The organism is Rhodanobacter denitrificans, assembly GCF_000230695.2.
Classification (GTDB): domain Bacteria; phylum Pseudomonadota; class Gammaproteobacteria; order Xanthomonadales; family Rhodanobacteraceae; genus Rhodanobacter; species Rhodanobacter denitrificans.
Window position 1 is genome coordinate 1346538 of sequence record NC_020541.1, and the last position, 456147, is coordinate 1802684.

Consider the following 456147-nt stretch of genomic DNA (forward strand, 5'->3'; position numbering starts at 1 on the left):
GTGATCCTCAACCTGTGCATGATCGCCGGCGCGCTGTGGCTGTCGAAGCGGCTGCAGACGCCGATCATGGCGATGGGCTGGGCGATCCTGGCGGCCGGCATCCTGCAGTTGCTGTTCCAGTTGCCGGCGCTGCGACAACTCGACCTGCTGACCCTGCCGCGCTGGGGCTGGAGCCATCCCGAGGTGCGGAAAATCATGCGGCTGATGGTGCCGACCCTGTTCGGCTCGTCGGTGGCGCAGATCAACCTGCTGTTCGACACGGTGATCGCCTCGCTGCTGGTGGTCGGCTCGCAGAGCTGGCTGTCGCAGGCGGACCGCTTCCTGGAGCTGCCGCTGGGCGTGTTCGGCGTGGCGCTGGGCACGGTGATCCTGCCGTCGCTGTCGCGCCATCATGTCAGCACCGATACCGCGGGCTTCTCGCGCGCGCTGGACTGGGGCCTGCGCGTCACCCTGCTGATCGCGGTGCCGGCGATGTTCGCGCTGATGCTGCTGGCCGGGCCGCTAGTGGCCACGCTGTTCCAGCACGGCCACTGGAGCGCGCACGACACGCACATGGCGACCTTGTCGATCACCGCGCTGAGTTTCGGCCTGCCCGCGTTTGCGCTGGTCAAGGTGCTGCTGCCGGCGTTCTATGCGCGGCAGGACACGCGCACGCCGGTGCGCGCAGCGGTGGCCTCGTTGCTGGCGAACATGCTGTTGAACCTGGTGTTCCTGGCGCTGCTGTTCGAGCTGTGGGCACCGGTGGAACTGAAACGGCTGCCCTGGCTGGACGGCCTGGCCCGCTTGCCCGGCCTGCACATGGCGCTGGGCCTGGCCAGCGCAGTGGCGGCCTACGTGAACTTGGGGCTGCTGTGGCACTGGTTGAAGAGGGCCGGCGTGTACCAGCGCCAGCCGGGCTGGTCGCGGCACCTGCTGCGGCTGGCGGTGGCCTGCGCGGTGATGGTGGCGCTGTTGCTGCTGGGCCGCTGGCTGTGGCCGAACTGGACCCACGGCGTGCCGGTGCTGACCCGGTTGTGGCACCTGGCCGTGCTGGTGCTCGCCGGCGGAGCCGGCTATGTGGCCGTGCTGTTCGCCGGCGGCTTCAGCCTGCGCGACCTGCGGGCGGCGTGAACCCGCGTGCCCGACCGTTATACTCACGCGATGATGAGACTTTCCAGGGATGTCGCAGGCCCTTGCCTGGCGCCGCGCGGCAGCGTCATCGCGGTCGGCGCGTTCGACGGCCTGCACCGCGGCCACCAGGCCTTGCTGGCCCAGGTGCGCGAGCGCGCACAGGCGCTCGGCTGCAGCCCGGCGGTGGTGAGTTTCGAGCCGCTGCCGCGGGCGTTCTTCTCGCCCGAACCGGTGCCGCGGCTGTCCAGCGTGCGCGAGAAGCTGCGCGGCTTCGCCGCCGCCGGCATGGAGGAGACCCTGCTGCTGCGCTTCAACCGCGCGCTGACGGCGATGTTGGCCGAGGCATTCGTGCGGCGCGTGCTGGTCGAGCGGCTGGCTGCACGCGAGGTCTGGGTGGGCGGCGATTTTCGCTTCGGCCACGGGCGCGCCGGCGACGTGGCGCTGCTGGAGCGGATGGGTGCGCAGTTCGGCTTTCGCGCCTGCGCCATGCCGACGATCCAGCTCGACGGCACCCGCGTCTCGGCCAGCCGGGTACGCGCCTTGCTCGGCGCCGGCGAGTTCGCCGGCGCCGAGCCGTTGCTGGGCCGGCCGTTCGTGATCGACGGCAAGGTGGAGTACGGCAACCAGCTCGGCCGCACGCTCGGCTATCCCACCGCAAACATCCATCTGCAGCAGCGGGTCAGCCCGATCCAGGGCATCTTCGCGGTGCGCGTGGGGTTGGGCGAGGGCGAGTGCAGCTGGCCCGGCGTGGCCAGCCTCGGCGTGCGTCCCACCGTGAACGAGGTCAGCCAGCCGCTGCTGGAAGTGCACCTGTTCGACTTCGAGGGCGATCTGTACGGCCAGCGCATGGCGGTACAGTTCGTCGCCAAGTTGCGTGACGAGCAGAAGTTCGACGGATTGGAACCGCTCAAGGCGCAGATGGCGCTGGATGCGCGCCGGGCGCGCGAGCTGCTGGGCATGAACCCGCGGCTGGCCGAGGCGTGAGGACGCGGGCATTCCGGCACGGGTCGAAATCGACTAACTTTCCCTTCTTTGCCTGCCATCTGGCGGGCGGCAACACCTCAGTGACGGCATCCAGGCCATGACCCACGATTACAAGAACACGATCAACTTGCCGCAGACGGCGTTTCCCATGCGCGGCGATTTGCCGAAGCGCGAGCCGGGCTGGCTAGCGGAGTGGGCACGGGTCGATCGCTACGCGCAGATCCAGCAGAAGACCGCGCATCGCGACAGCGTGTTCGTGCTGCACGACGGCCCGCCGTACGCGAACGGCCCGATCCACATCGGCCACGCGGTCAACAAGATCCTCAAGGACATCGTGGTCAAGTCCAAGCTGCTGGCCGGCCAGCGCGCGCCGTACGTGCCGGGCTGGGACTGCCACGGCCTGCCGATCGAGATCGCGGTGGAGAAGAAATTCGGCAAGCCGGGCGACAAGCTCGACGCCGCCGCGTTCCGGCAGAAGTGCCGCGAGTACGCGACCGAGCAGGTCGATGCCCAGCGCGCCGATTTCAAGCGGCTCGGCGTGCTCGGCGACTGGGACCACCCGTATCGCTCGATGGATTTCCGCTTCGAGGCCGACATGCTGCGCGCGCTGGCGCGCATCGTCTCCAACGGCCACGTGGTGCGCGGCGCCAAGCCGGTGTACTGGTGCTTCGACTGCGCCTCGGCGCTGGCCGAAGCGGAGATCGAATACGGCGACAAGGTCTCGCCGGCGGTCGACGTGGCGTACGACGCGGTCGATCCGAACGCGCTGGTGGCGGCATTCGGCGTGGAGGCCGGCGACGCCATCGCCGCCATCCCGATCTGGACCACCACGCCGTGGACGCTGCCGGAAAGCCAGGCGGTATCGCTTGGTGCCGATCTGGAATACGCGCTGATCGAAGGTCCGTCGCGCGGCGGCCGGAGCGTGTTGTTGGTAGTCGCCAGCGCGCTGGTCGACAAGGCGGCGCAGCGTTACGGGCTGGAGCAGGCGGCCGTGCTGGGCCATGTCGAAGGCAAGGCGCTGGAAGGCTTGAAGCTGCGCCACCCGTTCTACCCGCGCGAGGTGCCGGTGATCCTCGGCGAGCACGTCAGCGCCGAGGACGGCACCGGCGCGGTGCACACCTCGCCCGACCACGGCGTCGAGGATTTCGTGGTGGCGCGCGAGTACGGCATCGGCCTGCTCAACTACATCGAGCCGCGCGGCACCTATCGCATCGACACGCCGGCCGCCGATCCGCTCGTGTTGGGCGGCATGCATATCTGGAAGGCGAACGACGCCATCGTCGACCTGCTGCGCCAGCGCGGCGTGCTGCTGGCGTTCGCGAAGATCGAGCACAGCTACCCGAACTGCTGGCGGCACAAGACGCCGGTGATCTACCGCACCACGCCGCAGTGGTTCATCTCGATGGAGCAGGCGCAGCTGCGCGAGACCGCGCTGACCTCGATCAAGAACGTGCGCTGGGTGCCGGGCTGGGGTGAGGAACGCATCGCCGGCATGGTCGCCGGGCGTCCGGACTGGTGCATCTCGCGCCAGCGCACCTGGGGCGTGCCGATCGCGCTGTTCGTGCACAAGGCCACGCAGGAGCCGCACCCGGATTCCGTCGCTCTGCTGGAGCAGGTTGCGCAGAAGGTGGAGCAGGGCGGCATCGACGCCTGGTTCACGCTGGATGCAGCCGAGCTGCTCGGCGCCGACGCGAACGACTACGAGAAAGTCACCGACGTGCTCGACGTCTGGTTCGATTCCGGCGTGACGCACTACGCGGTGATCGGCCAGCGCCCGGAACTGCAGCAGGGCACGGCGTCGCACTACAAGGTGATGTACCTGGAAGGCTCCGACCAGCATCGCGGCTGGTTCCAGTCCTCGCTGCTGACCTCGTCGGCGATCCACGGCCGCGCGCCCTACGACGAAGTGCTTACGCACGGTTTCGCGGTGGACGCGAACGGCCGCAAGATGTCCAAGTCGCTGGGCAACGTGGTGGCGCCGCAGAAGGTGATGGACACGCTGGGTGCCGACGTGCTGCGCCTGTGGGTGGCCTCGGCCGACTACCGCAACGAGATGACCGTCTCCGACGAGATCCTCAAGCGCGTCTCCGACACCTACCGGCGCATCCGCAATACCGCGAAGTTCCTGCTCGGCAACCTCGACGGCTTCGATCCGGCCAGGCACTTGTTGCCGGTGCAAGGCAGCGTGCTGCTCGACCAGTGGGCCGTGCAGCAGGCGTACGACGTGCAGCAGGCGGTCACCGCTGCGTACGAGCGCTACGACTATCCCGAAGTGGTGGCGCGCATCCAGAACTTCTGCACCAACGAGCTGGGCGCGCTGTACCTGGACATCACCAAGGACCGGCTCTACACCATGCCGACCGACAGCCGCGGCCGGCGCAGCGCGCAGAGCGCGATGTACCGCATCGTTGAGGCGCTGGTGCGCTGGTTGGCACCGATCCTCAGCTTCACCGCCGAGGAAATCTGGCAGGCGCTGCCGGGCGAGCGCGGCGACAGCGTGCTGTTCGAGACCTGGTACGACGGCCTCGCCGCCACCCAGAACTCGCCGGAGCAGCGCCGCTGGTGGGCCGACCTGCTGGCGATCCGCGACACCGCCTCGCGCGTGCTCGAGGGCATGCGCAAGGCCGAGCTGATCGGCGCCGCGCTGGAGGCGAAGCTGGCGATCCACGCCGACGAGGCCACGGTGGCGCGCTACGCCCCCGCGGCCAGTGAACTGCGGTTCTTCTTCATCACCTCCGAGGTGCGTCTCGATCTGGCCGGCGGCCAACCGGCCGACGCGGTGCTGACCGAGCTGGAGGGCGCCGACGCTTGGGTCTCGGCCACGGTCAGCGGCGCAGCCAAGTGCGTGCGCTGCTGGCATCGGCGCGACGACGTGGGCAGCCACGCCGGGCACCCCGAGCTGTGCGGGCGCTGCGTCGGCAATGTCGAGGGACCCGGCGAGGATCGCCGCTGGTTCTGACCTTGACGTAACTCCCTCCCCTGCAAAGCAGGGGAGGGCCGGGGAGGGGTAGGTTCTTGATCTGATCTCCCAAGGTCAAAAGCGAACCCCCTCCCAACCTCCCCCTGCGTTGCAGGGGGAGGAGCCGAAGATCGCCCCATCACCGAGTCCCCGCGCCCCATGACCCCGAAACCCAACGCACTCCCCTGGCTCTGGCTGTCCGCCGCCGTCATCGTGTTCGACCAGCTCAGCAAGTGGTGGGCGCTGCATGCCTTGCAGCCGGCGGGCATGCCGCATCCGGTGATCTCGGGTTTCCTGAACTGGACGCTGGCGTTCAATACCGGCGCCGCCTTCAGTTTCCTGGCCGATGGCGCCGGCTGGCAGCGCTGGTTCTTCGTGCTGCTGGCGCTGGTCATCGGCGCAGTGCTGGTGGCGTGGCTGGCGCGCACGCCGCGGCGCGACTGGCGCACCGCGCTGCCGCTGGCGCTGATCGTGGGCGGCGCGGTCGGCAACCTGATCGACCGCCTGCACGCGGCCCAGGTCACCGACTTCATCCACGTGTATTTCCGCCAGTGGAGCTACCCGGTGTTCAACCTCGCCGATTGCGGCATCACGGTGGGCGCGGTGATGCTGATTGCGTTCGGCCTGTTCGCCGGCAAGCCCGGGAACGGCGTGCGATAATCTTCATTCTTGACGTGGGATCCCGCTGGCGGGCGATGCTCCTGAATTGAAAAGCATCGCCCGCCAGCGGGATCCTGCGGGATTTCGTATCGAGGTCGTCTTGGACATCCTGCTTGCCAACCCCCGTGGCTTCTGCGCCGGCGTCGATCGCGCCATCGCCATCGTCGAGCGCGCGCTGGAATCCTACGGCGCGCCGATTTACGTGCGGCATGAGGTGGTGCACAACCGCTACGTGGTCGACAAGCTGCGCGCGGACGGTGCGGTGTTCGTCGAGGAGCTGCACGAGGTGCCCGACGGTGCCACCGTGATCTTCAGCGCCCATGGCGTGTCGCAGGCGGTACGCGAGGAAGCCGGGCAGCGGCACCTGAAAGTGTTCGACGCCACCTGTCCGCTGGTCACCAAGGTGCACATGGAAGTGGCGCGGTTGGGCCGCATCGGCCGCAGCGTGGTGCTGGTCGGCCACGCCGGGCATCCCGAGGTCGAGGGCACCATGGGCCAGTGGAATCCGGCCCATGCCGGCGAGATATGGCTGGTGGAGTCGGTGGAGGACGTCGCCGCGCTCGCGCCGAAATTTCCGCATGCGCTGTCCTACGTCACCCAGACCACGCTGTCGGTGGACGACACCAAGGCGATCATCGCAGCGCTGCGCGCGAAGTTCCCCGACATCGAGGGGCCGCGCAAGGACGACATCTGCTATGCCACGCAGAACCGCCAGGACGCCGTGCGCCGATTGGCCGGCGCGGTCGACCTGATGCTGGTGGTCGGCTCGGTCAACAGCTCCAATTCCAACCGCCTGCGCGAGCTGGCCGCGAAGCAGGGCGTGCGCGCGTTCCTGATCGATGGTGCCGAGCACATCCAGCGCGACTGGCTCGACGGCGTCAAGCGCATCGGCCTCACTGCCGGCGCCTCGGCGCCGGAAAAACTGGTGCGCGACGTGATCGCCCGGCTGCAGTCGTGGGGAGCCGGCGACGTGCGAGAGCTGGACGGCGAACCGGAAAACATCACCTTCGCCCTGCCGAAGGAACTGCGCGTGGTCGGCGGCAACGGCTCAGCCAGCTTCTGACTCCCCCGCGTCGAATCCGTAGGAGCGCACCCCGTGTGCGATGCCCTTCGTCACGTGAGGGGAAAGCCGTCGCGCACGAGGCGCGCTCCAGCCCGAAGCGCGATGCGCTGTCCTGCGCAGCAAAAAGCCCCGGAAAGCGTGGCTTTCCGGGGCTTTTTGCTGCTGCGTCAACTGGTGCCGGAGATAGGAATCGAACCTACGACCCCATCATTACGAATGACGTGCTCTACCAACTGAGCTACTCCGGCGGAGAACCGCGGATTCTACGGGCCGCACCGCAGCGGCGCAAGCGATGACGACGGCATTTGCAGCGCGGGGTGGCCGTGAGACGATGGGTCCGGCCTTGCGTCCGGCGGCTGGGGGATGGCCGCCGCACCAGGGTGATCAGACGGGTTCAGGTTTTCCGACGCGCGGCCGATAACGAGACGACGGCGTGGGCCGTGCGGACAGGGAAAGTCTGAATCGACTTTCTTGGGGGCGTGTTGTCCGGACTACTTCGTGGTTTGCCAGGTTTGCCGGGCTTGCTGATGTTGCTGCTGGCGGCGACGCCGTGCGCATTTGCGGCGCCGCCGCCGGCGCACGACGCGGCGGCGTTCGATCTGCTCGTCCGGCAGCTGGACAACGGCGATATCCCGCTGAACAGCCAGGCCGCGGCCAGGCAGGCCCTCGACCGCCTGGGCGCGCTGCTGCCGCCCGGCGATGCCTACCGGCAGCGTCGCTACGACTACCTGTACTGCTTCCTGGCGTTCGACAACGACGTCAAGGGCGGCTACGCCTATGCGGGCCGCGGCACCGAGCAGGCGCAGCAGGCGGGCGACCTGGAGGCGGAGTCCAACTTCCGGATTTGCCGCGGCCTCTACCAGAGCAAGCTCACCACGGAGCGCGACGCGCTGCCGGATTACGAAGCCGGCATCCGGCTCGCACGGCGCTTGGAAAACCCGCGCCTGATCGCCGACGCGCTGACCTGGCGCGGCAGCGCCCAGTCGCTGCTGGGCGAGCAGGCGAAGGCGCTGTTCGATTTCCTGGAGGCGCAGCGCCTCTACGAAACCGTGGGCAACACGACCGCGGCACAGTCCAATCTCATCAGCATCGCCACCATCTATCGGCGGCTGGGCGAGTACGACAAGGCCGGCGAGTACCTGCGGCAGTCGATGCAGTCTGCGCAGCGCAAGGGAGACAAGCAGGAGCAGATGGTGGTTGACATGCAGCTGGGGTTCCTGGCGACCGAGCGGGGCGACCCCGTGGGTGCCGTCGCCCCGCTGCAGCGAGCGTTGGCGCTGGCGCACGAAACCGGTTCGCGGCAAAGCGTGGGCTCTGCCCTGCTGGCGCTGGCGGAGAGCAGCAACGCCCGCGAGCGCTACGCCGAGGCCCTGCAGCAGGTCGAGGCCGCCGCGAAGGAATTCCAGGCCGTCGCGGACCAGTCCAACGTCGGCATGCTGGCGCTGCAGTCGGCCAAGGCGCACGCCGGCCTGGGCCAGCACGAGCTGGCCGCGCGCGAGTTCGACCTTGCCGAGGCGAGTGTCAGGAACAGCCGCAACATGCGCTACCTGGCCGAGCTGTATGACGCACGCTCCAGGAACCAGGAGGCGCTGGGCAAGCCGGCGGCCGCGCTGGCCGACCTCAGGCTGAAAATGGAGGCCGACGCCGCGCTGGCGCGCATGGCCAAGACCCAGCTGACCACCCTGATGAGTTACCAGTTCGATACCGAGCGGCGCGAGCTGGAAAACCGCAAGCTCGCCGCCGACAAGGCGCTCAAGGAGCAGCAACTGGCCACGCTGGAGCGCGTTCGCGGCTGGCAATGGCTGGCCATCCTGCTGGCCGGCCTGCTGCTGCTGCTGATGCTGTGGCTGGCGTGGCGGCAACTGCGCCAGAGCCGACGCCTGCATCGGCTGGCGCTCACCGATGCGCTCACCGGCATCTCCAATCGGCGGCATATCGAACACACGCTGCACGGGGCCGTCGAGCATGCCCGCCGCGGCCAGCGGGAACTGGCCGTGATCATGCTCGACATCGATCACTTCAAGCGCGTCAACGACAGCCATGGCCATCCGGCCGGCGACCAGGCGCTGGAGCAACTCGTGCACGCCTGCCTGGGTGCGCTGCGCCAGCACGACCGGCTCGGCCGGTTGGGCGGCGAGGAGTTCCTGGTGGTGCTGCCGGATACCGACCTGGAGGGCGGCCTGCAGGTGGCCGAGCGCCTGCGCGCTTGCGTGGCCGCCGCGCGACCGCTGGTCAATGGCGTCGAGCTGCAGCTCTCGATCAGTCTCGGCGTGGCGCAGCTGCGGCCTGCCGAGTCGGGTGCGGCCTCCCTGGTGCGCCGCGCCGACGCCGCGCTGTACCACGCCAAGGACAACGGCAGGAATCGGGTCGAAGCGGCGCCCTAGCGATCCGGACGTCGCCGTGCGCCGATCGCCGTCGCCGGCCTCGGCACGTGATCCCGATCACCTTTCCTCCGCCACCCGCCGCCGCTCATCGGCCAATTCCTACCGCCCGTCGGCTGGGAGCTGGCCGGGGCGGGGTGGATGGGTACAGTGAGTGCAGGGGCATCAGGGAGAATTCCATGCAAGTCATGTCGCGTCAGCGAGGCGTCTCGCTGATCCGGACGCGCAGGCCGGAACATGCCGGCGGCCGTCCATCGGGGTGCGGGTCGGCGCGGGCGCGCGAGTGCGGCTTCACCCTGGTCGAGCTGCTGATCACCATGGCCGTGGCGCTGGTGCTGATCATGATCGCGGTGCCGAGCTTCAAGAACATCACGCTTTCCAACAAGCTCGATACCGCCGCCAACGACATCGTCAACGCGATCCACGTGGCGCGGATGGAAGCGGTCAAGCGCAATGCGAACACCCAGCTGTGCAGCAACTCGGCCAGCGCCAACGGCGCCGGCACGCTGGGCGGCGCCTGCAGCACCCAGAGCGGGGCGGTCTATGCCATCGCCGGTGGCGGCGGGGCCAGCCAAGTGCTGGCCGGCACGGTCGGCATCAGCGGCGCCGTGCAGCTGAAGGGCGACGTGACGGCGATCCGCTTCGGCGGGCAGGGGCTGGGGCAGAAAGTCGGCACCCCGGGTTCCTACTCCGGCACGGTGGCCGACATCTGCACCAGCCAGAGCCAGATGAGCAAGGACAACCATCGCGTGATCACCATGACGACCGGTTCCATCCTCGTGACCACCACCAGCTCGGGAGCCTGCCCATGATCCGCCGCTCCGTTCCAGCCACGCCGCGCATCGCGGCACAGTCCGGCGTGGGCCTGATCGAGGTGCTTATCGCCGTGCTGGTGCTGTCCATTGCCTTCCTGGGTATCGCCGCGCTGCAGGCAGTGTCGCTTTCCACCAACAACAGCGCGATGGCGCGCAGCATGGCCACGGTCGCCAGCTACTCGATCCTCGATGCCATGCGTGCCGACATCGTCAATGCCAAGGCCGGCAAGTACAACGGCACGGTCGCGGCAGCCACGGCGGCTGTTCCTGCCAGCGGCTCCACGGTGGCTGTCCCGGCCAATCCCGCGGCTTGCCCGTCAGCAGGAACGGCTCTGGCGGCCTACCAGCTCAGTCGGTGGTGCGGTCAGCTCAGCACGAATCTGGGTGCGACGACCAACACCACGGGCACGATCAATTGCACGGGCGCTGGCGAATGCACCGTCACCATTGTCTTCGATGACAGTCGGGCGGGGGCGGGTGGCAGCAGCTCCCAGAAAGTCATCACCAAGGCCATGCTATGAGCAAGCGCTTCCTTATTCGTCGTGGTGCAGGTCGAGGTAAAGTCTGGTCGGCGCTGCCTTCGGCAGGCTTCACTCTGATCGAGCTGATGGTCGCCATGTTGCTGGGCCTGATCGTCATCGGCGGGGTGGTCAGCGTGTTCCTGGCCAACCAGCGCACCTACCGCACGAACCAGGCATTGGGCGACGTGCAGGACGGCTCGCGTCTCGCGTTCGAGTTGATGGCGCGTGACATTCGCGAAGCTGGCCTCACCGGATGCAACAACAACGGGCGCATGTCCAACGTGCTCAACAACAAGAGCACCGCGTGGTGGGCGGACTGGGGCAATGCCGTGCACGGCTACGGCGCCGGTACGGCCACGGCGGATCCGGCCCTGACCGTGGGCACCGCCGAGACCAACCAGGTCAGCGGCACCGACTCGCTGCAGTTGCTCGGTGCCGCCGACTCGGGGCTGAGCGTGGCGGCCACGCCCAGTTCCACGGCTGCCAACTTCAAGCTCAACGACACCACGTCGGACATAGTGAAGGGCGACGTGATCATCGTGTGCGACCCCGACCATGCGGCCATCGTCCAAGTCACGAACTACAACAGCAGCAATGTCACGCTGGATCACAACAACGGCAGCAACCCCCTTCCCGGGAATTGCTCCAAGGGGCTGGGCTTCCCCACCACCTGCACCGCCAACGGTAACGGCTACACGTTTGGACCCAACTCGCAGATCTTCAAGCTGGGCGCGGTGGACTGGTACATCGGCTACAACCCGCTGGGCGGCAAATCGCTGTATCGCGTGAACGTGGTCACCACGGCCGGCACGCCCACGCCGACGACGCAAGAGATGGTGCGCGACGTCACCGGCATGGCCATCAGCTATCACCAGGCAGGTATCGCCAGCTTCGTCGATGCCAAGACGGTGGCGGCCAACTGGGGCGCTGTCGACGCCGTGCAGGTCCAACTCACGGTGGAAAGTGTGGACAAACGTGCCGGCACCGACACCAAACCCATCACACGCCAATTCACGGCCACCACCACCGTGCGCAACCGGGTGCAATGACATGAGCCGCATCGTCCCGACTTCTTGCCCTTTCCATCCAACCTGCCGTCATCCGTCGCCGCGACGCGGAGAACAGCGCGGCGTGGCCTTGGTGGTGGCGCTGATCCTGCTGGTGGTGATCACCCTGGTGGGGCTGGCTGCGGTGCGCGGCACCATCATGCAGCAGAAGATGGCCGCGAACATGTACGACCGGCAGGTGGCGTTCCAGGGGGCTGAGGCAGCCATGCGCGCCGCGGCGGCCAGCATCCCCACCAGCCCGGGCGACGTGGCGCGCAACTGCCAGTCGGCCAGTGTGGTCTGCCTGGCCAACCCCTTCGATGATCCGTGGATTAAGGCCAATCCGGGCAGCATCAAGACCCTTTCGACCGCGCAATACACCGCGGGTTCGCTGGCCACCGGACAGCCGCAGTACGTGGTCGAGAACATGGGCAACTTCCAGGATCCCTCGGCCAGTACCGGCTTCAGCCAGAGCGCCAACTCGCACAACTACGGCGTCAACGGCGGCGCCATCACCAACATCTACTACCGCGTGACGGCCCGCAGCGGCGATCCTGCGCAGGTGGGCGAGCGTGCGGTTGTCGTGCTGCAGGCCATGATCAAGCAGGGTTGAGCGTCCAGTCCCGCGCGCCAGTTTTACCGTGCGAGCGAGTTTCCCATGCAGCGCCATCGCAAAGAGCGGAACCGATATGAACATTGCCACCCATGTGCACAACAAGACCGGTCGTTTCGCCGCCCGGTTGCTGGCCAGCGGTTTCTCCGTCTGGCTGATGGGCGTCGCCTTCTCGCCCACATTGGCGGCCACCACGCCGAACCCGGCGGTGGACCAGTCGCCGCTGATCATCCAGAAGCCGCTGCCGCCGAACATCGTGCTGATGCTGGATGACTCGGGGTCGATGGCCTGGGATGTCATGCCGGATTGGAATTATTTGAGCAGTACCAGCGCAGACGCGCTGGTCAGTTCCGACGTGAATGGGCTTTATTTCACCCCGACGGTCACCTATGTCCCTCCACTCAAGGCGGATGGCAGTTCATATCCAGATGCGGCCTTCGACAGTGCCTTGGTCAATGGTTTCAACTCCAGCAGCACGAAAGTGGATTTGAGTACCTACGATGGAAGCAGCGATGATAGCCGGAACGGGCAGATCCGCAGTGACATCGCATACTCGGTTGGTGCTGGCTCGGGTGGCTACGGCGCTTCGACATGCAGCAGTTACGACGGTACTTCTCAGCGTTATCCGGGATATTGCTATGCCAGTTATAATAACGGGTCAAGCGATTTTTCTTATAGCGGCAATTATTACTATTATCGCTGCAGCAGCCATCAGGATAGGTATAACGCTGATGGAAAGTGCTACCCACATTCGTTTTTCACGTACACAAAGCGTGATTCGAGCGGCAACTACACGCGTTATTACGTAGCCAAGACTGTGGGCGATTGCGCTGCGGCATCGCTGGCAGCCACAGTGTGTGATGAGAGTGCGGTCACCCGGCAAAATGTCGCCAACTGGTTTTCGTACTACCACACGCGCATCCTGATGGCCAAGAGCGGTGTGATGAATGCATTCTCATCGGTCGATGCCACCTACCGGATCGGCTTCGGCTCGATTGATGGCGGTGGTAGCGGAAACAGCAATTACGGGAATCTGCCCGCATCCCGCTACAGCTACACCGATGCGTACAACGGTGGCACCAACTACATCGCGAAAGTTACGCCATTCGGCAACGGGTCGACATCGGGCGACCAGAAGAATGCTCTGTGGAGCTGGATCGGTGCAGCCAAGGCCTCAGGTGGCACTCCGCTGCGTCAGGCACTGGACGCCGTCGGCAAGTACTACAAGACAGCCCAGCCCTGGCAGACATTGACGAGTGGCACGACCGAAGAACTTGCCTGTCGCCAGTCCTACACCATCCTGACCACGGATGGCTTCTGGAACGACGACCCGCCATCCAGCGTCGGTAATGTGGACAACACCAAGGCCGGCCCGGTTACGGGTCCCAACAACCAGCCTTTCACCTACAATCCGGCGTTGCCTTACTCGGACAACCAGAGTGACACGCTGGCCGATGTGGCCATGAAATACTGGGTCAGCGACTTGCGTCCCACTGCGGTCAACGAAGTGCCCACCAGCAAGGAAGACCCGGCGTTCTGGCAGCACATGGTCACGTTCACGTTGGGCCTGGGTTTCGATCCGGTTTACGCGAGCGGTGGGGCGACGATCCCGGTGGACCAGGTCTTTGCCTGGGCCAACGGCGACAGCAGCCAGGCGATCAGCGGGTTCAGTTGGCCGACGCCGTCGAAGGACAACATCACCAACATCGCCGACCTGGCCCACGCCGCGGTCAACGGCCACGGCGGCTTCGCCTCGGCAAAGACGCCGGGCGAGTTCAGTGATGCGCTGAAGAAGGCGCTGCAGCGTGCGTCGGATCGTGTGGGTACCGGCGCCAGCCTCGCGGCCAATTCCACCCAGCTGAAGACCGGCGCGTTCGCCTACCAGGCCAATTACTACACCGGCAACTGGAAGGGCGACCTCAAGGCCATCGCGGTGGACCCGAACAACGGCACGCTGGCCCTGACGCCGACCTGGACGGCGGCCAGCAAGTTGCCCGCCGCCAGCAACCGGAAGATCTACACCTACAACCCGAGCGTGGCTCCAGTGGCAGCCGTGGCGTTCACCGATCCGGCCACCCTGTCCAGCGCGGAGCAGACGGCACTTGGCGCCGACACGACCGCGCAGCAGAATATGATCAACTATCTGCGCGGCGATGCCTCGCTGGAAAAACCGAAGACCGGTGGCATCTACCGTACGCGTGAAACCGCGCTGGGCGACATCGTCAACTCGCAGCCGGTCTACGTGGGGCAGCCCGAGGCGAACCAGTTCGTCGGCCAAGCATTCACCGGCAGCGACAGCTTCGGGTCGTACGCCGCCACCACCCGCCAAGGGCTGATTTTCGTGGCGGCCAATGACGGCATGCTGCACGCGTTCTACACGGATGACATCGCCGCGACCACGACCGACGCCGCCATCGCCGCCGGTACCGAGGCCTATGCCTACCTGCCCGCCGCCGTCATCACCAGCGGCTTGTCCAGTCTGTCCAATCCCGACTACGGCTCGACGTCGGTACCGCATCAATTCTTCAACGACGGCGAGTTGACGGTGGCGGACGTGTATTTCGGCTCGGCCTGGCACACCGTGGCAGTGGGTACGACGGGTCGTGGCGCGGCCAAGGCGATCTATGCGCTGGACGTGACCGACCCGACCAACATCACGCTGCTGTGGGAGCGCTCCGCCGGCGATGGCAAGAGCGGTGCCGACTCCATCGGCCAGATGATCGGCAAGCCGGTGATCGCCCAGACCAACGTTGCGGCCAACGACACGACCGGCGACAACAACTGGTCGGTGCTGATCGGCAACGGCTACAACAGCAAGAACGGCACGGCGGCCCTGCTGCAGTTCGCCATCAAGGATGGCACCCTCAGCGTGCATGCCACCGATTCCGCCACCGCGAACGGCTTGGCCGCGCCGGCCGTGTGGATGGGCGATCTCTCCGTGGGCATCAGCACGGTGGCCTATGCCGGTGATGCGCAGGGGCGGGTGTGGTCGTTCGGCCTCAACACGGCCACGACCAGGGGGAATACGACCACCTACGCCGCCACGCCCACCAGTACCGGCAGCAAGCTTTACACTGCGATGGATGCAGCCACCGGCGGTACCGCGCAGCCGATCACCGGCGGCATGCTTGTCGGCAAGAACCCGCTCACCCAGGATTTGTGGGTGTTCTTCGGCACCGGCCAGTACCTGAGCTCGACCGATCTCACCAGTACGGCCACGCAGAGTTGGTACGGGTTGATCGTGAAGTCCGCCACCAGCGGGCTGGCCGTCGACGGCACCAAGAACCGCAGCAATCTCATGCAGCGTTCCATCATTGCGGAGACACCCGGGACGCCGGAGGTCCTGAACGCCGATGGCACGGTGAATACCGCGGCGATCGCGCCGGCGCGGGCGGTCACGGCGGCACCGAGCACGTCCGACATGGCCGGTAAGTCGGGCTGGTACATCGATCTGCTGTCGCCGACATCCAGCACTGATTCGACAACAGGCAATGTGACTTACACACCCAACCAGACTGCCCAGGGCGAACGAATCGTCACCCCGAACCAGTTTCAGGGCAATCAGCTGCTGGCCACGACACGGATTCCGCAGGCGACAGACCTGTGCAATCCATCCGGGCGCGGCTGGATCATGGCGGTGGATCCATTCACCGGCACCAATCCGAAATCGAGCTTCTTCGACCTCAATGGTGATGGTCTGATCAACCAGCCAGCCGACTACATCATGGTGAATGGTGTAGCGGTGGCGACCAGCGGCATGGGCTTCAATTCGCTGCCCAACAACCCGATCTTCATGGGCGGCAGCATGCTGGTGAGTTTCGACAACGGCAGCGCCACCAGCATCAAGACCTCCGGTACCTCCGGAACCCTGCAGCGTGTTTCCTGGCGCGAGCTGATCGCCCAGTAAAGGAATGAATGATGAAATCGCTCCCGTCAAATGAAGGCAGGCTGGTGTCCGTGGATGGGTGCCTGGTGCCGTCTGTCCGCAGTTCTCATGCAGTGCGCGAACATCGCCGCGACCAGCGCGCCGGCGGCTTCACCCTGATCGAGTTGATGATCGTGGTGGCGATCATCGCGATCCTGGCCGCGATCGCCTTGCCCGCGTACACCAGCTACATCACCAAGACCAAGCGCGTGGCCGCGGAAGGTTGCCTGTCGGAGCACGCCAACTACATGGAGCGCTACTACACCACCAACCTCAGCTACACGGGGGCGGCGTTGCCGGGACTGGACTGCGCCAGCCTCCAGCGCACCGGCGCCAACTACCAGTACGCGGTGGCGTCGGCATCGACGGCGGCGTACAGCGTCACGGCCACGCCGATCAACGCCCAGCTGACCCGCGACACCATGTGCGGCACGCTCTCGCTCAACCAGACGGGCACGCGCGGACCCAGCACGGCCGGCTGCTGGTAGGTCGTCACGTTTCGCCGATCCGGTGTCCTTGTTCTCGTAGGCAGGCGCCGGATAGGCAGGCGCCGGATCGGCGCGCTTTCCTTCACCGCGGCTGCAGCCGCTCGCGCAGGCCGCCTTGCCGCCGGATCGGCCGCGCCAGCCCGGCGCGCAGTGCGTCGTCGGTGCTCCAGATCTCGGCATGCTCCTTCGCGCGCGAGATGGCGGTGTAGACCAGTTCGCGGGTGAGGATGCGGTTGTCGGCGTCCGGCGGCAGCAGCACCGCCACCTCGCGGTACTCCGAACCCTGGCTGCGGTGGATGGTGATCGCCCAGGCGCTGTCGTGCGCGGGCAGCGCCCGCGGTGAGTAGCTGCGCAGGCCGGCGTTGCCGTCGCGGTCGCTGAGTTCGAACCACACGCGCAGTCCTTCCGCACCTTCCAGCGCGATGCCGACGTCGCCGTTGAACAGGCCGCGGGCGTAGTCGTTGCGGGTGACGATGACGGGGCGGCCGTGGTACCAGGCGCGGCTGGCGTCGATGCCGAAACGGACGGCGAGCCGGCGCAGCACCAGCTCGTTGATGCCCTGCGCGCCGAACGGACCGTCGCGCAGCGCGCACAGGATCTGCAGCTGGCGCAGCCGCTGCAAGGCTTCGGCGGCATCGATGGCCGGTGCCAGCAGCGACTGCAGCAGCCCGGCGTGGCGCTCGATCCAGCCGTCCACGCAGGCACGCATGGCGTGCACGGTGGGGCAGTGGCGCAGGTGCAGGTCGCCGTCGCGTCGCTGGTCCAGCAGTGCGTCCAGCCAGGCCGGGTCGGGCGCGTCGCGCAGCGCCTCGACGCCGCGCTGCAGGCCGCTGCCGGCGCGCCAGCTGTGGGTCAGCGCGAGTACCTGGCCGGCCAGCGGGGCGTCGCCGGCGGCGACATCGGGCGCCTGCTGCAGCAGCGGCGCGAGCAGGCCGGCCAGCGGCGGCGGCAGCCGCTGGCGCGGCGCGGCGGCGACGATGTCGGCCAGCACCGAACCGGCATCGACCGAGGCCAACTGGCCCGGATCGCCGAGCAGGATCAGTACCGCCGCGGGGCGCAGCGCCTGCAGCAGCTGGCGCATCATCGCCAGGTCCACCATCGACGCCTCGTCCACCACCACGATGTCCTCGGCCAGCGGGTTGTGCGGGCCGTGGCCGAAGCTGTCGTCCATCGGCCGGTAGCCGAGCAGGCGATGCAGCGTGCGCGCCTCGGCGTGCGGGATGTGCGGCACGAAGTCGTGAAAACCGCTGCCCGGCAGGCTGGCCTGCAGTTCGGCCTTGCCCTTGGCGACGGCCTGCGCCAGCCGCTGGGCGGCCTTGCCGGTGGGCGCGGCCAGCGCGATCGACGGCCACGCCGGCAACCCGCAGGCGTGCGCGTGGCGCAGCAGCATCAGCAGCATGCGCACCACGGTGGTGGTCTTGCCGGTGCCGGGGCCGCCGGTGAGCACGAAGAAACGCGCGCCGGGCACCGCGGCCACGGCGGCGCGCTGCCCGTCGGTGGCGCCGCGCGGCATGCCGGCGAACAGCGTCGCCAGGTCGTCGGCGAGGGTATCGGCTGGAATCGGCAGCGTGCGTTGCGCGCAGCGCCGCAGGATTGCCTCGGCGAGCTTCGCCTCGTGCTGCCAGTTGCGCCACAGGTAGAAGCGCCCCTGCGCATCGAGCACGAACGGGGTGAACGCGGTGCCGTCGCCGACCCAGTCGTGCCGGCGCAGCGCCTCCAGGGCATCGGTATCGAGGTCGGCGCCGGTGTCCGGGTCGGCCAGCGCGGCGCAGGAATGGCCGTGGCCTTCGGCGCGGCTGGCCGCACGCACGGCGGCGGCGAGCAAGGCGGAGCCGGTGCGCCCGAGTACCCATTGCGCCAGGCTCTGGTCGATCGCGCGCTCGTCGGCGGCGGCAGGCGGCAGCGGGCGGTTCATGCCGCGGCCTCCTGCGCGCCGGCGAAGGCATCGTCGAGCGCCTCGACCAGCGCCGCCGGCCAGCGCCGCCGCCATACGCCCAGCCCGGGCGCCAGCCCCAGCGCGCGCACGAACAGGTACCAGCTTTCGCCGAGCTGGCGTTCGGCCGTATAGCCGTCCATTCTCTGACGCAGGTAGCGGTGCAGCGCCACGGTGTAGAGCAGCGCCTGCAGCGGGTAGTGGTGCGCGGCCATGGCCGCATCGAGCGGCTCGCCCCGGTAGTCGCCCAGCCGCGCGCCGAGCCAGTTGGTCTTGTAGTCGAGCACGTGGAAGCGGCCGTCCCAGGCGAAGATCAGGTCGGCGAAGCCGGTCAGCATGCCGTTCAGCGTGGTGGCATCCAGGCTGGCCGGGATCGCGTCGGCGTGGCCGTGGGCCGCGCAGATCCGACGCAGTGTCGCCAGCGGCACCTGCCGCACCGGGAACTGGAACTCGAACTCGGCGATGCGCTGCTTCGGCGCCAGGTCGAGCAGGCGCAGGCCGCCGCCCAGGTCGGCCTGGCGCGCGCGGTCGATCATCCGGCCCACGCGTTCGAGCGCTTCCTCGTGCGCCAGATGCGGCGCGGCGACCGCCTGCGCGCCGAGCTGGCGGTGCAGCAGCTGGCGCTGGTCGGGCCACAGCGGGCCGGGCTGCGCCAGCTCGAACACCTGGTGCACGGCGTCGCCGAAGCGCGGGCCGCGCAACGGATGCAGCGCGAGCAGGCGGCCATCTTCGACCACCTCGTCCGCTTCGACCACCGGCTCTTCCGCGCCGGTTTCGTCGGCACTGCCGCTGTCGTCGATCAGCACGGCGGCGGCATGGCGGGTCAGCCCGCTGAAGCTGTGCAGCCACTGGAACGGCCGCAATGCCGGCAACGGCGCCTGGGCGGCGCGCGGCGCGGGGGCTTCGGCCGGCGGCCGGTAGCGGGTGAAGGTATCGGCGAACGGCGCGGCCAGGCGCATGCCGCCGAGTGCCGCGGCCATGGCGTCGAGCGAGGCTTCGCCCGCGGGCAGTGCCAGCTTCTGCCGGGCTTGCTCCAGCAGCAGGTCGATCGCGGCCCATTCCCAGGTCTGTGCATCGCCATCGGGCAGCGGGCCGCGGTCGACCCAGTACACGTGCACGGCGTGCACGGTGCGGGTCAGCGCCACGTAGAGCAGGCGCAGGCGCTCCTCCAGCTCCTCGCGGAAATGGCGCGCGCAGTGTTCGACGAAATGCGCTGAGCCCAGATCCACGCAGCGCTGGCCGGCATCGTCGTGGTAGCGCAGCAGCTTCGGCGCATAGCTGCCGCCCTGGCTGCGGATGCGCCACGCCAGCGGCAGGAACACGAGGGGAAACTCCAGCCCCTTGCTGGCGTGGATGGTCAGCAGCTGCACGCGGCGGGCGTCGCTCTCGATGCGCAGCTGGCGTTCGTCGGCCGCCTCGGCGTCGCCGTCGCCGCCTTCGCGGCGCATCTCCTGCAGCCAGGCGTACAGGCCGTCCAGTCCTTGCCGCGCGCCTTCTTCCGCGGCGAGCAGCTCGCCGAGGTGGCGCAGGTCGGTGAGCACGCGCTCGCCTTCCGGCAGCGCCAGCAAGGCGGTGGCGCGCGCGGCCAGCAGTTCACCGACCAGCGCCAGCACGCCGCGGCTGCGCACCAGCGCGCGCCACGCCTCGAAGCGTTCCAGCTCGCGCTCGAACGCGGCGGGCTGCGCCTGCCACGCGTGGAACTGCTCCAGCGTGGCGCCGAGCAGGGTGGTGGCCAGCGCGCCGCGCACGGCCTGGTCGTCGTCGGCGTGCAGCACGGCGTACAGGATCAGCTCCAGCTCTCGCGCGACTTCGCCGGCGAAGATGTTGCCGCGGCCGCTGCCCACGCAGGGCACCCCGCGCGCGACCAGCCGCTGGCGCAGCGCCACGACCTGGTTGTTGGTGGACAGCAGCACGGCGACGTCGCCGGGCGTCACCGGGCGGCCACCGATCGCCTGGCGCGGGTCGTTGAGCAGTTCCGCGATGCGGTTGGCGCAATCGTCCAGCGCCAGCGCCTCGAGGTCGCCGAGCGCGTCCAGCGGCTTGCCTTTCTTGTCGAGCGCGTCACCGTGGAACGGGTGGAACACCAGCGGCTGCGCCACCGGCTGGCCGTCGACGGTGTACGGCTGCCCGTCCGCCTTGCCGGCCGGCGCGACCGGCTGGTAGCGGATCGGCAGCTGGCCGAAGCCGCCTTCGGTGTGGCCGTACCAGGCGTTCAGCGCTTCCACCAGGGCGCGGCTGGAGCGATGGTTAGTGCCCAGCGAGAAGCGCTGGCCGGCCTGTGCGCCGGCGCGCAGGTAGGCGGCGATGTCGCCGCCGCGGAAACTGTAGATGGCCTGCTTGGGATCGCCGATCATCACCAGCGTGCCGCGCTCGCGGTAGATCCGCTCGAAGATCGCGAACTGGCGCTGGTCGGTGTCCTGGAACTCGTCGATCAGGGCGACCGGGAAGGCGTCGAACAGGCGGTCGGCCAGCACCGCGTCGGCTGCCTCGCCGCACAGTCGCTGGTACACCGCATCGATGAGCATGGAGAAGGTCAGCACGTGGCGCTGGCGCGCGCGGCGCGGCATTTCCTCGCGGCAGGCTTGCGCGGCGTCGGCGAGCACGGCGCCGCGGGTGAACACGTCGCGCAGGCCGAGCAGCGGGCGCAGTGCCTGCAGGGCCTTGATCAGGGGATGGGTGTTGAGTGGTTCGGTGCTTTCCGGTGCTTCCTGTTCGAGTACGGCATCCGGCTCGAAAGTCTTGTCGAGCCTGGCGGCCAGGGTTTCCTCATCGTTGCTTTGCAAGGCGTCGGCGATCTTGCCGAGCCGGTTCGAGAGAGCCGTCTTGCGTGGGGCGTAGAGCGATTTGTCGCCGGCGAGTCGCCGCAGTTCGGCGATGCTTGCATCGGTGCACAAGGCGTCGAGCTGCCGTTCGAGTTCGGCCAGGCCACCGGCCTCGATGCGCGCGTCGGCGCTGTTGGCCAGCCCGCCGAGGTCGCGCAGCAGGCCTTCCGGCCCGTCCTTCAGCAGCAGCTCGGCCTCGCGCGGGTCGACCGCGCCGGTGAGGTAGCGGCGGCGCCAGAAGTCTTCCACGCATTCGCGCATCAGCTGCTGCTCGTCGAACAGCTGGTCGTCGGCGAACGCGGCGCCGCTCTGCAGCGGGTAGTCGCGCTGGATGCGCTGGCACAGCGCGTGGATGGTCGACACCGGCGCGCGGTCGAGGTCGCTGCGGGCCAGCTGGATCCGGCGCAGCGCGAGGCGGACGCTGTCGGCGTCGGGGCACAGCGCGGCCAGCCAGCTTTCCAGCGGATCGACGCTGGCCGCGTCGCGCGCGGCGGCTTCGAGCAGACGCTCGGCCTCGACCAGGCGCCGGCGCAGGCGCTCGCGCAGTTCCTGCGCGGCGGCGTCGGTGAAGGTGGTCACCAGGATCTGCTCCACCCGCAGCCCGCGTTCGAGCAGCAGGCGCAGGTAGATCACGCCGATGTTCCAGGTCTTGCCGGTGCCGGCACTGGCCTCGATCAGCACGCGCCCGTGCAGCGGCATGGCGCGCCAGTCGAGCGGGGGCAGGGCGGCGGCGGTCATGGCTGGGTGTCCTGCGTGACTTTCATCAAGGTCGTGCGCTGCGGGTCGAGCACGCCGCAGACCAGCTCGGTGGCGGCGACGAAGGCGCGATGGGCCGGGCTCTCCACGTCGAACAGCTCCAGGCCGCGGCTGAGCAGGGCCGCGTAGCCGGGCGCGTAGTCGCGTTCGCCGGGGTTGAAGCCGTCGCCTTCCCACGCCGCGGCCGCCCTGGCCAGGCGGTTCTCTGGCTCGTTGCCGGCCCAGGCCTGCGCGGCGCGCGGGAAGAACAGCAGCGGCCGCTGTGCGGCGGCCCGATACGCCTCGACCAGGCGGCGCAGGCCGTGGCGCAGTTGCTCGCCCTCCTGCGCGCGGATGGTGTCGAGCATGCCCGCCGCCTGGGCCACCAGCACGCTGCTGCCGCCTTGCGTGCGCCGGACCTGCTCCAGCAGCGTGGCCTGCAGGGGCGCGCCGTCGCCGGCACGGGCCAGTTGCAGGCAGGCCCAGTCGAGGTAGAAGTCCAGCAGGTCCTTCAGGTTGGCGGCGCGCCCCGGGCGGGCGTCGAACCACAGCAGCATGCCGTCGGCGCCGCGGAATACGCGGTCGACCGTGCCGCTCAGGCGCAGGCCGTCGCCGAGGTCCAGCTCGATCGCCTGGGGCTGCGCCTGCGCGCCGGCGTCGGCGAACAGCGGCTGCGCCTGCGCCAGCAGGGGGCGCAGCGCGTCGCGCAGTTGCGTCCAGGTCCGCTCGCCGACCGCGCCGCCGGCCAGCATGCCGGAGCGGGCGAGCCATGCCGGCGGTTCGGCGGGCAGTTCGGCGCGGCCGGCGGCGAGCGCGTCGAACAGCAGGCGGTGGTCGACCCGCTCGATTTTTTCCAGCGGCGTCTCCAGCGGCTCGCGATCCGGCCAGCCGCGGTCGTCCAGCGCCTGCAGGCTGATGCCCTGGCCGCGCAGCAGGGCGTCCCGCGCGGGGTCGCGCCAGAAGCGCCTGAGCGTGCCGAGGGTGATCTCGCCGGCCCCGGTTTCCGGCGTGGTCGCCGGCGCGTCGAGGAAGGGCGGCGTGCCGGCGCTGATCGATGCGGCGGCGAGGAACGCCGGCTCGTACGAGAACAGCCGCGGATCGTGCCGGGGTTGGCCCTCGGCATCACGCTCGTAGTAGCGCGCGTCGAACGGCTGCAGCGGGTGGCGCACGCGCCACGGCCGCTCGGCTGTTTCGTCACCGGCGAGGCCGTGCTGTTCGTCGAGGAACTGCAGCAGCTCGGCCAGCGGTGCGGCGGGGTTGCGCGGCTTGCCGTCGCGCATGCCTTCGCCGACGTAGCTCACGTGCAGCGCGTCGCGCGCCGACATCAGCGCTTCCAGGAACAGGTAGCGATCCTCGCTGCGCGTGTCGCGGTCGCCGCGGCGCGGCTGGGCGAGGATCTGGTTGAGGCCGGCGTCGTGGCCGGGGCGCGGGAACTCGCCTTCGTTCATGCCGAGCAGGCAGACCACGCGGAACGGGATCGAGCGCTGCGGCACCAGCCCGCAGAAGGTCACCCCGCCGAGCAGGAAGGCCTGGCGTTCCGGCACCACCTCGAGCGCGCCGCGCAGCGCCTCGCGCACCACGCTCCACGGCAGCAGGGTGTCGATGCCGGCCTCGGCGGCCTGGCCGGCGAGGCCGGCGACGAGCCGGCGCAGGGCGTCGAGCGCGTTCTGTTCGGCGGCGTCGCGCGGGTCGGCGAGGAACAGCGCTTCGAGCCGCTCCAGCAGCCACGCGCTCCATGCGGCCAGCGGACGCGCGCCGGCGAAGGCGTGGCGCAGCTGGCGCAGTTCGCCGAGCAGGCGGTCGAGCTGGCCCAGCGCCTCCACCGCGTTGCCGGCGACGCCTTCCAGCGGCAGGATGCCATCGAGCAGGCCGTCGCCGCCGTCCTGGCCCGCGATCAGCCCGGCGTACATGCGGTCGAAGCCGAACTGCCACGAGTTCGCGTCGACTGCTGCTGCGCCGGCCTCGGCCTTCATCGCGGCATCCAGGCCCCAGGCCACGCGGGCGCGGCGCAGCCAGCGTTCCAGCGCGTCGCGCCCGCCGGCGTCGAGCGCGAAGCGCCGCGCCACCGCCGGCACGTCGAGGAAGTTCAGCACCTCGCTGACCGTGAAGCGGCTCTCGGCCAGGTCCAGCACCTGCGCGAACGCGCTCATCAGCGGGTGCGCATGCGCCAGCCCGACATCGGCCAGGTGCCAGGGCAGGTGCAGCGGGTCGTGCCGGTACTGCGCCGGCTCGCCGAACACCGCGGCGAGGTACGGCGCGTAGGCGCCGATGTCCGGCGCCATCACCACGATGTCGCGGTGCTGCAGGCTGGGGTCGTCGGCGAGGCAGCGCAGCAGGGCGTTCTTCAGCACTTCCAGTTCGCGCAGGCGGGTGTGGCAGACGTGCACGCGCAGGCTGGCGTCGTGGCGCAGCGCGGGCAGGATGTCCTCCAGCGCCGCCCCGTCCACCTGTTGCGCGCGGATCGGCGCGCCGACCAGCTCCGGCTGCAGGCAGCGGATGCTCGACTGCAGCCGGGCGAGCAGCGAGGTGGCGTCGTCGAGCGGTTCGGCCTCGTCGAGCGGGTCGCGCTCGTCGAGCGCATCGCACTCGTCCAGGGTGAGGCAGAAATCCTGCGCGATGCGACCGAGGGCGACCAGCAGCGGGTGGCCGACCTCGTAGTACAGCGCCTCCGGGTCGTCCGCGTGGGTGAGCAGGAAGCGTTGCCGGCGCAGGTAGACCCAGTGCTCGCGGCAGGGGTCGGGAAAATACAGGTGCACTGGCGCGTGCAGCGCGGTCGCCTGCAGTGCCGCCAGCACGTCCGGCGGCAGGTGGCTGACGCCGAACACGTGCAGCGGCGGCTCGCCGGCCAGCGCATTGCCGGTACGCAGGGCCTGCAGCAGGGCGGCACTGCGCTGCGCGCGGTGCGGCCGCGGGATGGCGGCGCGCAGCCGCTGCCACAGCGCGGCCTGCCAGTCGCCGGCGTGCCGTGCGGGGTGCTGTTCCCAGTCGAGGATCCAGTCCGGCCGGTAGATCAGGTACTGGGTGTACAGGCCGGCCAAGTGCTCGGCGAGCTGGAAGCTGCGCCGCGCCGCGTCGTCGCCGGACAGGTAGGCCGCCACTTCCGGCGCCTGCAGCGCGGGCAGCGCCATCAGCAGGCGCCAGCGCAGCAACTCGTGCCGGTAGGCGCCGCCGATCAGCGCCTCGTCGCCCAGCGCCCGGCGCGCCGCGCGCTCGAACCACTGCCACGGCAGGATCATCTCGAGGTTGGCGGCGATGCCATGGCCGCCATGCGGGCCACGGCGTTGCGCCAGGTGGCCGAGCAGCCAGCGCCGCAACCCCGGGTGCGCCACCACCACGGTCTGCGCGGCCAGCGGATTGGCCGGGCGCTGTGCTTCGAGCTGCAGCGCCAGCGCGTCGGCCAGCCGCTCGGTGCGGCTGCCGCGGTGGACGATCAGCCCGTCTGGGTTGTCCCTCATGCCTTCCTGCCCCGGTCGACGCAACCCGCACAGCATACCGAGCCATGGCGCATCGTTTGCGACCTGTCGATCCGCCGGCCTGCCGTTCGTCGTTCGCACAGAGCCGGAGTGGTCTGCCTGGCTCCCACCCGTTCGAAGGAGACACGACGATGCGCTGCATGGTGATAGTGAAGGCGAGCCCGGACTCGGAAGCCGGCGTGATGCCCAGCGAGCCACTGCTGACCGCGATGGGCCAATACAACGAGGAGCTGGTGAAGGCCGGCATCATGCTCGCGGGCGAGGGCCTGCAACCCAGTTCGAAGGGCGTGCGGGTGAAGTTCTCGGGCCGCGCGCGCACGGTGACCGACGGGCCGTTCGCGGAAACCAGGGAGCTGATTGCCGGCTTCTGGCTGTGGCAGGTGAAGTCGATGCAGGAGGCGATCGAATGGCTCAAGCGTGCGCCGTTCGACGACGATGCCGAGATCGAGATCCGCCAGGTTTTCGAGGCCGAGGATTTCGGCACCGAGCTCACCCCCGAACTGCGCGAACAGGAGGAACGGCTGCGCGCGCAGCTCGCCACGAAGACATGAGCCGGGTCCGGCGCGGACGCGCCGGGAGGCGCTGGTCGCGCGGCGGATGATGCCGGCCGGGAGGTGGGAAAGCAGGCGTGACTTCCGGCCTTGCGCGGGCATCGCGGGGATGCTGTGATCGGTCGCATGAGCGCGACCGACACCCATCGCACCATCGACGCCGTCTGGCGGATCGAATCGGCCCGGTTGATCGCCGGCCTCGCCCGCATGCTGCGCGACGTCGGCCTGGCCGAGGAGCTGGCGCAGGACGCGCTGGTGGTGGCGCTGGAGCAGTGGCCGCAGAGCGGCGTGCCGGACAACCCCGGCGCGTGGCTGATGACCACCGCGAAGCATCGCGCGATCGACCGGCTGCGCCGCAGCAAGCTGCTCGAACGCAAGCACGAACAACTGATGCACGAGCTGGAACACGAGCAGGAACATGCAAGAGCCGCCGACGAGGCGGCGCTGGACGATCCGTTCGGCGACGACCTGCTGCGGCTGATCTTCACCGCCTGCCACCCGCTGCTGTCGATGGAGGCGCGCGTGGCGCTGACCCTGCGCCTGCTCGGCGGCCTGACCACGGAGGAGATCGCGCGCGCCTTCCTGGTGCCCGAGCCGACCATCGCGCAGCGCATCGTGCGCGCCAAGCGCAGCCTGGCCAAGGCCGCGGTGGCCTACGAGGTGCCCCGCGGCGAGGAGATTGCCGCACGCCTTTCCTCGGTGCTCGGGGTGATCTACCTGATCTTCAACGAGGGCTATTCGGCCACCGCCGGCGACGACTGGATGCGCCCGGCCTTGTGCGAGGACGCCCTGCGCCTGGGCCGGGTACTGGCCGGCCTGATGCCGCGCGAACCCGAAGTGCATGGCCTGGTGGCGCTGATGGAGCTGCAGGCCTCGCGGTCGCGCGCGCGGGTGGATGCATGCGGCGAGCCGATCCTGCTGCTGGAGCAGGACCGGTCATTGTGGGACCGGCTGCTGATCCACCGCGGCCTGGCCGCGCTGGAGCGGGCCGGGAAGCTGGGCGGCGCGCTGGGGCCGTATGCGCTGCAGGCGGCGATCGCCGCCTGCCACGCGCGCGCCTTCACCGGCGAGGAGACCGATTGGCCTGGCATCGCGGCGCTGTATCGAACCCTAGCCCGGGTGATGCCCTCGCCTGTCGTGGAACTCAACCGCGCGGTGGCTGTGGGCATGGCCGGCGGCGCGGTGGCGGGTCTGGAACTGGTCGATGCGCTGGTCGACGAGCCGAGCCTCAAGCGATACCACCTGCTGCCCGCGGTGCGCGGCGACCTGCTGGTCCGGCTGGGGCGTGTCGACGAGGCGCGCCGGGAGTTCGAGCGGGCCGCCGCGCTGGCCATGAACCGGCGCGAGCGCGAGCTGATGCGCAAGCGCGCCCAGGCCTGCGGGGAGAGTACGTCGTCCGGGTGAACGAGGCTGCCCGTGCACGCCGACGCAACGCGTGATGGATTAATGCGTGCTCCCGTGATGAAGTATGACGACGGTCGATGTACCGTCGGTTCGTTCGAGGGGTATCCGCAGGCGGATGAACAGCCAGGAGCAGGCACGTGGCGAACTGCGCGAGCGCTTCTACCGGAGCGTGGCGGAGACCCTTGCGCTGCTGCATGCGCCGCCGGATCGCGACCGCCGCCGGACCATGGTCACGATCGCGGGCATCCTGGCCTCGACCATGGACCTTCCGCTGGTATGGGTCGGCCGGCGCGAACCGGGTCAGGACAGCGTTGAGGTAATGGCGGCGGCGGGAACCGCCGCGGAGTACGCGTCCGCGCTGCGCCTCAGCGCAGACGAATCCGCCCCTGGCGGGAGTGGGCCGGTGGGCATGGTGTTGCGCGAGGAGCAGGCACGGGTGACTCCGGTCGGTGCGCCGGAGTTCGCGCCATGGCGCGACGACGCGCGGCGGCACGGTTTCGGTTCCTGCATCGTGGCCGCGTCGAGGACACGCGACGATGGCCAGCTGGTGCTGACCGCCTACTCCCGCGACGACGGCCCCAGCCTGAGCGGAGAGTTGCTCGATTGGGCGCAGCGGCTGGCCGATGAGCTGAGCCGGTTCTGGGATCACCAACTGCTGCTGGAGCACAGCGTGCGGATGGGCCGCTATCGCGATGCGCAGCGCACGATCCAGCGCGCCTTGCTCGAACAGCCGGATCCGGAATCGGTCTATCGCACGCTGGCCCGGGCGCTGGTCGACATCGCCGGTGCCGCGGCGGTCGACGTGTTCGCCGCCGATGGTGCCGACCCGATGCTGCGCCGTATGGCCCTGGTCGGTCCGATCGCGGACATCGTGCGCGGCCTGCCGCTGCCGCCGCGACACGACGACGGCGCGGTCGTGCCGGCGCAGACGCAGGCCTTCATGCAGGGCGCGCCGGTCATTTGGCGCCATTCACCCGATGCACCGCAGGACGACACGGCGTTCCGCCGGGAACTGCTCGAACATGCCGGTGCGGTGGGCTGCTGGCCGCTGTTCGCATCCCCTGCCGGCGCGATCGGCGCGGCGCGGATGCCGACTGGCGTGTTCGCGGTGTTGACCGTCGAGTCGGACGCTTTCGACGACGAGATGTGCCGCCTGCTGGACGAGATCGCCGACGCGACCGGACTGGCGCTGCGGCAACACGCGCAGCGGCACGCCCTGCTGCAGGAGCAGGAGCGACAGACCTACCTGGCCCTGCACGACGACCTCACCGGCCTGCCGAACCGTCGTGCGCTGGATCGGCACCTGGAGAACGTGCTGGCCCGCGCCCGGCGGCGGGGTCGGCTGGTGGCCGTGGGTTTGCTCGACCTGGACGACCTGAAACCGATCAACGATCGCCACGGCCATGCCGTGGGCGATCGCCTGCTGGTCGAGATGGCAAGCCGCTTTCGCCAGATGCTTCGCGCCGGCGACTACGTGGCCCGGCTCGGTGGCGACGAGTTCGTACTGGTGTTCGAGGATCTCGAATCCGTGCAGGACATCGACGGGCTGCTGGAGCGTATTGGTGAAGTCCTGGGGTTCCCGGTGACGATCGACGGCACGGCCATGGCCGTGGGCGCCAGCCTGGGCATCGCTTTGTATTCCAGCGAAACCCGGACCACCGGCGAACAACTGCTGCGCCGCGCCGACCAGGCGATGTACCAGGTGAAATCGCGCAAGCGGCACCGCTCGCACTGGTGGTCGCTGGTGTCGCCCGATGGCGTGGTGGACCAGGCCGACGAGCTCGATGCTGCCGCCACGCCCTACGGTGAACATGCCGCCATGTTGCTGGACTCCTGCAGCAAGGCGTGGGAGCCGCGGTTGCCCGGCATCGTGGAAAGCTTCCATGCCGGGCTGCGTGCGCATGACGGCATCTCCAGGCTGCTGGACCTGCTTCCGGCCGAGGACCTGAAGACGTTCGAGGCGCATCAGCTGCAGCATCTGCTGGTCCTGCTGCGGGCGGATCTGGACATGGCCGGCCATCGCGCCCGGGCGACGCGGACCGGCCTGTTCCACGCCGCCTGCGGGCTCGAGGAAGTCTGGCTGCTGGAGGCGATCGAGCAGTTGCGCGACATCATGGCCACCGTGCTGGTCGGCGTCGGCCAGAACGAGCGCCGCGCGCTGGCGGTCCTGCTGCAGCGGCTGGGCATGGAGCGGCAGTGGCAGCTGGAAAGCATGCGCGAACTGCAGCGCCGCCGGGTGGCCCTGCTGGCCAGGGTCAATGCGCTGGCATGGTCGGCCGAGGGCTACCTGGAACTGATCCAGGGCGTGGCCGATATCCTGGTGTCGCACAAGGAAATCGTCGCCTGTTCGGCCGGGCGTCCGGACGCGTCGGGCCAGCTGACCTACGAGGCGGTGGCCGGTACGGCCTTTGCCGAGTACCTGCACGCGCTGGTCAGCGGCAAGGCGGCGCCGATCCGGGTCGACACCGACCAGCCGAGTGGGCTGGGCTCCAGCGGGCGCGCCTGGCGCACGGCGCGAATCCAGCGCTGCGCGCACTACGGCAGCGATCCGGCGATGGCGCCCTGGCGCGACATCGCGCTGAGCCTCGGGGTGGTTTCCAACGTGGCCATCCCGCTGTGCGCCTCGCCGTTGCAGCCGGCGGTGGTGCTGACCGTGTACAGCCCCTACGCCGGCGGCTTCCACAGCGAGGACCAGCGGGCCTTCCTCGAACAGATCAAGACCGTGCTGGACCTGGCCCTGGCGCGCCTGGCGCCACCGCGCCAGGGCACCGAACTGCTGCCGTTCTTCATGCGCGAGCGCTGGCGCGCGATGGTCGCCACCGACGCGCTGCAGATGCACTACCAGCCGCTGGTCAGGCTGGCCGACGGCCGCGTCGCCGAGATCGAGGCACTGGCGAGGTTGCGCGACGAGGACGGCGAACTGCTGGCGCCGGCCCGGTTCCTGCCCGCGCTGGGCGCGGACGACCTGCTCGTGCTGTTCCGCCAGGGGCTGGGCCAGGCCGCCGCCTGCCGCGGGTCGCTGTTGCGCGCGGGCTATGCGCTGGACATTTCGGTGAATGCGCCGGCAGCCGCGCTGGGAGATCCGCGCTATGCCGAGGTGGCAGCGGCCGTGATCGCCAGCAGCGGCTGCGCGGCGCAGGCGCTGCTGTTCGAGATCCTCGAATCGCCGATTGGCACCGAACATGCCGCCGTGCCGCAGGGCTCGGGCATGCAGTCGCTGAAGGCCCTGGGCGTGCGCCTGGTCGAAGACGACCTCGGCGCGGGCTACAGCTCGCTGATCCGCCTGCGCCAGTGGCCGTTCGACCGCATCAAGATCGACCAGGCCATCGTCGGCCAGGCGCGGCAGGATCCGCTGGGCACCTTGCGCTTCATCCGCCAGCTGATCCGGATCGGGCACGACCTTCGGCTCGAAGTGGTCGTAGAGGGGCTGGAGTCGCCCGAGCTGATCGAGGCGGCGACGATCCTCGGCGCGGATTTCGGCCAAGGCTACGCGCTGGCCCGACCGATGCCTGCCGACGCGTTGTCCGCCTGGCTGACGGATTACCGCTGGGAGCAGGCTTCCGCATGGCCGCAAACCGGGTTGGGCGCGCTCGCCGGCGAGCTGCGCTGGGAGGAGCAGTTCGTTGCCTTGCCACCCGAACCGGCATTCTGGGCCCGGCATGCGCAAATCAGCTGCGACCCGGGCGAATACCTGCACCGGCCGGAACTCGGCAGCGTGCTGGATGCCAGCCACCAGGCGATGCACAAGGCGGCCCTGGCCGGCCCGGCCGACCCTGGCTACCGGCGCGAGCGCGAAGCCTTCCTCGCGCTGCTGGTCGAACACGTGCTGGACAACTTTCGCTCCTGAGCCAGTGTGCGCACGGCCGAAACGGACAAGGTGGTGGGCGATGCAAGGATCGAACTTGCGACACCTACCGTGTGAAGTGCCCGTTGCTACACGCACGCTGCGCTGTTCATGGTGTCCGCACAACGAACAGGGCCAGCCGGCAAGGTGGCCTTGTTCGTCGGATTCGGTGGTGGGCGATGCAAGGATCGAACTTGCGACACCTGCCGTGTGAAGTGCCCGTTGCTACACGCACGCTGCGCTGTTCATGGTGGCAGGCACGTCCCCGGCGATGATCGAGAAGCACTACGGCCACCTGCTGCATGACCACGTTGCCAAGGCGATGGCTGGACTGGCGTTGTAACAAATTGTTACAGCACTAGATCAAGCTGCAACCAGTTCCACCTTGACGCGATAGCCCAGTGCGGCGCGGCTGGCGCTGTGAACCCATGTACGCCATTGACGCACATACGCCACTGACGTAGGATGCACCCCATGATCTTTGTTGAGACGCCAATCTTCACTGCCCAGATCAAGGATCTGCTGAGCGATGATGATTACGGGGCGTTCCAGCGCTATCTAGCCGAGAATCCGGAGGCTGGCGACGTCATCAAGGAAACCGGCGGACTACGCAAGATCCGCGTGGCGGCGAAGGGTCACGGCAAGAGCGGCGGCGCGCGAGTGATCTACTACTACTTCGTTTCTGCCTCGCGTATCGCCATGGTTTTCGCCTATCCGAAGAACGTACAAGAAAATCTGACGCCTGCGCAAAAAGCAGCACTAAAGAAAGTCATAGAGCAGTGGAGATAACCGTGGACGCCAATATGTTCGACAACCTGATGGAAAGCGTGACCCAGATGGACGAGATTGTCCGGGGTGAGCGCCAGCCGTCGCGCGAGGTCCATATCGACGCGCTGGCCGTCAAGGAGATCCGCCGCGCCACTGGACTGTCACAGGCCAAGTTCGCCGGCATCGTCGACGTGCAGGTCGGCACTCTTCGCAACTGGGAGCAGGGCAGGCGTGAACCCACTGGCCCAGCCAAGGCGCTACTGCGCGCGATCAGCAAGGACCCCAAGCACGTATTGGAGGCGTTGGCCGACTGAGCTTCAGCCACCCTCGACCATCAACCCCGCCTAGCGCGGGGTTTTTTGTGGGCGGTTAGTTCGCTACCGGCCTTGCCTTAATCAAGCGCTCAACATCTTCCTGCACCGACGCAGCAAGGGTGGTGAGAGTTTCCATCCGAATCTGGAACACCGAAATGCGTTCCCCGACGGACCGATATTCAGCCGATCCGGGATCAGCCCTTTGTAGCCGCGTTCGCTCTGCGTCTAGACGCGTGTGGATATCTTGAAGTGATCGCTGCAGGTTAGCGAGCTCCGCCATCCGCTGCCGCAGCATCTCGCTCTCGATGTCTGGTGGAAAGCTCGCCTCCAAGCGCTGAACGATTTCCGCGTTCATCGAGCGCCCCGATACTTTCGCAGCCTCATTGATGCGCTCGTGGAGGTCGGCGGTGCTATCGGTGGCGATGGCGATCTTCGGGGCGACCCGCGCCGAGCCGGTCATGGAGCTGGGGCTGATGATGCCGGGCAATGGTTATAGCCACTGATGAGGTGTACGTTATTGGCGGAGTGCGGATTGGCCGCGCCGCAATGGCGCATATCGGTCTAACGGGGGCGACATGAAACGACTTCTAATGGCAATGACGTTGCTGATTTCCACCGCAGCCATTGCTCAAGCGGTGCATCGAAATGCCACGCCGAAAGAATTGGCAGCCATCAAGGAAGGTATGGCAACGATGCTGAAGGACGCGGATTCTGCAAAATTTCGGAACGTCTTTGTCGACGATAAAACCGGGATGGCATGCGGCATGGTGAATGCTAAGAACGGCATGGGCGGATACACCGGATTCACTTACTTCATGGCTACGGTATGGCCGATGCCCAAAGGCAGCCCGCCGAACATCGGAGTACTCGGCATAGACGCAGATGACGAAACATCATGGCAGCAGCAGTGCGAAGAAAAAAGATTGACGGCCAGATGAGCATCACAAAACATGCATTCATCGCACTGATCGTGCTTGCTATCGCTTTGATGGTGTAGTTGGCATGATCGTCATGGACTGCGAATCACGCGAATCAGCGCTTGCATCCGTCTCCCAAATCTATGGCGTCTCCGGGATTGAGATTGACGGATTCCTGCAGGCCTTCGACCTTGAAGCCCATTATGAGAACTCCGACCCTAAGTACCCGGGTGATCAAGAGCTGCGCAGGATATTCGAGTGCTCGCTCGACTGCAGAGCTTCCCGACTTGATCGAGTGTTCTGGTTTCATCTAACACGAGTGCGCCCAGGCGCGGATTTCGCGGAGGGCATACAGCCGCTGTCCGTGTCGCTTGAGTGCGTTTGGCAAACCATATTGAATGTTTTTCGTGGCACGGAGCACGAGACGCGGCTGCTCAATATGCGCCGTAATGGCGTGCCAAATTTTCACTACGAGTTGAAGGCTGACGATGCGCTTCACGCTGGCCCCTACGCCATGATGGTTCGAGCAGTCGCCACTCGCTCGGAGGAGATCGGTAACCACAACTACCTATGGCTTCCAGAGATCATGGAAGACATCTGCAACGGCTATCTGGGGGCATATGGCACCGCCCTGCACACCGAGCTCAGTCAAGCACTCACGCCGACTATTGTGAAGTTCTGGAGCGCAAAGCGCTGCGGCATTGATTGCGTGGAAGCTGCGCTGTTCTATCTCCACCAAACCGCGCACGCCGAGCGCCTTTCGCTGGGCTCAAACACCTGCTTTGATGGCGAGAACCAAACGGTGCTGCCTGAGCAGGTTGTCAAGGTCGAGAGCCTCGCCGCATCTTGATGGTGGGGTGGTGGCGTTTCCCTTTGTGTTTCCGTACCAGCGTCCGTACAACGAAAAAGGCCACCCGCTAAGGTGGCCTAAGTCGTTGAATCTATTGGTGGGCGATGCAAGGATCGAACTTGCGACACCTGCCGTGTGAAGGCAGTGCTCTACCGCTGAGCTAATCGCCCGCCGAGAACGCGCAATTTTAGGGGGAGTCGCGGAACGGGTCAATGCCTTGCGTGGATCGAACGTGCCGGGACGGGGATGCGGGTTGCTAGACTTGCCTCCCTCTCAAGTCGAAAGCGCACCACCATGGAATTCATCAGCGTTCATCTGGCCAGCATTCTGCGTGCCCTGCAGCAGTTCGAGCTGACGCCGTGGAAGATGGTCGGGTTTACCGGAACCTTGCTGTTCACCAGCCGCTGGTTCGTGCAGCTCTACTACACGCGCAAGTACAAGCGGGTGGTGATGCCGCTGGCGTTCTGGTGGCTGTCGGTGTTCGGCAGTGCCCTGTTGCTGGCGTATTTCGTGGTCGGCAAGAACGACTCGGTGGGCATCATCTCCAACTTCTTCCCGGTGTTCGTCTCGGTTTACAATCTGGTGGTGCATTTGCGCCACCGCAAGAACAGCGTCACCGGCGACACCACCGCGTGATGGCATGGCGCCGATGCGGGCGCCGTGCGGTTAGTCCGGGTCGTAGTCGAGGTTGGCGGCCAGCCAGCGTTCGGCTTCGGCCTGGCTCCAGCCCTTGCGTTTGGCGTAGTCCTGCACCTGTTCCAGGCCGAGCCGGCCGACCACGAAATACTGGCTGCCCGGGTGCGAGAAGTACCAGCCGGACACCGCCGCCGCCGGGTACATCGAGAAGCCTTCGGTAAGTTCGATGCCGGCGTTGCGGGTGGCGTCCAGCAGCTTGAACAAGGTGGTTTTCTCGGTGTGGTCGGGGCAGGCGGGGTAGCCGGGGGCGGGGCGGATGCCCTGGTACTTTTCGGCGATCAGCGCCTCGTTGTCGAGGTTTTCGTCGGGCACGAAGCCCCAGAACTCCTTGCGCACGCGCTGGTGCATGCGCTCGGCGAAGGACTCGGCGAGACGGTCGGCCAGCGCCTTCAGGATGATCGCGGAGTAGTCGTCGTGCTCGGCGTGGAAGCGCTCGAGATGCGCCTCGATGCCCAGGCCCGCGGTGACCGCGAAGCCGCCGATCCAGTCGGGCCGGCCGAACGCCTTCGGTGCGATGAAATCGGCCAGGCACAGGTTGGGACGTTCCACCGGCTTGTCGGCCTGCTGGCGCAGGTGGTGCAGCCGGGCCAGTGGCTGGGCGCGGGTTTCGTCGGTATAGATCTCCACGTCGTCCATGAGGTTGGCGGCCGGCCAGAAACCGATCACCGCGCGGGCCGTGAGCCACTTCTCGTTGACGATCTTGTCCAGCATCGCCTGGGCGTCCGCGAACAGCTCGCTGGCCTGCGCGCCGACCACGGCGTCGCTGAGGATGGCGGGGTAGTGGCCGGCCAGTTCCCAGGCCTGGAAGAACGGCGTCCAGTCGATGCGCTGGCGCAGCTCGGCCAGCGGGTAGTCGTCGAACACGGTGAGGCCGGGCTGCGCCGGCTGCGGCGGGTCGTAGCTGGCCCAGTTGCAGGTGAAGCGGTTGCCGCGCGCGTGTTCCAGCGTCACCAGTTTCTTGCCGGGACCGCGGTGCTTGTGGCGCTCGCGCACCTCGGCGTATTCGCTGCGCACCTTGGCGAGGAAGCCGTCCACCAGCTCCTTGCTGACCAGCGACTGCACCACGCCGACTGCGCGCGAAGCGTCCTTCACCCACACGCAGGCGGTTTCGTAGTGCGGCTCGATCTTGATCGCGGTGTGCGCGCGCGAGGTGGTGGCGCCACCGATCAGCAGCGGGATGTTGAAGTTGCGCCGCTTCATTTCGCGGGCGACGTGGGCCATCTCTTCCAGCGAGGGGGTGATCAGGCCGGAGACGCCGATCATGTCGGCGTTTTCCTCGATCGCGGTGTCGAGGATCTTCTGCGCCGGTACCATCACGCCGAGGTCGATCACTTCAAAGTTGTTGCAGGCGAGCACCACGCCCACGATGTTCTTGCCGATGTCGTGCACGTCGCCCTTGACCGTGGCCATCACGATCTTGCCGTTGGAGCGGCTGGTGTCGCCGCTGTTCTTCTTCTCCTCTTCCATGAAGGGCAGCAGGTAGGCCACCGCCTTCTTCATCACGCGGGCGGATTTGACCACCTGCGGCAGGAACATCTTGCCGGCGCCGAACAGGTCGCCGACCACGTTCATGCCGTCCATCAGCGGGCCTTCGATCACGTCCAGCGTGCGCGTCACGCCCTGGCGCACTTCCTCGGTGTCCTCCACCACGAACTGGTCGATGCCGTGTACCAGCGCATGCTCCAGCCGCTTGCGCACCGGCAGTTCGCGCCAGGCCAGCGCGTTGCCGTTGTCCTGCTCGCGTGCGCCCTTCTTGTGTTTCTCGGCGATTTCCATCAGCCGCTCGGTGGCATCGGCACGGCGGTTCAGCACCACGTCTTCCACGCGCTCGCGCAGCTGGGGTTCCAGCTCGTCGTAGATCGCCAGCTGGCCGGCGTTGACGATGCCCATGTCCATGCCGGCCTGGATGGCGTGGTAGAGGAACACGCTGTGGATCGCTTCGCGCACGGTGTCGTTGCCGCGGAACGAGAACGAGACGTTGGAGACGCCGCCGGAGAGATGCGACAGCGGAAAGCGCTTCTTCAGCACCTTGCACGCCTCGATGAAGTTCACCGCGTTGTCGGCGTGCTCCTCGATGCCGGTGGCGATCGGGAAGATGTTGGAGTCGAAGATGATGTCTTCGGGCGGGAAACCCACTTCCTCGGTGAGCAGCTTGTACGAGCGCTCGCAGATTTCCAGGCGGCGTGCCACGGTGTCGGCCTGGCCGTTCTCGTCGAAGGCCATCACCACGGTGGCGGCGCCGTAGCGCAGGATTTTTCTTGCCTGTTCGAGGAACGGGCCTTCGCCTTCCTTCAGCGAGATCGAGTTGACCACGCCCTTGCCCTGCAGGCATTTGAGGCCGGCTTCGATCACGCTCCACTTGGAGGAGTCCACCATCACCGGGATCTTGGCGATGTCCGGCTCGGCGGCGATCAGGTTTAGGAACTTCACCATCGCCGCTTCGGCGTCGAGCAGGCCCTCGTCCATGTTCACGTCGAGGATCTGCGCGCCGCTTTCCACCTGCTGGCGGGCCACTTCCACCGCTTCGTCGTAGCGGTCTTCCTTGATGAGTTTCTTGAACTTCGCCGAGCCGGTGACGTTGGTGCGTTCGCCCACGTTGACGAACAGCAGGTCGGGCGTGATGACCAGCGGCTCCAGGCCGGACAGGCAGGTATGGCGTGTCATGGTCATGCGGCCTCCGCTTGGTCGGCCGAAGGCAGTGCACGCGGGGCGATGCCGCGCATCGCCTCGGCGATCGCCTTGATGTGCGCCGGCGTGGTGCCGCAGCAGCCGCCGACCAGGTTGAGCAGGCCGTCGCGGGCGAAGCCGGCGATCACGCCGGCCATGTGCTCGGGCGTTTCGTCGTATTCGCCGAACGCGTTCGGCAGGCCGGCGTTCGGGTGCGTGCTGACGCAGCTTTCGGCGAGGTTGGCCAGGGTCTGCACGTGCGGGCGCAGGTCCTCGGCGCCGAGCGCGCAGTTGAAGCCGACCGACAGCGGACGGGCGTGGCGTACCGAATAGTAGAACGCCTCGGCGGTCTGCCCGGACAGGGTGCGGCCGGAGCGGTCGGTGATGGTGCCGGAGATCATCACCGGCACCTGTGCGCCGCGCTGGTGGAACAGTTCGGAAAGCGCGAACAGCGCGGCCTTCGCGTTCAGCGTGTCGAAGATCGTCTCGACCATGATCACGTCGGCGCCACCGTCGATCAGGCCGCTGGCGGCTTCGGTGTAGTTCGCCGCCAGCTCTTCGAAGGTGACGTTGCGGAAGCCCGGGTCGTTGACGTCGGGCGACAGCGAGGCGGTGCGGCTGGTCGGGCCGAGCACGCCGATCACGAAGCGGGGCTGCTCCGGCGTCTTCGCCGTCATCGCGTCGCAGGCGGCGCGGGCCAGCTTCGCGCCTTCCAGATTCAACTCATGGGCCAGGTGCTGCAGCTTGTAGTCGGCCTGGCTGATCCGGGTGGAGTTGAAGGTATTGGTCTCGATCAGGTCGGCGCCGGCTTCGAGGTAGGCGTCGTGCACGCCGCGGATGATTTCCGGGCGAGTCAGGGTGAGCAGGTCGTTGTTGCCTTTCAGGTCGCAGGCACCGGCATGCTCGTGCGTGTGGCCGTCGTGGCCGTGCTCGAAGCGCTCGCCGCGGAAGCCGCTTTCGTCCAGCCCGTGCGCCTGCAGCATGGTGCCCATGCCGCCGTCGAGGATCAGGATGCGCTGGCGCAGCGCCTGCTCCAGCAGGGCGACGCGGTCGGGATGGAGCCAGGGCAGGGTACTCATCGAACTTCCTTTGATTGAACGGTGCAGCTGTGTTCAGGCGCTCTTGCGCGCCAGCAGGCTGATCACTTCGAAATGCGGCGCCTTGCGCTCGCGGCTGAGCCGGTTGCAGCTGAGTACGTCGAGGCCGGCGGCGCGGGCGTAGCCGTCGAGCCGCTCGCCGCTGAAACCGAGGTTGCGGTGGTCGAACGGCTCGACCGCGGCGCGGTGGTCGTGCTGGCCCAGGGTCACCGCGAGCAGACGGCCGCCGGGGCGCAGCAGGCGTGCAGCCTCGGCCACAGCCCTGGCCGGGTGCTCGGCGTAGGTCAGAGCGTGCAGCATCAGCACCAGGTCAAAACGCTGGTCGCCCAGCTCCAGCGCATGCATGTCGCCGCGGACCACGCGCACGTTGGCGAACGTCTTCAGCCGTTTCGCCGCGGCCGCGACGACGCGCTCGCTGGAATCCACGCAGACGATGGAGTGCGCGTGCGGCGCCAGCAGTTCGGCGGTGATGCCGTCGCCGGAGGCGATGTCGAGCACGTCGCCGGTCTCCAGCAGCTGCAGCAGCGAGCGGGCCAGTGTTTCCCAGGTGCGGCCGGGGGAGTAATGGCGTTCCATGTCGCCGGCCACGGTGTCGGCCCAGCCTTCCTCGCGGGCGCGGTTCGCCAGCACGCCGGGCAGGCGCGCCGAGTCCTCGCGCAGCAGCGCGTCGTCGATGCTGGTGCGCAGCGAGACCAGCAGGGCGTGCTGCGCCGCGTCGCCCTCGTTGTTGGCGCGGTAGTAGGCGGAAACGCCGGCGCGGCGGTCGCGCACCAGGCCGGCTTCCTTCAGCTTGGCCAGGTGGGTGGATACCCGCGGCTGTGCCAGGTGCAGCACCGCGGCCAGTTCGGCCACGGTGAGTTCCTCGTGTTCGAGCAGGGCCAGCAGGCGCACGCGGGTGGGGTCGGCCAGCAGGCGCAGCACGCTGGAAGCGGTGGCCAGATCCATCGGTTATCCCTGTATCGCGATACAAAGATGTACAGGCTAGGCCGGGCCTTGCCATGCGTCAAGCGCACATCGGCGAGCCGGCAGGCCATTTCCCGCTAAAATCGGCGGCTTGATTGCCTTCAGGAGCCGCCCGTGGATTTCCGTTTTACCGAAGACCAGTTGTCGATCCAGTCGATTGCCCGCGACTTTGCGCAAAAGCGCATCGTGCCGGTGGCCGCCGAGCTGGATGCGAAAGGCGAGTTCCCGCTGGAGAACATCCGCGAGATGGGCAAACTCGGCCTGATGGGCATCGAGGTACCGGAAGCCTACGGCGGCGCGGGCATGGACTCGATTGCCTACGTGCTGGCGATGATCGAGATTGCCGCCGCCGACGCGGCCACCGCGACCGTGATGAGCGTGAACAATTCGCTGTTCTGCAACGGCATCCTCAAGCACGGCAACGAAGAGCAGAAGCAGAAATACGTGCGCGCGATCGCCACCGGCGAGGCAATCGGCGCCTACGCACTGACCGAGCCGCAGTCCGGCTCCGACGCCTCGGCCATGCACACCCGCGCCACCAAGAATGCCAACGGCGACTGGGTGATCAACGGCAAGAAGAGCTGGATCACCTCCGGCCCGGTGGCGCGCTACATCGTGCTGTTCGCCATCTCCACGCCGGGCATCGGCGCCAAGGGCGTGTCGGCCTTCATCGTCGATACCCAGCTGCCGGGCTTCCACGCCGGCAAGACCGAGCCCAAGCTGGGCATCCGCGCCTCGGCCACCTGCGAGATCGAGTTCACCGACTACGTGCTGCCGAAGGAAAACCTGCTCGGCGACGAGGGCAAGGGCTTCTCGATCGCGATGGGCGTGCTCGACGCCGGCCGCATCGGCATCGCCTCGCAGGCGGTGGGCATCGCCCGCGCCGCGTACGAGGCGACCTTGCAGTGGTCGCGCGACCGCAAGGCCTTCGGCCAGCCGATCGGCACGTTCCAGATGACCCAGTCGAAGATCGCCGACATGAAGTGCAAGCTGGATGCCGCGACCTTGCTGACCCTGCGCGCGGCGTGGACCAAGGGCGAGACCGAGAAGCACGGCGGCCGCTTCGGCACCGAGGCGGCGGTGGCCAAGCTCACCGCGTCGGAAGCGGCGATGTGGATCAGCCACCAGGCGGTGCAGATCCACGGCGGCATGGGCTATTCGAAGGAGATGCCGCTGGAACGCTACTTCCGCGACGCCAAGATCACCGAGATCTACGAAGGCACCAGCGAGATCCAGCGCATGGTGATCGCGCGGGCGGAGACGGGGCTGCGCTGATTGCCGTCATGCAGGGTAGAAGCCCGCTGGCGGGCGAGGCTCTTTTCACGGGATTCGGGATTCGCGCAGATAAAAGCATCGCCCGCCAGCAGGCTCCGACGTAGGGCATTGGCGGTGGTGCGAGCATGAAAAAAGCCCGGCATGGCTGCCGGGCTTTTTCATGCTCGTGGCGGATCAGACGCCACGCTTTGGGTCGGAGTCGAACGTGTGCGGCCCGTGGATGCCCGGATGCTCGTGGCCGTCCAGCTTGTCGCCCAGCAGGCGCCGCACCACCACGTAGAACACCGGAATCAGCAGCACGCCGAGCAAGGTGGCGAACAGCATGCCGCCGATCACGCCGGTGCCGATCGCGTGGCGTGCATTGGCGCCGGCGCCCGAGGAGACGAACAGCGGGAACACGCCCAGGATGAACGCCAGCGAGGTCATCAGGATCGGGCGCAGGCGCAGGCGGGCCGCCTCGATCACGCCTTCGCGCAAGGTGCGGCCATGCGCCTGCTGTTCCACTGCGAACTCCACGATCAGGATCGCGTTCTTCGCCGCCAGGCCGATCACCGTGATCAGGCCGACCTTGAAGTAGATGTCGTTGGGCAGCCCGCGCAGCAGGGTGAACACCACCGCGCCGAGCAGGCCCAGCGGCAGCACCAGCAGCACCGACACCGGGATCGACCAGCTCTCGTACAGCGCCGCCAGCGCCAGGAACACGATCACGATCGACAGCACCATCAGCAGCGTGGCGGCGTTGCCGGAGAGGATTTCCTGGTAGGACTGGCCGGTCCAGTCGAAGCCGTAGCCCTTGGGCAGGTCGTTGCCGACGATCTTCTCCATCTCGGCCATCGCCTCGCCCGAGGCGTGCCCCGGCGCCGGCGAGCCGACGATCTCCACCGCCGCATAACCGTTGTAGCGGTTCAGCGAGGGCGAGCCCATCTGCCAGTTCGCGTGCACCACGTTGGACAACGGAATCATCGCCGGCGTGCCGGCGGCGGTGGTTTGCGTGCTGGGCGTGAAGAAGTGCTGCAGCGCGTCCGGGCTCATCCGGTAGGACGAGTCGGCTTGCATGATCACGCGCTTCACGCGGCCGCCGTAGGTGAAGTCGTTGACGTACACCGGCGCCAGCATCAGGCCGACCGCGTTGTAGATGTCGCCCACCGACAGCCCCATCGACTGCGCCTGCACGCGGTCCACGTCCAGTCGCAGCTGCGGTGCGTCCTCCAGCGCGTTGGGCCGCACGCCGGTCAGCAGCGGGTCTTGGCTGGCCTTGCCGAGCAGCGTGTTGCGCGCCTGGGTCAGCGCCTCGCGGCCGGCGCCGCTGCGGTCCTGCAGGTACATGTCGAAGCCGCCGAACTGGCCCAGGCCCTGCACCGTGGGGATGTTCACCACGAAGATGCGCGCGTCGTGGATCTGGAACAGCGACCGGTTGGCGCGCTGGATGAAGTCTGCCGCGGTGCCCTGGCGCTCGGACCAGTCCTTGAGCTTGATGAAGGCCATGCCCGCGTTCTCGCCGGCCCCGATGAAGCTGAAGCCGGTCACCTGCAGCACGGTATCGACCGCCGGATCCTTCTTGAGGATCGTCAGCATCTGGCCCATCACCTCTTCGGTGCGCTGCTTGGTGGAGCCGGGCGGCAGCTGGATGACCGACATCGCGTAGCCCTGGTCCTCCTCGGGCAGGAAGCTGCCGGGCAGGCGGGTGTACAGGAAGCCGCCCAGCACCGCGACCAGCACGAACACGAACATCCAGCGCGGCGCATGCCGCACCGCGTTGCCGACGTGGCCGGTATAGGTGTGCGTGGCCCACTCGAAGAACTGGTTGAACTTGCGGAAGACGATGTTCTTCTTCTTGTGGTGCTCCGGCTGCAGGAAGCTCGCGCACAGCGCCGGGGTGAAGGACAGCGCCAGGAAGGCCGAGAACGCCATCGACACGGCGATGGTCAGCGCGAACTGCTTGTAGATGATGCCCGAGGCGCCCGGCTGCAGCGCCGAAGGCACGAACACCGCCGTCAGCACCACCGTGATCGCCACCACCGCGCCGGTGATCTGGCCCATCGCCTTGCGCGTGGCTTCCTTCGGCGAGAGGTTCTCTTCGGTCATGATGCGTTCGACGTTCTCGATCACCACGATCGCGTCGTCCACCACGATGCCGATCGCCAGCACCATGCCGAACAGGGTCAGCTGGTTGATGGTGAAGCCGAGCACCAGCATGCCGAGGAAGGTGCCCAGCAGCGCCACCGGGATCACCAGCGTGGGGATGATGGTGGCGCGGAGGTTCTGCAGGAACAGCAGCATCACCAGGAACACCAGCACGATCGCCTCGACCAGCGTGTTCACCACCTCGTCGATGGAGATCTTCACGAAGGTGGTGCTGTCGTACGGGCTGAACCAGCTCACCCCCGGCGGAAAGCCGGGAGCCAGCTCGTCCATCTTGCCGCGCACCGCGGTGGCCACGTTCAGCGCGTTGGCGCCGGGCAGCAGCTGGATCGCGAAGGCGCCGATCGGCTTGCCGTCGACGGTGGTGTTGAAGCCGTAGTTGCCGGGGCCGAAGCTGATCCGGGCGACGTCGCCGAGCTTGACCGTGGTGCCGTCGGGGTTCGCGCGCAGGATGATGCCGGCGAACTGCTCCGGCGTGGTGAAGCGCCCTTCCGTCGACACCGTGGCGGTGAAGCCCTGGCCGGGCAGGGCCGGGTCGGCGCCGATCGAGCCGGCGGCGAACTGCACGTTCTGCGCGCGGATCGCGTTCAGCACCTGCGTCGCCGACAGGCCGTAGCCGTGCAGCTGGTCCGGGTTGAGCCAGATGCGCATGGCGTACTCGGAGCCGAACTGCTGGGTGCTGCCCACGCCCGGCACGCGCGCGATCTGGTCGAGCACCTGCGAGCCGACGATGTCGCCCAGGCGGTCGCGGTCGATGTTCGGGTTGTCGGACTTGAGCGCCACCACCATCAGGAAGCCGGCGTTGGCCTTGGCCACCACCACGCCCTGTTGGGTCACTTCGCTCGGCAGGCGCGGGGTGGCCAGCGCCACCTTGTTCTGCACCTGCACCTGGGCGATGTCCGGGTCGGTACCGCTTTCGAAGGTCAGCGTGATGCTGGCGCGGCCGCTGGCGCTGGAGGAGGAGCTGAAGTACAGCAGGTGGTCGATGCCGGTGAGCTGTTGCTCGATGACCTGGGTGACCGCCTTTTCGGTGGTCTCGGCGCTGGCGCCGGGGTAGGAGGCGCCCACCGTCACCGAGGGTGGCGCGATGTTCGGGTAGGACTCCACGCCCAGGTTGAGGATCGCCAGCACGCCGCCCAGCGAGATCAGGATAGCCACCACCCAGGCGAAGATCGGGCGGTCGATGAAGAAACTCGGCATGTTCGCTCTCCCTTACTTGCCGCGCGCCGGCGTGCCGGCGGCGGCAGGGCCGTGGTTGCCTTCGGCTTGCGGTTTCCACGGCGAGGCCTTGGCCGGCGCGCCTTCCTTCACGTTCTGCACGCCCGACACGACCACCTGGTCGCCCGCCGCGATGCCGTCGGTGACCACCCAGTCGCCGCCGCTGGCGGCGCCGAGGGTGACGTAGTGACGCGCGACCTTGCCGTCCTTGCCGACGGTGAACACGTAGGCGCCCACGGTGTCGCGCTGCACGGCCGCCTGCGGCAGCAGGAACACCTTGTGCTGCTGGCCGAGCTGCGCCTTCAGCGTCACGTACATGCCCGGCAGCAGGCTGTGCTTCGGGTTGGGGATCTGCGCGCGCAAGTTCACCGCGCCGGTGGCCGGATCGACCGTGGTGGAGGAGAAGTCGACCGTGCCGGTTTCGGCATAGCTGCTGCCGTCGGGCAGGGCGACCTGCACGCTGGCCTTGTTCGGTTCGGCCAGGGTGACGTTGCCGCTGGTCTGCGCACGGCGCATCTGCTCCATGTCGGCCACGCTCAGGGTGAAGTTCACGTAGAGCGGGTCGATCTGGTCGACCGTGGTGAGCAAGGTGGCCTCGCCGTTGCCGACCAGGGCGCCCTCGGTCACCTGCTGCTGGCCGGCGCGGCCGTCGATCGGCGCGGTCACGCTGGCGTAGCCCAGGCTGATGCGCGCGGCCTGCACGTTGGCGCGTGCCGCCTGCACCGCGGCGGCCGCGGTGCGCTCGGTGGCCAGCGCGTTGTCCAGGTCGGACTTCGAGATGTAGCCCTTCGGCGCCAGCTCGCGTGCGCGTTGCGCGTTGATCCTGGCGTTGGTGTCGGTGGCCTGCGCCTGCGCTTGCGAAGCCTCCGCTGCGCTCAGCGCCGCCTTCAGCGGGGCCGGGTCGATCTGGAACAGCAACTGCCCCCGCTTGACGTCGGTGCCTTCCGTATAGGCGCGCTTGAGCAGCACGCCGGCCACGCGGGCGCGCACGTCGGCGCTGCGGTAGGGCGAGAGGCGACCGACCAGATCCCGCGTCAGCGGCGAGTCCTGCGGCTGCACCTGGACCACGCCCACTTCCGGTGGCGGCATCTGCGGCGGCCCCTGCTCCTTGCCTTTGCCGCAGGCGGCCAGCACCAGCAGGCTCAGGCACAGCAAGGGTGTGCTCAGTGACGAGGACTTCATGGGAACTCCAGAACTTGTTCGAACGGGGATGGGGGTGACGCCGGAGTGCGTTGCGGGCTTGCCGTGGACGGGATACCGCATCGCGCTCCGCATGTCCTGTGTCATAGGTTGGTACGAGGGGGGCGATCGCGCCTGGAAACGGCGCCTGTTCCGCCAAGCGCCGTACCAGGCGGCCTGCGAAGCAGGCTATACCGGTCAGTTTACATTTTGTGGGCGCTGCGAATCCAGTCATTGACAGGGGCGTGGCGATCTGGACGCATGCCCGCGGATGCGTCGCAGAGGATCGCATGCCGCATCCGTCGCGCGAGCGTGCCGAGCGGCCGAGCTTTTTCCCGCCGCTCGCCGGGTGTCGACGCGCGATCCGCGGCATCGCGAAAATCGGTCGCGGGAAGGCACGAAACCATGCGCGTGTGCATGGTCGCGGCGGGCCGCGCGGCTGGATTCGCCCTGCCGTGCGGCGTATCCTTCCGAGGCTTTTTACCTGCCTCACCCATCATCGTCTCCACCAATCAGAAGATGCCATGAATGCGACCCCTGCAGCGAACGACCCTTCCCTTTCGTCAGTAGTACTCGCAGAGCTGAAAAAGGGCGGTTTTCCGCCCGCGCGCCTGAACGAGGCGCAGGTTTTCTGCGAGGCTTTCTTTGCACGCATCGGGGGCGGCGACGCGCATCTGCACACACCGGTGCAGTGGGCGGCGCTGGTCGGCAGCCTGCTGGAGTTCATGCAGCAGCGCCGCGGCGGCCATGCCAGCGTGCGCGTGCTCAACGCGGCTGACGGGCATGCCGGCCGCAGCCTGCTGCAGATCGTCACCGACGATATGCCGTACCTGGTCGACACGGTCAGCATGATCGTCTCGGCGAAGCTGCAGATCCATGCGGTGATCCATCCGGTGCTGAAGGTGGCGCGCGATGCTTCCGGCAAGCTGCTCGGCCTGGGCGGCGACGCCGGCAGCGCCGAATCGCTGATGCATTTCGAGATCGACCGGGTCGCCGATGCCGCCGAGCAGTCGCAGCTGGAAGCGCGGGTCGCGGCTGCGCTGGACGACGTGCGCGCCGCGGTGGGCGACTGGTCGGCGATGCGCGACAAGGCGCTGGCGGTCGCCAACGAACTGCCGCAGCGCAAGCTGCCGCTGGACGCGGCCTCGGTGCAGGAGGCCAGCGAGTTCATGCGCTGGATCGCGGCCGACAACTTCACCTTCCTCGGCTACCGCGAATACGAAGTCGCCGACGCCGACGGCGACCGCGTGCTGCGCGCGGTCGATGCGTCCGGCCTGGGCATCCTGCGCAAGAGCGATCGCTCGATGGCGCCGCGTTCGCTGCGCACGCTGGCCGCCAGCGAGCTGCCGCAATCGGGCGCCACCGACGCGATCATCCTGACCAAGACCAACGCGCGCTCGCACGTGCACCGCAGCGGCTACATGGATTACATCGGCGTGCTGCAGTTCGGCGCCGACGGCCGCGCGGTGGCCGAGCAGCGCTTCCTCGGCCTGTTCTCCTCCAACGCCTACATGGCCCGCCCGCAGGACGTGCCGCTGGTGCGGCACAAGGTGGAAACCGTGCTGGCGCGCTCGGGCCTCAAGCGCGATTCGTACTCCGGCAAGTCGCTGCGCCACATCCTGGAAACGCTGCCGCGCGAGGAGCTGTTCCAGAGCACCGAGGACGAGCTGTTCGCCACCGCGATGGGTATCCTCGAACTGCGCCAGCGCGCGCGCACGCGGCTGTTCATGCGCCGCGACCGCTACGGCCGCTTCTTCACCTGCATGGTGTTCGTGCCGCGCGACCGCTTCAACACCTCGGTGCGCGAGCGCATCGAATCGCTGCTGGGCGCGGCGCTGCATGCCGAGCAGCGCGATTCCTCGGTGCAGATGGGCGAGGCCGTGCTGGCGCGGCTGACCATCGTGCTGCGGCCGAAGATCGGCGACCAGCCGTCCTACGACCTGGCCGAGCTGGAGCAGGGCGTGGCCGGCATCGTGCGCAACTGGCACGACGAGGTGCGCGACGCGCTGGTGCGCCTGCGCGGCGAACATGAAGGCGTGGTGCTGGCCAACCGCTACGCGCGCGCACTGCCGGCCGGCTACGTCGAGGACGTCAGTCCGGCGGTGGCCGCCGAGGACGTGTACCAGCTCTCGCAACTGGCCGGCGACAACGCGTTGCGGATGTCGTTCTACCACCCGCCGAAGGCGCCCGAGACGCTGCGCTTCAAGGTCTACCGCTCCGGCGGCGACATCGCGTTGTCCGAAGTGCTGCCGCAGCTGGAGAACCTCGGCCTGCGCGTGCTCACCGAGCACGTCTACGACGTTTCCGGCGAGGCGCCGCTGTCGATCCAGGATTTCGAGGTGCAGCCGGTCGGCAAGCTCACCTTCGGCGTGGAGCAGGTCGGCGCGCTGTTCGAGGACGCGTTCGAGCAGATCTGGCGCGGCAACGCCGAGAACGACGGCTTCAACCGGCTGGTGCTCGGCGCCAAGCTGGGCTGGCGCCAGGTGGCGATGCTGCGCGGCTACTGCAAGTACTTGCTGCAGACCGGCGCCACCTTCTCGCAGTCGTACATGGAGGAAACCCTCAACCGCTATCCGGCGGTGGCCGGACTGCTGGTGGAGTTGTTCCTGGCCAAGTTCGATCCGCGCCGCGAAGCGCTTTCCGCCGACGAGCTGAAGGCTGCCGGCGCGACCCTGGTCGCCGAGATGCTGGCGCTGATCCCGGCCAACGTGCAGGCCACGCAGCCGGGCCTGATCGGCGAGCTGGGCGCGTCGTTGTCGAAGCCGCGCGACGCGCAGGTCCAGGCGGTGGAGAACGTGATCGGGATTCTGCTGGAGAACGTGGCCAGCCTCGACGAGGACCGCATCCTGCGCAGCTTCATGAAGCTGATCCGTGCCACCTTGCGCACCAGCTTCTTCCAGCAGTGGGACGGCGCCTACCGCGACTACATCAGCTACAAGCTCGACTCGCACCTGCTGCCCGACCTGCCCAAGCCGGTGCCGTACCGCGAGATCTGGGTGTGCGCGCCGCGCGTCGAGGGTATCCACCTGCGCTTCGGCGCGGTGGCGCGCGGCGGCCTGCGCTGGTCCGACCGGCGCGAGGATTTCCGCACCGAGGTGCTGGGCCTGGTCAAGGCGCAGATGGTGAAGAACACGGTGATCGTGCCGGTCGGTTCCAAGGGCGGCTTCTTCGTCAAGAAGTCCCCGCCCGCCAGCGACCGCGACGCGGTGCTGGCCGAGGGCATCGCCTGCTACCGCCTGTTCATCAACGGCCTGCTCGACATCACCGACAACCTGGTCGACGGCAAGGTGGTGAACCCGCACGACGTGGTGCGCCACGACGCGGACGACCCCTACCTGGTGGTGGCCGCGGACAAGGGCACCGCCAAGTTCTCCGACATCGCCAACGCGATCTCGATCGAGCACAACTATTGGCTCGGCGATGCGTTCGCCTCCGGCGGCTCGCACGGCTACGACCACAAGGGCATGGGCATCACCGCCAAGGGCGCATGGGAGTCGGTCAAGCGCCACTTCCGCGCGCTCGGCCGCGATTGCCAGAGCGAGGACTTCACCTGCGTCGGCATCGGCGACATGTCCGGCGACGTCTTCGGCAACGGCATGCTGCTGTCCGAACACACCCTGCTGCTGGCCGCGTTCGACCATCGCCACGTGTTCCTCGATCCGAACCCGGACGCGGCCCGTTCGTTCGTCGAGCGCAAGCGCATGTTCGACGTGCCGCGCTCGAGCTGGGACGACTACGACAAGTCGCTGATCTCCGCTGGCGGCGGCGTGTATCCGCGCAGCGCCAAGTCGATCCCGATCTCGCCGGAAGTGCGTGCAGTGCTGGGGCTCAAGCCCGACGTCGAGCATCTGGCGCCGAGCGACCTGCTCAGCGCGATCCTGAAGGCGCCGGTGGACCTGTTGTGGAACGGCGGCATCGGCACCTACATCAAGTCCTCCGGCGAAACGCATGCCGAGGTGAGCGACCGCGCCAACAACGCGCTGCGCATCAACGGCGCCGACGTGCGCGCGAAGATCATCGGCGAGGGCGGCAACCTGGGCATGACCCAGAAGGGCCGTATCGAGGCGGCGCAGAAGGGCGTGCTGCTGAACACCGACTTCATCGACAACTCCGCCGGCGTGGACACCTCCGACCACGAGGTGAACATCAAGATCCTGCTCAACGACGCCGTGCAGCGTGGCGAGCTGGGTTTCGATGCGCGCAACGCACAGCTCGCCGCGATGACCGACGAGGTGGGCCAGCTGGTGCTGTGGGACAACTACCGGCAGAACCAGGCGATCACCCTGATGGAGCACCAGTCGATCGGCCGCATCGGCTCGATGGCGCACTTCATCCGCACGCTGGAGGCCGAGGGCACGCTGGACCGCCAGGTCGAGAACCTGCCGTCGGAGGCCGAACTGACCGAGCGCAAGAGCCGCGGCCTGGGCCTGACCCGGCCGGAGCTGGCGGTGCTGCTGTCGTACGACAAGATCCGCCTGTTCCAGCAGCTGCTGGACTCGGACGTGCCGGAAGACCCGTACCTGTCGAAGGAACTGGTGCGCTACTTCCCGCTGCCGCTGCACGAGAAGTACGCCGCGCACATGCAGCGCCATCGGCTGAAGCGCGAGATCATCGCCACTGCGGTGACCAACTCGACGATCAACCGCATGGGCGCCACCTTCATGATGCGCATGCAGGAAGACACCGGGCAGGGCCCGGCGGCGATCGCCAAGGCGTATACCGCGGCGCGCGAGATCCTCGAGGCGCGCGAACTGTGGGCGCAGATCGAGGCGCTGGACGCCAAGGTCGCCGAGGACACCCAGATCGACGCGATCAAGCAGATCTGGTCGCTGCTGCGCCACATGACGCGGTGGCTGCTGAACCGTCCCGGCGGCTCGCTCGACATCGCCGCCAACGTCGAGCGCTACCAGGCCGGCGTGTCGACCCTGCGCAAGGCGCTGCCGGAGGTTCTGACGGCGACCGGCAAGGGTGATTTCTCCTCCAGCCAGGAGAAGTGGGAAGGCCTGGGCCTGCCGGCCGAGCTGGCGCTGCGGATGGCCCGCATGCCGGAGCTGCGCGCCGCGCTGGACATGGTCGAGGTGAGCCAGCTGAGCGGCCAGCCGATCGGGAAGGTGGCCGGCGTGTTCTACGAGCTGGGCGAGGCGCTGGACCTGGAGTGGCTGCGCGACCAGATCGAGGCGCTGCCGGTGGAAGGTCACTGGCACGCCCAGGCGCGCGGCTCGCTGCTGGACGAGCTCAACCACCAGCATCGGGCGTTGTCGCTGCAGGTGCTCAATCTCGGCGGCGGCAGCCAGCACGTCTCGCCGGTGCAGGCGTGGCTGCAGCGCGACGACGCCACGCTGCAGTACACCCGCGGCATGCTGGCCGAGATCCTCACCCAGAACGCGGACTACCCGATCGCCTCGGTCGCCGTCCGCCGCCTGGCGCAGCTGGCGCAGGTGCCGGTGGTCTGAGCCGGCCCGGGTTGAGCGAGTGACGAATGAAGGCGCAGGATCAGCCATGGTCTTGCGCCTTCATGCTGTGTAATCTCGGCTGACTTTCGCACCAGGTTTTTGCGCATGCGCCTAGCCTTCGTCGCCAGTGATACCAGCGTCGCCCAGCAGGCGTGGCGCAAGCTGGTGGAGCGCTACGGCACCGTGCCGCCGGAGCAGGCCGAGCTGATCGTGGCGCTGGGCGGCGACGGCTTCATGCTGCGCACCCTGCACGCGTACCACGCGCTGGAACTGCCGGTCTACGGCATGAAGCTGGGCCGGGTCGGTTTCCTGATGAACAAGCACCGGCTCGACAGCCTGCCGGAGCGGATCGCGCGCGCGCACGCGGCGTCGCTGTTCCCGCTGCAGATGGCGGTCACCGATGCGGCCGGCAACGAACACACCGCGCTGGCCTTCAACGAAGTCTCGCTGCTGCGCCAGAGCAACCAGGCCGCGCACCTGGAAGTGCAGCTCAACGATACGGTGAAGCTGGCGAGCCTGGTCTGCGACGGCATCATGGTCGCCACCCCGGCCGGTTCCACCGCCTACAACCTGTCCGCGCACGGGCCGATCCTGCCGCTGGATGCGAACGTGCTGGCGCTCACCCCGATCAGCCCGTTCCGCCCGCGCCGCTGGCGCGGCGCGATCCTGCCGCACCGCACCGAGGTGATCCTGCGCGTGCTCGATCCCGGCAAGCGCCCGGTCAGCGCCACCGCCGATTTCCACGAGGTGCGCGACGTGCGCACCGTGGCGATCCGTCAGTCCGGCGGGCAGGGTGTGCGGCTGCTGTTCGACCCCGAGCACAACCTGGAGCAGCGCATCCTGGACGAACAGTTCGCCGCGGAATGAGGAGTGAGTGGAGGAGCGAGCAGTGAGAGGGCCGACTCCGCTGTTGCTCGCTCCTCCCCACTCACTCCCCGCTCTTTGCGGTAGATTCGCGGCATGAGCCAGCCAACCGCCCACGATCCGACATCCACCACCGACAATCGCCTGGTGGTGGCGATTTCCTCGCGGGCGCTGTTCGACCTCGGCGACAGTCACGCGCTGTTCGAGCGCGAAGGCCTCGACGCCTACCGCGCGTTCCAGATCGACCACGAGAACGAGATCCTCAAGCCCGGCGTAGCGTTTCCGCTGGTGCAGAAACTGCTGGGGTTGAACAAGCTGGCCGGCGACGTGCCGCCGGTGGAGGTGATCCTGCTGTCGCGCAATTCCGGCGACACCGGGCTGCGCATCTTCAACGCGATCCAGCACTACGACCTGGAAATCAGCCGCGCCGCATTCACCAGCGGCGCACCCACCTCCGACTACATCGCGCCGTTCCGGGCCGACCTGTTCCTCTCCGCCAACGCCGAGGACGTCGGCCGCGCGCTGGCCGCCGGCGTGGCGGCGGCCACCATCCTGCCCAGCGTCGCGCCACCGCGCATGAGCGAGCAGTTGCGCATCGCCTTCGACGGCGACGCCGTGATCTTCGGCGACGAGGGCGAGCGCGTCTCGCGCGAGGAAGGCCTGGAGGCCTTCCACCGCAACGAGCGCGAGCACGCCGCCGAGCCGCTGTCGGTGGGGCCGTTCCGCGGCTTCCTCGCCGCGTTGCACCGCCTGCAGACCGCGTTCCCGGCCGAGGACTCGCCGATCCGCACCGCGCTGGTCACTGCCCGTTCCGCCCCCGCGCACAAGCGCGTGATCCTCACCCTGCGCAAGTGGGGCGTGCGCATCGACGAGGCGCTGTTCCTCGGCGGCCGCGACAAGGGCCCGTTCCTCGACGCGTTCGGCGCCGACATCTTCTTCGACGACTCGCCGGCCAACGTGGAGTCCGCGCGCAAGCACGTGGCGACCGGGCACGTGCCGCACGGCGTGAGCAACCGCTAGCGAAGGCCTGGGCAAGCCGCCATCCTGGCGAAAGTCGAGAGCCTGGGCCTCGGCAACTGTCTGAAGGCACGGGGTTCCGGCTTTCGCTGGAACGACGAGTCGACGCCTGGCCCATCCCAAGGCGTTGCACGGCCGGGAAATCAGAGCATGCGGATCCGCTGCCACCAGCGCGTTACCTGTTCCTCGCGCACGAAGGTGAACAAGCCGGCGCCGAGGATGATCGCGATGCCGATCGCCATCGGCCAGTCCAGCCGGTCGTGGAACAGCACGTAGCCGAGCAGCACCGCCCACAGCATCTGGCTGTACTGGGTCGGCGCGACGTGGTTGGCCGGCGCCTTCTGCGTGGCCAGCATCAGCAACACCGAGGCCAGCGCGGCGAGCAGGCCGTAGCCGAGCAGCAGCCCCCACTGGACGAGGTCCGGCCAGCGGAAATCGGCCAGCATCAGCAAGCCGGCCACCAGCAACGAGCCGATCATGCCGGCGCTGTACAGGGTGATGCGCTTCTCGTGCGGGCCGGACAGGCGCAGCGCGATCATCGAGACGGCGCCGGAAAGCCCGCACACGATCGCCGCCAGGTGGCCGATGCCGAGCGCGCGGAAGCCCGGTCGCAGCACCACCAGCACGCCGACGAAGCCGGCCACCACCGCCGACCAGCGGCGCCAGCCCACGGCTTCCTTCAGCACCAGCACCGACAGCACGGTGACGAAGATCGGCAGCAGGAAGATCAGCGCGAACGCCTCGGCCATCGGCAGTGCGGTGAACGCCACCACCGCCGCGATGCTGCCGACCGCGCTGGCGAGCGCGCGCACCAGCCACAGGCCCGGGCGTTGCGCGCGCAGCGCCTCGTGCCAGCGGTCATCGGCGCCCTTGATGAACGGCAACGCGGTCAGGCCCAGCGCGGCGCCGAAGAACACCGCCTCGTACGCCGGCAGCGAGCCGCGCAACGATTTCACGAACGCGTCGCTGAAGGCGTACGCGGCAAAGGCCATGAAGCCGAGCAAGACACCTTTGAACATGGGTTTCCGTGGGCGAGCGTGCAGTGGAGGGCGGGATCGGGCCAGGCGGGGCGGGCGTGCTCCATACGCATCCGTCGGGCGCGTCCGGCCTGTGCGGGCGCATGGGTCGCGCTACAATACCGGCTTTTACGCGCCCTCTCTGGAGCTTCCATGGCTGTCCGTCTGAATCCGCTCGATCTGTACGACGTCCGTTCGCTGCTCAGCGACGAGGAGCGCATGGTGCAGGACACCGTCGGCCGCTTCGTCGACGAACGCGTGCTGCCGATCATCGGCGACTGTTTCGACCAGGGCCGCTTCCCGAAGGAATTGATCCCGGAGATCGCCGGCCTCGGCCTGCTCGGCGCGACGATCCCGGAGAAGTACGGCTGCGCCGGCATGAACGGCGTGAGCTACGGCCTGATCTGCCAGGAGCTGGAGCGTGGCGACTCGGGCCTGCGCAGCTTCGCCTCGGTGCAGAGTTCGCTGGTGATGTACCCGATCTACGCCTACGGCAGCGAAGCGCAGAAGATGGAGTACCTGCCGAAGATGGCGGCGGGCGAGGTGATCGGCTGCTTCGGCCTGACCGAGCCGCACGGCGGCTCCGATCCGGCCAACATGAAGACCCACGCCAAGCAGGACGGCGGCGACTGGGTCATCAACGGCGCCAAGATGTGGATCACCAACGGCAACCTGGCGCATATCGCGATCGTCTGGGCGCAGACCGACGACGGCATCCAGGGCTTCGTGGTGCCGACCGACACGGCCGGCTTCAAGGCGCAGGAAATCCACAAGAAGATGAGCCTGCGCGCCTCGGTCACCAGCGCGCTGTTCTTCGACAACGTGCGCGTGCCGGACAGCGCGCGCCTGCCCAACGTGAAGGGCTTGAAGGGTCCGCTGGGCTGCCTGACCCAGGCGCGCTACGGCATCACCTGGGGTCCGATCGGCGCGGCGCAGGCCTGCCTGAAGGAAGTGCTCGACTACACCGCCGAGCGCTTGCTGTTCGGCAAGCCGCTCGCCTCCAACCAGGCGATCCAGCTGAAGCTGGCCGACATGGCCCGGCGCATCACCACCGCACAGTTGCTGTCGCTGCAGCTGGGGCGCCTGAAGGACGCCGGCAAGATGCAGCCGACCCAGGTCTCGCTGGCCAAGTGGAACAACTGCCGCATGGCGATCGACATCGCGCGCCAGTGCCGCGACATCCTCGGCGGCGCCGGCATCACCACCGAGCACTCGGCCATCCGCCATGCGCTGAACCTGGAATCGGTGATCACCTACGAGGGCACCGAGACCGTGCACGAGCTGGTGGTGGGCCGCGAGCTGACTGGCATCAACGCGTTCTGAAGCGGGGTCGCATGGACCTGGATTCGTTGCGCATCGAAACCGAGCGGCTGATCCTGCGCCCGCCGCGGATGCAGGATTTCGACGCCTACGCGGCGAACATGGCCGATGCCGAGGCTGCCCGCTTCATCGGCGGCCAGCAGGCGCGCGCCGCCGCGTGGCGCGGCTTCCTGTCGCTGGCCGGTGCGTGGATGATCCAGGGTTTTTCCATGTTCTCGGTGATCGAGAAGCGCAGCGGCCAATGGATCGGCCGGCTCGGCCCGTGGCATCCGGCCGACTGGCCCGGCACCGAAGTGGGCTGGGGCCTGGCGCGCAGCGCCTGGGGCAAGGGCTATGCACTGGAAGGCTGCGTCGCCGCGATCGACTGGACCTTCGACCAGCTGGGCTGGAGCGAGATGATCCATTCCATCCATCCCGACAACCGCGCCTCGCAGGCGCTGGCGCAGCGGCTGGGTTCGAGCTGCCGCGGCCCGGGCAAGCTGCCCGCGCCGTACGAGGATTCGCCCACCGAAATCTGGGTGCAGACGCGCGAGCAATGGCGCCGGCGCCGCGCATGAGCCACCTCTCGCCCGCGCTTTACGCCACCCTGGCCGAGATCGTGCCCGAGCTGCACGTGCATTGCGTCGATCCGTGGTGCCTGATCGGGAGCGCCGCGGCGCTGCTGCTCGGCGCGCAGACCGGCGCCGCGGATGTGGACGTGCTGACCTCGCGCGCCGACGCCGAGGCGTTGATGGCGCATTGGGCGTCGCGGCGCGAGCCCGCGTTCACGCCGCCGGAGGCCGACCGGTTCCGTTCGCACTTCGCCCGCTTCCACTTTCCCGGCGCGCCGGTCGAGGTGATGGGCGCGCTCGAGCTTCATGCCGACGATCGCTGGCGGCCGGTGCTGCCGGGGAAGCTCGTGCTGGCCGGCGTGAACGGCTTGGCCGTGCCGGTGCCGTCGGTCGAAGACCAGATCCGGCTTTGCGAAAGCTTCGGCCGTCCCAAGGACCTGCGGCGCGCCGCGCTGCTGAAACAGCTGGGAGGGGAAAGGCCATGATCACCATCTACGGCATGCGCGCTTCCGGCAACTGCTACAAGCTGCAACTGCTGCTGGACCAGTTGGGCCGCGACTACCGCTGGGTCGACGTGGACAGCGCCGGCGGCGAGACGCGCACGCCGGCCTACCTGGCGAAGAACCCGAACGGCAAGGTGCCACTGCTGGAACTGGAGGATGGGCGCCGGCTGGCCGAGTCCGACGCCATCCTGTGCTACCTCGCCGAAGGCACCGCCTATTGGCCGAATGGATCGGGGCCCGAGGATGCCTGGTTACGCGCGCAGACGCTGCAGTGGCTGTTCTTCGAGCAGTACAGCCATGAGCCGTGCATCGCGGTGGCGCGCTTCATCCGCGGCTGGCTGCCGCCCGACCACCCGCGCCAGGCCGAGCTGCCCGCGCTGCTGCACAAGGGCACGCAGGTGCTGGCGGTGATGGAACAGCACCTGGCCGGGCGCGACTGGTTCGTCGGCGAACGCTACGGCATCGCCGACATCGCGCTGTACGCGTACACCCATTGTGCCGGCGACGGCGGGTTCGAACTGTCCGCATTTCCGAACATTCGTGCGTGGCTCGGTCGCGTGCAGGCGCAGCCCGGCCACACCCCGATGCAACATCTACCGCTGTAGGAGCCCGCTTGCGGGCGATGCCCTTGAAGAGCATCGCCGCGCAAGCGGGCTTCTGCAGAACATTCCCCCACCTCACCGACGACACGCCATGCCCATTCCGTTCAACCTCAGCGCCCGCCACAAGGGCTTCAACCGCGCCGAAGTCGTCGACCAGAACTTCATCGAGTTCGTGCAGCTGTGGCAGGGCGAGGCGCGCGCCGCGCCGCACGACGGCGAGGCAGTGCTGCCGGGCAGCGCGCTGGACGCACGCGGCTTTCGCGAGCTGCTGGAATCCCAATTGATCTCGCGCCACCTCGACCTGATGGCGCGCGTGCTGCGCGTGCAGAACAAGGTGTTCTACACGATCGGTTCGTCCGGCCACGAAGGCAACGCGATGGTGGCGCGGCTGACCCGGCACACCGATCCGGCGTTCCTGCATTACCGCTCCGGCGGCTTCATGGCCGAGCGCTTCCGCAAGATCCCGGGCATGGACCCGGTGATGGATTCGGCGCTGTCCTTCGCCGCCAGCAAGGACGATCCGGCCTCCGGCGGCCGCCACAAGGTGTGGGGCAGCAAGCCGCTGTGGGTGCTGCCGCAGACCTCCACCATCGCCTCGCACCTGCCCAAGGCGCTCGGCACCGCGGTGGCGATCGAGCAGGCGCGCCGCATCGGCCACCAGCTGCCGATCCCCGACGACAGCATCGCGATCTGCTCGTTCGGCGACGCCTCCAGCAACCACGCCACCGCGCAGACCTCGTTCAACGCCGCGGCATGGACGGCGTACCAGAAGCTGCCGGCGCCGGTGCTGTTCGTGTGCGAGGACAACGGCATCGGTATCTCGGTGAAGACGCCGACCGGCTGGGTCGCGGCCAACTACCAGCATCGCGCCAACCTCGATTATTTCTTCGCCGACGGCCTCGACCTGGCCGAGGGCTATGCCCAGGTGCAGCGTGCGGTGGAGCATTGCCGCACGACCCGCCGGCCGACCTTCCTGCATCTCAAGACCACCCGCGTGATGGGCCACGCCGGCACCGACTTCGAGATCGAGTGGCGCAGCATCGAGGAGCTCTTTGCGGTCGAATGCTCCGACCCGCTGCTGCGTTCGGCCGACATCGCGCTGGCGTCCGGCCTGTATTCGAAGGATGCACTGCTGGATCTGTACGAAGCCACCCGCAAGCGCTGCTTCGCCGCTGCCGAGGATGCGGATTCGCGCCATCGACTGACCTCGCTGGAAGACGTGATGGCCCCGCTGGCGCCGTACACGCCGGCCGCGGTGAAAGCCGAGGCCACGCGCGCCGACTATGCGGAGAAGCGGCTGGCCGTGTTCGGCGGCGAGGCGAAGCTGCCGGAGAAGCTGCCGCCGCGGCACCTGGCGATCCAGATCGGCCAGGCGCTGCACGATCTCTTGGCGAAGTACCCGGAGGCGCTGCTGTTCGGCGAGGACGTGGCGCAGAAGGGCGGCGTGTACACCGTCACCAAGGGGCTGAACAAGACCTTCAAGGGCAGCCGCGTGTTCAACACGCTGCTCGATGAGACCATGATCCTGGGCCTGGCCCAGGGCTACGCCAACATGGGCATGCTGCCGATCCCGGAGATCCAGTACCTGGCGTACTTCCACAACGCCTGCGACCAGATCCGCGGCGAGGCGGCGTCGCTGCAGTTCTTCTCCAACGGCCAGTACCGCAACCCGATGGTGATGCGGGTGGCCTCGCTGGGCTACCAGAAGGGTTTCGGCGGCCACTTCCACAACGACAACTCGATCACCGCGCTGCGCGACATTCCCGGCCTGGTGGTGGGCTGCCCCAGCCGCGGCGACGACGCGGCATTGATGCTGCGCACGCTGATGGCGCTGGCGAAAGTGGACGGCCGCGTGTGCGCCTTCCTCGAGCCGATCGCGCTGTACATGACCAAGGACCTGTACGAAGCCGGCGACGGCCAGTGGCAGTTCGACTATCCGGCACCGGACCAGGCGATGACGCTGGGCGAGGGCCGCCTCTACCACGAGGCGGCGAACGACCTGGTGGTGTTCACCTTCGGCAACGGCGTGCCGATGGCGTTGCGTGCTGCGCGCACGATCGAAAAGGAACTGGGCTGGCAGGTGCGCGTGGTCGACCTGCGCTGGCTGGCGCCGCTCAACGACGCCTTCATCGCGGCACAGGCGAAGACGGCCAGGCGCATCATCGTGCTGGACGAGGGGCGCAAGAGCGCCGGCGTGGGCGAGGGCGTGATCACCGCGATCGTCGAGGGCGGCTGCGGCGCCACACCGATGAAGCGCGTGGTCGGCGCCGACACCTTCACCCCGCTGGCCGGTGCGGCGCTACTGGTGCTGCCGGGCGAGGCCGACGTGGTGGCGGCGGCACGCGGGCTGGCGGCAGGCTGATCGCGGCCGGCTTTCAGCGCTCGCGTTTCTCCACCACGTGCAGGTGGGGGCTGGTGCGGGGCGTCAGGCTGTCGGCGTGCAGGCAGACCCGGTTGCGGCCGCCGAGCTTGGCGTCATACATGGCCTGGTCGGCGCGATCGACCAGGGATTCCACGTCGTCGCCTTCCCGGCGTACGGCGATGCCGATGCTGACGCTGAGCAGCAACGAGTCCTCACTGACAGGTATCTCCAGCCGATGCACGCGCCGGCACAGGCGGGTTGCCACCTGCATGGCCTGCTGCGCCGGGATGCCGTCGAGCAGGGCGACGAACTCCTCGCCGCCGTAGCGCCCGAGCAGGTCGGTGGGGCGCAGCTCGGCGGCCAGTGCCTTGGCCACTGCGACCAGCGCACGGTCGCCGGCGTTGTGGCCGTGGCGATCGTTCAGCAGCTTGAAATGATCCAGGTCGAGGAACAGCAGCGCAATCGGCCGCGGCGGTCCGCCGGACAGCAGGGTGCTGGCGCGCTCGGTCCAGGCGCGGCGGTTGAGCACGTTGGTGAGCGCGTCGTGGTCGGCCAGCACCCGCACGATGTCGCGGTCGTGGCGCAGCCTGAGCGCACGGTCGGCCAGGCCGATCGACAGCACCACCGCCTCGAACGCGCCGCCGGCCAGGCTGGCGTCGTTGAGCCAGTCCAGTCGCGGCAGCGCGCCGCCGACCTGGGCGCTGGTCAGCGCGGTGAGCAGCAGCAGCGGCGTCCAGCCGGCCAGGAAGAACCACGCCTGGCGCGAACCGCGTGCCGCGGCGACGATGGCGGCCACCAGCAGCAGCACCGCACCGATCATCAGCAACGGGTTGAGCAGCAGTTGCGCCACGTCGACCAGCAGCGGGATCCGGCTGCTGCGCATCAGCACCAGCTGGATCATGCCGACGGCCAGCGCCGTGACCGGCACCCGCAGCAGCGGTGCGTAACGCTGCAGTTCGCAGAAGCGCATCATGAACAGCGAGGCGAACGCGACCGACAGCGCCACCGCGGCCGAACCGGCCAGCAAGGCCATGCCCGACAGCCACTGCCATTCCATCGGATGGAACACGAAGCCGGTCTGGATGCCCTGGATCAGCGCGTAGCAGAGCACGTAGCCGGCGTACCACGCATAGGTGACGTCACGCAGCATCAGCGCGAAGCTCAGCGCCATCAGCACCATCGTCAGCATCACCGCGAAGCAGGCGCTGGCCAGCACCAGCCAGCGCGCGTCGTTGCGCGCGTACTCGCCCGCGGTTTCCAGGTGGAAGCGGACCGGTGCGCTGAGCGTCTGCGATGGTTCGAACTTCAACAGGATCGGCGCCGACGCGGCCAGGCCGGCCGGCAGCTGCCAGGCCAGCCGGCCGTGGCCATGCAGCGATTCGCTGAAGTCGTCCAGCGCCAGCGTCTGTGGCTGGGCGCCGCCGAACACCGTGACCGTGCCCAGCGTGGCCGGGTAGATCGTCAGCACCCGCGCGCTGTCGTCCCAGGGCGGCTGCGCCGTGATCACCACCCAGTTGCCGGCATCGCCCTGCGGAAACCGTTGCAGCAGGGACGGGTCGAAACTTTTCAGCAGGCCGGCGTGGTACTCGCTCAGCACTGTCTGCGGGGTATCGCGGGGATACGCCTCGCGCCAGGCGCCGTTCAGCGGGGTGGCGGCCTGGGCCGTGCCCAGCCCGAACCAGCAGAGCAGGCCGAGCACGAGGCCGCACCACGACCGCCTGCGGCGGGCCGTTGTCGGCGTTGTGGCCAGCCTCTCCATGTCTTCCCCCCGCTGTGCGAGCGTCTTGCAGGACTGCCGGTGGATGATGCGTTTGCCGGCCGTCCCATGGCCTCCACGTCCCGGCATCAGGTGGGGGCGTTCCCCGCCATGCTGGCCCTTTCCGTGCCGGACGCGCGACGGCGCGAGCGACAACCGTTGAACGTGCATCATCCTTCGTTTTTGTATCAAGCACGGGCCGTGCCACGGCGCTGCGCCTGGCGAATCCCCCGGCCATGCCCCGGTGGCCGGTGCTCCGGGCGAGCGTGGCATGGCCGGCGGTAGCCGAGGTGGTTCAATCCGGACGCGGAGGGTCATCCGTGGCGGCATCGAGGCATTGTGCAAAGCGCGGGACTCGACGGCCAGTGACTATCGTCAGCCCCGGCGCCGGAAACCGCCGGCGCGGCGGTAGCTCGGACTCAGGCCGGCCGGCGCGCGCCCAGCGTCACCAGCAGTTCCTGCGCGCTGCGGATGCGCTCGCTGGCGCCGGGGAGCTCCAGGATCACCTTCAGCTTGTCCTGGCCGTCCAGCTTGTACACGCGCGGCTGGCGCTGGATCAGCTGAATGATGGTCATCGGGTTCACCTCGGGCTTCTCGCGGAACACGATGCGACCGCCGTTGGCGCCGAAGTCGAGCTTGCGGATGCCGAGCGGGGTCGCCATCAGTTTCAGGCTGGCCACGGCGAACAGCTGCCGGGTCGGCTCCGGCAGCAGGCCGAAGCGGTCGATCATCTCCACCTGCAGGTCGCGCAGCTCGTCCTCGCTGCGTGCGCTGGCGATGCGCTTGTACAAGGTGAGGCGGTGGTGCACGTCGGGCAGGTAGTCGTCGGGGATCAGCGCGGGCAGGTGCAGCTCGACCTCGGTTTCGTGCTCGGAGCTCAGGTCGAAGTCCGGCATCTTGCCCGACTTCAGCGCGCGCACCGCGCGGTCCAGCAATTCGGTGTACAGGCCGAAGCCGATCTCCTGGATCTGGCCGGATTGCTCGTCGCCGAGCAGCTCGCCGGCGCCGCGGATTTCCAGGTCGTGGGTGGCCAGGGTGAAACCGGCGCCGAGTTCTTCCAGCGAAGCCAGCGCCTCCAGCCGCTTCTGCGCATCGGCGGTGATCGAGCGGCGGTCGGGCACCACGAGATAGGCATACGCGCGGTGGTGCGAACGCCCGACGCGGCCGCGCAACTGATGCAGCTGGGCCAGGCCGAAGCGGTCGGCGCGGTCGATGATGATGGTGTTCGCGGTGGGGATGTCGATGCCGGTTTCGATGATGGTGGTGCACACCAGCACGTTGAAGCGCTGGCGGTGGAAATCCGCCATCACGCCTTCCAGTTCGCGCTCGGGCATCTGGCCGTGGGCGATGCGGATGCGCGCGTCGGGCACCAGTTCCTCCAGCTCGCGCACGGTGCGCTCGATGCTCTGCACCTCGTTGTGCAGGAAGTACACCTGGCCGCCGCGCGACAGCTCGCGCTGCAGCGCCTCGCGGATCGTCGCCGGGTCCCACGCCGAGATGAAGGTGCGCACGGCGGTGCGGTGCGCCGGCGGCGTGGCGATCAGCGACAGATCGCGCAGGCCGGCCATCGCCATGTTCAGCGTGCGCGGGATCGGCGTGGCGGTCATCGTCAGCAGGTCGACCTCGGCGCGCAGCTTCTTCAGCTGTTCCTTCTGGCGCACGCCGAAGCGCTGTTCCTCGTCGACGATGACCAGGCCGAGATTCTTGAACTTGACGTCCGGCTGCAGCAGCTTGTGCGTGCCCACGATCACGTCGATCTGGCCATCGGCCAGACGCTTCAGCGCCTCGTTCACTTCCTTGGCGGACTTGAAGCGCGACAGCACGTCCACCCGCACCGGCCAGTCGGCGAAGCGGTCGGCGAAATTGCGGTAGTGCTGCTGGGCGAGCAGGGTGGTCGGTACCAGCACGGCGACCTGCTTGCCGGCGGTGGCGGTGGCGAAGGCGGCGCGCAGCGCCACCTCGGTCTTGCCGAAGCCGACGTCGCCGCAGATCACCCGGTCCATCGCGCGCGGCGCGGCCAGGTCATCCAGCACCGCCTCGATGGCGCTTTCCTGGTCGGGAGTTTCCTCGAACGGAAAGCTGCTGCCGAACTCTTCCACCAGCTGGCGATCGATCGGCAGCGACTCGCCGCCGCGGGCCTGGCGCTGCGCGTAGATCGCCAGCAGCTCGGCGGCCACGTCGCGCACTTTCTCTGCCGCCTTCTTGCGTGCGCGTTCCCACGCATCGCCGCCCAGCGAATGCAGCGGCGCCAGCTCCGGCGCGGTGCCGGAATAGCGGCTGACCAGGCCGAGCTGCGCCACCGGCACGTACAGCTTGTCGCCCCTGGCGTACTCGATGGTGAGGAACTCGCCGTCCATGCCGCCCACGTCCATCGAGACCAGGCCCTGGTAGCGGCCCACGCCGTGATCGACGTGCACGATCGGCGCACCTGGAGTGAGCTCGGTGAGGTCGCGGATGATCGCTTCGGGATCGCGCGCAGTGCCGCGGCGGCGCTTGCGCTCGCGCTCGCTGCGCACCCGCTCGCCGTACAGCTCGCGCTCGGTAAGTACGGTGATCGCGGGTTTGGTCAGCGCGAAGCCCTGTTCCAGGCTCGCGATGGTGATGGCAAAACGTTGTGCATCTTCAGCAAGGAAGGACGTCCAGCCGTCCACGTTGTCCGGTTTCATCCCGGCGCCGGCCAGCGTCTCGACCAGCGCCTCGCGCCGCCCCGCCGAATCCGCGGCGATCAGTACCCGGCCCGGATAGCTGGCCAGGAAATGCCGCAGCGACGTGCCCGGCTCCTCGCCCTTGCGATTCAGCGGCAGCTCCGGCGCCGGCTGGGTGCCGGTGTCGACGGCGTGCTCGTGGCCGGGCTCGACCACCTCCACGCGCAGGCGCTTGTTGAGTCGCTCGCGCAACTGTTCCGGCGGCAGGTAGAGTTCGGCCGGCGGCAGTACCGGGCGTTCGATGTCGTGCGCGCGCTGGTCGTAGCGTTCGGCGGTCTGCGCCCAGAACTGGTCGGCCGCTTCGCCGGCGCCTTCGCCGAGCACGAACAGCGCATCGTCGGCGAGGTAGTCGAACAAGGTCGCGGTCTGCGCGAAAAACAGCGGCAGGTAATACTCGATGCCGCCGGGCGTGACGCCTTCCTTCATGTCCTGGTACAGCGGGCAGCGGCGCACGTCGATCGGGAAGCGCTCGCGCAGGTTGCCGCGGAACTCCTTCGCCGCTTCCTCGGTGAGCGGAAACTCGCGCGCGGGCAGCAGCTCGACCCGGTCCACCGGCTGCTGCGAACGCTGGGTTTCCGGATCGAAGCTGCGGATCGACTCCACCTCGTCGTCGAACAGCTCGATGCGGTACGGCTCGGCGGTGCCCATCGGGAAGATGTCGAGCAGCGCGCCGCGCACCGCGAAGTCGCCCGGCTCGGCCACCTGCGGCACATGGCGGTAGCCGGACGCTTCCAGCCGGCGTTGCTCGCCGGCGAGATCCAGCTTCTGGCCCTTCGCCAGCACCAGCCCGGAGCCGGTGATGTGCGAGTGCGGCGCGATCCGCTGCATCAGCGTGGCCACCGGCACCACCAGCACGCCGCGCTTCACGCCCGGCAGTCGATACAGCGTGGCGACGCGTTGCGAGACGATCTCCGGGTGCGGGCTGAACACGTCGTACGGCAGCGTTTCCCAGTCCGGGAAGTGCAGCACCGGCAGCCCACCGGCGAAAATCTTCAGTTCCGCTTCCAGCGCCTGCGCGCGCTGGGTGTCGCGCGCCACCACCACCAGCAGGCCGCCGTGCGCGCGCGCCGCCTCGGCCAGCAGCAGTGCCCGCGCGGAGCCGTGCGGCGGCGTCCAGTAGCGGCGCTGTTTCGGGCTGGTGGGCAGGGGCGGGTGCTTGATCGGGCTGGGCATAGCCGACAAGTGTAACGCGGCGGCCCGTGCAGGCCGGCTGCGTTTCTACAGCTTCAGCGTGATCTGTGCGGTGCCCGGCTCGTCCGGCAGCATCCGCTGGGCGAAGCCCAGCTCCTTGCACAGCTGCAGCATCGGCCGGTTCTCCAGCAGCACGTAACCCCACAGCTCGGCCAGGCCGCGGCGGCGGCAGTCTTCGACCAGGTGCCGCATCAGCAGGGCACCCAAGCCGCGGCGGCTCCAGTCGTGCTCCACCAGTACCGAGAACTCGGCGCTGTCGGTGGCCTCGTCCACGTAGATCCGGCCCACGCCGCGCATCTCGGCCGGTTTGATGGATTCGTCCATCAGCACGTAGGCGGTCTCGAGCTTGGAATCGATGCGGCACAGCCGCTGCGCCATCGGCGTCGGCAACTCGGACATCGCATGCAGGAAACGGCGGCGGATATCCTCCGGCGACAGTCGGGTGAAGCAGCGCTGCATTGCCGCCACGTCGCCCGGCTCGATCATGCGCAGCACCAGTTCGCGGCCGTCCTCGGTACGTACCTGTTCGCCGCGCGGCGCGGGCCGCACGCGCGGACGCGCGAAGCGCTCGCTGGCGCGTGGCGGCAGCGAGGCGTAGCGGGTGGGAGCGGCGAAGTCGATGGCGGGGATCATGGCAGGTCCGTACTTTTGCGTATTGTGTGCAATGCAACATGAATTTGCAATGACGGGGCTCGTGGCGAACCGCCGCGGATGCATGGCAACGGCGCCCACGCCGGCGGACCGATGTTGCAGCACGGGAGGTGGCCACGCGGGCAGACAGGCGCCGCCCCGCCCCGCACAATGCGGGCTGGATTTTCCCGGAGCACCGCATGACCCGCCAAGCGAAGCACGGTCTCAGCGCCGCCCAGCTGGATGCATTGTGCGGCCACTGGCCCGGCGTCAGCCGCGATACCAAGTGGGGCGTCGACAGGGTGTTCAGCGTGGGCAGCAAGATGTTCGCGGTGATGCCGTCGGACGGCAGCGAAGGCGGCCGGCTGTCATGCAAGGTGGCCGACCAGCGGTTCCTCGAACTCACCGACCAGCCCGGCATCATCCCCGCGCCGTACCTGGCGCGCGCGCACTGGATCTCGATCGTCGAGCCGCAGCGCTTCGCCACGGCGGAGCTGGAGGCATTCGTGCTCGATGCCTATACGCTGGTGCGCGCGAAGCTGACGAAAAAACTGCAGGCGGCACTGGGGCCGCTGCCGACCGTCAAGGCAAGGAAATGAAACAGCATCTCGGCGCCCTGGCGCTGCTGGTCGCCGATTACGACGAGGCGATCGCCTGGTACACCCGCGCGCTCGGCTTCGAACTGGTCGAGGACACCGACCTGGGCGGCGGCAAACGCTGGGTGCTGCTGGCGCCGCCCGGTTCCAGCGAAACGCGTTTGCTGCTGGCCAAGGCGAATAGCGACGAGCAGGCCTCGCGCATCGGCAACCAGACCGGCGGCCGCGTGTTCCTGCTGCTGCACACCGACGACTTCCAGCGTGACTGGCAGCGCATGCGCGCCCAAGGCGTGCATTTCCGCGAGGAGCCGCGGCACGAAGCCTACGGCACGGTGGCGGTGTTCGAGGACCTGTACGGCAACGGCTGGGATCTGCTGGAAGCGAAGCGCTGAGGCGTCACCAGATCAGGTCGTCCGGCACTTCGAACTGCCGGTAATACTCGTCGTCCGCGCCGCTGCTGCTGCCGGCTTCGGTGCGGCCGTGGTCGAGCACGATCATCGTCGCATCGCGTTCGCGGATCTTGTCGGCCGCCACGCGCGGCAACAGCTCGTAACCTTCGCCGTAGCGCACGATCACCAGCGTGCCGGCGGCCAGCTGCGCGCGCAGCGGTTCGTTCACCAGCACGTCCTTGATCCTGTCGCCGTCAGTGAAGCGATAGGCAATCTCGCCCTCGCGCTTCACCTTGTGCGCCTCGACGATCTGGCGAACCTGCGCCCGCGCCTCGTTCGCGCGCGCCTGCGCATTGCGTTCGGCAGCAATCGCGCGATCGCGCTCGGCCTTCTCCGCCTGCAGCCGCCGCGCTTCCAGTTCCTCGGCACTCGGCGCCACCGGTGCCTTGCCCTGGTGCTTCTTCGCCTGCTCGCGCACGACCTGCGCCGCCTTGGCCTTGTTGACGAGACCGGCTTTGAGGAGTTGTTCCTGGAGAGGGTTGCGCATGGGACTTGCCGGGAATGCCTTGCGGGGGAACGGGAGAAGTATGCCGCGGCGGCTCAGTCCGCGTTGTCCGGCTCGAAGAAGCTCCAGCGCACATCGCCAAACTCGGCCTTCATCGCCGCCTCGACGGTGTTGATCGCGTCGATCAGGCTGGCGGTGGGCTGCATGCGCGCCTTCACTGCGACCATCACGTCGGCACCCATCTGCAGCGTGATCAGGTTCAGCACTTCGGCGACTTCGGGGCGGGCCTTGAGGAACGCCAGCAGCTCGTCGCGGCGGCGCGGCTCCACGCCCTGGCCGATCAGCAAGGCCTTGACCTCGATCGCCACCAGCACCGCGACCACGATCAGCAGCGCGCCGATGGCGATGGTGCCGGCGGCGTCGAACATCAGGTTGCCGGTGAGCATGGTGGCGCCCACCGCGAGCGCGGCCAGGCACAGGCCGACGAGGGCGGCCAGGTCTTCGCCGAAGATCACCAGCAGTTCGCTGGAGCGGGTTTCGCGGAACCACGTCCACAGGTCCTGCGTGCCGCGGGCCTTGTTTACTTCCTGCAGGCAGCCGCGCATCGAGATGCCCTCCACCACGATGCCGAACATGAGCACGCCCAGCGCCAGCCACGGCCATTTCAGCGGCTCGGGATTGGTGAGCTTGTGCACGCCCTCGTAGATCGAGAACATGCCGCCCACGCTGAACAGCAGTATCGCCACCAGGAACGACCAGAAATACAGCGCGCGGCCCCAGCCCAGCGGAAACTCGTCCGACGGCGGCCGCTTCGCCTGGCGGATGCCGAGCAGCAGCAGGCCCTGGTTGCCGCAGTCGGCCAGCGAGTGCACCGCCTCGGCCATCATCGCGCCGGAGCCGGTCACGAAAGCGGCGACCAGCTTGGCCACGAAGATGGCGAAGTTGGCGCCAAGCGCGAGGAAGATGGCCTTGACCGGGTTGGCGGCGTGACCTGACATGTGCAGTTCCTTCGACGATGGCCGTGAAGTGTAAGCCACCCGATGCGATGAGGATTCGCCGTAGGAGCGCACCCTGTGTGCGATGCTCTTCGTCACGTGACGAAAGGCATCGCGCACAGGGTGCGCTCCTACGGGAGGCGAGGGCGTTCCGGGTTCGGGGGGAAGTCAGCGGATGCCGACGCCCAGGCCCACGCCGAAGTGCACGTTGTTGCGCCCCTTGTTCATTTCCTCGGCGGTCCAGACATGCGACTGCGCCACGCTGACCAGCGGGAACACGTAGTCGGCTTCGCCGACCTTGCCGGCACGGCTGCCGTTGAGCTTGCCGTTGACCGTCATCAGCGCGCCGGCGGGGTAGTCCAGCGGCTCCACGTAGCCGGGCATCACGGCGATGAAGCGGCCGTTGCCGCTGTCGTTCGCCTTCGGGCGTTGCGAGGCATCCAACGGGTAGGCCAGCAGTTCGATCTCGCTGTGGTCGGCGAATACCTTGACCTGCACGATACGCCCGCCCCAGATCACCTCGCTGCTGCTGAATTTCTCCGGCGATTGCGCGACCTGGAACGGTGCGGCGGTCACCGTGGCTGCGCCGGCCTTGTAGATCGGTGCGGGAGCGCAGGCCGCCAGCATCAGCACGGCGGCCGGTACGGCGAGGCGGATCAGCAGGGAGGCGGGGCGGCTGCGCATGGTCGTGCTCCTGGAGGAACGCTGGCGGGTGCGTCGAGCTTAGCGGCGACCCGGCGACCGCGGTAGTCGCGAGGCGGGCAGCGGGCTGGGCGTGTTCAGCTGGCTGCCGGCTTCGTCCAGCAGCCAGTCCAGCTTCCATTCGGCCGGGCGATCCTGCGAGAGCAGGCCGGCCAGCACGCGCAGCGGTTCGCGCAGGGTGTCGTCGAGGTTCCATGGTGCGTTGAGGATGACCATGCCCGAGCCGTTGAGGCGCAGCGGCGAATCGTCCGGATGCACCAGCAGCTCGGCGCGCAGGATGCGTTTCACCCCGCTGTGCTGCAGCTTGCGCAGGAACGGCTGCACCTGGCTGCGCAGCTTGATCGGGTACCACACCGCGTAGACGCCGGTGGGCCAGCGCAGCAGGGCCGACTTCAATGCCTGCTCGATCAGCTTGTACTCGGCCTCCTGCGCCTCGTACGGCGGGTCGATCAGCACCAGACCGCGCTTTTCCTTCGGCGGCAGCAGCGCCTTCAGCGCCTCGTAGCCGTCGCGCTGGTGCACGTGCACCTGTGGATTGCCGCGGAACAGCTCGTGCAATTTCGCCGCTTCCTCGACGTGCAGTTCGCACAGCTGGGCGCTGTCGCCGGGGCGCAACAGTCGGGCGACCTGCAGCGGCGAGCCGGGGTAGTGCTTCAGGCCCTGTTCGTTGCCCTCGCCGCCGAGGATGCCGTCGCGCCAGCGCCTGAGCAGCGGCGGCACCTTTTCGGCCGGGTGCAGGCGCGCGATGCCGTCCCTGTGCTCGCCGGTCTTCTTCGCCTCGAAGCCTTCCAGCGGGTAGCTGCCGCTGCCGGCGTGGGTGTCGATGTAGCAGAACGGCGTGGGCTTGGCCTGCAGCGCCTCGACCAGCGCGAGCAGCACGACGTGCTTGAGGACATCGGCGAAGTTGCCGGCGTGATAGGCGTGGCGATAATTCATGGCGGTCACGGCGGGCGGGGGAGCCCAGTATAGAGGCCGGCAGCGGGCTCCCCGTCGCAGCACGTAACCTTTCCTGCACATCGACCGGCGCAGGCTTTGCCTGTTGCAGTGTTGCAACCGGCCAGGCACGCCGCTTCGGCCGTCCATCTGCGCGGAGAATCATCATGACGTTCTCGCCGAAAATCATCGTTTCGACGGCCACCCTCGGCCTTTGCCTGGCGTTCGGCACAGCCAGTGCCCAGGACAGCGGAAGCATGGCGCCGGCGCCGGCGTCGAGCAGCATGGGCCAGATGGGAGGCATGCATCACAAGATGATGCGCCACAACAAGAACGGCAGCATGCACATGATGCCTGCCACGGTCAGCTCGGTCGACAGCAAGACCGGTATCGTCGAGGTGAGCTCGGCCGGCATGTCGCTGCGCGTGCACTTCCCGCCGGCGTCGGTGGCGAACCTGAAGGCCGGCGACAAGATCACCCTGCACATGGGCTATACCCAGTAGTTCGCCCGGTGGCGGACGAACCGCGGCGGGCCTCGGTCGTGTCGCGATGGAGCCGCGTCCAGGGTTGAGGCCCATCGGCACGCCCCCTATGCTGTGCCGATGAGCCGCTCGCCACGTCACGCCGCATGCTTGCCGTCCTTCCGGGCGATGGCCTGGCTGGCGTGGCTGATCCTCGCGCTGGCGCCGGTGCACGGCATGCCGCGCGGGGCGGTTGGTGGCGCGCTTCAAGCCGCGCCCGCGTCGACCGTCGCCCAGCTCGCCGGCCATGGCGACCGCGCCATGGCCGATCGGTCCGGTTGTTGCGGCGACCGGGGCCACGACGCGCATGGCTCGATGGGTTCGGCCTACTGTGCGGCGGCGTGCGGCAGCATCCTGCCGGCGTTCGCCTTGGCCGGGCTGGTGCCGGTGGCACCGGAACCCTGGCATGTTTCGACATCCTTCGCGTCGGCGCCCAGCGTCGTGCAGGCGCCGCCGCTGCGGCCGCCCGCCGGCTGATTCCGCGCACTGCGACCACGCCTTCACGCTCGCCCGACGGTGAACGTGAAGGCGGCCCGTGACCGGTGTCGACTGCCGATGCCTCCACCGAAGGATGCCCACGTGAATCCCTTTTCCCCACCGCCCGCGGCCGATCTGTCGCGGCGGCGCTTCGTGCAGGGCCTGGCCCTGGGCGGCGCGGCGGCCGGCCTCGGCCTGCTGCGCCCGCCCAATGCCTGGGCGCTGACCAGCCCCGGCCAGCCCAGCGTGCTCGGCGGCACCGAGTTCGCACTCGACATCGTCGAGGCCACGGTCAACTTCAACGGCGTGGCGCGGCCGGCGACCACCGTCAACGGCGGCGTGCCCGGTCCGCTGCTGCGCATGCGCGAGGGCACCACGGTGAACCTGCGCGTGAGCAACCGCTTGCGCGTGCCGACCTCGATCCACTGGCACGGCATCATCCTGCCGTTCCGGATGGATGGCGTGCCCGGCCTCAGTTTCGACGGCATCGCGCCGGGCGAAAGCTTTGTCTACCGTTTCCAGCTGCGCCAGAGCGGCACCTACTGGTACCACTCGCATTCGGGTTTCCAGGAGCAGAACGCGCTGTACGGCCCGCTGGTGATCGAGCCGGCCGGCCGCGAGCGCTACCCCGCGGACCGCGACTACGTGGTGATGCTCAACGACTGGACCGACGAGGATCCCGCGCGCATCTACGCCAGGCTGAAAAAGCAGAGCGACTACTACAACTTCGCCCAGCCGACCGTGCCGGATTTCTTCCGCGATGTGCGCGAAAAGGGGCTGCGCCAGACGCTGGCGATGCGCCGGATGTGGAACGCCATGCGCATGAACCCGACCGACCTGGGCGACGTCTCCGGCTACACCTACACCTACCTGATGAACGGCACGACGCCGGCCGGCAACTGGACCGGCATCTTCAGGCCCGGCGAGAAGATCCGGCTGCGCTTCATCAACGGTTCGTCGTCCAGCATCTTCGACGTGCGCATTCCCGGCCTGAAGATGACGGTGATCGCCGCCGACGGCCAGGACGTGCAGCCGGTGCCGGTCGACGAATTCCGCATCTCGGCAGCCGAAACCTACGACGTCATCGTCGAGCCGCAGGAGGAGCGCGCGTACACCTTGTTCGCGCAATCCATCGACCGCAGCGGCTACGCACGCGGCACCCTGGCGCCGCGTGCCGGCATGGAAGCCGAGGTGCCGGCGCTGGACCGGCGCCTGTGGCTGGGCATGCAGGACATGATGGGCGCGATGTCGCATGCGGACCACGGCGGCGGCCACGCCGCGATGCCCGGCATGGAGCATGGCGGCGTGGCGGGCATGGCGACCAGTCCCGCACCGGTGGTGCGTCATGCCCGCACCGAATACGGCCCCGGCGTGGACATGCGTGTCGACACGCCGCGCAGCAACCTCGATGACCCGGGCATCGGCCTGCGCGACAACGGCCGCCGCGCGCTGACCTACGCCGACCTGCACACCGTCGGCGGCCCGCTCGACGCGCGCGAACCCGGTCGCGAGATCGAGCTGCATCTGACCGGCAACATGGAGCGCTTCATGTGGTCGTTCGACGGCATCAAGTTCCCCGACGCCAAGCCCATCCATTTCAACACCGGCGAGCGCCTGCGCATCGTGCTGGTCAACGACACCATGATGAACCACCCGATCCACCTGCACGGCATGTGGAGCGAGCTGGAGAATCCGCACGGGCAGTTCCAGGTGCGCAAGCACACCATCAACGTGCAGCCGGCGCAGCGCATCACCTATGCGGTCACGGCCGATGCGCCGGGCCGCTGGGCCTACCACTGCCACCTGCTGTACCACATGGAGGCGGGCATGTTCCGCGAGGTGGTGGTGGCATGAAGACGCCTCGTCGCGACACCTCGATCGTTCCGCTCCGTTCGGCGCTGCTGGCCGCGCTGCTGCTGGCGTTGCCGCTGCCGGCAGCGGCGCAGAGCGCGCCGGCTTCGGCGGGCAGCACCGCACCGGTGGACATGGGCGCGATGCCAAGCATGGATCACGCCGGCATGCACGGCATGGCGATGCCGGCCAGCGCCGGCAGCAGTGCGCCACCGGCGGCGAAGACGCTGGTCAAGAAGGCGAGGAAGCCGCACGTCCCCGCCACGCCGGCTGCTGCGCCCGCCGGCGCGCACCCCATGCACGGCATGGACCATGGCGCGATGCCGCCGATGGACCACGGCTCGATGCAAGGGATGGACCATGGCGCGGCATACGACACGGGAGCGATGCCGGACAGGGCCATGGAGCCGATGCCGGGCGGCCGTGCGCCGGCGGACGCACGCAGCGGCGATTATTCCGACGGCATCGCCGCCAGTCCCGCGCACGCGCTGCACATGCACGGCAGCGCGCCGGCCGGCATGCTGCTGGTCGATCAGCTCGAAGCGTTTCACGGCCGCGACGGCAACGGCCAGTCGTGGGAAGGCGCAGGCTGGTACGGCAGCGACGCGGACAAGCTGTGGCTGCGCAGCGAGGGCGAGCGCACTGGCGGCAGGCTTGACGATGGCGAGGTCGAGGCGTTGTGGGACCACGCCGTCGCCGCGTTCTGGAGTACACAACTGGGTGTGCGCCACGACTTCGGCGCCGGCCCGCGGCGCAGCTGGGCCGCGTTCGGCGTGCAGGGCCTGGCGCCGTACTGGTTCGAAATCCAGGCCACCGCCTATGCCGGGCCTGCCGGCCGCAGCGCGGCGCGCCTGCGTGCCGACTACGAACTGCTGTTCACCCAGCGGCTGATCCTGCAGCCGGAGCTGGAGGTCAACCTGCACGGCAAGTCCGACCCGGCACGCGGCATCGGCAGCGGCATCTCGGACGCGAAGCTGGGCTTGCGCTTGCGCTACGAGATCCGGCGTGAATTCGCGCCATACATCGGCGTAGTCTGGACGCGCCGCTTCGGCGCCACGGCCGATTTCGCCCGTGCCGATCATCAAGCAGTTTTCGACCGCCAATGGGTCGCCGGCCTGCGCATCTGGTTCTGAGGAAAGCCCATGAAACGAGCCATCATCACCGTCATGATTCTCTGCGTCGTCGTCATCGCCGGCGTCGGTGCCTTCGTCGGGTCCGGCGTCTACAACATCGGTGCCGACGCCCACCACACGAAACCGGTCTACGCGCTGATGCAGGCGCTGCGCCAACGTTCGATCGCGCACCACGCGAAGGACATCGTCGTGCCCAAGCTTGACGACCCGCCGCTGATCCTCAAGGGCGCCGGCCAGTATGCGGCGATGTGCACCGGCTGCCACCTGGCACCAGGCATGGCCGAAAACGAAATGCGCCCCGGCCTGTACCCGAAGCCGCCCGAGCTGGCGAAATTCCGGCCCGACCCGCGCGCGGCGTTCTGGGTGATCAAGCACGGCATCAAGATGAGCGCGATGCCGGCGTGGGGCGCCAGTCACGACGACGCCACCATCTGGAGCATGGTGGCGTTCCTGCAGAAGCTGCCCGGCATGACACCCGCGCAGTACAGGGACATGGTGGCGAAGGCGCCGCCGGACGAGGACATGCACAGCCATGGCGACGCCGACGAGGACGCGCATGGCGGCGGCACCATGGCGGGCATGGACATGGGCGAGGATGGCGGCCACAGCCATGCGGCATCGGCGCAGGGCGACCACGGGCATGCGACGCCCGCCAGCTCCGCGGCGGCCGCGCCGTTGTCGCTTGCGGGAATGCAGCCCAAGGCAGCGCCGGCCGCCGAGGCCGCGGCGCAGGCCTTCCACGCGGCCCTGCAGCGCGGCGACCGTGCGGCGGTGCTCGCCCTGCTGGCGCCCGACGCCAGCATCAGCGAGGGCGGCCGCACGGAGTCCCGCGATGAATACGCGGGCGGCCATCTGGGCGAGGACATCGCCTTCCTGAAAACGGCGCGGATCACGCCGGTCTCGCTGGGCTCGATGCCGATGGGCGACACCGCGATGGTCGGCAGCGAAAGCGACCTGCAGGCCACGATCAAGGGCAAGCCGGCCATGCTGCGCAGCCGCGAGATGCTCAACCTCAGGAAGGATGGCGACAGCTGGAAGATCGTGTCCGTCCAGTGGGAAACCGCCCCCGTGCCAGCAGAATGACCAGGAGAATGACGATGAAGCGTTGGCTTTCCCGCGCGGGCATCAGCCTGCTGTTTGCGATGTTGTTCGCGCCGGTGGCGCTGGCGGCGAACGCGTTCGATGTCTACAGTGACCCGTCCTGCGGCTGCTGCGGCGCATGGGTCGAGTACATGCGCGCGCACGGCTACACCGTCAGCGTGCACCAGGATCAGCCGATGGCGGCGGTGAAAGCGCGCTTCGGCGTGCCAGCCCGTGCCATGTCCTGCCACACCGCGGTGATCGACGGCTACGTGGTCGAGGGGCACGTGCCGGTGGAGGACATCCGTCGCCTGCTGGCCGAACGGCCCGACGCGATCGGCCTGGCCGCGCCGGGCATGCCGATGGGTTCGCCGGGGATGGATACGGGTAGGTCCGAGCGCTACGAGGTGGTGCTGATCGGCCGCGACGGCTCGACCCGCGTTTATGCGACGCACGGCCCGGGTGCGTGAGTGCCGCCGGTTTGATCCGCATCAATGACGCCGCTGCCCCTGGCGCTACAGTGCCCGTGAGATGAAACGCGCCTTCCGCCTCCGCCCGGTCACCCGCCGCCACCTTGCGTGGCTGGTGGTGCTGCTGTTGTCGTGGCAGCAGGTGGCGGTGGCCGCGTATGTCTGCGTCAGCACGCCGGCGTCGGCTGGCCTGGCCGCGGTGGCCGTGGCGGTGCACTCGTCGTCGATGGCGGCGATGGGCGACGGTTGTGCGGAAATGCCGGCGGCGCCGGTCGACCCGCTGTGCCACCAGCACTGCCAGCCCGACCACGCCACCCAAGTCGACGCGCGCAGCGCTACGGTGCCGGTCAGCATGCTGGCCGCGTTGCCGCCGGAGTCGCCGTCGGTGGCCGCGGAGGCGTCACCGACGCAGCGGAGCCTGGCACGGCACGACCGCCTGCAGGCGCCGCCACCCGTCCCCCGATTGTTGTTCTGCTCGCTCCTGATTTGATCTGACCCGTCGCGGTATCCACCGACGGACGTCGTGCCCGCGTGGCGCGGCGCGCTTTGCAGATCGACGGAGTATTCACCCATGTTGTCCATGCGATTGACCCGGCGCCCGATGGTGGCGGGGTTGGCTTTGCTCCTGGGCGGGGCCATGGCCGTGGCGGCCTTTGCCGCCGAAGCACCGCTGACCCTGGAAGCGGCCGTGCAGGAAGGCCTGGCGCGCGCGCCGCAGCTGGAGGCGCGTGCCGCCGACGCTACCGCCGTCCGCGAGGAAGCGGCGCGGACTGGACAGTTGCCGGACCCCGTGCTCACGTTCGGCCTGGCCAATGTTCCCGTCACCGGTCCGGGCGCCTTCAGTCTACGTTCGGACGAGATGACGGAGCGCACGGTCGGCGTGATGCAGGCCATTCCGTCGCGCAGCGCACGGCGCGCGGAGCGTGCCTTGGCCAGCGCCCGGATCGGTGCGGCCCAGGCCGAAGGCGTGGTTGCCGCGCAGAGCGTGCGCGAGCGCATCGCCGACGCCTGGATCGAGCTGTGGGCCGTCGAGCGGCAGCGTACGCTGCTGGCCGAGTTGCACGACGAGGCCAGCCTGGCCGCGCGGCTCGCCCAGGCACGCCTGCATGGGGGCGAAGGCAGCGCGGTCGATGCGCTGGCGACGCGGGCCGAGCTCGCCACGCTGGACAATCGACTGGCCGCGGTCGACGCCGACCGGACGGCCGCACAGGCCGGCTTGCAGCGCTGGCTGGGGGTGTCGCCCGGCGCGCTCGCTGCGACGCAGGATTTCAGCCGCTTGCCGGTGCAGGCCGAGCGCCTGTTGACCGGCATCGACCAGCAGGCGCCGCTGCAGGCGTGGGCCGCGCGTGAGCAGCTGGCGCGGGCGACGCTCGACCGCGCGCGCGCCGCCAGGCATCCGGACTGGAGCGTGAGCGCCAGCTACGGCCGACGCGCGCCGGGCCTGTCGGACATGGTGATGCTGGAGGTGGGTGTCAGCCTGCCGCTGTTCACGCGCAACCGGCAGGACCGTGGCATCAGCGCCAGCCAGGCCCAGTGGGACGCCGTACAGGCCGATCACGAGGACGCGCGCCGCGCCCAGCGCGAGGCGGTGGCGCGGGCGCTGGCGGCGTGGCAGGGCTGGGAGCAGCAGATCGCACGCTATCGGCAGACGCTGCTGCCGCTGGCACGCGATCGCGCGCACATCGCGCTGGCCGGCTACCGCGGCGGCGGCCCGCTGCAGCCGTGGCTGGATGCCCGCCGCGCCGAGATCGAACTGCGCCTGAGCTATGCCGACGCGCTCGCTGCGCATGCGCGGCTGTGGGCTTCGCTTGCCTATCTGCTGCCCCCGGAGGTGACGCCATGAAGCGTCCGCTGATCGTTCTTGCCGCGGTTGCCGCAGCGGCGGCCCTGCTCGTGGCCGGCTACCTCGGCGGTCGTCGCCAGGCCGCGGTCGCGCCCTCGTCCACGCCTGCGTCGACGGCTGCAGCCGCCGACGCAGGCAAGGTGTTGTACTGGTACGACCCGATGCTGCCGGAACAGCATTTCGACAAGCCCGGCCTGTCGCCGATGGGCATGCAGATGGTGCCCCGCTACGCCGACGGCGGCGGCGCTGACGAGAGCGTCGTGCGGATCGACCCGGCCACCGTGCAGAACCTCGGCGTGCGTATCGTGCCGGTCGAGCGCCGTGTGCTGTCGACCACGCTGCACGTGCCCGGCACGGTGACGTGGAATCCGCGCGAGGCGATCACGGTCAGCGCCCGCGTCGATGCGGTGGTCAGCCAGCTGCACGTGCGCGCGCCGTACACCAGGGTGGCGGCGGGCGAGCCGCTGGCCGAGCTGCTGGCGCCGCAGTGGAGCAGCGCGCTGGCCGAGTACGACGCGCTGCAGGGCGCGCAGTCGGCCGACGCGAAGGCCTTGCGCCGCGCCGCGCGTGAGCGCCTGCAGGTGCTTGGCCTCACCGCCGCGGATATCCGCGCGGCACATGCTGCCGGCCCGATCACGCTGCACGCAGCGCAGGCCGGCACGGTCACTGCGCTGGAGGTGCGCGAAGGGCAGCGGGTCGGCGCCGGGCAGACACTGATGACCTTGAACGGCCTGGCCACGGTGTGGGTCGAGGCATCGCTGCCGCAGGCCATCGCCGGCACGGTGCGCGCAGGAACGCCGGTCACCGTCACGGTCGATGCGTTCCCCGGGCAGGTGTTTCGCGGCAGCGTGGAAACGTTGTTGCCGGAGGTCGACAGCGCCACCCGCACCCAGCGCGCACGCATCGTGCTGGCCAACCTGGACGGCCGGCTGAGTCCGGGTCTGTTCGCCACCGTGCAACTGCAGCCGGCCGAAGGCGGGGCGGTGCCGGTGGTGCCGAGCGACGCGCTGATCGCCACCGGCGCGCAGACGCGGGTGATCGTGGCGGAGGCGGGCGGTCGCTTCCGCCCGCTGGCCGTGCGCACCGGTCGTTCGGCCGACGGCTACACGGAAATCCTCGATGGGCTGCACGGCGGCGAGAAGGTCGTCGTCTCCGGCCAGTTCCTGATCGACTCGGAGGCGAGCCTGTCCGGTGCGCTGGAACGTCTCGGCGCGGAGCAGGTGGTACCCGCAGCGGCGGCCAGTGCCGCTCCTCCGGCGACATCGCATGACGCGCATGCGGGGCACGCCATGCCGAGCGGAGGCCAGCCATGATCGCCGCCCTGATCCGCACCGCCGTTGCCAATCGCGTGTTCGTGCTGCTGGCCGCGCTGGCGTTGGCCGCGGCCGGCGTGTTCTCGCTGCTGCGCACGCCGCTGGACGCCTTGCCGGACCTGTCCGACACCCAGGTGATCATCCGCACCGGCTGGGCCGGGCAATCGCCGCAGGTGGTCGAGGACCAGGTCACCTATCCGCTGGCCACCACCATGCTGTCGGTGCCCGGCGCGCGCACGGTGCGCGGCTATTCGTTCTTCGGCGACTCCTACGTCTACGTGCTGTTCGACGACAGCACCGATCTGTACTGGGCCCGCGCGCGCGTGCTGGAGTACCTGAGCCAGGTGCGCGACCGGCTGCCGGCCGGGGTCAACCCGTCGCTGGGTCCCGACGCCACCGGCCTGGGCTGGGTCTACGAGTACGCGCTGGTCGACCGCAGCGGCAAGCACGACCTCGGCGAACTGCGCGCGCTGCAGGACTGGTTTTTGCGCTACCAGCTGAAGACGGTGCCGGACGTGGCCGAAGTGGCCAGCCTGGGCGGCATGGAACGCGCCTGGCAGATCGTGCCGGACCCGCCGGCGCTGGCCGCGCGCGGCATCACCGTGGCGCAGCTGACGGACGCGGTGCGCGCGGCCAACGGCGCCGGCGGCGGCTCGGTGATCGAGCAGGGCGAGGCGGAGTTGATGGTGCGCAGTGAAGGCTATCTGCGCAGCCGCGAGGATTTCGAGCGCGTGCCGGTCGACACCAACGCGGCTGGCGTGCCGGTGCTGCTTGGCGAGGTCGCCACGGTGCGGCGCGGGCCGAGCTTCCGGCGCGGCATCGCCGAGCTGGATGGCCAGGGCGAAGTGGCCGGCGGCATCATCGTGCTGCGTTCGGGCAAGAACGCGAAGGCCGCGATCGAGGCGGTCAAGGCCAAGCTCGCCGAGCTCCAGCACAGCCTGCCGGCCGGCGTCGAGATCGTGCCGACCTACGACCGCGCGCAGCTGATCGATGCGGCAGTGAGCAACCTGTGGGGCAAGCTGCTGGAAGAATTCCTGGTGGTCGCGCTGGTCTGCGTGCTGTTCCTCGGCCACCTGCGCTCGGCGCTGGTCGCGGTGGTCAGCCTGCCGCTGGGCGTGCTCGTCGCGTTCATCGCGCTGCACCTGCAAGGCGTGACGGCGAACCTGATGTCGCTCGGCGGCATCGCCATCGCGATCGGCGCGATGGTCGATGCGGCGGTGGTGATGATCGAGAACGCGCACAAGCACCTGGAACACTGGCGCGATGCGCACGACGGCAAGGAGCCGCAAGGCACGGCACGCTGGTCGCTGGTCGCCGACGCGGCGGCCGAAGTGGGCCCGGCGTTGTTCGTCAGCCTGCTGATCATCGCGCTGTCCTTCATCCCGGTGTTCGCGCTGCAGGGGCAGGAGGGCAAGCTGTTCAAGCCGCTGGCGTTCACCAAGACCTACGCGATGGCGGCGGCGGCCGGGCTGGCGGTGACCCTGGTGCCGGTGCTGATGGGTTACCTGGTCCGCGGGCGCATCCGCCCGGAACACGCCAATCCGCTCAACCGCGGCCTGATCGCGCTGTACCGGCCGATCCTGGAAGCGGTGCTGCGCTCCCCGAAAACGACCCTGGCGCTGGCCGGGCTGTTGCTGCTCACCGCGCTACTGCCGCTCGGCCGGCTCGGCAGCGAATTCATGCCGGCGATGGACGAAGGCACGCTGCTGTACATGCCCACCGCGTTGCCGGGGCTGTCCTCGGGCAAGGCGGCGCAGCTGCTGCAGCTCACCGACCGCATGATCAAGAGCGTGCCCGAGGTCGACCACGTATTCGGCAAGGCCGGCCGTGCCGACACCGCCACCGATCCGGCGCCGATGGAGATGTTCGAGACCACCATCACCTTCAAACCAAAGAGCCAGTGGCGACTGGGCATGACGATGGACAGGATCAAGGCGGAGCTGGACCGGGCGGTGCGCGTGCCGGGCCTGACCAACCTGTTCGTGCCGCCGCTGCGCAACCGCATCGACATGCTGGCTACCGGCATCAAGAGCCCGATCGGCATCAAGGTGCTCGGCTCCGATCCATCGACATTGCAGGAGGTGGCCGATCGCATCGAGACAGTGGCTCGGCAGGTGCCTGGCGTCGGTTCGGCCATTGCCGAGCGGGCGGCCAGCGGTCGCTATGTCGACGTGCGCATCCGCCGGGTCGATGCCGCGCGCTATGGCCTGACCCAGCAGCAGCTGCAGCAGCTGATTGCCACCGTAGTCGGCGGCGAGCCGGTTGGCGAGGTCGTCGCCGGACGCGAGCGCTATCCGATCGTGCTGCGCTACCCGCGGGCCGAGCGCGATTCACTCGCAGCATTGAAGGCATTGCCGATCGTCGCGGCGAACGGCGTGCAGCTGACCCTGGGGCAGGTGGCCGAGATCGAGGTAGTCGCTGGGCCGCCGATGCTGAAAAGCGAGAACGGCCAACTGGCGACCTACGTCTACGTCGATACCGCCGGCCGCGACCTCGGCGCGGTGGTGGCGGATCTGCAACGTGTGGTGGCGCGCGAGGTGCGCCTGCCGCCGGGCATCACGCTGGCGTGGTCGGGCCAGTTCGAATACCTGGCGCAGGCGACGCAGCGGCTGACCCTGGTGGTGCCGGTGGTGCTGCTGATCGTGTTCGTGCTGATCTACGCCGTGTTCCGCCGGATCAGCGAGGCGACGCTGATCATGGCCAGCGTGCCGCTGGCGCTGGTCGGCGGGCTGTGGCTGGTCTGGCTGCTGGGGCATGCGGTGTCGGTGGCGACGATGATCGGCTTCATCGCGCTGGCCGGCGTCGCCGCCGAGTTCGGCGTGGTGATGATGCTGTACCTGCACCACGCGTGGGACCGCCAGCTGGCAGCCGATCCGCACTCGGGTGCGGCCGAGCTGGACGAGGCGATCCGCGAAGGCGCGGTGCAGCGCGTGCGGCCGAAGGCGATGACGGTGGCGGTGATCCTCGCCGGCCTGCTGCCGATCCTGCTCGGCCACGGTGCCGGCTCCGAAGTGATGCAGCGCATCGCCGCGCCGATGATCGGCGGCATGCTCACCGCGCCGTTGCTGTCCATGCTGGTCATCCCCGCCGCGTTCCGCCTGCTGGTGCTGCGCCGGCTGCGTCGGGCCGGTGATGACAGCGATCAAGCAGGTGCAAGCGGAGTAGGGTAAAGACCCATGACGAGCGAACCCATCCTGCGCAGCACGCTGACCTGTCCGCATTGCGGCCACCAAGCCACCGAAACCATGCCGACCGACGCCTGCCAGTTCTTCTACGACTGTCCCGGCTGCGGCGAACTGCTGCGGCCCAAGCCCGGCGACTGTTGCGTGTTCTGTTCCTGGGGCAGCGTGCCGTGCCCGCCGGTCCAGCAGCAGAAGTCCTGCTGCGGTTAGTGGTCGGGAGCCTGCCGCGACCCAGCTCGGCATCACGCGGTCGTCGCTGGCGCTGGGCTGGACCGGCGAGCCGGCCCTGTCCCATCTGATCGAACCGCTGCTGGCAGCCATTGCCGGCCACCCCATGCCGACAGTCCTCAGGCGCGCGGCTGCATGATGCGCAACGCCGTGTGTCCCTGCAGGTTCTTGAGCGGAAAGTAGGCTCGATGAGTGGCCGGGTCGACGGCGACCACATGCGCATCCGGTCCAAGCATGCCCTCGCCGAGCTTTGTCACAGCCGTTCTCGTCACGGAGAACAGCGAGACCACGCCCGATTCGCTGGCGACATACAGCCAGCCCTTGCCGGCATCGTAGGCAAGCACGTCCGGATCGTCGCCGATCTCGAAGGAGGCCGTGACGCGGCGGCTCGTCAGGTCCAGCACCAGCAGTTTGTGGTTGTCCTCGCAGGCGATGAATGCGAGCCGTTGCTGCGGCACGATCTGCAGGCCATGATTCCCTTTCGCACCCGGCAGGTCGATGCGGGCGACTACCTTGTCGGTTGCCGGGTCGATCTCGACCAGCTGTTGCCGCGTCTGCACGTTTGCGAAGATGTGTTTGGAGACGGGATCGTATTGGGTGTTGCCCACCTCGCCGCCGAGCGGAATCGTCGCGACGCGCTGGTTCGTGCGCACGTCGATCGCCGTATCGGTCGCACCGTGCTCGTCGGAGACATAGATCTTGTGAAGGTCCGGAACATAGGCCATGCCGTCCGGGTAGACACCGGCCGGTGCACGTGCCACGACCTTCAGACTGTCCTCGTCGATGGCGACGACTTCGTTGGTCCCGGTGGCTGAGGCGTAGACCCGCCCCAGTTCAGGGATCGCCAACACGCCGTGGACCTTGCTGAGGTCAGGGATTCGTGCCACTACCCGTTGCGTATGGGTGTTGAACACGATTACAGCGCTATCGCCCAGATGCGCAATAAACAGCAAGCGCCGGCCTGGATCGTAGCTCTCATAGTCCAGGCGTGTGGTTCCGCCGCCGAGGGGCACATCCGTCACCTTGGCGAGCGGCAAGTTACCGGGGCCGGCCGCACTGGCGCAGGCGGTGGCTGCACACAAGAGGGCCACCAACGATCCGAGATGGCGAAACACGCTCAATGCATTCATGGGTACTCCGTCCATATCGGCAAGATCAGGAACCCGGTGGCCAGCGATGCGCTTCACCCTGGCCGTGCTTGCACCAGGCATACAACGCGTCGTAGATCACCAGCCCATGTTGAAGCATGTCGTGGTCGTTCTCGAACACCCGCGATAACCCCAACGAGATGGCATACAGCCCGGCGGATTGCGGCGTCAGATCGGGGCGGGAGGTATCCGCGCCACGCACGATCGCGGCGAGTTGCGACAGGGCGGGATCGTCGAGGGCGTAGCACTTGAGGAACGCATCGAAACTGCAGAACTCCCCCTCGTGGGACAGCTCCGCGCCTGGAATGTCATACGGAACGGCACCCGTCGCCTCTGCGACAGCGAATACCTGAGCCGTCGGTACGTACAGAAACTCGGGCGTCGCATCGATGAACCGGGCGATCAACCAGGGACAGGCGATCCGGTCGATCTTGGGACGTTCTCGTGTCACCCATTGCATGGCCGCATCCTCCGTAGGACGGGGCGCCTGTTAGGTATGTAGATTCTTGTAGAGAGTATAACATTATTGTAGTGTAAGCTACATGGCTTATTCCACGACATGGCTGATGCTCATCAGCAGCTTGCCCGGGCAGACGCAGACAACCCGCATGCGGGTGTGGCGGGCACTGAAGGCGGCAGGCGCCGGCGCCATGCGCGATGGCGTATATGTTCTGCCGCAGGCCGACAACGCACGTGCCGTGTTCGATGAGCAGGCCGCCGAGGTCATCGCGGCCGACGGCACCGCGCAAGTCATCGCCTTCGATAGCCGGGACGAGGTGCAGCAGGGCGCGCTCATGGCGCTGTTCGATCGCAGCAATGAATACCGCGAGTTGTTCGGTCAGCTCGGTGCGCTGCAGGCCAGATTGGCGACTCTGGAAGAGGCTGAGGCGCGCCGAGAACTCGCCATGCTGCGTCGCGACGTCGCCGCTCTGGTCGAGATCGACTTCTTTCCTGGGCCGCCGCGCCGTCAGGTAGAAAGCACCTTGATTGACGCCGAAGCTGCCTTGAATGCGCGTTTCTCGCCGGATGAGCCCCATGCCTTGCACGGCAAGGTGCCGCGTTGCGATCCGGCGCAGTACCGCGGGCGCCTGTGGGCAACCCGCGAACATTTGTGGATCGACCGTGTTGCCTCCGCGTGGCTCATCCGGCGGTTCATCGACCGCAAGGCGAAGTTCGCATGGCTCAAGACCACCACGAGCTGCCCGAAGGACGCGCTTGGTTTTGACTTCGATGGCGCAACGTTCACGCACCTTGGTGCGCGTGTGACCTTCGAGGTGCTGCTGGCCAGCTTCGGCCTGGGCGATGACCGTGGTCTCGCCCGCCTTGGTGCGCTCGTGCATTACCTCGACGTCGGTGGCGTGCCGGTACCGGAGGCAGCGGGCTTCGCCGCGATCATGGCCGGTGCCCGCACCACCCAGCCCGACGATGATGCGCTCCTGAAAGCCATCGCACCGGTACTCGACAGCCTCTACGCCGCCTACGCCCAAGACTCCCACGTGAAGCCGAAGCGCGCGCGGAAATAGTCCATCCCCGCACTGGAGTGTCGTCATGAACGCTCGTTGCCTTCACATAGTCCGGCCACACGGCATGCGCCGCGTGGTCTCCTCACTTGGCATGGCATTGTTGATGGCCGTTACCGTGCAAGCGGCTGATGCCACCGATCTCGATGCAAAGCACATCGGTGCCATCAGCGGAACGAATGCGACCGCCACCCCGGAAGGTGTGGTGCGCATCGGCTGGAGCCGTTCGGACGTCAAGGTGACCGTCGATGGCGTCGTGTTGCCGCCCGCAGCGGGGCTGGGCTCCTGGGCCGCGTTCATGCCCATGCAGGAGGGCCACGCCATGGTGATGGGCGATACCGTGGTCTTCGAGGACGAAGTGGATGTAGCGATGGACGCGGCCTTTGCCCACGGCCTCACGATCACGGCCCTGCATAACCACTTCTTCTACGACACCCCCAAGGTCTACTTCATGCACATCGGCGGTGATGGCACACCGGATGCGCTGGCAGGTGGCGTCAAGGCGGTATGGGATGCGATTCGCGCGGTGCGTCGCACGCATGCGCAGCCGTCCAGCGGATTCGGTGGAGCAACCGTCATACCCGGTACATTGTCGGCGCCGACGCTGTCGCAGATCGTCGGGCATCCGGCGACCGACAGCGGCGGTGTTGCCAAGATCACCATCGGCCGTGATGGCCACATGCACGATGCGGCGATCGGTGCCTCGATGGGCCTGACCACCTGGATCGCGTTCAGCGGCAGCGACATGGCAGCGGCGGCCGACGGCGACGTGATCATGACGGCAGAAGAAGTCCAGCCGACGTTGAAAGCGCTGAGAGCAGCCGGCTTCCACGTCGTGGCCTTGCACAACCACATGATGGGCGAGATGCCGGGTTACTTCTTCACCCACTTCTGGGCCAAGGGGCCGGCAGAGAAGCTCGCCCATGGATTCCGCGCGGTGCTCGATGCGCAGTCCTCATCGGCTCGACCCCATACGCACTGAGCCTTCGCACTGCTACCCCCAACCCTACGAGCCAGGCATCTGCCATGACGGTCCTGCCGAACAACGCGATCACGGGAATGCCGGAAGCGGAGGATGCCGGATCCATGCACCGGGTGAGCCTCGCGCAGGCAACCCGGGTATGGGCGAAGATCGGCTGGCTGAGCTTCGGTGGGCCGGCCGGTCAGATCGCGGTGATGCACCGCGAACTGGTTGAACAACGACGCTGGATCAGCGAGCCGAGGTTCCTGCATGCCCTCAACTACTGCATGTTGCTGCCGGGCCCCGAGGCGGCCCAGCTGGCCATCTATATCGGCTGGCTATTGCATCGCACGGCTGGCGGCCTTGTCGCCGGCTGCCTGTTCGTGCTGCCCGGCGTACTGGTGCTGTCCGGCCTGAGCGTGCTGTATGCCTTCGTAGGTCAGGTGGCGATGGTGGTGGCTGTCTTCTTCGGGTTGAAGGCCGCGGTGTTGGCGGTAGTCGTTGAAGCGGTGCTCCGCATCGCGCGGCGTGCCTTGAAAGGCCACTTCTTCGTCGGCGTAGCCTTCGCGGCCTTCCTGGCCATTCACGTGCTCCGGCTGCCGTTCCCGTTGATCATCGCGGGGGCTGCCGTGCTGGGCATCGTGGCGCGACGGTGGCGCCCGCGATGGTTCCCGGTCGAAGCCACTGCCGCAGAACTGGCCGGTGACGGTTACCTGGTCGACCAGCTGATGCTGCGCGGCGAATTGGCCCACACCAAGCCATCACGAACACGAGCATTACGTGCTGTCGGGATCGGCCTGGCATTGTGGGCTGCGCCGGTGCTGGCAGTCGTGATCCTGTTTGGGCACACCAGCGTGCTCGCCCGCGAGGGCCTGCTCTTCAGCGAAACCGCCGTGGTGACTTTCGGCGGAGCCTACGCGGTGCTGGCCTACGTCGCCCAGCGTGTGGTGACCGACTACGGTTGGCTGTCGCCGGCGCAAATGCTCGACGGGCTGGCGCTGGCGGAAACCACGCCGGGGCCACTGATCATGGTGGTGCAATTCGTGGCCTTCATGGCGGCGTTCCAGCACCAGCCCGGCATGTCGCCCTGGCTTGCCGGCATGCTCGGCTCGCTACTGACCGTCTGGGTGATCTTCGTGCCGTGCTTTCTGTTTATCTTCCTCGGAGGCCCCTACATCGAGACGCTGCGCGGGAACCGGGTACTGAATTCCGCGCTGAGTGCCGTGACGGCCGCCGTGGTGGGCGTGGTGCTGAACCTGTCGGTGTGGTTTGCGGAGCACACCATCTTTGGCGTCGTGCGAACGTTGAATGCCGGGCCGGTGCACCTCGATTTACCTCAGTTGTCCACACTCAACCCTGCGGCCTTGGTGCTTGCCGCCGGAGCCATGGTCGCCATGCTTCGCTACCGCGCCGGCATGGCATGGACGCTCGGTGTTTGCGGCTGCCTTGGTGCGGCACTCCGATTGATTCAAGGTTGATGGGAGTATGCGAAGGCGGGCGCGCGATCCGTGCCTTCGCAGCATCCGTCGCAATTTGCCGTCAGCGCATGTCTCCCACGGTGCCGGCTGACGTCCGCCGGAACAGGGCGTAGAGAAATGGCTGGGTGGTGCCGAACGGTGTCGCGTGGAACTCCAGCGCGCTGTCGATCAGCGCGAAGCCGTCGCCGAGCGCGCGGGCAAGTCCCTCGGCGTCGTAGCGAACGGTATCCAGCCCGCTGCATCTCAGCGGCCCTTGCGGACCGAATGTGGCCAGTACCGCGTGGCCGCCCGGCTTCAAGGCGCGGGTCAGCTGCTGCACGTAGCGCGCGCGCTGTTCCGCCTGAGTCAGGAAGTGGAACACGGCGCGGTCGTGCCACAGGTCGTAGCGGGCTTCCTGCAGCGGTGCGTCGAGCAGGTCGGCGACAAGCCAGGTCACCGCGTCCGCCGACTTGCCCAGGCGTTCGCGGGCGACATTCAGGGCCTCGGCGGAAATGTCGAGCACGTTGAGGTCGCGGTAGCCGCGCGCAAGCAGGTCGTCGACCAGGGTCGATGCGCCGCCGCCCACGTCGAGCACGGCGGCGCCGCGGTCGGGCGCGGCGCGCTCGATCAGCGCCAGCGAGGTATCCAGATGCGGGCGGTACCAGCTGACCGCCTCCGGTGCCTTGGTCCGGTACACCGTTTCCCAGTGCTGTTGCTTGTCGGTCATGGGCTGCTCCTCGGGAATGCCGCTGACGATGGATCAGTCGACCATGCCGTGGCTTTCGGCGGTGCCGAGCAGTTCGGGCTGCGTGGTGGCGCGTGCCCGCCGGTTCAGCAGCGGGTGCATGAACACCGCGGCCAGGATCACCGCCACGCCGGCGTAGAACCAGCCGTCCAGTTCATGCTGCTCGCCCAGCAGCACGATCGCCAGCATGATCGCGTAGACCGGCTCCAGGTTGGTCACCATCTGCGTGCCGAACGCGCTCATGTGGCGCAGCGCCACCAGCGCCAGCGTGAACGGCAACAGGGTGCAGCCGAACGACAGCGCCAGCAGCAACAGCGCATCGTGCGTGTCCGGCAGCATGAAGGCGGGGCCGGCATGCGGAATGAATGGCGCGAGCAGGGTGAGGAAGACGGTGCCGGTGCCCAGCTCGATGAAGGTCACCGTGAGCGGGTCGCCGTGCTCGACCAGCCGCTTGTTGAGCGAGCCGAAGAACGCCACGAACAGCGCCGACAGCACGCCCACCGCGATCCCCGCGCGCATGTCGTGCGGCACGCCGCCCACCACCATCATCACGCCCGGCACCACCGCCGCGCCGATCAGCAGCTCGCGCGGGTCGAACCTGCGCTTGGCGATCCACGGTTCGATGAAAGCCAGGAACACCGGCCCCAGCGCGATGCAGGTGGCGCCGACCGAGGCGTTCGACAGCTTGATCGCCGCGTAGAAAGTCAGCCAGTGCAGCGACACCAGCACGCCGATGCCGGCATACGCCCAGATCAGCCGCGCCGGCATCGCGCGCAAGCCGCGCCAGACCCGCGGCATCAGCAGCAGCGCCGCCACCACCAGCAGCATGCGCCACCACACCAGCGGCAACGCGGGCAGCGTGATCAACTTGCCGAGGATCGCGGTGAAGCCCCACAGCAACACGCAGAAATGAATCTGCAGACGGGCCTGGTTGACGGGTTGCATGGGGGTCGCACGAGGAGGAGTGCCGTCATTCTAGCGCCGGTCATCGTTGGCGACGTGCCTGATGCTTACTTCTTCGCCGCCGGTTTGCTCGCCGGTATCACCTTGCCGGAGCTGCGCAACTGCTGCAGCACGGCACGACAGGTGTTGTCGCCGTCGTCGCCGTGGCTGGGTGCGACCAGGGCGAGCAGGGCGGCCGGCGCGGCGACCGTACCGAGAGCGACGGCGCCGGCGCCGCGCGCCAGCAGCGGGCCGGCGTGCACGCCGACGTCCGGGTTCTTCAGCGTGCCACGCACGTACAGCGGCGAGCGCAGCGAGAACACACGGAAGCCTTTGGTGTGCGGTTTCACGTCCAGGTCGAGTTTTTCGTTGGCGAAGTTCACCGTGCCGGTGACGTTGATCAGCGCATCGTCGGTGTCGAACACGAACAGGCGCATGTCGAACAGGCCGTTGCTGGCGGCCATGTCGGCGGCCGCGCAGTTGATCTGCACGGTCTTGTCACCGAACAGCTTGCCGATGACGATGTTGCCGACGTTGAGGCCGGCGGTTTCCAGCAGGGTCTTGCTGATCGCACCGTCGTTCATCAGCAGCTTCAGCTCGCCGTTCGCGCTGCCGAGCAGGGCGGCGATGGAATTGCCCTGCGCATCGAGCGCGGCGTCGCCGTTGATCTCGCCGAAGCTGGTGCGCATCGGTTCGAAGGTCGGGAACAGCTGCTTGAGCCTGAGATGGCGCGCATCGAGCTTGAGCAGGCCGCGCATCGGTGTGCGGCTGCCGTCGAGGGTGATGTTGCTGCGCACGGTGCCGCCGGCCAGCCCGAAGCTCAGCGGGTCCAGGTACAGGGCGCCGTTGTTCATGACCAGATGGGTGGCGAGCGAGTCGATCGGCAGCGCCGCGCCGCGCACGATGCGCGCGCCGCTGAAGCTCACATCCGCATCCATCGCCTGCCAGCGCTCGGTGCGGAACGGTTCGACCGGCAGCAGCTTGTCGGCTGGCTGCGGCGTGGCGTCGCCGCGCTGCATTTTTCCGGCGTTGGCATCGGCGCCGATCAGCGGTGCCAGGTCGGCGAATTGCAGCAGCTTCGAGTGTACGTCGCCGCTCAACTTGGGGTGCTTGCCGCCGGTGACGAAGACCAGGTTGCCGGCCAGGTCGCTGCCGCCGACGCGGCCGCGGAAGTCCTGGTAGCTGTAACGGCTGCCGCCGCGATGCAGTGCGGCCTTCAGATGGCCTTCGGTGGCGTAGGGTGGCGTGTCGGGCAGGGTGAGGCCGGTGAGCGGATACAGCTTGGCCATGCTGGAGCCGGAGAACCACAGGCGCACGTCCAGCGCGCCCAGGTGCAGCGGATCGGTCAGCGTGCCCACGAGGGCGATGCGGCTGTCGCCGATACGCAGGTCGGCCTGCAGCGGGAACGGCCTGGTCGTATCCTGCAGCGCCAGCACGGCGCCGGTGCGGCCCTTGCCGGTAAGCGGACTGCCCTGGTAGCTGCCTTCGGCGGTCCAGCTGAACTGGTAGGTCGTCGATGCCGTAACCTGGCCGACCCGTTCCGGCGTGGCGTTGCCGCCGGCCATGGCCTTCTTCGCCGCGGCACCGACCGTCTTGCCGGCCTGCTCGCGCGCATCGCTGGATTGCTGCGCCACGATCTGCTCATAGGGGATGGCTTCCTGCAGCGGCTCCACCACCAGCTTCAGCTTCACCCGGTTGGCGGCATCGTCGAGAGTGATCAGGCCCTGGTCGAAACCGATCGTGCCCAGCTGCAGCTTCCAGGCGGAGGGTGCGGTGTTTTCCGGCGGCGCGAAATCCCAGCTGGCGCGCCCCGACTTGTCGCGCTCCAGGTCGGCGGTGGGGCGCACCAGCTGCAACGTGGGCACGTCGATGCGGTGCGTCAGCAGCGCCGGCAGCGACAGCCGGAAGCGCAGCGCGTCGAGGTGGGCGAACTGCGGCCGCGCGGCCCAGCCCGGGTTGGCGATGCGGATGTCGCGCGCGGTGAACTCGGGCCGCGGCAGCAGCGAGGCGAACCAGCTGCCGTGGCGATCGCGCTGCCAGTCCACGGTGAGCTCGCCATCGATCGCGAACGGGCGCCCGATCGCCTGGCTGACCTTGTCGGCGATGAACGGCTTCATGCGGTTCCAGTCGAACGTGGCGACGGCGACCAGCAGCAGCGCAAGCAGCACCAGCAGCGTGCCCGCGATCGAGCTGAGTACTTTCCGGCGGCGTTGCATCCCTCACTCCCGCGGCGGTGGGCCCGCGCGTCGCCTGGACGCGTCGAAGCATCGCCGCCAGTGATAGCCGCAGCGATGCATAGGCAGTGTCGTGATGGTCGACGGCTTTCAGACCCCGTTCACGCGCACTGGCCGGGCAGTTCCCGCGGCGGCTCAGGCGGCGACCTGGCTCTCCGCCCGCCGGCTGATGCAGTACACCGCCGCCGGCGGCAGGTTGAGCAGCGCGCTGCCGACCCGGTGGGCCTGCAGTTCCAGTCGCGCGAGCAGGGCCGACGGCAGCGGGCAGCGCGGGCCGTAGGTGAACTGGTAGAACATGCCGCCGCTGCGCAGCTGGCGCTCGAACACGCCCTGCACGATCGCTGCGACCTGGGCCGGCGGCATCGACAGCAGCGGCAGGCCGCTGACCACGGCACAGGCGCGCTCGTCGCCGAACAGCGGTGCGGTATCGCCGAGCCGGGCCGCGTCCATGCGCAGGATGGTCGCCTGCGGATAGCGCCGGCTCAGTGCATCGGCGAAATGCGGGTCGGCCTCAATCAAGGCCAGCCGGTGCAGCGGCACGCCGCGCGCCAGCAGGGCACGGGTCAGCGCGCCGGTGCCGGGGCCCAGTTCGATCACCGGGCCGTCCAGCGCACCGACCCGGCTGGTCATCAGCCGCGCCAGCGCGGCGCCGGACGGCGTTACCGCGCCGATCCCGCGCGGGTCGCGCAGCCAGGCACGCAGGAAGGCCAGGGTATCGTTCAATGGCATGCAGTGGTTTCCGCGCTCGGCTGGAGATGCAAGGTAACCGACGCGGGTGAACAAAATGTTTGCGGCGACGCGGCGGCCTCAATGCGCCGGTTTCGCCTCGCGCACCGGCACGTCGATGCTGCACAGGTCGACCTTGCCGGCCGGCCGGGCATAGAACGCGTTGTGGCCGTTGCGTTTCGCCTCGACCAGTGCGGCAAAGCTGGCGCTGTCGGTGCGCAGCACCTCGATCGCCGGGCGATCCTTCGCCGGGAGGTCGGCGGCCAGGCGTACCGATTCGATGGTGATGCGTTGCGCCGGCTTCGCGTAGAAGCCCATCGGTTCCGGCCCGCGCGGCAGGCCGGACAAGAGCGGCATGCCTTCCAGCACCCGGCCGGCCACGGCGAGGTTGCGATCCAGCCGGCGCGGCGCCTGGCCGATCACCGCGTACAGCGAACTGCCGCTGCCGGTTTCCGGCGCCACGTCGCGCGCCACGCCGACCATGCCGTAGCAGTGCGCCAGCCACTGCTGCCCGGCGGCGGGGTCGCGCGCCACCGGGAAGCCCTCGCTGAAGCCGACCTCGGGCGCGTACACGTCGCCGTCCGGCAGCGGCGTCCACGCCAGCTTCGGGTCGATCGCACGGGTGAATTCCGGCAGCAGCGTCTTGCTGGCCTTGCCCAGCGAACGGAGCTTGCTCTTGTCGCCGTTGTCGTCGTCGTTCGGGTCGCCCCATTGGGTGACGAAATTGTCCTGCACGCGGATGATCGCCAGCCCGTCGAAATAATGCCCACGCACCAGGGTGCGGATGTTCGCCGCGTGCAGCGGGGTGAAGTCCGGCGCCAGCTCGATCACCACGCCTCCGGTCGGCAGTTGCATGATTATCAGGTTCTGCGGGTCCGGCGTGCGCCACTCGACTGGCGTCGACTTGGCCAGGATCTCTTTCGTGGTCGGCGTGGGCTTGGCCTGCCCATCGGCGAGGGCAGGCAGTGCCAGCAGGCTGCTGGTCAGCGCGAGTGCGGCGATGAGGTGGCGGCTAAGCATGGCATTCCCCTGGTCAACGAATGGACAAGGGCTGCAACTTAGCAGAGTGCGGCTGGGGCATGACGCCAAAGTGCATGCCGGCGCGAAGACCGAGGCCCGTGCGACGGGGAAATGCCCTGTGCCCACTTCGCCAGACCACGGACAGCAAAGCATTGTGTGTCGTGGCCGGATCAAATACTCGCCAACGCACAGCAAGTGCGGACCGTGGGGTGTTGGCGAGCGGTTTGGCGATCTGCGGCAACGCCGCAGATCGCATCGGGAACACCCGGTTACCTGGTGATGATCACGTGGTGCATCGGCGCCAGTTTTGCCAGCAGCTTGTTCTGCGCACGGAACGGGACCCCGTGCTTGTTCATCGCCGTCTGCAGGTCTTCTACCAGCGCGTTGAAATTCGTGCGGTTCACGCCCATGCCCTTGTGTACCGAGGCCATGTCGCGCCCGGTATAGGTGCATGGTCCGTCGAGGATCACGCAGAACTGGTCGACGAGCTCTTTCTTGATGTGCTCGCGGTCGGCGTTGGCGAAGAATGGTCGGGTGACCGGGTCGGCCATCAGGTTGTCCATGAAATCGTTCACCAGCGTGACGAGCCCGGGTTTGCCGCCGAACTCGTCGAAGACCGGTTTGAGCGCCGGGTCGCGTGGAGCCGAGGCGGCCTCCGTGGTGGACTGGTCCGACTTGGCGGGCGCATCCTGCGCGAGGGCGTGATGGCTGATCAGCAGGCCGGCGGTTAGCGCGGCGGCGGCAAGGGAATGCTTGAGCATGGGCTTGATCCTCGTATCGGATGATGGGGTCGTCAGAAGCCGACCTGCACGGACGCGTACAGGCCGCGCTGGTTGTCCTTGATCACGATGTTGCCGAGGTTGGCGTAGGCCAGCGTCAGCGAGACGTGCTTGGTCGGCGCCCACGCGACGAAGGCGTCGTACCAGTCGTTTTCCTTGGCGATGCCGAGGTTGTTCGGCTTCTGGCGGTATTCCGCGCCGATGGCCCAGTTGCGGCTGAGCAGGTAGGCGACCGAACCTTCGAATTCGGCCTGGTAGCTGTCGTGCTTGTCGCCTCCGAAGCCGAGGATGCCGATCTGGTTCGCCTTGGTGAAGCGCAGCGTGGCGTTCAGCAGCAGGCTCTGCGACAGGAACAGCTTGGTCGCGCTGACGTAGTAATCGGTGCCTTGCGAACGCTTGGCGCCGACGAACTTCACCACGGCGTCCTGGTTGTTCTTCTTGTACTGCATGCCGACGGACACCTGCGGCACCCAGCTGTCCTGGTCGAGCACGGCGTCGCCGAACAGCCGCACCTTTGCGCCGAGCACGTTCTGCCTGAAGGTGAAGCCGTTGCCAAGCCCCAGCAGGCCGCCCACCTTCTCGGTGTCGAAGCGTTGCTGCGCGAACGAAATTTCCACCCGGTCATACAGCCCGACCATCACGCCGGCGTCGTCGAGGTGGTAGTCCTGCGCGTTCACGCGGGTGTAGAACGCGTTGGCGCCGATCTGGTCATTGGTGCCGTAGCCGCCGATCAGCGCCCATGGCGTGAGGCCGCCGCCTGCGGCGCCGCCGATTTCCGAGACGCCGCCGGTGAGCAGCAGCTTGCCGCTGACACCGGCCGGCGTGCTCGAGCCGCCGTCGTCCGCGGCGGCCGTCAGCGAAACCAGTGCGCCGGCCAGCACGAGCCCACCGAGCGCGATTGCCCGGTTCATACGATGCTTGTACATGAATTTCTCCTCCCGTGTCGGCGCGACACTGCGCCGCACATGCAGGTACGGGGCATCGGGGCGGGCGGATGCAGCGCGACGATCATCAATGCATCAGGGCGATGTGCCAGGTGCCGTTGATGCCATCCCCGCGTTGGTCGCCAGGCTTCGCGTCACCCGCATAGCGGTACAGCGGATGGCCTTTGAACGCCCACTGCAGGCTGTGGTCGGGGCGTGCGGTCACGCTGAAGCCTTCGCTCGCCGTCACGTTGGCGTCGGCCGCATAGGGCGGCCACAGGCTGGCGCATGGACCGCTGCATTCGCTGCGCCCGCTGTCGCCGTCGGCATCGAAGACATACAGCGTCATGCCACGGGCGCCGACAAGCTGGTGCTGCGCATTGGCGGTCGGCGGCGGCTGGGCGGCCATTGCGAGCGCCATCATCATGGCGCCGACGACCAGCCAACCTGAGAGGAACAATGAACGTTTCATGGCGATACTCCGCGAGTGGATGGAAATGCCGGCTTCAGCGCAGATACGCAGCCCGTGTCTCCGCGGATGCGGCATCCGTGGCGTTTTTCATGGACTCGACCCGGCCGCTTGCCACTGTTGCGGCAGCTTGCGCAGCTTCGACACGTCGCAGTCGAGCGGCTCGACGCGCGCGACCATTGGGAAGGACGCCAAAGCTGGTGCGAGTCCGGGAAATCAGAGGGGCGTACGGAGTTCTGATGCGCGGGGTGTCGTGCCAAGTGGCCGGTTGGCCAAGGCATGACTTAAGGCCCATGCACTAGTGTCAAGTTCGTACTACAGTTCACTCAACGCCATGCGGCAGTACGGGTGAGCGACGTGGATGACAGCGCCAGCCAGTTGAAGAAGTTCCAGAAGGAGCTTTCCAGCGGCACCGTGTCGCTGGTGCTGCTGGCAGTGCTGGGGCAGTCGCGCCAGCCGATGTACGGCTACCAGATCGCCAAGCGGCTGGAAGAGGTGGGCGAAGGCGTGCTGGCCGGCAAGCAGAGCGCGCTGTATCCGGTGCTGCGCAACCTGGAGGCGGCCGGCCTGCTGGCCAGCGAGGTCGAGCCCTCCGTCAGCGGGCCGCCGCGCCGCTATTACCGCATCACCAAACCGGGGCGCGAGGTATTGCGCGAATGGGTCGCCGCGTGGAACGCCACCCGCGATTCCGTCGATAACGTCTTGCAAGGAGGGGTGTCATGAACGCGCCACGCACGATCGCCGAATACCTTGAACAACTGCGTGCCGCGCTGCGCGGCGCCGATCCGGCGCTGATCCAGGACGCGCTGTACGACGCCGAGGAACACCTGCGCGCCGAGCTGGCCGAGCAGCCCGGCCGCAGCGAAGCGGCGATGCTGGAACACGTCGTCGGCAGCTACGGCGCGCCGGACGAGGTGGCCGAGATCTACCGCGACCAGGAGATCAGGATCCAGCGCGCGCTGCGTCCGCCGCCGCCGCCGAAGCGGCGTTCGCTGGCCGGGCGCTTCTTCGGCGTGGCCGCCGATCCGCGCACCTACGGCGCGCTGTTCTACATGCTGCTGTCGCTGGCCACCGGCATCTTCTACTTCACCTGGGCGGTGACCGGCTTGTCGCTGTCGGTGGGCTTGTCGGTGCTGATCATCGGCCTGCCGTTCATCGTGCTGTTCTTCGGCAGCGTGCGCGTGCTGTCGCTGGTGGAGGGGCGCATCGTGGAGGCGATGCTTGGCATGCGCATGCCGCGCCGGCCGGTGTACCCGACCACCGGCATGACCCTGCTGCAGCGCATCGGCAGCATGTTCACCGACGTGCACACCTGGACCACGCTTTGCTACATGTGGCTGATGCTGCCGCTGGGCATCGTGTACTTCACGCTGGCCGTGACTTTGCTCAGCGTGTCGGTGGCCTTCATCGGCGCGCCGCTGGCGATGTTGTTCCGCGACGACAGCTGGGTGTCCTGGCCGCGCCAGGTCACCGTGGACTGGGGTTTCGGCGCACATGTGCCGGGCTGGGGCGATGCGATCGCGATGTGCGTGATCGGCATCGTGCTGCTGTTCGCCACCCTGCACCTGGCGCGCGGCCTCGGTCGGCTGCACGGGCATGTCGCCAAGCACATGCTGGTACCGCGCGCGGCGGATTGAGCGTCGCCCAGTTACCATGCGGGCTTTGCCGGACCGACCGCCGATGCCCAAGACCTACGACCGCGCCTATTTCGACAAGTGGTATCGCGACCCGCGGCACGCCGTCGCCTCGCCGGCGGAGCTGAAGCGCAAGGTGGCGATGGTGGTGGCGCAGGCGGAGTACTACCTCGGCCGGCCGATCCGCAACGTGCTCGACGTGGGTTGCGGCGAGGCGACCTGGCGCGCGCCGCTGCGTGCATTGCGCCCGGACATCGCGTATCGCGGGCTGGATGCCAGCGAATACGTGGTGGCACGTTACGGGCGTAGCCGCCACATCGGCCTGGCGCGCTTCGGCCAGCTGGAACAGCTGCGCTTCGACATCCGCTTCGACCTGATCGTGTGCACCGACGTACTGCATTACCTGAGGCCGGCCGAGATCCGCGCCGGGCTGCAGGGCATCGGCGAGATGCTGGAGGGCGTGGCGTTCCTGGAAGTGTTCACCAGCCGCGACGACGTGGCCGGTGACCACCACGGTTTCGTGGCGCGCGCGCCGGCCTGGTACCTGCGCGAGTTCGGCAAGGTGGGCTTGCTGCCGTGCGGCTCGCATTGTTATCTCGGGCCGCGGCTGGAGCGCCACGTCGCGGCGCTGGAACGGGCGCAACTGCCGGCCTGACGCCCGGATTGCGCTCCCGCCAGGGAATCCGGCCGCGGGGCGTTTTCGTCCGCTATTCCACCGTCTTGTGCTTGTAGCGGCACAGGTCGCGGATCGGGCAGTGCGGACAATCCGGCTTGCGCGCCTTGCACACGTAGCGGCCGTGCAGGATCAGCCAGTGATGGGCGTCGCGCTTGAACTCGGCCGGCACCACTTTTTCCAGCTTGTCCTCCACCGCGCGCACGTCCTTACCCGGCGCCAGGCCGGTGCGGTTGGCGACGCGGAAGATGTGCGTGTCCACCGCGATGGTCGGCTCGCCGAAGGCGGTGTTGAGCATCACGTTGGCGGTCTTGCGGCCCACGCCGGGCAGCGCCTCCAGCGCCTCGCGCGTGCGCGGCACTTCGCCGTGGTGCTGTTCGACGAGGAGGCGGCACAACGCGATCACGTTTTTCGCCTTGGCGTTGAACAGGCCGATCGTGTTGATGTATTTCTTCAGTCCTTCCTCGCCCAGTTCGAGGATCGCCTGCGGCGTGTTCGCCACCGGATAGAGTTTCTTGGTGGCCTTGTTGACGCCCACGTCGGTGGCCTGCGCCGACAGCACCACGGCCACCAGCAGCTCGAACGGCGTGGTGTAGGCGAGTTCGGTGGTGGGGTGCGGGTTCAGCTCGCGCAGGCGGGTGAACAGTTCGACCACGTCGGCGCGCTTCACGGATTCGGCTCCTGTCGTTTTGCCTTGGCGCGCGCCAGCGCGGCCAGCACCGGGTTGGCCGTGGCGAGAGTGTCCACCGCCGCCTTGCGCGCGGCCAGCTCGGCCTCGCGCTCGGCGGCTTCGCGCGCCAGCCGTGCCTCGCGGCGCCGGAAATGTTCGCGCGCCGCGTCGGCATGCGCCTGGTCAATTTGCGCGGGCGGCATCGGTTCCAGCACGATGCAGTCGACCGGGCAGGCCGGCACGCACAGTTCGCAGCCGGTGCAGTCGTCGGCGAGCACCGTGTGCATGAGTTTCGACGCGCCCACGATCGCGTCGACCGGGCAGGCCTGGATGCACTTGGTGCAGCCGATGCAGTCGGCCTCGACGATGCGCGCCAGCATGCGCGGTTTTTCCGTGCCGCATGCGGGGTCCAGCGGCAACACGGGGCGCTGCAGCAGCGCGGCGAGTTTCGCGATGCCGGCGTCGCCTCCGGGAGGGCAGCGGTTGATGTCCGCCTCGCCGCGCGCGATCGCTTCCGCATACGGCCGGCAGCCGTGGTAGCCGCATTGCTCGCACTGCGTCTGCGGCAGCACGGCGTCGATGCGGTCGGCGAGGGTCACGAGCTCAGTCATCGTGTGCAGGTGCTTCGGTTTTGGCCCCCAGCTTGCCCCATTCCGCATAGGTGTCCGGCGGAGTCGCTTTCCAGTGGTGACCGCACGACTTGCAGCGTTCTCTCCACTTGAGAGCGGGCCATATCGGCAAACCCAGGAAGCATCCGAAGAAAAAGGCCCAGCCGCGATAGTTGGGGTTCTCTTCGATATCGCTGCTGTGACAACGTGGGCATTGATCGTCGTCTTCGACGCGATAGTCGCCGCGCCTCCAGTGATCGAGCACGTCACTGGCCTGTTCGAGGCATGCATCGGGCACCATGACGACCGAGCCACCGAACGCGATGACCTGGTACCACTTGAGACGCGACAGACCGTTTTCAAACACGAAGGCGGTACAACCTTCCTCACGCAACAAACCGGCGACGATTTCTGCCTCGGTGTGGTCGAAGGATTGGTGGACGCATCGCATGTGCGATCTCTCAATCAGCGCACGGTGGCGCCTGGCTTGGCGCCCGGGTCGGCGTCGAGCAGGAACAGGTCGCTGCCGCCGTCGCCGGCCGAGAGGATCATGCCCTCGGACAGGCCGAAGCGCATCTTGCGCGGGGCCAGGTTGGCGATGAATACCACGTTGCGGCCCACCAGTTTCTCCGGCTCGGCGTAGGCGGCGCGGATGCCGGAGAAGATCTGCCGCGTGCCCAGCGCGCCGGCGTCCAGTTCGAAGCGCAGCAGCTTGTCGGAACCGTCCACGAACTCGCAGGCGGTGACCTTGCCGATGCGCAGGTCGAGCCGGGCGAAATCGTCGATGCCGATGGTGGCGGGCGTGGCCGGGGCCGGCTCGGCGATCGCGGCGGCGGGTTTGGCGCTGTCGTTCATGGCTTTCTTCTTTTTCGGGACGGCGGGGGCTTCGGTGGGGCCGCCGAGCGAATCCTTCGAGGCCTCGACCATGGCCTCGATGCGCTTGGGATCGATGCGGCCGAGCAACGGCTCGAAGGCTTGGATGGCGTGATTGCGCAGCGCGGCGCGGGCGTCGTCGAAGTCGGTGATCGGCGCGGCCAGGAACTGCTCGGCGGCAGCCACGGTGATCGGCAGGATCGGCTTGAGCATGCCGGCCAGCAGGCGGAACGCGGTCAGCGCAAACGAGCACACCTGGTGCAGCTCGTCGCGGCGGCTTTCGTCCTTGGCCATCGCCCACGGCGCCTTGGCGGCGATGTGGCCGTTGACCAGGTCGGCCATCAGCACGAAGCGGCGGGTAACCTCGGCGAAGTCGCCGCTGTCGTACAGCGCGGCGATGCCGTCGTAGTGTTCCAGCAGGGTGTTCCACAGCGCGGTTTCCTCCGCGCTGAACTGCGGCGCCAGGCGGCCGCCGAAATGCTTGTGCACGAAGCCGGCGGTGCGGCTGGCGATGTTCACCCACTTGCCGACCAGGTGCGAGTTGACGCGTTCCTCGAACGCCTTCAGGTCCAGATCCACATCGACCGGCGCGTCGCTGAGCATGCTGGCGAAGTAATAGCGCAGGAATCCCGGATGCAGGCCGGCGTCCAGGTAGGTGCGCGCCTGGATGAAGGTGCCGCGCGACTTGGACATCTTCGCGCCGTTCACCGTGAGATAGCCGTTGACGTGCAGCGCGGTCGGCGTGCGGAAGCCGGCGCCGTGCAGCATCGCCGGCCAGAACAGGCCGTGGAAGTTGATGATGTCCTTGCCGATGAAGTGATGCAGCTCGGCGCTGCTGTCGGCAGCGAGGAACTCGTCGAACTTCAGTCGCGTGCGGTCGCACAGTGCCTTGAAGCTGGCCAGGTAGCCGACCGGCGCGTCCAGCCACACGTAGAAGAACTTGCCCGGCGCGTCGGGGATCGGGAAGCCGAAGTAGGGTGCGTCGCGCGAGATGTCCCAGTCCTTCAGGCCGCCGTCCAGCCATTCGCGCAGCTTCGCCGCCACGCCGCTGTTCGCCACCGGCTTGCCGTGGGTGAATTTGCCGGCGAACCAGTCGCGCAACAGGCCCTCGAACTTGCCCAGTTCGAAGAAGTAGTGCTCCGAGTCGCGCAGCACCGGCGTGGCGCCGGACATCACCGAGGTCGGGTTGATCAGGTCGGTCGGCGCGTAGGTGGCGCCGCAGTGCTCGCAGTTGTCGCCGTACTGGTCCGGCGTGCCGCAGTTCGGGCAGGTGCCCTTGATGTAGCGGTCCGGCAGGAACATCTGCTTTTCCGGGTCGAACAACTGCTGGATCTCGCGCCTGGCGATGTAGCCGGCGTCGCGCAGGCGCGTGTAGATCAGCGTCGACAGCTCGCGGTTCTCTTCCGAATGGGTGGTGTGGTACTGGTCGAACGCCACGCCGAACGCGGCGAAATCCGCTTCGTGGCCCTCGCGGATGCCGGCGATGAACGCCTCCGGCGTCATGCCGGCCTTTTTCGCAGCCAGCATGATCGGCGTGCCGTGCGCGTCGTCGGCGCAGACGTAGGCCACCTTGTGGCCGCTCATCCGTTGTGCGCGCACCCAAATGTCGGCCTGGATGTAGCCCAGCAGATGGCCCATGTGCAGCGGGCCGTTGGCGTAGGGCAGGGCGTTGGTGACGAGCAGGCGGCGACTCATGGGGCGTATTCCGGTGATGACTGCGCATTATGCCATGGCCGCCCGGCCGCACCGGCCGTGGGCGGGGCTTCCGGCGCGATCCGGGCTTGTTTGGCGGTGCGCTGCGACGATCCGTTCGATTACGTGTTTATACGCATTTGTGTACATTTATGCGTGTTTGTGGAAGTGGAGTAAGCGTGCAGACAAGCAGCATTCCCCTGACGGCAGACGTGCGGAACGGGCTGGCATCGGCCATCCGCGCCACCCGCCTGGTCTTCCTGGTCTCCGGCATCGGCATGGCCGCGTGGGCGCCGATGGTGCCGTACGCGAAGGCGCGGCTCGGCCTCGACGAGGCCGGTCTCGGCATGCTGCTTCTGGCTTTCGGCGGCGGCTCGATGCTGTCGATGCCGCTGGTCGGCTGGCTCACCCATCGCTTCGGCAGTCGCCGAGTGATCGGCGTCGGCGGCTTGCTGCTATGCCTGGCGCTACCGCTGCTGGCGCTCGCGCCGGGCGTGGCCACGCTGGCGCTCGCCCTGTTGTATTTCGGCGCGGCGCTGGGTGCGGTGGACGTGGCGATGAACGCGCATGCGGTGGAGGTGGAGCGGCGCGATGGCCGTCCGCTGATGTCGGGCTTCCACGGGCTGTTCAGCATCGGCGGCTTGAGCGGAGCGGCGGGCATGAGCCTGCTGCTGGCGCTGGGCATGCCGTTGACCGCCGCCGCCGTGGCGATGGCCGCGCTGCTGGCGGTCGTGCTGGTGACGCAGTGGCCGCGCCTGATCGAGCACGTCGACGCTGCCGGTGAACGCGCGGCGTTCGGCATGCCGCGCGGCATCGTGCTGGCGCTGGGCTTGCTGTGTTTCATCAGTTTCCTGGCCGAGGGTTCGATGCTGGACTGGAGCGCGGTGTTCCTGCGCGACTTCCGCGGCTTCTCGGTGGCTTCCGCCGGCATCGGTTATGCCGCCTTTTCGGTGGCGATGGCCATCGGGCGGCTTGGCGGCGACCGGATCGTGGCGCGCTTCGGCCCGGTGCTGACCGTGCGCCTGGGTGCTTGCACCGCGGCGGCAGGCTTCCTGCTGGCGTCGATGCTGGCGTGGCCGCCGGCGGCGCCGATCGGCTTCGTGCTGGTCGGGCTGGGCGCGGCCAATATCGTGCCGGTGATGTTCGGCGCGGCCGGTCGGCTGCCGGGCACCTCGCCCGGCATCGCCATCGCCACGGTGACCGCGCTGGGTTACGCCGGCCTGCTCAGCGGCCCGGCGCTGATCGGTTTCCTGGCCCAGGCCAGCAGCCTGCCGGTGGCGCTGGCGGCGGTGGCCGGGTTGCTGTTGCTGACCGCCGCCTCGGCAAGGCTGGTGCGGTCGTGAGTGCGCCGCGCTTCGACACCGTGGTGTTCGACCTCGGCGGCGTGCTGCTGGACTGGAACCCGCGTCATCTGTATCGCCGGCTGTTCGACGACGAGGCGGCGATGGAGCGTTTTCTGGCCGAGGTCTGCACCGCGCACTGGAACGAGCGGCAGGATGCGGGGCGACCCTGGCGCGAGGCCATTGCCGGGCTCAGCGCGCAGCACCCGCAGCATGCCGGGCTGATCGCCGCCTACCGCGAACGCTGGGACGAGATGCTGCGCGGGCCGATCGAGGGCAGCGTGGCCATCCTCGACGAACTGCGCGCACGCGGCGTGCCGCTGTACGCGCTGACCAACTGGTCGCAGGAAACTTTTCCGCTGGCGCGGCAACGCTACGGATTCATGGCGGCCTTTCGCGGCATCATGGTGTCGGGCGAGGAGCGGCTGATCAAGCCCGATCCGGCGATCTTCCGCCTGTTGCTGTCGCGCCATGGCCTGGAGGCCGCGCGCACGGTGTACATCGACGACGCGCCGCGCAACGTCGAAGCCGCGGCACGGCTGGGCTTGCATGCGCTGCACTTCCGCGATCCTGCCACCCTGCGCGCCGAGCTGTGCCGTACAGGCCTGCTGGAGGCGGCGCATGGCTAAGCCGCCCCTGCCTGGCGAGCTGCTGCCGCAGGAGCGCCAGCACGAGATCCTGCAGCGCTTGCGCAGTCGCGGGCGGGTGGTGGCGGCGGAGCTGGCGGTAGAGTTCGCGGCGTCGGAGGATTCGATCCGCCGCGACCTGCGCGAACTGGCCGCGCAGGGATTGTGCCGACGCGTCTACGGCGGCGCGCTGCCGCTGTCGGCGGCGGTCGCGCCGCTGCAGCAGCGGCGCGGCGAGCAGGTCGGCCGCAAGCTGGCGCTGGCGCGCAAGGCGGCGAGCCTGGTGCGCGAAGGGCAGGTGCTGCTGGTCGACGCCGGCTCCACCAATGCCGCGATCGCCTCGGCGTTGCCCGAACGGATGGGGCTGACCGTGGTCACCAACGCGCCGGACATCGCGCTGGTGCTGATCGAGCGCGAAGGCTTCGAGATCCTGCTGCTGGGCGGCCGCATCGACCCGCACATCGGCGGTGCGGTGGGTGCGCAGACCCTCAAGGAACTGCAGCGCGTGCGCGCCGACCTGTGTTTCCCCGGCGCCTGCGCCATCGACGCGGGCACCGGCCTGTGGGGTTTCGACAGCGAGGAGTCGCTGCTGAAACGGGCGATGGTCGAGGCCAGCGGCGAGACCGTGGTGGTCGCCACCAGCGATAAGCTCGGTACCGTGGCGACGCACCAGGTGGCGGGTATCGGCGAAGTGCAGCATCTGGTGGTCGAGCACGATGCCGGTCGTGCGCTGCGTGCAACCTTCAGTACGCATGGTCTGGCTGTGCATCGGGCCGATCCGGCAGGATGAGTCCGGCGGCCTTGCCCGCGTCCAAAAAAAAGGTTCATCGCGCCTTACCGGGAAAGGCGGCCTTGATTTTGAGGAAGAAGTAAGCGGAGTCGCGGTAGCCATAGGCCATTCGCTTGATGACCTTGATGCGATTGTTCATGCCTTCCAAGACGCTGGTGTTGAGCCGGTAAAGGGCACTGGCGACGATGCCATCGATGTACGGCGCCAAGCGTTTGGCGAAGGCGACCAGGGGTGGCAGCTGGCTATCCAGGGCAAGGCGATACCACTCGTTCCAGCGGCGATGGGCCTCGTCTTCGTCCGGCGCATACCAAAGCTCCTTGAGCTGGGCCTTGAGCACGTAGACGGTGGTCAACGGCACGTTGGCGGCCAACAGATCATCGAGTTTGACGGCCTGCTCGTCGGTGAGGTTGCCGCGGTTGCGTAGCAACAGCCAGCGGCTGCGCTTGATGACACGACGGGCGGACGGATCGGCCTTGAGCGTGTTGGCCTGATCCACGCGCACACGGTCGATGACTTCGCGTCCGAATTTGGCGATGACGTGGAACAGGTCATAGACCACCCGTATGTTCGGGCAGTGGGCTTTGGCCTCCAGGTCCATGGCCGTGTTCATGTCCATTGCGACCGCCTCGATACGCGCGCAAACGTCCGGACCGAGCATCTCGAAGAACGGCTGCACATCGTTGCGTGAACGGCCTTCGCCCACCCACAGCACCTGCTGGGTATCGGCGCAGATGGCGACCGTGGCGTAGCGATGGCCCTTGAACAGCGCAAACTCGTCCATGATGAGTCGGCGCACCCGTGACAGATCCGGCGCCGTCACGTCGCGCGCCAAGCGGCGGGCATCGATGGTGCGGATGGTGTGCCAATGCAGCCCGGTAAGTTGGCTGATATGACGAATCGGCAGCAGACGCAGCAGGGCTTCGATATGGGCGATCAAACGCCCGGTCAGGCGGCTGCGCGAAGGCAGCCAGGGCACGTGCTCGGTATTCACGCCGCAGCTCAGGCACGCCACACGGCGTAGCGGCACCTCCAGCCACACCTGCCGATCAAACAGGTTGCGCTCCCGCACCCGACGGGTACTTCGGTCGTGGATCAGCCCGCAGGGCATCTGGCAACGACCACAGCGCGGGTCCACGTGAGGGTCCGCTTCCAGCCGAAGTAGCAGGTCGGTCTCCGACGAGGATTGAGTCTCGATCAAACGAAACCCTATCCAAAATTGGGCAGCGTCAATAGCATCATGCATGAAGGCGGCGGCGGTTGAGCCGCTGTGGGTGTGAGAGCTTTCAGCTTATCCGCCATCCGCCGCCTTCACCCAACCCTTCGTCTGTCAACACGATCTTTCCCGCTTACCCGCGAAGAACCAAAAAAAACCATGCGGTGCGCCGGCATGGGGTTTGGTGTGACGCGAGGAAAGCGCTTGAAGCGGTGTTATTCCTGCCGCTCCCATACTTGGCTGCGGCCGTCCAAGATCTCGTCGCTGGTGACGGTGAAATTCTATCAATTTTGACGCAACCACATCTGGGTCCGGCCATTTAGGGAGAAGCCCGTGTAACCGTGGACCATCAGTTTGGTGCCGTCTTCGATGGTCCATAGCTTCACTTTGTAGGCTTTGCCATTGTGTGGATCGATGATGCTGCCGCCGTCCCACAGATCATGATCTTGGCGAACTCCCCACATGATTGTCATGCCTTCGACTAGCTGATTCATGCGTGGACCACTGCATTTGCTGCAAATCGGATGCGGACCGTCGTCTGACTGCAGTACCTTCAGCATTTTTGCCTGCAGTTCTCCATTGTTCTCGATGATCTGCATGATCGACACAAGCTTGCCGGTTTCATCGTCGACGGACTTCCAGGTGCCAACGGGTGAGTTGCGGTCAGCTCTTGTGCCATCGGCGGTGGATGGGGTGTTCGAGTACATGGGCTTGATTGTGAAGCTAACTTGATCTCCTTCTTTCATTGTTCGGGTGGCGCTGGTAGGGGCGAGCCAGTATCGTTTGCCTGGTTGTAGAATAACTTCGAGTGTGACATCTCCGCGAATGCGTCCTGTCTGGTCCCAATAATTGATCATTAGGACGTGCTTCCCAGGTGACAGTTTCAATACATTTTCTGGCTCAGACTGGCCGAGCTTTAAGCCAGTAGAAACCGGTGCGCCATCTACAGAGTCAATGACTGTTGATGCCAAGTACTCAATAAACGACGCTTCATTATTAGAAAGGTTTGCTGCGGTTGGAGTGACTAATTGTTTTGAGCAACTGCAAAGTAGGCAAAGGGAGAATATCAGAATAGATGCCTTCATATTATTTCCTTCGGCGACGTGAACGGATAGCGCATCAATTTTCTACCTTCGAGCAGTGCCTGACGTGTCTGAGTGCTCGTATTTTCGAGCCATCAATCTTATCCCGAAGTGCAAGATGGGGAAAGGTTTTTGACTGCCGTCGCAATGTTTTGAGTTGTACACAAAAAACGCGCGCCGGAGCGCGCTTGGAGATTATCGAAGAGTGACAGTTAGGGTTGCCGTTCCCATATTTGAGTTCTGCCGACCCAGGAGAAGCCGATATAGCCACGCACATTGAGCTTCTGCCCATCGTCCATCATCGTGAGCTTCACCTTGTAGATCTTGCCGTCCTTCGGATCGAGGATCTTGCCGCCGCTCCACTCGTCGCCGTCCTGGCTGACGCCCCACATGAAGGTCATGCCCACGATCGGCTGGTTCTTGCGTTCACCCTCGCACTGGGTACACAGCGGGTGCTCGCCGTCGCGGGCCACGTCTTCCGGCGTGCGGTTCAGCAACTCGACGATCCTGGCTCGGTACTCGCCGTTGTGTTCGGTAATTTCGACGATAGACTTCGGCTGGTGAGTCTTGTCGTCGATGGTCTTCCAGGTGCCGACTGGCGTGTTGTTGGCGGCCAGCGCCGCGCCGGCGGCCAGCAGCAGGCCGAGGGCGAAGGTGAGACGAACTGCTTGCTTCATGGGTGCTCCTCCCGTACGAAAGCGTATGGCGCGAGGCTGGCGGGCTGGCGCGAAGCCGTCAAGCTGCATTGCGCCAAGTCCGGCGCTGACCTGGATCAGCGGGGCCGCGGCGGCGCGCTGGCATAATGGCGGTTCCCGCAAACGCCCCGATACCGAACCATGACCCAGGCCAACGAAGCCCTGGTCCGCCAGATCCTTGGCGGACTCATCGACACCCATACCGGCGCACCGCTGGCCGAGGCGCTGCGCGCCGTCGGCGTGGACGGCGCGCAGGTCTCGGTGGACCTGCAACTGGGCTATCCGGCCGCCGGCGCCATCGACAGCCTCGCGGCGCGCGTGCGCCAGGCGCTGGAAGCCGATCCGGCGATCGACTCGGCCACGGTTTCGATCACCAGCCGCATCCACGTGCACAAGGTGCAGGGCACGCTGGGGCCGTTGCCGAACGTGAAGAACATCATCGTGGTGGCGTCCGGCAAGGGCGGCGTGGGCAAGTCCACGGTGTCGGCGAACCTGGCGCTGGCGTTGCAGGCCGAAGGCGCGAAGGTCGGCGTGATGGACGCGGACATCTACGGTCCGAGCCAGCCGACCATGCTCGGCGTACACGGCAAGCCGGCCTCGCCGGACGGCAAGAGCATCATCCCGATGCAGGCCCACGGCATGCCGGTGATGTCGATCGGCTTCCTGGTGGAGGAAGACACGCCGATGATCTGGCGCGGCCCGATGGTCACCCAGGCGATGATGCAGCTGCTCACCGACACACGCTGGGAACAGCTCGACTACCTGATCGTGGATCTGCCGCCGGGCACCGGCGACATCCAGCTCACGCTGTCGCAGAAGGTGCCGGTGGCCGGCGCGGTGATCGTCACCACGCCGCAGGACATCGCCCTGCTGGACGCGCGCAAGGCGCTGAAGATGTTCGAGAAGGTCGAGGTGCCGGTGCTCGGCGTGGTGGAGAACATGGCCACCCACGTGTGCTCCCACTGCGGCCACGAGGAAAACATCTTCGGCGAAGGTGGCGGCGAGCGCATGGCGACGCAATACGGCGCGGCCTATCTCGGCTCGCTGCCGCTGGACATCCGCATCCGCGAGCAGGCCGACGGCGGCAACCCCACGGTGGCGGCGATCCCCGATTCCGAGCTCGCCATGCGTTACCGCGAGATCGCCCGCAACGTGGCCGGCCGGCTGTCACGGCAGCCGCGCAACAAGTCGCTGGGCCTGGGCAAGATCGTGGTGCAGGGCGTGCCGGCCGCATGACGGCGGCGGTGCAGCGCGTGCTGTGCCTGTGCGGCAGCCTGCGCCGGGTGTCGTCGAACCGGGCGGCGCTGGAGGCCGCGCGGCAACTGGTGCCGGCAACGCTGGAGCTGGTGCTGTACGACGGGCTCGGCCGCCTGCCGCTGTTCAATCCGGACGACGAAGCCGCTGCCGTGCCCGCGCCGGTGCGGTCGCTGCGCGAAGCGGTGGGTCGCGCCGATGCCTTGTTGATCGCCTGCCCCGAATACGCCCACGGCGTGCCCGGCGCGTTCAAGAACCTGCTGGACTGGCTGGTCGGCAGCCTGGAGTTTCCGGGCAAGCCGGTGCTGCTGCTGAACACGGCTGCGCGCGGTTCGTACCGTGCGCAGCAGGCGCTGGCGGAAATCCTGCGCACCATGTCCGCCCAGTTGCTGGCGGCGCAGCCCCTGCCAGTGGCGCTGCCGGGTGCCGGCTGCAGCGCGGCGCAGGTGCTGGCCAGCGCGGAATGCTGCGCGGCATTGCGCGCGGCGCTGGACATCCTGGCCGATATCCCGCGCCCACCGTAGGAGCCCGCTCGCGGGCGATGCTCTGCTTTTGCGAATCCCGAATCCAGGCTCCAAAAGCATCGCCCGCGAGCGGGCTCCTACGGTGGCGGATCTGGTCGGCTGGCGCGGTGGCGCCCCGACCATGTATTTTTGCCGCTTTGCGCCCGGTTCGTCCGGGTTGCCTGCTACCTCCGGAGATCGCGTGAGCATCAAATCCGACAAGTGGATCCGCCGCATGGCCGAGAGCCACGGCATGATCGAGCCGTTCGAGCCGGGCCAGGTCAAGCTGCGCGACGGCAACAAGCTGATCTCCTACGGCACCTCCAGCTACGGTTACGACGTGCGCTGCGCGCGCGAGTTCAAGATCTTCACCAATATCAACTCCACCATCGTGGATCCGAAGGCGTTCGATCCGTCGAGCTTCGTCGATGTCGAGGCGGACGTGTGCATCATCCCGCCGAACTCGTTCGCGCTGGCGCGCACGGTCGAGTACTTCCGCATACCGCGCAAGGTGCTCACCGTCTGCCTCGGCAAGAGCACCTACGCGCGCTGCGGCATCATCGTCAACGTGACGCCGCTGGAGCCGGAGTGGGAGGGCCACGTGACGCTGGAGTTCTCCAACACCACCCCGCTGCCCGCCAAGATCTACGCCAACGAAGGCGTGGCGCAGATGCTGTTCCTCGAATCCGACGAGGAATGCGAGACCAGCTACAAAGATCGCGGCGGCAAGTACCAGGGCCAGCAGGGCGTGACCTTGCCGCGCACCTGATCGCCTCCCTGAACGGGCGGCGTCCGGCGCTGCCCACGATCGCGGCCGGGCGCTACACTCCGCCGATGAACCGACACGTTTTCCAGGAGACACCGATGATCCGTTTTTCGCCCCTGCTTGCCCGTGCCGCCGCGGCCGCCATGCTGGGCAGCCTGCTGGTGCTGGCCGGCTGCCATCGCGGCAGCACCAAGGATGAGGTCAGTGCCGCCCAGGCCCAGGGCCAGTTCGACACCGTCATCAACGCCTACAAGGGCGGCCAATTCCTGCTGGATGGCGCGGTGCTGTCGGCGCTGGATGTCGGTAGCCATTTCGCCTACCTGAAAGAGCAGGGCAAGCTGCCGAAGACCGTGCTGCTGGAGCGCAGCGACGACTCGAAGGTGCGCAAGCAGCACCTCGAATACATGGCGCGCATGCAGCTCGATTACGGCTTCACCGTGTACTACGACGACGGCGGCACGCTGAAGAAGATCAACCCGGTGGATACCAAGGCACGCCGGCTGGAGGACTACCACGCGCCGGTGCAGATGAACGACGAGATGAAGGGCAAGTCCGCTGCCGGCAGCAGCTACGATCCCTCGCAGCAGCACTGATCTGCGACGGTTGTTCTTCGCAAGCCCGCGGCCAGCGCCGCGGGCTTTTCATTGGCCGTTTTCGCCACTCAAGCGGTCAGCGCGTGCCGCAGCGCCGCGATCAGCACAGCGGCGCCTTCGTCGTCGCGGGCCACGCGGACGCCATGCCCCCACACCGGCCCCGGCCAGGCCGGGTCGCCTTCGACCCGCGCGATCACGTGCACGTGCAACTGGCGCACGATGTTGCCGAGCGCGCCCAGGTTGAGCTTGTCGCAGGGCGTCACGGCGCGCAGCGCGGCGGCGGCGCGGTTCGCTTCCTGCCACAGCACGGCCTGTTCGTCGCCGTGCAGGTCGGTGATCTCGACCAGGCCGGCGCGGCGCGGCACCAGGATAAGCCACGGCCAGCGCGCGTCGTCCATCAGCAACAGCTCGCACAGCGGCAGCGAGGCGACCGCGCGGGTATCCGCCGCCAGCCGGGGATCGAGGGCGAAGCCGGCCCCGCTCATGCGCCGGCCAGGTGTTTTTCGAAGAACGCCAGCGTGCGCTCGAGCGCCAGTTTCGCGCTGGCCTCGTCGTAGGGCGCGCTGCCGTCGCGGTTGAAGGCGTGGTCGGCCGGGTAGGTGAAGACTTCCATCTGCGGCAGCGCCTCGCGGTGCCTGTCCACCATTTCCGGCGTGATGCTGCGGTCCTTCTCGCCGAAGTGGAACATCACCGGCGCCCGCGGCGTCTCGTGCAGGAACGGCAGGTTGCGCGCGCCGTAGTAGCTCACCGAGGGCAGGCCCAGGCGCAACGCGGCGAGCAGGGCCACGGTGCCGCCCCAGCAGTAGCCGACGGTGCCGATCTTGCCGGCCGAGGCGATCGACTCGGCGGCGCTGGCGACGTCTTCCAGCGCGCGCTCCAGACCCAGTTCGGCGATCAGCTGCTTGCCCTTGTTCGCGCCGACCTGGTCGTAGCCCAGTTCCACGCCGCTCTCCAGGTGGTCGAAGAATGCCGGCGCGATCGCGGTATAGCCGTGCGCGGCGAAGCCGTCGGCGACGCGGCGGATATGCGCAGTGACGCCGAAGATTTCCTGGATCACCACGATGCCGCCTTTCGGCTTGCCCTGCGGCTGGGCGAGGTAGCCGCCGATGCACTGGGTGCGGGTGGTGGGGATGTTGATGTGCTGGCCCATGGCTGGCTCCTTGGCGGCGATCGCGTGAAGTCTAGCCGCGCCGGTGGTCGCGCCGCACTGCCGTATAATTCCCGGTTACTCCGCATGTTCCCGGTGACGCCCCGCATGTCCCAGACCGCCCACAAGATCGGCTTCGTCAGCCTCGGCTGCCCCAAGGCGCTGGTCGATTCCGAGCGCATCCTCACCCAGCTCAAGGTCGAGGGCTACCAGATCGTGCCCAGCTACGGTGAGGCCGACGCGGTAGTGGTGAACACCTGCGGCTTCATCGACGCGGCGGTGCAGGAGTCGCTGGACTCGATCGGCACCGCGCTCAACGAGAACGGCAAGGTGATCGTCACCGGCTGCCTGGGCAAGCGCGAGGCGCTGATCCGCGAGGCGTACCCCGACGTGCTGTCGATCAGCGGTCCGCAGGATTACGCCAGCGTGATGAGCGCGGTGCACGAGGCGCTGCCGCCCACGCACGACAAGTTCCTCGACATCGTGCCGGACACCGGTGTGAAGCTGACGCCGAAGCACTACGCGTACCTCAAGATTTCCGAAGGCTGCAACCACCGCTGCAGCTTCTGCATCATCCCCTCGATGCGCGGCAACCTGGTCTCGCGTCCGGTCGACGAGGTGCTGATTGAGGCGGAGAAGCTGGTCAAGGGCGGCGTCAAGGAACTGCTGGTGATCTCGCAGGACACCAGCGCCTACGGCGTGGACCTCAAGTACGCCGAGCGAGATTGGCGCGGCAAGGCGTACCGCACGCGCATGACCGAGCTGTGCGAAGGCTTGTCGGAACTCGGCGCGTGGACGCGGCTGCACTACGTCTACCCGTACCCGCACGTGGACGAGCTGATGCCGCTGATGGCGGCGGGGAAAATCCTGCCCTACCTCGACATCCCGTTCCAGCACGCCAGCCCGCGCATCCTGAAATTGATGAAGCGCCCCGGCAACATCGACAAGACGCTGGAGCGCATCCACAACTGGCGCAAGCTGGTGCCCGAGCTCACCATCCGCAGCACTTTCATTGTCGGCTTCCCCGGCGAGACCGAGGCCGAGTTCGAGGAACTGCTGGACTTCCTGCGCGAGGCCGAACTGGACCGCGTGGGTGCGTTCGCCTACTCGCCGGTGGATGGCGCCAAGGCCAACGAGCTGCCCGGTGCCGTCTCCGAGGAGCTGAAGGAAGACCGTCTCGAACAGTTCATGGCGGTGCAGGCGGACATCTCCGCCGCCAAGCTGCAGCGCAAGGTCGGCCGCACGCTCAGGGTGCTGGTGGACGAGGCGAACGCCGACGGCGCGGTGGCCCGTTCGGCTGCCGATGCGCCCGAGATCGACGGCAGCGTGCTGATCGCCGACGGCCTGTCGCTCAAGCCGGGCCAGTTCGTCGACGTGGTGGTCGAGGCGGCCAGCGAACACGACCTGCATGCGCGCCTGGCGCATCCGCGGCTCACGGTGGTGTAGGCGTCCATGCGCTACGTCGCGCCGGCACGCGACGCGGTCGATCCGGCGGTGTTCGGGCGGCTGCCGCTGGCGGCGTGGCGCGAGCATGCCGGGCTGATCGAGGGCCGCGACTGGCCGGCGATCGACGCGCTCAACGCCTGCCGTCCGGCGGGCATGCCCGAGCGCTTCGTGGCGCAGACGCACGAACTGCTCGCCGACGGCCTGCACTACGAGCAGCGCGTCGCCGAGCGCGGCGCCATCGCCACCCGCGAGCGCAACTGGCACGACCTGTTCAACGCGCTGGTCTGGCTGCGCTGTCCCGCGATCAAGCGTGCGCTCAATGCGCGGCAGGTGGGCGAGATTGCCCGCATGGGGCCGAAGCAGCGCTCGCGCGCGCAGTACGCGCTGACCCACTTCGACGAGGCCGGCGTGGTCGTTGCCGTGCGCGACCCCGCACTGCTGGCGCTGTGGGATGCGCACGACTGGCACGGGCTGTTCTGGCGCCGGCGGCAGGCCTGGCTGGACGGCACGATCCGGCTGGAGCTGTTCGGTCATGCGCTGCTGGAGCTGGCCTTGAGTCCGGGGCGCCTGTTGGTGGGCAAGGCACTGGTGTTCCAGTCGGACAGCGATGCCGGCCTGCCTGCGCCGTGTGCCACGGCGATCGGTTCAGGGCGCCTGCTGCTCGACCCGCTGGAGCTGCGGCCGCTGCCGCTGTCGGGTATTCCGGGCTGGCATCCGGACAATGCCGACGAAGCCTTCCACCGCCATGCCGCCTGCTATCAGCCGCGGCGCGCCGGGCGCGCGTACCCGCCGGCATCGCCGATCCCCTGAGCAGACGGCCCGCACCTTGCTCCGACCGGCGATCACGTCTATATACGTGGCATCGGCGTGGGTGAAGGGGGACGGACGGTGAACATCGCAGGGCTTCGATCGCGCCAGGGGTACCGCCATCGCTGCCTGGCGACGATCGTCGCGGGCTTGTCGATCGCGTGGACGTGTGCCGGCAGCGCGGTGGCAGCGGAGCATGGCGCCGGCCAGCCGCCGTCGATCCGCTTCGGCATCCTGCCGATCGGCAGCGCCGCCGAATCGCTGGAACAGTGGCGACCGCTGCTGGACGACCTGCGCAAGCGGCTGCAACTTCCGGTGACCACCGTATCGGTGGGCAGCTACGCCGGCCTGTCCGATGCGATCGGCGCACAGCGGGTGGACATCGCCTTCCTCTCCGGCAAGCTGGCGGTCGAGGCGGTGACGCGCCAGCACATGCAGGTATTCGCCCAGTTCGTGCGCAGCGACGGCGCCAAGGGCAACGTCGCCACGCTGGTGGTGCGCGCCGACAGCCCGATCCGCAACCTCGACGAGCTGCTCTCCACGCCGGGCAGCGGCTGGCGCTACGCGCGCAGCGAACACCTGTCGGTGACCGGCTATGTCGCGCCGGAGGCCTACGTGTTCGCGCCGCGCGGCCTCAACTCGGACACCTTCTTCGGCAGCGTGCGGGTAGGCGATCACCAAAGCAACCTGCTCGCGGTGGTCAATCGCGAAGTGGACGTGGCCAGCAGCAACAATCCGGACATGGACCTGTTCCGGCGCAATTTCCCGGGCGAGGCAGGGCAGCTGCGGGTGATCTGGCACTCGCCGCTGATTCCTTCCGGGGTGCTGGTGGTCCGCGACGGCATACCCCGGTCGCTGCGGCAGAAATTGACCGCATTCCTGCTCGGTTACGGCAAGGCCGCTGGCGAAGCCGGCGTACGCGAGCGCGCGAACCTGGCCCGCATTCCCGACCTGGGCGGCTTCGCACCGGAGGACAACCGCGTGCTGGAGCCGTTCGTGGACATGCAGTACACGCTGCTGCGACAGCAGGCCGAGCACGGCCAGTGGGTCACCCCGCAGGCCCGACAGGCCCGTCTGGCGCAGATCGAGGCCGACCACCGCCGTGCCGTGCGGCAGCTGCAGCCGCGCTAGGTGCCGGTCGGCCCCGCCGGGGGCAAGGCCTATTCGTAATCCACCGCCAGCACGGCGAACCGGGCGACTCCGCCCGGCAGCTCGGCGCTGAATTCGTCGTCGACGCGCTTCTTCAATACTGCCCGCGCCAGCGGCGAGTCGACGCTGATCCAGCCGCGCCTGGCGTCGATCTCGTCCGGGCCGACGATGCGGTAGCGGTGGAGCTCGCCGGTGGCGACGTTTTCCAGTTCGATGCAGGCGCCGAAGAACACCGCCTGGCGATCGCCCGGTGCGCCTTCGGCCACCTTCAGCGCGGGGATGCGCTTGCTGAGGTAGCGCGCGCGGCGGTCGATCTCGCCGAGCTGCTTCTTGCGGTAGGTGTATTCGGCGTTTTCCGAACGGTCGCCCTCGGCGGCGGCCGCGGCGAGCGCCTTCACCACTTCCGGGCGCAGCACGTGCCACAGCTGGTCGAGCTCGGCCTTCAGCCGCTCGAAACCCGCGCGGGTGACGATCGCGGTGGAGCCGGGCGAGGGCGGGCGCCAGCGGCTCATGCCGGGCTGGCCAGCTGGCGCCGTTGCGCGTCGATCTCGCTGCACAACGGATGATCCGGCCAGGCGGCGGCGAGCCGTTCCAGCAGCGCCGCCGCCTCGGCGCGCTGGTCGGCGTGGGCGGCAAGCTGGCGTGCGGCCAGCAGGCCGTAGTGCGGGGCGTGCGGATCGCGCGGCCAGTGCGCGAGGTAGCCGCGGCACAGCTGGATGGCGAGCCGGTTCATGCCCAGCCGGGCGGCCAGTTCGGCCAGTTCGCCGCAGGTGCGCGGGTCGTCCGGCACGAACGCGGCGTCGATGCCGGTGCATTCCTGCAGCACGCCGAGTGCGCGGCGCGATTCCTTCTGGGCGATCAGCGCGGCGATCCAGATCTGCCCGTGCACCAGCAAGTCCTCGCGCAGGCCTTGCCGCCGCAGCAGCTCGCGGTAGAGCTGGTGTACCGACGCCAGCGCGGTGCGCTCCTGCAGGCGGGCGGCCAGTTGGCGCAGCGCCGCCAGCGGGTCGTCGGCGGCGAGCCGGCGCGCCTCGTCGAGCAGGCGGTCGTCGGCGTCCTGGTGGGAAGCGACGACGAGTTTCTCGGCCTCCGGCTCGAGGCCGAAACGCTCGTGGCGCTGGTGGATCATCGCCCCCATCAGGTGGAAGGCCAGCACGATCAGGTAGGTGTAGGCGAAGGCGAACAGCGGCAGCGCCAGCAGTCGCGGCAGCAGTGCGGTGGTGACCGAGGCCAGCACGATCAGCAGGCCGAGCAGCAGGTTGATCGCTACGGGAATCAGGTAGGCGATCCCGAAACCGCCGATGACACGGACCCAGTTCGCCGGGTTGATCGCCAGCGCCAGGTTGCCGTCGAACGCCAGCGACATGTCGATCGCCGGCAACACCAGGGCGGACAGGATCAATACCGGCCACAGCAGGCGCGGGAAGAACACGATGGCGACCACGCACAGCGCGACCACCAGCAAGTGGATCGCGGTGAGGCCCCAGCCGCTCGTACTGTTGCCGTCGAAGCCGACATCCGGCGGGTCGGCATAGCCGTTGGCGGTGTGCAGCAGGCAGTCGGCGGCGTAGCGCCAGGTGGCAGCCCAGACCAGCGCACCGGCCAGCGCGCCGGTCCAGGAAGGCAGCAGGCCGACGTAGTGGATCAGCGCCAGCACCACGCAGGTGGGCAGTGCGGCGCCGCGCAACGGGTAGCCGAAGCCGGCCGCGAGGCGCTCGCCGAACGGCGTATCGGCGGGAACCACTTCAACGCGCGGCATCGGCGGCGCCTCAGCGCTTGCCGCCGAAGATGCCGCCCAGCACGCCGCGCAGGATCTGCCGGCCGAGCTGGCTGCCCGCCGTGCGTACCATCTGCTTGCCCATCGTCTCGATCATGCCCTGGCGCCGCTTGGTGCCGAACAACGCGTCGTGTACGGCGCCGCCCCAACCTGCTTCCTCGGCCTTGCCCGGCGCGCCGGTCGCCGCGGCGTCGGCGCTCGCCTTGTCGTCGGCGCGTTTGGCCAGCATCTCGGCGGCCGACTCGCGGTTGAGCGGGTTGTCGTACTTGCCGCCCACCGGCGAGCGCTGGCGGATGGTGGCGCGCTCGGCCTCGCTGATCGCGCCGATGCGGCAGCATGGCGCCGTCACCAGCACCTGCTCCACCGGCGAGGGCACGCCGCCGTTGCCCAGGGTGGAGGCCAGCGCCTCGCCGACGGCAAGCCTGGTGATCGCCTCGCTGACGTCGAGCTTCGGGTTGGCGACGAAGGTCTCCGCCGCCGCCTTGACCGCCTTCTGGTCGCGCGGCGTGAACGCACGCAGCGCATGCTGGATGCGGTTGCCGAGCTGGCCCAGGATCACGCCGGGCACGTCGTCGGGGTTCTGCGAACAGAAGTACACGCCCACGCCCTTGGAGCGGATCAGCCGCACCACCTGTTCCACGCGCTGCAGCAGCGCCGGCGAGGCGTCGTCGAACAGCAGGTGTGCTTCGTCGAAGAAGAACACCATCTTCGGCTGGTCGAGGTCGCCCACTTCGGGCAACTGCTCGAACAGCTCGGACAAGAGCCACAGCAGGAAGGTGGAGTACAGCCGCGGCTTGAGGATCAGCTGGTCGGCGGCGAGCACGTTGATGATGCCGCGGCCGCTCATGTCCTGGCGCATCAGGTCGGCCAGCTCCAGCGCCGGCTCACCGAAGAACTGGTCGGCGCCGTCGCTCTCCAGCTTCAGCAGCGCGCGCTGGATCGCCGCGATGCTGGTGGTGCTGATCAGCCCGTACTTCGCCGAGAGCGTCTTGGCGTTGTCGGCGGCATAGGTGAGCAGGGCGCGCAGGTCGGCCAGGTCGAGCAGCAGCAGGCCCTGCTCGTCGGCGGCCTTGAACACCACCTCCAGCACGCCTTCCTGGGTGTCGTTCAGTTCCAGCACGCGGCCGAGCAGGGTCGGTCCCATCTCGCTGACGGTCGCGCGCACCGGGTGGCCGAGCTTGCCGTAGATGTCCCAGAACACCACTGGGTTCGCCTGCGCCTTCCAGTCGGCGAGCTTGAGCTTGTCCAGCCGCGCCTTGAGCTTGTCGCCCGGCTCGCCGGCAGCCATCGCCAGGCCCGCCAGGTCGCCCTTGGCGTCGGCCAGGAAGCACGGCACGCCCAGCCGCGAGAAACCTTCGGCCAGCACCATCAGCGAAACGGATTTGCCGGTGCCGGTGGCGCCGGCGATCATGCCGTGGCGGTTGCCGTAGTGCGGGTCGAGGCTGACGCTGGTGCTGTCGTTGCGGCCGATCAGGATCTCAGTCATGGCGTTCCATCCATTGCAGGTCAAGCGATTGTAACCAAGCCGGCGACGCTGTCGCGGCGCGTTGAGTCGAAGCCTTGCGCCCGCTATGGTGGGCGTTTTCCGCAGGTAGAAGTTCGTGATGCCGTCGTGTTCCGTTGTGCGTACCCTGCGTCTGGCTCCGCTGGCCGTCGCGATCAGTCTGCTGGCCGCCTGTGCCAGCACCGGCGGCGCCAGGCCGGCCACCCCGCTCGACACGCTGTACGGCGAACTCGACCAGGCCAGCAAGGGCTACGAGACCGCCCTGCAGCAATCGCGCGAAGGCGACCTGCAGGCCTCGCGGCTGAGCCTGACCCACTCGCTGGATCGCCTGAAGGAGGCGTCGGCACGTTGCGGCAATACTGCCGGCTGCGATCCGCAGCGGTTCTTCTCCGCGTTCGACCACCTGCTGCGCCTGAAGGACGGCGATTTCGGCAGCGGCCAGGATCTGGACAGCGACGTCGATCCAGCGCAGGCTGCGCTGGCCACCGGCAGCACCGGTGCCGCCAGCCTGCCGCAGGCGCAGCGCAGCGTGACCCTGCTGCACGGGCAGAAGCTGTCGCAGCTGATCGCGATGAACGGGCCGGTGAAGGCGGCGCTGGAGATGTGGCTGACCCAGTGGCGCCCGCAGTTGATGGATGCCTGGGTCAACTACCAGTACCTGCGTTACCAGATGTGGCCGCAGTACCAGAAGGCGGACCTGCCCGAGGCGCTGCTGTTCGGCATCATGGCCAAGGAATCCGGCGGCAAGGTGCACGCCGTGTCGCGCTCGGGCGCGTCGGGGCCGCTGCAGTTCATGTACGCCACCGGCATGCGCTTCGGCCTGGGCAGCGACAGCGGCTTCGACTTGCGCTTCGATCCGGCCGCCTCGGCGCGGGCGAACGCGGAGTACATCAACGAGCAGTTGCGCGTCTTCAACGACAACCTCGAACTCGCGCTCGGCGCCTACAACGGCGGCGAAGGGCGCATGCGCCGCACGGTCGGCGACGATACCGCGGTGAGCTTCTACGACCCGCGCATCTACGACCAGCTGTCGCAGGAAACCCGCGACTACGTGCCGGCGGTGCTCGCCGCGGCGTGGCTGTTCCAGCATCCGGACAGCTACAACCTGCGCTTCCCGAAGGTCGACGGTGCGCCCGGTACGGTCACCCTGCAGCGGCCGGCCTCGTTGTCGGAGCTGACTGTCTGCCTGGGCTCGGCCGGCGGAATGAGGGATGGCTGGTTCCGCACCCTGCGCAACCTCAACCCACGGCTGGACCCGCAGGTGACCCAGCCGGTCGGCACGCCGCTGCAGTTGCCGAAGCTGCTGGAGCGCGCCTACGCCACGCGCTGCGTCGATGGCCCATGGCCGATCCTCGCCGGCGACCTGCACCGCGCGGTGGTGCCGGTGGTGGCGGCCCCGGTGGCGCCGGTGCCGGTGCCGAGGGGCACCCGCCGCTACACCGTTCGCCGGGGCGACACGCTGATCAGCATCGTGCGCAAGCTGCATTGCTCCAGCGTGCAGGAAGTCGCCGAATCGAACGGGCTGAAGCATCACCGCATCAGCATCGGGCAGACCTTGAAGCTGCCGGTCTGCCGCTGATCCGCTGCCGCGCCGTACGCCTTCAGGCGACGGCGCTTTCCTGCACCCAGCTGTTGCCGTTGTGGTTGCCGGCGGTGCCGGCGCCGTGAACTTCCTTCAGTTCGCGCAGCAGTTGCATCAGCTGGCGGTGCTGCGGCTGCAGGCTGGCGTGCGGGGAGTTCTTGGTTTCGTGATAGGCCACGGCCAGCCACAGCGCGATGCCGCGCAGCGCCACTTCGGCGTTGTTCGAACACGCGCGCTCGTAACCCGCCTCGGTGCCCTGACCCCAGGGCAGGTAGCGCGCTTCCGGCGCGGTGCCGTATAGGTGGGGGAAGTCGCTGCGCGAGGCTTGCCCGATCTCGCGCAGGGTGAGCGTGCCCAGGCGCTCGCGGCTGCGCTTGGGCAGGGCGCGCACGCTGCGTTCGATGTCGCGGAACTGCCGGCCCAACCGGCGCGCGCGCATCATCACGAGGAACGGAGTGAGTATTTGCATGGGATCCCCTTCGGCGCTGGAGTTTCGCGGCGCGCAGTGCGGGCGGCGAAGCCAGGAGCGTAGCGAAGCGATCGCTGCAATAGCGCCTAGGACGTCACAAAATGACGCACGGCGTCAGTTTGGGGCGATGCTCAGCGGCGTTCCAGCCGTTGCCCCAGCCGTTGGCCCACCTGCACGGCCTGCTGCGGCTGCAGGGCGTCCAGCTCGGCCGCGCCCTCGGGCAGCAGCAGGATCACGGTGGAACCCATGTTGAAGCGCGCCATCTCGGCGAAGCGTTCCAGCGTGACGTGCTGGCCGGCGAACGACTTGCGCCGGATCGACGACGCGTACGGCGGGATCACCAGGCCGTCCCACACGGTGGCCACCGAGGAGACCAGGATCGCGCCCACCATCACCACCACGAACGGGCCGTGTCCGCCCTCGAAGTGGCAGACCAGCCGCTCGTTGCGGGCGAACAGCCGCGGGATCGCCGCGACCGCGAACGGCGCCACGCTGAAGATGCGCCCGGGCACGTGCACGGTTTCCTTCAGCGTGCCTTTCAGCGGCATGTGCACGCGGTGGTAGTCGCGCGGCGACAGGTAGACGGTGACGAAGCGGCCGTTGCGGTACGGCGCGGCGGCGGTCTCGTCGCCGCCGAGCAGTTCGGCGGCGGTGTATTCCTGCCCCTTCGCCTGGAAGATGCGCCCGTCGACGATCGTGCCGGCCTGGCTGATACGGCCGTCGGCCGGCGAGAGCAGGGCGGTCGGGTCGGCATCGGCCTGGCGTGCGCCGGGCTTGAGCTTGCGCGTGAAGAACGCATTGAAATGCTGGTAGGCCAGCGGGTCGGGCTGCGCCGCCTCGGCCATGTTCACGTCGTAGTTGCGCACGATGGTGGCGATCAGCCAGTTCTTCCACGGCGCGAAGGTCCAGCGCGTGGCCCAGTAGACCACTCGCGACAGCGCGCGGTGCGGCAGGATGTACTGCAGGAATACGTTGAAAGTCATCCGCCCAGTATACGGGGTGGACACCGCTGCAGGCCTTATAATGACCGGCCAATCCGCCGCACCCTGGATCGCAGTGACCGCCGAGCTCGCCACCATCATCGACTTCATCCGCTACGGTGCCAGCCGCTTTTCGGCCGCCGGGCTCACCTTCGGCCACAGCCACGACAACCCGATCGACGAGGCCACCCATCTGGTGCTGGCCAGCCTGCACCTGCCGCCGGACATTCCGCCGGCGTACGGCGCCGGCCGGCTCACCGCGGCCGAGCGCGCGAACGTGCTGGCGTTGATCGAGCGCCGCGTCAGCGAGCGCCTGCCGGTGGCCTACCTGGTCGGCGAAACCTGGTTCGCCGGGCTGAAGTTCAAGAGCGACCGCCGCGCGCTGGTGCCGCGTTCGCCGATCGCCGAGCTGATCGAGTCGGGCTTCGCGCCGTGGCTGGACGAGCGCCACATCGAGCGCGCGCTGGACCTGTGCACCGGCTCGGGCTGCATCGGCATCGCGATGGCCGAGTACAACCCCGAGTGGCTGGTCGACATCGTCGACATCAGCGACGAGGCGCTGTCGCTGGCGCGCGAAAACATCGCCTTCCAGCACGTCGAGGGCCGCGTCGAGGCGATCCGCTCCGACCTGTTCGCCGGCGTGGCCGGGCGCAAGTACGACCTGATCGTCTCCAACCCGCCGTACGTCACCGAGGACGAATACGCCGCGCTGCCCGGCGAGTACGCGCACGAACCGAAGCTGGGCCTGACCTCCGGCGTGGACGGCCTGGACCTGTGCCTGCGCATGCTGGACGAGGCGGCCGACCATCTCACCGACGACGGCCTGTTGATCGTCGAGGTGGGCGAGAGCGAGCACGCGCTGGCCGCGTTGCTGCCGGAAGTGCCGTTCGTGTGGATCGAGTTCAAGGTCGGCCCGATGGGCGTGTTCGCGCTGGAGCGGCGCGACCTGGTCGAGCACGCGGCGGCGATCCGCGCGGCGGCGGCCGCGCGTCGCCCGGGCTGAGCGATGGAGCTGGTCACGGCGCGATTGCGGATCGACGCGTTGCGTCCGGCCGATGCCGAGGCACTGTTCGCCTGTCGCGCCGATCCCGCGGTGGCCCGCTACCAGGGCTGGTGTCCGGCCGACGTCGCCGCCGCTCGCGGGTTCATCGTCACACAGCCGCTGCAGCCTGCACATGGCTGGTTCCAGCGCGCGATCCGCCTGCGTGAAAACGGCCGGCTGATCGGCGACCTCGGCCTGAACCTGCCCGAGGATGCCAGGGCATCGGTCGAGTTCGGCATCAGCATCGCGCCGGCCGGGCAGGGCCGCGGCTACGCCGGCGAGGCGGTGCGTGCGCTGTTCGAGCAGGCGTTCGGCGCGTGGGGCCGGCACCGCGTCCAGGCCTCGGCCGACCCGCGCAACCTGGCCTGCGTGGCGCTGCTGCGCGCGCTGGGCATGCGCCAGGAGGCCCATCACCGCGAGAGCCTGTGGTTGCGCGGCGAATGGGTCGACGACGTGGTGTTCGCCCTGTTGGCCCGCGAGTGGCTGGCGCCCCCACCGTAGGAGCCCGCTGGCGGGCGATGCTTTTGTTCTGAATCTCCACCAGGCATCAAGACAAGAGCATCGCCCGCCAGCGGGCTCCTACCGGAGGCCACTGCCGGTATGCTTCGATCTTTAGTCCCGGATGTCCCATGTCCAGCAATTCCTTCGGCAAACTGTTCACCGTCACCACCTTCGGCGAAAGCCATGGGCCGGCGATCGGCTGCGTGATCGACGGCTGCCCGCCGGGGCTGGCGATCAGTGCCGAGGAATTCCGCAGCGACCTCGATCGCCGCGCCACCGGCCGCAGCCGCTACACCTCGCAGCGGCACGAGGCGGACGAGGTGGAAATTCTTTCCGGCGTGTATGAAGGCAAGACCACCGGTACACCGATCGCGCTGCTGATCCGCAACACCGACCAGCGCAGCAAGGACTACGGCGACATCGCGTCGAGCTTCCGTCCCGGTCACGCCGACTACACCTACTGGCAGAAGTACGGCATTCGCGATCCGCGCGGCGGCGGGCGTTCCTCGGCGCGCGAGACCACCATGCGCGTGGCTGCGGCCGTGCTCGCCAAGAAGTGGCTGGCCGAGCACCACGGTGTGCGCGTGCGCGGCTACCTGGCGCAGATCGGCGAGGTCGTGCCGGATGCGTTCGACTGGGACGCGGTGGAGCAGAACCCGTTCTTCTGGCCCGATGCGGACCAGGTGCCGGCGCTGGAGACCTACATCAACGCGCTGCGCAAGTCCGGCGACTCGGTCGGTGCGCGCGTCGACGTGGTCGCCGACGGCGTGCCGCCGGGTTGGGGCGAACCGATCTACGGCAAGCTCGACGGCGACCTGGCCAGTGCGCTGATGTCGATCAACGCGGTCAAGGGCGTGGAGATCGGCGACGGCTTCGCTGCGGTCGCGCAGCGCGGCAGCGAGCATCGCGACGAGATGAACATGGACGGCTTTGCGTCCAATCACGCCGGCGGCATCCTCGGCGGCATCAGCAGCGGCCAGCCGGTGGTCGCCTCGATCGCGCTGAAGCCGACTTCCAGCATCCTGATCCCCGGCCGCAGCGTGAACCTGGCCGGGGAACCTGTGGAAGTGGTGACCAAGGGTCGTCACGATCCCTGCGTCGGCATCCGCGCCACCCCGATCGCCGAGGCGATGGTGGCGCTGGTGCTGATCGACCATGCGCTGCGCCACCGTGCCCAGTGCGGCGACGTGGGGGCGGTGGCGCCGCGCATTCCGTGATGAATCGACTATCGCAACCGGACCCGTGCCGATGACCGACAAGCCCCGCGTCTGGGTTTCGCGCTCCACCTTCCCGGGCATCGTCGCGCGGCTCGAACCGCACTTCGAGGTGACGGTCGAGCCGGAGGAACGCAAGTTCAGTCCCTCCGAGCTGGCGGCCGGGCTGGACGTGTTCGAAGGCGAGCCGGCGCTGCATCCGGGCCTGCTCGAACTGGACAACGTCGTGCTCAGCCCGCATATCGCCAGCGCCAGCACCGAAACGCGCCGTGCGATGACCGCCCTGGCCGTGGACAATGTGCTGGCGCTGTTCGGCCATGGTCCGCAGGCCGGGCGGCCACCCACGATCCTCAATCCCAACGTGCTGGCCTGACCGCCGGCACGGCTTTCCACCCTGAGCGAAGAACACCACCCATGAGTCAGAAGAGCAGTTACAAGGTCGCCATGGTCGGCGCCACCGGCGCGGTCGGCGAGACTGTGCTGGCGATCCTCGCCGAGCGCGAGTTCCCGGTCAGCGAGCTGGTGCCGCTGGCGAGCGAGCGTTCGGCCGGCGGCAAGGTCAAGTTCGGCGGCAAGGACGTCACCGTGCAACTGCTGGACACCTACGACTTCGCCGGCGTCGACATCGCGTTCTTCTCGGCCGGCGGTTCGGTCAGCCGCGAGCACGCGCCGCGCGCGGCGGCGGCCGGTGCGGTGGTGATCGACAACACCTCGGAGTTCCGCTACCAGGACGACATCCCGCTGGTGATCAGCGAAGTCAATCCGCACGCGATCGCGCAGTACACCACGCGCGGCATCATCGCGAACCCGAACTGTTCGACCATGCAGATGCTGGTGGCGCTGGCGCCGATCCACCGCGCGGTGCAGATCGAGCGGATCAACGTGGCCACCTACCAGTCGGTTTCCGGCGCTGGCCGCAGCGGGATGGAGGAACTGGGCCGGGAGACTGCGGCGCTGCTGAACTTCCAAAGCGTGGAGCCGGGCAAGAAATTCCCGGCCCAGATCGCGTTCAATGTGATCCCGCAGATCGACGATTTCCAGCCGAACGGCTACACCAAGGAGGAAATGAAGCTGGTGTGGGAGACCCGCAAGATCCTGGAGGACGAGTCGATCCAGGTGAACCCGACCGCAGTGCGCGTGCCGGTGTTCTATGGCCATTCCGAGGCAGTGCACATCGAGACCAGCGACAAGATCACCGCCGACGAGGCCCGCGAACTGCTGCGGCAGGCGCCGGGCGTGGTGCTGGTGGACGAGCGCAAGCCGGGCGGCTATCCGACCCCGGTGGGCGAGGCGGCCGGCACCGATGCGGTGTACGTCGGGCGCATCCGCGAGGACATCTCGCACGAGCGCGGGCTGGATCTGTGGATCGTCTCGGACAATATCCGCAAGGGCGCGGCGCTGAATGCGGTGCAGATCGCCGAATTGCTGATCGAGGATTATCTCTGACATGCGTTGGATGCCACTCATGGCGGCCGTGGGGTTTGTCACCGTGTCGGCGGCCTGGGCCGGCGACCGGGCGACATCGTTGCCGACCGCGCCCGCACCGGCAAAGTCGCTGTCGACGGTCCAGCGGCATCTGGCCGGCAGCCAGGCCGAGGTGAAACGGCTGAAGCAGGATCTGGACCGGCAGGAGTTGGACAGCCGGCGGGCCAGCGAACGGCTGAAGCAGCAGGACCAGGCCATCGCCGAGCTGCAGCGACGGCTGCACGAGTTGCAGGCCGGACCGGCCCCGGGCTCGCGTTGAAAAAGGCCGCTTCGGTGAGAACATGCCGCAGCAATGCATTGCAAGTATTCGCTGCAGCTATTGTTGATTGGCCTGCATGTAACTAAAGTGGCACCTCATTTGGGGCGGGCCGCCATGGCGGCAACGCCATGAACGAATTAGAGAGTCGCGCCAGGATCGTTCGGGGGAACATGCAATGAATCGTTCGTTGAAGTTGTCGATGCTGATCGTGCTGGCGCTGGGCAGCAGCCAGGCCATGGCGGTAGATCTCGGCCAGATCCAGGTCAAATCGGCACTGGGACAGCCGCTGCTGGCCGAGATCCCGCTGCATCCCGACAGCCCGGCGGAACTGCAGGGGCTCACCGTCCAGCTGGCGTCCAGCGAGGAATTCGCCCGCGCCGGCATCGCCGGCGGGCGTACCGCGATTCCCTTGCACTTCAGTGTGGCGAACGCCGGCGCCGGCCACCCGGTGATCCGCATCACCAGCAGTGCGCCGGTGGACGACCCCTTCCTCGACTTGCTGATCGAGGTAAACGGCAAGGCCGGCAAGAGCGTGCGCGAGTACGCCATCCTGCTCGATCCGCCGGGTGCGTCGGCGGCCGCGGCCGCACCAGCCGCGCCAGCCACTCCGGCGCCGAGCCAGCCGGCACCGCACATCCGGGCGCCGGTCACCGCGCCGGTGGCTGCCCAGCCCAAGCCGGCGGCACCCGCGCCGGCACCCGCACCGATCCAGAAACCGAAACCGGCGGCACCGGCGCTCAACAACGGCCAGTACGGCCCGGTCGAGCACGGCCAGACGCTGTCCAGCATCGCGCGCAGCGTGGCGCCGGCCGGCGTGGACGCGCAGCAGATGATGCTGGCCCTGCAACAGGCCAACCCCGATGCGTTCTACCGCAACAACATCAATGCGCTGAAGAGCGGTTCGGTGCTGCGCGTGCCGACCTCGGCCGAAGCGCAGGCCATGACGATCGCCGCTGCAGTCGCCGAGGTACGTCGGCAAAACAGCGACTGGCGTGCCGGCGTGCCGGGCAAGCCGACGGTGGTGGCCGATGCCGCCACCCGCGCCAGCAGCACCGCCACGCCCGCCCGCGCGCCGGATGCCGGCGACCGGCTGGCGCTGGTGCCGGCGAAGGAAGGCAGCAGCGCGGGAACCCGTGGCGGCGGCGCGGGCGACAAGTCCAGCACCGGCCTCCGCCAGGATCTCCTGCGCACCCAGGAAAGCCTGGCCAGCCTGCAGCAGCAGAGCGCCGACCTGAAAGGCCGCCTGAAGGATCTGGCGGATATCAACAGCAAGAACGAGCGCCTGCTGTCGCTTAAAGACAACGAGATCGCCGAGCTGCAGGCCAAGCTGGCCACCGCGCGCAAGGCTGCCGGCATGCCGCCGGCCGCGACGCCGGTGGCCGCCGCCAGCAGCGCGAAGACTACGCCCGTCGCGGCCGCCGCGCCCACGGAAAAACTGGAAACCGCCACAGCCATGGCCAGCACCGCCGCCGGCGTGAGCGCGGCGCCGGTGGCGGCCGGTTCGACCGCGGCAAGCACGCCGGTGGCTGCCTCCAGCCTGGCCGGCGCACCGGCCCACGGCGCGTCCGTGGTGACCACGCCGATCGCGACACCGGCGCCGGCCAAGCCGGTTGAGAAGCCGGCAGCGATGCATCCGGCCAGCGTGCCGGCGACGCTCGAGCAACCGTGGTACATGCAGACCTGGGCCTGGGCGGCCGCGGCCGGCGCCGTCGTGCTGCTGATCCTGCTGGCCATGCTGGGACGTCGGCGCAAGCCGGCAGCCGACGCGCCGAAGGCCGCGTCGTCGTTGGCCGATCGCTTCGGTTCGGCGCCTGCCGCCGGTCAGGACTTGCCGGGCGACGATGTCGACCAGGACGAGCTGCTCGACCAGTTGGCCGAACACCCCGACGACATCGGCCTGCACCTGGAACTGGTCACCCTGTATTACTCGCGCCGCGACGTCGAGCATTTCGAAGCGGCGGCCGAGGCGATGCACGCCCACATCACCGATCCGCAGCAGGACGAGTGGCAGGACGTGCTGCACATGGGCGAGGACCTGGTGCCGGGCCACCCGCTGTTCGACCATCACGCCGAATCGGCAGTGCCTGACGACGCCGAGGCGCGCGGCGGGTTCAACATCGACGACTATGCCGACAAGGCCGACGCGCCAACGGTGGTTTCCTCGATGCCGCCGCCGCTGCCGCCGGGCGCGTCCAAGCCCGTCAGCGAGTACAACTTCAATTTCGATCTGACCCGGGCTGTCGTCGAACCGCCGGCCCGCCCGGCGCCGGCCGCGGACGACGCCACCGTGGCCGCCCCGCTGGCGGCGAGCCGGCCGTCGGCGCCCGCCGAGCCCGTGTCGAGCTGGCACTTCGACGAAGAAGACAGCACGCCGCTCGCGGCCGATGGCGGCCACGACCTGGGCGAGTTCAACGATGACCCGGTGGACACCAAGCTCGACCTGGCCCGTGCCTACATCGACATGGGCGACGCCGAAGGCGCCCGCGCCATGCTCGGCGAGGTGGTCAAGGAAGGCAGCCAGATGCAGAAGGACACCGCCAAGCGCCTGCTCGACAGCCTGCACTGAGTCACGGCGCGCTTCCCGCGGGATAAATCGGGCCGGCCCTTGCCGGCCCGATGCCGTTGCGGCCTGCTAATCTTTCTGCTTTCCGCGGACCCCTGCACGACTCCATGCGCATTGCCCTGGGCATCGAATACGACGGCACCAATTTCAGCGGCTGGCAGCGCCTGAAGGCTGACGTCAGCGTGCAGGGCGTGCTGGAGGAAGCGCTGTCGAAGGTCGCCGATCATTCGGTCGAGGTCAGCTGCGCGGGACGCACCGATGCCGGTGTGCATGGGCGCTGCCAGGTCGTGCACTTCGACACCGAGGCGCGCCGCGACATGCGCGGCTGGGTGCTGGGCAGCTGTTCCAACCTGCCGGCCAGCGTGGCGGTGCTGTGGGCGCAGCCGGTGCCGGACAGTTTCCACGCGCGTTACGCGGCACGCAGCCGGCGTTATCGCTATCGCCTGCTGAACCGGCCGGTGCGCGCGGCGCTGGATGCGCGCTATGTCACCTGGGAGCGCCTGCCGCTGGATGCCGAGCGCATGCACGCCGCCGCCCAGGCCTTGCTCGGCGAGCACGACTTCAGCGCGTTCCGCGCCTTGTCCTGCCAAGCCGCGCACCCGCGCCGCAGCGTGCTCGCGGTGGGCGTGCGGCGCGAGGGTGAGCAGCTGTTCGTCGACATCGAGGCGAATGCATTCCTGCACCACATGGTGCGCAACATCGTCGGCTCGCTGCTGCCGATTGGCCGCGGCGAGCAACCGGTCGAATGGATGGCCGAACTGCTGGCTGGCTGCGACCGCCAGGTGGCCGGGCCGACCGCACCGTCTTCCGGGCTGACCTTCATCGGCCCGCGCTACGAGGCGCACTGGGGCCTGCCGCCGGACGTCTGCCTGCCGGGAGCCGGCCGGTGACCCGCATCAAGTGCTGCGGCATGACCCGGGTGGGCGACGCGCTGCTCGCCGCGCGGCTCGGTGCGGACGCGATCGGGCTGGTGTTCACCGCGCGCAGTCGGAGGCAGGTGACGCTGGCGCGGGCACGCGAGATCGTGGCGGCGCTGCCGCCGTTTGTGGCCAGCGTGGCCTTGTTCATGGACGACGAGCCCGGCCTGGTGCGGCAGGTGCTCGATGAAGTGCGACCCACGCTGCTGCAGTTCCACGGCAACGAGAGCGATGCCTGGTGCGCGCAATTTGGCCGTCCGTTCCTGAAGGCCATCGCAATGGGCGAGGGCGTGGCGGCGTTGCCGTGGCTGCGGGAGTACCCGCAGGCCGCAGGTGTGTTGCTGGACGGCCATGCGGCCGGCGAGGCCGGCGGCAGCGGCAGGACGTTCGACTGGTCGCTGCTGCCGCGCGATCCGGCGCAGCCGCTGGTCCTCGCCGGCGGCCTGCATGCCGGCAACGTGGGCGAGGCCGTGCGCACGGCGCGCCCATGGGCGGTGGACGTGGCCAGCGGGGTGGAGTCGGCACCGGGGATCAAGGACCCGGCCCGGCTGGCAGCCTTCATCCGCGCGGTGCGCGCGGCAGACGCGGCGTGAGCGGCGCGCCGGCCGCCATCGAGGAATGCCGCGATGGCGACGGTGCGCCCGCGCTTGCCGACCTGGTCGGCCATGCGCGCCCGCTGGTGATCCGCGGCCTGTGCCGCGACTGGCCGATGGTGGCCTGGGCGCGGCAGTCGGACGACGCATTCGCGCGGGAGCTGGCGCGGCGGGACAACGGCAGCGAGGTCGATGCGCTGCTGCTGCCTGCGGGCGAGGGCGGGGTGATCGGCTACAACGCGGCGTTCGACGGCTTCAACTACACGCATCACCGCGTCTCGATCGGCCAGGGCCTGCAACGGCTGGCGCAGTACAGCCGTCAGCCGGAGGCGCCGGGGCTGGCCATGCAGAGCGCGTTGATCGGCGCCTGCCTGCCGGGGTTGCTGGACGACCACGCGCTGCCGTTCCTTGATCCCAGCATCCAGCCGCGCATCTGGATCGGCAACCGGGTCACCACGCCGGCGCATTTCGACGAGTACCACAACGTCGCCTGCGTGGTGTGCGGCGTGCGGCGCTTCACCCTGTTCGCGCCGGAGCAGGCGCGCAACCTGTACGTGGGGCCGCTGGATTTCGCACCCACCGGCGCGGCGATTGGCATTGCCCGGCTCGACCGTCCCGACGACCCGCGCTATCCCGGCCTGAAGCTGGCGCTGGCTGCGGCGCAGGTGGCGGAGCTGCATCCCGGCGACGCGATCTACATTCCGCCGCTGTGGTGGCATCACGTGGAATCGCTGCAGCGGATCAACGCGCTGGTGAACTACTGGTGGAAGCCGGTGCTTGCCGATGGCCATGCGCCGGACACGGCGCTGGGCTGTCTGATGCACTGCATCCTCGCCTTCCGCTCGCTGCCGCCGGCGGAACGGGCGGCGTGGAGGGAGCTGCTGGGCTACTACGTGTTTGGCGACGAGGATCCCGCCGCACACTTGCCCGCCGACCGGCGCGGCATCCTCGGCCCGCTCACGCCCGGCCAACTGGCCGAGATCAGGGCCTCCATCCGCCGCTATCTGTGACCCCGTTCGGTCGGGCTTGCCGCTAAGATGGCTGCTTGCCGCAGTGCGGCATGCCCTTCCTGAGTGACGATATGAGCCAGATCGTGGACTACAACGCTTACCCCGACGCGCACGGCCGCTTCGGCAACTACGGCGGCAGCTACGTTGCCGAGACCCTGATGGCGCCGCTGGCCGAGCTGACCGAAGCCTACCTGCGCCTGCGCGAGGATCCGGCCTTCATCGCCGAGCTCGACCGCGACCTCAAGCACTACGTCGGCCGGCCCAGTCCGATCTACCACGCCGAGCGGCTGTCGCAGCACGTCGGCGGCGCGCGCATCCTGTTCAAGCGCGAGGACCTCAACCATACCGGCGCACACAAGATCAACAACACGGTCGGCCAGGCGCTGGTCGCGCGCAACATGGGCAAGACCCGCATCATCGCCGAGACCGGCGCCGGCCAGCACGGCGTGGCCAGCGCCACGGTGGCGGCGCGGCTGGGCCTGAAGTGCGTGGTCTACATGGGCGCGGTGGATATCGAGCGGCAGAAGATCAACGTCTATCGGATGAAGCTGCTCGGTGCCGAGGTGGTGCCGGTGACCTCCGGCTCGAAGACGCTGAAGGACGCGCTGAACGAGGCGATGCGCGATTGGGTCACCAACGTCGCCGACACCTTCTACATCATCGGCACTGTCGCCGGGCCTCATCCGTACCCGCTGATGGTGCGCGACTTCAACGCGATCGTCGGGCGCGAGGCGCGCGCGCAGATGCTCGAAGAGTACGGTCGCCTGCCCGACGTGCTGACCGCCTGCGTCGGCGGCGGCTCGAACGCGATCGGCCTGTTCCATGCCTTCCTCAACGACCCCGGCGTGCGCATCGTCGGCGCCGAGGCGGCGGGCGAGGGCATCGCCACCGGCCATCACGCCGCGTCGCTGGCGGCCGGCCGGCCCGGCGTGCTGCACGGCAACCGCACCTATGTGCTGTGCGACGACAACGGCCAGATCACCGAGACGCACTCGATCTCGGCCGGCCTGGACTATCCCGGCGTCGGCCCCGAGCACGCGTTCCTGAAGGATACCGGTCGCGCCGAGTACGTCGGCATCACCGACGACGAGGCGCTGGCCGCGTTCCACCTGCTGGCGCGCACCGAAGGCATCCTGGCCGCGCTGGAATCCAGCCACGCGGTGGCGCAGGCGGTCAAGCTGGCGCGCGAGTTGCCGAAGGACGGCATCGTGCTGTGCAACCTGTCCGGCCGCGGCGACAAAGACGTGCACACCATCGCGGCGCGCGAAGGAGTCGAGGTATGAGCCGCATCGACCGCCGCTTCGCCGCACTGAAAGCCGCCAACCGCACCGGCCTGATTCCGTTCGTCACCGCGGGCGATCCGTCGCCTGAGCACATGGTGGCGCTGATGCATGCGCTGGTCGACGCCGGCGCCGACCTGATCGAGCTGGGCGTGCCGTTCTCCGACCCGATGGCCGACGGCCCGGTGATCCAGCACGCCAGCGAGCGGGCGATCGCGAAAGGCGTGGGCCTGGCCGACGTGCTGGGCTGGGTCGCCGCATTCCGCCAGCACGATGCGGACACGCCGATCGTGTTGATGGGTTACCTCAATCCCATCGAGACGCACGGCTACGCGCGCTTCGCCGGAGAGGCCGTGCAGGCCGGCGTCGACGGTGTGCTGCTGGTCGATTGCCCGCTGGAGGAGTCCGCCGTGCTGCAGCCGCTGCGCGACGCCGGGCTGCAACGGATCCTGCTTGCCGCACCGACCACCGAACCCTCGCGTATGGCGCAGCTGTGCGGTTCGGCCGAGGGTTTCCTGTACTATGTCTCGTTCGCAGGCATCACCGGTGCGGCACACTTGAGCACCGGTGACATCGCCGCCCGCGTGGCCGATGTCCGTGCCCGGGCGAAGGCGCCGGTGGCGGTCGGTTTCGGCATCCGCGATGCGGCGAGCGCGAAGGCGATCGCCGGTTTTGCCGATGCGGTGGTGATCGGCAGCGCACTGGTGGATCGGCTGGCCGGGGCGACGGACGCCGGGGAAATCACCCGGCGCACGCAGGCGTTCCTGGCACCGATCCGCGCCGCGCTGGATGCCCGTTGAGGGCACGCACCGCCGGATGGTGGCGCACTCACGAATAGTCAGGGTGATGCAATGAATTGGCTGCAGAAAATCATGAACCCGCGCACCCGCCCGCACGCCACCAACGGCGGCAAGGGCTCGGTGCCCGAGGGCGTGTGGGAGAAGTGCGGCGGCTGCGGCACGGTGCTGTACAAGCCGGAGCTGGAGCGCAACCTGATGGTCTGCCCCAAGTGCGGCCATCACCATTACATCAGTGCGCGCGCGCGGCTCGATGCGCTGCTCGACGAAAGTTCGGCGCAGGAACTGTGGGCCGGCCTGGAGCCGACCGACCCGCTGAAGTTCCGCGACTCGAAGAAGTACCGCGACCGCATCGTCGCCACCCAGAAGAAGATCGGCGAGAAGGATGCGATGGTCGTGATGAGCGGCCGGCTCAAGGGCCGCCCGCTGGTGGCGGCGGCGTTCGAGTTCGCCTACATGGGCGGCTCGATGGGTTCGGTGGTCGGCGAGAAGTTCGCTCGCGCCGCCGAGCGCGCGCTGGCCGACCGCAGCGCGCTGGTGTGCTTCTCCGCCACCGGCGGCGCGCGCATGCAGGAGGCGCTGTTCTCGCTAATGCAGATGGCCAAGACCTCGGCCGCGCTGGCGCGCCTGCGCGACGCCGGCGTGCCGTACATCAGCGTGCTGACCAACCCGACCACCGGCGGCGTCTCCGCCAGCCTGGCGATGCTGGGCGACATCAACATCGGCGAGCCGAAGGCGCTGATCGGCTTCGCCGGCCCGCGCGTGATCGAGCAGACCGTGCGCGAAACCCTGCCGGAAGGCTTCCAGCGTTCGGAGTTCCTGCTGGACCACGGCGCGATCGACCTGATCGTCGACCGCCGCGAGATGCGCGACAAGCTGGCCGACCTGCTCGGCATCCTGATGAAGGCGCCGCGCGCGGCCTGAGCGGGTGCTCTGCCGGCGATGATGCGATGCCGCCTGCGGGCGGCATCGTCGTTAGCGCTGGCGGGTTTTCCACAGCGGCTGTGGAAGCGTTCGGGCAAAGCCTGTGGACAAGCCGCTTTCGCCGTCGATCCATCAAGCACTTGCTACGCGCTGGTCAGGAGTTGCGCATGACGGCGCCGCGTGCGGCACCGGTTTTCCACAGCGATTGTGGAGCGTGGGCGGCAAAGCCTGTGGACAAGTGTGCTATCTGCTTGAGCGCAAAGGCGGGGTCGACGGCGTGCGCAGGTTCTGCACAGTGCCGTACTCAGCCGAGCAACGATGCCAGCCACAGCGACGCGCTGCCGAGGCCACCGCCGATGACGATGGCGGCCAGCACGTCGCTGGGGTAGTGCAAGCCGAGGATCACCCGCGAGACGGCGACCAGTGCGGTGAAGCCCAGCAGCAGCGGTGCCAGCGGCGGATACCAGGCCAGCGCCACGGTGCTGAAACCCACCGCCTGCAAGGTATGCCCGGACGGAAAACTGAACTCGTCCAGCGGCGGCACGTGTGCGATCACGCCGGGGCAGGCGCGATACGGGCGCGGGCGGCGCGTCCAGCGCTTGAGCAGGCGATACAGCAGCAGCGCGGCGAGCCCGGTGGCTGCCATGTGCGCTGCTGCGGCGATGCCGCGCGGGCCGCCGAGCATGGCCAGCGCGGCCATCAGTGCGTACCAGAACACGCCGTCACCGAGCCGGCTGACCGCGCCGAAGAAGGCTCCCACCACGCGGCGGGCGCCCCAGTGGTTGGCGATCACGCAGACGCGGCGGTCCAGCGCGAAACGCGGTCCGGGCAGAAGCTCAGAGGCGGGCAGCGATGGAGGCGTGTTCATGCAGGTTCTCCTCGGCCATGTCGCGCAGCAGGGATTCGAAATCGCGGATCACCGCTTCCGGCGAGAGTCCCGCCACGCCGGCGTGCGCCGCGCGCCCCATGTGCCGGATCAGTGCAGGGTTGCTCGCCAGTCTCACCGAGGCATCGATGAAGGCCGCCTCGTCGCCCGAGGCGATGCGGCAGCCGTTGACGCCGTCGACGAGGTGCTCGCGCGCGGCACCCTCGGCATACGCCACCACCGGCAGGCCGGCGGCCAGGGCCTCGATGATCACGTTGCCGAAGGTCTCGCTGAGGCTGGGGAACGGGAACAGGTCCGCGCTGGCATAGTGCCGCGCCAGCGCTTCGCCGCCTTGCACGCCGGCGAAGATGAAGTCCGGATGGGCGGCCTGCAGTGCGCCGCGGGCCGGACCGTCGCCGACCCACACGTAGCGCGCCTGCGGCACCTGCCGCTGGATCGCGCGAAAAGCCCGCACCGCCAGCTCGAGATTCTTTTCCGGCGCGATGCGCCCGACGTACAGCACCACCGGCGTGGCGGCGTCCACGCCCCAGTCGGCGCGCAAAGCCATGTCGCGCCGGTTCGGGTGGAACAGCTGCGTATCCACGGCGCGGCGCAGCAAGCGTGCGTTGGTGATGCCCATGGCGTGCAATTCCTGTGCGAGCGCATCGGTCGGCACCAGCGTGGCGATGGCGCGCTGGTGGAAACGACGCAGGTAGCCGCGTACCAGCGGTGTGAGCAGGCCCACGCCGTAATGGCTGGCGTAGCTGTCGAAGCGGGTGTGGAAACCGCTGCTGAGCGGAATGCCCAACTGCCTGGCGGCACGCATGGCCGACCAGCCGAGCGGCCCTTCGGTGGCTACGTACACCGCATCGGGACGCTGCCGCGACCAGTGCCGGCGCAGGGTGTGGCCGGCGGGCAGACCGAAGCGCAGGCCGGGGTAACGCGGCAGCGCGCCGCCGCGCAATTCGAGCACGTCGATGCCGGCTTCGTCGCCGTGCGGCTGCGGCTGGCGCGGGCGGATCAGGTCGATGCTGTGGCCACGGGCGGCGAGCCCGGCGGCGAGACTGTGCACGGTCAGCGCGACGCCGTTGATTTCCGGTGGGTAGGTTTCGCTGACGATGCCGATGCGCATGACGATGTCCGTGCTGGCTGGACGCAGCTTCGCCGTTTCGCGTTGCGGCGGCGTGGCGGGCGCATGACGTGGCAGTGACGCATCGGTGCCTTGCGGGCGCCGCAGCGCTTACACTGGGGGGCATCCTTCACCGCTGGAGACCGACGATGAAACGCATCCTGCTCGCCCTGGCCCTGGCCGGACTGACCGGCGCCGCGCTGGCCGCCGATGCCCCCGCCGGCCTGCCGGTCACACCGGCTCCCGCCGGCGCCGAGGTCTACCTCATCTCGCCGAAGGACGGCGCCACCGTGGGCCAGGACGTCACCGTGCGCTTCGGCCTCAAGGGCATGGGCGTGGCGCCGGCCGGCGTGGCCAAGGAGCACACCGGCCACCATCACCTGCTGGTCGACGTGAAGGAGCTGCCCGCCGCCGGCCAGCCGATTCCGAAGGACGAGCAGCACATCCATTTCGGCGGCGGCCAGACCGAGACCACGTTGAAGCTGAAGCCCGGTACCCACACCCTGCAGCTGGAACTGGGCGACCAGAACCATGTGCCGTTCGAGCCGGCCGTGGTGTCGAGGAAGATCACCATCCACGTCAAGTGAGTTTCGGGCGGCGCCGGCTTGCTTCCCGCGCTCAGTGCCCGAAGTAGACCGCGATGCCTAGATTGGTCTGCCAGTCGGGCGCCGCACCGTCCAACCGATGGTCGAAGCCGGCGTCGAGCTGCACGCGTGGGGTGATCATCCATGCCAGTCCGGCACCGGCAACCGTGCCGCTGCCCTGATCCGGCGTGTGCAGCCGCGCGGCTTCGACATACAGCATCAGCGTGCTGCCCAGCGTGTAGTTGTCGCTGGCTGCCACGGTGGTGCTGTCAGCGCCGCCACTGCGCACATCCTGCAGATACAGACCCAGCGAGTTGCTCCCGCTTGCCTGCAGGTTGAACTGTGCGCCGAGCAGGTATTGGCGCCGGTCGCTGCGGAATGCCTTCGCGCCATCGGTGAATTCCACGCTGCCCAGCAGGCCCCAGCCGAAGGCCGGGTTCGAGGACGGCAGTGCCAGTTTCAGCCCGAGTGTCGTGTCGCCATGTCCATGACTGCGATCACCGCTGCCGGCACCGTCCTGCCGCAACGAGTTCCATGGCGAGCTGCCCAGTTGCAGTTCCAGCGGGCCGCCGATGCCGATGCGCAGCAGGCTGTCGGCGCTGTACTGCGAGATGGAGATGCCGTCTTGTCGATCACGGCTCCAGTCCGGCAATCCCTGTTCGATGGTGATGTCGCCCATGCCGAGCGCGACGGGCGTGAAGCCGTAGCCAGGGCGGTCGTAGCCCGGATTGCCGGCCATGGCGGACAGGGCGAGGCCCGACATGAGCGTGGCGAGTATGGTCGGGGCAATGCGCCGACGTCGCTGTGGGCTGCGGCAGCGGCGAGTATCCCGGTATCGGCTAAAATCCATCACTTCGCTCCGCATCCGTTGAGTTCCCATGACCGTCCGCACCCGCTTTGCCCCCAGCCCCACCGGTTTCCTGCACATCGGCGGGGCGCGCACCGCGCTGTATTGCTGGCTGGAGGCGCGTCGCCGCGGCGGCGAGTTCATCCTGCGCATCGAGGACACCGACCGCGAGCGTTCCACCGAGGAAGCCGTGCAGGCGATCCTCGACGCGATGCACTGGCTCCACCTCGACGCCGACGAGGGTCCGTTTTACCAGACCCAGCGGCTGGCGCGGTACAGGCAGGTCGCCGACGAACTGGTCGCCGCCGGCAAGGCCTACTACGCCTACGAGAGCAAGGAACAGATCGAGGCGATGCGCGAGGCGGCGATGAAGGTGGGCGAAAAACCGCGCTACAACGGCTACTACCGCGACCGCAACGAACCTTTCCGCGACGACCCGAATCGGGTGATCCGCTTCCGCAACCCCACCGAGGGCTCGGTGGTGTTCGAGGACAAGGTGAAGGGCCGCATCGAGATCGCCAACAGCGAGTTGGACGACCTGGTGATCTTCCGCTCCGACGGCTGGCCCACCTACAACTTCGCGGTGGTGGTCGACGATATCGACATGGGCATCACCGAGGTGATCCGCGGCGACGACCACGTCAACAACACGCCGCGCCAGATCAACATCTACCAGGCGCTGGGCGCCGCGGTGCCGGAGTTCGCGCACCTGCCGATGATCTTGGACAAGGAAGGCAAGAAGCTGTCCAAGCGCACCAACTCGGTCAGCGTGATGGAGTACCGCGCCGCGGGCTTCCTGCCGCACGCGATCCTGAACTACCTGGTGCGCCTCGGCTGGTCGCACGGCGACCAGGAGATATTCTCGCGCGGGGAAATGATCGCGCTGTTCGACATCGCCGACGTCAACAAGGCCGCTTCGCGCTTCGACACCGAGAAGCTGGCCTGGCTCAACCAGCACTACCTGAAAACCGACGAACCGCAGTCGCTGGCCGCCGAGTTCGCGTGGCACCTGCAGCGCGCCGGGATCGACGCGTCGCGCGGCCCGGCGCCGGTCGACGTGGTCGTGGCGCTACGCGACCGCGTGCACACGCTGAAGGAAATGGCCGAGCGCGCGAAGATCTGGTACGGCCCGATCGTCGAATGGGACGACAAGGCGGTCGCCAAGCACCTGAAGAACGACAGTGCGGTCGCCGTGCTGGAGGTGGCGAAGGCGCTGCTCGCCGAGGTCGAGTGGCAACCCGCTCCGATCCACCAGGTGATCGAACAGGTCGCCGCGCAGCTGGCACTCGGTATGGGCAAGGTCGCCCAGCCGCTGCGCGTGGCGATGACCGGCACCCAGGTCTCGCCCTCGATCGAGCACACTATCTACCTGGCCGGCCGCGACGAGGCGCTCACGCGCATCGACGCCGCGATCGCCATGGCGCGGGAATGAGCTTCCCGCCATGCCGATGACGCACTGACCCGGCATGGACGAGCTGCTGGCCAAGGCCACCCATGGTGTCGATCCCGACGCGCCGGGTGCGTTCTGGCAGGTCTTCTTCAACCTGTTGAACATGCTGCCGTGGGCAGCCATGTTCTGGTGGAGCCTGCTGTTCGTCGCGGTGGGCGCGCTGCTCGGCTGGTGGCGCGGCCGCCTGTTCGAAGGGATCGTGTGGGCATGGCTGCTGGGGCCGATCGGCTGGATCGTGCTGCTGCTGCGAACCCGCCGCAAACCGCCGCGTCGGCCGCCGCCGTTGCCGCGCTGAAGCCTTGCTGCCGCTGCGACGGGCGCAGTGTATGATCCAGCACGAGGTGAAACGCTTGAGCCACGACGCCGCCCGCAACCCGCATCCGAGCCACCCGCACCATCACGACGCGAAAGGTTTCGTGCGTGCCGTGGAACATGCCAGCGAGGAGCGCGGCTTGCGCCTGACTCCGCTGCGCAAGGAAGTGCTGGAGCTGATCGCGGCCGCGCACAAGCCGGTCAAGGCCTACGACCTGCTCGACCAGTTGCGCGAGAAGCACGGCAATGCGGCGCCGCCGACCGTCTATCGCGCACTCGACTTTCTGCTCGAGAACGGTTTTATCCACAAGCTGGAATCGATCAACGCGTTCGTTTCCTGCCACCACCCGGCCGAGGCGCACCAGGTGCCGTTCCTGATCTGCGATACCTGCTCCAATGCGCAGGAGGTCTGCGACGAGCGGGTTGCCGAGCTGATCGAGGCGCAGGCGAAGGCGTTCGGCTTCCGCCCGCAGGCGCAGACGCTGGAAGTCCATGGCACCTGCCGGCATTGCCGCAAGAGCTGACCCGCGTTGCCGGGTATGGCGTTCGGAAGTGTTATAATGTAACATCCAGCCCGACTGGATACTGAGCCGCCACGTCTGGCGGCGCCGGGCACGACGATGGATTCCGAGCAGGCGAACAAAACCCGCTGGTGGCACGCCGCCGATCGCGTCGGCGCGATGGCTTCCTTCCTGTGCGCGATCCATTGCGCGCTGCTGCCCTTCGTGCTCGCGCTGCTGCCGCTGGTAGGGCTGGAATTCCTGGCCGATCATCGCTTCGAGCGGGCTTTCGTGCTGGGTGCCTGCGTGCTGGCCTCGCTTGTACTGATTCGGGGGTATCGCCGGCACCAGCGCTCGCTGCCGTTGCGGCTGGCCGTGCCGGGTCTGGCCCTGCTGCTGCTCGGCGTCACTTATATCGACGGTCCTGCGCCGATTCTGCACAGCGTGCTGGTGACCTGCGGCGGTCTGCTGCTGGCCGGCGCGCATTTCGCCAACCTGCGGCTGGACAGCCGCAACCATGCCCTCCATGTGCACGGCCCGCAGTGCGCGCACTGAACGCAGTGATTGTGTAACGGCGCCAGCCGTTCCTAGCATGCACGCATGAATACCGCCCACGCCGATCGGCACGCGCACGCTCACGACGGTGACCACGGCTACGCGCACGACCCGACCGCCGCGTCCGGCAGCCGCGGTCGCAAGCTGCTGTTGGCGTTCGGCCTGACCGCCGCGATGATGGCGGTCGAGGTGGCCGGCGGCGCGTGGTCCGGTTCGCTGGCCTTGCTGGCCGATGCCGGACACATGGTGGTCGACGCGTTGGCCCTGCTGCTGGCGATCGTCGGTGCGCGGGTGGCCATCCGGCCGGCCGATGCGCGGCGCAGTTACGGCTATGGCCGGATGGAGGTGCTGGCGGGATTCGTCAATGCGCTGGGCCAGTTCGTGCTGGTCGGCTGGATCGTCTACGAGGCCGGCGTACGGCTGCTGCATCCCGGCGAGATCCTCTCGGGAATCATGCTGGTGGTGGCGATTGCGGGCCTGCTGGTGAATGCGCTGGTGCTGCGTACCCTGCACGGGCATGCGCATGACGACGTCAACCTGGCCGGCGCCAGCCTGCACGTGCTGGGCGACCTGCTCGGTTCGCTGGCGGCGGTGCTGGCGGCGCTGGCGATCCGCTGGTTCGGCTGGCTGTGGGCCGACCCGGTGCTGTCGCTGCTGATCTCATTGCTGATCCTGGGCAGCGCGTGGCGGCTGCTGCGGGTGTCGGCGCACATCCTGCTGGAGGGCGTGCCCGACGGCATGGACAGCGCGCTGGTGGAGGCGTCGCTGCGCACCGCCGATCCCGGTATCCGCGACATCCACCACCTGCACGTGTGGCAGCTGGCCTCGGGCTCGCGCATGGCCACCGTGCATGCCGAGTTGGCCGAGTGTGCCGATGGAGCGCAGGCTTTGCAGGCGATCAAGCGGATGCTGCTGGAGCGTTTCGGCATCCAGCACGTGACCGTGCAGATCGACCCCGGCAGTTGTCTGGACGCGAGCGAAGACTGCGCCGGACACGGTCATCGCTGACTATCCCGTGCGGCTCCGAACACTGCTATGATGGCAGGCCGTTCATCCAATAAATCAAGGAGTTCCCCATGGGCAAGGGCGATCGCAAGACTCGTCGCGGCAAGACCTATCGCGGCAGCTACGGCAATACCCGGGCGCACGGCGTGCTGCCGGCCGTGGTGGGCGCCAAGCCGACCGTGACCAAGCCGGCTGCCGCCAAGAAGGCCGCGCCGAAGAAGAAGTCGGCCTGAGCCGCTTCGCCACGCACAAAAAAACCCGCTGCGGCGGGTTTTTTTGTGCGTGGATCGCTGCGCCGCGGGCGGCTGCGGGTCAGAAGCGATACTGCACGCCCAGCGACCAGAGTCGCCGTGGCTCCAACTGCAGGCCATTGACGCGTTGCCACACCGGCAACTGGACGAACGCGAATGCATCCAGCCGCGGACTGAGCTTCACGCTGATGCCCGGGCTGAGATAGGCAAAGGTGGCGCCGCTGTTGGGGCGGTCGGATTGCTGGCCGTTTTCGCGCTGCTCGCCGTGGATGTTCAGCTGCAGCTGCGGCGTGATGCGTCCGGCGTCGAGATAGCGCACGCCGAAGTCGATGTTGAGCGAATTGCCGGGGCGGAAGCCGTCCCGCGCGTCCAGCGGAACCTGCGCCATGGCTTGGCCGAAGTAGGCCAGCGAGTCAGTGAGCAGGCCGAACTTGTAGACGCCGAACAACGCGTCGGTGGTGCCGGTGCCCAGTTGCAGGCCGCGGTCGAGCGGCTGGCCGGCCTGCGGCCCGGCTGCGAAGCGCTGGGTGAAGCGGCCGGTGGGCAGCTTCACGCCGAATTGCATGCCGAGGCCGGCGTCGTCGCTGAACCCCTGGTAGCGCACGAGCAGGCGCAGGTCGCCAATGCCGCGCGTGTCGGAGGTGGAAATGTCGGTGTCGCCGCCGGCAATGGTCTGGTGGTGACGGTCGGTATACGGCAACTGTGCCGAGATACCCCAGTAGCGCGAGAAGTTGTAGCTCGCGCCGAGCAGGGTGGTGCGGTTGATGGTCTTGCGTTGCACCTCTTCGTCAGCGGGGTACTGGAACGCACTGCGGCTGACGGTGTCGGTGCCGTGCATCAGTCGCGACTGGTCGAAATAATCCTCGCGTACGCTGAGGTGCAGGCCGCGGCTGGTGGCATAGTCCTGGCTTGACCAGTCCGAATTGAGCGAGCAGCCGCAGGTGGAGCAGGCACCGGCCAAGGCCGGGGCCAGCGTGCCTGCGAGCAGCACCGTGGCGGCGAGGCGCCGGTGACGTGTGCGCGGGTACGACGACCGGGAGCCGCCATGCGGCAGGTGCTGGTTCGGATGTTTCACGCATACTCCCGATGGGTTTGCTTCGACTTCACCATTGTCCCACCGCGATGACGCTGCCGGTTGCGGCGTGACGTCACAACCAGCCGATTCGCGGTCGGACGCGGGTTGGATGAGGCGTCGTGCGGACAGGTTCCCACGAGGCCGCACCGCGCAGGATGGCTCGCCCTCCAGCCGGCCTGGGCCGTCACATGCGGCGGTGGCGGCGTGCGTGCGGACCAACCTGAATGGTGGCCCGGCATGCACTGATCGCCCGGTTTGCCGCAGCGCCACATGCCATGTATGATGCGCACCATTGTGTTAATGCGTTAGTACATTATGAAGCGTCGATCACGCGATCCCGAAACCCCCGTCGAGTCGGCCGAGCAGAGCCTGTACGAGGCGCTGCTGTCGCTGAAGAACGTCGAGGAGATGGCGGCCTTTCTGGGCGACCTGTGCACCCCGGCGGAACTGGAGGTGCTGGTGGACCGCTGGCGGGTGGTGCCGTTCCTGCTCGATGGCGTGCCGTACCGCGAGATTCACGAGCGCACCGCGGTCAGCATTACCACGATCGGGCGGGTGGCGCGCTATCTCAACCAGGGCAACGGCGGCTACCTGGCGGCCGCCGCCCGCGCGGCGCGGCGGCAGGCACAGACCACGAGGAAGAAGGCATGAAGCCGCGCAACCGTTTGCGCATCGCGATGCAGAAATCCGGACGGCTCACCGAGCCGGCGCTGGATCTGCTGGCCCGCTGCGGGCTTACCTTCCGGCAGAGCCGCGACAAGCTGTTCTGCTTCGGCGAGGGCGAGCCGGTGGATCTGCTGCTGGTGCGCGACGACGACATCCCCGGCCTGATCGCGCAGGGCGTGTGCGACCTCGGCATCGTCGGGCGCAACGTGCTCAGCGAATTCCGGCTGACCGGCGGACGCGAGGCCGAGCCGCTGGCCGAGCTGCGCCCGCTCGGCTTCGGCCGTTGCCGGCTGTCGATCGCGGTGCCGCAGGAGCTGGATTACCGCGAGCCGCGGCAGTTGCACGGGCGGCGCATCGCCACCTCGTATCCCGGCCTGCTCGGCGAGTGGCTGCGCGCGCAGGGCGTCGACGCCGGCGTGGTGACCCTCGCCGGTTCGGTCGAGATCGCGCCGAAGCTGGGCACCGCCGATGCGATCTGCGACCTGGTGCAGAGCGGCGGCACGCTGGTGGCGAACCAGTTGCGCGAAGCCGACGTGCTGTTGCACAGCGAGGCGGTGCTGGCCGGCCCGCTGGCGCTGCCGGCGGACGAACGCGGCGACCTGCTGGAGCTGCTGCTGAAGCGGCTGGACGGGGTGATCCAGGTGCGCGAGTCGCGCCTGCTGCTGCTGCAGACCTCGCGCCACACGCTGGAGGCGGTGACCCGGCTGCTGCCGGGCGGTCCGCAGCCGACCCTGCTGCCGGTGGCCGGCCAGCCGGATCAATTGATGTTGCAGGCGCTGTGTGCCGGCGAGGTGAGCTGGCGGCAGCTGGAAGAGATCAAGAAGGCCGGGGCGCGCGAGATGTTCGTGCTGCCGGTGGAGAAGATGCTGGCATGAATCAGGTTGGCAAGAAGGGCAGGTTCGCATGAAACGTCTGGACTGGAACGGCCTGGATGAAGCGGCGCGCCGCGAGGCGCTGGCGCGCCCCGCGCAGTCGCGTGCCGATGAACTGCGCCGCGGCGTCGAGCGGATCGTCGCCGTCGTGCGCGAACGCGGCGACGCGGCGCTGCGCGAACTCAGCGCGAAGTACGACCACTGCGCGCTGGAGGCGATCGCGGTGGACGAGGCCGAATTCGCTGCGGCCGAGGCTTCCCTCGATCCGGCCCTGAAGGCGGCGATCCGCGAAGCGGCGGCGCGCATCGAGGCGTTCCATCGCGCGGCGGCGCTGCAGCCGGTGGCGGTGGATACCGCACCCGGCGTGCGGGTGGAACGCATGCTGCGGCCGATCGGCCGGGTCGGCCTGTACGTGCCTGCAGGCAGCGCGCCGTTGCCGTCCACCGCCCTGATGCTGGGCGTGCCGGCGCATATCGCCGGTTGCCGCGAGGTGGTGCTGTGTTCGCCGGCGCGCGCCGACGGCCGTTGCGACGAGGCGGTGCTGTATGCCGCACGCCTCACCGGCGTGCACCGGGTGTTCAAGCTGGGCGGCGCGCAGGCGATCGCGGCGATGGCCTACGGTACCGCCAGCGTGCCGAAGTGCGACAAGCTGTTCGGCCCCGGCAATGCCTGGGTGACCGAGGCGAAGCTGCAGGTGTCGTCCGATCCGGATGGCGCCGCGATCGACATGCCGGCCGGCCCGTCCGAAGTGCTGGTGATCGCCGATGCCGGGGCGAATCCGGTGTTCGTCGCCGCCGACCTGCTGTCGCAGGCTGAGCACGGACCGGATTCGCAGGTGATCCTGCTGAGCCCGTCCGCCGACCTGCTGGACCAGGCAGCCGCCGAAGTCGAACGCCAGTGCGCCGAATTGCCGCGTGGCGCGATCGCCGGCCGGGCGCTGGCGCAGAGCCGGCTGATCGCGGTCGACTCGCTGGCGCAGGCGGTCGAGGTGAGCAACCGCTACGCACCCGAACACCTGATCCTGCAGGTGGCCGCGCCGCGCGCGCTGCTCGACGGCGTCGAGAGTGCCGGCTCGGTTTTCCTCGGCCAGTGGGCGCCCGAATCGGTGGGCGACTACTGCAGCGGCAGCAACCACGTGCTGCCGACCTACGGTTACGCGCGTAGCTACAGCGGCGTGTCGGTGGCCAGCTACCAGAAGCAGATCAGCGTGCAGGAAGTCAGCGCGGACGGCCTGCGCCACATCGGCCCGTGCACCGCCACGCTGGCGGCGGCGGAGCAACTGGAAGCCCATCGCCGCGCGGTGACCCTGCGCCTGGAGGCGCTGGCATGAGCGTGCTCGATCTGGCGCGGCCGGAGATCCGCGCGATGCAGCCGTACTCCTCGGCGCGGATGGAGGCCAGCGGCGGCGAGGTCCTGCTCAACGCGAACGAATCGGCGTGGGCGCCGGTCGGCGACGACGGCCTCGGCTGCAACCGCTACCCCGAGCCGCAGCCGGCAGCACTGGTCGAGGCGCTGGCCACGCTCTACGGCGTGCGGCGCGAACAGTTGCTGGTCGGCCGCGGCAGCGACGAGGCGATCGACCTGCTGGTGCGCGCGTTCTGCCGCGCCGGCCGCGACGCGGTCCTGATCCAGCCGCCCACGTTCGGCATGTACGCGGTATGCGCGCGGGTGCAGGACGCGGGTATCGTCGAGGTGCCGCTGGCGGCGGATGCCACGCTGGACGTGGACGCGGTGCTGGCCGCGCTGACCCCGGCGGTGAAGCTGGTCTTCGTCTGCACGCCGAACAATCCCACCGGTCAGCCGGTGCCGCGCACCGAGCTCGAGCGGCTGGTGCAGGCGCTGGCCGGCCGTGCGCTGTTGGTGGTGGATGAGGCCTATGTGGAGTTCGCCGACGAAGGCAGCGTGGCCGACCTGATCGACCGCTACGACAACCTCGCCGTGCTGCGCACCCTGTCCAAGGCCTGGGCGCTGGCCGGCGTGCGCATCGGCAGCCTGCTGGCGAGCGCCGGCGTGATCGCCCTGCTGCGCCGGATCATGGCGCCGTACCCGCTGCCGCTGCCGAGCGTGGATGCGGCGCTGCTGGCGCTGTCCGGCTGGGGGCAGGCGAACGCGCGCGAACACCTCGCCGTGGTGCGTGCGGAGCGCACGCGCATGTGCGAGGCCTTGCGCTGGTTGCGCAACGTGCGTGAGGTGTTGCCGTCGCAGGCGAATTTCCTCGCCGTGCGCTTCGACGATGCCGCCGGCGCCTACCAGCGCCTGCTCGCCGCCGGCATCGTGGTGCGCGACGTGCGCCGCTACCTGAACCTCGGCGACGCGCTGCGCATCACCATCGGCACGCCCGCGGAGAACGAACGGGTGCTGGCCGTCCTGCAGGAAACCAGCCCGTGAGCCGTAAGATCCTCTTTGTCGATCGCGACGGCTGTCTAATCGAGGAGCCGGCCGACGAGCAGATCGACAGCTACGAGAAGCTGGCCCTGCTGCCCGGCGTGATCGCCGCGCTGCAACGCTTCGTCGCCGCCGGCTACGAGCTGGTGATGGTGAGCAACCAGGACGGCCTGGGCAGCGACAGTTTCCCGGAGCCGCATTTCAGCGGGCCGCACGAACTGCTGCTGCGCATCCTCGCCTCGCAGGGCATCGCCTTCCGCGAGGTGCTGATCGATCGCAGCCTCCCGCACGAGGGTCTGGACACGCGCAAGCCCGGCGTCGGCATGCTGCGCCACTACCTGGCCGACGACGGTTGGAGCCGCGCGGCGTCGGCGATGGTGGGCGACCGCGAGACCGACCTGCAGTTCGCCGCGAACATGGGCGTGCGCGGCCTCCGCGTCGGCCCGCAGGGCGTGGGTTGGGAGGAACTGGCGCACCAGTTGCTGGATGCGCCGCGCGTCGCCACGGTGGTGCGCAACACCCGGGAAACCCGCATCACGGTCAGCGTGGACCTGGACCAGGTGGCCGAACCGCAGGCGCATACCGGACTGGGCTTCTTCGACCACATGCTGGAGCAGATCGGCAAGCACGGCGGCTTCGCGCTGCAGCTCGACTGCGACGGCGACACCCACATCGATGAACACCACACCATCGAGGACTGCGCGCTGGCGCTGGGCCAGGCGTTGAAACAGGCGCTGGGCGACAAGCGCGGCATCGGCCGCTACGGCTTCACCCTGCCGATGGACGAGGCGCAGGCCAGCGCCGCGCTGGACCTGTCCGGCCGGCCGTACTTCGTGTTCGAGGGCAGCTTCCCGCGCGAGCGGGTGGGCGAGGTGCCGACCGAACTGGTGCCGCATTTCTTCCGCTCGCTGTGCGAGACGCTGGGCGCGAACCTGCACCTCGCCGTGCGCGGCGACAACGCGCACCACATGGTCGAGGCCTGCTTCAAGGTGGTGGCGCGCACGCTGCGCCAGGCGATCGCCCGCTCCGGCAGCGAACTGCCCAGTACCAAGGGAAGCTTGTAATGTGGCGATCAATGCACATCGGCGCAGGAGCGCACCCTGTGCGCGATAGCTCTTCGCCACGCGATGGAAAGCATCGCGCACAGAGTGCGCTCCTGCGTGCGAGGTACGTGTGATGGTGGTCCTTGTCGACGCCGGCGGCACCAATATCGGCTCGGTACGCTATGCGCTGCAGCGCCTCGGCGCGGATGCCGCGCTCACTGCGGACGCGGCGGCGATCCGCGCCGCCGACAAGGTGATCCTGCCCGGCGTGGGCGCCGCCGGCCCCGGCATGGCGCGGTTGCGCGAGCTGGGCCTGGTCGACGTGCTGCGTTCGCTGGAACAGCCCGTGCTCGGCGTGTGCCTGGGCATGCAATTGCTGTGCGCGCATTCGGAAGAGGGCGATACCGGGTGCCTGGGGCTGATTCCCGCACCGGTACGCCGCTTCGTCGAAACGCCGGGCCTGCGCGTGCCGCACATGGGCTGGAATGGCTTGTCGGTCCAGCGGGAACATCCGTTGCTGGCCGGCCTGGACGACGGCGAGCAGGCCTACTTCGTGCACAGCTATGCGGCGCCGGTCGGCGACTGGACCCTGGCCACGGCCGACTATGGCGGCGCGTTCTCGGCGGTGATCGCGCATGGCAACTTCCATGGCATGCAATTCCACCCCGAGCGCTCCGCCGCCGTCGGCGCGAGGCTGCTGAAGAACTTCCTCGAACTATGAACTTCGACGTGATTCCCGCGATCGACCTGCGTGGCGGCCAAGTGGTGCGCCTGAAGCAGGGCGACTACGCGCAGCAGACCACCTATGCCGCCGATCCGCGTGCGCTGGCGCGGCGCTATGCCGAGGCAGGTGCGCGCTGGCTGCACATGGTCGACCTGGATGGCGCGCGCTCGGGCAGCCTCGCCAATCTCGCCGTGATCCAGGCGATCACGGCCGATGGCATGCAGATCCAGGCCGGCGGCGGCGTACGCGGCGAAGACGACCTGCGCCGGCTGTTCGACGCCGGCGTGCAGCGCGTGGTGCTGGGCAGCGTGGCGATCCGCGATCCCGAACTCGTGGCCGGCTGGCTGGGCAGGTACGGCGCCGAACGGCTGACCCTCGCGCTCGATACGCGCCGCCTCGGTGGCCGCTGGAGCCTGCCCAGCGCCGGCTGGACCGAAATCGAGGCGCGCACGCTGGACGAATTGGCGCCGTGGTACGCCGCGCGCGGTGCGCGCCACCTGCTGTGCACCGACATCGACCGCGACGGCATGCTGGCCGGCTTCAACCTCGATCTCTATCGCCACCTCGTCGCCACGGTGCCGTCGCTGGCCGTGCAGGCTTCCGGCGGCGTGCGCTCGCTGGACGACATCCGCGCCGCGCGCGAAGCCGGCGCGTGGGGCGTGATCCTCGGCCGCGCGCTGCTGGAAGGGCGCTTCACCGTGGCGGAGGCGCTGGCCGCATGAATTTGATGACCAGCTTGCGTGCTTGCCTGCTTCCCCTGCGACCGAAGGAAGTCCCTTCGGGACGAGCAGGGGAGAGAGTGTGTCCGGGAGGTACCCCATGCTGAGCCGCCGCATCATTCCCTGCCTGGACGTGCGCGATGGCCAGGTGGTCAAGGGCGTGCGTTTTCGCGACCACGTGGTGATGGGCGAGATCGTGGAACTGGCCCTGCGCTACCGCGACGAGGGTGCCGACGAGCTGGTGTTCTACGACATCACCGCCAGCCCGGAAGGGCGCAGCGTGGACCGCGGCTGGGTCGAGCGGGTGGCGCGGGTGATCGACATCCCGTTCTGCGTCGCCGGCGGCATCCGCTCGGTGGACGAAGCGCGTGCCGTGCTGCATGCCGGTGCCGACAAGATCTCGGTGAACTCGCCGGCGCTGGAGCGTCCTGCGCTGATCGACGAGCTGGCCGCCGCGTTCGGCGTGCAGTGCGTGGTGGTCGGCATCGACTCGTTGCGCGACGCCGACGGTGAGTGGCGCGTGCGCCAGTACACCGGCGACCCCGCGAAGACCCAGGCGCTGCTACGCCGCACGCTGGACTGGATGGTCGAGGCGCAACGGCGTGGCGCCGGCGAGATCGTGCTGAACTGCATGGGCAGCGATGGCGTGCGCCGCGGCTACGACCTGGAGCAGCTCAAGGCGGCCCGCGCACTCTGCCGCGTGCCGCTGGTCGCCTCCGGCGGCGCCGGCGAACCGCGGCATTTTCGTGATGCCTTCGTCAAGGCCGACGTGGACGGCGCGCTGGCGGCCAGCGTGTTCCATTCCGGCGCGATCGCGATTCCCGAACTCAAGCGATATCTGCGCGAGTGCAATGTGACCGTGCGCCTGTGAGCATCAAGGAAGCCAGACCATGAGCAACCCCGATTCGGATTTCAGTCGTCTCGACTGGGCCAAGGGCGGCGGCCTGCTGCCGGCGATCGTGCAGCATTGGCTGAGCGGCGAGGTACTGATGCTCGGCTACATGAATGCCGAGGCGCTGGCGCAGACGCAGGCCAGCGGCAAAGTCACGTTCTACAGCCGCAGCAAGCAACGGCTGTGGACCAAGGGCGAAAGCTCCGGCCACGTGCTGGTGCTGAAATCCCTCCGCATCGACTGCGACGCCGATACCTTGCTGATCCAGGCCGAGCCGCACGGCCCGACCTGCCACCTCGGCACGTCGAGTTGTTTTGGTGAAACCGTGCGGCCACCGCTGGGTTTCCTCGCCGAGCTCGACGCACTGGTCGCGCAGCGCCATGCCGAGCGGCCGGCAGGAAGTTACACCACCAGGCTGTTCGAAGGCGGCATGCGCCGGATCGCGCAGAAAGTTGGCGAAGAAGGTGTCGAGACGGCGTTGGCCGCCGTAGTGCAGGACGATGCCGAACTGCTTGGCGAGGCGGCGGATCTGGTCTTCCATCTCACCGTAGCGCTGCGCGCGCGCGGGCTGTCACTGATCGATGTCGTGGCGTTGTTGGTCAAGCGGCACAATGTGGGCCGCAGGGATTGATCGGAACCTCGAGTGTTCACAACGAAGGGCTGGCCTCGGATGAACAACCTACTGAGCGATCACACCTAGCCTTCACTCCACCGCCGAACCACCTCGTCGCGGTAGCTGCGGCTCATGCGCAGTTCGTGGCCATTTCGCAACCGCAGTAACGCGTCACCATTTGGCAGCGGTTTCATCTCTTCGATGCGATCGATAGCCACGATCAAACGTCGATGGATGCGGATGAACCTGCTTGTATCCAGATCTTTCTCGAAGTCGGTCAAGGTTTGGCGGACGAGCTGCGTGTTGGGCCCGGAATGCAGAGCAAGGTAGTTTCCCTGCGTCTCCAGCCAGTCGATGCTGGCCTGCTCCAAGAAACGCAAGCGTCCCCTTGTCTTGATCGGAATGCGCTCGCCGCGCGTGGTCTCTGTGGCGACTGCATTTGTTGCGGTGGCAGCAGTCACGCCACCCTTGCGTCGAATAAACCGGACTAGATGGACGATGGTTGTGAATGCGCAGAGTGCGAATACGAGAAGCGTCCAGTTCGCAGCGAGTTGGCTGTTGACTTCGGCAAACGACGGAACGATTTGCTGTTCGAACCCCCATGCTGCGAGAAAACAACTGATGACGATCAGCAGGAAGGCCAGACACACATTGCAGATCAGGTGGATCAAGGCACGCTGCCAAAGACGGGTGCCCTCAGTAAGGGGAAGCCGGTTGGTGAGCCACGTGAGCAGTGGCGTTACCGTGGCCCCGAGGACTGCAGCACCTGTGATGCGGACAGTCTCGAGGCCGAGAGGCAGCGCATAACCCGCTTGTGACGCGCGCAACACGTTGCCGGGTTCGAGTACCAGCAGAAAAGCCAGCCAATATAGAAAGCCGCTGAAGAGCGGCGCCAGCCGGTGCCGCGGCGGGTCGAACAGGCGGCGAAATTCGAGCGCGAAGTGGTCGGTCATGACCGCGCCAGTTTGCAAGGGCCGCTACGGGTTGTCCACACAATGCACCTGTTCGTCCCATTTGTGACGAACCGGGCGGCTCGCGAGATGATTCGGGCTATCCGCCACCATCGGGCTCGTACAGACTTTGGCGCTCCGTCGCATGTGGGAGCAGGCCGTGCAGTGGTTGACGAATCCTCGATTGACAGATTCTTTGGAAGCGCCCGCCGGCGCTGATATCTGCCCGCGCGGCGGCCGGTGGAATCGCCACTTCCGGCATCGCACGTTGCTGTGCCTGGCTGCTCTTGCGGTTCTCGGGTTATCGGTGTCGGTTGCCACACCAGTCCGCATCGACAGTGGCCTGGTCGAGGGTATGCAGGTGAACGGTGTAACTGTGTTCAAGGGCATACCTTTCGCAGCGCCACCCATCGGGCCGTTGCGATGGCGTGCTCCTCAAGCGCCTGCGGCATGGACAGGCATCAGATCGGCCAACCAGTTCGCACCGATCTGCATGCAACACGGCTCCTATCCCGAAGACGCGCCACCGGAACCCATGAGCGAGGACTGTTTGTACCTCAATATCTGGGTACCGCCACATGTAACAGGCGATCCCCTGCCGGTCATGGTGTGGATATATGGCGGCGGTTTGATGAATGGTTCGGCGTCGACACCGCTGTACGCGGGCGACATGCTCGCGCGCAAGGGCGTCATCGTGGTCACCGCCAACTATCGGCTCGGCGTGCTGGGATTTCTGGCGCATCCCGGTCTGAGTCGCGAATCACCACAACGGGTGTCTGGAAACTATGGCCTGCTCGACCAACTCGCGGCATTGCGCTGGGTGCAGCGCAATATCGGCGCGTTCGGCGGCGATGCTGCACGTGTGACCGTGTTCGGACAGTCGTCGGGTTCGATTTCGATCAGCGCGTTGACGACCTCGCCGCTGGCCAAGGGCCTGTTTCAGCGCGCCATCGGCGAGAGCGGCGGGTTGTTCGAACCGATAGAGCTGGCTTCCGATTTCAAGTTGATCGATGCCGAACAGGCCGGTAGAGCGTTTCTTGCCCGGAGCGGTGCACGTACCTTGCAGGATCTGCGTGCGATGCGAGCGGAGGAGGTGATCAAGACTCGTTTCAATCCGCACCTTGTCATCGATGGCTACGCTTTGCCACAAGCCCCGTACGACGCTTACCGCGAAGGCCGACAGAACGATGTTGATCTCCTGGTAGGCTCAAACGCGCGCGAAGGCCAACTGTTTCTCGTCAACCGAACGATTACGGCCGCCAATCTTGACGAGGTACTCGATAGCGACTTCTCCCATCCGATTGTCTCGTTGATTGGCCCCGGGTCAATGGCCAACGACCAGCAAGCGCGCTCGGCCTTCGTGAAGTTTGAGGGCGAAATGCGGTTCGGTTGGGACATGTGGGCATGGGCGCGCCTGCAAGCCGATGCAGGAAAACGCCGTGTATTCCTCTACCGATTCACGAAGAGTTCGCCTTATGGTGTTGACGACAAATACTACGGTTGGGGTGCCAGCCATGGCATGGAGATGCCTTATGTATTTGACCATCTTGATCAGCAGAGATTGCCGTGGACGCCGGCGGATCGTCGGCTTGCGCTCGCTATGTCGACGTACTGGACCAATTTCGCGAAATCCGGCGATCCCAATGGGGCAGGGTTGCCGGTCTGGCCACCATTCACTACGCCGAATTCGCAAGCAATGCTGTTGGGCGAAGCGATCGCGTCAGGACCCATTCCAGATGTAACCGATCTACGACGTATAGATCGCCTATATGGGACAGCACGTTTCGTAGCGCATCACGCCTATTTACTCTTCGCAGTGACAGCATTGGGCGTGCTGGCTTTGATCGTGGGTATTGTCAGGTTTGTTCGCAAGCGATACCGACGGTTATCAAAAGAAGTAAGTACGTAAGCTATGCAGCCAGTGAACGTTGCCTTCTGTTGCAAGTGGCGTCGATGGCTACTCGCGTGTACGTGTCTCTGGTGGTTTAGATATTCTCGGGAGGGCTACTGCGCTACCGCCGTTGTGCTGGCTGGCGCCGGCGTTGCCGGCTTGAACGGCAGCGCCGGCCCGGGCGTGGTGCCCTTGCGCCACAACGCCAGTTGCCCGGCGATGCCGCTGCCGATGTCGATCTGCGGCTCGGAAGGAGTGAGCTTGTCCTGCTGTTCCCACCGGCGGATCTCGCCGCTGGCCCGCTTGAAGGCGTCCGCGAAATCGTCGGTGCGGTTCAGCGCATCGACCAGCCAGGCCTTGCCGAAGTAGGTGATGTCCGAGTCGCTGCCGCAGCCGAACGAGCTGCGGTCGGCGCGGGCGGCGGTGAGCACCAGGGTGCCGGGGCCGCTCAGCGGCGGGATGAAGCCGCCGGAGTAGCAGGCGTTGACCACGACCACCTTCCACTTGAACGGGTGCATCGCCAGGATGTCGGCCAGGTCGATGGCGCCGATCTGGTCCAGCGGCAGCGGGTCCATGTCGAGCAGCAGGTTGTGTTCCTCGTCGCCGTGGCTGGTGAGGTACAGCAGGAGGATGTCCTGGTCCGGCTGCATCGTCTTGCCCAGGCCCTCGAGCGCGGTTTCCAGGTTGCTCCAGCTGGCCAGCGGACGGGTGGCGAGCGTGGCCGGGTTGTTCTCCAGCACCAGGCTGTGGGCGCTGGCGCCGAAGCGCTGCGCGAACAGCTGCGCGGCGTACTCGGCCTCGTTGCGGAACACGTCCTCGGCACCGTCGCCGGCGAAGGCCACCAGGTAGAGGTTCGGCTTGCCGGGCACGCGCGGACCGAGCCCGGCCAGCGCCTCGCGCATCATCCGCGGCTGCGCGTACAGGACCTGCTCCGGGGTCGGCCCCTGCCCGGGCCAGTTGTCGGGCGCGATGTCGACGTCGGATCCCGCGAGCTCCTCCACGCTGGCGGATGTCACCGGCGCGAGGTGGCCGGCGGCTGCCGGTACCGACCGGTGGCCTGGCCACCAGAGGGCCAGCAGCACGCCGGCGGCGAATGCGAACAGGGTGGTCAGGGCGTGGCGCATGGGGAATACGCGTGCGGATTCACGGCGCGATCGCGTCGAAGTCGCGGTAGACGGTGTGGCGCGGCGAATCAGGCAGGGCCTGCGGCGCGCGCACCAGCCAGCCGGTGTGGAAGCCGGCCGCCTGCGCGGCGTCGAGTTCCTCCACGATGTCGGACAGGAACAGCAGGTGGCGGGGCTGTTCGCCGATCGCCTCGGCGATGCGCCGGTAGGAGGAGGACTCGCGTTTCGGGCCGGTTTCGGTGTCGAAGTAGCCGGCGAAAAGCGCGCCCAGGTCGCCCGCCTCGCTGTGGCGGAAGAACAGTTTCTGCGCCGGCACCGAGCCGGAAGAGTAGACGTACAGGCGCAGCCCGTCGGCGCGCCACTCGCGCAGCCGCGCGGCCACCTCCGGATAGACGTGCGCACGGTAGTCCCCGGCCTCGTAGCCGTCCTTCCAGATCATGCCCTGCAGCGCCTTCAGCGCGGTGGACTTGCGGTCCTGGTCGATCCACTTGAGCAGCAGCTCGATGATGTCCTGGCGGGTGGCCTCGACCAGCCCGGCCTCCCTGGCCGCCTCGTGCAGCCAGTGCTGCACCTCGGGCTTGTCGCCGTGGGTCTCGACGAAGGCCGGCAGCCGCTTGCGCGCGTACGGAAACAGCACCTCGCGCACGAAGTCGATCGAACTGGTGGTGCCCTCGATATCGGTGACGATGGCGCGGATTTCGATCATGGCCGTTCAGGATTCGGGTTTCGGGAAGAGCATCGCCCGCGAGCGGGCTCCTACACGGCAGGCGCCATGCGCGGGAAGCGCGAGGCGATGTCGTCGCCGGTGAAGTTGGCCACCCAGCCTTCCTTGTTGGTGAACAGGCGGATCGCCACGAAGTAGGGCGCCTCGCCCATGTCGAACCAGTGCCGGGTGCCGTCGGGCACGCCGATCAGGTCGCCCTGTTCGCACAGGATGTCGTAGACCTTGCTGCCGAGGTGCAGGGTGAACTGGCCGGAACCGGCGACGAAGAAGCGCACCTCGTCCTCGCTGTGTGTGTGCTCGCTGAGGAACTTCTGGCGCAGTGCGGCGCGGTCGGGATGGTCCGGGGCGAGGCTGATCACGTCCACCGCCTGGTAGCCTTCCTCGCCTATCAACCGGTCGATGTCGTCGCGATAGGCGGCGATCACCTCGTCCTGGCTGGCGCCCGGGACGATCGGCTGGCTCGCGGCCCATTGCTCGAAGCGGACACCGGCCCGGGCGAGCTCGGCGGCGATCGCCGCGTGCTCGTCGATCACCGTCAGCGGCGATTGCGGTCGGGTTTCGTCGAAGATGCGCAGGCGGCTCATGATGCCCTCAGTCTCTTCAGGTCAAGTTCGCAGCCGAGCAGGAACTCCAGCGCTTCCAGGTGGCGCCGGGTCTCGGCCATGTCGTGGCCCCAGGTGTAGATGCCGTGGCCGTCGATCAGGTAGGCAGCGAGCGGCTTGCCGGCGTCCAGCCAGGCGTCGATGCGCGCCACCAGCTCGGGCATGTGCTGGGTATTCGGGAACACCGGAATCTCCAACACGCTTTCGTGGCTGTGGTAGCCGGCGATCGCCTTCTGCAGTTCCCAACCCTGCAGGCGCATCACGCCGTCGGCGGCGAACAGGCGCGAGGCCACGCTCTGCACGCGCGAGTGGGTATGCAGCACCACGTTCACTTCCGGCCAGCGCCGGTAGATCTGGGTGTGCAAAGCCGTTTCGGCGCTGGGGCGGGCGTCGGTGCCCACCGGATGACCGTCCGGGTCGATCAGCATGATGTCGCCGCGGCCCAGTCGGCCCTTGTGCTTGCCCGAGACGGTGATCGCCGCGTGGCCAGCGTCGACCCGCATGGAGAAATTGCTGCTGGTGGCTGGCGTCCAGCCCAGCGCCGACAGCTCGCGTGCGGCGTCGACGATGGCGTCGGCGCAGCGTTCGAATACGCTGGCGGGGATCGCGGCTGGCAGGGTCTGGCTCATGCGGTTTGGACGTCCAAATGAGCGTGGACTATACCATGCGCTGCTGTGCGATCGGGCTGTAATGAGAGCCATTCTCGCAAGTCAGGAAGGATTGGGACGGTGCGCGTACCATCGGCGAGGATCCGGCGCAGGGTGTGCCGGACAGATTCCGACGGAGGCTTGCCCATGTCGAAAGAACAAGATATCGAATCACGTCGCCGGTTCCTCAAGGTGGCTGCCGGCACCACCGCCGCTGCCGTGGTCATCGGCAGCCTGCCGCGCTTTGCGCGGGCGGCGGATCTGCCGGCACTGAGCGAGTCGGATCCGACCGCGAAGGCGCTGGGCTACGTGGAGGATGCCACCAAGACCGCCAACGCGAAGCACAAGGCTGGCGACGACTGCACCAATTGCCAGTTCTACACTGGCGGCCCCACCGGTCGCGGCCCCTGCCAGTTGTTCCCGGGCAAGTCGGTGAACGCGAAGGGTTGGTGCGTTTCGCACACGCCGAAGAAAGCCTGATCGCATCCATCCAGAAGCTTGCATCGGAAGGCCGGCGATACGCCGGCCTTTTCGTTTCTGCGGCCGGGGAAGTGCCGTGCGGGCAAAAGTGCGGCCCGGACACACCAGGCTGAGGAGCTACTCACCTGACGCGCCGAGCCGCGATCCGGGGGCCCACTGCCAAGTGATCAACCCGCGGACTGAGGATGATACTCCCGAGTTCGCCGAATGGGCGATCGGCCCGGTGATTCTTGTTGGAAAATTCTCGTTAATCCATTGAAACAAAAGGGAATATTTAAGCTTCCCTGGAATTTTTCGAGAATCTGTTGCATATCGCCAGATCGTTGCCATTCGCGGCATTTCGGCGATTTTCACAGAAAATGCTGGTTTTCTGACGCTATTTGGCGAACTTACGCATCGGTCGAGGAGGCGTCCGCTACGGGGCTGCGCAGGTGGCTGTGCCGGTTGCCGTAGCTGAAATAGATCACCAGCCCGAGCAGGGTCCAGACGATCATCAGCGACCAGTTGTACCAGGCCATGGTGGACAGCAGGGCGAGGCAGCTGAGGATGCCGAGCGTGCAGATCACCGGCGCGAACGGCACCCGGAACGTGCGTGGCAGTTCCGGCCGGGTATGCCGCAGGATCCACACGCCGGCGCAAACCGCCATGAACGCGATCAGCGTGCCCATCGACACCAGGTCGCCCAGCACGTCCAGCGGAAAGATCGCGGCGAGCAGGGCGATGCCGGCGCCGGTGATCAGCGTGTTGAGGTGCGGCGTGCGGTAGCGCGGGTGGATGCGGGTGAACACCTTCGGCAGCATGCCGTCACGGCCCATGATCATGAAGATGCGCGGCTGCGCGATGATCATCACCAGCACCACCGATGACAGCCCCAGCAGCGCGCCGACCTCCACCAGCCAGCGCAGCCATTCCAGTTGCGGGTGCCCGTGCAGGGCGGTCACCACCGGCTCGTCGGTGCCGAGCAGGGTGTATGAAGTCAGTCCGGTCATCACCGCGGCCATCGCGATGTACAGCACGGTGCAGACCGCCAGCGAGGCGAGGATGCCGATCGGCAGGTCGCGCTGCGGGTTGCGCGACTCCTGCGCCGCGACCGAGGTTGCCTCGAAGCCGATGTAGGCGAAGAACACCATCGCCGCGCCGCGCAGCACGCCACCCCAGCCGTATTTGTAATGGCCCTGCGACTCCGGTACGAACGGGTGCCAGTTGGACGGGTCGACGTAGCGCCAGCCGACCACGATCACCAGGGTGATCAGGCCGACCTTGAGCGCCACCATCGCGGCATTCGCCAGGCTCGACTCGCGGATGCCCACGTAGCAGATCCAGGTGAGCAGCAGGATCAGCACCACCGCCGGCAGGTTGAACAGCGCGCCGGTGGCGACCAGCTGGTGGTCGGCGGTAAAGGCCAGCGGCGCATTGGTCAGTGCCGCGGGCAGGCTCAGGTCCATGTTGAAGGTGCTGCCGATATGCTGGAGCAGGCTGAGGAAATAGCCGGTCCAGCTCACCGCCACCGCGGAGGCCGACACGCCGTACTCCAGCACCAGGTTCCAGCCGATGAACCATGCCATCAGCTCGCCCAGCGTGGCGTAGGCGTACGAGTAGGCGCTGCCGGATACCGGGATCAGCGTGGCAAACTCGGCGTAGCACAGCGCGGTGAACGTGCTGCAGATCGCCGCCAGGATGAACGACAGGATCACCGCCGGACCGGCATGGTCGGCCGCGGCCTGTCCGGTGATCACGAAGATGCCGCCACCGATTACCGCACCGATGCCCAGCGCGGTCAGCCCCCAGGGGCCGAGCGTGCGGCGCAGGGTAGGCCCGTGCGTGTCGTCGGGCTCGTTGAAATCGGTCTTGCGGGCGAGCAGTTGCTTGAGCATGAGGCTTCCGGACGTGAGGCCGGCACGACGTGGGTCGTGCCGGCGGCATGGCGATCAGCGTGCGTGGGGCAGGATCAGTCCGCTTCGACGCCGCGAGCCAGGTTGCTGTTGCGGTAGCCGTACAGGAAGTACACCACCAGGCCGATCGCACCCCAGACGAAGAAGGTGATCTTGGCTTCCTTCGACAGGTTGAGGAACAGCAGCAGGCAGCCGAACACCGCCAGCGGGCAGATCAGCCACGGCAGCGGAGTGCGGAACGGGCGCGGGCGCTCGGGCTGGGTACGGCGCAGGATCAGCACGCCCAGCGCCACCATGATGAACGCGAACAGCGTGCCCGAATTGGTGATGTCGGCGAGGATGCCCACCGGGAACAGCGCACCGAACAGCGAGACGAAGCTGCCGGTGATCAGGGTGATGACGTGCGGCGTGTGGAAGCGCGGATGGATCTTGGCCAGCTTGCTGGGCAGCAGACCGTCGCGCGACATGGTGAAGAAGATGCGGGTCTGGCCGTAGGTCATGGTCAGGATCACCGACGGCAGCGCGATGCTGGCGGCGAAGGCGATGAAGGCGGCGATGTTGTTGTGGCCGAGCAGGCGTATCACGTGGGCCAGCGCCTCCTTGCTGCACACCAGTGCGTCCGAGCCCTGGCACGCTGCCGCGAAGGCTGGCGTGCCCGGCTCCAGCGCCACGCCATCCGGGCCCAGCATGGGCTGCGCGCCCACCGAACCCACCGCGGCGTAGCTCACCAGCAGGTAGTAGATGGTGCACACGCCCAGCGAGGCGATCAGCGCGATCGGGATGTTGCGGTTCGGGTTCTTGGTTTCCTCGGCCGCGGTGGAGATGGCGTCGAAGCCGATGTAGGCGAACACGATGGAGGCCGCCGCGCCCAGCACGCCGATGCCGCCCGTCGGGCTACCCCAGCCGTTGGGCACGAACGGCGTGAAGTTCGGATCCTTCACCGCCGGCAACGCGACGATGATGAAGGCGGTGAGAGCGATGATCTTGATCATCACCAGCACGGTGTTGACCTTGGCCGATTTCGAGGTGCCGATCACCAGCAGGAAGGTGACCGCCAGGCCGATCAGGCAGGCCAACAGGTTGAAGCTGCCGCCGTCCATCGGGCCTACCTGCAGGAAGTGCGGCAAGCCGAAGCCGGCGTGCGCAAGCAGGCCGTTGACGTAGCCGGCCCAGCCCACGCACACCGTGCTGGCGGCGATGGTGTACTCCAGCACCAGCGCCCAGCCCACCACCCAGGCGGTGGTCTCGCCGAGCACACCGTAGGTGTAGGTATAGGCCGAGCCGGCCACCGGCACCATCGAGGCGAGTTCGGCGTAGGCCAGCGCAGCGAACGCGCACACCACCGCGGCGATCACGAACGCGATCATCATGCCGGGGCCGGCCTTCTGGCCCGCCTCGGCGGTGAGCACGAAGATGCCGGTGCCGATGATCGCGCCGATGCCGAGCATGGTGAGCTGGAAGGCACCAAGTTGGCGGGTGAGGGCTTTCTTCTCCGCCGTGGCGATGATCTGGTCGATCGGTTTGATGCGCTTGAACAGCATGCAGTGGCTCCCCGGGGCAAAACAGCAGCGTCGCGCTCGAACGGAAACGCGACGAAGAGGGACGCGACGAGCCGACGGACGGCCAACCTTAGCGGAGCGGTGGAAGGGGTACAAGACGCGATGCAGCTAGAATGGCTGCTGTTTTCCCCGTCACCTGCCACAAGTCATGCCATCGCATTTTCCGCAGCTGGGCGCTGCACTGCACGACTATCGCGCACGCCATCCAGGGGACGGCGAGCTGGTTGCCGCCTTCAGCGCTTTCCTCGCGTCGCATGCTGCGGTGTTCGAGCGCGGCCATCTGCTGGGCCACTTCACCGGCTCGGCTTGGCTGGTCAGCGCGGATGGCGAACGCGTGCTGCTGATGCACCACCGCAAACTGGACCGCTGGCTGCAGCCGGGCGGCCACGCCGACGGCGACGTCGAGCTGGCGCGGGTCGCGTTGCGCGAGGCGCAGGAGGAAACCGGCGTGGCCGGCCTGCGTGTCGAAGGCGGCATCTTCGACCTCGACCGGCACCGCATCCCGGCACGAGGCGACGAACCGGAGCACTGGCATTACGACGTGCGCTACGTGCTGCGCGCTGGCGCGGACGAGTGCTTCACGATCAACCAGGAATCCCGCGCGCTGGCGTGGCGACCGGTTGTCGAGGTGGCGAAGGATGAAAGCCTGGACGTTTCACTGCGGCGCATGGCGCGCAAGTGGCTCACCCGTCACCCGTAGGAGGTTGCCCGCGGGCGCCTACGCGTACTTTGCGGGGGCGGGGTTGAGATGGCCGCAGGCAGCGCAGGTGCGCGCTTCGCGCGAACGGTAGTAGCGCTCGAATACCGGCGGGAAATCGTGCTCGATGCTGTCCAGCACGAAGTGTTCCTCGTACAGCTTGTGGTTGCAGCGCTCGCAGAACCACATCAGACCGTCCTTTTCGCCGGCGATGCGGCGGCGCTCGATCACCAGCCCGATGGAGCCGGCGGCGCGGTTGGGCGAATGCGGCACGCGCGGCGGCAGGTAGAAGATCTCGCCGGCGCGCAGCGGTATGTCGCGGGCCACGCCGTCGTCCTGCACTTTCAGGGTGATCTCGCCTTCGAGCTGGTAGAAGAACTCGGGGCCTTCGTCGTAGTGGTAGTCGGTGCGTGCGTTCGGGCCGCCGACGATCATGATGATGAAGTCGCCGTCGACGATGCACTTGTTGCCCACCGGTGGCTGCAGCAGGTGGCGATGCTCATCGATCCAGCGCTGCAGGTTGATGGGCGGAGTCAGGGCCATGGGTTTGTTCGCATGTGACATGTCCGCATCTTAGCGCCACCGCGCGGGTCAGACCTCCAGCGTGGCCAGATCGCCCTTTTCCTCCAGCCAGGACTTGCGGTCGCCGGCGCGTTTCTTCGCCAGCAGCAGGTCCATGATGCGCGCGGTGCCGTCGCCGTCGGCGACGGTGAGCTGCACCAGCCGGCGGGTGTCGGGATGGATGGTGGATTCGCGCAGCTGCGGCGGGTTCATCTCGCCCAGGCCCTTGAAGCGGGTGGTGCTGACCGCGCCCTTCATCTTCTCGCGCTCGATCCGCTGCAGCATCGCTTCCTTCTCGGCCTCGTCCAGGCAGTAGAACACCTGCTTGCCCACGTCGACGCGGAACAGCGGCGGCATCGCCACGAACACGTGGCCTTCGCTGACCAGCGTCGGGAAGTGCCTGAGGAACAGCGCGGACAGCAGGGTGGCGATGTGCAGGCCGTCGGAGTCGGCATCGGCCAGGATGATCACCTTGCCGTAGCGCAGGCCGGAGAGGTCGTCCTTGCCGGGGTCGCAGCCGATCGCCACGGCCAGGTTGTGCACTTCCTCCGAGGCCAGCACGGAGGTGGATTCGACCTCCCACGTGTTGAGGATCTTGCCCCGCAGCGGCAGGATCGCCTGGAACTCCTTGTCGCGCGCCTGCTTGGCGCTGCCGCCGGCGGAGTCGCCCTCGACCAGGAACAGCTCGGTGCGGGTGAGGTCGGTGGCGGTGCAGTCGGCCAGCTTGCCAGGCAGCTGCGGGCCCTGGGTGATCTTCTTGCGCACGATCTGCTTGGCCGCCTTCAGCCGCGCGCTGGCGCGCTCGATCGCCAGCTGCGCGATCCGCTCGCCCATCTCCACGTGCTGGTTCAGCCACAGGCTGAAGGCGTCGTGGATGACGTTCTCGACCATGCCGGCGGCGTGGCGCGAGGACAATCGCTCCTTGGTCTGGCCAGCGAACTGCGGATCCTGCAGCCGGGTCGACAGCACGAACGACAGCCGCTCCCACACGTCTTCCGGTGCCAGCTTGACGCCACGCGGCAGCAGGTTGCGGATGTCGCAGAACTCGCGGATCGCGGTGGTCAGGCCGGTGCGCAGGCCGTTGACGTGGGTGCCGCCCTGCGCAGTGGGGATCAGGTTGACGTAGCTTTCCTGCACCAGTTCGCCTTCCGGCAGCCAGGCCAGCGCCACCTCCATGCCCTCGATGTCGCGCGCCATCTGGTGTACGAACAGCTCGTTCGGCAGCGCTTCGATGCCGTCCAGTTCGCCGCGCAGGTAGTCGCGCAGGCCGTCCTCGTAATGCCACTCGACGACTTCGCCCGAGGCCACGTCGGTGAGCTTCACGTTGAGGCCGGCGCACAACACCGCCTTGGCGCGCAGCAGGTGCTTGAGCTTGCCCAGCGAGATCTTCGGCGAGTCGAAATACTTCGCCTCCGGCCAGAACCGGAGCGTGGTGCCGCTGCGCTTCTTCGGCACTGTACCGATCACTTCCAGCGGGCTGATCTTGTCGCCGTGGGCGAATACCATCCGGTATTCGGAGCCGTCGCGGCGGATCGTCACCTCGACCCGGTCGGACAGCGCGTTGACCACCGACACGCCGACGCCGTGCAAACCGCCGGAGAAGTTGTAGTTCTTGCCGCTGAACTTGCCGCCGGCATGCAGCCGGGTCATGATCAGCTCGACGCCCGACACGCCTTCCTCGGGATGGATGTCCACCGGCATGCCACGGCCGTCGTCGCTCACCTCCACCGAGCCGTCGTCGTGCAGCACCACCTCGATGGTATTCGCGTGGCCGGCCAGCGCCTCGTCCACCGAGTTGTCCACCACCTCCTGCACCAGATGGTTCGGGCGGGTGGTGTCGGTATACATGCCGGGGCGGCGCTTGACCGGATCCAGGCCGGAGAGGACTTCGATGTCGGCGGCGTTGTAGCGACTGCTCATGCGGGTGTTTCGACGGGAAAAGACGACAAAGCATGGGGTGGGCGGGCAGGCAGGGTCAAGCTGGCGGACGAATGCACCATGCCGCCGGTGTTTGCGGGCGAGAAACCGGATTCGATGTTTGAACCGACCTTGGACGATGCCAACGGCCGGCCCGAGTCGCGACGTGGCGCAATTTATTGCGGTCAGGCTGCCGGCTTGTCGCTGCGCGGAGCAGGGGATTAGAGTTGCACGCCAGTTCGCCGTGCCGCTTCGGGCATGGTGTGATCTGGTCATCAGATCGAATCAGGGGGACAGCATGAGTCGAGGAGGCAAGTTGACCGTTGCCATGGCAGTGGTGCTGGGGCTGGGTGGCTGTGCGCAGCAGGCGCAGGTGATACGGCCGAGTTCGGCGCAATTGCAGGCGCTGGAGCCGCTGCCGGTGGTTGACGTCATTGATCAGGACAGTTTGGCTGCGCAGGATACTTTTACGGCCGCCAACATCAACGTGGTGCCGGGGCCTGGCGTGCCGATCCTTGCAGCAGCAGCCGGTGGCGCACTCGGCATGGCGATCGTGAATGCCGCAGTCAAGGCGGAAGCAGAGCGTTTCGCCGAGGCGCACGTACAACCGTTGCGCGCGGCGCTGCAGGGGTTTGATGCGAGGTCGGTGCTGAGCGGCTCGTTGCAGCAGGCGTTGGCCCTGCAACCCGCGCATTTCGGCAACTACACGATGACGTCAACCAAACCGACCTCCGCGGCCCGTCGTTTGCTGGTGCAAACCGCGTATTCGATGACGCCGGATTTTTCAGCACTGCAAGTGATCGCGACTGTTTCGATTCAGGACGTCGGCGCGACCCCGGATAAACCAGTTTATCGGAACGTGCTGGTTTATCAGTCGGAGCGCCAGGTGGCGCCGCAGAAAACCGCGGAAGACAGCAAGCGTATGGTGGCGCAGGAGAACCAGCGTTATTCCGCATTGCACGTCGATGACGACATCGCGAAGGCAAACGCCGAGCCGAATCGGCGCGACTCGGAAGCGGCCCGCTTGCGCACGAAGATCAACCAAGAGCAGGTTGAGCATCGCCAGCGGTTGGCTCAGGCGGCCCTGCCAGGATGGGATGCGGATGCCCGCGCCCAGTATCTGGCAAATGCGTGGGCAGCCAACCAGGGCGACGCGCTGAAGACCGCGATGCGGGCCAGCGGTGCCGAGATTGCACATATGCTGCAGCTTGATCTGGCCGGCCAGGTCGCGACTGATCGGATCGAACAGCCGCGCAAGGTGTTCAGCAGTGACACGAGGGAGATCGACTATGTCAACGGTGGCCGCATGGTATCGATGGCGGCGGGCGACGGTGATGCCTCGCTGAGAAAACCTTCGCCGATGGTGAGGGTGCCGGTCAATGCCGCAGGTCGCCGTTGAACGATGCTGTAGGCTGCCTCTTCTTGCGGGAAGATCCTGGTCGCGGAGCTGGTTGAAGAAAGCCACATCGGTGATTTTTTCTTCGATCGCAAGCACGCTGCACGTCCGGACTCGCTCACGCGCGTCCGGCACCGGCCTGCCTGATCCGTGTCTGGCCTTTCAGGGGTGTTCTGGTCAAGTCTTTGCTCGTCATTCCCCTTGCAGGGCGCGGGTTTCGACGAGGCCGTGAAGTAGCTGGAGTCCAAGGATCCCCAGCCGGTGGCGCGAGACCGGCGTGCTCATGTTCGTGCCCGGCTATTACGACTGGGTGGTGGCCGCGATAGTCGCGGCCTCACCGGTACCCTTGCGCCTGCAACGAGAACAGATGTGCGTAATGCCCGTTCTCGGCCATCAGCTGTTCGTGGTTGCCGTGTTCCACGATGCGGCCGTCCTGGATCACGATGATCTGGTCGGCCATGCGCACGGTGGAGAAGCGGTGCGATATGAGGATGGCGATGCGATTGCCGGCCAGTTCGCGGAAATGCTCGAAGATGGTGGCCTCGGCTTGCGCATCCATCGCAGCGGTGGGTTCGTCCAGTACCAGGATGTCGGCGCGCGAGCGCATGAAGGCACGCGCCAGCGCGATCTTCTGCCACTGCCCACCGGACAGTTCGCGACCGTCGTTGAACCATTTGCCGAGCGGGGTCTGGAAGCCGGCCGGCAGGCCGTCGATGAAGTCGCTGGCCATGCCCTTGTCGCTGGCTTCGCGCCAGCGCGCTTCGTCCTCGAAATGGGTGACGTCGCCGGCGCCAACGTTCTCGCCCACGCGCATCTGGTAGCGTGCGAAGTCCTGGAAGATCACGCCAATGCGCTGCAGCAGCACGGCTTCGTCCCACTCGCGCAGATCGGTGCCGTCGAGCAGGATGCGGCCGCGGTCCGGCGTGTACAGCCGGGTCAGCAGCTTGATCAGGGTGGTCTTGCCCGAGCCGTTCTGGCCGACCAGGGCCAGCGATTCGCCGGGGCGGATGTGCAGGTTGATGTCCTGCAGCGCCGGTTCGCTCGCACCGGGATAGGTGAAGCTGACCTGTTCGAAACGGATGCCGTCGTCCGCTTTCGTGCCGCGTTGTGCAGTGCCGAGCGATGGCGGCACCGGCGTTTCCAGGTACTCGTACAGGGTCGACAGGTACAGGTTGTCCTCGTACATGCCGCCGATCGCCGACAGCATCGCCGAGACCGCCGCCTGGCCCTGGCGGAACAGCATCAGGTACATCGTCATCTGGCCCAGCGTGATGCGCGCGACCACGGTGCTGGCAGCGATCCACGCGTACGCGCCATACAGCGTGAGCGTGCCGAGCAGACCCAGCCCGAAGCCCCAGCTCTCGCGGCGCACGGTGAGGTCGCGGTCGTCGCGGTAGAGCTTGTCGAAGATGCCGCGGTAGCGGCCCAGCAGCAGCGGGCCGAGGCCGAACAGTTTCACTTCCTTGGCGTGGTCTTCGCGCGCCAGCACGGTTTCCAGGTACAGCTGCATGCGCGTTTCGGGCGAGCGCCAGCGGAACAGCCGGAACGCGTCGCCGGAGAACTTCGTCTCGGCAAAGAACGACGGCAGCCCGGCCAGCAGCAGCACGGCCACCGCCCACGGCGAGAACTGGAACAGCAGGCTGCCGTAGCTGAGCAGTGAGATCGCGTTCTGGGCCAGGCCGAACGTGCGGGTCACCAGCGACAGCGGCCGGCTCGACGCCTCGCGGCGGGCGCGGGTCAGCTTGTCGTAGAACTCCGAGTCCTCGAAGTGCGCCAGTTCCAGCGTAAGCGCCTTCTCCAGGATCATCACGTTGACGCGCTGGCCCAGTTGCGCGCGCAGCAGCGACTGGCACAGCGACAGCCCGCGCTGCGCGCCGGCCAGTGCCGCCACCAGCACGCCTTCCAGTGCCACCCATTCGAATACCGATCGTAGCGGTGCCGAGCCGCTGGCGGCCCATGCCTTGCTGGCGCTTACCACGGCATCGACGATGTGCGCGCCGACATACGCCACGCCGGCCGGCAGCAGGCCGGCGATCAGCGTCAGCAGGGCCAGCGCGACCGTCAGCGCGTGGCTGGTACTCCACACCAGCTCGATCGCGCGCCCGCTGTAGCGGAACACGCCCAGAAAACTGCGTGTGAGTTCGGTCGATTCGGCGGGTGGCGGAGAGGCGTGGGACGGCACGTGGAGAGATCGTCAGGCCAACGGCGCAGCATGCGCGGAAGTCCCGAGATGGGGGTCGCGCCGCTCCATGCAAGGCAGAACGCGCAGGAGCGCACCCTGTCCGCGGGGGACCTCCTCCGGTCGTGCGCGATGCTCTCCGTGACGTGACGAAAAGGCCTCGCGCGCAGGGCACGCTCCTACGGAGAGGCCTGGTAAAGCTCGGGGAACAGCTGTCTGAGATGCGCCACCTTCGGCGCGTCGTTGTAGACGATGTAGGGGTTGTACGGGTGCCGTTGGAAGTAGTGCTGGTGGTACGCCTCGGCCGGATAGAACGCCTGCAGCGGCACCAGCTGGGTCACGATTGGTGCGGGGAAGGCTTTCGCCGCGGTCAGCTGCGCGATATAGGCGCCGGCGATGCGTTGCTGTACGTCGTTGCCGTAGAAGATCACCGAGCGGTACTGGCTGCCGACGTCCGGGCCCTGCCGGTTCCGTTCGGTGGGGTCGAGCGCGACCGAGAAGAACACCTGCAGCAGCGTGCCGTAGCTGACCTCGGCTGGGTCGAAATGCACCTGCACCGATTCGGCGTGGCCGGTATCGCCCTCGCTGACCTCGTCGTAATGCGCCGTGTCGGCGTCGCCACCGGAGTAGCCGGCTACCACCCGGTGCACGCCCTTGACGTGCTCGAACACCGCCTCGACGCCCCAGAAGCAGCCGCCGGCCAGCACCGCGACCTGCTCACCGTGAACGGCGGTTTTCGGCGCGTCGACGGTCGGCGCCGGGAGCGTGCCGCTGGCGGCGGACACAGGTTGGCACGCGCTTGCGCCCAACATCAGCAGGGCGGCCAGCGATATCGCCTGGAGTGTGCTGCGACGGATCATGCGGCGCCTCGCCAGAAGGGCCGTCAGGTGGCCCGATACCTGTTCTTCGCCGGCCATATGCCATCGGTTACCTGTGCGGCGCCGGCCGGCCCGGTACCATCATTGTCTGTCGCCTTCGTGGAGTTGAGGGATGCAAGGTTCCATTGATCTGGATGCCTATTTGTGGCGTGTCGACTGGCACGGCCGCGTGGCCGCCGACCTGGCCAGCTTGCGCGGCTTGGCCGTGGCGCACGTGGCCACGATTCCGTTCGAGAACCTCACCCCGCTGCTTGGCCTGCCGGTCGAGCTGGAGACGCCGGCGCTGGAGCGCAAGCTGGTGCACGAGGGCCGCGGCGGCTACTGCTTCGAGCAGAACCTGTTGTTCGCCGCGGTGCTGCGCACGATCGGTTTCGAGGTGTCGGGGCTGATCGCGCGGGTGCTGTGGCAGCACCCGGAGGATGCGGTCACCGCGCAGACCCACATGTTGCTGCGCGTCGAGCTGGGTGGTGAAAGCTGGCTGGCAGACGTCGGTTTCGGCAACCAGGTGCTGACTGGCGCGCTGCGGCTGCAGGCCGACGTGGAACAGCCGACCGGGCACGAGCCGTTCCGGTTGGTCGAACGCGACGGCGGATGGCGCATGCAGTCATGCGTGCGCGGGCAGTGGTTCACGCTCTACCGCTTCGATCTGCGCCGTTGCGAGATGGTCGACTACGTGGTGGCCAACCACTACGTCTCCACGCATGCGGCCTCGCGCTTCCCGCACAACCTCATCGCAGCGCGCACCACCGCCGACCGGCGCCTGAGCCTGCTCAACCGCGAGTTCACCGTGCGTCGGCTGGGCCAGGAGCCCGAGCGGCACCGACTGGACGGCGTCGCCGAGATTCGCCACGTGCTGGAACACGAATTCCTGCTGCGCCTGCCCGCGCATGCCGACCTCGACCGGCGGCTGGACAGCCTGCCGGGCTAGGCCCTGGGGTCGGCCAGCACGTGGATTTCCACGTCGTCGAGGCCGACCACCTGGCCCGCGTGGATTTTGCAGGTCTTGCGCAGTTCCATGGCGCCGTCGACGCGCACTGCGCCACTGGCCACGATCGCCTTGCCGGCGCCGCCGCTGTCGCACAGGCCGACCAGCTTCAACAGCATGTTGAGCTCGACGTAGTCGCCTTCCAGTTCAAAGTCGATGGTTTGCATGGTTTTCCAGGGTGAGGGGAGCGGCCCGCTTTCAGGCGGGCGGAGGATGGTCGTCGAACGCGCTGTCGGGCAGCGCCAGGAACGCGAACCACGGCATGTCGTGATCGCTGCCGAAGGTGGCTGCATCATCGAGGATGCCGAGCAGGATGTCGTAATCGGCTGCGGCGGACTGGCGCAGTTCGTCAGTGTGCTCGAACAGCAGCACGTAGCCCCAGGCCGGCATCCAGCCGAGATCGCGCAGGCAGTCGGCGAGGGCGTCCCAGTTGTGGCCGAACGTGGCCGGCAGCTGCAGCGACACGGCGAGCCGGCGCAGCAGTTCGCCCTTGTCGCGGCAGCCGGCGAGGTCGGTGCGGCAGACGCACAGCTCGTCGCGGGCGGCGGCGCGCGCGAGCCGGTCGAGATCGTTGACGCTGACGAAGTACACCCCGCTCTGGGTGGGCTTGGTCAGGTCCAGCTCGAAACCGTGCGGACTCATCGGTCCACCTTGAAACGGCGGAAGCTGCGGTAGTGGTCGTCGGTGTAGTACCAGACCGACGGCGGCGTGCCGCCGGTGATGATGCGCCGCGCGCCGCGGTTGCGCGCGCCGGGCGTCTCCACCGTGTACTCATGGTAATAGCCGCGCGGCTGCTGCGGCAGCAGGCCCTCGTAGTTGCCGAACACGCCACCGTCCTGGCTGTGTTCGAACGGGCCGCCGCGGGCGATCCGATCCAGCGTGGCGTGCGCCTCCGCCGGCAGGAAGGCGGGTACGTCGGTGCCGGCGGGGCGCTCCGGCGCGCGGGGCGATGCGCTGCTGTCCGCGCTCGCCGCCGGGTTGGTGCTGGCCGGCGGCGTGCCGGCATGGCGATTCCACAGCGTCACCGCGAGGACGATGAATGCCAGCAGGATCAGTGGTTTGAGTTGGCGCATGCGGACGGGTTGGCGGTGGATGCGCGGCGAGCTTAGCAGGGCGGGGCGGCAGGCCAGGTGAGAGGCGCTGCCTGCGGGGTTCCGTGATCGCAGGAAATTACGCACACTTCGGCGGACCCGTGGATACGGCGCCGCGCGCCGCCCACCCGATCCTTTGGAGTATGGATGAGCACCACCCCCGACCACGCCGGCGGGCGCCTGCCGCGGCAGATTGCCTACATCATCGGCAACGAAGGCTGCGAGCGTTTCTCGTTCTACGGGATGCGCAACATCCTCACCCCGTTCCTGATCACCACCTTGCTGCTGTACCTGCCGGAGGGGCAGCGCACGCTGGCGGCGAAGGACGTGTTCCACACCTTCGTGATCGGCGTGTACTTCTTCCCGTTGCTGGGCGGCTGGCTGGCCGACCGCTACTTCGGCAAGTACAACACCGTGCTGTGGATGAGCCTGGTGTACTGCCTCGGCCACGCCTGCCTGGCGATCTTCGAGCACAACCGCCTCGGTTTCTTCGCCGGCCTCGGGCTGATCGCGCTGGGCGCGGGCGGCATCAAGCCGCTGGTGGCGTCGTTCATGGGCGACCAGTTCGACCAGTCGAACAAGCACCTGGCCAAGGTGGTGTTCGACGCGTTCTACTGGATCATCAACTTCGGCTCGTTCTTCGCTTCGCTGCTGATGCCGCTGTTCCTGCACCACTTCGGCGCGGCGGTGGCGTTCGGCATTCCCGGCGGCCTGATGTTCATCGCCACCGTGGTGTTCTGGCTGGGCCGCCGGCAGTACGTGATGCTGCCGCCGACACCGCCGGACCCCAACGCGTTCTCGCGGGTGCTGCGCACCGCGTTGCTGACCCATCGACCCGGCCAGGCGCGGCCCGGTTTGTGGATCGCCGCCGCCGGCGTGCTGGTGGCGCTGGCCGGCTTCAGCCTGATCGGCTCGCTCGGCTTCGTGATCGTCGCCTGCCTCGCGCTGGTGGCGCTGATCGGCGGCGTCGGCGGCGGTGCGTGGCTGCAGATGGAGCGTGCCCGCGGCCTGCATCCGGACGTGGCGGTGGACGGCGCGCGCAACGTGCTGCGCGTGCTGGTGATCTTCGCGCTGACCACGCCGTTCTTCTCGCTGTTCGACCAGAAGGCTTCGACCTGGGTGGTGCAGGGCCACGAGATGACCATGCCGTCGTGGTTCCATGCCGCGCAGATGCAGGCGCTGAACCCGATGCTGGTGATGCTGCTGATCCCGTTCAACAACCTGGTGCTGTATCCGCTGCTGCGCCGCCTCGGCTACGAGCCCACCGCGCTGCGCCGGATGACCGCCGGCATCGCGTTCAGCGGCGTGGCGTGGATCGTGGTGGGCGGGCTGCAGGTGGTGATCGACGGCGGCGATCCGCTGTCGATCGCGTGGCAGGTGCTGCCGTACGCGCTGCTGACCTTCGGCGAGGTACTGGTCTCGGCGACCGGGCTGGAGTTCGCCTACAGCCAGGCGCCGGCGTCGATGAAAGGCGTGGTGATGAGCTTCTGGAACCTCACCACGACCATCGGCAACCTGTGGGTGCTGCTGGCCAACGCGGCGGTGCGCAACGAAACCGTCACGGGTTCCATTGCCGGCACGGGGCTCAGCGTCACCGCGTTCCAGATGTTCTTCTTCGCCGCCTTCGCGCTGCTCGCCGCGCTGGCGTTCGGGTTGTATGCGCGGCGGTATCGCGAGGTGGACAACTACCGCTCCGCCTGATCAGGCCGGAGCGTCATGGCCGCTCCCGAGACCTACGTGATCCGGCGCAAGAACGGCAAGGTGATCCGCGAAGGCACCGACCTTCGATACAACACAATGCCGGTGCGCCGTCAGACTGCGCAAGGTCTATCTACATCCATCCGAAGTTTATGACCGCGCGACACGTAATCCGTCATGGGCACATACGTGAACATGACAAGCTGCTGCACAGCCGAAGCTGTGCGGCAGTCCACAGTTCGGGGCCCGGCAATGGCGGACACCTGATGAAAAGACAGATACCAAGGCTCCCTTGATACTGAATTCGGTGGTTGACTTCCTTTCAGCAAGAGTCGTAAATTCTTGCGAAGTGCCGCTTCGTGCAACGCGATGGCGACGTAGGGGAAGGGAGCAAGGGAATGAAAGCGTCCAAGTATGGCTCGTTGCTGTTGATTGGGTTTGCGCTGTGTCATTCGCCTCCATCGCTTGCCGTGCAGAATTTGGACGGAGTGAATGTCAACTCGCCGTCTTGTCGACCCGGCTTCATCAATCTCGTGGATGGATCCGGCGATCTAATCGGTTGTTTATCCGGCTTCGGCGACGGAGGTGGCTCAGTCCACGTCCCCGATATCTTCGATGGTGGTGGCGGCGGTATTTTGGTTCCCAATATCGGCCATGTTTCCTTGTCGGATCGGAATGCCAATGCGGGAACGAACACGGACTGTGACGATCCGGCCAAGCCGGTATCCGTGACGGGCAACCCGGTCGTCTTTTCCACGGGCAACAAGATTGAGCCGGAGGTCGATTTCGTCAGCGCTGGCGCGATGGCGCTCTCGCTGAAACGAACCTACAACTATTACTGGAACGGTATCGGGATTTTCGGTCGACGCTGGTTGAGCGACTACGACTACAAGCTGCTTTTCACCACGGACGATCCCACCTCGTCGTGCTATCCCCGTCCGGGCAATGGTCGATGTGACCCGCTCAACCAACCGATCTGGGCGCAACGCCCGGATGGGCGCAAGATCAAGTTCAACTACTCGGCCACGCCGACACCGGGCTGGTACGAGGACAAGACTTCTCCCATTGCGAAAATCATCCAGACTGGGTCGACCTATACGCTCTATGGCGAAAGTCGCACGGTCGAGGTCTACGACTACAACGGCTTCCCCTTGAATCTTAAGAGCGAGCAGGGGATCGGTTGGACGTTCACCTACGACGCTAACCATTACCTGGCCCGGGTCACGCATAGCTCCGGACGTCATGTGGATTTCGGCTGGAGCAATGGGCTGTTGGCCAATGTCACGGATCCTGCCGGCAACATCTATAGCTATACCTACGCGACTATTGCGGTCGGAAACGCACTGATGGCATCGCCGCAAACTGAAGTCTCGGCGTCGTCCACAAGGATTCAGCCTCTGCTGATCATGCCAACGCCGGATGACCCGCCACCCACACCATACAACCCTCCCGTACAGACGATGGTGGCGCTGCTAAAGAGCACGACGCAGCCAGGCTCGACCCCAACCACGCTTACCTATCACTACGAGGACAGCCGCTTCGCTACGGCGTTGACCGGCAAGACGATTAACGGCGTGCGCTACAGCTGGATCACGTACGACGCCAACGCGCGGGCTGTCGAGACCAAGCATGCGAATGGTACCGAGCGATACCAGTTTGTGTACACACTGGACGCTAATAACGCCATTGTCACTGCCACTGTCACGAACCCTTTGGGCAAACAAACTACGTACCAATTCGATGCCAAGGGCAATCAGATCTCTGTGGCCGGGTTGGGTTCGACTCATTGCGCAGCCGTTTACAAGGAAACCAGTTACGACGGTGCCGGTTATCCTGATGCTGTAAGTGACTTCAACGGCAACATCACCACCTTCAATTACGCTGCCACAGGTCAACTGCAGCAGAAAGTGACCGCCTTCGGCACGCCATTGGCGCAGACCACCAGTTACGTATGGGACACAGCGCATAACCGGGTCACCAAGGTGACCTTGGAAGGCGATCACGAGACCGCTTATGTGCACGGTTCAGACGGTCGCCTCGCCTCCGTTTCGGTCAAAAATCTTTCCACTAAGGTGGCCGCAAGCACAGGGCAGATTCGAACCACGACCTATACCTACACAACGTACTCCAATGGCCTGTTGGCCTCCCGGATTGTCGACGGCCCGCTGGCCGGACTGGGTGATGCCGTCACGACGACTTATTCGCAAACGGGCGATCTGTTGACGGTGAAGAACGGCTTGGGGCAAACGACCACTTATGGTGGCTACAACGGCCTCGGCTTGCCAGGATCGATCACCGGCCCGAACGGCGACAAGCACAGCTATGTCTACGATGCGCGCGGTCGCATTACGGACGACCAAACCTATCGCAACGGTGGTACGCAGCATACGTACTACGAGTATGACGGCTTCGGCCGATTGTCCCGTGTCACGCAACCGGACGGGCATACGCACTCCTATCAATACGACAGCGCCGGCCGCTTGGTGTCCGAATACGAGCCAGAAGCAGGTGGCACATTCGCGCAGACCATGTATACCTACAACGCCATGTCCTTGCCGACGTCGGTGAAGAAGCAACGCGTCTTTATTGAGCCTGCGCGAGGGACCGCGCCATGAGGAAGCTGGGAGCTTTCCGCCTGATTGGTGCAGTGGTTTGCCTGTTGGTATGTGCATTCGTTACACCACGGGCATTCGCGCGCCCCCTGTGCACCGTAACGATCGCGTCTCCCAGCGCCGGTCAGACATTGGTGCCCCCGGTAAACATCACCATTACGGGCACCATTGTCTGTGAACGGGTCGAGGGCGTGATGATTGATGACAACGGAGTGGGGCTCTTCAATATCGACGTGAGCCAGATGAGTGGGAGCCGCTTCTCTTACTCGTTTTCAACGGAGTGGACCGATGTTCCTGTTGGTGTCCATTACCTGAGCGCTTCATCCATGGGTGAGCCTGCTACCTCGGACACCATCACGGTTACGGTATTGCCGCCGGCGGCAGGCTCACTCTCAGCCTCGCCCAATCCTTGCAATATCCCTTCGGGAGGAAGTATCTGCACGGCTGCGATCTCGTGGTCTGCCAATCGCAGTGCGACTGGAATCTGGGTGACGGGGCTGGACAATAGCAACCCCCAGCAGTTTTCGGGCTCAGGCGGCGCCTTGACCGGCTCCCAGAGCGCTACCTGGATCACTAGCGGAGGGGCTCGCTTCCATCTGAGGGAGACGGCCACCAGCCCCGATCTGGCCACCATTGACGTGCGTGGCAACCTGCCGCCCAACATCAGTTGGTCATCCGTACCCGTCAATGGCAGCGTTTTTATTGCCCCTGCTTCCGTCTCGTTCGGCGTGTATGCAAACGACCCTGATGGCAGTGTGCAAAGGGTGGAGTTTTGGGTCGATGGCGGCAGACTCGCCACGATGACCACGGCACCCTATCAGGCGACTTGGAGCAATATTGCCGCTGGATCGCACACCATGCAGGCCGTTGCCTACGACAACCGCGGCAACTCGAGTTGGAGTTCCACGTCGACCATCACGGTAAAGAACTCGGCCGTCCTGGGCAATATCGATGGGATATCGAGCGATGGCACGATATCCGGATGGGCCTGTTCGTCGTACTGGGACCAGTCGATCAACGTCCATTTGTACCTTGGTGGTCAGGCTGGTAGCGGCACCATGATCGGCAGCTATCCGGCCAATCAGGTCAGCGAGCCAGCCGTCGCCAGCGCTTGCAGCGTCACCGGTGGCAGTTACCGCTTTCGCATTCCACTTGCTGATGCCCAACGCATCCAGTACGGCGGCGAAGCCATTTATATTCATGGAATTTCGCCAGTTGGTGGCAGCAATAACTTGTTGGGCGGCTCGGGCAATTTCACGGTCCCGCCGTTCATCCGCAATGCACAATATGTTGGTCAGACAGTAAGCACCACCATGTTCACTGGCCATACTCAATCGGTCAGTGTGCAGATGCGAAACAATGGTGATTACACTTGGTCAGCCGGTACCGATTTTAGGCTAGGTTCGCAAAACCCGGACAACAACTCGACCTGGGGCATAGCGAGGGCCACCCTGGCATCGGACGTAGCACCGGGCCAGACGGCAACGTTCAACTTCACCATTACGGCACCGTCAACTCCGGGTAGCTACAGTTTTCAGTGGAGGATGCTGCAGGAGAATGTGGCGTGGTTCGGTGACCTCACCCCGAACACAAGCATTACCGTCAGCACGCCGCCACCGGTTGTCTCCGTTAGCGCGAGCATCGACTACGACGAACTCGGTCGCGTGATCGCGCGTCGCGACAGCGCGGGCCGCATCAAGGTCAGCTACGAGTACGACGCCAACGGCAACGTGACCAAGGTCACCGATGCGCTGGGCAACGTCACGACCATGACGTATGACGCTTTGGATCGAGTAAGCAAGTCCACCGATGCCACCAACCATGCGACGTCATTCCAATACGATGTCGCCGGCCGACTGATCGAGGTCACCGACCCGCGTGGCAAAGCCACCGCCTATACCTACGATGGTTTCGGTCAGTTGTGGCAGCAGGTCAGCCCGGATACAGGTACCACGACTTTCGCCTACGATCCCTACGGCCTCCCCTTGAGCATGACGCGAGCCGATGGCGTGCTGACGACCTACGGCTATGACGCGCTCAACCGCCGCGTCAGCGTCAGTGCTGGTGGACTGACGCAGCAGGCGACCTACGACAGTTGCACCAACGGCCTCGGACGACTGTGCAGCACGAGTGATGCCACGGGCACCACCTCCTACAGCTATACGTCGGAGGGCCAGGTTGCGGGGCGCGGCTTCTCCATCTCGGGGACGACCTATGCCTTGGGTTATAGCTACGACAATGTTGGTCGGGTTGCCACCGTGGTGTATCCCGATGGCAACCGCGCCAACTACAGCTATGCCAACGGCCTAGTCTCAGGCGTCACCTTCACGATGGGCACGACCACAGCCAACGTCGCCACGGCGGTGGGCTACCATCCAGGCAGTCAAGCCATGGCCTCGTGGACGTCCAGCAACGGCCTGACCAATACACTGGGTTATGACGGTGACGGGCGCCTTACCGGTATCAGTGTGCCTGGCGTGCAAAGCCTGGTTTTCAGCTATGACGACGCGGATCGCATCAGCAGGATTACCAACGGGATCGACGGCACACTGACGCAAAGCTTCGGCTACGACGCGATGTCGCGGTTGAGTTCGGTAGCCTCGACGGCCAGCAACGAGAGTTACCAGTACGACGCCAGCGGCAACCGCATCGCACAGACCATCAATGGCGTCTCTTCCGTGGGTACGATCAGCGCTACCAGCAACCGTCTGAGCAGTTTCGGCGCCACCGCCTATGGCTATGACGCCAACGGCAATACGACGACGGTGGCGGGCGCACCGCAATATCACTACGACGTATTCAACCGGATGGACAGTGCGGCGGGGACGAACTACTACGTGAATCCCGAAGGACAGCGGTTACGCAAGTCGGGCAGTGCGGGCACCAGCTACTTCGCGCCGGATCATAGCAACGCGATGCTGTCCGAATACAGCGCAGGATGGATCGACTACATATGGCTTAACGGGCGGTTGATCGGGCGCGCGGCCGGCGGTCATCTCTATGCAATCCACAACGACCAGGTAGGACGCCCCGAGGTGGTGACGAATGCATCAAAGGCGGTCATATGGCGCGCGCAGAACTTTGCTTTCAATCAGAAGGTGGTGACTTCGGGCATTACGTTCAATCTAGGGTTCCCGGGCCAATATTATGATGCGGAAACGTCGGCCTGGAACAATGGTTATCGGGATTACAAGTCAGAGTTAGGGCGGTATTTGCAAAGTGACCCAATCGGACTGGGCGGTGGAGTTAATACGTATGCTTATGTAAGCAATAATCCACTGAGCAATGTCGATCCTTTAGGATTAATATGTATTAGCGACGGGGCCGCAAGCATAATCGGAGCTATTGCGGGAGGCGCGGTGACTGGAGCGCTTACCGGTGCTGCCAATGGGAGAGGCAATCCTTGGGCAATCCTTGGTGGCTTTGTATCAGGTGCCGTGATAGGCGGTGGTACACAAGCACTGTCAAATAGCTTGTCAAGTAACAATCCGGGTGCCGATTCGTCGGCAGCATCCGGTTTTTCAAATTTCGTAGGGTCACTAGTTCAAGACAAAGGCAATGCCGGTGTGGCAATTGCGAATGGAATGATTGCATATACAGGCGCGGCAGCGGGTTCGCGAGGAGGGATTGTGACGCAAATGGGTGGTCGACTAGTGACTTATGTTGGAGCGGCGACAGTGGCTAATCGAGGATTAGGTGCTGGTGCATTTGTTGCCGGCCCAATGTTCGGAATCGCCGGTGCATATACGGATATGGCAGCAGAAGCTGCTGCCAAGTCTTACAGTGATTGTGATTGTGGTAAATAACTAAATGAAGCCAGTCATTCAATTCCTATTGCGCCTTTTAAAGGCATTAATTGTCGGTCTAGGGGCAATATTGTTTCTTTCTGCTTGTTATTATGCGGTCAAGGGAGTACTTCCATTTGGCATCTTTTCTGATGTCATTCACATGATTGGTTTTGTATTGGCCATGGGTTATTACTTTGCACCTCCGAAGTGGAGGAAAAAGGACAAAAATGATGCAAGTCAAACGGATCGGGGGCGCTAAGGAATCTCTGATCTATTATTCGCCTCAAGCATTATCGCGACCGGCCCGCAAGAAGCGCATCCCGAATGAAGCGGCGGAAAGACCTCAGGATCATGTCTTGTTTTACGACGTGGCGGCAAGCTAGTTCACCGCCATGTCCCAATCGCTCAGAATCGAGTTTGCGGGTGCGTTGTCCCATGATGATGCGCGAGGATCCCGCACGGCGATCTTCCTGGAGGCTGCTGATCAGCTGGCGTGCTGTCGGGCTGGTGCACGTTGGCGGGTGATTCGGTTGGCATCTGTGCAACAGGGGCGCTATATGCGAGGTAGACAACTACCGCGACTGAGTTGTCGCGGGTGTAGGGCGGGCAGTGCCCGCCGGCTTTTCGACGGTAAGCGTCCGCCCACCTCATATTCCCCAAGTACTTCGTAGCCGCTGCACTACGCGCCTGTTCAACCAAGAACGTAGCGATGAGCATGAAGCGGAGTGGAGTGGGCGGCACAGGTCGACCGTGCGCATGGTGGCTGGTGAGTGCGCCGGTAGATTTTCGCTGTGGTGCGGATCGGCTGCTGGTGCACGTGCGCGAAGTGCTGGGGCGGGAACCGTTGGACGGTTCAGCGTATGTGTTCCGCAACCGCCGCGCCACACGCATCAAGGTGCTGATGGTGGACGCGCAGGGCGTGTGGCTCTCGGTGCGTCGACTGCATCAGGGGCGATTCGTCTGGCCGTCGGCGGGTGAGACGCTGTGGTCGCTCGGTCACGCGCAGTTCGCATGGTTGTGTGCGGGAGTGGACTGGCAGCGTTTGAGCGCGCCGATGCCGCTTGAAAAATGCGTGTAACCCGTTACGCTGCGCGACCATGGATCACGCAGCGATCAACGACATCACGGACGTCCAAACGCTGCGTGCGATGCTGGCCGATTGCGGTGCGGTGATTGCCGCCCACGAGCAAACCATCGCCCAGCGCGACCACACGATCGCGTTCAAAGATGCGAAGATCGGCAAGCTCACCCACGAGATCGCGCGCCTGCGCCGCGTGCAGTTCGCAGCCAAGTCCGAACGCATGGATCCGGCCCAGCGCGAGCTGTTTGACGAGGCGATGGCCGCGGATATCGCGGCGCTGGAGACGGAACTGGCCGCCTTGCGCGAGCCCGCCCAACCGGCGGCTCGCCCACCCCGCCAGCCGGTTCGCCGCACGCTGCCGCCGGAGCTGCCGCGTATCGAGACGATCCACGAACCGGCCTCCTGCGACTGCGCCACCTGCGGTGCCGCCTTGGTGAAGATCGGCGAACACGTCAGTGAAAAGCTGGACGTCGAGCCGATGACCTTCTTCGTGCGCCGCGACGTGCATCCGCAATACGCCTGCCGCACGTGCGAGACGATCGTCGCCGAGCCAGTCGCACCCAGCATCCTAGACCGCGGCCTCGCCGCCCCGGGCCTGCTGGCCCAGGTCGCGATCCAGAAATACACCGACCACCTGCCGCTGTACCGGCAGGAAGCGATCTTCGCGCGCGCCGGCATCATGCTATCGCGCACGACACTGGCCGAATGGATCGGCGCGGTCGGCGTGGCGCTGCAACCGCTGGTGGATGCGCTACGTGTCTAGTCCCGTCTGATTCTTTGGTCGTCTAACGAACAGATCGGGCCGCAGTTTACGCCACGAGTGCATCGCCTGTAGCGGCGTCTTGTGGCCGATGGCTCGCTGCGGAAGATGCTCGTTGTAGAGCTTCACGTAACGCTCGATCGTAGTTTGCAAATCCTCACGCGAGCGGAAGCGGGTGGTGGCCAGGATGTCGCTGACGCGGCCGTTGAAACGCTCGACCATGCCGTTGGTCTGCGGATGGCGTGGCTTGATCAAGCGATGCTCAATGCCCAGCAGCGCGCACTCGCGATCGAACGCGTGCTTGCCGGTCGGCTCTTTCGTCTTGCGGGTGAAGCGGTCGGTGAACTGGCTGCCGTTGTCGGTCAGCAGCTTCTCGATCCTCATCGGCGCGACGGCGTGCAAACGGCGCAGGAAGTCGCTGCTACTGGCCTCGCTCTGATCGGCGTAGATGCGCAGGTAGACCCAGCGCGTGGCGCGGTCGATGGCTACAAACAGATAGCGCCTGGCGGTTTCGTCAGCCATCTGAGGAAGGTACTTGATGTCGACGTGGATGAAGCCAGGCGCATAGTCCTTGAAGGTCTTGCGCACGACCGGCGCACCCTTGTCCTCGACCGGGCGCGTATTCAGCTCATGGCGGCGCAGGCAACGCGCCAACCCCGATCGCGAAGCCGCTGGGTTGAGGAACTCGCGCACCACCACCAGCAGGTCATCCAGCGGCAGCCATAGAGTTCGGCGAATCTCCATCGCCACCGCTTCCTGAGCGGCGCTCAGCGTGCAGTGCAGCGTGGCCGGGCGATGCGAACGGTCAGCGGTTGAATCCCGCTCGCGCCACTTGCGAACCGTGGGCGCGGTGACGCCGTAGCGACGGGCCAGTGCTTCATGGCTCAGGGCAGGATCTTCGGCCTGCAATTCCGCGCGAGTGCGCGGTGTCGTACGAGCCAGAGGGTGCAGGGTCAGCGGCATCTCAGGTTCCTAGGTGCTGATAGAGTTGGCTCATCGCAGCACGGGCCGCGCTCAAACGCCATACCCGATGCTCAAGACAATCACACGGCACCTGACAGCTACGCACCAAGCTGCTTGCCTCGCACGTCCTGCACGCCGACGAAACCCCGGTCGCCCAGCTCGATCCTGGTGCCGGCAAAACCAAACGCGCTTATTTGTTTGCGTATCGCAACACCAGCGAGCAGCCCATCGTCCTCTTCGACTACTGCCCCAGTCGCGCCGGCAAGCATGCCGCCGCGTTCCTCGGAAACTGGCGCGGCGCGCTGATGGTGGACGACTACGCCGGCTACAAGGCGCTGTTTACCTCCGGTATCACCGAACTGGCCTGCTGGGCGCATGCGCGACGCACCTTCGTCGACGCTCACAAGGCCAGCGGCAGCTCGATCGCCGAAGACGCCGTGCGGCGTATCGGCGAGCTCTACGCCATCGAAGCCAAACTGCGCGACCTCGACGACGAAGTGCGCACGCGCGAACGACGAAGACACCTCGCGCCCAAACTCGACGCACTCAAGCACTGGCTGGACGACCTTCAACCCAAGGCGCTGGGCAACAGCGGCCTAAGCCGGGCCGTTGATTACACGCTCCGACGCTGGAGCGCACTCGTGCGCGTCCTCGACGACGGCGCCTGGCCGATCGACAACAACCCCATCGAAAATGCCATCCGGCCGATCGCCATCGGTCGCAAGAACTGGCTGTTCGCCGGTTCCCAAAGCGCCGGCCAACGTGCCGCTGCCCTCATGAGCCTGCTCGCCACCGCCAAAGCCAACGGCCTCGAACCCCACGCCTGGCTCACCGACGTCCTCACCCGCCTGCCCACCACCAAAGACCGCGACATCACCACCCTGTTGCCGCTGGCATAGCCCGCGGCATCCTTCAAGGTGGGGTGGGTGGACGCTTACTTTCGACGCACCACCAGGAACGGCGGGCAGTGTCCGCCCTATGCGCCATCGACGCGCGACTGCAAGGTCATCGCCGCTGCCGGGTTGCGGTGCTTGGCGGCGCTGATGAAGAACACGAATACATCACGCGGCGGCGCCGGTGGTTGCGGCGCGGCGACGTGCGGCAGGTCGGCGATGTCGTTGCCCGCAGCCCAATTGCGCGCGTGGCCGGCCCAGCGATCCAGTTCGGCAGGTGCATAGCCGGCGGGATTGCCATCCTCGCTGCGCATCAGCCGCGCGTAGCTGAAGTCGCCGGTGAGATCGGCCAGCGAGGGATAATCGGGCGAGTCGGTGAACACGGTCGGCACGCGCTGCGTGCGCGCCAATTCCACGTAGTTTGCGTCGAGGAAGCTGGGGTGGCGTACCTCCAGCGCGTGGCGCAGCGGCTGGCCGTTCAATTCACGCGGCAGCGCGTCGAGAAAGGCGGCGAGGTCGTCGGCATCGAACGGCCGCGACGGCGGCAACTGCCACAGGATCGGTCCCAGCCGGTCGCCCATCTCGGCCAGGCCGCCATGCACGAAACCGTTGATGCCCTTGCCGGTATCGGCCAGCCGCTTGCCTTCGGTGATGTAACGCGGCGCCTTCAACGAGAAGATGAAGCCGGCCGGTGTGTCGGCCGCCCACTTCGCGTAGGTCGCCGGCTTCTGCGCGCCGTAGAACGTGCCGTTGATCTCGATCGTGCGCAGCTGGCGGCTGGCGTATTCCAGCTCGCGCCGCTGCACCAGCTTGGCCGGGTAGAAGTTGTCGCGCCACGGCGCGTAGTTCCAGCCGCCGATGCCGACGCGGATCTGCGGGCCGTCGGGACTGGCGGGGGCGAACAGGTCGTTCATGGCCGCACTCCCGGTGCCGGTCTGCCCAGATGTTCGGCAGCGCCGATGCACAGCACCAGCCACGCCGCGCCCGCGGCGTAGCCGGCCATCACGTCGCTGAAATAGTGCACCTGCAGCAGGATGCGGCTGATCCCGACCACGCTGACCAACAGCACCGCGGCGGCGATCGTCGCGCGGTGGAATCGCTGCGGCAGCAGGCGCAGCAGCACGTAGGCGAGCATGCCGTAGAACACGATGGAGCCGAAGGCATGGCCGCTGGGGAAACTCCAGCCGCGTTCGACGATGAAGCCGTGGTCGTGCAGCGGCCGCACCCGCTGGAACAGTGTCTTGAGGCCACCGTTGATCGGCAGGATGCCGAGCAGGGCCACCACCCAGATACCTGCCAGTCGCCAGTGCCGGCGCAGCAGCAGAAACAATGCCACCACGGCGGACGCGGGTGCCACCCACCACTGGTCGCCGAGATGGGTGACCACGGCGATGCCACGCAGCGCCGGCAGCGGCAGCTGCGCGTGCAGACTTTCGGCCAGGTCGGCGTCGAAGCGTGCCAGTTCGCCGGCCGGCTGCCCGGCGATCGCGGAGGCGATGGCGAGGAACAGCAGGGCCAGCGCCAGCAGCAGGATCAACCCGACCTGCCAGCGCAGCACGATCGGCGCATGGCCGCGGGCGAGGGCATGGCGCTGCCAGCGCGCGTTGTGCCGCCAGGCTAGGTCGCCGGTCAGCAGAGCCAGCAACAGCAGCAACGCCCACAGCCGCAGGGCATGAGCGGCGATCCATTCCACCATGGGGTCCATCGCGTTCCTCGGTTCGACGCGGCCGCGCTGCGCGGCACGCTGGCGCCATGATCGGCGTTGCCGCACGTTGCGTCGAGGGTGTGACTTCCAGCGCTGGCCTTGCATCCGGTTTGCCGCGATAGTTGCGAGACTGTCACCCGCAGAGCCTTCGATGTCCCAGCGACCCCTCTCCCTGCGCCTGGCGCTTTGCTGCGCGCTGCTCGTTTCCGCCACCGCTGCCATGGCGCAGGCTCCGGCCGCGAAGTCGCCGCCGCCGGTTTCGACCGGCGACATCGTGCGACCGATGCTGCCGGCGCAGTTGCAGGACTTCGCTGCCTACGTCGACAGTGCGCGCAAGACCTTCGACGTGCCGGGCATCGCCGTGGCAATCGTCAAGGACGGCCATGTGGTGATGGAGCAGGGCTTCGGTCTGCGCGAGATCGGCAAGCCCGAGTCGGTGGATGCGAACACGCTGTTCGCGATCGCCTCCAACACCAAGGCGTTCACCGCCGCCGCGCTGCAGCAGTTGGCCGGGCAGGGCAAATTGAAGATGGACGACCGCGTGATCGACCACCTGCCGTGGTTCCGCATGTCCGACCCGTACGTGACCCACGAGATGCGCATCCGCGACCTGCTGGCGCACCGCAGCGGCCTCAGCCTCGGCGCGGGCGACCTGCTGTACTGGCCGCCGACGTCGTACAGCACGAAGGAAGTGGTCGAGCGGCTGGCCCACGTGCCGATCAAGAACGGCTTCCGCAGCGGCTACGCCTACGACAACATCCTGTTCGCGGTGGCCACGCTGGTGATCGAGCAGGCTTCCGGCCAGAGCTACGCCGACTACGTGCGCGAGCATCTGTTCAAGCCGGTCGGCATGGACGAGTCGCTGGTCGACATGACCTATCTGAAACCGGGCATGGACGTGGCCACCGGCCACGCCAAGGCCGACTTCAAGGATCTCAAGCCGGTGCCGCCGATGGCCTGGCTCAACGACCCTGGCGCCGGCGGCATCTACTCCAGCGCGCACGACCTGGCGAAGTGGATGAACGTGCAGCTGGCGGGCGGCGTCTTGCCCGCGATGGGCAGCGACGGCAAGCCGGCGCGGCTGTTCTCCGAGGACAGCCAGCGCGAGATGTGGAGCGTGCTGACCCCGATCAAGATCGGCAAGCCGCCGGTTCCGGAACTGGCGCCGCTGGTACCGAACTTCTCCGGTTACGGCGAGAGCTGGTTCCTGTCCGACTACCTCGGCAGGAAGCTGGTCTGGCACACCGGCGGTTGGCCCGGCATGGTCTCGCGGGTGACCCTGGTGCCGGAGCTGAAGCTCGGCGTGGTGGTGCTGACCAATGCCGAGTCCGGCGCCGCGTTCAACGCGGTGACCTATCGCGTGCTCGACGCTTACCTGAACCCGGAGCACAAGACCGACTGGGTCGCCGCCTACGACAAGGCGGTGAAGCAATCCGAGGCCAAGGCCGACGACAGCTTCGCCAAGCACGAAGCCGCGCGCGACAAGCGCAGCAAGCCCTCGTTGCCGCTGGCGAAGTACGCCGGCAGCTACCGCGACCCGTGGTACGGCGACGTCATCGTCAGCCACGAGAATGGCAAGCTGCGCCTGCGCTTCAGCAAGACGAAGCAGCTGGTCGGCACGATGATGCCGTGGCAGCACGACACTTTCACCGTGCGCTGGGACGACCGCACGCTCAACGCCGACGCCTTCGTCACCTTCAGCCTGGACGTGGACGGCCATGTCAGCGAAGTGCGCATGCAGCCGATCTCGCCGCTGACCGACTTCAGCTTCGACTTCCAGGACCTGCGCATGGTGCCGGTCGCGGACAAGCCGGGTACCGACAAGCGTTGAACGGGTGCCGGGGTCGATCGCGACTTCGGCGCTTCCACTGCCGTGATACTGGGGAAGCGACATGCGTGACATGCGTCGTGCAGTAGCGATCGCGCTGGGCTGCGGCCTGTTCGCCGGCGTGGCGTTGGCGCGCACCGACGCGTCGGAGGCGCACAGCCCGTTCCGTGTCGAGCTGGGCAGTACGCTGACCCAGCCGGCGTCGGGCCGGCTGCTGCTGTTCGCCACCGATGCCAAGGCGGCCATCGCCGCGGCCAAGGATGGCAAGGTCGACGAGGTGGATGCCAATCCGTTCGGCGCCACCCAGGCCTCGGTGGCCGCGCGCGAGGTGAGCCGGCTGGTGCCGGGACAGGGCGTGGAGATCGACGCTGATGCGCTGGCGTACCCGGCCGGCTGGTCGCAGCTGCCACCTGGCGACTACTTCGTGCAGGCGGTGCTCGACGTCGATCACAGCTACAACTACAGCGGACGCGGCGCGGGCGACCTGGTCAGCTCGGTGGTGAAGCTGCATCTGCCGGCCGCGACGCCGCCGCGTTTGAGCCTGGACCGCGTGCTGAGCGCGCGCGAGCCGTGGGACTTGCCGGCGCGCTACCTCAGCGACACCACCCGCAAGCACCTCGACGCGGCGCGCCGCGCGGCGCAGCCGCTGGACTTCGTCAGCCCGGCGCTGAGCGCGTTCTGGGGACGGCCGATCCACATGCGTGGCTGGGTGCTGCTGCCGCCGGGCTACGACCCGCACGCGAAGCAGAGCTGGCCGGTGGTGTATGCCACCCACGGCTACGGCGGCAGCGCGGCGTCGCTCGCCGGCAACGCGGCGATGGTCTACGGCGCGATGGCCGAGCATCAGATGCCGCCGATGATCTGGGTGTTCCTGGATCAGTCCAGCCCCACCGGCACGCACGAATTCGCCGACTCGGTGAACAACGGCCCGTGGGGCTGGGCGCTGACCACCGAGCTGATCCCGCAGCTGGAGTCGCGCTATCGCATGGATGCGCGCCCGTCCGGCCGCTTCCTCACTGGCCATTCCTCCGGCGGCTGGGCCACACTGTGGCTGCAGACGCGTTACCCGAAGATTTTCGGCGGCACCTGGTCCACCTCGCCTGACCCCAGCGACTTCCACGATTTCACCGGCGTGGACCTGTATGCACCGCACGCGAACGTGTACCGCAAGCCGGACGGCACGCCGTACCCGCTGGTGCGCGACAAGGGCAAGGTGCTGGCCAGCTTCGAGGCGTTCGCGCAGCTCGAACGCGTGCTGGGCGAGTACGGCGGCCAGATGGCCTCGTTCGAGTGGGTGTTCTCGCCGCGCGGTGCGGACGGTCGGCCGCTGCCGATGTTCGATCGCGACACCGGCGCCGTCGATCCGGCCGTGGTCGCGTACTGGCGCGAGCACTACGACATCGCCCATCTCGTGCAGGCGAACTGGCCGCGGCTGAAAGGCGACCTGGACGGCAAGATCCACCTGGTCGTGGGCACCGCCGACACGTTCTATCTCGACGGCGCCGCGCACAAGTTCAAGGCCGTGCTGGATGGCCTGGGCGCGAAGTCGGACTTCCGCTTCCTGCCGGGCAAGACCCACTTCGACCTGTACGCGCAGGGCAAGGATCGTCAGGGGCTGCTCAAGCAGATGGCGTGGGAGATGTATGCGGTGGCGCGGCCGGATTCGAAGCTGAAGCGGCGGGCCGCGGCGGCACCGTAAGCGGCACCGGCGTCACTCGGGCTGCCACGGGTCGTAGCTGCCGAAGTACCACAGGTGGCCTTCCGGGTCGTGGCAGCTGTAGCCGGCGCCGCCGTAGTCCTTCTCGGCATAGTCGTCCACGATTACCGCGCCGGCGGCTTTCGCCTGCTGGTAGTGCGCCTTGCAGTCGGCCACGATCACGCAGGCGCATTGCGTCTCGCGCCCGCCGATCTCGTCGGGCTGGGCGATGTGCCGGCCGAATTCGTTGTCGCGCACTTCGCCGAGCATGACCATGCCGCCGCCGAAGGTGAGTTGGGCGTGTTCCACGCCGCCGTCCTCGTTCTCGTAGACGGCGTGCTTTTGGAAGCCGAAGGCCTTGCACAGCCACTCGATCGCGGCGTGCGCGTCGCGGTAGCGCAGGCAGGGAATGATGGTGCTGCCGTGGGACTGGGACATGCGAAGAACCTCGCTGGGTGATGTGCGCGGAGAATGGCGCCGGTGATGCCGCCGGTCTTGTAGATTTCCGCAACCGCTCAGGCGATCGGCAGGTGATTGAGGTAGGGTCCCCGCGCCGCCATGAACGCCCCTGGCGTGATGCCGGCGAAGCGGCGGAATTCATGGGTGAGGTGGGCCTGGTCGCAATAGCCGCAGTCCGCCGTGACGTGGCTCCAGTTCACGGCGGGCAGCGTCTGCGCCTGCACCACTACGGCGCGGAAACGCATCAGCCGCGCGTAATGCTTCAGCCCCATGCCCACTTGGCGGCGGAACAGCAGGCCGAGCCGACGTTCGGACAATCCGGTGTCGCGCGCCAGCAACGGGATCCGGGCTACCTGTGGCAGCCGGTCGAGCGTGGCCAGTACGTGTGCCACGGCGGATTCCGGTGCGGATCCGCGCAGGCATTGCAGCAGCCATCGCTCCAGCAGCTGCAGGCGCGTGCTGGCGTCGGCGGTTTCCAGCAGGCGCTGGCGCAGCCTCGTGGCGCTGCTGCCGAACAGGTCGGCCAGGTCGATGTCGTGGCCGGTCAGCGTACTGGCATCCTCGCCGGTCAGCGCGTGGGCGCCGCCGGGGCGGAACACCACCCCCATCACGCGGATCTGCTCGGCGGTGTCGATGATCTCGCTGTGCAGGCCGGGTCCGCCGAGCACGCTGCCGGACGAACGGGTGCAACGCCGCGCGTCGTCGTTGCTGTAGACCCGCGTCTCGTCCTCGTGCAGGTTGATGATCAGCTGCGCGCCGGGCTGCGGCAGCACGCGTTCATAGCGATGGGCGGCGGGCGGCATGTCCCAGTCCCAGATCGTCGCGACCAGGGTGTCGAGTGGCGGTGCGGGCAGGCGGTGCTGGAATCCCATCGGCATGCTCCGTGATCAGGCGCAAGTCTACGCGTTTCAGCCGGTGCACTCGTCCTCGTCGGGCAGCGGTGGCAGCGTGCGCACCAGCATGCTCTGCGGGCTGGTCATCGGCAGCCGTTCGCGGCGCAGGCGTTCGAGAATCTCGAACAGCAGCTCGCTCTTCACCCCGCCGACCTCGCGCGGGCCGCCGACGTAGGCGACGCAGTTGAACGTCATCACGCCGGCGTTGACGTTTTCCAGCTGCACGTAGGGCGCCGGCGCGGCCAGCGTGCCGTGGTGCGCACGCAGGATGCCCAGCACCAGCTCGCGCACCTTGCCGGCGTCGGTGTCCAGCGGCATCGGCAGCTTGATCTGCACGCGGCCCTGCGCGTTGGCCAGGGTCACGTTGCGCACGTTCTGGGTGATCAGCTGCGAGTTCGGCACGATCACGGTGGAGCGGTCCCACATCTGGATCTCGGTGGCGCGCACGTTGATGCGGCGGATGTCGCCCTCGACGTCGCTGGACAGGCTGACCCAGTCGCCCACCTTCACCGGCCGCTCGACCAGCAAAATCAGGCCGGAGATGAAGTTCTGCACGATCGCCTGCAGGCCGAAGCCGATGCCCACCGACAGCGCGCTGACGATCCAGGTGATGCTCTTCAGGTCCACCTGCAGCGCGGCCAGCGTCAGCACGAACACCAGCATGCCGCCGAGGTAGCCGAGCAGGGTGACGATGGAGTCCTGCATGCCCGGTTCCATCGTGGACTTCGGCAGCAGTTGCTCGCGCAGCCAGCGCTTGAGCGTGCGCAGCACGAACAGTCCTGCCACCAATACCAGCGCGGCGCTGAAGATGCTGCCGGGGTTGATCGCCAGATCGCCGAGCCGGAAGCTGCCGAGGGTCTGTTCGGCGCTGGTCAGCAGGTCCTTCGGACCGGCGCCGAACGGGGTCAGCACGGTCGCCAGCGCCAGTAGCACGAGCCCGACGCGACAGACGCCGGCGAGCAGGGTGGCGGTCTGTTCCAGCGTGTGCGGCGCCAGCTGGAAGGTGGCCTGCAGCCGCTGGCCGCTGCGCCCACGCGGCGACAGCAAGGTGTCGATCAGATCGGTGAGCAGATGGATCAGCAGGTACACCGTGGCCACGATCACGCCGACCCACAACATCTGCACGGCGACGAAGAACGCCAGCGCGATGAAGCCGGTGGCCACGCCCAGCCAGCTGACCGCCACGCCGAGCGTGGCGGCCGCGCTGAGCAGGCCGATCCATACCGGCCGGTGCTCCGGCTCGGCACCGCTGGCGGCCTGTTCCCGGCGGGCGCGGCGCAGACGCAGCAACGCCAGGCCGATCAGGCCGCTGATGACCAGCGCGAACAGGCCACGCGTGGCCACGGTGGCCGGCAGGCTGGTGCCGATCGCGCGGCTGGTGCGGTCGAGCAGGCCGAACAGCAGCGCCGCCGCGGCCAGCAGCCACGGGAACAGGTGCAGCCGTTGCGCCGCCAGGTCCGACAGCGCCGGCAGGCGCCACGATGGCCGCGGTACCGACAGCAGCGCCCGGCCCAGTCCGGTCACGTACGCGGCGAAGAACACCAGCCCGACCACGCTGGTGGCCAGCGCAGCGAGGTCGTCGTCGAGAATGTCGTTCCAGTTCAGCCCCAGGTAGGCCAGTTGCGCCGCCAGCCCGGTGGTGAGGACCGCGGCCAGCGCCACCGCGGCAGCCATCGCGCTGCGCCGCAGATGGCCGTCCGGCACGTGGCGCGTGGCCAACCCCAGCAGCAGCCGTTCCAGCACCCAGCGGCCGCCGCCCAGCAGCAGCGCGGCGGCGATCAGGCACCACGCCAGCGGCTGCCGGTTCGGCGGCTGCCATGCCTGCGCCATGGCGTCGGCGAAGCGCGCACCGAGCCGCTTGAGCCGCGCCACGTCGTCCGGAAACGCGCGCACCGGATCGGCCCAGAACGTGCGGCTGAACGGCGTGGCCGTGCGCGAGGCCAGCCGCGCCTGGAACTCGTCGTTGCGCAGGCCGGAAATCTGCGCGGCCAGTTGCGCCGCGTTCTGGCCGAGCAGCTGCGCCTGCTTGATCTGCGCGTCCAGATCGGCCTGCGCCTTGTCGAGCTTGCGCCGCTGCGCAGCGACTTCCGGCGCCTCCGGTGGCGTTCCCTTCGCCGGCGTGGGACCCAGCACGGCAAGCTGCGCCTGCAGGGCGGTCATCTGCGGTGCGAGGTCGGCGGCCAGCTGGCGCGCCTGGTCCTGCACGCCGAGCGCGGTGGTGCGCAGGTCGGCCAGCGGCGTATCGGGCTTCTTGTCCTTCAGCGCGGCCTTGACGGTGTCGAGTTGGCTGCCCAGCTGATCCAGCGTTTGTGCGGGTGTCGCCGCCGGCGCGGCGGTCGATGACGGGTCGCTGCTCTGGGCAAGCGACGCGGCGCTGCCGAACGTCAGCAACAGGAGCAGGAGGCAGCGGAGCAGAGTAGGCATCCGCCCATGATCGGAGCGCCGCCGCGGGCGGTCAATCGCGCCGGGCGGATGAGTGGCGATCTTCACGGCTGGCGTTCAGGCTCGACGGTCGTCACCCCATGCGATGCCGGCTTCACGCACAATGAAGCGCCCCGTCGTGCCGGAACACCCATGATCTTCCGCTGGTTCGAATCCCTCATCGACGCGTTCAAGGAACCGGTCGACGGCATGCCGCCGGCCTCAGTGTGGCGCTTCTACGCGTTCTACCTGCGCCAGGTGTGGCCGGTGTTCGCGGTGGCGATCGCGGTGGGCTTCGTGGTGGCGATCGTGGAAGTGTCGCTGTTCGGCTTCATCGGCCGCATCGTCGACATGGCCAAGGGCGCGCCGGCGGCAGGTTTCTTCCGGCAGCACGGCAACGAGCTGTTGTGGATGGGTTTCGTGGCGCTGATCGTGCGGCCGCTGGCGATCGGCGCGCACGACCTGCTGGTGAACCAGTCCATCGTGCCCAGCCTGACCAACCGCATCCGCTGGCAGAACCATCGCTACGTGATCCGCCAGAGCCTGGGCTTCTTCCAGAACGACTACGCCGGGCGCATCGCCAACCGCATCATGCAGACCGGCGGCGCGCTGCGCGAGTCGGCGGTGCAGATCGTCGACGCGATCTGGTACGTCACCATCTATACCGGCAGCGCGATCGTGCTGTTCGCGCAGGCCGACGTGTGGCTGGCCGTGCCGCTGTTTGCGTGGGTGTTCGCGTATGTCGGATTGCTGGCGTTCTTCATCCCGCGCATCAAGCAGCGCTCGTGGCTGGCCTCGGAGGCGCGCTCGAAGCTGATGGGACGCATCGTCGACGGCTACAGCAACGTGCTCACGCTGAAGCTGTTTGCGCACACCCGGCGCGAGGAGGCCTACGTGGCCGAGGCGATGGCCGAGCAGACCGACAAGCTGCGCCGGATGACCCGCGTCACCACCGCGCTGGACGCCAGCATCACCACGCTCAACGGCTTCCTGATCGTGGGCACCTCGGCGCTGGCGCTGTGGCTGTGGAGCGAGGGCCGGGTGACGGTGGGCGCCATCGCGCTGTCGACCGGGCTGGTGATCCGCATCAACAACATGTCCGGCTGGATCATGTGGGTGGTCAACGGCATCTTCGAAAACGTGGGCACCGTGCAGGACGGCATCACCACCATCGCGCAGCCGCGCGCGGTGCAGGACCGCGAGGGCGCGATGCCGCTGGAGGTCACCAACGGCGGCGTGCATTTCGAGCACATCCACTTCCACTACGGCAAGCAGGGCGGAGTGATCGCCGGGCTCGACCTCAGCGTGCGCGCGGGCGAGAAGATCGGCCTGGTCGGGCCGTCCGGCGCGGGCAAGTCGACCCTGGTCAACGTGCTGCTGCGGCTGTACGACCTGGAAGGCGGGCGCATCCTGATCGACGGCCAGGACATCGCGCAGGTGACCCAGGAAAGCCTGCGTTCGCAGATCGGCGTGGTGACCCAGGATACCTCGCTGTTGCACCGCTCGATCCGCGACAACATTCTCTACGGCCGCCCCGACGCCAGCGAGGCGCAGATCATGGATGCCGTGCGCAAGGCGCGCGCCGACGAGTTCATCCCGCAACTCGTCGATGGCGAAGGCCGCGTGGGCTACGACGCGCTGGTCGGCGAGCGCGGCGTGAAGCTCTCGGGTGGCCAGCGCCAGCGCATCGCGATCGCACGCGTGCTGCTGAAGGACGCGCCGATCCTGGTGCTGGACGAAGCCACCAGCGCGCTGGATTCCGAAGCCGAGGCGGCGATCCAGGAAAGTCTCGACCTGTTGATGCAGGGCAAGACGGTGATTGCGATCGCCCATCGCCTGTCCACCATCGCGCGGATGGACCGGCTGGTGGTGCTGGACAAGGGGCAGATCGTCGAGACCGGCACGCACGCCGAGCTGATCGCGCACGAAGGCCTCTACGCGCGGCTGTGGAAGCGGCAAACCGGCGGTTTCGTGGCGGCGGAGGACGCGTCGGTCCCATGACCTGGCTGACCCCGTATCCTTTGGCTGCCCAGGGAAGATCCGCGATGGTCAAGAACAACGCCACATTCCGATTCGAGGCGAAGCTGCTGCGTCCGGCGGAGCCCCGTGATGCGTCGTGGGCGTTCGTGGTGCTGCCCGCGGAAGTCAGCGCCAGGCTGCCGCGGCGGGGCCGAACGACGGTGGAGGGCACGCTCGATGGCCAGGCGTTCCGGGCCACGCTCGAGCCGGATGGCCGGCTGAGTCATTGGCTCAGGGTGGACAAGGCGCTGCGCGAAGCCGCGGGCGCCGCCGTCGGCGACACGGTCGCACTCGAACTGGCGCCGGTGGCCAGGGAACCGGAACCGGAGCTTCCGCCGGACTTGCGCCGGGCGCTGGACGGCGCACCTGAGGCCCGCGCAGCCTGGGAAAGCACCACGACCCTGGCGCGCGTGGACTGGATCCACTGGGTCACGTCCGCCAAACAATCGGCCACGCGCGCCAAGCGGGTCGCCGATGCCTGCGGCATGCTTGCTTCAGGCAAGCGCCGGGTCTGCTGTTTCGACCCGTCCGGCTACTACAGCAAGGCGTTCGGGGCGCCGGACGCGGCGGAGGAGCCGGAGGAGCCGTAGCAGATCCCAGTGGCCGGTCGGTGCCGTCGGACACGTCCGCCGCGGCTTCGGGCCGGCGGAGGACGCGCCGGTTTAGCCGGTGGCTGCGGCAGACGTGCGTCGCTGGCTCAGCACGCTCCGCTGCTGCAGCAGGCGGGTTTGCCCGCCGTCGCCGCACCTTCCAGCACGTTGGCCGCGACGGTCAGCGCCTTCGCCGCGGCGGCGCCTTTGCGCTCGCTGTAGCGGCTGACCAGGTAGTCGCTGCGCCCGCGCACCAGCAGGGTGAACTTGAACAGCTCCTCCATCACGTCCACCACGCGGTCGTAGAACGGGGAGGGTTTCATCCGGCCGTCGTCGTCGAACTCCTGCCAGGCCTTGGCCACCGAAGACTGGTTCGGGATGGTCAGCATGCGCATCCAGCGGCCCAGCACGCGCAAGGTGTTGACCACGTTGAACGACTGCGAGCCGCCGCAGACCTGCATCACCGCGAGCGTGCGTCCCTGCGTGGGGCGCACGCTGCCGTCTTCCAGCGGCAGCCAGTCGATCTGGTTCTTGAACACGCCGGTGATCGTGCCGTGCCGCTCGGGGCTCACCCACACCTGACCCTCGGACCACAGCGACAGCGCGCGCAGTTCCTGCACCTTGGGGTGGCTGGCCGGCACACTGTCCAGCAGCGGCAGTTCGTGCGGGTCGAACACCCGCGTCTCGGCGCCGAAGTGGCGCAGGATGCGCTCGGCTTCCAGCGCCAGCTTGCGGCTGAACGACTGGGGGCGCAGCGAGCCGTACAGGATCAGGATGCGCGGCGGGTGACCGGCGTCGGCCGGCAAGGCCAGCTTGGCCAGGCTGGGAGTGTCCAGCATATCGGCGGCTATATGAGGCAGGTCCTGGATCGGCACGGGCACGTTTCCTGTTGCTTTGATTTGACGATTCTATCATTATGGAAATATAGAAACCAATCCGGAACCGTCGCCATGCCCCCGTGTCGCGTCCTGTTCATCTGCACCGGCAACTCGGCACGCAGCATCCTGTCCGAGGCCACCCTCAACCACCTGGGCAAGGGGCGCTTCGAGGCGTTCAGCGCCGGCAGCCAGCCGACCGGGCGCGTCAACCCGTACGCGATCGAGGAGCTCAAGGCGCTGGGCATCGCCACCGAGGGACTCAGCAGCAAGTCGTGGGACCGCTTCACCGAAGCGGGCGCGCCGCCGCTGGATATCGTGATCACGGTTTGCGACAACGCCGCGAACGAGACCTGCCCGGTGCTGTTCGGCGACTTCGTGAAAAGTCATTGGGGCCTGCCCGATCCGGCCGCCGCCCACGGGGCGGGCGCCGCGATCGCGGCGTTCCGGCGCGCCCACACGCTGATCCTGTATCGAATCACGGCACTGCTGAAGCTGCCGGTGGAAACGATGGGGCGTGACGAGTTGAAGCAGGCGCTCGATCACATCGGCAGCATCACCGACGAAGAAGCGGACGCATGAACCAGACACCCGCAGAACTGACTGCTTGTCCGGCTCCCGCGGAGGGCGTCCGCATCGGCTTTTTCGAGCGCTGGCTCACCCTCTGGGTACTCTTGTGCATCGTCGCCGGCACGCTGCTGGGCCACCTGCTGCCCGGCAGCTTCGAGGCGCTGGGCGGCATGCAGGTGGCCCAGGTGAACCTGCCGGTCGCGGTGCTGATCTGGCTGATGATCATCCCGATGCTGCTTAAGATCGACTTCGGCGCGCTCGGCGGCGTGCGTCGCCAGTGGAAGGGCATCGGCGTCACGCTGTTCATCAACTGGGCGGTGAAGCCGTTCTCGATGGCGCTGCTGGGCTGGATCTTCATCCGCCACCTGTTCGCCGGCCAGCTGCCGGCCGCACAGCTCGATTCCTACATCGCCGGCCTGATCCTGCTGGCCGCCGCGCCGTGCACGGCGATGGTGTTCGTGTGGAGCAACCTGTGCCGCGGCGAGCCGGCGTTCACGCTGAGCCAGGTCGCCCTGAACGACGCCATCATGGTGGTGGCGTTCGCGCCGATCGTGGCGTTGCTGCTGGGCATCTCCTCGATCACGGTGCCGTGGAACACGCTGCTGCTGTCGGTGCTGCTGTACATCGTGGTGCCGGTGGCGCTCAGCATGCTGCTGCGGCGCCAGCTGCTGGCGCACGGCGGCGAGACGCGCTTGCAGAAACTGCTGCAGCGGCTGGGGCCGGTGTCGCTGGGCGCACTGCTGGCCACCCTGGTGCTGCTGTTCGGTTTCCAGGGCCGGCAGATCCTCGCGCAGCCGGCGATCATCGCGCTGCTGGCGGTGCCGATCCTGATCCAGGTGTATTTCAACGCCGGCCTGGCCTACTGGCTCAATCGCCGCTTCGGTGTGCCGCACTGCGTGGCCGGCCCGTCGGCGCTGATCGGCGCCAGCAACTTCTTCGAGCTGGCGGTGGCCACCGCGGTGGGCCTGTTCGGCGTGCATTCCGGCGCAGCGCTGGCGACCGTGGTGGGCGTACTGATCGAGGTGCCGGTGATGCTGTCGGTGGTGCGCATCGTCAACCGCAGCAAGCGCTGGTATGAAGCGGCCCGGGAGTAGCGCCATGCAGAACAGGCAAGCCATCACCATCCTCGCCGCGCTCGCCCAGGAGTCGCGGCTGGCGGTCTATCGGTTGCTGGTCGAACATGCGCCGGAAGGACTGGCGGCCAGCGCGATCGCGGAGAAGCTGGGCCTGCCCAACGCCACGCTGTCCTTCCACCTGAAGGAGCTGTCGCACGCGGGCCTGGTGAGCAGCCGGCAAAGCGGGCGCTTCATCTACTACGCGCCGGTGATCGAGGCGATGGACGCGTTGGTCGGCTACCTGACGGATCACTGCTGCAGCCAGTCCGCTGGCACGTGCGCAACCGCCGCGGCCAAGTGCGCACCGGACAAGCGGCCGGCCGCGGCGGCCAGGCGCCGTCCGACCTCGGCCTGAGCCGCCTGACATCCCTGCGATCAGTCCACCAGATCCTGGATCGCCAGCCCGTGCTCGCGGCAGTAGCGCTCGTATTCCGCCCGCTGAGTGCCGGCCGAGGCACGGCCGGTCACCACGCCGCCGGGGCCGAGGAACTCGACCGTGCCCATCACGATCGCCAGCGCCAGCATCGGCTCGTCGCCGACGACCTTCCACCAGTCGGTGTTGCCCGGCGGCTCGTAGACGTAGTCGCCCGGGCCGATCAGCTCGCCGGTGCACAGCTTGCGCGTGCCGCTGAGGTTGTACGCATGGATCTCGCCGGTGTGGCGATGCAGCGGCATCACCGTGCCCGGCTCCATGCGCAGCAGCTCGACGAAGCCGCGGTCGTCGGCGAAGAAGCGCAGCGGGCTGGACGACTTGCCGGGGGTGGAGGAGGGCACCCAGTGCCGCGCGGCAGCGGTGCTGAAGCGGGCGGGCAGGTAGTCGTGCAGGCGGGCGGAGGGCATGGTCATGGGCGCGGCTCAGGCGGCGATGGCGGCAAGGTAGAGGTCGAACGATGCGTCCACCGCGGCGCGGCCACCGCCGATGATGTTGCGGCCCCAGGTGAAGCCGTAGACGTCCTCGAACGCGTAGCCGGCCAGGCGCGCCTGCATGCGGCGCACGTCGGCCGGTGGCATCGGCGTGAAGTTGGGATAGCTGCGCATGAACGAGACGTGGCGGCGGTTGCTGACCACGTGCGGCGCGTCGCCGGAGAACAGCGCGCCGCCGGGTCGCGGGCCGTCCTTCCAGTGCAGCACCGTGCTGCCGGGGAAGTGGCCGCCGCTGCGGATCAGCGTCACCGCATCGGACAGCCGGTACGCATCGCCACGCCAGAACTGCACGTTCGGCGAGGGCCGGCGCACCCACTCGCGGTCTGCTTCGTGCAGCAGGATCGGCACGTTGCCGAACGCCTCGCTCCATTCCAGCATCGCGGCGTAGAAATGCGGATGCGAGATCGCGATCAGGTCCACGCCGCCGCGCGCCTGCAACGTGGCGACCGCCTCGTCGGTGACCAGGCTCAGCGATTCCCACAGGATGTTGCCCGCGTCGGTGGGCAGGTACAGCGCACGCTGGTTGATCGCGAAATCCGGCGCCAGGCCGATGCCGAGCACGCCGGCTTCGTCCTGCAGGCGCAGTGTGTGGGTGGCTTTCAGCGCTTCGTGGGTCGTCCAGCTCTGGCCATGGGCGCCGACGTACTGGCGCTCGTCCTCGCAGACGGCGCAATGCGTGGGGGAGTCTGCATACTGGGTGCCGCAGGTTTCGCAGATGGCTTTCGTCACGATCGATTCTCCATGGGCTGGACCTCACCGGTGGGGCGCCCCGAAGGGCGCGATGCTCTTCGTCACGTAACGGAAAGCATGGCGCGGAGGGGTGCTCCTACCGTGCTGACTCTAGAGGTAATCTGGATCCTTGGTTGAGCCATTCACGAGAGATTCGATGGAACCAGTTTTCCCGTTTCCCGTGCTGCTGCCGCGCGGCTCCGGCGGGCTCACGCACGCATTGCACCTGCAGTTGCGCGCGGCGATCCTGGACGGCCGCTTGCCGCCGCACGCCGCATTGCCGGCCACGCGGAAGGTGGCCGAGGCCCTGGGGGTGGCGCGCAATACGGTGGTCACTGTCTACGACCTGCTGGTCGCCGAGGGCTACCTGGTGGCGCGCAAGGGCTCCAGACCGCAGGTCGTCGAGTTCGCCCGGCGCCGGTCGAAGCCGGCGCGCGTGGGTACGGACGATTCGCGTTTTGCGCCCGCATGGCGGGCACCGTTCCTGCAGCCGTCGTCCGTGCGCGCCTTGCCCGAGCGCAATTTCCGTCTGGGCATTCCCGACCACCGCCATTTCCCCCATGACGTCTGGCGCCGGTTGACGGCGCAGACGCTGCGCAAGAGCGCGCGCGAACCGTTTGCGTATGCGCCATCGCAAGGCATCCCCGCCTTGCGCGAGGCGATTGCGCAGCACGTTGCGTTTGCCCGCGCGGTGGCCTGCAGCGCCGACGACGTGATCGTCACCTCCGGCGCGCAGCAGGCGTTCGACCTGATCGCCCGGCTGCTGGTCACGCCGGGGCAAACGAAGGTGGCGGTGGAGGAGCCGGGCTACCCGCCGCTGCGCGCCGCGTTTGCCGCCGCCGGCGCACGGTTGCTGCCGCTGCCGGTGGACGACGAAGGCCTGTGTGTCGAACGCCTGCCCGAGGACGTGCGCATCATCAGCGTCACGCCCTCGCACCAGTCGCCCACCGGCGCGGCGATGTCGCTGCGCCGGCGCGCCGCCTTGCTCGACTTCGCGCGCCGCCATCGCGCGGTGATCGTCGAGGACGACTACGACGGCGAGTTCCGCTTCGGCGGCCGTCCGCTCGACGCGCTGCAGACGCTGGATGGCGACGCGCTGGTGTTCTACGTCGGCACCTTCTCCAAGAGCATGTTCCCCTCGCTGCGCAAGGGCTTCGTGGTGGCGCCGGCGTGGGCGCACAGCGGGCTGGTCACGGTCAAGCACTGCGTCGACTCGCATTGCGACAGCCTCACCCAGTCCGCGCTTGCCGCCTTCATCCGCGACGGCCACCTCGCGCGGCACCTGCGCCACATGCGGCCGATCTACGCCGAACGCCGCGCGGCGCTGCTCGACGGGCTGCAGCGCGTGCTCGGCCGCTGGCTGCAACCGATTCCGTCCGAAGCGGGCCTGCACCTGGCCGCGCGATTCCGCGATCCCGCGCGGGCGGCCCGGCTCATGCCGACCATCCTGCGCCACGCCGCCGGCGCGGAATCCACCGCCGACTACGCGATGACGCGCGGGATCGAGCCGGCGGTGACGTTCGGTTATGGCGTGATCGATGCCGGCGATATCACGGCAGCACTGCAGAGTATTCGTCGTACCCTGGAAAGGGGCCGGGAACCGTAGGCATCGCTGACGGGTTCCGGCGGGAGCGCGTGCAGGCCATGGCGGCAAGGCAGCCCGCGGCAGCAACGCTTGACTCTGGACTTCGATCAAAGGTCTAGACTGTGCCGCATGAACACGCAAACTCCCTCCCTGACCATCGGTGCCGTCGCCAAGCGCGTCGGCGTGGCGATCGACACGATCCGTTATTACGAGCGCGAGGGCCTGCTGCCCGAGCCGCAGCGGCGGGCGTCCGGCTACCGCAGTTACGGCGACAGCACGGTGGCGCAGCTGCGCTTCATCCGCCGTGCGAAGGAGCTCGGCTTCACGCTGGAGGAGATCCGCGAGCTGCTGGCGCTGTCGGCCGATCGCCTGCGCGGGGTGAAGGCGGTGAAGAAGCGCGCCGAGCAGCGGCTGGCGGCGATCGAGCAGCGCATCGCGGAACTGCAGCGCGTGCGCGATGGCCTGGCGCAGCTGGTGGCCTCGTGTCCGGGGCATGGCAAGCCGGAGCATTGCCCGATCCTGCGCGCTTTGAGCGATGACGAGGTGAAGGCATGAGCGGGCAAGCTTCCTGCTGCGCGGGCGGCGACAAGCCGGCGGCCGGCGCGGCGATCGATCCGGTGTGCGGCATGACGGTGGACCCGGCGATGGCGAAGCACCTCAGCACGCTCGACGGGCAGACGTTCCATTTCTGCAGCGCGGGCTGCAAGGCGAAGTTCGATGCGTCGCCGGCGACTTACCGGGCTGCCGGGCAGAAGCCTGTGGGGAGCTGTTGCGGTGGCAAGGCGGCGGACGACCATGCGAACCACGAGCATGCCGATCACGATCACGCCGATCACGGGCACGTCGATCACGGGCATGCGCGCGTCGTGAAGGACCCGGTATGCGGCATGACGGTGGATCCGCAAACGGCGAAATACCACGCCGAGCATGACGGCCAGACGTACCATTTCTGTTCCGCGCGCTGTCGCGAGAAGTTCGTGGCCGATCCGTCGGCCTACCTCGGCGAACGCCAGCCCGCGCCGCCGGTGCCGGCCGGCACCATCTATACCTGCCCGATGCACCCCGAGATCCGGCAGGTCGGTCCCGGCCATTGCCCGATCTGCGGCATGGCGCTGGAACCGCTGATGCCGACGCTGGATGAAGACGACGGCGGCGAGCTGGCGTCGATGACGCGGCGCTTCTGGTGGCTGGTGGTGCTGACCGTGCCGACCCTGCTGGTGGCGATGGGACCGCACCTGTTCGGCTGGCACCTGCCCGCGCCGTGGGACGGCGTGGCGGCCTGGACCGAGGCGCTGCTGGCCAGCGTGGTGGTGTTGTGGGGCGGTGCGCCGTTCTTCGTGCGCGGCTGGCGCTCGCTGAAGCCCTGGCGTCCGAACATGTACACGCTGATCGCGCTGGGCACCGGCGTGGCATGGCTGTACAGCGCGGTGGCGTTCCTGCTGCCGGACATCTTCCCGGAGGGTTTCCGCGACGCCGGCGGGCGGGTTGCGGTGTACTTCGAATCGGCGGCGGTGATCGTCACCCTGGTCATGCTGGGCGATTTCCTGGAGTTGCGCGCGCGCCGGCGCACCGGCGCGGCGCTGAAGGCGCTGCTGGGGCTGGCGCCGAAGACCGCGCGGCGCATCGCTGCCGACGGCAGCGAGGCCGACGTGGCGCTGGACGCGGTGCATGCCGGCGACGTGCTGCGCGTGCGCCCCGGCGAGAAGGTGCCGGTCGACGGCGTGGTGATCGAGGGCGACAGCCACGTCGACGAGTCGATGCTCACCGGCGAGCCGATGCCGGTGGCCAAGGCGAAGGGCGATCCGCTGACCGGCGGCACCGTGAACCAGGACGGCGCGCTGACCATGCGCGCGCAGAAGGTCGGCGGCGAGACCATGCTGGCGCAGATCGTGGCACTGGTGGCAGCCGCCCAACGCAGTCGCGCGCCGCTGCAGCGCGTGGCCGACCAGGTGGCGGCGTGGTTCGTGCCTGCGGTGGTGGCGGTGGCCGTGCTGGCCTTCGCGGCGTGGGCGATCGTCGGCCCGGAGCCGCGGCTGGCGCACGCGCTGATCGCGGCGGTGTCGGTGCTGATCATCGCCTGTCCGTGCGCGCTGGGCCTGGCCACGCCGATCTCGATCATGGTCGCCAGCGGCCGCGGCGCGCAGCACGGCGTGCTGTTCAAGGACGCCGGCGCGATCGAGCGTCTGCGCGACATCGACACCCTGGTGGTGGACAAGACCGGCACGCTGACCGAAGGCAAGCCGGCGCTGACCGAGCTGGTGGTGCTGGGCGGCCAGCCGCGCGAACGCCTGCTGGCGCTGGCCGCCGCGCTGGAACGGCCGAGCGAGCATCCACTGGCGCGGGCGATCGTCGTGGCGGCGGACGCCGAAGGCGTGGCGACGCTGGCGGCGACGGATTTCCGCTCGCTGACCGGCCGCGGCGTCAGCGCGAAGGTGGACGGCAGCGCAGCGGCGCTGGGCAATGCGAAGCTGATGGCCGAGTCGCGCGTGGCGATCGGCGAGGAGGCCGGCGCTCGCGCCGAGCAACTGCGTGGGCAGGGTGCCACGGTGATGTTCCTGGCCGTCGACGGCGCGCTCGCCGCCTTGCTGGCGGTGGCCGACCGGATCAAGCCGGACACGCCGACGGCGATCGCGGCGCTGCACGCGGCCGGCCTGCGCATCGTGATGCTCACCGGCGACAACGCCACCACCGCGCAGACGGTGGCGGGCACGCTCGGCATCGACGAGGTGCACGCCGACGTCTCGCCGGCCGACAAGGCCGCCGTGGTGAGTCGGCTCAAGGCCGAAGGCCGCCGCGTGGCGATGGCCGGTGACGGCATCAACGACGCGCCCGCGCTGGCCGCTGCCGACATCGGCATCGCGATGGGCAGCGGCACCGACGTGGCGATGGAGAGCGCGCAGGTGACCCTGGTCAAGGGCGAGCTGGGCGCGATCGTGCGTGCGCGCACGCTGTCGCAGGGTACCGTGCGCAACATCCACCAGAACCTGTTCTTCGCCTTCGTCTACAACGCGGTCGGCGTACCGCTGGCCGCCGGCGTGCTGTACCCGTGGTTCGGCATCACGCTGTCGCCGATGATCGCCGCGCTGGCGATGAGCCTGAGCTCGGTGTCGGTGGTGAGCAACGCACTGCGCCTGCGCCGGCTGCGTCTGTGACGCCGTGCCCGCCATGGGCGGCGCAGGGGGCGTTCATTCGTTCGTTTGTTCGGGTGATGCTTTAAGCTTTGTGCTTCCCGTTTGTTCGAAGTCACTGCATGAGTCGCACTCTCGCCGAATGGCTGGCGTACCAGGAACGCGTCAACGTCCACAGCATCGAGCTGGGACTGGACCGGGTACGCGAGGTGTGGCGACGGATGGGCGCGCCGGCGCCGGCGAAACGGGTGATCACGGTCGGCGGCACCAACGGCAAGGGTTCCACCGTGGCCCTGCTGGAGGCGATGTTGCGCGCGGCCGACCTGCGCGTGGGCGCGTTTACCTCGCCGCACCTGCTGGAATACAACGAGCGCGTGCGCATCGACGGCGTCGACGCCGATGACGCCGCGCTGGTTGCCTCGTTCGAGCGGATCGAGGCGGTGCGCGGCAGCGTCCCGCTGACTTATTTCGAATTCGGCGCGCTGGCCGCGCTGGACCTGTTCGCCCGCGCCGGGGTCGACGTGGCGGTGCTGGAGGTGGGACTGGGCGGGCGGCTGGACGCGGTCAACATCGTCGATGCCGACGTGGCGGTGATCACCACGGTGGACCTGGACCATATGGAGTGGCTCGGTCCGGATCGCGACAGCATCGGCCGCGAGAAGGCCGGCATCGCGCGGGCCGGGCGGCCGGCGATCGTGGGCGAACTGGACCCGCCGGCTGGTCTGCTCGACGCGCTGGCCGAGCGCGGCGCGCGGGTCGAGCGGGCCGGCATCGACTTCAGCGTGGAGCGGCACCAGGACGGCTGGCGCTGGCTCCATCGCGACGGCAGCGCGATGGAGCTGCCCGATCCGGCGCTGGCGGCGCCGGTGCAGTACGCGAATGCGGCGGCGGCGATCGCCGCGTTGCACGTGCTCGGCCTGGGGGCGCTCACACCGAGCGCCTTTTTCGCGGCGGTCAGCGCCGGCCTGCACGAGGTACGGGTGCAGGCGCGATTGCAGTCGATCGGCGGTGAGCCGCCGCTGGTCGTGGACGTGGGCCACAACCCGCAGGCCGCCCGCGCGCTGGCCGAATGGCTGGACACGCAGCCGCCGGCGCGGGTGCACGCGGTGTACGGCGCGCTGGCGGACAAGGACGTAGCTGGAGTGATCGGCGCGCTCGGTACGCGCATCGGCCACTGGCATCTGGCCGGGCTGGACCAGGCCACTCCGCGCGGCATGCCGGTGGCGACGCTGGCCGCGATCCTGCAGCAGGTACTGCCGCAGGCGTCGTACGGCGTGCATGCCGACGTGCCCGCTGCGTTGGCGGCGGCGCGTGCGGCTGCGCAACCGGGCGAGCGCATCCTCGCGTTCGGCTCGTTTTTCGTGGCCAGCGCGGTGCTCGCTGAACGCCACGGTTGAGGCTGGCTCATGGCGTCCGGCGCGGGCAGGTATAATCGCGCCGTTGTGCACTGCGTTTGCCGCCCTGGAGCGAAAACTTGAAAACACGCCTGCTGGGAGCCGCCGTCCTGATTGCGCTGGCGGTCCTGTTCGTGCCGATGTTCTTTTCCAGCACCCCGCCGGCGCCGGGCGGCGACCAGGCGGTCAGCCTGGCGATCCCTCCGGCGCCCGACCGCGACCTGCAGACCCGCACCATGAGCCTGGCGCCGGATGCCCCGGCAGGCGCTTCGAGCGCCGCAGGCCAGTCGACGCCGTCGGCGACGCCGGCCTCGAGCGACCGGCTGGCCACGGTGAACATCGGCTCCAGTCGCCCGCGCGACATCGAGACCGATCCCGAAGCAGGCAAGCCGCCGCAACCGACCACGGTGACCACCGGTTCGGGTACCTCGCCGGGCCAGCCGGTGATTCCTCAGCAGGCCAACCCGCCGGCGGCCGGCGCGAACACTAGCACGGCGCCGGCGACGAAGCCGCACACGGTGGCGATCACGCCGCCGCCCAGGCCGGCGGCTCCGGCCGCGGCGCCGGTGGCTACTGCGCCTGTGCCCGCGCCGGCCGCGGGACGCGGCAACTACACGCTGAACCTCAGCGCCTACGCCAATGCCGCCGGCGCCGCCAACCTGGTGCGCCGCGTGCGGGCGCTGGGTTATCCGGTCGGCGGCCACGCCATCACCCAGGCCGGCCAGCCGCGCACCCTGGTCATCGCCGGGCCGTTCGAGACGCGCGCCGCGGCCGAGGCCGCGCGCTTGAAGATCACCCAGTCGATTCCCGGCGTGCCGGCCCGGCTCGAACAGGATGCCAGCCACGAAAGCGGCGCGGCGGCGACGTCGCCGCCGGCGGCCACGAGCACTGCCAGGGCCGGCGGCTGGGCCGTGCAACTGGCGGCGATGAGCGACCAGGCCGATGCGAATGCGCTGCGCGACAAGTTGCGTGCGAACGGCTTCGACGGCTTCGTCGATTCGGTGCAGTCCGGCGGCAGGCGTCTGTGGCGCGTGCGCGCCGGTCCGCAGACCCAGCGCGGCGACGCGCAGCGGGTGCACGACCAGATCAAGGCGAAGCTGGGCATCGACGGCAACGTCGTGCCGGTACCCTGAGCGCCGGTTCCGGCACGCGGACTGACGAGGCAAGCAGGTGAACTGGACCGACTACATCATCCTTGGCGTGCTGGCCCTGTCGGTCTTCGTCGGGCTGTGGCGCGGCCTGATCTCCGAAGTGCTGGCATTGGCGATCTGGGTCGCCGCGTTCTGGGTGGCGTGGCTGCTCGGCCCCGCCGCGGCCGCGCGGCTGGAGCACGTGATCGAGCTGCCGTCGGCGCGGATCATCGTGGCCTACGGGCTGTGCTTCGTCGCCGTGCTGATCCTCGGCGCGCTGCTGCGCTTCGTGATCGGCAAACTGGTCCAGAGCACCGGGTTGTCCGGCACCGACCGCCTGCTGGGCATGCTGTTCGGCTTCGTGCGCGGCGTGCTGCTGGTGACCGTGGCGGTGTTCCTGATCGGCTTCACCGCGTTCACGCGCGATCCATGGTGGCGGCAGTCGGTGCTGCTGCCGCGCTTCCAGCACGTGGCGGCCTGGCTGGGCCAGCAAGTGCCGCCGGGCGTGCGCGAATACCTCCATCCGCCGGCGACGCTCGGCCGTCTGTCCGGCTTGCCGGCGGCGTTGACGGCCCCCATCTCGGGTACGGCGCCCGCGCCGGCGGCGAGCGCGCGGCATCCGGCGACGACCGGCACGGCCGTGCCGCCGCGGACTTTCTGAATCATCCTCTGAAGCAGGCAACAAACCATGTGCGGAATCATCGGCATTGTCGGTACCACCGAAGTGGCATCGGCGCTCTATGACGGGCTGACGGTGCTGCAGCACCGCGGCCAGGATGCGGCCGGCATCGCCACGGTGGACGGTGCGCGGCTGCGCCTGCACAAGGGCAACGGGCTGGTGCGCGACGTGTTCGGGCAGAGCGCGATGAGCGGCTTGCGCGGGCGCATCGGCATCGGCCACTGCCGCTACCCCACCGCCGGTTCGGAAGGCTCGGCCGAGGCGCAGCCGTTCTACGTCAACTCGCCGTACGGCATCGCGTTCGCGCACAACGGCAACCTGGTCAACACCGATGCGCTGCGCCGCGAGATGTTCCAGGACGACCGCCGCCACATCAACACCGACTCGGATTCCGAAGTGCTGCTGAACGTGCTGGCGCACGAGCTGCAGATCCAGGACCGCATGGCGCTGACCCCGGACCACATCTTCAAGGCGGTGGCCGGCGTGCATGCACGTGCCCGCGGCGGTTACGCCTGCATCGCGCTGCTGCTGGGCTACGGCCTGATCGCGTTCCGCGACCCGAACGGCATCCGCCCGCTGGTGCTGGGCGAGCGGGTCAACGGCGAGGGCCGCGAGTACGCGGTGGCGTCCGAATCGGTGGCGCTGGACATCCTCGGCTTCAAGCGCATCCGCGACGTGGCGCCGGGCGAGGCGGTGATCATCACCGACGACGGCCAGTTGCATACCCGCCGCTGTGCCGAGGGCGCGCCGCACACGCCGTGCATCTTCGAGTACGTCTACCTGGCGCGGCCGGACTCGATGATCGAGGACGTCTCGGTGTACAAGGCGCGCCTGCGCATGGGCGAGAAGCTGGCCGCGAAGATCCTGCGCGAGCGGCCCGACCACGGCATCGACGCTGTGATCCCGATCCCCGACACCGCACGCACCGCCGCCAGCGCGCTGGCTGGCGCGCTCGGCGTGCCGTTCCGCGAGGGCTTCGTCAAGAACCGCTACATCGGCCGCACCTTCATCATGCCGGGGCAGGGCGAGCGGGTGAAATCGGTACGCCGCAAGCTCAACGCGATCGACCTGGAATTCCGCAAGAAGAACGTGCTGCTGGTGGACGACTCGATCGTGCGCGGCACCACCTCAAAGCAGATCATCCAGATGGCCCGCGACGCCGGCGCCAGGAACGTCTACTTCGCCTCCGCCGCGCCACCGGTGCGCTACCCGAACGTGTACGGCATCGACATGCCGTCGGCCTCGGAGCTGGTCGCCGCCGGGCACACCGAAAAGGAGATCGAGCGGACGATCGGCGCCGACTGGCTGATCTACCAGGATCTCAAGGACCTGATCTGGGCGGTGCAGGACGGCAACGAGGAACTGAAGCAGTTCGACACCTCGTGCTTCTCCGGCGAATACGTCACCGGCCTGGACCGGAGTTACCTGGAACAGATCGAGATGCTGCGCTCGGACGACGCCAAGGCCGCGCGGCGGGCCGGCTGAGCCCCGCATCGCACGCGCAGGAACGCACCTTGTCCGCAAGGGGCTTCCTTCGGTCGTGCGCGATAGCGGTTCGTCACGTGACGGAAAAGCATCGCTCACAAGGTGCGCTCCTGCAGGGTTCGTCGTGACCGATCTGCACACCGCCGCCAAAGCCTGCCTCGACGCCAGCGCGCCGGACGAGAAGCTCCGCCTGACGCACGCGACCTGGCAGGCCTTCGAGCGTGGCGAGTTGCGTGCGGACGCCGCCGCGCCGCCGCCGGTGCCGATCGGCCCGCCCGGTCGCCCGGCGAAGCCGCGGCTGGTCAGTGCGCGCCAGCTTCCGCAGCGCGGCCTGGGCAGCGCGGAAGGCCGCGCGGCGCTGGTGCACGCGGTGGCGCATATCGAGTTCAACGCGATCAACCTGGCGTGGGATGCGGTGTATCGGTTCCGCGGCATGCCGGCGGACTATTACCGCGACTGGGCCAGCTGCGCCCACGACGAGGCGCGTCATTTCGCCCTGCTGTCCGACCGGCTAGCCGAGCTGGGCCACGCCTACGGCGACTTCGACGCGCACGACGGCCTGTGGGAGATGGCCGCGAAGACGGCCGGCAGCGACACCGCGCGGATGGCGCTGGTGCCGCGCGTGCTGGAAGCGCGCGGGCTGGACGTCACCCCCGGCATGATCGAACGGCTGCGCGGACTCGGCGACGAGCGCACGGTGGCGATCCTGGAAGTGATCCTGCGCGAGGAAGTGGCCCATGTCGCCGCCGGTACCCGCTGGTACCGCCACTGCTGCGAGCGCGACGGCCTCGACCCGATCGAGACGTTCTTCACCCTGCTGCGCGACTGCATGGGCGTCGGCCTGCGCGGCCCGTTCAACCGCCCGGCGCGGCTGCAGGCCGGCTTCGTCGAGGCGGAACTCGACCGACTGGCCGCACTGGTCCCGCCAGCGGCCGCGCGTTGAGGCGAAGCGGTAACGGTTCGTCGTTGCCTACAGGCCCGAAGGGTAGGTGTCCGGTGGCTCGTGGCGGGTCCAGTGTTCGGTGATGTCGAGCGGCTCGACCGCGCTGGTCTCGTCGAGGTGGAACAGGGCGTCGAATTGCCGGCTCAGCGAGGCGCTGAAGTAATGGCTGGCCAGCTCCGTCTCGGGCCGGTACACCACGCCGATGGCCCGTTCGAGCAGCGGCGCGGTCAGCCCTTCGGCCAGCGTGCCGGACAGCGGCAGGAAGAAGCGGTCCAGGCCGCTGGTGTAGAGCAGGTGCTCGCAGCTGTCCTTGTGCGCGGGGCGCACCCAGCGCCTTTCGGCCGGCGCGTCCCAGTCGTGCGCGGCGGTGACGTGGCCGGTATAGGTGGTGAAACCGACCAGCAGGGCCTGCGCAGCGCCGGCCTGCTCGCGCAGCAGCTGACCGACGTTCCATTCGCCGCGCTCGCCCATCTGCGTGGCGCGGGCGTCGCCCAGATGCGAGTTGTGCGCCCACACCACGATGCGGCCCTGCCGCCCCTGTGCGCGCAGGTGCCGGCGCAGGGCGAACAGCGTGTCTACCATGTGCGCGTCGCGCAGGTTCCAGGTGTTGCTGCGGCCGCCGAACATGGCGCGGTAGTACTGCTCGGCATGCAGCACGACGTGCGCGTTGCGTTCGGCGAAGAACTGTTCGTCGCGCGCCGCCGGGCCGTCTTCGGCCAGGTAGGCCGGTGCCTTGCGCAGCAGTTCGACGAGCAGGGCCGCGGCGGCGTCGCGGCAGGGCGGGCGCAGGCCGGTGGCGGCCTCGAAGCCGTAGGTCTGCGGTTCGCGTACGTGGTCCAGCGCGACATAGAGCCGGCGCGCGAGCATGGCCTGGTCGGGGTCGACCGCTTCGAGGTAGTCGATCACCGCGTCGGCCGAGCGGTACAGGCTGTACAGGTCCAGGCCGTAGAAGCCGGCCCGCGCGGCGGCCGGAAGCCCGGCATTGCGGGCCCGCAGCCACTGGATGAATCCGCGTACCGCGTGGTTGCGCCACATCCAGGTCGGGAAGCGCCGGAAGTCGCCGAATGCCTCGTCGATCGAGGCGTCGCCGACGCCGCGGACGTGGCGATTGAGGCGGTACGCGTCGGGCCAGTCGGCTTCCACCGCCACCGCATCGAAACCCAGTTCCCCGATCAGCCGGCGGGTGATCTCCTCGCGCATCGCGTAGAACTCGTGCGTGCCGTGGCTGGCCTCGCCCAGCAGCACGAAGGGGCGTTCGCCCACCATGCGCAGCAGCGGGTCGTAGTCGCGATCGTCGCCGTCGAGCGGCACTGCCGCGTCGCGGATGGCGTCGAGCAGGGGAGGGTGGCGGACGATCACGGGCGCCTCCATACACGCGGTCGCCGCAGCGGCGATGGCGCCAGCTTGGCAGCGGAACCGGGTGCCATGTTGATGCAGGTCAACAAGTGCGGCGGCGGATGGCACACAGTACGCCACAGGCACGCTGGCTGCCGCCGGTGCCGTGCGGCGCCGCGCTGGAGTGCATCCCGATGGTCTCACTGCCGTTTCTCGATCGCGACGATGCCGGCCGGCAACTGGCCGACGCGCTGGCCCACTACCGGGGCACGCAGCCGGTGGTGCTGGCGATTCCGCGCGGCGCGGTGCCGATGGGGCGGGTCGTCGCCGACGCGCTGGGTGGCGAGCTGGACGTGGTGCTGGTGCGCAAGCTCGGCGCACCGGGCAACCCCGAGTTCGCCATCGGCGCGGTGGACGAACACGGCAGCGTGCTGCTCAATGAATACGCCGCCGAGGCGGGCGCCGACACCGCCTATACCCGGCGCGTCGCGCAGCGCGAGTTGGCGCTGATCCGCGAGCGTCGTGCGCGCTACCGCCCCGGCCGGCCTGCGACGGTTCTCGCCGGGCGGACGGTCATCGTGGTCGATGACGGCCTGGCGACCGGCGCCACGATGGTGGCGGCATTGCGGGCGGTTCGCGCGCAGGGGCCGGCGCGACTGGTCTGCGCGGTACCGGTGGCCGCGGCGGACAGCCTGGCGCGCGTGTCCGCCCTGGCCGACGAGGTCGTTTGCCTGGCGACGCCGCGCCCGTTCCATGCGGTCGGTTCGCACTATCTCGATTTCGACAGTGTCGCCGACGAAGAGGTGATCGCCCTGCTGACCGGCCCGGCCGCCAAGGGGGCACCGGCGTCGCTGCCGCCGGAAGGCCCGGTTCATATCCCCGCCGGGCAGGTGGTGCTCGAGGGCGACCTCGTCTCCCCGCCGTCGCCGCGCGGCCTGGTGCTGTTCGTGCATGGCAGCGGCAGCAGCCGGCACAGCACGCGCAACCGTTACGTCGCCTCCGTACTGAATCGACGCGGTTTCTCCACGCTGCTCTTCGACCTGCTGACGCCGCAGGAGGATCGCGACACGGCCGCGCGCTTCGACGTGCCGCGACTCGCCCGGCGACTGGACGCGGCCGTGCAATGGGTGCGGCAGCAGGTCGCCCTGCGCGATCTGCCGCGCGGCCTGTTCGGCGCGAGCACGGGCGCCGCTGCTGCGTTGATGGTGGCCGCGGCCCGGCCCGGCGAGATTGACGCGGTGGTATCGCGCGGCGGACGCCCGGATCTGGCCGACACGTCCAGTCTGTCGCGCGTGCAGGCGCCGACGCTGCTGATCGTGGGAGGCGCCGACCTGCAGGTGCTGGAGCTCAACCGGGCGGCCCAGGCGGCGATGCCGCAGGGCGCGAGCCTCACCGTGGTGCCGGGGGCCACCCATTTGTTCGAGGAACCCGGCGCGTTGGAACAGGTGGCGGCCATCGCTGCCGACTGGTTCGCGCGCTGGCTCTGACGCGCGTGCGGCAGGCCGCTCCGGAGCGGCGCTTGGAGGTCCTCCGTGGCCGCCGCCGACGTTCGCTTCCATCACGCACGACGCTGCAGGAGAACTGCCGTGTTCGCCATGGTACTGACCGCCATCGGCCAGCCGCTGAGCTTGCGGGAACTGCCCGACCCGCAGCCGGCGGCGGGGGAGGTCCGCTTGCGCGTCGAGGCCTGCGGGGTGTGTCGCACCGACCTTCACGTGGTCGACGGCGAATTGCCGCGGGTGACGCCGCCGGTCATCCCAGGGCACGAGATCGTCGGCCGCGTCGAGGCGCTGGGTGAGGGCGTGACGGCCCCGGCCGTCGGCGACCGGGTGGGTGTGCCGTGGCTGGGGCATGCTTGCGGCGTGTGCCGGTACTGCGTCATGGGCGCCGAGAACCTGTGCGATACGCCGCAGTTCACCGGCTACACGCGTCCGGGCGGATTCGCCAGCCACGTGGTCGCCGAGGCGGCCTACTGCATTCCCCTGGATCGCCACGGCGATCCGGTGGCGCTGGCGCCGTTGCTGTGCGCTGGCCTGATCGGCTGGCGCTGCCTGTCGAAGGCGGGCGCGGCCGATGCGCTGGGCCTGTACGGCTTCGGCGCGGCGGCGCACGTCATTGCCCAGGTCGCGCGCTGGCAGGGCCGCCGGGTGTTTGCGTTCACCCGGCCAGGCGATGCCGAAGGGCAGGCGTTTGCGCGCTCGCTGGGAGCGGCGTGGGCAGGCAGCTCCCTCGATCGGCCGCCGCAATGGCTGGATGCGGCGATCGTGTTCGCGCCGGACGGCGGCCTGATACCGCTGGCCCTGCAGGCGGTGCGCAAGGGCGGCCGCGTCGTGTGCGGCGGCATCCACATGTCGGAGATCCCGGCGTTTCCCTACCGGCTGCTGTGGGAGGAACGGCAGCTGCTGTCGGTGGCGAACCTGACCCGCGGGGACGCGAAGGACTTCTTCGCCGTGGTGCCGCAGGCGGGCGTGGCGACCACCACCGTCGCGTACCCGCTCGATCGGGCGAATGAGGCGCTGTCCGACCTGCGCCACGGCCGTATTCGCGGCGCTGCGGTGCTGACCTGCCAGCCCGGCTGACGCATGGCGCGGCCGCCGGGATTGGCACCCCAGGCGCCGATCCTTGCGCCGCTGCCGGCTCAGCTGATCCGCAGATGGTCCTCGACCATGCGCACGCCGGGCGTGGACCATGCGGCACGCTCGACCGCGCGGCGCTCCTCCCAGTTGTCGACGTCGCCCTCGATGCTCACCGTGCCGCCGTCGTCGACCACGACGCGGATCCGGGCCGCCTCGATTTCGGCCTGGCGCCGCAGCGCGTTGCGGATGCGTTCCTCGACGTCGGCAGGAATCGCCGCCGGCGTCAGCGCGATCGCGTTGGTCACCCCGAGCACGCCCGACAAGCGGCGAACGCTGGCTTCCGCTGCCTCGCGCTGGTAGTTCCAGCGCACCTCGCCGGTCAGCGTGACCCAGCCGTCCTGGACCTTCACATGCACCGCGTCATGCGGCGAGGGCGAGCTCCAGGCGAGGATGTTGAGCGCGCGCTGGGCAATCTCATCGTCGTTGGTCTTCTTGGCCGCGGCGAAGCGCACCTGGATTTCCTGCGCGATCGCCTTGACGCCCTTGACGCGCCATGCGGCACGTTCGGCGGCGACCTTCTGCGTGTAGCTCGGGACGTGTCCGGAGAGCGTGATCACGCCGTTCTCGCATGTCACGCCGATGTCCGCCGCATCGATGCTGGGCTCGAAGTCCAGCTCGTCGATCACGTCCTGCCGCAATTGTTTGTCGCTCATCGCACACCTCCGGGGAGGGAGCCAGGGGAGAGTGAATTACCGTCCCGTTCCACCGCAGCCGTATTGATCGACGTCAACGCACGTCGCGTTTGCCGGCATCCGCCGCCACGAAAAAGGCCACCCGGTGAAGGGTGGCCTTTTTCGTGATCTGGTCGGGGTGACAGGATTCGAACCTGCGACTTCTACGTCCCGAACGTAGCGCTCTACCAGGCTGAGCTACACCCCGTGGGAAGCCGCGTATCTTAATCGCCGATCGGGGGCTTGGCAACAGCTTCGATGCATCCGCTGGACGATCCGCTGGGGAAGGGCGGCGGCGTTCTGTTAATCTTGACGGCTGCCGTCGTGCGGCCTGTCACGCGACGGAACGTCTCCCATCGTCAGTAGAGGATTCCATGGCGCTTACCCCGGCCCGCACCATGCCCGGCGTGCTCGAGCTGCTGCCGCTCGACCAGATCGCGTTCCAGCGCATGCTCGACGTGATCCGCCGCAACTACGAGCGCTTCGGTTTCCTCCCGGTCGAGACGCCGGTGATCGAATACTCCGACGTGCTGCTGACCAAGAGCGGTGGCGAGACCGAGCGGCAGGTGTACTTCGTGCAGTCCACCGGCGCGCTGGGCAAGGCCGACGAGGGCACACCCGAACTGGCGCTGCGCTTCGACCTCACCGTGCCGCTGGCGCGCTACGTGGCCGAGCATGAGCGCGACCTCAGCTTCCCGTTCCGCCGCTACCAGATGCAGAAGGTGTACCGCGGCGAACGCGCGCAGCGCGGGCGCTTCCGCGAGTTCTACCAGTGCGACATCGACGTGATCGGCAAGGACACGCTGTCGGTGCGCTACGACGCCGAGATCCCGGCGGTGATCTACAGCGTGTTCCGCGAGCTGGCGATCGGGCCGTTCACCATCCAGCTCAACAACCGCAAGCTGATGCGCGGCTACTTCGAGAGCCTGGGCATCGTCGATGGCGAGCAGCAGATGCTGGTGCTGCGCGAGGTGGACAAGCTGGACAAGCGCGGCGCCGACTACGTGCGCGACACGCTGACCGGCGAAGCGTTCGGCCTGAGCGCCGAGGTGGCGGCGAAGATCCTCGCCTTCGTGCAGGTGCGTTCCACCACGCTGCAGGATGCGCTGGACAAGCTCGATGCGCTCGGCGCCGGCCCGGAAGCGATGGAGCAGGGGCGCAGCGAACTGAAGGAAGTGCTGGGCCTGATCCACGCGTTCGGCGTGCCACAGACGCACTACGCGCTGAACCTGTCAATCGCCCGCGGTCTCGACTACTACACCGGCACGGTCTACGAGACCACGCTGAACGACCACCCGCAGATCGGTTCGATCTGCTCCGGCGGGCGCTACGAGAACCTGGCCGGCCAGTACACCAAGTCGCACCTGCCCGGCGTCGGCATCTCGATCGGCCTGACCCGGTTGTACTGGCAGCTGCGCGACGCCGGCCTGATCGATACGGCGAAGAGCACCGTCGACGTGCTGGTGACCCAGATGGACGAGGCGCAGCTGCCGGCCTACCTGGCGCTGGCCGGCGAGTTGCGTGGTGCCGGCATCGCCACCGAGGTGGTGCTGGAAGGCGGCAAGCTGGGCAGGCAGTTCAAGTACGCCGACCGCGCCGGCATCCGCTTCGTGGCGGTGCTGGGCGAGGACGAACTGGCCCGCGGCGTGGTGACGGTGAAGGACCTGCGCCGCGAGGACCAGTTCGAGGTGGCGCGCGGCGAACTGGTCAAGACGCTGCGGGTGGAGCTGGAGCAGGCCGCGGCGATGGGCTGAGTGCCACCTTCCCGGTGATCCATGACAGACGACGCAATCCATCCATGAGGCAGCAGTGAGCACAACCGATACCATCGTCCTCGACGGCAACAGCCTCACCCGCGCCCAGCTGGTGGCGGTGGCGCGCCACGGCAACAAGGTTACGCTGGCCCCGGCCGGACTCGCGCGGGTGCAGCGCGCCGCCGATTTTCTCGCCGACAAGGTCAGCTGCGGCGAACCGACCTACGGCGTCACCACCGGCTTCGGCAGCAACGCCGACAAGCTGCTCGGCGCGCATCGCGTGCGCGACGAGTTGCCGGGCGGGAATCCGCACGCGCCCGAGGGCACGCTGCTGGAGGAGCTGCAGCACAACCTGATCATCACCCACGCCGTATGCGTGGGCAAACCGTTCGGCGAGGACGTGGTGCGGGCGATGCTGCTGATCCGCATCAACACGCTGATGCGCGGTCACTCCGGCATTCGCGTGAGCACGCTCGAAGCGCTCGCGGCGATGCTCAACGCCGGCGTGGTGCCGGTGGTGCCGGAGAAGGGCTCGGTCGGCGCCAGTGGCGACCTGGCACCGCTGTCGCACCTGGCGATCGTGCTGCTCGGCGGCGGCGAGGCGTTCTACCAGGGCGAGCGGATCAGCGGCGCCGAGGCGCTGAAGCGCGCCGGGCTCGCGCCGATCCGGCTGTCATTCAAGGAAGGCCTGGCGCTCAACAACGGCACCGCGCAGATGCTGGCGACCGCCGCGCTGGCGCTGGATGCGCTGGAGCATCTGCTGGATACCGCCGACCTCGCCGCGGCGATGACGCTGGATGCCTTCGCCGGTCGCAGCGGCGCCCTGCGCGCGGACGTCCACGCGCTGCGCCCGCACCCGGGCCAGGTGGAGACCGCGGCACACGTGCGCGAACTGCTGGGCGATTCCACCCTGCTCGACATCCCCTACCACCTGGTGCCACGCTTCAAGCCGTGGAGCGCCGAGGCGTGGAGCGAGCCGGACGACCAGGCGCTCAGCTTCGACATCGGCTGGGACTGGGTGCCGGCCAACCAGCGCCACGGCCGCGAGGCGTTCTACCGCCGCTTCCTGCCGTTCAAGGGCGGCAAGAAACACCAGCCGCAGGATGCCTACAGCCTGCGCTGCATGCCGCAGGTGCACGGCGCGGTGCGCGATGCGTGGGCGCAGGCGTGCCGGGTGATCGACATCGAGCTGAACGCGGTCACCGACAACCCGCTGATCTTCCCGGACAACGACGATGCGCCGTTCATCGAGGAGCAGGTGATCTCGGCCGGCCACTTCCACGGCATGCCGCTGGCGTTGGCGATGAGCTACGTGAAGGCGGCGATCCCGGTGCTCGCCTCGATCTCCGAGCGGCGCCTCAACAAGCTGGTCGACCCGGCCACCAACGACGGCCTGCCGGCCTTCCTCACCGGCAACGAGGACGGCACCGACTCCGGCTTCATGATCGTGCAGTACACCGCCGCGGCGCTGGTCAACGACCTCGCCACGCGCGCGCATCCGGCCAGCGTGTACTCCGTGCCGACCAGCGCGAACGCCGAGGATCACGTCTCGATGGGCGCGAACGAGGCGCGCCACGTGCTGGAGATGATGGAGGATCTCGCTCACGTGCTGGCGCTGGAGCTGTACACCGCCGCGCAGGCGCTGGACTACCGCCAGGAAATGCTGAACGCGGCGCGCCGGCTGGCCAGCCGTGGCGGCTGGCCGGCGCTGGCGGCGAAGATCGCCAACGCGCCACGCGAGGACCAGCCGCACTACGCCCAGTTCGTCGCCGAAGTGCAGCAGCTCGCCGCGGCGCTGGCCCATGCCGGCGATTTCCATGCCGGCGCCGCCGTGCGTACCGCCCACGCGACCCTGCGCCAGCACATCGGCTTCATGCATCGCGACCGCGCGATGGACGGCGACGTGCGCACGGTCTGCGCGCTGGTGCAGCAGGGCGCACTTCGCCCGGCGGCGTGACTCATCCTTTTTTGACGGAAGCCAAGACCATGAGCCTGATCCAGACCCCGGTGTCCTACGGCGAGCTGATCGACAAGATCACCATCCTGGAAATCAAGTCGCGGCGGATCGCCGACGCGGCCAAGCTGGCCAACGTGCGCAACGAGCTGGACCTGCTCAACGCGACCTGGGCCCATGACGCGGCCTCGCGCACCGACATTTCCGGCGAGCGCGCGCATTTGCTGGCGGTCAACGAGCTGCTGTGGGACATCGAGGACCGCATCCGCCTGAAGGAGAAGGCGCAGGCGTTCGATGCCGAGTTCATCGAGCTGGCGCGTTCGGTGTATTTTCGCAACGACGAGCGCGCCGCGTTCAAGCGCGAGATCAATCTCAAGCTCGGTTCGCAGCTGGTCGAGGAAAAGTCGTACCAGGATTACCGCGCGGTGTAATGAGGTGCGCGTAGGGGCCCACTGGTGGGCTCCTACAACAGGTGCATGGCCTGCGCCGCGGCCTCGTAGCGTTCGATCACCTCGTCCACGCCGATCAGATCCATCACGCCGGGCTTCTCGATCTTCGTGCCCCAGGGAATCTCGCTGGCCGGCCTGCCCAGGTACTTGCGCGCCGCTTCGTCGTACTTGTCCACGCACCAGCGGCGGTCGGAGTAGGGGCCGGAACGGTGCGGGTTGCTGGCCGCGTGCAGGCCGAGCACGCGGGTGCCCACGGCGTTGGCCATGTGCATCGGGCCGGAGTCGGGGGTCAGTAGCAGTTGGGCGCGGCCGAGCAGGGCCAGCAGTTTCTTCAGCGTGTCCTTGCCGGTGAGGTCGAGCGGCGGCGACTTGCATGTCGCCAGCACGGCGTCGGCCGCCGCGCGCTCGAAGGCGGAGGGGCCGCCGACCAGCGCCACGCGCCAGCCGCGGGAAGCGGCGTGGTCGATCACCGCGGCGTAACGCTCCGGCCGCCAGTTGCGCAGCGCATGGCTGGAGGTGGGACTGACCAGCAGGGTCGGCGCCTCGCCGGGCAGCTGTTCGGCGGCCCAGGCGTGCGCCTCGTCGGGAACCGGGATGTCCCAGCGTACCTGGGTCTGCTGCAGTCCCAGCGGTTCGCAGAAGCTGCCGATCGCGTCGAGCACATGTTCGCCGGTTCGCGCCGGGATGCGCTCGTTGACCACCAGGCCGTGCAGGTCCTTCGCACGGGCGCGATCGTAGCCGATGCGCCGCTCGGCCTTGATGCCCAGGCTGAGCAGGTTCGAGCGCATGGCGACCTGCATCTGCAGCAGCGCGTCGAAACGCCGGCCGCGCAGCGCCGCATGCACCGCGCGCATGCCGGCCCAACCGGCGGCCTTGTCGAAGGTGACGAACTCCACGCCGGGCAGGTCGCCGACCAGCTTGCGTTCCAGCTTGCCGACGATCCAGGTCAGCGTGGTTTGCGGCCACGACTGCTGCAGGGTGCGCACCAGCGGCACCACGTGGGTGACGTCGCCGATGGCGGAGGTGCGCAACAGGCAGATCGAGGAAGGGCTGGTCATGAGGCTGGGTTAGAATCCGGGACAGTCACCGGGCATGATGATGCAGGAACGAACCCACACCGATGCCGAAGGCGCGATTCTGTTCGACGCCGAGGTATCGCCACAAGTCGGGCACGACTGGTTCGCGCCGGACTACTGGCGCCAGCGCGGTGCGCTGCGCACGCAGGCCGGTGGCCGCGGCGGCGTGGCGATCGTTGCCGCACCGGTGGGTGAATGCGTGCTGCGGCATTATCGTCGCGGAGGCCGGGTCGCCGCGCTGATGGGCGACCGGTATTTTTGGACCGGCGCCGACCGCACGCGTCCGTTCGTGGAGTTCCGTGTACTTGCCGAGATCGCCCGGCTGGAATTGCCCGGCCCGCCGGTAGTGGCCGCGCGGTACCGCCGGCATGGCCTGTTCTATAGCGCCGACCTGATCACCCGCCGCATCGCCGGCGCGCAGACCCTGGCCGAATGCCTCGCCGCCGGTCGGCTGGATGGCGAGCTGGCGGAGGAGGTCGGTGCGCTGGTGGCGCGTTTCCATCGCGCCGGCGTCTGGCATGCCGACCTGAACGCGCACAATGTGCTGGTGGCGCCCAGCGCGCTGTACCTGATCGACTTCGACCGCGGACGCATGCGCATCCCGGCCGCGGGCTGGCAGCGGGCGAACCTGCGACGCCTGCGCCGGTCGCTGCTCAAGCTGGGCGCGGCTGCCGACGGCGAAACGGCATTCGAGAAGAACATCTGGCAACCGCTGCTGTACCGCTACGAGCGTACGCTGACTCCATGAACTGGCATCTGCATTTTCTCGGCGTGGGCGCCGCGCACGCGGTGGCACTGGGCTCGTCGGCGGTGGTGCTGGAACGTGCCGGTGTGCCGATGCTGCTGGTCGACTGCGGCCCCGACACGCTCGACCGCTACATGGCGGCGTACGACGCGTTGCCGCCGGCGGTGTTCATCACGCATACCCACATGGACCACGTGGCCGGACTGGAGCAGCTGTTCATCCGCCTGTGGTTCGACCCGCACCTGCGCGGCACCACCCGGGTGTTTGCCCACGCCGCGCTGGTGCCGTGGCTGCAGGCCCGCGTGGCCGACTACCCCGGTGCGCTGGCCGAGGGCGGTGCCAACTTCTGGGAGGCGTTCCGGCTGGTGCCGTGCACCCGCGGTTTCTGGCTGGATGGCCTGTGGTTCGACGTGTTCGCCACCCGCCACCACGTACCGGGCACCTCGTACGGCCTGGCGCTGGACGGCAGCTTCATCTTCACCGGCGACACCCGGCCGATTCCCGAGATGCTGGCCAGCCGTGCCGGCGGCGACGAGATCATCGCCCACGACTGTGGCCTGGTCGGCAATCCGTCGCACACCGGCATCGACGACGTCGAACGCGAATATCCCGAAGCGTTGCGCGCCCGGCTGCTGCTGTACCACTACGGCAGCGAGGCCGACGGCACCGCGCTGGCCTCGCTCGGCTATCGCATTGCCAGCCCCGGCGAACGCATTGCCCTGTCCGCCCCGATGGAACCCAGGGGCGACGCTGGCTGAATCGGCGCGGGCTTGCTTGCCTGTATGGCCCTGCTGCCGGTATTCTTGCGGACTCTTTGCAGGACTGGATTGCCGCAAGGAGGGTCAAGTCCGCGGAGAGGTGTCCGAGTGGTTGAAGGAGCACGCCTGGAAAGTGTGTATACGGCTTAACCCCGTATCGCGGGTTCGAATCCCGCCCTCTCCGCCAGTTTCGAGTGAGTCACGACTGCCGTCGTGCACGTCCATGGTGGCCCCGTCGGTCCCCCCGCGACGATAGTTCGCAAACTCCGCCAGGTCCGGAAGGAAGCAACGGTAGCGAATGATTCGGGTGCCGGGGTGTGGCTGGCGGGGCCGCCGCCATTTCGGAGCGTGCTTTACTGACTTGCCTGCCGCGACTTGGCACAATCGACCTTCGCCCCAAGGTAGTCAGTCATGTCCTATCAGGTACTCGCCCGCAAGTGGCGCCCGCGCAAGTTCGCCGAACTGGTCGGGCAGGAACACGTGGTGCGCGCGCTGACCAATGCGCTGGACACCGGGCGCATGCACCACGCCTACCTGTTCACCGGCACCCGCGGCGTCGGCAAGACCACCATCGCGCGCATCTTTGCCAAATCGCTGAACTGCGAGCGCGGCCAGTCGGCCGATCCCTGCGGCGAGTGCTCGGTGTGCACGGCGGTGGACGAGGGGCGTTTCGTCGACCTGCTGGAGATCGACGCGGCCAGCAACACCGGCGTGGACGACGTGCGCGAGGTGATCGAGAACGCGCAGTACGCGCCGTCGCGCGGCCGCTTCAAGGTGTACCTGGTCGACGAGGTGCACATGCTGTCGAAGAACGCGTTCAACGCGCTCTTGAAGACGCTGGAGGAGCCGCCGCCGCACGTGAAGTTCCTGCTCGCCACCACCGACCCGCAGAAGTTGCCGGTGACGGTGCTGTCGCGCTGTCTGAAGTTCAACCTGAAGCGGCTGCTGCCGGAACAGATTTCCGGCCAGATGCGGCACATCCTCGCTGCGGAAAACATCGCCTACGAAGACAGTGCGATCGGCGAGCTGGCCCGCGCCGCGGACGGTTCGCTGCGCGACGGCCTGTCGCTGCTGGACCAGGCGATTGCCTACGGCGGCGGCGCGCTGCATGCCGATGACGTGCGCAACATGCTGGGCAGCGTGGCGCGCGGTCAGGTGCTCGGCGTGCTCGACGCGCTGGCTGCCGGCGACGGTGAGCGGCTGCTGGTCGAATGCACGCAGATCGCCTCGTACTCGCCCGACTTCGGCGGCGTGCTGGACGACATCGCCAGCGTGCTGCACCGGCTGCAGCTGATCCAGCTGATTCCCGGCTACCGGCCGGACGAGGACGGTGCCGACGACGATGCACTGACCGCGCTGGCCGGGCGGATCACGCCGGAAGACGTGCAGCTGTACTACCAGATCGCCACCGCGGGTCGCCGCGATCTGGCGCTGGCGCCGGATGCGCGCACCGGTTTCGAGATGGCGCTGTTGCGCATGCTGGCGTTCCGTCCTGGCGACGGTGTGCCGGCCGTGCATGCCGAACGGCCCGCCACGGTTGGCCCGGCAGCGGCGGCACGTCCCGCGCCGGCGGCACCGATGCGACCCGCCGCGACGCTGGAACCGCGGCATGATGCTTCACCGCCGCGAACGACACCCGCACCCACCGCGGCGCCGGTCGCCGCCGCCGCCCCGGTGGCCCGCGACGCCGACGGATTACCGGACTGGGAGGCCCTGATCGAGCGCGCCGGCCTGCGCGGGCCGTTCGGCCTGCTGGCGCAGAACGCGGTATTGCGCGAGCGCGACGGGCAGACCCTGGTGCTGGCGCTGCAGCCGGCGCACATGAGCCTGGCGGTGGAGCCGATGGTGAGCCAGATGGAGGAGCGCATCGGCCACGCGCTGGGCGAGCGCATCCGCCTGCGTTTCGTCAACAGCAGCCAGACTGCCGCCGCGCAGACCCCGGCGGCGCGTGCCGCACAGGCGCGCGATGCGGCGCAGGCCGCGGCCGAGCAGGCGATCGAGGGCGATCCGCTGGTGCAGTCGCTGAAGCGCGAGTTCGGCGCGCGTGTGGTGCCGCAGTCCATCAAACCTTTTGACAGCGAATCGGGAGCCGTGTGATGAGAGGACAGATCGGCCAGCTGATGCAGCAGGCCCAGCGCATGCAGGAAGACATGAAGCGCGCGCAAGAGGAAATCGCGAAACTCGAAGTCACCGGCAGCGCCGGCGGTGGCCTGGTCAGCGTGGTGATGACCGGTGCGCACGAGGTGCGTCGCGTGCAGATCGACCGGCAGACGTTTGCCGACGATCCCGAGATGGCCGAGGACCTGGTTGCCGCCGCGATCAACGACGCGGTGAACAAGGTGGCCGAAGTCAGCAAGAACAGGCTTGGCGGCGTCACCGCCGGGATGAACCTGCCGGCCGGCTTCAAGCTGCCGTTCTGATGAATTCGAGTTCGTTGTAGGAGCACGCTCGCGGGCGATGCTTCCGCTTTGGAGCTCCAGAGAAGGAGCATCGCCCGCGAGCGGGCTCCTACGACAAATTGAGACAAGCATGAGCGGTTCCCCCCTCCTCGCTGATTTGATCGAAGCCCTGCGCTGCCTGCCCGGCGTGGGCGGCAAGAGTGCGCAGCGGATGGCCTTCCATCTGCTGGAGCGCGAACGCGAGCGCGGGCTGAAGCTGGCGGCGGTGATGGAGCAGGCAATGCGGCGCATCGGCCATTGCGAGCGCTGCCGCAACTTCAGCGAGGAGCCGCTGTGCGCGCTGTGCGCAAGTTCCAGCCGCGAGCGCCAGGTGCTGTGCGTGGTGGAGTCGCCTACCGACCTGGCGGCGATCGAGCAGGCCACCGGCTACCGCGGCCAGTACTTCGTGCTGATGGGCCGGCTGTCGCCGCTGGACGGGCTGGGCCCGGAAGAACTGGGACTGGCGCAACTGACCCAGCGCCTGGGCGAGGGCGAGATCGAGGAGCTGATCATCGCCACCAACCCGACCGTGGAAGGCGAGGCCACCGCGCACTACCTGGCCCAGCTGGCCCGTGCCGGCGGCGTGCGGCCGACCCGGCTGGCGCATGGCGTGCCGCTGGGCGGCGAACTGGAATACGTCGACCGCAGCACGCTGGCGCATGCATTCGGCGGCCGGCAACTGCTCGATTGATTACCGCAAGGGAACCCTCATGACCGACACGATTTTCAGCAAGATCGTCCGCCGCGAGATTCCGGCCGACATCGTCTACGAAGACGACGAGGTGCTGGCGTTCCGCGACCTGAATCCGCAGGCGCCGGTGCACCTGCTGTTCATCCCGAAGCGGCCGTTGGCCACGCTCGACGACGCGGCGGCGGGCGATGCCGAACTGCTCGGCAAGTTGCTGCTGGCCGCGGCGGCGTACGCGAAGCGGGAAGGTTTCGCCGGGCAGGGCTATCGCACGGTGATCAATTGCAACGAGGACGGCGGGCAGACCGTGTACCACCTGCACGTCCACCTGCTGGCCGGACGCCGCATGCACTGGCCGCCGGGCTGAGCGCGCAGCCGCCGCATCCCGCATACGAAAACGCCGGCTCGAAGCCGGCGTTTTCGTGTGAACTTACTTCTTCGGCGGAGGCGGCGGAGGCGGCCGCACCACGATCACGCGGGGCGGATAGTAACCGTAGGGATAACCACCCCAGTACGGGCCGAAGCCCGGACCCCAGAACGGGTCATAGAAGCCCGGCGGGTAATTGACGATGACTGGACGTTTCGGCCACAGGTAGACCACGTCAGCCTCGACGCGCGGGTAGGCGTAGTCGAACTCACCCACCTTCTGCGACACCGTGCCATGCAGCGTGCCGGTGACGGTCAGCTCGCGGCCGCGCACGAACACTTCCGGGTCGTAGAAGCCGTCGCGGCAGGCGACGAAGCGGCCCTGGTTCTCACCGCTGTTGCCGGTTTTCGGGCGTGCCTGGCTGTCCAGCGGGCGCGACAGCAGGTAGAAGCAGGTCTGCTGCGGGCCCGGTTCGGTCTTGATGATCTCGCCGCCCCAGCGCACCCGGGTGCCACCCGCGCCGCCTTGCTGGGCGCTGGTGGTGGAAACGTCGGTATAGGTGCCTTCCAGCGGTTTCGGAATCGTCGCACACCCAGCCAGCAGGGCGAGTGCGGCAGCGAGGGTCAATGGGCGATGCAGGGACATGATGATCTCTCCATACGGGGGTGACGGCCTGCGCCGTCGTGTCGGCTCTTATTTGACCACGTTGACGATACGGAAATCCCGCACCGCGCGCTGGAACGCGCGCAATGGTTCAGTCGGCGGTTCGTCATGGGCATAACGCAGTTCCAGGTAACTCCTCATCAGGCTTGCCAGTTCGTCGCGTTGACCCGGCAGCGCACGGCCGGCGCGGCTCAGGTAATGCTGCGGACCTTCGGCTGGGCGGCGCGCCATGCCCTTGTGTGCCAGCTTCCGCTCCAGCTCGCGCAGCGCGCCGCGCAACGGGTCGCGCGGCTGCCGCCGCAACAATGCCCACGCCAGCCCGATCGCGATGAACAGCACGCTGCTGATCGCCAGCAGCACGCCGAGCGTCGCCGTGTCGGCATCGCGGATGCCGAACGGCGTCAGCAGGCCGCGCTGGCGCAGCGCATCGAAGCCGATAACGCCCTGGTCCCACCAGCGGTTGACGATGTCCCAGCGATTGCGCAGGCCCTGCAGCCAGTCGTTGCGGTACCAGGACAACTGGTCGCCGGCGGCTGCGGCCGCGCCCAACGAAACGCGCTCCGGGCGCACCGCGCCGGTGGGGTCGACGCGCACCCAGCCGCGTCCGGCCAGCCACACCTCGCTCCACGCATGTGCGTCGGAATAGCGCACCAGCAGGTAGTCGCCGAGCTTGTTCCAGTAGCCGCCCTGGTAGCCGGTGACCACCCGCGCTGGGATGCCGGCGGCGCGCATCAGCACGGTGAACGCCGACGAGTAGTGCTCGCAGAAACCCTCGTGGGTGTCGAACAGGAAGTCGTCCACCGAGTCGCGCCCCAGCGGCGCCGGCGCCAGCGTGTAGCGGAAGCCGCCGTCGTGGAACAGATCCAGCGCGGCCTGCACGATCGCGGCGTCGTCGCTGCCGTAGCGCTGCCGCCATTGCGCGGCCAGTGCGTGCGTGCGCGGGTTGAAATCCGCCGGCAGGTGCAGGCCGAGCCGGCGCGAGCGCTCGTCCAGATCGGGTTGCAGCCGGTAGCGCACTGCCGAGCGCGCGGCGTAGTCGAGCGGGTCGTTGACCGGCTTGTCGGCCATCACCTCGTGGTCGGCTTGCAGGGTGGCCTGCGCCGGCGCCTGCAGCGGCACGTCCAGCATCGGCAGCACGCGGCGCCGGGTCGGCTGCAGGTTGATCCGGTAGCGGATCGAGGCGGCCGCCTCCAGCGGCGCCGGTGGCTGCGGCGGGGCGTAGCGTGGGTCGAGCCGGCGCCAGCTGCGGCCGTCGAAATTCCACATCACGTAGGCGCGGAAATAACGCTGGTCCGGCGCCGGCGGCGCGCCGTCGAAACTGACCCGCATCGCCGGATGGTCGTCGGTGAGCAGGTCGGTGAAATTGCCCGGCGTCATGCTGTCGCCGAGGCCGGTGCGCGCCTGGTCCTGCGCGGGGGCGCCCCACAGCGGCGAGCTCAGCCGCGGCACCAGCAGGAAGGCCAGCAGGGCCAGCGGCAGCGCCGCGGTGGTCAGCGCCAGCGCCGGCAGCAAGGCCCGCGGCAGGCCGGGCGTCGGCAGCTGCCCGGGTTCCAGCGCGCGCAAAGTGGCCAGCGCCGGCAGCAGGCCCAGCGCGACCACCACGGTGGCAACCAGCCCCTGGTCGAACAGCAGCGCGGTCATCAGCGCGAAGCAGGCGAAGCTGATGCCCACGCGTACGTCGCGCGCGGCCTCGGTTTCCAGCAGCTTCAGGACCAGCAGGCCGACCGCCAGCGCCGCCCCGGGTTCGCGGCCGAAGATGTTGCCGTACTGCACGATCACCGCCAGCGTCAGCAGGACCAGCAGCGGCAGCTTGAGCCAGCGCGGCACCCGGCCGACCCGTTGCCGCCGCTGCCACCAGCGCCAGCCAAGGATTAGCGCCAGTGCGATGCCGAGCCACCACGGCAGGTGCGGCGAGTGCAGGCCCAGCACCAGCGCCATGGTCAGGCTGAGCAGGTCGAACGCGCGGGTGTCGATTGGCCGCTCGCTCGGCGGCCGGGGTGGGCGCGGCGTCATGGCAGCTGCGCCAGCGCGTTCATGCAGCGCGCGTAGTGCAGCGGCCCGCTGCCGCCGGGAATCTCGTGGCCGGGCAGCCACAGGCTGTAGTGGCGGCGCTGGGCCTGGGCCTCGTTGAGCCAGCGCGCCAACCGGGCGATGCGCGCCTCGTGGTCCAGTCCGCCCAGCTGGCGCCAGTCGAGTTGCCATTGTGGATGGCTTTGCGGTTGTTCGAAGTCCTTCACCAGCAGGTTCTCGTGGCGGGCACTGGCCTTCCAGGCGATGTGCCGCTGCGGGTCGCCGGCGCGGTAGTCGCGTAGTGCAGCCAGTTCGTCACCGCGGTGCAGGCGCAGGTGGCGGGCGTCGTCGGCGCGGGCCTGCGGCGGCGGCCCGGCGGCTTCCCCGCGCGGCCACACCAGCACGGGCTGCTCGGGGTGCAGCCAGCTCCATGCGCGGAACAGGCCCAGTGGCCAGGTGCTCCACACCCGCAGGCGCGGCAGCGGCTGCCAGCCGCGCCGTTCAGTGGGCAAGGCCAGCTTCACCAGGGTGCTGGCGTGGCCATCGAGCGCGAACGCCACGGTGCTGTCGCCGAGATCGACGCGGATCGCGTTGCGCGGACGCCGGGAGTCGAACGTAAAGGTGAGTTCGAGCGGCTGGCCGGCGACCGCATGGCCGGCGCGGATGTGGCCCAGGCGCAAACCGTCGAGGCTGCGGAACGCCACCAGCATGCTGGCCGCGCTGGCCGCGCCGAGCAGGCAGGTGAGCAGCAGACCGGCGTTGTTCGCGTAGTTCAGCGCGCCGACCAGCATCACCAGCAGCAGCATGGAGAAGCCGAGGCCGAAGCCGGTCGGCACGATGTAGATGCGCCGCCGGTGCAGTTCGATCGGCAGGCTTTCCGGGCGACGGTAGCGGGTGAGTGCGGGCAGCCGGTGCTCGGCCCATCGTTGCAGGCGCTGCAGCAGGTCGCGCATCAATCCACCGCCACCTCGGCCAGCAGCTGCCGCGCCAGCGTGTCGCCGTTGGCGCCGCGCGTCGGCAGCAGGCGATGCGCGGCCAGCGGCACGAACAGCGCCTGGATGTCTTCCGGCAGCACGTGGCCGCGGCCGCTGAGCAGCGCCCACGCGCGCGCCGCGGCGAGCAGGGCCAGGCCGGCGCGCGGCGACAGGCCCACGCGGATGTCGGCATGGCGCCGGCTGGCGGCGAGCAGCGCCTGCAGGTAGTCGAGCAGGGCGGTGCTGGCGGTGATCGCCTGCGCCTGCCGGTGCAGCGCCAGCAACGCCGCGCCGTCGAGTTGCGGCATCAACTGGGCCAGCAGGTCACGGCGGTCGCTGCCGGTGAGCAGGGCGCGCTCGGCGGTGGCATCCGGGTAGTCCAGCGACAGCCGCAGCATGAAGCGGTCGAGCTGCGAGTCGGGCAGCGGGAAGGTGCCGTTGAGATCCAGCGGATTCTGCGTGGCCACCACGAAGAACGGCTGCGCCAGCGCATGCGTCTGGCCGTCCACGGTGACCTGGCCTTCGGCCATTGCTTCCAGCAGCGCGCTCTGCGTCTTCGGGCTGGCGCGGTTGATCTCGTCGGCCAGCAGCAGGCCGGTGAAGATCGGGCCGGGGTGGAAGCGGAACTGGCCGGTCTCGCGCTCGTACACGCTGACCCCGATGATGTCCGAGGGCAGCAGGTCGCTGGTGAACTGCACGCGCTGGAACTCCAGCGCGAAGGTGGCCGCCAGCGCGTGCGCCAGGGTGGTCTTGCCCACGCCGGGCACGTCTTCCAGCAGCAGGTGGCCGCCGGCGATCAGGCAGGTGAAGGCGAGCTTCACCTGGCGCGGCTTGCCCAGCAGCACGCGGTTGACTTGGGCCATCGCCGCGTCCAGTCGCTGTTGCAGGGATTCGTCGTGGGGCTGGGTCAATGCGGACATGAAGCTCCGTTCCTTGCGAAGGCGGGGGGCTGGAGGCAGTGTAGCGGCCGCTTCAGGGCAACTCGACGCCCGCCGCGCGCAGCAGTTGCGCCAGCGCGATCAGCGGCAGGCCGATCAGCGCGCTGGGGTCGCGGTTGTCGATCGCCTTGAACAGGCTGATGCCGAGGCCCTCGCACTTGAAGCTCCCGGCGCAGTCCAGCGGCTGTTCGCGTTCGACGTAGCGGGCGATCGCCGCCGCGTCCAGTTCGCGGAAGTGCACGCGGGTGTGGTCGACATGGGTGTGCCGGCGGCCGTCGCGGGTATCGAGCAGGCACAGTGCGGTATGGAAATGTACCTCGCGGCCGGAGCTGGCGGCGAGCTGGGTGCGGGCGCGTTCGGCGCTGCCGGGCTTGTCGAGGACCACGCCGTCGAGCGCGGCGACCTGGTCGGAGCCGATCACCAGCGCGTCCGGGTAGTCCCGCGCGACCGCCGCGGCTTTGGCGATCGCCAGGCGCAGGGCGCGAGCCGCGGGAGGCTCGTCCGGCAGCGGGGTCTCGTCGGTGCCGGGTGCGGCCTGTTCGAAATCCGGGAGCAGCCGGCGCAGCAGTTCAGCGCGGTAGTGCGAGGTCGACCCCAGCACGATGCGGGGCGTGGAGCGGGGCGCGATCATGTGTCCGATTCGCGCCGGAGGTGTTCGCGCATCGCGCTGTCGAGGTCGGTCTGGGCCTGGTCGAGGGCCTTCAGCAGCGGCTGCAGGCGGTCGCGGGTGCTGCGCATCGAGGCGGCGGCCTCGTCCAGCTCATGCTGGCTGGCGCGCGGGGAGCGGTCGCGAATCCACAGGCGCTGCTGCAGCAGCGCGCGCAGGCCGGCGTCGATCGCATGCTGCGCATCCTGTTCGCTGGCGGCCGGCAGATCGGGGTTGAGCGACATCACCGCATGAGCCTGCCGCAGGCCGCTGCGGCAGGTCTTCAGGTCGGTTTCCAGCCGGTCGGCGAGGTCGAGCAGGGTCTTGAGGCTGCTGCCGCGCCGTGTCTGGCGCCGACGCAGTAGCAGCGCCGCGGCCACCAAGGCAATCAGCAGCGCCAGCAATACGGCGGCACCGAGCGTCAGATAGGAGTTCAAGGGCGAGGGCTCGGGCGAGGGGATGTTCAGTCTGCCCCATCGGGGCCGGATCAGGCAAAATCAGCGGCGGAGGGAATGGGATGAGGCCGTGTCGGTTGACTTCGCGCCGCTTCGAACCTAACATTTCGCGATTATGTCCGTGACACTGCCAGAGTCCGTGGACGCTTGGCGCATGGTCTCGGCGCGGCGTTCGTTCGAAGGAACGCTACCCATCGCGACCCTGTCCCGCCTGGGCGGGGTGTTGGCGGGCACCGATGGACTGCTGCAGTACGAGCTGGATTTCGGTCGTGACGAGTTGGGCATCAGCTACGTCGACGTTCGCGTGCGGGCATCGCTGGCGCTGGTCTGCCAACGCACGCTGGAGCCGTTCATGCTGCCGGTTGCGGTGGATACGCGGCTCGGCCTGATCCGCCAGGAACGCGACGAGGCTGGCTTGCCGCCGGATTGCGAGCCGCTGCTGGTGGCCGAGGATGGCCGGCTGAATCCGGCGGATGTGATAGAAGACGAATTGCTGCTGGCACTGCCGCTGGTCCCGCTCAACCCGGACGGCAGCCTGCCCGACGACGTGACAGGCCACGAGCCGGATCCTGCCGGCGAGGGGCGTGCCGAAAGTCCGTTCGCGGTGTTGCGCGAACTGAAGAAGTAACCGTCGGCCCGGATCATTCGACCCGGGCACGACGCAACAGATCAACCTGGTTTCAATCATCGAGTTTCAGTTGGAGAACTACCATGGCAGTTGCCAAGAGCCGCCGTACCCCGTCCACCCGCGGCATGCGTCGTGCGCACGACGCGCTGCAGACCGTGCAGCTGTCCACCGATCCGACCAGCGGCGAGGTGCATCAGCGTCACCACGTCACCAAGGACGGCTACTACCGCGGCAAGAAGGTGATCGAGACCAAGGGCGCGGTGTCGGTCGAGGATTGATCGGTTTTCCGGACCCCGCGGGGTTCCCGGATTCCGGTCAGGCGAGACGGCGCGGCAACGCGCCGTTTTGCGTTGATGGATACCTCCGTATGTCGCATCGGGCGGTTGCGTTGGCGCTGCCCAAGGCGTTCAATCCTGCGTTTACGTTGATGGACAGCTGAATGGCCCAGATCTATTCCCGCATCATCGCCACCGGCAGTGCACTGCCGGAGCGCGTGGTAACCAACGCCGATCTGGAAAAGATCGTCGACACCAGTGACGAATGGATCCGCACCCGCACCGGCATCCGCCAGCGGCACATCGCGGCCGAGGGCGAGACCACCGGCGACCTGGCTTTTCGTGCCGCGCAGCAGGCGCTGGAGACGGCCGGCGTCAAGGCGTCCGAACTCGACCTGATCGTGCTCGGCACGACCACGCCGGACATCATCTTCCCGTCCACCGCCTGCCTGGTGCAGCATCGCCTCGGTGCGAACGGCTGCGCCGCGTTCGACGTCAACGCGGCCTGCTCGGGCTTCGTCTACGCGCTCGGCGTGGCCGACAAGTTCATCAAGAGCGGACAGTCGAAGAAGGCGCTGGTGATCGGCGCCGAGACGCTGACCCGGATGGTCGACTGGAACGAGCGCGAGACCTGCGTGCTGTTCGGCGATGGCGCCGGCGCGGTGGTGCTGGAAGCCTCCAGCGAACCGGGCATCTACGCCACCTGCCTGCATGCCGACGGCGGCTACAAGGAACTGCTGTACAACCCGGTCGGCGTGTCGGCCGGCTTCAAGGACGAGCCGGGCCACGGCGTGCGCATCCGCATGGCCGGCCGCGAGGTGTTCAAGGTTGCGGTGAAGACGCTCGACTCGCTGGTCGGCGAGACCCTGCAGGCCGCCGGCATGGACGAGTCGCAGGTGGACTGGCTGATTCCGCATCAGGCCAACCTGCGCATCATCGAGGCGACTGCAAAGCGGCTGAACATGTCGATGGAGCGCGTCATCGTGACGGTCGACAAGCACGCCAACACCTCGTCTGGCTCGGTGCCACTGGCGCTGGACTATGCGGTGCGCTCGGGCAAGGCGCAGCGTGGCCAGAACCTGCTGCTGGAGGCGTTCGGCGGCGGCTTCACCTGGGCCTCGGCGCTGCTGCGCTACTGAGCCACCGCCGTTTCGAGTCGTCCTCCACGATGCCGCCCGCCCGGGCGGCATCGTGTTTTGCATCGCGAAAAACATTGAATACAGCTGCGTATGGGCGGCAATGCTGGCACCATGGCGGTTTTCGTCGACGGGGTCCGCCCATCTCATGAGTTCCGTTTCCGCTTCGCTCGCTTTCGTTTTCCCCGGCCAGGGTTCGCAGTCGGTCGGCATGCTGGCCGAGCTGGACGCGGCGCATGCCGAGGTGCGGGCCACCTTCGAGGAAGCCTCGCAGGGCGCCGGCATCGATCTGTGGAAGCTGAGCGCGCACGGCCCGGAAGATCAGCTCAACCGCACCGAGCACACCCAGCCGGCGCTGCTGGCCGCCAGTGTGGCGGTATGGCGCGTGTGGCAGAAGCTGGGCGGCGCGCAGCCGGCGCAGTTGTCCGGCCACAGCCTGGGCGAGTACAGCGCGCTGGTCTGCGCCGGCGCGTTGTCGCTGCACGACGCGGCAGCGCTGGTGGCCGAGCGTGGTCGGCTGATGCAGGCCGCGGTGCCGGCCGGCACGGGCGCGATGGCGGCAATCCTGGGCGGCGACGACGCGCAGATCGCGCAGGTGTGCGAAGACGCGGCGCAGGGCCAGGTGGTGGCGCCGGCCAACTTCAATTCGCCGGGTCAACTGGTGATCGCCGGCAACGCCGAGGCAGTCGACCGCGCGCTGGCCCGGCTGGCCGAACTGGGCGTGAAGAAGGCGATCAGGCTGGCCGTGTCGGTGCCCTCGCACTGCATGCTGATGCGCGGAGCCGCCGACCGGCTGGGCGAGCGGATGGCCGCGATCGACTGGCAGTTGCCGTCGATCCCGGTGATCCAGAACGCCGAGGCTAAAAGTTACGCCACGCTGGACGGGATCCGCGGCGCGCTGCAGCGCCAGCTGTATCTGCCGGTGCGCTGGACCGAATGTGTGCAGGCGCTGGCCGTCGGCGGCGCCGCACGCATCGCCGAGTGCGGCCCGGGCAAGGTGCTTGCCGGCCTGATCAAGCGCATCGACAAGAGCATCGAGGCGCGCGCGATCGGCGCTCCGGCCGAACTCGACGCCGCCCGCGCCGAATGGGCGTGAGCCCCGATTTTCCGATTCCCGAAGGAACGCTTCCCATGAGCAAACCACTGCAAGGCGAAATCGCGCTGGTCACCGGCGCCAGCCGCGGCATCGGCGCGGCGATCGCGGACGAACTGGCGGCGCTGGGTGCCACCGTGATCGGCACCGCCACCAGCGAAGGTGGCGCCGCCGCGATCGGCGTGCGGCTGGCCGCGCACGGCGGCCACGGCCGCGTGCTGAACGTCACCGACGGCGCCGCGGTCGAGGGGCTGATCGACGGTATCGCGAAGGAATTTGGCGCGGTCTCGATCCTGGTCAACAACGCCGGCATCACCCGCGACCAGTTGCTGCTGCGGATGAAGGACGAGGACTGGCAGACGATCATCGACACCAACCTCACCTCGGTCTACCGCACTTCCAAGGCGGTGCTGCGCGGCATGATGAAGGCGCGCAAGGGCCGCATCATCTCGATCGCCTCGGTGATCGGACTCACCGGCAACCCGGGCCAGTCCAACTACGCCGCGGCGAAGGCCGGCATCATCGCGTTCTCCAAGTCACTGGCGCGCGAGATCGGCAGCCGCGGGATCACCGTCAACGTGGTGGCGCCCGGCTTCATCGACACCGACATGACCCGCGCGCTGCCGGAGGAGTCGAAGCAGGCGCTGCTCGGCCAGATCGCGCTGGGCCGGCTCGGCGAGGCGGTGGACATCGCCAAGGCGGTGGGTTTCCTGGCCTCGCCGGCGGCCGCCTACATCACCGGGGAAACCCTGCACGTCAATGGCGGCATGTACATGCCGTAGCAACGGGAGACGCGGTTGTCGCCAGCGGCTTCGTTTTAGGCGACAATCGCGTTTTCGCGCCGGTCACGGGAGGCTCGCCTCCTCGTCACCGGCCAATCGTGGCGGCCACGCGGTTTAGCCACTACAATGCGCCGGCCTTTCGCGGGCCTCGCGCCGGCACAGACAATCAATTACTCCCTTGAGAGGTATGGGCAACATGAGCACCATCGAAGAGCGCGTCAAGAAAATCGTCGTCGAGCAGCTCGGCGTGAAGGAAGATGAAGTCACGGCGAACGCTTCGTTCGTGGACGATCTGGGCGCAGATTCGCTGGACACGGTGGAGCTGGTGATGGCGCTCGAGGAAGAATTCGAGACCGAGATTCCCGACGAGGACGCCGAAAAGATCACCACCGTGCAGCAGGCCGTCGATTACATCAAGGCCCACTCCAAGGATTGATCGCCACGGAATTGATCGCCGCCGATCGGCCGGCCTGCCTCGCGCAGGTCGATCTGCCTTCGCGGCGGCACCGAACGCTGCGCCATCTTGGCGCAGTTTTCGTTTCTGCAATTTGCAACGTCCGACCCCGTATGGTGAGCGGGATGCCCGCCAGGCACGACCGGACGACGTCTCCGCGATCCGCGCGGGACGGCTGCCGGCAGCGGCAGATCCACGCAATCACGTAAGGAACATCAGCATGAGCAAGCGACGTGTGGTAGTGACCGGCATGGGCATCATCTCGCCGGTCGGCAACGACATCGCCAGCGCCTGGGATCGTGTGCTCAAGGGCGCCAGCGGCATCGGCCCGGTCACCCACTTCGACACCTCCGCCTATTCCACGCGCATCGCCGGCCAGGTCAGCGGCTTCGATCCGGCCGAGTGGATGCCGCTCAAGGACGTCAAGAAGATGGACCCGTTCATCCACTACGGCGTGGCGGCGGGTACCCAGGCCCTGCGTGATTCCGGGCTGGAAGTGACCGAGGCGAACGCGCCGCGCATCGGCGTGGCGGTCGGCGCCGGCATCGGCGGCCTGTACACGATCGAAGCCACCACGCTGGAGCTGGCGGCGAAGGGTCCGCGCCGGGTCTCGCCGTTCTACGTGCCCAGCTCGATCATCAACATGGTCTCGGGCCAGCTCTCCATCATGTTCGGCCTGAAAGGCCCGAACATCGCCTGCGTCACCGCCTGCACCACCGGCGCGCACAACATCGGCCTGGCCGCGCGGATGATCCAGTACGGCGATGCCGACGCGATGATCGCCGGCGGCGCCGAGTTCGCCACCACCGGCACCGCGATGGCCGGCTTCTGCTCGGCCAAGGCGATGTCCACCCGCAACGACGAGCCGACCCGGGCCAGCCGCCCGTGGGACAAGGACCGCGACGGCTTCGTGCTGTCCGACGGCGCCGGCGTGCTGATGCTGGAGGAGTACGAGCACGCCAAGGCCCGCGGCGCGCGCATCTACGCCGAGCTGGTCGGCTTCGGCATGAGTGGCGACGCGTTCCACATGACCGCGCCGAGCGAGGGCGGCGAAGGCGCAGCACGCTGCATCCAGACCGCGTTGAACGATGCCGGCCTCAATCCGGCCGACGTGCAGTACGTCAATGCGCACGGCACCTCCACGCCACTGGGCGACCTGGGCGAGGTGATGGCGGCGAAGAAGGTGTTCGGCGACCACGCGTACAAGCTGGCGATGAGCTCGACCAAGTCCACCACTGGCCACCTGCTCGGTGCGGCCGGCGGCGTCGAGGCGATCTTCAGCATCCTGGCGCTGCGCGACCAGGTGCTGCCGCCGACGATCAACCTGGACGAGCCCGGCGAAGGCTGCGACCTCGACTTCGTGCCGAACACCGCGCGCGAGGCAAAGGTCGAGGTGGCGATCTCCAACTCGTTCGGTTTCGGCGGCACCAACGGTACGCTGGCGTTCCGTCGCGTCTGACCGATCGATCGGGCGTGACCTGCCATCGCCGTATCCTGGACGGCCGGCGCGACCTGCTCGCGCCGGCCGCTGCATGTCCCGGGCGCTATCCCTGTCTGCTGGAAAGCGTGGTGCATGGCACCGCGCAGTCGCGCCACGACATCCTGTTCGCGTTCCCGCGCGAGCGAATGAGCCTGCATGCCGACGGCGGCCTGCGCGATGATGCAGGTGTGGTGCGCGAAGGGCGCTTCCTCGATGCGCTGGACGCTGCCTGGCAGGCCGAGCGATTGCCGCCGGAAAGCGACGGGTTGCCGTTCCACGGCGGCTGGGTGCTGTTGCTGGCCTACGAACTGGCCGGCGAGATCGAGCCGACACTGAAACTGCGACCGCCGTCGACGCTGCCGCTGGCACTGGCGGTGCGCTGTCCGGCCGCGGTGATCGTCGATCATGTGCGCAATTGCACGATCCTGGTCGCGGAGGCCGGCTGCGAACATCTGCTCGATGCGCTGGAAGCCGATCTCGCGGCCGTACCGTCGATGCCGCCGCTGCCGGCATTGCGCGACTGGGACGAAGACGCGCCGCAGCAGTTCCTCGACGGCGTGGTGCGCATCCACGAACACCTGCATGCCGGCGACATCTTCCAGGTGAACCTGTCACGTGCCTGGCGCGCGCATTTTGCACAGCCGCCCGTGCCGGCCTCGCTGTACGCGGTGCTGCGCCGGGCCAACCCGGCGCCGTTCGCCGGCCTGCTGCAACAGCCGGGTTGGGCGGTGGCGAGTTCCTCGCCGGAGCGGCTGGTCGAGGTGCGCGGTGGCGTGGCGCAGACCCGGCCGATCGCCGGCACGCGTCCCCGGTTGCCCGGCGACGACGACGCGGCGCGCATCCGCGAGCTGAGCGCGCATCCCAAGGAACGCGCCGAGCACGTGATGCTGATCGATCTGGAGCGCAACGACCTCGGCCGCGTCTGCGTACCAGGCACGGTCGAGGTCGACGAGCTGATGGCGGTGGAGAGTTACGCCCACGTTCACCACATCGTCTCCAATGTACGCGGGCGCCTGCGCGCCGGGGTGACGCCGGGTGAGGTGATCGCCGCCACGTTTCCCGGCGGCACCATCACCGGCTGTCCGAAGGTGCGCTGCATGGAAATCATTGCCGCGCTGGAAGACGCGCCGCGTGGCGCTTACACCGGCGCGCTGGGTTATCTCGACCGCAACGGTGAGCTCGACTTGAACATCCTGATCCGCACCCTGACCCTGGCCGGCGATGAAGTGAGCCTGCGCGCCGGTGCCGGCATCGTGGCCGATTCGGTCGCCGCCAGCGAACTGGACGAGACCCGCGCCAAGGCGCGCGGACTGCTGCGTGCGCTGGGAGTGCCGGACTCATGACGGCGCGCATGCGGGTCAACGGCGTGGCGACGGCACAGGTATCGGCGCTGGATCGCGGCCTGGCCTATGGCGACGGCCTGTTCGAGAGCATCCGTTTCGTCGGTGCGATCGCGCCACTGTGGCCGCGGCACATGCAGCGGCTGGCCGAAGGCTGCGCGCGCCTGCGCATCCCGGCGCCCAATCCGGCGCAGCTGTGGCGCGAGGCGCTGGAAGTCAGTCGCGACATGCCGGCCGCGGTGCTGCGCATCACCGTCACCCGCGGCCCGGGCGAACGCGGCTACGCCCTGCCAGCCGCGCCGCAACCGACCCGGGTGGTGGCCGCGTTCGCGCCGCCGCCGGTCGCCGCCGGAATCTACGCGCAAGGCGTGCGCCTGCGCGTGTGCGACCTCCGCCTGGCAGAGCAGCCGCTGCTGGCCGGCCTCAAGCACCTCAACCGGCTGGAGCAGGTGCTCGCGCGCGCCGAATGGAACGATCCGGCGATCGCCGATGGTGTGCTGCTCGATAGCCACGGGCGGGTGATTTCGGCGACCATGGCCAATCTGTTCGCGCTGGTCGACGGCCAATGGCTGACCCCGGCGCTGGACCGTTGCGGCGTGGCCGGGGTGGCGCGCGCCGAGGTGCTGGCAGCCTGTCCGCAGGTGCGGGTCGGCGAGCTGGCGCTGGATACGTTGCTGGGTGCCGGCGAGGTGTTCCTGAGTTCGAGCGTGCGCGGCATTGTGCCGGTGCGTTCGCTGGATGGCCGCAGCTATGCGCCGGGGACGACGACCCGCCGCTTGCAGCAGCATTGGCGTGACCTGGGGTTTTCGATGGAGCAGGGCGGATGAGCGACCAACCGGTGCGCAGGCGCGCATGGCCACGGCGACTGTTGCTGATCATGCTGCTGGCGGTGGCCGGCGTGCTGGTCTACGGCTGGAACGACTACGCCCGCTTCGGCAGCGCGCCGCTAAACGTGGCGGCGCAGGGCGACAGCATCGACGTCGGCCGCGGCAGCAGCTTCAAGGCCATCGTCGTCGAATTGCGCCAGCGCGGATTCAGCACCGCCAACCCGTGGTACTGGCGCCTGCTGGCCGAGCAGATGCACGTGGCCGGCAAGCTGCATGCCGGCGAATACGCGCTGGAACCCGGCATCACCCCACGCCAGCTGCTGGCGAACATGGCCGCCGGCCGGGTGTTGCAGCGCAATTTCACCATCGTCGACGGCTGGACCTTCGCCGAACTGCGCCAGGCGCTGGCCAGGGCCGAGAAGTTGAACCACGACAGCGCCGCGCTGGACGATGCCGCGATCATGCGGAAGATCGGTGCCGGCGGCGAAGCGCCGGAAGGCCGTTTCCTGCCCGAGACCTACGCCTACGTGAAGGGCGACGGCGACCTGGACATCCTCAGGCGCGCGCATGCCGCAATGGCGAAGACGCTCGATGAACTGTGGGCGGGACGCGCGCAGGGCTTGCCGCTGGCCTCGCCGTACGAGGCGCTGATCCTGGCTTCGATCGTGGAGAAGGAAACCGGCCGACCGAACGAGCGCGCACAGATCGCCGGCGTGTTCGTGCGGCGCCTGCAGAACCACATGCTGCTGCAGACCGACCCCAGCGTGATCTACGGCATGGGCGCGAGCTACGCCGGCAACATCCGCAAGAGCGATCTCACCGCGGACACGCCGTACAACACCTATACCCGCGCCGGCCTGCCACCGACGCCGATCGCGTTGCCGGGCAGGCCGGCGCTGGCGGCCGCCTTGCACCCGGCCGCCGGCGATGCGCTGTACTTCGTGGCGCGTGGCGACGGCGGCCACGTGTTCGCCCGCACGCTGGAGGAACACAATCGCAACGTCGACTGCTACCAGCGGAAGCGTTGCCGATGACGGCCCCGCGCGGGAAATTCATCAGCCTCGAAGGCGGCGAGGGCGCCGGCAAGAGCACCTTGCTGGCCGGCCTGCGCGAGCACATCGAACGGCACGGCATCGCGCTGGTGCAGACGCGCGAGCCCGGCGGCACCGCCGTGGGCGAAGCGGTGCGCGCGATCGTGCTCGATCCGGCCCTGCATGGACTGGCTGCCGAGACCGAATTGCTGCTGATGTTCGCCTCGCGCGCCCAGCTGGTGCGCGAAGTGATCGAGCCGGCCTTGAGCACGGGCCAGTGGGTGCTGTGCGATCGTTTTGCCGACGCCAGCTATGCCTACCAGGGCGGCGGCCGCGGCCAGCCGGCGCCGCGCATCGCGGAGCTGGAGCGCTGGGCCTGTGACGGCGTGAAGCCCGACCTGACCTTGCTGCTCGATCTGCCGGTGGCGACCGGCCGTGCGCGCGCCGCCGGCCGCGGCGACGCAGACCGCATCGAGGTCGAGGCCGATGCATTTTTCGAACGGGTGCGCGCGAGTTATCGCGAGCGCGCCGCGGCCGAGCCGCAGCGTTTCCGGGTGATCGACGCCAGCCAGTCGCCTGCTGCCGTCCTGCGCGCCGCGACGCAGGCGCTGGCGGCACTGCTTGGAGAAGCGCAGGCATGAACGGATTGCCCTGGCATGCCGAACACTGGACGCGGCTGCAGGCGCGCCGCCAGCGCGATGCGCTGCCGCACGCCTTGCTGCTGTGCGGTGCCGCCGGCCTGGGCAAGCGCGCGTTCGCGCAGCGCTTCGTGCAGGGACTGCTGTGCACCGAACCGGTGGATGGCGACGCCTGCGGGCATTGCCGCAGTTGCCTGCTGCTGGCCGCCGGCTCGCACCCGGACGTCGTGACGCTCGGCTTCGGGCTGCGCAAGGACGGCGTGCAGCGCAGCGAGATCGTGGTCGACCAGATCCGCGAGCTGTCGGCGCGGCTGGCCATGGCCAGCCAGTTCGGCGGCTGGCAGGTGGCGCTCATCGACCCCGCCGACGCGATGAATCCCGCCGCCGCCAATGCGCTGCTGAAGACACTGGAGGAGCCGGCCGCGCAGACCATGCTGATCCTGCTGGCCGATGCGCCGTGGCGTCTGCCGCAGACCATTCGCAGCCGCTGCCAGCGGATCGAGTTCCAGCTGCCCGCCACCGCCGATGCGCTGGCCTGGCTGCAGGCCGAAGGCGTGCGCGATGCGGCGGGCGCACTCGCCGCGGCTGGCGGCAATCCCGGCCTGGCCAAGGCCTGGGCCGGGGAAGGCGCGCTGGAGCGGCGGCAGGAAGTTCGCCGGGATCTGGCCGCGCTGGCCGCCGGCCGCGGCCAGCCGACCGAAGTGGTCAGGCGCTGGCTGGACAGCGAACCGGCACAGCGACTGTGGTTTGCCGCCCAGGCCGCTGCCGACGAGATCAAGGCGCGCTCGGCGCAAGGCGCGGGGCCGCTGGCCAGCGCGATGGACGTCGAGGCGCTCGGTCACTGGTACGACGCGGCCAATCGCACCCGCGAGGGTCTGCGCGGCCCGTTGCGCGCCGACCTGCTGCTGCTGGAACTGCTGGCGCAGTGGCGGTGAGCAGAACCGGCGCCTGCGCACCGTCGGCTGCGGCGAACGGATTGCCGGCATTTTCCGCGCAGACCCGCTTGCTGGTGGTGGCGCCGCATCCGGATGACGAGACCATCGCGACCGGGCTGCTGATCCAGCAGGTGCGGGCGGCCGGCGGCGCGGTGCGGATCCTGTTGCTGACCGAAGGCGACAACAACCCGTGGCCGCAGCGCTGGCTGGAACGGCGTGTGCGTATCGACCGCGCCGACCGGCTGCGCTGGGGGCACCGTCGCCACGCGGAGATGCTGCAGGCGCTGGCGTGCCTGGGCATGCCGGCGTCGGCGTTGCAGTCGCTGGGCTGGCCGGATCTCGGCCTCACCGACCAACTGCTGCAGTCGTGCGGCGCCTCGGTATCGGCGCTGGTGGCGGCGATCGGCCAGTTCGGCCCCAGCCTGGTGGTGGCACCGGCGCTGGCCGACCGCCACCCCGATCACGCCGCGGCGCATGTGCTGACACGGCTGGCGCTGGCGGAACAGGCCGATCCGCCGCCATTGTTGAATTATCTGGTGCATGGTCGCGGCGGCGACGGCAAGGTTGTCGAGATCCACGGCACGGCGCAGCAGTCGGCGGGCAAGCGCGCGGCGCTGGCCGCACATCGCAGCCAGATGGCGCTGAGCGGCAGGCGCCTGCTGCGCCTGGCCGCCCGCCCCGAGTGCCATGCCGGGTTGCCGACGCTGCTGCCCGCGTTGCCTTGGCAACCACCCCGCTGGCTGCGGCCGTGGCTGCGGCTCAGCGTGGTTGGTGCGGCCGGCGCGCGCAGCTGGCGCTGGCGTGATGCCCCGTTGCGGTGCGACCGCAGCGGCAGCTTCCGCCTGGCGGTGCCGGCGGGGATCGGCACGGGGCCGTGTTTCGTGCGCCTGGCGCTGACCGTGCGGTCGCCCTGGATTTTCGACCACTGGGGCTGGTGCGAACTGTCCGGCTGTGCCGATCCGGCTCTTGCGCAGGCGGTTTGACCGGGCTAGTTTCGCGCCGGGGGGACTGGGTGCGGCACGGGCCGTCGCCGTGTTTCGTTCGGCAATCGCCCGAGCGCATCCACACTGATCGACGACTCGTCCGAATCAAGGCAGCAGCGGCTGAATCCGCCTATCTGGCTGGCCACGGGAATGCATACACCGGATCAGAACGCGATGCAGATCGACGCCGTCGCGATGGCCACGCCCAGCGAGAGCTTCTACGCCGCGCTGTCCGAGATCGGCCAGTTGCTGATGCGCTCGCTGGAGCCGCCGATGCTGTACGAGGCGGTGATCGAGGTACTCGAACGGCGAATCGGTGCGCGGCTGGTGATGGTCGGCGAACTGCAGGGCGGCCAGTGGCGACGCATCGCGCCGGCGCGGACGGCGCCGGGCGTGGCCGACGTCTACCCCGAGCGCCTGCCGTTCGCGCTGGCACGGCCGGCGTTCTGGCGGGGCGAGCCGCAGCTGGAGTCGGACGTCCGCCAGCTCGAGGGCCTGGAGGCGCTGCGTCCGGCCTATGTGCGCCATGGTGTACGCGCCGTGGCGGCCGTACCGGTGCTGAAATTCGGCGAGGTCTGCGCGGCGCTGGTGATAAGAGCCGGGGACGCCGATTTTTTCTCGGCGCCGATGATCGAGCTGCTGCGGCAGGCAGCGGCGAGCATCGGGCTGGGGCTGGAGGCCTGCGAGCAGCGCGCGCGGTTGCTGCAGTCGGTGCGGGACGAGGCGCGCCAGCGCCGCGTGCTGCGGCTGTTCAGCGAGATGGTCAAGCTGGTTACGCACAGCGCGGACGAGCCGTCGCTGCTGGCGGGTGCCTGCCGTGTGGCGCGAGGCATCGGCGGCTACCGTACGGCCTGGATCGGCCTGTGCGAGGAGGGCGATCCGGCGGCCTTGCGCGTACGGGCACAGGAAGGCCTGGCAGATGATGTGACGGGTGCCCGTTTCGTCCCGGCCGAGCATGCGCACGCCGGCGATGCCGTGGCGCGTGCGCTGTCCACCGGCGAGGCGCAGGTCGGCCACGCGGCGGGAGCGGACCGGCCGGAGTGGGCGCCCGGGGAGGGACCCTCCGGCATGCGCACGCTGCTGGCGTTGCCGCTGCGGACGGGCGGAGCGGTGGTGGGCTGCTTCGTCATCGGCGCGGACGAGGTCGATGCCTTCGGCGCGATCGAGATCCGGGTCTTTGCGGAGATGGCGGTCGAGCTGGGGCTGGGCATCCAGATGCAGAACGCCCAGGCGGCCCGGCTGGCGGCAGAGCGGGATCTGCGCTTCGGCCTGCAGTACTTCCGCACCATCCTGTCCCGACAGCACGCCGGCATCGTGGTGATGTCCGAAGGCCGTCGGGTGAGCTTTGCCAACGAGGCGTTCTGCACGCTGTTCGGTCTGGCCGAGACGCCGGCGGAACTGGAAGGCCTGCCGGCGGAAGCGTTCTACGAGCGCCTGCGGCAGGCCTGCGCCGACCCCGAGCGCGAGTGGCGCCGGATCCAGGAGATCCTGGCCCGGGACGAGCCGGTCGAGGGCGACGAGGTGGTGATGAAGGACGGACGCACCTTCCTGCGCGATTTCACCCCGATCCGAATCGATGGTGTGCTGCAGGGGCGGCTGTGGCACCAGCGCGACGTCACCGGGCAGAAGATGCACGAGGCGCGGGTCGAGCGGCTGGCCTTCTACGACGTGGTCACCGGCCTGCCGAACCGGCGGCTGCTGTTCGATCTGCTGGAGCAGGCGCGCGCGCGGGCCACGGAGCAGGGCGCGCTGCTGGCGGTCGGCGTGCTCGATCTGGACCGCTTCAAGAGCGTCAACGACACGATCGGCCACGGCGGCGGCGACTGCGTGCTGGCGGAAGCCTCGGCGCGGATTCTGGGCATGCTGCGCGAGGCCGACGTGCTGGCCCGTTTCGGCGGCGACGAATTCGCGCTGGTGATCGCCGGCCTGGACAGCCGCGAACAGCTCGACGTGATCAGTCGCTGCATCCTGCAGGCGCTGCGGGCGCCGTTCAACCTGATGGGCGAGCAACTGTACCTGTCCGCCAGCGTGGGCTGGACGCTGTTCCCGCTGGACGCGTCGGATGCGGAGGGCCTGGTGCGGCACGCGGACCTGGCGATGTACGCGGCGAAGGAAGAGGGCAAGGACCGCGGTTCGCTCTACGAGCCAGCGATGGAGCTGGAGCAACTGCGACTGCAGGCGATGCGCGAGCGGATCGCCCAGGCCTTGCAGCGGTCGCACCTGCAACTGCTGTTTCAGCCGATCGTGTACATCGACGGTTTGCCGGGGTTGCACGGCGTGGCCGGGATGGAGGCGCTGCTGCGCCTGGGTGACACCGACGAACTGATCGAACCGGCAAAGTTCATGCATGTGCTGGACGATCCGCAGCTGGCCCGGCCGATCGGCCGCTACGTGCTGGACGAGGCGCTGCGCTGCTGCCAGTCGTGGATGCGTGCGGGCATCTCGATCCCGGTCTCGATCAACATCAGCACTCGCCACCTGCTGCACCCGGCGTTCTTCATCGACATCGACGCGGTGCTGGAGAATTACCCGGGCGTGATGGACGTCGGTTTCGGCATCGAGGTGACCGAAACCGGCCCGTCGATGGATCATGCGCGCGCCAAGGTCGTCATCGAGGAGTGCCGCCGGCGCGGCATCCGTGTCGGCCTGGACGATTTCGGCACCGGCAGCGCCTCGCTGAGCCACATCCAGAAGCTCGACATCGAGCACATCAAGCTCGACCAGAGTTTCGTGCGCGACATCCTCGACGACGAGCGCAACATGGCGATCGCGGCCGGGGTGATCACCACCGCGCGCATGCTGGCCAAGACGGTGATCGCCGAGGGCGTCGAGACGGCGGAGCAGGGCGACCTGCTGGCTTCGCTGGGCTGCCATCAGTTGCAGGGTTTCTCGATCTCCCGGCCGATGCCGGCCGAGGCGGTGCCGGCGTGGGTCGCCGGCTGGGTGCCGCCGGCATCGTGGGGCAGCCTGGTCAGCGAGCGCCAGTCGCTGCTGGCCAGTCAGACGGACGGGGCCTGAACGTGTTGCGCGTCATGGCTGCAGCAGGGCGGATGCCGCAGCAGTGGTGCGGGCGGATCACAACATCTAAGATCCGGCTCATCGATCGGGCGATCTGCACGTCCGGCAGGAGCCAAGCATGAAACCCATGACGGCCCGGCAGGGCATCATCTCGCTGAAAATCAAGGATGCGGCCTCGCTGTACAACGCCTACATGCCGTTCCTCAAGCATGGCGGGCTGTTTGCGGCGACGTCGCAGTCCTATGCGCTGGGCGACGAGGTCGTGCTGTTGGTGACGCTGGCCGAGGAGACCGAGCGCCTGTCGGTGGTCGGCAAGGTGGTCTGGATCAGTCCGCTTGGGGCACAGGGCAACCGCACCGCCGGCATCGGCATCCATTTCAACGAGTCGGGCGATGCCGAGGCGGCCCGCAGCCGGATCGAGAACATCCTCGCCGGTACGCTCAACTCCGAGCGCCCCACCCACACCATGTGATGCGGTGTCACGCAGGCATCACCCGATCGCGGCGTTAATTCGCACCCGAGCGGTGGTCAAGGCTTGTTGTGCTCCTGCGCACTGATACAATGGCGAGATTCGCGAATTCACCTCGCGAAACGTCGGACGCGCGCGGCTACCTGGCCTGCGGGCGGGGTTTGCAGCCCATGGCCATGCCGGCCTGCCGAATCGAAATCGCCGGACCGCGGGTTGCCCATCCCGATTCCCACGGTCACTGATGCGCCATTGGCGCGGAGGTAGGTTGCATCATGCTTGCCGAATACTGGCCCGTCCTGTTGTTCATCGGCGTCGCTGCCGGGCTTGGCCTGGTGCTGCTGGCCATCGGCCTGCTGGCCGGTCCGCGCCGCCCCGAGGCCGAGAAGCTCTCGCCCTACGAGTGCGGCTTCGAGGCGTTCGAGGACGCCCGCATGCGCTTCGACGTGCGTTATTACCTGCTCGCCATCCTGTTCATCATCTTCGATCTGGAAATCGCCTTCCTGTTTCCGTGGGCCGTGGTGTTCCAGCAGATCGGCATGGTTGCGCTGATCGAGATGGCGCTGTTCCTGCTGCTGCTGGTCGTCGGTTTCGCCTACGTGTGGAAGAAGGGAGCACTCGAATGGGAGTGATGGATTCCGTCAGCCGGGTGATGCACAACCCGGAACCGCTGAACCTGGTCGACGACATCCTGCGGCCAGCCGGCGACAACCCGGTCGTGCAACGCGGTTTCGCCACCACCAGCATCGACGCGCTGATGAACTGGGCACGCACCGGCTCGATGTGGCCGATGACCTTCGGCCTGGCCTGCTGCGCGGTGGAGATGATGCACGCCGGCATGTCGCGGCTGGACCTGGACCGCTACGGCGTGATCTTCCGACCCAGCCCGCGCCAGTCCGACGTGATGATCGTGGCCGGTACCCTGGTCAACAAGATGGCCCCGGCGCTGCGCAAGGTCTACGACCAGATGCCCGAGCCGAAATGGGTGATCTCGATGGGCAGCTGCGCCAACGGCGGCGGCTACTACCACTATTCCTACTCGGTGGTGCGCGGCTGCGACCGCATTGTGCCGGTGGACATCTACGTGCCGGGCTGCCCGCCCACGGCCGAAGCGCTGATCCACGGCATCCTGCAGTTGCAGAAGAAGATTCGCCGCACCAGCACCATCGCGCGCTCTTAATGGCACGTTTCTGAAGGCGCAGTCCATGACCGACACTCCAAAGACCTCGCTGGCCGGGCAGCTCGCCGCGCGATTCGGCGACACGCTGGCCATCAGCACCGTGCGCAACGAGACCATCGCCGAACTGGCTGCCGCCGACCTGCTCGCCGTGGCCGCCGCGCTGCGCGACGAGCCGGCGTTCCGCTTCAGCGAACTGATCGACCTGTGCGGCATCGACTATCTCGGCTACGGCCAGGTGGAGTGGGATACCGAGACCGTCACTGGCACCGGTTTCTCGCGCGGCGTGGAAGGCCAGGCACAGGGGCGCTTCGACTGGGCCGGGCGCCCGCGCGGCGAGAGCCCGCCGCGCCGCTTCGCGGCGGTGATCCAGCTGCTGTCGATCGAGCACAACCGCCGCCTGCGCCTGCGCGTGTTCTGCGCGGACGACAGCCTGCCGCTGGTGCCGTCGCTGACCGCGGTGTGGCCGGGCGTGAACTGGTTCGAGCGCGAGGCGTTCGACCTGTACGGCATCATCTTCGACGGGCACCCCGATCTGCGCCGCATCCTCACCGACTACGGCTTCGTCGGCCACCCGTTCCGCAAGGACTTCCCGCTGATCGGCAACGTCGAGGTGCGCTACGACCCCGAGCAGAAGCGGGTGATCTACGAGCCGGTGTCGATCGAGCCGCGCGTGCTGGTGCCGCGCACCATCCGCGACGACGCCGACCTGATGCAGGCCAAGGCCGAAGCCGCCGACCACTGGCGGGAGAACTAGCATGTCTCGACTGACGAATTTACAGCGAGCCTCGCGGCGGCTTTGCGTGCCATGCGTCGTTGCTCGTCGGCGCCATAGTGACCACTATGGCTTCTCCTCGCGCCTAGCTTGGCGCGCAAATCCACTCGCGATTTCTCGCTGAAATCCGTCAGGCGAGACATGACCATGCAAGAAATCCGCAACTACACGATGAACTTCGGCCCGCAGCATCCGGCTGCGCACGGCGTGCTGCGCCTGATCATGGAGATGGACGGCGAGACCATCGTGCGCGCCGATCCGCACGTGGGCCTGCTCCATCGCGGCACCGAGAAGCTGGCCGAGTCCAAGCCGTTCAACCAGTCGATCGGCTACATGGACCGGCTCGACTACGTGTCGATGATGTGCAACGAGCACGCCTACGTGCGCGCGATCGAGACCCTGCTGGGGGTCGAGGCGCCGGAGCGGGCGCAGTACATCCGCACCATGTTCGACGAGATCACCCGCATCCTGAACCACTTGATGTGGATCGGCTCGAACGCGCTCGACCTGGGCGCGATGGCAGTGATCCTGTACGCGTTCCGCGAGCGCGAGGAACTGATGGACGTCTACGAGGCGGTGTCGGGCGCGCGCATGCACGCCACGTACTACCGTCCGGGCGGCGTCTACCGCGACCTGCCGGACCAGATGTCGAAGTACCGCGAGTCGCCGTGGCACAAGGGCAGCGACCTGAAGCGCATCAACAGTTGGCGCGAAGGCTCGATGCTCGATTTCCTCGACGCCTTCACCGCCGATTTCCCGTCGAAGGTGGATGAGTACGAGGAGCTGCTCACCACCAACCGCATCTGGAAGCAGCGCACCGTCGGCATCGGCGTGGTCAGCCCGGAGCTGGCCCAGCAGTGGGGCATGACCGGCGCGATGCTGCGCGGCTCGGGCGTCGAGTGGGACCTGCGCAAGAAGCAGCCGTACGCGAAGTACGCCGAGATGGATTTCGACATCCCGGTCGGCGTCAACGGCGACTGCTACGACCGCTACCTGGTGCGCGTGGAAGAGATGCGCCAGTCCAACCGCATCATCCGGCAGTGCGTGGAGTGGCTGCGCGCCAACCCCGGCCCGGTGATGGTGAAGAACTTCAAGGTGGCGCCGCCGTCGCGGGTCGAGATGAAGCAGGACATGGAAGCGCTCATCCACCACTTCAAGCTGTTCACCGAAGGCTATTGCGTGCCGGCTGGCGAAACCTACTGCGCGGTCGAGGCGCCCAAGGGCGAGTTCGGCTGCTACCTGGTTTCCGACGGCGCCAACAAGCCGTTCCGCGTGCACCTGCGCGCCCCGGGCTTCGCCCATCTGTCATCCATGGATACCATCGTGCGCGGCCACATGCTCGCCGACGTGGTGGCCATGATCGGTACCTACGACCTCGTGTTCGGCGAAGTGGACCGCTGAGCCGGCACGACGGAGAAACGCATGAAAGCCACCGGACATTACGAGCAGGTCAGGAACGTCGATCCTCTCGTCGTACTTACCGAGCACACCCGCCAGCACATCGACCACTGGGTGGCCAAGTTTCCGCCCGACCGCAAGCGTTCGGCGCTGATCCAGGCGCTGTTCGGTGCACAGGAGCAGAACAAGGGCTTCCTCACCGACGAGCTGATCGCCGCGGTCGCGAAGTACCTCGAGCTGCCGGCGATCTGGGCCTACGAGGTGGCCAGCTTCTACTCGATGCTGGAAACCAAGCCGGTCGCCCGCAACAACGTGGCGATCTGCACCAACATCTCCTGCTGGCTCAACGGCGCCGATGGCCTGGTACAGCACTGCGAGAAGAAGCTGGGCATCAAGCTGGGCGAGAGCACGCCGGACGGCCGCGTCTACCTGAAGAAGGAAGAAGAGTGCATCGCGGCCTGCGTCTACGCGCCGGCGATGACGGTGAATGGCCATTATCACGAACATCTGACCATCGAGAAGCTCGACGAGATCCTCGATGGCCTGAGCCTGGATGGCCCGGACCACGCCCATAATGCCGAGGGGAAGCACTGATGGCCGTCGGACCAGCGCCCCAGGAACACCAGGTCGTCTACACCACGCTGCACTTCGATACGCCGTGGTCGATGGAGAGCTACGAAAAGGTCGATGGTTACCAGGCGTGGAGGAAGATCCTCGCCGAGAAGCCCGACCCGGCCTCGCTGATCGACGAGATCAAGAAGAGCAGCCTGCGCGGCCGCGGTGGCGCGGGCTTCCCGACCGGCCTGAAGTGGTCCTTCATGCCCAAGGGCGACATGCAGAAGTACATCCTGTGCAACTCGGACGAATCCGAGCCGGGCACCGCCAAGGATCGCGACATCCTGCGCTACAACCCGCACGCGGTGGTCGAGGGCCTGGCCATCGCCTGCTATTGCACCGGCTCCACCGTGGCCTACAACTACCTGCGCGGCGAGTTCCACCACGAGCCGTTCGAGCACTTCGAGGCGGCGCTGAAGGAGGCCTACGCGGCCGGCCTGCTCGGCAAGAACATCGGCGGCAGCGGCATCGATGTGGACATCCATGCGGCGCTCGGCGCCGGCGCCTACATCTGCGGCGAGGAAACCGCGCTGATGGAATCGCTGGAAGGCAAGAAGGGCTGGCCGCGCTTCAAGCCGCCGTTCCCGGCCAACTACGGCCTGTACGGCAAGCCCACCACGATCAACAACACCGAGACCTACGCCTCGGTGCCGGCGATCCTGCGCAACGGCGCCGACTGGTTCCTCAACCTGGGCAAGCCGAACAACGGCGGCCCGAAGATCTTCTCGGTGTCCGGCCACGTCAACCGCCCCGGCAATTACGAGATCCGCCTGGGCACGCCGTTCGCTGAACTGCTGGAGATGGCCGGCGGCGTGCGCAACGGGCACAGGATCAAGGCGGTGATCCCCGGCGGCTCCTCCATGCCGGTGCTGCCGGGCGAGGTGATGATGGGCCTCACCATGGATTACGACGCGATCCAGAAGGCCGGCTCGGGTCTGGGCTCGGGCGCGGTGATCGTGATGGACGAGACCACCTGCATGGTGCGCGCCTGCGAGCGCATCAGCCAGTTCTACCACATGGAATCCTGCGGCCAGTGCACGCCGTGCCGCGAGGGCACCGGCTGGATGCACCGCGTGCTCACCCGCATCGTCGCCGGCAAGGGCGTGCCCGACGACCTGCATCGCCTGAAGGCGGTCGCCGGCCAGATCGAGGGCCATACCATCTGCGCGTTCGGCGAGGCGGCGTCGTGGCCGGTGCAGGGGTTCCTGCGTCACTACTGGAACGAATTCGAATACTACGTCGAGCATGGCCACTCCATGGTCGACGACAAGCTTGGAGCCGCCGCATGAGCGCGCAGCCGACCCAGACCGCGCCGAACCTGGTCAACATCGAGGTCGACGGCAAGCCGATCCAGGTGCCCAAGGGCTCGATGATCATCGAGGCCACCGACAAGGCCGGCATCCCGATCCCGCGTTTCTGCTACCACCGCAAGCTGCCGATCGCGGCGAGCTGCCGGCAGTGCCTGGTCGAGGTGGAGATGGGCGGGCGCCCGATGCCCAAGCCGCAGCCGGCCTGCGCCACGCCGGTGGCCGAAGGCATGAAGGTGCTCACCCGTTCGGACAAGGCGCTGCACGCGCAGCGCAACGTGATGGAGTTCCTGCTCATCAACCACCCGATGGACTGCCCGGTCTGCGACCAGGGCGGCGAGTGCGAGCTGCAGGACATGGCGCTGGGCTACGGCCGCAGCGTGTCGCGCTTCACCGAGCGCAAGCGCACCATCGCCGACGAGGACATCGGCCCGCTGGTGGCCACCGAGATGACGCGCTGCATCCACTGCACGCGCTGCGTGCGCTTCATCAGCGAGATCGCCGGCACCTACGAATTCGGCAGCATGGATCGCGGCGACCGCCACGTGATCGGCACGTACATCGGCAAGAACGTCGAGAGCGAGCTGTCCGGCAACATCATCGATGTCTGCCCGGTGGGGGCGCTCACCAACAAGCCGTTCCAGTTCAAGGCGCGCGCGTGGGAGCTGATCGCCAAGCCGTCGATCGCCTGGCACGACGCCCTGGGCTCGAACCTGTGGTTGCACACCCGCCGCGGCGAAGTGTTGCGCACGGTGCCGCGCGACAACGAGGCGGTCAACGAGTGCTGGCTGTCCGACCGCGACCGCTACAGCCACCAGGGCATGTACGCCGCCGACCGCATCGGCGCGCCGGAAGTGAAGCGCAACGGCCAGTGGCAGGCAACCAGCTGGGAAGATGCCCTGGAATGCGCCGGCGCGGCCCTGAAGAAGGCGCCCGGCAGCGAACTGGGCATCCTGCTGCATCCGGCCACCTCGAACGAAGAGGGCGACCTGCTGATGCGAATGGCCCGCGGCCTGGGCAGCGCGCACGTCGACCACCGCCTGCGCCAGCTCGATTTCGCCGACAACGCCGTGGCGCAGCCGTTCGCGCTGCCGGTGGCGGAGGTCGAACAGGTCCGGGCCGCCTTGCTGGTCGGCTGCGACTTGCGCTACGAGATGCCGCTGCTGAATCACCGCCTGCACCAGGCGGCCAAGAAGGGCGCGAAGATCTACGCGGTCAACCCGGCGCATTTCGATTTCAACTACGCACTGGCCGGTGAGGCCGTCGTGGCGCCGCAGGCGCTGGTCAACGCATTGCTGGCGCTGGCCAAGGCTGCCGTGGCTGCCGGCGCAAATGCGCCGGCAGCACTGGCCGATGCCATCAGTGCCGCGCGGAGCGACGAAGGCAATGACGCTGCGATCGCCGCGCTGAAGCAGGCGGTGTCGGCGCAGGGCAGGGCCGTGGTGATCCTCGGCGAGGCCGCGGCGACCCATCCGCAGGCGTCCTGGCTGCGTGCAATCGCCCGGTTCATCGCCGACGCCACCGGTGCCGGCTACGACGAATTGCCGGTCGGCGCGAATGCCGTCGGTCTGGCGCGGCTCGGCGTGGTACCGGGCAACGGCGGGCTGGATGCGCAGGCGATGCTGGCGCAGCCGCGCAAGAGCTACCTGCTGTACGGCGTCGAGCCGCCGCACGATTTCGCCGACGGCAACGCCGCGCTGAAGGCGCTGCATGGCGCGGACCAGGTGGTGGCATTCAGCGCCTACGCCAGCGCCGCGTTGCGCGAGGTGGCCGACGTGATCCTGCCGATCGCGCTGCTGCCGGAGATTGACGCGACCCTGGTCAACGTCGACGGACTGGCCCAGGGTGTGGCCGCCGGGGCGAAGGCACCGGGCCAGGCGCGGCCGGGTTGGAAGGTATTGCGCGCGCTGGGTGGCGCCCTGCAACTGGCCGGTTTCGAGTTCGACGACCTCGCCGGCCTGCGCGACGGCATCGCCGACCGTGCCGCGGCGCCGCGCAGCGGCCTGGCCGCACGTGCTTCCGCCGGCGGCATCACCCGTCTGGCCACCTGGCCGATCTACCGTAGCGATGCGGTGCTGCGCCGGGCCACGGCGCTGAACGCACATCCGCTCAACCGTGCCCCGGCGGTACGCCTGAACGGGGATGAGGCGCGGCGGCTGGGTCTCGACTCCGATGGCCCGGTACGCGTAGCGGATGTGCAGTTGCCGCTGGTGATCGATGCGGCGGTGCCCGACGGCACGGCATGGATCGAGGCTGCGCAGGATCTCACCGCCACGCTGCCGCCGTACGGCGCGTCCATCACCCTGAGCAAGGCTTAAAGCAGATGCTTGATCAACTCATCCATCAGCTCGTCGTGCCGATCCTGTACATCCTGGCGATCGTGCTGCCACTGGTGCTGGCGGTGGCGATGTTCGTGTACTGGGAGCGCAAGGTTCTCGGCTGGATGCACGTGCGCATGGGGCCGAACAAGATCGGCCCGTTCGGCCTGCTGCAGGCCTTCGCCGACGTGGTCAAACTGCTGATCAAGGAAGTGATCCTGCCGACCAAGGCGAATCGCTTCCTGTACTACACCGCGCCGATGATCGCGCTGATCCCCGCGCTGGCGGTGTGGGCGGTGGTGCCGTTCAGCAGCACGATGGTGCTGTCCAACGCCAACGCCGGCGTGCTGTACCTGCTGGCGATGACCTCGATGGGCGTGTACGGCATCATCATCGCCGGCTGGGCATCCAACTCGCGCTATGCGCTGCTCGGTGCGATGCGTTCGGCGGCGCAGGTGATCTCCTACGAGCTGGCGATGGGCCTGTGTCTGGTCTGCGTGCTGGTGCTGGCCGGTTCGCTGAACCTCAGCGCGATCGTCAATGCGCAGGCCGGCAGCAAGGGCGTCCTCGACTGGTTCTGGCTGCCGCTGCTGCCGGTGTTCGTGGTGTATTTCATCTCCGGCGTGGCCGAGACCAACCGCGCGCCGTTCGACGTGGCCGAAGGCGAATCGGAAATCGTCGCCGGCTTCCACGTGGAATATTCCGGCTCGGCCTTCGCGCTGTTCTTCCTGGCCGAATACGCCAACATGATCCTGCTCAGCTTCTTGGCCGCGGTGCTGTTCATGGGCGGCTGGCTGTCGCCGTTCCCGGCCTCGTGGGGCTTCCTCGGGCAGGGCGGTTTCCCCTGGCTGCTGCTCAAGGCGTTCCTGCTCTCGTTCATGTTCCTGTGGTTCCGCGCCACCTTCCCGCGCTACCGCTATGACCAGATCATGCGGCTGGGCTGGAAGGTGTTCATCCCCATCGCCATCGCATGGGTTTTCGTGGCTGGCTGCCTGAAATACTGGGGTCTGGTCAGCATCGGCACGGGGGCATAAGCCATGAATCGCGTTACCGGTTATTTCAAGAGTCTGCTGCTGGTCGAGCTGTTCCAGGGCATGGGCGTGACCCTGCGCTACCTGTTCAAGCCGAAGTACACGATGCGCTACCCGATGGAGCACATCCCCAAGTCGAACCGCTTCCGCGGCCTGCACGCGCTGCGCCGCTATGCGAACGGCGAGGAGCGCTGCATCGCCTGCAAGCTGTGCGAGGCGGTGTGTCCGGCATTGGCGATCACGATCGACTCGGCGCCGCGCGAGAGCGACGGCCAGCGCCGCACCACCCGTTACGAGATCGACCTGTTCAAGTGCATCTTCTGCGGTTTCTGCGAGGAGAGCTGCCCGGTCGATTCGATCGTCGAGACGTCGATCCACGAATATCACTTCGAGAATCGCGGCGAGAACGTGGTGGACAAGCAGAAGCTGCTCGCCATCGGTGATCGCTTCGAACAGCAGATCGCCGCCGACCGCGCGCAAGACGCGGCGTACCGCTGAGGCCAACGATGAATCCCCAACTGCTCCAACTCGTCTGTTTCTATGCCTTCGGCTTCGTCACCGTCGCCGCCGCGCTGTCGGTGATCACGCTGAAGAACTCCGTGCATGCGGTGCTGGCGCTGGTGCTCACCTTCTTCAGCGCCGCCTGCCTGTGGCTGCTGCTCGAAGCCGAGTTCCTCGCGCTGGCATTGGTGGTGGTCTACGTCGGCGCGGTGATGGTGCTGTTCCTGTTCGTGGTGATGATGCTCGACATCGACCAGGAAAAAATGCGCGAGGGCTTCGTGAAGTTCCTGCCGGTCGGCCTGATCGTGGCCGCCGTGATGCTGCTGGAGATGCTCGGCCTGATCGGCGTGCGTGCGATGCAGACGCACGTGATGGGTGCCGATCCCGCCATCGCCGCGGGCATGTCCAACACCGCGTGGCTGGGCCATGCGCTGTATACGACGTACCTGCTGCCGTTCGAGATCGCCGCGCTGATCCTTACCGTGGGCATCGTGGCGGCGGTCGCGCTGACCCTGCGCGAGCGCCGCGCCGCGCGCTACGAATCGGCCAGCCAGCAGGTCAAGGTCAACCCGCGCGACCGCGTGCGCATCGTGAAGATGGCTGCGGTCCGTCCCGGTGAACCGGCCGCACCACAGGAGCCGCAGCCATGATTTCGCTCGCGCACTACATCGTGCTCGGCGCGGTGCTGTTCTGCATCGCCGTCGCCGGCCTGTTCATCAATCGCAAGAACGTGATCGTGCTGCTGATGTCGATCGAGCTGATGCTGCTCGCCGTGAACATGAACTTCGTGGCGTTCTCGCGCTTCCTCGGCGACGTCTCCGGGCAGGTGTTCGTGTTCTTCATCCTCACCGTGGCCGCGGCGGAAGCCGCCATCGGCCTGGCGATCCTGGTGCTGCTGTTCCGTACGCGCAGCACCATCAACATCGCCGACATCGACAGCATGAAGGGCTGATCACATGGGTCTCTCCACCTCCATCCTGCTGACGATCGCACTGGCGCCGCTGGTCGGCTGCGTGCTGGCCGGCTTCCTGGGCAGGTTCCTCGGCCGCGCCGGTTCGCACAGCGTCACCATCCTCGGTGTGGCCGTATCGTGCGTGCTGTCGTTCTACGTGCTGTACCAGCTCACCATGGGCGGTGCGGCCGAATACAACCAGAACATCTACACCTGGTTCCAAATCGGCCCGTTCAACGCCAGCGTCGGCTTCATGGTCGACCGGCTGACCGCGCTGATGCTGGTGGTGGTGAGCTTCGTGTCGCTGCTGGTGCACGTCTACACCATCGGCTACATGGCCGACGACGACGGCTACACGCGCTTCTTCAGCTACATCTCGCTATTCACCTTCTCGATGTTCATGCTGGTCATGAGCAACAACTTCATGCAGCTGTTCTTCGGCTGGGAAGCGGTGGGCCTGGTGTCGTACCTGCTGATCGGCTTCTGGTACAAGCGGCCGACCGCGATCTTCGCCAACCTGAAGGCGTTCCTGGTCAACCGCGTGGGCGACTTCGGCTTCCTGCTCGGCATCGCGGCGGTGCTGTATTTCGTCGGCACGCTGGACTACGCCACGGCGTTCGCCGCGGCCCCCGGCCTGGTCGGCAAGACCCTGCAGATCACCGCGAACACGCAGTGGGACGCGGCCACGGTGATCTGCATCTGCCTGTTCGTCGGCGCGATGGGCAAGTCGGCGCAGGTGCCGCTGCACGTGTGGCTGCCCGACTCGATGGAGGGCCCGACCCCGATCTCCGCGCTGATCCATGCGGCGACCATGGTCACCGCCGGCATCTTCATGGTGGCGCGCATGTCGCCGCTGTTCGAGATGTCGTCCACGGCGCTGAGCTTCGTGCTGGTGATCGGCGCCACTACCGCGCTGTTCACCGGCTTGATTGGCATAGTCCAAAATGACATCAAGCGGGTGATCGCCTACTCCACGCTGTCGCAGCTGGGCTACATGACGGTGGCGCTGGGCGTGTCGATGTATTCGGGCGCGGTGTTCCACCTGATGACCCACGCGTTCTTCAAGGCGCTGCTGTTCCTCGGCGCCGGCTCGGTGATCATCGCGATGCACCACGAGCAGGACATGCGTTACATGGGCGGCCTGCGCAAGTACATGCCGATCACCTGGATCACCATGTGGATCGGCTCGCTGGCGCTGGTGGCGGTGCCGTTCACCTCCGGCTTCTACTCGAAGGACGCGATCATCGAGGCGGTTGGCCTGTCGCACCGCTGGGGCGCGCACTATGCCTACTTCTGCGTGATGGCCGGTGTGCTGGTGACAGGGCTGTACACGTTCCGCCAGATGTACCTCACGTTCCACGGCAAGGAGCGTTTCACCGTGGTCGAGCCGCATGGCCACGGCCATCACGACGGCCATGACGACCATGGCCATCACGAGCCAGGTGTGCTGGTGCATGCGCCGAAGGAATCGCCGTGGGTGGTGACGCTCCCGCTGGTGCTGCTGGCGATTCCGTCGCTGCTGGTCGGCTTCTTCACGGTCGGGCCGACGCTGTTCGGCCGCTGGTTCGGTGGCGCGATCCATGTGGAAGAGGCCAATGACGTGCTGGCCGAACTCGGTCACGAGTTCCACGGTGCGGCGGTGATGGCGCTGCACGGGTTCACCCAGTTGCCGTTCCTGCTGGTGCTCGTCGCGTTCGCGACCACCACCTACATCTACCTGTTCAACCCGGCGCTGGCCGGCCGGATCAAGTCCGCGCTGAAGCCGCTGTGGACGGTGCTCGATCGCAAGTACTGGGTCGACGACGTGTACTTCGCGCTGTTCGCCCGTGGCGGCGTGCTGCTGGGCCGCGGCTTCTGGAAGGCCAGTGAGACGGCGGTGATCGATGGCGCAATGGTCAACGGCTCGGTGAATCTGGTGCATCGCGTCGCCGCCACGATGCGCCGCCTGCAGTCGGGCTACCTCTACCACTACGCCTTCGCGATGATCCTCGGCCTGATCCTGCTGCTTGGCGGGTACTGGCTCATCGGTTCCGGGCCGGTCGGGCCATAAGGGAAACAGATCCATGTTCAATCATTTGCTCAGCCTGCTGATCTGGCTCCCCGTTGCTGGGGCCATCCCGGTGCTGCTTGCCGGCTCGGCCCGCCCCAGCCTGGCGCGCTGGCTGTCGCTGCTGGTGGCAGTGCTGACCTTCGTGGTCAGCCTGTTCCTGCTGGTGCAGTACAACCCCACCGGCGCCGCGATGCAGCTGGTCGAAAGCCACCTGTGGATCGCCTCGTGGGGTGTCCATTACGGCCTGGCGGTGGACGGCATTTCGGTGGCGCTGATCGTGATGACCACCTTCGTCGGCATCCTGGTGGTCGCCGGTGCGTGGGAAGTCATCCAGGACAAGCCGCACCAGTACATGGCCGCGATGCTGATCCTCGAAGGCCTGCTGATCGGCGTGTTCTGCGCCACCGATGCGCTGTTGTTCTACGCGCTGTTCGAGGCGATCCTGATCCCGATGTTCATCCTGATCGGCATCTGGGGTGGTCCGCGCCGCGTCTATGCGACGCTGAAGTTCTTCATCTACACGTTCTTCGGCTCGGTCTTCATGCTGATCGCGCTGCTGTACCTGTACCAGAAGGCGCACACGTTCGACCTGGCCACGCTGGCCGCGCTGCCACTGACGTTCAAGGAGCAGGCCTGGATCTTCTTCGCGTTCCTGATCGCGTTCGCGATCAAGGTGCCGATGGTGCCGGTGCACACCTGGTTGCCGGATGCCCACGTCGAGGCGCCGACCGGCGGTTCGGTGGTGCTGGCGGCGGTGATGCTGAAGGTCGGCACCTACGGCATGCTGCGCTTCATCCTGCCGATCGTGCCGGACGCGGGCGCGCATTTCGCCTGGCTGGTCATCGTGCTGAGTCTGGTTGCGATCGTCTACATCGGCTACGTCGCACTGGTGCAGGAGGACATGAAGAAACTGGTGGCGTACTCGTCGGTGGCCCACATGGGCTTCGTCACACTCGGCATCTTCATCGCCTTCATGCTGGTGCGCGAGCAGGGCCATACCGACATGGCGCTGCTCGGCATGCAGGGCGCGATGGTGCAGATGATTTCGCACGGCTTCGTCTCCGGCGCGATGTTCACCTGCATCGGCGTGATGTATGACCGCACGCATACGCGCCTGATCAAGGACTACGGCGGCGTGATCAACGTGATGCCATGGTTCGGCTTCTTCTACGTGCTGTTCGCGATGGCCAACTGCGGCCTGCCGGGCACCAGCGGTTTCGTGGGCGAGTTCATGGTGATCCTGTCCAGCTTCAGCGCCAGCCCGTGGATCGCGCTGTTCGCCGCGTTCACCCTGATCATCGGCGCCGGCTACACGCTGTGGCTGGTCAAGCGCGTGCTGTGGGGCGAGATCGGCAACCAGCACGTGGCCGAGATGAAGGAAATCAACGCACGCGAGACGTTCGTGCTGGGCGCCTTTGCCGCCGCCGTGCTGGCGCTGGGTATCTGGCCGCAGCCTCTGGTCCACCTGATGGACGGCTCGGTGGCGCAGCTGGTGCAGCAGCTTGCCATTCACAAGATCTGATCGGGACCCAACATGCCGACTTTCAATGACATCCTGATCCTGCTGCCGGAGTTCTACCTGGTGGCAGCGGCGTGCCTGTTGCTGTTGCTGGACGCCTTCATGAAGCCCGCGCAGCGCCCGCTGCTGCACTGGATCTCGATCGCCGTGCTGCTGGTGGCGATCTACCTGGTGGTCGCCGGCCAGCCGCCGCAAACGGTGACCGCGTTCGGCGGCATGTTCGTGCGCGACGACGTGGCCGAGATCCTCAAGGTGTTCGCGCTGGGTACCACCGCGATGGTGTTCGTCTACGCGCGCCCGTACCTGATCGACCGCAAGCTGCTTGGCGGCGAGTTCTATACGCTGATGATCTTCGCGGTGATCGGCATCATGCTGCTGGTTTCGGCCGGCAACCTGGTGACCGTGTACCTGGGGCTGGAGCTGTTGTCGCTGTCGTCGTACGCGCTGGTCGCGCTGAACCGCGATGCGAAACTGCCGCCGGAGGCGGCGATCAAGTACTTCGTGCTGGGTGCGCTGGCCTCGGGCATGCTGCTGTACGGCATGTCGATGGTCTACGGTGCTTCCGGCATGGGCGGCACGCCGACCCTGGACCTGGCGCAACTGCACGGCGTGATGAGCTACACCACGGCGCCGACCTTGCTGTTGTTCGGCCTGATCTTCATGATCGTCGGCATCGGTTTCAAGCTGGGCGCCGCACCGTTCCACATGTGGATTCCCGACGTCTACCAGGGAGCGCCCACCCCGGTCACCACCTTCATCGCCTCCGGTTCCAAACTGGCCGCGTTCGGCATGGCCTATCGCCTGCTCGATGCCGGCATGGGCGACCTGTCGCAGCACTGGCAACTGATGCTGGCGGTGCTGGCGGTCGCTTCGCTGGCGATCGGCAACCTGGTCGCGATCGTGCAGACCAACCTCAAGCGCATGCTGGCGTATTCGACCATCTCGCACATGGGCTACCTGCTGCTTGGCCTTTCCGCCGCCGGTCCGGAAGGCTATGCCGCGGCGATGTTCTACGCGATCTGCTACGCGCTGATGGGCGTGGCGGCGTTTGGCGTGATGCTGGCGATGACCCGTGCGGGTTTCGAGTGCGAGGAGATCGCCGACCTGAAGGGGCTGAACCAGAAATCGCCGTGGATGGCATTCCTGATGCTGCTGGCGATGTTCTCGCTGGCCGGCGTGCCGCCGCTGTTCGGCTTCTGGGCCAAGGTGCTGGTGCTGGAGGCGGCGATCCACGCGAACATGCTGTGGCTGGCCATCGTCGGTGTCGTGTTCGCCATCATCGGCCTGTACTACTACCTGTACGTGGTCAAGGTGATGTACTTCGACAAGCCGGAGGAGGGCGGTGCGCTGCAGGCACAGCCGGACCGGCCGTTGCGCGTGGTGCTGTCGCTGAACGCGCTGTCGCTGCTGGTGCTGGGCCTGTACTGGGGCCCGCTGCTGGGTTGGTGCCGGCGCGCGTTCGGGTTGTGAATTCCGGCCCGGCACCGAAAGCAGCGGATTCGAGGCTTGCAAGAAACCGGCCACCCCGGTAAACTCTTCGGACTCTGATGCGGGGTGGAGCAGTCTGGCAGCTCGTCGGGCTCATAACCCGAAGGTCGCAGGTTCGAATCCTGCCCCCGCTACCAGATCTTTCTTGGTGCAAGAAAGCCTCCTCGTGAGGCTTTTTTGTTGGGCGCAAGGATGCGTCGTGCCGGGTCGCCGCTGGCGGTCACGTGCACCGGAAAGAGCTGCTTGAGGAGGAGGAACATCGGCGAGATAGGGAAATGGGCCGTTGGAGCCCATTTTTTGTTTCTGCTGTTCTGGAAGAGTGATCCGGGAAGGCTACCCATGGATACGCAGGCACTGGCACAACGTTTCAGCGAGGTACTGGTCGATCTGGGCCTGGAATGCCTCGGCGTGGAGTTCACCCCGTCGCACGGGCAGAGTACCCTGCGCGTCTACCTGGATTTGCTGGACAGGGAAACGGGCGACGGCGAACGCCGTGAGGTCGGCATCGAGGATTGCGAGACCGCGAGCCGCGAATTGTCCGCCCTGCTGGACGTGGAGGATCCGATTCCCGGCCACTACGTGCTGGAAGTTTCCTCGCCGGGCCTGGATCGGCCGCTGTTCAACGCCGCACAGTTTGCGCGGGCGGGCGGGCAGGAAGTGAAGGTGCTGCTGAAGGCGCCGCTGGAAGGCCGTCGTCGCCTGCGCGGCAAGCTGGTTTCGGCCGAAGGCGGGCGCGTCGTGCTGGAAGCCGAAGGCAAGACGTTCGAATTCGAGCACGCGCTGGTGGAAAGCGCGCGTGTGGTACCGGACTGGGTGGCGCTCGGTTACGCGCCGCAACCCAAGCGCGGCGGCAAGGCGCCCGGCAAGAAGTGATCAGTGCGGCCATCCACGGCCGCGTTCCAAATTTTGCGTTTCGGGACGAACGCAACAATTCAAACATCGGCATCCGGACGGGGTGCCTACGGAGTTGCAGCAATGAGCAAAGAACTTTTGCTGGTCGTCGACGCGGTCGCCAATGAAAAGGGCGTGCCGCTGGAAGTGATTTTCGAGGCGATGGAGGCCGCGCTGGCCTCGGCCGCGAAGAAGCGCTATCCGGACGAGGAGCCGGACATCCGTGTGTCGATCGACCACAACACCGGCGAATACGAGACGTTCCGTCGCTGGGAAGTCATCGCCGACGACGGCGAGATGGAATCGCCGTCGTATCAGCTGCGCCTGATGGACGCGCTGGACGAGCGCGCCGACGCCAAGGTGGGCGAGTACATCGAGCATCAGATCGAGAACGCCGAATTCGGCCGCATCGCCGCGCAGGCCGCGAAGCAGGTGATCGTGCAGCGCGTGCGCGAAGCCGAGCGCCAGCAGGTGGTCGACGCCTTCGCCGATCGCGTGGGTGAACTGGTCACCGGTATCGTCAAGCGCGTCGAGCGCGGCAACATCTACCTCGACCTGGGCAGCAACGCCGAGGCGTTCATCCCGCGCGACAAGACCATTCCGCGCGAATCGGCCCGCGTCGGCGACCGCGTGCGCGGCTACCTGTACGAAGTGCGCTCCGAGGCCCGCGGCCCGCAGCTGTTCGTGTCGCGCGCGGCGCCGGAATTCATGATCGAGCTGTTCAAGCTGGAAGTGCCGGAGGTCGGCCAGGGCCTGGTCGAGATCAAGGGCTGCGCGCGCGATCCGGGCGATCGCGCCAAGATCGCCGTGCTGGCCCACGACAGCCGCACCGATCCGATCGGTGCCTGCATCGGCATGCGCGGTTCGCGCGTGCAGGCGGTCTCCAACGACCTCAACGGCGAGCGCGTCGACATCATCCTGTGGCACGAGAACCAGGCGCAGTACGTCATCAACGCGATGGCGCCGGCCGAAGTGCAGTCCATCATCATGGACGAGGAAAAGCACTCGATGGACATCGCGGTGGCCGAGGACAAGCTGTCCCAGGCGATCGGCCGGGGCGGCCAGAACGTGCGTCTCGCCAGCAAGCTGACCGGCTGGCAGCTCAACGTGATGACCCAGGACCAGGTCACCGCCAAGAGCGAGTCCGAGCAGGAGGCTGCGCGCCAGCTGTTCATGGACAAGCTCGAAGTGGACCAGGAGATCGCCGTGATCCTCGTGCAGGAGGGCTTCTCCAGCATCGAGGAAATCGCCTATGTGCCCAGCGCCGAGTTGCTCGCGGTGGAGGGCTTCGATGAGGACATCGTCGAGGAACTGCGCGCCCGCGCCCGCGACGCGCTGCTGACCGAGGCACTGGCGGTGGAGGAGGGCGTCGACGAACATCAGCCTTCCGAAGAGCTGCTGGCGCTGGAGGGCATGGACGAGGAGACCGCCTTTGCACTGGCCGCGCGTGCGGTGACCACGGTCGACGACCTGGCCGACCTGGCGGTGGACGACCTGATCGACATCGAAGGCATGGACGAAGAGCGTGCCGCGGCACTGATCATGGCTGCACGTGCGCCGATGATCGCGCGACTGGAGAAGGGTGGCTAACCGCGGGCGGCGGCAACCCCGGAGGGGTTGCCGGGAAAGGCTTCCTCCGAAGCCTTTCACCACGGATGGAGGTGGCGGCGCAGATGATGCCGCACAGACGATAGGCGCGGGAACGGCGGAGCAAAGAACACGATGTCGGACGTCACGATCAAACAACTCGCCCAGGTGCTGGGTATGCCGGTCGACAAGCTGCTGACCCAGCTTGGCGAGGCAGGCATGAAATTCTCCGACCAGGAGCAGGTCATCAGCAGCACCGAGAAGGTGAAGCTGCTCGGCTTCCTGCGCCGCACGCATGGCAAGAGCGAAGCCGCCGCCGAGGTCGACGACAGCGCACCACGCCAGATCACCCTGAAGCGCCGCACGGTCGGCGAGCTGAAGGTGGCTGCGCCGGGCGGCCGCGGTGCCACGGGTGCAGCCAAGACGGTCAATGTCGAGGTGCGCGCCAAACGCACCTACGTCAAGCGCAGCGTGATCGCCGAGGAAGCCAGCGCCGAGCCCGAGCGCGAGGATGCCGTGCGCAAGCTGCAGGAATCGCAGCAGCAGCGCGAGCAGGAAGAGCGCGAGCGGACCGAGGCCGAGCAGCGCCGCCAGGCGGAGGCGCAGCACGCCCTGGACGAACAGCGCCGGAGAGCCGAGAAAGAGCAGCACGAGGTGGAGCCGGCCGGCCCAGTCGAGCCGGCCGTGGTCGAGCACGTCGAGGCGACGCCGGAGCCGGCGGCCGAGGCGGCGCCCGTGGCCGCCGGCGATGACGCGGCGGCAGCCGTCCAGCGCATCGACCAGCGCGACCTGGGCATGATCCTGCCGCGCATCCATGAGCCGCGCAAACGCGAAAAGCCGGTCAAGCCGGCCGCGGCTCCCGCTGCACCGGTCGCCCCCGCGGCGCGTGCCGTGGTGGCCGGTGGTGCCGTTGCTTCGACCGCTGCCGGCGATGCCGGTCGCGGCAAGCCCAAGCATCCGCGCGAGCGCAATGACAGCGTCGGCAGCAAGGAAGACCGCGACGCCGGCAAGCGCTTTGCCGGCGGGCAGATGCATTTGAGCGAGGCCGACCGGGCCCGCCGCTCTTCCAGCAGCAAGCGCGGCAAGCCGGGCCGCAGCGGCGGCCGCGAGCCGTTGCGCGGGGGCGGCGCTGGGCCGACCGGCCCTCACGGCTTCTCGCGGCCCACCGCGCCGGTGGTGCGTGAAGTGGTGGTGGGCGATACCAACGTCGTCGCCGAGCTGGCGCAGAAGATGGCGGTCAAGGGCTCCGAGGTGGTCAAGGCGCTGTTCAAGATGGGCGTGATGGCGACCATCAATCAGACCGTCGACCACGACACCGCGGTGCTGGTGGTCGAGGAGCTCGGCCACACGCCGGTGGCGGACAACCAGAACAACGCCGAGGAGACGCTGGCGGCGCATACCCAGACCATCGAGCTGGAGGGCGAGAAGGTCTCGCGGCCGCCGGTGGTGACGATCATGGGTCACGTCGATCACGGCAAGACCTCGCTGCTCGACTACATCCGCCGCACCAAGGTCGCGTCGGGCGAGGCCGGCGGGATCACCCAGCACATCGGTGCGTACCATGTGCAGACGTCGAAGGGCGTGATCACGTTCCTGGACACGCCGGGCCATGCCGCGTTCACCTCGATGCGTGCCCGTGGCGCGCAATCGACCGACATCGTGATCCTGGTGGTGGCCGCCGACGACGGCGTCAAGCCGCAGACGATCGAAGCGGTCAAGCACGCGCGCGCCGCCAAGGTGCCGTTGATCGTGGCCGTCAACAAGATGGACAAGGACGGCGCGAACCCCGACAACGTCAAGCAGGGCCTTGTGGCACAGGAAGTGGTGCCGGAAGACTGGGGCGGCGACGTGCAGTTCGTGCCGGTGTCGGCCAAGACCGGCATGGGCGTCGAGGACCTGCTCGACGCGATCTCGGTGCAGGCCGAAGTGATGGAATTGAAGGCCGTCGTCGATGGCCGCGCCTCCGGCGTGGTGATCGAATCCAGCCTGGACCGCGGCCGCGGTCCGGTGGCCACCGTGCTGGTGCAGCAGGGCACGCTGCGCAAGGGCGATTTCGTGGTCTGCGGCGTCGAATACGGCCGCATGCGCGCGCTGATCGACGAGACCGGCAAGCAGGTTGCCGAAGCCGGCCCGTCGATCCCGGTGCAGGTGCTGGGCCTGTCCGGAGTGCCGGAAACCGGCGACGATTTCGTTGCCGTCGAGGACGAGCGCCTGGCTCGCGAGGTCGCCGAGGAGCGCCAGCTGAAGCGGCGTGAGACGCGGATGGTCAGCAAGAGCAACCGGCTCGAGGACATCATCGCCAAAATGGGCCAGGGCGAGGAGCAGCAGACGCTCAACATCCTGGTCAAGGGCGACGTGCAGGGCTCGGTCGAGGCCTTGCGTGAATCGCTGACCCAGATCGGCAACGATCGCGTACGGGTCAACGTGGTGGCTTCCGGCGTCGGCGGCATCACCGAGTCCGATGCCACCTTGGCCGCCGCCTCGAAGGCGTTGGTGATCGGCTTCAACGTGCGTGCCGACGCCTCGGCGCGCAAGGTGATCGAGACCAACGGTCTGGATGTGCGTTATTTCTCGATCATCTACGACGTGATCGACCAGGTGACCCAGGCGGCCACCGGCCTGCTCGGCATGGAAGTGCGCGAGGACATCATCGGCACCGCCGAGGTTCGCGACGTGTTCCGCAGCTCGAAATTCGGTGCCGTGGCCGGTTGCATGGTCACCGAGGGTGTGGTCAAGCGCAGCAAGCCGATCCGCGTGCTGCGCGACCACGTGGTGATCTTCGAGGGCGAGCTGGAATCGCTGCGCCGCTTCAAGGACCTCGTCGACGAAGTGCGCAACGGCATGGAGTGCGGCATCGCCGTGAAGCAGTACAACGACGTCAAGCCGGGCGACCAGATCGAGTGCTTCGAACGCACCGAAGTGGCGCGCACGCTTTGACCTTGAGCCCCTCTCCTGTCGGGAGAGGGGCGGGGTGGGGTTCACGGTTTGCGCAGCCTTCCCGATGCAGAGTTCACTCAGGGTCGGGAACCCTCATCCGCCCCTTCGGGGCACCTTCTCCCGAGGGGAGAAGGAAGATTGTCCTTCGGAGTTTTTCATGCCCTCCCGTGATTTCAAACGTACCGACCGCATTGGTGCCGAACTGCGCCGTGAGCTCGGCTTGCTGGTGCACGCGGCCGTACGCGATCACGGCTTGCCGTCGACCAGCGTGTGCGACGTGGAAATCACCCGTGACCTGGATTGGGCCACGGTATGGGTGACCACGATGCTGCCCGAACAGGGGTTGCCCGCGGTGAAGGCGCTCAACGAGCTGAGCCACGAGATCCGGCATGCGCTGGCACACAGCGGCATGCGCATGCGCCGGGTGCCCGAGCTGAAGTTCAAGTACGACGATTCGGTCGACAAGGGCGAGCGCATCGAATCGCTGCTGCGCCAGCAGGCGCGCGACCTGGCGCCGCCGGGCGGCGACAAGCACGATTGAACCGGTCAGTACGGGGTCCCGCCGAGCCGATGAGCCGCCCGCCGCGCATCCAGTTCCGCGACCTGCACGGCATCGTGCTGCTCGATAAGCCCCGGGGCCTGAGCTCCAACCAGGCGCTGCAAGCCGTGCGGCGGCTGCTGCGCGCGTCCAAGGGCGGCCATACCGGCGCGCTCGATCCGCTGGCCACCGGCCTGCTGCCGCTGTGCTTCGGCGAGGCGACCAAGCTGGCCGGCAGCCTGCTGGGGGCGCGCAAGGCCTATCTGGCCGAGTGCCGGCTCGGCGTCACCACGGAGACAGCCGACAGCGAGGGCGAGGTCGTTCGGCAACGCCCGGTGCCGCAGCTCGGTGCTGCCGCGATCGAGGCGGCGCTGGTCAAGCTGCGCGGGCGTATCCTGCAGGTGCCGCCGATGTACTCCGCGTTGAAGCAGGGCGGCGAGCGGTTGTATGCGAAGGCGCGCCGTGGCGAAACCGTGGAGGTGCCGCCGCGCGAGGTGGAGGTATACCGGCTGGAGCTGCTGGCGCGCGACGGCGACACGCTGCAGTTGCTGGTGGAGTGCGGCTCGGGTACCTACGTCCGCTCGCTGGCGGTGGATCTGGGCGAGGACCTGGGTTGCGGCGCCCATCTGACCGCGCTGCGCCGGATCTGGGTAGAGCCGTTCCGCGAGCCGCAAATGGTGACCCTGGCACAACTGGAGCAGGCGGCGGAACAGGGCGACGAGGCCTTGCTGGCCTGGTTGCTGCCGGTTTCCGCCGGCTTGTCCGATCTGCCGGTATTGCGGCTCGATGAGACGCAGAGCATGGCCATCTCGCGCGGCCAGCAGATCGCGCTGCCGGGCCTGCCGGAAGTCGGGCGCTGCGTGGCGTATGCCAGCGATGGCGCACTGCTGGCGCTGCTGGAAGCCGATGCCGGAGGACGTGCGCGCATCGTGCGCGGCTTCAACCTGCCGCCAGACTGACCGATTTGCTTCGATGAGCCGCCGCGCTCTTGTTGAAACACCGCTCCCATCAGTAGAATAGGCAAGTTATTTCAACGCTTTCACTCAACTAGGCGAAGCTTGCGCTTGCGTCATTGCGATGATGCAAGCGCAAGCTTCGCATCGCCTTTCAAGGAAACGTATACCTCATGTCTCTTACCGTAGAACAAACCGGCAAGATCATCGCTGATTTCGGCCGCGTGCCGAACGACACCGGCTCGACCGAAGTCCAGGTGGCCCTGCTGTCCGCCCGCATCGACCACCTCACCGGCCACTTCAAGGAACACAAGCAGGATCACCATTCCCGTCGTGGCCTGCTGAAACTGGTCAACCAGCGCAAGCGCCTGCTCAGCTATCTGAAGGACCGCGATCTTGCGCGCTATCAGACCCTGATCGAACGCCTCGGCCTGCGTCGGTAATTCGTGCGGGAGTAGTTTGTGCGTTCGTCCGTGAACGCTGAGATCAAGAAGCGGCCATCCTTGGCCGCACTCTCAAATAAAACTCAGGAATTCCAACGTGGCAAAAGTAACCAAGTCATTCCAGTACGGTAATCACGAAGTCACACTGGAGACGGGCGAAATTGCCCGCCAGGCGTCCGGTGCGGTGATGGTCAGCATGGGAGGCACGGTGGTGCTGGTCACCGCCGTGGCCGCCGCCAAGCAGAAGGAAGGCCAGGACTTCTTCCCGCTCACCGTCGACTACGTGGAGAAGTTCTATTCCGCCGGCCGCATTCCGGGCGGCTTCTTCAAGCGCGAGGGCCGTCCGACCGAGAAGGAGACGCTCACCTCGCGCCTGATCGATCGTCCGGTGCGTCCGCTGTTCCCGGAAGATTTCAAGAACGAAGTGCAGGTCATCGCACAGGTCGTCTCGCTCAACCCCGAGGTCGACGGCGACATCCCGGCGCTGCTCGGTGCTTCCGCCGCGCTGAGCCTGGCCGGCATCCCGTTCAAGGGCCCGATCGGCGCCGCCCGCGTCGGTTACGCCGATGGCAAGTACCTGCTGAACCCGTCGGCCACCGAACTGAAGACCTCCCAGTTGGACCTGGTCGTCGCCGGTACCGCCGGCGCCGTGCTGATGGTGGAATCCGAAGCGCAGCTGCTGTCCGAGGACGTGATGCTCGGCGCGGTGATGTTCGGCCATCAGCAGATGCAGACCGCGATCCGCGCGATCGCCGAGCTGGCCACCGAGGCCGGCAAGCCGTCGTGGGACTGGCAGGCACCGGCCCGCAACGAATCGCTGGTTGCCGCCGTCAAGGGCGCTGTCGGCGATCAGCTGGCCGCCGCGTTCCAGGTGCGCGACAAGCTGGAGCGTCGCGACGCGATCTCCGCGATCAAGGCCGATGTGCTGGCCGGGCTCAAGGCGCAGGCCGAAGAGAACGGCTGGTCCGCCGCCGCGATGGCCAAGGAATTCGAGGAACTCGAATACCACACCCTGCGCGACAGCGTGCTGAAGACCAAGGTACGCATCGACGGCCGCCAGCTGGACGACGTGCGCGCGATCACCGCCCGCGTCGGTGTGCTGCCGCGCACGCATGGCTCGGCGCTGTTCACCCGCGGCGAGACGCAGGCGCTGGTCGTGGTCACGCTGGGTACCACGCGCGACGCGCAGATCATCGACGCGCCCGGTGGCGAGTCGAAGGATCCGTTCCTGTTCCATTACAACTTTCCGCCGTTCTCGGTGGGCGAGGCCGGCCGCTTCGGTGCGCCGAAGCGTCGCGAGATCGGCCACGGCCGCCTCGCCAAGCGCGGCGTGCAGGCGGTGAAGCCGAGCATCGAGGCGTTCCCGTACGTGCTGCGCGTGGTCTCGGAAATCACCGAGTCCAACGGCTCTTCGTCGATGGCCTCGGTGTGCGGCTCCTCGCTGGCAATGATGGATGCCGGCGTGCCACTGAAGGCGCCGGTGGCCGGCATCGCGATGGGCCTGGTCAAGGAAGGCGGCGACTTCGTCGTGCTTTCGGACATCCTGGGCGACGAGGATCACCTCGGCGACATGGACTTCAAGGTGGCCGGCAGCGCCGAGGGCATTTCCGCGTTGCAGATGGACATCAAGATCGACGGCATCACCGAGGAGATCATGAAGGTGGCGCTGGCCCAGGCCAAGCGTGGTCGCCTGCATATCCTCGGCGAGATGAACAAGGCGATCAGCACCGCCCGCGCGGAAATGAGCGAGTACGCCCCGCGCCTGATCACCATCAAGATCCACCCGGACAAGATCCGCGAAGTGATCGGCAAGGGCGGCGCCACCATCCGCTCGATCACCGAGGAGACCGGCACCACCATCGACATCAGCGACGACGGCACCATCATCATCGGTTCGGTCAATCGCGACGCGGGTGAAACCGCCAGGAAGCGCATCGAGCAGATCGTCTCCGACGTCGAACCGGGCCGCATCTACGAAGGCAAGGTGGCCAAGCTGATGGACTTCGGCGCCTTCGTCACGATCATGCCGGGCAAGGATGGCCTGGTGCACGTGTCGCAGATCTCCGACGAGCGTGTCGAGAAGGTATCCGACAAGCTGAAGGAAGGCGACATCGTCAAGGTCAAGGTGCTCGAAGTGGACAAGCAGGGCCGCATCCGCCTGTCGATGAAGGCGGTGACCGAGGAAGAGCGCGCCGGCGTCTGAATTGTCCCGGACAAGGCGGTTCCGCAAGGCCCGGCCGATGCCGGGCCTTGTACGTTTCGGCGTCGGTGATTTTGTGCAACACGCTTTTGCTAGGATGGATGGATCTTGCAGGAGAATGCACCGATGGTCGACCCGGCAAACGATTTCATCAGGGATTACCAGGCGCTGGCACAGCAGTCGTGGGATGCCTGGGCGCGCCAGTTCCAGCAGCAGCCCGCCGCCAATCCGTTTGCGCCACCGCCGGCGCCGGTCGCCGGCAACGACATGGTGGAACGCACGCTGGCTGGCCTGAAGGGCTACTTCGACTGGATGCAGGCGGCCGCTGCCGGCAGCGCGGCTCCGTCGCCCGGCAGCGACTGGCGCCAGCAACTGCAGCAGATGTTCGGCGGCGCCCAGCAGCCGTTTGCGCAGGCGTTCGGCGGCATCGACAGCGCCGGTACGGAAGGCTTCATGCGGCAATGGCAGTCCTGGCTGCAGGCAGCCCGCCCCGCCGGTTTCGGCGACCTGCCGGGCATGCGAGGGCCGACACCGGCGTTCGGCCTGAATCGCGAGCAGCAGATGCAGCAGCAGGCGCTGGCCACGGCCTTGCTGGAGTCGATGCGGGCATCCGTCCGCTACCAGGAACTGATCCAGCGCGCCAACACGCAAGGCATGCAGCGCCTGCAGGACAAGCTGGCCGAACCGGGCCGCCAGATCGACTCGCTGAAGGGGCTGTACGACTTGTGGGTGGATGCCTCGGAAGAGGCCTATGCCGAGATCGCGTTGTCCGACGAGTTCCGCGAGGTCTACGGCGAGATGGTCAACACGCAGATGCGCGTGCGCCAGTTGCAACAGCAGCAGACTGAACAGCTGTGCCAGCAACTCGGCGTGCCGACGCGCAGCGAGGTGTCCAGCCTCGGCGAGCGGCTGCAGGCCTTGCGCCGTGAGTTCCGCGCCAGTCGTGCCGGTGCGTCCGTCGACCGTGACGACGAGATCGTGGCGCTGCGCCGGGAACTGGCGGCGCTGAAACGCCAGCTGGCCGGCGGCCAGGCCGCAGCGCCGGCGACGAGCAAGGCTGCGCCCTCGAAGGCCGCGGCGGCGGCAAGGAAGACGTCGGCAAAAGCGGTCCGCAAACCTGCCGCCGCAGCCGTTCCCAGCCCGCGCAAGCGCAAGTAAAGGAGGCTCGTCATGCAGACGCCGATGCGCATCGACCCGGTCACAGTACTGGCCGACATCGCCACGTTCCAGCGCAAGCTCGCCGCCGGCATGGCGAACCTGCGCAACATGCACGAGCCCGAGTACGCCAACACTCCGCGCGAGCTGGTCTACAGCGAGGACAAGCTGAAGGTGTGGCACTTCACCGGCCTCGGCAAGGCGACGGCGAAGACCCCGTTGCTGATCGTCTACGCGCTGGTCAACACGGTGTGGATGACCGACCTGCAGGCCGACCGCTCGATGGTGCGCAACCTGCTGGAGCAGGGTGAGGACGTCTACCTGATCGACTGGGGCTATCCCGACGGCGCGGACCGCTGGCTGACCTTGGACGACTACATCAACGGCTATCTCGACCGCTGCGTCGATGCGGTGCGCACGCGTCACGGCCTGGAGGCGATCAACCTGCTGGGCATCTGCCAGGGCGGTGCGTTCTCGCTGTGCTACACCGCGCTGCACCCGGACAAGGTGAAGAACCTGATCACCATGGTCACCCCGGTGGATTTCCACACGCCGGACAACATGCTGTCGCACTGGAGCCGCCGCATGGACGTGGACCTGTTCGTCGACACCATGGGCAACATCCCTGCCGGGCTGATGAACTATGTCTATCTGACCCTGAAGCCGCTGCGGCTGAACCAGCAGAAGTACATCGGCATGGTCGACATCCTCGACAATCCGGTCGAGCTGGAGAACTTCCTGCGCATGGAGCGCTGGATCTTCGACTCGCCCGACCAGGCTGGCGAAGCGTTCCGCCAGTTCATCAAGGATTTCTACCAGGGCAACAAGCTGGTCAAGGGCACGCTCCAGATCGGCGGCCGGACGGTGGACTTGGGGCTGATCACCCAGCCGGTGCTGAACATCTTCGCCGAGCAGGACCACCTGGTGCCGCCGGATGCCTCACGCGCACTGGGCAAGCACGTCGGCACCGCCGACTACACCCAGCTCGCGTTCAAGGGCGGCCACATCGGCATCTACGTGTCCAGCCGCGCGCAGCGCGAAGTGCCGCCGGCGATCCACCAGTGGCTGCGCCAGCGCGACTGAATCGCCCTCGTCCGTCGTGCGCAAGGCGTGCACGACAGGCGATAATGGCCGCATGATCATCGCTGCCGAAACCCACGACTCCATCCGCGCCGTGCAGTGGCAGGGCGACCACCTGCGCCTGCTCGACCAGCGCCTGCTGCCCGGTGAGGAACGCTGGATCGACTGCCGCGACGCCGCACAGGTCACCCAGGCCATTCGCGACCTGGCCGTGCGCGGCGCACCGGCGATCGGCATTGCCGCGGCGTGGGGCGTGGCGATGGCGGCGCAGCAAGGCGCACCGCTGGAGCCGGTGCTGGCCATGCTGCGCGCCGCGCGTCCCACCGCGGTGAACCTGATGTGGGCGCTGGACCGGATGAAGAAACGCATCGCGGCCGGTGCCGATGCCGGCGCACTGCTGCGCGAGGCGCAGGCGATCCAGAATGAAGACCTTGCCGCGAACCGCCGGATGGGCGAACTGGGAGCCGCGCTGATCTCGACCGGTTCGGGCGTGCTGACCCATTGCAATACTGGCTCGCTGGCCACGGCCGGCTACGGCACTGCACTTGGCGTGATTCGCGCCGGCGTGGCGGCGGGGCGAATCGCGCGCGTCTACGCCGGCGAAACCCGGCCGTGGCAACAGGGCGCCCGACTGACCATGTGGGAACTGGTGCGCGACGGCATCCCGGCACAGCTGATCGCCGATTCCGCCGCCGCGCATCTGATGAAGTCCGGTGCGGTGCAATGGGTGATCGTCGGCGCTGACCGGATCGCCGCGAACGGCGATACCGCGAACAAGATCGGCACCTACCAGCTGGCAATCGCGGCGAAGTACCACGGCGTGAAGTTCATGGTGGTGGCGCCGTCTTCCACCGTCGACATGGCCACCGGCAGCGGTGAGGAAATCGAGATCGAACTGCGCGACCCGGCCGAACTGCTCAGCACCGGCGGCCGCCGCACCGTGGTCGAAGGAGCGCAGGCGTGGAACCCGGTGTTCGACGTGGCGCCGGCGGAACTGATCGACGCCATTGTCACCGAGCGCGGCGTGATCGAGCGGCCGAACAGTATCGCCATGCAGGCCATGTTCGGCTGCTGAGCCTGCCGGACTGGATGTTTTTTAGCGGCTGGGGGCGCGTCGCCGGCAAGCGTGGCGGAAGCGTGGCTGCTCAATTTGTCGACAGTCTGCGCGGATGGTCGCGGGAGTGTGAAGGCGTCGATATAAATATCTGATTCTAAAGGATTAAATCCTGTCTTTTTGATGTCGCCCATGCTATACTTTCAAGGTTGATTTCGGGTCGCATGGCGCATGCGCTTGAGGCGCGGTGCCAGCACCCTTTTTTCGTTATCAGGGAAGCCGATTGATGGCAGAGCTCGCCAAAGAAGTGATTCGCGTCAACATCGAAGACGAGATGCGCCAGAGCTACCTCGATTACGCCATGAGCGTGATCGTGGGCCGCGCACTCCCGGATGTGCGTGACGGCCTGAAACCCGTGCATCGCCGCGTACTGTTCGCGATGAACGAACTCGGCAACGTATGGAACAAGCCGTACAAGAAGTCGGCCCGCGTGGTCGGTGACGTCATCGGTAAGTACCATCCGCATGGCGACCAGTCGGTATACGATGCGATCGTGCGCATGGCGCAGCCGTTCTCGCTGCGCTACCTGCTGGTCGACGGCCAGGGCAACTTCGGTTCGGTCGACGGCGACAGCGCCGCGGCGATGCGCTACACCGAAGTGCGCATGTCGCGGCTCACCCACGAGCTGCTGGCCGACATCGACAAGGAAACCGTCGACTTCGGCCCGAACTACGACGAAAGCGAGCACGAACCGCTGGTGCTTCCCACGCGCGTGCCGAACCTGCTGGTGAACGGTTCGGCCGGCATCGCGGTCGGCATGGCCACCAACATCCCGCCGCACAACCTCAACGAGGTGATCGCGGCGACGATCGCGTTGATCGACGAGCCCACGCTCTCGATCGACGAGTTGATGCACTACATCCCGGGCCCGGACTTCCCGACCCACGGCATCATCAACGGTTCTTCCGGCATCATCGAGGCGTACCGCACCGGTCGCGGCCGCATCCTGGTGCGCGCGAAGGCCGAGATCGAGACCGAGTCGAATGGCCGCGAGACGATCATCGTCCACGAGCTGCCGTACCAGGTGAACAAGGCGCGGCTGATCGAGAAAATCGCCGAGCTGGTCAAGGAGAAGAAGCTCGAAGGCATCAGCGAACTGCGCGACGAGTCCGACAAGGACGGCATGCGCGTCGTCATCGAGATCCGCAAGGACGCGATGGGCGACGTGGTGCTGAACAACCTGTTCCAGCAGACCCAGCTGCAGGTAACGTTCGGCATCAACATGGTGGCCCTGCTGGACGGCCAGCCGAAGCTGCTCAACCTCAAGGACATCCTCGAGGCGTTCATCCGCCATCGGCGCGAGGTGGTCACCCGCCGCACCATCTTCGAACTGCGCAAGGCGCGAGCCCGTGCGCACATCCTGGAAGGCCTCACCGTCGCGCTGGCGAACATCGACGAGATGATCGAGTTGATCAAGACCTCGTCGTCGCCGGCGGAGGCACGTGAGCGCATGGTGGCGCGGCGCTGGGAAGCGGGCCTGGTGCGGGCCCTGCTGTCCGCCACCGGCGCCGACGCATCGCGCCCGGAAGACATGGATCCGCGCGACGGGTTGAAAGACGACGGCTATCAGCTGTCCGAGGCGCAGGCGCTGGAAATCCTGGCGATGCGGCTGCACCGCCTCACCGGGCTGGAACAGGAAAAGCTCTCCGACGAGTACCGGCAGATCCTGGAGACCATCCGCGGCCTGATCGAGATCCTGGAGAACCCGAACCGCCTGCTCGAAGTGATCCGCGAGGAACTGGAGGCGGTCAAGGCGGAGTTCGGCGATGCGCGGCGCACCGAGATCCAGCATTCGCAGGAAGACCTCAACGTCCTCGACCTGATTGCGCCGGAGGACATGGTGGTCACGCTGTCGCACACCGGCTACGTCAAGCGCCAGCCGGCCAGCACGTATCGCGCCCAGAGGCGCGGCGGCAAGGGTCGCTCGGCCTCGGCGCTGAAGGACGAGGACGTGGTCGAGCAGCTGTGGGTGGTCAACACGCACGACACGCTGCTCACCTTCACCAGCACCGGCCGCGTCTACTGGCTCAAGGTCTACCAGATCCCGGAGGCAGGCCCGGGCGCGCGCGGCAAGCCGATCATCAACCTGCTGCCGCTGGGCGAGGGCGAAAAGGTGCAGGCAGTGCTGCCGGTGCGCGAATATAGCGACGACCGTTACGTGTTCTTCGCTACCCGTCACGGCACGGTCAAGAAGACGCCGCTGACCGAGTTCGCCTATCAGCTGCAGAAGGGCAAGCAGGCGATCAAGCTCGACGAGGGAGACGCGCTGGTCAACGTGGAGCTCACCGACGGCAACAGCGACATCCTGCTGTTCGCCTCCAACGGCAAGGTCAACCGCTTCGACGAGAACACCGTGCGCTCGATGGGGCGCACGGCCACCGGCGTGCGCGGCATGAAGCTGGTTGGCGGCGCCGAGGTGGTGTCGCTGATCGTCGCGGCGGAAGGCGACATCCTCACGGCTACTGCACGCGGTTACGGCAAGCGTACCGAGCTGGCCGAGTTCGCCAAGAAGGGGCGTGGCACCCAGGGCGTGATCGGCATCCAGTGCTCCGAGCGCAACGGCGCGCTGGTTGCCGCGGTGCAGGTCACCGAGGCGCACGAGCTGATGCTGATCTCCAACCAGGGCACCCTGGTGCGTACCCGCGTGGCGGAGGTCTCGCAGCTCGGCCGCAATACCCAGGGCGTCACCCTGATCCGGCTGCCTGCGGACGAAACGCTGGTCAGCGTGATGCGGCTGGATGCGGAAGAGGACAACGGCGAGGATGCCGAGGTCGTCGAGCCTTCGGTCGCCAACGAGTGAATCCAAGCCACGCCTGAAACGAGAAAAACCCCGGCACGCCGGGGTTTTTCTCTGGGCGGAGGGTGTCGCGTGGCCCATTCCATTCCGGCCGACGATCGTCAAGTCCGGCCATGCGGTTTCGTCAGAAAGAACAACTGCTCGACCGGGGTGTCCAGCGCACGTGCCAGTTTGAGTGCGAGCAAGGTCGATGGAACCATCCGCTCCATTTCGATTGCATTGATCGATTTGCGCGTGGTTCCGATCAGGTCGGCCAATGCGTTCTGGGTCAAGTCTTTTTCCGCGCGCAGGATTTTCAGACGGTTCGCCAGTCGCTCTTCATGCATGGATCAACCCCGGTCGAGCAGCAGGAAAACCGCGAGGAAGGCGGTCGCCGCAAGCGCAATGACCAGTGCCGCCACCAGCTGACCGGGCACGCTGATGGTCACCAGTACGCTCAGCAAGCAGAACGACGCCAGCGCTCCCAGTACGGTGAAAAACGCCCACTTGCAGGCGTGGGTGATCGCCGACTGCCGCAATTCATCACGCATGACAGCGTCGCGTCTTTCCCGGATGGCGTTTTTCATGCCGCACGTCCGTTGCTGGCCCAGCCAGATGATGGCGAATACGATGGCGATGGCCAGTGCCTGAAGTAGCGCGCGCCTGGTATCGCTGCCAAGCACGAGCGTCGAGGCCAGAACGAGGAAGACGATCAGGGCGAGCCACACTCCGCGGCGCTCGTTCCTTACCAGCTTGTCTGTCTGATTATCCGTGTGCTGCATGTCGCTTCTCCCGGCGGTTTTCGAGTCATCGTGCTCGGGGTGAACATATAACCTATCAGTTCCATAAAGCAACCTATAGGTTACATTCATTTAAGCGACTTTATCCCGGCGCTGCTCGTCTGTGCACCAGGGGGCATCGGCAAAGTCACCGGCGGATCGCCGCCAGCATCGCCTCGGCCGTGGAGGCGCGCAGCTCGCCGGGCGCCTCCACCTGCAGCAGGCGCACCACGCCGTCTTCCGCGTACAGTGCAAAACGCCGCGCGCGCAGGCCCATGCCGAAGGCGGTGCCGTCCAGTTCCAGCCCCAGCGCGCGGGTGAAGCTGGCGTTGCCGTCGGCCAGCATCAGCAGGCCCGGGGGAACTTGCTGGGCGAGAGCCCATGCTTGCATCACATAGGCATCGTTGACCGCCAGGCACATCACCTTCACCCCGGCTTCGTGGAAGTCGGCGTAGCGTTCGACGTAGCCGGGAAGGTGCCGGTTGGAGCAGGTCGGCGTGAAGGCACCGGGGACGGCGAACAGCACCACGCGGCTTCCGGCAAACAATTCGCCGGTGCGGCAGGGGTGGATATTTTCGCCGACCGTCGACAGCTCGACATCTGGCAGCGGCTGACCGATCTGGATGGTCATGGGGGGCTTCCTTCGTTGGCGATTCCGCCATGCTAGCGCCGCGGGATGAAGCTTGTCGCCTTGAATCGAGGGCCATGCAAACCCATTTCCCGGGCAGGCGGCAGTGAGCCGCAATTTCCCACCGACGAGGAGATACGAGCATGAATCTGAGTCGCAACTTTCCGTGGAACCCGGCAAGCATGGCCAACGTCGGCGACATCCGCGAGGCGTTCGATCGCCTGCTGGGCAACCCGGCCGAGACGGACCAGTCCAACGTGGTGACCAGCCAGTGGGCGCCGCGCGTGGACATCAAGGAAGAGGACAAGCGCTTCGTGATCTATGCGGATGTTCCGGGCGTGGAGCCCGGCAGGATCGAGGTGAGCATGGAGAAGGGCATCCTCACCATCAAGGGCGAGCGCACCGTGGAGAACACTGAGCAGAACGGCAAGTTCACTCGCCTGGAGCGCTCGCACGGACTGTTCCATCGCCGCTTCGCGCTGCCCGACAGTGCCGATGCGGACGGCGTCACCGCCCATGGCAAGGATGGCGTGCTGGAGATCGTCATCCCGAAGAAGGCCGAGACCACGCCGCGCCGCATCACCATCAATACCGGCAGCTGAGGCATTTCCGCGAGTGTTGCGCAGGCGACCCGCCGCGGACGATGATCCGCGACGGGTCGTCGCGTGTGCAGGAAATCGAATCGGCGGGAGTGGTGCGTGGAATTCAAAGATTATTACGAGATCCTGGGCGTGAAGCCCGACGCCAGCGAGGCCGAGATCAAGGCCGCGTATCGCAAGCTGGCGCGCAAATATCACCCGGACAAGAACAAGGAAGCCGGCGCCGAGGAAAAATTCAAGGCAGTCAACGAGGCCAACGAAGTACTCAAGGATGCCGAGAAACGGCGCTCCTACGACCAGCTGCGGGCCGGCGGCTATCGGCAGGGCGAGCAGTTCCGCCCGCCCCCGGGTTGGCAGGGTCAGCAGGGTTTCGGCGGCGACGACGGCGACTTCAGCGATTTCTTCGAGAGCCTGTTCGGCCGCGGGGCGGCCCAGGGGCATCGGGGGCCGCCGCGGGCGCGTCGCGGCCGCGACGTGCAGGCCTCGGTGCAGATCGACCTGCAAACCGCGTTCGACGGCGGCCGCACGCGGCTGTCGATGCATGACTCCGCCAGCGGCGAGCGCGTGCTGGAAGTGAAGATTCCGGCCGGCATCCAGCCGGGCCAGGTGATCCGCCTGTCCGGCCAGGGCCAGGCCGGCATGGCCGGCGGGCCGAGCGGCGACCTGCTGCTGGAAGTAGGCATCCGCGACGATGCGCGTTTCCGTCTGGAGGGCCGCAACGTGGTGCACGTGCTGCCGATCACGCCGTGGGAAGCGGCGCTGGGCGCCACCGTGCCGGTGCCGACGCTGGCCGGGGCGGTCGACCTGCGCATTCCGGCCGGCTCGCAGTCGGGACGCAAGCTGCGCCTGAAGGGGCGCGGGATGCCTGGCGCGAATCCGGGCGACCAGCTGGTGGAGCTGTCGATTCGTGCGCCGACGGCGGAGAACGACCAGCAGCGGACGGCTTACGAGGCGTTGCACGAGGCGTTCAAGCACTTCGATCCGCGCCGCTGAGCCGTGCGGACGGCGCAAACGAAAACGGCGCCTGCAGGCGCCGTTTTTCGTGAACCCGATTCGGTGCGGATCAGCCCGGCAGGAACTCCTGCAGCGCCTTGAGCAGCTCCTCTTCCTTGATCGGCTTGGTCACGTAGGCCTTGGCACCCTGGCGCATGCCCCAGACCTTGTCGGTTTCCTGGTCCTTGGTGGTGACCAGGATGATCGGGATGTGCGCGGTATCGGCGTTCTTGCTGATCGTGCGGGTTGCCTGGAAACCGTTGAGGTTCGGCATGACCACGTCCATCAGGATCAGATCGGGCTTTTCCGCCTTGGCCACTTCCACGCCCGCGGCGCCGTCCTCGGCCGAAAGGGTCTCGTGCCCGAGTTTCTCGACGATCCGCTTGATACCCAGCAATTGCGACGGGGAGTCGTCGACGATCAGGATGCGTGCCATAAGGTGATAGTCCCTGCGAGTTTCGTTGATTCTAAGCCGTGGTGATGCTACTTCCAAGCATGGCTTCGTCAAAGCGTGCCTTCGATACGCACCAGGGTGCGCCCGAACGAGTCGCCGGCGAGCATGCGCGCAAACACTCCGGGCAGTTCGTCGAGGCCCGCTTCGCGCGTGACGATGCGTTCCAACTGCCGCGGCTTCCAGTCGCCAGCAAGTAGCTGCCAGACCCTGTCGCGCAGCTCGCGGGCGGTGCCGGCCGAAGCGATGCCGAGCAGGCTCACGCCACGGATGATGAACGGCATCACCGTGCTGTCGAATGCGATGCCGCCGGCGTTGCCGCAGATCGCCACGTTGCCGTACGGCGCGATGAGCGGCAGCAGGCCGCCGAGCATGCCGCCGCCGACGTTGTCCAGCGCGCCGCCGAAGCGGGCAGAGTCCATCGGCTTGCCGCTGAAGGCGAGCTGGTGGCGGTCGATGCAGTCCGTGGCGCCGAGGCTGCGCAGGAAGTCGAAGTGGTCCGCCTTGCCGCTGATCGCATGCACTTCGTAACCGGCGCGACTGAAGATGTCGATCGCCAGTTGACCGACGCCGCCGCTGGCGCCGGTTACCGCGATCGGGCCGAGCGCCGGCGTTTGCCGGTTGTCCTGCATGCGCAGCAGAGCCAGTGCGGCGGTGAAGCCGGCGGTGCCGAGGATCATGCTCTCGCGCAGGCTCAGGCCCGGCGGCAGCGGAATCGTCCAGCGCGCGTCGAGGCGCGCGTATTCGCCGTAGCCGCCGTCGCGTGTCTCGGACAGGCCGCTGCCGGTGCACAGCACCGCGTCGCCTTCCCTGAAGGTGGGGTCGGTCGAGGCGACCACGTGACCGGCCACGTCGATGCCGCCGTTGAGCGGATAGGTGCGCAGGATCCGGCCCTTGCCGGTGCCGGCCAGCGCGTCCTTGTAGTTCACCGAGGAATAGGCAACCTTGACCAGCACTTCGCCGGGCAACAGCGCGGCGGCGTCCATGGTTTCGACGCCGGCGCGGTAACCGGCGTCGTCGTGGTGGATGCGAAATGCGCGAAAGCTGGTCATCTTGATGTCCCTCGCCAGCCGCTCAGGCGCTGACGCTGCTGGTGTCGATCCACTTGGGAATGTAGCTGCCTTGATAGCTCTGCATCCAGTCGAACAGCACGGAGGCGTCGTCGCCAAACCAGATGCTGTCGCGCTGTTCGGGGCGCACGAAGTGTTCGTCGACCATGTGTTCCATCATCGTGCGCAGGTCACGGTAGTAGCCGCGCACGTCGAGAAAGGCGCAGGGGTAGCGGTGCAGGCCAAGCTGGGCCCAGGTCAGCATCTCGAACATCTCGTCCATCGTGCCGAAGCCGCCGGGCAGGGCGACGAAGGCGTCGGACAGCTCGTACATGCGCGTCTTGCGCTGGTGCATGGTCTCCACGACCACCAGCTCGCTCAGGCCCGGGTGCGCCACCTCCAGCTCCACCAGCTGGCGCGGAATCACCCCGATCACCTTGCCACCGCCGGCGAGTACCGCGTCGGCCACCACGCCCATCAGGCCGACCTTGCCGCCGCCGTAGACCAGCGCGATGCCGCGTCGGGCCATTTCCGCACCGAACGCGCGCGCCTGTGCGGCATACTCGGGATGCCGGCCGCTGCTGGAGCCGCAGTAGACGCAGATGGCGGTGGGTTGGGGCATGCGGGCACCGAAAGTCTCGGGACGTCATCCCAGCGAAAGCTGGGACCCAGTGTCTTATGCGGCGACGGCAAAGGCACTGGATTCCGGCTTTCGCCGGAATGACGACGGGAAAAGCAAACGGCCCGCCAGTGTTGCCATGAGCGGGCCGCGTGGATCCCGGATCGGCGCACATTCTTGTGCTGTCCGGGATGAGCGCATCCTGCGCTCAATTGCCCTTGTGGATGGCGCGCTTGTCGACCGACAACGCGGCCTCGTGCACGGCCTCGGACAGGGTCGGGTGGGCGTGGACGATGCGCGCCAGGTCCTCGGAGGAGCCCTTGAACTCCATCGCCACCACGCACTCGGCGATCAGCTCGGAGACGCCCGGGCCGACCATGTGCACGCCGAGAATGCGGTCGGTGTCGGCGTGCGCGAGCATCTTCACCTGGCCCACGGCCTCGTTCATCGCCACGGCGCGGCCGATGGCGGCGAACGGGAAGGTGCCGACCTTGTACGGGATGCCGGCGTCCTTCAGTTCCTTTTCGGTCTTGCCGGCCCAGGCGATTTCCGGCTCGGTGTAGATCACCCACGGGATCGTGTCGAAGTTGACGTGGCCGGCCTTGCCGGCGATCCACTCGGCTACGGCGATACCTTCCTCGGAGCCCTTGTGCGCCAGCATCGGGCCGCGCACGGCGTCACCGATCGCCCACACGCCATCGACACCGGTGTGGTTGTGTTCGTCGACCACGATGCGGCCGCGCTCGTCCAGCTTCACGCCGGTGTCCTCTGCCAGCAGGCCGGCGGTGTAGGCGCGGCGGCCCACGGCCACCAGCAGCTTGTCGACCACCAGCTGCTGCTCGCCATCCTTGTCGGTGTAGGTGAGGTGCACGCCATCCTTTTTTGCCTCGGCCTTGTTGAGCTTGGCGTTGAGCTTGATCGACAGGCCCTGCTTGGCGAATTCCTTGGCGGCGACCTTGGCGATGTCGGCGTCGGCGGCGGCGAGAAACTCCGGCAGCGCCTCGATGATGGTGACCTCGGCGCCCATGCGGCGCCACACGCTGCCGAGCTCCAGGCCGATCACGCCGGCGCCGATCACGCCCAGGCGCTTCGGCACCTCGGCGAAGTCCAGCGCACCGGCGTTGTCGACGATCGCCTTGCCGTCGAACTTGGCAAACGGCAGCTCGATCGGCACCGAGCCGGAGGCGAGGATCACGTTGGTGGCGCTGAGGGTCTGCCTGGAACCGTCGGTCGCGGTGATCTCCACGCTGTTACCCTTCAGCAGCTTGCCCTTGCCGTGGAACGCGGCGACCTTGTTGGCCTTGAACAGCTGGCCGATGCCGCCGGTGAACTGCTTGACGATCTTGTCCTTGCGGCCGATGAAGGTGGCCATGTCGACCTTGGCGCCTTCCACGCTGATGCCGTGCACCGGCAGGTTGTGCGCGATGTTCCAGTACTGGCGCGAGGAATCCAGCAGCGCCTTGGACGGGATGCAGCCCACGTTGAGGCAGGTGCCGCCCAACGCCTGCTTGCCGTCCTTGCCACTGAAGTCGTCCACGCAGGCAGCCTTCAGGCCCAGCTGCGCGGCGCGGATCGCGGCCACATAGCCGGCCGGACCGGCACCGATGACGATGACGTCGAATTTGTCGCTCATGGTTTTGGTGTCCTTGAAAGCGGGAACAGGGAACGGGGAACGGGGAACAGAGAAGGCTTTTGCCATTCCCCGTTCCCTGTTCCCCGTTCCCGCGTCATTAGAGACCCAGCAACATCCGCTGCGGATTTTCGAGCTGGTTCTTGATGTCGACCAGGAACAGCACCGCGTCCTTGCCGTCGATGATGCGGTGGTCGTAGCTGAGCGCGATGTACATCATCGGCGCGGCGACGATCTGGCCGTTCTCGACGATCGGGCGTTCCTTGATCGTGTGCATGCCGAGGATCGCGCTCTGCGGCGGGTTGACGATCGGCGTGGACAGCAGCGAGCCGAAGGTGCCGCCGTTGGTGATGGTGAAGGTACCGCCCTGCAGGTCGTCCAGCGACAGCTTGTTCGCGCGCGCCTTGACGGCGTAGTCGGCGATGCCTTTCTCGACGTCGGCGAAGCTCATGTCCTGCACGTCGCGCAGCACCGGCGTGACCAGACCCTTGTCGGTCGACACCGCGATCGAGATGTCCTGGTAGCCGTGGTAGATCACGTCGTTGCCGTCGACCGACGCATTGACGAACGGGTAGCGCTTCAGCGCCTCGGCGGCGGCCTTGACGAAGAAGCTCATGAAACCGAGCTTGATGCCGTGCTCCTTCTGGAACGCCTCGCCCAGCGTCTTGCGCATCTTCGACACTTCGCCCAGGTTCACCTCGTTGAACGAGGTGAGCATGGCGATCGAGTTCTTCGACTGCATCAGGCGCTCGGCGATGCGCGCGCGCATGCGGGTCATCGGCACGCGCTCTTCCGGACGCGCGCCCGGGGTCGGCTTCGCGGCCGGCGCGGCGGCAGGAGCCGCGGCGGGGCGGGCGCCGGCGTTGACCACGTCTTCCTTGATGATGCGGCCGTCGCGGCCGGTGCCGGCGATGGCGGAGGTGTCGACCTTGTTCTCGGTGGCGACACGCTGCGCAGCCGGCGAAAGCGCGGCGGCGGCGGTTTTCGGCGCGGCGGGGGCGGGAGCCGGGGCGGCGGCTGCCGGCGCCGGTGCCGGCGCGGCGGCCACGGCGCCTTCCTCGATGATCGCGATGATCTGCTCGCTGTTCACCGTGTCGCCGACCTGGTGGCGGATTTCCTTCAGCACGCCGTCGACCGGCGAGGGTACTTCCAGCACCACCTTGTCGGTTTCGAGGTCGACCAGGTTCTCGTCGCGCTTCACCGCGTCGCCGGCCTGCTTGTGCCAACTGGCGATAGTGGCGTCGGAGACGGACTCGGGCAGGACGGGGACTTTGAGTTCGATGGACATGGGAATCCTTGAGTTGGTGCGCTCATCCATGATCGCGGAGATCAAGAAGCGGCCATCCTGGCCGCATTGTTCAGGGAAGCTGCTTTATTCCGCGGCGTGGTCGGTGCCCACCGGGGCGGCCAGCGCCTGTTCGACGAGCGCGGTCTGTTCCGCGACGTGGGTGTTGTGGTGGCCGGCGGCCGGCGCCGGCGAGCGCGCACGCCCCGCGTAGGAGAGGCTGTGCCTGGCTCCGATGCAGGCTTGCAGGTGGTGGCGGATCTGGAACCAGGCGCCCTGGTTCATCGGCTCCTCCTGGCACCAGATCACTTCCTTGGCGGAAGGATACTTGTCCAGTTCGGCCGTCACTTCCCCGCGCGGGAACGGATACAGCTGCTCGACGCGCACGATCGCCACGTCGGCCAGCCCGCGCTTGTCGGCTTCCTCCAGCAGGTCGTAGTAGACCTTGCCGGAACACAGCACCACGCGCTTGACCTTCTTCGCGGCCAGCGCGCGGTGCTCGCCGATCACCAGCTGGAAGCTGCCGTTGGCCAGCTCGTCCAGCGTGGACACCGCCAGCTTGTGGCGCAGCAGCGACTTCGGCGTCATCACGATCAGCGGCTTGCGCGCGGCGCGCAGCATCTGCCGGCGGATCATGTGGAAATCCTGCGCCGGCGTGGTCGGCACGCAGACCTGCATGTTGTCCATCGCGCACAGCTGCAGGAAGCGCTCCAGGCGCGCGGAGGAGTGCTCCGGGCCCTGGCCTTCGTAGCCGTGCGGCAGCAGCAGTACCAGGCCGCACAGGCGGTTCCACTTCGCCTCGCCGGAGCTGATGAACTGGTCGATCACCACCTGCGCGCCGTTGGCGAAGTCGCCGAACTGCGCTTCCCAGATGTTGAGCGTGTCGGGGTCGGTGGTGGAGTGGCCGTACTCGAACGCCATCACCGCCTCTTCGCTGAGCAGCGAGTCGATCACCTCGACGTCGGCGCCCGCGCGCACGGTGGCCAGCGGCATGTAGGTATGGCCGTCCTTCTGGTCGTGCAGCACGGCGTGGCGGTGGAAGAACGTGCCGCGGCCGGAATCCTGGCCGACCAGGCGCATGTCGTGGCCGGCCTCGACCAGGGTGGCGTAGGCCAGGTTCTCGGCGAAGCCCCAGTCGGCCGGCAGTTCGCCCGCGGCCATCTTGCGACGGTCGTCGTAGATCTTCGCCACGCGGGCCTGCAGGGTGAGGCCTGCGGGCACGGCGAGGATCTTGCCGGCCAGCTCCAGCAGCTTCGGCTTCGGCACCGTGGTGTCGGTCGGCGTGGACAGCTTGCCGCCGAGGAAGCGGGCCCAGTCGACGTGGCCGTCGCGCACCGGCGCCGGGTCCAGCTCGGTCATCGGCGCGCCGGCTTCCAGCCGCTCGCGGTAGGCGTTGAGCTGCTTGGTCGCCTCGCCCTCGGCCAGCACGCCTTCCTTCACCAGCTGCTGCTGGTACAGGTCGCGCGCGGTCGGGCGCTTCTTGATGATCTGGTACATCACCGGCTGCGTGGCGGCCGGTTCGTCGGCCTCGTTGTGGCCGTGGCGGCGGTAGCAGACCAGGTCGATCACCACGTCCTTGCGGAACTGCTTGCGGAACTCGTAGGCCAGCCGGGTCACCAGGATCACCGCTTCCGGGTCGTCGCCGTTCACGTGCAGCACCGGCGCGTTGACCATCTTGGCCAGGTCGGTGCAGTACATGGTGGAGCGCGCGTCCTGCGGGTTGGAGGTGGTGAAGCCGACCTGGTTGTTGATCACGACGTGCAGGCTGCCACCGATCCTGAAGCCGCGCGCCTGCGACATGTTGAACAGTTCCATGTTCACGCCCTGGCCGGCCAGCGCGGCGTCGCCGTGGATCAGCACGGCCATCGACTGCGTGTGCGCGGTGTCGCGGCGGCGGGTCTGGCGCGCGTGCACCGAGCCGGTCACCACCGGATTGACGATCTCCAGGTGCGAGGGGTTGAACGCCAGCGCCACGTGCACGCCGCCCCTGGGCGTCTTGACGTCGGCGGAGAAGCCCATGTGGTACTTCACGTCGCCGGAGTGGGCTGGATCGTCGGGGTGGTCGAAGCGGCCCTCGAACTCGTCGAACAGGGTCTTCGGCGGCTTGCCCAGGATGTTGACCAGCACGTTGAGGCGGCCGCGGTGGGCCATGCCGATCACCAGCTCCTTGATGCCGTTGTCGCCGGCGGCGCGCACCACGTCGTCGAGCATCGGGATCAGGCTGTCGCCGCCTTCCAGCGAGAAGCGCTTCTGGCCGACGTACTTGGTGTGGAGATAACGCTCCAGGCCCTCGGCGGCGGTGAGGCCGTCCAGCACGCGCTGCTTGCCGGGCTTGTCCAGATCACTGCGGCCGGCGGCCTGTTCGAGCCGGCTGTAGATCCAGTTGCGCTGCTCGTGGTTGCTGATGTGCATGAACTCGGCGCCGATGGTGCTGGCGTAGGTCTTCTGCAGGTGGCTCAGCAGCTCGCGCAGTTTCAGGCGCTGGCCGCCGCCGGCGTAGTTGCCGGTGTCGAATTCGGTGTCGAGGTCGGCATCGGAGAGGCCGTGGAAGGCGAGGCCGAGATCCGGCGCCGGCATCTTCTCGGTCAGGCCGAGCGGGTCGAGCTCGGCGGCGAGGTGGCCGCGCGAACGGTAGGCGGTGAGCAGGCGCAGCACACCGGCCTGCTTGCGCGCGTGCTCATCGCTGACCGGCGCGGCGGCGGCGCCGTTGTGGCGCTGCTTCTGCGCCGCCTCGATGCGCGCGATCGCCGCGGCGTGGGAGACGTCACCCGATTCGCGACCCTTGAAGGAGGCAAAGTAGTTGGCCCATTCGGCCGGCACCGACGAGGCGTCGGCCAGCCAGGCGTCGTAAAGCGATTCAACGTAATCGGCGTTGCCGCCAGCGAGTTGGGAGGATTCGAAGAACTCGCGGATCAGGTTTGTAGTCACGTCACCACCGGCAGGGAAGGGATGCTTGCGGCCATCCGCGTGACCTTTGAGGTCGCGGCTTCCGTCCGGTTTTCAAGCCCGGCGGGCCGCTCGTACGGATGACTGGGGAGAATCCCGACGATTATAGCCTTTGGCTGCTGCGACGCGGCAACCCGCAGGCCGCCCGGAATGGCCGTTTGACCGGCCTGTCCGACGATGGTCTAACACGCCTTTCGCCGCAGGCGGCGCTTCCACGCGATTTGCCGTGATCGCACGGCAGCGCCGCCGGAGGGAACGCCGGGCCAGCCGCCGTTCAGCCGGTGCCGGTCAGGGCATCCCTAAAGTCCCAGCGCCTGCAACTCGCTGGCTGGTTCGGCGCGCTCCCACACCGCGTCGAAGTGCTGCTGCAGCGGTGCCAGGCCGGCGCGGTCGCGGCGCGCGGCACGGCCCTGCGCGCGGTCGGCCTCGGGCAGGAACAGGTAGCCGCCGGCATCGTTGAGCAGGTAGGCCGAGATGTAGGCACGGTCCGCTTCTTCCACCGGCGTGCGGATCTGGATCGCACTGCTCAGGCGCTGGGCCAGTGCCACCAGCCGGTGGTCATTGCGCAGGGCGGCGGCCGGGTCGTGCAGCAGGATGCGGATCTGCGCGCCGCGGCCGGAGATCGCGATGCGGCGCAGCTCGGCCAGCTCCTCCGCGCTGGCGTAGCTGTCGTGGCCCAGCAGCGGCAGGTAGAGGCACAACTGGTGGCGTGCATCGGCCAGCAGCTGCCGGCGCGCGTCGGCCGTCTCGCCGCGCGTGCCGGCGGGCAGCGTGCCGAGGTCGCGCGGCGGCTCGGCGTCTGTGGCCGCTGCGGACAGGTCCAGGCGCATCGCCCGGTGCGCCAGGCCGGCGTCCTCGAACTCCTCGCCCTGCGCGACGAAACCCTCGCGTTCGTAGAAGCCGATCGCGCTGACCTGGGCGTCCAGCGCCACGTCCGGCCAGCCCTGCGTGCGGGCGCGGGCGACCAGTTCGCGCAGCAGCGCCACGCCGACGCCGCGACCGCGCCATTCCTGCAGCACGGCCATGCGGCCGATCTTGCGTGCCGGCGTGAGCCGGCCGCAGCCGATCGGCCGGCCCGCGTCGTCGCGCGCCAGCACGTGCCAGCAATCCGTGTCCAGTCCGTCGCGTTCGCGCTGCTCGGGCACGCCCTGTTCCAGGATGAACACCTCCTCGCGCAGGTCGAGCAGGGCGGTGCGCTGGTCCTCGCGTAACCAGTCGGCAATCTCGAGGTGGAAATCCTGCAGCTTCATCGGCGGCGGCGCGGCTTGTGCGGCTGCAGGTGGCCGTCGTTGACCAGCGCCAGCAGCAGCGCGCGTTCGGTGGCATCGAGCTTGCGCGCGACCTCGAGCGTGCGCTGTTCGCACAGCTGTTGCGCCAGCGCCGGCGTGGCCGGGTACGGCTGGCCGCTGGCGTACAGCGTGCAGCCGGCCTTGCCGCGGCTCCACGCCAGCCGCGACCACGGGTGGCGCAGCAGCTGCGCGCCGGCATCGAGCCGTTTCGTCAGCGCGGCCTCGGTCAGCGGCCTGGCCGGCGGCGCCGGTACCTGCGCGCTGCGGTAGCGGGTGACGAAACGGCCGAACCAGTGGCGCAGCAGGTCCTCGCGCAACGCGGCGGCAAACGGCAGCGCGTCCTTCAGCCGCTCGATCGCGGCACGGTCGATTTCGCCGGCGGCGGTGGCCGGCCTGAGGTCCGGATCGGCGTAGCGCAATTCCTCCGGCAGGCGCTCGGCGATGTAGTCGGCCAGGTCGCCGGTCAGCTCGGCCTGGGAGGGCGCGCGCATGCCCACCGAGAACGTCATGCAGGGGCCGCCGAAGGCGACGCCGTCGTGCGGCACGCCCGGCGGCAGGTACAGCATGTCGCCCGGCTCCAGCAGCCATTCGTGGGTCGGCTCGAAATGCACCAGCTGCTTAAGCTCCACGTCGGGACGGAACGCCTTCGGTGCCAGCGGGTCGTCGCTGATCGCCCAGTGGCGCTGGCCCAGGCCCTGGATCAGGAACACGTCGTACTGGTCGACGTGCGCGCCGACGCCGCCGCCGGGCTCGGCGTAGGAGACCATCACGTCGTCCACCCGCCAGCTCGGCAGGAAGCGGAAGTGTTCCAGCAGTTGCGCCACCTCGGCGTCCCACTTGTCGACGTCCTGCACCAGCAAAGTCCAGTCGGCGTCGGGGGTGTTGGCGAAGTCGGCCTCGTCGAGCGGACTCGACTTGACCTGCCAGCGGTCGCGCTTCGCGTCGTGCACGATCAGCCGCGCCAGCGCGCCCGGCTCGCAGGCCAGGCCGGCCAGGTCGTCCGGCTGCAATGGCGGCTGGAAACCGGGGAAGGCGTGGCGGATCAGCAGCGGGCGCTTCTGCCAGTAGTCGCGCAGGAAGCGGGCGGGCGGCATGCCCAATGGCTGTCTGGCGGAGCCGCGGACTTCGATCGGAAAGGGGGCAGGCTGGGTCATGCGCGCATTGTAGCGGCGCCCCGTGCAGCGGATGTCAGTAGAACGCCTTCACCACGTTGCTGAGCCCCAGTCCCAGCACCGCCGTGGCAGCCAGCAGCGTCGCGGCTCGCGCCGGCATGTAGCGGGCGAGCAGCGCGCCCAGCGGCGCGGCGGCGACGCCGCCCACGATCAGGCCGAGCACGGCGGTGCCGTGGGTGGCGCCGACATGCAGCAGGAAGCTGACGCTGGCGGCGGCGCTGACCGCGCACTTGGCCAGGTGCACCGTGCCGATCACCGTGCGCGGCGTGGCGCCGCGGGCGACCAGGGCGGTCACGGTCAGCGCGCTCCAGCCGCCGCCGGCCACGGTATCGGCGAAACCGGCGACCAGTCCCAGTGGACGGGTGGCGCGCGGCACCACGTCGTCGTGGCCGCGGTCGGCCCGGGTCGCCCGGCGCAGCAGGAACACGCCCATGGCCAGCATGTAGACGGTGAGCGCCAGTCGCATCCCGTCTGCCGGGACGTGGCTGACGACATAGGCGCCGATCACCGCGCCGATCGCGCCGGGAACGGCGAGCGTCCAGAACAGCTGCCGCCGCACGTTGCCGGCTGCCAGGTGGCTGAGGCCGGAAGCGCCGCAGGTGAAGGTCTCCGCGTAATGCACGCTGGCGCTGGCCACGGCCGGCGGCAGGCCCAGGCCCAGCAGCATCGCCGCGGAGACCACGCCGTAGGCCATGCCCAGCGCGCCATCGACCAGCTGGGCGAAGGCGCCCACGGCGGCGAAGCTGAGGAATTCGGCAAGTGGCGGCATGGACGGGAGGCAGTATGCGACGCGGAAGTGTAGCAAGTATCGAAAACGGCTCCGCCGTGCGGAAGTGAGGCCTCGGCATAAGCACATGCCGACACGTCCTTTGCCATGGCCTGCGCCAGAACATACGTTGGACGTCCAGAAGTATGGACGTCCAGACGGAGAAGCCGTGAACCAGGCCGCCTTGTCGAACCTTGCCGCAGCCATGCCCGCTGCGGAGCAGCTGGCCCAGCTGGTCCGCGGACTGGAAGGGCTGAGTGCGGCGCAGCTGTACTGGGTTGCCGCGTGGAGCGCGGCGCAGGCCGAACAGGTGCAGCGCGTCGGCACGGCGGCGGCCGCGCCGACGGGGCAGCCGGCCGCGCGGTTGACGGTCGTCTACGGCAGCCAGACCGGCAACGCGAAGCGCATCGCCGAGCAGGTCGCCGGCCGTGCCGAAGCGGCCGGCCTGCCGGTGCGGTTGCTGCGTGCCGATGCCTATCCGCCGCGCGAGCTGACGCAGGAACGCCACCTGCTGCTGGTGATCAGTACCCAGGGCGACGGCGAACCGCCGGACGATGCGCGCGGCCTGTTCGAGTTCATCGGCGGCAAGCACGCGCCGAAGCTGCCGGCGCTGCAGTTCGCCGTGCTGGGGCTGGGCGATTCGAGCTACCCGCAGTTCTGCACGATCGGGCGCCGGCTCGACGCGCGCCTGGCCGAGCTGGGTGCCACCCGCTTCAGCGCCTTCGGCGAGGCGGACGTGGAGATCGAGGCGGTCGCCGCGCCGTGGACGGAGCGGGTGCTGGATCGGGCCGGCGAATTGCTGAAGCAGGTCGGCCCGCCGCCGCGGGTGACCCCGCTGCACGCCGTGCCAAGCCGCCATGCGTACTCCCGCGAGCAGCCGTTCGCCGCCAGCGTGCTGGCCAACCAGCGCATCGTGGCGCGCGACAGCGCGCGCGACGTGCGCCATGTCGAGTTGTCGCTGGAAGGCTCCGGCCTGCATTACCAGCCCGGCGATGCGCTGGGCGTATGGCCGCGCAATCCGCCGGCGCTGGTCGGGCAGTGGCTGGAGGTTTTGCAGCTGGACGGCGCGCAGGAGGTCGCCCACCAGGGTCGCACGCTGCCGCTGCGGCAATGGCTGGATCGCGAGCGCGAGATCACCCGGCTGCATCGTGGCTTCATCGCCGCGCTGGCGGCCGCCGGCGGCCACGATGCATTGGTCCGGCTGCTGCAGCCGGAACAGTCGACGCAGCTCGCCGCCGTGCTGGCCGACGACCAGCCGATCGACCTGTTGCGTCGCTACCCGGCGACGTGGCAGCCCGCGGCCTTGCTGGCTGCGCTGCGGCCGCTGGTCCCGCGGCTGTATTCGATTGCCTCCAGCCCGAAGGCGGTAGGCGAGGAAGTGCATCTGACCGTGGCCGTGGTCGACTACGAGGCACACGGCAGTACGCACTGGGGTGCGGCGTCGGCCTTGCTGGCCGCGACCGCCGAGGACGGCAGGTTGCCGGTCTTCATCGAGCCGAACGAACGCTTCCGCCTGCCCGCCGACGACTCGCGCGACATCATCATGATCGGTCCGGGCACCGGCGTGGCGCCGTTCCGCGCATTCGTGCAGGAACGGCGCGAGAGCGGTGCCACGGGCCGCAACTGGCTGTTCTTCGGCAACCGCCACTTCGCCAGCGATTTTCTCTACCAGGTGGAGTGGCAGCAGGCATTGCAGGACGGCTCGCTGCACCGGCTCGACCTGGCGTTCTCGCGGGACACCGAACAAAAAACCTATATCCAGCAGCGCCTGCGCGAGCAGGGCGCCGAGCTGCATGCGTGGCTGGAAGGCGGCGCGCACATCTATGTCTGCGGCGACTCGAAACACATGGCGCGCGATGTCCACGCCGCCCTGATCGACGTGGTCGCGGTCCACGGCGGCCACTCCCCCGAGGCGGCGCAAGCCTGGCTCGGCGAACTCCTGCAACAGGGCCGCTACGCCCGCGACGTGTACTGAGATTTATTTCTGCGTTCATCCGTGAACGCGAGAGTCAAGAAGCGGCCATCCATGGCCGCACTCTTAAGAAAAGCACCCCATGACCTCCCATCTCGAACACATCAAGGCGGCCAGCCGCCATCTGCGCGGCACCATCGCCGAGGGCCTGGCCGACCCGATCACCGGTGCGATCGGCGAGGACGACACCAAGCTGCTGAAGTTCCACGGCAGCTACCAGCAGGACGACCGCGACCTGCGCGAGGAGCGCCGCCGGCAGAAGCTGGAGCCGGCGTACTCGTTCATGCTGCGCGCGCGCCTGCCCGGCGGCGTGGTGACGCCGGCGCAGTGGCTGGTGTTCGACCGCATCGCCCGCGAGCATGCCAGCGGCACGCTGCGCATCACCACGCGGCAGACCTTCCAGTGGCACGGCATCATCAAGCGCCGGCTGAAGCCGACCATCGCGGCGATCCACCAGGCGCTGGCTACCACCATCGCCGCCTGCGGCGACGTGGTGCGCAACGTGGTCAGCACGGCGAATCCGGTGGAATCGGCCGCGCACGCCGAGGCGTATGCCTGGGCGACGCGGCTCTCCGCCGAGCTGGCGCCGAAGACGCACGCCTATCACGAGATCTGGCTGGACGGCGAGCAGCTGCATGGCGACGCTCGTCCCGTGGAAGAGCATGAACCGCTGTACGGCGCCACCTACCTGCCGCGCAAGTTCAAGATCGGCCTGGCGATCCCGCCGCTCAACGACATCGACGTGTTCGCCCAGGACCTGGGCCTGATCGCGATCGCCGAGCAGGGCGTGCTGCGCGGCTTCAACATCGCCGTCGGCGGCGGCATGGGCGCGACCCATGGCGACGCCACCACCTATCCGCGGCTGGCCAGCGTGATCGGCTTCGTCACGCCCGAGCAATTGTTCGGCGTGGCCGAGGCGGCGATCGGCGTGCAGCGCGACTGGGGCGGCCGTGACGAACGCAAGCACGCGCGGCTGAAGTACACGCTCGACCGGCACGGCGTGGACGCGTTCAAGGCCGAACTGGAATCGCGCCTGGGGTACGCGCTTGCCGCGCCGCGCGCGTACCGCTTCGCGCACAACGGCGACCGCTACGGCTGGGTCGAAGGCGGCGACGGCCGCTGGCATCTCACCCTGCACATCGAATCCGGCCGGCTCGCCGACACCGGCGAACGACGCTGGCTCACCGGCCTGCGCGAACTGGCGAAGGCGCATGCCGGCGACTTCCGCCTGACCTGCAACCAGAACGTGATCGTGGCCAACGTCGCGGCGGGCGAGCGCGAGCGCATCGACGCGATCGTGCGCGAGCACGGCCTGGACGGCTACCGCCGGCAGAGCGCGATCCGCCGCCACGCGATCGCCTGCGTGGCACTGCCTACCTGCGGCCTGGCGATGGCCGAGAGCGAACGCTACCTGCCGGCGCTGCTGCCGAAACTGGAAGCGCGGCTGGACCATCACGGCCTCGCCGACGCGCCGATCCTGCTGCGCCTGTCCGGCTGCCCGAACGGCTGCTCGCGGCCCTACCTCGGCGAGATCGCCCTGGTCGGGCGCGGGCCGGGGCGCTACGACCTGCGCCTGGGCGCCGACTTCAGCGGCCAGCGGCTGAACCAGGTCTACCGCGAGAACGTGGACGAGGCGGCGATCCTCGCCGCACTCGATCCGCTGTTCGCGCGCTATGCCGCCGAGCGCGAGGACGGCGAGGGCTTCGGCGATTTCCTGCTGCGCGCCGGCGTCCTCGCGCCGCTGCCGTCGCGGCGCATTCCGGCGGAGCTGGTCGCGTGAGCGCGGCGCTGCTCGAGCAGGCGCCGCACGAGCCGCGGGCGCTGGCCGAATTGAACGCCGTGCTGTCCCGCCTCGATGCCGAACGCCGGGTGGCATGGGCGCTGGAAAACGTCGCCGGCGAGCACGTGCTGTCGTCCAGCTTCGGCGCGCAGTCGGCGGTCTCGCTGCACCTGGTGACGCGGCAGCGGCCGCAGCTGCCGGTGGTGCTGATCGACACCGGCTACCTGTTTCCCGAGACGTATCGCTTCGTCGACGAGTTGACCGGGCGGCTCGGGCTGAACCTCAAGGTATACAGCTCGCCGCTCAGCCCTGCCTGGATGGAGGCGCGCCATGGGCGGCTGTGGGAGCAGGGCGTGGCCGGGCTCGACCGCTACAACCGGCTGCGCAAGGTCGAGCCGATGCAGCGCGCGCTGGCCGACCTGCACGCGGTCGGTTGGTTCGCCGGCCTGCGCCGCGGGCAGTCGAGGAGCCGGGCGGCGATCGAGTTCGCCGGGATCCGCAACGGCCGCTGGAAATTCCACCCGCTGGCCGACTGGAGCGACCGCGACATCGGTCAGTACCTCGCGCGCCACGGCCTGCCCTACCACCCGCTGTGGCAGCAGGGCTACGTCTCGATCGGCGACAGCCACACCAGCCGTCGCTGGGAGCCGGGCATGGACGTCGAGGACACCCGTTTCTTCGGGCTCAAGCGCGAATGCGGACTGCACAGCCTCGCGTAGGCTCGCCGCCCCGATCCCGCTGGCATCCCATCCGGCGCGGCGGGATGCCGATCAGGCTTCAGGCCGCATCGGGCAGCGCCGCGGGCGACCGCTCGCGCCAGTGCGGCACCGCCGACCACTCGGCCGGCACGGTGTCGGCGGCGAGCGCGCGCACCACGTCGCGGCGGTCCAGGTGCGGCGCGAACTGCGTGATGAACTCCAGCACGTATTCGCGCAGCACGCTCTCGCGGCGCAGCACGATCCAGGTCGTGCACTGGGGGAACAGATGGTCGGCCGGCAGCGCGCGCAGGTCGGTGTCGCCGTCCTGCATCGCCATCTCGGCCAGCACGCCGATGCCCAGCCCGGTGCGCACGTAGGTCTTGATCAGGTCGGCGTCGCCGGCGGTCATCGCGATCTGCGGGCGCAGGCCGCGCGCTTCGAACGCGCGGCGCAGCGAGGAGTCGGCCTTCAGCGAGGAGTCGTAGCTGACCAGCGGCAGCGTGGCCAGTTCGTCCAGCGAGGGCTGCCGTCCGCTGGTGGCCAGCGGGTGCTCCCGCGGCGCCACGATCACCCGCTGCCAGCGGTAGGCCGGCAGCGCGAAACCGATCGGCGGCGGGGCGCCGGCGGTGCTGATCACCGCCAGGTCGACGCGACCGGCTTCCAGCTGGGCCAGCACTTCGCCGTCGCGGCCCGGCTGCAGGTGCACGCTGACCTGCGGGTAGCGCTGGTTCAGCGCGCCGATCGCGGCAGGCAGGGCGAAGCGGGCCTGGGTGTGGGTGGTGGCGATGCGCAGCTCGCCGTGCGCCTCGTTGCGCAGGTTGGCGGCGATCGCGCGAATGTTGGCCGCCTCGGCGAGGATGGCGCGGGCGCGTTCCAGCACGTGCCGGCCGGCCTGGCTCACCGCGTCCAGGCTCTTGCCCTTGCGCACGAACAGCTGGAAGCCCAGCTCGTCCTCAAGCTGCTTGAGCTGCTTGCTGAGGCCGGGCTGGGTGGCGTGGACGCGCTCGGCGGCCAGCGTGATGTTGAGGCCGGAGTCGGCGATGGCGACGAGGTAGCGCAACTGGGTCAGCGTCATGGCGATGGGCTCGTGGACGGTCGGGATCGTTGGGTCGAGGCACGAACGGGGCACGAGTACATCGGGCGGCGCGAACCGGCATCGTGTGCGGCACATGGGTGCTGGCGGATTCGTGGCGGTCGGCGTCGATGATCATGTACGGACGTCTATATGTCTATTTGATAAAATGGTCAAGCGTGGCGTTGCGCGAGGCGTTACATGACGGGAAGGCATATGCGCGGCCGCACAAGTCATTTGCCGCGCCGGCGAATGCTGCGTAGCGTGCCGGCGACTCCCTTGCCTGCGATGCGATCCCGCCCGAATGAAGCTGTATCCCCTGTTCGCCGACCTGTCCCGCCGCGCCGTGCTGGTGGTGGGCGGCGGCGCGGTGGCCGAGCGCAAGGTGGCCGCGCTGCTCGGTGCGCAGGCGCAGGTCACGGTGAACGCGCCCGTGCTCACCCCGCAGTTGCAGCGCTGGGCGGCGGCGGGGCGCATCGCCCACCGCGGGGATGCGTTCCAGGAAGCCTGGCTGGAGCGGGTCTGGCTGGTGGTGGCGGCGACGTCCGACGCCGAGCTGAATCGGCTGATCGCCACCCTGGCCGGGCTGCGGCGGATCTTCGTCAACGTGGTGGACGACGCGGTGCTGTCGAGTTTCCACGTGCCGGCGCTGGTCGACCGCGCGCCGCTGACCATCGCCATTTCCAGCGGCGGCGCGGCGCCGATGCTCTCGCGGCTGCTGCGCGAGCGACTGGAGACGCTGCTCGACCCTTCGCTGGGCGCGCTGGGCTTGCTGGCGGCGCGGTTGCGTCGGCGCATCCGCCTGCGCCACCCGGAGCCGGCGACGCGGCGACGTTTCTACGAAAACCTGTTCGCTGGGCCGGTGGCGGACCTGTTGCGGCATGGGCGGCCGGAGGACGCGCGGCAGGCGGCGGAGCAGGCGCTGGCCGCGACACCCGCGGCCCCGGCCGGCTCGGTGCTGCTGGTCGGCGCCGGCCCCGGCGATCCGGGCCTGCTGACCCTGCGCGCGCTGCGTGCGCTGAACGAGGCCGATGTGATCATGCACGACCATCTGGTCAGCGCCGAGGTGCTGGCGCTGGCCCGGCGCGACGCCGAGCGGATCGAGGTGGGCAAGCGGGCCGGCCACCACCACACCACCCAGGACGGCATCCATGCGCTGCTGCTTGAGCACGCGCGGGCAGGGCGGCGGGTGGTGCGGCTGAAGGGCGGCGACCCGTTCGTGTTCGGCCGCGGCGGCGAGGAGCTGGAGTTCCTGCGCGCCCACGGCATTCCCTATGAAGTGGTGCCCGGCATCACCGCGGCCGTCGCCTGTGCGGCGCACGCCGGCGTGCCGCTGACCCATCGCGACCACGCGCAGTCGGTGCGTTTCGTCACCGCGCACTGCCAGTCCTCGCGCGACAGCCTGGACTGGGCTGCGCTGGCGCAGGAGCGGCAGACCCTGGCCGTGTACATGGGCGTGGCCGAGCTGACCACGCTGCAGGCGCGCCTGCTCAAGCATGGCCGCGCGCCATCGACGCCGTTCGCGCTGGTCGAGAACGGCTCGCTGCCGCAGCAGCGGGTGGTCACCGGCAGCTTGGCCGACCTGGTCGAGCGCGCGGCGTTCCACGCGGTGCGTTCGCCGGCGTTGCTGATCCTGGGCGAAGTGGCGTCGCTGGCCACCTCGCTGGCCTGGTTCGGGGCGCCGCCGCTGGGCGCGGCGGTACACGCCATCCGTCCCGCGCGGGCGGCCACCACCGACGCGCTGGCAGCGGTCCATCGCGCCTGACGAAAATCTTCACCTGGGCGGGCGCATGATCGCGCGACGCTTTTTTTCTCCAGACGGCCGGAGCACTTCCATGATCCACGACAGCATTCTCGACACCATCGGCAACACGCCCATCGTCAAGCTTCACCGCCTTGCCCCCAAGCACGTCGAGTTGTACGTGAAAGTGGAGGCGTTCAACCCCGCCGGTTCGGTGAAGGATCGGCTCGCGCTGGCGATCATCCTCGACGCCGAACAGCGCGGCGTTCTGAAACCCGGCCAGACCGTGATCGAGGCCACCTCGGGCAACACCGGCGTGGCGCTGGCGGCGATCTGCGCGGCGCGCGGCTACCCGTTCGTGGCGGTGATGTCGGATACCTTCTCGCTCGAGCGGCGCAAGCTGATCCGCGCCTACGGCGGCAAGGTGGTGCTCACGCCCGGCGCCGCGCGCGGCACCGGCATGGTGAAGGTGGCGGAAGAGCTGGCGCGCAAGCACGGCTGGTTCCTCGCCAGCCAGTTCGAAAACCCGGCCAACCCGGCCTACCACCGGCAGACCACCGCGCCGGAGATCCTGCGCGACTTCGCCGGCCGTCGGCTGGACTACTTCGTCAGCGGCTGGGGCACCGGCGGCACGCTCACCGGCGTGGGCGAAGTGCTCAAGGTGGCGCGCCCGGAAGTGCAGATCGTCGCCACCGAGCCGACCGGCGCGGCGCTGCTGTCCGGCAAGGAGTGGCAGCCGCACAAGATCCAGGGCTGGACGCCGGATTTCGTGCCGGCCGTGCTGAACCCCAAGGTGGTCGACCGCATCGTGCCGGTCGACGACGTGCTGGCCCGCGACACCGCGCGCGCGCTGGCCCAGCAGGAAGGCATCTTCGCCGGCATCTCCTCCGGCGCCACCTTGGCTGCCGCGTTAGGCGTGGCCAAGACCGCGCCCGAAGGCTCGGTGCTGCTGGCGATGCTGCCCGACACCGGCGAACGCTACCTGTCGACCTTCCTGTTCGAGGGGGTCAACGAGGGGTCGGACGAAGTCTGAGCGCGGTCACGCGCTGGGCGCCCGAGCTTGCCGGCGGCCGCCCGGAACCGTTCCGCGTGCGGCGGTGGGCGCGCGTTTCGACGCCCCCGCTTCCCATTCCGCGATCAGCTTCTGGCCCACGCTGGCCAGCGCCCGGATCGCCGGCAGCAGCTCGCGGCCGAGCGGCGTGAGCGCGTACTCGGCCGACGGCGGCGAGGTGTCGAGCACGCGCCGCGTCACCAGACCGCGCGATTCCAGCTCGCGCAGCCGCGCGCTCAGCACGCGCGCGGAGATGCGCGGAATGTCGTGACGCAGTTCGCCGAAACGGCGCGGCTCGGCGCTCAGGTACCACACCACGTTCGGCGCCCACGCGCCGCGCAGCAGCGCCAGGCTCTCGGTGAGCGGGCAGGCCGGCGGTGCGGCGACCTTGCTCTTGCGTACGGGCAGGCCCATCGGAATTCCATCGGAGAGTGCGGTAACCGGAGGGATACTACATTTTTCCGCTAACTGATGGTTAGGTGGTATCCATGAGTAACCATGATGGCTAGCATGCCGTCATCCTTGCGGCGCGCGCAGGCAGACGCCTCGCGCGATCGCAGCGATGGTTCTTCCCCACGCCCCCAACACGGAGAAAACGCATGAAGCTTTATTACTCGCCGGGCGCCTGCTCGCTGTCGCCGCACATCGTGGCGCTGGAAGCCGGCATCGCGCTGCCGCTGGAGAAGGTCGACGGCAAGGCCAAGCGTACCGAGGGCGGCGCGGATTTCTGGCAGGTCAACCCGAAGGGCTACGTGCCGGCACTGGCGCTGGACAACGGCGAACTGCTGACCGAAGGCCCGGCGATCGTGCAGTACCTGGCCGACCTCAAGCCCGAGAGCGGCCTGGCGCCCGCCAACGGCACGCTGGCGCGCTACCGCCTGCAGGAGATGCTGGGCTACATCAACTCGGAGATCCACAAGAGCTACAGCCCGCTGTTCAAGCCCGACACGCCCGAAGCCACCCGCGCCGAGCGCAAGGAGTACCTGACGAAGCGTTACCAGTTCATCGAGGGTGCGCTGGCGAAGCAGCCGTTCCTGCTGGGCGACAAGTTCACCGCGGCCGACGCCTACCTGTTCACCGTGACCAATTGGGCCAGGCACGTCGACCTGGACCTGTCCGGCTTCCCGGCGTTGCTGGCGTTCCAGAAGCGCGTGGCCGCGCGCCCCGCGGTGCAGGCGGCGTTGGAGGCCGAGGGCCTGGTGAAGAAGGCTCTCGCCTGATCTGCATCGGGCCGCGCGTGGAGGCGCGCGGCCCGATGGTTTTGCCCGTCATTCCGGCTTCCGCCGGAGTGACGGCGTAGCAGCGATCGCGGCTCAGATGCCTCGCGCCAGTCCTTCGGCCAAGCCGATGTAGCCGCCCGGCGTCAGCTCCAGCAACCGCTGCTTCGCTTCCGCCGGCAGATCGAGGCCACCGATGAACTCGCGCATCGAATCCTTCGTGATGCCATGGCCGCGAGTCAGCGCCTTGAGCTGCTCGTATGGCTCGGGCAGGCCATAGCGGCGCATCACGGTCTGCACGGCTTCGGCTAGTACTTCCCAGCTGGCGTCGAGGTCGGCAGCGATGCGTTCGGCGTTGACGTTGAGTTTACCCAGGCCTTTCTTCAGCGATTCCAGTGCGACCAGGCCGTGGCCGAAGGCGGTGCCCAGCGCGCGCAGCACGGTGGAGTCGGTGAGGTCGCGCTGCCAGCGGCTGATCGGCAGCTTCTCGGCGAAGTGGCCGAGCAACGCGTTGGCGAGACCGAAGTTGCCCTCGGCGTTCTCGAAGTCGATCGGATTGACCTTGTGCGGCATGGTGGACGAGCCTACTTCGCCGGCCTTCAGCGTCTGCTTGAAGTAGCCCAGCGAGATATAGCCCCAGATGTCGCGGGCCAGGTCGATCAGGATGATGTTGGCGCGGCGCACCGCGTCGCAGTATTCGGCCACGTTGTCGTGCGGCTCGATCTGGGTGGTGTAGGCATTGAAATCGAGGCCGAGGCTTGCCACGAAGCGCTGCGAGAACGCGCGCCAGTCCACTTCCGGGTAGGTGATGGCGTGGGCGTTGTAGTTGCCCACCGCACCATTGATCTTGCCGGAAACTTCGACCGCCACCAGCTGCTTGCGCTGACGCTCCAGCCGCGCCACCACGTTGGCGATTTCCTTGCCCAGCGTGCTGGGCGAGGCGGTCTGGCCGTGCGTGCGCGAGAGCAGCGGCAGCGCGGCGTTCGCGTGCGCCATCTCGCGCAGCTTGGCGATCACCGCATCCAGCTGCGGCAGCAGCACCTGGCTGCGCGCATCGCGCAGCATCAGCGCGTAGGAGAGGTTGTTGATGTCCTCGCTGGTGCAGGCGAAGTGCACGAATTCCTTCGCCTGCGCCAGGCCGGCATCGGCGCCGATCTTCTCCTTGATGAAGTACTCCACCGCCTTGACGTCGTGGTTGGTGGTGGCCTCGATCGCCTTGATCCGTTCACCGTCGGCCTCGCTGAAGTTTTCCGCGATGGCTTGCAGGGTGGCGACCTGGGCGGCCTCGAACGGCGGCAGCTCGGCGATCTTCGGCTCGGTCGCCAGCGCCAGCAGCCAGGCGATTTCGACCTGCACGCGGCGATGCATCAAACCGAACTCGCTGAAGATCGGACGCAGCGCTTCGACCTTGCTGGCGTAGCGGCCGTCCAGCGGCGACAGGGCGGTCAGGGCGTGGTTGGACATCGGAGCGTTCCGGCAAGGGGAAACGGCCATTTTACATTGACAGCGGCGCAATGACTGACGGCCTATAGTTGGCCGGTTTTCCATCTCCACGAAGGACAGGACCATGAGCGGCTTCCGCATCGAACACGACAGCATGGGCGAATTGAAAGTCCCCGCCGACGCGCTGTACGGCGCGCAAACCCAGCGCGCGATCGACAACTTCCCGATCTCCGGCCTGTGCCTGCCGCGCCCGTTCATCCGCGCGCTGGGGCTGATCAAGGCCGCCGCCGCCGAGGTCAACCTGGCGATGGGGCATCTCAAGAAGAACCAGGCCGCGGCGATCCGCAAGGCGGCGTTGGCGGTGGCGGATGGCCAGCATGACGCGCAGTTCCCGATCGACATCTTCCAGACCGGCTCGGGCACCAGCACCAACATGAACGCGAACGAGGTGATTGCGCACCTGGCGGTGGCGGCCGGTGCGAAGGTGCACCCGAACGACCATGTCAACTACGGGCAGAGCTCGAACGACGTGATCCCCACCGCGATCCACGTCAGCGCCACGCTGACCGCCAGCGAGCAGTTGCTGCCGGCGTTGAAGCACCTGAAGAAGGCCATCGACAAGCGTGCGCGCGAACTGAGGAACACGCCGAAAACCGGCCGCACCCATCTGATGGACGCGATGCCGATCACCTTCGGCCAGGAGCTGTCCGGCTGGGCGGCGCAGGTCGCCTCCGCCATCGAGCGCATCGAGGACGCGCTGAAGCGCATGCGCCGGCTTCCGCAGGGCGGCACCGCGGTGGGCACCGGCATCAACGCCGATCCGAAGTTCGGCCCGGCGATGGCCGCCCAGCTGAAGAAGCTGACCGGGGTGAAGTTCGAGTCGGCGCAAAACTACTTCGAGGGCATGGCCGCGCAGGATGCGGCGGTGGAACTCTCTGGTGCGCTGAAGACGCTGGCGGTGGCGTTGATGAAGATCGCCAACGACCTGCGCTGGATGAACTCCGGCCCGCTGGCCGGCCTGGGCGAGATCGAACTGCCGGCGCTGCAGCCGGGCTCGTCGATCATGCCGGGCAAGGTCAACCCGGTGATCCCCGAAGCCACCGCGATGGTCGCCGCGCAGGTGATCGGCAACGACGCCGCCATCACCATCGCCGGCCAGTCCGGCAACTTCCAGCTCAATGTGATGCTGCCGCTGATCGCGCACAACCTGCTGCAGTCGATCGAGATCCTGGCCAAGGTCAGCGTGCTGCTGGCGGACAAATCCATCGCCGGCTTCAAGGTCAACAAGGCGCGGGTAAACCAGGCGCTGGCGATGAACCCGATCCTGGTCACCGCATTGAACCCGGTGATCGGCTACGAGAAGGGCGCGGCCACCGCCAAGCTGGCGTACAAGCAGCACCGGCCGATCATGGAGGTGGCGCTGGAGACCACCGGCTTGTCGAAGGCGGAACTGCAGAAGCTGCTCGACCCGCTGGCGCTGACCCGCGGCGGCATCCACGGCGAGTGATCGGATCCGCGCGCCCCATGCATGGGGCGCGCGGACGGGGTCAGGGATGCGGGTGAGCCATCGCGGCCAGGCCGCCGGCCGCCAAGGCCAGCTGCAATGTTTCGTGACCGCGGCGCACGGTCAGCCGGCTGGCTTCCCGTCGATGGGCGCTGGGGTGGTCGCGCAGCTCGGCCACGCGCGTCACGGGCTGCTCGTCCACGGCGGTGATCAGGTCGCCTCGCCGCAGTCCGGCGTGCCTGGCCGGCGTGATGCGGATGACCCGGATGCCCGTGCCGTCGAGCGAGGCCAGCTTGAGTTCGCGGCCGCCGGCGTCATGCCAGCTCAGGTTGTCGCGCGTGCCATGCATCTGTACATGCCAACCGGCCTGTGCCGGCAGGACGAAGAACGATGCCGTGGCGAGGGTGCCCAGCAGGATCAGGTGTCGCATGCGGTGGTCTCCCTTTGGCGGGGGTGAGGGTGCCCGCCGCGGTGTCGTGGACACCACGTGAGACGCGGGCGAGGGGAATGCGAGTGGAAGTTGCGGCTTAGTCCGAGAACACGGCAAAGCCTTTCTTGCCGTCCTTGTCCTTCATGTCCTTGCCGCAGTCGTCGACGTCCTTCTGCGTCATCGTGGCGTAGGGCCTGAACGCAGGCATGGCGGCGGCCAGCTTTTGCTGCGAGGCAAGCACGCCGGGCAGACGCTTGCACAGTTGCAGGGCGGCCGCCTGGATCTGGTCGGTCTGCGGCTTGAGGCTGGCTTCGATCTCCTGGTCGCTCTTGCCGGTGAACGCGCCCCAGAGCGCCTGCTTCGCCGCGCTGACGCCGATGTCCGCGCCCTGCGCGCCGATGTCCATGCCGGCTTCGGCGATGCCGATGATCTGCTGGCGATAATCCACCAGCATGGGGTGCTGTTCCGGCGTGGCCGGTACCGGCTTGCCGGCGATCACCAGTTCGCCCTGCGGAGTGATCACCGCCTTGGGGAGAGTGCCGTCGTGCGGGTGCGGACCGTCGCCGATGTGGATATTGCCCAGGCTGATGTCCTTGCTGACCAGCTCCTTCTTGGCCTGCTCGATGCCCTTGCGGACCTCGGCGGCGATCACCGAGGAGGAGGTCTGTTCGTGGACGTCCTTAGCCGCCTGGGCCATGTCGCTGGCGACGCCCGATGGGTTGGTGTCCTGCCCGGACCGGCTGCAGGCAGCCAGCGGCAGCAGCGCGGATGCAAGGATGCCGATGGCGATCATGTTGGCTTTCATCGTTTTCTCTCCGTGCGATTCGTTCGAGTGTCAGCTGTCGTCGCGCCAGCGGCGGAACCAGATGGCGCCGGCCAGCATGGCGATGGCCGCAGCGGCGCCGATCCAGAGACTGGTGGAGCCCAGTGCCGCATAGGAGTGGACGACGCCCAGGCTGGACAGCAGTTCGGCCGGGTTGTTGCCGCCGATGCGCGGGACCTGGCTGAACCAGCCGCCGGGGAACACGCTGAACAGGATGCGGCCCACCACGTTGCGCCAGTACCAGCTGTCCTGCAGGTCGATGGTGCCGAGCAGGTTGAACCAGCCGATCACCACGCCTGCGGCCACCGGCAGCACCACCGCCCACAGGAACGGTTTGCTGCGGGCCCAGGCCGAGCACAGCATCAGCCAGCCGACCGACGGCAGCGCCCACAGCAGGTACAGCGGGATCGAGCCGATCAGGTTGGCGATCACCTGCAGCGGGTGCGACAGGGTCAGCAGGTGCCATACGCCGACGCCGTGGAAGGACAGCGCCAGGGCAAACATCAGCAGCATCGCGATGCCGGTCAGGGTGCCGACGACCACGACGATCAGCGGGGCGACGACCGTCGCGGCGACCACCTTGGACAGCACGGTGGCGGTGTCGGAGATCGGCAGCGATTTCCAGAACAGCAGGCTGCGGTCGCGACGGTCGTCGTAGAGCGTGCCGAGGCAGTAGAAGAACACCACGAAGCCCATCACCATGCCGATGATCAGGGTCGGCGAGTACATCGCCATGTCCAGCCCGGCGCCCACGGCGTCCATGGACTGCTTGTCCAGGGCGCGGGACAGCAGCCGCATGTTGTTCTCGCCGCCGCCGAAGGCCACGTTGAAGCCGTGGCGCGATCCCATCACCTCGCCGGCGAGGATGCCCATCAGGTTCAGCAGCAGGAACACGCCGCCGGTGATGACCGGCGTCCAGAAGAAGCCGCCCCGGTGTTCCCACAATTCGCGCTTGATCAGCCAGTAGAAGGTTTTCATGCGTAGGTTCCTTTCATGGTGGCGACGAACAGGTCGCTGACCGACGGCCGGCGGGTTTCACCCAGTTGCTCCAGCGTCGCGCGGTCCGCGCCGTCGAACAGGAAAATGCTCTTGCCGAACACCTGCCGCTCGTCCAGCGGCTTCAGTGCGCGCGCGGCGGCGGCCTTGTCGGCGCCCACCATCACCTCGATGAAGCGCTCGCCGACTGCGTCCATGTCGGCGTCCAGCACGATCCTGCCGTCGCGGATGAACATCAGGTCGGTGAGGATGTGCTCGACTTCCTCCACCTGATGGGTGGTGACGATGATCGTCTTGTTCTCGTCGAAGTAGTCTTCCAGCAGGTGCTGGTAGAACTGCTTGCGGTAGAGGATGTCCAGGCCCAGGGTGGGCTCGTCCAGGATCAGCAGCTTGGCGTCGATCGCCATCACCAGCGCCAAATGCAGCTGCACGATCATGCCCTTGGACATCTGCCGCACGCGCTGCTCGGGCTGCAGCTTGGTGCGGGCCAGAAACGCCTCGCACTTGGCGCGGTCGAAGCGCGGGTGCACGTTGGCGACGAAATCCACCGCCTGGCGCACCTTGATCCAGCGCGGCAGCACGGCCACGTCGGCGATGAAGCAGACTTCGCCCATCAACTTGTCGCGCTGCTTGCGCGGGTCGAAGCCGAGCACGTTCAAACTGCCGCTGAAATCGGTGAGGCCCAGGATCGCCTTCAGCGCGGTGGTCTTGCCGGCGCCGTTGGGGCCGATCAGGCCGACGATGCGGCCGGGCTCGATCCGGAAACTGACGTTGTCCAGCGCCAGCGCCGACTTGTACCGCTTGCTCAGGCCACTGGCCGTGATCACCGCGCTCATGATTTCTGCTCCTTGTCGGTGGCTGCTTCGCGCAACAGCGTCTTGAGGTCCAGCCCGAGCCGCTGCAGCCGTGCGAACAGCGCCGGCCACTCCTCGCGCAGGAAGCGCTCGCGTTCCGATTTCAGCAGCGCCTCGCGTGCGCCCTCGATGACGAACATGCCCAGACCCCTCCGTTTTTCCACCAGTTGCTCGTCGACCAGTTCCTGGTATGCCTTCGACACGGTCAGCGGATTGATTTGGTAGTCCGCAGCCACCTGGCGTACCGACGGCAGCGGGTCGCCCTCGTTCAAGGCGCCGTCCAGGATCATCGCCACCACGCGCTGCTGCAGCTGGCGATAGATCGGGACGCTGTCGTTCCAGGTAATGGTCATGTTTATTCCTTGCTGATGCGGCCGAACTTGTTGCCAAACGAATAGTAGGGCATGGCCAATTGCGACCCGAGCAGGCTGAGCTGCTCCGTATTGCCGCCGGCGTTCGCGGCGACCATCGACGGCACCGTGGCGATGCCGGCGCTGCCGACGTTGGCCAGCAACGCGGCGCTGCGCATCTCGGCGGCACTGGGGCTGACCTGGATCGGTGCCAGGTCGGTGACGCTGCTGGCTTCGGTGCGGCTGGCGTGGGTCGGCTGGCTGGCGACGTTGTAGTTGACGGCACTCAGGCTGGCAGCGGTGAGCAGGACGGCAGCGACACTGGCGATCAGATTCTGCGCTTTCATGACAGGCCTCCTTAGTGATCTCGTTGAGTGGTGTTGTAGTGAACTATAACACTATGTTTCGATCCGTCAATAGGCGCGTGGCGATTTCGCAACATGACTGATGGCCTAGGCGCCGAAACCGCGCCGCGGCGCGGTTCGACAGCCGACCCGGTGATCCGCCGCATGGGCGCACGTGGCCGCGGCAGCATCGTCAACGTGATCGGGCAGGGCGGGCGGCAGGCCAACCCGCAGCACATCGCCGGCGGTTCGGCCAACGCCGCGCTGATGCTGGCTACGGTGGGCTATGCGAATGCCTACGCAGGCAAGGGCGTGCGGGTCAACGCGATCAACCCCGGCATCACCCGCACCGGCCGCGTGGAGGAGGGGCTGGACGCCGAAGTGCGCGCCACCGACCTGTCGCGCGAGGAACTGCTGGCGCGGCAGCTGGCCGGGATCCCGCTGGGGCGTCTGGCCGAGCCGGCGGAAATCGCCGACGTGGCGTTGTTCCTGGCCTCGGCGCGCGCCAGCTACGTCACCGGCGCGATCGTCCCGATGGACGGAGGCCGGACTTCGACGATCTGAGTCGCGCCGCAAGGAAAAAGGCCGGCGTGGGCGCCGGCCTTTTTCGTCCCGCGTCCTGCTGCATCAATCCTTGGCGGCGTAGACCTGCCTGCCGCCGACCCAGGTCTGCAGCACCTTGGTGTTCCAGATCCTGCTGGCGGGGTCCCGGAAGATGTCGTGGTCGATCAGGATGAAGTCGGCCCACTTGCCCGGCTCCAGCGTGCCCAGCGTGTGTTCCGCATGCTCGGCGTAGGCTGCGTCGAGAGTGAACGCGCGCAGCGCCTGCACCAGCGTCATGTCCTGCTGCGGGTACCAGCCGCCGGGCGGCTGGCCGTCGTGGTCCTCGCGGGTCACCGCCGAATACAGGCCGTAGAACGGGTTGGGCGATTCCACCGGGAAGTCCGAGCCGCCGGCGATCACCGTGCCCTGCTTGAGGAAGCGCTGCCATGCGTAGGCGCCGGCGATCCGCTGGTGGCCGATGCGGTCCTCGGCCATGTTCATGTCGGAGGTGGCGTGGGTCGGCTGCATCGAGGCGATCAGCTTGAGCGGCACGAAACGGGGAATGTCCTGCAGCGACAGGATCTGCGCGTGCTCGACCCGGTTGCGCAGCGCGATCGCCGCCGGATGGGTCTTGTAGGCGGTGGCGAAGCTGTCCAGCACCTCGCGGTTGGCGCCGTCGCCGATGGCGTGGATGGCCACCTGGTAACCCTTGGCGAAGGCCTTGTCGATCTTCGCGGTCATCGCCGCGGGCGGCATGAACAGCAGGCCGCGGTTGTGCGGGTCGTCGCTGTAGGGCTTGAGCATCGCCGCGCCGCGGCTGCCCAGCGCGCCATCGGCAAACAGCTTCACCGCGCGCACGGTGAGGAAGTCGCCGCCGTAGCCGATCAGCGGGCCGTCCTGGCTGATGGTGTCGAACGCCGCGCCGGTGTTGCGGATCATCGCGTAGATGCGCGCGGTGAGCTTGTGCGCGTCGGCGTAGTCGCGGTAGAGCCGGTAGGTGTCCAGGTCGATGCCGGCGTCGCCGACGCCGGTGAGGCCCACGCTGGCCATCTCGGCCAGCGCGGCGTCGAGTGCGGCGGCCCGTTCCTGCGCGGTGGGCGCCGGTACTTTGTCGTTGACCAGGTCGGTGGCGCCGTCGACGAACACGCCGGCCGGGCCGCCGCTGGCGTCGCGTTCGATGCGCCCGCCGGACGGGTCCTTGGTGGCCGCGTCAACGCCGGCCAGCTTGATGGCGGCGGAGTTGGCCCAGGCGGCGTGGCCGTCGACGCGGCTCAGCCACACCGGGCGGTCGGACACCACGGCGTCCAGTTCCTTCGCGGTGGGGAAGCGGCCGAGCTTCCAGATTTCCTGGTTCCAGCCGCCGCCGAGTATCCACTTCGCGTCGGGATGCGCCGCGGCGTAGGCCTTCACCTTGGCCAGCGCTTCCTGCAGCGATTGCGTGCCGGTGAGGTCGACGCTGTTGCGCGCGTAGCCGAGGTCCAGCACATGGCCGTGGGCATCGATCAGGCCGGGCAGCAGGGTGCGGCCGTGGCCATCGATCACCCTGGCGTCGCCGACGCGGCCGGCCAGTTCGGCATGGCTGCCGGTGGCGACCACCTTGCCCTGCTCGACCCGCAATGCCTGGAAGTGCTGCAGCTTGCCATGGCTGTCCAGCGTGTAGCCGTTGACGTTGTCGACCAGCAGGTCGGTGGCCTGTGCGGCCGGCGCCAGCGCCAGCAGGGCGAGCATGAGCAGGCATGGCGAGCGTTTCATGCGCGGAATCCAGTGGAGGGGGAGCCCGCAGTGTGTCGGCACCGGCGCGGCTTTTCCACCCCGCGGTCGCTGACGCCCCCAACCACAAACGCCCGCTCCGCGCGGGAGAAGACGTTTGTTAGGGTTACCGCCGGGGTATCAGGCCGCTTTGGCGACCAGCGTCTCGATCATGCCGTGCGCCGATTTCAGCGCCGCGGCCTTCTGTTCGTCGCCGATCGCCATGCCTTCGGCGCGCACGAACTCGACGTCGTCGATGCCGATGAAGGCGAAGGCGGCACGCAGGTAGGGTTCCTGGAAGTCCATGGCGGCCGCCGCCGAATCCTTGCTGTAGATGCCGCCGCGGCTGGAGGCGACGATCACCCGCTTGCCGCCGGCCAGGCCCTCGGGGCCGTTCGCGGTGTAGCGGAAGGTCTTGCCGGCGACCAGGATACGGTCGAGCCAGGCCTTGAGCGAACTGGAGATGGCGAAGTTGTACATGGGCGCGCCGATCACCACCACGTCGGCGGCGAGGAATTCCTCCAGCAACTGGTTGCCGAGTACGGCGGCGGGATCGCTGGCGTCGGCCACCGGGGTCCAGTGCGGCAGCGGTTGTGCGGCCAGGTCGTGGTAATGGAGGTTGGCGTCGGGCGTGCTGCGCTTCAGCTCGGCTACGATGTCGGCGGTCAGCTGGCGCGACACGGAGTAGCCGCCCAGCGCGCTGGAGTCGATATGCAAGAGTTTCATGGAAAGCTTCCTGGTCAGGCCATGCGACTGGCGATGCAACCAAGATATATTCGGAACAATATCGCGATAAGATGGCAGTTGTCGAACTTATCGTTCTTGAATGGAAACGATCATGGCGGCATTGAGCGGTGCGCTGCAGGACCTCAACGACCTGTATTTCTTTGCCGCGGTGGTCGAGCACGGCGGCTTTTCCGCGGCTGGCCGCGCACTGGGCGTGCCCAAGTCGCGCCTGAGCAAACGCGTGGCCCAGCTGGAGGAACGCCTCGGCGTGCGCCTGCTGCAGCGGACCACGCGGCGCTTCGTGGTGACCGAAGTCGGCGAGCGCTTCTACGCGCACTGCCGCGCGGTGCTGGAGGAAGCGCAGGCGGCGCAGGATGCGGTGGACGAATTGCGTGCCGAGCCGCGCGGCGTGGTGCGCCTGAGCTGCCCCGTCTCGCTGGCGCAGACCGTGCTGGCGCACGTGCTGCCGGATTTCCTTGCGCAATACCCGAAGATGCAGGTGCGCCTGCTGTCCGGCAACCGCCGGGTCGACGTGATCGGCGAGGGTTACGACCTGGCGATCCGCGTGCGCACCAAGCTGGATACCGACGCCAACCTGGTGATCCGCACGTTCGGCCTGTCGCGCACCACGCTGGTGGCCAGCCCGGCGCTGCTGAAGGCGCAGGGGCGCCCGGGCCAGCCGGGCGACCTGGCGCGGCTGCCGGCGTTGTCGATGAGCGAGCACGAGGGCGCCCAGCTGTGGGAACTGATTGGCGCGAACGGCGAGCAGACCAGCGTGGAAGTGCAGGCGCGGCTGATCACCGGCGACTTCGCGGTGCTGCTGGAGGCGGCCCGCCGCGGCATGGGCGTGGCGCTGCTGCCGGAGTTCGTCTGCGCGCCGGCGATCGCCGCCGGCGAGCTCGAAGTGGTGCTGCCGGAGTGGAGCGTGCCCGAGGGCACCATGCATTTCGTCTATCCCAGCCGGCGCGGCATGCTGCCGGGCGTGCGCGCGCTGGTCGACTTCCTGGCCGAGCGGCTGCCGGCGACGACCTTGCTGAAGCATGAGCAGTGCAAGCAGCGCCCGCCGGACGAACTTCCGTCGACGTGATGCACACGGTGGCCCCGATGCAGTACGCTGCCGGGTTTACGGACATTTATACGGCCAAACGATGATCGCTACCAAGCTCCCGAAAGTCGGCACCACCATCTTCAGCGTGATGAGCCAGCTCGCGCTGGAGCACAAGGCGGTCAACCTGGGCCAGGGTTTCCCCGACTTCGAGCCGCCGCAAGGGCTGCGCGATGCGCTCGGCCGCGCCATGAACGAGGGCCGCAACCAGTACGCGCCGATGCACGGCATCGCGGCCCTGCGCGAGCAGATCGTGCTGAAGACCGAAAAGCTTTACGGCCGCAGGCTCAACGTCGATACCGACATCACGCTCACCTCCGGCGCCACCGAGGCGATCTTCGCGGCAATCGCCGCGACGGTACGCGCGGGCGAGGAGGTGATCGTGTTCGACCCGGCCTACGACTGCTACGAGCCGGCGATCGAGCTGCAGGGCGCGCGCGCGGTGCACATCCCGCTGACCGTGCCGGCGTTCGCGATCGACTGGCAGCGCGTGCGCGACGCGGTGACGTCGAAGACCCGCATGATCATGATCAACAGCCCGCACAATCCGTCCGGTGCGGTGCTGTCCGCCGCCGACCTGGACGAGCTGGCGGCGATCGTGCGCGAGACGGAGATCGTGGTGCTGTCCGACGAGGTGTATGAGCACATTGTCTATGACGGTGCTCACGAAAGCGTATTGCGTCATCCGGAACTGGCCGGGCGCAGCATCGTGGTCTCCTCGTTCGGCAAGACCTACCACTGCACCGGCTGGAAGGTCGGCTACGCGGTGGCGCCGGCCGCGCTGAGCGCGGAGTTCCGCAAGGTGCATCAGTACCTCACGTTCTGCACCTTCCACCCGGCGCAGGCGGCGTTCGCCGAATTCATGGCCAGCGATCCGCAGCATTACCTGGAGCTGCCGGCGTTCTACCAGGCCAAGCGCGACCGCTTCCGCGCACTGCTGGCACCGTCGCGGTTCAAGCTGCTCGACGTGCCGGGCGGTTACTTCCAGCTGGTCGATTATTCGGCGATCCGCGACGAGGACGATCTCGCCTTCAGCCGCTGGCTGGTCGAGCACGGCGGCGTGGCGGCGATCCCGCTGACGCCGTTCTACGAGCGCGCGCCGGGTACGCGACTGCTGCGGCTGTGCTTCGCCAAGAGCGACGCCACCATGGAGGCGGCCGCCGAGCGGCTGTGCCGGCTATGAGCAGCGACAGGGTGAGCCTTGAACCGCTGCGCGTAGCGCTGGTACAGGGCGCTACCCGCTGGCACGACGCGCCGGCCAATCGCGACTACTACGGCACGCTGGTGCGCCAGGCGAAAGGCAGCGACCTGATCGTGCTGCCGGAGACCTTCCTGTCCGGCTTCAGCAACGACACCCATGCCAGCGCCGACAGCATGGACGGCGAGGGCGTGGCGTGGCTGCGTGCGCTGGCGGTCGAGGTGGGCGCGGTGCTCTGCGGCAGCCTGGCGATCCGCGAGGACGGCGTCGTCTACAACCGCCTGCTGTGGGTGCGGCCGGATGGCAGTTTTGAGCAGTACGACAAGCGCCACCTGTTCCGCATGGCCGGCGAACATACCCGCTACGGCGGCGGCAGCCAGCGCCTGGTGGTGGAGCTGAAGGGCTGGCGCATCCTGCCGCAGGTCTGCTACGACCTGCGCTTCCCGGTGTGGCTGCGCAATCGCCGGCTGGCCTCCGCTGGCGGCGGCATGGACTACGACCTGGCCGTGTTCGTGGCGAACTGGCCGGCGCCGCGCCGGCAGCCGTGGCGCACCTTGCTGCGCGCACGGGCGATCGAGAACCTCAGCTATGTGGTCGGGGTGAACCGGGTCGGCGTGGACGGCAACGAGATTCCGTATGCCGGCGACAGCGCGGTGCTCGATCCGGTCGGCGAGCCGCTGGTGGAACTGGGCGCGCAGGAACAGCTGGCGATGGTGACGCTGGATCCGGCACCGCTGCTGGCGCACCGCGAACGCTTCCCGGCGTGGATGGACGCCGACGCGTTCACGCTCGATCCGGGCTGAACTCCCCGTCCATCCGCAGGAGCCCGCCGGCGGGCGATGCTGTTCAGATCAGAGCGAAAGCATCGCCCGCGAGCGGGCTGCTGCGAGTGCCGGATCGATGCGGTTCATTCGACAAAAAGCCGCCTTGGGGGCGGCTTCTTGTCGAGCAATGGGCGATCAACTCAGAGTATCGCCAGCACCGCTTCCGGTGGGCGGCCGATGACGGCCTTGCCGTTGGCGACCACGATCGGGCGTTCGATCAGCTTCGGGTGCGCCACCATCGCGGCGATCAGTGCACCCTCGTCGAGGGCGGGATCGTCCAGCCCCAGCGAGCGGTACTCCTCCTCGCCGGTGCGCAGCAGTTCGCGCGCGGTCATGCCCAGTTGCCGCAGCAACACGGCCAGTTCGGCGGCGCTCGGCGGCGTGTCGAGGTAGTTGATCACCTCGACCTTGCCGCCGTGCTGTTCCAGCAGCGCGAGCGTGGCGCGCGACTTGGAGCAGCGGTTGTTGTGATAGATGCGCAGCATTGATCAGCCGCCTCAGCGATTGCCCGAACGGTTGCCGCCGCGACCCGGTGGCCGACCGCCGCCCGGACCGCCGTGCCGGGAACCGCCTTGCGGGCGATTGCCGCCATGACCTTGCGGACGATTGCCGCCCTGGCCTTGTGGGCGTGCCGGGTTGCCATGCGCGCGGTTGCCCTGGCCCTGGCCTTGCGGACGTGGACCACGATTGCCCGGTGCACGGTTGCCGCCGAGGCCGGGGCCGGGGCCACGCGATTCGCCGCCGAAGCCGCCGTAGGGGCTGCCCGCAGCGCGACCTTCGTTGCCGCCGCTGTGCGCGCCGAACGGCTTGCCGCCGGCTGCGCGGCGGTTGCCGGCCGCACCACCGGCGTTGCCGCGCGGCGCGCCAGGGCGACCGCTGCCATCGCGGCTCTCGCCGGCGAACCAGGTGCGCACCGACGGCAGCTCCTGGCCCGGCGCCACCCGCTTGCTCTTGCCGCCGCGTTTGCCGCCCGGCGCACCGCGTTCGGGGCGGGCCAGGTTGCCGTTGACTTCCTTGCCGTCGCGACGCGGCGGTTTGCGGCCGCGCACCGGCTCTTCGCGGATGCGGTCATACGCGCGCAGCTCGCGCGCCTCATCCTGGCCGCCCGTCCAGGCGGTGCCGGCGCCGCTCGCGGGGCGATACTCGGTGACGTTGCGGTTGGCGCGGCGCTGATGCAGCACCGGGCTCAGGGTCAGTACCGGCTGCGGCATGTCCACGCCGGTGGTCTGGCGCAACTGCTTGACGGCTTCGGCATCGAGCGCCTCGCATTCGCCGCGGCGCAGGTTGCGCGGCAGCTCGATCGCGCCGTAGCGGATGCGCTTGAGCCGGCTGACCAGGAAACCCTGCGAGTCCCACAGTCGGCGCACCTCGCGGTTGCGGCCTTCGCGGATCACCACGCGGAACCAGCTGTGGCTGCCGCCGCGACTGATCACGGCGATCTCGTCGAAGCGGGCGGGACCGTCCTCCAGTTCCACGCCAGCCTTGAGTTTCTCGATGACTTCGTCCGGCACCTCGCCGTGCACACGGCACAGGTATTCGCGTTCGAGTCCGCTCCTGGGGTGCATCAGCGCATTGGCCAGGGCGCCGTCGGTAGTCAGCAGCAGCAGGCCGGTGGTGTTGATGTCGAGTCGGCCCACGGCGACCCAGCGCGCGCCCTTCAGGCGCGGCAGCTGTTCGAACACGGTGGGGCGGCCGTCCGGGTCGTCACGGGTGGTCAGCACGCCTTCGGGCTTGTGGTAGATCAGCACCTCGGTGTCGTCGCGGCTGTCGGTGGCTACGACGAACTGCTTGCCGTCCATGATCACGCGGTCGCCGGCCTTCACGCTCATGCCGATTTCGGCGGGGGCGCCATTCAGTTCGACTTCGCCGGACTGGATGCGCTGCTCGAGCATGCGGCGCGAGCCGAGGCCAGCGTTGGCCAGCACCTTGTGCAGGCGTTCTTCCAGGGCGGGGGCGTCGCTGTCGGCGCGCGGTTCGCGCTTCAGGGACAAAACGGATTTTTGCGGCGCATTCATGCGCGGTACTCCTCGGGGTCTTGCTCGGCGGCGTCGGGTTCGACGTCCGCGGCGGGGTTCGCTGCCTCGTCGGCAGTGGTTGTCAGGGTTTCGGCGGGTGGGCTCGGGTCGGAGCCGGCATCGCCGGATTCGGAGGCGGCCGGCGCTTCGGCGGCGGTCGCGGTGTGGTAGTCGTCGGCTGCCGCATCGACGGCATCGTGCTCGTGCAGGAGTTCCTCGTCCGGGTCGATCGGCAGGTCGCGCACGACGCGGGCGGGCAGGGGCTCGGGCTCGAAGCGCAGTTGCGGGTCTTCCAGGTCGCGGATTTCCGACAGCGGCGGCAACTGGTCCAGCGATTTCAGGTTGAAGTAGTCGAGGAAGGCGCGGGTGGTGCCGAACAGCGCCGGCTTGCCGGGCACGTCGCGGTAGCCGACCACGCGGATCCACTCGCGCTCCTCCATCGTCTTGATGATGTTGGAGGACACCACCACGCCGCGGATCTGCTCGATCTCGGGGCGGGTGATCGGCTGGCGGTAGGCGATCAGCGCCAGCGTTTCCAGCAGTGCGCGCGAATAGCGGCTGGGCCGCTCGGTCCACATCCGCGAGATCCACGGATGCACCTCCTGGCGCACCTGGTAGCGGAAGCCGGAGGCCACTTCCTTCAGCTCGATGCCGCGGCCGGCGCAGTCTTCGGCCAGTGCCTCGAGTGCCTTGGCGACCTGTTCGCGGCCGACCTCGTCGGCCTCGTTGAACAGCTCGCCCAGCTGCTGCACGGTCATCGGCTGGGTGGAGGCCAGCAGGGCGGCCTCGACGATGGGTTTGAGTTGCTCGATCTGCATGACCTTGGGTTCGGATGCCGGTTGGATCGGTACCGCTCAGTGGATGTCGTTCATTCGCCGGACGATTCGATCAGCGCCGATTCGCCCGCCTGTGTGTCGTCCGCCGGTGCGTCGGCGGGTTCTTCGGCGTGGCTCACCTTCGCCTTCACGTATATCGGCGCCAGTGGTTCTTCCTGGACGATCTCGACCAGCATTTCCTTGGCCAGCTCCAGCATCGCCAGGAACGTCACCACGATGCCGAGCCGTCCCTCGCTGACGTCGAACAGGCTCTCGAAGCGGTGGAAGCTGCTGTCGTCGAGCCGGCTCAGCAATTCGCCCATGCGCTGGCGCACGCTGAGCGTCTCGCGCCTGATCGCGTGATGCCCGAACAGTTCGGCCCGGTGCATCACGTCCTTCAGGGCCAGCAGCAGCTCGGTCAGCTCCAGCGGCGGCGGCAACCTGATCACGTTGCGTTCGCCCACGTCGGCGTGCACCACCGTGGTGTCGCGCTCCAGCCGGGGCATCGCCTCGATGTCCTCGGCCGCGCGCTTGAAGCGTTCGTACTCCTGCAAGCGCCGTACCAGTTCGGCACGGGGATCCTCTTCCAGGCCTTCCTCGGCCGGCGGCCGCGGCAGCAGCAGCCGCGACTTGATCTCGGCCAGGATCGCGGCCATCAGCAGGTATTCGGCGGCCAGTTCCAGCCGCATCACGTCCCGCATCAGCTCGATGTAGGTCATGTACTGCCGGGTGATCTCGGCGACCGGGATGTCCAGGATGTCGAGGTTCTGCCGGCGGATCAGGTACAGCAGCAGGTCCAGCGGTCCCTCGAACGCCTCCAGGATGACCTCGAGCGCGTCCGGCGGGATGTACAGGTCTTGCGGCATCTGCAGCAAGGGCTGGCCATGCACGATGGCCAGCGGCATTTCCTGTTGTTGAGGTACCGGCGCAAACGCGTCCTGCGGTGCGGTGACCGGGCTCTGTGGCTCGACGGGCTCAGTGCTCATCAATGCATGTCATGGGGCCGTCTTCAGCGGCTGCAGTGCGTTCAACATGATCGGATTCATCCCCATGCCCCCGCGGCATCGGATGTCCGTGTTCGGAACACGCGGTGAAGCGGCATTCCGGGGTAATGCGTCCTTCACACTTGTTCGGTCGAGGCGCGGCGGACGCCTTCGTCACGACGGGCATGACGAAGCCACTCGATGGTGGTTCGGTCAGGCGGGTCGTCAGTGAACGTCGCACGTCGACTGCGGGTTGTCAGCCACGACAGGGACGCCAAGCCAGGGAAGGCGGGAAACGACGCCACCGGCTGTTCACTGGTCGGTTCGAGAGCAATCGCACGGATGCCAAGGGAGCCGGAAGTACTCGGCAAACATTTCCATGGAGCCATGCGTGGGGCAAGAGTAGCGGTTGACTGGCGCCAAGTCCAGCACGTGCCGGCCGATGCAGTTGCCCGGCATGCGCCGGCCGCGGACATGGGCCGGTTTTGCAGCGGTGCTCCCGGCAGGCACAATAGACGGATGGCATCGTACGAAACCGGCGTGTCGGAGAGCGTGGCTGGGGCGGCATGTGACCTAATGCGTCGAATTGGGTCAGGCTCCGCGTCAGCGCGACATTCGGCGATGCCTGGCGGGCCGCGCCTGCGCCATGATGGCGCGGCGACGACACGACGGGGTTGGGCAGTGTGGATCGTGGCAGGGCCATGCGGGATGCGGCCGGTGCCGGATCGGCGTCCGACGGAACGTTGACCTGGCGTGGCATGGTGATTGCTTGGACAACGACTGAGCAACCCGGCCAGGCAAGGCGCAGCGCCCCGCCGGCGAAGGGTGCGACAGAAAGGTTTCAGGGCGATGTCGGACGCAGCCCCCTCGATGGGTGCAAGTACAAACAGGCGGTGGAACTGATGGCGATCGATAAGAACGGACAGGATGGCGGCGGACCGGAGCAGTTGCGTCCGGCGCGCATGCAGATCGAGACGACGGTGCTGATGAGCAGCAACGGCGAGTCGCGTCCGACCGAGCTGGTCGATATCTCGGCCACCGGCGCGCTGCTGCGCCGCCCGCTGGGCTGGTCGGGCCATGTGGGGCAGAACTGGGTGCTCGACATGATCTTCGGCAACAACCTGCACATCCACCTCGAGGCGGTGGTGGCGCGTATCTCCGATCACCATATCGGTTTTTCGTACAGCCGCATTCCCGAGGACAAGCAGGTGCCGCTGTGGAACCTGCTGGGTGGTTACGCCGACATCCTGGAGTACTGGAAGGACGGCTGAGCCGGCGCGACCGCTGCACGAAAAACGCCCGCACGTGCGGGCGTTCTCGTTTGCCCAGGCCTGAAAAACTCAGGCCTGGGCTTTTTTCTCGTCGCGCAGCTCGCGGCGCAGGATCTTGCCCACGTTGCTCTTCGGCAGGCTGTCGCGGAACTCGATCAGCTTGGGCCGTTTGTAGCCGGTGAGGTTCTCGCGGCAGAACTGCTTGAGGGCTTCTTCGGTGAGGTTCGGGTCCTTGCGCACCACGAACAGCTTCACCACTTCGCCGGAATGCTCGTCCGGCACGCCGACCGCGGCCACCTCGAGCACACCGGGGTGCGCCATCACGGCGTCCTCGACCTCGTTCGGATACACGTTGAAGCCGGACACCAGGATCATGTCCTTCTTGCGGTCGACGATGTAGAAGTATCCGTTCACATCCATCTTCGCGATGTCGCCGGTGTGCAGCCAGCCATCGGCGCCGAGCACCTTGGCGGTCTCGTCCGGGCGGTTCCAGTAGCCCTTCATCACCTGCGGTCCGTGCACCATCAGTTCGCCGACCTCGCCGACCGGCAGCGGCTTGCCGTCCTCCGACCAGATCGCCACATTGGTGGACGGTACCGGCAGGCCGATCGAGCCGTTGTATTCCTTGAGGTCCAGCGGATTGATGCAGACCGCGGGCGAGGTTTCGGTCAGGCCGTAGGCCTCGGCCAGGGTGCAGCCGGTGACCTTCTTCCAGCGTTCGGCCACGGCGCGCTGCACCGCCATGCCGCCGCCCAGGGTGAGGTGCAGCTTCGAGAAATCCAGTTCGGAAAAACCGGGCGTGTTGAGCAGGCCGTTGAACAGCGTGTTGACGCCGGTCAGCGCGGTGAAGCCGGACTTGCGCAGTTCCTTGACGAAGCCGGGCATGTCGCGCGGGTTGGTGATCAGCCAGTTGAGCCCGCCCAGGCGCATGAAGACCAGGCCGTTCGCGGTCAGCGAGAAGATGTGATACAGCGGCAGCGCGGTGATGATCACTTCCTCGCCGGGCGTGACCAGCTCGGTGCCGATCCAGGCGGCAGCCTGCAGCATGTTCGCCACCATGTTGCCGTGGGTCAGCATGGCGCCCTTGGCCACGCCGGTGGTGCCGCCGGTGTATTGCAGGAAGGCGATGTCGTCGTGGCCCAGCGTCACCGGTTGCAGCGGATGCGCCGCGCCGCGCGCGAGCGCGTCGCGGAAGCGCACGGCCTGCGGCAGATCGAACGCGGGCACCATCTTCTTCACGTGCTTCAGCACGAAGTTGATCAGCGCGCCCTTGGGGAAGCCGAGCAGGTCGCCGATGCCGGTGGTGATGACGTGCTGCACGTGGGTTTCGGCCACGACGTGCTGCAAGGTGGCGGCGAAGTTGTCCAGTACCACGATCGCTCTGGCACCCGAATCTTCCAGCTGGTGCTTCAGTTCGCGCGCGGTGTACATCGGGTTGGTGTTGACCACAACCAGGCCGGCGCGCAGCGCGCCGAACAGGGCGATCGGATACTGCAGCACGTTCGGCATCATGAGCGCGATGCGATCGCCCTTGCCGAGCTTGAGCACGCCAGTGAGGTAACCGGCGAACTGGCGGCTCATCTCGTCGATCTGGCCGTAGCTGAGCTGGCGGCCGAAGCTGGCGAACGCCGGGCGGTCGCGGAAGCGGGTGAACGCTTCTTCCAGCACCGCCGGTACCGAAGCATATTGACTGACGTCGATCTGTTCCGGCACGCCGGCTGGATAGTTCTCCAGCCACGGACGTTCGTTGCTCATGCTTTGGGTTCCCTGTTTTGTCGATGGCGATGGGACGGATGATGGAATCGGATGGGTATTGGCACCATCATGGATCCTGCGCCGGTTGATTGGAGCATACGCCCGCGTACAGCGGCAAGCCGCACCGCAACGAGTTGCGTCGATGATGACACCGGGGAAAACCGTCTTTTTGCCGATTGTTCTCGCATGCCTCGTGCTGGGGTTGCCGGCGTGCCGGCGCACGCCGGACGAAGCGCAGGTGCGTGCGGCGATCGCGTCGGCAGCACAGGCGGCCGAAGCGGGTTCGGCCGGCGACGTCGGTGCCCGCTTGAGCGAGGACTTCGACGGCAATGCGGGGCAACTGGATCGGCGCGGACTGACCGGTATGATCAGGCTGCTGGCGCTGCGCGGCGAGCACGTCGGCGTGAGCATGGGACCGGTATCGATCGAACCCCGTGGCGAGCGGATGGTGGCGACCTTCACGGTCACGCTGACCAGCGGCGGTCGCCTGTTGCCCGATCAATTGGGCCTGTACCAGGTCGAATCGGCGTGGCGCAAGGAAGATGGCGAATGGCGCTGCTATATGGCCAGCTGGAAGCATTCGCTGTAACGGTCCATCGGAGCACTCATGGAAAACCGCCCCGGAGTCCGGGGCGGTTTTCGTTGCAGGAGTCAGGCCGAAATTCAGGCGGCCTTCTTGCCGGCCAGCTGACGCAGCACGTACTGCAGGATGCCGCCGTGACGGAAGAATTCGCGCTCCTTCGGGGTCAGCAGCATCACGTTCACGCTGAACTGCTTCCTGCTGCCGTCGGCTGCCGTGGCGGTGACGGTGGCGTTCCTCGAGTTGCCGTTGTCGAGGCCGGTGAGGTCGAACGTCTCGTTGCCGGTCAGGCCCAGCGATTTTGCATTCTCGCCATCCTTGAACGTGCACGGCAGCACGCCCATGCCGACCAGGTTGGAGCGGTGGATGCGCTCGAAGCTCTCGGCGATCACCGCCTTGATGCCCAGCAGCAGGGTGCCCTTGGCGGCCCAGTCACGCGAGGAGCCGGTGCCGTATTCCTTGCCGGCGATGACCACCAGTGGGGTCTTTTCTTCCTTGTACTTCATCGCCGCGTCGTAGATCGACATCTGCTCGCCGCTGGGGATGTGGCGGGTGAAGCCGCCTTCCACGCCATCCAGCAGCTGGTTCTTGATGCGGATGTTGGCGAACGTACCGCGCACCATCACGTCGTCGTTGCCGCGGCGCGAGCCGTAGGAATTGAAGTCGATCGGCTGCACGCCGCGCGAGATCAGGAAGCGCCCGGCCGGGGAATCCTTCTTGATCGCGCCGGCCGGCGAGATGTGGTCGGTGGTGATCGAGTCGCCGAACAGGCCCAGGCAGCGCGCAGCGTGGATGTCCTCGACCGGGGTCAGCGCCATGGTCATGCCGTCGAAGTAGGGCGGGTTCTTGATGTAGGTGGAATCCCTGTCCCACGCGTACAAATCGCCATCGGGTGAGGCGATGGAGCTCCAGCGCTCATCGCCCTTGAACACGTCGGCATAGTTCTTCTTGAACATGTCCGAGGTCACGGCACCCGCCATCAGGTCGCTGATTTCCTTGTTGGAGGGCCAGACGTCTTTCAGATAGACGTTCTTGCCATCCGTGCCCTGTCCGAGCGGCTCGGTGGTCAGGTCGACGTCCAGCGAACCGGCCAGGGCGTAGGCCACCACCAGCGGTGGCGAGGCCAGGTAGTTCATCTTCACTTCGGCGTGGACGCGGCCTTCGAAGTTGCGGTTGCCTGACAGCACGGCGCCCACGGTGAGGTCGCCGTCGCTGATCGCCTTGCTGACTTCTTCCGGCAGCGGGCCGGAGTTGCCGATGCAGGTGGTGCAGCCGTAGCCGACCAGGTAGAAGCCGAGCTTGTCCAGTTCGGTGAGCAGCCCGGTCTTTTCCAGGTAGTCGGTGACCACCTTGGAGCCCGGTGCCAGCGAGGTTTTCACCCACGGCTTGGTCTTCAGGCCCTTGGCGGCGGCTTTCTTGGCCAGCAGGCCGGCAGCCAGCATCACCGCCGGGTTGGAGGTATTGGTGCACGAGGTGATCGCGGCAATGACCACGGCACCATCGTCGACGTGGAACTCCTGGCCGTTGCGCACCACGCGCTGGCGATGCGTCCGCGCGCTTGCGTCATGCCCCACGGCGGTGGCGCCGCCTTCGTTGGCGAAGCGCGCCTCGGCACCGTTGCGGCGGACGATGGTGGCGCCGAGGTTGTCGTTGAAGTTCTGCTTGACGTTGGTCAGCAGTACGTGATCCTGCGGGCGCTTGGGGCCGGCCATCGAGGGCTTGACGCTGGCCAGGTCCAGTTCGAGCGTGACACTGAACTCGGCCGGCGCGCTGTTTTCGTCGTGCCACAAACCTTGCACCTTGGCATAGGCCTCGACCAGCGCTACCTGCTCCTCGCTGCGACCGGACAGCCGCAAGTACTTCAGCGACTCGACATCAATCGGGCAGATCGCGCAGGTGGCGCCGTATTCCGGTGCCATGTTGCCAAGGGTGGCGCGATCGGCCAGCGCCAGGTGCTTGAGGCCCGGGCCGAAGAACTCGACGAACTTGCCGACCACACCCTGCCTGCGCAGCAGTTCCGTCACGGTCAACACCAGGTCGGTGGCGGTGGCGCCTTCGGGCAACTGGCCGAGCAGCTTCAGGCCGACCACTTGCGGAATCAGCATCGAGGAAGGCTGGCCCAGCATCGCCGCCTCCGCCTCGATGCCACCCACGCCCCAGCCGAGCACGCCCAGGCCGTTGACCATGGTGGTGTGCGAGTCGGTGCCGAACAGCGTATCGGGGTACGCCCACAGCTGGCCCTCGATCTCGGTGCCCATCACCACGCGGGCCAGGTACTCCAGGTTGACCTGGTGCACGATGCCGGTGCGCGGTGGCACCACCTTGAAATCAGTCAGCGCTTTCTGGCCCCAGCGCAGGAAGCTGTAGCGAGCCTGGTTGCGCTTGAATTCCATCTCGACGTTACGCTCGAGTGCGTCTTCGCTGCCGAACACGTCCACCTGCACCGAATGGTCGATGACCAGTTCCGCGGGTGACAACGGGTTGATCAGGGTGGGGTCGCCGCCGAGCATCTTCATGGCATCGCGCATCGCGGCCAGGTCGACTACACACGGTACACCGGTGAAATCCTGCAGCAGTACGCGCGCCGGCATGAAGGCGATTTCGGTATCCGGCTCCTTTTTCGAATCCCATGTGGCAACGGCTTCGATTTCCTTCGCCGTCACATCGACGCCGTCTTCGTGGCGCAGCAGGTTTTCCAGCAGGATCTTCATCGAGTACGGCAGTCGCTTCAGGTCGAAGCGCTGGCCCAGCTTGGTCAGGCTGGCGAAGGCGTACTTCTTGCCGTTGACCTCGAGGGTGTCGCGTACGGAAAAGGTGTCTTTCATGGGAGGTGCTCCTGGCTGGATCCTGCGGCTGGGATGACTCGACGACGGTGCCTGGGGGGCGTGGGGTTCGCCATCCCAGCAAAAGCATAATTATCGCGCAAACTCCATGCGGCCGCGAACCGGCACGCCACCGTGAAGGCGGCGTGCATGGCTGGCGGGCGTCTGATGGGTGGTGCTGGCGGGTACACTGCGCCCACCTTCACGGCGACTTCGCCGCACAGAGTGGATCCGATGACCAGTCCATGCAAACGCCTTTGATGACATGCAGCATTCGATGATTTCGACGGGCCTGGCCGCCGTTTCGCTGCGCGACCTCGCGCTGGTGCAGGCGGTACATCGCCACGGCAGTTTCAACAGCGCGGCGCGGGCCATGCACATCAGCCCGTCCGGGCTGTCGCACCAGGTGCAGAAGGTGGAGCAGGCGCTGGGTGCGCCGCTGTTCGAGCGCGGTGGCCGCAGGATCGTGCCGACCGCTGGCGGCCAGCGGCTGCTGCTGCAGATCGACGCGGTGCTGGCCGCTGCCGAGCACCTGCAGCAGGTCGCCCGTGCCGGTGAGGTCGCGTTCGGCGGCGAGTTGCGCCTCGGCGTGCCCGCTTCGCTGGGGCCGTACCTGCTGCCGCACCTGATCGCGCCGTTTTCGCAGCATTTTCCGGGCGCCTGGCTGGGCATTTCCGAGGGCAAGCCGCGCGGGCTGTTGCGCCGCCTGCACGAAGGCGAACTCGATGCAGTGCTGGCGCCGCCGGCCGCGGCGACCAGCGGGATCGCCGCGCGCCCGTTGTTCTTCGAGCCCTGGGAGCTGATGCTGCGCGCCGACCATCCGCTGGCCGGCCGGGACAGCATCGCGCTGGGTCAGCTCGATCCGGCCGAGGCCACGCTGATGGCCGAAAGCCATGCCGACGGCCTTGCGGGCGACGGCAGCGAACACGGCCATGTGCAGGACGTCAGCCTGGAAAGCCTGGCCGCCCTGGTCAGCCTGCGCGGCGGCTACGCGCTGGTGCCGGCGCTGGCGCACGAGCGGCTGGCCTCGATGCCGAACGTCGCGCTGGCAAAACTCAAGGGGCAGGCGAGCGGCCGCGAGATCGCGTTGTACTGGCGCGACGCTTCGCCCTGGCGCGACGACCTGCAGGCCTTCGCCGAATTGCTGCGCAGGCTGGCGCGGCAGCGGCAGGGGTTGCGCGTGGCGAGCGCGAAGGCGAGGGTTGCGCCGGCCTGACCGCAGAAGGCCGCCTTGCGGCGGCCTTCTTGCGCTCCATCACGGGAGGAGCCGCTCAGCCGCGCGAGGCGCGCTTGCGGTCGTTCTCGGTGAGGTGCTTCTTGCGCAGGCGGATTTCCTTCGGAGTGACCTCGACCAGCTCGTCGTCGTCGATGAAGTCCAGCGCCTGTTCCAGCGTGAACTTGATCGCCGGGGTCAGCTGGATCGCATCGTCCTTGCCCGAGGCGCGCATGTTGGTCAGCGGCTTGGGCTTGATCACGTTGACGGTGAGGTCGTTGTCCTTGGCGTGGATGCCGACCAGCTGGCCTTCATACACGTTGTCGCCCTCGGCGGCGAACAGCTTGCCGCGATCCTGCAGCGGCCCCAGCGAATACGCGGGGGTGGTGCCGCCGGCGTTGGCGATCATCACGCCATTGAGGCGCTTGGCGATCTGGCCTTCTTCCTTCGGACCGTAGTGGTCGAACACGTGGAACAGCAGGCCCGAGCCCTGGGTGAGGGTCTTGAACTGGTTCTGGAAGCCGATCAGGCCGCGCGCCGGGATCATGTACTCCAGGCGGACGCGGCCCTTGCCGTCGGGCTCCATGTTCTTGAGCTGGCCCTTGCGCATGCCCAGGCGCTCCATCACCGGACCCTGGTGGGTCTCCTCGACGTCGACCACCAACTGCTCGATCGGCTCCATCTTCTGGCCGTCGATTTCCTTGATGATCACTTCCGGGCGCGATACGGCGAGCTCGTAGCCCTCGCGACGCATGTTCTCGATCAGCACCGACAGGTGCAGCTCGCCACGGCCGGAGACCAGGAACTTGTCGGCGTCCGAACCCTGCTCGACCTTCAGCGCCACGTTGTGCACCTGCTCGCGCTCCAGGCGATCCTTCAGCTGGCGGCTGGTGAGGAATTTGCCGCCGGAAAGATCCTTGTTGCCGGCGAACGGCGAATTGTTCACCTGAAAGGTCATGCTGATCGTCGGCTCGTCGACGGTCAGCGCAGGCAGCGCCTCGGGCGTGTCCAGCGCGCAGATCGTGTCGGAGATGGTCAGGTCGGCGATACCCGAGATGGCGACGATGTCGCCGGCCTCGGCGGTTTCCTGCTCGATGCGCTCCAAGCCCATGAAGCCCAGCACCTGCAGCACCTTGCCCTGGCGCTTCTTGCCGTGGCGGTCGATCACCGCCACCGGCATGTTCTTCTTCAGCGTGCCACGCTGGATGCGGCCGATGCCGATCACGCCCACGAAGTTGTTGTAGTCCAGCTGGCTGATGCGCATCTGGAACGGGCCGTCCGGGTCCACGTCAGGCTTGCTGACGTGCCGCATGATCGCCTCGTACAGCGGGGTCATGTCGCCTTCGCGCACACTGTCGTCGAGGCTGGCGTAACCGTTCAGCGCCGAGGCATAGACGATCGGGAAGTCCATCTGTTCCGGCGTGGCGCCCAGGCGGTCGAACAGGTCCCATACCTGCTCCACGACCCATTCGGGCCGTGCGCCCGGGCGGTCGACCTTGTTGATCACCACGATCGGCTTGAAGCCCATCGCGAACGCCTTCTGCGTCACGAAACGGGTCTGCGGCATCGGGCCGTCCATCGCGTCGACCAGGATCAGCACCGAGTCGACCATCGACAGCACGCGCTCCACCTCGCCGCCGAAGTCGGCGTGTCCCGGGGTGTCGACGATGTTGATGCGGTTGCCCTGCCAGGTGATGGCGGTGTTCTTGGCCAGGATGGTGATGCCGCGTTCCTTTTCCTGGTCGTTCGAGTCCATCACGCGCTCGGCCAGCACGGTGCGCTCGCTGAGCGTACCGGACTGCTTGAGCAGGCAATCGACGAGGGTGGTCTTGCCGTGGTCGACGTGGGCGACGATGGCGATGTTGCGCAGTTTTTCGATGGACATGGGATCGACTCGGGCGGCTCGATGGCCGTCACGCAGGTTTTGAAGGGCGAATTGACCGATTATACGGACTTGTGTGACAACTTGCCCGTCATTTCTTCGATCCGTTCATCCAGCCTGTCGCCCGCGATCCGTGGGCGCCGTCGGTGCGCCTATACCACGCCGAGGAAATGGTACGCCGCGATCACCACCAGCACCGCCAGGGTCTTGACCACGGTGATGGCGAAGATGTCCTTGTAGGACTGCCGGTGGGTCAGCCCGGTCACCGCCAGCAGGGTGATCACCGCGCCGTTGTGCGGCAGCGTGTCCATGCCGCCGGAGGCCATCGCGGCCACCCGGTGCAGCACTTCCATCGGGATGCCGGCGGCGTGCGCATTGGCGATGAAGGTCTCCGCCATCGCGCCCAGCGCGATGCTCATGCCGCCGGAGGCCGAGCCGGTGATGCCGGCCAACGCGGTGACGGTGACCGCCTCGTTGACCAGCGGGTTCGGGATCGTGTGCAGCGCGTCGGCCACCAACTTGAAGCCGGGTAGGGCGGCGATCACCGCGCCGAAGCCGTATTCGGAGGCCGTGTTCATCGAGGCCAGCAGCGCGCCGCCGACCGCGGCCTGGCTGCCCGCCGCGAGGTGCGCGGTCACCGCGCGCCAGGCGAACGCCAGCACGCACAGGATGCCGACCAGCAGCGCACCCTCGACCGCCCAGATCGCAGCGACCTTGGACACCTCCTGCACCACCGGCTTCGCGCTGCCGACCACGCTGGGCAGGAACGATTGCGTTTCGCCGTAGAGGCGCGGGATCAGCCCGGTGAACAGCTTGTTGCACACGCCCACCAGCACCAGCGGCAGCAGCGCGACCAGCGGGTGCGCCAGCCGGCCGCCCTCGAACGGGGCCGGCTCGTTGACCAGGTTGTCGCCGTAGCCTTCGCCGGCCGCGGCGGCCCGGCGCCGGCGCCAGTCCAGGTAGCTCAGGCCCGCGGCCAGGATGAACGCCGCGCCGATCGTGCCCAGCCACGGCGCCGCCCAGGTGTCGGTGCCGAAGAACGAGGTGGGGATGATGTTCTGGATCTGCGGCGTGCCCGGCAGCGAATCCATGGTGAAGGTGAACGCGCCCAGCGCGATGGTGCCGGGGATCAGCCGCTTGGGGATGTCGGACTGGCGAAAGAGCTCGGCGGCGAACGGGTATACCGCGAACACCACCACGAACAGCGACACGCCGCCGTAGGTCAGCAGCGCACACACCAGCACGATCGACAAAATCGCCCGGCTGCGCCCGACCAGGCCGATGGTGGCCGCCACGAGCGATTTGGAAAAACCCGACAGTTCGATCAGCTTGCCGAACACCGCGCCCAGCATGAACACCGGGAAGTACAGCTTGAGGAAGCCGACCATCCTGTCCATGAACAGGCCGGTGAACATCGGCGCCACCAGCGCCGGGTCGGTCAGCAGCACCGCGCCCAGCGCGGCGATCGGCGCGAACAGGATGACGCTGTAGCCGCGATAGGCCGCGAACATCAGGAAGCACAGCGCAGCCAGCACGATCAGAAACGCCATCCGTGAATCCCCCAAGTGAGCCGGGTCCGCGAGCGTGGTCGGGACATGGGGCCGAGTATCCGCAACGTCGGGTACCGCCGGCACTGTACGAAGGTACAAGTGCCGGCTCCCTCGATGGCTATCTAAGCTCGCCCCGTAGCATCCATTGCAGATGGCCGCGTCCACTGCCGGTCACACCACGGGAAAGGGGAAGGGGAAACCATGAAGCGCACGTATCTGAGTCTGGCGATCGGCCTGGCCACCGGACTGCTGTCCGCGGCACCGTTGTATGCGCAGCAGGCCGCCGACACCGGCGGCAAGGCGGTGAAGACCACCAGCGTCAAGCAGCTCGACCAGATCACGGTCACCGCGCGCAAGCGCGAGGAAACCCTGCAGGACGTGCCGATCGCGGTCAGTGCCTTCACCGCGCAGGCGCTGGAAACGCAGAACGTGCAGAACCTGGCCGACCTGCAGGGCAAGGTGCCCTCGCTGCAGATCTATGCCGCCCGCGGTTCCAACACCACGCTCACCGCCTACATCCGCGGCGTCGGCCAGGCCGACCCGACCTGGGGCTTCGACCCGGGCGTGGGCATCTATCTGGACGACGTCTACCTGGCGCGTCCGCAGGGCGCGGTGCTGGACGTGTTCGACGTCAGCCGCATCGAGGTGCTGCGCGGCCCGCAGGGCACGCTGTACGGCAAGAACACCATCGGCGGTGCGATCAAGTACGTCTCCAACCCGCTGCCGGTGAAGACCGAAGGCTCGGTGGAAGCCACCGTGGGCACCCACGGCGAGAAGGACGTCAAGGCCAGTTTCGGCGGCGCCAGCGCGGACCAGGTGTGGCGTGGACGCATCGCCTACGCCAGCGGGCACAACGACGGTTTCGGCGAGGACATCCTCACCGGCAGCCGCAACGGCAACAAGAACACCAATGCCGCGCGCGCCACGATCGGCTTCTTCCCGTCCAGCCAGTTCAACATGCAGCTGTCGGTCGACGGCGTGCGCGACAACTCCAATCCGCGCGGCGCCAAGATGCTCACGGTGAACAAGCTCGACCCGGCCTACCCGCTGCTGTCGAGCGATTTCGACACCCGCAGCGGCTTCGCCCAGCTCAACCACACCAAGCTCTACGGCAGCGCGCTGACGATGAACTGGATCGCCAGCCCGAACTGGTCGCTGAAATCCGTGACTGCCGTGCGCGGCTCCTCGACCGATACCAACATCGATTTCGACACGTTGCCGGAGAAAATCGCCGACGTGAACGCGGTCTACAAGGATCATCAGTTCAGCCAGGAATTCCAGGCCAACTACGATGCCGGCGGCAGCCTGCACGGCGTGTTCGGCGCGTACTACTTCGACGGCCGCGCCGACGGCGAGATCCACAACATCTTCCTCGGCTCGCCGCCGTACTCCACGTTGCACCTGTCGCAGTACGGCAGCACCGGCGGGCGCATGGGCACCAAGAGCTATGCGGGCTACGGCGATTTCACCTGGGACATCAATCCGAGCTGGAGCCTGGACGTGGGCCTGCGCTACACCCACGAGACCAAGACCGCGCTGATCCAGAACTTCGGCTTCTCGGACGCCACGTTCACCACGCGCACCAGCACCCTGGCCGACTTCAGCGGCTCGCACGCGACCAGCAACGTCTCGCCGAAGGTCTCGCTGGACTGGAGCGCGAACGACCAGGTGAAGCTCTACGCCAGCTACTCGGAGGGCTTCCACTCCGGCGGCTACAACATCCGCGCGAACTGCGTGGCGGTGCCCAGTTCGTGCCGCCCGATCGATGACGAAAAGGTGCAGTCGTTCGAGCTGGGCAGCAAGATGACCTTCCTCGACGGCGCGCTGATGATGAACACGGCGCTGTTCCACAACCTCTACACCAACATCCAGCTGTCGGTATTCAGCTCCTACACGCTGCCCAACGGCAGCCAGGGTTTCTTCGGCGACTTCACCAACGCCGGCAAGGGCCACATCGACGGCCTGGAGGAGGAGTTTGCCTGGAAGCCGGCCGAGAACTGGACCCTGCGCGGCAACGTCGCCTACCTGCACACCAAGTACACCGAGTACATGACCCGCGGCGTCAACGTCGCCGACCAGCAGAAGTTCACCAACGCGCCGAAGTGGTCCGGCGGCCTGTCGCTGGAGAACACCACGCCGCTGGCCGGCGGCGGCAGCGTCAGCGCGCGGGTGAACTACACCTACCAGTCCATGGTGTATCCGGAAACCACGCTGTCGCCGCTGATCGCCCAGCCCGCGTACGGCCTGTGGAACGCCGGCGTGATCTGGCAGATCAACCAGCCCTGGTCGCTCAGCCTGCAGGGCAGCAACCTGGCCAACAAGTCCTACCGCACCACCGGCTACAACGTCGGCGCGCTGGGCATCTACACCGGCTTCTACGGTGCCCCGCGGATGGTCACGCTGACCGCGAAGTACCGGTTCTGACGCAGTCGTTTCTCCCCATCCCCGCGCGAGCGCCAGCCGGCTCCCGCGGGGCGTTTTTTTCCACTGCCGGCACGAGCCGTGGCGGATGACATCGCGGTTCCGGCCGCGTCCGTGCGGCTCCATGAGCCCGCTGGACACCTGCCGGTCCGCCAACGGAGAAAAAGCATGCGCAAGACTTTCGGCCTGTTGGCCCTGCTGCTGGTTGCGCCGCTGGCCCGCGCGGGCGACGCGTTGCCGCTGCCCGCCTTGAAGATCGACGCTTCGCGCACCGCCGTGGTCGGCCTTTCCTCCGGTGCGTACATGGCCGCACAGGTGCAGCTGGTGTACCCGGAGCTGTTCCCCAACGCGGCCATCGTGGCCGGCGGTCCGTTCGGCTGCGCCGGCGGCAAGCTGGACGCGGCACTGGGCAGTTGCATGAAGGGGGTGCCTGCGCCGGATGTCGGCGCGCTGGTGGCCAGTGCCGGCAGGCGCTCCGCCAGCGGCGAGATCGGCGCGCTGAAGAACCTGGCGCACGCCCGCGTCTACCTGCTGCACGGCAAGGACGACGCGCTGGTGGCGCCGGCGGTAGCCGAGGCGGGCGCGCAGTTCTACCGGCAGCTGCGCGACGGCATGCCGGGATTGAAGGGCATGCAGGTGCACGACGACGACCAGCGCGCCTTCGCTCACAACCTGCCGGTGGCTGGCAGCGGCGACGACTGCGACAAGTCGGTCGCGCCGTATCTCGGCCATTGCGGCTTCGACGCGGCCGGTGAAATCTTCGCCCAGATGTTCGGCAAGCCGGCGCATGCGGCGACCACGGCACAGGGCGAGCTGCGTACGTTCGACCAGGATGCGCTGCGCCCCGACGGCGCCGATGCCTTCCTGGCCGTCACCGGCTACGTCTACCTGCCGCTGGATTGCCTGGCCGGCAAGCCGTGCGGCGTGATGGTCGCGTTCCACGGCTGCAGGCAGAACGCCGACGCGGTGGGCAAGGCCTTCGTCGAGGATGCCGGCTTCAACCGCTGGGCCGACGTCTACGACGTAGCGGTGCTATATCCTCAGACCCGCGCAAGTCTCGCGCCCTTGAATCCGCAAGCATGCTGGGACTGGTGGGGATATTCCGGAGCCGACTACGACAGCCGCCACGGCGTGCAGTTGCGCTGGGTGGTGAACGCGGTGCGCGCGCTGGGGTTGCCGGCGGGGCATTGATGGCCTCGTGCGATCACCCCGTCGCTTGCACCACTGTAGGAGCGTACCTTGTGCGCGATGCTGTTGCTTCGTGCAGAGTCAGGAGCTTCAAAGCGAAGAGCTTTCGTCTGCCTGCGGCAGCCGAGTTACTTTCTCTTTGCGTGGCCAAAGAGAAAGTAACCAAAGAGAAAGGCCACCCCGCTTACGCGCCTTGCGGGCATCCTGCCCGCAAGGTCCGCGGCCGGGTTACGGGGTTTGTCGACAGCACATCCTGTGCTGACGCCAAACTGGCCGGCATCCCTGCCGACCACCCTGCGGGCTTTCCTTCACCCGTCCGCCGCTACAGAGGGGCCCCGGGTAGAGCAGCGGGCCATCCTGGCCCGCACTTTTCAGAAGAGCCAGGTCAACAGCAACAGCAGAGCAGCGGGCTGCTTCGGCTCTGGCTTTTCAGCTTTTCACCGGGTGCGGGCCAGGATGGCCCGCCGCTCTACCCGGGGCCCCTGTGCGGCGGTGAGACGGGGACGACAGGCCGCGCAGCGGGAGTCGACAGGGAGGTCGACTCCTTTTCGCACAGGCAGGATGCCCGTTCGAAAAGCCCGGCCCCGGCTCACGGACTTGCCGGGCAGGAGCCCGGCAAGCGCCAAGCGGGGTGCCCCTCTCTTTGGTTACTTTCTCTCGGGCAAGCGAGAGAAAGTGATTCGGCCTCCGAAGGAGGGCGAAAGCTCTTCGCTCGAAAGAATCAGGTCAGAGCGTCGCGACTGAAGTCGCCCTCACCGACGCTGGCACCATGCTGAGCACCACCCTCATCGCCATCGCCGCGCTGTGCTGGCTGGGCCTGCTGTTCGGCGTGGCCCTGCTCGGCGAGCGCCGGCCGCGCATCTTCGAGAAGCGCTGGGCGATCGTGTACGCGCTGTCGCTGGCGATCCATTGCACCTCGTGGACGTTCTACGGCACCGTAACCCAGGCCAGCCGTTCGGGCTGGTGGCTGCCGCCGACCTTCGTCGGGGCGATCCTGATGTACCTGTTCGCGCTGGGCTTCCTGCGCCGCATGGTGCGACTGGTGCGCGAATACAACGCCGGCTCGCTGGCCGACCTGATCGCGGTGCGGCTGGGGCGGCATTCCGGGCTGGCGGCGCTGGTTACCGCGGTGGTGGTGATCGGCATCGTGCCGTACATCGCGCTGCAGCTGAAGGCGGTGGCGATGAGCTACGGCATCCTCAGCCAGGGCCAGCTGGCCGAATCCAGTCCGTGGCAGGACAGTGCGCTGTACGTGGCGCTGTTGATGGCGCTGTTCGCGATGCTGTTCGGCACCCGCCGCGCCTCGACCATGGCGCACAACCGCGGGCTGGTGCTGGCGATGGCGTTCGAGTCGCTGTTCAAGCTGGGCGCGATGCTGGCGCTGGGCTCGCTGCTGTTCGCCGCGGTGCCGTCGGGACTGCCGGCGAGCGTGCCGCCGCCGCCGGACAGCGGCGGCTTCCCCGCGCTGATCCTGCTCGGCGCGCTGGCGATGTTCACCATGCCGCACCAGTTCTACGCCGGCATCGTCGAATGCCGCGAGGACGGCCAGCTGCGCACCGCGCGCTGGCTGTTCCCGCTGTACCTGCTGCTGATCTCGCTGCCGATCCTGCCGTTGGCGCGGCTGGGCGATGCGTGGCTGGGCGCCAGCGGAGTGTCCTCGGACATGTACGTGCTGGCGCTGCCGCTGGCACGCGGCGAGCATGGCCTGGCGCTGGTCGCCTTCCTCGGCGGCCTGAGCGCGGCCACCAGCATGGTGGTGATCGCCACGCTCACGCTGAGCCTGATGGTGGTCAACCATTTCATCGCGCCGCTGCGGGTGCGCGCCGGCTGGGGTCGCGACGAGCATGGCGACCTGCGCGGCGAGCTGTTGAACTACCGGCGCGTGGCGATCCTGGTGCTGATCCTGCTGGCGTGGGCGTACAGCCGCCTGCTGGCGCGCAACGAGGCGCTGGCCGACATCGGCGCGATCTCCTTCTCCGCACTGGCCGGACTCACTCCGGCGATGCTGGTGGCGATGTACCGCCCGCAGCTCGGGCCGCGCGCGGTGATGGCGGGGCTGGCCGCCGGCACGCTGGCCTGGGTCTACGCGGCGCTGCCGACCCTGTTGCCCGGCGCACCGGCATGGCTGCACGACGGCCCGCTCGGCCTGCATTGGCTGGCGCCGGACGGCCTGCTCGGGCTGGGCAACTGGAACCGGCTGGGCCGCGCGGTGGCGGCGAGTCTGCTGGTCAACATCGTGGTGATGCTGGCAGTGGCCGGCTCGCGCTTCGGCCGCGTGGCGCGCGCGGTCAGCGTGGGCGACGTGGGCCTGGTCGAATTGCGTGCGCTGGCGATGCGTTTCCTGCCGCCCGAGCGGGTCGAGCACCTGTTCGCCAGCGCGCCGGCGGTGGGGCCCGCCGGCAGCGTGCGGGCCGCCCAGGTCGAGCACGAACTGGCCGCGGTGATCGGTGCCGCCTCCGCGCGCCTGCTGCTGGAAGTGGTGCACCGGCAGGGCCGCGACGATCTGGACACGGTGGTCGCCATCGTCGGCGAGGCGGCGCAGGACCTGCGCTTCAACCAGCGCGTGCTGGAGGCGGCGCTGGAGAACATGAGCCAGGGCATCTGCGTGGTCGACGCCGAGCTGCATCTGGTGGCGTGGAACACGCCGTACGCGCGGCTGTTCGACTATCCGCCGGAGCTGCTGCAGGTGGGCCGTCCGGTGGCCGAGCTGACCCGCCACAACATCGCTGCCGGCATGCTCGGTCCGGGCGAGGTGGAGGTGCGCGTGCAGCGCCGGCTGGCGCACATGCGCGAAGGTACCCGGCACCTGTCCGAGCGGCGCTTCCCCGACGGCACCATCGTCGAGATCCGCGGCAACCCGATGCCCGGCGGCGGCTTCGTGGCCACCTTCACCGACGTCACCGCGTTCCGCCAGGCCGAGGCGGCGCTGAAGCGTGTCAACGAGACGCTGGAACTTCGCGTGGAAGAACGCACCCGCGAACTCGCTGCGGCCTCGGCCGAAGCGCAGGCCGCGAACGAGGCGAAGAGCCGCTTCCTCGCCGCGGTCACCCACGACCTCATGCAACCGCTGCATGCCGCGCAGCTGTTCGCCCATGCACTGACCGAGCGCGGCGGCGATGCGGCCACCGCGCAGCACCTCAACGGCGCGCTGGCCGCCACCGAGGGCCTCCTCACCGGGCTGCTCGACGTGGCCCGGCTTGAAGGCGGCCGCCTGCATCCGCAGCCGCGCGCGTTCGCGCTGGCCGAGGTGCTCGACCCGCTGGCCGCCGAGTTCCGTGCGATCGCGCTGGATCGGGGCGTGCGGCTGGACGTGGTTGGTACGCGCGGCTGGGTGCGTTCCGATCCGCAGCTGCTGCGCCGGGTGCTGCAGAACTTCCTCTCCAACGCCTTGCGTTACGCCGAGCATGGCCGCGTGCTGCTCGGCGTGCGCGGGCGTGGCGATCATTTGCGCGTGGAAGTGTGGGACAGCGGTCCCGGCATCGCGGTGGAGGAGCAGCAGCTGATCTTCCAGGAATTCCGCCGCGGCAGCGCTGCCGGCGGGCAGGGGCTCGGGCTGGGCCTGTCGATCGCGCAACGCATGGCCGACCTGCTCGGCCATCCGCTGGGGCTGCAGTCGTGGCCCGGCCGCGGCAGCGTGTTTTACCTCGACGTGCCGTCGGCACGCGCGGCCATTCGACTGCCGCCGCTCGTCGACACGCCGCACTCGCTGCCGGCCGGCCGTGCGCTGGTGCTGGACAACGAGCCAGCCGCGCTTGCCGCGCTCGGCAGCCTGCTGGCCAGTTGGGGCTGGCACGTGCACGCGGCGCGAAATTCCGCCCAGGCGCTGGCGGCGCCGTGGCGACCGGACCTGCACATCCTCGACTTCCATCTCGACGGCGGGCAGACCGGACTGGAGGTATGGCAGCAGCTGAACCGTCGGCACGCCGGCGTGCCGACCGTGATGCTGACCGCGGACCGCGATGGCGAACTGCGCCAGCGCCTGCTGGAAGCGGGCATCGGCGTGCTGTACAAGCCGCTGAAACCGCTGGCGCTGCGGCAGGTGCTGCAGCGGGTGGCGGCCAGCGTGGCGAACGCGTAGCGTGTTGGTGAAGGACGGGGTCCGCAGTCGATTGAGGCGTCTACAGCGCCCGGCCCGGCTCGCCCAGCTCCAGCGACTTCAGCAGCATCCCCGCCTGCGTGCGGTTCCGCACCCGCAGCTTCTCGAAGATCGCGGTGACGTGCGCCTTCACGGTGCGCTCCTGGATGCCCAGTCGGTCGGCGATCTGCTTGTTGAGCAGGCCCTCGGCGAGCAGGGCGAGCACGCGGGACTGCTGCTCGGTGAGGCGGGCGAGGCGGCCGGCGAGGTCGGCGTCGGCCGGATCGGCGGGCAGGGCGGCGACGGCCTCGGCCAGAGCGGGCGGCAGCCAGCGGCCGCAGTCGAGCACGCTGCAGATCGCCGCGCCGATCTCGGCGGGGCTGGCGCTCTTGGGGATGAAGCCGGCGGCGCCGTGGTCGAGCACGCGGCGCACGATGCGCGGGTCGTCGTGGGCGGAGACCACCAGCACCGCCACGCCGGGATGCTGGCCGCGCAGCGTGGCCAGCCCGGACAGGCCGCGGCTGCCCGGCATGTGCAGGTCGAGCAGGACCAGGTCGGTGTCCGGCTCGGCGGCCAGCGCGGCGAGTACCGCGGGCAGGTCGGCCGCTTCGCGCACGCTGCAGTTGCCGAGGTTCTCGCTCGCCGCCAGACGCAGCGCGGCGCGGAACAGCGGGTGGTCGTCGGCAATCAGCAGATTCGTCATGCAGTTGAAGTTAGCCGGCGGTGCGCGCCGCGTCGAGTTCGCCGCACGGACTTTCGTACGATGGCAGCCGCCGCCGCGCTTGCTATGGTGGCTGCATGAAGACATCCACCCGCCATTCGCCGCTGCTGTTCTTGTTCGCGCTGGCATCCGTCATGCTGTCGGCTTGTGCCAGCCACGGGACGAGGAAGGTATCCACCATGCATGAAGTTGATTACGGCCAGGTGCGGGTGACCGAGCACCGTAGCCACGACGACCTGTTGAGCGCCGGCCTGGGCCTGGCCGGGCTGGCCGGGCCGCTGTCACCATTCGCCAACCCGCTGGATCCCGCCGCGGAAGAGCTGCGCCGACGCGCGATCCAGACCAGCTGGAAGGGCATCGCCGACCTCGGCCCGCTGGGCGGCTACGGCAGCGTGTACGGCGGCGTGCCGGACGTGCCGGGGCGCGAATACCAGGCGTTCGCGCGCATCCCCGGCGCGCGCTCGCCGCATCGCGTGCTGCTGCAGTTGCCGGACGGCTTCGACCGGCACAAGCGTTGCCTGGTGGTGACCGCCTCGTCCGGTTCGCGCGGCATCTACGGCGCGATCGCGCTGGCCGGCGCCTGGGGCCTGCCGCATGGCTGCGCGGTGGCCTATACCGACAAGGGCACCGGCGCGGGCTACTTCGATTATGCCGACGACAGCGGCGTGGCGCTGGACGGCCGCCGCGCCAAACGCGGCGAGGCGGAGCTGGAATTCCAGCCGCCGCCGGCGTCGCCTGCTGCAGGCATTGCGATCAAGCATGCGCATTCGGGCGACAACCCGGAGGGCGACTGGGGCCGCCACGTGATCCAGGCGGCGCAGTTCGCCCTGGCCATGCTCGATCGCGCGTTCCCTGCCGAGGCGCCGTTCACCCCGCAGAACACGAAGATCATCGCCGTCGGCATCTCCAACGGCGGCGGCGCCGTGCTGCAGGCGGCGGGGCTGGACCAGGAACATTTTTTCGCCGGCGTGGTGGCGCTGGAACCAAACGTGCACGTGCAGGACCGCGGCCGCGCGCTGTACGACTACGCCACCGAGGCGGCGATCTGGCTGCCGTGCGCGCTGAGCGCGGAGGATTTCGCGGCGGTGCCGCTGGCGCGCGGGCCGCGCGGCGTGCCGTTGCCGGCCTGGCCGATCCGCTGCGCCAGCCTGCGCGCACAGGGCAAGCTCGGTGGCAACACCGTTATGGCGCAGGCGGAGCAGGCGCGGCAGTACCTGCGCGCGCGCGGCTGGACCGACGAGGCGATGCAGACGGCGGCCAGCACCACTGCCTTCGACCTGTGGCGGGTGATCGCGGCGGGTTATGCCTCGGCCTACCTGCGTCGCGGCGCCAGCGACATGCCGTGCGGCTTTCACTACGCGGCGCTCGGTGTGGGCGGGTTGCCGGGCATCGCCGATCCCGTCACGCGAGCGACCTGGTGGGCGGATGGTTCGGGCATTCCGCCGGGCAACGGCATCGGCCTGTTCGGCGGCATGAACGTCTCGACCGACCCCACCCTGATCGGCAGCGAATGCCTGCGCGCGCTGTGGACCGGCGACGACCACCAAGCGCAGATGCTGCATGCCTCGGTCGCGGCCACCGCGGCGCGGCTGCCGCGCAAGGATCTGCCGCTGTGGGTGCTGCACGGCGCCGGCGACGGCCTGCTGCCCACTGCGTTCAGCTCCGAGCCCTATGTGGCATGGCTGCGCGACGAAGGGCGCCGGCCGATCTACTGGAAGGTGCCGCACGCGCAGCACTTCGACGCCTTCCTCGTGCTGCCCGGTTTCGGCGAGCACTACGTGCCGCTGCTGCCGTATGGCTACACCGCGCTGGATCGGCTGTGGGCGTACCTGTATGAAGGCGCGACGTGGCCGCTCGACGCGCCGGTACCGGTCGCACGGCCGCGTGGGCCCGGCCTGCTGGAGCGCGCCGCGCTGGGTCTGTAGATATTGCTGGGTTATCCTTGACCGTCCGCGTGCTGGCGCTCCGGCGCGCAGCCGCCTTCAAACCCAAGGACTCGCGATGACCATCAATGTCACCTTCACCACCAACCGCGGCCCGATCCATCTGCGCCTGCACGAAGACAAGGCGCCGGTTACCGTCGCCAGCTTCGTCAATCTGGCCCGCCGCGGCTATTACGACGGCCTGTCGTTCCACCGCGTGATCGCCGATTTCATGATCCAGGGCGGTTGCCCCGAGGGCAGCGGTCGCGGCGGCCCGGGCTACAAGTTCGAGGACGAGTTCAATCCGTCGCTGCGCCACGACAAGCCGGGCGTGCTGTCGATGGCGAATGCCGGCCCGCGCACCAACGGCAGCCAGTTCTTCATCACCCACGGTCCGACGCCGTGGCTGGACGGCAAGCACAGCGTGTTCGGCGAGGTGGTCGACGCGGCCGACATGGACGTGGTCAACACGATCCGGCAGGGCGACACGATCGAGAAGGTCAGCGTGGACGGCGACGTCGACGCGCTGCTGGCGGCGCAGGCCGACCGCGTGGCGGAATGGAACGCGGTGCTCGACCGGCGCGGTTGAGCCGGGAACCCCCGGATCACAGGAAACCGCCGGCCGCCCGCCGGTGGTTTTTTTGTGGCCGTTCCCGGCGGGTCTTCACGTGGCGTTGTCATGGCGGATTTCCGGGCCGCTTATGATCGGCGGGCTGCGCATCCGATCCATCACCATCCAGGGAGAACGACGATGTCATTCCTCAATGATTTGCTCGGTGGCCAGGGACAACAGGGAGGGCAGGCCGGCGCCGGTTCACTGATTGCCGTCGCGGGGCAATTGATCGAGAAGGCAGGCGGCGTGCAGGGCCTGGTCGGCATGCTGCAGCAGCACGGGCTGGGCAGTGCGGTGCAGTCGTGGGTCGGCACCGGCGCGAACCAGCCGGTGTCGGGCGAGCAGCTGGGCCAAGCGCTGCAAAACGGCGGCCTGGGGTCGCTGGTACAAGAGGCCGCGGGCAAGCTGGGTGTGGATCCGAATGTCTTGCTGGGCGGGTTGTCGCAAGTGTTGCCGCATGCGGTCGACCACCTGACGCCGGACGGCAAGGTGCCGGCGCAGGGACAGGGCGGCGGCTTCGACCTGGGCATGCTCGAAGGGCTGGCCGGCAAGCTGCTCGGCTGAAAAATGCCCCGGTGGAGCCGGAATCCACCGGGGCAGCGCTCAGGCCGACTTTCGCTTGACCAGGTGATACAACAGCAGCAGCACGATGGCGCCGACCACCGAGGCGATGAAGCCGGCGGACTGCCCTGCCTGGTACCAGCCGAACACGTTCTGGCCGACCCAGGTCGCCAGCAGCGAACCGGCGATGCCGATGATGGCGGTGATGATGAAGCCGCCCGGGTCCTTGCCCGGCGTCAGCAGCTTGGCCACCAGGCCGACGACCAGTCCAATCACGAATACCCAAAGCCAGTGCATGCGGATCTCCTTTGCGATGAGGTCACGGTGCCCTTGGGACGGGCGCGCCCATCATGCCGTGGCCGTGTCGTCCTGGTGTGTACGGGCGGCGGCCAGCGCCGGGTTCGGGCGGCGTGATAAAATGCGCGCCTTTGTTTCCTCCCTGCGTGAGAAACCCATGCCCCAGCTCGCCCAGCGTGTCGGCCGCGCCAAACCCAGCGCGATCATGGTGATCGCCGAGAAGGCGAAGCAGCTCAAGGCTGCCGGCCGCGACATCATCAGCTTCTCCATCGGCGTGCCGAACTTCCTGCCCGGCGAGCACGTCTACGCCGCCGCGCGCGAGTCGCTCTCGCGCGATTCCGGCCAGTACGGCAGCAACCGCGGCGCCGAGGCGTTGCTGGACGCGTTCCTCAGGCACATCGAGGCGCTCGGCTTCAGCGGCTACACGCGGATGAACCTGTCTATCGGCATCGGCGCCAAGCAGGTGCTGTACAACCTGGCCGAGGCGCTGCTGGACGAGGGCGACGAGATCTGCTTCGCCGCGCCGTACTGGACCACCTACCGCGACATCGCCGACATCGTGGGCGCGAAGGTCCACGTGATGCACTGCGGGTCGGAGCAGAACTACAAGCTCACCCCGGCCCAGCTCGACGCCGCGCTGGCGCGCAAGCCGAAGGTGTTCCTGTTCAACAACCCGTCCAACCCGACCGGCATGGTCTACACCGCCGCGGAAATCGCCGCGCTGGCCGACGTGCTGGCGAAGCACCCGGATACCTGGGTGATCACCGACGACATCTACAACGCGATGGTGTTCGATGGGCTGGGCTACCACAACTTCGTGCACGCGCAGCCGGCGTTGCGCGAGCGGGTGATCTTCGTCGACTCGGTCTCCAAGACCTACGGCATGCCGGGCTGGCGCGTGGGCCTGCTGGCCGGGCCGGAGTCGGTGGCCAAGGCGGTCACCACGCTCAACTCCAACCACATCACCAGCCTGCCGGAAGTGATTACCGCGGCGGCGGTGGCGGCGCTTTCCGGCCCGCAGGACATTCCGCGGGCGAAATGCGCCGAGTTCGCCGACCGGCGCGATACCGTGTTCGCCGCACTCAGCGCCATCCCCGGCGTGGTCTGCCCGCGGCCGCAGGGTGCGTTCTACGCGTTTCCCGACATTTCCTCGGCGTTCGGCAAGAGCCATGGCGGCACCAGGATCACCAACGACGTGGAGTTCTGCGCCGCGCTGCTGGAAGCGAAGGGTGTCGCCTGCGTGCCCGGCTCCGCCTTCGGCGAGCCGCGCGCGATGCGCATTTCCTACACCTGCCCGGCGGCGCAGTTGCAGCCGGGCCTGCAACGCATCCAGCAGTTCTTTGCCGAGTTGACTTGAAAACCACCGGATCGGAAGCCGGGGCGGGAAACCGCCATCACGTGGCTCTTCCGATTCCCTCTTCCCGATTCCCCCTTCCCGGAGATTACAGATGAAAGCCCCCGTTCGAGTTGCCGTCACCGGTGCCGCTGGCCAGATCGGCTACGCCTTGCTGTTCCGCATCGCCGCCGGCGACATGCTCGGCCCCGACCAGCCGGTGATCCTGCACCTGCTGGAAATCACCCCGGCGCTGCCGTCGCTGCAGGGCGTGGTGATGGAGCTGAACGACTGCGCGTTCCCGACCCTGGCCGGCGTGGTCGCCACCGACGACGCCAATGTCGCGTTCAAGGACGTCGACTACGCACTGCTGGTCGGCGCCCGTCCGCGCGGCCCCGGCATGGAGCGCAAGGACCTGCTGGAGGCGAACGGCGCGATCTTCGGCCCGCAGGGCAAGGCGCTGAACGCGCACGCCAAGCGCGGCGTGCGGGTGCTGGTGGTGGGCAACCCGGCCAACACCAACGCTCTGATCGCCCAGCAGAACGCACCCGACCTGGATCCGAAGTGCTTCACCGCGATGGTCCGCCTCGACCACAACCGCGCCAAGAGCCAGCTCGCCGAGAAGACCGGCAAGCACAACACCGACGTGAAGAAGATGACGATCTGGGGCAACCACAGCTCCACCCAATACCCGGACCTGCACCACGCCTCCGTCGACGGCAAGAGCGCGCTGTCGCTGGTCGACCAGGCCTGGTACGAGAGTGATTTCATCCCCACCGTGCAGCAGCGCGGCGCGGCGATCATCAAGGCGCGCGGCGCTTCCTCCGCCGCCTCGGCCGCTTCGGCCGCGATCGACCACATGCGCACCTGGGCACTGGGCACGGCAGAGGGCGACTGGGTCTCGATGGGCATCCCGTCGGACGGTTCCTACGGCATCGCCCCGGGCGTGATCTACGGCTACCCGGTGACCGTGAAGAACGGCCAGTACGCCATCGTGCAGGGCCTGGAGATCAACGCGTTCTCGCGCGCCCGCATGGACGCCACCGACAAGGAACTGCGCGAGGAGCGCGCCGGCGTGGAGCACCTGTTCGCGAAGAAGTAAGCGCGCAAGTTCATTGCCGACGAAGGAGGGCGGCCATGGGCCGCCCTCCTTGTTTCTGCCTGGGGTCCTCGGTGACTACGACCATCGTCGCGATGATGCCGTCGCTGGGCTGGTCTAGGCTTGCGGCAACCAAGACCTGGAGTCCGCCCATACGCTACGAGGATTTCTACCGGCAGTCGATCGACGAGCCGGAGCAGTTCTGGGCCGAGCAGGCGCGGCTGATCCACTGGCATGTGCCGCCGCGGCAGATCCTTGACCAGTCGAACCCGCCGTTCCGGCGCTGGTTCGTCGGCGGCACCACCAACCTCTGCTACAACGCGATCGACCGGCACCTGGCCGAGCGGCCGGAACAGCTGGCGCTGGTGGCGATTTCCAGCGAAACCGGGATCACCCGCGAGTTCACCTACCGCCAGCTGCATCGCGAGGTGAACACGTTTGCCGCGGTGCTGCAATCGCTGGGCGTGGGCAAGGGCGACCGCGTGGTGATCTACCTGCCGAACATCGCCGAGGCGGTGTTCGCGATGCTGGCCTGCGCGCGCATCGGCGCGATCCACTCGGTGGTGTTCGGCGGTTTCGCCGCGCACAACCTGGCGCTGCGCATCGACGATGCGCAGCCGAAGCTGCTGGTCTGCGCCGACGCCGGCATGCGCGCGGACAAGGTGATTCCGTACAAGCCGCTGGTCGACGCGGCGCTTGACGAGGCCTCGGCACCGCCGCCGCATGTGCTGATCGTCGATCGCAAGCTGGACCCGCAGATGACCCGGGTGGCCGGGCGCGACCTCGACTACGCCGAGCTGCGCGCGCAGCACGAGGATGCCGAGGTGCCGGTGGTGTGGCTGGAATCGAACGAGCCGAGCTACCTGCTGTACACCTCCGGCACCACCGGCAAGCCGAAGGGCGTGCAGCGCGACGTGGGTGGGTACGCGGTGGCGATGGCACTGTCGATCCGCACCGTGTTCGACATCGCGCCGGGACAGGTGATGTTCGCCACCTCGGACGTGGGCTGGGCGGTGGGGCATTCCTACAACGTCTACGGTCCGCTGATCGGCGGCGCCACCTCGCTGCTGTACGAGGGCCTGCCCACGCGACCGGATGCAGGCATCTGGTGGCAGCTGTGCGAGCGCTACAACGTGCGCACCATGTTCTCCTCGCCCACCGCGATCCGCGTGCTGAAGAAGCAGGACGAGAGCTGGCTGAAGAAGTACGACCTGTCGAAGCTGAAGTGGCTGTTCCTCGCCGGCGAACCGCTGGACGAGCCGACCGCGCAGTGGATCACCACCGCGCTCGGCGTGCCGGTGATCGACAACTACTGGCAGACCGAAACCGGCTGGCCGGCGATCACCTTGATGCCGGGGCTGGAGCTGAAGACGGTGAAGTTCGGCTCGCCCGGCCTGCCGGCGCCGGGCTACCGGATGAAGGTGATCGACGAGAATACCGGCAAGGAAGTGCCGGCCGGCAGCAAGGGTGTGCTGGTGTTCCAGCTGCCGCTGCCGCCCGGTTGCCTGACCACCGTGTGGCGCGACGACGCCCGCTACGTGCACAGCTACTTCAGCCACTTCCGCGAGCTGTTGTACAGCTCGCTGGACTGGGCCGTTCGCGACGAGGACGGCTACACCTTCGTGCTCGGCCGCACCGACGACGTGATCAACGTGGCCGGGCACCGCCTGGGCACGCGCGAGATCGAGGAGTCGGTGGCCAGCCACCCGGCAGTGGCCGAGGCGGCGGTGATCGGCGTGAAGGACGAGCTGAAGGGGCAGGTGCCGATCGTGTTCGCCACGCTCAAGCAGGACGCCGGCGACGGTGCCCATGCGGTGGCGCAGGCGATGCAGCAGCGCGTGGTCGACCAGCTCGGCGGCGTGGCGAAACCGTCACGCGTCTACGTGGTGAACGCGCTGCCGAAGACCCGTTCCGGCAAGCTGTTGCGCCGCTCGCTGCAGGCACTGGCGGAGCAGCGCGACCCGGGTGATTTGTCCACGCTGGACGATCCGGGTGCGCTCGACGATATCCGTCGTGCGCTGGAGCGTGGCCCCGATCAGGGCTGATGGCTTCGTGCACGAGCGTACCCCGTGCGCGATGCTTTTCGTCACGTGACAAAGGGCGATCGCGCACGGGGTGTGCTCCTGCGGATATTGCCTGATCAGGCGGCGACCGCTTCCTTCCTGTTTTCCGTGGTGGCCAGCGGGCTGCGGATCAGGTGGTCGAACGCACTCAGCGCAGCGGTGGAACCGGCACCCATCGCGATCACGATCTGCTTGTACGGCACCGTGGTGGCGTCGCCGGCGGCGAACACGCCGGGCAGCGAGGTCTGGCCGCGCGCGTCGATCACGATCTCGCCGCGCGGGCTGAGTTCCAGCGTGCCTTTCAGCCACTCGGTGTTCGGCAGCAGGCCGATCTGCACGAAGATGCCTTCCAGCGCGAGGCTGTGCATCACGCCGTCGGTGCGGTCCTTGTAGACCAGGCCGGTGACCTTCTGCCCGTCGCCCAGCACTTCGGTGCTCTGCGCACTGACGATCACGTCGACGTTGGGCAGGCTGCGCAGCTTGCGCTGCAGCACCTCGTCCGCACGCAGCTTGCCGTCGAACTCGAGCAGGGTGACGTGGGCCACGATGCCGGCCAGGTCGATCGCCGCCTCCACGCCGGAGTTGCCGCCGCCGATCACCGCCACGCGCTTGCCCTTGAACAGCGGGCCGTCGCAGTGCGGGCAGTAGGCCACGCCCTTGTTGAGGTATTCCTCTTCGCCGGGTACGTCCATCTGCCGCCAGCGCGCGCCGGTGGAGAGGATCACCGTCTTCGACTTCAGCGCGGCGCCGTTGGCCAGTTGCACCTCGATCAGGCCGCCGGGTTCGCCCGGGGGCACCAGCTTCTCGGCGCGCTGCAGGTTCATGATGTCCACGTCGTAGTTCTTGACGTGCTGCTCCAGCGCTGTGCCCAGCTTCGGGCCTTCGGTGTAGTCGACCGAGACGAAGTTCTCGATCGCCATGGTGTCCAGCACCTGGCCACCGAAGCGCTCGGCCGCCACGCCGGTGCGGATGCCCTTGCGTGCGGCGTAGATCGCCGCCGCGGCGCCGGCCGGGCCGCCGCCGACGACGAGCACGTCGAACGCGTCCTTGGCCGCGATCTTCCCGGCCTCGCGGGCACTGGCGCCGGTGTCGAGTTTCGCCACGATCTGTTCCAGGCTCATGCGGCCCTGGCCGAACACCTCGCCGTTGAGATAAACGGTTGGCACCGACATGATCTGGCGCGCTTCGACCTCGTCCTGGTACAGCGCGCCGTCGATGGCGACGTGCCGGATCTTTGGATTCAGCACGCTCATCAGGTTCAGCGCCTGCACCACGTCCGGGCAGTTCTGGCAGGACAGCGAGAAATAGGTCTCGAAGCGGAATACGCCATCAGGGGCCGGGCCGTCGAGATTCTTCACCTGCTCGATCACGTCGGCCGCGACCTTGGACGGATGGCCGCCGACCTGCAGCAGGGCCAGCACGAGCGAGGTGAATTCGTGGCCCAGCGGAATGCCGGCGAAGCGCACGCCGATGTCGGTGCCGACGCGGTTGATCGCGAACGAGGGCTTGCGCTGGTCGTCGTCGCGGCGGACCAGGCTGATCCGGTCGGACAGCGCGGCGATTCCCTCGAGCAATTCGTTCAGTTCGGCGGACTTGGCGCTGTCGTCCAGGGACGCAACGATCTCGATCGGCTGCGTGACCTTTTCCAGATAGGCCTTCAACTGGGTCTTGAGGTTGGCATCCAACATGGCGGGCTCCGTGGGTTTCTTCGGGGTGTGCGTGGCGAGCACCCGGGCGGACCCGGGCGTCGCTTCATGCTTGTGTTCCGGTAGTGCGGGCCCGGAAGAACTCCGGGCCCGCGGCGCATGGCGCGGTGATGCTTAGATCTTGCCGACCAGGTCCAGCGACGGCGCCAGGGTCTTCTCGCCTTCCTTCCACTTGGCCGGGCACACTTCGCCCGGGTGGCTGGCGACGTACTGCGCGGCCTTGACCTTGCGCAGCAGTTCCTTGGCGTCGCGGCCGATGCCGCCGGCGGTGATCTCGACGATCTGGATCTTGCCCGACGGGTCGATCACGAAAGTGCCGCGATCGGCCAGGCCGGCTTCCTCGATCATCACTTCGAAGTTGCGACTGATCGTGCCGGTGGGGTCGCCGACCATGGTGTACTGGATCTTCTTCACCGCGTCGGAGGTGTCGTGCCAGGCCTTGTGCGCGAAGTGGGTGTCGGTGGACACCGAGTAGATCTCCACGCCCAACTGCTGGAACTCGGCGTAGTTGTCGGCCAGGTCTTCCAGTTCGGTCGGGCAGACGAAGGTGAAGTCGGCCGGGTAGAAGAACACGACCGACCACTTGCCCTTCAGGTTGGCGTCGGTGACTTCAATGAACTGGCCGGCCTTGAGGGCCTGGGCCTTGAACGGTTTCACTTCGGTGTTGATCAGGGACATCGTTGCTTGCTTCCCGTGGTGGTTGGAGGATGGAGGAATGCTACGGCCTGCGATTTCATAAATCTAATTGATTGTCGACATGGTTGCGATTGGCCGTAGCTATCGTTCGGCCATCCATGATGGTGAGGCCGGGCGGGGCAGCTTCAAGGCCCCGCCGCCCGGCCGCGCCACGTGCGAGGAGTTACGGCGCGGCCGCGAGCCGCTCGCGCAGTTGGTGGTCGACCACCGTGGCGGTGACGATGTCGCTGCCCACGTTCACCGTGGTGCGCATCATGTCGAGGATGCGATCGACGCCGATGATGATGCCGATGCCCTCCGGCGGAATGCCGAACGTGGCCAGCAGGCCGGCGATCATCGGCAGCGAACCGCCCGGGATGCCGGCCACGGCCACCGCGCTGAGCACCGACAGCAGCATCAGGATGGCCTGGTGGCTCAGGGTGAGTTCCACGCCGAACGCCTGGGCCACGAACAGCACCACGCAGCCCTCGAACAACGCGGTGCCGCTCATGTTCATGGTGGCGCCCAGTGGCAGCACGAAGCCGGCCGTGCTAGGCGCCAGCTTCAGCTCGTCGTGCGCCACCGCCAGCGAGGCGGGCAGGCAGGCGTTGCTGGAGCTGGTCGAGAACGCGGTGATCAGCAGCGGCCGGATCTGCCGGAAATACTCCGGTGGCGAGCGCCCGGCCAGGAAGCGCAGCCACAGCGACATGGTGCCGAACAGGTGCAGCGCCAGCGCCACGGCGCAACCGACCACGAACACCGAAAGCGCCAGCAGCACGTCCACGCCAACCTTGACGATCACGCTGTAGATCATCGCCGGCACCGCGTACGGCGCCAGTTCCAGCGCGAAGCCGACGATCTTCGTCATCAGGTCGGTGATGGTATCCAGCGCGACCTGCACGCGCTTGCGCTCCTTCTCGCGCAACTGGGTGGCGGCCGCGCCGACCAAGATCGCGAACACGATCAGCGGCAGCACGTCGCCCAGCGCGTCGCGGCTGGGGCCGGCCACCGCGCCGAGCAGGTTGCGCGGCATGAACATCTCCACCAGCGTGCCGAAACTCATGCCGGGCTGGGCCGCCTTCCTGTCGATCGACTGCTGCGCGCTGCCGCCATATTCCTGCATCAGCTGGATGCGCGCCTGCTCGTCCAGGTGGTGGCCCGGCTGCACCGTGTTCATCATCGCCAAGCCGATCGCCACGGCGATGCCCATATTGAGGAAGAACAGCAGGAAGGTCCGGCCAGCCAGCGGGCCGAGCCGGTCCAGCCGGCCGAGCTGGGCCACGCCGGAGGCCAGCGAGGTGAACACCAGCGGGATCACCACGAAGAACAGCATGCGCAGGAAGATCTGCCCGAACGGGTCGAACACCGCGCCGGACACCTTCTGCATCAGTGCCAGCGTGGGCGGGTGCAGTTGGCCGATGCCCAGCGTGACCACGGCGGCCAGCACGCCGATCACCAGGCCCCAAAGGATGCGTTTTGCGAGAGGAGTCGATGTGCTCATCCGGCTGAATGTACGGGGTGGCGGCGGATTCGTCACGCAGGAACTTGCGTCGCGGCATGGGCTCAGCCGGACCGGTGCCGTGGCGGCTCGTCGCGCATGGCGGAAGGTCCAATCCCGGCCACGGACTGGCATGGGCTAAAATGACCGCTTTGATGGAGGCCACATGACACAGCCAGCATCTCCCGGCGCACGTTTTCGCGCCGCCGTCGCCGCCGAACAGCCCCTGCAGGTGATGGGCGCGATCACCGCCTACGCCGGCCTGATGGCCAAGCGGGTCGGCTACAAGGCGTTGTACCTGTCCGGCGGCGGCGTGGCCGCCAATTCGCTGGGCATGCCCGACCTGGGCATCAGCACGATGGAAGACGTGCTCACCGACGCGCGGCGCATCGTCGATGCCACGCAGCTGCCGCTGCTGGTCGACATCGACACCGGCTGGGGCGGCGCCTTCAACATCGCGCGCGCGATCCGTTCCTTCATCAACGTCGGCGTGGCCGCGGTGCACATCGAGGACCAGGTCGGCCAGAAGCGTTGCGGCCATCGTCCGGGCAAGGAAGTGGTGCCGAAGGAGGAGATGGTCGATCGCGTGAAGGCGGCGGTGGATGCGCGCACCGAGCCGGGCTTCGTGATCATGGCGCGCACCGACGCGGCGGCAAAGGAGGGCATCGACGCGGCGATCGAGCGCGCGGTGGCCTACGTCGAGGCCGGCGCCGACATGATCTTCCCCGAGGCGATGAGGACGCTGGACGACTACCGCAAGTTCAAGGCCGCGGTGAAGGTGCCGATCCTGGCCAACCTCACCGAGTTCGGCTCCACTCCGTTCTTCACCACCGACGAATTGCGCGAAGCCGGCGTGGACATCGCGCTGTACTGCTGCGGCGCCTACCGCGCGATGAACAAGGCCGCGCTGAACTTCTACGAGACCGTGCGCCGCGAAGGCACCCAGAAGAACATCATCGACACCCTGCAGACGCGCGAGCAGCTGTACGACTTCCTCGGCTACCACGCCTACGAGGACAAGCTCGACTCGCTGTTCTCGCAGAAGGGCTGAATGTCGTCACGGTAGGAGCCCGCTTGCGGGCGATGCTCTGCCTTGGGGGTGCATCAAAGCAAGAGCATCGCCCGCAAGCGGGCTCCTACCGAAATCGAAAGAACAAACCTGCACCCTGGAGATTTCCGATGAGCGAACAAGTCCTGCCCAAGGCCAAGAAATCCGTCGCCCTGTCCGGCGTGGCCGCGGGTAACACCGCGCTGTGTACGGTCGGCCGCAGCGGCAACGACCTGCATTACCGCGGCTACGACATCCACGACCTCGCGGCCAGGGGCTGCTTCGAGGAAGTGGCCTACCTGCTGGTGCACGGCGTGCTGCCGAACTGGACCGAGCTGCAGAACTACAAGGCCAAGTTGAAGCGCCTGCGCGGCCTGCCGGCGCCGGTGAAGGCCGCGATGGAGCTGCTGCCGGCCGCCACCCACCCGATGGACGTGTTGCGCACCGGCTGCTCGGTGCTCGGCACCGTGCTGCCGGAGAAGGACGACCACAACGTCACCGGCGCACGCGACATCGCCGATCGCCTGATGGCCAGCTTCGGCTCGATGCTGCTGTACTGGTACCACTTCAGCCACAACGGCAAGCGCATCGAGACCGAGACCGACGACGACTCGATCGCGGCGCACTTCCTGCACCTGCTGCATGGGCGCAAGCCGAGCGACCTGCACGCGCAGTCACTGGACAAGTCGCTGGTGCTGTACGCCGAGCACGAGTTCAACGCCTCGACCTTCGCCGCCCGCGTCATTGCCGGCACCGGTTCGGACATCTACTCGGCGATCACCGGCGCGATCGGCGCGCTGCGCGGGCCGAAGCACGGCGGCGCGAACGAGGTGGCGATGGAGATCATCGCGCGCTACCGCAACGCGAACGACGCCGAAGCCGACATCCGCGCCCGTGTCGAGAAGAAGGAAATCATCATCGGCTTCGGCCACCCGGTATACACCGTGTCCGACCCGCGCAACGAGATCATCAAGGAAGTCTCGCGCAAGCTGTGCACCGACGGCGGCAACCCGACCCTGTTCGACGTCTCCGAGCGGATCGAGAAGGTGATGGGCGAGCTCAAGAAGATGTTCCCGAACCTCGACTGGTTCTCGGCCAGCGCGTACCACATGATGGGCGTGCCCACCGCGATGTTCACGCCGCTGTTCGTGATCGCGCGCACCTCCGGCTGGAGCGCGCACGTGATCGAACAGCGCCAGGACGGCAAGATCATCCGCCCCAGCGCGAACTACACCGGCCCGGAAGACCAGGCCTACGTGCCGATCGACAAGCGCTGAGCAGGGACTTTCCTGATACGCGAACGGGAGCCGCAAGGCTCCCTTTCCGTATCGGGGACGAAAAAATTCTTGAACCGAAACTGACTCGGCGCATGGCCACTTTCGGCCACGCGGAGCGCAGGGTTCTCGTGCCGTATCACTCCGGTTACAGGGTGTAAGCATCGTGTTGCCGGGTCGTCCGATGTCGCCGGGCGAAGCCGCCGCGCGGTTGGCGGGCATGGCGACAGGGAACCATGTTGCAGCGGTGAGTCAGCTCCCGGGTTCATGAGAATGAACCGGACTATCGTCCGTTGGTCGACTTGTCGCCCAGTGGGCTGATTTTTCTACGGTTCGCGCCGACGCAGACGGGGCTTTCCGAGTGGCCCGGGATTTGCGTCGAGGTGTTTGCTGCAAAGCAGGCAAGAAACAGGGGGCTGCCGCTGCAGTTGCCGACCGGCTCTGGCTTCTACGCGCTGCAGCCGGGAGTGACCTGGCTGTTCCCGTCCGACCCGGTGGTGTTCTTCGGCAACCTCAGTTACCTGCACGACTTCCCGCGCCACCATGTCAGCCGCACCGTGCTGCTCGGCGGCAAGGAGCCGCTGGGCACGGTGCAGGTGGGCGATATTGTCGATGTCAGCGTCGGCATGGGGCTGGCCCTGAACGACAAGGCGTCGATCAGCATCGGCTACGACCAGAGCTTCCTCGGCATCACCAAACAGAACGGCAAGACCGTGCCCGGTTCGGCCAGGAGCGTGCTGGGCACCTTGCTGATCGGTGGCTCCTATCGCTTCAGCGACAGGCGCAGCATGAACTTCACGCTCGGTGTCGGCGTGACCCGCGATACGCCCGACGCCACCGTGACGGTCAGGGTGCCGATGATGTATTGAGATCGGCTGCGTGATGTCCGTCGGGCGCGGCCCGGTGTCGAGGCATCCGGCGCGCCTCAGCCGGCGGACAGCTTCAGCAGGCGTCGGCGGCGGCGTTGCACCAGCCAGCCGCCGCCGCAGATGCCGATCACCGCCAGCGCGTCCAGCGCGTACTTCGCCCAGGCGTGCGCATCGAACCAGCCGCTGAGCAGATGGTCGTGGGCGATCATGCGCCCGGCCGTGATCGCGATCGCCGCGGCGCCGATGTACATGATGATGGGGAAGCGGTCGATCAGCTTCAGGATCAGGGTCGAGCCCCAGACCACCAGCGGCACGCTGATCAGCAAGCCGAGGATGACCAGCAGCAGGTGCCCCTTCGAGGCGCCGGCGATCGCCAGCACATTGTCCAGGCCCATCAGCGCGTCGGCGGCGATGATCGTGCGCAACGCACTCCAGAACGTGTTGCCGGCCTTGATGTCCGGGCCGTGCTCGTCGCCGTGGTTCAGCAGCTTCCAGGCGATCGGCAGCAGCAGCACGCCGCCGGCCAGCATCAGTCCCGGCAGCTTCAGCAGGTAGACCACCACGGCGGTCAGCGCGAAACGGACTGCGACGGCACCGAACGTGCCCCAGAACACTGCCTTCTTCTGCAGTTCCCGGGGCAGGCGACTGGCGGCCATGGCGATGACGATGGCGTTGTCGCCGGCCAGCACGAGGTCGAGCAGGACGATGGCCAGCAGGCCGGAGAAGAAGTCGGGAGCAGTGAAGTTCATGGATGTTTCCGTGCGCGTCGGACGATGCAGTGGCCACGGGCGCGCGCGGCCCGTGGCCACCGCAAAAGTCTCGTTCGCAGGACAACTGCCGGGTGACCGGAGCGATGCTTCGCTCGTGTTGACGATCACTGCACCGCGGCGGACAAGCCTGCCGCGGGAACTACTCCCTTTTGGGCGAGCGGGAATTGTCGGGGCGCGGCATGGTCGCGGTCAAGCGACGCACGGGAGATCCTCGCTCCCGTAGTCGGCTAAAATGGCAGTTTTCCCGCCGCGAGATTTCATCATGAGTGCGCACGACATCCGTTCCGCCGTCCGTCCCGATCCCGACCAGCCGCTGGTCGACATCGCCGATTACGTGGTCAACTACCAGATCGACTCCAAGGAGGCCTACGACACCGCGCGCTACATGCTGCTGGACTCGCTGGGCACCGCGATGCTGGCGATGAAGTTTCCCGAATGCGTGAAGCACCTCGGCCCGCTGGTGCCGGGCGCCACGCTGCCGGGCGGTGCACGCGTGCCGGGCACCAGCCACGAGCTGGATCCGGTGCAGGCCGCGTTCGCGATCGGCACGCAGATCCGCTGGCTCGATTTCAACGACACCTGGCTGGCGGCCGAGTGGGGCCATCCGTCTGACAACCTCGGCAGCATCCTGGCGGTGGGCGACTACCTCAGCCGCAAGGCGGAGCGCGAAGGCAGCCGGCCGCTGACCGTACGCGACGTACTGGGTTACGCCATCAAGGCGCACGAGATCCAGGGCTGCTACGCGCTGCTGAACAGCTTCAACCGGGTCGGCCAGGACCACGTGATCCTGGTGCGGCTGGCCTCCACTGCGGTGGCCACCGCCATGCTCGGCGGCGACAAGGAGCAGATCACCACCGCGGTGTCGCACAGCTGGATCGACAACGGTGCGTTGCGCACCTATCGCCATGCACCGAACACCGGCCCGCGCAAGAGCTGGGCCGCCGGCGACGCCTGCCGCCGCGCGGTGACCCATGCGATCAACGCGGTATATCGCGGCGTGGTCGGCTATCCGTCGGCGCTGTCGGCGAAGACCTGGGGCTTCTACGACGTGGCGTTCAAGGGCAAGCCGTTCGAATTCGAGCGCCCGTTCGGCAGCTACGTGATGGAGAACGTGCTGTTCAAGATCAGCTACCCGGCCGAATTCCACGCGCAGACTGCGGTGGAATGCGCGATGAAGCTGCACGACGAAGTCGCCGGCCGACTCGACCAGGTCGCGAAGATCGTCATCGAGACGCAGGAAGCCGGTTGCCGGATCATCGACAAGACCGGACCGCTGGCGAACTACGCCGACCGCGACCACTGCATCCAGTACATGGTGGCGGTGCCGCTGATCTTCGGTCGGCTGGTGGCCAGCGACTACAACGACGAGGTAGCTGCCGATCCCCGCATCGACGCACTGCGCGACCGGATGACGGTGGTCGAGAACCCGCAGTTCACGCGCGACTACTTCGATCCCGCCAGGCGCTATATCGGCAATTCGGTGCAGGTGTTCTTCAAGGATGGCAGCAGCACGGAAAAGGTCTCGATCGATTATCCGATCGGCCATCGCACGCGCCGCGCCGAGGGCATTCCGGTATTGCTGCGCAAGTTCGAGGCGGCCATGCGTGGCCATTTGCCGGCGCATCAGGTCCAGGCAATCATGGCGGCCGCGGAGAATCCGGCACGACTGGATGCAATGCCGCTGCATCATTTCCTGGGACTCTTCACATTGTAAAGACGACGTGAGTGGAAGATTAAGGCGGGGACGGAGTCGATTTGGAGGCTGTGTCCCTGCCACCCGTCTGCCATTCCGGCGATGTACGAACGCGACGACTGCATACACCCGGCCGGCACGGGTTTTTCCGAAGGATTCGGGCGTGCGCAAGCCAATGAGCTTTCCTGAACGGAGCTTCACCGGCAAAGGGTTCATTAGCGGTTGAAGCATTTCCTGCTTAACGATTTTGCTACAATCCCCGCCGCTTGCCGCATAAACGCCAAGCAGGGGCTATCGAAAGCTCTGAGTGACGTAGTTCAGTTCTGACGCGCGACTTCCGGTTAGGGTTGAACGGACGCGAAACCTAATAAATGAGGAGACACCTGATGAAACGTAAGGGCTTGTATTTTCTGATTGCGCTGGCCCTGGGCGGCGTAGGTGCCGTTCATGCGCAGGACACGGCTGCTCCCGCCGCTACCGAATCGGCTACCTCGTCCTCCTATGACGGGCGCTGGTATATCGCACCGACCGTGGGCGGTTATTACAACGATACCGACCGCAATACCAATAGCCGCCAGTTCTATTATGGCTTGGGCGTGGGTCGGTTCATTTCGCCGAATGCGTCGATTGATCTTTTCGCGGACCGCACCAAGCGCGATCGCGATTCCCAGGTCGGCGGCGGCAATTGGTCCAATAATGCCGTTGGCGCCGCCGTGCGTTTCTATGCGGGCGACTGGAACGCCTGGCGTCCGTACCTGCTGGCCGGCGTGATGGGCAGCAACCATCATTCGCGCGGTGACAGCGGCTGGTCCCCGGCGGCCGAACTGGGCGGCGGTGTGTCCAAGACGATCACCGACAGCTCCGACGTGCGCATCGAAGCCGGCTACCGCTACGACTGGGACAACAAGACCCAGCCGGCGCAGGACGGCTATGGCGACTGGTTCCTCGGCTTCAGCATCGTGTCGCGCTTCGGCGCTCCGGCTGCCGCCGCCCCGGCTCCGGTTGCGGCAACCCCGCCGCCGGCCGACTGCTCCACGAAGGACAGCGACGGCGACGGCGTCAATGATTGCGAAGACAAGTGCCCGGGCACGGCTGCCGGCACGATCGTCGGTCCGGATGGCTGCCCGCAGAAGGTCGTGATCGACCTGCGTGGCGTGAACTTCAAGTACGACCGCCCGAAGAAGGGCGAGACCGACATCTCGAAGTCGCTGGCCGAGCCGAGCGCCGATTCGATCGCCGTGCTGAACCAGGCCATCGACACCCTGCAGCGCTACCCGCAGGTGAAGGTGACGGTTGCCGGCTACACCGACTCGAAGGGCACCGACGAGTACAACCAGGCCCTGTCCGAGCGTCGCGCCTCGATCGTCTACAACTACCTGACCAGCCACGGCATCGCTGCCAGCCGTCTGGAAGGCCCGATCGGCCATGGCGAGAGCAACCCGATCGGTGACAACGCCACCGATGCCGGTCGTGCGCAGAATCGTCGCACGGAGCTGCAGGTTCAGCAGTAATCGGATCGCGGCAACACGCAATGAAAAAACCCGGCTTCGGCCTAATGCCAGTCAGTTAAGGTATTGACGAAGCCGGAACGACCCAAGAGGCTCATGGTTTTCCATGAGCCTCTTGCTTTGATCTCAGCCCTGCAAGCCAACTTTGATGCGGTAGGCGATCTGTCTCCCGCCGCGTTTGATCGTTTCAGCCAGCTCATTCCGGCCGCCTGGATCGAGCAAGCATTGCAAGCGACTGGCACGACGTCACTGCGCCGTCGACGTCTGCCGGCCGAGCGATTGATCTGGCTGGTCATCGGCTTAGCGCTGTTTCGCAACGAACCGATCTGGCACATCGTGCGTCAGTTGGGGCTGGCGTTGGGTACCGAGGCACAGGTCGTGCCTGTGCCGAGCGCTACGGTTCAAGGGCGCCAGCGACTGGGTGAAGCGCCGTTGGCCCATCTGTTCGATCAGCTCAGCCGCGCGTGGTGCACCGCACCGCTTCCGACGGCCGGGCTCTTCCACGGGCTTCGCCTGTTGGCGGTCGATGGCGTGGTGTGGTCGACGCCTGATACCGCCGAGCATCGTGATGTCTTCGGCGCAGGACGATCGCAGCACGGTGAAGGGAGTTGGCCGCAGGTGCGTGCGGTGTGCCTGATGGATGTTCATACGCACCTGATCCGGGCCGCCGCCTTCGGTGCCTATACGACCGGCGAGCTCAGCTACGCCCACGATCTGGTAACCGCGGCGCCCGATGACTCACTGACGATCTTCGACCGCGCCTACTATTCGGCGGCTTTCCTGCTGGCGTGGCAGCATGCGGGAGAGCAGCGGCACTGGCTGATGCGAGCCAAGTCCTCGTTGCGTTATGAGGTGATCCGTCCGCTCGGTGAAGGCGATGCGTGGGTGCGCCTGCCGGTCTCGCCGCAAGCCCGTCGCCAGCATCCGCAGCTGCCAACCTTCTGGGAGGCGCGTCTGATCCTCTGTCCTTCCGGTCGGCGCTACCTGACCTCGCTGGCCGATGCCGTTCGATATCCCGCCGATCAGGTGGCAGTGTGCTATCGCGAACGCTGGGAGATCGAACTGGGTTTTCGGGACATCAAGCAAGCCATGCAAGCCAACGACACCGTCTTGCGCAGCAAGCGACCGGAGCTGGTGCGGCAGGAAATCTGGGGGCTGCTGATCGCCTACAACCTGCTGCGCTGGGAAATGCACCAAACCGCTGGTGAGCTGGGCGTGCCACCGACCCGGCTCAGCTTCCAGGGGTTCACGCGCGCCATCGTGGCCGAGTTGCGATACGCCCCGCTGGAAACACCCGGCGCCTTTCCCAAACGACTCGCCCGCCTCCGACAGCAAGCCCACATCTATCTGTTGCCCGCACGACGACAACGATCTTGCCCCCGTGAAGTCAAACGCCGACCCCACAAATACCCCACGAAAAATGCCAGTCTGTCTTAACTGACTGGCATTAGGCTTCGGCCGGATTTTTTTTACTCGTCAGCCATCGATGCATGGTGCGCATCCTTGTCGTGCCGTGGTCGTGACCGATACGCTAGCGCGATGCCCCGTCCGCCTCCTTCTCGCGCTGTGCCTTCTGCTGCGTCCGCGCAGCCACCACGGCATGGGTTGGCCCGCGTGTTGTCCAAGCTGGGTGCCTGCTCGCGCAGCCAGGCCGAACAGTGGATCCGTGCCGGTCGCGTCAGCGTGGACGGGCGGGTGGTGCGCGATCCGTACCAGCCGACCTTGATCGATCGGCAGCAGGTTGCCGTCGATGGCCAGCCGGTGAAGTCGGCCGAATACGTCTATGTCGCCTTCAACAAGCCGCGCGGACTCGTGGTCAGTGCGGCCGACGAGCATGGCCGCGCCACCGTGTACACCGCGCTGGCGGCCGCCGGCCTGCCGTGGCTGGGGCCGGTGGGGCGGTTGGACAAGGCCAGCGAAGGCCTGCTGCTGCTGAGCAATGACACCACTTGGGCGGCCGGCATCACCGATCCGGCCACGCACCTGGACAAGACCTACCACGTGCAGGTGGCCGGCCAGCCGGATGCCGCGGTGCTGGCGGCGATGCTGACGGGTATCCACGAGGGTGGCGACCTGCTGAAGGCGCGCCGGGTCACGTTGCTGCGCGCGGGCGAGAAGAATGCCTGGCTGGAGGTGGTACTCGACGAAGGTCGCAACCGGCATATCCGCCGGTTGCTGGCGGCGCTGGGCTTCGATGTGCTGCGGCTGATCCGGGTGGCGATCGGGCCGCTGGTCCTGGGCGAACTGGTGAAGGGCCAGTGGCGCCGGCTGGGTGCCGACGAAGTGGGCGCACTCGACGCCCGCAAAGGCCGAGTGCCGTCCCTGTAGCGCAGGCATCGCCCGTCGCTCTTGCTGTCAAAAGCCGGCGGGCCGTGCCGTTGCGAAATGATGCAATCGTCAGTCGCCGATCACGCCCAGCTTCCGGGCCACCGTGGTGAAGGCGGCGATCGCGCGGTCGAGATGCTCGCGGGTATGCGCCGCGCTCATCTGCGTGCGGATGCGCGCCTGACCCTGCGGCACCACCGGGTAGAAGAAGCCGGTGACGTAGATGCCTTCCTCCAGCAGTGCAGTGGCCATCGCCTGCGCCTTCGGCGCGTCGTAGATCATCACCGGCACGATCGGATGCACGCCCGGCTTGATGTCGAATCCGGCGGCAGTCATCCGTTCGCGGAAGTAGCGCGTGTTTTCCTTGAGCTTCTCGCGCAGCTCGCCGGCGCTGGAAAGCATGTCGAACACCTTGATCGCGGCAGCCACCACGTGCGGCGGCAGCGAGTTGGAGAACAGGTAGGGGCGCGAGCGCTGGCGCAGCAGCTCGATCACTTCCTTGCGGCCGGTGGTGAAGCCGCCCAGCGCCCCGCCGAGCGCCTTGCCCAGCGTGCCGGTGAAGATGTCGATCTTGTCCATCACGCCGTTGACCTCGGCCGAGCCGCGGCCGCTGTCGCCGAGGAAGCCGGTGCAGTGGCATTCGTCGATGTGCACCATGGCGTCGTATTTCGCCGCCAGCGCGGTGATCTGGTCGAGCTTGGCGATGAAGCCGTCCATCGAGAACGCGCCGTCGGTCGAGATCAGCTTGGTGCGCGCGCCGGCCGCGTCGGCCGCCTGCAGCTGCTGCTCCAGGTCGGCCATGTCGCTGTTGGCGTAGCGGTAGCGTTTGGCCTTGCACAGACGGATGCCGTCGATGATCGAGGCATGATTCAACGCGTCGGAGATCACCGCGTCCTGCTCGCCCAGCAGCGGCTCGAACAGGCCGCCGTTGGCGTCGAAGCAGGCGGCGTAGAGGATGGTGTCCTCGGTACCGAAGAACGCGGCGATCTTCGCTTCCAGCTGCTTGTGCAGGTCCTGCGTGCCGCAGATGAAGCGCACGCTGGCCATGCCGAAACCGTGGCTGTCCAGCGCATCCTTGGCGGCCTGGATTACCGCAGGATGGTCGGCCAGGCCGAGGTAGTTGTTGGCGCAGAAGTTCAACACCTTGCGGCCGCCTTCCAGCTCGATCTCGGCGGATTGCGGCGAGACGATGATGCGCTCGGCCTTGAACAGGCCCTGGTCGCGGATGGCGTCGAGTTCGCTGGCGTAGCGCGCCTTGGCTGAGTAGCTCATGGGGGATTCCGGCCGGTGGGCAAAGCGCTATTTTGACCGTTTGGCGCCGTGCTGGGAAGGAAGCCACGGCGCCGGCGCCTGCGCGCGCTACTGCTTCAGGCTGAAATCCACGCGCGTGGTCTTGCCCTTGTCGTCGATGCCCTGGGCGTCGAGCTTCGGTTCCTGCAGCGACACGCGCGTGTCGTCCAGCTTGCCCGCCAACCAGGCCTGCACCGCGGCGGCGCGGCGCTCGGCCAGCGTGCGCATGGCCTTGGCATCCACCGGCACGTTGGTTTCCATCAGGCTGCGCATCTCGTCCGGTTCGAGCGACTTCTTCAGGCCGAGGAAGTTGCGCGGCTTGTCCTGGATGTCGTCGTGGCGATAGGCGCGCCGGAGGTACTTCTCGTATTCGTCCGGGGTGACGTTGACCGCGGCCAGCACCGCATCCGAGGTGTCGGCGTTCTTGCCCGCGGTGTCCAGCGCCTTCTCGCGGCGCACCAGGTTGTCCACTGTGACCTTGCGCAGGCCGTCCTGATCCTTGCCCGGGTCGACCCGGCCGATGATGCCGAGCTTCAGCGAGGGCTTTTGCTGCAGCAGCGCCACGACCTTGCCCAGGCGCTCCTGCGCCTTCGCGTCGAGCACGGCCGAGCCCGGCGCGAACTCGACGTAGCCGAGGTCTTCATGGCTGCCGCCGAAGGCGCCGGCCAGCAGGCGGAACGGCGCGGTGGCGGCCTTGGCGATCAGGTTGCCGATGGCGCGCCAGATCAGCCCGCCCAGGCTGAACTGCGGATCGTCCAACGAGCCGGACACCGGCAGGTTCACGTCGATGTTGCCCTGGGTGTCCTTGAGCAGCGCCACCGCCAGCTTCACCGGCAGGTGCTTGATGCCCGGGCTCTCGTTGCGCGCACCGAAGGTGAGCTGGGTGATGAAGATGTGGTTGTCCGCATCGAGCTTGCGCTGATCCAGCACGTAGTGGACGTCCATGTTGAGCTTGCCGGCGGTGATCGGGTAGCCGGTGTACTTGGTGGAGTAGGCGGCAAGGTGGGTGAGCTCCACCTCGTTGGCCTTGCCCTTGATGTCCAGGAACGCCACCGGCTGCAGCGGGTTGATGCTGCCGTCGATGTCCACCGGCGAGTCATCGTCCAGCGCCGCCTGCACCGACAGCTCGGCCGGCGGATCGCCCGGGGTGGTGCCGAACGCGTCGATCCGGCCGGTGAGCTTGGTGAGGTTGGCGGAGTAGTTGGGCTTGATGAAGTTGTCGGTGTAGTTGAGCTGGCCGTTGACCAGGGTGATGCCGCCGATATGGATGTCGGCCGGGGACGCCGCCGGTGCCGCGGCTGCCGTGAGCGACGTACCGGTGGCCGCCGCCGGTGCGGGCGTCGCGGGCTTCGGCGGTGGCGCGGTCGGCGTGGCGGCGGCGCGGGTCACCGACACCGGCGCGGCCTCGGGCGAGGCGACCACGTCGGACAGGTTCAGCTTGCCGTCCGCGTTGATGATCATGCGCGCGTAGAACGAGGTGAGCGTCAGCGTGCCGACGTGCACGCGCGGCGCGCCATGGCCGATCTCGGCGTCGAGGCTGGAGGCGCTGAGCGTGCGCCAGCGCAGGAAGTCGTCGCCGCTGAGCTTGTCCTGCACGCGCACGCGTTCCAGCGCGGCGTTGCCGCGGTAGCGCAGCGTCGGCGTGTCGCCACGGCCGTCGTAGTGCAGCTTGCCGTTGCTGGTGAGCCTGGCGTCGGCCACGCTGACATTCAGCGGCACGCTGATGTACGGCTCGAAGCGGGCGATGTCCAGCCGCCGGGTGTCCAGCTGCAGGTCGGCGCCCAATGGCGAGGGGCGCAGCGTGCCGGCGGCGGCGAACGTGCCGCGGTCGATGGCGCCTTCCAGCTTGAACGGGCGGGCCTCGCCCAGCTTGTCGCCGAGATTGTCGATGCCGCCCTTGAGCGATTTCAGCTGCACGGCGACGGGTTTGGCGCCGGCGGCTAGGTCAGTGAAGTCGAGCGCAGCATCGTCCAGGCCGAGGTGGGCGATGTTCCAGTGCCAGGGCGGTCCGGGATCCGCTGCGGCCTTGCGCTGGTTGCCCGGTGCCGCCAGCAGTTCCAGCAGGCTGATCGCGCCGTTGCGCTGGCGCCGTACCTTCAGGTCGAGCTTGCTGGCGGTGACCGTGCCCAGCTGCGCCTGGCGGTCGGCCAGGTCGACCAGGCGGATCTCCGCCTGCAGCTGGTGCCAGGCCAGCGGGACGCCGTACTCCTTCGAGGCTGCCTCGAGCACGAAGTTGCTCACCGTGGTGCGCGCATCGGTCAGCTGCACGTTGACGGCCTTGCCCCAGTCGAGCCGCAGCTGGCCATCGGCGTCGAGCTTGCCCTGGGTCACTCGTGCGGCCATCGGCGCCGCCGCCGCCTGCAGCGGGGCCACGTCCACTTGGCTGAGGGCGAGATGGGCCGCCAGCCGGCCGGCGGCCAGATCCAGTGTGCCCTTGGCCGACAGCACGCCGCCGCCGAGCCGGGCAGCCAGGTCGATCCGGCCGACCGGTGCCGGTTGCAGGCTCAGGCCCTGCAGGCTGCCGTGCAGATTGTCGATGGCCAGTTCGTGCTGCGTGGCGTCGGTGTAGCGGATGGCGCTGTTCGTCAGCGCCAGCGAGGCGATGCGCAGGTCGGTCGGCGTCGCCTTGGCGGCGGAGGCGGCCGGTGCCGGGCCGACGGCGAGGCTGTCGAAGTTGCTGTGGCCGCCGGCGCCCCGGGTGTAGTGCAGCCGGGCCTGGTCCAGCCGCAGCGCGCCCAGCCGGTAGCGTGAGAGCAGCGGTTGCACGTCGGCCAGCTCGGCACTGCCATTGCCGAGTTCGAAAATCGGATCGCCGTGGTTGCTGGCCAGTGCGAAGTCATCCAGCTGCAGATGGCCGGTCAGCTGCAATTGCGGCGTGGGTTGGGTCTGCACGAAGTGCAGGTCCAGCTTGCCGCCGAGCCGCCCCTTGCTGATGGCCAGCGGCAGCGGTGCAGGGGCGTAGGCCAGGTAGCGCGGCAGGTCCAGCTGCTCGAACTGGAAATGCACGACCGCTTCGCGGGTATCGGCGAACGGCCTGGTCTGGCCGTCGATGTGCAGCGGGCTGCCGTCCACCTTCATGGCCAGCAGCGGCTGCACGAACACGTCGGTGTCGCTGGGCAGGTTGGCGATGAAGGGGATGCCCAGTTCCAGTTGCTCGACGTGGTGGCTGGCCTTGCCCAACTGGTCGTCGAACCGGAGGTCGCCCGCGTGCACGGCGATGTTGGACAGCGAGAAGCGCGCCGGCGGCGCCTCCGGGTCCGCGGGTTTCGAGGCGTAGCGTTCCAGCAGATCGGTGAAGTTGAAGCGCCCGTCCGCCGTGCGCACGATACGGATCTGCGGGTGCTGCAGGCGCAGTTCGTCCAGCACCGGCGCCCGGCGCAGCAGCGAGGTCCACGAGGCGTTGATCACCGCCTGGTCGACGTCTATGAACGGCGAGCGGCCGTCGCGGTCGGCGATGTGCAGGCGGTCCAACTGCAGGCGCAGGGTGTAGGGGTTGAAGTGCACCCCGCCCAGCGTCACCGGCCGTGACAGGGCCGCGCTGGCGCGCTTCTCGATCTGGGCGCGGATGATCGGCGGGGCGGCGAAGAAGCCGAGCAACCCGAACACCACCAGCACGATGGCGGCGATCAGCGCGGCCTTGCGTGCATGCTGCGAGCGGTACAACTGCCGGGCCTTGTCGCTGGCCGCCGCCAGGCGGGCACCTGCCATGGAGCGAAGGGCGTTCATGCGGACTTTCCGGTGGCGTCATGGACCGGCGGCACCCGCCGGGCACTTCCTGCAGCCGGCAGCGACCGGCCGCAGGAAGTTTACGCAGATGCCGTGAAACTGGCGACGGCAGGCGGCTGCAATCGTCCGCGCTCGTTCAGCTCCAGGAGCAGACCACCTTGCCGCACTTGCCCGCGTCCATCAGGTCGAAGCCCTTCTGGAAGTCGTCGATGTGGATCTGGTGGGTGAGCACTTTTTGCAGCGGGAAGCCGGTGAGCACCATCTGGGTCATCTTGTACCAGGTCTCGTACATCTTGCGGCCGTAGATGCCCTGCAAAGTGAGGCCCTTGAAGATCACCTTGTCCCAGTCGATGCCGGCGCCCTTGGGCTGGATGCCGAGCAGGGCGATCTTGCCGCCGTGGTACATGCAGTCGAGCATGTCGTTGAACGCGCGCGGGTTGCCGCTCATTTCCAGGCCCACGTCGAAGCCTTCCATGTGCAGGTCCTTCATCACGTCCTTGAGTGACTGGTTGGCCACGTTGACCACGCGGGTGGCGCCCATGTCGGCGGCCAGCTTCAGGCGGTAGTCGTTGACGTCGGTGACCACCACGTTGCGCGCACCCACGTGCTTGGCGATGCCGGCGGCGATGATGCCGATCGGGCCGGCGCCGGTGATCAGCACGTCCTCGCCGATCAGGTCGAACTCCAGCGCGCAGTGCGCGGCATTGCCGTAGGGGTCGAAGAACGCGGCCAGCTCGGAAGGGATCTGGTCCGGGATCGGCCACAGATTGGAGGCGGGCATGGTCATGTACTCGGCGAACGCGCCGTTGCGGTTCACGCCGATGCCGACCGTGTTCGGGCACAGGTGCTGGCGGCCCGCCCGGCAGTTGCGGCAGTGGCCGCAGACGATGTGGCCCTCGGCGGAGACGCGGTCGCCGACCTTGTAGCCGGTGACGCCCGGGCCGACCTCCACGATGCGGCCGACGAACTCGTGGCCGATGGTCAGGCCCGGCTTGATCGTGCGCTGGCTCCACTCGTCCCACTTGTAGATGTGCAGGTCGGTACCGCAGATCGCGGTCTTCTCGATCTTGATCAGCACCTCGTTCGGGCCGACCTCGGGCAGCGGCACTTCTTCCATCCAGATGCCCTGCTCGGGCTTGCGCTTGACCAGGGCTTTCATCGTCTGCGGCATGGGGAATCCATCGGTGGGCCCGCGATGCGGGCGGGGAAACAGCAATTATAGAGCGCGGCCGTGGGCGACCGCTGCCGGACCGGGATCTTGCCGGCGGCACTTGGGCAAACTATGGTCGCAAGTTTATGCGATGGCGCCGAGGGTCGGTTCGATGCGATGGAAAAGGATGCTGTGGTCCACTGCGGTGGCGATGTCGTTCAGTCCGCTGGCACAGGCCGACGAGGGCATGTGGATGCCGTCGCAGCTGCCGTCGATCGGCCGGCCATTGAAAGCCGCCGGCTATCGAGGTGACCCTTCCGCGCTGGCCGACCTGACCCGGCCACCGCTCAGCGCGGTGGTCAAGGTCGGTGGCGCCACCGGCGCCTTCGTCAGCGAGCAGGGCCTGGTGCTGACCAACCACCACGTGGCGTTCGGGGTGATCCAGTACAACAGCAACGCGCAGCGCAACCTGATCGAGCAGGGCTACGTGGCGACCGACCGCAGCGAGGAGCTGCCGGCCAATCCCGACTTCCGCCTGCGCGTCACGGTCGGCTTCGAGCAGGTCACCGACCGGGTGCTGACCGATGCCCGCGGCAAGACCGGCCGCGCCTACTACGACGCGGTGGACGCGGCGGGCAAGGCGCTGGTCGCCGCCTGCGAGCGCGAGGACGGTATGCGCTGCAGCGTCGCCACCCTGTTCTACGGCCGCGACTTCTACCTGGTGAAGCAGCTGGAGCTGCGCGACGTGCGGCTGGTCTACGCGCCGCCGCGCGCGATCGGCAACTACGGCGACGAGGTGGACAACTTCATGTGGCCACGCCACAGCGGCGACTTCACCGTGCTGCGCGCCTACGTCGGCCCCGACGGCAAGCCGGCGGATTACTCGAAGGACAATCGGCCGTACACGCCGCCCGAGCATCTCAAGATCGCCCGCGAAGGCGTCAACGAGGGCGACTTCGTGATGCTGGCCGGTTATCCCGGCATCACCTACCGCCATCGCAGCGCCGCCGAGTTCGCCGACCAGGTGCAGTGGCGCCTGCCCGCATCGGTGGCGGCGATGAAGCAGTTGCAGGAGGTGATCGAGGACGCCGGCGAGAAGGATGCGCAGGCAAAAATCCGCTACGCCTCGCAGCTGCAGTCGCTGAAGAACAACATCAAGCGCTTCAGCGGCGAGCTGGAAGGCCTCAAGCGCAGCGACGCGGTGGCGGTGCGACAGCAAGACGAGGCGGCGATGCTGGCCTGGCTGGACAAGCAGGGCACGGCGAAGGCACTGCGCCCGCAGATCGACGCGGCGATGGCGGCGATCGCCGCGGGCAACGCCAGCCGCGAGCGCGATCTGTTGCTCGGCCTGCTCCAGTCGCAGACCCAGCTGCTGCGCTCGGCGCTGCGCCTGCAACGGCTGGCGCATGAGCGCGGCAAGCCCGACGCCGAACGCGAGAACGGCTACCAGCAGCGCGACGAGGAGCTGATCGCCAGCGGCCTGCGCCAGGTGCAGCGCCGCTACGATCCGGCGGTCGAGAAGCGCCTGCTGACGGCGCTGCTGACCCGCTATCAGCAACTGCCCGCCGCGCAGCACGTGGCGGAATTCGATGCCGCGTTCGGCCGCACCCCGACCGAGCTGGCGACCACGCTGGATCGGGTCTACGCCGCCACGGCACTGGGCGACGAAGCGCAGCGCCTGCGCTGGATGGACGCCGACGCCGCGGCGCTGGCCACGGCCGACGACAGCCTGCTGCAACTGGCGGCGAAACTGCAGCCCGCGCTGCTGCGCATCGACGACGAACGCAAGGCGCGCGAAGGCGACTTGCTGCGGCTGCGCCCGGCCTACATGCAGGCGCTGATCGCCTATCGCGAGCAGCAGGGCCGCGCGGTGTATCCGGATGCGAACGCCACCCTGCGCGTGAGTTACGGCAAGGTCACGGCGCTGAAGGCGCGCGACGCGGTGGGCTACGCGCCGCTGACCAGTACCGCCGGCATCGTCGAGAAGAACACCGGCGTGGCGCCGTTCGATGCACCGAAGCCGCTGCTGGACGCGATCGCCAGGGGTGACTATGCCGGCTATCTGGACCCGAAGTCCGGCAGCATGCCGGTGAACTTCCTCAGCAACCTCGACACCACCGGCGGCAACTCCGGCTCGCCGGTGCTGAACGCGAAGGGCGAGCTGGTCGGCCTCAACTTCGACAGCAACTGGGAAGCGGTCAGCGCCAGCTGGATGTTCGACCCGCGCTACAAGCGCGCGATCCACGTCGACCTGCGCTACATGCGCTGGCTGATGGACAAGGTCTATCCGGCGCCATGGCTGCTGCAGGAGCTGGGCGTACCGGCGCGCTGAACGTCGCAGCATGACTTGCGGCATATGCCGCGGGTGTCCGGCTCGGGCATAAGACGCAAGTTATTGCGTCACCTTTGCCGGCTTTCCGGGGCCGGCTTTCACCAGGAGATTCCCGTGCGTCGTCTATTGCTCGCTGCCGCCGTATCCGTCGGCCTCATCTCGTCCGCCCATGCCGTCGAAGGCATGTGGCAGCCTGCCCAGCTGCCGGGCATCGCCGCCACGCTGCAGCAGCACGGCCTGAAGCTGGACCCAAAGACACTGACCGACCTCACCGCCTACCCGATGGGCGCGATCGTGAGCCTGGGCGGCTGCACCGCCTCGTTCGTCTCGCCCGAAGGCCTGGTGGTGAGCAACCACCACTGCGTCTACGGCGCGCTGCAGCTGAACTCCACGCCGGAAAACAACCTGATCGAGCAGGGCTTCCTGGCGAAGACCAAGGCCGACGAACTCTCCGCGGGCCCGTCCGCGCGCATCTTCGTCACCGAGGAAATCCGCGACGTTACCGCGGCGATCACCGTCAAGCTCAATGACGGCATGAGCGGCGCCGAGCGCTACAAGACGATCGAGCAGGCGATCAAGCAGCAGGTGAAGGCTTGCGAGAGCGACGGCTACCGCTGCGACGTCTACACCTTCCATGGCGGCTACAGCTACCAGCTGATCAGGCAGCTGGAAATCAAGGACGTGCGCCTGGTCTACGCGCCGCCGGAATCCATCGGCAAGTTCGGCGGCGACGTCGACAACTGGATGTGGCCGCGCCACACCGGCGACTTTGGCTACCTGCGCGCCTACGTCTCGAAGGACGGCAAGTCCGCCGCCTTCTCGAAGGACAACGTGCCGTACCGGCCCAAGCACGTGCTGAAGGTGAATCCGCACGGCGTGGAAGCGGGCGACTACGTGATGGTGGTCGGCTACCCGGGCCGTACCAACCGCTACCGCCTCGCCGACGAGGTGCAGAGTTCGATCGACTGGGTCTACCCGACCCAGATCAAGGTGTACGAGGACACGCTGAACATCATCAACACCGCCGGCAAGGCCGACCCCAAGGTGGCGGTGAAGTACGCCAGCATGGTCGCCGGCCTCAACAACTACCTGAAGAATTTCGGCGGCCAGCTCGAAGGCCTGCGTCGCGCCGACGCGGTCACGGTGAAGCGCGCACAGGAAGCGCAGCTGGAGGCCTGGCTGAAGCAGCAGGGCGGCGCCGGGAACACCGCACTGGCGGCCGACATCGGCAAGCTGCGCCAGCAGATCGCCGCCGACCGGGCCAATCGCGAGCGCGACCTGGCCATCGGCCTGGTCAGTCGCGCCCAGCTGTTCAGCACCGCGGTGCGCCTGACCCACCTGGCGAAGGAGCGGCCCAAGGCCGATCTCGAGCGCGACGCCGGCTACCAGCAGCGCGATTGGGTGCGCATCGAGGGCGGCCTGAAACAGATGGACCGCCGTTACGACCCGGGCGTCGACCAGCAGTTCATGGTCTACGGCCTCACGCGCTACGTGGCGTTGCCGCAGGCGCAGCGACTGCCTGCGCTGGACGCCTGGCTTGGTGATGTGAAGACCGCGGCTGCGATCAAGGCAAAGGTCGCCGCACTGTATGCCGGCAGCAAGCTCGGCAACGCCGACGAGCGCATGAAGTGGTTCGGTGCCGACAGCAAGGCGATCGACGCCAGCAACGACAGCATGCTCACGCTCGCCCGCGCGGTGCAGCCTCAGCTGAAGAAGCTGGAAGATGAATCCGATGCCCGCGCCGGCGAGATGAGCAAGCTGCGTCCGCGCTATATGCAGGCGATGATCGCGTGGAAGGACTCGCAGAAGCTGCCGGTCTATCCGGATGCGAACAGCTCGCTGCGCGTCACCTTCGGCAACGTGCAGGGCGTGGCGCCGCGCGACGGCGTCAGCTACGCGCCGTTCACCACCGCGCAGGGCATCGTCGAGAAGGACACCGGCGTGGAACCGTTCAACTCGCCCAAGGCGGAGCTGGCCGCGATCAGGGCGAAGGCGTTCGACAGCTATGCCTCGCCGAAGCTGGGCACGCTGCCGGTCAACTTCCTGGCCGACCTGGACATCACCGGCGGCAACTCCGGCTCGCCAGCGATGGACGCGAACGGCCAGCTGGTCGGCCTGGCGTTCGACGGCAACTGGGAATCGGTCAGCGGCGACTGGCTGTTCAACCCGCAGCTCAACCGCTCGATCCAGGTCGACGTGCGCTACATGCTGTGGGTCATGCACCACCTCGACCACGCCGACAACCTGCTCAAGGAAATGGGCGTGCCGGCGAAGTAAGCCGCGCGTTCGCGCCAGCACCGGGGCCCGCGTCGACGACGCGGGCCTCTTGCGTTGCGGCAACCCTTAAACTGTCGCGATGCCGCTCGATAGCCGCCCCCTCGCCATCTTCCTGATGGGTCCCACCGCCTCCGGCAAGACCGCGCTGGCATGCGGGCTGAGCGAGCGGTTTCCGCTGGATCTGGTCAGCGTCGATTCGGCGCTGGTCTACCGCGGCATGGACATCGGCACGGCGAAACCTGACCCGGCGACGCTGGCGCGCCATCCGCATGCGCTGGTCGACATCCGCGATCCCGGCCAGCCGTATTCGGCGGCGGATTTCTGCGCCGACGCATTGCCGGTGATGCAGCGGGTCAGCGCGCAGGGCAGGGTGCCGCTGCTGGTCGGCGGCACCGGGCTGTACTTCCGCGCGTTGCAGCAGGGGCTGTCCGATTTGCCGGAGGCCGACCCGGCGACCCGCGCGCGACTCGCCGCCGAAGCGCGGCAACTCGGCTGGCCGGCCATGCATGCGCGGCTGGCGAGCCTCGATCCGGCCGCCGCCGGCCGGATCGGCTGCAACGACGTGCAGCGCCTGCAGCGCGCACTGGAAGTGATCGAACTGAGCGGCCGGCCGCTTTCCGAATTGCAGCGCGGCGGGACGACGGCGCGCTTTCCGTGGCGCGTGCTCAAGCTGGCGCTGCTGCCGACCGACCGGCGCGTGCTGCATGAGCGCATCGCCCGGCGTTTCGACGCGATGCTGGCGGAGGGCTTCCTGGACGAGGTGCGCGCGCTGCGGGCGCGCGGCGACCTGCACGCCGACCTGCCGGCGATCCGCGCGGTCGGCTACCGGCAGGCGTGGGAACACCTGGACGGCCTGACCGATCCGGCCGAATTCCGCGAGCGCGCCATCTACGCCACCCGCCAGCTGGCCAAGCGGCAGATCACCTGGCTGCGCAGCGACTACGGCGCCCGCCTGTTCGACCCGGACCAGCCCGGCCTGGCCACCCGCGCCGCGGCGGCCGTACGGCTGTTTCTGGACGGGCCGGGCGGTCCGGCGTCGCCAGCGTGACCCAGTGCACTTGCGCCGCGCAAAAATCTTCTTTCATCAAGTATTTGAAAGCAGCTAACATCCCGGTCATGTTGGACCGGGGCGCCACCGGCGTTTTTTCTCCGGTCTGTCCGTGGCAAGGGGAGAACAAGAAATGTCCAAGGGGCAGTCGTTGCAGGATCCGTTTCTGAATGCGTTGCGGCGCGAACGCGTGCCGGTAGCCATCTATCTGGTCAACGGCATCAAGCTGCAGGGGACGGTCGAGTCGTTCGACCAGTTTGTGGTGTTGCTGCGCAACCAGGTAAGCCAGATGGTGTACAAGCACGCCATCTCCACCGTGGTACCCAGCCGCAACGTACGTATCGGCAATGGCCACGAAGGCCATGAGGGCCATGAGCATCCGTCCGACACGTCGGTCGCTTCCGCCGACGCGGACGCTTGATAGAAGGGCAGCCCGCCCGCATGAAGTGGGTCTGCTCCTGAAGGATCACACCCACTAGTGTTCGATAGACAAAAGAAAGGCGATCGCGCCGTCCTGGTCCTGCCGCATTCCCGCGGCGAAGGCGATGCCGCGCGTCGTGCCGAGGAATTCGCCGAGCTGGTGAAGTCCGCCGGGGCCGAGGTGCTGGGCGTGATCAGCGCCCGCGTCGAGGATCCCAACCCGCGCTACTACATCGGCACCGGCAAGGCGGACGAGGTGGCCGAGGCGGCGCGTGCGCTGGAGGCCGACCTGGTGCTGGTCGATCACGTGCTGACCCCGGTGCAGGAACGCAACCTCGAAAAGCACCTGGGCATCCGCGTGGTCGACCGCGCCGGCCTGATCCTCGACATCTTCGCCCAGCGCGCCCGTTCGCACGAAGGCAAGCTGGAAGTGGAGCTGGCCCAGTTGAAGCACCTGGCCACCCGGCTGGTGCGCGGCTGGACCCATCTGGATACCCAGCGCGGCGGTGCCATCGGCAACCGCGGTCCCGGCGAAACCCAGCTGGAAACCGACCGTCGCCTGCTCGGCGAGCGGGTCAAGATGCTCACCAGGCGGCTGGAAAAGGTGCAGACCCAGCGTGGCCAGCAACGCCGTGCGCGGCTGCGCAACACGGTGCCGCGCGTAGCCCTGGTCGGCTACACCAACGCCGGCAAGTCGACCCTGTTCAATGCGCTGACCACCGGCGACGTCTACGCTGCCAACCTGCTGTTCGCCACGCTGGATCCCACCGTGCGCAAGCTGGAGGGCCTCAGCTGCGGCCCGGCCGTGCTGGCCGATACCGTCGGCTTCATCCGCGAGCTGCCGCATGACCTGGTCGCCGCGTTCCGCGCCACCCTGGCCGAGGCGCGCGACGCCGACCTCTTGCTGCACGTCAGCGACGCCGCCGACGAGGAACGCGATCGCCTGCATCACGTCGTCGACAAGGTGCTGGAGGAAATCGACGCCGGCGACGTGCCGCAGCTGCAGGTGATGAACAAGATCGACCTGGCCGGCGCCGAGCCGCGGATCGAACGCGACGGCACCGGCAAACCGGTGCGGGTCTGGCTGTCCGCTGCCACCGGAGCCGGGCTGGATCTGCTGCGCCAGGCGCTGGGCGAACTGCTTGGCGGCGAGCGGGTGCAGTCGGCGCTGCAGTTGCCGCTGTCGGCCGGGCGCCTGCACGCGCGGCTCAAGGCCGCCGGCGCGATCAGCGGCGAGACGGTGGACGAACACGGCTGGCAGCTGCACATCGACGCACCGCGCAGCGTGATCGCCCCGCTCAGCGGCGGCGACCCCACCGAGACCCGGTTGCTGCGCCAGTTGCTGGCCGTGGCGGAATGACGCCAGCGCACTGCGCGCGGCGCCTGCCGCGCTCTGCTAGAATCCCCGCTGTTTGCGCGGCCCCGAAAGACGGCCGGCGCGGCATTCCGACAGCCTTGGCTGAATCTCGTGTACAACCCGGTGCAAGGCGTGTTCCGGCCGTGGTTGCCGGCCTCCCGACGGCCCCTAGGAGACTGACTCGTGGCATGGAATGAACCCGGCAACAACGGGCAACGTGATCCGTGGAACAGGAATCGCCCGGGCGGCAAGTTGCCGCTGGACGATCTGCTCAACAACGCCAGGAAGCGCCTGGGCAAGTTGGGACAGGGTCCCGGCAGCCTGCTCACCGGCGTGCTGGTGCTGCTCATCGTCGGCCTGCTGTTCAGCAGCTACACCATCATCGGCGCGCGCCAGGCCGGCGTGGTGCTGCGCTTCGGCGAGTACTCGCGCACCCTGCCGCCGGGCTTCCATCTGAAGCTGCCGCAGCCGATCGAGTCGGTCACCAAGGTCGAGGCCACGCGGATCCGCTCGGTCACCGACAAGGTGGCGATGCTGACCAAGGACGAGAACATCATCACGATCGACTTCACCGTGCAGTACCAGGTGGACGATTCGCGCAAGTACCTGTTCTCGCTGAACGACCCGGACGGCACCATCGGCGCCGCCGCCGAGGCCGCGGTGCGCTCGGTGATCGGCAGCAGCGACATGGACCAGATCCTGTCCGCCGCCGGTGCCAGCCTGGTCGCCCAGGCACAGGAGACCCTGCAGAAGACCCTGGACACCTACGACTCCGGCCTGCGCGTCACCGAGGTCAGCTTCCAGAACGTGGCACCGCCGAACGAGGTGAAGGACGCGTTCGACGACGTCAACAACGCCCGCGAGGACAAGCAGAGCATCGAGAACGCCGCCCTGGCCTACGCCAGCAAGGTGGTGCCGGTGGCGCGCGGCGATGCCGCGCGCATCGCCGCCGAGGCGGCCGGCTACAAGGCCGAGCGCGTGGCCCGGGCCACCGGTGACGCCGCCCGTTTCGACTTGCTGCTGAAGCAGTACAAGGCGGCGCCGGAAGTGACCCGCAAGCGGCTGTGGCTGGAAACGATGGAACAGGTGATGGCGAAGAACCCCAAGGTGATCGACGGCTCCAACGGCCGCAACATCATCAACCTGCCGACGCCGCAGGGTTCGCCGGCCGCGGCGCAGCCCGACGCGGGCACGACCGGTGCGGTGGTGTCGCCGCCGACCGGCAGCGCGGCCGGCAAGGGGGCGCAGCCATGATGAAGATCGGTTCCGCCATCGTTGCCTTGCTGGTCGTCCTGCTCGGCCTCAACAGCATGTTCGTGGTCAGCGAAGGGCACAGCGCGCTGCTGTTGCAGTTCGGCCGCATCGTGCGCACCGACTACCAGCCGGGCCTGCACTTCAAGCTGCCGGTGATCCAGCAGGTGATGCACTTCGACAAGCGCATCCTGTCGCTGGACGCGCCGCCGGAGCGCTACTTCACCTCCGAGAAGAAGAGCGTCAACGTCGACTTCTACGTGAAGTGGCGCGTCGCCGACAACGCCGCGTACTACCGCGCCACCGGCGGCGACCAGCTGCAGGCGGCGCAGCGGCTGACCCCGATCGTGAAGGACGCGCTGCGCTTCGAGTTCAACGCGCGGACCTTGCCCGACCTGATCTCCGGCGGGCGCAAGGACATCACCGAACGGGTGCGTGCGCAGACCGACGCCTCGGCGCGCAAGAACCTCGGCATCGCCGTGGTCGACGTGCGCATCAAGCGCATCGACCTGCCGAACGAGGTCAGCGAGTCGGTATACAAGCGCATGCGCGCCGAGCGCCTGCAGCTGGCCAACGAACTGCGCTTCACCGGCCAGGAAGCGGCCGAGAAGATCCAGGCCGACGCCGATCGCCAGGGCCAGGTGCTGCGCGCCGACGCCCAGCGCGACGCGGCCAAGGTGAAGGGCGAAGGCGACGCGGAAGCGGCTGCCATCTACGCGCAGGCGTACAACCAGGATCCGGAATTCTTCACGTTCTACCGCAGCCTGGCCGCGTACCGTACCTCGTTCGAGGATGGCAAGGGCGTGCTGATCATGAAGCCCGACGACGAGTTCCTGCGCTACTTCGAACAGCCCGCGCAGAAACGCTGAGTCGACCCCGATGCACCAGCTGGCTGCCGCGTTGTGCCTGATGCTGGTGATCGAGGGCCTGCTGCTGTTCGCGGCGCCGCAAGGCTGGCAGGCGATAGTGCGCGAGGCGCTGAAACTGCCGCCGCGCACCTTGCGGCTGTTCGGCGCCGGTGCGATGGTGACCGGCCTGGTGCTGTTGCAAATTTTTCATTGATACGCGTGGTCCCGCCCGACGGGACGCCACCAACCTGAGCGAGAACATCTCGGAGTAATGCAGCATGGGCAAGTCAGTAGTCATTCTGGGTGCGCAGTGGGGCGACGAGGGCAAGGGCAAGATCGTCGACCTGCTGACCGAGCGGGTCAGCGCGGTGGCGCGCTTCCAGGGCGGCCACAACGCCGGCCACACGCTGGTGATCAAGGGCAAGAAGACCGTGCTGCACCTGATTCCCTCGGGTATCCTGCGCGAAGACGCGCTGTGCCTGATCGGCAATGGCGTGGTGCTGTCGCCGGCCGCGCTGATGACCGAGATCGCCGAGCTCGAAGCGAACGGCGTCGAGGTGCGTTCGCGCGTCAAGATCAGCCCGGCCACGCCGCTGATCATGCCGTATCACATCGCGGTGGATAAGGCGCGCGAGATCGCCGCCGGCGGCAAGGCCATCGGCACCACCGGCCGCGGCATCGGCCCGGCCTACGAGGACAAGGTCGCCCGCCGCAGCGTGCGCGTGGCCGACCTGATGTACCCGCATGAGCTGCCGGCGCTGCTGAAGACCGCCGTCGAGTACCACAACTTCATTCTCACCCAGTGGCTGAAGGCCGAGCCGGTCGACTACGACGCCGTGCTGAAGGACGCGCTGGCCTGGGGCGAGTACATCCGCCCGCTGGTCGACGACGTCGCCACCATCCTGCACGACGTGCGCAAGGACGGCGGCAACATCCTGTACGAAGGCGCGCAGGGTGCGCTGCTCGACATCGACCACGGCACCTATCCGTACGTCACCTCGTCCAACACCACCATCGGCGGCGCGCTCGCCGGTACCGGCGTCGGCGTGGGCGACATCGACTACGTGCTGGGCATCTGCAAGGCCTACGCCACCCGCGTCGGCAGCGGCCCGTTCCCGACCGAGCTCAACGACGACATGGGCGAGCTGCTGCGCAAGAAGGGCAACGAATTCGGCGCCAGCACCGGCCGCCCGCGCCGCTGCGGCTGGATCGACCTGGTCGCGCTGAAGCGCGCTACCCAGATCAACGGCATCAACGGCCTGGCCATCACCAAGCTCGACGTGCTCGATGGCCTGGACACGGTCAAGGTCTGCATCGCCTACGAATACCGCGGCAAGCGCCGCGAACTGGCCCCGCTCGATGCGGATGGCTGGGACGAGTGCAAGCCGGTCTACCTGGAATTCCCCGGCTGGCAGGAATCCACCGCCGGCATCCGCGACTGGAACCAGCTGCCGCCCGCCGCCCGTGCCTACCTGCGTGCGGTCGAGGAACTCTCCGGCTGTCGCCTGGCCCTGGTCGCCACCGGTGCCGACCGCGACGACACCATCGTGCTGGACGACCCGTTCGCGTAAACGTTGCCGCATCCTCGTCTCGTGAAACAGGCCCCGCATGTCGGGGCCTGTTTCGTTTGGTTGGGTGTTGGGGTTCGCTGGCGCTCACCCCAACCTACGGATTTACGGCACTCGCGTAGGTTGGGGTGAGCGCCAGCGAACCCCAACATCACCCGCCACGCTCGCCATCAATCCCAACACGATCCGGATCACATCCCCAATCCGCCGTGACTGTTCCCTCACGGATATATCGGTGGATGGACGAATACGGCCAATCCCTCGCCTTGGCGACGTGACCGTGCTTCACCGGGTTGATGTGCACATAATCGACATGCCGTGCAAGGTCACTCTCATTGCGGATCTGGTGCTCCCAGAAGCGGCGTTGCCAGATGCCGCGTTCACCCTTGCGCAGCCGGGAGCCACGAATGGTTTCGCCATGTTCAATCGTGCGGGAAAAACCGGCCTTGATCAGTAGCCAGCGGGTAGAAAAGTCGGCGTCGCCCGGCGGCAATGTCCATACGGCATGCATGTGCTCGGGCAAGACCACCCACGCGACGATCTCGAACGGATGCCGCTGCTTTACCGTTAGTACTGCTTGACGAAGCGTGTCGATACGCTCGATCAGCAGGCGGCTGGAGCGGTCGGCCAGATTGACGGTAAAGAAATAGGTTCCGCCAGTGGCGCGGGCTCTTCGATAACGCATCGGGTCGTCCTTGGCGATGTGGGCGTTGGGGTTCGCTGGCGCTCACCCCAACCTACGCGGGTGGTTCCGCCTTCTATCTCGTGGGTTCCGCACGCTCGCCCACCGGCAGGTTGAGCGTTTCCTTGACCTCTTCCATCACGATGTAGCTTTTCGAGTCGCGCACGTTCGGCAGGGTCAGCAAGGTGTTGCCGAGCAGCTTGCGGTACGAGGCCATGCCCGAGATGCGCGCCTTGATCAGGTAATCGAACGCGCCGGAGACGAGGTGGCACTCCAGCACGTTGGGCAGGCGCAGCGCGGCGTTGCGGAATTCCTCGAAGATGTTGCCCGACTTGTAGGCCAGGCTGATCTCCACGAATACCAGCAGGCCGGCGCCGACCAGGTGCGGGTCGAGCCGCGCGTGATAGCCAGTGATCACGCCGTCGCGTTCCAGCCGGCGCACGCGCTCGGTGCACGGCGTGGTGGACAGGCCGACGCGCTCGCCCAGTTCGGTGAACGAGATCCGCCCCTCGTCCTGCAGCACGCGGAGGATCTTCCGGTCGATTTTGTCGAATTCCCGCCGCTTCACCGCCATGGGTTCACCAATGATTGCCAATCTGGCAGTGATTTTACCCATCAACATCGCAAAAGACAGAAAATAAGATTGGCCGATCGTTCCTATACTCGTCGGGATCATTCCTGCGGCTTGCCGCAGGCCAACCGGCGGAAGGGGGAGCGCGATGCGGGTACTGATTCTGGGCAGCGGCGTGATCGGCACGTGCAGTGCGTGGTACCTGGCGCGCGCCGGTTTCGAGGTGACCGTGGTCGATCGCGAAAGCGCGCCGGCCCGCGAGACCAGCTTCGCCAATGCCGGCCAGATCTCGCCCGGTTACGCCTCGCCGTGGGCCGCCCCGGGCGTGCCGCTGAAGGCCTTGAAGTGGCTGTTCATGCGCCACGCACCACTGGCGATCCGCCCCGGCCTCGACCCGCAGCAATACCTGTGGCTGCTGCAGATGCTGCGCAACTGCACCGCCAGCCGCTACGCGATCAACAAGGCGCGCATGGTGCGCCTGTCCGAGTACAGCCGCGACTGCATGGACGAATTGCGCGCCGAAACCGGGCTGGATTACGAAGGCCGCCAGCTCGGCACGGTGCAGTTGTTCCGCACCCAGGCGCAGTTGGACGACGCGGCCAAGGACATCGCCGTGCTCAAGCAGTACGGCGTGCCGTACGAATTGCTCGACCGTGCCGGCATCGTGCGGGTGGAGCCGGCGCTGGCCGGGGTGGTCGACCAGCTCAGCGGCGCGCTGCGCCTGCCGAACGACCAGACCGGCGACTGCGAGCTGTTCACCCGCCGGCTCGCCGCGCGGGCACAGGAGGCCGGCGTCGAGTTCCGCTTCGGCGCCACCGTGGAAAAACTCGAACACGACGGCAGCCGCCTCACCGGCGTGCGCATCGACGGCAAGCTCGAACGCGCCGACCGCTACGTGCTGGCGCTGGGCAGCTACACGCCGCAACTGCTGGCGCCGCTGGGCATCCACCTGCCGGTGTACCCGCTGAAGGGCTACTCGCTGACCCTGCCGATCACCGATCCGGCGATGGCGCCCACCTCGACCATCCTCGACGAAACCTACAAGGTGGCGGTGACCCGCTTCGACCAGCGCATCCGCGTCGGCGGCATGGCCGAGGTCTCCGGCTTCGACCTGTCGCTGTCGCCGCGCCGCCGCGCCACCCTGGAAAAAGTGGTCGGCGACCTGTACCCGCACGGCGGCGACCTGAGCCAGTCCACGTTCTGGACCGGCCTGCGCCCGGCCACTCCGGACGGCACGCCGGTGGTCGGCGCCACCCGGCTGGACAACCTCTACCTCAACACCGGCCATGGCACCCTGGGCTGGACCATGGCCTGCGGTTCCGGTCGCTACCTGGCCGACCTGATCGCGGGGCGCAAGCCGCAGATCAGCCGCGAAGGCCTGGACATCTCGCGCTACAGTACGCGCCCGACCGCGGGAGTCCCTGCCTGATGCGCCCGGCACGTGCCCTGATCGACCTGGCCGCCCTGCGCCACAACTACCGCTTTGCGCGCGAGCTGGGCGGACGCAAGGCGCTGGCCGTGGTCAAGGCCGACGCCTACGGTCACGGTGCCGTGCGCTGCGCGCAGGCACTGGAAGGCGAAGCCGACGGTTTCGGGGTGGCCTGCATCGAGGAGGCACTGGAACTGCGCGAGGCCGGCATTCGCGCCCCGATCCTGCTGCTGGAAGGTTTCTTCGAAGCCGACGAACTGGCGCTGATCGACGCCCACGACCTGTGGTGCGTGGTGCAGGCCGAATGGCAGATCGACGCGATCGAACGCGCACGCCCAAGCAAACCATTCACGCTCTGGCTGAAGCTCGATTCGGGCATGCACCGGCTCGGCCTCGCCGCGGCGGACTACCGCGCCAGCCTGCAACGCCTGCAGGCCATGCCGCAGGTGCGCGAGGTAGTGGCGATGACCCACTTCGCCCGCGCCGACGAGCTGGACTGCGAGCGCACCGATGAGCAACGCGCGCTGTTCCACCAGGTGTGCGACGAGCTGCGCCTGGCCACCAGCCTCGGCAATTCCCCCGCGCTGCTCGGCTGGCCCAGCGCACAGGGCGAATGGGCGCGGCCGGGCCTGATGCTGTACGGCGCCACGCCGTTCGCCGCCCCGCATCCGGTCGCCGACCGCCTGCAACCGGTGATGACGGTGACCTCGAAGGTGATCGGCGTGCGCGAGCTGGCGGCCGGCGAACCGATCGGCTACGGCGCGCGCTTCGTCACACGGCGCCCCAGCCGCATCGGCGTCGTCGCGATGGGCTACGCCGACGGCTACCCGCAGTTCGCCCCCAACGGCACCCCGGTCAGCATCGACGGCCGGCCCGGCGAGCTGGTCGGCCGCGTGTCGATGGACATGCTCACCGTCGACCTCACCGACCACCCCGCCGCCGGCCTCGGCAGCCGCGTCGAGCTGTGGGGCGGGCAGGTGCCGGTCGGCGAACTGGCTGCGCACAGCGAAGGCAGCGCCTACCAGCTGCTGTGCGGCCTGAAGCGCGTGCCGCGCAGCTACGTCGGCGAGTGAATGCTTCCCGCTGCCTGCAGGAGGGCAGCAGGTAAGGTTCCTGACCTTCGGCACGTCCAGCCCCGATCTCGCCCCCTGCGACCCACCGCGGCCACCATCGCGCGATGGAACCAATCAGGGGGAACGCCATGACCGCACTCACCGACCGCTTCACTCGCGCCGTCGACTACGCCCGCATCGCCCACGTCGCGCAATGCCGCAAGGGTTCGAACATCCCGTACCTCTACCACCTGCTCGGCGTGGCCAGCCTGGTGATCGAGTTCGGCGGCAACGAAGACCAGGTCATCGCCGGCCTGCTGCACGACACCCTGGAAGACTGCGGCGTCGCGCACGAAGCGGCGATCCGAGCGCAGTTCGGCGACGCCGTCGCCATCATCGTCAAGGACTGCACCGACGGCACCGCCGAAGGCAAGGCCAGCCACACCGACGCCGAGGCCAAACGCCGCGACTGGATCGAACGCAAGCTCGCCTACCTCGCGCATCTGAAAGAAGCCCCCGACGCGACCTTGCTGGTCAGCGCCTGCGACAAGCTGCACAACACCCGCGCCATCGTGCAGGACCTCGAAGACCCCGAAGTCGGCACCCGCGTGTTCGAGCGCTTCACCGGCGGCCGCGCCGGCACGCTGGGCTATTATCATGCGCTGGCGGAAATCTTCTCGTCGCGTGGCGTGTCGGTCGCCAAGTTGCTCGATGCGACGGTGGAGTGGATGCACGAACTCGCAGGGGCAGAGATTCGTAGAGTGCTCACTGCAGGTATATGACGTCATTTAGGGAAAGCGATGGCAAAGTCCCCGCATTGCGGGGCTTTTTTTCAGACAAGCCTCGCGATGCAGAGCTTGTTGGTTACTATCGACGTGTTAGGCAGGTAACGAATCACCCAGATTGAGGGTGTAAGGCAAATGACGGGGGGCGTATGGCGAAAGTATGGATGGTTCGCGGTGAAGGCGGTCGCTTGTATGAGGACTTCCGTGAGCGTGGTGTAGCCGCTATCGGGTGGAACCAGCTGGCTGCAAGAGCAAGGCCAGGCATGACCCGCAAAGAACTTACGGGCCTCTATCTTCTGGATGAGCCACAAGCGAAGCCAGGCACTGCAATTTCTGGGGCCTCCCAAGTTTGGCGTTTCATCAACGAGATAGCCGTGGGCGACTATGTGTTGACCTATTCGCCATCAAATCGCACTTATCTACTCGGCAAGGTGACTGGCCCCGCACAGCATCGCGCTGATTGGGCGGTCGATAGCATGGCGCTGGTGCGTCCTGTCCAATGGCAACCTGGCGAGATCGATCGTGACAACTTGAGTGTTCCGGCAAAGAACAGTCTGGGTTCGACGCTCACAGTTTTTCTCATTCCTGACATGGTAGCGACGGAGCTGGTTGCGGCGGCGGCTGGCAAGCCCGTAAAGAATGTTCCCGAAGAAGACGCTGCAGCAGAAGACGTGGTTGATCCCTTTGCCGATATCGAGACGGCAGCGGTGGAGCGAATCAAGGATCTGGTCAGTGCACTGGACCCACGAGAGATGGAGCAACTTGTCGCAGGCATCCTGCGCGCCATGGGCTACAAGACTCAGGTGTCACCTGTAGGTGCCGATCGTGGCAAGGACATCATCGCGTCGCCCGATGGCTTCGGTTTCCAGGATCCGCGCATTGTCGTCGAGGTCAAACATCGCAGCGGCCAGATGGGCAGCCAGGCGATTCGCAGCTTTCTTGGCGGACGGCACAAGGACGATCGTGGCCTTTACGTAAGCACGGGTGGATTTAGCAAGGATGCGCTCTACGAGGCCGATCGGGCAGCGGTGCCGCTTACGCTGTGGACTCTGGACAATTTGATCCGAGCACTGATCGAGCATTACGACAAAACGGATGCCGAAACAAAGCGGCTCGTTCCTTTGAAGCGGATGTATTGGCCCGCCTGATCTTGCTTAAACATGACTCGTCGCATCCGGTGGCGACGAGCGAACGATTTGCGTCAATTGCCGTGGAGTTACGGTATTAGATTGGTATGACTTGGGGAATGGTTTGAACACGCAACTGCACGAAACACTGAAAGGCAACATCTGGGAAATCGCCAATCGTCTGCGCGGGCCGTATCGCCCCCCTCAATACCGGCTGGTGATGCTGCCGCTGGTGGTGTTGCGCCGGCTCGATTGCGTGCTGGCGCCGACCAAGGACAAGGTGCTCAAGGAGTACGCGAAGCTGCAAGCCAAGGAGGTGCCGGAAGAGGCCATGGTGCGCCTGCTCTCGCGTGCTGCTGATCCCGCACGCAAACAGCCGCTGTACAACATCAGTCCATTTACCTTCGACAAGCTGATCGCCGATTCGGAGAACATCGCGCCCAATCTGGTCGCGTACATCAATGGCTTCTCCGTCACCGCGCGTCGGATCTTCGAGAAATTTGGCTTTGCCGAACAGATCGAGAAGCTCGACGCCAGCAACCGTCTGTTCACCCTCATCAAGGCGATGGCGGCGGTGGATCTGCACCCGGATCGCATCGATAACCTGCAGATGGGCTATCTCTTCGAACATCTGATCATGCGCTTCAACGAGCAGGCCAACGAAGAGGCCGGCGACCACTTCACACCGCGCGAGGTGATCCGGCTGATGGCCAGCTTGGTCTACACGGGCGAGGCCGATGTGTACAAGCCGGGCATCTACCGCAGCATCTACGACCCGGCCTGCGGTACTGGCGGCATGTTGTCGGAGTCGGAGAAGTTCATCCTCGGCCAAAACAAGGCCGCCCATCTGGCCCTGTTCGGGCAGGACTACAACGCCGAGTCCTGGGCCATCTGTTGCTCGGACATGCTGATCAAGGACGAGGACATCGGCAACATCGTGCTGGGCGACACGTTGGGTGACGGCAAGACCCACGACGGCTTCGAGGGCAAGCAGTTTCACTACCTGCTGGCAAACCCGCCGTTCGGCGTCGAGTGGAAAGACCAGAAAACCGCAGTCGAGAACGAAGCGAAGACGCTGGGCTTCAACGGCCGCTTCGGTGCCGGTACGCCAGCCATCAACGACGGCTCACTGCTGTTCCTGCAGCACATGATCGCCAAAATGCACGCGTCGCCCGATCAGGGCGGCGAAGGCTCCAAGATCGCCATCGTGTTCAACGGCTCACCGCTGTTTTCGGGGGACGCCGGTTCCGGCCCGTCCAACATCCGCCGCTGGATTATCGAAAACGACTGGCTGGATGCCATCGTCGCCTTGCCCGACCAGTTGTTCTATAACACCGGCATCTACACCTACATCTGGCTCGTCACCAATCGCAAGTCCGACGAGCGCCGCGGCAAGGTGCAGCTGATCGACGGCACGCGCTTTTTCCAGCGCATGAAGAAAAGTCTCAATAACAAGCGCAACGAGATCAGCGACGAGCAGATCGCACAGTTGACGCGCCTGTATGGCCACTACGCCGATGGCGAAACCGCTGAGGTCCTGATCGACGGCCAATCGGAGACGCGCGTGGTCTCGCGCATCTTTGACAATCGCGAGTTCGGCTTTCTGAAGGTCACGGTAGAGCGCCCACTACGGATGAACTTCGAAGCCACGCCCGAGCGCATTGCGCGACTGGATGAGCAATCGGCTTTTGCAGGCCTGGCCGTCTCCAAGAAGCGCAAGGACAAGGCGGAGATGGCCGAAGAGGTGGCTGAAGGCGAACGCTTGCAGGAGGCGATCCGTCGGCTGCTCACTGGCTTGTCTTGCAAGCCGCGCTACATGGATCGCGTCGCCTTCGAAGCGGATCTCAGCAAGGCTGCGAAGAAAGCGGGTATCAAACTCACCAATGCGCTAAAGAATGCGATCTACAACGCACTCGGCGAGCGTGACCCGAAGGCGGAAGTTTGCTGTGACGTGAAAGGCCAACCCGAGCCGGACTCCGAGCTGCGTGACACCGAAAACATTCCCCTGCCGGAGCGCTTCGACATACCAGCGGATTTCACGATGAAGCAGGGCATGGCCTTGCCGATGGATTTCGGCCCAGACAAACCCAACGGCGCACTCAACAAGGCGATGCAACCGGCGATCGAGGCCTATATGGCCGCCGAAGTGCTGCCGCATGTGTCTGATGCCTGGGTGGACGACAGCAAGACCAAGATCGGTTACGAGATTCCGATCAATCGGCATTTCTATGTCTATAAGCCGCCGCGTGCCCTCGAGCATATTGAGAAGGACATTGCCGCGCTTGAGGATCACATTGCGGAGCTCCTCAAGGGGTTGGTCGGATGATTTTCTCGGCGGAGCAGCAAGATGAGCGCTTGAAGTGGAGCTTCGACAGTACCAAAAACGGCGCATGGGGTGAGGAGCCCGACGGTGACCATGATGTCGTTTGTCTGCGCGCCGCTGATTTTGATGGCGTTTCCGGTCGGCTAAACGATGGTACGCGAACCATAAGGGCAGTTGATCCCACGACGTTCGCTAAGGTGAGTCTTCACCCAGGTGACCTGATCATTGAAAAGTCGGGCGGTGGCGAGAAGCAACTGGTCGGACGCGCTGTCCTTTTCAATGGGGTTGAGCCAAGCGTGTGCTCCAACTTTCTAGCGCGTGCACGGCCCAGCGCAAAAGCGGACTCCGCCTATCTCAACTATCTCTTGCTCGCAATCTACAACGCGCGCGGAACTTGGCCTCATATCAAGCAAAGCACCGGCATCCAGAATCTGGATATGGCGAGCTACTTGAATACACGGGTCAGCATTCCGCCACTCAAAACACAATGCCGCGTCGCTGAGTTTCTGGACGGCAAAACAGCGCAGATCGATGCGCTGATCGAGAAAAAGCGCGGGTTGCTTGACCGACTGGCGGAAAAACGCCAAGCACTCATCACCCATGCTGTCACCAAGGGCCTCGACCCCAACACCCCGATGAAAGACAGCCGCATCGACTGGCTGGGCGAAGTACCCGCTCACTGGACCATATGCGCGACAGGATATCGTTACGAGGTACAGCTGGGGCGCATGTTGAATGCAGATCGCGCTGAAGGCGAATGGCCACTTCCCTATCTCCGCGTTTACGATGTTCAATGGGGGAGCATCAATACCAACGACCTTCCCACAATGGATTTTCCTCCCGAAGCACAGGCCAGATATCGGCTTCAGTCGGGTGACCTGATGGTGAATGAGGGTGGCAGTTACGTGGGTCGCTCTGCGATTTGGCGTGGCGAATTGGAGGAGTGCTATTACCAAAAGGCGCTTCATCGGCTCCGACCATTTAAGCGAGACACCGATACGGCAGAATTTTTTTACTACGTCATGGAAATGGCGACGCGAAACAATGTGTTCATTGCTGGAGGTAATCAAACAACTATTGATCACCTAACGGCAGAGAAGTTACGTAGCTACCGGTTTGCTTTTCCACCGCCGCATGAGCAAATTGAGATATCGGACTTTCTTGGTCATCGGCTCGGAAGATTGGAGAAGGCTGCGGATTCGGTTAGGAGCTCCATTGGTCAACTTGCCGAATACCGCGCCGCACTGATCACCAGTGCCGTCACCGGAAGCATGGTGGGGCTGCAATGACCTTGCCAGCTTCAACATACTTCGAGCACCTCAAGGCTTATGTCAACGATGACTATGTCGTTGACGATGGTACTGGCGGGAAGGTCACTCTTGTGGAGACTTATTTTCGCGCCGAAGATGTAAAACCAAGGAAACGAGCGATTGAACTCAAGCTTCCCGGTCTTGGATTGGCATTCAAGCTTGATCACGACGACTTTGAAGATTCAAAGAAGAATTCAAAGCCCCCGCTCTTTCACTTTCTTGACGACACGGGGAAGGCTTGGTCCAAACGCTGTGACTTCGTAGTTTTTTGGGTAGACCGAAAGACGTTTCACGCCGACTGCATCGAGTTCAAATCGAAGAGCTTGGCCAAAGACAAGATCGTTCCGCAGCTGAAGGCAGGTGAATGCTGGTGTCGTAGTCTCAAACACACGATCGAACACTACACGGGCGATAAGCGACGAATCGTGGTGCGCAAATTTGTGTTTGCAGATAACGAGGCCCCCGAGGCTTATCTAGCGGCAGACCGTCAGCTTAGAGCTGATCCATCGATCCGCTACTACCACTTCGATGAAGTCCACGGGCAGTCACTCGCCGACCTCGTCAATCCCTCGATATTGGAGATTTGAGGATGCCAGCTCACACGGAAACCGCATTCGAGGCTGCGATCGAACTGGGCTTGCTTGCCAGCGGAGGCTATGGGAAGCGCAACCCCACCGACTACGACGAAGCGCTAGCGCTGTTCCCTGACGACGTGATCGGCTTTATCCAAGACAGTCAGGCCAAACGCTGGTCGCAACTGGAAGCGCTACTGGCGAACAAGACGCGCGCCACCGTGCTGGATTGTCTGGCCAAAGAGCTGGTGTCGAAAGGCACGCTGCAAGTGCTGCGGCACGGCTTCAAGTGCTATGGCAAGTCGCTACGACTGGCCTACTTCCGTCCCAACTCGGCGATGAATCCGGACAGCGCGGCGCTGTACGCGATGAACCGATTGACCATCACGCGCCAGGTGGCATTTACCTCTGCCCTCAAGCGCCCGGATGGCGCGCATCGGCGTTGCATTCTGGATGTGACGCTGGCGGTGAATGGATTGCCGGTGGTCACCGCCGAGCTGAAGAACCCCCTCACCGGCCAGCGTGCCGCCGATGCCGTCACCCAGTACCAGCGCGACCGCGACGAGCGCGATCTGATCTTTGCGTTCAAGCAACGCGCTCTGGTGCATTTTGCGGTGGATCCGGACGAGGCGTGGATGACCACGCGACTGAAAGGCCGCGAGACGGTTTTTCTGCCGTTCAACCGCGGCTTTGCGCATGGCGCCGGCAACCCGCCGGTGGCACACGATTGGAAGACGCACTACCTGTGGGACGAGGTGCTCAAGGCCGACAGCCTGCTCGACATCCTGCAGCGCTTCATGCACCTGGAAGTGGTGGAGCGCAAAGTGAAGACCGACAAGGGCGCGCGCACCATCCGCCGGGAAACGATGATTTTTCCGCGCTACCACCAGCTCGACGCGGTGCGGCGGCTGGTGGGCCATGCACGCCAGCATGGCTCGGGCCACAACTATCTGGTGCAGCACTCGGCTGGCTCGGGGAAGTCCAACTCCATTGCCTGGCTGGCGCATCGGCTGGCCAGTCTGCATGACGCGAACGATGAGAAGGTGTTTCATTCGGTGGTGGTGATCACCGACCGGCGCATGCTGGATGCGCAATTGCAAGCCACCATCTACCAGTTTGAGCACAAGACTGGCGTGGTCGAGAAGATCGACGAAAACACCCAGCAACTGGTGCGGGCGCTGTCGCAAGGTACGCCGATTGTCATTACGACCATTCAGAAGTTCCCTTTCATCACGCAAGCGCTGTCCACGCTGGAGAAGAAAGGTGATGGCGTGGCGATCGACACCGTCGGCAGGCGCTTTGCCGTGATCGTGGACGAGGCGCACTCCTCGCAGAGCGGCGATACCGCCTCGGTCTTGCGCGGCCTGTTGAACAAGGACGGCATCGAAGCTGCGATTGCAGCACAGCTTTCCGATGAGGAAGACGACGACCTGTCCGAAGAAGCCAAGAAGACGCTGCTGCGCGAGACGATGCGGCGTGGACGTCAGCCGAATCTCAGCTTTTTCGCATTCACAGCCACACCGAAATTCAAGACATTGGCCTTGTTCGACGAGCTGGGACCGAGCGGCGCGGCACCCTTTCATGAGTACTCGATGCGCCAGGCGATCGAGGAAAGCTTCATCATGGACGTGCTGGACAACTACACCACCTACAAGCGCTTCTATGGCTTGATCAAACAAGTGGAGGGCGACCCGGAGGTGCCGCGCCGCAAGGCAGCCAAGGCGCTGGCGCAATACATGGAGTTACACGCGGTCAACATCGACCAAGTGGTGTCGGTAATCGTCGAGCACTTCCGCCTGCATGTGATGCAGGAGATTGGTGGACGCGCCAAGGCGATGGTGGTGACCGGCTCGCGGCTGGCGGCGGTGAAGTACAAGCTCGCGTTCGACAAATACATCCGCGACCACGGCTACGACGGCATCCGCTCGCTGGTGGCGTTCTCCGGCACCGTGGAGGACCCCGAAGACCCTGGTTCCTCCTACACCGAAGTGGCCATGAACGACGGGTTGTCTGAAAGTGAGCTACCCGAAACCTTCGAGGGCGACGATTACCGCGTGCTACTGGTTGCCGAAAAATATCAGACCGGCTTCGACCAACCCCTGTTGCAGACCATGTACGTGGTGAAGCGCTTGGCCGGCGTACAGGCGGTGCAGACCCTGTCGCGCCTGAATCGAAGGGCGACGGGCAAAGCGCGCACCTTTGTGCTTGATTTCGTCAACGAAGAAGACGACATCCACAAGGCGTTCAAGCCCTATTACGAAAGCACACCCGTCGGCGAAAACGCCGATCCCCAGCGCCTCAACGAACTGCAGTACGAGTTGTTGAAATGGGCGATCTTTGCGCCCAGCGACATCACTTCATTTGCGGCGGTTTGGTATAAGGGCAAGCGCGAGCAATCGGCCAATGATCACCGCGAGATGAACGCAGTGCTTGATGCGGTGGTGCAACGCTTCGGAGAGCGCGACGAGGAGGATCAGGAGGCATTCCGCGGGCAATTGACGGCGTTCCGCAACTTGTATGCCTTCCTCTCGCAGATCATTCCCTACCAGGACAGCGAGCTGGAGAAGTTCTACACGTTTGTACGGAACCTGATCAGCAAGTTGCCACCGCCGGGCGGCGGACGAGCGTATGCGCTGGATGACGAAGTGGCACTGCGCTACTACCGGCTGCAGCAGCTGACCGACGGCTCGATCGACCTGCATGAAGGCGAGGCTTATCCGCTCAAGGGCCCGACCGACCTTGGTACCGGTGCCGTCAAGGACGAGGAAGTGCCGCTCTCGACACTGGTGGAGAAGCTTAACGAACGCTTCGGCACCGACTTCACTCGCGCCGATCAGCTGTTCTTTGATCAGATCCGCGTCTCGGCCGAGGACAACGAAAAAATTGTCGAGGCGGCCAAGGCCAATAACCTGACCAACTTCGCCGCGTTTCTGGAGAAGGCATTGGACGAGTTGTTCATTGATCGCATGGAAGGCAATGAGGACATTTTCTCTCGTGTCATGACCGACAAGGCGTTTCGCAATGCAGCGCAGGAACACTTGGCAAGAGAGATATTTGAGCGCGTACGCAAAGGCGACGAACGCAATAGCGAAAGTTGAACCATGGCGCTGCGGTGCTTGGAAAGCCGTGTTTGGCACCCCCGAGTCTCAGTCCCCGTCCAAAAAGAGCCAATCGCCACTCTTTTAGTGCTGCGCGTGGGACTAAAAGACCCACGCTTGGCACTCGAGAGAGCCGCGCTTGGCTCTTTTTCATCGGAACGCGGCTCTTTTTCACTGGCGTTTGGGACTCAACAGCCCCGCGCGTGGCTCTCTGCCATCGGCGCCTGGGTCTTTTCCGGTGGAGCGTGGGTCCTTTTGATCGGCGCTTGGCTCTTTTTGGATGGAACGACCCTCTCCAGCGTCCCGATCAGGGACGGTCGCGTTGACCGCCAGCATTCACGCTCCCGCAAGCGCGGTCCCCGCCTACGCCGCAGCGCCTTTTCGACCTACACGCGAGGCGTGGGCGAGGGATGGCGCGCACGTTACGCTGCGCCGCCGGCCAAGCGGGCCGGCTTTGCTGACATCACATCTAAGGAGTGGACATGAGCCAGAACCTGGTCGATATCGACCTCAACACCGACGTGCTTGCTGCCATCGACAACGCCCTCACGGCGCTGGAAACGGGCTTGGCCTCGCTGATCGCGCTGACGCCGGACCAGCGGCACGAGCTGACCAAGATGGGCGATAAGTCCGAGGCGTTTTGCCGGCAGGCCGGCCACGTGTTCGGCGACAACCCGGGCCTGCTGCCGGGGAATTTCGACCTGGCCGGTTACCAGCGCGACCTGGCCACGCTGGATGCCTTGCGCCCACGTCTGGTACGCATGGGCAAGCTTCACCAGCGCGGCGTCGACACCGAAATGGCGATCGGCAGCGACCTGATGACCAACGCGCTGGAGGGCTATGCGGTGTTCAAGGTCGCCGGCAGGGGGCAGGGGCTGGACGATGCGCGCAAGGCACTGTCCGCCCATTTTGCGCGTGGGTCGCGCACGCCCACGCAGCCGACCGGCCCTGCGCCGAGCGGGCCGCCGACAGCGTGAGCTTGGATTCTCTCGTAAGACCAAGGAGACCCCGCACCATGCGGGGTCTCTTTTTTTTGCCACGAAGGAGCCCCCGCAAGCGGGGGCTCCTGGTTTTCACGGTGCTGCTGGCTTAGTGCTGCTGCGCATTCGCGCTGGCGCCGGCATCACCGTCGGCCTGCGTCGAGGCGGAGATGCCATCGCGGGCCGAACCGTGGGCACTGGCCCGGCCACCGGCCCGGCCGCTGGCGTTGGTCGAGCCACGGGTGCCGGAGGTCGAGCCGGCGTTGGCGTTCGTGTTGCCGTTGGCTGCACCGGAGCCCGACACGTCGATCGTCTTGTCACCGGCGCCGCGCACGGCGTTGGACGTCGGCGATAGCAGGCGCGGTTGCGGGGTCGCTGCGTTACCCGACGGCTGGCGTGTGGCGTTCGCGCCGGCCGAGCTTGCCTGCGACGCGCTGCCGGCCGCGTCGGTACCGAGCGAGCCAGCGGTATGCCCCGACTGGGTGCCGGTGGCGGCGGCTTGGCGGGCGGTGCTCAGGCCGGCGTTGGCCGAACCTTCGGCCGCACCCTCGGCGCTCGCGGATGCGTTGCCGGCCGTGTTCTGTACACGGCCCAGCGCGCCCCGGGTGCCGCGTTTGGCCGTCGAGACGGCCGAACGCGTCCGGCCGGCGGCCTGGCCTGCGGCACCGGTCGCGGCGTCGCGCATGTCCGAAGCGTCGACGGCGCCGGTCGCGGACGAGCCCAGCTCGCCGGCGCCACCCAGCGCAGCCTGGTTGCCGGCGGTGCCGGCGTTGGCGCCGGCCGCACCGGTGAGGCCGGCGGCGGCGTCGGCGGCCGCCGGGCCGTTCACCTGGCGGGCGGTCTGGCCGGCGGTGTTCGTCGCCGCAGCGGCGGTCGCCGCGGCGCGCTGGCGCAGGCGCTCGGCGCGCCGTTCGGCAGCGCGCGTGTTGATGTCGGGGCCATGGAGGCCGCCCATGCCGCTCGCGGAGCCGTCGATGCGGCCGCCCACCTGGCCCATCGTGGAGTTGATCGGGCCGCTCAGGCCGCCGGCGATGCCGCCGCCGAGCGAGCCGCCGCCCAGCACCTGGGCATGCGCCGGGACCATCGCGGCCAAGGCAAGCGCGCCGGCGAACAGGGCGGTGTTGAGGGTTTTGTGGTTGAGGGTCGTGTTGCGCATGGTGGGACCTCCTGCCTGCGGCCGATCCGCGGCTTCCGGGGTCCTGTACGCCGGTGCCAGGACGATCCTTCCATCGCGGCGGGTTGCGGTCGGGTTTTGTTCAGGTTCAGGGCGACAACAGGCCGTAGCCGTAGCGCGGGTCGTGGCCCGGGGCGCCGAGGGGGCGGGCCTCGCCGATCAGTTGCTGCTGCACCTGCGCCGCGGCGCCCGCGTGGGGAGCGTCCAGCAGCTGGGCGGCTTTTCGCGCCACGATCGGCGCCGCGAACGAGGTGCCGCGCAGCGCGTCGCGGCCGCTGCCGAACACGCCGGACGCGCAGAAATCCACCTGGTCGCCGCTGCCGGATTCGGGCAGCGCGCGGTCGTGCGCGTCGACACCGCCGACGCCGATCACGCCGGGGTAGGACGCGGGAAACAGCGGTGGTGCCGCGGGACCGTCGTTGCCGACCGCACTGACCAGCACGTGGCCGCGCGCGATCATCGCCTGCACCGCGCGCGCGAGCACCGGGTTGTCGGGGCCGACCAGGCTGATGTTGATCACCGCCACGTGCTCGCGCGCCATCCATGCCAGCGCGTCGACGAGGTTCGATGTGGCGCCGCCGACCGCGTCGCCGCACCACAGGTCGGCGGCGTACAGCGTGTCCGGGTCGCCGGCGACGAGGCGGGCGGCGACCGCGGTGCCGTGTCGCGATACGGTGGCCGTCTGGCAGCCATGCGGTTCGATGCGTGCGTGTGCCAGCGCGGGATCGCGCGGGTCGACGCCGCCATCGACCAGGCCCACGCGTCGCGCCGGTGCGCTGGACGACGGGGGCGCCGAGCTGGTCGCGTTGGCCACGTCGGCATGGCCCGCGGGCAGGTAGAGGTGCTGGTAGGTGAAGGTCGCGTCCGGCGCGGCCCGCTGCAAGGCGCGCATGGCTCTGGCCGTACTGCGGTTGCGGGTGTCGTGCAGCACCACGAAGTCCAGCCCCAGCGTCGCGTCCGCCGGCGTCTCGCGATCCACCACGAAACCGCTCGCCTGCACAGCGTCGCGTTGCGCGGTCGACAGGCCAGTGGCGAGAAATTCGCCGCGCAGGATCGGTGCGCCGTGGGGATCGACGTCGACGCGCCGCGGCTCGCTGCGTCGCAGCGCGTCGATCTGCAGTTTTCGCGTGAGGGCCAGCGGCCCGCGCAACAGATCGTCCACGCTGCGCAGGGGCGAGGCGGGAACCATGCCGGGCAGGCCCACGTCAGGGACCTGTACGTTCGGCAGACCCTGCACCGGACCGAGCACCTGTGCCCGTGCCGGCGTCGCGCTCACCATGGCAAGCGCGATGGCCAGCAACGGAACGAGCGTGGCGAATGGACGGCGCAAGGGCATGGCCAACGGCCTCGGGAGCAACGGGGGCGGATGCTAGCATGGGCCTGCTTTACGCCCTCGAACTGCGCCGATGCGCGCGAGGGAAGGAATCCTCCCCTCCGGACGTAATGGAAGGTGATGCGTGAATGCGAGCGACGCCGTGCGCGAAGGACTGATCCCGCTGTTGCCGCGCCTGCGCCGCCTGGCGCGGGCGCTGGCAGGGCAGGTCGCCGACGCCGATGACCTGGTGCAGATCGTGCTGGAACGTGCACTGGCCCGTGCCGCGCAGTGGCGGCCGGATGCCGCGCTGGACAAGTGGGTATTCGCGATCGCGCGCAACGCCTGGCGCGACGAGTTGCGCGCACGCGGCAGGACGCAGCATCTGTTCGCGCCCGAGGAGGCCGGCGAGATGGCCGCCGACCGCGCCAGCGCACAGCCCGCGCAGCAGCTGGAACTGGCGATGGCGCTGGCGGCGTTGCCGCCGGACCATCGCGAAGTGGTGGCCCTGGTGCTGGTCGAGGGCATGTCCTACGGCGAGGCCGCCGAGCTGCTGGAGGTGCCGGTGGGCACCGTCACCAGCCGCCTGGCCCGCGCCCGCGCCACCTTGCAAGCCCATCTTGGGAAAGACGCATGAACCCGATCGACGACGACACCTTGCAGGCTTACGTGGACGGCGAACTCGACGCGGCCGGCGTCGCGCGCATCGACGCCGCGCTGGCGCGGGACGACGTGCTGGCCCGCCGCGTCAGGCAGATGCAGGCGCTGAATGCGCAGCTGCATGCCGCGTTCGACCCGGTGCTGGACGAACCGGTGCCCGCGCGCCTGTCCGCCCGGCTGCAGCCGCAGGCCACGCCGACGGCACCGCTCACGCTGCTGGCGGGCGGCCGTGGCGCGGATGCCACCCGCCGCCGTGCGCCTCGCCGCTGGTTGATGCCGGGTGCCGCGCTGGCGGCGTCGATCACCCTGCTTGCCGTCGGCCTGTGGTGGTGGCACGCCGGCAATGAACTGGTACGCATGCGGAACGGCGAGCCCTATGCTGCCGGCGTCCTCGGCCAGGCGCTCGACCAGGCGCTGGCGAGCGAGCCGGATGCGCATGCCCCGGTCGCGATCGGCCTGAGTTTCCGCGCTGCCGACGGACAGGTCTGCCGCACCTTCACCGTCCGCACGCCGCCGGCGCGCGCCGGCTTGGCCTGTCGCGCGACGGCAGGCTGGGTGCTGCCCGTGCTGGGTCCGTCGGTTCCGGCCGAAGGCGGCGAGTTGCGCCAGGCGGCGAGCAGCCTGCCGCCCGCGGTGCAGGCCGCGGTCGATGCCCGCTTGCGCGGCAATGTCTTCGACGCGCAGCAGGAGCGCGCCGCACGCGCGGCAGGCTGGCGCTGAAGGCGCGGGGCATCGCGGCGCATCTGCGCTGCCGTGGCGGCGACGCGTCGCGGCTCAACGCCCTCTGACGGAATCGGCCTCGCGCATGCAGCGGCCGAACGCGACGTTGCGAAGGCCGATGCCGGTGCTGTCCAGCGCATACGCGGGGGAAACGGCGGCACGGACCCTGCAGCTGCGCTCGGCATGCAGGTGCTGCGCGTCGCGGTCGATGGGTTGCGAGGCGCAGGCGGCAAGGCACAGGCCGGCCAGGCCGGCGATCGTCAGCTTCAGCATGATGGGTTTTTCGAGGTGGTCGGTTTGGGGTCGCGCAGCTCGTGCATGACGAGCCGCACGCGGGCTTACATGTTGCGGAACAGCGCCATGAAGGGCTGGCTCACGGTGAGGGTTTCGGGGCGTTGTCTGAGACGCACGGTGCCCTTGCCGCTGTCGTCGCGGACGATGGAGGCAATCGCTTTCAGGTTGACTATGGTGGAGCGGTGGATCTGCTTGAACACGGCCGGGTCGAGCTGCTCCAGCAGTTCGCGGATCGGCTTGCGCAGCAATGCTTCGCCGTCGGCGGTCATCGCCACGGTGTACTTGTGGTCGGCGCGGAAGTAGGCGACGTCGTCCACCATGATGAGCCGCGTCTCGCGGCCGGTGCCTGCGGTGATCCAGGTGAGCGGCGGCGCGGCACCGGTCTGCGCGCCGCCTTGCGCCAGCTCGCGCAGCAGCAGGGCGAGGTCGCCGCGCGCGGTCTGGCCGGCGCTGGCGCGGCGCTTCAGCCGTTCGACGGTGGCGGCCAGGCGCTCGACGACGATGGGCTTGAGCAGGTAGTCGATCGCGCCGCGCTCGAAGGCGTCGATGGCGTACTGATCGTAGGCGGTGGTGAATACCACCTGCGTGGCGGGGCTGGCTTCGGCCGCCGCCGCGGCCACTTCCAGGCCGCTCAGACCGGGCATGCGGATATCGAGGAAGGCCACGTCCGGTTGCTGCGCGGCGATCGCGTCGAGCGCGTCGGCGCCGTTCTCGCAGTCGGCGACCACGTCCAGTTCCGGCCACACCTCGCTGAGCAGGCGGCGCAGTGCATCGCGCAGCAGCGGCTCGTCCTCGGCGATCACAGCCCGGCTCATGGGCGCGGCTCCGCGGCGATCAGTGCCATCTGTTGCGCTGGCACGGTGAGCGTGGCGGCCACACCTTCCGGCACGTTGGCGACCACGGCCAGCGAGGCGCGCGGGCCGTACACGAGCTGCAGGCGTTCGCGCACGTTCTTCAGACCGATGCCGGTGCCACCGCCGGCCGCGCCGAAGCCCTGGCCGTCGTCGGCCACCGTGACCGCCACGCTGTCGCCGTCGCGGCGGGCGAGGATCCACACCGTGCCGCCGCCGGGCTTGGGTTCCAGTCCGTGCTTGATCGCGTTCTCCACCAGGGTCTGCAGCATCATCGGCGGTAGCGTGACGGCACGCAGCGCGTCGGGCACTTCGATCCTCAGCTCCAGTCGCGCGCCCATGCGGATCTTCAGGATTTCGAGGTAGGCGCGGGCGCGCTCCAGCTCTTCGCCGAGCGTGGACAGCGTTTCCTCCGCACTGGGCAGCGAGTGGCGCAGGTACTGGATGAGGTGACCGAGCATGCGGTCGGCCTGCGCCGGCTCGCTGCGCGTGAGGTACTGCGCGCTGGCCAGCGTGTTGTAGAGGAAGTGCGGCTCCACCTGCGCGTGCAGCAGGTTGAGCCTGGCCTGCGCCAGTTCCTTGTCGGTGGCGGCCTGGGTGGCGGCCTGCTGTTCGCGGCGGCGACGTTCGGCCACGCGGCGGGCGAGGGCGCGGGAGATCGCCTCGGCGTTGACCAGGTTGGTGCCGTCGTCCACACGGAACCAGTCGGTCCACGCGCCGCTTTCCGGTTCGCATACCAGGGTGACGCTGCCGGTGCCGTCGCTGGGCGTTACCGTGGCGAAGATCTGGTTGCGCCGGCTGCCCAGCCAGCTGAACGGGTTGAGCCAGCCGAGCACGGCGCGGCCGTAGGGACTGGGACGGCGCACCTTGGCGCGCACCTGCAGGCTGTCGCGGGCGCTCTCGATTTCCTCGGTGTGGGGCAGTTCGCGGATCGCCGCGTCCAGCATGTCGAACGCCTCGCCGGCCTCGAACGGCAGCTCGATCTGGCGGCGCTGGCGGTTGCCCAGCGTGTCCAGGTTCACCTGCCCGGCGATCAGGCGCACGCGCCGCAGGTGGGAGAACGCACCGGTGACCACCAGTGCCAGCACCACGGCGACGATGATTTCCGGCAGCGGTTGCATGCTGCGGAACGGGCCGCTGTTGGCCATCAAGGTGAAAACGAAGGTCAGCGCCAGCAGCCAGGCGACGACCAGGCGCGCCACGAAGAAGAAGCCCTTGATCACGTCGATGTCCCCAATGGTGGAGCGTTGGGAAGCGAGCATAGCCGCCAATCCTGCGCCTTTTGCGGGCCGTGCGACCAAGGCGGAAGCGAAAGGCATGGAACGGCGGAAACGCCGCATGAAGCGCAGGCAGCGCGTCGGTTCGACATGACCTGCGGCCATGCCGGTCATGTCACTGGCGATGCCTGCGGGCGGCGCCGCATGGACGCCGCGCGCCGCCGTGTCTCATGTCGCCGGTTCGTGCCGGGCGCCGCGCTGGCCGCGGTGGCCGTGCGGTGGTGGCGGCGCGGTGGTGACATGGTGCGCATGCAGGGCGGCCAGCCGTCGCGCGTCGTTCCCGCCGTCGTGGCGGACAACGGGTCACGAGCGGGACGTTGACCCGTACTTCGCAGCCGCGCCGCTACCGTCGGGACGAACGGCCGGGTACGTCGGGTTGCGCCCGGCGCTGGCCGGCGTCGCCGAAAACCATCGAATGGCCGCCCCGTCTCGCCAGGAGGAACCATCCATGTCCGATGAAAATGCCAAGAAGCCGGCCGACCACGTCGTCGACACGGTGGCGCAGCTCAAGGAGATGCGACATTACTCGAAGAACAACGTGGAAGCGTTGACCGCGGCGTGGCTGCTGTTCGACGGCGAATTGTCCAGGCTCGGGCAGGCGGACAAGCTCGCCGACCTGATGGACCGCCAGGGGCAGTTGCACGAGGCGCTGGAAAAGACGATTGCCGATCTGGAGGAAGTGCTGGCGAAGATGCAGCCCGAGCCGGAAGAGTAGGTCGCCGCACGGTATCCGGTGGCGACGCACGCGCCGCCCGTCTGACGCGCCGATGGCCTGATATATATTTGGCGCGGGCCAGGCATTGCGCAGGCCGCAAGTTTACGGGGCGGCGAGATGGTGGCTATCGAAAACAGGCTGGAGTCCGACAGCGCCGTCTACAAGACGCTGCTGGAATCGACCCGGGCGATCCCGTGGAAGATCGACTGGGACAGCAAGCAGTTCGCCTACATCGGGCCGCAGATCGAGGCGCTGCTGGGCTGGGCGCCGTCGAGCTGGGAGAGCGTGGGCGACTGGGCCAGCCGCATGCATCCGGAGGACCGCGACTGGGTGGTGGACTTCTGCGTGGCGCAGTCGCAGGCGGGGGTGGACCACGAGGCCGACTACCGCGCACTGACCCGCGACGGCCACTACGTGTGGATCCGCGACGTGGTGCACGTGGTGCGCCGGCCCGACGGCACGGTCGATTCGCTGATCGGCTTCATGTTCGACATCAGCGAGCGCAAGCGCACCGAGCAGCAGCTGGTCAGCCTGCAGAAGGAGATGGAGGAGCTTTCCTTCCGCGACGGCCTGACCGGTGTGGCCAACCGGCGGCGTTTCGACGCCGTCATCGAGCTCGAGTGGAGCAACGCGCGGCGCAACCGGCAGCCGCTGTCGCTGCTGATGATCGACATCGACTATTTCAAGCAGTACAACGACCGCTACGGCCACCTGGAGGGCGACGCCTGCCTGAAGCACGTGGCGCGGGTGCTGGGGTCGGCGGCCACGCGCGCGCGCGACCTGCCGGCCCGCTTCGGCGGCGAGGAGTTCGTGCTGGTGCTGCCGGAAACCGACCAGGCCGCCGCGCGCAAGCTGGCCGAGCGCTGCCGCGAGCTGATCCTGGCCGAGCAGATCCCGCACGAGTGGTCCCCGATCGGCCCCATACTGACGATCAGCGTCGGCGTGGGCAGCGCGATCCCGGGCCACGACGACGAGTTGCGGGCATTCATCGACATGGTGGACAAGCGGCTGTACCAGGCCAAGCAGCAGGGCCGCAACCGCATCGTGGCAGGATAACCCCGGGCGTTCCGACATCTCGCGAAGGCGTGCCCATGGAGATCGACATGCGCAGGATCATCTTTTTCGCGGCGCTCGCCGTTTCGGTGCTGCCGGTTTTTGCAGCGGCCCAGTCCTACGCCGGTGCCAAGGCGTTGGCCGATCGTGACGAGGCATCCGTGTCGAAGGCCCAGTCGGGTGTGCTTCTCGCATCGCAGGGGGCGGCCATCGACCGGATCGTCCCGCTGTGTGAACGGGCCATGGGGCCGGCGGGCATGCCCCCGTTCGTGGTCGTGGTGGAGTTGGACGCGGCCGGCAAGATCGTCGCGACATGGCGCGAGGGCAACTCTGATTTCGCCGTCTGTTTCGAAAAGCAGCTGGGCACGCTCTCGCTGTTCGTCCCGCCGCGGGCGCCGTTCTACACCTCGTTCGAGATGAGCATGTCGGCGGGCGACTGACGCCTGCGCGCCGCGGAAAACGAAAAGGCCCCGCAGGCGGGGCCTTTTCGTGCCGCGCCGAAGCGCGGATTGGCTATGCCTCGGCTTCTTCCTTGTACGCATCCACCGGGATGCACGCGCACTGGATGTGCTTGTCGCCGTAGACGTTGTCGACGCGGGCCACCGGCGGCCAGTACTTCTGCAGCTTCAGGCTGGCCAGCGGGAAGGCGGCCAGTTCGCGCGGGTAGGCGTGGGTCCACTCGCTGGCGCTGACCATGGTGGCGGTATGCGGGGCGTTCTTCAGTGGGTTGTCCTCGCGGTCCAGCTTGCCTTCCTCGATCGCACGGATCTCGTCGTGGATCTGGATCATCGCGTCGATGAAGCGGTCCAGCTCGACTTGCGACTCGCTTTCGGTCGGTTCCACCATCAAGGTGCCGGACACCGGGAAGCTCAGCGTGGGTGCGTGGAAGCCGAAGTCGATCAGCCGTTTGGCTACGTCCTCGGCGCCGATGCCGGTGGCGTCCTTGAGCGGGCGCAGGTCGAGGATGCACTCGTGCGCCACCAGCCCGTTGCGGCCGGTGTACAGCGTGGGGTAGTGCGCCGCCAGCCGCTTGGCGATGTAGTTGGCGTTGAGCAAGGCGACCTGGGTGGCCTTGCGCAGGCCCTGCTGGCCCATCATGGCGATGTACATCCAGCTGATCGGCAGGATGCTGGCGCTGCCGAACGTGGCGGCGCTGACCATGCCTGCGGCGCGGCCCTCGCCGAGCTTCTTCGGCAGGAACGGGGTAAGGTGCGACTTCACCGCGCACGGGCCGACACCGGGGCCGCCGCCGCCGTGCGGGATGCAGAAGGTCTTGTGCAAGTTGAGGTGCGACACGTCCGAGCCCCACTTGCCGGGCTTGGCCACGCCGACCAGCGCGTTCATGTTGGCGCCGTCGGTGTACACCTGACCGCCGTGCGCGTGCACGATCTCGCAGATCGCCACGATGTCTTCCTCGAACACGCCATGCGTGGACGGGTAGGTGATCATCAGCGCGGCGAGGCGGTCGGAATGCTTCTCCGCGGCGCGGCGGATGTCCTCTACGTCGACGTTGCCGTTGGCGTCGCACTTGGTCACCACCACGCTCATGCCGCACAGGTGGGCGGAGGCCGGGTTGGTGCCGTGGGCGGATTCGGGGATCAGGCAGATGTCGCGGTGCGCGTCGCCGCGCGAGCGGTGATACGCGCGGATCGCCAGCAGGCCGGCGTACTCGCCCTGCGCGCCGGAGTTCGGCTGCAGGCTCACCGCGTCGTAGCCGGTACATTCGACCAGCATCGCTTCCAGGCCGTCGATCAGTTCCTTGTAGCCCTGCGCCTGCGTGGCCGGCGCCAGCGGATGGATGTCGGCGAATTCCGGCCAGGTGATCGGGATCATCTCGGCGGTGGCATTGAGCTTCATGGTGCAGCTGCCCAGCGGGATCATCGTGCGATCCATCGCCAGGTCCTTGTCGGCCAGCGCGCGCATGTAACGCAGCAGTTCGTGCTCGCTGTGGTGCGTGTTGAACACCGGGTGGGTGAGGAAGGCGCTCTTGCGCAGCAGCGTGCGTGGCAGCGCGTCGTGGACTTCGGCATCGAGCGCGTCGATGTCGAGCTCGGCACCGAACAAGCCCGCCAGTGCGACGACGTCGGCGCGGGTGGTGGTCTCGTCCAGGCTGATGCCGAGGCTGTCGGCGCCCAGTTCGCGCAGGTTGATGCCGGCCGCGTGGGCCTTGGCATGGACCGTGGCGGCATCGATACCGGTGACGTGCAGCGTGTCGAAGAAATCGCCGCCCACCTTCACGCCGGCCCGACGCAGCGCGACGGTCAGGATCGCGGCCAGGCGATGCGTGCGGCGGGCGATGCGGGTGAGCCCGCTGGGGCCGTGGTAGACCGCGTACATGCTCGCCATCACCGCCAGCAGCACCTGCGCGGTGCAGATGTTGGAGGTGGCCTTCTCGCGGCGGATGTGCTGCTCGCGCGTCTGCAGGGTGAGGCGGTAGGCAGCCTTGCCTTCGGTGTCGATCGACACGCCGATCAGGCGCCCCGGCATCGAGCGCTTGTACGCGTCGCGGCAGGCCATGAAGGCGGCGTGCGGGCCGCCGAAGCCGAACGGCACGCCGAAGCGCTGCGAGTTGCCGACCACGATGTCCGCGCCCCATTCGCCGGGGGCGGCGATCAGGGTCAGCGCGAGCAGATCGGTGGCCACCGCGACCAGGCCGCCGCGTGCGTGCACGGCATCGGCGATCGCCTGGTAATCGTTGATGCTGCCGAAGGTGTTCGGGTACTGCAGCAGCACGCCGAACGCCTCGGTGCCGGCCGCATCGCTGTCCGCGCCGACCACCAGTTCGATGCCCAGCGGCTCGGCGCGCGTGCGCACCACTTCCAGCGTCTGCGGGTGCACGCCGCTGGACACGAAGAACACGTTCGACTTCGACTTGCACGAGCGCTTGGCCAGGGTCATCGCCTCGGCCGCGGCGGTGGCTTCGTCCAGCAGCGAGGCGTTGGCGATCTCCATCCCGGTGAGGTCGGCGCACATGGTCTGGAAGTTGATCAGCGCCTCCATGCGGCCCTGCGAGATCTCCGCCTGGTACGGCGTGTAGGCGGTGTACCAGGCCGGGTTTTCCAGGATGTTGCGCAGGATGACGTTCGGCGTGTGGGTGCCGTAGTAGCCCTGGCCGATGAAGCTGCGGAACACTTTGTTCTTGTCCGCAATCGCGCGGATTTTTGCCAGCGCGTCCTCTTCGGTGATCGCCTCCGGCAACGCCAGCGGGGCGGCGGACTTGATCGTGCCGGGGACGATCGCGTCGGTCATCGACTCCAGCGAATCGTGGCCGATCACGCGCAGCATCTGCGCGATCTCGGCGTCGTCCGGACCGATGTGGCGCTCGATGAACGCGCCGTGGTGTTCGAGGTCGCGCAGGGAAGGAGTGGGGTTGTGGCTCATGACTGGGCATCCGAAGACAACGTGCCGTGCCGCACGTGGGGCGCCCCTCTGTCCTTTTGCCTGAGAGTTTGGAAGCGCGATGGCTGCGCTTCGTGCCCCTTCGGCGCCGGATTCAACCGGTCTCTCCAGAGTGTTCGCACATGATGGTATGGGAGCCTGAGCGATTACGGGCGTTGCGTCTTCGGCAGCGGCACGTGCCCGGTCAAGGGCCGCCCGCTTCTCCCACCATGCGTTTACCGCGGTGATTATACAGGGCGGGCGGCGCGTGTTGCGGCTCGTCGGGGTGTGGTTCAGAAACCTCCCGCGTTATGCTCGGACACCCCATTCCCCGGCCCGCCGGAGCTCCCATGATCCGTATCGGCGACATCGACCACGTGGTGCTGCGTGCCATCGACGTCGCAGCCATGCAACGCTTCTACTGCGATGTGCTCGGCTGTCATGAAGAACGCCGGCAGGACGAGATCGGCCTGGTGCAGCTGCGTGCCGGTACCTCGCTGATCGACCTGGTGGCCATCGACGGCAAGCTCGGCCGCCACGGCGGCGCCGCGCCGAGCAGGGAAGGCCACAACATGGATCACCTGTGCCTGCGCGTGGAGGACTACGACGAGGCAGCGATTCTGGCGCACCTGAAGGCACATGGCGTGCGCATCGGCGAGCTGGGCTCGCGCTACGGCGCGAAAGGCGAGGGCCCGTCGATCTACCTGTACGACCCGCAGGGCAACATGGTTGAGTTGAAGGGGCCGGCAGCGTCGGCTGCGCAGTGACGCCGGGCGCCTGATTCCCGCCACCTCCCGCCTCAGCCATCGGCCCAGACCGCACTAATGATCTGCCAGCGTCCATCGATCTTCAGCAAATTGATGAAATCGACGTAGCGCGCCTCGCCCAGCGTGGCATCAAGTTTCGCCATCGCCGCGGTGCCAGCCTGGTCCACCGACACGATGCGCCAGTTCGGCCCCCTGGGGTGGGTTGGGCGTCGTGCCTCGTAGCGGCCAATGGCTTCGGCGATGGAGTCGGCGCTCATCTGCCCGTCGACCAGGGTGTAATAGACCGCACGCGGATGATGGGTGATGGTCAACAGTCCGCCGTCGCTGTCGACGCTAGCGTCGATCTTGCGTTGCAGTACGGTGCGGATCTCGGCGAGGTCGTCCGCTGAAATGGCCGGCGGATGGTCGCCCTTCATGGCGATCGAAAAAGTCTTGTTGACGACGCGCCAACGACCTTCCGCGTGCAAGAGCAGCAGGTAGTCGGTGAAGACACGGTCGGGGAGGTCGCTGCGCAGCTTGACCATGGCCACATCGTGATCCACCTGCAGGTCTTCGATGGCGCTCGAGAAGGCGTGCTGCGCTCCCTGCTGCTCGATGGCGTGGCGCCATTCCGGCTGGGTCAGTGATTGCAGCCGTCCGTTGGCGTCCACCCAGAACAGGTTCGCCGAGCCGTGGAAGACCTGCTTCAGCGATTCCGGCCGGGCGCTTTCCAGCGCCTGCACATACGTGGTGGCCATCGCCCGGATATGGGAGTGGTCGGCGGCCGTGGCATTGAGGGGCTGGATCAAGGTCATAGCCAGGAGGCCGAGCAGCTTGAACATGGGCGTTCTCCAGTGGGTGGCAAAAGCATGCGATCCCCACGGCATTGGGTCCAATTCAATATTTGTTACATTGATTTCGAAAAATTCGATTGGAGGCAGCGATGGACGACCGCTATCTGCGGGTATTCCACGCCATTTGCCAGGCGCAGACCATGTCGGCCGCCGCGATGGCGTTGCATCTCAGTCAATCCACGCTGAGTTATCAGCTGGGACAGTTGGAGCAGTCGCTCGGGGTTGCCCTGTTTGAGCGCCAGGGCCGACGCCTGGTGCTGACGCTGGCCGGGCGGCGCATGCGCGATTTCTGCGACAGGCATTTCTCCGAGTACCGTCAGCTGCGGGCCGAACTCCAGCAGGCACAGCCGGACGCACCGCGGTTGCGTATCGCGGCGGTCAGCGTGTTCGGGCGCAACATCCTGGTGCCACATCTGCTGGCGCTCGCCGCTGGGGGCGTGCAAGTCGAGCTCAGTTTTCCTGTGGCCATCGACGTCTTTCATCGCCTGCTGGGAGGCGCGGTGAACCTGGGCTTCGTCCATTTCAAGCCGGTCATGGCCGGGCTTGCCTATCGGGTAGTCCATCGCGAGGAATACGTGATGATCCGCGCGCGGGGCCATGTCCGCTCGCGCACGCCGGCACCGTGGGACGAAAGTGCGTTCGTGACCTATGAGGAATGCGACTACCTCATCGCCCGCTGGTATCAGCGTTGCCTCGATCAGCCGCCGCCGCCTTATCGCAGCGTGGCGCACATGGAAGAGATAGAGGAGGTAGTACGCTGGGTCGCAGCCGGCCATGGGGTGGCGATCGTGCCCAGCTCCTGTCTCGGCCCTACGCACGTCAAGGATATCGAGACTCGGCAGACCGTCAGAAAATGTCCCAACGACGTGTATGCGGTATGGAGCGCCTCAGGCAAGCCCGATCCGCACGTGACCAGGTTGATACGCCGCGTCCGCGAGGCGACCCGCGCGGACTAAACGTGCTTGCGTGCGCAAGTAGCGCGCCGATCATCGACTGGCGTCGAGAAGATCGACGCGTTGTTTTCATCTTTTCCTGAACCCTGAAAAGACGAAAGCCGCCTGGAGAGGCGGCCTTCGTTTACAATTGGTGCCCAGGAGAGGACTCGAACCTCCACGGAGTTGCCCCCGCTAGCACCTGAAGCTAGTGCGTCTACCAATTCCGCCACCTGGGCAGGTGTCACGTCGCTCGGTGAGCTGCGTGAGCCGCGTAATTTAGGCATCTGCCGGCGGCTTGTCAACACTTTTTCACATCCATTCACTGCGACGTGGCATTCTCCGCGGCGCAAACATCACAAGGACCTTGAGTGACCAGAAAAACTCCCCCCCATTCCGGCAATTCCCAGGACTCGCGTTCCGCAAAGAAGCCCGCCAAGCGGGCGCCGCGAGCCGCCGCTGCACCCGACAAGCGCAACAAGGCTGCCGCAGGCGCCGTGCGCGATCCCCATGCCGATCGCGAGGCGCAGCGTTATGCGCGCCCGATTCCCAGCCGCGAGGCGATCCTCGCCCTGCTTGAAGAACGCGGCGAACTGCTGACCGAGGCGCGCATCGCCGAGGCGCTCGATATCCATGATGAAACCGACCTCGAGGCGCTGCGCAAGCGGCTTGCCGCGATGGTGCGCGACGGCCAGCTGCTGCTGGGCCGGCGCGGCGGCTACGCGCCGACGCAGAAACTCGACCTGATCGCCGGCGTGGTGCTGGCCAATGCCGAGGGCTACGGCTTCCTGCGCCCGGACGAGGGCGGCGACGACCTGTACCTGTCGCCGCAGCAGATGCGCGCGGTGATGCACGGCGACCGCGTGCTGGCCAGTGTGGTCGGCATCGATCGCCGCGGACGCCGGCAGGGCGCGATCGCCGAAGTGCTGCAGCGCCGGTCGCCGCGGCTGGTGGGCCGGGTGGTGATCGACGACGGCGTGACCCTGGTGACGCCCGACGACCGCCGCCTGAACCAGGACGTGATGATCAAGCCCGGCCGCGAGCTGGGCGCGCGTTCCGGCCAGATCGTGGTGGCCGAAATCACCGACCCGCCGACCCTGCAGCGCGGTCCGATCGGCGAGATCCGCGCGGTGCTGGGCGAACGCCTGCAGCCGTCGCTGGTGGTGGAGATGGCGATCGCCAGCCACGACCTGCCGCACGACTGGCCGGCCGAGGTGCTGCGCGACGCGGCGCAGGTGGAATCGACGGTGACCGCCGCCGAGCGCGAGGGCCGCACCGACCTGCGCAAGCTGCCGCTGGTGACGATCGACGGCGCCGACGCGCGCGACTTCGACGACGCGGTGTATGCCGAGCCCAGGCGTGGCGGCGGCTGGCGTCTGATCGTGGCGATCGCCGACGTCTCGCATTACGTGCAGGTCGGCAACGCGCTGGATCGCGAGGCGTTCGAGCGCAGCACCTCGACCTATTTCCCCGGCTTCGTGGTGCCCATGCTGCCGGAGACGCTGTCCAACGGCATCTGCTCGCTGAACCCGAAGGTCGAGCGGCTGTGCATGGTCTGCGACATGCAGGTCGACGCCGAAGGCAGCGTCGTCAAGTCGAGGTTCTACGACGCGGTGATGCTGTCGCATGCGCGGCTGACCTACGACAAGGTGTGGCAGGCGGTGGGCCTGCGCGAGCAGGATGCGCGCCACGAGGTGGCCGACGTGCTGCCGCAGCTGGAGCACCTGCACGCGCTGTACAAGGCGATGGCCGGCCAGCGCAGGCGCCGCGGCGCGATCGACTTCGAGACGCCGGAGGTGAAGTTCCGCCTCGACCAGACCGGCGGTGTCGAGTCGATGGGCGCCACCGAGCGCAACGACGCGCACAAGCTGATCGAGGAATGCATGATCGCCGCCAACGTGCAGGCGGCGCTGTTCCTGGAGAAGAAGAAAATTCCCGCGCTGTTCCGCGCGCACGAGCCGCCGCCGGCGGAGAAGTACGAGGACCTGCAGCAGTTCCTGCGCGAGTTCAAGCTGCGCATGCCGCCGGTGGACGAGGTGACGCCGGGGGATTTCTCCGAGATCCTGCGCATGGTGCACGACCGCCCCGAGCGCGAGCTGATCCAGAGCGTGTTGCTGCGTTCGCAGAGCATGGCCGCCTACCAGCCCGACAACCGCGGCCACTTCGGCCTGTCGCTGCAGGCATACGCGCATTTCACTTCGCCGATCCGCCGCTATCCGGACTTGCTGGTGCATCGTGCGATCCGCCACGCACTGACCGGCCGCAAGCCCGCCGACTACGCTTACACGCCCGCCGAGATGGCGGCGATGGCGGTCCACTGCTCGCAGCGCGAGCGCCGTGCCGAGGAAGCCGAGCGCGACGTGGACGAGCGCTTCAAGTGCGCGTGGATGGAAAAGCACATCGGCAGCGAGTTCGACGGCGTGGTCACCGGCGTCACCTCGTTCGGCCTGTTCGTGGAGCTGGATGAGTCGAAGGTGTCCGGTCTGGTGCACATCAGCCAGCTGATGAACGACTACTACCACTTCGACGCCACCCGTAAACTGCTCAAGGGCGAGCGCACCGGCGCGCAGTTCCGCCTCGGCGACCACGTGCGCATCCAGGTGCTGCGCGCCAGCCTGGAGGATCGCAAGATCGACTTCCGGCTGGTCTCGCCGCGCACGTCGGCCCCGGCCCCGACGGGTAGCGGCAAGGCGTATGACTATGCCGCCGCGGGCGAACGGTATTCGCTGCCGAAGAAGGCTGCCGCCACGACCAAGGCGCCGGGCATGTTCGGCCGCGCCGCCAAGGCGATCGGCCGCGCATTCGGCCGCAAGGAGGTCGAGGTCGCCGCACCGGCGCCGGCCCCGCGCAAGGCGGCGGTGAGCGATAATCCGCCGCCGCGCGCACAGCCGGCGGCAGCGCGCCAGCATGCCGGAGGCCAGCATCAGGGTCGCAGGGTCGAGTCGTCGTCCGACCGCCGCCCGCGCAAGGAGGGCTCGGCCAGGCGCGGACCCGCCCCGGCGGCTACGTCGCCGGCGCCGAAGAAACACGGCGGCCGCAAACCGAAACCGAAAGGCAAGCCATGAGCGAGAGCTGGATCGTCGGGATCAACCCGGTCGAAGGTGCGTTGAGCAACGACGCCGAACGCGTGCGCGAAGTGCTGGTCGAGCACGGCCAGCGCAACGCCCGCGTGCTGGATCTGGCGGAGCGCGCGAAGAAACTGAAGATTCCGGTGCAGCATCGCCCGCGCGACGAGCTGGACAAGCTGGCCGGCGAGGCGCGCCACCAGGGCGTGGTGGCGCGTTTCGAGGCGGCGCCGGCGGCGCATGAGAGCGACCTGGCTGCTCTGCTGGAGCGCGACGGCAACGACACCCTGGTGCTGGTGCTCGACGGTGTCACCGATCCGCACAACCTCGGCGCCTGCCTGCGCAGCGCGGCGGCGGCGAAAGTCACCGCGGTGATCGTGCCGAAGGACCGCGCGGTCGGGCTGACCCCGGTGGTGCGCCGCGCCTCGGCCGGCGGCGCCGACCGGGTGCCGCTGATCGCGGTGACCAACCTGGCGCGCACGCTGCGCGAGCTGAAGGATGCCGGCGTGTGGATCACCGGCCTGGCCGGCGACACTGACACCACCGTCTACGGCGTCGACTTCAACGGACCGGTGGCGCTGGTGCTGGGCAGCGAAGGCGAGGGCATCCGCCGGCTCACCCGCGAGCTGTGCGATTTCGTGGCGAAGATCCCGATGCCGGGCACGATGGAAAGCCTCAACGTCTCGGTCGCCACCGGCGTGGTGCTGTTCGAGGCCTTGCGCCAGCGGAGCGCGAAGCGATGAGCTTCTTCTGGTACGACTGGGCCGGTTACCTCGGCGTGGCGCTGGTGCTGCTGGCGTTCTTCCTGCTGCAGGAGCGCAAGCTGCAAGGCAGCGGGCTGGTCTATCAGCTGATGAACGTGCTGGGTGCGGTCGGCGTGATGCTGTCGCTGGGCTTCGGCAATTTCAACTTGGCGGCGTTCATCATGCAGGTGGCCTGGCTGCTGATCGGCGGCTATGGCATCGTGCGCGGCATCCAGCGTCGCCGCGAGACGCGCGAGCGGTCGTAACTGCTCGCCGGCGCGGGGACGACCCCGCGCACTTTTCCATCGCGGGGACGGCCCTGCAGTACACCGGGGAGCGTCATCATGGCGTGGATCCATCTGCTGCTGGCCGGCTTGTTCGAAGTGGTCTGGGCCATCGGCCTCAAGTACACCGAAGGTTTTACCCGGCTGTGGCCCAGCGCCGGCACGCTGGCGGCGATGGCGGTCAGCATCGTGTTGCTGGCGCTGGCGGTGAAAACGCTGCCGATCGGCACCGCGTATGCGATCTGGACCGGCATCGGCGCGGTCGGTGCGGTGGCGCTGGGCATCGTGCTGTTCGGCGATCCGGCCACCTGGCCACGGCTGCTGTGCGTGGCGCTGATCCTGACAGGCATCGTCGGCCTCAAGCTCACCGCCGCCTAGGCGCCGGCCCCCAGCCGACAGGTTTCCGTGTCGGCCGGGCGGGTCATTCGCCGAGCTTGGTGGTTTCCGGACTGGAGGTGAGGTCGCGTTTGCTGCGCTGCTTGTCCAGCGGCTCGCCGGTGACCTGGAACCACACGTTCTCGGCGATGTTGGTGGCGTGGTCGCCGATGCGCTCGATGTTCTTGGCCATGAACAAGAGGTGGGTGCACGGCGTGATGTTGCGCGGGTCTTCCATCATGTAGGTGAGCAGCTGGCGGAAGTAGCCGGTATAGGCTTCGTCCAGTACCACGTCGTCCTTCCACACCTGGTAGGCGCGCTCGGCGTCGCGGTCGCGGTAGGCCGCCAGCACCTCGCGCACTTCGCCGGCGGCGAGCGTGGCCAGCTGGTGCAGGCCGCCGACCGGCGCCACCGGCGCCACCATCGACAGCGGGATCGAGCGTTTCGCCACGTTGGCGGCATAGTCGCCGATGCGCTCGATGTCCGAGGCGATGCGCAGCGCGGCATACACGTTGCGCAGGTCGCTGGCCATCGGCGCGCGCAGCGCCAGCAGGCGCACCACGTCGTGGCCGATTTCCTGCTCCAGCTGGTCGATCGCGTCGTCGTTGCCGACCACGCGCTGGGCGGCGCGCTCGTCGCGGCGTTCGAGCACGTCGATGGCCGCTTCCAGCTGCGTCACCGACAGCTCGCCCATGCGCACGATCTCGCCGGTGAGCCGGGCCAGCTCGCTGTCGTAACTCTTGATGATGTGGTCGGTGCCGGTGTTCATGGTGGGGTCCTGTGTGATCAGCCGAAGCGCCCGGTGATGTAATCCTCGGTCTGCTTCTTGCCCGGCTTGGTGAAGATCCTTTCGGTCTGGTCGAACTCGATCAGCTCGCCCAGGTACATGAAGGCGGTGAGGTCGGAGACGCGCGCCGCCTGCTGCATGTTGTGGGTAACGATGACGATGGTGAACTGGCTTTTCAGCTCTTCCACCAATTGCTCGATGCGACTGGTGGCGATCGGGTCGAGCGCCGAGGTCGGTTCGTCCAGCAGCAGCACTTCCGGCCGCAGCGCGATCGCGCGGGCGATGCACAGGCGCTGCTGCTGGCCGCCAGACAGGCCGAGCGCGTTCTGCCTGAGCTTGTCCTTCACCTCGTCCCACAGCGCGGCGCTGCGCAGGGCCTGCTCCACGCGGCCTTCCATGTCCGCCTTCGACAGCTTCTCGTGGTGGCGGATGCCGTAGGCGACGTTCTCGAAGATCGTCATCGGGAACGGTACCGGCTTCTGGAACACCATGCCGACCTTGCTGCGCAGGCGGTTCAGCGAATAGCCGGGATCCAGAATGTTGTCGCCGTCCAGTTCGATCGAGCCTTTCGCCTCCAGCTTCGGGTAGATCGCATAGATGCGGTTGAAGATGCGCAAGAGGGTCGACTTGCCGCAGCCGGACGGACCGATGATCGCGGTGACCTGCTTTTCCGGGATGTCCATGCTGATGCCTTTCAGCGCCTGGAAGCCGTCGTAGTAGAAATGCAGGTCGCGCACGACGAGCTTGGGCGCGACGGCTACCGCCGCTGCTGCCGCCCCCGGCGTCGGGTTCGTGGCGAGCGCGGAATCAGTCATGGGACACCTTGTTGCGGGAAAGGATCAGGCGCGAGGCCAGGCTGAGCAGCAGTACGAACATGGTGACCACGAATGCGCCGGCCCAGGCCAGGGCATGCATCGCGTCGCCCGGGTCGTTGGCGTACTGGTAGATGATCTGCGGCAGGCTGGACATCTTGTCCATCGGGTTGAACGCCATGTAGTTGTTGCCGAACGCGGTGAACAGCAGCGGCGCGGTCTCGCCGCTGATCCGCGCCAGCGCGAGCAGCACGCCGGTGATGATGCCAGAGCGCGCGGCGCGGATCAGGATCTGCAGGGTCAGCTTCCACTGCGGCACGCCCAGCGACAGCGCCGCCTCGCGCAGCGTGGACGGCACCAGTCGCAGCATTTCGTCGGTGGTGCGCACGATCACCGGCAGCGCGATCAGCGCCAGCGCCACGCCGCCGGCGAAACCGGAGAACGTGGTCGAACCGTGGGTGAGGGCGGTACTCGGCAGCACGATGATGGTGTAGACGAAAAGGCCCATCACGATCGACGGCGCCGACAGCAGGATGTCGTTGAGGAAGCGGATCGATTCGCCCAGCCGCGTGCGGTCGGCGTATTCGGCCAGCCAGGTGCCGGCCAGCACGCCGATCGGGGTGGCGATGCCGATGCCGATGAAGTTGATGATCAGGCTGCCGACCATCGAGTTCAGCAGGCCGCCGTCCTCGCCGTAGGCGGTGACCTTGGTGAACAGCTTCAGGTCCAGCGCACCGATGCCCTGGCGCAGGGTCTCCCACAGGATCCAGGCCAGAAAGGCCAGGCCGACCAGGGTGGCCAGCATGCTCAGCGTCATCGCCAGTGCGTTGGTGAGGCGCCGGCGCAGGTACAGCGCGCTCATCAGCGGCCCTCCTTGCTGGCCAGCCGGCGCAGCATCAGCCGCGCGATCAGCAGCACGATGAAGGTGACCACGAACAGCAGGAAGGCCAGTGCCATCAGCGCGGATTTCTGCAGGCCGACCGCCTCGCTGAACTGGTTCGCGATGGTCGAGGCGATCGAGGCGCCGGGATCGAGCAGCGAGGCCGACAGGTGCATCGCGTTGCCCAGCACGAAGGTCACCGCCATGGTTTCGCCCAGCGCGCGGCCGAGGCCGAGGAAGATGCCGCCGATCACCGCCGAGCGGGTATACGGCAGCACGATGTCCCACGACACCTCCCAGGTGCTGGAGCCCAGCGCATAGGCCGACTCCTTCAGCCGGGTCGGCACGGTCTGGAACACCTCGCGCATCACCGAGGAGATGAACGGGATGATCATGATCGCCAGCACGATGCCGGCGACCAGGATGCTGGCGCCGAACGGGTAGTCGCTGCCGAACAGCTTGCCGACGAACGGCACGTGTTCGGCCACCCACGACAGCTTGCCGTCGTCGGGCTTGTTGCCGAGGTTGCTGGTCAGCCACGGCTTGATGTGATCGGCGAAGAGCGGGGCGAAGATGAACAAGCCCCACATGCCGTAGATGATCGAGGGGATGCCGGCCAGCAGTTCGATCGCCGAGGCGACCGGCGTGCGCAACCAGGCCGGCGCGACTTCGGAAAGATAGACGGCGATGCCGAAGCTGATCGGCACCGCAATCAGCAGGGCGATGAACGAGGTGATCACCGTGCCGTAGACCGGCACCATGGCGCCGTAGACGTCGTTGCCGGGGTCCCACTCCGCGCTGACCAGGAAGTGCCAGCCGAACGTGCCGAAGGCGTCGCGGCCGCCCCACAGCGTGGCCCCGGCGGCGCCCAGCAGGGAGGCCAGCACGATCAGCGCGCAACCCTTCAGCAGCCAGCGGAACAGACGCTCGTGGCGCGCGTCGCGGCGGCTGCGCTGTTCCAGGATGTCGCTGGCCGGGAGGGCCGTGTCGGTCGCTGGCATGAGGATCCCGTGGTGCGGGTGGAAACTCGAAATCCCCCGCCGACAGGATCGGCGGGGGATTTCCTTTTACTGCATCAATGCTTGAACTCGGACGCCCAGTACGCTTCGATCTGGCTGACCAGCGAGGCCGGCAGCGGCACGTAATCCAGTTCGATGGCGGCTTGCTGGCCGTGCTCCAGCGCGGTCTTGAAGAAGTCGAAGGCGACCTTGCTGTTGCCGGCGTTCTTCGGCGACTTGTACATGATCACCCAGGTGGTGGCGGTGATCGGCCACGCCTGCTCGCCCGGCGCGTTGGTCATGATCAGGTTGAAGTCCTTGGCGCTGGCCCAGTCGGCCGTGGCGGCGGCGGCGGCGAAGGCATCGGCGGTCGGCTTCATGAAGTTGCCGCTGGCATTCTTCAGGTCGATCCAGGCGAGCTTGTTCTTCACCGCGTAGGCGTATTCGACGTAGCCGATCGAGCCCTTGATCTGGCGCACGTACTGCGAGACGCCCTCGTTGCCCTTGCCGCCCACGCCGGTCGGCCATTCCACGGCGGTGCCGAACTTCACCTTGCTGGCCCATTCCGGGTTGACCTTGGACAGGTAGTTGGTGAAGTTGAACGAGGTGCCCGAACCGTCCGAGCGATGCACCACGGTGATCTTGCCGGCCGGCAGGCTGAGGCCGGCGTTCAGCGCGGCGATCTTCGGGTCGTTCCAGTTGGTGATCTTGCCCAGGAAGATGTCGGCGAGGGTGGCGCCGTCCAGCTTGATCTGGTCCGCCCGCACGCCGGTGATGTTGACCACCGGCACGATGCCGCCGACCACGACCGGGAACTGACCCAGGCCGAACTTCTGCAGGTCCTCGGCCTTCATCGGCGCGTCGGAGGCGCCGAAGTCGATGGTGCCCTCCTTGATCTGCGCGATGCCGGCACCGGAGCCGACCGACTGGTAGTTCAGGTGGTTGCCGGTTTTCTCGGCGTACGCCGCCGACCACTTGGACATGACCGGGTAGACGAAACTGGAGCCGGCGCCGGTGATGTCGGTGGCGTGCGCGGCTGCACCGAAGGTCGAGGCCACGGCAAGCGTGGCGACGGCGGCGAAGCGAAGCGGGGATTTGTTGATGGTCAACACGGTAGCTCCTTGGAGGGAAGTCGGATGCGACCTCGCCATTTCAGGCTTTTCGTGTTGCCATTGGATGAAATGAATGTTGCAGGCGTATGACAAACTGTCACATGGCTGCGTCGTGCCGGGCGGGCCGGGCTGCCGCCCGGTCGCGTCCGGATGCGGAAGCCGGCGAGCGCTGCCGCCTCGAGGCAGCGCTCAGGCCGCGTCGACGAGCCCGCTGTGGGCCTGCTCGAACAGCTCCAGCTGACGCCAGCGGTTGATCACGCTGCAGAACAGTTCGGCGGTGCGCTCGGCGTCGTACACCGCCGAATGTGCCTCGCGGCTGTCGAAGGCGTGGCCGGCGGCCAGCACCGCCTTGCTCAGCACGGTCTGGCCGTAGGCGAGCCCGCCGAGGCTGACCGTATCGAAGCAGCTGAACGGGTGGAACGGGTTGCGCTTGTGGCCGCAGCGACGCACCGCCTGGTTCAGGAAGCCCAGGTCGAACGCGGCGTTGTGGCCGACCAGGATCGCCCGCTGGCAGCCGGTCCGGCGCACCGCTTCGCGCACCACGTGAAAGATGTGGTCCAGCGCCTGGCGCTCGGCCAGCGCGCCGCGCAGCGGGTTGTCCGGGTCGATGCCGGTGATCTCCAGCGAACGCGGGTCAAGGTTGGCGCCGGGGAACGGCTCCACGTGCGTGGAGACGGTGGGCTGCAGCTGCAGGTAGCCGCCTTCGTCCATGGCCAGCGGCACCGCGGCGATCTCCAGCAGGGCGTCGTGCTCGGCATCGAAGCCGCCGGTTTCCACGTCGACCACCACCGGCAGGAAGCCGCGAAACCGCTCGGCCATGCGCGGTGCGGTGCTGTTGCTGCTGCTGAGAATATCCATCGGCGAAGCATATCAGCCGCGCCATGCGGCGCGGGATGCGACACTTTCCGGCGGCGCCGTGGCGTTGTCTTCAATGTGTCATCAAATCTGCACCCAACCGTAAAAATCCCCCGGCAGAATTGTTAACCAATCGCTAGCCAGCCATCGGATCGACGGGGCGATCGAGATGCTTTCCACCCACTTGCGGAGAATCACATGCGTTCCAAATTGATTGTGGTGGCGATTGCCGCCGGCCTTGGCCTGACCAGCGTTGCCGCTGCCGCGGCACCGGCGCAGAGCAGGACGGCCCCGGCCAGCAGCAGCGAAGTCGAGCAGCTGAAGGCGCAACTGGCCGCGCTGCAGGCCAAGGTGGACGAACTGGAACAGCGCACCGACGCCCAGTCCGAGATCAACGTCAGCACCGGCCAGGCGGTGGAGAAGGCCACCAATGTGACGGCGACCGGCGACAAGAAGCTGGCCGCGCTGGAGAAGGCGATCAACAACACCACGCTGTCGGGCAAGATGTTCTTCGACTTCACCAGCATCGACGACAAGAACAGCGACAAGGGCAAGAGCGACAAGTCCGGCTTCGGTCTGGATGTGAAGCGCTTCTACCTCGGCGTCGACCACAAGTTCAACGATATCTGGTCGGCCAACCTGACCACCGATTTCAACTATGTCAGCAACGACGGTCAGACCAATCTGTTCGTCAAGAAAGCCTATGTACAGGGCAAGTTCGACCAGGCCGCGGTGTTCCGCATCGGTTCGGCCGACATGCCGTGGATCCCGTTTGCCGAGAAGTACTACGGCTTCCGCTACGTCGAGAACACCCTGACCGACCGCCTGAAGTACGGCAACTCGGCCGACTGGGGCCTGCACCTGGGCGGCGACATCGGCGCCAGCAAGTCGCTCAACTACGCGGTCTCGGTCGTCAACGGCAACGGCTACAAGAACCCGGGCCGCAGCAAGGGCGTGGATTTCGAGGGCCGCGTTGGCTTCGTGCCGTTCGACAACATGATCGTGGCGGTGGGTGGCTACAGCGGCCATCGCGGCCAGGAGACCGAGAACATCAACGCACCGAATACCGCCCAGCGTGGCGATTTCATGCTGGCCTATGCCAGCGATGCGTTCCGCCTCGGCGCCGAGTACTTCACGGCGAAGAACTGGAACAACGTACTCACCACGACGACAGACAAAGCCGATGGCTACTCGCTCTGGGGCAGCGTGGCCGTGGCCGATGGCGTGAACCTGTTTGCCCGCTACGACAACGCCAAGCTCAGCAAGACGCTGGACAGCGCCAACAAGGATGTCTACTACAACGCTGGCGTCGAATTCCAGGTGACCAAGGGCTTCAAGCTGGCCGGTGTGTGGAAGCACGAGAAAGCCGACAAGTCGGTTGCCACTCCGGTGCCGCCGCACGTGCAGAACACCAAGACCAACGAGATCGGCGTGTTCGGCGAAGTGTCATTCTGATGCCATGCCGGTGACATGTGCGGGCGGCATGCTGCCTGCACGGGTTGAGTGACGGACGGTCTATCGCAAGGGAGTTCCACCCAGGGAAGGAAAACGGCGGGCATCAGCCCGCCGTTTGCTTTTTCGTGGAGCGGAAAGGCTGTCGTCAGCGGTTGTCCAGCGTGGCCCCGGTCAGCAGGCCGCGGGCCAGCATGCTGCATTGGCGCCGGTACAGCAGCAGCTGCCACTGGCGCCCGCCGAGTTGCCGCCACAGCACTGCCGAGCGCACCGCGGCGAGCAGGTTGGTGCGCACCTTTTCCACCACAGCGGTTTGCTGCAACTGCTGCGGGTTGCCGCTGACCATCACGCGCGGCTTCAGGATCGACAGGGTGGACGCATAGACTTCGGCCAGCCGGCTGCTGACCTGGCTGGAGCCCTGCCCGAAATGCTCGACCTGCCGCTGTGCGGCGACGATCCCCTGCTGCAGTTTCTCCAGCAGATCCGCGCGCGCCGACAGGCTGCGCTCCAGCCGCATCACGGTCACCGTCATGCGCGTCACTGACATGTCCGGAGTGCTTTCGTCCAGCTGTCCGATCAGGGTGCGCAGGCCCAGTCGCACGTTCGAGATGTTGCCGTACACGCCGACCACCGAAGGTGCGTCGATGCGGAATACGCTGGCCACGCTGGCTTCCATCGCGGCCTCGTCGCAGCGCCCCTCGTTGGCCAGCTGCTGGGCGAGCGCGCAGGCCTGGAACAGGCCGGCGAGGGCGAGCACGCGTTCTTCGGTCATGGAAAAAGTTTCAAACACGAGCTTGCGGTTCTCCTGCGGGGGACATGGGGAAGGGGGTGGATGCGGGCAGCAGGCCGCCGTAAGGCGCGTCGGTGGCGGCGATCACCGCGCCGCCGAGGCAGACCTCGCCATCGTAGAGGACCACCGACTGCCCGGGAGTGACAGCGCGCTGGGGTTCGTCGAAGCGTACCTCAAGTCCGTCGTCGGTCACGACGACCGCGCAGGCCTGGTCGGCCTGGCGATAGCGGGTGCGCGCGGTGCAGCGGAAGCGGGTGGCGGGCGCGGCGCCGGCGATCCAGCTGGGCGGCTCCGAGCGCAGCCGGCGCGAGTACAGCCAGTGGTTCTCGCCGCCCTGGGCGACGTACAGCGCGTTGGCCGTCACGTCCTTGCCGACCACGTACCAGGCTTCGCCGCTGGCCCCGTGGCGGCCGCCGATGCCCAGTCCGTTGCGCTGGCCCAGGGTGTAGTACATCGCGCCCTGGTGTTCGCCGATCAGCTCGCCGTCGGGGGTGCGCATCTCGCCCGGGCAAGCCGGGATGTACTGCGCCAGGAAGCCGCGGAAATCGCGCTCGCCGATGAAGCAGATGCCGGTGGAGTCCTTCTTCGCGTGGGTCGGCAGCGCCGCCGCACGGGCGATCTCGCGCACGCGCGACTTCTCGATCCCGCCCAGCGGGAACAGCGTGGCGGCCAGTTGCTGCTGGCCCAGCGCGTGCAGGAAGTAGCTCTGGTCCTTGGCCGCGTCCACCGCGCGCAGCAGCCGGTAGTGGCCGTCCTTGCAGTCGATGCGGGCGTAGTGGCCGGTGGCGATCTTCTCGGCGCCGAGCGCGCGGGCCTCGTCCAGGAAGGTCTTGAACTTGATCTCGCGGTTGCACAGCACGTCGGGGTTCGGCGTGCGCCCGGCGCGGTATTCGGCGAGGAAATGCGCGAACACGCCGTCCCAGTATTCGGCGGCGAAGTTGCGCGCGTGGAACGGGATGCCGAGCCGGCCGCATACGGCCACGGCATCCTTGCGGTCGGCGTCGGCGGTGCAGGGGCCAGCGCGGTCGTCCTCCTCCCAGTTCTGCATGAACAGGCCTTCGACCTCGTAGCCGGACTGCTGCAGCAGCAGCGCGGCGACCGAGGAGTCGACGCCACCGGAGATGCCCAGCATCACCTTCATGGCGCGCCGCCTTCCGGCAGATGACTCAGGGCATCCAGCGGCAGCCGCCGGCCGGCCAGCCACAGGTCGATGCTCTGCAGGATCATCGGGCTGCGCAGGCGCTCGCCCAGCGCGGCGATTTCGGCGCGGGTCAGCCATGTGGCGCGGCGAATATCGGCGTCCAGCGGACGCTGCGGGTCGTGGCTCACTGCGCGGGCGGCGAAGCTGAAGCGGATCACGGCGTCGCCGTGCTCGGTGCTGCGCCACTGGTGCACGCCGATCAGGTGCTGCAGCTCGACCGTCCAGCCGGTTTCCTCCAGCGTCTCGCGCAGGGCCGCATCGGCAAGGGTTTCGCCGTCTTCCAGGTGGCCGGCCGGCTGGTTCCAGGCCAGCTGGCCATGAACCGCTTCCTCGACCATCAGGTAGCGCTCGCCGTCGGCCACCACGCAGGCGACGGTGACGTGCGGGCGCCAGATCTCGGCGGGGGTGCTGGAATCAGCCATGGTGGGCGGGGACTGGAAAAGCGGCCATTGTGCCATCACCTCCGTTGTCGCACCGCCGCAGGGGCGGCATCGGCACCGCGGCGTATACTTCGAACCAGAGATCACACCCAAGCAACCATGGCCCACGAACCCGAACATGAGCACGACAGCGGCCGCGGTCTGGCGCTGGAAACCGCGAAGCCCGAGGCGGCGCGCCCCCCGCTGTTCCAGGTGCTGCTGCTGAACGACGACTTCACCCCGATGGACTTCGTGGTCGAGGTGCTGCGTACCTTTTTCAACCTGGATCAGGAGCAGGCGGTGCAGGTGATGCTGCACGTCCACACGCGCGGACGCGGCGTGTGTGGTGTATTTACCCGCGAAGTGGCCGAAACCAAGGTAACCCACGTCAACGAATATTCACGTTCCCATCAGCACCCGTTGCTGTGCACTATGGAAAAGCTTTGAGCGACCCCATTTTGTGCTCGTTGCGGCGCTGAAGGCCGCTCACCACGCAAAGCGGAGACGATCCGAATGTTCAGCAAGGATCTGGAAGTCACCATCGGCCATTGCTACAAGCGGGCCCGCGAGCAGCGCCATGAATTCATGACGGTGGAGCACCTGCTGCTGGCGCTGACCGAAAACCAGTCGGCGCTCGGTGCCTTGCGCGCCTGCGGCGCGGACCTGCCGCGGCTGTCGGCCGACCTGGAACGCATCATCAACGAGACCGTGCCGGTGCTGCCGTCCGGCGACGAGCGCGACACGCAGCCCACGCTGGGCTTCCAGCGCGTGCTGCAGCGCGCGGTGTATCACGTGCAATCCTCCGGCCGGAAGGAGGTCACCGGTGCGAACGTGCTGGTGGCGATCTTCGGCGAGAAGGATTCACACGCGGTGTATTTCATGCACCAGCAGGAGATCACCCGGCTCGACGTGGTCAACTACATCTCGCACGGCATCGCCAAGATCGGCGACGAGCCGGCCGCGGGCGTGTCCGGCGGCGAGCGCGAGGGCGAGGAGGGCGGCGAGCCGAAGGGCAACCCGCTGCACGAGTTCGCCAGCAACCTCAACGAGCTGGCGCTGGAAGGCAAGATCGACCCGCTGATCGGCCGCACCGACGAGATCGAGCGCACCATCCAGGTGCTGTGCCGCCGGCGCAAGAACAACCCGCTGTACGTGGGCGAGGCTGGCGTGGGCAAGACCGCGCTGGCCGAGGGCCTGGCCAAGCGCATCGTCGACGGCGAGGTGCCCGAGGTGCTGGAGGACGCCACGATCTGGTCGCTCGACCTGGGTGCACTGGTCGCCGGTACCAAGTACCGCGGTGACTTCGAGAAGCGCCTGAAGGGCGTGATCGCGCAGCTGAAGAAGCAGCCCGGCGCGATCCTGTTCATCGACGAGATCCACACCATCATCGGTGCCGGCTCGGCCTCGGGCGGCACCATGGACGCCTCCAACCTGATCAAGCCGATGCTGGCCTCCGGCGAGCTGCGCTGCATCGGTTCGACCACGTTCCAGGAATACCGCGGCGTGTTCGAGAAGGACCGCGCGCTGGCGCGCCGCTTCCAGAAGATCGACGTGGTCGAGCCGACCGTGGCCGATAGCATCGAGATCCTCAAGGGCCTGCGCTCGCGCTTCGAGGAGCATCACCACGTGGCGTATACCAACGAGGCGCTGAAGGCGGCGGTGGACCTGTCGGTCAAGCACATCCCCGACCGGCTGCTGCCGGACAAGGCGATCGACGTGATCGACGAGGCCGGCGCGCGCCAGCGGTTGCTGCCGGAAGACCAGCGTACCGGTACGGTCGACGTGGGCGAGGTCGAGTACATCGTGGCGAAGATGGCGCGGATTCCGGCCAAGCAGGTCTCCGCGTCGGATCGCGACGTGCTGCGCAACCTCGAGCGCAACCTGAAGATGGTGGTGTTCGGCCAGGACCCGGCGATCGAGGCGCTGGCCGCATCGATCAAGATGGCCCGTTCGGGCCTGGCCGATCCCTCCAAGCCGATCGGCTGCTTCCTGCTCGCCGGCCCGACCGGCGTGGGCAAGACCGAGGTGACCAAGCAGCTGGCGATGCAGCTCGGCATCGAGATGATCCGCTTCGACATGTCCGAGTACATGGAAGGGCATTCGGTGTCGCGGCTGGTCGGTGCGCCTCCGGGCTACGTCGGCTTCGACCAGGGCGGCCTGCTGACCGAGGCGGTGACCAAGCATCCGCACGCGGTGCTGCTGCTGGACGAGATCGAGAAGGCGCACCCGGACGTGTTCAACATCCTGCTGCAGGTGATGGACCGCGGCGTGCTGACCGACACCAACGGCCGCGAGGCGAACTTCAAGAACGTGGTGGTGGTGATGACCACCAACGCGGGCGCGGCGATCGCGGCGCGGCGCAGCATGGGCTTCGTCGAGCAGAAGCACGAGTCGGATGCGATGGAAGTGATCCGCCGCATCTTCACGCCGGAGTTCCGCAACCGGCTGGATGCGATCATCCAGTTCGCCGCGCTCGACTTCGAGCACATCCTGCGCGTGGTGGACAAGTTCCTGATCGAGCTGGAAAGCCAGCTGACCGACAAGCGGGTAAGCCTGGACGTGGACGCCGATGCCCGCCGCTGGCTGGCCGAGCATGGTTTCGACCCGCAGATGGGCGCGCGCCCGATGGCGCGGGTGATCCAGGAAAAGGTGAAGCGTGCGCTGGCCGACGAGTTGCTGTTCGGCAAGCTGGCCGAAGGTGGCGTGGTTCGCCTGAGCGTGGCGGACGGCGAACTGAAGGTCGACTGCAAGGCGGCCGAGAAGCTGCCGGCCGTGGTCGGGTAGGCGTGGCCGGGTAAGCCGGATGCGGGGCCAAAGCAAAGGCGGCGCATGGCGCCGCCTTTGTCATGTCCGGTGCCGCCGTCCCGCGGGCGCGGCAACCTGCAACGCCACCGCGATTACTTCATGCGGTACGTGATGCGGCCCTTGCTCAGGTCGTACGGGGTCATTTCGATCTTGACCTTGTCGCCGGTAAGGATGCGGATGTAGTGCTTGCGCATGCGACCGGAAATGTGGGCGATGATCACGTGCCCGTTCTCCAGTTGCACACGAAACATGGTATTCGGCAGGGTCTCCTGGACCGTGCCTTCCATTTCGATGACGTCGTCTTTGGCCATGTGTTCCGGGGTTCACGCACAGCCGTCATGGCTGCGTAAGCCATCGATTATGCCACGGATGAGTGCATGGTTAAAGAATCATCAACGTCGGCCAGGATCGAGGCAGATCAGGCGAAATGCTCGTCCAGCTTGCGCCGGATCTCCTGTTCGATCATGCCCTTCAGCGGCGCCAGCAGCAGCCCCAGCTCGGCCTTGACCTGGATCGCGTCGCCGCCCACGGCGATCGAACCGCTGACGCCGGGCCGGGAAAACAGCAGGGTGTCGCCCTGCCAGCGTCCATTCATGCCGAATTTCTCGCGCATCCGTGTGGCCACCTGGTCGACTACGGCACGGGCTTCGGCAATTGGCAGCTGGTGCGGGCGGCGGATATCGATCTTGGGCATCGCGGCTTCCTGGCTAAAGGCACCATCTTAGAGCCTGTTCCGCCGCGGCAAGTCACCCGGTCGATGGCGGGACCAGGCGCCCTGGAGGCAGGGGGCGGATTCCTGATGCCATGCAGGTGCATGCTAGAGTTCCGCGGTCCATCGACCGGTTGATCCATGCGTATCGAATTCCCCCATGCGGCTCGTGAGGATTTTCATTGGGCGCAGATGCAGTTGCGCATCGGTAGCGCGCCCGACAACGACCTCGTGCTGGCAGCCAGCCAGGCGGCGCCGCAGCATCTGCGTATCCAGCAGGATCGTCGCGGCTGGGTGCTGCAGGTGCTGCCGTCGGCCGACCGCATCTACGTCAACGCGCGGCCAGTGCGCGAACGCGCCTTGCTGCGCGCCGGCGATGTGGTCAGCGTGGGCGACTGCCGCCTGCTGTTGCGTGACGATGAAGATCCCGCCCGGCGCCCGCCGCTGGACGTGCCCGAGCAGGACTGCTGCACGGTGGCCCTGCGTGCCGTGGCCGGCCCGCTGTCGGGCCGGGTACTGCCATTGCGGCACAGCCTCACGTTCGGACCGCACGGCGACTGCCCGCTGGAGTTGCCGCAAGGTGGCGTCGTGGCGCTGCGGATCTCCTGGGAGGGCGGCCAGCTGTGGCTGGAGACCACCCGCTCGTGCGAGCGCCACCCGCTCAGGGTCAACGGCGTGATGGTGCAGAAGCTGGCGCTGCAGCCCGGCGACCAGATCGGCGTGGCGATGCACCGCTTCGTGGTCGACGGGCCGGGCATGGAGCCGGAGATCGTGATGGCTGAAGCATTGCCGCCGCAGCTGCCGGAAGAGTCGGCCGGGCCGAGCGGGGAAGTGTGGTGGCTGATCGTCACCGCTGCCGTGCTGGCGCTGGGCATCGCGCTGGTCCTGCTGATTCGCTTCTGACAGTTGACGGCTTCATGCTGCGCCGCGCCATAATGCGCGGAACATCCTCGACAGGACGCAGGCGCACGTGAGCAGAGTCTGGAATTTCAGCGCCGGCCCGGCGGCGCTGCCGCTGGCGGTACTCGAACGCGCCCAGCGCGAGATGCTGGACTGGAACGGCAGCGGCGCCTCGGTGATGGAGCAATCCCACCGCGGCAAGCGTTTCATCGCGATGGCCGCCCAGGCCGAGGCCGACCTGCGCGAGTTGATGGGCATACCGGCCGACTACGCCGTGCTGTTCCTGCAGGGCGGCGCCACCCAGCACTTCGCGCAGATCCCGATGAACCTCGCCGGCGCGGGCGACAGCGCCGACTACGTCGTCAGCGGGCACTGGAGCGCGAAGGCGGCCAGCGAGGCCGGATCCTACGTGCGGGTGAACGTGGCCGCCAGCAGCGAGGCGGACGGCTACCTGCGGCTGCCGCCACTCGACAGCTGGCGGCTCGATCCGCACGCCGCCTACGTCCACTACACGCCGAACGAGACGATTCACGGCGTCGAGTTCCACGCCATCCCCGACGTCGGCGGCACGGTACCGCTGGTGGCGGACCTGTCCTCGAACATCCTGTCCGAACCGCTGGACGTGAGCCGCTTCGGGCTGATCTACGCCGGTGCGCAGAAGAACATCGGTCCGTCCGGCCTGGTCGTGTTGATCATCCGCCGCGACCTGCTGCAGCGGGCGGGCCGGCCGATGGCGCGGATCTTCCGCTATGCCGAACACGCCGCCGCCGACTCGATGCTCAACACGCCGAACACCTGGGGCTGGTACGTGGCCGGCTTGACCTTCCAGTGGCTCAAGGCGCAGGGCGGGCTGGGTACGATGGCCGAGCGCAACCGGCTCAAGGCCGAGCTGCTGTACCAGGCCATCGACGGCTCCGGCGGCTACTATCGCAACCCGATCGAGCCGTCCGCGCGCTCGCGCATGAACGTGCGCTTCACCCTGCACGACGGTGCGCTGGACGCCGCCTTCCTGCAGGAGTCCGAGGCCGCCGGCCTGCTCGCGCTGAAGGGCCACAAGGCGCTCGGTGGCATGCGCGCTTCGCTGTACAACGCGGTGCCGCCGGAGGCGGTCCAGGCGCTGGTGGCGTTCATGCGCGACTTTGCGCAGCGTCATGGCTGAGCGCACCAAAGCGGAATTTTCAGGCAAGATGCCGCTTCATCATTTGGACTTCCATCCATCCAGGCGGCTGAACGCATGACCGACCCGAAGACCCCGTTGAGCGAGATGCGCGAACGCATCGACAGCATCGACCGGCAGATCCAGCAACTGATTTCCGAACGCGCCAATCATGCGCGCACGGTGGCGAAGGTGAAGGGCGAGGGGCTTTCGGCGATCGACTATTACCGCCCCGAACGCGAGGCCCACGTGCTGCGCATGGTGGTGGACCGCAACCAGGGGCCGCTGTCCGACGTCGAGATGGTGCGGCTGTTCCGCGAGATCATGTCCTCCTGCCTGGCGCAGGAAGACCCATTGAAGATCGGCTTCCTCGGCCCGGAAGGCACCTTCAGCGAACAGGCCGTGCGCAAGCACTTCGGCCATGCCGCCTACGGCCTGCCGCTGGGCAGCATCGAGGAAGTGTTCCAGGAGGTCGCCGCCGGGCATGCCGATTTCGGCGTGGTGCCGGTGGAAAACTCCGGCCAGGGCATGATCCAGGTCACCCTGGACATGTTCCTCACCTCCGAAGCCACCATCTGCGGCGAGATCGAGCTGCGCGTGCACCAGTGCCTGCACTCGCGCAGTGGCAGGCTGGAAGACGTGCGCCGCATCTACGCCCACGCGCAGTCGCTGCAGCAGTGCAAGACCTGGTTGCGCATCAACCTGCCCGAGGTCGAGTGCATCGCGGTGTCGAGCAATGCCGAGGCGGCGCGGCTGGCGCTGCATGCCGACGATGTGGCGGCGATCGCCGGCGAAAGCGCAGGCAAGGTCTATCGGCTGAAGACGGTGGCGCAGGGCATCGAGGATCGCGCCGACAACACCACGCGCTTCCTGGTGATCGGCCGCTCGCTGTTCCCGCCTTCGGGCAACGACCGCACCTCGCTGCTGATCACGGTCAACGACAAGCCCGGTGCGCTGTACGACGTGCTCAGCCCGTTCGCCAGGCACGGCATCAGCCTGAACCGGATCGAGTCGCGGCCGGCGCATACCGGCAAGTGGCAATACGCGTTCTTCATCGACGTCTCCGGCCACATCGACGACGCCGCGCTGCAGGCCGCAGTGCAGGACATCGGCGCTTCGGCGGCGACCATCCGCGTGCTCGGTTCCTACCCGGTGGCGTTGCCTTGAGCGGCCGCCTGGACTGGAGCAGCCGGGCCAGCGGCCCGCTGCTCGGCAGCGTGCGCGTGCCCGGCGACAAGTCGGTCTCGCACCGCGCGCTGATGCTGGCGGCGATCGCCGAGGGAGAGTCGCGCATCCGCGGCTTCCTTGAAGGCGAGGACACCCGCGCCACCGCCGCGGTGCTGGCGCAACTCGGCGTGCGCATCGACACGCCGTCGCCCGGCGAGCGCGTGGTGCACGGCACGGGCCTGCACGGCCTGCGCGGCACGGCGCAGGCGCTGGACTGCGGCAATGCCGGCACCGGCATGCGCCTGCTGGCCGGCCTGCTGGCCGGGCAGGCGTTCGACAGCACCCTGGTTGGCGATGCCTCGCTGTCGAAGCGGCCGATGCGCCGGGTGACCGATCCGCTGGCGCTGATGGGCGCGCACATCGACACGCGCGACGGCCTGCCGCCGCTGCGGGTGCGTGGTGGCCAGCCATTGCACGGCATCCGCTACGAGCTGCCGGTGGCCAGTGCGCAGGTGAAGTCCGCGCTGCTGCTGGCCGGCCTGTACGCCGCCGGCGACACCGAGGTCATCGAGCCGCATCCGACCCGCGACTACACCGAGCGCATGCTGGCTGCGTTCGGCTGGCCGATCGTGTTCGCGCCGGGCTGGGCGAAACTCTCCGGCGGCCATGCGCTGCGTGCCACCGACGTCGAGGTGCCGGCGGACTTTTCCTCGGCGGCGTTCTTCCTGGTCGCCGCGAGTATCGTGCCGGGTTCCGAACTGCGTCTGCAGGCGGTCGGGCTCAATCCGCGCCGCACCGGCCTGCTGGAGGCGCTGCGCCTGATGGGCGCGGACATCACGATCGAAAACGAACGTGAAGCCGGCGGCGAACCGGTGGGCGATCTCGTGGTGCGCCATGCACCGCTGCATGGTGTCGAACTGCCCGAGGCGCTGGTGCCGGACATGATCGATGAGTTCCCCGCGTTGTTCATCGCCGCCGCGGTGGCCAGCGGCCGTACGCTGATTCGCGGCGCCGCCGAACTGCGGGTGAAGGAGTCCGACCGCATCGCCACGATGGCTGCCGGCTTGCGCACGCTCGGCACGGCGATCGAGGAAACCCCGGACGGCGCGATCATCCACGGCGGTTCGCTGGGCGGCGGCACGGTGGCAAGCCATCTCGACCACCGCATCGCGATGAGTTTCGCCGTGGCCGGGCTGGTCGCCACCGCTCCGGTGCGGATCGACGACTGCAGCCACGTCGCCACCTCGTTTCCCGGCTTCCTGGAACTGACCAGCGGCTGCGGCTTCGCGCTGCAGGCCATAACCTGACATCCCATCCACCGACTGGTAATTCCATGTCCAACGCCGTGCCCCCGTTCATCGTCGCGATTCCCGCCCGCTACGGCTCGACCCGGCTGCCGGCCAAGCCGCTGCGCGCGATCGACGGCGTGCCGATGGTGGTGCGGGTGGCGCAGCGTGCCCTGCAGGCCGGCGCCCGCCAGGTGGTGGTGGCGGTGGACGACCGGCGCATCGCCGATGCGCTGGCCGGCCAGGAGGGCGTGGACATCTGCATGACCCGCAGCGACCACGCCTCGGGCAGCGACCGGCTGGCCGAGTGCGCCAGCCACTACGGCTGGGCCGACGACAGCATCGTGGTGAACCTGCAGGGCGACGAGCCGTTCGCGCCGGCCGCCGGCATCCGCGCGGTGGCACAGGCGCTGGCCGGCGACGACGCGCCGATGGCGACCCTGGCCACGCCGATCATCGATGCCGAGGAACTGTTCGACCCGAACGTGGTGAAGCTGGTGCGCGCCGCCAATGGCCGCGCGCTGTACTTCAGCCGCGCGCCGTTGCCGTGGGCGCGCGACGCGTTCGCCATCGACCGCCACGCACTGCCGTCCGGTTCGCCGTTCCTGCGCCACATCGGCATCTATGCCTACCGCGCCGGCTTCCTGGATCGCTACAGCCGCCTGCCGCGCACACCGCTGGAGCAGACTGAATCGCTGGAACAGCTGCGCGTGCTGGAGCATGGCCACGCGATCGCGGTGCGGCTGACTCCGCAGCCGTTTCCGCCCGGCATCGACACCGAGGCCGACCTGGAACGTGCCGAACAGTGGTTGCGCGCGCAGCGTTGAGCCTCCATGTGATGGGCTCATCGCCGCTAGAATGAGCCCATGCAGTCCGCGCAACCGCTCCCCTTCGACGGCAAGGCCTTCGTCCGCACGCTCTCCACTTCGCCTGGCGTCTACCGCCATTTCGACGCGGCCGGCGAACTGCTCTACGTGGGCAAGGCGGGCAACCTCAAAAAGCGCGTCGGCAGCTATTTCCTGAAGCCGCGGATGGAGCCGCGCATCGCCGCGATGGTGGCGCAGATCGCTCGCGTCGAGATCACCGTGACGCGCACCGAGGGCGAGGCGCTGCTGCTGGAGTCGCAGCTGATCAAGTCGCTCAAGCCGCGCTACAACATCCTGCTGCGCGACGACAAGAGCTACCCGTACATCTACCTTTCCACCGGCGAGGATTACCCGCGGCTGGCCTTCCATCGCGGCGCGAAGAACCTGCCGGGACGCTACTTCGGGCCGTACCCCAGCGTCTACGCGGTGCGCGAAAGCCTCAACCTGATGCAGAAATTGTTCAAGGTGCGCCAATGCGAGGACAGCTATTTCCGCAACCGCACGCGCCCCTGCCTGCTGTACCAGATCGGCCGCTGCAGCGCGCCGTGCGTGGGGCTGATCAGCGTGGAGGACTACCGCAACGACGTGCGCCACGCCGAGATGTTCCTGGAGGGGCGCAGCAATGCGGTGATTGACGAGCTGGCCGAGGCGATGGAGCAGGCCAGCAAGGCGCTGCAGTTCGAGCGTGCGGCGAAACTGCGCGACCAGGTGGCTGCGCTGCGCCAGCTGCAGGCGCAGAATCACGTGCAGGGTGCCAGCGCCGACATGGACGTGATCGCCTGCCGCATCGAGGCGGGCATGGCCTGCGTCAGCGTGCTGTTCTTCCGCAACGGCATCAGCCTGGGGACGCGCGACTTCTTCCCGCGCCTGCCGCTGGATGCCGAGCCGGCCGACGTACTGGCGCAGTTCATTGCGCAGTACTACCTGGACCGACCGGTGCCACGCGAGCTGATCCTGGGCGAGGCGCTGGCCGACCAGGCCATCCTCGCCGAACTGCTCGGCCAGTACGCCGGCCGCGCGGTCGAGTTGAAGTCCAGCGTGCGCGGCGAGCGTGCGCAGTTCCTGCAGATGGCCGAGCGCAATGCGCAGGCCTCGTTGACCGCACGGCTGGCCAGTCGACAGACCCTCGGCACGCGCTTCGACGACCTGCAGAAGGTGCTGGGGCTGGACGAGTCGCCGCGCCGCATCGAATGTTTCGACATCAGCCACACGCTGGGCGAGCTGACCGTGGCCTCGTGCGTGGTGTTCGGTCCGGAAGGGCCGGAAAAATCGCACTACCGCCGCTTCAACATCACCGGTATCACGCCCGGTGACGATTACGCGGCGATGCACCAGGCGCTGACCCGGCGCTTCCGCAAGCTGGCCGAAGGCGAGGGTGCGCGTCCGGACGTGCTGCTGATCGACGGCGGCGGCGGGCAGGTGGCGCAGGCACTGGAGGTGCTGAAGGAACTTGGCGTCGACGGCATCGAGGTGGTCGGCGTGGCGAAGGGACCGGGCCGACGCGCTGGCGAGGAAACGCTGGTACTTGCCGACTCCGGCCGTGAGCTGCATCCGGGGTCATCGTCGCCCGCGCTGCACCTGGTCGCGGCGGTGCGTGACGAGGCCCACCGCTTCGCCATCAGCGGCCATCGCAAGCGGCGCGAGAAGGCGCGCGAGCACAGCGTGCTGGAAGACGTGCCGGGTATCGGCGCACGCCGGCGTACCGCCTTGCTGAAGGCGTTCGGCGGCATGCAGGGACTGGAGCGCGCCGGCGTCGAGGAACTGATGCAGGTGAAAGGAATCGACCGCGGTTTGGCCGAGCGCATCTACGCCAGCCTGCATGGCTGAACATCGGCGCGCGCCTTCACTCGGCAGTGGCGCGCGGTCATGCGAAACTGCAACCAATCATCGGGACGAATCATGCACATCAACCTGCCGACCTGGCTGACCCTCTTCCGCGTTGCGCTGTTGCCGGTCATGGTGGTGGTGTTCTACCTGCCGTTCGCGGGGCACAACATCACGGCGGCGGTCGTGTTCGTGCTGGCGGCGGTCACCGACTGGCTCGACGGCTACCTGGCGCGGCGGATGAATCTCACCTCCGCCTTCGGCGCGTTCCTCGACCCGGTGGCCGACAAGCTGATGGTGGCGGTGACCTTGTTCCTGCTGGTCGAGTCGCATCGCGGCGGCTGGCCGGGCGTGCTGATGGCGGTGACCGCGGCGGTGATCGTCGGGCGCGAGATCAGCGTGTCGGCGCTGCGCGAGTGGATGGCCGAGATCGGCATGCGCGCCACCGTCAAGGTCGCCTTCATCGGCAAGCTGAAGACGGTGATGCAGATGGTCGCGCTGGTGGTGCTGATCGTGCAGCACGAGAAAGCCGCGGAGGCGTTGCGGCTGTACCACATCGGCGAGGCGCTGCTGGTGATCGCCGGCGTGCTGACGATCTGGTCCGGCCTGCATTACCTGCGCGCCGCATGGCCGAGCCTCAGCGCCGACGGTGCGTCGAGCAAGCGCGCGGCCGAGTGAGGGAACCGAGCCGGGCGACGCGGACTTGACGATCCGCATTCACGTATTAGAATGCGCGGCTCCGATGCGGGAATAGCTCAGTTGGTAGAGCACGACCTTGCCAAGGTCGGGGTCGCGAGTTCGAGTCTCGTTTCCCGCTCCAGTTTGCAGACAAAGCCCCGGCCTGTCCGGGGCTTTGTCGTATGGGTGCCTCTCGCGCCGGTCATGCCGAAAACCAGGGGGCGAGGCTATTCACAAGCGACTTCGTTCTGCTATGATTCGCGGCTCCGATGCGGGAATAGCTCAGTTGGTAGAGCACGACCTTGCCAAGGTCGGGGTCGCGAGTTCGAGTCTCGTTTCCCGCTCCAGTTTTCAAGCAGACCTCGGCCTACCGGGGTTTTGTTTTTTAGAGGCAACCTGCGATCATCACGGTCGCGATGCACCAAGCAATGGCCAGGTGGCAGAGTGGTCATGCAGCGGACTGCAAATCCGCGTACGCCGGTTCGATTCCGACCTTGGCCTCCATTGCGCAACCGGCTGCCGGACAGCCGCAGGAAACCCGCCCCCCGGCGGGTTTTTTTGTGCCGTTCCGAATGCCGGGTCTTCGCCTTTCCAGGCCGCGCCGGGCAGCGCGGTGCGAGTCTGCTTGCCGCGGTTGCATGGCCGTTTTGCGTCTACGACAGACGATCAGGCTGCCGATGGTGTCGTTGCAGCGTTTTTTTTGCGGTTTTTGCCGTTCGACCCGTTGGCGCCACCGCTGAATTCCCCTACATTCAGCGTGCCGCGAGGCATACGAACCAACCACCACATATCCACGAGGGGAAACCCATGGCAAAGACGCAGAAAGCAGCTGCAAAGAGCAAGCCGGCATCCAAGGCCGCACCCGCCGCACCCAAGCCGATCAAGGAAGTCCTGAACAAGTCCAGCCTGGTGGCGCACATCGCGGAAGCCAGCGGTGTGGTGGCCAAGGACGTGCGTGCTGTGCTGGCAGCGCTGGAAGGCGCGGTAGCCGGTTCGGTGCACAAGAAGGGCGCCGGCTCGTTCCAGCTGCCGGGCCTGCTGAAGATCACCGCGGTGAGCGTGCCGGCCAAGCCGAAGCGCAAGGGCATCAACCCGTTCACCAAGGAAGAGCAGTGGTTCGCGGCCAAGCCGGCGTCGACCAAGATCAAGATCCGCCCGCTGAAGAAGCTGAAGGACGCGGCGGCCTGATCGCTCGAGGTTTCCCGGTACAGGCAATCGAAAGTGCGGCGGGCGATCCCGCCGCACTTTTTTTGTGGGCGAGGCAAGTTCGCCGAAGAGGTGGTGCCCGGACCCGGAATCGAACCGGGATACCCGTGAGGGTGAGGGATTTTAAGTCGCGGCGGGTGGTTGTTGCCGACAGTTGAAGTCGTTTAGCTTCAATGGGTTATCTGTTGCCGGTCGCTGCTGACTATTGGCAATTCTCGGCTTCCGTGTCCCACCAGTGTCCCACGACGCTGCCTATGCTCGCTTCCCGGCCTCCCATGAGTGACCGCACTGCAAGCATGTGATTTTGACCTTGCCGGCTCCGACAAGCCCACCGAGTAAGCCCATGGGGCCGGCTATCAAGCCGCCGACCACTGCGCCACGTAGCCCGAAGCCCTTTTTGTTGGCAGTCAGTTGCACAGATCGACACTTAGGACAGGCAAGAGGCGGCACCGCTGCCGGTGGCGCACCTTCATACGCGGGATCGTCTTCACACGCCGGATCGTGCCCTAAATCCGCAGCAATCGGTGCGGGTAAGGTTTGGACACGGGAGGGCGTGTATTCATCACGCTCAGAAATGGAGCGCAGGCGTCTGGGCTCGAAAGTCTGCAGTGAATAACCACAGGCCAAGCATTCACCGGACTCATTGGGCGTCCATTTAGAGCACGCTGGACATTGAATGGTAGTCATGTGCGAAGCCCTTGTTCGGGTCTCCACAATAGCGCGTGTGGTGCCCCGGCAATCGGCGCGTACCTCAATTATTTGTGGAGGTCGTGCTCTTGGCGGTCCACAATCGTCTGATGGATCGGAGGGGGGAACACCGTTGGCACTCACACCTAGCGCTGTAGTTGCGCTCAACCTCTATTGCGCCCAGGCAGCCGAGCTCGGTACGCCTCACAAATTCACGATCCGAGAAGGGGTGATAGTTACGAACACTCAACGTGATCGAATTACCCAGTACCTCAGTGATTTTTGGCGGAAGCCAATTGAGTGCCCGCTACTCTTGGACCTAAAACCGCATCATGGCTATGCGAGCCGAATACTTAAGGACGGGTTTACGGCGGAACAATTCGCCGAGTGGCTCGCTGCAGGGTGTTCGGACGTTTCAGAGGTTTCGACTGATTTCAACGGACGGCCGAACCTAATCCTGCGAGCGGTATCGGACCACCATGCGGTGGTCTACGACATTTTGGTACCGATCAGGTCATCCGCAGAAGGATACGTCTGGGTGGATGATGTGATACCGAAAGGCCTGAATGGCAGGCAAAAAAAAGCAGCTTCCTCGGCGTTCCCTTAGACCGTCTTGCGACGCTGAACTATAGGGCGCTGTAAAGCTGCTGTTGACAATTATCCCCGTAATGACGGCTTAGTCAATAGCGATGCTATTGACCGGAGGCTCGCGTTCAGTCGTCAAAGTCGTTGCGCTGGGGCTTCGGTGCTGCAGTAACGCGCGAAGCTGCCGCGGGCGTCATGCCCAGATCAGCCAGCAGGCACTGCAGACGCGCGAATTTGGCCGCGGGGAAGTCTGCGGGCGCTGCGCGGAACTGGACGAACAGGGATGCGGCAATCTCGACGGCCAGGCGGTCCCGGTCGGCCAGTACGCCATCGGGCGACGCCTTCACGATCAGATCCCACGCCTTGCGAAAGGTGATCGGCACCTGCCGGGGGGCTGAACCGATCGGCCCGCGGGGTGTTGGGTCGGTGCGGGTGCGGTTCGGATTCTTCGCGAAGGCGCCCGACAGCTGCAATACGTTGCTCGGTTTGCGGTGGGCGGCCATCGGAATATCTCATTTGTGGAAGCGGGAAATTAGCTGCCCACGCGGTCCCCGAGACCGATGCTCCGAACTTTGCACCTGCCCTCCCGGGCAGCGGTAATTACCGGTCGTCGCGTTGGGTAGGTTGCCCCCGCACCAGATCGCACTGGCCGGGGGCTGGTCTGCAGGGCTCGGCGGGCTGACGCGCCCAAGGGCTACCGCGTACCGCTGCATGCTGGTGTTGTATTGGAGTCACCACCGCCAGCTGGGCGACGTGCGTCGGGTATGCAATTGCTGGCCGCCCCGATCGCACATACCGCGGCCCGATTCCTTACGTGGTCGGGACCAGCGCGACCTTGAGCACCGCACCAGGCGAGAACACCGCGAGACCCAATCGGCCTTCACCAAGCAGGATCGTGACGTTGCTGGTGAACTTCTGCTCGCGGCTGGCCTGCACGGTCACCTGCTGGCGATCAAGCAAAGCCATCTGGCTCAGGTCGGCAACGACCGTGGTTCCTGCCGGCACGGATGCGGACTGAATTACGGGCGTATTCCAGAGCACCGGCGGTGCCGGCGCGACGGGCGAGCCCAGCAGATAGGTCCCTTCGCTGGTGCCACGCGTGCGGGTGATGTTGCCCCAGTCCACCGGGTTCATGATGATGGCCGGCTGACCTGCCCAGCCTGCAGCAGCGAGCGCGGTCACTGCCTCGCCGATACGATCCTGCGCATCATCGGCAGTCGCAGCAAACGCGGTCGCCTGTGGAATGATGCCCTTGATCTTGCCGGTGCCACCGACCCCGTTCAGTACCTGATTCTCGGCTCGCTGGAATACACCGACGCGCAAGAGGTTGTCGATTTGCACTTCCAGGCTCGGCGCGTCGGCCAATACCTGATTGGATACCGGGATCCAGTGCGCGATCGTCGCAATGGTCGCCACAGCATCCACGGTCGGGAATCCGCCCTCGGCTTTCTCCGCGCCCTCGGTGGCCTGATAGTCCGCGGCGTTCGAGTAGGACGGATCCAGTTGCGTGAACTCATAGCTGCCGCTGGTGACGGGGATCGCGCGCAATGCTTCCATCAGGGTCAGCGGACGCACCGCGAAGCCCCACAGGTTGTTGCTGTCCCGGTCGTTGGGTGCCGTATAGCTCTGATCGCCGACGCCACCGCGGCCGGTATTCACGACAGCCTTGCAAAGCATCTTCACGGAACTATTTTTCAGCTCGATGCGACCGGTGGAGTTCTGGCCGCCCAGGAAAGACTTGAGGCCGTCGGACTCGATGAAAGAGCGCACAGGCGACGGGCCAGCGTTGCCACCGCCGCCACCGTGTCCGCGGAACGATTTGATCTCGGCGAGCTCTTGCACCATGCCGTTAAGCGTTTCGGCCTGCTCGGCGTTCGCATCCTTCAGTGCCTTGATTTCCAGCGCGGATTTTTCGGCGGCCTTCTCGAATCGCTGGGCATGTTCCGCGACAGCAGCCAGCAACGGATCGCCGTCGGCGGCTTTGGTCTGCAGGCGCTGGCCGGGCTTGAGGGTGCGGAGAATGGAATGGTTGTTCATTGGGTCTTACCTCGAATGGGGATTTGACGCGGCCAACATGGCGAGCGCCTTGGTCAGGGTTTCCGGCGCAACATCGCGTTGCGGGTCCCCACCATCACGGGGGTTGACCAGGGAATAGGTCTTGCTTGCGACCGCCTTCGCGGTACGCGATGAAAGTCCCAATGCATCACGCACAAGGGCTTCATATTCTCGAATCGTGCGGCAGTCGGCCGCGCTCTTTATCTCGGTGAACTTGGCGCCCGCAGCGGCCGGCACACTCACTGCACTGACCTCGTGCAGGTCGACCGCAGACAGGTAGCGCACGCCGTCGATAACGCGCGTGGAACCGGGCGGGGTCGTGTAGCCGATCGACATGGACAGCGCGCCGGCCAGAGCGAGCGCGTGCGCCTCGGCACCGGCAGCGGTCGACGTTGCGATGCGGCCTTGCACCAGCAAACCGTCGGGGGTTTCTTTGGCCGCGTAGATGCTGCCGATGGGCAAGGTCTGATCGTGCTGGCGCAGTAGGGGGATGCCGTAGCCGCGGGCGGCCCACTTGGCGAGCGTGGCGGCGAAGGCGCCAGGACGGATCGAATCGTTCTGCCTGTCCACCTCGTTGAATACGGCAGCCAGTCCAGAGAACGAACCTGCGGCGGTATCGGTGGCGACAAGCTTTAATTGCAAGGCGGTCATTCTCGACCCTCTCGGTCGGTGGCGTGCGGTGTGCACGCGGCATGCCTCCAGCGTGCCGAGTCGTCTCCGGGCTGCCTATGTCGTTGCGTGCGGTTCTATGCGTTCGCGTGCGGTTCCGTGCAACGACTTCACGCGTCGGCGCGCTGGCGCTCGATGAACTCGGCCAGATCGGCGAGCCGGTAGGTCACGCGGCCGGCGACTTTGTAGAACGCCAGCGGGCAGGTGCTAGCGCGAAGGTTGCGCAACGTGCCGGCCGCCAGCCCTACCAGTCCCGCAGCATCGGCTTCACTCACTCGACCATCGCCAGTAACGGGGATGGCCGATGCGCGCGCGGTGGCTTCCAGCGTCGCCAGACAATCGGCGATGCGATCGGCTAGATCGGGGACGGTAATTCGCTGGCTCTGTTCGCACCTCATTACCCCACACCCCCGCACGTTGAACCTGCGAAACCTGCGATGCAGGATTCCCGGTTCGCGGGTTGATCGCTGGTTACGGGAACCTGCGAAACCTGCGAAACCTGCGAAGGGATAACGAATCGCTCTTTTTGATGGCGCTTGGCGTCCCAGTAATTTTCGACAGCGATGCGTCCGCTACGCTGCAAATCTGTAATTGCGGCCCAGAAGTCCTCGCGCCCCCGCGCGCCGCGCATGCGTTGCGGCAAATCCGGGAACGCGTCCAGCATCCGTTGCGTCGTCGCTGGACCGGTGCGTGCGGTCGATACGCTGGCGCCGTCGTCAATCGCAGCCTTGAGCGCCGCGAGCACCGCGTCGGCATCCGATCCGGTCGCACCGTCGACGTACTCGGCGCAGTCGGGAATCAGCACGCCGGAAGGCGTCCACGCGAGCCGGATCGGTGCGGCCTTCGCGCCCAGGTTGAGCTTTTCCTGCACCAGCTCTTTGCCGATGCGCGTATCGACCAGCGCCAGCCGTGAGCGCGCCGAGTTATGCCAAGCGCTCGAACCGCTGTAGCTATTCCCCGCGGCGCCGAACCTTGCCGCGGCCTTGTCGATATGCGCCAGCAGCATCACGCCGGCATTGTTGGCGCGGCCGAGCCCAGCCAGCTCACGGATAAACGTCCGCACCTGCCGTCGATCATTCTCGGGACCGTCGTAGGCGTCCGATGCGTTGTCGATGATCAGCAGCCCCGCACGACCCACCGCGGCGCGCAGCTCGCCAAGCGTCGCCGTCGGCACCAGCGAGCGCACGCCGAACGCGGCGTGTTCTGTCATCAGCGCGGACAGCCCGGCGCTACCGTCCAGAATCGTCAGCCCAGCCAGCACGGCCGCGGCGTCCAACTGGTAGCCCTCGATGATCTTGCGCAGCCGATACCGCACGATCTCCGCGGCATCCTCCAGCGACACGAAGAGCACCGGGCGATGCTGCACCGTGAGCCCGGCCCACGGTTGACCGGCCGCAACGTGCGCGCCGATGGCCAGGGCGAGGATTGATTTGCCGCTGCCGCCGTGGCTGCCAAATAGGGTCAGATGGCCGGCAGGGATCAGCGGGTTAACGATGAACTGCGGCGGCGCGACTGTTGCGCCCATCACGTCAGCAATCGGCACCGGGCGCAACGTCTGCATTGCGACAGCGCCGACAGGCAGCGGAGCACGGCCGAAGCCCACGGCCCACGGGTCGGCCTCGCGCGTTATTTCTCCGCTGGCGATCTTGGCAAACGCGCTGGACACAGCCGCCGCGCGCTCGCCATCGGGAACGTCACGCGACCACCGGCCGCGGTCGTGCTCGGCCTCCACTGCTGCCATTGCCGTGGCCTGCGATACACCGGAACGTGCGAGGCGCACCGCGAGCGCTATCAGGTCGGCGTGTCGGGTTCCGGCGTCCTCAACGGTCACACCTTCAGCATCGCCAGTGCCCGGCGCTGTCACACGCTCGCCTGCCACCGGTGGAAATTGCGTCAGCACCTGCTCGGCAGTGAAGCGCGGGTGTGCGTTCCATTGCAGCACGCGCGACAGAAACGGCGAACCCTTCGCGTGGATAAATCCGGGCAAGCGCATCACGCGGGGCAAGTCGATCACGCTGGGGTCGCTGCCGAAGCGTGCGGCGATAGATCGCTGCACGTCTGCGAACTGCGCCAGCGGCAAACCATCGCATAACCAGAACGCGTGGAAACGGCCGGGGCTGGACTCGACCACGATATGCGGCAGCAGATCGCAAGCCAGTACGGGCGCCAGCGGGGCACCATCCAAATCGGCGAACACGGCACGAACGCGGTTAATGTCGCGCGCCTTGTGGCCGCCCTCATTGATGACCGCGAACACGCCGCGGCCTGCGGCATTGTCGGCGGCCAGCGCTTCCGCATGCTCGGCAAGGCCGCCTGTGTAGTTATGACCCGCGCCGGTTCCCAAATCGGGAAAAGTGCGGACGCACCATACGCTGGCGGCGGGGTCCAGCCATTTGAGAAACGAGGCTGCGGCGGTAGCATCAATCGCGCCCGCCGTGGGCAATTCGTTCTGTTCGACCTGAAGCCCGGTAGCCGCCGGGCTTCGTCGTGTCTGGCTTGTGGTCATGGGGTTTCCTTGATTCGATCCAGCGCGCGATGTGCCGCGGCAATACAACGAGTCGCGACGCGCACGACAGCGGTAGCGCCCTCCACGTCGGGGGCCGGCTGCGCGCTCATCGTGTAGAGCGCACGTGCGCACTGGTGCAGGGATTGCTGCGGCTCATCGGGAACAATCAGCCGCCCCAGGCGCAGCGCGATCAGATCCAGCTCGCTCAGCACCTCCAGTACCTGCGCATGCCGCGGCGTCTCGGGCCAGCCGTCGACCACTGCGGCGGCATTCAGTAGACGATCGGCGGCCGACGTCATGGCTGCACCCGCTTCGCGATGCCGGCGCGTGCCGCTGCTACCTTCTGCACCGTGTCGATTGGGTCCATCGCCCGAACCTGATACAGCTTCACGAAGGACGCGACCGCGCGGGCGAAAGCGCGCATGGATGACGTGGGGTTCAGTACCCAGTCGAAGCTCGACAGCGTGGGTTGCATCCGCTCAGCTTTCAACTCGGCAAGCTCAGCGCGCACCTCCGCCAGTTCCGCCAGCAGCTGGTCGGCGTCCGGTCGCCCGTCGGCGTCGCGCTCCACGTCGTCGGCCAGCTCGCCGAGAACTTCCAGAGTCGTGTCGCGGTTGTCACGGGTCGCTGCGCTCCAGGCCATGCTGCTGGCGATCAGATCTGCCGTGGAATGGCCGCCATATCCGGGTGTAAGCCACAGCCGCAGAAGGTTCAAAGATTCACGGTCCGCGGCAATGCGCGTCAGGCCCATGATGATGTGGACGGCCATCCAGACATCGGCGGCATCGGGTGCGTCCAGTGCGTAGCAGTCGACAAGGATCGTCCAGCCTTGGACCTCGGCGCGATGGTTTGGGTATATGCCGCCTTCGTCCATGTGCGGCGCGCACAGGTCCAGTGATTCGGTAATGGCTTGGAAGTTACGAGTGATCATGGGCCGGTCTCCACGATCATCGCGTTACCCACGATCGCCCACGCGCGCCGGTGCATCCAGTTGCGCAGAGCAGGCGGTAGCGGCTGGCCGGAAGCGAGCCACGCGTCACAATGACGCAATGCGCGCGCGTCGGCGCCGGGTTCGCCACGCTCGGCGGGGTGAGGTTGGCGGCATTCATGCTGCCACCTGCTGCTGGTCCACCCACGCGCTGAATGCGTCGACGTCGATATACACGCGGCGACCGATGCGCACCACAGCGGACTGCAGACCGTTGGTGCTCGCGTTGAAGATCCACCAGCGCAACTGCGCTTCGGTGAAGGGTGATTCTGCGGCGAACTGAGTCACCGACTTAAGGTTGCGATTCATTGCCATCTCCCGTTGTTAGCCATTTCTGGCTGGTGTGGAGATGGTCGGCGGCGCGGTGTTGTCAGCGCGCCCGGCTATGACAACTTTCTGATCCTACGGCGCCGGCTTGCTGATCCGCGTGCGGATAGTGCCAGGCTTGTAGACGGTTCCTCGTGCGATCAATCGCGCAATCTCAATCGCGCTCTTGTGCGCGTGTTGAGGTAGCGCCCACAGGTCGGTGGCGCGCGCCTGCCACTGTGCGTATCTCGCGGCGGCGGCTGCACTGCTCGCGGCGTTGGCTTCCTCGAACGGTTTGCGCACGCGGGTTCCAGTTTCGATGACAGCGCGCTGGTCGTCGAAGTGAACGGCGTGTTTCATGTGTGCGTGGAAGGTGTCCAGGTGGCGGTCGGCTTCGCTCCAGTCCGGCGATGCCTTGCGTACTTCCGCGCTCAGGAAAGCCCATGCGTCGCTCAGATCGTCGCGTAGATCGCTGGCAGGCTCGCGCTCGATGATGGCCGGCACAATGCCGCGCAGGCGATAGAAAGCCCACTTGACGCGCAGCGCGCGAAACTGCGAGGGGTCGCGCTTCGCCGCCTCGATCAGCTCGAAAATATCGCGCTTCGCATCATCGTCTATCGGCCCGGCCAGCCACTTGGCGATGTCGGCGACGATGATGCCCGAGAATCTAGCTTTCGATGCGAAGGTCATTCGTCGTCTCCCAAGAAATTACCGGCCATGCGTTCCAGCACGCTGCGCGTGTGGTCGCCGGTCATGTGGCTATATCGGCGCGCCATCACCAGCGTTCGGTGACCTAGCGCCTCGGCAACCTCGGCCAGGCTCGCGCCGTTCATCGTGAGATAGCTTGCCGTCGTGTGCCGCAGGTCGTGGAAACGGAAGTCCACCAGCCCGGCCGCGTCGCGTACCTTCGCCCACGGCTTATCAAGGTTGGCGGGCGCGTCGTCGCTGCGGCCCTTGAAGACCCAGCCCTTTTGCGTCGGGTCGCGCTCCCATTGCTGCCGGATAGCGGCGACCGCGGGGCCGACGATAGGCACGCGCCGCGGCTGGCCGTTCTTCGTGTCTGCGAATAGCAACGTCATGCGCTCTAGGTCGACGTCCTCCCACTGCAGCGGAAAGATATTTCCTCGGCGCGCGCCGGTGGCCAGCGCCAGCATCACGGCGCAATAAATGTTCCGGTCGTCACTCGCGCGGCAGGCGGTCAGCAGGGATTTGCGCTCGTCGTCAGACAGGAAGCGCACCACGCCAGCGCCTTCGCTGCGCTTCGTGATCGCCAGCACGGGGTTTGAAGACAGCCAGCCTAGTTCCTTCCATGCCCACTTGCAGACAGCGGACAGGGCGGCCAGATAGCGATTCACCGTTGCGCCTGACAGCACGCCACCACCGCGCGCCGACGGCTTGGCGGACAGCTCCGCACGGTAGCCGGCGACCGTCTGCGGCGTGAGCTTGTCCAGCGTCACAAAGCCCGCTTGATCCTTCCACCACTGCAGCATGGCGGCGACCTTCGCGCCGTCTTTGCTGTTGGGCTTCACGGGGAGATATTCGGCGGTGAACTTGTCGATCAGTTCGCCAAGGGTGCGGCGACGATCGGCCGTGGTCGGCACATATGAGCCGTGGCCTAGATCGCTCTCGGCTTTGGCCGCCCAGGCTACCGCGTCGGTCTTGCGCTTGAACGTGCGGCTACGGGGACGCTCACCACGCACACGAACGCGAGCCTGATAGCTCGTTGTCCCATCGTGTCCCACGCGTCGAACAATAGTGGCCATGATTGACCCTTGCTGGCTGTTGTGTCCCGTGAGTGTCCCACGGACAATGGCGCTCAACAAGTAATTCAGGCTAAATCATTGATTCTATTGGTGCCCGGAGCGGGGATCGAACCCGCATACCCGTGAGGGTGAGGGATTTTAAGTCCCTTGCGTCTACCAGTTTCGCCATCCGGGCATGGCGTCCGCGGTGATCCGCGGGCGGGCGCATCGTAGCATGTGCCGCCTCGGTAGCCGGGTCAGAACAGGCTCTTGAAGATGTGGATGCCGGCGCTGTATTCGCCGACGATCGTGCCCACGCTGACCAGGAAGAAGTTGAGCAGGGTGCGCGCCACGCGGTTCTTCCACCAGCCGCTCCAGTGCACGATGTCGTCGCGCAGGGTGTCGAAGTCGACCACCCGCGGGCGGCGCGCCCAGGCTTCGGCCATCGCGCTGATGCCGCCGGCGGGGATGCCGGGGCGGAACGGCTTGATCGGCGCGGCGATGAACGCGGCAGTGATGCTGAACGGGTGCGCGCCGGCGACCAGCGCGCCGAGCGCGGCGAAGCCGCCGGTGAACAGCACCCAGGCCAGCAGCGCCTGCGTGCCCAGCGAGGCGTTGCGGTGGAAGGCCCAGGCGATCGCGGCGAACACCAGCAGCACCAGCCCGGCGGCTACCCACTTCGGCCAGCGTGCCTTCGGCGGCGGGACAGCCAGCTCGGCGACCTTCGCGGCGGGATCGTCCTGCTGCTCGCGCAACAGGGTGCACAGGCCCTTGAGGTGGCCGGCGCCGATCACCACCAGCACGCGGCGATGTTCCGTCGTCGTGGCCGGGCGCGCGGCTTCCTCGCGCAGGCGCGCGGCCATGAACGCGTCGCGCTCGCCGATCAGGCTGTCGTAGAGCGGCTTCGAGCTGCTGGCGAACTCGCTGAACGCGCTTTCCAGCAGGTCGCCCTGCTTCAGTTTCTCGATCTCGCCCTGTTCGATCTCCTCGCGTTCGAACACGCTGGCCAGCAGGCCGCCGAGCAGGCCGAAGCGCTGCCAGAAACCCACGCTGCGCCAGGCGCGCTTGAGCGTGGTGCCGACTTCGCGGTCGATCAGCCACAGTGGCAATCCGCGCCGCTCGGCGCCGTCCATCGCGGCCTTCATCTCGGCGCCGGGCTGGATGCCGGACTGGTCGGCCAGGCGCTTCTGGAACGTGGACAGCACCAGGCTGGCGGCGACCATGCCGGCCTTGCCCTGGCGGATCACCTTGAACAGGTCCATCTGCTTGAACGCTTCCGGGTCGCGCATGCTCTGCGCGCGGCTGTCGCACAGCTCCACCGCCACCGCGTCGAAGTGCTCGTGATCCAGCAAGGCCTCGACCGCCTCCATGCTGCTGCGCGAGACGTGCGCCGTGCCCAGCACCACGTATTCCACGCCGTCGCGCTGCACGCGCTCGATCGGCTGGCCGTGCAGGGCGGCGGGCAGCGCGGTGACTTCGGTTTCGGGGGCGCTCATGCGTTCAGCAGGCCGATGGTGGGTAGAGATCCATGCATGGGGACGCATCCCGCGCGAAGCAAGTGAAGAGTGCGGCCAGGGATGGCCGCCCGTGTGATCTTCGCGATCAGGGATGATCGCATTAATCCCGAAAGCGCCTGAGCAGGTCGGCGTAGGCGTCGATGCGGCGGTCGCGCAGGAACGGCCAGATCCGCCGCACCTGTTCGCTGCGCGCCAGGTCGACCTCGGCCAGCAGCAGTTCGCGCGCACCGGTGCCGGCCTGGGCCAGCAACTCGCCCTGCGGCCCGGCGACGAAGCTGGAACCCCAGAACTGGATGCCGGCACCGGTACCCGACGGGTCGGCCTCGAAGCCGGTGCGGTTGCACGACAGCAGCGGCAGGCCGTTGGCCACGGCGTGGCCGCGCTGCACGATGATCCAGGCGTCGCGCTGGCGGTCCTTCTCGGCCTGCGCGTCGTTCGGCTCCCAGCCGATCGCGGTGGGGTAGAGCAGCAGTTCGGCGCCGGCCAGCGCCATCAGGCGCGCCGCTTCCGGGTACCACTGGTCCCAGCACACCAGCACGCCGAGGCGGCCGACCGAGGTGTCGATCGGCTCGAAGCCGAGGTCGCCCGGGGTGAAGTAGAACTTTTCGTAGAACGCCGGATCGTCCGGGATGTGCATCTTGCGGTAGACGCCGGCGATCGCCACCGAGCGGTCGAACACCACCGCGGTGTTGTGGTACAGCCCGGCGGCGCGGCGCTCGAACAGCGAGGCGACCACCACCAGCCCGAGCGCCTCGGCCAGTCGGCCGATGCGCTCGGTGGACGGGCCGGGAATGCTTTCGGCGAGATCGAACAGGTCCACCGACTCGTGCTGGCAGAAGTACGGGCCGTTGTGCAGTTCCTGCAGCAGCACCAGTTCGGCGCCGGCCGCGGCGGCTTCACGCAGGCCGGCTTCGATCGTATCGAGGTTGGCGTCGCGGCTGCCGCGGTCGGTTTCCTGCAGCAGCGCGACCTTGAGACTCTTGCGCATCATCGGGTCAATCCTCGGCACATCGCCAGGCGGAACAGACCGCACAGTTTAGCCGATGCGGCTCAGGCGATCCCGGCGGGCAGCTGCATGGTGATGCAGTGCAGGCTGCCGTTCTGCCAGATCAGGGGGCGGCACGGCACTTGCACCACGACCCGGCCGGGGTGCGCCTCGCCGACGATGCGCGCAGCCTCGGCGTCGGCGCTGTCGCCGTAGGCCGGTACCAGCACGGCGCCGTTGACGATCAGATAGTTCGCGTAGGAGGCGGCGAGCCGGCGGCCTTCGTCGAGGATGGGCTGTGCCCACGGCAGCGGATGCAGCCGGTACGGACGACCGTCCGTGGTGCGCAGCGCGGCCAGTTCCTCGCCCATGCGCTGGAGTTCGTCGTGGTGGTGATCGGCCGTGTCGTCGCAGGCCTGGAACACGATGCGGTCGCCCGGCGCGAAGCGCGCGAGGGTGTCGATGTGGGCGTCGGTGTCGTCGCCTTCGAGGTAGCCGTGATCCAGCCACAGCACGCGATCGGCGTGCAGGCTGCCGCGCAGGATCGCGCTCATTTCCTCGCGCGACTGTTCGGGGTGGCGCTGCACCAGGCAGCGCCAGGTGGTGAGGATGCTGCCGTCGCCGTCGCTCTCGATGCCGCCGCCCTCCAGCGCCCAGTCGATACGCTTGTGCGCGGCTTGGCCGAACACGCCGGCATGCGCCAGTCCGGCGACCAGGGCGTCGTCCTGCTCGGCACCGAACTTGCCGCCCCAGCCGGTGAAGCGGAAGTCGGTGAGCTGGAAGCCGCCGCCACCGTCGACGAGGGTGATCGGGCCGGAATCGCGCAGCCAGGTGTCGTCGTAGGGCAGCTCGACGAAGCGGACTCTCGACAGGTCCACGCCGGCGCCGCGCAGCTGCGCCTGCACATGGGCGCACAGTGCGGCATCCGCGACCACCACGATCAGCGGCTGGAAGCGGGTCACCGCGGCGGCCAGCGCTACATAGGTGGTTTCCACCGCGGCCAGCCGTTCGGCCCAGTCCGTGCCGGCGTGTGGCCAGGCGATCAGCACCGCGGCCTGCGGTTCCCATTCCGCCGGCAGGCGCAGGGCGTGGTCGGTCATGCTGGTTGTCTCGCGCGGGGAAGGGCCGCGCATTGTACGACGCGGGAACCGCGCAGATGAAAACGCGGCCCGTGTCGCCACGGGCCGCGTCGTTCGGCCAATCAGTTCAGTTGACGTCTGCCGGGTTGGTGTTGTTGCCGGCCGGTGTGTTGAGCACCGCGTGGATCACGTGGCTGTGCTCGAAATATACGATGAAGTTCGCGTATTCCCAGCGGTTGATCTGCGGGTGCTTCTTGCTGTCGCCGCCGCGCGGCGAGAGCTTGCGCTGCGGCGCACCCCAGGTCTTCTCGACCTGCGCCATGCTCAGCCCGCGGCGGGGCAGGTTCATGTCCTTTTCCTGCTGCACGCGGTGGATCAGCAGGCTGTTGCCGTGTTCGCGCGACTGCGCCGCGCTGGCTGGCTGCGATACGGCCAGACCGACGGCAGCGGCCAGCATGATGACGATCGGCAAACTGCTCGTGAACTTGACCATGGCTCCCCTCTCCAGACAAGGCTGTATGCGGCGTCGTTGTAGCAGAAGCGCCAGTACGGCGCCATGCCGGTGGCCGCCGATTGCGATGGGTTCGGCATTCGCCTGCGCGCGGCGACACCGGTCGACGCGTCGAGAATAGCGCCATCACCGCTATCATGGGCGGCTGCAGGCGACCGCCTGCCCGGTCCCGATCCAGGTTTTTGATGATTTCCTTCCGACATTTCGCCCTGCGCCGCGGCAGCCGGCTGCTGCTCTCCGACATCGACCTGGTGATCCAGGGCGGCTGGCGGCTGGGCGTGATCGGCCGCAACGGCTGCGGCAAATCCAGCCTGTTCGCCGCACTGCAGGGCACGCTGGAGGGCGATGCCGGTGAGCTGGAGATGTCGGGCAAGCTGCGCCTCGCTTCGGTAGCGCAGGAAACCCCGGCCTTGCCGGATGCGGCGATCGACTACGTGCTGGGTGGCGACGAGGAGCTGGCCGCCGCGATCCGCGACGAGGCCGAGGCCGGCGAGCGCGGCGACATGGAGGCGATGGCGAAGGCGCATCACCGCATCGAGGAACTGAACGGCTACGACGGCCGCGCCCGCGCCGGCCGCCTACTGCACGGCCTGGGCTTTCCGCCGGAAACGCACGAGCGCGCGGTGCAGGAATTTTCCGGCGGCTGGCGCGGACGGCTGAACCTGGCGCGTGCGCTGATGTGCCCGTCCGACCTGCTGCTGCTGGATGAGCCGACCAACCACCTCGACCTCGACGCCGTGCTGTGGCTGGAGGAATGGTTGCGCCGCTACCAGGGCACCTTGCTGATCATCTCGCACGACCGCGAATTCCTCGACGGCGTGATCACCCACACGCTGCACCTCAACGACGGCAAGGCCAAGCTCTACACCGGCAACTACAGCGCGTTCGAGCGCCTGCGTGCCGAGCAGTTGCGCCAGCAGCAGATCTCGCACGAGCGCGAGCAGGCCGAGCGCGCGCACCTGCAGTCCTTCATCGACCGTTTCAAGGCCAAGGCGACCAAGGCCAAGCAGGCGCAGTCGCGCATGAAGCGGCTGGAAAAGCTGGCCGGCACCGAAGCGGTGCGCGCCGAGCGGCCCTTCAGCTTCCAGTTTGCGGCGCCGGGGCGGCTGCCCGATTCGATGCTGCAGCTGGAGGACATCACCGCCGGCTACGAATTGCTCCCTCTCCCCGCCGGGGAGAGGGTTGGGGTGAGGGGACACGGCCGAGGTGAAGATGGGTCGGAGCGCGCCTCGATGGACCCCAGCGCAAGTCCCAGCCCTTCACCTCATGCCTCTCCCCGGAGGGGAGAGGCGGTCAACGTCGTCCTGTCGGACGTGCGATTCTCTATTGAGGCGGGCGAGCGGATCGGCCTGCTTGGCCCCAACGGTGCCGGCAAGTCCACCCTGGTGAAAACCCTGGTCGGCGAGCTGGAACCGTTCGGCGGCGAGCGCAAGGTGCACAAGGACCTGAAGATCGGCTACTTCGCCCAGCACACGGTAGAAAGCCTGCGCGAAGGGTCGAGCCCGCTCGACCATCTGCTGGACAAGGCGCCGGGCGTGGCAACCCAGGTGATGCGCGACTTTCTCGGCACCTGGGATTTCGCTGGCGACCGCGCGTTCGAGTCGGTGGACGGTTTCTCCGGCGGCGAGCGCGCACGTCTGGCGCTGGCACTGATCGCCTGGGACAAGCCGAACCTGCTGCTGCTCGACGAGCCGACCAACCACCTCGACCTGGACATGCGCGAGGCGCTGGCCGATGCGCTGGCCGACTTCGACGGCGCGCTGGTGCTGGTCTCGCACGATCGCCATCTGCTCGGCATGGTCTGCGACAGCTTCTGGCGCGTCGCCGACGGCGAGGTGGCGCCGTTCGACGGCGACCTGGACGACTACGCGCGCTGGCTGAAGACGCGCAGCACCGCAAGCAAGAAGACGGCCAAGCCGGTGGTGGCCAAGATGGCGGAAGTTTCGCCCGAGCAGCGTCGCCGCCAGGCCGCCGCCCAGCGCGAGAACGAGAAGGCCGCGCGCCAGCGGGTGAAGAAGATCGAGACGCGTACTGCCGGCATCGACACCGAACTGGCGGCGCTGGAGGCCGGGCTGGCCGATCCCGCCACCTACAACGGCCCGACCAGCGAAATGATGCGCCTCGGCCAGCGCCAGACCGAGCTGCGCCATGAGAAGGAGGCGCTGGAAACCGAGTGGCTGGCGCTGGTCGAACAACTGGAGGCCTGAGAAATGTCCCTGCCGGAGCGATCGTTGCAACTGTGGCTGCCCGCACTCGCCCACGTCGAGCCGGGCCATCCGCTGCGCACATGGCTGCCCCGTGCCGATCGCCTGGCGGACGGCGGCATTGGCTACCTGGGCGGCCTCGGCGAGCATTTCGCGGGCGTCGACGCAGGCCTGCCCGCCGCGGCAATCACTCGCGAATTCCTTGCCGGCGACGCGGGCGGCGATGCCTGGCTGTCGGCCGATCCGGCCTGGGTACAGCCGGACATGAACGGCGTGCGCCTGCTCGCCTGCGGCCGCATGGGCCTGGGCATGGACGAGGCGCAGGTGCTGGCCGCGCTACTGCGACCCGTGTTCGAGGAAGCGGGCATGCAGCTGGACATTTCCACGCCGGACCATTGGCATCTGCGCCTGCCGCCCGACCTGCCGCTGCCGGATTTCGCCGCGCCTGAGCAGGCGCTGGGCGAGGACCTGGCGCAGCACCTGCCACAGGGCGCGCAAGGGCGCCGTTGGCGCGTCCTGCTCAACGACATCCAGGTGCTGTTGCACCAGCATCCGCTGAATGCCCGGCGGCAGGCGCACGGGCAGTCGCCGGTCAACAGCCTGTGGCTGTGGGGTGGTGGACATCTGCCGTCACCGTCGACCAGCGAACTGGCGGGGGTGGTCAGCGACGATCTGCTGTTGCGCGCGTTGGCCGCCCGTGCCGGCATTGCCCAGCAGTCGCGCGCAGCCGAGACGATCGCCGGCGGCGGGACCGGCTGGCTGATCGACCTGCAGGACCTGCCGGCGCAGGAAATCGCCTCGCGCTGGTGGCCGGCACTGCTGCCGCTGCTCGAACGCCAGTCCGTCGTGCTGCATTTCGCCAGCGGCGAACGCTGGCTGCACAAGCCTCGCCACCGCTGGCGCCTCTGGCGTGGGGCGGGGCGTTGAGCGTACTGCAGCTGCGCCGACGCGAGGGCAGGGGCGCGCCGCATGGCTGGGCGGATGCGGTGCACCCGGTGCTGCAGCAGATCTACGCCGCGCGCGGCGTACTGGAGCCCGGCCAGGTCGAACACCGGCTGGCGCGGATGCTGTCACCACAATTGCTGGGCGGCATGGCGCCGGCCGTCGATCTGCTGGTCGAGGCGATCCGCGACGACTGGACCATCCTGATCGCCGGCGATTACGACTGCGACGGCGCCACCGGCGCTGCGGTGGCGGTGCGCGGCCTGCGCCTGCTCGGTGCCAGGCGCGTGGATTACGCGATCCCCAATCGCTTTGCGCACGGCTACGGTCTGAGTCCCGCCTTCGTCGCCTCGCTGCAGCCGACGCCGCAGCTGATCGTCACCGTCGACAACGGTGTGGCCAGCGTCGCCGGTGTGGCCGCAGCCAAGGCGCGCGGCATCCGGGTGATCGTCACCGACCACCACCTGCCTGGTGAGCAGTTGCCCGCCTGCGACGCGATGGTCAATCCGAACCTGCCCGGCGACGGCTTTCCGAGCAAGGCTCTGGCCGGTGTCGGCGTGGTGTTCTATCTCCTGCTGGCGCTGCGTGGGAGGATGCGCGAACGCGGCGTCTTCGCCGGCGCGGAACCCGACCTTTCCGGCTTGCTCGACCTGGTGGCGCTGGGCACCGTGGCCGACCTGGTGCCGCTGGATTTCAACAACCGCGTGCTGGTCGAGGCCGGCCTGCAGCGCATGCGCAGCGGCCGCGGTTGCGCCGGCATCGCCGCGCTGGTCGAGGCCGGCAAGCGCAGCCTGGCCACGCTGTGTTCCACCGACCTGGCGTTTGCTGTGGGGCCGCGGTTTATGAAAGGCTGAAGTGGTCAGGGGCTTTTCTAGGCTAATACCGCATTTCATGCGTTTTTTGATCTGGACGTGAGCTGTTCCCTTGGTTCAATCATCGTGAAGCGACCTTCATATGTCGATGTAAGTAATATGGTCATTTATTGAAGTAAAAGCATTGAAAACAGTTAGATAGTATGAGATGGTGGTCACGTTGATGGCCTAGGGCGTGCCTTTTAATGATCACGGTAGCGACAGCTCTTGGGCTGGAGTCGGAAGATGAATTGCGCAGCGACATGTTGCCTGCGCGATATAGCTTCTTGGTTGACGATGAAAGCAGCCTGCCGGTCGAACCAGTGTTGCTGTGGCTTTGCAAGCAGTACCCGCCAAAACCTCGGATGTGGAAAGCAAACACCGTGGAGTGTGCGGCGCATGACCTGTGTGACTGGTGGCGCTACCTCGAGCGGGAGGGTCGGTTTTGGTGCGACGCCACCAGTGATGACTTAAGTGAGTTCAGGGACAGCTTGTTGGGGTCAGTCAGCCCAAGAACGCATCGTCCCTATGCCGCGAAGACGATTGCCAGACGAATCAATACTGTCGGCACCTTTTACGAATGGGCGCAGGAGAAGGGCCTGTTTCGAGGCGAACCCTTGGATCCCAAACAACTGAAGCCAGTCTTGCGGGCGATCGATGACGATGCGTTAGCGCATACCGGCGGCAGCGCCAGAGAAGTGGCCGTTTCGACCACGGCCCCTCGCACGAGTGAGTCAGCCGACGAACACGTTCATCCAATGGAGAGCAAGACCTGGCTGGCAGTTGCCAAATCGCTTGGACCGCTGCCGAGCCAGAGGGACGCAGGGATTCCTGGTTGTTCCCGCAATCGGCTTGCGGCAGAAATCAGCATCTGGACTGGAATGCGACTTGATGAAGTCGCCGGGCTGACCACGTATCAGCTTCTCAACTTGCGCGTTACGGACGATTCAATTGAAGTCGTGCCCTTGAAAATAACTCGCACAAAGGGGCTTCGTCCTCGAACGGTCTTGTTTCCCAGTCACCTGATCGCAGAACTCCATCGCTACATCGACACGGAACGTCGAGAAGCGGTTGAGGTCGGCAAGCGGTTCGGCTTGAAGAAGGATGCTGGCTATTTGTTCGTGAACGGGCTGGACTCGCGCAATCACGCAGGAAAACCAGTGCGCGGATACACGCTGTCGGGTGCTTTCCGCGAAGCTGTGCTTGCTTGCGGCTTCGTGAGGAAGGAAGAACGCGTGGACCCACTCACTGAAGAGAGTTACCTAGCTTCGTGCGCTGCGCATTGCTTTCACGATTTACGACACACGTTCGCCGTTTGGCTATACCAAGCAGAAAAGGCGGCAGGAAATGCCGAACCATGGAAGGTAGTCCAAGCCCGGCTAGGTCACCGCTACCTGAGAACCACCACCGACATCTATCTGAGAGTTGTGGATATCTTCCGTGCGAAGGTCAACGACAACCTCTATCACTTCTTGAGGATGACCTTTGGGACTTAGGCGAGACAAGACTCCCAGTCGCTTTGCCCAACTGGATCGAAAGGCCGCCAAAGCCAAAGAGGCGGCCGGGGTAGATGGGGCCACATCGGTGCCGACCGACGGTCCCGCGTCGAATGTGCTGCCGCTTCCGTCAAGTCGGGCCATCAAGTCTTCGATGGCTGGCCGTCCTGCGCTCCACCTCGTATTTCCGGTAAGTCATGGTGTCGCGGAGACGCTGGATGCTTCCTACCTGCTACGGACGCCGAATCTTACAGAGGCGATGAGCACGGCGTTCCTCAAAAGGTTCGCGACACACACGCGCAAGACTCGCATCCACTCAAACAAGTGGCTTCGTCTGGGATTTTTCGAGTTCCTAAAGCTGGAGAATAAGGAAGACCTGAGCCTAGACAAACTCCATTCCGAACTGATCCATGATTACATTCGCTGGCTAAATCGTATCGACCCCGGCAGCGGCAAAGCTGTTTGGAAAGAGGGAACCCGAAATTCGTACTACAACATTCTGGGCGTGATGATCGAAGCGCTCAAACGAATACCAAAATGGCGCAAGCAAATCCCAGCAGATTTCAGCGTGCCGACGCATCAATGGCCAGGAAGGAAGCGGAAACATACGCCTACGCCTATCGTCCAAGGCGAAGACTTTGCGTTGCTATATCGGGCATGTTTGACGGAGATGACCCAGGTTCGTGAGGCCATAACTGCCGACCTGGATCTCCTCCATCGATCGATACAGGAGATACCAAAAAACCCAACCACGTGTCGAGACTACGCACACCGCGGCGTGGCGTTGGCCGCCATGGATGAGATTTTCGCGGACACCGTACCAAGCTACCCTCAGTTGTTGAAAACACACTCCTATCTGCTCACGGCGATCAAAACGCAGTTCGGGACGGTGCTGAAATTGCGATCGGTGCTTGCGCCCAGTCCCCGGGATCTGGTGCCGTTTGTCCTCATGTTGGCCATCCACACACGTTTGAATCCCGAGGCGCTGCTGGGGAGCAATCAAGAAGATTTCGGTACCGAGGACAGGCTGGGAGAAAAGCGATTTAGGGCTGGCGTCAACAAGGGGAGGGCACGGCGGAAACAGATGCCTTCGTCGCCCGTCGAGGCTGCCTACGACAATCCGCATTCGATCGTCGAGTTCCTGAAGGATTGGACCACCCGCCTGCGCAAATTGGCCAAGCCGGAAATTGCCAATCGCTTGCTCTTGTTTGTTCCCCGGACGGGTTTCTCGGGCGTGTCTTTTTTTGATGTCGAAAGCGATGCTGGCGTCACGACATGGGCCACCGCGCTCAGGGGTTTCTGCGAAGACCACAATCTCAAGCGGTTTACGCTACAACAGCTGCGGCCGACGATGCTGGACATTGGTCGCGCCATTCACGACAACGATGTGCGTGCCGCTCAGGCGCTGGGGGACCATCGTTCCCAGGAAACAACCAACTCCCATTACACAAGTGGTGCGCAACGAGAACGAAACGCGGAGCGGCTGGGCGAGATCTCGACGCTTCGCAGGCGTTGGATCGACACGGGCGGTAAGGCCGACCCTCGCAACGCGCCCATGGATATTGATGAAGGCGCGGTGACGCCAGGTTGGGGATGCCTGGACCCCTACAACTCGCCGTACAGCCCACACGGAAAGCTGTGCAGTGCTTTTGGTCGCTGCCCGGCATGCCAACTGACCCAACTCGACATCCGTTCGGTCTATGCCGCAGCGCAATCACTCAATTTGTTGGACGCCGTCCGCAGGGCCCGCGAAACGATGGATCCGCAAGGCTGGTTGGAACGCATGGCGCCGGTTGAGAAGAAATTAGTCCATTTTTGGCTACCGCAGTTTTCGCCTGAGATTCTCGAGCAGGCGAAGGCCCTAAACCTTCCGCCGTTACCGACACCGGATTGAAGCGATGAATTCATCCACAGCCATGCTTACCTCGCCATCCGCGGCCCGACGCCTGCATTTGGAGGCTGACCCCTGGGACGCTCCGGTATCGACACGGTCGAAATTCGGTGACCTCATCTGGCTGCTTGACCTCACGACGCCGGGGCAGGGCCCAGGAAGTGCGCGATTGGACTGGGACTTCGACCTCGGCGAGGGGTTGAGCTTCGGGCAACCGCGCTTCTCGACACTTCGGGGCGGCCTGATGCGCTTTGTCTGGTCCCTTTTCACCGATCGGCGCTCGGGATTGGATCTGACGGTGGGAAGCGTCATGAAACTATCCACTGCGATGCGCTCCCTGGTCAGGTGGATGGTCAAGAACGACTACGTTTGCATCAGCGAGTTGACCAGCGCAGCAAGTGAGGACTATCTCGATGACCTAGTCAGCTCTTACATGCTCGAGACCGAAATGATGGAAGGCATCCCGGCAGAAGACGAATCGGAGGACGATGAGCAGGACGACCCGGAGATTCCGCTGGGGGCCTTGCGTCCCAGGACGAATTTTTGGTCATTGCTTTGGGCGCAGCGGGCTGTCCTGCGCGAAGCCGGTGTGGCCGTTCTGCCCGAGGCCCCCTTCGGCGGGAAGAGCGCTAGAACGGTAGCCAACAAGCTGGCAACCAAGATTGTCGGCTGGATTCCACCTGTGCCAGATGAAGTCGCGCTTCCGGTTATGGCGGAGGCACATCGATGGCTATGGGAACGGGCCGACGATGTGATTCGGCTGCAAGACGAATACATCGCCCTGTACCGTCCCGAATTGTGCAGGGAACACGCCGCCATTGTTGCGGGCGTGGCATTGGAGAATTTCAGATTCTCCAGCGCCTCACCAGAACTGGTGCCTTGGCGGGGGCCGCTTCAAGAAGCAACCAGACTCTCGATATTTTCTGGCGAATGGCGAACTGCAGTGCACGATTCGCATTCGGTACTTAGAACCCTAATCGAGGATGTTTGCGCCGCTTGCGTGATCGTTCTGCAGAGTGAAGCCGGCCCCCGGATCAACGAAATATGTGGCTTGGCTGCGGGGATGAATGCGCAGACCGGCTTACCCGCATGCCTGGAGCTTCGCAGTAGCAAGACCGGGCTAAACGAGCACTTCTTCCTGAAAGGACTACTGTCGAAACTGCGTCGCGTCCCCGAGGAAGTCGAATGGCTGATCGGGGCCAGGCCAGCGGGATCGGACTTCATTCCCGCCCCGGTCCGCGCTATCCAGGTATTGCAGCGGCTGCTCGAGCCATTACGCGGCAATGCGACGGACCATTCACTTCGTAGCAACTTGATCGTTCAGATGACGGCACCCCGGAGCTATCCCCGTGACGGGAAAATGATCGGACGCGTCCTCGCAAGCCGGCTGCGAACGCTGCAACGGGTCTTTATTGGCAACCACGTGGATTTGAGTGGCCTGCCGGATCGAAATGCCCATGGCCAGGATTTGGCTCGATACCGGGAGACGAAAGGCGCCTGTTTGCTCACTCATTCCTGGCGTAAATCCTACGCCCTCTATGTCTTTCGCACTGACTCGCGCATGATCGGCGCCATCGCGCAGCAGTTTCATCACTTGTCGCTCGCAATGACGGAGCAGGGCTACTTGGGCAACGACCCTTCGTTACTGGAGGTGATGAACGGGGTGCGCGTGCAACAGACCGCGCAGTTCTTTTACGAGATGGCGAGGGGCGAGCGCCGTGTCACGGGCCGCATGGCGAAGCTGGTAGATGAGTTTCGTGCCGAGTTCGCTCGGATTCTTGGTGCCGCCGAAGGCATGGCCGGCATCGCGACTGTGCAGCAATGGGTCTTGAATGAGGACATTCGAATCTGGTTCTCACGGCATGGAAAATGTTTCATAGGCCTAGGGCCAACGAAGGCCCGTTGCCATGAATTGGGCGGAACGGTGCACTGGGCCAATGCCGAGCCCAACTACGTGCACCGCAATCCGGAAACGTGTCTAGGCTGTCCACTTTATGCGGTGGACGCTGACCATGCCGAGTTCTGGCTGCTGCGCTATATCGAAAACACCAATTTCATGGCGGCATCGGCGACCAGTAGAGCCGCTCGCGCGGCGGAACTGCGGGCCAAGCAAAGCGCGGCGATACTGCAAGCGATCAAAGTGCCGCTGCCTGAGCTGGTGACGACCCATGGTTAAGAATCCGGCACTTCCCGGCGATGGTATCGAGCAGGATTTCATGCAGGCGTTGGCCCGGGTCGCGGCGGGCAACCCCATCAATCCGGCATTGGTCAAGCGCGCCAAGCGCGGCACCCTGGAGGTCAACATCTCGACGGTGGCTATGGAGGCCGGACACTCACGCACCCTGATAAGCCATGACAAGTGCGCCTACCCCCGCGTGCGGATGGCGGTGTTGGCTTATCGCCAACCAGCGGGCGAACCCACATCCTTGTCCGAGCTCAATCGCAACCTGCGCCAGGAAAACGCGGAACTGCGTCGCACGGTAAAACTCGCCCGCGAATCCATGGCGGCGATGGCATTGCGTATGGAACGTGTGGTGCGCAATGCCGAGCGGGAAATTGCAGCTGCACGCCGACGGGAAAAGCGCGGCGATCGCGACCCCAACCAAGTGGCCGGTCACTCATCAGTATTGCCCACACCAACCGATGGGGTCGTGCTGGAGTTCAAGCCTGACCGGAGTAAGGACACGTGATGATAATCGTGGACGCAGGTCGCGATGCGGAGAACACATGAGCCAGACTCTGGAGAGCCCCGTGTTTATCGAGCGTTCGCGCGACGCAACTGTGGAGCGCGCTGCGCTCGCGGAGGGCTATACACCGCTGCAGTCGCGAGTGCTTGCTGGTCGGCTGTCTGACGTCGCTGACGGGCAGATGGGGCGTGCCGTTCAGCCGGCGTCCATCGACTTGGATGGACCTGAGACGTTGCCGGATATCGCGGTCGCCGCGACGTTGATTGCCGACGCTGTGGTCAACGATAGGCCAATCGCGATCGTCACCGACCACGACGCGGATGGAGCGACCTCGCACGCCATCCTGCGATTGGCGCTCGAGCAAATGGGTGCCAGTCCCGAGCGCATTTCCGGCTTTCTGTCGCATCGCATGATCGAAGGATATGGTGTGAGCGACGCCCTCGTCGATCGCATGTTGCTGGACATGCAGCCGAGCACCTGCGTCGTGACGGCGGACCAAGGTAGTGCCGATGAGGCGAGGATTTTTCGTCTTCGGCAGTACGGTCACGATGTCGTCGTCACTGACCATCACGGCATTCCGATCGAGGGCCCGCCAAAGTCTGCCAACGCCGTAGTGAATCCTGTACGCACTGACAGCCAGTTCCCAGACAAGGCTATTGCTGGCTGTCATACCGCACTGCTGGTCATGGCTGCAGTGCGCGAGGAGTTGATTCGCCGCGGGCGAGACGCCAGCCACCTGCCTCGGGTATCGGAGCTGATGGATTTTTGTGCGGTCGGCACCATCGCGGATGCTTCTTCCCTCGGTCAGTCACGCAATAACCGACTCATCGTGCAACGTGGGCTGCGGATCATGAATACGCGGCCGCGCCCGTGTTGGAATGCACTGCGGCGCCTGGTTGGCAAGTCAGGAAACTGGGTTTCGGCGGACATTGCCTTTCAGGTCGCCACCCGCATCAATGCGCGGGGCAGGCTAACCGACGCGATGCTGGGTGTCGAGTTCCTATGCGCGACCGATGACGAAGAGGCCTTTCGCTTGGTCGAGCAACTGGATGAGAGCAATCGAGAGCGACGCACCATCGAAAAGGCGTTGACGGTCGCAGCCACCGCCGTAGCCCGGCAAGCCGTTGGTGCTGGCCGCTCCGGGCTATGCTTGTGGTTGGGCGAAGGTGCCCATCCCGGGGTGCACGGTATCACTGCGAGCCGGATGGTCGAAAGGTTCGGCCGTCCCACGATTTGTCTATCGCCGATGCATGGCCACCCGACGATCGCCACTGGTTCCATCCGCACTACGTCAACATTTCATGTGCTCGACGCGTTGGACTCGATCAGAAGTACGCACCCGGATTTGCTGATCAGCGCTGGAGGCCATCGCGGCGCGGGCGGCTTGAAAGTCCTGCGCAGAAATATCGATGCGTTGGCCGAAGCGTGGGATCGCTGCGTGGCTGGCTGTTACGGGGATACGCCACCTGGGCCGGTATTGCTGGTAGATGGCGAACTAGAGGCGCCGAGTCTGGAACATGTGCGCGAATTGTCGAGGCTCGAGCCCTTCGGGCGTAGCTTTGAGCCGGCCGTATTTTGGGCGACGTGGCAGGTGAATCAGGTCCGCGCGATCGGTGATGGCAGCCATTTGAAACTCCTACTAACCGCCAACGGCCGTTCAACGGATGGCGTCTGGTTCAACGCTATGGAACCCGGCGGCGATCTCCCGGTGCGCGCCGGCCAATCCGCGCGATTGGCGTTCTCGGTGGATGAGAATATTTATCGGGGCATGAGCCGGCTTCAGCTAGTGATTCGCGGCGTAGACGCAGCGAAGGACTGTGAGTGAAAAGCAAGCCATATTGTTGTTGAGTTCCATCCAAAACTGAGCCACTTCGCTGGGTGATTTTCGTCGAAATTTGAGCCACCTCCTCCCACCCTCTGCTCACAGCACGAGCGGGAGCAACAGGAGTGATCGACGTGGCCCTATTGAGCGTAATCCGACGCTGGCACCTTCGTGACAAGATCTCGATCCGAGAGATAGCTAGACGCACGAAGCTGTCACGCAACACCACAATCAAGTACCTGACGAGCGGTGAGACCTCCCCGAGGTACCCCCACAGGAAGAGCCCCAGCCAGCTCGATGCGTATACAGCGGAGTTGTCCGACTGGCTGCGCACCAACCAGCGACAGTCGCGCAAGCAGCGGCGCACCATGCGGCAGATGCACGCTACTCTGCCGACGAAGGGCAGCTTCAGGTCCGGATCAAGGGATTCGGCCACCCTGGTAGCCAATCCGTTGTATATGGGGTCCGCGGCAAAATCTTGGAACAGCTAATTGCCCGCATGGAATACCTTCCTGCGGCGTTATCCGCAAATCACAAAGCCCTACAGGTGACGAAATAGCGTCAAATGCTGATACACGCAGAGTCAGATCGCATTCCCGCGCATCTCAATTTGGTGTCCGGCGCGTCAACTTGCTGCCTTTCTTTCCGAGTAAAGAGCGGCGCTGAAGATACTCGCGAAAAGCTGCGACAGGATCCGCGCCGAGCGCGTCGCAAATCTCGATGAACTCGACAACGTCAATTCGACGCTCGCCGCGCTCGACCTTCGATATAAAGGTCTGCGTATTGCCAAGGCTCTCGGCCAAGGCAAGCTGGGTGACGTCTGCGCGCTCCCGCAGGTCGCGGAGCAGCGTCAGTAACGTCTGATAGTTGGGGTGGTGTGTCGAGCGGGCCATAAACTTGCCGGTAGTTGGCTAGGCACGCTAAAGTCCGATTCGGGATAGTCCAAAATCGGCTTTAAAAAGGTATTTGCCCGTGTTTGTAGCCGCCGCGGTGCCGGAACATTCAGGCGCTGAACCACCCTCATTCAGGGTGGAAGACCTTGGCGTGTTCGGTGGAATGGCGTTCCTTGCGGTGATTCAAGCCGGTGCCGACGCGGGTTTCAGGCACGTACGTGCCCGCTCCGGTTTCGGGATGCGCTTGGCGCCGCATCGCGCGCTGCGACATCTGATTCTATCGACCCTGTTGGAAGCCGGTGTTCTAGCACCGATCGCCTCGCGACGCCGGCTTGACGATGCGATTAGCGAAGCACCCTGGAGTGAAGGCGCAAGCCTCGAAGACTCTGACTGGCTTATCATCTGGAATGAAATGACCCGAGGTAGCCTGCCGCAACAGATCCGTGACTGCATGGATACGTTCGAGTCGACGGCCCGCTCTCGTGAAGTCATTTTGCAGACGTGGGAGTCGCTAGCCATTGGGGAATGCTTGGCATTCGGTGAGTACGCTCTGGCAGCGCACAATCTCAACCCGGCGCTGGCGCGGCCTGCTGCCGCAGCACTTCCGGCGATCCTGGCGCAACATTCCATCGGTCAGGGCTGCGCATTGATGTGGTCTGCGGCCAAGCACTTGGCATCCTGGTTTATGCGAAACGGTGCGGGTTCTGCCGGCACCGCAGAGCGCGAACTTGTCAATTCGATCTGCTTGAACGCCGATCGTGCGAATTTCGGCGGAGGTCCGGTCAAGCAATTCAGCCGTCACTCTGCGGTGCCCATGAGCACCTTTGCGAGCACTTTTATCTGGACTAGCCGGCTCGGTGATGATTACTGGAATGTCCCTGTGTCCGAGCGTGCATTGGATGTAGCTAGACCCATTGGGGCGGGAAGGGGTGAGTACTGATGTGTCCCGCCAAACCAACCGGGCGTCGATCCAGCAGGTTGAATTGAATGACCAAAATCACGACTGACAAGCTTGCGCAACTACTGGCGGCTGCACGAGCTACGCCGCTGGTAGAAAACCCTGCGCACGCCGAGGAGGCGGTCTTCAAAGCATTGCTTGATGCGACCGTGTATGCGCATGTGCCGCTGGAGAACGCGCCCGAGGGCAGGATGCGCTTCATCCAGTTCGTGCGCCCGGACAACAAACAAACCGTCCTCCCATTCTTTAGTGACCGGGAACAGGCGGGAGTGGCCTCAGCCAACAGGGTGGCCATTGTGGCCATGTCGGGACGACGATTGTTCGAATTGACCCGGGGCGCCACCCTGATGCTGAACCCCAACATCGATCAGGTTGCCTTGTATCCACCGGAGATCGTGGCGCTCCTCGAGGGACGCCCCCTCGGTTCCTACACCCAGGAAACCCTTGTGGATTGCGAGCAAGTCGGCGTGTGTCCCCCCGCGGAGCCCACTGACGAGCTGGTCCTTGCGCTTCGTGACCTGTTCCAGGGAGAGGCAACGGTCCGGGCCGCCTACCTGGCAGAGATTCATCGGGGGGCTGACAGCAACGATATTTTCCTTTTGCTCACGATCGTTGTGCCGCCAGCACACAAAGAACGCCTCATCCACCTGATCTCACTGACGATCCAGCCTGTCTCGTCGCATTTGACGCTACCACTCACTGTCAGCTGTATATCTCCCGACGCCTCACTTCCGGATCTCTGTAACCACGGGATCCAGTTTTATGGAACCTGACGTAATCGTATGCCTTCGCTCATTCGAACCAGCCAGACCCATCCACTACGTATCGCCACCATTCCGGTGGGTGAACGCGGTGGCGCCATCGGCGTGACCTTCGCGCCGGGCAAACGACAAGCGGCTGCGATGACGGGCATCTGGGAGCGCGACTTGGCGACGGATCTGCACGCGATTCGGCAGTGGGGCGCGCAGGATCTCATCACGCTGCTAGAGCCACACGAGTTTGAGGAGCTGGCGATTCCCGATTTGCCGACTCAGGCCCGCGCGCATGGCCTGCGATGGCATGGCCTACCCATCACCGACGGAGCAGCACCTGATCATCGGTTTTTGGATCCCTGGATCACCCTGGGACCTCAGTTAGTCAGTGAGATCGGCAGCGGTGCACGTGTGGTAGTCCATTGCAAGGGAGGACTGGGGCGTGCGGGTACTGTCGCGTGCTTGTTGTTGCTTGAGAGCGGGGCAGCGACCAATGCTGATGATGCAATGCGCCAGGTGCGTGCGGTCCGGCGCGGTGCCATCGAGACCGACGCCCAAGAAGCGTTCTTGCGGGCATGAGCGCTTGCACCGGGTTAAGTTGGCCTGCGTGAACGATTAAAGATCAAGGGCGATGCCCACCAGCGCCATCGTTTCTCCACGATTGGGCTTGTGAAGCGCGCCGTTGGAGATGTGGCGGATCTGAAAACTGAAGTGCTGACCCTGCCAGCCGATGGTGCTGACGAATTCATAGGCGCTGCTTAAGGCCTGCGTTCGCCCGCTATGCAGCGCAGGCTGAAAACTGACAAACAGAGGACGGTACCAATCGTCAGCGTCGCCGTAGTGGATTCGTACTCCGCCTGCGATCAGTCCAATGGAGTCCTTAGTCGTGTAGCGGCCGTATCGGAAGCGTTGAACTTCACGACCATCAATCCAGCCCAATGAGACGTCTGGTGACCAGGTAAAGCGACTTGAGCCAATGCGCTGTTCGTTAAATACGCTCTCAACGAATACAACAGGCGTGCTGGTGCAGTCCATGTAACTCGGGCCGGCCTGAATCTCCCAGCGGGTTGTCGCCATGGCGGGAAGAATAGGGGCTGCAAGGCTACGGCATGAAATCCGCCGGAGCTTTGTTCCTTTTACCCATCTCGCCAACCCTACTTTGCCTTTGTTACGACGGAGGCGTCTACAGCATCGTTTCTGAGAATGGGTGCGTTGTTGTGCGGAACGCGGATGACGTCGTGGCGCTCAATCGCATCCAGCTCCTTTATGCGAGATCTAACGTCTACATGCGTGACACATCGGAAGTGGTTGCGGAGATCTACGAGTCAGTGAGAGAAGAGCGGGCTCGAAGTGGCATCCGATTGGAGTACGCAGTGTCTGAAAGGGCGGAAAGGAACGGGCGGCGGTACACGGTTGTAGACCGGGGGTTTGGGATGGATGACCAAGGTCTGATTGCGTGGCATTTTCGAAATCCCATCCCCAATGCGTGGCCCGCCTTTATCCGCTGGCGTTCCGATGGCGTAGCTTCTAGCAATGGTTCTGCCGTTGGCTTTGTTCGACGTTCCCATGCGCAGGGCGGCCACCACGCATTCCTGAAAGCTCGCTATCCCTATCGAGATTTGTAGGGTTGACAGTGACTTCACTGCTAGATTGATACGTGTGGGCGTGCGCTTGAGAAGCTTGTGCTCAGATGCTCTGACCAAATCAACCTGCCACCGGATGAGTGACGATGTGTTATTCCGCGCAAATTTGGGCTGACTACCGAAAGTTTGAACGCTTGGGTGGCAAGCTCTCGATTGCGGAATACACCAAGCTTGCCGGCTGGACCAAGAAGAAGGGGAACTGGACGAAAGTCGTTCCCAAG

General features: G+C 67.3%; 402 protein-coding genes, 10 tRNA genes, 1 other RNA gene, 3 pseudogenes and 2 riboswitches (2 of these 418 running past the window's edge). Of the genes and pseudogenes, 258 read left to right on the plus strand and 158 right to left on the minus strand.

What is annotated here, in order from left to right; translation table 11 throughout:
- From murJ to ispH, 5 genes are all read left to right on the plus strand, one after another.
- Positions 1 to 1110: the 3' portion of a murein biosynthesis integral membrane protein MurJ gene (gene murJ / locus R2APBS1_RS06060; protein ID WP_007510630.1), read on the plus strand. Its footprint begins 501 nt before the window's first position; only the last 1110 of its 1611 coding nucleotides appear in the window; its start codon lies off the left edge, out of view; its stop codon occupies positions 1108 to 1110.
- 30 nt (positions 1111 to 1140) lie between these two features.
- Positions 1141 to 2094: a bifunctional riboflavin kinase/FAD synthetase gene (locus R2APBS1_RS06065; protein ID WP_015447246.1), complete on the plus strand. Its 954-nt coding sequence runs from the start codon at positions 1141 to 1143 to the stop codon at positions 2092 to 2094.
- A gap of 97 nt (positions 2095 to 2191) precedes the next feature.
- Positions 2192 to 5053, plus strand: a complete 2862-nt coding sequence (gene ileS / locus R2APBS1_RS06070) for an isoleucine--tRNA ligase (protein ID WP_007510634.1) — start codon at positions 2192 to 2194, stop codon at positions 5051 to 5053.
- Between the two features lie 159 nt (positions 5054 to 5212).
- Positions 5213 to 5713 (plus strand): signal peptidase II, encoded by a 501-nt coding sequence (gene lspA, locus R2APBS1_RS06075; RefSeq protein ID WP_015447247.1) that lies wholly within the window; start codon positions 5213 to 5215, stop codon positions 5711 to 5713.
- Positions 5714 to 5813: 100 nt separating this feature from the next.
- A complete protein-coding gene (gene ispH, locus R2APBS1_RS06080; protein WP_007510638.1) occupies positions 5814 to 6776 on the plus strand; it encodes a 4-hydroxy-3-methylbut-2-enyl diphosphate reductase in 963 nt (320 codons plus the stop codon).
- Positions 6777 to 6948: 172 nt separating this feature from the next.
- On the opposite strand, the gene R2APBS1_RS06085 is transcribed toward ispH, so the two are convergent.
- A tRNA-Thr gene (locus tag R2APBS1_RS06085) sits at positions 6949 to 7024 on the minus strand.
- Positions 7025 to 7303: 279 nt separating this feature from the next.
- On the opposite strand from R2APBS1_RS06085, the gene R2APBS1_RS06090 reads away from it, so the two are divergent.
- The 7 genes from R2APBS1_RS06090 to R2APBS1_RS06120 all read left to right on the plus strand — a co-directional run bounded on the left by R2APBS1_RS06090 (position 7304) and on the right by R2APBS1_RS06120 (position 16565).
- The gene (locus tag R2APBS1_RS06090; protein WP_015447248.1) at positions 7304 to 9160 is read left to right on the plus strand and encodes a GGDEF domain-containing protein; all 1857 of its coding nucleotides are present in this window, start codon (positions 7304 to 7306) and stop codon (positions 9158 to 9160) included.
- Positions 9161 to 9336: 176 nt separating this feature from the next.
- Complete coding sequence (locus R2APBS1_RS06095) at positions 9337 to 9969, plus strand: GspH/FimT family pseudopilin (protein WP_007510642.1); 633 nt, start codon at positions 9337 to 9339, stop codon at positions 9967 to 9969.
- Positions 9966 to 10493: a type IV pilus modification protein PilV gene (gene pilV, locus R2APBS1_RS06100; protein ID WP_007510645.1), complete on the plus strand. Its 528-nt coding sequence runs from the start codon at positions 9966 to 9968 to the stop codon at positions 10491 to 10493. Before R2APBS1_RS06095 ends, pilV begins: the two co-directional genes overlap by 4 nt.
- Positions 10490 to 11542 carry a PilW family protein gene (locus R2APBS1_RS06105; protein WP_015447249.1) on the plus strand — a complete coding sequence of 351 codons (1053 nt, stop codon included), beginning with the start codon at positions 10490 to 10492 and terminating at the stop codon, positions 11540 to 11542. Before pilV ends, R2APBS1_RS06105 begins: the two co-directional genes overlap by 4 nt.
- An 82-nt stretch (positions 11543 to 11624) precedes the next feature.
- Positions 11625 to 12152, plus strand: a complete 528-nt coding sequence (locus R2APBS1_RS06110; protein ID WP_015447250.1) for a pilus assembly PilX family protein — start codon at positions 11625 to 11627, stop codon at positions 12150 to 12152.
- A 76-nt stretch (positions 12153 to 12228) separates the two neighbouring features.
- Positions 12229 to 16059, plus strand: coding sequence for a pilus assembly protein (locus R2APBS1_RS06115; protein ID WP_015447251.1), 3831 nt, complete (start codon positions 12229 to 12231; stop codon positions 16057 to 16059).
- A gap of 92 nt (positions 16060 to 16151) precedes the next feature.
- The gene (locus R2APBS1_RS06120) at positions 16152 to 16565 is read left to right on the plus strand and encodes a type IV pilin protein (protein ID WP_027484826.1); all 414 of its coding nucleotides are present in this window, start codon (positions 16152 to 16154) and stop codon (positions 16563 to 16565) included.
- 82 nt (positions 16566 to 16647) lie between these two features.
- Here the strand turns inward: R2APBS1_RS06120 and recD are convergent, their stop codons facing one another.
- The 3 genes from recD to recC are packed head-to-tail and all read right to left on the minus strand — an operon-like array spanning position 16648 to position 25546.
- Complete coding sequence (gene recD, locus R2APBS1_RS06125) at positions 16648 to 18480, minus strand: exodeoxyribonuclease V subunit alpha (protein WP_015447253.1); 1833 nt, start codon at positions 18478 to 18480, stop codon at positions 16648 to 16650.
- The gene (locus R2APBS1_RS06130; protein WP_015447254.1) at positions 18477 to 22058 is read right to left on the minus strand and encodes a UvrD-helicase domain-containing protein; all 3582 of its coding nucleotides are present in this window, start codon (positions 22056 to 22058) and stop codon (positions 18477 to 18479) included. The genes recD and R2APBS1_RS06130 overlap by 4 nt, the downstream gene beginning before the upstream one ends.
- Entirely contained in the window at positions 22055 to 25546 is a 3492-nt protein-coding gene (gene recC, locus R2APBS1_RS06135; protein WP_425477018.1) for an exodeoxyribonuclease V subunit gamma, read from the minus strand. Before recC ends, R2APBS1_RS06130 begins: the two co-directional genes overlap by 4 nt.
- 113 nt (positions 25547 to 25659) lie before the next feature.
- On the opposite strand from recC, the gene R2APBS1_RS06140 reads away from it, so the two are divergent.
- From R2APBS1_RS06140 to R2APBS1_RS06160, 5 genes are all read left to right on the plus strand, one after another.
- Positions 25660 to 26079, plus strand: a complete 420-nt coding sequence (locus R2APBS1_RS06140; RefSeq protein WP_015447256.1) for a YciI family protein — start codon at positions 25660 to 25662, stop codon at positions 26077 to 26079.
- Positions 26080 to 26205: 126 nt separating this feature from the next.
- Positions 26206 to 27483, plus strand: coding sequence for an RNA polymerase sigma factor (locus tag R2APBS1_RS06145; protein WP_015447257.1), 1278 nt, complete (start codon positions 26206 to 26208; stop codon positions 27481 to 27483).
- 115 nt (positions 27484 to 27598) lie between these two features.
- On the plus strand, positions 27599 to 31330 hold the full coding sequence (locus tag R2APBS1_RS06150) for a diguanylate cyclase domain-containing protein (RefSeq protein WP_007510668.1): 3732 nt from the start codon (positions 27599 to 27601) through the stop codon (positions 31328 to 31330).
- Between the two features lie 471 nt (positions 31331 to 31801).
- A complete protein-coding gene (locus R2APBS1_RS06155) occupies positions 31802 to 32116 on the plus strand; it encodes a type II toxin-antitoxin system RelE/ParE family toxin (protein ID WP_007510671.1) in 315 nt (104 codons plus the stop codon).
- Between the two features lie 2 nt (positions 32117 to 32118).
- Positions 32119 to 32409 carry a helix-turn-helix domain-containing protein gene (locus R2APBS1_RS06160; protein WP_007510672.1) on the plus strand — a complete coding sequence of 97 codons (291 nt, stop codon included), beginning with the start codon at positions 32119 to 32121 and terminating at the stop codon, positions 32407 to 32409.
- A gap of 55 nt (positions 32410 to 32464) precedes the next feature.
- Here the strand turns inward: R2APBS1_RS06160 and R2APBS1_RS06165 are convergent, their stop codons facing one another.
- Entirely contained in the window at positions 32465 to 32896 is a 432-nt protein-coding gene (locus tag R2APBS1_RS06165; protein ID WP_027489850.1) for an Arc family DNA-binding protein, read from the minus strand.
- Between the two features lie 88 nt (positions 32897 to 32984).
- On the opposite strand from R2APBS1_RS06165, the gene R2APBS1_RS06170 reads away from it, so the two are divergent.
- Together R2APBS1_RS06170 and R2APBS1_RS19265 are read left to right on the plus strand one after the other, a co-directional pair.
- A complete protein-coding gene (locus R2APBS1_RS06170) occupies positions 32985 to 33347 on the plus strand; it encodes a hypothetical protein (protein ID WP_015447260.1) in 363 nt (120 codons plus the stop codon).
- A gap of 64 nt (positions 33348 to 33411) precedes the next feature.
- Positions 33412 to 34176 carry a hypothetical protein gene (locus tag R2APBS1_RS19265; protein WP_015447261.1) on the plus strand — a complete coding sequence of 255 codons (765 nt, stop codon included), beginning with the start codon at positions 33412 to 33414 and terminating at the stop codon, positions 34174 to 34176.
- Between the two features lie 95 nt (positions 34177 to 34271).
- Here the strand turns inward: R2APBS1_RS19265 and R2APBS1_RS06180 are convergent.
- Positions 34272 to 34346: transfer RNA gene (locus R2APBS1_RS06180), tRNA-Val, on the minus strand.
- A gap of 124 nt (positions 34347 to 34470) precedes the next feature.
- On the opposite strand from R2APBS1_RS06180, the gene R2APBS1_RS06185 reads away from it, so the two are divergent.
- Positions 34471 to 34812, plus strand: a complete 342-nt coding sequence (locus tag R2APBS1_RS06185; RefSeq protein WP_007512800.1) for a lipid-A-disaccharide synthase N-terminal domain-containing protein — start codon at positions 34471 to 34473, stop codon at positions 34810 to 34812.
- A 30-nt stretch (positions 34813 to 34842) separates the two neighbouring features.
- On the opposite strand, the gene metH is transcribed toward R2APBS1_RS06185, so the two are convergent.
- From metH to R2APBS1_RS06200, 3 genes are read right to left on the minus strand one after another with little or no spacing between them, the layout of a single operon-like run.
- Positions 34843 to 37542, minus strand: a complete 2700-nt coding sequence (gene metH / locus R2APBS1_RS06190; protein WP_041676682.1) for a methionine synthase — start codon at positions 37540 to 37542, stop codon at positions 34843 to 34845.
- Positions 37539 to 38618 (minus strand): homocysteine S-methyltransferase family protein, encoded by a 1080-nt coding sequence (locus R2APBS1_RS06195; RefSeq protein WP_007512804.1) that lies wholly within the window; start codon positions 38616 to 38618, stop codon positions 37539 to 37541. The genes metH and R2APBS1_RS06195 overlap by 4 nt, the downstream gene beginning before the upstream one ends.
- 33 nt (positions 38619 to 38651) lie before the next feature.
- A complete protein-coding gene (locus tag R2APBS1_RS06200) occupies positions 38652 to 39581 on the minus strand; it encodes an ArsR/SmtB family transcription factor (protein ID WP_015447263.1) in 930 nt (309 codons plus the stop codon).
- Between the two features lie 132 nt (positions 39582 to 39713).
- Here R2APBS1_RS06200 and R2APBS1_RS06205 point away from each other — a divergent pair, with 132 nt between their 5' ends.
- The gene (locus R2APBS1_RS06205; RefSeq protein WP_015447264.1) at positions 39714 to 40874 is read left to right on the plus strand and encodes an acyl-CoA dehydrogenase family protein; all 1161 of its coding nucleotides are present in this window, start codon (positions 39714 to 39716) and stop codon (positions 40872 to 40874) included.
- Between the two features lie 174 nt (positions 40875 to 41048).
- On the opposite strand, the gene R2APBS1_RS06210 is transcribed toward R2APBS1_RS06205, so the two are convergent.
- Positions 41049 to 44216: a multidrug efflux RND transporter permease subunit gene (locus R2APBS1_RS06210; RefSeq protein WP_007512811.1), complete on the minus strand. Its 3168-nt coding sequence runs from the start codon at positions 44214 to 44216 to the stop codon at positions 41049 to 41051.
- A 12-nt stretch (positions 44217 to 44228) separates the two neighbouring features.
- Positions 44229 to 45416, minus strand: coding sequence for an efflux RND transporter periplasmic adaptor subunit (locus R2APBS1_RS06215; protein ID WP_015447265.1), 1188 nt, complete (start codon positions 45414 to 45416; stop codon positions 44229 to 44231).
- A gap of 521 nt (positions 45417 to 45937) precedes the next feature.
- Between R2APBS1_RS06215 and R2APBS1_RS06220 the strand changes: the two genes are divergently transcribed.
- The 3 genes from R2APBS1_RS06220 (at position 45938) to R2APBS1_RS06230 (ending at position 52750) form a co-directional block, all read left to right on the plus strand.
- A complete protein-coding gene (locus R2APBS1_RS06220) occupies positions 45938 to 50866 on the plus strand; it encodes an NAD-glutamate dehydrogenase (RefSeq protein ID WP_015447266.1) in 4929 nt (1642 codons plus the stop codon).
- 105 nt (positions 50867 to 50971) lie between these two features.
- Positions 50972 to 51733, plus strand: a complete 762-nt coding sequence (locus tag R2APBS1_RS06225) for an NAD kinase (RefSeq protein ID WP_007512824.1) — start codon at positions 50972 to 50974, stop codon at positions 51731 to 51733.
- Between the two features lie 93 nt (positions 51734 to 51826).
- Positions 51827 to 52750 (plus strand): 5'-nucleotidase, encoded by a 924-nt coding sequence (locus R2APBS1_RS06230; RefSeq protein WP_007512826.1) that lies wholly within the window; start codon positions 51827 to 51829, stop codon positions 52748 to 52750.
- A gap of 140 nt (positions 52751 to 52890) precedes the next feature.
- On the opposite strand, the gene R2APBS1_RS06235 is transcribed toward R2APBS1_RS06230, so the two are convergent.
- Entirely contained in the window at positions 52891 to 53766 is an 876-nt protein-coding gene (locus R2APBS1_RS06235; RefSeq protein ID WP_015447267.1) for a DMT family transporter, read from the minus strand.
- 150 nt (positions 53767 to 53916) lie between these two features.
- On the opposite strand from R2APBS1_RS06235, the gene R2APBS1_RS06240 reads away from it, so the two are divergent.
- The 5 genes from R2APBS1_RS06240 to R2APBS1_RS06260 all read left to right on the plus strand — a co-directional run bounded on the left by R2APBS1_RS06240 (position 53917) and on the right by R2APBS1_RS06260 (position 59101).
- A complete protein-coding gene (locus tag R2APBS1_RS06240) occupies positions 53917 to 55086 on the plus strand; it encodes an acyl-CoA dehydrogenase family protein (protein WP_015447268.1) in 1170 nt (389 codons plus the stop codon).
- 11 nt (positions 55087 to 55097) lie between these two features.
- Positions 55098 to 55640, plus strand: coding sequence for a GNAT family N-acetyltransferase (locus tag R2APBS1_RS06245; RefSeq protein ID WP_007512833.1), 543 nt, complete (start codon positions 55098 to 55100; stop codon positions 55638 to 55640).
- Positions 55637 to 56119, plus strand: coding sequence for a nucleotidyltransferase family protein (locus R2APBS1_RS06250; protein WP_015447269.1), 483 nt, complete (start codon positions 55637 to 55639; stop codon positions 56117 to 56119). The genes R2APBS1_RS06245 and R2APBS1_RS06250 overlap by 4 nt, the downstream gene beginning before the upstream one ends.
- Positions 56116 to 56742, plus strand: a complete 627-nt coding sequence (locus R2APBS1_RS06255) for a glutathione S-transferase family protein (protein ID WP_007512837.1) — start codon at positions 56116 to 56118, stop codon at positions 56740 to 56742. The genes R2APBS1_RS06250 and R2APBS1_RS06255 overlap by 4 nt, the downstream gene beginning before the upstream one ends.
- Positions 56743 to 56830: 88 nt before the next feature.
- On the plus strand, positions 56831 to 59101 hold the full coding sequence (locus R2APBS1_RS06260) for a thiamine pyrophosphate-dependent enzyme (RefSeq protein ID WP_015447270.1): 2271 nt from the start codon (positions 56831 to 56833) through the stop codon (positions 59099 to 59101).
- A 13-nt stretch (positions 59102 to 59114) separates the two neighbouring features.
- Here the strand turns inward: R2APBS1_RS06260 and R2APBS1_RS06265 are convergent, their stop codons facing one another.
- The 3 genes from R2APBS1_RS06265 to R2APBS1_RS06275 form a co-directional block, all read right to left on the minus strand.
- Positions 59115 to 60860, minus strand: a complete 1746-nt coding sequence (locus R2APBS1_RS06265) for a sensor domain-containing diguanylate cyclase (RefSeq protein ID WP_015447271.1) — start codon at positions 60858 to 60860, stop codon at positions 59115 to 59117.
- A gap of 416 nt (positions 60861 to 61276) precedes the next feature.
- On the minus strand, positions 61277 to 64735 hold the full coding sequence (gene mfd / locus R2APBS1_RS06270) for a transcription-repair coupling factor (RefSeq protein WP_015447272.1): 3459 nt from the start codon (positions 64733 to 64735) through the stop codon (positions 61277 to 61279).
- Positions 64736 to 64780: 45 nt separating this feature from the next.
- A complete protein-coding gene (locus R2APBS1_RS06275; RefSeq protein ID WP_007512850.1) occupies positions 64781 to 65386 on the minus strand; it encodes a GNAT family N-acetyltransferase in 606 nt (201 codons plus the stop codon).
- Positions 65387 to 65583: 197 nt separating this feature from the next.
- Here R2APBS1_RS06275 and R2APBS1_RS06280 point away from each other — a divergent pair, with 197 nt between their 5' ends.
- Positions 65584 to 65982, plus strand: coding sequence for an MmcQ/YjbR family DNA-binding protein (locus R2APBS1_RS06280; RefSeq protein WP_015447273.1), 399 nt, complete (start codon positions 65584 to 65586; stop codon positions 65980 to 65982).
- Positions 65979 to 66371 carry a VOC family protein gene (locus R2APBS1_RS06285; protein WP_007512854.1) on the plus strand — a complete coding sequence of 131 codons (393 nt, stop codon included), beginning with the start codon at positions 65979 to 65981 and terminating at the stop codon, positions 66369 to 66371. The genes R2APBS1_RS06280 and R2APBS1_RS06285 overlap by 4 nt, the downstream gene beginning before the upstream one ends.
- 4 nt (positions 66372 to 66375) lie before the next feature.
- On the opposite strand, the gene R2APBS1_RS06290 is transcribed toward R2APBS1_RS06285, so the two are convergent.
- The 4 genes from R2APBS1_RS06290 to R2APBS1_RS06305 form a co-directional block, all read right to left on the minus strand.
- Complete coding sequence (locus tag R2APBS1_RS06290; protein ID WP_007512856.1) at positions 66376 to 66915, minus strand: DUF2058 domain-containing protein; 540 nt, start codon at positions 66913 to 66915, stop codon at positions 66376 to 66378.
- Between the two features lie 53 nt (positions 66916 to 66968).
- Positions 66969 to 67871 (minus strand): cation diffusion facilitator family transporter, encoded by a 903-nt coding sequence (locus tag R2APBS1_RS06295; protein WP_015447274.1) that lies wholly within the window; start codon positions 67869 to 67871, stop codon positions 66969 to 66971.
- A gap of 165 nt (positions 67872 to 68036) precedes the next feature.
- Complete coding sequence (locus R2APBS1_RS06300; RefSeq protein ID WP_015447275.1) at positions 68037 to 68552, minus strand: Slp family lipoprotein; 516 nt, start codon at positions 68550 to 68552, stop codon at positions 68037 to 68039.
- Positions 68553 to 68591: 39 nt separating this feature from the next.
- The gene (locus R2APBS1_RS06305; RefSeq protein ID WP_015447276.1) at positions 68592 to 69506 is read right to left on the minus strand and encodes a 23S rRNA (adenine(2030)-N(6))-methyltransferase RlmJ; all 915 of its coding nucleotides are present in this window, start codon (positions 69504 to 69506) and stop codon (positions 68592 to 68594) included.
- A 164-nt stretch (positions 69507 to 69670) separates the two neighbouring features.
- Here R2APBS1_RS06305 and R2APBS1_RS06310 point away from each other — a divergent pair, with 164 nt between their 5' ends.
- From R2APBS1_RS06310 to R2APBS1_RS06360, 11 genes are all read left to right on the plus strand, one after another.
- Positions 69671 to 70006, plus strand: coding sequence for a hypothetical protein (locus tag R2APBS1_RS06310; protein WP_015447277.1), 336 nt, complete (start codon positions 69671 to 69673; stop codon positions 70004 to 70006).
- Between the two features lie 147 nt (positions 70007 to 70153).
- The gene (locus R2APBS1_RS06315; protein WP_015447278.1) at positions 70154 to 70501 is read left to right on the plus strand and encodes a hypothetical protein; all 348 of its coding nucleotides are present in this window, start codon (positions 70154 to 70156) and stop codon (positions 70499 to 70501) included.
- 102 nt (positions 70502 to 70603) lie between these two features.
- Positions 70604 to 72355, plus strand: a complete 1752-nt coding sequence (locus R2APBS1_RS06320; RefSeq protein WP_015447279.1) for a copper resistance system multicopper oxidase — start codon at positions 70604 to 70606, stop codon at positions 72353 to 72355.
- Positions 72352 to 73485, plus strand: coding sequence for a copper resistance protein B (locus tag R2APBS1_RS06325; protein ID WP_015447280.1), 1134 nt, complete (start codon positions 72352 to 72354; stop codon positions 73483 to 73485). Before R2APBS1_RS06320 ends, R2APBS1_RS06325 begins: the two co-directional genes overlap by 4 nt.
- Positions 73486 to 73494: 9 nt before the next feature.
- Positions 73495 to 74568, plus strand: a complete 1074-nt coding sequence (locus R2APBS1_RS06330; protein WP_015447281.1) for a c-type cytochrome — start codon at positions 73495 to 73497, stop codon at positions 74566 to 74568.
- A 14-nt stretch (positions 74569 to 74582) separates the two neighbouring features.
- Positions 74583 to 75035, plus strand: a complete 453-nt coding sequence (locus tag R2APBS1_RS06335; protein WP_015447282.1) for a DUF411 domain-containing protein — start codon at positions 74583 to 74585, stop codon at positions 75033 to 75035.
- A 61-nt stretch (positions 75036 to 75096) separates the two neighbouring features.
- Positions 75097 to 75525 (plus strand): hypothetical protein, encoded by a 429-nt coding sequence (locus R2APBS1_RS06340; RefSeq protein WP_015447283.1) that lies wholly within the window; start codon positions 75097 to 75099, stop codon positions 75523 to 75525.
- A gap of 81 nt (positions 75526 to 75606) precedes the next feature.
- Entirely contained in the window at positions 75607 to 76878 is a 1272-nt protein-coding gene (locus R2APBS1_RS06345; protein WP_015447284.1) for a TolC family protein, read from the plus strand.
- On the plus strand, positions 76875 to 78191 hold the full coding sequence (locus tag R2APBS1_RS06350; protein ID WP_015447285.1) for an efflux RND transporter periplasmic adaptor subunit: 1317 nt from the start codon (positions 76875 to 76877) through the stop codon (positions 78189 to 78191). Before R2APBS1_RS06345 ends, R2APBS1_RS06350 begins: the two co-directional genes overlap by 4 nt.
- Positions 78188 to 81361 carry an efflux RND transporter permease subunit gene (locus tag R2APBS1_RS06355; protein ID WP_015447286.1) on the plus strand — a complete coding sequence of 1058 codons (3174 nt, stop codon included), beginning with the start codon at positions 78188 to 78190 and terminating at the stop codon, positions 81359 to 81361. Before R2APBS1_RS06350 ends, R2APBS1_RS06355 begins: the two co-directional genes overlap by 4 nt.
- Before the next feature lie 6 nt (positions 81362 to 81367).
- Entirely contained in the window at positions 81368 to 81583 is a 216-nt protein-coding gene (locus R2APBS1_RS06360; protein ID WP_015447287.1) for a GDCCVxC domain-containing (seleno)protein, read from the plus strand.
- Positions 81584 to 81720: 137 nt separating this feature from the next.
- Here the strand turns inward: R2APBS1_RS06360 and R2APBS1_RS06365 are convergent, their stop codons facing one another.
- Both R2APBS1_RS06365 and R2APBS1_RS06370 read right to left on the minus strand, forming a co-directional pair.
- On the minus strand, positions 81721 to 82731 hold the full coding sequence (locus R2APBS1_RS06365) for a YncE family protein (protein ID WP_015447288.1): 1011 nt from the start codon (positions 82729 to 82731) through the stop codon (positions 81721 to 81723).
- Positions 82732 to 82756: 25 nt separating this feature from the next.
- On the minus strand, positions 82757 to 83209 hold the full coding sequence (locus tag R2APBS1_RS06370; protein ID WP_015447289.1) for a chromate resistance protein ChrB domain-containing protein: 453 nt from the start codon (positions 83207 to 83209) through the stop codon (positions 82757 to 82759).
- 82 nt (positions 83210 to 83291) lie between these two features.
- Here R2APBS1_RS06370 and R2APBS1_RS06375 point away from each other — a divergent pair, with 82 nt between their 5' ends.
- The 3 genes from R2APBS1_RS06375 (at position 83292) to chrA (ending at position 86708) form a co-directional block, all read left to right on the plus strand.
- A complete protein-coding gene (locus tag R2APBS1_RS06375; protein WP_015447290.1) occupies positions 83292 to 84272 on the plus strand; it encodes a chromate resistance protein ChrB domain-containing protein in 981 nt (326 codons plus the stop codon).
- Positions 84273 to 84336: 64 nt separating this feature from the next.
- Positions 84337 to 85251, plus strand: a complete 915-nt coding sequence (locus R2APBS1_RS06380; RefSeq protein ID WP_041676684.1) for an LppY/LpqO family protein — start codon at positions 84337 to 84339, stop codon at positions 85249 to 85251.
- 44 nt (positions 85252 to 85295) lie between these two features.
- On the plus strand, positions 85296 to 86708 hold the full coding sequence (chrA, locus tag R2APBS1_RS06385; RefSeq protein ID WP_015447292.1) for a chromate efflux transporter: 1413 nt from the start codon (positions 85296 to 85298) through the stop codon (positions 86706 to 86708).
- Between the two features lie 61 nt (positions 86709 to 86769).
- On the opposite strand, the gene R2APBS1_RS06390 is transcribed toward chrA, so the two are convergent.
- The 8 genes from R2APBS1_RS06390 to R2APBS1_RS06425 all read right to left on the minus strand — a co-directional run bounded on the left by R2APBS1_RS06390 (position 86770) and on the right by R2APBS1_RS06425 (position 94528).
- The gene (locus tag R2APBS1_RS06390; RefSeq protein ID WP_015447293.1) at positions 86770 to 87414 is read right to left on the minus strand and encodes a class I SAM-dependent methyltransferase; all 645 of its coding nucleotides are present in this window, start codon (positions 87412 to 87414) and stop codon (positions 86770 to 86772) included.
- Positions 87415 to 87447: 33 nt separating this feature from the next.
- The gene (locus R2APBS1_RS06395) at positions 87448 to 88377 is read right to left on the minus strand and encodes a DMT family transporter (protein WP_015447294.1); all 930 of its coding nucleotides are present in this window, start codon (positions 88375 to 88377) and stop codon (positions 87448 to 87450) included.
- Positions 88378 to 88442: 65 nt separating this feature from the next.
- Positions 88443 to 90590 carry an AsmA family protein gene (locus tag R2APBS1_RS06400; protein WP_015447295.1) on the minus strand — a complete coding sequence of 716 codons (2148 nt, stop codon included), beginning with the start codon at positions 90588 to 90590 and terminating at the stop codon, positions 88443 to 88445.
- A 153-nt stretch (positions 90591 to 90743) separates the two neighbouring features.
- Positions 90744 to 91337: a class I SAM-dependent methyltransferase gene (locus R2APBS1_RS06405; protein WP_007512896.1), complete on the minus strand. Its 594-nt coding sequence runs from the start codon at positions 91335 to 91337 to the stop codon at positions 90744 to 90746.
- 78 nt (positions 91338 to 91415) lie between these two features.
- On the minus strand, positions 91416 to 92354 hold the full coding sequence (locus R2APBS1_RS06410) for a peptidylprolyl isomerase (protein ID WP_015447296.1): 939 nt from the start codon (positions 92352 to 92354) through the stop codon (positions 91416 to 91418).
- Positions 92355 to 92623: 269 nt separating this feature from the next.
- Positions 92624 to 93115, minus strand: a complete 492-nt coding sequence (locus tag R2APBS1_RS06415; RefSeq protein ID WP_015447297.1) for a group I truncated hemoglobin — start codon at positions 93113 to 93115, stop codon at positions 92624 to 92626.
- Between the two features lie 32 nt (positions 93116 to 93147).
- On the minus strand, positions 93148 to 94059 hold the full coding sequence (locus R2APBS1_RS06420; protein WP_015447298.1) for a DUF3034 family protein: 912 nt from the start codon (positions 94057 to 94059) through the stop codon (positions 93148 to 93150).
- An 85-nt stretch (positions 94060 to 94144) separates the two neighbouring features.
- Positions 94145 to 94528, minus strand: coding sequence for a COG4315 family predicted lipoprotein (locus R2APBS1_RS06425; RefSeq protein ID WP_007512903.1), 384 nt, complete (start codon positions 94526 to 94528; stop codon positions 94145 to 94147).
- A 354-nt stretch (positions 94529 to 94882) separates the two neighbouring features.
- Here R2APBS1_RS06425 and R2APBS1_RS06430 point away from each other — a divergent pair, with 354 nt between their 5' ends.
- Genes R2APBS1_RS06430 through R2APBS1_RS06440 form a run of 3 tightly spaced genes read left to right on the plus strand, consistent with a single transcriptional unit; the run spans position 94883 to position 96814 of the window.
- Positions 94883 to 95248, plus strand: a complete 366-nt coding sequence (locus R2APBS1_RS06430) for a PadR family transcriptional regulator (RefSeq protein WP_027485403.1) — start codon at positions 94883 to 94885, stop codon at positions 95246 to 95248.
- Positions 95245 to 96162 (plus strand): sensor domain-containing protein, encoded by a 918-nt coding sequence (locus R2APBS1_RS06435; RefSeq protein WP_015447300.1) that lies wholly within the window; start codon positions 95245 to 95247, stop codon positions 96160 to 96162. The genes R2APBS1_RS06430 and R2APBS1_RS06435 overlap by 4 nt, the downstream gene beginning before the upstream one ends.
- 43 nt (positions 96163 to 96205) lie before the next feature.
- The gene (locus R2APBS1_RS06440; RefSeq protein WP_015447301.1) at positions 96206 to 96814 is read left to right on the plus strand and encodes a class I SAM-dependent DNA methyltransferase; all 609 of its coding nucleotides are present in this window, start codon (positions 96206 to 96208) and stop codon (positions 96812 to 96814) included.
- A gap of 52 nt (positions 96815 to 96866) precedes the next feature.
- Here R2APBS1_RS06440 and nth read toward each other — a convergent pair whose 3' ends face one another.
- The 4 genes from nth to metG are packed head-to-tail and all read right to left on the minus strand — an operon-like array spanning position 96867 to position 100678.
- A complete protein-coding gene (gene nth, locus R2APBS1_RS06445; RefSeq protein ID WP_007512910.1) occupies positions 96867 to 97502 on the minus strand; it encodes an endonuclease III in 636 nt (211 codons plus the stop codon).
- Positions 97499 to 98113 (minus strand): RnfABCDGE type electron transport complex subunit B, encoded by a 615-nt coding sequence (locus R2APBS1_RS06450; protein WP_027485406.1) that lies wholly within the window; start codon positions 98111 to 98113, stop codon positions 97499 to 97501. Before R2APBS1_RS06450 ends, nth begins: the two co-directional genes overlap by 4 nt.
- Complete coding sequence (locus R2APBS1_RS06455; protein WP_015447303.1) at positions 98106 to 98561, minus strand: putative signal transducing protein; 456 nt, start codon at positions 98559 to 98561, stop codon at positions 98106 to 98108. The genes R2APBS1_RS06450 and R2APBS1_RS06455 overlap by 8 nt, the downstream gene beginning before the upstream one ends.
- A 14-nt stretch (positions 98562 to 98575) precedes the next feature.
- Positions 98576 to 100678: a methionine--tRNA ligase gene (gene metG, locus R2APBS1_RS06460; RefSeq protein WP_015447304.1), complete on the minus strand. Its 2103-nt coding sequence runs from the start codon at positions 100676 to 100678 to the stop codon at positions 98576 to 98578.
- A gap of 176 nt (positions 100679 to 100854) precedes the next feature.
- Here metG and R2APBS1_RS06465 point away from each other — a divergent pair, with 176 nt between their 5' ends.
- From R2APBS1_RS06465 to R2APBS1_RS06475, 3 genes are read left to right on the plus strand one after another with little or no spacing between them, the layout of a single operon-like run.
- Positions 100855 to 102018 (plus strand): MFS transporter, encoded by a 1164-nt coding sequence (locus R2APBS1_RS06465; RefSeq protein ID WP_015447305.1) that lies wholly within the window; start codon positions 100855 to 100857, stop codon positions 102016 to 102018.
- Complete coding sequence (locus R2APBS1_RS06470; protein WP_015447306.1) at positions 102015 to 102644, plus strand: HAD family hydrolase; 630 nt, start codon at positions 102015 to 102017, stop codon at positions 102642 to 102644. The genes R2APBS1_RS06465 and R2APBS1_RS06470 overlap by 4 nt, the downstream gene beginning before the upstream one ends.
- Positions 102637 to 103431 (plus strand): DeoR/GlpR family DNA-binding transcription regulator, encoded by a 795-nt coding sequence (locus R2APBS1_RS06475; RefSeq protein WP_015447307.1) that lies wholly within the window; start codon positions 102637 to 102639, stop codon positions 103429 to 103431. Before R2APBS1_RS06470 ends, R2APBS1_RS06475 begins: the two co-directional genes overlap by 8 nt.
- Before the next feature lie 34 nt (positions 103432 to 103465).
- Here R2APBS1_RS06475 and R2APBS1_RS06480 read toward each other — a convergent pair whose 3' ends face one another.
- From R2APBS1_RS06480 to R2APBS1_RS06490, 3 genes are all read right to left on the minus strand, one after another.
- Positions 103466 to 104674, minus strand: a complete 1209-nt coding sequence (locus tag R2APBS1_RS06480) for an ISL3 family transposase (RefSeq protein ID WP_081602802.1) — start codon at positions 104672 to 104674, stop codon at positions 103466 to 103468.
- A gap of 254 nt (positions 104675 to 104928) precedes the next feature.
- Positions 104929 to 105729: a DUF2147 domain-containing protein gene (locus tag R2APBS1_RS20495; protein WP_231381825.1), complete on the minus strand. Its 801-nt coding sequence runs from the start codon at positions 105727 to 105729 to the stop codon at positions 104929 to 104931.
- Between the two features lie 209 nt (positions 105730 to 105938).
- Positions 105939 to 106403, minus strand: a complete 465-nt coding sequence (locus tag R2APBS1_RS06490; protein WP_007512920.1) for a DUF2147 domain-containing protein — start codon at positions 106401 to 106403, stop codon at positions 105939 to 105941.
- Between the two features lie 159 nt (positions 106404 to 106562).
- Here R2APBS1_RS06490 and apbC point away from each other — a divergent pair, with 159 nt between their 5' ends.
- The 4 genes from apbC (at position 106563) to R2APBS1_RS06510 (ending at position 109537) form a co-directional block, all read left to right on the plus strand.
- On the plus strand, positions 106563 to 107657 hold the full coding sequence (apbC, locus tag R2APBS1_RS06495; RefSeq protein ID WP_007512921.1) for an iron-sulfur cluster carrier protein ApbC: 1095 nt from the start codon (positions 106563 to 106565) through the stop codon (positions 107655 to 107657).
- On the plus strand, positions 107654 to 108199 hold the full coding sequence (locus R2APBS1_RS06500) for an NADPH-dependent FMN reductase (protein ID WP_015447310.1): 546 nt from the start codon (positions 107654 to 107656) through the stop codon (positions 108197 to 108199). The genes apbC and R2APBS1_RS06500 overlap by 4 nt, the downstream gene beginning before the upstream one ends.
- 181 nt (positions 108200 to 108380) lie before the next feature.
- On the plus strand, positions 108381 to 108947 hold the full coding sequence (dcd, locus tag R2APBS1_RS06505) for a dCTP deaminase (RefSeq protein ID WP_007512923.1): 567 nt from the start codon (positions 108381 to 108383) through the stop codon (positions 108945 to 108947).
- 95 nt (positions 108948 to 109042) lie between these two features.
- Positions 109043 to 109537 (plus strand): hypothetical protein, encoded by a 495-nt coding sequence (locus R2APBS1_RS06510; RefSeq protein ID WP_007512925.1) that lies wholly within the window; start codon positions 109043 to 109045, stop codon positions 109535 to 109537.
- 68 nt (positions 109538 to 109605) lie between these two features.
- Here the strand turns inward: R2APBS1_RS06510 and R2APBS1_RS06515 are convergent, their stop codons facing one another.
- Both R2APBS1_RS06515 and R2APBS1_RS06520 read right to left on the minus strand, forming a co-directional pair.
- Complete coding sequence (locus R2APBS1_RS06515) at positions 109606 to 110022, minus strand: HIT domain-containing protein (protein ID WP_015447311.1); 417 nt, start codon at positions 110020 to 110022, stop codon at positions 109606 to 109608.
- On the minus strand, positions 110019 to 110687 hold the full coding sequence (locus tag R2APBS1_RS06520; protein ID WP_015447312.1) for a dienelactone hydrolase family protein: 669 nt from the start codon (positions 110685 to 110687) through the stop codon (positions 110019 to 110021). Before R2APBS1_RS06520 ends, R2APBS1_RS06515 begins: the two co-directional genes overlap by 4 nt.
- Before the next feature lie 105 nt (positions 110688 to 110792).
- Here R2APBS1_RS06520 and rimO point away from each other — a divergent pair, with 105 nt between their 5' ends.
- From rimO to phnD, 3 genes are all read left to right on the plus strand, one after another.
- Positions 110793 to 112130: a 30S ribosomal protein S12 methylthiotransferase RimO gene (rimO, locus tag R2APBS1_RS06525; protein WP_041676868.1), complete on the plus strand. Its 1338-nt coding sequence runs from the start codon at positions 110793 to 110795 to the stop codon at positions 112128 to 112130.
- Between the two features lie 6 nt (positions 112131 to 112136).
- Positions 112137 to 112940, plus strand: a complete 804-nt coding sequence (locus R2APBS1_RS06530) for a DUF3025 domain-containing protein (RefSeq protein ID WP_007512933.1) — start codon at positions 112137 to 112139, stop codon at positions 112938 to 112940.
- 78 nt (positions 112941 to 113018) lie between these two features.
- Positions 113019 to 114068 (plus strand): phosphate/phosphite/phosphonate ABC transporter substrate-binding protein, encoded by a 1050-nt coding sequence (gene phnD, locus R2APBS1_RS06535; protein WP_015447313.1) that lies wholly within the window; start codon positions 113019 to 113021, stop codon positions 114066 to 114068.
- 29 nt (positions 114069 to 114097) lie between these two features.
- On the opposite strand, the gene greB is transcribed toward phnD, so the two are convergent.
- Genes greB through R2APBS1_RS06550 form a run of 3 tightly spaced genes read right to left on the minus strand, consistent with a single transcriptional unit; the run spans position 114098 to position 117349 of the window.
- The gene (gene greB, locus R2APBS1_RS06540) at positions 114098 to 114598 is read right to left on the minus strand and encodes a transcription elongation factor GreB (protein ID WP_007512936.1); all 501 of its coding nucleotides are present in this window, start codon (positions 114596 to 114598) and stop codon (positions 114098 to 114100) included.
- The gene (locus tag R2APBS1_RS06545; RefSeq protein ID WP_015447314.1) at positions 114595 to 115845 is read right to left on the minus strand and encodes a tetratricopeptide repeat protein; all 1251 of its coding nucleotides are present in this window, start codon (positions 115843 to 115845) and stop codon (positions 114595 to 114597) included. Before R2APBS1_RS06545 ends, greB begins: the two co-directional genes overlap by 4 nt.
- A gap of 10 nt (positions 115846 to 115855) precedes the next feature.
- Complete coding sequence (locus R2APBS1_RS06550; RefSeq protein WP_015447315.1) at positions 115856 to 117349, minus strand: helicase HerA-like domain-containing protein; 1494 nt, start codon at positions 117347 to 117349, stop codon at positions 115856 to 115858.
- Between the two features lie 118 nt (positions 117350 to 117467).
- Between R2APBS1_RS06550 and R2APBS1_RS06555 the strand changes: the two genes are divergently transcribed.
- Positions 117468 to 118946: a transglycosylase SLT domain-containing protein gene (locus R2APBS1_RS06555; RefSeq protein WP_015447316.1), complete on the plus strand. Its 1479-nt coding sequence runs from the start codon at positions 117468 to 117470 to the stop codon at positions 118944 to 118946.
- A gap of 22 nt (positions 118947 to 118968) precedes the next feature.
- Here the strand turns inward: R2APBS1_RS06555 and R2APBS1_RS06560 are convergent, their stop codons facing one another.
- Together R2APBS1_RS06560 and asd are read right to left on the minus strand one after the other, a co-directional pair.
- Entirely contained in the window at positions 118969 to 119418 is a 450-nt protein-coding gene (locus R2APBS1_RS06560) for a hypothetical protein (RefSeq protein WP_015447317.1), read from the minus strand.
- Between the two features lie 131 nt (positions 119419 to 119549).
- Positions 119550 to 120401, minus strand: coding sequence for an archaetidylserine decarboxylase (asd, locus tag R2APBS1_RS06565; protein WP_015447318.1), 852 nt, complete (start codon positions 120399 to 120401; stop codon positions 119550 to 119552).
- A gap of 40 nt (positions 120402 to 120441) precedes the next feature.
- Between asd and prmB the strand changes: the two genes are divergently transcribed.
- From prmB to accD, 13 genes and pseudogenes are all read left to right on the plus strand, one after another.
- Positions 120442 to 121401, plus strand: coding sequence for a 50S ribosomal protein L3 N(5)-glutamine methyltransferase (gene prmB / locus R2APBS1_RS06570; RefSeq protein ID WP_015447319.1), 960 nt, complete (start codon positions 120442 to 120444; stop codon positions 121399 to 121401).
- Positions 121402 to 121404: 3 nt separating this feature from the next.
- Complete coding sequence (locus R2APBS1_RS06575) at positions 121405 to 121941, plus strand: GNAT family N-acetyltransferase (protein ID WP_015447320.1); 537 nt, start codon at positions 121405 to 121407, stop codon at positions 121939 to 121941.
- Between the two features lie 128 nt (positions 121942 to 122069).
- Complete coding sequence (gene aroC, locus R2APBS1_RS06580; RefSeq protein ID WP_015447321.1) at positions 122070 to 123158, plus strand: chorismate synthase; 1089 nt, start codon at positions 122070 to 122072, stop codon at positions 123156 to 123158.
- Positions 123159 to 123312: 154 nt separating this feature from the next.
- Positions 123313 to 123528: pseudogene (locus R2APBS1_RS20500) on the plus strand (hydroxyacid dehydrogenase); the annotation flags it as partial.
- Positions 123529 to 123569: 41 nt separating this feature from the next.
- Positions 123570 to 124601, plus strand: a complete 1032-nt coding sequence (locus R2APBS1_RS06590; RefSeq protein WP_015447323.1) for an aspartate-semialdehyde dehydrogenase — start codon at positions 123570 to 123572, stop codon at positions 124599 to 124601.
- 19 nt (positions 124602 to 124620) lie between these two features.
- Positions 124621 to 124899 carry a hypothetical protein gene (locus tag R2APBS1_RS06595; protein ID WP_015447324.1) on the plus strand — a complete coding sequence of 93 codons (279 nt, stop codon included), beginning with the start codon at positions 124621 to 124623 and terminating at the stop codon, positions 124897 to 124899.
- Positions 124900 to 125074: 175 nt separating this feature from the next.
- Complete coding sequence (locus tag R2APBS1_RS06600) at positions 125075 to 127465, plus strand: FimV/HubP family polar landmark protein (RefSeq protein WP_015447325.1); 2391 nt, start codon at positions 125075 to 125077, stop codon at positions 127463 to 127465.
- A 104-nt stretch (positions 127466 to 127569) separates the two neighbouring features.
- Positions 127570 to 128352, plus strand: a complete 783-nt coding sequence (gene truA / locus R2APBS1_RS06605) for a tRNA pseudouridine(38-40) synthase TruA (RefSeq protein WP_015447326.1) — start codon at positions 127570 to 127572, stop codon at positions 128350 to 128352.
- Positions 128349 to 128972: a phosphoribosylanthranilate isomerase gene (locus tag R2APBS1_RS06610; RefSeq protein WP_015447327.1), complete on the plus strand. Its 624-nt coding sequence runs from the start codon at positions 128349 to 128351 to the stop codon at positions 128970 to 128972. The genes truA and R2APBS1_RS06610 overlap by 4 nt, the downstream gene beginning before the upstream one ends.
- Positions 128969 to 129982: a cupin-like domain-containing protein gene (locus tag R2APBS1_RS06615; RefSeq protein WP_015447328.1), complete on the plus strand. Its 1014-nt coding sequence runs from the start codon at positions 128969 to 128971 to the stop codon at positions 129980 to 129982. Before R2APBS1_RS06610 ends, R2APBS1_RS06615 begins: the two co-directional genes overlap by 4 nt.
- 71 nt (positions 129983 to 130053) lie before the next feature.
- Complete coding sequence (gene trpB, locus R2APBS1_RS06620; protein WP_007512969.1) at positions 130054 to 131265, plus strand: tryptophan synthase subunit beta; 1212 nt, start codon at positions 130054 to 130056, stop codon at positions 131263 to 131265.
- Positions 131262 to 132062: a tryptophan synthase subunit alpha gene (trpA, locus tag R2APBS1_RS06625; RefSeq protein WP_015447330.1), complete on the plus strand. Its 801-nt coding sequence runs from the start codon at positions 131262 to 131264 to the stop codon at positions 132060 to 132062. Before trpB ends, trpA begins: the two co-directional genes overlap by 4 nt.
- A gap of 51 nt (positions 132063 to 132113) precedes the next feature.
- Positions 132114 to 132983: an acetyl-CoA carboxylase, carboxyltransferase subunit beta gene (gene accD, locus R2APBS1_RS06630; RefSeq protein ID WP_007512971.1), complete on the plus strand. Its 870-nt coding sequence runs from the start codon at positions 132114 to 132116 to the stop codon at positions 132981 to 132983.
- 304 nt (positions 132984 to 133287) lie between these two features.
- On the opposite strand, the gene R2APBS1_RS06635 is transcribed toward accD, so the two are convergent.
- Both R2APBS1_RS06635 and R2APBS1_RS06640 read right to left on the minus strand, forming a co-directional pair.
- The gene (locus R2APBS1_RS06635) at positions 133288 to 133851 is read right to left on the minus strand and encodes a phosphatase PAP2 family protein (RefSeq protein ID WP_007512972.1); all 564 of its coding nucleotides are present in this window, start codon (positions 133849 to 133851) and stop codon (positions 133288 to 133290) included.
- Positions 133820 to 134980, minus strand: a complete 1161-nt coding sequence (locus R2APBS1_RS06640) for a glycosyltransferase family 4 protein (RefSeq protein WP_015447331.1) — start codon at positions 134978 to 134980, stop codon at positions 133820 to 133822. Before R2APBS1_RS06640 ends, R2APBS1_RS06635 begins: the two co-directional genes overlap by 32 nt.
- A gap of 146 nt (positions 134981 to 135126) precedes the next feature.
- Here R2APBS1_RS06640 and R2APBS1_RS06645 point away from each other — a divergent pair, with 146 nt between their 5' ends.
- Positions 135127 to 135564 carry a DUF4399 domain-containing protein gene (locus tag R2APBS1_RS06645; protein ID WP_015447332.1) on the plus strand — a complete coding sequence of 146 codons (438 nt, stop codon included), beginning with the start codon at positions 135127 to 135129 and terminating at the stop codon, positions 135562 to 135564.
- A 31-nt stretch (positions 135565 to 135595) separates the two neighbouring features.
- Here R2APBS1_RS06645 and R2APBS1_RS06650 read toward each other — a convergent pair whose 3' ends face one another.
- Complete coding sequence (locus tag R2APBS1_RS06650) at positions 135596 to 136324, minus strand: transporter (protein WP_041676687.1); 729 nt, start codon at positions 136322 to 136324, stop codon at positions 135596 to 135598.
- Positions 136325 to 136439: 115 nt separating this feature from the next.
- Here R2APBS1_RS06650 and gltX point away from each other — a divergent pair, with 115 nt between their 5' ends.
- From gltX to R2APBS1_RS19545, 6 genes are all read left to right on the plus strand, one after another.
- On the plus strand, positions 136440 to 137840 hold the full coding sequence (gene gltX / locus R2APBS1_RS06655) for a glutamate--tRNA ligase (RefSeq protein WP_015447334.1): 1401 nt from the start codon (positions 136440 to 136442) through the stop codon (positions 137838 to 137840).
- A 34-nt stretch (positions 137841 to 137874) separates the two neighbouring features.
- The gene (locus tag R2APBS1_RS06660; protein WP_007512982.1) at positions 137875 to 138153 is read left to right on the plus strand and encodes a hypothetical protein; all 279 of its coding nucleotides are present in this window, start codon (positions 137875 to 137877) and stop codon (positions 138151 to 138153) included.
- 31 nt (positions 138154 to 138184) lie between these two features.
- The gene (locus R2APBS1_RS06665; RefSeq protein WP_015447335.1) at positions 138185 to 138694 is read left to right on the plus strand and encodes a transcriptional repressor; all 510 of its coding nucleotides are present in this window, start codon (positions 138185 to 138187) and stop codon (positions 138692 to 138694) included.
- 96 nt (positions 138695 to 138790) lie between these two features.
- Positions 138791 to 139225 carry a MerC domain-containing protein gene (locus R2APBS1_RS06670; RefSeq protein WP_007512987.1) on the plus strand — a complete coding sequence of 145 codons (435 nt, stop codon included), beginning with the start codon at positions 138791 to 138793 and terminating at the stop codon, positions 139223 to 139225.
- A 45-nt stretch (positions 139226 to 139270) separates the two neighbouring features.
- Positions 139271 to 140233, plus strand: a complete 963-nt coding sequence (locus R2APBS1_RS06675) for a cation diffusion facilitator family transporter (protein WP_015447336.1) — start codon at positions 139271 to 139273, stop codon at positions 140231 to 140233.
- Between the two features lie 68 nt (positions 140234 to 140301).
- Entirely contained in the window at positions 140302 to 140463 is a 162-nt protein-coding gene (locus R2APBS1_RS19545; protein ID WP_015447337.1) for a 30S ribosomal protein THX, read from the plus strand.
- A gap of 79 nt (positions 140464 to 140542) precedes the next feature.
- On the opposite strand, the gene R2APBS1_RS06680 is transcribed toward R2APBS1_RS19545, so the two are convergent.
- Positions 140543 to 141556 carry a transporter family protein gene (locus R2APBS1_RS06680; protein ID WP_015447338.1) on the minus strand — a complete coding sequence of 338 codons (1014 nt, stop codon included), beginning with the start codon at positions 141554 to 141556 and terminating at the stop codon, positions 140543 to 140545.
- 315 nt (positions 141557 to 141871) lie between these two features.
- Between R2APBS1_RS06680 and R2APBS1_RS06685 the strand changes: the two genes are divergently transcribed.
- The 9 genes from R2APBS1_RS06685 to hisIE all read left to right on the plus strand — a co-directional run bounded on the left by R2APBS1_RS06685 (position 141872) and on the right by hisIE (position 149488).
- A complete protein-coding gene (locus R2APBS1_RS06685; RefSeq protein WP_007512995.1) occupies positions 141872 to 142207 on the plus strand; it encodes a YerC/YecD family TrpR-related protein in 336 nt (111 codons plus the stop codon).
- Positions 142204 to 143097 (plus strand): ATP phosphoribosyltransferase, encoded by an 894-nt coding sequence (hisG, locus tag R2APBS1_RS06690; protein WP_015447339.1) that lies wholly within the window; start codon positions 142204 to 142206, stop codon positions 143095 to 143097. Before R2APBS1_RS06685 ends, hisG begins: the two co-directional genes overlap by 4 nt.
- A 28-nt stretch (positions 143098 to 143125) precedes the next feature.
- Positions 143126 to 144424: a histidinol dehydrogenase gene (gene hisD / locus R2APBS1_RS06695; protein WP_015447340.1), complete on the plus strand. Its 1299-nt coding sequence runs from the start codon at positions 143126 to 143128 to the stop codon at positions 144422 to 144424.
- On the plus strand, positions 144421 to 145482 hold the full coding sequence (hisC, locus tag R2APBS1_RS06700; protein WP_007513000.1) for a histidinol-phosphate transaminase: 1062 nt from the start codon (positions 144421 to 144423) through the stop codon (positions 145480 to 145482). The genes hisD and hisC overlap by 4 nt, the downstream gene beginning before the upstream one ends.
- The gene (hisB, locus tag R2APBS1_RS06705; RefSeq protein ID WP_007513002.1) at positions 145479 to 146543 is read left to right on the plus strand and encodes a bifunctional histidinol-phosphatase/imidazoleglycerol-phosphate dehydratase HisB; all 1065 of its coding nucleotides are present in this window, start codon (positions 145479 to 145481) and stop codon (positions 146541 to 146543) included. The genes hisC and hisB overlap by 4 nt, the downstream gene beginning before the upstream one ends.
- A gap of 109 nt (positions 146544 to 146652) precedes the next feature.
- Entirely contained in the window at positions 146653 to 147243 is a 591-nt protein-coding gene (hisH, locus tag R2APBS1_RS06710) for an imidazole glycerol phosphate synthase subunit HisH (protein WP_027485646.1), read from the plus strand.
- Positions 147240 to 147968 (plus strand): 1-(5-phosphoribosyl)-5-[(5-phosphoribosylamino)methylideneamino]imidazole-4-carboxamide isomerase, encoded by a 729-nt coding sequence (gene hisA, locus R2APBS1_RS06715; RefSeq protein WP_015447341.1) that lies wholly within the window; start codon positions 147240 to 147242, stop codon positions 147966 to 147968. Before hisH ends, hisA begins: the two co-directional genes overlap by 4 nt.
- A 97-nt stretch (positions 147969 to 148065) precedes the next feature.
- On the plus strand, positions 148066 to 148836 hold the full coding sequence (gene hisF, locus R2APBS1_RS06720) for an imidazole glycerol phosphate synthase subunit HisF (RefSeq protein ID WP_015447342.1): 771 nt from the start codon (positions 148066 to 148068) through the stop codon (positions 148834 to 148836).
- Between the two features lie 19 nt (positions 148837 to 148855).
- Positions 148856 to 149488: a bifunctional phosphoribosyl-AMP cyclohydrolase/phosphoribosyl-ATP diphosphatase HisIE gene (hisIE, locus tag R2APBS1_RS06725; protein WP_015447343.1), complete on the plus strand. Its 633-nt coding sequence runs from the start codon at positions 148856 to 148858 to the stop codon at positions 149486 to 149488.
- Positions 149489 to 149553: 65 nt separating this feature from the next.
- Here the strand turns inward: hisIE and R2APBS1_RS19270 are convergent, their stop codons facing one another.
- The gene (locus R2APBS1_RS19270) at positions 149554 to 150423 is read right to left on the minus strand and encodes a LytTR family DNA-binding domain-containing protein (protein ID WP_015447344.1); all 870 of its coding nucleotides are present in this window, start codon (positions 150421 to 150423) and stop codon (positions 149554 to 149556) included.
- Positions 150424 to 150580: 157 nt separating this feature from the next.
- On the opposite strand from R2APBS1_RS19270, the gene R2APBS1_RS06735 reads away from it, so the two are divergent.
- Complete coding sequence (locus R2APBS1_RS06735) at positions 150581 to 152329, plus strand: carboxylesterase/lipase family protein (RefSeq protein ID WP_015447345.1); 1749 nt, start codon at positions 150581 to 150583, stop codon at positions 152327 to 152329.
- A gap of 95 nt (positions 152330 to 152424) precedes the next feature.
- Here the strand turns inward: R2APBS1_RS06735 and R2APBS1_RS06740 are convergent, their stop codons facing one another.
- From R2APBS1_RS06740 to R2APBS1_RS06755, 4 genes are read right to left on the minus strand one after another with little or no spacing between them, the layout of a single operon-like run.
- The gene (locus R2APBS1_RS06740; RefSeq protein WP_015447346.1) at positions 152425 to 153435 is read right to left on the minus strand and encodes a C13 family peptidase; all 1011 of its coding nucleotides are present in this window, start codon (positions 153433 to 153435) and stop codon (positions 152425 to 152427) included.
- A gap of 19 nt (positions 153436 to 153454) precedes the next feature.
- Complete coding sequence (gene mtnC / locus R2APBS1_RS06745; protein WP_015447347.1) at positions 153455 to 154141, minus strand: acireductone synthase; 687 nt, start codon at positions 154139 to 154141, stop codon at positions 153455 to 153457.
- A gap of 50 nt (positions 154142 to 154191) precedes the next feature.
- The gene (locus R2APBS1_RS06750) at positions 154192 to 154743 is read right to left on the minus strand and encodes a 1,2-dihydroxy-3-keto-5-methylthiopentene dioxygenase (RefSeq protein WP_015447348.1); all 552 of its coding nucleotides are present in this window, start codon (positions 154741 to 154743) and stop codon (positions 154192 to 154194) included.
- Positions 154740 to 155390 carry a methylthioribulose 1-phosphate dehydratase gene (locus tag R2APBS1_RS06755; protein WP_015447349.1) on the minus strand — a complete coding sequence of 217 codons (651 nt, stop codon included), beginning with the start codon at positions 155388 to 155390 and terminating at the stop codon, positions 154740 to 154742. The genes R2APBS1_RS06750 and R2APBS1_RS06755 overlap by 4 nt, the downstream gene beginning before the upstream one ends.
- Before the next feature lie 165 nt (positions 155391 to 155555).
- Here R2APBS1_RS06755 and R2APBS1_RS06760 point away from each other — a divergent pair, with 165 nt between their 5' ends.
- Positions 155556 to 155888: a high-potential iron-sulfur protein gene (locus tag R2APBS1_RS06760; RefSeq protein ID WP_015447350.1), complete on the plus strand. Its 333-nt coding sequence runs from the start codon at positions 155556 to 155558 to the stop codon at positions 155886 to 155888.
- A gap of 389 nt (positions 155889 to 156277) precedes the next feature.
- On the opposite strand, the gene R2APBS1_RS06765 is transcribed toward R2APBS1_RS06760, so the two are convergent.
- Positions 156278 to 157762, minus strand: coding sequence for an amino acid permease (locus R2APBS1_RS06765; RefSeq protein ID WP_015447351.1), 1485 nt, complete (start codon positions 157760 to 157762; stop codon positions 156278 to 156280).
- A gap of 74 nt (positions 157763 to 157836) precedes the next feature.
- Entirely contained in the window at positions 157837 to 159321 is a 1485-nt protein-coding gene (locus tag R2APBS1_RS06770; protein ID WP_007513030.1) for an amino acid permease, read from the minus strand.
- Positions 159322 to 159487: 166 nt separating this feature from the next.
- Here R2APBS1_RS06770 and R2APBS1_RS06775 point away from each other — a divergent pair, with 166 nt between their 5' ends.
- Entirely contained in the window at positions 159488 to 160039 is a 552-nt protein-coding gene (locus R2APBS1_RS06775; RefSeq protein ID WP_015447352.1) for an NUDIX hydrolase, read from the plus strand.
- A gap of 18 nt (positions 160040 to 160057) precedes the next feature.
- Here the strand turns inward: R2APBS1_RS06775 and R2APBS1_RS06780 are convergent, their stop codons facing one another.
- Together R2APBS1_RS06780 and parE are read right to left on the minus strand one after the other, a co-directional pair.
- Complete coding sequence (locus R2APBS1_RS06780; protein ID WP_015447353.1) at positions 160058 to 160579, minus strand: 3-hydroxyanthranilate 3,4-dioxygenase; 522 nt, start codon at positions 160577 to 160579, stop codon at positions 160058 to 160060.
- Between the two features lie 48 nt (positions 160580 to 160627).
- A complete protein-coding gene (parE, locus tag R2APBS1_RS06785) occupies positions 160628 to 162517 on the minus strand; it encodes a DNA topoisomerase IV subunit B (RefSeq protein WP_015447354.1) in 1890 nt (629 codons plus the stop codon).
- Between the two features lie 313 nt (positions 162518 to 162830).
- Between parE and R2APBS1_RS06790 the strand changes: the two genes are divergently transcribed.
- Positions 162831 to 163913, plus strand: a complete 1083-nt coding sequence (locus R2APBS1_RS06790; RefSeq protein ID WP_235644692.1) for a hypothetical protein — start codon at positions 162831 to 162833, stop codon at positions 163911 to 163913.
- Between the two features lie 331 nt (positions 163914 to 164244).
- Here the strand turns inward: R2APBS1_RS06790 and R2APBS1_RS06795 are convergent, their stop codons facing one another.
- The gene (locus tag R2APBS1_RS06795; RefSeq protein WP_015447356.1) at positions 164245 to 166092 is read right to left on the minus strand and encodes an ABC transporter ATP-binding protein; all 1848 of its coding nucleotides are present in this window, start codon (positions 166090 to 166092) and stop codon (positions 164245 to 164247) included.
- A 176-nt stretch (positions 166093 to 166268) separates the two neighbouring features.
- Positions 166269 to 166949 carry a peptide-methionine (S)-S-oxide reductase MsrA gene (msrA, locus tag R2APBS1_RS06800; RefSeq protein WP_015447357.1) on the minus strand — a complete coding sequence of 227 codons (681 nt, stop codon included), beginning with the start codon at positions 166947 to 166949 and terminating at the stop codon, positions 166269 to 166271.
- Positions 166950 to 167079: 130 nt separating this feature from the next.
- Between msrA and R2APBS1_RS06805 the strand changes: the two genes are divergently transcribed.
- Positions 167080 to 167895: an arylamine N-acetyltransferase family protein gene (locus R2APBS1_RS06805; protein ID WP_015447358.1), complete on the plus strand. Its 816-nt coding sequence runs from the start codon at positions 167080 to 167082 to the stop codon at positions 167893 to 167895.
- Here R2APBS1_RS06805 and R2APBS1_RS06810 read toward each other — a convergent pair.
- Genes R2APBS1_RS06810 through R2APBS1_RS06820 form a run of 3 tightly spaced genes read right to left on the minus strand, consistent with a single transcriptional unit; the run spans position 167892 to position 169025 of the window.
- Complete coding sequence (locus tag R2APBS1_RS06810; RefSeq protein ID WP_015447359.1) at positions 167892 to 168119, minus strand: RNA-binding S4 domain-containing protein; 228 nt, start codon at positions 168117 to 168119, stop codon at positions 167892 to 167894. The two genes, R2APBS1_RS06805 and R2APBS1_RS06810, sit on opposite strands and share 4 nt — an antisense overlap.
- A gap of 31 nt (positions 168120 to 168150) precedes the next feature.
- Entirely contained in the window at positions 168151 to 168594 is a 444-nt protein-coding gene (locus R2APBS1_RS06815) for a barstar family protein (RefSeq protein WP_015447360.1), read from the minus strand.
- A complete protein-coding gene (locus R2APBS1_RS06820) occupies positions 168591 to 169025 on the minus strand; it encodes a guanyl-specific ribonuclease (RefSeq protein WP_015447361.1) in 435 nt (144 codons plus the stop codon). The genes R2APBS1_RS06815 and R2APBS1_RS06820 overlap by 4 nt, the downstream gene beginning before the upstream one ends.
- Before the next feature lie 165 nt (positions 169026 to 169190).
- On the opposite strand from R2APBS1_RS06820, the gene R2APBS1_RS06825 reads away from it, so the two are divergent.
- From R2APBS1_RS06825 to R2APBS1_RS06850, 7 genes are all read left to right on the plus strand, one after another.
- A complete protein-coding gene (locus R2APBS1_RS06825; protein WP_015447362.1) occupies positions 169191 to 170744 on the plus strand; it encodes a POT-type proton-dependent oligopeptide transporter in 1554 nt (517 codons plus the stop codon).
- Between the two features lie 15 nt (positions 170745 to 170759).
- Positions 170760 to 170897: a hypothetical protein gene (locus R2APBS1_RS20025; protein WP_015447363.1), complete on the plus strand. Its 138-nt coding sequence runs from the start codon at positions 170760 to 170762 to the stop codon at positions 170895 to 170897.
- A 242-nt stretch (positions 170898 to 171139) separates the two neighbouring features.
- The gene (locus R2APBS1_RS06830; RefSeq protein ID WP_015447364.1) at positions 171140 to 173356 is read left to right on the plus strand and encodes a DUF6531 domain-containing protein; all 2217 of its coding nucleotides are present in this window, start codon (positions 171140 to 171142) and stop codon (positions 173354 to 173356) included.
- Positions 173353 to 177159, plus strand: coding sequence for an RHS repeat domain-containing protein (locus R2APBS1_RS19550; protein WP_015447365.1), 3807 nt, complete (start codon positions 173353 to 173355; stop codon positions 177157 to 177159). The genes R2APBS1_RS06830 and R2APBS1_RS19550 overlap by 4 nt, the downstream gene beginning before the upstream one ends.
- A 4-nt stretch (positions 177160 to 177163) precedes the next feature.
- Positions 177164 to 177400 (plus strand): hypothetical protein, encoded by a 237-nt coding sequence (locus R2APBS1_RS20030; protein WP_157769704.1) that lies wholly within the window; start codon positions 177164 to 177166, stop codon positions 177398 to 177400.
- 450 nt (positions 177401 to 177850) lie between these two features.
- Positions 177851 to 178219 carry an IS66 family insertion sequence element accessory protein TnpB gene (tnpB, locus tag R2APBS1_RS06845; RefSeq protein ID WP_015446531.1) on the plus strand — a complete coding sequence of 123 codons (369 nt, stop codon included), beginning with the start codon at positions 177851 to 177853 and terminating at the stop codon, positions 178217 to 178219.
- Between the two features lie 19 nt (positions 178220 to 178238).
- Positions 178239 to 178985: an IS66 family transposase gene (locus tag R2APBS1_RS06850; RefSeq protein ID WP_235644691.1), complete on the plus strand. Its 747-nt coding sequence runs from the start codon at positions 178239 to 178241 to the stop codon at positions 178983 to 178985.
- On the opposite strand, the gene R2APBS1_RS06855 is transcribed toward R2APBS1_RS06850, so the two are convergent.
- A complete protein-coding gene (locus R2APBS1_RS06855; protein WP_015447366.1) occupies positions 178974 to 179945 on the minus strand; it encodes an IS481 family transposase in 972 nt (323 codons plus the stop codon). The genes R2APBS1_RS06850 and R2APBS1_RS06855 overlap by 12 nt on opposite strands.
- A 128-nt stretch (positions 179946 to 180073) precedes the next feature.
- On the opposite strand from R2APBS1_RS06855, the gene tnpC reads away from it, so the two are divergent.
- Positions 180074 to 180844: an IS66 family transposase gene (tnpC, locus tag R2APBS1_RS06860; protein WP_235645155.1), complete on the plus strand. Its 771-nt coding sequence runs from the start codon at positions 180074 to 180076 to the stop codon at positions 180842 to 180844.
- Between the two features lie 77 nt (positions 180845 to 180921).
- Here tnpC and R2APBS1_RS06865 read toward each other — a convergent pair whose 3' ends face one another.
- Complete coding sequence (locus tag R2APBS1_RS06865) at positions 180922 to 181752, minus strand: DUF72 domain-containing protein (RefSeq protein ID WP_015447367.1); 831 nt, start codon at positions 181750 to 181752, stop codon at positions 180922 to 180924.
- Complete coding sequence (locus R2APBS1_RS06870) at positions 181749 to 182543, minus strand: phosphatase PAP2 family protein (RefSeq protein ID WP_015447368.1); 795 nt, start codon at positions 182541 to 182543, stop codon at positions 181749 to 181751. The genes R2APBS1_RS06865 and R2APBS1_RS06870 overlap by 4 nt, the downstream gene beginning before the upstream one ends.
- 151 nt (positions 182544 to 182694) lie before the next feature.
- On the opposite strand from R2APBS1_RS06870, the gene R2APBS1_RS06875 reads away from it, so the two are divergent.
- Both R2APBS1_RS06875 and R2APBS1_RS06880 read left to right on the plus strand, forming a co-directional pair.
- Entirely contained in the window at positions 182695 to 184374 is a 1680-nt protein-coding gene (locus R2APBS1_RS06875; RefSeq protein ID WP_015447369.1) for a serine hydrolase, read from the plus strand.
- A 61-nt stretch (positions 184375 to 184435) separates the two neighbouring features.
- Positions 184436 to 186070: an alpha/beta hydrolase gene (locus R2APBS1_RS06880; RefSeq protein WP_015447370.1), complete on the plus strand. Its 1635-nt coding sequence runs from the start codon at positions 184436 to 184438 to the stop codon at positions 186068 to 186070.
- Positions 186071 to 186082: 12 nt separating this feature from the next.
- Here the strand turns inward: R2APBS1_RS06880 and R2APBS1_RS06885 are convergent, their stop codons facing one another.
- From R2APBS1_RS06885 to R2APBS1_RS06895, 3 genes are all read right to left on the minus strand, one after another.
- Positions 186083 to 186505 carry a VOC family protein gene (locus R2APBS1_RS06885; protein ID WP_015447371.1) on the minus strand — a complete coding sequence of 141 codons (423 nt, stop codon included), beginning with the start codon at positions 186503 to 186505 and terminating at the stop codon, positions 186083 to 186085.
- Positions 186506 to 186582: 77 nt separating this feature from the next.
- Positions 186583 to 187398, minus strand: a complete 816-nt coding sequence (locus tag R2APBS1_RS06890) for a helix-turn-helix domain-containing protein (RefSeq protein ID WP_015447372.1) — start codon at positions 187396 to 187398, stop codon at positions 186583 to 186585.
- 36 nt (positions 187399 to 187434) lie between these two features.
- Positions 187435 to 189843 (minus strand): DUF3772 domain-containing protein, encoded by a 2409-nt coding sequence (locus R2APBS1_RS06895; RefSeq protein WP_041676691.1) that lies wholly within the window; start codon positions 189841 to 189843, stop codon positions 187435 to 187437.
- 153 nt (positions 189844 to 189996) lie between these two features.
- Here R2APBS1_RS06895 and R2APBS1_RS06900 point away from each other — a divergent pair, with 153 nt between their 5' ends.
- Both R2APBS1_RS06900 and R2APBS1_RS06905 read left to right on the plus strand, forming a co-directional pair.
- The gene (locus R2APBS1_RS06900) at positions 189997 to 191841 is read left to right on the plus strand and encodes an ABC transporter ATP-binding protein (RefSeq protein ID WP_041676873.1); all 1845 of its coding nucleotides are present in this window, start codon (positions 189997 to 189999) and stop codon (positions 191839 to 191841) included.
- Positions 191842 to 191885: 44 nt separating this feature from the next.
- Positions 191886 to 192449, plus strand: coding sequence for a YdeI/OmpD-associated family protein (locus R2APBS1_RS06905; protein WP_015447375.1), 564 nt, complete (start codon positions 191886 to 191888; stop codon positions 192447 to 192449).
- A 107-nt stretch (positions 192450 to 192556) separates the two neighbouring features.
- Here the strand turns inward: R2APBS1_RS06905 and arsH are convergent, their stop codons facing one another.
- Positions 192557 to 193324 carry an arsenical resistance protein ArsH gene (gene arsH / locus R2APBS1_RS06910; protein ID WP_015447376.1) on the minus strand — a complete coding sequence of 256 codons (768 nt, stop codon included), beginning with the start codon at positions 193322 to 193324 and terminating at the stop codon, positions 192557 to 192559.
- Between the two features lie 75 nt (positions 193325 to 193399).
- Between arsH and R2APBS1_RS06915 the strand changes: the two genes are divergently transcribed.
- Genes R2APBS1_RS06915 through R2APBS1_RS06925 form a run of 3 tightly spaced genes read left to right on the plus strand, consistent with a single transcriptional unit; the run spans position 193400 to position 195364 of the window.
- On the plus strand, positions 193400 to 193906 hold the full coding sequence (locus R2APBS1_RS06915) for an arsenate reductase ArsC (protein ID WP_007513080.1): 507 nt from the start codon (positions 193400 to 193402) through the stop codon (positions 193904 to 193906).
- Positions 193903 to 194988, plus strand: a complete 1086-nt coding sequence (arsB, locus tag R2APBS1_RS06920; protein ID WP_007513082.1) for an ACR3 family arsenite efflux transporter — start codon at positions 193903 to 193905, stop codon at positions 194986 to 194988. The genes R2APBS1_RS06915 and arsB overlap by 4 nt, the downstream gene beginning before the upstream one ends.
- Before the next feature lie 4 nt (positions 194989 to 194992).
- Positions 194993 to 195364: an ArsR/SmtB family transcription factor gene (locus R2APBS1_RS06925; protein WP_015447377.1), complete on the plus strand. Its 372-nt coding sequence runs from the start codon at positions 194993 to 194995 to the stop codon at positions 195362 to 195364.
- Between the two features lie 20 nt (positions 195365 to 195384).
- Here R2APBS1_RS06925 and R2APBS1_RS06930 read toward each other — a convergent pair whose 3' ends face one another.
- Entirely contained in the window at positions 195385 to 195855 is a 471-nt protein-coding gene (locus R2APBS1_RS06930; RefSeq protein WP_015447378.1) for a cupin domain-containing protein, read from the minus strand.
- Between the two features lie 9 nt (positions 195856 to 195864).
- Positions 195865 to 196662: an MBL fold metallo-hydrolase gene (locus R2APBS1_RS06935; protein WP_015447379.1), complete on the minus strand. Its 798-nt coding sequence runs from the start codon at positions 196660 to 196662 to the stop codon at positions 195865 to 195867.
- 157 nt (positions 196663 to 196819) lie between these two features.
- Here R2APBS1_RS06935 and pdxR point away from each other — a divergent pair, with 157 nt between their 5' ends.
- The 8 genes from pdxR to R2APBS1_RS06975 all read left to right on the plus strand — a co-directional run bounded on the left by pdxR (position 196820) and on the right by R2APBS1_RS06975 (position 207006).
- Entirely contained in the window at positions 196820 to 198268 is a 1449-nt protein-coding gene (gene pdxR / locus R2APBS1_RS06940; RefSeq protein WP_015447380.1) for a MocR-like pyridoxine biosynthesis transcription factor PdxR, read from the plus strand.
- Between the two features lie 108 nt (positions 198269 to 198376).
- Positions 198377 to 198802 (plus strand): heavy metal-responsive transcriptional regulator, encoded by a 426-nt coding sequence (locus R2APBS1_RS06945; protein ID WP_007513092.1) that lies wholly within the window; start codon positions 198377 to 198379, stop codon positions 198800 to 198802.
- Positions 198799 to 201399 (plus strand): heavy metal translocating P-type ATPase, encoded by a 2601-nt coding sequence (locus R2APBS1_RS06950; protein WP_015447381.1) that lies wholly within the window; start codon positions 198799 to 198801, stop codon positions 201397 to 201399. The genes R2APBS1_RS06945 and R2APBS1_RS06950 overlap by 4 nt, the downstream gene beginning before the upstream one ends.
- Positions 201400 to 201497: 98 nt before the next feature.
- On the plus strand, positions 201498 to 202772 hold the full coding sequence (folC, locus tag R2APBS1_RS06955; protein WP_015447382.1) for a bifunctional tetrahydrofolate synthase/dihydrofolate synthase: 1275 nt from the start codon (positions 201498 to 201500) through the stop codon (positions 202770 to 202772).
- 77 nt (positions 202773 to 202849) lie between these two features.
- Positions 202850 to 203902 carry an SPOR domain-containing protein gene (locus tag R2APBS1_RS06960; RefSeq protein ID WP_015447383.1) on the plus strand — a complete coding sequence of 351 codons (1053 nt, stop codon included), beginning with the start codon at positions 202850 to 202852 and terminating at the stop codon, positions 203900 to 203902.
- Between the two features lie 37 nt (positions 203903 to 203939).
- On the plus strand, positions 203940 to 204560 hold the full coding sequence (locus R2APBS1_RS06965; RefSeq protein ID WP_007513101.1) for a CvpA family protein: 621 nt from the start codon (positions 203940 to 203942) through the stop codon (positions 204558 to 204560).
- A gap of 27 nt (positions 204561 to 204587) precedes the next feature.
- Positions 204588 to 206063, plus strand: coding sequence for an amidophosphoribosyltransferase (gene purF / locus R2APBS1_RS06970; RefSeq protein WP_007513103.1), 1476 nt, complete (start codon positions 204588 to 204590; stop codon positions 206061 to 206063).
- A gap of 124 nt (positions 206064 to 206187) precedes the next feature.
- Entirely contained in the window at positions 206188 to 207006 is an 819-nt protein-coding gene (locus tag R2APBS1_RS06975) for a ferritin-like domain-containing protein (RefSeq protein ID WP_015447384.1), read from the plus strand.
- A gap of 27 nt (positions 207007 to 207033) precedes the next feature.
- On the opposite strand, the gene R2APBS1_RS06980 is transcribed toward R2APBS1_RS06975, so the two are convergent.
- On the minus strand, positions 207034 to 208365 hold the full coding sequence (locus R2APBS1_RS06980) for an erythromycin esterase family protein (RefSeq protein WP_015447385.1): 1332 nt from the start codon (positions 208363 to 208365) through the stop codon (positions 207034 to 207036).
- Positions 208366 to 208463: 98 nt separating this feature from the next.
- Between R2APBS1_RS06980 and R2APBS1_RS06985 the strand changes: the two genes are divergently transcribed.
- The gene (locus R2APBS1_RS06985; protein ID WP_217154271.1) at positions 208464 to 209828 is read left to right on the plus strand and encodes an alpha/beta fold hydrolase; all 1365 of its coding nucleotides are present in this window, start codon (positions 208464 to 208466) and stop codon (positions 209826 to 209828) included.
- Between the two features lie 108 nt (positions 209829 to 209936).
- Complete coding sequence (locus tag R2APBS1_RS06990; protein ID WP_235645154.1) at positions 209937 to 210920, plus strand: zinc-dependent alcohol dehydrogenase family protein; 984 nt, start codon at positions 209937 to 209939, stop codon at positions 210918 to 210920.
- 59 nt (positions 210921 to 210979) lie between these two features.
- Here R2APBS1_RS06990 and R2APBS1_RS06995 read toward each other — a convergent pair whose 3' ends face one another.
- A complete protein-coding gene (locus R2APBS1_RS06995; RefSeq protein WP_007513113.1) occupies positions 210980 to 211630 on the minus strand; it encodes a BON domain-containing protein in 651 nt (216 codons plus the stop codon).
- A 149-nt stretch (positions 211631 to 211779) separates the two neighbouring features.
- Positions 211780 to 211856: transfer RNA gene (locus tag R2APBS1_RS07000), tRNA-Pro, on the minus strand.
- Between the two features lie 166 nt (positions 211857 to 212022).
- On the opposite strand from R2APBS1_RS07000, the gene hisS reads away from it, so the two are divergent.
- Genes hisS through R2APBS1_RS07015 form a run of 3 tightly spaced genes read left to right on the plus strand, consistent with a single transcriptional unit; the run spans position 212023 to position 215787 of the window.
- Positions 212023 to 213402, plus strand: coding sequence for a histidine--tRNA ligase (gene hisS / locus R2APBS1_RS07005; RefSeq protein WP_015447388.1), 1380 nt, complete (start codon positions 212023 to 212025; stop codon positions 213400 to 213402).
- Positions 213403 to 213457: 55 nt separating this feature from the next.
- On the plus strand, positions 213458 to 215359 hold the full coding sequence (locus tag R2APBS1_RS07010) for an HAL/PAL/TAL family ammonia-lyase (RefSeq protein WP_015447389.1): 1902 nt from the start codon (positions 213458 to 213460) through the stop codon (positions 215357 to 215359).
- Between the two features lie 29 nt (positions 215360 to 215388).
- Entirely contained in the window at positions 215389 to 215787 is a 399-nt protein-coding gene (locus tag R2APBS1_RS07015) for a DUF6165 family protein (RefSeq protein ID WP_015447390.1), read from the plus strand.
- A gap of 32 nt (positions 215788 to 215819) precedes the next feature.
- Here the strand turns inward: R2APBS1_RS07015 and R2APBS1_RS07020 are convergent, their stop codons facing one another.
- The gene (locus R2APBS1_RS07020) at positions 215820 to 216863 is read right to left on the minus strand and encodes a glycosyltransferase family 9 protein (protein WP_015447391.1); all 1044 of its coding nucleotides are present in this window, start codon (positions 216861 to 216863) and stop codon (positions 215820 to 215822) included.
- A 34-nt stretch (positions 216864 to 216897) separates the two neighbouring features.
- On the opposite strand from R2APBS1_RS07020, the gene R2APBS1_RS07025 reads away from it, so the two are divergent.
- The 8 genes from R2APBS1_RS07025 (at position 216898) to R2APBS1_RS07055 (ending at position 221877) form a co-directional block, all read left to right on the plus strand.
- On the plus strand, positions 216898 to 217629 hold the full coding sequence (locus R2APBS1_RS07025) for a 3-deoxy-D-manno-octulosonic acid kinase (RefSeq protein WP_015447392.1): 732 nt from the start codon (positions 216898 to 216900) through the stop codon (positions 217627 to 217629).
- On the plus strand, positions 217626 to 218384 hold the full coding sequence (locus R2APBS1_RS07030; RefSeq protein WP_007513144.1) for an MBL fold metallo-hydrolase: 759 nt from the start codon (positions 217626 to 217628) through the stop codon (positions 218382 to 218384). The genes R2APBS1_RS07025 and R2APBS1_RS07030 overlap by 4 nt, the downstream gene beginning before the upstream one ends.
- A gap of 94 nt (positions 218385 to 218478) precedes the next feature.
- Positions 218479 to 218571, plus strand: a tRNA-Ser gene (locus R2APBS1_RS07035).
- A 46-nt stretch (positions 218572 to 218617) separates the two neighbouring features.
- An RNA gene (gene ffs / locus R2APBS1_RS19425) (signal recognition particle sRNA small type) lies at positions 218618 to 218714 on the plus strand.
- A gap of 81 nt (positions 218715 to 218795) precedes the next feature.
- Positions 218796 to 220481: a DNA polymerase III subunit gamma/tau gene (gene dnaX / locus R2APBS1_RS07040; RefSeq protein WP_015447393.1), complete on the plus strand. Its 1686-nt coding sequence runs from the start codon at positions 218796 to 218798 to the stop codon at positions 220479 to 220481.
- Complete coding sequence (locus tag R2APBS1_RS07045; protein ID WP_015447394.1) at positions 220481 to 220804, plus strand: YbaB/EbfC family nucleoid-associated protein; 324 nt, start codon at positions 220481 to 220483, stop codon at positions 220802 to 220804. Before dnaX ends, R2APBS1_RS07045 begins: the two co-directional genes overlap by 1 nt.
- A 109-nt stretch (positions 220805 to 220913) precedes the next feature.
- Complete coding sequence (gene recR, locus R2APBS1_RS07050; protein ID WP_015447395.1) at positions 220914 to 221513, plus strand: recombination mediator RecR; 600 nt, start codon at positions 220914 to 220916, stop codon at positions 221511 to 221513.
- Positions 221514 to 221532: 19 nt separating this feature from the next.
- Entirely contained in the window at positions 221533 to 221877 is a 345-nt protein-coding gene (locus R2APBS1_RS07055; protein WP_015447396.1) for a histidine triad nucleotide-binding protein, read from the plus strand.
- 63 nt (positions 221878 to 221940) lie between these two features.
- Here R2APBS1_RS07055 and R2APBS1_RS07060 read toward each other — a convergent pair whose 3' ends face one another.
- The 6 genes from R2APBS1_RS07060 to R2APBS1_RS07085 are packed head-to-tail and all read right to left on the minus strand — an operon-like array spanning position 221941 to position 227545.
- The gene (locus tag R2APBS1_RS07060; RefSeq protein ID WP_015447397.1) at positions 221941 to 222522 is read right to left on the minus strand and encodes a Slp family lipoprotein; all 582 of its coding nucleotides are present in this window, start codon (positions 222520 to 222522) and stop codon (positions 221941 to 221943) included.
- Positions 222523 to 222570: 48 nt separating this feature from the next.
- Positions 222571 to 224553 (minus strand): transglutaminase TgpA family protein, encoded by a 1983-nt coding sequence (locus tag R2APBS1_RS07065; RefSeq protein WP_015447398.1) that lies wholly within the window; start codon positions 224551 to 224553, stop codon positions 222571 to 222573.
- Positions 224550 to 225503 carry a DUF58 domain-containing protein gene (locus R2APBS1_RS07070; protein WP_015447399.1) on the minus strand — a complete coding sequence of 318 codons (954 nt, stop codon included), beginning with the start codon at positions 225501 to 225503 and terminating at the stop codon, positions 224550 to 224552. The genes R2APBS1_RS07065 and R2APBS1_RS07070 overlap by 4 nt, the downstream gene beginning before the upstream one ends.
- The gene (locus R2APBS1_RS07075) at positions 225503 to 226444 is read right to left on the minus strand and encodes an AAA family ATPase (protein WP_007513161.1); all 942 of its coding nucleotides are present in this window, start codon (positions 226442 to 226444) and stop codon (positions 225503 to 225505) included. The genes R2APBS1_RS07070 and R2APBS1_RS07075 overlap by 1 nt, the downstream gene beginning before the upstream one ends.
- Positions 226445 to 226496: 52 nt before the next feature.
- On the minus strand, positions 226497 to 227093 hold the full coding sequence (locus R2APBS1_RS07080) for a Maf family protein (RefSeq protein ID WP_015447400.1): 597 nt from the start codon (positions 227091 to 227093) through the stop codon (positions 226497 to 226499).
- A complete protein-coding gene (locus R2APBS1_RS07085; RefSeq protein ID WP_007513166.1) occupies positions 227090 to 227545 on the minus strand; it encodes a hypothetical protein in 456 nt (151 codons plus the stop codon). Before R2APBS1_RS07085 ends, R2APBS1_RS07080 begins: the two co-directional genes overlap by 4 nt.
- Positions 227546 to 227678: 133 nt before the next feature.
- Between R2APBS1_RS07085 and R2APBS1_RS07090 the strand changes: the two genes are divergently transcribed.
- The 41 genes from R2APBS1_RS07090 (at position 227679) to gyrA (ending at position 273478) form a co-directional block, all read left to right on the plus strand.
- The gene (locus R2APBS1_RS07090; RefSeq protein ID WP_015447401.1) at positions 227679 to 228191 is read left to right on the plus strand and encodes a YceD family protein; all 513 of its coding nucleotides are present in this window, start codon (positions 227679 to 227681) and stop codon (positions 228189 to 228191) included.
- A gap of 83 nt (positions 228192 to 228274) precedes the next feature.
- Positions 228275 to 228469, plus strand: coding sequence for a 50S ribosomal protein L32 (gene rpmF / locus R2APBS1_RS07095; RefSeq protein WP_015447402.1), 195 nt, complete (start codon positions 228275 to 228277; stop codon positions 228467 to 228469).
- A gap of 161 nt (positions 228470 to 228630) precedes the next feature.
- Positions 228631 to 229605 (plus strand): beta-ketoacyl-ACP synthase III, encoded by a 975-nt coding sequence (locus R2APBS1_RS07100; protein ID WP_007513173.1) that lies wholly within the window; start codon positions 228631 to 228633, stop codon positions 229603 to 229605.
- Positions 229606 to 229750: 145 nt separating this feature from the next.
- The gene (gene fabD, locus R2APBS1_RS07105; protein ID WP_015447403.1) at positions 229751 to 230698 is read left to right on the plus strand and encodes an ACP S-malonyltransferase; all 948 of its coding nucleotides are present in this window, start codon (positions 229751 to 229753) and stop codon (positions 230696 to 230698) included.
- 35 nt (positions 230699 to 230733) lie between these two features.
- Entirely contained in the window at positions 230734 to 231477 is a 744-nt protein-coding gene (gene fabG, locus R2APBS1_RS07110; protein WP_015447404.1) for a 3-oxoacyl-ACP reductase FabG, read from the plus strand.
- Positions 231478 to 231673: 196 nt separating this feature from the next.
- On the plus strand, positions 231674 to 231913 hold the full coding sequence (gene acpP, locus R2APBS1_RS07115) for an acyl carrier protein (RefSeq protein ID WP_007513179.1): 240 nt from the start codon (positions 231674 to 231676) through the stop codon (positions 231911 to 231913).
- A gap of 238 nt (positions 231914 to 232151) precedes the next feature.
- Positions 232152 to 233390 (plus strand): beta-ketoacyl-ACP synthase II, encoded by a 1239-nt coding sequence (gene fabF / locus R2APBS1_RS07120; protein WP_007513180.1) that lies wholly within the window; start codon positions 232152 to 232154, stop codon positions 233388 to 233390.
- 14 nt (positions 233391 to 233404) lie between these two features.
- On the plus strand, positions 233405 to 234754 hold the full coding sequence (locus tag R2APBS1_RS07125) for an aminodeoxychorismate synthase component I (protein WP_015447405.1): 1350 nt from the start codon (positions 233405 to 233407) through the stop codon (positions 234752 to 234754).
- On the plus strand, positions 234751 to 235578 hold the full coding sequence (gene pabC, locus R2APBS1_RS07130) for an aminodeoxychorismate lyase (protein ID WP_015447406.1): 828 nt from the start codon (positions 234751 to 234753) through the stop codon (positions 235576 to 235578). The genes R2APBS1_RS07125 and pabC overlap by 4 nt, the downstream gene beginning before the upstream one ends.
- Entirely contained in the window at positions 235575 to 236612 is a 1038-nt protein-coding gene (gene mltG / locus R2APBS1_RS07135) for an endolytic transglycosylase MltG (protein ID WP_007513183.1), read from the plus strand. The genes pabC and mltG overlap by 4 nt, the downstream gene beginning before the upstream one ends.
- On the plus strand, positions 236609 to 237250 hold the full coding sequence (gene tmk, locus R2APBS1_RS07140; protein WP_015447407.1) for a dTMP kinase: 642 nt from the start codon (positions 236609 to 236611) through the stop codon (positions 237248 to 237250). Before mltG ends, tmk begins: the two co-directional genes overlap by 4 nt.
- Positions 237247 to 238182 carry a DNA polymerase III subunit delta' gene (gene holB, locus R2APBS1_RS07145; protein ID WP_015447408.1) on the plus strand — a complete coding sequence of 312 codons (936 nt, stop codon included), beginning with the start codon at positions 237247 to 237249 and terminating at the stop codon, positions 238180 to 238182. The genes tmk and holB overlap by 4 nt, the downstream gene beginning before the upstream one ends.
- Positions 238173 to 239165, plus strand: a complete 993-nt coding sequence (locus R2APBS1_RS07150) for a PIG-L deacetylase family protein (RefSeq protein ID WP_015447409.1) — start codon at positions 238173 to 238175, stop codon at positions 239163 to 239165. The genes holB and R2APBS1_RS07150 overlap by 10 nt, the downstream gene beginning before the upstream one ends.
- A gap of 174 nt (positions 239166 to 239339) precedes the next feature.
- Positions 239340 to 242183 carry a bifunctional diguanylate cyclase/phosphodiesterase gene (locus R2APBS1_RS07155; protein WP_015447410.1) on the plus strand — a complete coding sequence of 948 codons (2844 nt, stop codon included), beginning with the start codon at positions 239340 to 239342 and terminating at the stop codon, positions 242181 to 242183.
- Positions 242184 to 242301: 118 nt separating this feature from the next.
- Positions 242302 to 242655 carry a PilZ domain-containing protein gene (locus R2APBS1_RS07160; RefSeq protein WP_007513190.1) on the plus strand — a complete coding sequence of 118 codons (354 nt, stop codon included), beginning with the start codon at positions 242302 to 242304 and terminating at the stop codon, positions 242653 to 242655.
- Between the two features lie 269 nt (positions 242656 to 242924).
- Positions 242925 to 243281 carry an NADH-quinone oxidoreductase subunit A gene (locus tag R2APBS1_RS07165; protein WP_007513192.1) on the plus strand — a complete coding sequence of 119 codons (357 nt, stop codon included), beginning with the start codon at positions 242925 to 242927 and terminating at the stop codon, positions 243279 to 243281.
- Positions 243272 to 243829, plus strand: a complete 558-nt coding sequence (locus R2APBS1_RS07170; protein WP_007513194.1) for a NuoB/complex I 20 kDa subunit family protein — start codon at positions 243272 to 243274, stop codon at positions 243827 to 243829. The genes R2APBS1_RS07165 and R2APBS1_RS07170 overlap by 10 nt, the downstream gene beginning before the upstream one ends.
- 25 nt (positions 243830 to 243854) lie before the next feature.
- Positions 243855 to 244583: an NADH-quinone oxidoreductase subunit C gene (locus tag R2APBS1_RS07175; protein ID WP_015447411.1), complete on the plus strand. Its 729-nt coding sequence runs from the start codon at positions 243855 to 243857 to the stop codon at positions 244581 to 244583.
- 165 nt (positions 244584 to 244748) lie between these two features.
- Positions 244749 to 246002, plus strand: a complete 1254-nt coding sequence (locus R2APBS1_RS07180; protein ID WP_007513198.1) for an NADH-quinone oxidoreductase subunit D — start codon at positions 244749 to 244751, stop codon at positions 246000 to 246002.
- Positions 246003 to 246023: 21 nt separating this feature from the next.
- Positions 246024 to 246593 carry an NADH-quinone oxidoreductase subunit NuoE gene (nuoE, locus tag R2APBS1_RS07185; protein ID WP_015447413.1) on the plus strand — a complete coding sequence of 190 codons (570 nt, stop codon included), beginning with the start codon at positions 246024 to 246026 and terminating at the stop codon, positions 246591 to 246593.
- Positions 246593 to 247903 carry an NADH-quinone oxidoreductase subunit NuoF gene (gene nuoF, locus R2APBS1_RS07190; protein ID WP_015447414.1) on the plus strand — a complete coding sequence of 437 codons (1311 nt, stop codon included), beginning with the start codon at positions 246593 to 246595 and terminating at the stop codon, positions 247901 to 247903. Before nuoE ends, nuoF begins: the two co-directional genes overlap by 1 nt.
- Complete coding sequence (nuoG, locus tag R2APBS1_RS07195; protein WP_015447415.1) at positions 247900 to 250239, plus strand: NADH-quinone oxidoreductase subunit NuoG; 2340 nt, start codon at positions 247900 to 247902, stop codon at positions 250237 to 250239. Before nuoF ends, nuoG begins: the two co-directional genes overlap by 4 nt.
- A gap of 5 nt (positions 250240 to 250244) precedes the next feature.
- A complete protein-coding gene (nuoH, locus tag R2APBS1_RS07200; RefSeq protein WP_007513206.1) occupies positions 250245 to 251273 on the plus strand; it encodes an NADH-quinone oxidoreductase subunit NuoH in 1029 nt (342 codons plus the stop codon).
- A gap of 3 nt (positions 251274 to 251276) precedes the next feature.
- Positions 251277 to 251768, plus strand: coding sequence for an NADH-quinone oxidoreductase subunit NuoI (gene nuoI / locus R2APBS1_RS07205; protein WP_007513208.1), 492 nt, complete (start codon positions 251277 to 251279; stop codon positions 251766 to 251768).
- A gap of 8 nt (positions 251769 to 251776) precedes the next feature.
- Complete coding sequence (locus R2APBS1_RS07210; RefSeq protein ID WP_015447416.1) at positions 251777 to 252421, plus strand: NADH-quinone oxidoreductase subunit J; 645 nt, start codon at positions 251777 to 251779, stop codon at positions 252419 to 252421.
- A complete protein-coding gene (gene nuoK, locus R2APBS1_RS07215) occupies positions 252418 to 252723 on the plus strand; it encodes an NADH-quinone oxidoreductase subunit NuoK (protein WP_007513213.1) in 306 nt (101 codons plus the stop codon). The genes R2APBS1_RS07210 and nuoK overlap by 4 nt, the downstream gene beginning before the upstream one ends.
- Before the next feature lie 4 nt (positions 252724 to 252727).
- On the plus strand, positions 252728 to 254773 hold the full coding sequence (gene nuoL, locus R2APBS1_RS07220) for an NADH-quinone oxidoreductase subunit L (RefSeq protein WP_015447417.1): 2046 nt from the start codon (positions 252728 to 252730) through the stop codon (positions 254771 to 254773).
- A gap of 13 nt (positions 254774 to 254786) precedes the next feature.
- The gene (locus R2APBS1_RS07225; RefSeq protein ID WP_007513218.1) at positions 254787 to 256295 is read left to right on the plus strand and encodes an NADH-quinone oxidoreductase subunit M; all 1509 of its coding nucleotides are present in this window, start codon (positions 254787 to 254789) and stop codon (positions 256293 to 256295) included.
- A gap of 12 nt (positions 256296 to 256307) precedes the next feature.
- Positions 256308 to 257762, plus strand: a complete 1455-nt coding sequence (nuoN, locus tag R2APBS1_RS07230; RefSeq protein ID WP_007513220.1) for an NADH-quinone oxidoreductase subunit NuoN — start codon at positions 256308 to 256310, stop codon at positions 257760 to 257762.
- Positions 257763 to 257840: 78 nt separating this feature from the next.
- A tRNA-Met gene (locus tag R2APBS1_RS07235) sits at positions 257841 to 257917 on the plus strand.
- A 202-nt stretch (positions 257918 to 258119) separates the two neighbouring features.
- Positions 258120 to 258653: a ribosome maturation factor RimP gene (locus tag R2APBS1_RS07240; protein WP_007513223.1), complete on the plus strand. Its 534-nt coding sequence runs from the start codon at positions 258120 to 258122 to the stop codon at positions 258651 to 258653.
- Between the two features lie 102 nt (positions 258654 to 258755).
- On the plus strand, positions 258756 to 260261 hold the full coding sequence (gene nusA, locus R2APBS1_RS07245) for a transcription termination factor NusA (protein WP_007513225.1): 1506 nt from the start codon (positions 258756 to 258758) through the stop codon (positions 260259 to 260261).
- A gap of 132 nt (positions 260262 to 260393) precedes the next feature.
- On the plus strand, positions 260394 to 263195 hold the full coding sequence (gene infB, locus R2APBS1_RS07250; RefSeq protein WP_007513227.1) for a translation initiation factor IF-2: 2802 nt from the start codon (positions 260394 to 260396) through the stop codon (positions 263193 to 263195).
- 157 nt (positions 263196 to 263352) lie between these two features.
- Entirely contained in the window at positions 263353 to 263736 is a 384-nt protein-coding gene (gene rbfA, locus R2APBS1_RS07255) for a 30S ribosome-binding factor RbfA (RefSeq protein WP_007513229.1), read from the plus strand.
- A 29-nt stretch (positions 263737 to 263765) separates the two neighbouring features.
- Entirely contained in the window at positions 263766 to 264692 is a 927-nt protein-coding gene (gene truB / locus R2APBS1_RS07260; RefSeq protein ID WP_015447418.1) for a tRNA pseudouridine(55) synthase TruB, read from the plus strand.
- Between the two features lie 167 nt (positions 264693 to 264859).
- Positions 264860 to 265129 (plus strand): 30S ribosomal protein S15, encoded by a 270-nt coding sequence (gene rpsO, locus R2APBS1_RS07265; protein WP_015447419.1) that lies wholly within the window; start codon positions 264860 to 264862, stop codon positions 265127 to 265129.
- A 97-nt stretch (positions 265130 to 265226) separates the two neighbouring features.
- Complete coding sequence (gene pnp / locus R2APBS1_RS07270) at positions 265227 to 267332, plus strand: polyribonucleotide nucleotidyltransferase (protein WP_007513236.1); 2106 nt, start codon at positions 265227 to 265229, stop codon at positions 267330 to 267332.
- Between the two features lie 105 nt (positions 267333 to 267437).
- Positions 267438 to 268487 (plus strand): poly(R)-hydroxyalkanoic acid synthase subunit PhaE, encoded by a 1050-nt coding sequence (locus R2APBS1_RS07275; protein ID WP_235644690.1) that lies wholly within the window; start codon positions 267438 to 267440, stop codon positions 268485 to 268487.
- Positions 268488 to 268499: 12 nt separating this feature from the next.
- Entirely contained in the window at positions 268500 to 269567 is a 1068-nt protein-coding gene (locus R2APBS1_RS07280) for a class III poly(R)-hydroxyalkanoic acid synthase subunit PhaC (protein ID WP_015447421.1), read from the plus strand.
- 52 nt (positions 269568 to 269619) lie between these two features.
- Positions 269620 to 270639, plus strand: a complete 1020-nt coding sequence (mtnA, locus tag R2APBS1_RS07285) for an S-methyl-5-thioribose-1-phosphate isomerase (protein WP_015447422.1) — start codon at positions 269620 to 269622, stop codon at positions 270637 to 270639.
- A gap of 265 nt (positions 270640 to 270904) precedes the next feature.
- Positions 270905 to 273478, plus strand: coding sequence for a DNA gyrase subunit A (gyrA, locus tag R2APBS1_RS07290; protein WP_015447423.1), 2574 nt, complete (start codon positions 270905 to 270907; stop codon positions 273476 to 273478).
- Between the two features lie 98 nt (positions 273479 to 273576).
- Here the strand turns inward: gyrA and R2APBS1_RS07295 are convergent, their stop codons facing one another.
- The 3 genes from R2APBS1_RS07295 to R2APBS1_RS07305 form a co-directional block, all read right to left on the minus strand.
- Positions 273577 to 273801, minus strand: a complete 225-nt coding sequence (locus R2APBS1_RS07295) for a helix-turn-helix transcriptional regulator (protein ID WP_015447424.1) — start codon at positions 273799 to 273801, stop codon at positions 273577 to 273579.
- A gap of 3 nt (positions 273802 to 273804) precedes the next feature.
- Positions 273805 to 274236 carry a hypothetical protein gene (locus R2APBS1_RS07300; RefSeq protein ID WP_015447425.1) on the minus strand — a complete coding sequence of 144 codons (432 nt, stop codon included), beginning with the start codon at positions 274234 to 274236 and terminating at the stop codon, positions 273805 to 273807.
- A 145-nt stretch (positions 274237 to 274381) separates the two neighbouring features.
- Positions 274382 to 274864 (minus strand): peroxiredoxin, encoded by a 483-nt coding sequence (locus tag R2APBS1_RS07305; RefSeq protein WP_007513250.1) that lies wholly within the window; start codon positions 274862 to 274864, stop codon positions 274382 to 274384.
- 140 nt (positions 274865 to 275004) lie between these two features.
- On the opposite strand from R2APBS1_RS07305, the gene R2APBS1_RS07310 reads away from it, so the two are divergent.
- Together R2APBS1_RS07310 and R2APBS1_RS07315 are read left to right on the plus strand one after the other, a co-directional pair.
- The gene (locus R2APBS1_RS07310) at positions 275005 to 275463 is read left to right on the plus strand and encodes an Hsp20/alpha crystallin family protein (RefSeq protein WP_015447426.1); all 459 of its coding nucleotides are present in this window, start codon (positions 275005 to 275007) and stop codon (positions 275461 to 275463) included.
- Between the two features lie 96 nt (positions 275464 to 275559).
- Complete coding sequence (locus R2APBS1_RS07315; protein WP_007513253.1) at positions 275560 to 276453, plus strand: DnaJ C-terminal domain-containing protein; 894 nt, start codon at positions 275560 to 275562, stop codon at positions 276451 to 276453.
- A 70-nt stretch (positions 276454 to 276523) separates the two neighbouring features.
- On the opposite strand, the gene pilH is transcribed toward R2APBS1_RS07315, so the two are convergent.
- The 9 genes from pilH to R2APBS1_RS07360 all read right to left on the minus strand — a co-directional run bounded on the left by pilH (position 276524) and on the right by R2APBS1_RS07360 (position 287663).
- Complete coding sequence (gene pilH / locus R2APBS1_RS07320; RefSeq protein ID WP_007513255.1) at positions 276524 to 276889, minus strand: twitching motility response regulator PilH; 366 nt, start codon at positions 276887 to 276889, stop codon at positions 276524 to 276526.
- A gap of 68 nt (positions 276890 to 276957) precedes the next feature.
- The gene (locus R2APBS1_RS07325) at positions 276958 to 277956 is read right to left on the minus strand and encodes a YhdH/YhfP family quinone oxidoreductase (RefSeq protein ID WP_015447427.1); all 999 of its coding nucleotides are present in this window, start codon (positions 277954 to 277956) and stop codon (positions 276958 to 276960) included.
- A 22-nt stretch (positions 277957 to 277978) separates the two neighbouring features.
- On the minus strand, positions 277979 to 278575 hold the full coding sequence (locus R2APBS1_RS07330; RefSeq protein WP_015447428.1) for an LOG family protein: 597 nt from the start codon (positions 278573 to 278575) through the stop codon (positions 277979 to 277981).
- A 205-nt stretch (positions 278576 to 278780) separates the two neighbouring features.
- Positions 278781 to 280205: a dihydrolipoyl dehydrogenase gene (gene lpdA / locus R2APBS1_RS07335; RefSeq protein ID WP_015447429.1), complete on the minus strand. Its 1425-nt coding sequence runs from the start codon at positions 280203 to 280205 to the stop codon at positions 278781 to 278783.
- Positions 280206 to 280302: 97 nt separating this feature from the next.
- Entirely contained in the window at positions 280303 to 281490 is a 1188-nt protein-coding gene (gene odhB / locus R2APBS1_RS07340) for a 2-oxoglutarate dehydrogenase complex dihydrolipoyllysine-residue succinyltransferase (RefSeq protein ID WP_015447430.1), read from the minus strand.
- An 84-nt stretch (positions 281491 to 281574) separates the two neighbouring features.
- Complete coding sequence (locus R2APBS1_RS07345; RefSeq protein WP_015447431.1) at positions 281575 to 284415, minus strand: 2-oxoglutarate dehydrogenase E1 component; 2841 nt, start codon at positions 284413 to 284415, stop codon at positions 281575 to 281577.
- Between the two features lie 317 nt (positions 284416 to 284732).
- Positions 284733 to 285683, minus strand: a complete 951-nt coding sequence (locus tag R2APBS1_RS07350) for a GNAT family N-acetyltransferase (protein WP_015447432.1) — start codon at positions 285681 to 285683, stop codon at positions 284733 to 284735.
- On the minus strand, positions 285680 to 286876 hold the full coding sequence (locus R2APBS1_RS07355; RefSeq protein ID WP_015447433.1) for a ribosomal protein uL16 3-hydroxylase: 1197 nt from the start codon (positions 286874 to 286876) through the stop codon (positions 285680 to 285682). The genes R2APBS1_RS07350 and R2APBS1_RS07355 overlap by 4 nt, the downstream gene beginning before the upstream one ends.
- Positions 286877 to 286910: 34 nt before the next feature.
- Positions 286911 to 287663: a sulfite exporter TauE/SafE family protein gene (locus tag R2APBS1_RS07360; protein ID WP_015447434.1), complete on the minus strand. Its 753-nt coding sequence runs from the start codon at positions 287661 to 287663 to the stop codon at positions 286911 to 286913.
- Positions 287664 to 287865: 202 nt separating this feature from the next.
- On the opposite strand from R2APBS1_RS07360, the gene R2APBS1_RS07365 reads away from it, so the two are divergent.
- The 3 genes from R2APBS1_RS07365 to R2APBS1_RS07375 all read left to right on the plus strand — a co-directional run bounded on the left by R2APBS1_RS07365 (position 287866) and on the right by R2APBS1_RS07375 (position 292131).
- The gene (locus R2APBS1_RS07365; protein ID WP_174315864.1) at positions 287866 to 289635 is read left to right on the plus strand and encodes an assimilatory sulfite reductase (NADPH) flavoprotein subunit; all 1770 of its coding nucleotides are present in this window, start codon (positions 287866 to 287868) and stop codon (positions 289633 to 289635) included.
- Positions 289636 to 289714: 79 nt separating this feature from the next.
- A complete protein-coding gene (cysI, locus tag R2APBS1_RS07370) occupies positions 289715 to 291412 on the plus strand; it encodes an assimilatory sulfite reductase (NADPH) hemoprotein subunit (RefSeq protein WP_015447436.1) in 1698 nt (565 codons plus the stop codon).
- On the plus strand, positions 291409 to 292131 hold the full coding sequence (locus tag R2APBS1_RS07375) for a phosphoadenylyl-sulfate reductase (protein ID WP_015447437.1): 723 nt from the start codon (positions 291409 to 291411) through the stop codon (positions 292129 to 292131). The genes cysI and R2APBS1_RS07375 overlap by 4 nt, the downstream gene beginning before the upstream one ends.
- Positions 292132 to 292189: 58 nt before the next feature.
- Here the strand turns inward: R2APBS1_RS07375 and R2APBS1_RS07380 are convergent, their stop codons facing one another.
- Complete coding sequence (locus R2APBS1_RS07380; protein WP_015447438.1) at positions 292190 to 293185, minus strand: LysR substrate-binding domain-containing protein; 996 nt, start codon at positions 293183 to 293185, stop codon at positions 292190 to 292192.
- Positions 293186 to 293486: 301 nt separating this feature from the next.
- Here R2APBS1_RS07380 and cysG point away from each other — a divergent pair, with 301 nt between their 5' ends.
- The gene (cysG, locus tag R2APBS1_RS07385) at positions 293487 to 294947 is read left to right on the plus strand and encodes a siroheme synthase CysG (RefSeq protein WP_015447439.1); all 1461 of its coding nucleotides are present in this window, start codon (positions 293487 to 293489) and stop codon (positions 294945 to 294947) included.
- Between the two features lie 70 nt (positions 294948 to 295017).
- Complete coding sequence (gene cysK / locus R2APBS1_RS07390) at positions 295018 to 295956, plus strand: cysteine synthase A (protein WP_007509969.1); 939 nt, start codon at positions 295018 to 295020, stop codon at positions 295954 to 295956.
- A 6-nt stretch (positions 295957 to 295962) separates the two neighbouring features.
- Here the strand turns inward: cysK and R2APBS1_RS07395 are convergent, their stop codons facing one another.
- Entirely contained in the window at positions 295963 to 296388 is a 426-nt protein-coding gene (locus R2APBS1_RS07395) for a winged helix-turn-helix transcriptional regulator (protein ID WP_015447440.1), read from the minus strand.
- A 185-nt stretch (positions 296389 to 296573) separates the two neighbouring features.
- On the opposite strand from R2APBS1_RS07395, the gene gstA reads away from it, so the two are divergent.
- On the plus strand, positions 296574 to 297194 hold the full coding sequence (gene gstA / locus R2APBS1_RS07400) for a glutathione transferase GstA (RefSeq protein WP_015447441.1): 621 nt from the start codon (positions 296574 to 296576) through the stop codon (positions 297192 to 297194).
- A gap of 93 nt (positions 297195 to 297287) precedes the next feature.
- Here gstA and purB read toward each other — a convergent pair whose 3' ends face one another.
- Complete coding sequence (gene purB / locus R2APBS1_RS07405) at positions 297288 to 298655, minus strand: adenylosuccinate lyase (protein WP_015447442.1); 1368 nt, start codon at positions 298653 to 298655, stop codon at positions 297288 to 297290.
- A 103-nt stretch (positions 298656 to 298758) separates the two neighbouring features.
- On the opposite strand from purB, the gene R2APBS1_RS07410 reads away from it, so the two are divergent.
- Positions 298759 to 300141 (plus strand): class II fumarate hydratase, encoded by a 1383-nt coding sequence (locus R2APBS1_RS07410; RefSeq protein WP_015447443.1) that lies wholly within the window; start codon positions 298759 to 298761, stop codon positions 300139 to 300141.
- Between the two features lie 40 nt (positions 300142 to 300181).
- On the opposite strand, the gene R2APBS1_RS07415 is transcribed toward R2APBS1_RS07410, so the two are convergent.
- From R2APBS1_RS07415 to R2APBS1_RS07440, 6 genes are all read right to left on the minus strand, one after another.
- Complete coding sequence (locus R2APBS1_RS07415; protein WP_041676693.1) at positions 300182 to 300568, minus strand: PDZ domain-containing protein; 387 nt, start codon at positions 300566 to 300568, stop codon at positions 300182 to 300184.
- A 97-nt stretch (positions 300569 to 300665) separates the two neighbouring features.
- On the minus strand, positions 300666 to 301373 hold the full coding sequence (locus R2APBS1_RS07420; protein ID WP_015447444.1) for a YggN family protein: 708 nt from the start codon (positions 301371 to 301373) through the stop codon (positions 300666 to 300668).
- 30 nt (positions 301374 to 301403) lie between these two features.
- Complete coding sequence (locus tag R2APBS1_RS07425; RefSeq protein WP_015447445.1) at positions 301404 to 302369, minus strand: ABC-2 transporter permease; 966 nt, start codon at positions 302367 to 302369, stop codon at positions 301404 to 301406.
- Complete coding sequence (locus R2APBS1_RS07430; protein ID WP_015447446.1) at positions 302366 to 303223, minus strand: ABC transporter ATP-binding protein; 858 nt, start codon at positions 303221 to 303223, stop codon at positions 302366 to 302368. Before R2APBS1_RS07430 ends, R2APBS1_RS07425 begins: the two co-directional genes overlap by 4 nt.
- Positions 303220 to 303594: a GntR family transcriptional regulator gene (locus R2APBS1_RS07435; protein WP_007509948.1), complete on the minus strand. Its 375-nt coding sequence runs from the start codon at positions 303592 to 303594 to the stop codon at positions 303220 to 303222. The genes R2APBS1_RS07430 and R2APBS1_RS07435 overlap by 4 nt, the downstream gene beginning before the upstream one ends.
- A 2-nt stretch (positions 303595 to 303596) precedes the next feature.
- Positions 303597 to 303938 carry a hypothetical protein gene (locus R2APBS1_RS07440; protein WP_007509946.1) on the minus strand — a complete coding sequence of 114 codons (342 nt, stop codon included), beginning with the start codon at positions 303936 to 303938 and terminating at the stop codon, positions 303597 to 303599.
- Between the two features lie 93 nt (positions 303939 to 304031).
- Between R2APBS1_RS07440 and R2APBS1_RS07445 the strand changes: the two genes are divergently transcribed.
- The gene (locus R2APBS1_RS07445) at positions 304032 to 304499 is read left to right on the plus strand and encodes an SDR family NAD(P)-dependent oxidoreductase (protein WP_231378367.1); all 468 of its coding nucleotides are present in this window, start codon (positions 304032 to 304034) and stop codon (positions 304497 to 304499) included.
- A 63-nt stretch (positions 304500 to 304562) separates the two neighbouring features.
- Here R2APBS1_RS07445 and R2APBS1_RS07450 read toward each other — a convergent pair whose 3' ends face one another.
- Both R2APBS1_RS07450 and R2APBS1_RS07455 read right to left on the minus strand, forming a co-directional pair.
- Positions 304563 to 306230 (minus strand): amidohydrolase, encoded by a 1668-nt coding sequence (locus R2APBS1_RS07450; protein WP_015447447.1) that lies wholly within the window; start codon positions 306228 to 306230, stop codon positions 304563 to 304565.
- Positions 306231 to 306368: 138 nt separating this feature from the next.
- Positions 306369 to 306953, minus strand: a complete 585-nt coding sequence (locus R2APBS1_RS07455; RefSeq protein ID WP_015447448.1) for an FMN-dependent NADH-azoreductase — start codon at positions 306951 to 306953, stop codon at positions 306369 to 306371.
- Between the two features lie 112 nt (positions 306954 to 307065).
- On the opposite strand from R2APBS1_RS07455, the gene R2APBS1_RS07460 reads away from it, so the two are divergent.
- From R2APBS1_RS07460 to R2APBS1_RS07470, 3 genes are all read left to right on the plus strand, one after another.
- Positions 307066 to 308040, plus strand: coding sequence for a LysR substrate-binding domain-containing protein (locus tag R2APBS1_RS07460; protein WP_015447449.1), 975 nt, complete (start codon positions 307066 to 307068; stop codon positions 308038 to 308040).
- 61 nt (positions 308041 to 308101) lie between these two features.
- On the plus strand, positions 308102 to 309241 hold the full coding sequence (locus R2APBS1_RS07465; RefSeq protein ID WP_015447450.1) for a pyridoxal phosphate-dependent aminotransferase: 1140 nt from the start codon (positions 308102 to 308104) through the stop codon (positions 309239 to 309241).
- Positions 309238 to 310059, plus strand: coding sequence for an amidohydrolase (locus tag R2APBS1_RS07470; protein WP_015447451.1), 822 nt, complete (start codon positions 309238 to 309240; stop codon positions 310057 to 310059). The genes R2APBS1_RS07465 and R2APBS1_RS07470 overlap by 4 nt, the downstream gene beginning before the upstream one ends.
- 161 nt (positions 310060 to 310220) lie before the next feature.
- Here R2APBS1_RS07470 and arsC read toward each other — a convergent pair whose 3' ends face one another.
- Genes arsC through R2APBS1_RS07490 form a run of 4 tightly spaced genes read right to left on the minus strand, consistent with a single transcriptional unit; the run spans position 310221 to position 313896 of the window.
- Positions 310221 to 310565 carry an arsenate reductase (glutaredoxin) gene (gene arsC / locus R2APBS1_RS07475; protein ID WP_015447452.1) on the minus strand — a complete coding sequence of 115 codons (345 nt, stop codon included), beginning with the start codon at positions 310563 to 310565 and terminating at the stop codon, positions 310221 to 310223.
- Between the two features lie 12 nt (positions 310566 to 310577).
- Entirely contained in the window at positions 310578 to 312095 is a 1518-nt protein-coding gene (locus tag R2APBS1_RS07480; protein WP_015447453.1) for a pseudouridine synthase, read from the minus strand.
- On the minus strand, positions 312092 to 312913 hold the full coding sequence (gene scpB, locus R2APBS1_RS07485) for an SMC-Scp complex subunit ScpB (RefSeq protein ID WP_015447454.1): 822 nt from the start codon (positions 312911 to 312913) through the stop codon (positions 312092 to 312094). Before scpB ends, R2APBS1_RS07480 begins: the two co-directional genes overlap by 4 nt.
- 50 nt (positions 312914 to 312963) lie before the next feature.
- The gene (locus R2APBS1_RS07490; protein WP_015447455.1) at positions 312964 to 313896 is read right to left on the minus strand and encodes a segregation and condensation protein A; all 933 of its coding nucleotides are present in this window, start codon (positions 313894 to 313896) and stop codon (positions 312964 to 312966) included.
- Positions 313897 to 314795: 899 nt separating this feature from the next.
- Between R2APBS1_RS07490 and R2APBS1_RS07495 the strand changes: the two genes are divergently transcribed.
- Positions 314796 to 315164 carry a PilZ domain-containing protein gene (locus R2APBS1_RS07495; protein ID WP_007509926.1) on the plus strand — a complete coding sequence of 123 codons (369 nt, stop codon included), beginning with the start codon at positions 314796 to 314798 and terminating at the stop codon, positions 315162 to 315164.
- A 69-nt stretch (positions 315165 to 315233) separates the two neighbouring features.
- Here R2APBS1_RS07495 and R2APBS1_RS07500 read toward each other — a convergent pair whose 3' ends face one another.
- On the minus strand, positions 315234 to 316919 hold the full coding sequence (locus R2APBS1_RS07500) for a long-chain-fatty-acid--CoA ligase (protein ID WP_007509924.1): 1686 nt from the start codon (positions 316917 to 316919) through the stop codon (positions 315234 to 315236).
- Here R2APBS1_RS07500 and R2APBS1_RS07505 point away from each other — a divergent pair.
- On the plus strand, positions 316912 to 317508 hold the full coding sequence (locus tag R2APBS1_RS07505) for a hypothetical protein (protein ID WP_244868511.1): 597 nt from the start codon (positions 316912 to 316914) through the stop codon (positions 317506 to 317508). The two genes, R2APBS1_RS07500 and R2APBS1_RS07505, sit on opposite strands and share 8 nt — an antisense overlap.
- Before the next feature lie 74 nt (positions 317509 to 317582).
- Here R2APBS1_RS07505 and acnA read toward each other — a convergent pair whose 3' ends face one another.
- Positions 317583 to 320324: an aconitate hydratase AcnA gene (gene acnA, locus R2APBS1_RS07510; protein ID WP_015447457.1), complete on the minus strand. Its 2742-nt coding sequence runs from the start codon at positions 320322 to 320324 to the stop codon at positions 317583 to 317585.
- Between the two features lie 262 nt (positions 320325 to 320586).
- On the opposite strand from acnA, the gene R2APBS1_RS07515 reads away from it, so the two are divergent.
- Positions 320587 to 321537, plus strand: a complete 951-nt coding sequence (locus R2APBS1_RS07515) for a LysR family transcriptional regulator (protein WP_015447458.1) — start codon at positions 320587 to 320589, stop codon at positions 321535 to 321537.
- Positions 321538 to 321592: 55 nt separating this feature from the next.
- Here R2APBS1_RS07515 and typA read toward each other — a convergent pair whose 3' ends face one another.
- Both typA and R2APBS1_RS07525 read right to left on the minus strand, forming a co-directional pair.
- Positions 321593 to 323419, minus strand: coding sequence for a translational GTPase TypA (typA, locus tag R2APBS1_RS07520; protein ID WP_007509915.1), 1827 nt, complete (start codon positions 323417 to 323419; stop codon positions 321593 to 321595).
- A 149-nt stretch (positions 323420 to 323568) separates the two neighbouring features.
- On the minus strand, positions 323569 to 324966 hold the full coding sequence (locus tag R2APBS1_RS07525) for a GntP family permease (protein WP_015447459.1): 1398 nt from the start codon (positions 324964 to 324966) through the stop codon (positions 323569 to 323571).
- 201 nt (positions 324967 to 325167) lie between these two features.
- On the opposite strand from R2APBS1_RS07525, the gene R2APBS1_RS07530 reads away from it, so the two are divergent.
- The 3 genes from R2APBS1_RS07530 (at position 325168) to R2APBS1_RS07540 (ending at position 332653) form a co-directional block, all read left to right on the plus strand.
- On the plus strand, positions 325168 to 327390 hold the full coding sequence (locus R2APBS1_RS07530) for a TonB-dependent receptor (protein ID WP_015447460.1): 2223 nt from the start codon (positions 325168 to 325170) through the stop codon (positions 327388 to 327390).
- A 165-nt stretch (positions 327391 to 327555) separates the two neighbouring features.
- On the plus strand, positions 327556 to 328578 hold the full coding sequence (locus tag R2APBS1_RS07535) for an extracellular catalytic domain type 2 short-chain-length polyhydroxyalkanoate depolymerase (RefSeq protein ID WP_015447461.1): 1023 nt from the start codon (positions 327556 to 327558) through the stop codon (positions 328576 to 328578).
- Between the two features lie 766 nt (positions 328579 to 329344).
- On the plus strand, positions 329345 to 332653 hold the full coding sequence (locus R2APBS1_RS07540; protein WP_015447462.1) for a hybrid sensor histidine kinase/response regulator: 3309 nt from the start codon (positions 329345 to 329347) through the stop codon (positions 332651 to 332653).
- Between the two features lie 40 nt (positions 332654 to 332693).
- On the opposite strand, the gene R2APBS1_RS07545 is transcribed toward R2APBS1_RS07540, so the two are convergent.
- The gene (locus tag R2APBS1_RS07545) at positions 332694 to 333353 is read right to left on the minus strand and encodes a response regulator transcription factor (protein ID WP_007509904.1); all 660 of its coding nucleotides are present in this window, start codon (positions 333351 to 333353) and stop codon (positions 332694 to 332696) included.
- Positions 333354 to 333550: 197 nt separating this feature from the next.
- On the opposite strand from R2APBS1_RS07545, the gene R2APBS1_RS07550 reads away from it, so the two are divergent.
- From R2APBS1_RS07550 to R2APBS1_RS07560, 3 genes are all read left to right on the plus strand, one after another.
- Positions 333551 to 335296, plus strand: a complete 1746-nt coding sequence (locus R2APBS1_RS07550) for a 3-hydroxybutyrate oligomer hydrolase family protein (protein ID WP_041676694.1) — start codon at positions 333551 to 333553, stop codon at positions 335294 to 335296.
- Between the two features lie 76 nt (positions 335297 to 335372).
- Positions 335373 to 335882: a peptidylprolyl isomerase gene (locus R2APBS1_RS07555; RefSeq protein WP_007509900.1), complete on the plus strand. Its 510-nt coding sequence runs from the start codon at positions 335373 to 335375 to the stop codon at positions 335880 to 335882.
- 162 nt (positions 335883 to 336044) lie between these two features.
- Positions 336045 to 336470, plus strand: coding sequence for a YidB family protein (locus tag R2APBS1_RS07560; protein WP_007509897.1), 426 nt, complete (start codon positions 336045 to 336047; stop codon positions 336468 to 336470).
- A 39-nt stretch (positions 336471 to 336509) separates the two neighbouring features.
- Here R2APBS1_RS07560 and R2APBS1_RS07565 read toward each other — a convergent pair whose 3' ends face one another.
- Entirely contained in the window at positions 336510 to 336764 is a 255-nt protein-coding gene (locus R2APBS1_RS07565; protein WP_007509895.1) for a GlsB/YeaQ/YmgE family stress response membrane protein, read from the minus strand.
- 157 nt (positions 336765 to 336921) lie between these two features.
- Between R2APBS1_RS07565 and R2APBS1_RS07570 the strand changes: the two genes are divergently transcribed.
- From R2APBS1_RS07570 to prpE, 3 genes are all read left to right on the plus strand, one after another.
- Complete coding sequence (locus R2APBS1_RS07570; protein ID WP_015447464.1) at positions 336922 to 338121, plus strand: pyridoxal phosphate-dependent aminotransferase; 1200 nt, start codon at positions 336922 to 336924, stop codon at positions 338119 to 338121.
- Between the two features lie 91 nt (positions 338122 to 338212).
- A complete protein-coding gene (locus R2APBS1_RS07575) occupies positions 338213 to 339199 on the plus strand; it encodes a malate dehydrogenase (RefSeq protein WP_015447465.1) in 987 nt (328 codons plus the stop codon).
- 149 nt (positions 339200 to 339348) lie between these two features.
- The gene (prpE, locus tag R2APBS1_RS07580; protein ID WP_041676878.1) at positions 339349 to 341241 is read left to right on the plus strand and encodes a propionate--CoA ligase; all 1893 of its coding nucleotides are present in this window, start codon (positions 339349 to 339351) and stop codon (positions 341239 to 341241) included.
- A 95-nt stretch (positions 341242 to 341336) separates the two neighbouring features.
- Here prpE and ahpF read toward each other — a convergent pair whose 3' ends face one another.
- The 3 genes from ahpF to R2APBS1_RS07595 all read right to left on the minus strand — a co-directional run bounded on the left by ahpF (position 341337) and on the right by R2APBS1_RS07595 (position 345141).
- A complete protein-coding gene (gene ahpF, locus R2APBS1_RS07585) occupies positions 341337 to 342947 on the minus strand; it encodes an alkyl hydroperoxide reductase subunit F (RefSeq protein WP_015447467.1) in 1611 nt (536 codons plus the stop codon).
- Between the two features lie 132 nt (positions 342948 to 343079).
- Positions 343080 to 343643: an alkyl hydroperoxide reductase subunit C gene (gene ahpC / locus R2APBS1_RS07590; RefSeq protein WP_007509885.1), complete on the minus strand. Its 564-nt coding sequence runs from the start codon at positions 343641 to 343643 to the stop codon at positions 343080 to 343082.
- Positions 343644 to 343824: 181 nt separating this feature from the next.
- On the minus strand, positions 343825 to 345141 hold the full coding sequence (locus tag R2APBS1_RS07595; protein ID WP_015447468.1) for a dicarboxylate/amino acid:cation symporter: 1317 nt from the start codon (positions 345139 to 345141) through the stop codon (positions 343825 to 343827).
- 163 nt (positions 345142 to 345304) lie between these two features.
- On the opposite strand from R2APBS1_RS07595, the gene prpB reads away from it, so the two are divergent.
- From prpB to R2APBS1_RS07610, 3 genes are all read left to right on the plus strand, one after another.
- Entirely contained in the window at positions 345305 to 346189 is an 885-nt protein-coding gene (gene prpB / locus R2APBS1_RS07600; protein ID WP_007509881.1) for a methylisocitrate lyase, read from the plus strand.
- 128 nt (positions 346190 to 346317) lie between these two features.
- The gene (gene prpC / locus R2APBS1_RS07605) at positions 346318 to 347463 is read left to right on the plus strand and encodes a bifunctional 2-methylcitrate synthase/citrate synthase (RefSeq protein ID WP_015447469.1); all 1146 of its coding nucleotides are present in this window, start codon (positions 346318 to 346320) and stop codon (positions 347461 to 347463) included.
- A 380-nt stretch (positions 347464 to 347843) separates the two neighbouring features.
- Entirely contained in the window at positions 347844 to 348329 is a 486-nt protein-coding gene (locus R2APBS1_RS07610; RefSeq protein WP_235644683.1) for a hypothetical protein, read from the plus strand.
- A 56-nt stretch (positions 348330 to 348385) separates the two neighbouring features.
- On the opposite strand, the gene R2APBS1_RS07615 is transcribed toward R2APBS1_RS07610, so the two are convergent.
- The gene (locus R2APBS1_RS07615; protein WP_007509875.1) at positions 348386 to 349078 is read right to left on the minus strand and encodes a TerC family protein; all 693 of its coding nucleotides are present in this window, start codon (positions 349076 to 349078) and stop codon (positions 348386 to 348388) included.
- 283 nt (positions 349079 to 349361) lie between these two features.
- Between R2APBS1_RS07615 and R2APBS1_RS07620 the strand changes: the two genes are divergently transcribed.
- The 4 genes from R2APBS1_RS07620 (at position 349362) to R2APBS1_RS07635 (ending at position 354628) form a co-directional block, all read left to right on the plus strand.
- Positions 349362 to 350813 carry a bifunctional 2-methylcitrate dehydratase/aconitate hydratase gene (locus R2APBS1_RS07620; RefSeq protein ID WP_007509873.1) on the plus strand — a complete coding sequence of 484 codons (1452 nt, stop codon included), beginning with the start codon at positions 349362 to 349364 and terminating at the stop codon, positions 350811 to 350813.
- A 365-nt stretch (positions 350814 to 351178) separates the two neighbouring features.
- Positions 351179 to 352303, plus strand: coding sequence for an OmpA family protein (locus R2APBS1_RS07625; protein ID WP_007509871.1), 1125 nt, complete (start codon positions 351179 to 351181; stop codon positions 352301 to 352303).
- A gap of 93 nt (positions 352304 to 352396) precedes the next feature.
- The gene (locus tag R2APBS1_RS07630; RefSeq protein WP_015447470.1) at positions 352397 to 353737 is read left to right on the plus strand and encodes an IS4 family transposase; all 1341 of its coding nucleotides are present in this window, start codon (positions 352397 to 352399) and stop codon (positions 353735 to 353737) included.
- 102 nt (positions 353738 to 353839) lie between these two features.
- Complete coding sequence (locus tag R2APBS1_RS07635; RefSeq protein ID WP_015447471.1) at positions 353840 to 354628, plus strand: pseudouridine synthase; 789 nt, start codon at positions 353840 to 353842, stop codon at positions 354626 to 354628.
- Between the two features lie 69 nt (positions 354629 to 354697).
- Here the strand turns inward: R2APBS1_RS07635 and kbl are convergent, their stop codons facing one another.
- The 3 genes from kbl to tdh all read right to left on the minus strand — a co-directional run bounded on the left by kbl (position 354698) and on the right by tdh (position 360812).
- On the minus strand, positions 354698 to 355897 hold the full coding sequence (kbl, locus tag R2APBS1_RS07640) for a glycine C-acetyltransferase (protein WP_015447472.1): 1200 nt from the start codon (positions 355895 to 355897) through the stop codon (positions 354698 to 354700).
- An 87-nt stretch (positions 355898 to 355984) separates the two neighbouring features.
- A complete protein-coding gene (locus R2APBS1_RS07645) occupies positions 355985 to 359641 on the minus strand; it encodes a DUF748 domain-containing protein (RefSeq protein WP_015447473.1) in 3657 nt (1218 codons plus the stop codon).
- Between the two features lie 136 nt (positions 359642 to 359777).
- On the minus strand, positions 359778 to 360812 hold the full coding sequence (gene tdh / locus R2APBS1_RS07650; RefSeq protein ID WP_015447474.1) for an L-threonine 3-dehydrogenase: 1035 nt from the start codon (positions 360810 to 360812) through the stop codon (positions 359778 to 359780).
- A gap of 130 nt (positions 360813 to 360942) precedes the next feature.
- Between tdh and R2APBS1_RS07655 the strand changes: the two genes are divergently transcribed.
- The 9 genes from R2APBS1_RS07655 to R2APBS1_RS07695 all read left to right on the plus strand — a co-directional run bounded on the left by R2APBS1_RS07655 (position 360943) and on the right by R2APBS1_RS07695 (position 371895).
- The gene (locus R2APBS1_RS07655) at positions 360943 to 363123 is read left to right on the plus strand and encodes a S46 family peptidase (RefSeq protein ID WP_041676695.1); all 2181 of its coding nucleotides are present in this window, start codon (positions 360943 to 360945) and stop codon (positions 363121 to 363123) included.
- Positions 363124 to 363237: 114 nt separating this feature from the next.
- Positions 363238 to 365400: a S46 family peptidase gene (locus R2APBS1_RS07660; RefSeq protein WP_015447476.1), complete on the plus strand. Its 2163-nt coding sequence runs from the start codon at positions 363238 to 363240 to the stop codon at positions 365398 to 365400.
- Between the two features lie 79 nt (positions 365401 to 365479).
- A complete protein-coding gene (gene miaA, locus R2APBS1_RS07665; RefSeq protein ID WP_015447477.1) occupies positions 365480 to 366448 on the plus strand; it encodes a tRNA (adenosine(37)-N6)-dimethylallyltransferase MiaA in 969 nt (322 codons plus the stop codon).
- A 133-nt stretch (positions 366449 to 366581) separates the two neighbouring features.
- Positions 366582 to 366869: an RNA chaperone Hfq gene (gene hfq / locus R2APBS1_RS07670; protein WP_015447478.1), complete on the plus strand. Its 288-nt coding sequence runs from the start codon at positions 366582 to 366584 to the stop codon at positions 366867 to 366869.
- 57 nt (positions 366870 to 366926) lie between these two features.
- Positions 366927 to 368228 (plus strand): ribosome rescue GTPase HflX, encoded by a 1302-nt coding sequence (hflX, locus tag R2APBS1_RS07675; protein WP_015447479.1) that lies wholly within the window; start codon positions 366927 to 366929, stop codon positions 368226 to 368228.
- A gap of 180 nt (positions 368229 to 368408) precedes the next feature.
- Positions 368409 to 369479, plus strand: a complete 1071-nt coding sequence (hflK, locus tag R2APBS1_RS07680; RefSeq protein WP_015447480.1) for an FtsH protease activity modulator HflK — start codon at positions 368409 to 368411, stop codon at positions 369477 to 369479.
- On the plus strand, positions 369479 to 370345 hold the full coding sequence (gene hflC / locus R2APBS1_RS07685) for a protease modulator HflC (protein WP_041676696.1): 867 nt from the start codon (positions 369479 to 369481) through the stop codon (positions 370343 to 370345). The genes hflK and hflC overlap by 1 nt, the downstream gene beginning before the upstream one ends.
- Positions 370346 to 370355: 10 nt before the next feature.
- Positions 370356 to 370538, plus strand: coding sequence for a DUF2065 domain-containing protein (locus R2APBS1_RS07690; protein WP_015447482.1), 183 nt, complete (start codon positions 370356 to 370358; stop codon positions 370536 to 370538).
- A 64-nt stretch (positions 370539 to 370602) separates the two neighbouring features.
- Positions 370603 to 371895: an adenylosuccinate synthase gene (locus tag R2APBS1_RS07695; protein ID WP_015447483.1), complete on the plus strand. Its 1293-nt coding sequence runs from the start codon at positions 370603 to 370605 to the stop codon at positions 371893 to 371895.
- Positions 371896 to 372043: 148 nt separating this feature from the next.
- Here the strand turns inward: R2APBS1_RS07695 and R2APBS1_RS07700 are convergent, their stop codons facing one another.
- Both R2APBS1_RS07700 and R2APBS1_RS07705 read right to left on the minus strand, forming a co-directional pair.
- The gene (locus tag R2APBS1_RS07700) at positions 372044 to 372577 is read right to left on the minus strand and encodes an REP-associated tyrosine transposase (RefSeq protein ID WP_007509844.1); all 534 of its coding nucleotides are present in this window, start codon (positions 372575 to 372577) and stop codon (positions 372044 to 372046) included.
- A gap of 73 nt (positions 372578 to 372650) precedes the next feature.
- Complete coding sequence (locus tag R2APBS1_RS07705; protein ID WP_007509842.1) at positions 372651 to 373148, minus strand: winged helix-turn-helix transcriptional regulator; 498 nt, start codon at positions 373146 to 373148, stop codon at positions 372651 to 372653.
- Positions 373149 to 373293: 145 nt separating this feature from the next.
- Here R2APBS1_RS07705 and R2APBS1_RS07710 point away from each other — a divergent pair, with 145 nt between their 5' ends.
- The 9 genes from R2APBS1_RS07710 to R2APBS1_RS07750 all read left to right on the plus strand — a co-directional run bounded on the left by R2APBS1_RS07710 (position 373294) and on the right by R2APBS1_RS07750 (position 385818).
- Entirely contained in the window at positions 373294 to 374574 is a 1281-nt protein-coding gene (locus R2APBS1_RS07710; RefSeq protein WP_015447484.1) for a D-amino acid dehydrogenase, read from the plus strand.
- On the plus strand, positions 374574 to 375647 hold the full coding sequence (gene alr, locus R2APBS1_RS07715) for an alanine racemase (protein ID WP_015447485.1): 1074 nt from the start codon (positions 374574 to 374576) through the stop codon (positions 375645 to 375647). The genes R2APBS1_RS07710 and alr overlap by 1 nt, the downstream gene beginning before the upstream one ends.
- A gap of 128 nt (positions 375648 to 375775) precedes the next feature.
- Positions 375776 to 376408 (plus strand): HD domain-containing protein, encoded by a 633-nt coding sequence (locus tag R2APBS1_RS07720; protein WP_015447486.1) that lies wholly within the window; start codon positions 375776 to 375778, stop codon positions 376406 to 376408.
- Positions 376409 to 376674: 266 nt separating this feature from the next.
- Positions 376675 to 377559, plus strand: coding sequence for a restriction endonuclease (locus R2APBS1_RS07725; RefSeq protein ID WP_235644682.1), 885 nt, complete (start codon positions 376675 to 376677; stop codon positions 377557 to 377559).
- 103 nt (positions 377560 to 377662) lie between these two features.
- A complete protein-coding gene (locus tag R2APBS1_RS07730; protein ID WP_015447488.1) occupies positions 377663 to 379864 on the plus strand; it encodes a type I restriction-modification system subunit M in 2202 nt (733 codons plus the stop codon).
- Positions 379861 to 381150 carry a restriction endonuclease subunit S gene (locus tag R2APBS1_RS07735; protein ID WP_015447489.1) on the plus strand — a complete coding sequence of 430 codons (1290 nt, stop codon included), beginning with the start codon at positions 379861 to 379863 and terminating at the stop codon, positions 381148 to 381150. The genes R2APBS1_RS07730 and R2APBS1_RS07735 overlap by 4 nt, the downstream gene beginning before the upstream one ends.
- Entirely contained in the window at positions 381147 to 381758 is a 612-nt protein-coding gene (locus tag R2APBS1_RS07740; protein WP_015447490.1) for a hypothetical protein, read from the plus strand. The genes R2APBS1_RS07735 and R2APBS1_RS07740 overlap by 4 nt, the downstream gene beginning before the upstream one ends.
- 353 nt (positions 381759 to 382111) lie before the next feature.
- Entirely contained in the window at positions 382112 to 384841 is a 2730-nt protein-coding gene (locus R2APBS1_RS07745) for a type I restriction endonuclease subunit R (RefSeq protein WP_425477024.1), read from the plus strand.
- 482 nt (positions 384842 to 385323) lie between these two features.
- Positions 385324 to 385818 (plus strand): hypothetical protein, encoded by a 495-nt coding sequence (locus tag R2APBS1_RS07750; protein WP_015447492.1) that lies wholly within the window; start codon positions 385324 to 385326, stop codon positions 385816 to 385818.
- A gap of 112 nt (positions 385819 to 385930) precedes the next feature.
- Here R2APBS1_RS07750 and R2APBS1_RS07755 read toward each other — a convergent pair whose 3' ends face one another.
- The gene (locus tag R2APBS1_RS07755) at positions 385931 to 386977 is read right to left on the minus strand and encodes a hypothetical protein (protein ID WP_015447493.1); all 1047 of its coding nucleotides are present in this window, start codon (positions 386975 to 386977) and stop codon (positions 385931 to 385933) included.
- A gap of 106 nt (positions 386978 to 387083) precedes the next feature.
- Entirely contained in the window at positions 387084 to 388331 is a 1248-nt protein-coding gene (locus tag R2APBS1_RS07760) for a S8 family serine peptidase (RefSeq protein WP_015447494.1), read from the minus strand.
- Positions 388332 to 388452: 121 nt separating this feature from the next.
- Between R2APBS1_RS07760 and R2APBS1_RS07765 the strand changes: the two genes are divergently transcribed.
- Together R2APBS1_RS07765 and R2APBS1_RS07770 are read left to right on the plus strand one after the other, a co-directional pair.
- Positions 388453 to 388944: an RNA polymerase sigma factor gene (locus tag R2APBS1_RS07765; RefSeq protein WP_007508641.1), complete on the plus strand. Its 492-nt coding sequence runs from the start codon at positions 388453 to 388455 to the stop codon at positions 388942 to 388944.
- A complete protein-coding gene (locus R2APBS1_RS07770) occupies positions 388941 to 389687 on the plus strand; it encodes an anti-sigma factor family protein (protein ID WP_015447495.1) in 747 nt (248 codons plus the stop codon). Before R2APBS1_RS07765 ends, R2APBS1_RS07770 begins: the two co-directional genes overlap by 4 nt.
- A gap of 54 nt (positions 389688 to 389741) precedes the next feature.
- Here R2APBS1_RS07770 and R2APBS1_RS07775 read toward each other — a convergent pair whose 3' ends face one another.
- The 3 genes from R2APBS1_RS07775 to R2APBS1_RS07785 all read right to left on the minus strand — a co-directional run bounded on the left by R2APBS1_RS07775 (position 389742) and on the right by R2APBS1_RS07785 (position 392094).
- Positions 389742 to 389960 carry a hypothetical protein gene (locus R2APBS1_RS07775; protein WP_015447496.1) on the minus strand — a complete coding sequence of 73 codons (219 nt, stop codon included), beginning with the start codon at positions 389958 to 389960 and terminating at the stop codon, positions 389742 to 389744.
- Positions 389961 to 390025: 65 nt separating this feature from the next.
- Complete coding sequence (locus R2APBS1_RS07780; protein WP_015447497.1) at positions 390026 to 390796, minus strand: LytR/AlgR family response regulator transcription factor; 771 nt, start codon at positions 390794 to 390796, stop codon at positions 390026 to 390028.
- Positions 390793 to 392094, minus strand: coding sequence for a sensor histidine kinase (locus R2APBS1_RS07785; RefSeq protein WP_015447498.1), 1302 nt, complete (start codon positions 392092 to 392094; stop codon positions 390793 to 390795). The genes R2APBS1_RS07780 and R2APBS1_RS07785 overlap by 4 nt, the downstream gene beginning before the upstream one ends.
- 463 nt (positions 392095 to 392557) lie before the next feature.
- Between R2APBS1_RS07785 and R2APBS1_RS07790 the strand changes: the two genes are divergently transcribed.
- From R2APBS1_RS07790 to R2APBS1_RS07800, 3 genes are all read left to right on the plus strand, one after another.
- Positions 392558 to 392824 carry a hypothetical protein gene (locus tag R2APBS1_RS07790; protein ID WP_007508632.1) on the plus strand — a complete coding sequence of 89 codons (267 nt, stop codon included), beginning with the start codon at positions 392558 to 392560 and terminating at the stop codon, positions 392822 to 392824.
- Positions 392825 to 392941: 117 nt separating this feature from the next.
- Positions 392942 to 393880 (plus strand): GGDEF domain-containing protein, encoded by a 939-nt coding sequence (locus tag R2APBS1_RS07795; RefSeq protein ID WP_015447499.1) that lies wholly within the window; start codon positions 392942 to 392944, stop codon positions 393878 to 393880.
- A gap of 35 nt (positions 393881 to 393915) precedes the next feature.
- Positions 393916 to 394317, plus strand: a complete 402-nt coding sequence (locus tag R2APBS1_RS07800; protein WP_155950224.1) for a hypothetical protein — start codon at positions 393916 to 393918, stop codon at positions 394315 to 394317.
- A gap of 73 nt (positions 394318 to 394390) precedes the next feature.
- On the opposite strand, the gene gcvP is transcribed toward R2APBS1_RS07800, so the two are convergent.
- Complete coding sequence (gcvP, locus tag R2APBS1_RS07805) at positions 394391 to 397258, minus strand: aminomethyl-transferring glycine dehydrogenase (RefSeq protein ID WP_015447501.1); 2868 nt, start codon at positions 397256 to 397258, stop codon at positions 394391 to 394393.
- A gap of 44 nt (positions 397259 to 397302) precedes the next feature.
- A riboswitch (glycine riboswitch) is annotated at positions 397303 to 397391 on the minus strand.
- Position 397392: 1 nt separating this feature from the next.
- Positions 397393 to 397493: riboswitch (glycine riboswitch) on the minus strand.
- A gap of 112 nt (positions 397494 to 397605) precedes the next feature.
- Here gcvP and R2APBS1_RS07810 point away from each other — a divergent pair.
- Complete coding sequence (locus R2APBS1_RS07810; protein WP_015447502.1) at positions 397606 to 398022, plus strand: VOC family protein; 417 nt, start codon at positions 397606 to 397608, stop codon at positions 398020 to 398022.
- Between the two features lie 32 nt (positions 398023 to 398054).
- On the opposite strand, the gene R2APBS1_RS07815 is transcribed toward R2APBS1_RS07810, so the two are convergent.
- Complete coding sequence (locus tag R2APBS1_RS07815) at positions 398055 to 398843, minus strand: nuclear transport factor 2 family protein (protein ID WP_015447503.1); 789 nt, start codon at positions 398841 to 398843, stop codon at positions 398055 to 398057.
- A gap of 101 nt (positions 398844 to 398944) precedes the next feature.
- Between R2APBS1_RS07815 and R2APBS1_RS07820 the strand changes: the two genes are divergently transcribed.
- Complete coding sequence (locus tag R2APBS1_RS07820; RefSeq protein ID WP_007508622.1) at positions 398945 to 399811, plus strand: LysR family transcriptional regulator; 867 nt, start codon at positions 398945 to 398947, stop codon at positions 399809 to 399811.
- Positions 399812 to 399939: 128 nt separating this feature from the next.
- On the opposite strand, the gene R2APBS1_RS07825 is transcribed toward R2APBS1_RS07820, so the two are convergent.
- Positions 399940 to 400026 (minus strand) — tRNA-Leu (locus tag R2APBS1_RS07825).
- Positions 400027 to 400284: 258 nt separating this feature from the next.
- Here R2APBS1_RS07825 and rnr point away from each other — a divergent pair.
- The 4 genes from rnr to sugE all read left to right on the plus strand — a co-directional run bounded on the left by rnr (position 400285) and on the right by sugE (position 404257).
- Positions 400285 to 402852: a ribonuclease R gene (gene rnr / locus R2APBS1_RS07830; protein ID WP_007508620.1), complete on the plus strand. Its 2568-nt coding sequence runs from the start codon at positions 400285 to 400287 to the stop codon at positions 402850 to 402852.
- Positions 402849 to 403595 (plus strand): 23S rRNA (guanosine(2251)-2'-O)-methyltransferase RlmB, encoded by a 747-nt coding sequence (rlmB, locus tag R2APBS1_RS07835; protein ID WP_015447505.1) that lies wholly within the window; start codon positions 402849 to 402851, stop codon positions 403593 to 403595. Before rnr ends, rlmB begins: the two co-directional genes overlap by 4 nt.
- Positions 403592 to 403861, plus strand: coding sequence for a CBU_0592 family membrane protein (locus R2APBS1_RS07840; RefSeq protein ID WP_015447506.1), 270 nt, complete (start codon positions 403592 to 403594; stop codon positions 403859 to 403861). Before rlmB ends, R2APBS1_RS07840 begins: the two co-directional genes overlap by 4 nt.
- A 78-nt stretch (positions 403862 to 403939) precedes the next feature.
- Positions 403940 to 404257: a quaternary ammonium compound efflux SMR transporter SugE gene (gene sugE, locus R2APBS1_RS07845; protein WP_015447507.1), complete on the plus strand. Its 318-nt coding sequence runs from the start codon at positions 403940 to 403942 to the stop codon at positions 404255 to 404257.
- A 43-nt stretch (positions 404258 to 404300) separates the two neighbouring features.
- Here sugE and phoU read toward each other — a convergent pair whose 3' ends face one another.
- The 6 genes from phoU to rnt form a co-directional block, all read right to left on the minus strand.
- Positions 404301 to 405023, minus strand: a complete 723-nt coding sequence (phoU, locus tag R2APBS1_RS07850; RefSeq protein WP_007508611.1) for a phosphate signaling complex protein PhoU — start codon at positions 405021 to 405023, stop codon at positions 404301 to 404303.
- Positions 405024 to 405040: 17 nt separating this feature from the next.
- Positions 405041 to 405856 (minus strand): phosphate ABC transporter ATP-binding protein PstB, encoded by an 816-nt coding sequence (gene pstB, locus R2APBS1_RS07855; RefSeq protein ID WP_007508609.1) that lies wholly within the window; start codon positions 405854 to 405856, stop codon positions 405041 to 405043.
- Complete coding sequence (pstA, locus tag R2APBS1_RS07860; protein ID WP_007508606.1) at positions 405849 to 406715, minus strand: phosphate ABC transporter permease PstA; 867 nt, start codon at positions 406713 to 406715, stop codon at positions 405849 to 405851. Before pstA ends, pstB begins: the two co-directional genes overlap by 8 nt.
- The gene (pstC, locus tag R2APBS1_RS07865) at positions 406715 to 407734 is read right to left on the minus strand and encodes a phosphate ABC transporter permease subunit PstC (RefSeq protein ID WP_007508604.1); all 1020 of its coding nucleotides are present in this window, start codon (positions 407732 to 407734) and stop codon (positions 406715 to 406717) included. Before pstC ends, pstA begins: the two co-directional genes overlap by 1 nt.
- Before the next feature lie 74 nt (positions 407735 to 407808).
- The gene (pstS, locus tag R2APBS1_RS07870) at positions 407809 to 408840 is read right to left on the minus strand and encodes a phosphate ABC transporter substrate-binding protein PstS (RefSeq protein ID WP_007508603.1); all 1032 of its coding nucleotides are present in this window, start codon (positions 408838 to 408840) and stop codon (positions 407809 to 407811) included.
- A 192-nt stretch (positions 408841 to 409032) separates the two neighbouring features.
- Positions 409033 to 409701 (minus strand): ribonuclease T, encoded by a 669-nt coding sequence (gene rnt, locus R2APBS1_RS07875; RefSeq protein ID WP_007508602.1) that lies wholly within the window; start codon positions 409699 to 409701, stop codon positions 409033 to 409035.
- Between the two features lie 195 nt (positions 409702 to 409896).
- Between rnt and R2APBS1_RS07880 the strand changes: the two genes are divergently transcribed.
- Complete coding sequence (locus R2APBS1_RS07880; RefSeq protein WP_007508599.1) at positions 409897 to 411153, plus strand: porin; 1257 nt, start codon at positions 409897 to 409899, stop codon at positions 411151 to 411153.
- Between the two features lie 145 nt (positions 411154 to 411298).
- On the opposite strand, the gene hflD is transcribed toward R2APBS1_RS07880, so the two are convergent.
- Genes hflD through R2APBS1_RS07895 form a run of 3 tightly spaced genes read right to left on the minus strand, consistent with a single transcriptional unit; the run spans position 411299 to position 413563 of the window.
- On the minus strand, positions 411299 to 411922 hold the full coding sequence (hflD, locus tag R2APBS1_RS07885) for a high frequency lysogenization protein HflD (RefSeq protein WP_007508597.1): 624 nt from the start codon (positions 411920 to 411922) through the stop codon (positions 411299 to 411301).
- A 10-nt stretch (positions 411923 to 411932) separates the two neighbouring features.
- A complete protein-coding gene (mnmA, locus tag R2APBS1_RS07890; protein WP_015447509.1) occupies positions 411933 to 413081 on the minus strand; it encodes a tRNA 2-thiouridine(34) synthase MnmA in 1149 nt (382 codons plus the stop codon).
- The gene (locus R2APBS1_RS07895) at positions 413078 to 413563 is read right to left on the minus strand and encodes an NUDIX hydrolase (protein ID WP_015447510.1); all 486 of its coding nucleotides are present in this window, start codon (positions 413561 to 413563) and stop codon (positions 413078 to 413080) included. Before R2APBS1_RS07895 ends, mnmA begins: the two co-directional genes overlap by 4 nt.
- Before the next feature lie 117 nt (positions 413564 to 413680).
- Here R2APBS1_RS07895 and clpS point away from each other — a divergent pair, with 117 nt between their 5' ends.
- Positions 413681 to 414007, plus strand: coding sequence for an ATP-dependent Clp protease adapter ClpS (gene clpS / locus R2APBS1_RS07900; RefSeq protein WP_007508591.1), 327 nt, complete (start codon positions 413681 to 413683; stop codon positions 414005 to 414007).
- Between the two features lie 66 nt (positions 414008 to 414073).
- Positions 414074 to 416344, plus strand: a complete 2271-nt coding sequence (gene clpA, locus R2APBS1_RS07905; protein ID WP_007508587.1) for an ATP-dependent Clp protease ATP-binding subunit ClpA — start codon at positions 414074 to 414076, stop codon at positions 416342 to 416344.
- 113 nt (positions 416345 to 416457) lie between these two features.
- Here the strand turns inward: clpA and infA are convergent, their stop codons facing one another.
- Together infA and R2APBS1_RS07915 are read right to left on the minus strand one after the other, a co-directional pair.
- On the minus strand, positions 416458 to 416676 hold the full coding sequence (infA, locus tag R2APBS1_RS07910) for a translation initiation factor IF-1 (RefSeq protein WP_007508585.1): 219 nt from the start codon (positions 416674 to 416676) through the stop codon (positions 416458 to 416460).
- Positions 416677 to 416783: 107 nt separating this feature from the next.
- The gene (locus R2APBS1_RS07915) at positions 416784 to 417059 is read right to left on the minus strand and encodes a polyhydroxyalkanoic acid system family protein (protein WP_007508581.1); all 276 of its coding nucleotides are present in this window, start codon (positions 417057 to 417059) and stop codon (positions 416784 to 416786) included.
- Between the two features lie 156 nt (positions 417060 to 417215).
- Between R2APBS1_RS07915 and R2APBS1_RS07920 the strand changes: the two genes are divergently transcribed.
- The 11 genes from R2APBS1_RS07920 to R2APBS1_RS07970 all read left to right on the plus strand — a co-directional run bounded on the left by R2APBS1_RS07920 (position 417216) and on the right by R2APBS1_RS07970 (position 426139).
- Complete coding sequence (locus tag R2APBS1_RS07920; RefSeq protein WP_015447511.1) at positions 417216 to 417977, plus strand: FHA domain-containing protein; 762 nt, start codon at positions 417216 to 417218, stop codon at positions 417975 to 417977.
- Positions 417978 to 418044: 67 nt separating this feature from the next.
- Positions 418045 to 419133: a 3-phosphoserine/phosphohydroxythreonine transaminase gene (gene serC, locus R2APBS1_RS07925; protein WP_015447512.1), complete on the plus strand. Its 1089-nt coding sequence runs from the start codon at positions 418045 to 418047 to the stop codon at positions 419131 to 419133.
- A gap of 75 nt (positions 419134 to 419208) precedes the next feature.
- Positions 419209 to 420297 (plus strand): prephenate dehydratase, encoded by a 1089-nt coding sequence (gene pheA / locus R2APBS1_RS07930; protein ID WP_007508574.1) that lies wholly within the window; start codon positions 419209 to 419211, stop codon positions 420295 to 420297.
- Entirely contained in the window at positions 420294 to 421604 is a 1311-nt protein-coding gene (gene aroA / locus R2APBS1_RS07935; RefSeq protein WP_015447513.1) for a 3-phosphoshikimate 1-carboxyvinyltransferase, read from the plus strand. Before pheA ends, aroA begins: the two co-directional genes overlap by 4 nt.
- 26 nt (positions 421605 to 421630) lie before the next feature.
- Positions 421631 to 422410: a 3-deoxy-manno-octulosonate cytidylyltransferase gene (kdsB, locus tag R2APBS1_RS07940; RefSeq protein WP_007508571.1), complete on the plus strand. Its 780-nt coding sequence runs from the start codon at positions 421631 to 421633 to the stop codon at positions 422408 to 422410.
- A 39-nt stretch (positions 422411 to 422449) separates the two neighbouring features.
- Positions 422450 to 424276 (plus strand): excinuclease ABC subunit UvrC, encoded by a 1827-nt coding sequence (gene uvrC / locus R2APBS1_RS07945; protein WP_015447514.1) that lies wholly within the window; start codon positions 422450 to 422452, stop codon positions 424274 to 424276.
- 72 nt (positions 424277 to 424348) lie between these two features.
- On the plus strand, positions 424349 to 424951 hold the full coding sequence (gene pgsA, locus R2APBS1_RS07950; protein ID WP_007508567.1) for a CDP-diacylglycerol--glycerol-3-phosphate 3-phosphatidyltransferase: 603 nt from the start codon (positions 424349 to 424351) through the stop codon (positions 424949 to 424951).
- Positions 424952 to 425017: 66 nt separating this feature from the next.
- Positions 425018 to 425093: transfer RNA gene (locus R2APBS1_RS07955), tRNA-Gly, on the plus strand.
- Between the two features lie 129 nt (positions 425094 to 425222).
- Positions 425223 to 425298: transfer RNA gene (locus R2APBS1_RS07960), tRNA-Gly, on the plus strand.
- Positions 425299 to 425381: 83 nt separating this feature from the next.
- Positions 425382 to 425455, plus strand: a tRNA-Cys gene (locus R2APBS1_RS07965).
- Between the two features lie 303 nt (positions 425456 to 425758).
- Positions 425759 to 426139: an HU family DNA-binding protein gene (locus R2APBS1_RS07970; RefSeq protein WP_007508565.1), complete on the plus strand. Its 381-nt coding sequence runs from the start codon at positions 425759 to 425761 to the stop codon at positions 426137 to 426139.
- 1418 nt (positions 426140 to 427557) lie between these two features.
- Here the strand turns inward: R2APBS1_RS07970 and R2APBS1_RS07975 are convergent.
- The 15 genes from R2APBS1_RS07975 to R2APBS1_RS08040 all read right to left on the minus strand — a co-directional run bounded on the left by R2APBS1_RS07975 (position 427558) and on the right by R2APBS1_RS08040 (position 439769).
- Entirely contained in the window at positions 427558 to 427932 is a 375-nt protein-coding gene (locus tag R2APBS1_RS07975; RefSeq protein WP_015447515.1) for a hypothetical protein, read from the minus strand.
- Positions 427933 to 428239: 307 nt separating this feature from the next.
- Positions 428240 to 429466, minus strand: a complete 1227-nt coding sequence (locus R2APBS1_RS07980; RefSeq protein WP_015447516.1) for a phage major capsid protein — start codon at positions 429464 to 429466, stop codon at positions 428240 to 428242.
- 6 nt (positions 429467 to 429472) lie between these two features.
- Complete coding sequence (locus R2APBS1_RS19275) at positions 429473 to 430135, minus strand: HK97 family phage prohead protease (RefSeq protein ID WP_015447517.1); 663 nt, start codon at positions 430133 to 430135, stop codon at positions 429473 to 429475.
- Between the two features lie 128 nt (positions 430136 to 430263).
- Complete coding sequence (locus R2APBS1_RS20035) at positions 430264 to 430551, minus strand: hypothetical protein (RefSeq protein ID WP_015447518.1); 288 nt, start codon at positions 430549 to 430551, stop codon at positions 430264 to 430266.
- A complete protein-coding gene (locus R2APBS1_RS19280; RefSeq protein ID WP_015447519.1) occupies positions 430551 to 432659 on the minus strand; it encodes an AAA family ATPase in 2109 nt (702 codons plus the stop codon). The genes R2APBS1_RS20035 and R2APBS1_RS19280 overlap by 1 nt, the downstream gene beginning before the upstream one ends.
- On the minus strand, positions 432656 to 432958 hold the full coding sequence (locus R2APBS1_RS07995; RefSeq protein ID WP_015447520.1) for a hypothetical protein: 303 nt from the start codon (positions 432956 to 432958) through the stop codon (positions 432656 to 432658). The genes R2APBS1_RS19280 and R2APBS1_RS07995 overlap by 4 nt, the downstream gene beginning before the upstream one ends.
- Positions 432955 to 433590 carry a hypothetical protein gene (locus R2APBS1_RS08000; protein WP_015447521.1) on the minus strand — a complete coding sequence of 212 codons (636 nt, stop codon included), beginning with the start codon at positions 433588 to 433590 and terminating at the stop codon, positions 432955 to 432957. The genes R2APBS1_RS07995 and R2APBS1_RS08000 overlap by 4 nt, the downstream gene beginning before the upstream one ends.
- Positions 433591 to 433764: 174 nt before the next feature.
- The gene (locus R2APBS1_RS08005) at positions 433765 to 433956 is read right to left on the minus strand and encodes a hypothetical protein (RefSeq protein ID WP_015447522.1); all 192 of its coding nucleotides are present in this window, start codon (positions 433954 to 433956) and stop codon (positions 433765 to 433767) included.
- A 93-nt stretch (positions 433957 to 434049) separates the two neighbouring features.
- On the minus strand, positions 434050 to 434643 hold the full coding sequence (locus R2APBS1_RS08010) for a hypothetical protein (RefSeq protein ID WP_015447523.1): 594 nt from the start codon (positions 434641 to 434643) through the stop codon (positions 434050 to 434052).
- Positions 434640 to 435716, minus strand: a complete 1077-nt coding sequence (locus R2APBS1_RS08015; RefSeq protein ID WP_015447524.1) for a tyrosine-type recombinase/integrase — start codon at positions 435714 to 435716, stop codon at positions 434640 to 434642. The genes R2APBS1_RS08010 and R2APBS1_RS08015 overlap by 4 nt, the downstream gene beginning before the upstream one ends.
- 88 nt (positions 435717 to 435804) lie before the next feature.
- Positions 435805 to 435891, minus strand: a tRNA-Leu gene (locus R2APBS1_RS08020).
- Between the two features lie 61 nt (positions 435892 to 435952).
- The gene (locus tag R2APBS1_RS08025) at positions 435953 to 437191 is read right to left on the minus strand and encodes a TraB/GumN family protein (RefSeq protein ID WP_015447525.1); all 1239 of its coding nucleotides are present in this window, start codon (positions 437189 to 437191) and stop codon (positions 435953 to 435955) included.
- Positions 437192 to 437312: 121 nt separating this feature from the next.
- The gene (locus R2APBS1_RS08030; protein WP_015447526.1) at positions 437313 to 438203 is read right to left on the minus strand and encodes a carbon-nitrogen hydrolase; all 891 of its coding nucleotides are present in this window, start codon (positions 438201 to 438203) and stop codon (positions 437313 to 437315) included.
- A 59-nt stretch (positions 438204 to 438262) separates the two neighbouring features.
- Positions 438263 to 439297, minus strand: coding sequence for an agmatine deiminase family protein (locus R2APBS1_RS08035; protein WP_015447527.1), 1035 nt, complete (start codon positions 439295 to 439297; stop codon positions 438263 to 438265).
- Between the two features lie 106 nt (positions 439298 to 439403).
- On the minus strand, positions 439404 to 439769 hold the full coding sequence (locus R2APBS1_RS08040; RefSeq protein WP_015447528.1) for a hypothetical protein: 366 nt from the start codon (positions 439767 to 439769) through the stop codon (positions 439404 to 439406).
- Between the two features lie 203 nt (positions 439770 to 439972).
- Between R2APBS1_RS08040 and R2APBS1_RS08045 the strand changes: the two genes are divergently transcribed.
- The 9 genes and pseudogenes from R2APBS1_RS08045 to R2APBS1_RS20505 all read left to right on the plus strand — a co-directional run.
- The gene (locus tag R2APBS1_RS08045) at positions 439973 to 441994 is read left to right on the plus strand and encodes an ABC-F family ATP-binding cassette domain-containing protein (RefSeq protein WP_015447529.1); all 2022 of its coding nucleotides are present in this window, start codon (positions 439973 to 439975) and stop codon (positions 441992 to 441994) included.
- 3 nt (positions 441995 to 441997) lie between these two features.
- Complete coding sequence (locus R2APBS1_RS08050; protein WP_015447530.1) at positions 441998 to 442918, plus strand: phosphoglycerate mutase; 921 nt, start codon at positions 441998 to 442000, stop codon at positions 442916 to 442918.
- Positions 442915 to 443772: pseudogene (locus R2APBS1_RS08055) on the plus strand (single-stranded-DNA-specific exonuclease RecJ); the annotation flags it as partial. The gene R2APBS1_RS08050 and the pseudogene R2APBS1_RS08055, both read left to right, overlap by 4 nt.
- Positions 443773 to 443990: 218 nt before the next feature.
- The gene (locus R2APBS1_RS08060; RefSeq protein ID WP_015447532.1) at positions 443991 to 445280 is read left to right on the plus strand and encodes a tyrosine-type recombinase/integrase; all 1290 of its coding nucleotides are present in this window, start codon (positions 443991 to 443993) and stop codon (positions 445278 to 445280) included.
- A gap of 259 nt (positions 445281 to 445539) precedes the next feature.
- Entirely contained in the window at positions 445540 to 447174 is a 1635-nt protein-coding gene (locus R2APBS1_RS08065; RefSeq protein WP_015447533.1) for a hypothetical protein, read from the plus strand.
- Positions 447175 to 447178: 4 nt separating this feature from the next.
- On the plus strand, positions 447179 to 449347 hold the full coding sequence (locus R2APBS1_RS08070) for a hypothetical protein (RefSeq protein ID WP_015447534.1): 2169 nt from the start codon (positions 447179 to 447181) through the stop codon (positions 449345 to 449347).
- A complete protein-coding gene (locus R2APBS1_RS08075; RefSeq protein WP_015447535.1) occupies positions 449340 to 449861 on the plus strand; it encodes a hypothetical protein in 522 nt (173 codons plus the stop codon). Before R2APBS1_RS08070 ends, R2APBS1_RS08075 begins: the two co-directional genes overlap by 8 nt.
- Before the next feature lie 37 nt (positions 449862 to 449898).
- Positions 449899 to 451683, plus strand: a complete 1785-nt coding sequence (locus R2APBS1_RS08080; RefSeq protein ID WP_015447536.1) for a single-stranded-DNA-specific exonuclease RecJ — start codon at positions 449899 to 449901, stop codon at positions 451681 to 451683.
- 122 nt (positions 451684 to 451805) lie between these two features.
- Positions 451806 to 452114, plus strand: a pseudogene (locus tag R2APBS1_RS20505) (IS21 family transposase); the annotation flags it as partial.
- 171 nt (positions 452115 to 452285) lie between these two features.
- On the opposite strand, the gene R2APBS1_RS08090 reads toward R2APBS1_RS20505, so the two are convergent.
- Positions 452286 to 452573, minus strand: coding sequence for a helix-turn-helix domain-containing protein (locus R2APBS1_RS08090; protein ID WP_015447537.1), 288 nt, complete (start codon positions 452571 to 452573; stop codon positions 452286 to 452288).
- Between the two features lie 79 nt (positions 452574 to 452652).
- Here R2APBS1_RS08090 and R2APBS1_RS20040 point away from each other — a divergent pair, with 79 nt between their 5' ends.
- From R2APBS1_RS20040 to R2APBS1_RS08100, 3 genes are read left to right on the plus strand one after another with little or no spacing between them, the layout of a single operon-like run.
- Positions 452653 to 453513 (plus strand): hypothetical protein, encoded by an 861-nt coding sequence (locus R2APBS1_RS20040; RefSeq protein WP_015447538.1) that lies wholly within the window; start codon positions 452653 to 452655, stop codon positions 453511 to 453513.
- A 47-nt stretch (positions 453514 to 453560) separates the two neighbouring features.
- Positions 453561 to 454304: an enhanced serine sensitivity protein SseB C-terminal domain-containing protein gene (locus R2APBS1_RS08095; RefSeq protein ID WP_015447539.1), complete on the plus strand. Its 744-nt coding sequence runs from the start codon at positions 453561 to 453563 to the stop codon at positions 454302 to 454304.
- A 9-nt stretch (positions 454305 to 454313) separates the two neighbouring features.
- Positions 454314 to 454862 carry a cyclin-dependent kinase inhibitor 3 family protein gene (locus R2APBS1_RS08100; protein ID WP_015447540.1) on the plus strand — a complete coding sequence of 183 codons (549 nt, stop codon included), beginning with the start codon at positions 454314 to 454316 and terminating at the stop codon, positions 454860 to 454862.
- Between the two features lie 36 nt (positions 454863 to 454898).
- Here the strand turns inward: R2APBS1_RS08100 and R2APBS1_RS08105 are convergent, their stop codons facing one another.
- A complete protein-coding gene (locus tag R2APBS1_RS08105) occupies positions 454899 to 455360 on the minus strand; it encodes an acyloxyacyl hydrolase (RefSeq protein ID WP_051061141.1) in 462 nt (153 codons plus the stop codon).
- Positions 455361 to 456012: 652 nt separating this feature from the next.
- Here R2APBS1_RS08105 and R2APBS1_RS08110 point away from each other — a divergent pair.
- Positions 456013 to 456147: the beginning of an SOS response-associated peptidase family protein gene (locus R2APBS1_RS08110; RefSeq protein WP_015447541.1), read on the plus strand. The gene runs 855 nt beyond the window's last position; only the first 135 of its 990 coding nucleotides appear in the window; the start codon lies at positions 456013 to 456015; its stop codon lies off the right edge, out of view.

Coding starts and splice junctions, on each gene's coding strand:
- R2APBS1_RS08040 (WP_015447528.1), bottom strand. CDS start 439,769: ATGGTCAAGTTCACGAGCAGTTTGCCGATCGTCATCATGCTGGCCGCT.
- R2APBS1_RS07325 (WP_015447427.1), bottom strand. CDS start 277,956: ATGACCAGCTTTCGCGCATTTCGCATCCACCACGACGACGCCGGTTAC.
- R2APBS1_RS07240 (WP_007513223.1), top strand. CDS start 258,120: ATGGATACGCAGGCACTGGCACAACGTTTCAGCGAGGTACTGGTCGAT.
- R2APBS1_RS07700 (WP_007509844.1), bottom strand. CDS start 372,577: ATGCGTTATCGAAGAGCCCGCGCCACTGGCGGAACCTATTTCTTTACC.
- R2APBS1_RS08005 (WP_015447522.1), bottom strand. CDS start 433,956: ATGAATCGCAACCTTAAGTCGGTGACTCAGTTCGCCGCAGAATCACCC.
- R2APBS1_RS07895 (WP_015447510.1), bottom strand. CDS start 413,563: ATGGCTGATTCCAGCACCCCCGCCGAGATCTGGCGCCCGCACGTCACC.
- R2APBS1_RS07755 (WP_015447493.1), bottom strand. CDS start 386,977: ATGCGCAACACGACCCTCAACCACAAAACCCTCAACACCGCCCTGTTC.
- R2APBS1_RS07060 (WP_015447397.1), bottom strand. CDS start 222,522: ATGTCCCTGCATCGCCCATTGACCCTCGCTGCCGCACTCGCCCTGCTG.
- R2APBS1_RS06280 (WP_015447273.1), top strand. CDS start 65,584: ATGACCCGCCAAGCGAAGCACGGTCTCAGCGCCGCCCAGCTGGATGCA.
- R2APBS1_RS06290 (WP_007512856.1), bottom strand. CDS start 66,915: ATGCGCAACCCTCTCCAGGAACAACTCCTCAAAGCCGGTCTCGTCAAC.
- R2APBS1_RS06185 (WP_007512800.1), top strand. CDS start 34,471: ATGGAATTCATCAGCGTTCATCTGGCCAGCATTCTGCGTGCCCTGCAG.
- asd (WP_015447318.1), bottom strand. CDS start 120,401: ATGACTTTCAACGTATTCCTGCAGTACATCCTGCCGCACCGCGCGCTG.
- metG (WP_015447304.1), bottom strand. CDS start 100,678: ATGAGTCGCCGCCTGCTCGTCACCAACGCCCTGCCCTACGCCAACGGC.
- R2APBS1_RS06360 (WP_015447287.1), top strand. CDS start 81,368: ATGACGAGCGAACCCATCCTGCGCAGCACGCTGACCTGTCCGCATTGC.
- R2APBS1_RS06480 (WP_081602802.1), bottom strand. CDS start 104,674: ATGCATGATGCTATTGACGCTGCCCAATTTTGGATAGGGTTTCGTTTG.
- prpB (WP_007509881.1), top strand. CDS start 345,305: ATGACACAGCCAGCATCTCCCGGCGCACGTTTTCGCGCCGCCGTCGCC.
- R2APBS1_RS06855 (WP_015447366.1), bottom strand. CDS start 179,945: ATGCCGCTGACCCTGCACCCTCTGGCTCGTACGACACCGCGCACTCGC.
- rpsO (WP_015447419.1), top strand. CDS start 264,860: ATGTCTCTTACCGTAGAACAAACCGGCAAGATCATCGCTGATTTCGGC.
- R2APBS1_RS06760 (WP_015447350.1), top strand. CDS start 155,556: ATGTCGAAAGAACAAGATATCGAATCACGTCGCCGGTTCCTCAAGGTG.
- purF (WP_007513103.1), top strand. CDS start 204,588: ATGTGCGGAATCATCGGCATTGTCGGTACCACCGAAGTGGCATCGGCG.
- ileS (WP_007510634.1), top strand. CDS start 2,192: ATGACCCACGATTACAAGAACACGATCAACTTGCCGCAGACGGCGTTT.
- R2APBS1_RS06130 (WP_015447254.1), bottom strand. CDS start 22,058: ATGACCGCCGCCGCCCTGCCCCCGCTCGACTGGCGCGCCATGCCGCTG.
- R2APBS1_RS06770 (WP_007513030.1), bottom strand. CDS start 159,321: ATGCTGTTCAAGCGCATCAAACCGATCGACCAGATCATCGCCACGGCG.
- prpC (WP_015447469.1), top strand. CDS start 346,318: ATGAGCGAACAAGTCCTGCCCAAGGCCAAGAAATCCGTCGCCCTGTCC.
- R2APBS1_RS08030 (WP_015447526.1), bottom strand. CDS start 438,203: ATGATGCGCAAGAGTCTCAAGGTCGCGCTGCTGCAGGAAACCGACCGC.
- R2APBS1_RS07380 (WP_015447438.1), bottom strand. CDS start 293,185: ATGACGCTGACCCAGTTGCGCTACCTCGTCGCCATCGCCGACTCCGGC.
- greB (WP_007512936.1), bottom strand. CDS start 114,598: ATGAGCCGCTGGCGCCCGCCCTCGCCCGGCTCCACCGCGATCGTCACC.
- nuoH (WP_007513206.1), top strand. CDS start 250,245: ATGCTTGATCAACTCATCCATCAGCTCGTCGTGCCGATCCTGTACATC.
- R2APBS1_RS08045 (WP_015447529.1), top strand. CDS start 439,973: ATGATTTCCTTCCGACATTTCGCCCTGCGCCGCGGCAGCCGGCTGCTG.
- rlmB (WP_015447505.1), top strand. CDS start 402,849: ATGAGCGAGAGCTGGATCGTCGGGATCAACCCGGTCGAAGGTGCGTTG.
- R2APBS1_RS06340 (WP_015447283.1), top strand. CDS start 75,097: ATGAAACGCGCCTTCCGCCTCCGCCCGGTCACCCGCCGCCACCTTGCG.
- R2APBS1_RS06995 (WP_007513113.1), bottom strand. CDS start 211,630: ATGAGCGACAAACAATTGCGGCAGGACGTGATCGACGAGCTGGACTTC.
- hisS (WP_015447388.1), top strand. CDS start 212,023: ATGGCGCTTACCCCGGCCCGCACCATGCCCGGCGTGCTCGAGCTGCTG.
- R2APBS1_RS06390 (WP_015447293.1), bottom strand. CDS start 87,414: ATGACCGACAAGCAACAGCACTGGGAAACGGTGTACCGGACCAAGGCA.
- hfq (WP_015447478.1), top strand. CDS start 366,582: ATGTCCAAGGGGCAGTCGTTGCAGGATCCGTTTCTGAATGCGTTGCGG.
- R2APBS1_RS07625 (WP_007509871.1), top strand. CDS start 351,179: ATGAAACGTAAGGGCTTGTATTTTCTGATTGCGCTGGCCCTGGGCGGC.
- acnA (WP_015447457.1), bottom strand. CDS start 320,324: ATGAAAGACACCTTTTCCGTACGCGACACCCTCGAGGTCAACGGCAAG.
- R2APBS1_RS08065 (WP_015447533.1), top strand. CDS start 445,540: ATGAGCACGGCGTTCCTCAAAAGGTTCGCGACACACACGCGCAAGACT.
- msrA (WP_015447357.1), bottom strand. CDS start 166,949: ATGATCCGTCGCAGCACACTCCAGGCGATATCGCTGGCCGCCCTGCTG.
- R2APBS1_RS06515 (WP_015447311.1), bottom strand. CDS start 110,022: ATGAGCGGGGCCGGCTTCGCCCTCGATCCCCGGCTGGCGGCGGATACC.
- R2APBS1_RS07725 (WP_235644682.1), top strand. CDS start 376,675: ATGACCCGCAAAGAACTTACGGGCCTCTATCTTCTGGATGAGCCACAA.
- R2APBS1_RS06600 (WP_015447325.1), top strand. CDS start 125,075: ATGAATCGTTCGTTGAAGTTGTCGATGCTGATCGTGCTGGCGCTGGGC.
- R2APBS1_RS07025 (WP_015447392.1), top strand. CDS start 216,898: ATGATGATGCAGGAACGAACCCACACCGATGCCGAAGGCGCGATTCTG.
- R2APBS1_RS06210 (WP_007512811.1), bottom strand. CDS start 44,216: ATGCCGAGTTTCTTCATCGACCGCCCGATCTTCGCCTGGGTGGTGGCT.
- R2APBS1_RS07415 (WP_041676693.1), bottom strand. CDS start 300,568: ATGCGACACCTGATCCTGCTGGGCACCCTCGCCACGGCATCGTTCTTC.
- R2APBS1_RS06275 (WP_007512850.1), bottom strand. CDS start 65,386: ATGATCCCCGCCATCGACTTCGCCGCTCCCACCCGCTACGCCTCGCTG.
- R2APBS1_RS07445 (WP_231378367.1), top strand. CDS start 304,032: ATGACTGATGGCCTAGGCGCCGAAACCGCGCCGCGGCGCGGTTCGACA.
- R2APBS1_RS06650 (WP_041676687.1), bottom strand. CDS start 136,324: ATGTCGGGCCTCGCCCTGTCCGCCATGGCCGGCAATCCGGGCTACGAC.
- R2APBS1_RS06370 (WP_015447289.1), bottom strand. CDS start 83,209: ATGCAATGGGTGACACGAGAACGTCCCAAGATCGACCGGATCGCCTGT.
- R2APBS1_RS06225 (WP_007512824.1), top strand. CDS start 50,972: ATGCGCCTAGCCTTCGTCGCCAGTGATACCAGCGTCGCCCAGCAGGCG.
- R2APBS1_RS06750 (WP_015447348.1), bottom strand. CDS start 154,743: ATGAGCCGCCTGCGCATCTTCGACGAAACCCGACCGCAATCGCCGCTG.
- R2APBS1_RS07695 (WP_015447483.1), top strand. CDS start 370,603: ATGGGCAAGTCAGTAGTCATTCTGGGTGCGCAGTGGGGCGACGAGGGC.
- rnt (WP_007508602.1), bottom strand. CDS start 409,701: ATGGATATTCTCAGCAGCAGCAACAGCACCGCACCGCGCATGGCCGAG.
- pstC (WP_007508604.1), bottom strand. CDS start 407,734: ATGCCAGCGACCGACACGGCCCTCCCGGCCAGCGACATCCTGGAACAG.
- R2APBS1_RS06220 (WP_015447266.1), top strand. CDS start 45,938: ATGAATGCGACCCCTGCAGCGAACGACCCTTCCCTTTCGTCAGTAGTA.
- nuoE (WP_015447413.1), top strand. CDS start 246,024: ATGAAAGCCACCGGACATTACGAGCAGGTCAGGAACGTCGATCCTCTC.
- R2APBS1_RS06645 (WP_015447332.1), top strand. CDS start 135,127: ATGAAACGCATCCTGCTCGCCCTGGCCCTGGCCGGACTGACCGGCGCC.
- R2APBS1_RS20495 (WP_231381825.1), bottom strand. CDS start 105,729: ATGAAGGCATCTATTCTGATATTCTCCCTTTGCCTACTTTGCAGTTGC.
- R2APBS1_RS07920 (WP_015447511.1), top strand. CDS start 417,216: ATGCGTATCGAATTCCCCCATGCGGCTCGTGAGGATTTTCATTGGGCG.
- R2APBS1_RS07410 (WP_015447443.1), top strand. CDS start 298,759: ATGAGCGGCTTCCGCATCGAACACGACAGCATGGGCGAATTGAAAGTC.
- pheA (WP_007508574.1), top strand. CDS start 419,209: ATGACCGACCCGAAGACCCCGTTGAGCGAGATGCGCGAACGCATCGAC.
- mltG (WP_007513183.1), top strand. CDS start 235,575: ATGAGCGACCAACCGGTGCGCAGGCGCGCATGGCCACGGCGACTGTTG.
- R2APBS1_RS06375 (WP_015447290.1), top strand. CDS start 83,292: ATGGCTTATTCCACGACATGGCTGATGCTCATCAGCAGCTTGCCCGGG.
- R2APBS1_RS06145 (WP_015447257.1), top strand. CDS start 26,206: ATGAGCGCGACCGACACCCATCGCACCATCGACGCCGTCTGGCGGATC.
- phoU (WP_007508611.1), bottom strand. CDS start 405,023: ATGAACACCGGCACCGACCACATCATCAAGAGTTACGACAGCGAGCTG.
- R2APBS1_RS07330 (WP_015447428.1), bottom strand. CDS start 278,575: ATGCCCCAACCCACCGCCATCTGCGTCTACTGCGGCTCCAGCAGCGGC.
- R2APBS1_RS06230 (WP_007512826.1), top strand. CDS start 51,827: ATGAGCCAGCCAACCGCCCACGATCCGACATCCACCACCGACAATCGC.
- R2APBS1_RS07480 (WP_015447453.1), bottom strand. CDS start 312,095: ATGAATGCGCCGCAAAAATCCGTTTTGTCCCTGAAGCGCGAACCGCGC.
- R2APBS1_RS07295 (WP_015447424.1), bottom strand. CDS start 273,801: ATGCATGAAGAGCGACTGGCGAACCGTCTGAAAATCCTGCGCGCGGAA.
- R2APBS1_RS07820 (WP_007508622.1), top strand. CDS start 398,945: ATGGACGACCGCTATCTGCGGGTATTCCACGCCATTTGCCAGGCGCAG.
- R2APBS1_RS07815 (WP_015447503.1), bottom strand. CDS start 398,843: ATGTTCAAGCTGCTCGGCCTCCTGGCTATGACCTTGATCCAGCCCCTC.
- infB (WP_007513227.1), top strand. CDS start 260,394: ATGTCGGACGTCACGATCAAACAACTCGCCCAGGTGCTGGGTATGCCG.
- R2APBS1_RS06105 (WP_015447249.1), top strand. CDS start 10,490: ATGAGCAAGCGCTTCCTTATTCGTCGTGGTGCAGGTCGAGGTAAAGTC.
- R2APBS1_RS06915 (WP_007513080.1), top strand. CDS start 193,400: ATGCCCCCGTGTCGCGTCCTGTTCATCTGCACCGGCAACTCGGCACGC.
- R2APBS1_RS06990 (WP_235645154.1), top strand. CDS start 209,937: ATGGTACTGACCGCCATCGGCCAGCCGCTGAGCTTGCGGGAACTGCCC.
- R2APBS1_RS06500 (WP_015447310.1), top strand. CDS start 107,654: ATGACGGCGGCGGTGCAGCGCGTGCTGTGCCTGTGCGGCAGCCTGCGC.
- recC (WP_425477018.1), bottom strand. CDS start 25,546: ATGCTGTGCGGGTTGCGTCGACCGGGGCAGGAAGGCATGAGGGACAAC.
- R2APBS1_RS06240 (WP_015447268.1), top strand. CDS start 53,917: ATGGCTGTCCGTCTGAATCCGCTCGATCTGTACGACGTCCGTTCGCTG.
- R2APBS1_RS06335 (WP_015447282.1), top strand. CDS start 74,583: ATGAAGCGTTGGCTTTCCCGCGCGGGCATCAGCCTGCTGTTTGCGATG.
- pgsA (WP_007508567.1), top strand. CDS start 424,349: ATGCACATCAACCTGCCGACCTGGCTGACCCTCTTCCGCGTTGCGCTG.
- hflC (WP_041676696.1), top strand. CDS start 369,479: ATGAAGATCGGTTCCGCCATCGTTGCCTTGCTGGTCGTCCTGCTCGGC.
- R2APBS1_RS07180 (WP_007513198.1), top strand. CDS start 244,749: ATGCAAGAAATCCGCAACTACACGATGAACTTCGGCCCGCAGCATCCG.
- R2APBS1_RS07435 (WP_007509948.1), bottom strand. CDS start 303,594: ATGACCATTACCTGGAACGACAGCGTCCCGATCTATCGCCAGCTGCAG.
- R2APBS1_RS06450 (WP_027485406.1), bottom strand. CDS start 98,113: ATGACTGAGCTCGTGACCCTCGCCGACCGCATCGACGCCGTGCTGCCG.
- purB (WP_015447442.1), bottom strand. CDS start 298,655: ATGTCCAACCACGCCCTGACCGCCCTGTCGCCGCTGGACGGCCGCTAC.
- R2APBS1_RS08090 (WP_015447537.1), bottom strand. CDS start 452,573: ATGGCCCGCTCGACACACCACCCCAACTATCAGACGTTACTGACGCTG.
- R2APBS1_RS07225 (WP_007513218.1), top strand. CDS start 254,787: ATGTTCAATCATTTGCTCAGCCTGCTGATCTGGCTCCCCGTTGCTGGG.
- recR (WP_015447395.1), top strand. CDS start 220,914: ATGAGCGGTTCCCCCCTCCTCGCTGATTTGATCGAAGCCCTGCGCTGC.
- prmB (WP_015447319.1), top strand. CDS start 120,442: ATGACCGGCCAATCCGCCGCACCCTGGATCGCAGTGACCGCCGAGCTC.
- R2APBS1_RS06455 (WP_015447303.1), bottom strand. CDS start 98,561: ATGCGATGCGTCCACCAATCCTTCGACCACACCGAGGCAGAAATCGTC.
- R2APBS1_RS08075 (WP_015447535.1), top strand. CDS start 449,340: ATGGTTAAGAATCCGGCACTTCCCGGCGATGGTATCGAGCAGGATTTC.
- R2APBS1_RS07165 (WP_007513192.1), top strand. CDS start 242,925: ATGCTTGCCGAATACTGGCCCGTCCTGTTGTTCATCGGCGTCGCTGCC.
- R2APBS1_RS07525 (WP_015447459.1), bottom strand. CDS start 324,966: ATGGCGTTTCTGATCGTGCTGGCTGCGCTGTGCTTCCTGATGTTCGCG.
- R2APBS1_RS06265 (WP_015447271.1), bottom strand. CDS start 60,860: ATGGAGAGGCTGGCCACAACGCCGACAACGGCCCGCCGCAGGCGGTCG.
- R2APBS1_RS06520 (WP_015447312.1), bottom strand. CDS start 110,687: ATGGGCCAGCACATCAACATCCCCACCACCCGCACCCAGTGCATCGGC.
- nuoI (WP_007513208.1), top strand. CDS start 251,277: ATGAATCGCGTTACCGGTTATTTCAAGAGTCTGCTGCTGGTCGAGCTG.
- nuoK (WP_007513213.1), top strand. CDS start 252,418: ATGATTTCGCTCGCGCACTACATCGTGCTCGGCGCGGTGCTGTTCTGC.
- chrA (WP_015447292.1), top strand. CDS start 85,296: ATGACGGTCCTGCCGAACAACGCGATCACGGGAATGCCGGAAGCGGAG.
- R2APBS1_RS08050 (WP_015447530.1), top strand. CDS start 441,998: ATGTCCCTGCCGGAGCGATCGTTGCAACTGTGGCTGCCCGCACTCGCC.
- hisC (WP_007513000.1), top strand. CDS start 144,421: ATGAGCGTGCTCGATCTGGCGCGGCCGGAGATCCGCGCGATGCAGCCG.
- R2APBS1_RS06885 (WP_015447371.1), bottom strand. CDS start 186,505: ATGTCCCAGTCCCACGGCAGCACCATCATTCCCTGCCTGCGCTACCGC.
- rpmF (WP_015447402.1), top strand. CDS start 228,275: ATGGCAGTTGCCAAGAGCCGCCGTACCCCGTCCACCCGCGGCATGCGT.
- R2APBS1_RS06325 (WP_015447280.1), top strand. CDS start 72,352: ATGAAGACGCCTCGTCGCGACACCTCGATCGTTCCGCTCCGTTCGGCG.
- accD (WP_007512971.1), top strand. CDS start 132,114: ATGAATTGGCTGCAGAAAATCATGAACCCGCGCACCCGCCCGCACGCC.
- R2APBS1_RS06805 (WP_015447358.1), top strand. CDS start 167,080: ATGCAAGGTTCCATTGATCTGGATGCCTATTTGTGGCGTGTCGACTGG.
- R2APBS1_RS06925 (WP_015447377.1), top strand. CDS start 194,993: ATGCAGAACAGGCAAGCCATCACCATCCTCGCCGCGCTCGCCCAGGAG.
- R2APBS1_RS07210 (WP_015447416.1), top strand. CDS start 251,777: ATGAATCCCCAACTGCTCCAACTCGTCTGTTTCTATGCCTTCGGCTTC.
- R2APBS1_RS06405 (WP_007512896.1), bottom strand. CDS start 91,337: ATGCCATTGAACGATACCCTGGCCTTCCTGCGTGCCTGGCTGCGCGAC.
- R2APBS1_RS06670 (WP_007512987.1), top strand. CDS start 138,791: ATGGATTCCGAGCAGGCGAACAAAACCCGCTGGTGGCACGCCGCCGAT.
- R2APBS1_RS07740 (WP_015447490.1), top strand. CDS start 381,147: ATGACCTTGCCAGCTTCAACATACTTCGAGCACCTCAAGGCTTATGTC.
- R2APBS1_RS07555 (WP_007509900.1), top strand. CDS start 335,373: ATGACCATCAATGTCACCTTCACCACCAACCGCGGCCCGATCCATCTG.
- R2APBS1_RS20025 (WP_015447363.1), top strand. CDS start 170,760: ATGGCCGCTCCCGAGACCTACGTGATCCGGCGCAAGAACGGCAAGGTG.
- R2APBS1_RS07620 (WP_007509873.1), top strand. CDS start 349,362: ATGAGTGCGCACGACATCCGTTCCGCCGTCCGTCCCGATCCCGACCAG.
- arsC (WP_015447452.1), bottom strand. CDS start 310,565: ATGCTGCGCATCTATCACAACAACCGCTGCTCCAAGTCGCGCGCCACG.
- R2APBS1_RS06425 (WP_007512903.1), bottom strand. CDS start 94,528: ATGAAACGTTCATTGTTCCTCTCAGGTTGGCTGGTCGTCGGCGCCATG.
- R2APBS1_RS06415 (WP_015447297.1), bottom strand. CDS start 93,115: ATGCTCAAGCATTCCCTTGCCGCCGCCGCGCTAACCGCCGGCCTGCTG.
- gstA (WP_015447441.1), top strand. CDS start 296,574: ATGAAGCTTTATTACTCGCCGGGCGCCTGCTCGCTGTCGCCGCACATC.
- trpA (WP_015447330.1), top strand. CDS start 131,262: ATGAGCCGCATCGACCGCCGCTTCGCCGCACTGAAAGCCGCCAACCGC.
- R2APBS1_RS07645 (WP_015447473.1), bottom strand. CDS start 359,641: ATGAACGCCCTTCGCTCCATGGCAGGTGCCCGCCTGGCGGCGGCCAGC.
- R2APBS1_RS08010 (WP_015447523.1), bottom strand. CDS start 434,643: ATGACCTTCGCATCGAAAGCTAGATTCTCGGGCATCATCGTCGCCGAC.
- R2APBS1_RS07280 (WP_015447421.1), top strand. CDS start 268,500: ATGCAGACGCCGATGCGCATCGACCCGGTCACAGTACTGGCCGACATC.
- R2APBS1_RS06550 (WP_015447315.1), bottom strand. CDS start 117,349: ATGACTGAGATCCTGATCGGCCGCAACGACAGCACCAGCGTCAGCCTC.
- R2APBS1_RS07305 (WP_007513250.1), bottom strand. CDS start 274,864: ATGACCATCCAGATCGGTCAGCCGCTGCCAGATGTCGAGCTGTCGACG.
- nuoG (WP_015447415.1), top strand. CDS start 247,900: ATGAGCGCGCAGCCGACCCAGACCGCGCCGAACCTGGTCAACATCGAG.
- R2APBS1_RS06090 (WP_015447248.1), top strand. CDS start 7,304: ATGTTGCTGCTGGCGGCGACGCCGTGCGCATTTGCGGCGCCGCCGCCG.
- R2APBS1_RS20035 (WP_015447518.1), bottom strand. CDS start 430,551: ATGAGGTGCGAACAGAGCCAGCGAATTACCGTCCCCGATCTAGCCGAT.
- R2APBS1_RS06665 (WP_015447335.1), top strand. CDS start 138,185: ATGATCCAGCACGAGGTGAAACGCTTGAGCCACGACGCCGCCCGCAAC.
- R2APBS1_RS07350 (WP_015447432.1), bottom strand. CDS start 285,683: ATGAAGCTGCAGGATTTCCACCTCGAGATTGCCGACTGGTTACGCGAG.
- R2APBS1_RS07070 (WP_015447399.1), bottom strand. CDS start 225,503: ATGCGCGACCTGCTGCAGCGCCTGCAACGATGGGCCGAGCACCGGCTG.
- metH (WP_041676682.1), bottom strand. CDS start 37,542: ATGACCATGACACGCCATACCTGCCTGTCCGGCCTGGAGCCGCTGGTC.
- parE (WP_015447354.1), bottom strand. CDS start 162,517: ATGAGCAGTCGCTACAACGCCGCCGACATCGAAGTCCTCTCCGGCCTG.
- cysG (WP_015447439.1), top strand. CDS start 293,487: ATGAAGCTGTATCCCCTGTTCGCCGACCTGTCCCGCCGCGCCGTGCTG.
- R2APBS1_RS07155 (WP_015447410.1), top strand. CDS start 239,340: ATGCAGATCGACGCCGTCGCGATGGCCACGCCCAGCGAGAGCTTCTAC.
- R2APBS1_RS07455 (WP_015447448.1), bottom strand. CDS start 306,953: ATGAAACTCTTGCATATCGACTCCAGCGCGCTGGGCGGCTACTCCGTG.
- R2APBS1_RS08060 (WP_015447532.1), top strand. CDS start 443,991: ATGATCACGGTAGCGACAGCTCTTGGGCTGGAGTCGGAAGATGAATTG.
- tdh (WP_015447474.1), bottom strand. CDS start 360,812: ATGCCGCAGACGATGAAAGCCCTGGTCAAGCGCAAGCCCGAGCAGGGC.
- R2APBS1_RS07495 (WP_007509926.1), top strand. CDS start 314,796: ATGGCGATCGATAAGAACGGACAGGATGGCGGCGGACCGGAGCAGTTG.
- R2APBS1_RS07440 (WP_007509946.1), bottom strand. CDS start 303,938: ATGAAAGCGCAGAATCTGATCGCCAGTGTCGCTGCCGTCCTGCTCACC.
- R2APBS1_RS07800 (WP_155950224.1), top strand. CDS start 393,916: ATGGAGATCGACATGCGCAGGATCATCTTTTTCGCGGCGCTCGCCGTT.
- R2APBS1_RS06660 (WP_007512982.1), top strand. CDS start 137,875: ATGGACGAGCTGCTGGCCAAGGCCACCCATGGTGTCGATCCCGACGCG.
- R2APBS1_RS08105 (WP_051061141.1), bottom strand. CDS start 455,360: ATGGCGACAACCCGCTGGGAGATTCAGGCCGGCCCGAGTTACATGGAC.
- R2APBS1_RS06775 (WP_015447352.1), top strand. CDS start 159,488: ATGCCATCGCATTTTCCGCAGCTGGGCGCTGCACTGCACGACTATCGC.
- R2APBS1_RS07365 (WP_174315864.1), top strand. CDS start 287,866: ATGCCCGCTGCGGAGCAGCTGGCCCAGCTGGTCCGCGGACTGGAAGGG.
- fabF (WP_007513180.1), top strand. CDS start 232,152: ATGAGCAAGCGACGTGTGGTAGTGACCGGCATGGGCATCATCTCGCCG.
- gcvP (WP_015447501.1), bottom strand. CDS start 397,258: ATGAGCCACAACCCCACTCCTTCCCTGCGCGACCTCGAACACCACGGC.
- mtnA (WP_015447422.1), top strand. CDS start 269,620: ATGATCATCGCTGCCGAAACCCACGACTCCATCCGCGCCGTGCAGTGG.
- R2APBS1_RS06815 (WP_015447360.1), bottom strand. CDS start 168,594: ATGAGTCCGCACGGTTTCGAGCTGGACCTGACCAAGCCCACCCAGAGC.
- R2APBS1_RS07395 (WP_015447440.1), bottom strand. CDS start 296,388: ATGGGCCTGCCCGTACGCAAGAGCAAGGTCGCCGCACCGCCGGCCTGC.
- cysK (WP_007509969.1), top strand. CDS start 295,018: ATGATCCACGACAGCATTCTCGACACCATCGGCAACACGCCCATCGTC.
- R2APBS1_RS07300 (WP_015447425.1), bottom strand. CDS start 274,236: ATGCAGCACACGGATAATCAGACAGACAAGCTGGTAAGGAACGAGCGC.
- R2APBS1_RS08035 (WP_015447527.1), bottom strand. CDS start 439,297: ATGACCGACCACGCCCTGCGCCTGCCGGCGGAATGGGAACCGCAGGCC.
- gltX (WP_015447334.1), top strand. CDS start 136,440: ATGACCGTCCGCACCCGCTTTGCCCCCAGCCCCACCGGTTTCCTGCAC.
- kbl (WP_015447472.1), bottom strand. CDS start 355,897: ATGAGCTACTCAGCCAAGGCGCGCTACGCCAGCGAACTCGACGCCATC.
- sugE (WP_015447507.1), top strand. CDS start 403,940: ATGGCGTGGATCCATCTGCTGCTGGCCGGCTTGTTCGAAGTGGTCTGG.
- R2APBS1_RS07425 (WP_015447445.1), bottom strand. CDS start 302,369: ATGAAAACCTTCTACTGGCTGATCAAGCGCGAATTGTGGGAACACCGG.
- R2APBS1_RS08080 (WP_015447536.1), top strand. CDS start 449,899: ATGAGCCAGACTCTGGAGAGCCCCGTGTTTATCGAGCGTTCGCGCGAC.
- R2APBS1_RS07980 (WP_015447516.1), bottom strand. CDS start 429,466: ATGAACAACCATTCCATTCTCCGCACCCTCAAGCCCGGCCAGCGCCTG.
- R2APBS1_RS06575 (WP_015447320.1), top strand. CDS start 121,405: ATGGAGCTGGTCACGGCGCGATTGCGGATCGACGCGTTGCGTCCGGCC.
- R2APBS1_RS06310 (WP_015447277.1), top strand. CDS start 69,671: ATGACGTTCTCGCCGAAAATCATCGTTTCGACGGCCACCCTCGGCCTT.
- R2APBS1_RS19265 (WP_015447261.1), top strand. CDS start 33,412: ATGATCGTCATGGACTGCGAATCACGCGAATCAGCGCTTGCATCCGTC.
- R2APBS1_RS06555 (WP_015447316.1), top strand. CDS start 117,468: ATGCCGTCGTGTTCCGTTGTGCGTACCCTGCGTCTGGCTCCGCTGGCC.
- R2APBS1_RS08000 (WP_015447521.1), bottom strand. CDS start 433,590: ATGATCACTCGTAACTTCCAAGCCATTACCGAATCACTGGACCTGTGC.
- R2APBS1_RS07780 (WP_015447497.1), bottom strand. CDS start 390,796: ATGAGCCGGGCTGTGATCGCCGAGGACGAGCCGCTGCTGCGCGATGCA.
- R2APBS1_RS06475 (WP_015447307.1), top strand. CDS start 102,637: ATGGCTAAGCCGCCCCTGCCTGGCGAGCTGCTGCCGCAGGAGCGCCAG.
- R2APBS1_RS07170 (WP_007513194.1), top strand. CDS start 243,272: ATGGGAGTGATGGATTCCGTCAGCCGGGTGATGCACAACCCGGAACCG.
- R2APBS1_RS06595 (WP_015447324.1), top strand. CDS start 124,621: ATGGCGGCCGTGGGGTTTGTCACCGTGTCGGCGGCCTGGGCCGGCGAC.
- fabG (WP_015447404.1), top strand. CDS start 230,734: ATGAGCAAACCACTGCAAGGCGAAATCGCGCTGGTCACCGGCGCCAGC.
- R2APBS1_RS06810 (WP_015447359.1), bottom strand. CDS start 168,119: ATGCAAACCATCGACTTTGAACTGGAAGGCGACTACGTCGAGCTCAAC.
- R2APBS1_RS06260 (WP_015447270.1), top strand. CDS start 56,831: ATGCCCATTCCGTTCAACCTCAGCGCCCGCCACAAGGGCTTCAACCGC.
- R2APBS1_RS06890 (WP_015447372.1), bottom strand. CDS start 187,398: ATGGGATTCCAGCACCGCCTGCCCGCACCGCCACTCGACACCCTGGTC.
- R2APBS1_RS07030 (WP_007513144.1), top strand. CDS start 217,626: ATGAACTGGCATCTGCATTTTCTCGGCGTGGGCGCCGCGCACGCGGTG.
- rbfA (WP_007513229.1), top strand. CDS start 263,353: ATGCCCTCCCGTGATTTCAAACGTACCGACCGCATTGGTGCCGAACTG.
- dnaX (WP_015447393.1), top strand. CDS start 218,796: ATGTCCTATCAGGTACTCGCCCGCAAGTGGCGCCCGCGCAAGTTCGCC.
- R2APBS1_RS07545 (WP_007509904.1), bottom strand. CDS start 333,353: ATGACGAATCTGCTGATTGCCGACGACCACCCGCTGTTCCGCGCCGCG.
- tmk (WP_015447407.1), top strand. CDS start 236,609: ATGACGGCCCCGCGCGGGAAATTCATCAGCCTCGAAGGCGGCGAGGGC.
- lpdA (WP_015447429.1), bottom strand. CDS start 280,205: ATGAGCGACAAATTCGACGTCATCGTCATCGGTGCCGGTCCGGCCGGC.
- R2APBS1_RS06170 (WP_015447260.1), top strand. CDS start 32,985: ATGAAACGACTTCTAATGGCAATGACGTTGCTGATTTCCACCGCAGCC.
- R2APBS1_RS06420 (WP_015447298.1), bottom strand. CDS start 94,059: ATGTACAAGCATCGTATGAACCGGGCAATCGCGCTCGGTGGGCTCGTG.
- R2APBS1_RS07770 (WP_015447495.1), top strand. CDS start 388,941: ATGAACCCGATCGACGACGACACCTTGCAGGCTTACGTGGACGGCGAA.
- odhB (WP_015447430.1), bottom strand. CDS start 281,490: ATGTCCATCGAACTCAAAGTCCCCGTCCTGCCCGAGTCCGTCTCCGAC.
- nuoL (WP_015447417.1), top strand. CDS start 252,728: ATGGGTCTCTCCACCTCCATCCTGCTGACGATCGCACTGGCGCCGCTG.
- R2APBS1_RS06315 (WP_015447278.1), top strand. CDS start 70,154: ATGGCCTGGCTGGCGTGGCTGATCCTCGCGCTGGCGCCGGTGCACGGC.
- folC (WP_015447382.1), top strand. CDS start 201,498: ATGAGTCGCACTCTCGCCGAATGGCTGGCGTACCAGGAACGCGTCAAC.
- R2APBS1_RS07630 (WP_015447470.1), top strand. CDS start 352,397: ATGGTTTTCCATGAGCCTCTTGCTTTGATCTCAGCCCTGCAAGCCAAC.
- R2APBS1_RS06640 (WP_015447331.1), bottom strand. CDS start 134,980: ATGCGCATCGGCATCGTCAGCGAAACCTACCCACCGGAAATCAACGGC.
- R2APBS1_RS07570 (WP_015447464.1), top strand. CDS start 336,922: ATGCCCCAGCTCGCCCAGCGTGTCGGCCGCGCCAAACCCAGCGCGATC.
- R2APBS1_RS06115 (WP_015447251.1), top strand. CDS start 12,229: ATGAACATTGCCACCCATGTGCACAACAAGACCGGTCGTTTCGCCGCC.
- R2APBS1_RS07635 (WP_015447471.1), top strand. CDS start 353,840: ATGCCCCGTCCGCCTCCTTCTCGCGCTGTGCCTTCTGCTGCGTCCGCG.
- nuoF (WP_015447414.1), top strand. CDS start 246,593: ATGGCCGTCGGACCAGCGCCCCAGGAACACCAGGTCGTCTACACCACG.
- R2APBS1_RS06140 (WP_015447256.1), top strand. CDS start 25,660: ATGCGCTGCATGGTGATAGTGAAGGCGAGCCCGGACTCGGAAGCCGGC.
- R2APBS1_RS07075 (WP_007513161.1), bottom strand. CDS start 226,444: ATGTCCGCATTGACCCAGCCCCACGACGAATCCCTGCAACAGCGACTG.
- R2APBS1_RS06350 (WP_015447285.1), top strand. CDS start 76,875: ATGAAGCGTCCGCTGATCGTTCTTGCCGCGGTTGCCGCAGCGGCGGCC.
- R2APBS1_RS08025 (WP_015447525.1), bottom strand. CDS start 437,191: ATGAGCGCCCCCGAAACCGAAGTCACCGCGCTGCCCGCCGCCCTGCAC.
- R2APBS1_RS06825 (WP_015447362.1), top strand. CDS start 169,191: ATGAGCACCACCCCCGACCACGCCGGCGGGCGCCTGCCGCGGCAGATT.
- pilH (WP_007513255.1), bottom strand. CDS start 276,889: ATGGCACGCATCCTGATCGTCGACGACTCCCCGTCGCAATTGCTGGGT.
- hisIE (WP_015447343.1), top strand. CDS start 148,856: ATGAGCAACCCCGATTCGGATTTCAGTCGTCTCGACTGGGCCAAGGGC.
- R2APBS1_RS06150 (WP_007510668.1), top strand. CDS start 27,599: ATGAACAGCCAGGAGCAGGCACGTGGCGAACTGCGCGAGCGCTTCTAC.
- scpB (WP_015447454.1), bottom strand. CDS start 312,913: ATGCAGATCGAGCAACTCAAACCCATCGTCGAGGCCGCCCTGCTGGCC.
- R2APBS1_RS06740 (WP_015447346.1), bottom strand. CDS start 153,435: ATGCGCCACGCCCTGACCACCCTGTTCGCATTCGCCGCCGGCGTGCTG.
- R2APBS1_RS07760 (WP_015447494.1), bottom strand. CDS start 388,331: ATGCCCTTGCGCCGTCCATTCGCCACGCTCGTTCCGTTGCTGGCCATC.
- R2APBS1_RS07550 (WP_041676694.1), top strand. CDS start 333,551: ATGCATGAAGTTGATTACGGCCAGGTGCGGGTGACCGAGCACCGTAGC.
- R2APBS1_RS07515 (WP_015447458.1), top strand. CDS start 320,587: ATGCAGCATTCGATGATTTCGACGGGCCTGGCCGCCGTTTCGCTGCGC.
- R2APBS1_RS06755 (WP_015447349.1), bottom strand. CDS start 155,390: ATGAGCCAGACCCTGCCAGCCGCGATCCCCGCCAGCGTATTCGAACGC.
- R2APBS1_RS07465 (WP_015447450.1), top strand. CDS start 308,102: ATGATCGCTACCAAGCTCCCGAAAGTCGGCACCACCATCTTCAGCGTG.
- R2APBS1_RS06440 (WP_015447301.1), top strand. CDS start 96,206: ATGCCCAAGACCTACGACCGCGCCTATTTCGACAAGTGGTATCGCGAC.
- R2APBS1_RS07500 (WP_007509924.1), bottom strand. CDS start 316,919: ATGAGCAACGAACGTCCGTGGCTGGAGAACTATCCAGCCGGCGTGCCG.
- cysI (WP_015447436.1), top strand. CDS start 289,715: ATGACCTCCCATCTCGAACACATCAAGGCGGCCAGCCGCCATCTGCGC.
- R2APBS1_RS07880 (WP_007508599.1), top strand. CDS start 409,897: ATGCGTTCCAAATTGATTGTGGTGGCGATTGCCGCCGGCCTTGGCCTG.
- R2APBS1_RS19545 (WP_015447337.1), top strand. CDS start 140,302: ATGGGCAAGGGCGATCGCAAGACTCGTCGCGGCAAGACCTATCGCGGC.
- R2APBS1_RS08070 (WP_015447534.1), top strand. CDS start 447,179: ATGAATTCATCCACAGCCATGCTTACCTCGCCATCCGCGGCCCGACGC.
- hisG (WP_015447339.1), top strand. CDS start 142,204: ATGAAGCCGCGCAACCGTTTGCGCATCGCGATGCAGAAATCCGGACGG.
- R2APBS1_RS06285 (WP_007512854.1), top strand. CDS start 65,979: ATGAAACAGCATCTCGGCGCCCTGGCGCTGCTGGTCGCCGATTACGAC.
- R2APBS1_RS06530 (WP_007512933.1), top strand. CDS start 112,137: ATGCGCTACGTCGCGCCGGCACGCGACGCGGTCGATCCGGCGGTGTTC.
- R2APBS1_RS06875 (WP_015447369.1), top strand. CDS start 182,695: ATGTCCCAGCGACCCCTCTCCCTGCGCCTGGCGCTTTGCTGCGCGCTG.
- truB (WP_015447418.1), top strand. CDS start 263,766: ATGAGCCGCCCGCCGCGCATCCAGTTCCGCGACCTGCACGGCATCGTG.
- R2APBS1_RS07355 (WP_015447433.1), bottom strand. CDS start 286,876: ATGACCCAGCCTGCCCCCTTTCCGATCGAAGTCCGCGGCTCCGCCAGA.
- uvrC (WP_015447514.1), top strand. CDS start 422,450: ATGCAGTCCGCGCAACCGCTCCCCTTCGACGGCAAGGCCTTCGTCCGC.
- R2APBS1_RS06635 (WP_007512972.1), bottom strand. CDS start 133,851: ATGAACACGCCTCCATCGCTGCCCGCCTCTGAGCTTCTGCCCGGACCG.
- R2APBS1_RS07750 (WP_015447492.1), top strand. CDS start 385,324: ATGAGCCAGAACCTGGTCGATATCGACCTCAACACCGACGTGCTTGCT.
- R2APBS1_RS06250 (WP_015447269.1), top strand. CDS start 55,637: ATGAGCCACCTCTCGCCCGCGCTTTACGCCACCCTGGCCGAGATCGTG.
- hflD (WP_007508597.1), bottom strand. CDS start 411,922: ATGACCGAAGAACGCGTGCTCGCCCTCGCCGGCCTGTTCCAGGCCTGC.
- R2APBS1_RS07530 (WP_015447460.1), top strand. CDS start 325,168: ATGAAGCGCACGTATCTGAGTCTGGCGATCGGCCTGGCCACCGGACTG.
- R2APBS1_RS06395 (WP_015447294.1), bottom strand. CDS start 88,377: ATGCAACCCGTCAACCAGGCCCGTCTGCAGATTCATTTCTGCGTGTTG.
- R2APBS1_RS06435 (WP_015447300.1), top strand. CDS start 95,245: ATGAACGCGCCACGCACGATCGCCGAATACCTTGAACAACTGCGTGCC.
- R2APBS1_RS08015 (WP_015447524.1), bottom strand. CDS start 435,716: ATGGCCACTATTGTTCGACGCGTGGGACACGATGGGACAACGAGCTAT.
- R2APBS1_RS06895 (WP_041676691.1), bottom strand. CDS start 189,843: ATGCCTACTCTGCTCCGCTGCCTCCTGCTCCTGTTGCTGACGTTCGGC.
- R2APBS1_RS19550 (WP_015447365.1), top strand. CDS start 173,353: ATGAGGAAGCTGGGAGCTTTCCGCCTGATTGGTGCAGTGGTTTGCCTG.
- fabD (WP_015447403.1), top strand. CDS start 229,751: ATGAGTTCCGTTTCCGCTTCGCTCGCTTTCGTTTTCCCCGGCCAGGGT.
- R2APBS1_RS07790 (WP_007508632.1), top strand. CDS start 392,558: ATGTCCGATGAAAATGCCAAGAAGCCGGCCGACCACGTCGTCGACACG.
- R2APBS1_RS07970 (WP_007508565.1), top strand. CDS start 425,759: ATGGCAAAGACGCAGAAAGCAGCTGCAAAGAGCAAGCCGGCATCCAAG.
- R2APBS1_RS06235 (WP_015447267.1), bottom strand. CDS start 53,766: ATGTTCAAAGGTGTCTTGCTCGGCTTCATGGCCTTTGCCGCGTACGCC.
- holB (WP_015447408.1), top strand. CDS start 237,247: ATGAACGGATTGCCCTGGCATGCCGAACACTGGACGCGGCTGCAGGCG.
- R2APBS1_RS07055 (WP_015447396.1), top strand. CDS start 221,533: ATGACCGACACGATTTTCAGCAAGATCGTCCGCCGCGAGATTCCGGCC.
- gyrA (WP_015447423.1), top strand. CDS start 270,905: ATGGCAGAGCTCGCCAAAGAAGTGATTCGCGTCAACATCGAAGACGAG.
- R2APBS1_RS07015 (WP_015447390.1), top strand. CDS start 215,389: ATGAGCCTGATCCAGACCCCGGTGTCCTACGGCGAGCTGATCGACAAG.
- R2APBS1_RS19275 (WP_015447517.1), bottom strand. CDS start 430,135: ATGACCGCCTTGCAATTAAAGCTTGTCGCCACCGATACCGCCGCAGGT.
- R2APBS1_RS06905 (WP_015447375.1), top strand. CDS start 191,886: ATGGTCAAGAACAACGCCACATTCCGATTCGAGGCGAAGCTGCTGCGT.
- R2APBS1_RS07020 (WP_015447391.1), bottom strand. CDS start 216,863: ATGACCAGCCCTTCCTCGATCTGCCTGTTGCGCACCTCCGCCATCGGC.
- R2APBS1_RS19280 (WP_015447519.1), bottom strand. CDS start 432,659: ATGACCACAAGCCAGACACGACGAAGCCCGGCGGCTACCGGGCTTCAG.
- R2APBS1_RS07615 (WP_007509875.1), bottom strand. CDS start 349,078: ATGAACTTCACTGCTCCCGACTTCTTCTCCGGCCTGCTGGCCATCGTC.
- R2APBS1_RS07490 (WP_015447455.1), bottom strand. CDS start 313,896: ATGAGCACTGAGCCCGTCGAGCCACAGAGCCCGGTCACCGCACCGCAG.
- R2APBS1_RS06365 (WP_015447288.1), bottom strand. CDS start 82,731: ATGAATGCATTGAGCGTGTTTCGCCATCTCGGATCGTTGGTGGCCCTC.
- pabC (WP_015447406.1), top strand. CDS start 234,751: ATGACGGCGCGCATGCGGGTCAACGGCGTGGCGACGGCACAGGTATCG.
- R2APBS1_RS06410 (WP_015447296.1), bottom strand. CDS start 92,354: ATGCTTAGCCGCCACCTCATCGCCGCACTCGCGCTGACCAGCAGCCTG.
- R2APBS1_RS06245 (WP_007512833.1), top strand. CDS start 55,098: ATGGACCTGGATTCGTTGCGCATCGAAACCGAGCGGCTGATCCTGCGC.
- R2APBS1_RS07810 (WP_015447502.1), top strand. CDS start 397,606: ATGATCCGTATCGGCGACATCGACCACGTGGTGCTGCGTGCCATCGAC.
- R2APBS1_RS07460 (WP_015447449.1), top strand. CDS start 307,066: ATGGCGGCATTGAGCGGTGCGCTGCAGGACCTCAACGACCTGTATTTC.
- R2APBS1_RS07785 (WP_015447498.1), bottom strand. CDS start 392,094: ATGCTCGCTTCCCAACGCTCCACCATTGGGGACATCGACGTGATCAAG.
- truA (WP_015447326.1), top strand. CDS start 127,570: ATGCGCATTGCCCTGGGCATCGAATACGACGGCACCAATTTCAGCGGC.
- R2APBS1_RS06675 (WP_015447336.1), top strand. CDS start 139,271: ATGAATACCGCCCACGCCGATCGGCACGCGCACGCTCACGACGGTGAC.
- R2APBS1_RS06590 (WP_015447323.1), top strand. CDS start 123,570: ATGAGTCAGAAGAGCAGTTACAAGGTCGCCATGGTCGGCGCCACCGGC.
- R2APBS1_RS06215 (WP_015447265.1), bottom strand. CDS start 45,416: ATGAAGTCCTCGTCACTGAGCACACCCTTGCTGTGCCTGAGCCTGCTG.
- R2APBS1_RS07175 (WP_015447411.1), top strand. CDS start 243,855: ATGACCGACACTCCAAAGACCTCGCTGGCCGGGCAGCTCGCCGCGCGA.
- R2APBS1_RS07080 (WP_015447400.1), bottom strand. CDS start 227,093: ATGATCGCGCCCCGCTCCACGCCCCGCATCGTGCTGGGGTCGACCTCG.
- R2APBS1_RS07775 (WP_015447496.1), bottom strand. CDS start 389,960: ATGCTGAAGCTGACGATCGCCGGCCTGGCCGGCCTGTGCCTTGCCGCC.
- clpA (WP_007508587.1), top strand. CDS start 414,074: ATGTTCAGCAAGGATCTGGAAGTCACCATCGGCCATTGCTACAAGCGG.
- pilV (WP_007510645.1), top strand. CDS start 9,966: ATGATCCGCCGCTCCGTTCCAGCCACGCCGCGCATCGCGGCACAGTCC.
- R2APBS1_RS07065 (WP_015447398.1), bottom strand. CDS start 224,553: ATGACGCCGCGCCCACCCCGGCCGCCGAGCGAGCGGCCAATCGACACC.
- mfd (WP_015447272.1), bottom strand. CDS start 64,735: ATGCCCAGCCCGATCAAGCACCCGCCCCTGCCCACCAGCCCGAAACAG.
- R2APBS1_RS07710 (WP_015447484.1), top strand. CDS start 373,294: ATGCGGGTACTGATTCTGGGCAGCGGCGTGATCGGCACGTGCAGTGCG.
- R2APBS1_RS07840 (WP_015447506.1), top strand. CDS start 403,592: ATGAGCTTCTTCTGGTACGACTGGGCCGGTTACCTCGGCGTGGCGCTG.
- ahpF (WP_015447467.1), bottom strand. CDS start 342,947: ATGTTGGATGCCAACCTCAAGACCCAGTTGAAGGCCTATCTGGAAAAG.
- R2APBS1_RS06295 (WP_015447274.1), bottom strand. CDS start 67,871: ATGTCAGGTCACGCCGCCAACCCGGTCAAGGCCATCTTCCTCGCGCTT.
- pstB (WP_007508609.1), bottom strand. CDS start 405,856: ATGACTGATTCCGCGCTCGCCACGAACCCGACGCCGGGGGCGGCAGCA.
- R2APBS1_RS06820 (WP_015447361.1), bottom strand. CDS start 169,025: ATGCGCCAACTCAAACCACTGATCCTGCTGGCATTCATCGTCCTCGCG.
- R2APBS1_RS07655 (WP_041676695.1), top strand. CDS start 360,943: ATGGCGCCGAGGGTCGGTTCGATGCGATGGAAAAGGATGCTGTGGTCC.
- tnpB (WP_015446531.1), top strand. CDS start 177,851: ATGAGCATGAAGCGGAGTGGAGTGGGCGGCACAGGTCGACCGTGCGCA.
- R2APBS1_RS07795 (WP_015447499.1), top strand. CDS start 392,942: ATGGTGGCTATCGAAAACAGGCTGGAGTCCGACAGCGCCGTCTACAAG.
- nuoN (WP_007513220.1), top strand. CDS start 256,308: ATGCCGACTTTCAATGACATCCTGATCCTGCTGCCGGAGTTCTACCTG.
- R2APBS1_RS06195 (WP_007512804.1), bottom strand. CDS start 38,618: ATGAGTACCCTGCCCTGGCTCCATCCCGACCGCGTCGCCCTGCTGGAG.
- R2APBS1_RS07595 (WP_015447468.1), bottom strand. CDS start 345,141: ATGAGCACATCGACTCCTCTCGCAAAACGCATCCTTTGGGGCCTGGTG.
- R2APBS1_RS07540 (WP_015447462.1), top strand. CDS start 329,345: ATGCTGAGCACCACCCTCATCGCCATCGCCGCGCTGTGCTGGCTGGGC.
- R2APBS1_RS06155 (WP_007510671.1), top strand. CDS start 31,802: ATGATCTTTGTTGAGACGCCAATCTTCACTGCCCAGATCAAGGATCTG.
- R2APBS1_RS06950 (WP_015447381.1), top strand. CDS start 198,799: ATGAGCGGGCAAGCTTCCTGCTGCGCGGGCGGCGACAAGCCGGCGGCC.
- R2APBS1_RS06095 (WP_007510642.1), top strand. CDS start 9,337: ATGCAAGTCATGTCGCGTCAGCGAGGCGTCTCGCTGATCCGGACGCGC.
- R2APBS1_RS06985 (WP_217154271.1), top strand. CDS start 208,464: ATGGCACACAGTACGCCACAGGCACGCTGGCTGCCGCCGGTGCCGTGC.
- miaA (WP_015447477.1), top strand. CDS start 365,480: ATGCCGCTCGATAGCCGCCCCCTCGCCATCTTCCTGATGGGTCCCACC.
- R2APBS1_RS06400 (WP_015447295.1), bottom strand. CDS start 90,590: ATGCAACGCCGCCGGAAAGTACTCAGCTCGATCGCGGGCACGCTGCTG.
- R2APBS1_RS07470 (WP_015447451.1), top strand. CDS start 309,238: ATGAGCAGCGACAGGGTGAGCCTTGAACCGCTGCGCGTAGCGCTGGTA.
- trpB (WP_007512969.1), top strand. CDS start 130,054: ATGAGCCAGATCGTGGACTACAACGCTTACCCCGACGCGCACGGCCGC.
- R2APBS1_RS06545 (WP_015447314.1), bottom strand. CDS start 115,845: ATGCCGCGCGTTGAAGTGGTTCCCGCCGATACGCCGTTCGGCGAGCGC.
- R2APBS1_RS07360 (WP_015447434.1), bottom strand. CDS start 287,663: ATGCCGCCACTTGCCGAATTCCTCAGCTTCGCCGCCGTGGGCGCCTTC.
- R2APBS1_RS06355 (WP_015447286.1), top strand. CDS start 78,188: ATGATCGCCGCCCTGATCCGCACCGCCGTTGCCAATCGCGTGTTCGTG.
- aroC (WP_015447321.1), top strand. CDS start 122,070: ATGTCCAGCAATTCCTTCGGCAAACTGTTCACCGTCACCACCTTCGGC.
- R2APBS1_RS07450 (WP_015447447.1), bottom strand. CDS start 306,230: ATGAAACGCTCGCCATGCCTGCTCATGCTCGCCCTGCTGGCGCTGGCG.
- mnmA (WP_015447509.1), bottom strand. CDS start 413,081: ATGAAGGTGATGCTGGGCATCTCCGGTGGCGTCGACTCCTCGGTCGCC.
- R2APBS1_RS06200 (WP_015447263.1), bottom strand. CDS start 39,581: ATGGATCTGGCCACCGCTTCCAGCGTGCTGCGCCTGCTGGCCGACCCC.
- R2APBS1_RS06830 (WP_015447364.1), top strand. CDS start 171,140: ATGAAAGCGTCCAAGTATGGCTCGTTGCTGTTGATTGGGTTTGCGCTG.
- arsB (WP_007513082.1), top strand. CDS start 193,903: ATGAACCAGACACCCGCAGAACTGACTGCTTGTCCGGCTCCCGCGGAG.
- R2APBS1_RS06850 (WP_235644691.1), top strand. CDS start 178,239: ATGGATCACGCAGCGATCAACGACATCACGGACGTCCAAACGCTGCGT.
- R2APBS1_RS06380 (WP_041676684.1), top strand. CDS start 84,337: ATGCGCCGCGTGGTCTCCTCACTTGGCATGGCATTGTTGATGGCCGTT.
- R2APBS1_RS07560 (WP_007509897.1), top strand. CDS start 336,045: ATGTCATTCCTCAATGATTTGCTCGGTGGCCAGGGACAACAGGGAGGG.
- R2APBS1_RS06865 (WP_015447367.1), bottom strand. CDS start 181,752: ATGAACGACCTGTTCGCCCCCGCCAGTCCCGACGGCCCGCAGATCCGC.
- hisA (WP_015447341.1), top strand. CDS start 147,240: ATGAACTTCGACGTGATTCCCGCGATCGACCTGCGTGGCGGCCAAGTG.
- R2APBS1_RS07995 (WP_015447520.1), bottom strand. CDS start 432,958: ATGACGTCGGCCGCCGATCGTCTACTGAATGCCGCCGCAGTGGTCGAC.
- R2APBS1_RS06490 (WP_007512920.1), bottom strand. CDS start 106,403: ATGAAGCAAGCAGTTCGTCTCACCTTCGCCCTCGGCCTGCTGCTGGCC.
- R2APBS1_RS06330 (WP_015447281.1), top strand. CDS start 73,495: ATGAAACGAGCCATCATCACCGTCATGATTCTCTGCGTCGTCGTCATC.
- alr (WP_015447485.1), top strand. CDS start 374,574: ATGCGCCCGGCACGTGCCCTGATCGACCTGGCCGCCCTGCGCCACAAC.
- mtnC (WP_015447347.1), bottom strand. CDS start 154,141: ATGATCGAAATCCGCGCCATCGTCACCGATATCGAGGGCACCACCAGT.
- R2APBS1_RS06305 (WP_015447276.1), bottom strand. CDS start 69,506: ATGAATTATCGCCACGCCTATCACGCCGGCAACTTCGCCGATGTCCTC.
- nusA (WP_007513225.1), top strand. CDS start 258,756: ATGAGCAAAGAACTTTTGCTGGTCGTCGACGCGGTCGCCAATGAAAAG.
- R2APBS1_RS06880 (WP_015447370.1), top strand. CDS start 184,436: ATGCGTGACATGCGTCGTGCAGTAGCGATCGCGCTGGGCTGCGGCCTG.
- R2APBS1_RS07690 (WP_015447482.1), top strand. CDS start 370,356: ATGCACCAGCTGGCTGCCGCGTTGTGCCTGATGCTGGTGATCGAGGGC.
- R2APBS1_RS07745 (WP_425477024.1), top strand. CDS start 382,112: ATGAACCGATTGACCATCACGCGCCAGGTGGCATTTACCTCTGCCCTC.
- R2APBS1_RS07430 (WP_015447446.1), bottom strand. CDS start 303,223: ATGAGCGCGGTGATCACGGCCAGTGGCCTGAGCAAGCGGTACAAGTCG.
- R2APBS1_RS07160 (WP_007513190.1), top strand. CDS start 242,302: ATGAAACCCATGACGGCCCGGCAGGGCATCATCTCGCTGAAAATCAAG.
- kdsB (WP_007508571.1), top strand. CDS start 421,631: ATGTCCAACGCCGTGCCCCCGTTCATCGTCGCGATTCCCGCCCGCTAC.
- clpS (WP_007508591.1), top strand. CDS start 413,681: ATGGCCCACGAACCCGAACATGAGCACGACAGCGGCCGCGGTCTGGCG.
- acpP (WP_007513179.1), top strand. CDS start 231,674: ATGAGCACCATCGAAGAGCGCGTCAAGAAAATCGTCGTCGAGCAGCTC.
- R2APBS1_RS07420 (WP_015447444.1), bottom strand. CDS start 301,373: ATGAAAGCCAACATGATCGCCATCGGCATCCTTGCATCCGCGCTGCTG.
- R2APBS1_RS07535 (WP_015447461.1), top strand. CDS start 327,556: ATGCGCAAGACTTTCGGCCTGTTGGCCCTGCTGCTGGTTGCGCCGCTG.
- R2APBS1_RS07975 (WP_015447515.1), bottom strand. CDS start 427,932: ATGGCCGCCCACCGCAAACCGAGCAACGTATTGCAGCTGTCGGGCGCC.
- R2APBS1_RS06685 (WP_007512995.1), top strand. CDS start 141,872: ATGAAGCGTCGATCACGCGATCCCGAAACCCCCGTCGAGTCGGCCGAG.
- pdxR (WP_015447380.1), top strand. CDS start 196,820: ATGGAACCAGTTTTCCCGTTTCCCGTGCTGCTGCCGCGCGGCTCCGGC.
- R2APBS1_RS07915 (WP_007508581.1), bottom strand. CDS start 417,059: ATGCCCAAGATCGATATCCGCCGCCCGCACCAGCTGCCAATTGCCGAA.
- R2APBS1_RS07045 (WP_015447394.1), top strand. CDS start 220,481: ATGAGAGGACAGATCGGCCAGCTGATGCAGCAGGCCCAGCGCATGCAG.
- R2APBS1_RS06930 (WP_015447378.1), bottom strand. CDS start 195,855: ATGACCATGCCCTCCGCCCGCCTGCACGACTACCTGCCCGCCCGCTTC.
- R2APBS1_RS06255 (WP_007512837.1), top strand. CDS start 56,116: ATGATCACCATCTACGGCATGCGCGCTTCCGGCAACTGCTACAAGCTG.
- R2APBS1_RS20030 (WP_157769704.1), top strand. CDS start 177,164: ATGAAGCCAGTCATTCAATTCCTATTGCGCCTTTTAAAGGCATTAATT.
- R2APBS1_RS06300 (WP_015447275.1), bottom strand. CDS start 68,552: ATGCGCAGCCGCCCCGCCTCCCTGCTGATCCGCCTCGCCGTACCGGCC.
- R2APBS1_RS06065 (WP_015447246.1), top strand. CDS start 1,141: ATGATGAGACTTTCCAGGGATGTCGCAGGCCCTTGCCTGGCGCCGCGC.
- hisF (WP_015447342.1), top strand. CDS start 148,066: ATGCTGAGCCGCCGCATCATTCCCTGCCTGGACGTGCGCGATGGCCAG.
- R2APBS1_RS08095 (WP_015447539.1), top strand. CDS start 453,561: ATGACCAAAATCACGACTGACAAGCTTGCGCAACTACTGGCGGCTGCA.
- R2APBS1_RS06870 (WP_015447368.1), bottom strand. CDS start 182,543: ATGGACCCCATGGTGGAATGGATCGCCGCTCATGCCCTGCGGCTGTGG.
- R2APBS1_RS08100 (WP_015447540.1), top strand. CDS start 454,314: ATGCCTTCGCTCATTCGAACCAGCCAGACCCATCCACTACGTATCGCC.
- R2APBS1_RS07565 (WP_007509895.1), bottom strand. CDS start 336,764: ATGCACTGGCTTTGGGTATTCGTGATTGGACTGGTCGTCGGCCTGGTG.
- R2APBS1_RS07090 (WP_015447401.1), top strand. CDS start 227,679: ATGTCCGTGACACTGCCAGAGTCCGTGGACGCTTGGCGCATGGTCTCG.
- R2APBS1_RS07575 (WP_015447465.1), top strand. CDS start 338,213: ATGAAAGCCCCCGTTCGAGTTGCCGTCACCGGTGCCGCTGGCCAGATC.
- R2APBS1_RS06510 (WP_007512925.1), top strand. CDS start 109,043: ATGATCCGTTTTTCGCCCCTGCTTGCCCGTGCCGCCGCGGCCGCCATG.
- R2APBS1_RS06945 (WP_007513092.1), top strand. CDS start 198,377: ATGAACACGCAAACTCCCTCCCTGACCATCGGTGCCGTCGCCAAGCGC.
- R2APBS1_RS07100 (WP_007513173.1), top strand. CDS start 228,631: ATGGCCCAGATCTATTCCCGCATCATCGCCACCGGCAGTGCACTGCCG.
- R2APBS1_RS07705 (WP_007509842.1), bottom strand. CDS start 373,148: ATGGCGGTGAAGCGGCGGGAATTCGACAAAATCGACCGGAAGATCCTC.
- R2APBS1_RS19270 (WP_015447344.1), bottom strand. CDS start 150,423: ATGACCGACCACTTCGCGCTCGAATTTCGCCGCCTGTTCGACCCGCCG.
- recD (WP_015447253.1), bottom strand. CDS start 18,480: ATGAACCGCCCGCTGCCGCCTGCCGCCGCCGACGAGCGCGCGATCGAC.
- lspA (WP_015447247.1), top strand. CDS start 5,213: ATGACCCCGAAACCCAACGCACTCCCCTGGCTCTGGCTGTCCGCCGCC.
- pstA (WP_007508606.1), bottom strand. CDS start 406,715: ATGAGCGCGCTGTACCTGCGCCGGCGCCTCACCAACGCACTGGCGATG.
- rimO (WP_041676868.1), top strand. CDS start 110,793: ATGTCCCAGACCGCCCACAAGATCGGCTTCGTCAGCCTCGGCTGCCCC.
- R2APBS1_RS06345 (WP_015447284.1), top strand. CDS start 75,607: ATGTTGTCCATGCGATTGACCCGGCGCCCGATGGTGGCGGGGTTGGCT.
- apbC (WP_007512921.1), top strand. CDS start 106,563: ATGACCCAGGCCAACGAAGCCCTGGTCCGCCAGATCCTTGGCGGACTC.
- R2APBS1_RS06765 (WP_015447351.1), bottom strand. CDS start 157,762: ATGCTCAAGCAACTGCTCGCCCGCAAGACCGATTTCAACGAGCCCGAC.
- hisD (WP_015447340.1), top strand. CDS start 143,126: ATGAAACGTCTGGACTGGAACGGCCTGGATGAAGCGGCGCGCCGCGAG.
- typA (WP_007509915.1), bottom strand. CDS start 323,419: ATGTCCATCGAAAAACTGCGCAACATCGCCATCGTCGCCCACGTCGAC.
- ahpC (WP_007509885.1), bottom strand. CDS start 343,643: ATGTCCCTGATCAACACCGAAGTGAAACCGTTCAAGGCCCAGGCCCTC.
- infA (WP_007508585.1), bottom strand. CDS start 416,676: ATGGCCAAAGACGACGTCATCGAAATGGAAGGCACGGTCCAGGAGACC.
- R2APBS1_RS07735 (WP_015447489.1), top strand. CDS start 379,861: ATGATTTTCTCGGCGGAGCAGCAAGATGAGCGCTTGAAGTGGAGCTTC.
- R2APBS1_RS06780 (WP_015447353.1), bottom strand. CDS start 160,579: ATGGCCCTGACTCCGCCCATCAACCTGCAGCGCTGGATCGATGAGCAT.
- R2APBS1_RS06560 (WP_015447317.1), bottom strand. CDS start 119,418: ATGCAAATACTCACTCCGTTCCTCGTGATGATGCGCGCGCGCCGGTTG.
- R2APBS1_RS07720 (WP_015447486.1), top strand. CDS start 375,776: ATGACCGCACTCACCGACCGCTTCACTCGCGCCGTCGACTACGCCCGC.
- R2APBS1_RS07310 (WP_015447426.1), top strand. CDS start 275,005: ATGAATCTGAGTCGCAACTTTCCGTGGAACCCGGCAAGCATGGCCAAC.